We start from the raw sequence: 402,785 nt of genomic DNA, 5'->3' as shown, positions 1-402,785 counted from the left end.
GGGGGCACCCGGGGCCGGCCCTCTCTTCATTTTTATGCCGGAGACGGTAGAATGGTGCATGTTATTGGTTGCCCGGTCGTACAATATAACTTTTCATTTGGCTTATTAGCTCTCCCACCGGTTCTCTTACGGGGTTCCTCATGTGGTCGATAGGGCTCACACCTGCACGATAAACCCGCGATCGGCTCCCCCGTTTGCCCATGACTGGGCCACATCAAAGGACAACGAGTCGTGACAGACCACCAAACCCCATCAACATTTGCCGACTACGGTGTTCGTCAGGACATCTCCGATGCGCTCGCGGCCCAAGGCATCACCAGCCCCTTCCCCATTCAGGCCCTGACCCTGCCTATCGCATTGGCAGGCCAGGATATTATCGGCCAGGCTAAGACCGGTACCGGTAAGACCCTGGGCTTTGGGTTGCCCGCTCTACAGACCGTTATTGGCCCCAAGTCTGATGAGTGGGGGCAAGTCAAGGTGCCCGGCGCACCCCAGGCCCTGATTATTGTTCCCACCCGTGAACTCGCAATCCAGGTAGGTAGTGACCTGTCGGTAGCCGCCGATAAAACCGGTGTGCGAGTAGCGACCCTCTACGGCGGCCGCCCCTACGAATCCCAGATTAAGGAACTCACCGACGGCGTTGAGCTGGTCGTGGGCACACCCGGCCGTCTCATCGACTTGCACCGCCAGCACCACCTGAATCTGAGCCAGGTCAAGATAGTTGTGCTCGATGAGGCTGATGAGATGCTGGACTTAGGATTCCTGCCCGATGTGGAGCGCCTGCTCTCTGCTGTACCAGAGGTCCGCCAGACCATGCTCTTCTCGGCAACCATGCCCGGTCCCGTGCTGACTATGGCCCGGCGCTACATGCGCCAGCCCATGCACATTCGCGCCGAGTCCGGCGAAGAAGAGACCATGACCAAGGCATCTATCCGCCAGGTCATCTACCGTGCCCACCCGCTCGATAAGGACGAGCTGGTCAGCCGGGTCCTGCGCGCGGAAGGCCGTGGCCGTACCGTTATTTTCACCAAGACCAAGCGTTCTGCTGCCAAGCTCTCCGATGAGCTTCAGTCACGCGGTTTTGCCGCTGGAGCTATCCACGGTGACCTCAACCAGGGTGCCCGCGAGCAGGCTCTGCGTGCTTTTCGCAACGGTAAGGTCGATATCCTGGTCGCTACCGATGTTGCCGCCCGAGGTATCGACGTTGAAGATGTCACCCACGTCATTAACTACCAGTGCCCCGAGGACGAGAAGACCTACCTGCACCGTGTAGGCCGCACCGGTCGCGCAGAGAAGCTGGGTACCGCTATCACCCTGGTGGATTGGGAAGATATTCCCCGCTGGAAGCTTATTAACAAGGCTTTGGAGCTGGGTGTTGATGAGCCGGTGGAAACCTATTCTTCCTCTCCCCACCTCTTTGCAGATCTTGGTATCCCCAAGGGCACCAAGGGCCGTCTGCCCAAGGAAGAGCGCACCGCTGCCGGTCTTGAGGCTGAGGCGGCCGAGGATTTTGGTGGGCAGGAGCCAGGTCGTCGCCAGTCCGCTGGCTCACGCCCTGCTAAGGGCGGGCAGGACCGCCGTGGCCGCGGTGAGAACCGCAATGGATCACGCTCGGCAGAGCGCCGGGGTGGCCGTAACGGTGAGCGCCGTTCATCCTCTCAGGGCGATAGCAAGCCTGCCTCTAGCCGTCGCCCTAGTTCTGAGGGTGGGCAGCCCGCTGAGGGCGCTAATGCGGCGACTAGGCCCCGTCGCCGCCGCCGTACCCGCCGGGTAGAGGGCGGCGAAGGCTAAGGTCGCGCTGGTTTACCCCTAGCGCTCCTCACAGGCAGAAATGACCCCCTCCCTTGTGGAGGGGGTCATTCTTGTTGTTGGGCACCGGGCTTCAGCTCGGGGATGAGTTCATGACCTCCCGGTGGCTGTGCTTAGCGGGTAGCGCGGGCTTGACCCTCCGCGTAGCCTGCGGCTGACTGAATACCTACCACGGCCCGTTCGCTGAACTCTTCAATGCTGGAAGCCCCGGCGTAGGTGAAAGCTGAGCGCACGCCGGAGATAATTGAATCAATCTGGTCCTCCACCCCGCCCCTGCCCTCAGGCAGGTAGATGCGAGCGGTAGAGATGCCCTCTTCGAACATTTCGCGGCGGGCTTTTTCAAAGGCTTCGGTCTTTGAGTTACGGTTGATGACCGCTCGGCGAGAGGCCATACCGAAGCTTTCCTTGTAGAGGCGGCCCTCGGAGTCCTGGAGGACATCCCCGGGCGATTCGTGGGTACCGGCAAACCAGGAGCCAATCATTACATTGGATGCGCCGGCAGCTAGGGCAAGGGCAACGTCACGGGGGTCTTTGATACCACCGTCGGCCCAGACATGCACACCCAGCTTCCTAGCCTCTTGGGCACACTCAAGCACGGCAGAGAATTGGGGGCGGCCCACGCCGGTTTGCATGCGGGTGGTGCACATGGCACCGGGGCCAACACCGACCTTGATAATATCTGCACCGGCTTCAGCCAGGTCACGCACCCCCTGCGCCGTGACCACGTTACCGGCGGCGATTGGGATAGAGGGGTTGAGGGAACGAACCTTTTTGAGGGCCTCAATCATGGTGTCCTGGTGGCCGTGGGCGGTATCAATCACCAGCACATCAGCACCGGCTTGAAGCAGGCTTTCCGCACGACCGGCGATGTCACCGTTAATACCGATAGCCACCCCAATACGCAGGCAGCCAGCTTGGTCGGTGGCCGGTGTGTAGAGGCTAGCACGCAGAGCCGCTGACCGGGTCAGCACACCAACCAGTAGACCAGCTTCATCAACCACGGGCGCGATCTTGCGGGAGTGCTCGTAGAGAATGTCAAAGGCTTCGCGGGGTGTGACGCTGTGGTTCAGGGTCAGTAGCTCGGTGCTCATCAGGTCTTGGACCTGGTCAAAATTATCGGCTCCGCGCATATCTTTAGGAGTAATGATGCCGACGGGTCGGTCATCCTCGACCACAATTGCAGCACCGTGAGCACGCTTGGGAATCAGGTGACGAACGTAGCCTGCGGTGTGGTGGGGTTTGACTGTGATAGGAGTATCGAACACCAGGTGGGAGCTTTTGACCCGCCTGATGGTTTCGGCAACGATATCGGTCGGAACATCCTGCGGAATAATGGCGATACCCCCGCGCCGGGCAACAGTCTCAGCCATACGGCGACCCGATACGGCGGTCATATTGGCGATGACCAGAGGGATGGTGGTGCCCGTTCCATCTGCTGTTCGCAGGTCAACTCCCATGCGGGAGCCAACCGAGGAAGGCGAGGGAACCATGAATACATCGTTGTAGGTGAGGTCTGTGGTGGGCTTGGTGTCGTTGAGGAACTTCATGGTTCTAGTCTATGTGGTTGAGCACACAGACCGGCGGGAATTAGCTGGGGGCTTAGACCTGCTCCCCCAATTTCTGGTGAGAGCCAGCCTGGGCGCGCAGGGCGGCTACGGTTTGCGGGTCCGTGGTGTTTTCTCCCAAAAGGTTGGGTTTACCGGCACCGTGATAGTCCGATGAGCCGGTCACCAGCAGGTCATGGCGGGAGGCTAGATCCAGTAGCCACTGACGACCTTCGGGTGGGTTGTCCCGGTGGTAGACCTCAACACCAGCTAAGCCAGCATCAATCATGGCGTAGATAGTCTCATCACTGGCTAGGCGGCCCCGTGAAGGTGCCCTGGGGTGGGCCATAACGGGGACCCCCCCGGCCTGGCGTACCAGTTGGACGGCCTCTACCGGGTCTACCGCGTAGTGGGGAATGTAGTAGGGGGAACTTGGGGTGAGCACCCGCTGGAAGGCTTCGGTTCGTGTGGTGACCGCACCGATAGCTACCAGCGCATCGGCAATATGGGGGCGGCCTACGGTAGCCCCCTGATGCACGTGTTCCTGTACGGTATCCCAGGTCAGCGGGTAGTCTTCGCTCAGGCGCTCCACCATGCGCTGAGCCCTGCTCCGGCGGGCGACCCTGGATCGTTCCATCTCCGCGCACAGGCCTTCGTGGTGGGGGTCGTGCAGGTAGCACAGCAGGTGGACGCTCACGCCCTGCGCTGAACAGGAGATTTCCATACCGGGCACAAAATCTAGGCCCCATTTGTCCGCTTCCGCCTGCGCCAGGCTCCACCCAGCGGTGGTGTCGTGGTCGGTCAGGGCAAAGCCGGTCAGACCGAGCGCGGCTACTTCAGCAACCAGCTCGGCTACGGGCTGGGTGCCATCGGAAGTGCAGGAATGGGTGTGCAGGTCATACATACCCCTAGATTACAGGGCCAACAGCTTGGTCAGGGTATGAGCTTGGCTAAGTCTGCAGGGAGCAGCGGGTTGCTACCTCTGTGTGCGGCCCCGCCCTGCTAGACGGTACTTGACCGCCCTCACTACACTGGTGTGTATGACAACACAGGATAAGACCCCCACCCCCGGTGATGACCAGCCCATCGAAGAGCGCGTCACCAACCGGTCAGCAGCTCCCCGTTCAAGAGCTTTTACCGAATTTATGGCCGCTCACTGGGCGCCGACCAACGGCGACCTGCCTGCTCGCGCCCGCGCTGCTGATTTTGCCGCTACCCGCCGCGCCGCTCTGTCCAAGCTCTTCCCCGGCGAGCGCCTGGTAATCCCCGCTGGCCCTCTTAAGGTCCGTTCAAACGACACCGACTACCGCTTCCGTCCGCACTCCGCTTTTGCCCACCAGACCGGCCTGGGTGTGGACCATGAGCCCGATGCTGTGCTGGTCTACGAGCCAGTTGAGGAAGGCAGCGGCGATCAGGGGTCGAATCACGAGGTTACCCTGTATTTTCGCCCCTTAGCTGGTCGGGACACCGAGATGTTTTACCGCGACCCCCGCTACGGTGAGTTCTGGATTGGCCCCCGCCCTACCCTGGAGTCTCTGGGTGCCGAGTACGGTATCCGCACCGCTGATCTGTCCGAGCTTGAAGTCGCTATTACCAAGAACGCCGGGCCGCAGGCTCTGGGCGGTATCAGGATCCGCCTAGTACGCGATGTTGACCTGAATGTTGATGCCCTGGTCGATACCTCTCGTTACAACACCGCCGTTGATTTAGAAGAGTCCGACAAGCTCGATGCGGCGCTGACTGAGGCTCTCTCCCAGGCGCGCCTGGTCAAGGATGAGCTTGAGGTAGAGAACCTGCGCCGTTCGGTCGATTTGACCATCGATGGTTTTGCTGAGGTTATCCGTTCGCTGCCTGCCGCTCTTGCCCACCGGCGCGGTGAACGGGTGGTTGAGACCGCCTTTTTCTCCCAGGCCAGGATTGAGGGCAATGACCTAGGCTATGACACTATCGCGGCCTGCGGTAACAATGCCACCATTTTGCACTGGATTTCTAACAACGGGCCGGTGGAAGAGGGCAAGCTTATGCTGGTCGATGCCGGGGTGGAAGACGATACCCTCTATACCGCCGACATCACCCGTACTTTCCCGGTCAACGGCAAGTTCAGTGAGGTACAGGCTAGGGCCTACAGGATTGTTCTTGAAGCCGCCGATGCGGCCTTTAAGGCGGCTGTTCCGGGCCGTAAGTTCCATGAAGTTCACGATGCCGCCATGCAGGTTCTGGCAACCCGCCTGCACGAATGGGGCCTGCTCCCGGTTGCTGCTGAGGTTTCTCTGTCTGATGAGGGTGGGCACCACCGCCGCTGGATGCCCCACGGTACCAGCCACCACCTCGGCCTTGACGTGCATGACTGTGCTCAGGCCAAGAAGGAGCTCTACATGGATGGTGTGATTGAGCCGGGCATGGTCTTCACCATTGAGCCGGGCCTTTACTTCAAGGAAGAGGATCTGCTGATTCCCGAGGAACTACGCGGTATCGGTATCCGTATTGAGGATGATGTGCTCATTACCGAAGACGGTAACGAAAACCTCTCTGCCGCCCTGCCCCGCACCGTTGAGGGCATTGAGGCCTGGATGGCTGAGATTTCCCGCTAGGAACCCTCCGGGCTGCTTCTAAGAGTCCGCCAGGGCAAAAGCCCCTGCTAGCTCCATCTTGAGGATCTAGCAGGGGCTTTATTCTTTGCCTTCCGGTAGCAGACTCGGGGCTACTTAGTCTTGTGACGCTTTGCTGTCCTGCTCCGGTTCCCGGCGGATGGCGGCTTCGAACTCTTCGGGAGTTTCAACCCGCAGTCCGTAGCGCTGTTCACTCTGCTCGGTACGAATCTGCTCGATACGCTCGTTAACAGAGGTGTCTGCGGTGGGTGTCTTGCGGATAGCTGCCTCGAATTCTTCGGGGGTTTCAACCCGCAGGCCGTACTTGCTGGCGGCTTTGGTGCCGTCCGACTTGGTCTGGGCCGGGGGTGTGAAGACCGGCTGAGCGGGTTGCTCGGGGGTAGCGGAGCCCTGCTGTGCCTGATCTGCAGGGTTGAAACCGGGCAAGAAAGGCTGGGGTTCTGTCTGGTGGGGTGGAAGGGGCTGGTGAGGATCAAACCATTGGGGGCCGGGCTGGTGCTGAGGCGCAGATGGTGCAGGGCTGGCGCTCTGCTGGGGGCTGGGGCCTTGCACAGGCTGGGAGGGCGGTAAGTTCTGTCCGGGTTGGTTCTGGTTCTGTCCGGGGGCCTCGGTGCGCGGTGCCTGGGGCTGGCCAGCAGACTGGGGGGCGGGCTGAACGGACACGCGAAGCAGGTTCCGGGCAGCCTGGGCTGTAGCCGGGATAGCCATCAGGTCAAGGCGGGCCGGTAGCATCTGAGTGCGGGTACGGATCCCGCGCCCCTTGGCTCGAGCCGCCACGACAACGGAGTAAATCATGCAAAAGGCAATAGCCAGAGGCACGATGCTGAGCAGGTTTGCCAGGATCGAGGTGTTGGTAACAAAAGCGTTGAAGAAGCCCACCAGCGCGCCCAGGCCCACACCCTGAACGGCGCCGCCTAGAGCGGCACGGGGATAGGTAGCCTGCCCTGTAATGTAATCAACCTGTCGGACCTCATGCCCCACCACGTAGAGAGAGTGAACGGGGAACTTCTGGCTGGCCAGGAATTCGAGAGCGCGGTTGAGTTCCTTGCGGTTATTGAAAGTGGCGACCAGTTCACCGGGAGGTAGGGAAGCGCCATCGGACAAAGACAGTGCAGGAGGTACGTTGAGTTGATCCATAACCCCTATTTTTGACTAGTTTGTCGAGAGTTAGCTGGGAGCGCGCCCTGTTATCGCCACAGGTGAACTAGCTAGCCGGCCCAGGAGCCTTGGGCAGTGTAAGTTTGCGCCTATTTTCCGGGTATATCCGCAGATAAGCATGGCAGCGCCCCTGCAAGGCGAGTACCCTGGAAAGAGTGAGTAGCGTACCAAACAAAATTTTTATTGCCCGCCTACTAGGTCTCGATGTCTTTGACCCCCACGGTGACCGGCTTGGCCGTTTGCGCGATGTTGTCGTGCTCAAAAGCGGCTTCACCCAGTTTTCAGCGGTTGCTTCACTTGCCAAGCTCAAGGAACCCGTTGTGGTGGGTATCGTCATTGAGATTCTGGGTAAGAAACGCATTTTTGTGCCTATGACCCGCGTAACCAGCATTGACTCCACTCAGATTATTCTGACGGGCCTGGTTAACCTGCGCCGTTTTGAACAGCGCGGCTCAGAGGCCCTGGTTGTGGGCGAGATTTTTGACCGTAAGGTTCAGTTGCGTGACGGCTCCGGCATGGCTCAGATTGAAGACGTTGCCATGGAACAGCGCCGCAATGGAGACTGGTTCATTTCCGAGCTCTTTATCTCACGCGGCAACAGCGGTCTGATGCGCCGCCGTAAAGAAACCCTGATTATTGACTGGCACGAGGCTATCCTCTCCACCGATGTTGAGCCCCAGGCGGCCACAGCCTTTGTGGCCAGCCACGAAGATTCTAACCCCGCTGACCTGGCAGACGCTATCCACGAAATGCCCGACAAACGCATGGTGGAGGTCGCCCAGGAACTCCAGGATGAGCGCCTGGCGGATGTCCTCCAGGAGCTCCCCGAAGAGGATCAGGTTCAGATTCTCTCGAACCTGGAAGTTGAGCGCGCCGTCAATGTGCTCGAAGAGATGGAGCCCGATGACGCGGCTGACCTACTAGGAGAGCTCTCAGACACCCAGCGCGAAGAGCTCCTGACACTTATGGACCCCGATGATTCCGATGACGTGCGCCGCCTACTCGAATACGACGAAGGTACCGCCGGCTCACTCATGAACCCGGTCCCCATCATTCTCTCCCCCGAAGCGACCGTGGCCGAGGCTCTGGCTCATATCCGGCAGGAGGAGATCTCACCTGCTATGGCCGCTGCTGTAATGGTCGCTCGCCCACCCCTTGAAACCCCCACCGGTCGCTACCTGGGGATTGTGCACATGCAACGTCTACTGCGCCACTCTCCCAGCGAACAGGTGGGTAACATTATAGATACCTCTATTGAACCGGTTACCGATGCTGCCAGTATCGAAGAGGTAACCCGTATTCTTGCCACCTACGACCTCACCATCGTCCCAGTCATCAACGACCATGACCGGCTGGTGGGCGCTGTCACCGTCGATGACGTTCTCGATGAGATCTTGCCCGATGATTGGCGCACCTATGATGATGGCACCCCGATTAGAAAGGTAGGTCGCCGATTTGAGTGATGCCCGCGAACGCGATGAAAGAGCCCAGGCACTAGGAACCCCTCAGAACAAGAAACGCCGTCCGCTCTTTCAGTTCAACCCTGACCCCGATGCCTTTGGGCAGATGACAGAGAAAATTGCACGCTTTATGGGGACTCCGCAGTTTCTGCTGTGGATGACTGTATTCTGTGCCATCTGGTTAGGCTGGAACACCCTAGCTCCCGAAGAGATGCAGTTTGACCCACGTTCGCTTAACTTCACTCTCTTGACCCTTATGCTGTCCTTGCAGGCCTCCTACGCCGCTCCCCTGCTTCTGCTGGCACAGAACCGGCAGGATGACCGTGACCGCGTGGTAGCCCGCCAGGACCGCCAGCGTGATCAGCGCAACCTTGAAGAGACCGAGTACCTGACCCGCGAAATCGCTTCTTTGCGTATTACTCTGCGTGAGGTAGCCACCCGTGACTTTGTCCGCGGCGAAATACGCGACATCATGGAGGAGTTGCAGGAGGTTCAGCGCCGGCAGGAGGAACTCTTTACTCGGGCAGAGCATCTTGCCTCTCTCAGCCGCACCAGGGCAGATGACCCTCATAGCTCCAGCTTCACAACCTCCCCAGCCGCAGGCAGTGTGCTTGCGGTAGAAAGTGAAGATGATCCTAAGGTCCGAAAAAAGAAGATGGTAAAGGATATCGACCGTACCTTTGAGTAGGCGGTCTTCTCTCTCATGCAAAAAACTCCTGAAAATGAGCGGCTCGAAGCTGTCCTTGCCACCGTTATTGATCCCGAGTTACGGCTACCCATCACAGAGCTGGGTATGGTGGAGCGGGCTGAACTGGTAGGTTCGACCGCAAGCATCTCTATCCTGCTCACTATAGAGGGGTGCCCGCTTCGCGGCACCATTGAAAAGGACGTGCGAACAGCCGTCAGCGCCCTCGACGAGGTCCAAGATATTGACCTGACCGTTGGCTATATGACCCCAGAACAGCGGGCTGAACTGCGGCAGAAGCTGGGGCATACCCGGCAGAACCCTTTCACTCAGCCAGGTTCCCTCACCCGGGTCTACGCAATTGCCAGTGGTAAGGGCGGGGTGGGTAAGTCCTCGGTTACGGCCAACCTGGCCGCTGCCTGCGCGTCTGCCGGTATGACTGTAGGAATCATTGATGCCGATGTGCACGGCTTCTCTATACCCGGTTTGCTGGGGATTACCGAAGGCCCTACCCGTATGGACGATATGATTCTGCCACCCGTAGTGGAGGCGCCCAAGGGCAAGGGTGCCATAAAGGTCATCTCCATTGGTATGTTTGTGAAGCCTGACCAGCCGGTTGCCTGGCGTGGCCCCATGCTCCACCGCGCTCTTGAACAGTTTTTGACAGACGTGCATTTTGGGCAGATTGATGTGCTCTTGCTCGATTTGCCTCCCGGCACGGGCGACATTGCTATTTCCATGGCCCAGCTCCTGCCCCAGGCAGAGATTCTACTCGTTTCTACTCCCCAGCTAGCCGCCGTGGACGTTGCCCAGCGGGCAGGAACTTTGAGCATCCAAACCGAGCAGAAGCTGGTGGGTGTGCTTGAAAACATGGCGGCCATGCAGCTTCCGGACGGTACTACCCTGCCCCTCTTCGGTGAGGGTGGCGGTGCTCAGCTGACCCAGTCGCTCAGCCAGGCGCTGGGCTATGAAGTTCCCCTGCTGGGTTCTGTTCCTCTTGAGCTAGCCCTGCGCCAGGGTGGCGACGCTGGCACCCCCCTTGTCTGGGGCGCTCCCGAAACCTCAGCGGCACAGGTATTGACCCAGGTAGCTCACCATATTACCCACCGCCCACGCGGCCTAGCTGGGCAGTCTCTTCCCGTGAACCTCTAAAAGTTGCCCATCTGTCCTTACGCCCTTTAAAGGAATAGAGGGAACTGGCCCTATTGGCCGGTTCCCTCTACTTGTTTGCCCGCTCCCAGCTGCTCGCTAAGGCGCCTCTTTTTAGGTGGCTTCAGTATCAAAAGGTGCCCATGCCCCCCGTGGTAAGCGAGAGGTCACAGAAAGCGCGGGAGCAGCCTGAGCTTTTTCCTCTAGTTGCTGGCGGCGTTCTTCCTCATCTTCTGCGAAAGCCTCACGCACAATCACGCGAGGGTCATACTGGCGGGGGTCGTACTGACGCCAGTTGATGTCATCTAGGCCAGGGCCCAGGGTCTCTTTGAGGTCGTCCTTAGCCTCGAAGGCCATACGGCGCACGTACTTAATGAAATCTTTGAGCTGCTGGGCATATTCGGGCATGCGTTCTGGCCCGATGACAAAAAACACCAGGACTGCAAGAAAAATAAATTCAAGACCACTAATTCCAAACACACCTAGAGATTACCAGCTTAGGCTGGTCGAACGCCCATAAAACAGCTTCTATTGAATAAGATGTTCCCAGTATCATTATTGTTTTTGCAGGTCGAAGGCGGGTAGTTGTTTTTATGAAGTCACATGATCTGGCCCGGAATTGGGTCTATGCCGAAGAGTTCCCACGTGAGGTGCCGGTCCTTGAGCTTGCCCGAGAGCAGGCCGAGCGGCTTGATGCTGCCCCCGTCGCGCCCTCTGTGGCGGCCCTCTTGACCATCCTGGCCGCTACGTGTAAAGCCCAGCACACCGTAGAAATTGGGTGCGGGGCTGGAGTTTCTACCGCAGCGCTCCTGAGCGGGTTACCCGCTGGGACTTCGCTGACCACTATCGATATTGATGCAACCCGCTCTCAGGCCGTCCGCTCCCTACTTTCCGCGACTGGGCTGGAGCAGAGCCACCGTGTGCGGGTTATTACCGGTGATGCCCTCCAAGTACTCCCCAGGCTCTCCCCCGGCTCCTACGACCTGGCTCTGGTCGATGCCGGTCCTGAACTGGCAGATCAGCTGGTGCTCAACGCTCTAGCCCTCTTAGCGTCCGGTGGCCTGCTGATCTTGCACGACCCTTTGGCCGGGGGTGCTGTAGCTAGCCCCACTGACCGCGACGGGGTGACCGTTACCCTACGAGCTGTCCTTCACGATATAGCGGCCTGCACCGAGGACGTCTTTGTCTCTTTACTGTATGTGGGCTCAGGCCTCTACTTGATCTACAAGAAATAGGGTAAAAGAAACCTCGGCTGATGGGGCCGAGGTATTCAAATTTTCAGGAAGTCTAGAAATTCTCTACGCACACCCGGAGAGCCTCTACCTCTTCTTCAGTGATATCAAGGACCAGGCGCCCGCCGCCTTCAACGGGGATGCGCATTACGATGCTACGGCCCTCACGTACGATTTCGAGCGGACCGTCTCCGGTGCGTGGTTTTTGAGCTGCCATGGGAGTCTTCTCCTTGGGGAAGGTTAGTCTATGAGTGGATGGCACCGGTGCAACCGGGCTCACTTTCTTTTAATAGTAGTGCTTACCGGAGCATTTAAGGTGGTTTTGCGAGGCAAACTTACAGGTTTAGGGTGGGTAGTCCCCTCCACCGGGTAGTTGTTTCCAGTGCCAGAGCCAGCCCACCCACCCAAATTGCAGGGTCGCCCCCGCACACATGAGCAACCAGCGGTAGGCTCGAGAGGCTGAAAGTGCCACCACAGGGAGCAGGAGCGGGAAAAGCGGTAGAAGCAGGCGGAAGGTCGAGGACTGCGGATTAAAGAAGGCCAGCATGTAGACCGCGTAGCAGGCACACCAGAGCACAAGCGCTGGGTGGAGCACCTTTCGGGTACTAGGAGCAATCAGGCACAGGGTAAAGCCCGCTATCAGCACCAAGAGAATAAGCGGCCCCAGAATACTGCCAAGGTAGAGCTGGCTTTGGGTCAGCCAGGGCAAGAACGGTAGCACGTCCTCACCCCCGGCCCGCCAGGCGGCCTCGGTTGCGGTGTAGGCATCTATGCGCCCGGTGACAGCCCAGGCGTAGGCAGGGTGGATAAAGGCAAAGGCACAGACTGCAAGGGCACACACAAGTTGTGTGGCTGTCTCTCGGAGTGTAGGCCACACCCTCTGACCGCTTCTGAGGCGGTGCAGGAAGGCCATAAGCCACCATAGGCCCACAGCTGCCCCCAAGGGTACGCCGATGGGGCGGGCCAGGGCAGCGCAGAGCGCTGGAATCAGCATCAGGCGGTAGCGGCCTTCCACCAGGAGGTAGAGAGCCCAGGCTAAGAAGAGCAGACCCATAGCTTCGGCATAGCCTGTTTGCAGGATCGGTGCAACCGCGCTGAAATTTACCGCTGCGCTTGCCCACAGCGCGGTGCTGTGTTGGGTATCCAAGTTACTATGCTCAGCGGCACTCTGCCCGTTGCCCAGGGAGACCATGCACAGTCGGTAGATAAACCAGGATGCGCCCAGACCGCAGATTAATGACAGGGTCGGAGCCACTAGAGCGTAGTCCAAGCCCGTCAGCCAGGTAAGAGTACCTGCGGTGAGGGGGTATAGCGGGTAGAAGGCCCACTCATTTTGAGCTACATGCCCGGTAGCATCAAGGGGTAGCTGTGAGGGGTAGCCGGTCGCGGCAATAGAGGAATACCAGTCAGCATCCCATATATTGACATACTCTAGGTAGGTCATGGCTGAGTTCTTCCAGGGGCTCACTGTCTGGTGTAAACCAACACGACTGAAGACAAACCAGCACCACACCCGGCTAACAGCATAGAGCAAAGCCACCTGAGCCATAGCAGGTAACCGCACGAACCGGCTAACTGCCACAAACCATAGCTGGCTTATGCCAAGGCTGACCCTAGCCCCTATATCACGGTGAAGGGAACCATTAGTCATCGGCATCAACCGGGGCGCTCTCACCGTTCAGCTGAGCGAGCCGATCACGAAGCCGCCTGTTCTCCTCAATAGTTTTGGCCAGTACACCGTCCACCTCTTCACGGTTATAACCCAGGATAGAGGTCGCAAAACCTACACGCTCCAATTCAGCACTATCGGGTCGGTCCGAGAGAATGATCGGCGGCTCAGAGGCGGGAACAATATCAATTCCGTCTTGGCTGATGTGGTTAAGGGTTTTGCGGGCCGGAATCAGGCGGTCGCTACCCATCGCCGCACACCCGGCTAAGACAGCCATGATCACCACAAACGTTATTGCCACCAACAGATAATTCAAGATTTCCCCCGTCATTAGGCTGCCTCATACACCCCGCTCATGGGCAACTAGCGATACAGGGGCGACACAAAGTAGCCCAAAGTGTAACAAGCTGTTTACCTGCCAACGGGTAAGGTAAGGCACATACACCTATTTTGGTTGTGCTTTAGCACCTCAATGCTACCGGCACGCACACATATCCACCACAAGGGAGGAACCTCTGTGACTACTGATGCACTGGTTCAGCTCACCGGCGTTAATAAGTATTACGGTGAGAACCACGTCCTCAAGGACATTAATCTTTCTGTTGGAGCGGGTGAGGTGGTCATTCTTCTGGGCCCCTCAGGTTCGGGTAAATCAACCCTCTGCCGCACCATCAACCGCCTCGAAACCATTTCAAGCGGTACCATCACCATCGACGGCAAGAAACTACCTGAAGAAGGCAAAGAACTGGCTAACCTGCGGGCCGAGGTCGGCATGGTCTTCCAGTCCTTTAACCTCTTCGCCCACAAGACCATTCTTGAAAACGTCACCTTGGGCCCCCGCAAGGTTCGCGGCATGAGCAAGGCAGAAGCCGAAGAACTTGCCATGAGCCTGCTCAAAAAGGTAGGCGTCGATAACCAGGCATCCAAGATGCCGGCCCAGCTCTCCGGCGGCCAGCAGCAGCGCGTCGCCATTGCCCGTGCATTGGCCATGCAACCCAAGGTCATGCTCTTTGACGAGCCCACCAGCGCACTCGACCCCGAAATGGTCAACGAAGTTCTTGACACCATGGTCTCCCTGGCCCGAGAAGGTATGACCATGATCGTGGTAACCCACGAAATGGGCTTTGCCCGCAAGGCCGCCGACCGAATCGTTTTCCTGGCCGACGGTGAAATCCTCGAAGAGGCAAGGCCTGACCAGTTCTTCACCAACCCCCAGACCGATCGTGCCAAGGACTTCCTGGGTAAGATCCTGGGCCACTAAGGAGAGCACCCATGAAGCTATCCACCCTCAAAGCCAAAGCAGTAGCCTGCGCGGCAGTCCTAGCTAGCGCAACCCTGGCTTTCTCCGGTTGCGGCTCAAGTAATGCCAAGGACACCATCCGTATCGGCATTAAGTACGACCAGCCCGGCCTGGGCTACCAGGACGGCCGCGACTACACCGGCTTCGATACCGACGTAGCCCGCTACGTGGCCAAGGAGCTCGGCTACTCAGAGGACCAGATTGAGTGGGTTGAAGCCCCCTCGGCCAACCGCGAGAACATGCTCTCTAACAACCAGGTAGACATGATTTTTGCGACCTACTCCATCACCGAAAAGCGCATCAAGACCGTTGATTTCGCTGGACCCTACTTCGTAGCAGGCCAGGACCTGCTCGTGCAGGCCGATAGCACCGATATCACCGGGCCTGAGTCGCTCTCGGGCAAGAATCTTTGCTCTGTCACCGGGTCAACCTCGGCCAAGAAGATTCAGGACAAGTACTCCTCGGACGTTCAGCTGGTGCAGCAGAACTCCTACTCGGACTGCGTGGTAGCGCTCAACGCGGGTATGGTCGATGCGGTCACCACCGACGACATCATTCTGGCAGGTCTGGCCTCCACCAAGGCTAACCAGGGCGAGCTCAAGCTGGTCGGCAACACTTTCTCCACCGAAAAGTACGGCGTTGGTCTGCCCAAGGGCTCAGATAAGTGCTCCGCAATCAATGCAGCCATCAACAAGATGGTCGAAACCGGGGCCTGGGAAGAAGCCCTCGAGAAGAATGTCGGCGCATCGGGCTACGCTTACGATACCGAGCTGAACCCTCCGGTTCTGGGCGACTCCTGTGCCACCGTTGAACCTAAGTAACCCACCGCTTATTCCATCTTTTACACACTAAACTTTTTATTTGGAGGCTTTCATGTCGTTCTCTGAACAGCTCTCCACGCTCTTTGCCACCTACGATGTCATCGGAGCTTTCTGGACCAACCTACAGCTGACCTTCTGGGCAGCGATCGGTTCGTTTGTCCTTGGATCGCTCCTGGCACTTATGCGTATCTCCCCAGTGCCTTCTTTGCGCTGGGCAGGTACCGCCTATGTGCACCTGGTCCGCAATACCCCGCTGACCATTCTGATGACCCTGGCAATCTTGGGCGTGTGGACTCAGTTCCAGCTCTCACTGGCAACATCGTTTGAGCTGAACTTCTTTATCTACGCCGTTATTGTGCTGGCAATCTACCATGCGGCTTTCGTCTGCGAGGCTATCCGCTCCGGCGTCAACACCGTACCAGTGGGGCAGGCAGAAGCCGCCCGCGCTATTGGCCTGGGCTTCTTGCCCACAGCCCGCTACATCATCTTCCCCCAGGCTCTTCGCGGGTCGATTACCCCTCTAGGTAACACCCTGATTGCTCTGGCTAAGAACACCACTGTGGCCACCGTGGCTTCGGTGGCTGAAGCCTCCGGCATGATGAAATCCATGATCGAGTTCAACTCTGATCTCATCTTCATGATCTTCTTTGTCTTTGCTATGGGCTTTGTGATTATTGTTGTCCCCATCGGCCTTCTCACCACCTGGGCCTCTCGTAGATTGGCGGTGAAGCGATGAGCAGTAAGCGTATGACCTCAACCTCGGTGCTCTTTGACGTACCCGGCCCCAAGGCCCGAGCCCGCACCAAGATTTTCAACCTTGTAGCCCTGGTCCTGCTGGCCGCAGGCTTGGCCTACGTCCTGGTTGTCATGAACCGCCAGGGCCAGTTGGAAGCCGACAAGTGGACTTCGCTCTTCTCGGGCAACCTCTGGGCCAACTACATTCTGCCCGCGCTCGGCAAAACCCTAGCCGCAGCCCTGCTCTCAGTGATCACTTCGGTGCTGTTCGGTCTTTTCTTCGGTCTGGCCCGCCTATCACCCAATAAACTGATTCGTGGCTTTGGCACCGTAGTGGTCGAGTTCTTCCGCGCGGTCCCGGTCCTGATGATGATGATTTTCTTCTGGCTCTTCCTGGGCAAGCTCAACATCCTAGCGCCTTCCCAGCTCCCCTTCGTTGCTGTTGTTCTGGGGCTTACCCTCTACAACGGCTCGGTGATTGCGGAGCTCCTGCGCTCGGGTGTGCACCAGCTCCCCAAGGGCCAGGGCGAAGCGGGGCTAGCTATCGGTATGACTCCCTGGAAGGTACTAACCCTGATTCTAGTGCCCCAGGCACTGACCGCTATGATGCCCTCGTTGCTCTCGCAGTTCGTGGTCATTCTGAAAGATACCGCTCTGGGTTACATCATTTCCTACCCCGAGCTTCTAGCGGCTGCCCGCCGCTTCGGCTCTGGTGAGGGCAATATCCTGCAAATGCTCCTGCTGGCCGCCCTCATCTTCGTGGTCATCAACTTCGCCCTGACTCTGCTAGCTGAGTGGCTCTCAGGGTTCCTGAGTTCCCATTCGGATGTAGATATTAAGCATGCGGACGGTGTCCCGGGTGAGGTCGATGATCCTCGCCCCAAGACCGAGATGATGTTCAAGATCCCCAAGGCCTAGTCTTCTGCTAGCCCTAGGGCATTGAAGAGGCGGGGCCTACCGAGTTACTCCTCGGTAGGCCCCGCCTCTTTCTGTGAGATTTGCTCTGGTGCAGGTATCACACTGTCGGGTGCTTAGTAGGGTATCTGCCCACCCATGAGGTGCGGGCATAGCGGTAAGGCAAGCTGGCTGGAGGCTGGCCCGAATCGCCCTGTGGGCGCTAGCGAACCGGGCCAGAGGGAGGCTTGCCGACGCTATGCCCGCGCCCCAAAGCACGGGCTAGGCGCTCAGCCACTTCTGCAAGGCCAGGTAGCAGGCTCTTACCTCTGATGCTTTGACGTGCTCGTTATCGGTGTGGGCCAGTAGGGCGTCGCCGGGGCCAAAGTTGACTGCTGGGATTCCGATGTCGCTAAAGCGGGCTACATCGGTCCAGCCATACTTGGGCTTGGGCTCCTGCCCAACGGACTCAATGAGTGAGCGTGACATGGGAGCATCTAAGCCCGGGCGGGCCGCCGATGACAGATCAACAAAGTCTAGTTGGTAGCCCTCAAAGACCTGGTGCAGGTGGGCAACAGCTTCATCTAGGGTCTTGTTGGGGGCAAAGCGGTAGTTGATATGGACACCTGCTTGATCTGGGATAACGTTGCCTGCCACGCCACCTGAGATCTGAACGGCATTCAGGCCCTCTCGGTAGGCTAGGCCTTCAACTTCGTAGGTGGCAGGTTGGTAGGCGGCAAGACGGCCCAGCACATCGGCCATCTTATGGATAGCGTTCACGCCCTTCCAGGAGCGGCCTGAGTGGGCGGCTAACCCTGCGGTGCGGATCCAGAAGCGAATGGTGCCGTTACAGCCGCCTTCGATGGTTCCGTCGGTGGGTTCCAGCAGCACCGCAAAAGCGGCATCGGTGAGCAGTTGACGGTGGTTTCGCATGAGCCGGGCCAGGCCAGATAGTTCAGAGGCGACTTCTTCGTGGTCGTAGAAGACATAGGTGATGTCGTAGCGGGGGTTCTCTAGGCTGGCGGCTAGCGCTAGCTGGACAGCTACCCCGCCTTTCATATCCACCGCCCCGCGACCGTAGAGCAGGCGCTCGCCGTCTTCCTTGACCCAGGTGGCGGGGACGGTACCGGCTGAACCCTCGGTGGCTGGCAGGGGTACGGTGTCCAGGTGCCCGGCTAGGACGATTCGTTCGGCCCGCCCCAGGTTGGTGCGGGCTATGATGGCATCACCATCGCGGGTGATTTCTAGTCCCTCACAGGTGTTCAGGGCGGCTTCGACTGTATCTGCCAGTCGCGTTTCGCTGCCCGATACCGAGAAAATGTTGAGTAGGTCGGCGGTGAGATCTTCAACTGGCTGGGTGAGGTCAAGGGTTGCGGGGCCAAAGTGGGCAAAAGATTCGGCGGTGTCAGTGTGGGTGCTCATGCCCTCTACATTACAAGCAGTCCCAGCATCTAAGCACAAATTACGTGGGGCACCTGCCCTTTTCGTACACTAGAGGTATGACTGAAAATAACACCCGCGTAGCATCAGGCCTGGGCCTGGCTACAGTTGTAGCCTCCGGCGAAAATGAAGGCACTGTCCTCGATGTCTGGTACCCCGCTCCCAGCTTGACCGAAACCCCTGACCAGAGCTTTGCTGCTGAGCTAGAAGCCCTGGTTGAGGCCGATGAGGACCGTAACGTCGTCCGTGAACTGGTCAACGTCACAATCAACCTGGACGAGGCTCCTGCCAACGCAGCCGACGCCTACCTACGCCTGCACTTGCTCTCGCACACTCTAGTAGCGCCCAACACCATCAATCTTGAAGGGCTGTTTGGCAAGCTCGCTAACGTTGCTTGGACTAATTTTGGTCCCGTCCTGGCCAGCGAATTCACTGTGGCTTCTTTGAAGCTCCGCCGCCGTGGCGCCCTGGTTGTTACTCACCTTGATAAGTTCCCCCGCATGATTGACTATGTTGTTCCTGCCGGTGTTCGCATTGGTGACGCTGACCGAGTCCGTCTGGGCGCTCACCTGGCTCCCGGTACCACCGTCATGCACGAGGGCTTTGTGAACTTCAATGCCGGTACCCTGGGTGAGTCTATGGTTGAAGGCCGCATCTCGCAGGGCGTTGTCATTGGCAACGGCACCGACATCGGTGGTGGCGCGTCAACCATGGGCACTCTGTCCGGTGGCGGTACCCAGCGTGTTGCTATCGGCGAGCGCTCCTTACTCGGCGCTGAGGCCGGTATCGGTATCGCCCTGGGCGATGACTGTGTGGTTGAGGCTGGCCTGTATATAACTGCAGGTTCCCGCGTAACCGTACTCAATCCCGGTGATGAGCCACGGGTTGTTAAGGCCTTGGAGCTCTCCGGTGCCAATAGCCTGCTCTTCCGCCGTAACTCGGTGTCCGGTGCTATTGAGGTTCTGCCCCGCGCTGGCAAGACCGTTGAGCTGAACTCTGAGCTGCACGCCAACTAATTAAAGGCAAGTGACCTGATCTGTTGCCCTCCCTGGAGCTAGCTGCCCTGGGGAGGGCAGTTTTCTGTCTAACCAGGAGAAATAGGGGGCTGGAAGCTGGATAGCAGGTATGCTGGAAATTGAACTCAATCCATCTTTTTAGGGGAAAATGTGAAAATTCTAGTTACCGGCGGTGCAGGCTACATCGGTTCGCACACCGTCCTTGAGCTTCTGGAAGCCGGCCACGAGGTCACCGTCATGGACAACCTCTCCAACTCGTCCATGGAATCGCTGGCTCGCGTTGAAGAGCTGGCCGGCAAAACCGTTGAGTTCCGCAAGGTTGACCTGCTTGACCTGCCCGAGATGAAGCAGCTTTTCAACCTGGTTAAGCCCGATGCTGTCATCCACTTTGCAGGTCTCAAGGCTGTTGGCGAATCCGCCGAGAAGCCCCTCTGGTACTACCAGACCAACGTTGCAGGTACCCTCAACCTGCTCTACGCTATGGAGGAGGCCGGGTGTCACTCCATCGTCTTCTCTTCCTCCGCCACCGTGTACGGTGAGCCTGAGTCCATGCCGCTGACCGAGAAAATCAATATGGATGCCCAGTCCTGCTACGGCCGGACCAAGGAGCACATCGAGGACATGCTGGTTGACCTGGCGGCTTCTGACCCTAAATGGAACATCGCCTTGCTCCGCTACTTTAACCCCGTTGGTGCCCATGAGTCAGGCCGTATCGGTGAGGACCCCGCTGGTATTCCCAATAATCTTGTACCGTTTATTGCTCAGGTTGCTGTGGGTCGCCGCGAGTACCTGAACGTCTTTGGTAATGACTACCCCACCGTCGATGGCACTGGCGTACGCGACTACATTCACGTGGTCGATCTGGCCGATGGTCATCTGAAGGCGCTGGACTACATCACAAGTCACGGAGGCCTGCACACCTGGAACCTGGGTACTGGAAACGGCTACTCGGTACTTGAGGTTCTGCACGCTTTTGAGAAGGCCGCTGGTAAGGAACTGCCCTACAAGATTGTGGACCGTCGCCCTGGCGATGTCGCGGTATCTTATGCTGACCCGTCCGCCGCCCTGGCTGACCTGGGCTGGAGCGCTACCCGCGACATTGAGACCATGGTGCGCGATCACTGGAACTGGCAGAAGAACAACCCGAATGGATACGAAGCGTAGCGAGTATCTTTCGTGAAGAAATTGCCAACGATTTGGCAATTTTAGAAAGCGCGCACAGCGCGGGACAGAAGCGTAGCGAGTATCTTTCGTGAAGAAATTGCCAACGATTTGGCAATTTTAGAAAGCGCGCACAGCGCGGGACAGAAGCGTAGCCAGTATTCCGTGAGCTGGTGAGATCCTAGCTCGTGGTGCGTAGATCTTAGAAGGCCCCTTTCTACTGTGCAGAGAGGGGCTTCTTCCTTAGGTTCCTGAGAGAAAAAGAGTCGATGGCAGCCGAAGACTTTGAACTGATTGACCATACCCAGCGCCTTAAGTTCCGCTATCGGGTAGGTGCCCTTCTGGTCCGTGACGGTAAGTTGCTCATGACTTCATCACCCGGGGCGGGTTACTACTGGACGCTCGGTGGCGGTATTCGTGTGGGCGAGCCTAGTGCCCAGGCGGTAGTGCGTGAGGTAGCCGAAGAGGCAGGCTTACAGGCACAGGAGGTGAGGCTCTGCGCGCTGCTTGAAAACTTTGATCTACCAGGCCATCAGAAGAGACCGGGCTACTGCTCACATGAGCTGGCCCTCTACTACCGGGTCGATGTGGCGGAGAACCTCAATATTACTCAGCCTATCGACGTGGGAGAGAAAACCCTCTCGGGTAACCATGAATATCTTGAGTGGGTTCCCCTCGACTCTTTAGGCAAGTACAAAGGCAAGAAAATCTTCCCCGAGATCCTGGCACAGGATCTCCCCCGCCATCTTGCTAGTTGGCCTCAAGAGGTTATCCACCTGGTAGCGGGCCAGCGCCCCCTAACCGCCCTGGAGCAATAACCGTAACTGGCATAAAGAAGGCCGCCCCGCTCCCCTAGCTTAGGGGCGCGGGGCGGCTTGCTACCAGCTACACACCGGTAGCTTAACGCCGCGGGTAATGGCGCTCGTTTTCACCGGTGTAGACCTGGCGGGGGCGACCAATCTTACGGTCGGGGTCCTGCACACCTTCGGTCCACTGAGCAATCCAGCCAGGTAGGCGGCCCAGGGCAAAGAGGACGGTGAACATGTGCTCGGGGAAGCCCATAGCCTTGTAAATCAGGCCGGTGTAGAAGTCTACGTTGGGGTAGAGCTTACGCTCGATGAAGTAGTCATCGTTCAGAGCCTTCTCTTCCAGTCGCATAGCGATTTCAAAGAGCTCAGAGTTACCGCCGATGCTTTCAAGGATCTCGTCTGCGGTCTTCTTAACGATTCGGGCACGCGGGTCGTAGTTCTTGTAGACGCGGTGGCCAAAGCCCATCAGGCGGACCCCGTCTTCCTTGTTCTTGACTTTCTCCATGAAGTCTTCGGGGCTGATACCCTCCTTCTGGATCTGGGTCAGCATCTTGAGCACAGCCTCATTAGCACCGCCATGAAGCGGTCCATAGAGGGCGTTGATACCGGCAGAGACGGAGGCGAACATGTTGGCGTTGGCTGAGCCGACCAGGCGTACGGTAGAGGTAGAGCAGTTCTGCTCGTGGTCAGCGTGCAAGAGCAGCAGTAGGTCAAGTGCCTTGGCATGCAGGGGGTTAATCTCGTAGTCCTCGGTGGGGAAGCCGAAACACATACGCAAGAAGTTCTCGGTGTAGTTGAGGTCGTTCTTGGGGTAGATCAGAGGCTCGCCTTTGGACTTCTTGTAAGCGTAGGCTGCCAGAGTCGGTACCTTGGAGAGCAGACGGAAGGTTGAAATCTCTACCTGGCGGGGATCGAAGGGATCCAGTGAGTCCCCGTAGAAAGTGGACATAGCCGAGACGCTAGAAGCCAGCACAGCCATGGGGTGAGCGTCGCGGGGGAAGCCATTGAAGAAGAACTTAAAATCCTCATGCACCATGGTGTGACGGCGTACCATCAGGTCAAATTCTTCGAGCCTCTCAGGGGTGGGTAGCTCACCAAAAATCAGGAGGTAGGCCACCTCAAGGAAGCTGGAATTTTCTGCCAGTTCTTCTATGGGGTAACCGCGGTAGCGCAAAATGCCGGCATCACCATCGATGTAGGTGATAGCTGACTTGGCGCTGGCGGTGTTCATGAAGCCGGGATCGTAGGCTACCTGGCCTGTCTCTTTGAGCAAGCCTGCAACTTCAAAGGCACCATTGCCTTCGGTTGCTTCTACTGCGGGCAGGGGCAGGTCTTTGCCCTCATAGCTCAGCAGTGCTTTGTTCTCAGTCATTAGTTTTCCTCCTGATTATCCGAGGCCCTGGACCGTGGTGGGACAGCCAGCACCTCAAATCTGTGCCTTCCAGCTCGGAGCGCGGCCCCAGTAATCCGAGACCGCGCCCTGAGCATCAGCACCTAGTGTTATGGTCTACATTACATCAGAATGATGGGCGGGTCACATTGGCCCCTGCTAGGTGAGATAGATTACACTACTGGCGCTGACTACTCATGGGGAACTAGCTAGAGCTATTCAGCCAGACGGCCTGCGGCACGAGTAATGTCATCGTCTGAGCCGGTCAGTGCCACACGAACATAGCCTTGACCTGCCTCTCCATAGAAAATCCCAGGACCAACCAAGATGCCGCGTTCAGCAAAGCGCTGGACCGTGGCCCAGGTATCTTGACCGGCAGTAGCCCACAGGTAGAGCCCTGCCTGGGAGTTTTCAACACGCAGGCCGAACTTTTCGAGGGCGGGAAGTAGAATTTCGCGGCGGGCACGGTAGCGGTTCTTCTGAGCCTCAACATGGGAGTCATCGGCTAGGGCGGCGGTCATGGCGACTTGGACGGGGGCGGGCACAATCATGCCGGCGTGCTTGCGGGAGTTGACCAGGTTAGCCATAATGTCGGGGTCACCGGCGATGAAGGCCCCCCGGTAGCCGGCAAAGTTGGACTGTTTAGACAGGGAGTAAGCGGCCAGCACCAGTTCCTGGCTTTGGCCGCAGACGCGCGGGTCCAGGATTGAGGGTACGGGCTCACCACCCTGGGCGGTATCCCAGTGGCCCCAGCCTAGCTCGGCGTAACACTCGTCAGAGGCTACAAGGGCGCCCAGGGCACGGGCGTCGTCCACGATTTTTTTCAGTTGGGCGGTATCGCGGACGATCCCTGTGGGGTTAGCCGGTGAATTGACCCAAATCAGGCGAACCTTGGCGCGGGTGGCCTCGTCCAGCTCGTCAAGTGAATCTGCCGCTACGGGGGTGGCTCCTGCCAGTTGGGCTCCGATGTCGTAGGTGGGGTAGGCGACGGTAGGGCGCACAACGATGTCACCCTCCCCCAGCCCCAGCAAAAAGGGTAGCCAGGCCACGAGTTCTTTGGAGCCGATGGTGGGCATGACCTGGTCGGTGGTGAGGCCGGGGACGCCCCGGCGGCGGTCGAACCAGTCAACGATTGCCTGGCGCAGGCTGAGGGTTCCGTGGGTTGTGGGGTAACCGTGGGCATCAGTGGCCTGAGCAAGGGCTAGACGGATGACATCCGGGGTGGGATCGACAGGGGTTCCGATGGAGAGGTTGATAAGCCCATCGGGGTGCTGCTCTGCGGTGGCACGGTAGGGTGCCATGGTGTCCCAGGGGTAGTCGGGTAGGTCTAGTCCGAAGGTGCGCATGGTCTTCTTTCTTGCGTTGCGGTTGGTTCTGGTCTCTTCACCCCATTCTAGGGGCTTGTGGGCGGGCCCAGGGCTCGGGTGGCCTCGTCCTTGGGTTGGGGCAGGTGTGACAAAGCTCCGCAGACCCTGGCGGGTGGCCGGTCTGCGGAGCTTTATCAGCTTGAGGTATGTGTTTTCCAGGGTTTATGGCTTACACGGCAGGATCATGGCTTACCCGATGGCACGGGGCTGGCGTGAATTGCCCTTGTGAGCGGAGCGCACCGGGCAAGAGGGTCAGCCGAGCAGGCGTTAGCTTGCGGTGCTGAAAGCCTGCGGTGCTGAAAACCTTAGCTTAGCGCAGAAGTGCGCGAATCGAGCGCGAAGCCTTAGCCCTGGTTCTGAGGCGGCAGCGCCGCGATGAAGGGTACATCCTTGTCGATTTTGCCCAGGCGGGCAGCTCCACCGGGTGAGCCGAGATCGTCGAAGAAGTCGGCATTGGCAGCGGTGTAGTCTTCCCATTCTTCGGGAACGTCGTCTTCATAGTAGATGGCTTCTACGGGGCAGACGGGTTCGCAGGCGCCGCAGTCTACGCATTCGTCGGGGTGGATGTAGAGGGAGCGTTCGCCTTCGTAGATGCAGTCAACGGGGCATTCTTCGACGCAGGCGCGGTCTTTTACGTCGACGCAGGGCTGGGCAATAATGTAGGTCATTGTTACCTTTCAGGTGGGGGCGTTCCGTTGCGCGGTTGGGTGTTTTTAGCTGTGCTCTAGTGTATCGGTTTCACTGAGTGGGGGCAGATTTTTGTGACCGATGATATAGCTTAGGGTTTGTTTATTTATTCTTCTGGCGGTAGCGGCTTGCGCTGATGATGCTAAGAGCTGTGACCGCTAGGATCCCGAAGGCCCAGAGGGTACCAACGATTCCGGGTGGGTTGATGGGGTTAATGTAGACCAACAGAGAGTTGCCTTTGGCGAAGGCGAAGGTGCCGGTGAGGAGGAAGGCTACTGCCCCTACGAGTGTGGCGGCCCAGTTTTTTTCGGTGTGGATTGCGGCCCAGGTGGCGGCGAAGTAGACGGTGAGCAGTGCCAGAGCTAGGCCCCAGGGGAGCCAGAGACCTTTGGAGATGTACCAGATCTGGGTGTGGTACATGGTTCCGGCAAAGCCTGAGATAAGGCCGAGTGCGCTTGCGGTGATAATTGAGTTGATGGGGCCGGGGGCTTCTGCGATTTCCTCGGTGGCGCTGGCTGTGGGGGGTGGGGTGATGTTTTGGCCTTGTAGTTTGCGGTAGGTTTCTACTGCGTTGATAGGTTGGGGCACTTTGTTGGAGTATTCGAAGGTGGTCGGGCCGGTGATGGTGATTTGGGTGGCGTGGGCGCGCATGGCTTCGCGTTTGCCTTCAATTTTGCCACGGATGACGGCTTGTTGGCGGGTGTCGGTTTCTTGTGGTTGGCCTTCGATACCCCAGACGGCAATGGGTTCGGCGGTGGTGCCTGCGATCAGATCGAGGGCCGCCATAACAACTTCGTGGGTGCGCTTGTGGTCGGGGTGTCCGTAGCCGCCATCTGCGTCGTAGGTGACGATGACGTCGGGGCGTATTGCGCGTATGGTTGCGGCGACAGCTTCGGCCTGCGGTTTGAGGGGTAGGTGGGTGAGGCAGTCGTCTGCAGCGAGTGGGTTGGCTGCGGCGCGGCCGTCGCTACCCCATGACATGCCGGAGTCACGGTAGTGAGTTCTCTCCCCCGGTAGTGCGCTGGGGCCTTGCCCCAGGAAGAGGTGGTCACGAACGCCGAGTTCGGTGAGGGCGGCTTTGAGTTCTCTTGTGCGGAGCTGGCCTAGTTGGCGCCCACGGTCGGTATTTGCGGGGTGTTCTGCTTCGAGGTGTTTGAGTGCGGGATCAATGACTTCGCCCATTTCGCCCCGGGTCATGGTGAGCAGGTCTACGGTGGCTCCTGCTGCGGTGAGCGCGGCGATGGTGGCTCCTGTTGCTGAGGATTCATCGTCGGGGTGGGCGTGTACGAAGAGCAGGGTGGTGTTTTGGGGGGCGCGCCCGTCGGGAATGAGCGTGAAGACGGCGTTTTCTGTGATGAGTTCACCGGCTACAGGGTAATAGGGCTGAGCGTCATTGTTCATGGTGCGATTTTTCTCGTGGGGGTGCCATTGATGATGTACCCCCTTATTCTATCTGGCTTCACTGGGGTGTAGCTGGGGTTTACCTGCCGGGCAGCAGTACGGGGTTGCGGTGCTGCTGCTAGAGTTTGCCTGCTCAGAGCAATAGGGGCTTGTTTGGCCCGCTACGAGCCGTGGGCCGTACTCGCAAGGAGTACGGCCCACGGTCAATACCGGCTACTAAGGTTTAGGCGCGGTTACGGCGGCGTGCTTCGCGCACGCGCTCGTTGGCATCAAGAATAACCTTGCGGATGCGGATGGCTTCGGGGGTAACCTCAACGCATTCGTCCTCGCGGGCCCATTCAAGTGACTCTTCGAGGGTCAGCTTCTTGGGGGGAGTCATGTTTTCAAAGTTATCTGCCGACGCTGAGCGCATGTTGGTCAGTTTCTTTTCGCGGGTGATGTTGACCTCCATATCGTCGGCGCGTGAGTTCTCGCCAATGATCATGCCCTCGTAGACCTCAGAGGTGGGTTCAACGAAGATGGTGCCGCGTTCCTGGAGGGCAATGATGGCGTAGGGGGTAACGACACCGGCACGGTCGGAAATCATGGAACCGTTGGAGCGGTAGTCGATGTCCCCGGTCCAGGGCTCGTAGCCGGTGGAGTAGGAGCTGGAGATACCTGCACCGCGGGTTTCGGTCAGGAACTTGGTGCGGAATCCAATGAGGCCGCGGGCAGGCACGGAGAATTCCATGCGAACCCAGCCGGTGCCGTTGTTAGCCATCTGTTCCATGCGACCTTTACGCCCAGCCATAAGCTGAGTGATAGCGCCCAGGTACTCTTCGGGAACGTCAATGATCATGTGTTCCATAGGCTCGTGGATCTTGCCGTCGATGGTCTTGGTAACGACCTGGGGCTTACCCACGGTCAGTTCGAAGCCTTCGCGGCGCATCTGCTCAACCAGGATAGCCAGTGCCAGTTCGCCACGCCCCTGTACTTCCCAGGCGTCGGGGCGCTCGGTGGGCAGAACCTTGAGGGAAACGTTGCCGATCAGTTCCTTATCAAGGCGGTCCTTGACCTGGCGGGCGGTGACCTTAGCACCCTTGACCTTACCAGCCAGGGGTGAGGTGTTGATACCGATGGTTACCGAGATCGCGGGGTCATCGACCTTGATCAGGGGCAGGGGCTTGGGGTTCTCGGGGTCGGTGAGGGTTTCACCGATGGTGATGTCCTCAATACCCGCAACAGCCACGATTTCACCGGGGCCAGCCTGGTCGGTGGGTACGCGGTCGAGTGCCTTGGTTGCAAGGAGTTCGGAGATACGGACGTTCTTGGTCTGGCCGTCCTGGCGTACCCAGGCTACGGTCTGGCCCTTCTTGAGGGTGCCGTTGAAGATACGGAGCAGAGCAAGGCGACCCAGGAAGGGCGATGAGTCCAGGTTAGTGACGTGCGCCTGCAGAACCTCATCGGGGTTGTAGGTGGGGGCAGGGACGTGCTCAAGGATGGTTGCAAACAGCGGCTCAAGGTCGTCGTTATCGGGCAGAGCGCCATCTGCGGGCTGGTTGAGTGATGCTGCACCGGCCTTACCGGAGGCGTAAACGATGGGAACAGTCAGCAGGGCGTCGATGTCAAGGTCGGGGACCTCGTCGGCAAGGTCGCCTGCCAGACCCAGGAGCAGGTCCATAGATTCGCTGACCACTTCGTCAATGCGGGCATCGGGGCGGTCAACCTTGTTAACTACGAGGATTACCGGCAGCTTAGCGGCAAGTGCCTTGCGCAGAACGAAGCGGGTCTGGGGCAGGGGCCCTTCAGAAGCGTCAACCAGCAGGACAACGCCGTCTACCATGGACAGACCGCGCTCAACCTCACCACCGAAGTCGGCGTGGCCGGGGGTGTCGATGACGTTGATGGTGACTTCTTCACCGTTTGCGGAGGGGCCGGCATAGAAGACGGTGGTGTTCTTGGCCAGGATGGTGATGCCCTTTTCCTTTTCAAGGTCCCCGGAGTCCATGACTCGGTCTTCGACATCGGTGTGGGCGCTAAAGGCGTTGGTCTGTTTGAGCATCGCGTCAACGATGGTGGTCTTGCCGTGGTCAACGTGGGCCACGATTGCCACGTTGCGAAGGTCGCTCCGTGATGCGGTCTTCTGAGTTTCAGACATGCGGTAAGTATCTCGCTTAATGGTTGGGATTACATAAAACGCCGGAAGCGCCCCGGACCCCAAACAGGGACTAGGGGCACAGGGCTTTACCTTTTAGTATAGCGACCCCTTGCCAGGGTCCGGCTATCTTCTGGGACACACCGGTTCAGCGCGCCCCGGCGCTGGAGAGCTAGAGCAGATGGGGCAACCGCAATTTTAAATGAGAAACCCCACCACTGCTGAACAGCGGTGGGGTTTTATACTAGCCTCAAGCGGCTAGATATTTGACCTGACTAATCCTGTTTCCAGGGTGTCTTGGTGTTCTTGCCTACAGCAGGCATGGAACCGGTAATCGTTTGAATCTGCTCGATTGCAGCTGTATTAGCTTCAATCTGAAGGGAGACCTCATCAACTGCCTTTTCGACTGCTTCTTCTACCCTAGCCTCCACAGCCTTATCGAGAACATCATCCAGGTGCTGATCTACAGCGGCTGAGAGTTTGTCCTCTACACCTTCAGCTACAAGCTCATTGACACGATCGCCGATGCTTTCGTGGATTGAGTCTTCAATCTCCTCACGAGCGTTGCGCCTCTGAGCACGGACAAAGAGGCGGTGCTCAACGCTCAAAGCCTTGTAGAGCGAAAGGCACATCATAAGGATGACCAGGGAGAAGGGAAGGGCAGTCAGAATTGCAACGGTCTGAATGGCCGAGAGCGAATCGGTCCCACCAATAATTACCAGGGAAATTGCGGTGACAGCCGCAACCAGCACCCAGAAAACCCTAATCCAGGTCTTGGGTTCCGGTGAACCGTTGGTTGAGAGCATGCCCAGAACCAGCGCACCGGAGTCAGCTGAGGTAACGAAGAATACGGTGATGAGAAGTACCGCCCCAGCGGTGAGCACTGCTCCCCCGGGTAGGTTGTGGAACATCTGGAAGAGGGCGTTTTGCGCCGAGACGCTGCCGTCCTCCCCAACCAGGTTGCCAGCCCCAAAGAGCTGCTGATGAAGTGCGGTACCACCCAGAACTGAGAACCAGAAGAAGGAGGTCAGGGCAGGTACCAGCAGAACACCGACCACAAATTCACGAACCGAACGTCCCTTGGATACGCGGGCAATGAACATGCCAACGAAGGGCGACCAGGAGATCCACCAACCCCAGTAGAAGGTAGTCCAGGCTGCCTGGAACTGTTCGCCATCAACACCGTAGAGAGCTAGGGTCTCAAAGGTCATTGCCACAATGTTTTGCAGGTAGTCACCGATGGAGCCTACGAAGTTCCTAAAGAGGAAGAGGCTGGGGCCAACCACCAGAACAAAGAGACAGACGATAGCAGCCAGAATGAGGTTGCCGTTGGAGAGCCACTTCATGCCCTTTTCAAGGCCTGTGACCACGGAGAAGAGGGTGATAGCCATGAGGGCTACAATGATGCCAATGAGCCAGCCGTTACCCTCGGCAGGGATATCCATGTATCCCAGGCCTGCGGCGATCTGCATAACACCCAGGCCTAGGGAGGTTGCAACACCAAAGAGGGTGCCTACCAGGGCGATAACATCGATGACATCGCCGGTTAGGCCTTTGACCCTATCGCCCAGAAGCGGTTTGAGGGAGTAGCGGATTGAAAGCGGCAACTTGAGACGGTGGGTAGCGTAGGCGATGGCTAGGCCGACAATGACGTAGATGGCCCAGGGGTGAAGGCCCCAGTGCAGGAAGGACTGGCTCATAGCCGCTTGGGCTACCCGCTCCTGGGTGCCCCCGCCAACGCCGGGGCGAGGATCCACAAAGTGCATGAGGGGCTCAGTTGCCCCGTAGAAGACCAGGCCGATGCCCATACCGGCGGCGAAGAGGAAGGCAAACCAGGTCATGAATGAGTAGGTGGGCTCGTCGTCGTCATCGCCTAGCTTAACGTCGCCCATGCGGGAAAATCCCAGATAGAGGGCGAAAATAACGAAGAAAGCAACAATCGCTACATAGTACCAACCAAAGTAGTTAATAACGTCTGCCTGTAGCGCATCGAAAATTCCCTTAGCTTTGCTGGGAAAGAGAAGGGTTGCTCCAATAAAGAGCACCATAATAAGGGCTGCTGGAATAAAAACCTTGGGGGCTAGGGATCCTTCACGCATATTAGCCCGGGTTGCTTTGTCAATATCGCCCTTGCGCAGGTCGGGGCCTGACCCCGGTGGCGCCGTACTTTCGGTAACTGACATAGTAATTTCTTTCTGTATCTCGTTTCGACCTCTTGAGTAATGCATCGAGTTCCTTCATCCCGCGGCGTACCTTATTAGGCCTGTCACAAGTCATATTTTTAGAGCGCGCCGGAGGCAGGAACCTGACCAATAGTAACATCACTTATTATCAGCAGGCTAGCTTTCCTCCTGTACTAATACACCGCCTAGCCAGAAGGCTAAGGCCCCCTATTTTCCGCCCTTCAAGGGGCAACAGCGCAGCTTCTGAGGGAAACACCTGCCAGAAAAAATCGAAAAAATACCATAAAAAGCCACACCACAGGGCCACCCAAAAACTACAAATCCCACATAAAATGAAGACAAGGTATCATTCCCAACAGGAAGGCAAAACTTTTATGTCTCGCCCCATCATTGATCCCACGTCCACCTCCGCCTGGAGTAAACTTGCTGCTCACAAGGACTCAACCCAGGCTGATTTGCGAACCTGGTTCCAGGTAGACCCCGCCCGTGCAGAGAAGCTCAGCTACACCGCGGGCGATCTTTATGTTGATCTTTCGAAGAACCTCATCACCGAGGAAACCCTGACCCTCCTCACCGAGCTTGCTCAGCAGGTTGGTCTTGAAGAACGCCGCGATGCCATGTTCGCAGGTGAGCACATCAACGTTACCGAAGACCGCGCAGTTCTTCACACCGCCCTGCGCCGCCCCAGGGGTGCTAACCCCTCACTGGTTGTTGACGGGCAGGACATCGACACCGATGTCCACGAGGTTCTCGCCAAGGTCTACGACTTTGCTGACCGCGTGCGCTCCGGCGAATGGGTAGGTATTACCGGTAAGGCTATTGAGACCGTTGTTAACATCGGTATCGGCGGCTCAGACCTAGGCCCCGTCATGGTCTACGAGGCGCTGAAGCCCTACGCTCAGCCTGGTCTTGAAGCCCGCTTTATCTCCAATATCGACCCCACCGATGCCGCGGAGACTGTTAAAGACCTCGACCCGGAGACCACCCTCTTCATCGTTGCCTCTAAGACTTTTGGCACCCTTGAGACTCTCACCAACGCACGTGTCTGCCGCCAATGGTTGTTGAACTCGCTGCACCAGGCAGGTGCTTTAGAAGGTAAGGAAGAGAAGGAGGCTGTTGCCGCTCACTTCGTCGCTGTTTCAACCGCCCTGGATAAGGTCGCAGCCTTCGGCATTGACCCCGAAAATGCTTTCGGTTTCTGGAACTGGGTCGGTGGCCGCTACTCCGTGGACTCAGCTATCGGTACGGCCCTTGCTATTGTTCTGGGTCCGGATACTTTCGAGCAGTTCCTGGCAGGCTTCCACGCTATGGACGAGCACTTCCGTACCGCTCCCCTAGCCAAGAACGTTCCTGCCCTCATGGGTCTACTAAACATCTGGAACGTTAACTTCTTGGGTGCTGAGACCCACGCGGTTCTGCCCTACGACCAGTACTTGCACCGTTTCCCGGCCTACCTGCAGCAGCTCACCATGGAATCCAACGGCAAGTCTGTGCGTGCTGATGGGTCCCCCGTTACCACCGCTACCGGTGAGGTTTTCTGGGGCGAGCCTGGCACCAACGGCCAGCACGCCTTCTACCAGCTGATTCATCAGGGAACCCGCCTGATCCCGGCTGACTTCATCGCTTTTGCTAACCCGGTTCACCCCACCCGCGACGGTGAGCAGGACGTCCATGAGCTCTTCCTGGCAAACTTCTTTGCTCAGACCAAGGCTCTGGCTTTTGGCAAGACCGCCGATGAGGTCCGGGCTGAGGGCACCGCAGAAGAAATTGTCTCTGCACGTGTGTTCTCGGGGAACCGCCCCACCACCTCCATTATGGCCTCACAGCTGACCCCCTCCGTCTTGGGCCAGCTGATTGCACTCTATGAACACATCACCTTTGTTCAGGGTATTGTCTGGGGCATCGACTCCTTCGACCAATGGGGTGTGGAGCTGGGCAAGCAACTTGCCCTTGAACTAGCTCCGGCGGTAGGCGGTGACCGCGCGGTCCTGGCCCAGCAGGACTCCTCAACCCGCTCGCTCATTGACTTCTACCTGAACAAGCGAGCTCAGGCCTAAGCTAAGGGGGAGGCAAGGAAGCAAAGCAGGCGGTAAGGGGCACACTTTCCTCTTCTTAGCTGAAGAAGGAAGTAGCCCTTACCGGCTGGCTTCTAGCCGATCAGAAAAACTACCGGTGACAGCCCGGTATTCTGCACTGGGGCCGGTAGTTTCCTCTACTACCCAAGCGCTTAGGTTAAGACCGGTTTTCCGGTAGGAGAAGACCAGAGCCAAAAAAAATTTCTCAGCGATTTCACGGGAGTATCAATGAATACACAGCCTGCCCCGGTGGCCCAGCCTGGCACCGGCATGTCCGATGCCATCAGCCGCTGGAAAAAACACCTCTTCGTCTTTAGGGGAAGCGCCAGCCGCTCTGAGTTCTGGAAGGTTATCCTCTGGTGGCTACTTGCCTGGGTCCTGGTGAGTTTTTCTACCCTGATCTTCTGGGTTTATACCATCACCCAGGCCAGCTACCCAGCGAACTACCGCCCCGATAGTATCTGGCAGGTGCATGAATTTCGTGTTTGGCTTGGACTGGTGGCTATCTTTGCTAGTTTCTGGATCCTTTTCACGGTGCTCAACGCCGGGCTTGGCTCTCGCCGCCTGCGTGATGTAGGTATGCCCGGTTGGCTCTTCTGGGCTTGTTTCATTCCTCCCGGGCTAGCTGTCGTCCTTATTTTCTGTGCCCTACCTCCCCATCAATCTTCAGCTAGCTCTTCTCCTCCGGCATAAGCCAGACAGTCCCCACTCTTTAGGCCCCAGGCTGAGTAAGCGTCTCTAGGGTGAGCGCAATGCACCCTTCCAGGATCTGTGCCATCAGGTCCAGGGCCAGGGTCGGGGTCGGGGCAGTCTTACCCTCTAGCCCTCCGGCTTCGGCGCAGGGGGAGCTTAATTGGCCCTTGGCCTTGAGAAGGTCTGAATCGCTCAGCGGGATGTGGATAAAACCGGCGGGTATGAACCCGCCGGTTTTGTGCATTAACTCGTAGAAGACATGGTTGCAAACAAAGGTTCCAGCGGAATAGGACAGCTCAAGCGGCAGGCCATCGGCAGTCAGCCGCTCGAAAATAGCCCGTGTGGGCAGGGTAGAAAAATAGGCGGTGGGGCCATCCAGCTGAATTGGCGTGTCGGTGCGCTGGTCCCCGGCGTTATCGGGTATACGAGCAGAGTCCATGTTAATAGCTACCCTCTCTAGACTGACCTTATCCCGCCCCACGGCAACCCCCAGGGCAATAGCTATCTGGGGTTGGACCTCATCGAGAATTTCAGCCAGCGCCCGCGAGGAGGCCGCAAACTCAACGGGTAGCTCTCGCACCTGGACACTCAGCCCCGGCGCACTGCCTGCCAGGAGTTGGGCTACACGCTGGGCAACCTGCCCGGTAGGGTTCGAAGGGGTACCGCTAAAGGGGCCAAAGTAGGTGAGCAGAAGTGTGGGCATGGGTGCTTTCCACGTTCCTTAGGTATTCTTAGGGGTATGTCTGAGAACCAGCCTACCCGCCATAGACCTGTAGAAGCGCCCTCACTCGATACCCCAGAGGCTCTTGCTGTGGGTGGCTTTCATGATGATGAGGGCTACGAGGACGAATACCGCGCTCCCGCGAGCGCTGAGCAGGTAGGGCCTTTGCGTGCTGTTCGTCTTCTCTACAGACACTACTGGAATAGTCGGGGCGAGGCATCGGCCAGTGAGTTCTGGTGGGCTCTTAGCTACCTGCTGATGGGGACAGTCTTAATTGTGGGACTCGCATCTTGGCTCAACACTCTGATTGAGTCGGACCAGGCCTCGTCCATTGCTCGAACACTCTTTATGTTTTTGGTGGTACTTATCCCGCTCTGGGTAGCGGCCAATATCGGTCCTGCTATTACGCTGACGGCGCGCAGGCGCAAGGCTGTACAAAATGAGCGAGAGAAGCTCTAAGGCAGCAAGTCTAACCAGATGCCCGCCCGGTTCTTACCGTGGCGGGCATCTGTGTTCGGGGTGGTCGGGGCTGGTGTGATTTCCCCTAACCTAGAATCTCGGGCATCTGGAACTCTTGACCGCCCAAATGTTGGTTGAGCCAGGCCACAAAGACGCGGTACCAGAGGCGCGAGTTGCCGGGTTTAAGGATCCAGTGCCCTTCGTCGGGGAAGTAGAGGAACTTGTGCCCCAGCTCAGGCGAGTGGTGTTGCAGATCAGCCCAGAGGTGGTGGGCCTGGCCGATGGGCACCCGGTAGTCCTTATCGCCGTGGATGACCAGCATGGGGGCGGCGATATGGGCGGCCCGGTGGTAGGGGGAAATGGCATCTCCTTCGCCGCCTTGGCTCAGTTTCCACTCATTCCAGGCACCGTTATCGGTCAGAAAGTACATGGCCTTATAGTCCCAGATTGAGGCGTGGGTGATGTAGCACTTAAAGCGTTTTTCAGCACGACCTGCTACCCAGTTAGTCATAAATCCGCCGTAGGACCCGCCGGAGAAGGCTAGGTTGTCGCCCTGGATATCGGGGCGGGCGCTGACCTCTTCTACAACCTGCATAATATCCCTGTAGGGGGTCCCTCCCAGGTCGTCCCCACCCCGGTCTAGCATGTCTTGGCCGTAGCCGGTGGAGATAGCGGGGTCGGGCATGAGCACAGCGTAGCCTGCTTGGGTAAAGACCCAGGGGTTCCAGCGGTAGCTCCAGGAGTTCCAGGACCCCCAGGGCCCACCGTGGGCGAAGACCAGCAGGGGCAGGGGCTCAGTGCCGCAGTTCTCTGGTAAGGCCAGGAAGCTGGTGAGTTCGGTACCGTCTGCGGCGGTTGAGGTCAGCCGTTCTAGCTTACCGGGCGCCTTCAGCTCTTCAACCGGGCTGGCTATGCGGGTTACGCGACCATTGGTGGCTTCAATACGCACGGGGTAGGCCGAGTGCTGGTGGCTGTCTTTGAGGGCGACCAGGGCACCATCGTTGTAGGCAAGCGACGAGAAATGCGACCGCCCATCGTCTACCAGGGTTTCGGTCGTCCCCTTCAGGCTCCCCCTATAGATAGCGCTTGCACCCAGGTTATCGCTGCTAAAGACGTAGTTTTCCTCATCCAACCAGACCAGGTCATCTGCCCAGCGGTCTATGTCGTGGGAAAGCTCGGTCATTGCGCCGGTTGCCAGATTGTAGTGATTGGCATTGAGCTTGATGGACTGACCGGGTAACCAGCGGCGTACCTGGGTCACGGCTAGGCCGGTGCCTTCAGGAGTGAAGCTACCAGCTATATAGTCATGAGTAGCTGTTGCGGCGGCAATTTCCCGTGGCGCTGTCTGCCCGTCCAGGTCTATCAGCCAGACACTATAGCGCTGGTAGATACCGCCTTCTTTTGTTTCTACAGTAAGGGCTGCTTGGGAACCGCTGGGGCAGACAGTAAAACCTGAGAGCAGGGCCCCCTCCCCCAGCTCATGGATGAGGCGGGGCTCTTCCTGTCCGTCTTGCAGGTAGAGGCTGAGCTTGCCGGTGCCCAAATCGTGGTCCCAGAAGCGGGTGGGGAACTCGCTGTAGAGTACCCCGCTGGTTGCGCTCTTTTCTCGTTCATCAAGTGTCTTGGCTTGTTCTTCGAGTGAGCCACGGTGGGCCTTGGCCGTGAAGATGTAGCGAGGGCCCTTCTCCCGCTGGCGGACTTCCAGTTCATTAATGCCGCCGGGAAAACTGAGGACCAGTTCGGGTTCACCCCGGTCTGGCAGGCGGTAGACCCCTTTGAGGCTCTTGGACTCGGCTTGGTCTAGGTCCTTGTCCAAGGTCAGGTAAGGTCTGCCTTCTTCATCAAGTGCGAGCAGGGCCGCCCCGGAGTCCGGCGCGGTCAGCGGGTAGGGCTTTTCCTCCTGGTGAGCGGGTAGAGCCCAGAGCCGGGGCCGGTACTTAGCTCCCTCTTTATTCAGGGTCTGCACGGTGAGGACGGGTTCACCCGATCGCGAGGCGGCAAGGCCCACCATACGGGGGGCTTCAATCAGCTGGGATAGGTAGGTTTCGTGGGCGGGCAGAGGGGTGGTCTCTGCGGCCCGAGAGTCTTGTTGCTGCATACTCTCCAATCTACCTAAGGATGACTTTTCCAGGAGATACCTGGCACGTTTTATGACCCAGCCGTGTAAAATTCTATGAGCTGGGGCACAGGGTTGTATTCTTAGGAATGACACTGCCCACAAGCAACAAGGGAGACGCCCTACATGGCAAAGATTATTTACACCCACACCGATGAGGCTCCGCTACTAGCGACCTACTCCTTCCTGCCTATTCTGGAAGCCTACGCATCAACCGCCGGTGTTGAGGTGGAAACCCGAGACATCTCGCTGGCTGGCCGTATTCTGGCTCAGTTCAGCGATATTCTCCCAGCCGACCAGCAGGTGCCCGATGCCCTCACCGAGCTGGGCCAGCTGGCTAAGACCTCCGAAGCCAACATCATCAAGCTTCCTAACATTTCTGCCTCTCAGCCCCAGCTACTGGCCGCTATTGCCGAGCTACAGGGCAAGGGCTACGCAATTCCCGACTACCCCGAAGAGCTCGTCACCGAAGCCGACCAGGACGTTCGTGCCCGCTACGACCGGGTCAAGGGTTCAGCGGTTAACCCCGTTCTGCGTGAAGGTAACTCAGACCGCCGCGCTCCCCTGTCGGTCAAGAACTACGCCCGCAAGAACCCTCATTCCATGGGTGCCTGGAGCGCTGACTCCAAGACCAATGTGGCAACTATGGGCCAGAACGATTTCTTTAGCAACGAGAAGTCTGTGGTCATGGAGGCCGATGATAACCTCAAGATTCAGCATGTAGCGGCTGATGGCACCGTCACCGTGCTCAAGGAGTCCACCCCTGTACTGGCCGGTGAGATTATTGACGCCACCTACATGGACGTTGCCGCCCTGGACCGCTTCTTAGCTGAGCAGATTGCCCGCGCTAAGGCTGAGGGTGTGCTCTTCTCTGTCCATTTGAAGGCCACCATGATGAAGGTTTCTGACCCCATTCTCTTTGGCCGCGTGGTCCGCGCTTACTTCTCTGAGCTCTTTGACAAGTACGGTGAGCAGCTTGATGCCGCTGGCCTGAACGGTAACAACGGCCTGGCCGCTATCCTTAGCGGTATTGAGACCCTGCCCGCCGAGATTCAGGACGATGTTCGCGCCCTGGTTGAGAAGGGCCTGGCTGAGGGCCCCGAACTGGCCTACGTAAACTCCGATAAGGGCATCACTAACCTGCATGTGCCCTCCGACGTTATTGTGGACGCTTCTATGCCCGCCATGATTCGTACCTCCGGGCAGATGTGGGGTAAGGCTGGCCAGCAGGCTGATACCCTGGCCGTTCTGCCGGATTCTTCCTACGCTGGTGTCTACCAGACCGTGATCGATGACTGCCGCACCAAGGGAGCCTTTGACCCCACCACCATGGGCACCGTGCCGAACGTTGGTCTGATGGCTCAGAAGGCTGAGGAGTACGGCTCCCACGATAAAACATTCCAGCTTGCCGCTGACGGCACTGTTCAGGTTCTTAACTCCGCTGGTGAGGTGCTGATGGAGCACCAGGTTTCTGCCGGTGATATTTGGCGTGCCTGCCAGACCAAGGACGTGCCGGTACAGGATTGGGTCAAGCTGGCTGTCACCCGTGCCCGCGATTCTAAGACTCCTGCTGTTTTCTGGCTGGATAAGAACCGCGCCCACGACGCTAACCTGATTGCCAAGGTTCAGAAGTACCTGCCCGAGCACGATACCGAGGGCCTGGATATCCGTATTCTGGCGCCGGCAGAGGCCACCCAGTTCTCCATTGACCGGATCCGCCAGGGCCAGGACACTATCTCTGTGACCGGTAACGTTTTGCGTGACTACCTGACTGACCTCTTCCCCATTCTGGAGCTGGGCACCAGCGCCAAGATGCTCTCCATTGTTCCGCTCATTAATGGTGGTGGCCTCTTTGAGACCGGCGCGGGCGGTTCAGCACCTAAGCACGTTCAGCAGCTGGTGGAAGAGAACCACCTGCGTTGGGATTCGCTGGGTGAGTTCTTGGCTCTGGCGGCTTCGTTTGAGCACCTGGCCAAGACCAGCGGTAACGCTTCGGCTCAGGTGCTGGCTGACACCTTGGATAAGGCGACCGGTGCCTTCTTGAATGAGAACAAGTCGCCGTCGCGTAAGGTGGGCGAGATTGATAACCGTGGCTCGCACTTCTACCTGGCTAAGTTTTGGGCTCAGGAGCTTGCGGCTCAGACTGAGGATGAGGCTCTGGCGGCTCAGTTCGCGCCGGTAGCGGAGGCGCTGGCGGCGAACGAGGAGCAGATTGTGGCTGAGCTGCTGGCGGTGCAGGGCTCCCCCGCCGAGCTAGGTGGCTACTACAAGCCTGAGGACGCCAAAGCCTCAGCAGTCATGCGCCCCAGCGCAACGCTGAACGAGACATTGGACAGGCTAAAAAATTAATTGAACTATGAAGTGAGTCGGCATCAGCATAAACTGGTGCCGACTTAATTCATTTTTTTGGGGGTAACAATGGATATTGGGAATCTTTCAGAAGTAACCGGGGCTCTCACAGCGGTCGCAGCTCTAATCGCTGCAATATATGCCGCCCGCCAAGCAAACAAACAGCTAAAAGCAATGAATGCACAGTTGGAGTTAGAGAGAGTTAAAGACAACCGAGCTGTAGAGGTCCTTGAACAGTCTCAAGCCTCATTGATATCAGCATGGCTTACAAGCAGAGACTGGTTCTCCTATGTAACTGTCAAGAATTCTTCTCCTGCAAGTATATTTAAGGTATCAATTGAGGTTTCGTTCAGAACTAATGATTATAAAGAGGCTGTTGAAAGCTCATTGCTAAATATCGAAGTGGTCCCTCCAGGTGAATATATCTTTGTAAGAATCCCAAGCAATCCTAATTGCTCGGATGAATATCCCAATCCTACTAATGGCTTCAAACTTACCAAACCCTCTCCGCATCAAAAGGAAAGTGGATGGTCACATGCTTTCCCCGCAACAGGTATTAGAACATCGCCGGTTCTGAATAGTCCAAATTGGCGGGTAGTTAAATTATCTTTTACTGATTCTCATGGGGTTTGCTGGGTTCGTGATGACTCGGGACTAATGAAGAGTAAATAAACCTACTGGCGACTACTTAAAGAGGCCCCGCTGCTGAGCTGTCTGTTTACCGTTCCCTTAAGGTTCTTGTGCCATCGATGGATGGGAAGAAAAGCTTCTTCCCATCCATCGATGTTTTAGGTTACCCCACCCTACCTAAAGCTGTTGGTCTTCGTAGGAGCAATAATCAAGTGGTCGCTCCGCCAGGTGAACCAGGTAGAAAGAATTTCCCTCGCGCACACCCAGCAAATTATTCCCAGGGTTCCAGAGCAAGGGTAAGGCAGAATCCCCCTGAACTGACTCATCAGTTTTTCTGAGGAAGACGCTCAGGCGCTCAGCATCATGGCTCCAAAAAAACCTGTTTTGCCCACCGATAGATAAGCGCACCCTAGTCCCCCGCAGCTCCGTCATAGATACCCTCTGCCAGGTCATATTCGAAGCGTTAAGCCCCAGTGAGGGCGTAACCCGGTGGCCAGGTGCACAGATAGTACAGCGCGAAATAGGGATAGACGGCGATTCTTGCTCTTGTGCCTGAACCGGGTCAGAAAAGTCCTCTGGCTTGTTCCTACACAGTGCAGAACGGATAGCTGATGTCCACGAAAAAATACGACCCACTGTGGGCCTCCTTAAAACAAACGCTACTTTCGCTACGCCTTGTGGGTAGCGACCGATTTTCCTTTGAGAGCACCGTCTGCGTCAGGCGGTTGCCAGCCAACAAGTCAAAGGGCTTACCGTTGGGCTTCTGAATCGTGACACCAACTTAACAAAATAAATGGAAGTTCACAAGCTTTATACACTTCACTATCTGACAAAGACCGCTCAGGAAGCGCTAAGGCCCCGCACCCAAGAGGGTGCGGGGCCTTAGCGCGAGCTGTCAGCTAGTAAGCCTCTAAGAAACTAGGAGGCCTTGGACAGGGATCCAGCCATCTGCTCGGCTAGCTTGGCCGCGCTGTCAGCATTGCTACTGGAAACAGTAAGAACGCTGAAGCCGGTACCGGTGCCAGAAGGCACAACCACAAACACGCCGTGTACGGACACACCGGTAACGTCAAGAGTGTAGCTCAGCTGAGTGCCCTCACCCAGAGGGGTGGAGATCTTCTTGTACTCGCCCGGAGTAGCGTTGATACCCTTAGCCAGTGATTCCATCTCGGCCTGATCAGGCAGGGAAGTAACCAAGACGGGCTCAGCGTTGACGTTCACATTCTCAGCGAAACCATCTTCGTTAGGGGTCACAGAGGTAGCCATCAGATCAAGCTGAGCCATCTGAGACTTAAGCTCCTCAGGGGTGAAGTTAGTTCCCTGGGCGGCCTGATCCAGGTACTCCTGAAGAGCATCAGTGTTGGCAACGGCCTCACTGTCCATCTCCATCCAGCCCTCAGGAACAGCAAAGCTGATCTTATTGTTAGGTGCTGTTACCTTCTTGAAGCCGTCAGGAATAACTGCCTCTACCTTAGCCTCATCAGTGGCAGCTGAGCTGGTCTCCTCCGCTGCCTGGGACTGCTCAGCCGAGGCGCTTGCTGAGCTAGAAGTCTCCGCTGCTGCGCTCTCTTTTTTATCGGATGAGCCACAACCAGCCAGAAGGGCTAGGGACATCAGCGCGACGGTGGGTACAGCCAGCAGGCGGGTTTTGGGTGATACAGCCATAGATTTTTCTCTTTCTCAAAAAGGACTGGGCACTACGATTATAGGCTTGTTTGGGCACACCTCGGCGTTTCGGCATGACATAAACCACTAAAAAGGGGATAAAAAGCCCTAGCCAAGATTCTGGACGCTACGGATAGCCATGGGATCCTGCCAGCTATTGGTAGAGCTTGCCACCGGATTCCTGCAAATAGCAGGAAGGGCAGAGAGACTCATAGCCCACATGAACCCCGTCAATAGCTACCTGGTCACCGGCAAACACAAAACGACCGTCTACAGTGCGCCCATTAAAGAGAGCCTTGCGTCCGCAGCGGCAAATAGTTTTAAGTTCTTCAAGGCTGTGCGCGATTTCCAGCAGACGGGCTGAACCGGGAAAGGCCCGCGTCTGGAAGTCCGTGCGAATGCCGTAGCACATGACGGGAACATTCTCCTCCACCGCGATCCGCATCAGGTCATCAACCTGGGCAGTGGTCAGGAACTGGGCTTCGTCCACTAGCAGGCAGGAGACAGGCAGGTGCCCGTGAAGCTGTTCCTGCCGGGCGTGAGGTTCAGCGGCCGCATGGAAGAGTTCACGCACAGAGTCCTGATCACCCACGAGGAAATCCGCGGCGCGAGTAACCCCCAGGCGGGAAACAATGGCAGTGTCCCCCTTAGTGTCGAGCTGTGGCTTAGCAAGCAGAACCCTTTGACCGCGCTCCTCATAGTTATGGGCCGCCTGCAAGAGCGCAGTGGACTTGCCAGAGTTCATCGCCCCAAAACGGAAATACAGCTTAGCCACGGTGGCCCTCCCAGCTCCTATATGTACAAACCACCCTATTCTAGCCTTTCACAGCCGCATCTGATGGGTCAGCGCATCCACTAGATAAACACCCCGCTACCGCTCTCTCCAGCCTGACGGAGGGGGCAGTAGCGGGGTCTGCAAACAGCCAGCGGCGTGGGCGCTTAGTGGGCTTGGCCCACCTCAGCGCCAGAAACGTCCACCTGTTCCAGAGGGATCCTCTTAGAACCGGTAACCAGCTTATGAACCAGCCAGACACCAATGATGATAGGCAGGCCGATGTAGGCGGAGACCACGTCAAACCAACGACCATCAAAGATAGCGTTGTAGTTCTGACCAGCAATTACCATGAGGCACATGAGCAAGGCTACGATGGGGCCCAGCGGGAAGAGAGGGGCCTTATAGGGCAGGTCATTGACGTCGTTACCCTGAGCAACATAAGCCCGGCGGAAACGGTAGTGACAAATAGCCACACCCACCCAGGTGATAAAGCCTGACAAACCTGAAATATTAATAAGCCAGGTGTAGGCAGAGCCCTCACCAATAACCGCTGAGGCGAAGCCAAACAGGCCAATAGCGGCAGTCATCAGCAGCGCAGGCATAGGGATGCCTCGGGCATTGACCCGGGTGAAGATACGGGGTGCGCGGCCTTCAAGGGCAAGAGCGTAAAGCATACGGGATGAAACGTAGAGACCTGAGTTACCGGCTGACAGGATAGCAGTCAGAATAACCGCGTTCATGACCGAAGCGGCAAAAGCAATACCCAGGTTCTCAAAAACCATAGTGAAGGGTGAATAGGCGATATCGGTTTCACCGGTACGCAACAAGTTGGGGTTGGTGTAAGGAATGAGGGTACCGATAACGGCAATCGCTCCAATGTAGAAGAGCATAATGCGCCAGAATACGCTCTTAAGCGCCCGGGGCACATCGCGGCGAGGGTTCTGGGATTCGCCTGCGGCAACACCGATCATCTCGGTGCCCTGGAAGGAGAAACCCGCAACCATGAAGATCGCCATAATCGAGACGAAGCCGCCCTTGAAAGGGGCCTCGCCGTTCGTCCAGTTAGCAAAGCCCTTATCGTGGTTGCCCAGAATGCCAAAAATCATTGCAATGCCGGCAATAAGGAAGACGATAACGGTAATGACCTTAATGGTGGCCAGCCAGAACTCGGATTCACCGTAGGAGCGGGCCGAAAGCACATTGATACCCAGGATGAGAGCGAGGAAGACACCTGCCCATACCCAGCCGGGGACACCCGGCAGCCAGTAGGACATGATGACGCCCGCTGCCACCAGCTCCGCGGCTACGGTAATTGCCCAGTTAAACCAGTAGTTCCAGCCCATAGCAAAGCCAAAGGAGCTTGAAACATAGCGGGAGGCAAACGTTTGGAAGGAGCCCGCTACCGGCAGGTGCGCGGCCATTTCGCCCAGGGACTGCATCAGGAGTAGCACCATAAAGCCAATCAGGATATAAGCCAGCAGGGCACCACCCGGACCGGCTTCTGCAATGGTGGAACCTGATGCCACAAACAGACCGGTACCGATTGCACCGCCGATTGCGATCATAGAGAGGTGCCGGCTAGCTAGCCCTCTTTTAAGCTCTTCTTTAACCTGCCCGGTAGGTGCAGGGTGTGCTTCAGGAGACATAGTGTGCTGCTACTTTCGCTGGTAATGAGTCCCCAACAGTTTTGCTTAGGGGGTTTAAGACAAACTTTAGACTACCAACCGCGCAGGCCACATACCACCGGGTATCACGTGATATAGCTTTACCCGGCAAATGTCCTAGGCATTTTCGTTGATGAAGGTGATTTTTGAGCCGTGCTCGACCGTGCGAGATACAGTGCAGTCCTTCTCAGCAGATAGCCGGATGAGTCGGTCCACCATTGACTGAGCTTTTTCACCAGCTTCGGTTGCGGCGAAGCGGACCTTAAAGCTGACTTCAATATCGTCCATTCGGACGGCACCGTTTTCATCAACCTGGCGGATGCCGGAAGAGGTGACGCTAAACTCCTCTGCTTCTGCGCGGCGGCCGGTGACAACGTCCACGTCGATAGCTGAGCAACCGGCAATAGCGGCTAACAGAAGCTCAACAGGGGTCAGGAGCCCCTCCCCCTGACCGAATTCAAGGCTGTCGCCCTTGGCGTTGGTTGCGCGGTAGTGGCGGGAGGCAGTCCGCTCTACCGTGACAGCCCGGTAGTTGGGGTCTTGGGTGCGTTGGTTAGCGGTATTCTCACTCATGGTTTCTCCTGGGTAATTGTCCTAAGCGTGGTTGCAGTTTCAACTGGGCAGAGGCAGAGTTTATTCCCTGCGGCCCAAGGGTAGGTTAAGGGGCTTTGAGAAGCTTCATTGTGATACGGGAGTCCACCCGGATAACAGAGTCGTGCCGGGCGGCGACCTCTGAAAACCAGCGTTCGTAGGCAGCTGAGTCTTTGACTCTAACCTTAATGTAGTAATCAGGTAGCCCGTACATACGGCGGAACTCAACCACGTTCTCGCTTGCCATAATGGTGTTCTCAAAATCCTCAATGCTCGCAACATCGTTGCGAGATAGGTCAGCAAAAACCAGGACTTCAAACCCCTCGTCCATGGCCTCATAGTTAATGCGAGCGCTGTAGCCTTCAATAATTCCTTGTTCTTCAAGCCTGCGTACCCTGCGGAGGCAGGGGGCCGCAGTGAGGCCTACGCGCGCCGCAAGTTCCTGGTTAGCCAGCCGACCATTGCGGGTAAGCTCATTAATTATTGCCCTATCTAAAGAATCCATATACATATATTGCCAGCACATAGCACTCTCAGCAATTATTCGCAAACACCTTGCTTTCGCTTTTCTTTAAACTAGCCGTATGCACATCACGAAAAAAACCTCAACCACACCCGATATTGTCGGTGAGCATGTCGCTACCCTACCCGGTGAAAGCGGCTTTAAAGAAGGCATGCGAGTAGCGGGTATTTTGTGCATAGGGTTTATGGTCATGGGTATGGGCTTAGGCGTACTGGTCGCTTCGGTTGCCTTACCCTGGTGGGTTGCGCCTGCACTCTCAGCGATCGTCTTCGCCGGCTCGGTGGAATTTCTGTTGGTTGGGCTCATTGCCTCGGCAGCGCCCCTCTCACTGATCGCCTCAACCACCCTACTCATGAATGCCCGCCACCTGGTCTACGGTATCTCTTACCCGCTACAGAATGTTCAGGGGAACCTAGCTAAAGCGGTCGCCGTGTATCTGCTCTGCGATGAAGCCTACGCAGTCAATACCGCACCGGGCTCCCAGGGCTTTCGCGGGAGTCGCATTTTAACCGTATCTGTGGGCCTCTGGGTGAGCTGGTGGGGCGGGTCAACTCTAGGCGCTCTTGTAGGCGCCACTTTCCTATCGCATCTCAAAGGCGTGGACTTTGTGATGACCGGTATGTTTATTCTGCTCTCTATCAACGCCTATAAAGCAGTCAGGGATAAAACAACGGCGGCGCTGGCAGCCCTCTCCTCGATAACTGCCATAGTGTTCTTCCCCCATTCCATCTTGCTTATCTCTCTCCTGGGCCTTGTCGCCTTGCTGACGATCCGCCATTATGCCCAGCCTAAAACAGCCCTACAGGAGCTGCCCCGTGCCTAGCACCAGCTACATCCTCTCCGCTATTTTTCTCTCTGCAGGCATCACCTTTGCCCTGCGGCTGCTTCCTTTTGGCATCAAAAATGCGCTCAAAGACTCAGCCCTCGTCACTGATTTGGCCCGCTGGGTACCCTTAGGGGCTATTATCTGCCTGGGTTTTTATGTGATTGCAGACATTGACTATTCTTCCTGGCAAACAGCTACCCCCTACTTGGCCGGAACCCTTGTGACCGCCGCCCTACATCTTTGGCGTGGAAACCTCGCCCTTAGCCTCCTGGCGGGAACAGCAACCTGCGTTATTCTGGCTAACTGGGTTTTCTAAGCTAGGTAATAGCCATCATAGATAAGGCCCCCGTTCCTGCCAGCACTGGCAGGAACGGGGGCCACATAATACAAGCGGTCAAGGCTTAAAGAGCAGCAAGTGCGGCTTGATAATCGGGTTCGCTGCTAATTTCATCGACCAGCTGGGTATAGATGACCTGGCCTTCGGTGTCCAGAATAAGCACGGATCGGGCCAAGAGACCGGCCAGCGGGCCATCAGCGAGAGTTAGGCCAAAGTCTTTGCCAAATGATGAACGGAAGGCAGAAGCAGTCACGACGTTTTCGATGCCTTCTGCACCACAGAAGCGACCCAGGGCAAAAGGAAGATCCTGGGAAACACACAGAACCACGGTGTTCTCCAAAGCAGCTGCCTGCTGGTTGAAGGTGCGCACCGAGCTGGCGCAAACGCCGGTATCGATGGAGGGGAAGATATTGAGGATTACCTTTTTACCGGCAAAATCGGCGGACGAAATCTCACTCAAATCGGTCTTGACCAGGGTAAAGCTGGGAGCCTGTGAGTCAAGGGTGGGCAGTTCGCCGACGGTCTGAACGGCGCTGCCTTCTAAATGTGTAGTAGCCATAGAATCCATTGTGTCCTGCTTAACCAGGCTATGCAAGAGGTTGCGCTGTGGGCGTGCAGTTATGCTCTAGCCCACTGGAGCTTTAGGGCAGTCATCCTTGGGGCGTGTCGACACTTTCGTGACATCTTGTAGCCAAAAAGGTGTCGGGTTTAGAAGATGTTCTAAAGTTGATTCTGTGCCAAAACTAATAGACCATGAGGAACGAAAACAGGAGATCGCTCACGCAGTCTGGCAGGTGCTGACGCGTGAGGGAGTACGAGGTGTCTCGGTACGGACCGTTGCCGCCCAAGCCGGGATCTCTACCGGCTCTTTGCGCCATGTCTTCCCCTCTTTTGAGGAGATGATGCTTTTTTCCCTGGACTTTGCAGGAAAAAAGTTTATCCGTTCCCTCACCAACCGGCAGTTTGAGGGCCAGCTACTTGACAATTTGGAAGAACTTTACACCTACCTTTCACCGGTTTCAGAAGACGGACAACGATTCACGACAGTCATAGCAGGCATGCTGGCAGACATGCGAATTTTCCCTGATATTGCAAAAATACTCCAAGAACATGAGGCTGACTTTATATATGCCTATGGGTTCTTGTTGAGCCAGCTTCGAGCTCATGGCTTCCTCAAGCCGGGGCTAGATATTGACCTGGAGGTGGAGAAGCTCGTTGCCTTGCTCTGGGGCATTAACGCGCTTTACACTCTCACAGATGGTGAGATCAGCACGCAGGAACTTACCGAACCTATTATTGTGCAGTTCGAGACACTCCTGAACATCTTTATCTCCCCTGTCTGCCAGGATGCCTCTACTGACCCTCAGGAGTTTGTCCGTGCCTAAACTCATCGACCACGAAGCCCGGAACCGGGTAATTGCCCAGGCTCTATGGAAACTGCTCAATGAGCGCGGTGTTAGTGCCGTTACCGTCAGGAATGTTGCAGCCGAGGCCGGGATCTCCATGGGATCGCTACGTCACTCTTTTAATAACAGAGTGGAGCTTCTCACCTTCGCCTTTGACCTTATTGGGCAGGAAACAGAAGCCAGTATGAAAGCTGTTTCTGTCGAAGGCCAGGATGTTCTCAACACGGTTAAAATTCTGGAGCATTTTCTCCCCATCACCCCGCGTTCGCAGGCAATCTCCCGTATTACCCTCAGCATGGTTTCCGAACTACGCCCAGTCCCCGGTATCAAGGATATTTCGACCAAAGGTCTTGAGCGGATTCGCTCATATTTTTATAACATGCTGGTCTACCTTGATAGTACTGGTCAGATTAAAACTGGCACTCATCTGAAGGTTCAGGCTAATAAGCTGACTACCCTTAGCTATGGGCTCTCCACTAAGGCTGTAATCGGTGGGCGGGGGTCAGAGCCCGTCAACATCAGCAGGATTTTCCGTTCCTGTATGAACGAGATACTGGTTACCCCGGTTGCCTATGCCACCCAAGAGGACATCGATGAATTTATTCGGCTTTCTGAAGGCGTTGGCGCCTTCCGCTCATAGTCTTGGCTGGTACACCGGTTAGAGCATCAGAGAATAGCATGGCACAGTGTTAAGCTGACATTATGTTGTTCCATATAGCTTTACCCGAAGACTACGCTCGCGCTCTTAAAACAGGTTTTTACGATATCTCTACCCGTGGACTTCCCCTGGCTCAAGCAAGATTCATTCACTGTAGCGCTTCAGAGGACCAGGTCCAGCGCATTTGGCAGGCAGTCTATAGTGACCGCCAGGATGCCCTCGTTCTAACTATTGATGAGCTGGCTTTGACTGATGCGAATCTCACCGTACAGCACGAACCGTGTGATCCGCTCGACCCAGACTCTGAGCTGTTCCCACATATCTACGGTGGACCTATCCCTCTTAAGGCTCTTACGGTTTGCAGAGAACACCAGTGGAAGAGGCAGTAAAAAGCCCGCCTACCGTATAGAGCTCTAAACGGTCGACGGGCTGGAGTTGCTTAGGTGCCTAGGCAGTAGCTAGCGGGCCTTCGTCCTCGGGGGCGGTGACTGGATCTGAGATAACATCTGCAGGTGCTTGCTCGACTGCTTGATCGGCGGCTTTCTCTGCCTTGGTTTCGATGCGGGTCTCTTTGATTTCTTCTACTTTTTCTTTGGTTTTTTCTACAGCCGTTGAAGCTACTTCTTTGGTTTTCTCGGCAACCAGAGGAGCTTTATGGCGAATAGTTTCCCCTGCGGCCTTCACATTCTCTTGAACAGTAGGGTCATGCAGAGCTTTGTTAGCCTGACTCTTGATCTTTTCGTAGCTCTCGCGACCGGCGCGGGCGCCCAAAACATAACCCACACCGAGTCCAGTGAGCAGGGCTAAACGAATTCGCATCCTTGATTACCTTCTCTTTCATATTTGTAGTCCGGTACTAACACAGTAGAACTTTGAATGGGCATCTGACAAGAAGCAAAACGCTGCAGAGATCCAGAACTTAACTTAATAGGCTTGAGAAAGTTGAGTGACAAGAGAGAAGAACTGTCTGTAAAGCGGTTAGCAGAGCTAAAAAGTACTGTAGCCCTCTCTACTCATTACAACTCCCCTGCCGGTCTTAGTGTTCCAGCAGGTCATGGCCTCTTGTACCGACTCACAGGCCAGGTGCTGGGAGTAAACACTGGTCCCATAAGGCACCACCTGGGCAGAACCACCAGAAGGGTTAGACTGGTTCATCATGAAGAAGAGGGCATCACCCCGTGCCCCTAGCTCCACCTGCTGGACCGAATCATCCAGCGAGAAAATCCACCGGGCAAGCAGTGCTGAGGGTTCTGTGTACTTCCTTTCCTCCGCGTAGGAGACCACCCCGCAGACGGCTGTGGTAGTGCCTCTAACATCGCACCCGATATTGCCTGAGGGGCTCACGAGAATACCAACATTCCAGTTCTCGCTGACCGGGTAGAAGGAGGTGACAGGAACCGCACCCTGCGGGATGTAGCCTTTTCTTTCAGTCAGCGGTGGGGCGGTAGTTTGATGGGCGGCCCCCGGCTGCTGGTTGGTGGGGTTTGCTGTCGCAGGGGTGGATGAGCTTGCAGGAGCTGTTGGGCTAGCGGAGGTACTAGAGGTAGCTGATGAGACAGTGACGGTGGGTGAGCTAGACGGTCTAGGGCTTTCGGTTAAGCTTGGTGAGGGGCTCATGGGGGAACTGGCTGATGGGTTACTGTCAGTTCCCGGCTCAGGGCCACCGCAAGCACACAGAGCTAGCATTGCACTGCACAGTAGGAGAGAAAATTTTGTGGCGGACATTTATCCTCCTGCAGGTCCCTTGAGTGTTGTCTCTTTTTCTGTTCCTGTTTAACCCAGTATAGGGCTCGCACATCGTTTGGCCCGTCTACTGGCCTGGAACCCAGCAAGGGATTAGGGCTCTAGTTTTTTACCTCTGGGCAGGATCCCTCCGGCCCAGAGAGCGGCAAGGACGAGCAGGGGCTGGAAGAGCAGACGGACAAAGCGCTTGGCGTCAGTATCTAGCCCGAAGGCATCAATCCCTTGAAGGTACTGGTTGATGTTACCGGGGAAGATGAGGACGTAGAAGATAGCCAGCGCTAGGGCTACTGCCCTACGGGAGCTATGCGGGGCAAAAAGTAAGCCCAGACCGAAGCCCAGCTCCACCAGCCCGGAGGCCACCACAACCAAGTCTGGATCTAGTGGTAGCCAGACAGGCACCTGGGCCAGGAAGGACTGGCGGGCAAAACTCAGGTGGGCGGTACCAGCCAAAAGCATGAAAGAGCCCATAAGCAGGCGTGACAGATGCTGAGAAAAAGAAAGCATAGACACCATTATCGTTCACGGCTCACATTAGAGCCTCATCAGGAGAAAGGTAGGCTGTAAAGTCAGCTTGCGTAACCTTTCAAGCCTTTCCCACAAGCTTCCAGCTAAGTACCTTGAACGCGCTTGTCACCCGAGACGTACTCGATCGTGAGACTGCGGCCAAGTGCTTCAAGATAGCTTCTTATAGTGCTCACCTTGGCGGTTATTACGCGTCTAATGTGCCCCTCCCTCGCGTTTTCCGTCCCTCCTCATAATACGGTGGGCCTTGCCTGCATGATGATTTGCATAGCTTAATTTATGCCGTCCCCAGCTCCTTGGCTCTCCAGCTCCCAACAGTATCAGCGGCACGTTCAAGATCAGGTCCATAATCGTCCCATAATTGTGGTTGCTTACGCTGTATCGAAGAGAAACCGTACCGGACATCTTCAGCATCAATAATTCCCCATCGTCGATCTCCTACTGGAATCGAGTCTATAGCGTATAAAAGATTCTCTACCATCCGCTTCGCCAAGTGATCATCAGTATCAGCGAACCAACCGACCGCCCGTATGAGCCAAGCAACTGTAGCGGATACAGGTTCTGTAGAACCATCTGTTGACCACTGGTTAAACCACCGCAAATTGTCCCGATGAAGCAAGAAAGCTAACGAAGTAGGAACCTGCTCTCTGAATACAGATACCTGCAAGCTGTTAGGTTGTCCCCGCCCCATCCCACGCCCCAATTCTGCGTCCTTTAAACCAAGAAGCACTCCTGTAAGAACATTGAGCCGTAAGCCACCTGAGGTCCGGTAGTCTATTTCCTCAACTTTGTAGAGAAGGCTTGCAGCAGATTCTGGCAGTACCTCCACCAGATCCCGGTAGAACTGGTGGCCAGGCTTCTGCGACTGCGCAGTAGGGCCAGTCACTAAATCTACGATGATTGAGAGATCAGTTTTTAATCCAGTGTTCGTTACTACACGCCTCAGGAAATCGAGAAGGCCCGTATAGCTAGGATATATACCTGCAACAGAGTAACGACGTTCTAAGCCAGCCGTGTAATCATCCAAAGCCTTTTGATCCAGCGAATCAGCTGCCTCGATGCTATTTGCCCCGCCCGGAAGCGCGATAGACGGATTCGCGCGAAAAGCGGAGCGGAGCAAGTCGCGATCTTCTCCCTCGAACTCCTCTACTTCGCGCCAAAGAAGTTGGAGGTGTCTGTCGGATGAAGCGTCATCAAGGGTTGTCAAAAGAGTGTCGCGTCGTTGCCTTGCAAGCATCTGCTTCTGGCTTGCAAGCAGGGCTGAATCCTGCTCTGACTGTTTTACCCCACGACGCCAAATCAACCATGGAATCGCAGCTGTAACTACAAGAGTTAAGAGAGCAACTATGAAGCTAGGGTCAGACCAGTCCAAACGAGTGCTCAACTCGCCCCACCAAGAAAACACTTTTTGTCTCCAGTAGCTAGACGTTAAAGCGGAACTCCACCACGTCGCCGTCCTGCATGATGTAGTCCTTACCTTCGATACGGACCTTACCCTTGGCCTTGGCCTCAGCCATAGAACCGGCGGCATCCAGGTCCTCAAAGGAGACAATCTCAGCTTTAATGAAGCCACGCTCAAAGTCGGTGTGAATCACGCCAGCAGCCTGGGGTGCTGTGTCGCCCTGGGAGATAGTCCAGGCACGGGTCTCCTTGGGGCCAGCGGTCAGGTAGGTCTGCAAGCCCAGGGTGGAGAAACCAACGCGGGCTAGCTGGTCCAGGCCGGACTCGTCCTGGCCATTCAACTCGAGCATCTCGCGGGCTTCTTCCTCGGAGAGCTCCACCATGTCAGCCTCAAGCTTGGCATCCAGGAATACAGCCTCGGCAGGGGCCACCATCTCTATACAGAACTTGCCTTAAAAATATATTTTTACTCTTTTTCAAGTAAGTATATGTATCAAAAATTTAGTTTCATAGATACATGTCAAAAACAAACGCATTAGGCTTCGAAATACAGAAAGCCCGCTTTAACCACGGATTTTCAAGACTCGATCTAACAAGCAAAAGTGGAGTCGCATCCCCAACAATTCAAGCAATAGAAGAAGGAAAAAGATACCCCAAAATCTCTACTTTAATTCAAATATCAAAGGGAATTGAGGAAAACCCACAAAATCAAAAAGATTTTTTCTTTAAGTTATTGGAGATTATTTGGGAGGAAAGTTGCTAGACAAAGCTCAATACGCAAGGATTAAAGAAGCCGTTACCGCAGCCAACAAAATACCATTTATTGATGATATCGAAGATTATATTTGGGAGTCAATTTGGGCCTATTCCCAAGGACTCGAGAATCCCCCGAGAGATAGAAAAAAATTATTATTTGATGTTGTTGACACTTCCAATAAAATTGGCTGGAGCGCCAAAACATTAGTATGGCCCAAAAATTCAGGATCTTGCGAATTTGTAATCCAAAGAGCAGATGTTATCAAAAAAAAGGAGTTACTAGGATTTCCACATCTAAGTATCGAAGAATCTGAACCACAAGAAATTGGAAATGCCATACTTAAGCATTGGATTCAAAAAATTGAAATTGACATGACCATCCAGAATGTAGAGGAACCACGACTAGCACTTCTACTAAAATCAAAAGATCGGAAAATAATATATCCCTACGAAGAAGAAATTATAATTCCCAAGTATGAGGATATTACCTGGAGCTGGACTAGCCCTACAAAAACAAGCCTCCAAGGAAGGAATTACGCAGGAAAAATACGCTATAGATGGTACAAAAATCAAAAACAGCTCTTTGAATCTTTTGATTTATCTGATACAGCATATCCAATTGAAGTTACTCAGCAAATATTTGATGTTAGTAATCTAATTAATCTACTCACCCCGACAAAGCTGAAGTAAACGATGAATTTCATCCCCCAATACAAGCATAAGCTTGGGAGGTACCGCATTACCAATTTGACCTGCTACCTCATTCTTTCTTCCATAAAACTTAAAATCATCGGTGAACGACTGAATTCGCGCTGCTTCTCTCATTGTTAATGTTCGGTATTGCTGGGGGTGTCCATAGCGTCCACTCCCAGCATGAAATACCCATCGAGTAATAGTTGGAGAGATTGATTCAAAGTCAAGTCTCCCATATGCACCGCTGTATCCAGATTTGGGTCGCAGTTCCTCAGGCAAATCTTTAATTGCCTGGCCAGGCTCCAAAGCTTCATATCGCGCTTTTTGGATATCACTCGGCGGATTATAAAAATGATTATCAAATGATTTAGCATTATTCCTCACCCATTTTTGATAATCATTAACCGCATCTTGTTCATAGAAAATTTTAGTTTGACCTGGCTCCAAATATGGTAAATCTGATATTGCTTGCCATGCAGAAACATATTTTTCATTCAAAGAAAATAGGTTTTCCATCTGATTAGATTTATATTCATAATGTGTAGGCTCCGGAAAGACTGGGTCCCCATTCAAACTCGCAATAAATATACAGCGCTTTCTCCGTTGAGGAATACCATAGTCCGCAGCAGTTAAAACCTTAACACCAACACTATACCCAAAGCTTTCCAACAAATCTGAGATTTCTTTTCTCACTTCACCTCGATATGAATTATAAATCTCAGCTACATTTTCCATAACAACAACTTTAGGGCGCAACTCATCGACAAATCTAATAAATTCCCTAAATAGCTGGTTCCTGGGATCATCGATAAAACGCTTTTTTGCAACCACATTTTTAGAAAACCCTTGACATGGTGGCCCCCCTACAATAACATCTATATCACCTTGTCGCATTTCAAGTTCTTCAAGAACTTTACTAGTTTCAATATCTCTAATATCGCCACAAAAAGTCTTAGCACCAGGATGGTTCAATTTAAACGTCTTTAGAGCAGTTTCCCATTCATCGACAGCGCCGATAATTTCGAATCCTGCAAGGTCAAGCCCCCAAGACATGCCCCCACAACCTGAGAACAAATCTAAAACTTTTGGTTTATTTTTCATTTTATTTTCTATTAAAGAGGGAGCTAACATTTATTAGTTCTCCTACTAACCTATTTCCTAGATATTAGACGTTGAAGCGGAACTCCACCACGTCGCCGTCCTGCATGATGTAGTCCTTACCTTCCATACGGACCTTGCCCTTGGCCTTAGCCTCAGCCATGGAGCCTGCGGCGTCCAGGTCCTCAAAGGAGACAATCTCAGCTTTAATGAAGCCCCGCTCAAAATCAGTGTGAATCACGCCAGCAGCCTGGGGTGCGGTGTCGCCCTGGGAGATAGTCCAGGCGCGGGTCTCCTTAGGGCCAGCAGTCAGGTAGGTCTGCAAGCCCAGGGTAGAGAAGCCAACACGGGCTAGCTGGTCCAGGCCAGATTCGTCCTGACCATTCAGCTCTAGCATCTCGCGAGCTTCCTCCTCAGAGAGCTCCACCAGGTCAGCCTCAAGCTTGGCGTCCAGGAAGACAGCCTCGGCAGGTGCCACCAGCTCACGCAGTTCCTGCTGCTTTTCCTCAGAAGCCAGCACGCCCTCGTCCGAGTTAAAGACGTAGATGAAGGGCTTAGAGGTCAGCAGGTTCAGCTCCTTGAGCAAAGCCATGTCGATCTTGGCTTCCTTGTACTTGGAAATCAGGGTGTCGCCCTGTTCCAGTATGGCCTGAGCCTTCTTGTACTCCTCAAGCTGGGCGGGGTCGCCCTTCTTGATTTTGACGGCCTTTTCCAGGCGCGGGATAGCGTTCTCCAGGGTCTGCAGATCCGCCAGCACCAGTTCGGTGTTGATGGTTTCCATGTCAGAGGCAGGGTCCACCTTGCCATCGACGTGGATAACATCGGGGTCGTCAAAAGCCCGAACGACCTGGGCGATGGCGTGCGCCTCACGGATGTTAGCCAGGAACTGGTTACCCAAGCCTTCGCCCTCGGAGGCACCACGTACAATACCGGCAATATCTACGAAAGACACTGTTGCAGGCAGGATACGTTCAGAACCGTAGATCTCTGCCAGGCGGGCAAGACGCTCATCCGGCAGGTTCACTACGCCAATGTTCGGTTCAATGGTGGCGAAAGGGTAGTTTGCCGCCAGGATGTTGTTTTTAGTCAGTGCGTTAAAGAGGGTCGATTTGCCGACGTTAGGCAGACCGACAATACCAATAGTAAGAGCCACGGAGATATAAGCCTTTTGTTGTGAATAATCTTTTGCTCCCTAGTCTACTAGGTGAGCACAAGCGGTAGGGTGCCGGCGGTGCGTGAGAAGCCACAAACTTAGTTAGAGGGCGGTAATCAGCTAACTGCGCCAGGGGGCTAGTGCCCGAGCCTCCTATCCCCTGCCCTGTACACCTGCACCCCTGCACCCCTGCACCGTGACAAATATCAGGGGTAAGTCGTGACGTTTAGCATCGGGCGCTAGGGCGGGCCAGCGGCAAGCTAGAAGTATGAAAACCGCAGTTGCAGCCTCTCACCTCACCCAGACCTTTACCAGCCGCACCGGTACCGTTGAGGCAGTCAAAGACGTTAGCTTCACCGTGGCTCCCGGTGAAGTTGTTGCCCTCCTTGGTGAAAACGGGGCCGGTAAATCGACCCTGCTCGATATGCTCCTAGGGCTGGCCTCCCCCACGGCGGGGTCCGTTAAAATCTGTGGAACCGCACCGGCGCAGGCAGTCAGAGCACCCCGGGTAGCTGCCGTCCTCCAGAGCGGTGGCCTGCTCAAAGACCTCACCGTCAAAGACCAGGTAGCCATGGTCGCCGCAACCTACCCCACTGCACCCAAGGTCTGGGCAGCTCTCGAAGCCGCAGGTATAGCCGATATCGCCAACCGCAAGATCGCCAAGTGCTCAGGCGGCCAGCAACAAAAAGTCAGGTTCGCTATCGCCTTGCTCAGCGACCCGGAAATCCTGGTTCTCGATGAACCCACTACCGGCATGGACGTCAAAGCCCGCGCGGCCTTCTGGGAGTCCATGCACGCCCAGGCCACCCTGGGCAAAACCATTCTTTTTGCCACGCACTACCTGGAAGAAGCCCAGGACTTTGCCGACCGTATCATCATGCTGTCCCACGGTTCAGTGGTTGCCGATGCCACCACCGAACAGATAAGGGCACAGGCAGGTGTGCGCACCGTACGTTTCCGCCTGGACGGTGGTAGCGAGCTGGCGCTGACTGCCCAGCAACAAGAAGAATGGGGTGTCCAGCTCAGTCCAGCCCAGAAGGGCAGGTACACCCTGAGCTGTGTCGAGGTCGAGCGTTTCCTGGCTTTCGTGCTTGCTGAGTACCCCCTAACCCAGCTTGAGGTGACCCAGCCAACACTGGCTGAGGCTTTTAGTATCCTCGCCCGCACCAACTAACCACACACGCTAAGGATTCAGCTATGCAACTTCTCCGCTTTATGGGCTACGACCTCAAGCACTCCCTCATGAACTTTTCGTCTTTCTTCTACCTGCTTCTGATGCCGGTGGGCTTCTACTTACTCTTTGGGGCCATGCAGGACTACAGCCATATGGCCTTCAGGGACGGTGATGCTGCCGCCTACGTCATGCTGGGTATGGCGGTCTACGGTGCCGTCGTGGGCGCGGTATCATCTGCCGGCAATGCGGTGATTGAAATTGAGTCAGGCTGGGGCCGCCAGCTGGCCCTGACGCCAATAACCTCTCGCCAGCTCCTTGCCACTAAGACTGTCAACGCACTGGTGACAACAGCTCTGCCGGTGCTCTGCGTCAATCTAACCGCCCTGCTGACTCAAGCCAGCATACCTCAAGGCCAGCAGGTAGCCTGTGCCTTAGTCACCCTAGCCGTCTCCGCTATCTTCGTTGCCTACGGGAGCCTCATTGCCAGACTCTTCAAAAACGCCCGTGCCGTCTCTGTAGCTTCCGGTCTGCTGGTCTTCTTCTCCTTCTTTGGCACCACCTTCAGCCCGCTCTCCACGGACCTCTTGGCGGTTGCACGTTTCACCCCGCTCTACGGGGTTACCCAGCTCTCCCGTTACTTCTTCACCCGGGGTGATACCGTCACCACCGACCCCAACACCTGGTTTGTCACCGAGCCAGTCAGCTACGCCCTACTAAACCTGGCCTTCTGGGGAGCAGTCTTCATGGTGGGAAACTGGTTACTCCGCAAGCGCGTACATTCCCGCTAGAGTGAGACAATAGAACCGTGAACTTCTCCGCACTCAAGAACTTTGACAGAGTAGCAGCGGGTTTCTCAGGGATTTGGCTGGTCTTCCTGCTCTACCCGCTGAGCTACCTCCTGAACAACAGCTCTTTTACGTTCACTCAGAAGGTAGTCGGACTTATCTGCTTCCTACTGTTCTCCCTGATCTACCTGCTCTCTTTTGGGGCCTACGATTTGCTGACCGAGCCTCGCCCCGTTTTCAAGACCCTCTACTGGAACCTGTTGCTCCTTCTTCCCGCTATTGGGCTATCTTCGATGCTAGGAGGATGGGGCTTCTACCTTTCCTCTTTCTGCGTGGCTCTCTGGGCTTTTCATGCGCCGCAAAGGGTTGGGATCATCGTCGGGGCTGTGATAGCCCTGGTGATGTCGGCCTGCTTAGTTTTCTTTTACCGGGATATCTTGTTCCGGGGTGGCTACGGATTCATTACCGGTTCCATTTTTGTGCTGGTCATGGCAACGCTAAGTTACTGGGCGGATCTGCGCAGGGAGCGGGAGGAAGAACTGGCTCGGGCTCAACATGCTGAGCACATAGCCCGGGACGTCCACGATATTTTGGGGCATTCACTGACCGTTATCAACCTTAAAGCTGAACTTGCCGCGGCACTTGCCACGGCCCAGCCGGAGAAAGCCCGTGATCAGATGCAAGAGGTAGCGGTTCTATCGCGCACCGCTCTAGCGGAAGTACGGGCTACCGTGACCCGAATGAAGAGCCCCGATCTCGCTGGGCAGCTTGAAGCCGCTCGTAGGGCTCTGGAAACCGCCCAGATTAGGGCTCATCTGCCAGAACCGGCTAGGGTAGCGATAGCAGGGAATAATGCCACTCTTTTTAGCTGGGTGCTGCGCGAAGCCATCACCAATGTCCTACGCCATTCATCGGCCCGTAACTGCTGGGTAAACCTAGATGCCGAACGAATCGAAATCATTGACGACGGCACCAAGGGCCCCTTTAAACCCGGTAACGGGCTGCTGGGCTTACAGGCTAGAGTGCAGGAAGCAGGCGGAGATCTGCTCATAGCCCACGGTAGCTCCACCCGTCTACTGGCTACGATGAACGGGGATACCTCACCCCTGACCGGCCCAGGAGGGAGTGCATGATTAAGATTCTGATTGCTGATGATCAGCAACTAGTCCGTGAAGCCTTGGGGGCGCTGCTGTCCTTGCAGCCTGACCTGGAACTAGTTGGCACCTGCGGGCGGGGAGACGAGGTCTTCCCCCTTGTTGAACAGAGCTCACCCGATGTCGTCCTCCTAGACATTGAGATGCCAGCAATGAACGGTATTGAGGTAGCTGCCCAGCTCAAAGAGCGTAAAGTAGCTTGCCGCTCTTTAATCGTGACAACCTTTGGCAGGCCGGGTTACCTGAGCCGAGCACTGGAGGCGGGGGCCTGTGGCTTCGTGGTTAAAGACACTCCGGCAGCCCAGCTGGCGGAGACTATCCGCAAGGTCCATGCCGGCCTGCGAGTGGTTGATCCGGCTCTGGCTGCCGAAAGTTTCTCGGTAGGGAGTTCGCCTTTGACCGACCGCGAACATCAGGTCCTTGTAGGTGCGCAGAGCGGGGCCTCTGTATCAGCTATTGCCCAGAACTTGCATCTCTCCCAGGGGACGGTGCGTAATCATCTATCGAGCGCCATCACCAAGTTAGAAGCCTCCAACAGGTTTGATGCCGCCCGTCTAGCCCGCGAACGTGGCTGGCTTTAGAGGACTTACCTTAGTGAGAGGCCCCGGTCAGGTTAAGCACCAAAACTCCGGCAATGATGAGGGCGATTCCCACTACTTTGGTGACTGTGACGGGTTCCCCTAAGAAGATTGCGCCGATTCCTACGATGGCCGCTGTTCCCAGGCCCGACCACAGGGCGTAGGCCACCCCCACGGGGATATCACGCACGGCGATAGAGAGCATATAAAAAGCTAGGCCATAGCTGGTGAGGCACCCCAGAGTAAAACCCCAGCGGGTGAAGCCTTCGGTGTATTTAAGCAGGCTGGTTGCTAGCAGTTCAGCGATAATTGCTATGGTCAAAAAGAGGTAGGGCATAGTCACCTATTGTGCCCATCAAAGCTCTAAAAGGCCAGAGACCCAGCCCACCCCAGCGCGGCCATGTGCTGGGGGCCGGGTTAGAGTAGAGATTATGGCTACACCAACGGTTCTTCTTGCGATCATTCTTGCCCTGGTTTTGGGCACCCTGGCCGGTTTCTTCTGGGGGCGGGCGGGCAGCGGTTCTACCGATGCGCTCCGCGAAAAAAATGCTCAGCTCACTGCGGATCTTGCTGCCGCCCAGCGGGCTGAGACTCTGCTAAGTGAGCGGGTCAGGGAGCTTCAGGCCCGGGCGGAGGCCGATGAAGACGTCCTACTGGCGCTAGCCCCGGTCAAGACCCAGCTGGCGACCATGGAAAAGTCAGTGCGTACCATGGAGACCCAGCGCGCCCAGCAGTACGGGGGCCTGGCTCAGGCTCTGAATGAGACGAATAAGACCAGCCACCAGCTCCGCGAGGTCACGGGCCTGCTTTCTTCCGCTTTGCGCTCCACCAGTGCCCGGGGTAGCTGGGGTGAGGCCCAGCTACGCCGTGTGGTAGAGGCTGCCGGCATGCTCCGGCATGTGACCTTTAGCGAGCAGAGCACCACAGTAGCTACCGATAGCAGGGGTCAGGAGCGACAGATTCGACCGGATATGGTGGTTCATCTACCCGGCGGTAAAACGGTGGTACTCGATGCTAAGGCACCCTTGAGTTCCTACCTTGATGCCCAGGAGGCTGAGGGGCCGGTGCAGGCTGAGCTATTGGGCCGTCACGCTAAGGCTGTTCGCGCTCACCTTGATGCCCTGGCCTCTAAGCAATATTGGGCCGGTTTTGGGGCTTCACCGGAATTGGTGCTCTGCTTTATCCCGGTAGAGTCAGCCCTTTCGGCGGCACTGACCGCAGACGCTAAGCTCTTGGACTACGCCGCGGCCAAGAACGTAGCACTGGTATCGCCTGTATCGCTGTTGGCCGCGCTTAAGGCTATTTCCTTCTCCTGGCGGCAGGATGCTCTGACCGATAACGCCCGGGAGCTCTTTAATCTTTCACAGCAGCTCTATGAGCGACTCGGTACCGCGGGGTCCCATCTTGCGGGTATGGGTAAGTCCTTGGCGCGCACTGTTGATTCGTATAACGCGCTGGTGGGTTCCTTAGAGACCCGTGTGTTTGTGACCGCACGCAAGATGACGGCTCTCTCCGGGGTGCAGGACGCTACCGGTCATCTGAGCCCCACCCCTTCGGAAGCTAGCCTTAAACCGCTGACGGCACCGGAGTTCATGACCTCCCTCCCCCAGTACCATGCGGAGAGTACCCAGAGAAAAGAGAACATCGGCCCTGAGCCTTACGACTCGTGGACCGATGAACCTCTTTTTGATGAATAAGGCTTAGCGGGTGGGCTTTGAACCTCGTCCGCCCAGCCGCATAGCGGGAGCACCGGTGTCGTTCTTCAGCGCAGCACGCAGTTCTTTGGGGAGGGAAAAGAGAATGTCTTCCTTAGCGGTTTCGTGTTCCTCAACATCGGTGTAGCCGTAGTCAGCGAGCAGGTGCAGGACCTCTTGCACCAGCACCTCGGGAACCGATGCACCGGAGGTCAGCCCCACTGTGGTTACGCCCTCAAACCAGGCTTCATCGACCTGGTGAGCAAAATCAACGCGCTCGGCACGCTGAGCACCGTATTCCTCAGCGACCTCCTTGAGGCGCACCGAGTTTGATGAGTTAGAAGAACCCACAACAATCACGAGGTCGCTCTTGGGAGCAATTTCCTTGATAGCACCCTGGCGGTTTGAGGTTGCGTAGCAGATATCGTCTGAGGGCGGGTCCTGGAGGGTGGGGAAACGCTCGCGCAGGCGGGCAACGGTCTCAAGGGTTTCGTCCACCGACAGGGTTGTCTGAGAAATCCACACGACCTTTTCGGGGTCGCGCACAGTTACCCGGTCAACTTCGTCGGGCGAGTTAACAATCTGGATATGTTCGGGGGCTTCGCCTGCTGTGCCCTCGACCTCTTCGTGGCCGGTGTGGCCAATCAGCAGAATGTCATAGTCCTGCTTAGCAAAGCGGACCGCTTCCCGGTGCACCTTGGATACCAGTGGGCAGGTCGCATCAATAGTGTTAAGCTGGCGCTCAGCGGCAGAATCGACAACGGCAGGAGAAACACCGTGGGCTGAGAATACGGTGACGGCGCCCTCGGGAACTTCCTCTACCTCGTCCACAAAGATTGCGCCCTGAGCTTCTAGAGTCTCAACGACGTGTCGATTGTGCACAATCTGTTTGCGCACGTACACCGGAGCACCGTAGTGCTCTAGAGCACGTTCAACGGCGATAACCGCGCGGTCAACGCCAGCGCAGTAGCCGCGCGGGGCGGCCAGAAGTACTTTTTTGGGGCCGGTTGGTGCGGCGGCCTCAATTTCTTGGCGGGTCCGGCGCACACGTGGCACGGTGGGCAGGCCCAGTTCAATGGTCTTTTCGGCAGTGGACATAGTCTCTATCCTACGTTGTTCTAGCGAAAGCGTGCAGTGGCGGGTCTCGCAGTTACGCGGAGCACCGCTATGAGAATTGCCAGCAGGGTCAGGACGACCGCCGCAATCAGCACCTCAAAGGCCAGTCCGTTCAGGTAGCTGGCAAAGGATTCAGCAATTAACTGTGAGAGCTTCTGGAAAAAGAGCACACCGGAGCTACTTGCGCCCTGCCCAAGGCCCGAGAGCCATGAGGCTCCGCCACCGATCAGGGCGGTTGCCCAGAGAAGTCCTGCACCAATGAAAGCCACGCAAGCCAGGTGAGCACATTTAGAACCGGGCCACAGCAGAAAGCCCAGCAGGGCGGAGCCAGCGCAACCGGCTAGAAGAATCGGCCAGAGGCCCGCGAACCCTATCAGGGTGTTAATACTTGTGTTAACCGGCCAGATACTCTCGCCGGTATCGAGCATAAGGGTTCGCCCGGGAAGGGCGCTGGTATCAAGTGAGATACCAGTTGTGGCCCGCAGGGAATCACTAGCTTTATCGTAGATAGCTGAAAAGTCGAGCATGGCGGGCCTGGTCTCCCCCGAAAAGTTATAGCGGTGGGAGTCACTCATAGCTTTCGCCCACAACTCCGGGTAGTCTTCCGAGGCAACGACGGTGCCTGTGGCCTGGTTAACCAGGGTATAGGTCTGGTCGTATAACCAGTTCTGGGCGCCCCCGTACCAGGTCTCACTTTTCCCGTCCCCCAGGTAGGTGCTGATGGTAGGTGAAGCCATGATGTCATCGGTGACCGCTGAGGCCAGGCTGTTCTGGAAGTCCTGGTCTGTCGCCAGTCCCTGGGCCATAGCCGTGAAGTTATCGGTATCGACGATGGCGCTCTGGGCCCAGTAGGCCGTAGCACCGGCTAGCCCACACAAGAGGGTGAACAGGGCTAGCAGACTACAGAAGAAGCGGCGAAAGATCCGATAAGGAGGTTTGGCCGGGTAGGGGTAGGCAGGTAGGGGCGCAGGATTTACAGGAACCGGGTAGGAAGAAGCAGGAACCGTCTGTGCCTGGGGCACACGCCCCTGCCCCTGACCCTGGGGAAGCGTGTGCTGGTAAGCAGCTGCTGTGCCGTAGGCTACGGCTCTAACAGCGGAAGCAGATTGCCCCTGAGTTTCTTGGTAGATGACACGTTGGTTCTCGGCCTGGACCTGAGGGTTAGTCCAGTTGCCGTCACCGTGCTCATTAAAATCATGCCTACTTTGTGTGCCCATAGTCCTTGAATAGTAGCTTGTTTATCTAGCTTTTGGGGTGTTTTAACCTGTAGAAGCCCCTTTGATGCTATAAAAAGTACGACCGACCCTCGTTAAGAGGCTAAAAGTGTCAGCCCCCGGTGGTAGTAGTGGTATATGAATACTTTTGGCGAACCTACGCTCGCTGAACTCCAGCAGCAACAAGAGGAAGGGCGGGAGCCCCGGCAACATGCCCAACGGGCCGGCCAGACCACACCCGATAACCCTTGGCCGCTTCATCTGCTCTCCCATAAGATGCACGAGTATATAGCCCGGTGTGTGCCAACCTGGGTCGAAGGCCAGGTAATTGAGCTCAACCACCGGGGCCGAGTCTCTTACCTGACCCTGCGCGATATTGACCAGGAAGTCTCAGTGTCGATGACGGTCTGGGGTTCAGAGATGACAAAAATCCAGGGGCAGGTAGAACGAGGTTCACGCATCGTCCTGCAACTTAAGCCAGATTTCTGGGTTAAAACCGGTCGGCTCTCCATGCAAGGTTCCAACATTAAGCCGGTGGGTGTGGGCTCCATGCTCGAACGTATTGAGCAGCTCCGTGCCAAGCTCCAGGCCCAGGGCCTGTTCGATGCCGGCCGCAAAAAACCGCTCCCGCTACTGCCCCACACCATCGGCTTGATTACCGGGCGCGATTCAGATGCCCTCAAAGATGTGATTCGCAATGCCAGCCTCCGCTGGCCTGCTGTTAACTTTGCGGTGCGGGAGGTAGCTGTTCAAGGTGTTCATGCGGTAGCCCAGGTAACAGCGGCCCTGGCTGAGCTTGATGCAGATCCCTCCATTGACCTGATTGTAATTGCACGCGGTGGTGGCTCCTTCGAGGATCTACTGCCCTTCTCAGAAGAAGCCATGGTTTGCGCCGTTGCGGCGGCCCGCACCCCTGTGGTCTCTGCTATCGGGCATGAGGCCGATTCACCTCTCCTTGATCATGTGGCCGATGTGCGCGCTTCAACACCCACCGACGCCGGTAAGCGTATCGTGCCCGACGTCGCCGATGAGCGTGAGTTCTTCCGGGCAGCCCGCTACCAGCTGATGCGCTCTCTTGAGCTGCTGATTCAGCGTGAGCGCATGGGGCTAACCCAGGTCCGTTCCCGCCCGGCCCTTGCCGCCCCAGCTTCAACCATGCTGGCACGGGCTGAGGATATTGAGCGTCTCCGAGCCCGAGCATTAACAGCGGCCACCCACCGGCTGGTACGCGACCGTGAACAGGTGAGCCAGCTCAGGGCACGGGTCACGGCGCTCTCCCCCCAGCAGACGCTTGAACGGGGCTATTCCCTGGTACAAACAGCGTCGGGAGCCCTAGTCCGCGACAGTAGCACCCTTGAAGAGGGGCAGGCTCTTAAAGTGCGTGTGGCACAGGGTAGCCTGAAGGCCACCGTGACCTCAGTTTCAGATAGTGCTCTCTAGCCCCATCTCTCCCCCGCCCTGTAGAACGACTTAGACCCAAACACTAATAGAAGGAATTATCGTGAGCGACAATATCGAATTTGCAACCGAGCTTAATGCCCGCCCCGTGGATGAGCTTTCCTACGAACAAGCCCGCGAAGAGCTCATGCAGGTCGTAACCCGCATGGAGTCCGGGGCTTCCACCCTCGAAGAATCCATTGCCCTCTGGGAGCGCGGCGAGGCCTTGGCAGCTCGTTGTGAGGCCTGGCTTGACGGTGCCCAGGCGCGCTTAGATGCCGCCAAGCAGGCCACTAGCTAGGCCGGGCCCGCAAATCTGCAAGAACGCAGGCGCAGAGAAAATGGCATCACTTTCTCTGCGCCTGCGCGCCTCTATATGCCTATATGTCGGCCTTTACAACTAATTCTGTTTGTAGTCGCTCAGGAAGTTGCCCAGGCGTTCCAGCGCATCAGCCAGGGTGTGAACATCCGGGAGGAAGACCAGTCGGAAGTGGTCGGGTTGCCCCCAGTTAAAGGCCGTTCCGTGGCTGAGCAGAATCTTCTGCTCCCTGAGCAAATCAAGCATGAACTGCTCATCGCTGGTGATGTTGAACTTATCAATATCGAGCTTGGGGAAGAGGTAGAGCGCACCTTCAGCCTGCTTGACGCTCACGCCCTCCATCTGACTGAGCATCTGGTACGACAGGTCACGTTGCTCTTTAAGACGGCCACCGGGCAGAATCAAATCCTTGATGGACTGGTAGCCGCCCAGCGCTGTTTGTACGGCGTGCTGGGCAGGTACGTTAGCGCACAGACGCATGTTAGCCAGCAGGTTAATGCCCTCAATGAAGGGGGCGGCCGCGAGCTTGGGGCCGGAAATAGCGACCCAGCCGGCACGGTAACCGCAGACCCGGTAGGCCTTGGAAAGACCGGAGAAAGTCAGGGTCAGCACGTCATCATCGGCGATAGAAGCTACGTGCGTCATGGTGGCACCGTCGTAAAGAATCTTCTCGTAGATTTCATCAGCGAAAATGACCAACTCATGTTCCCGAGCAATCTCTACAATCTGCCTCAGAAGCTGAGGTGAGTAGACGGCGCCGGTCGGATTATTGGGGTTGATTACCACAATGCCGCGTGTCTTAGAAGTAATTTTGGACTTGATATCTTCTATATCCGGGAACCAGTTGTCTTCCTCCTTACAGAGGTAGTGCACCGGCTTGCCGCCAGCCAGCTGGGTAGCGGCAGTCCACAGAGGGTAGTCGGGACTGGGGACCAGAATCTCTTCCCCATCATCTAGCAAGGCCTGCAGTGTCATGGGGATAAGCTCAGAGACACCATTACCCAGGTAAACGTCGTCGGTGGTGATGTTCATGATGCCCTCGTTCTGGTAGTACTGCACAATGGCGGTACGGGCCGAGTAGAGGCCACGGGAATCCGAGTAGCCCTGGGTGTAGGGCAGGTGCTCGATGATATCCATCATGATGGTTTCAGGCGCTTCAAAACCGAAGGGCGCGGGGTTGCCGATATTTAGCTTAAGAATACGGTGACCGCGGGCCTCCATACGGTGGGCCTCTTCTAAGATAGGCCCACGAATGTCGTAGAGGACGTTTTGAAGTTTTTTTGTCTGCTTGAATGCCATGAGACTTAGATTACCCCCTGAGGGTGCTCAACCAGAAATGTGCGGCATCAGTTTCTGAGACGGCATTATCACCGCTGGTTAAGCTGTTGAGACGAATAAGTGAGTCGGTGTTGAGCTGAGCAGATACACCGTCGATGATGTCCCGGGCTTCTTGTGGTATTTCCCCCGCACGCACCAGCGGCACGATATTCTGGGCCAGCTGTGTCCTTTCCGGATCATCGAGCAGTGTCAGATTATTGGCCGATATATCGGCACTAGCCGAAAACATGTAGGCCAGGTCCGTCTGCCCCCTAATGAGCTGCTTGGCCTGTTCGGTCCGTTCATCGGTGGTACGGACTTGGTCGGGCATACAGCCATAATATTCTCGCAGTGAGTTTTCGCCGCTTGGGTTTGCGGTGTAGGTGTCGGGGGCTACTAGGCTAAGCTGGGCGCATTTTTCGCCAAGGTCACTCATGCTACCTAAACCGTATTTTTGGGCGGTAGCGGCGGTTACCACGTAGCCGTAACGGTTTGTGGCGGCTGAGGGGTTGAGCAGTTCAAGGGTGTCGGGGAGCGCAAGGTCAACGTAGCTGACGATATCGTTGCTGCTCAGACCCCGAACGTTAAGGTTTGTGGGGCTGGGGCTAGCTGTGGCTGAGGCTAGCCAAGCGGAGCTTGTTGCCGGTTGGCTAGACTGCTCAGTGGCCTGCACTCTTGACTGAGCCTGGGTGCGCTGATCATTGATGATGCTGGGGCTTGTCGAACCGTTGTCGGTCAGGTAGAGCAAGAGGTCACCTGAGAGGTCAGGGGTGATATGAACAGCGTCCCCGTCGGGGGATGTTGAGGTAGGTTGGGCAGTTGCTGAACTGTTCATATCGATGTGCATCTGCTCGAAAATAGCAGAACGATCCCTCCCGGTTTCCACAACCTCCGCGCTGTAACCAGCCTCTTGCAAAGCCACCTGATAGATGTAGGCTGCGTGCCTGGTTTCAGGTGTAAGTCCGGTTCCGATGCGGATGGTAGCGCTTGAAACTACTGCCGGGGAACTGTGGGTTGGTCCTGCCCCAGAGGCTCCACATGAGGTAAAAGCTAAGGCTGCCACCGCCCCCAGCCCCATCACTTGCCAGCGCAAAGCTTTAATCGGCATAGTCACTTAGCGCCTTTCTTCTGGTAGACCCGGCTCAGAGCAAGGGCATCAGGGTAGCCCATCATACGGGCGGCTTCATCAACCAGGGAGTAATAGACATGGTTTTCCAATTCGGCTAAAGGAACCCACAGGGCAAGGTCAGTTGAGCCTCCAGTTTCTGAGCGCAGTTCCCCGCCTGTCCTATGAGCCCGGTAGATAGTACGAAGTGCACAAAAAGGTAGGTCACTTCCCTGGTTAGGGCCAAAGTAGCCGGCATGCACGCCCAGCAGACCATCAAGTTCCACTGTGAAACCTGTTTCTTCCAGCACCTCACGCCGGGCAGTATCTGCTGGCTGTTCGCCCGGTTCCATGCCTCCCCCAGGTAGGGTCAGGCCGGGTTTGAAGCCCGGAATGTGAGGAACCCACCGTGCTAGCAGAATCTGCTCGTCTTCAATAACTACTGCATAGGCGGCCGGGCGGGTTTCCATTTTCGGCAGAGGCATGCAAGGGTTTCCTTTACTATCGATTCTCTTCCACCAGTTTAGCGACCTGCGCCGGTGTCATTTGCCAGCCCCACCACCATATTCAGCTACCGCTCATCTACCTGGTTTGTCTTCAGCTTTACAGAAGAAAAGGTATTAGGCTCTTGGGTATGAGTTTTTCAGGGAATGTACTAGCAGAGAATTCTTCACTTGAGCAGGGAACCGCTGCAGCAGAAAGTATCATGGCGCGGATGACCAGCATAGATTTCTGGATGGGTGCACCGCTTCGCATCCTTCTGATTCTTACCATCGGGGGTATTTTGCACATACTCTTACGGGTGGTTATCAGGCATGTCGCTGATTCCATTGCACGCGGGACTCGAAGCCGAATCGTAGCCAGCGAAGATAAGAAAGGCTTGCTCGCTAAACGCTGGTCCTCAGATACGTCCCTGGCCTCCGCCCGGCAGGCCCAGCGCGCTCACACCGTAGGCTCCGTTCTCCGGTCAGTTTCAGCCATCATGATCTGGACCGTCACCATCGTCATGGTTATCGCTGAGCTCGGTTTCAATATTGCACCGGTTATCGCATCTGCCGGTGTTGTGGGTGTGGCGCTGTCCTTCGGCGCGCAGTCCCTAGTCAAGGACTTCCTTTCGGGCATCTTTATTGTGGCTGAAGATCAGCTAGGTATCGGTGACTGGGTTAATCTAGGCGATACAGAAGGGGAAGTTGAAGCTGTAGGCCTACGTACGACCCAGGTACGAGACGTCCAGGGCACCCTGTGGCATGTGCGCAACGGTGAAATCCTAAGAGTGGGCAACTCGTCCCAGGGCTGGGCACGAATCGTTATTGACCTGCCTATCCCCTACGAGGCAGATATCGACGAAATGGCTGATTTCCTGGTCAAATCCACCCAGGAGGCTATTGAACTACCCGGGATTAAGGGCAATGTGTCAGGCCAACCCCAGTATCTAGGTGTCCAGTCGGTGACCGGCGAATCCGTGATTCTACGTTTGACGGTGACTACTGCCCCGTCCGAGCAGTTTGCTGTGGGCCGTAAACTCCGCGCCGAACTCAAAAAGGCTATGGATAAGCAAGGAATTCGTATCCCGCTTGCTCAGCAGTCGGTAATTCACAGCCAAGTGCACGGTATTGGTTCTGTCGCTAGCGCTAGCACCACACCCCAAAAATTTACCGACGCTTCCGCCTTCGACAAGAAGTAAAGTCAGCGTCTAGCATAGGTGTACCCTACGGAGGACACCGGAGGGGTTAGCGCTTTTTACCTCGGCTACCGCGCCCGCTCCCCTTGGGGGCGGGCTTAGCACCCTTTTGGGCCTGGAACTGCCGCAGGTTACCACTCTTTTGCGCATTGCGTCTCTTACGGTCCTCGGTTTCACGCCGTTTATTGGCGGCCTGACGTTTACGCTTGGCTTCCTCTTTTTCACGGCCTTGCTTCTCTAAGGCGGTTTCGCGGGTGTCACTGCCCCTCTGAGAGGCGGCTGTTCTGCCCCTGGTAATACCCACAAAATCCTGAATCACAGCTTCCCGCTCTTCTGGGCGTGCCTGGCGCTTCCAGACCAGCAAGACCTGGTACTCTTCTAGTCCTTCAACAGGGCGGTAGGTGACGTCCTTGCGGTGGTAGAAGCGGGCAAGAGACATAGGCACCACCAGCAAGCCCAGACCAGCGGCGACCAGCTCTACGGCATCGGCCCGGTGCCTCATGGAAGGTAGCGGGCGGGATTCCTGCACGATACGAGTCTGCTCGGTGTGTTCCCAGCCCGGTATCTCCCTAGGATCTTGAAGTAGGAACTCCTCAGCCAGATCAGCCACCGGGACCGCCTCTAGGAGGGTGAACAGATGGTCTTTGGGCAGAACGACAACGGGCACTTCGCGGTAGAGCTCAATAGCGTGGTAGAGGTTCTTATCGCGCGCTGCAGGTTCATCCTCGGCTCGCACAAGCACCATATCGGCAAAGGCATCGAGGGCGGCAAGCCCTTTGCTCTCCCCAAGTGCCACATCGGTCAGCGGGGCCAGTGCCGAATAGCGATCGCGCCAACGGTTGAACCACTTACCCGGCATCACACCGGGCACAAAGCCCACGCACAGGCCTGGCACTTTACCAACCTGCTTATAGCGATCCGTGTGTCCATCTACTAACAAATCTGTATGGGCGAGGATAGCTTGGCTGAGTATCACGCTATTTACCTTTCGGCAGTTGGGGCATTGAACGCCGTGCACCGTGCCACCGGATGAGCAGCACAAGGATCAGGAATATAAGCACCAGTGAGAGGGCAACAGCCGGGTTTTCTAGCCAGAGCCAAATCACCGACATACCGACCGTTGCGTAAATTGTTCCCCAGAAGAAAGTGCCGACGAGCATGGCTGGTACCCATCGGGTAAGTGGCATGCGGGTAAAGCCAGTCGTGAGGATAACTGCGGTCTGAAAGCCAACCGTCACAAAACAGGCGGGAACTGCCAAGACACCCCAGCGGTTCACAAAAAACTGGGCTCTGCGGTAGAGGGGGTGGTCCATCAGGTAGCGAATTTTGTGGAAGCGACTGCTACCGGTCGAGGCCAGCCAGCCCAGGGAAAAGACGATGCTTGTTCGCACTATGCCTACCAGCCACATGAATCCTATTGCGGCACTCCAGTGCAAGCCTTCTAGCCATTCCCTCATTCCCCCAGTCTAACGGCATGGCCTGGCAACAGCTTTCCAGAAGGTGAGAGCAAGCTCACAATTTATTGGCAAATAGAGCCCTGACATGGCCTAATAGTTTAAAATTTAGGCTATCCTATCTTCAAGAATAGGTAAATCTAAAAAAATTACAGGGACCCCCTAGCCACTGGCCACAGAATTAGGTTATATTTTTATTACCAAATAGCTCAGGGCCTTGTGGGAAGGCCTGCTAGGAGGTCAACAAGATAACTTTTCTTCCTGTGTGTGATGCAAGGCGGAGGTGCAACCAGCACCTCCGCCTTTCTCTTTGACCGCGCCAGGTTTTCCGCTTCAGAGGGCCTCTTCTAAAGGTCAATAGACCTAATCTTCTGCAGGACTGGGGGAACAGAGGAATGGATACTTTCCCGCAGCTTCTGGGCTACATGCTCACTACGCCCAGCAAGGCAACCCACAGTAAAGGGGCTTAGCCCCGCAGTGGAGGACTCATTCAAGCCCTTAAGCCAGTCAAGAAAAGTCAACTCATCGGTGAGCTTGCCCAGCTCAGCTTGAAGTAAGCGAGCGCTCTTGAGCAAGGTCTCCTGGCCTTCGCTCAAAGAGATGCCTGCATCGGCGCAGGCAGTCAGGCAGTAGCGGGTAGCTTTAGCCAGCTTACGCAGGTCATGAACGCCATCATCGTAAGCGGTGGTGACCGCGAAGTCCCCTGCAGAGTCAGGCCAGGCTTTCACCGCTTTAAGTCCCTGCTTAACCATCTTCTTTTGTAAGCGCCGAGCGACCTTAGCACTGTACTTTTCACGCTGTGCAGGTAAATCTACGAACCTATCCAAATCTTTTTGCAGATCACGCAGAGACTGCTGGAGGTTCAACCTCTGGGACGAATCAAGGTAGGTCATAGCAGACACCAGGCCTTCCTGTGTCTGTTCCTGCTCCAGATGAGCAAGTTCAGCCAGGTCCTTATCACCTAGCAGCTGCGTCCGTGCAAGGCCTAACTGAGCCATAGGCAGGATAAGCTCGCCGTTCCGATGCTGTTCAAGCTCAGATGCATAGGTTTTAAGACCACCTAAAATCGTCTGAAGCTGCGCCTTAGCCTGCTCATCTTTGGCATAGGGAACCGCCATGAAAGCAAGCACGCTCCGTAGCTGACGGGCAATGACCCTCCCCTGGTGACTGGAATCAGGTAGTCCTGCCCGGACCAGCAAATCAGCCTGCCCCAGTTCAATGCTGTACCGGTTCACAATCTCTGCCAGCATGTCGGCCGAGGTAGCCGGATCCCGCCAAACGGCATCCGCAGAGGCAAGCGGGGATAGCTCAACCCCTTGTTCGGGCAAGCCTTCCGACTGTTTGAGGTGAGTCTCTCGGCGGCGCTCAAATTCAGCGTCCTTTCCGAGCGCTCGCGCAATTTTGGCCGGAGAGGATGAAGGGCCTGCCCCTGCCGCTAGAAGTAACTCCTCGACCGTGGAGAATACCTTGTGAGCAAGGTTGGCATCCGATTGCGCCGGCTCTAAAAGTTCTATTTCCCACTCCTGCCAGGCACGCTCAACTCCGGTGGCGTAGTCAAGGGCCTTAACACGGTCATCACAGATTTCCGCCAGTGCCTGGCCATCTGAACTACGGATAACAGTCCTGCTCCTGTGGGTAGCTAAACCAACTCGCGGTTCAAGTACACTGCCAGCGGTCAGCACCCGCACAAAACGTCGAATGTCTTCGGGCATATCTTCGGGGTTCTCAGCCAGGCTGAAAGATACCTCATGGCGGTCACCGGAAACATCAAATTTGATGTGCCAGCCCTCGTCATATCCGCCTAGCCTCCGGCGGAGGGCAAGGCTGTGGGCAGCGAGCTGACCTTGCGGTGTATCAAAGTAAGTTGCATCGAGCTCTTCTACAACAGGGGTATCAGCTATCCAGCTCTCAAACTGCCAGGCGATAACCGGAGCCTGCCCGCCTAGGTCTGCAAGCTCGTATTTACGTTCAACTTCTAGGTGGTGAGCAACCATAAGGAATCCTTCACTGTGGTGATCAGCGGTAGCGGCTAAACCGCCCCATGCAAAAACGCCTGCCCTAGGTTCAGGGCAGGCGCTTGATTCAGTTCTTTCGATGAGCTCTGCGGCTCACAGATTTGTCTAGGCCCGCCGACGCCTGAGGACATCGTCAAGATTGAGCGAAGCGGCCTCCGCAAGAGTCTTAGTCTGGCTCAGTTGCTCAGGCTCTGACTCATTCACGGTAGGTAGTTCCCTATGCGCTGTGGGTGCATCAAGATAGGTCGGGCGGGGAATCTCTGTAATCTGCCAGCTAGTATCGGGCAGAGCCTCGTCCATTCTCAGGCGAGGGGTGAGCTCGGTGTCCCTTTGAGCCGCAGGAGCCAGAGAGGGCCTCAGGGCGGTCGCAGGGGTCTGGGTACGTGCTTTGCGTAGTGCTTTAGCTGCGTGACTAACCGGCATCTGCTGACGAGCGCGGGCAGGGCGCTCAGGTGCAGGGCGCAGTTCGATGGATGAGCTTTCGGGCTGGGAAAGCGGGTTCACGCTACTTTCAGCGCCCTGCCTTCCCGAAGGACGATGGGCCTTGCGAGCTTTCTCAACGGTCAGGGCGGTACGGGCACGACGGCGGTCCCTGTCTCGAACTGCAAGTACACGCAAGAAGGTAAGAGAACCGGTAGCAACAAGCAGACAGACCAGGGGGAAGGCGAAAGATGCGCTTGCCCACAGGCTCATAAGACCTGTGACCAGTGCAAGGAAAAGGGCCAGGCAGGCTAGCGAGAAGATTGCCAGACGGCCCCAACGCGGTACGAAACCGGTCCAAGGGGATCCTGCTGATCTAGCGGTAAGGGTCTGCACAGATTCGAGTGAACGCTCTGGGCTAGCGGGCTCAGGGGCCTCTTCCATGACGTCAGCAGCGTATTTCTCGGCGCCAATCGTCGCAGTTCCCTGCGGTTTTGTGCGGCGGCTGACCAGATAGAGCCCCGCAAGTACACAAACAAGCAAGACAATGCCTGAGGTGCTTAGCAGCTCCATAGACAGCCCCCATCTCAATAGCAGAAAAGTATAAACGTAACTCATCCTATTCTACCGCAGAGCGCACCCGCTGCCCCTGCTTTGCGGGGCGGGTTCAGGTAAGAAAACAGGGTATCTACTTGACATCCAAGTAGATACCCTGCATGGCGCAGATCGTGCATCAAAATTAGCGCTCTAAATTGTCTTTAGAGCTCTGCAGCGAATTCTTTAATCCAGCTCCGTAGCTCGGGGCCAAGATCATCACGTTCGGAGGCCAGAATGACATTGGCTTTGAGGTAGGAGAGCTTGTCACCGGTGTCAAAGCGGCGGCCCTTGAAGACAAGGCCATAGACACCTTCGCCCTGGCCTGAGCCCTGTGCAAGAGTCTGTAGAGCGTCAGTGAGCTGAATTTCGTCACCACGGCCAGGGGCGGTATTTTCCAGCACCTCAAATACCTTGGGGGAAAGGACGTAGCGACCAATCACAGCAAGGTTGGAGGGCGCCTCTTCAGCTGCGGGCTTCTCGACCAGGCCGGTTACCTTGACGAAGCCATCTTCACCTTCAACAGCTTCAACAGCGGCGCAACCGTAAGCAGAAATCTGTTCCTCGGGTACCTCCATCAGAGCGACGACGGAGCCACCGGTCTTCTGCTGAACGGCAACCATCTCTGAGAGCAGGTCTTCTTTCTCATCGATGAGATCGTCGCCCAGAAGGACAGCGAATGGTTCATTGCCCACATGCACCTTACCGCGCAGAACTGCGTGGCCAAGCCCCTTGGGGTCGCCCTGGCGGACATAGTGAATCTCACCCAGGTCGTTGGAATCTAGGACACTCTGAAGCAAGGCATCTTTACCCTGCTCTTCAAGCTGCTGTTCCAGAACAGGAACGCGGTCAAAATGATCTTCAAGGGCGCGCTTATTGCGGCCGGTAATCATCAAAACATCATTCAGGCCAGCACGAATCGACTCTTCGACCACGTACTGAATTGCGGGGCGGTCAACAACAGGCAACATTTCCTTGGGGGTTGCCTTTGTTGCAGGAAGGAAGCGAGTGCCGAGACCTGCAGCGGGGATAACCGCCTTGGTCACGGAAAGTGATTTATTTTCTGTCATAATCATCAGAATACCTAAAAACACTGCATAACCTGCTTATATGCTAGATAAATTGTGCACCATTAATTGCGTCATTAGGCTCGAAAGATTATCAACATGTCTCCAGCTACCAGCCAGTACAAGACATTTGCACGCGCTTATCTGAGGCACCGGCGACGGGAAACTGGCCAGCTAAACCTTGTGAGCCAAGCCTTTACCGGTCACCTACGCAGTCTCTGGGAATCTTTGCCCGAAGGCTCGACCATAGCAGCTTTTCTGCCCCTACCCACTGAGCCACCTATCCTCGATGGCCTAGCCTACGCTCACCGCGCCGGGCACCGTGTTTTCGTCCCCGTTGTTCTCCCTCAAGGTCAGCTGGCCTGGGTTCTTTGGAGCCCGGTGGCACCCTTAGTGACCAATGCCTTAGGGATATCCGAGCCGCTAGGTCAGAGGCTGGGGGCAGAGGCTTTTCTTGAGGCTGATATCCGGCTAGTGCCGGCCCTAGCCTACGATATGCACGGCAACCGGCTAGGCCAGGGAGGCGGCTACTATGACCGGCTTCTCAAGCTACTGCCGGCCCAGGCAATGGATGCTTCAACACTCGGTCTTGTCTTCTCCCGCGAGATACTCGATGGGCTCCCCCACGCTGAGTGGGACGCAACCCTCAACTACGCGCTGACGGAGCAGGGACTACGGCAACTGGGTACTGGCAGCAAGAACAGAGTACAATAGCACCCGGTTATAACACTTACCTCACCGAAATGGAGCGACTGTGCCGGTTTACGTCTACCAGTGCAAGAATTGCGACCACCTATTTGAACAGCACCAGTCTTTTAGCGATCAAGCTCTCACCACCTGCCCGTCCTGCGGGCAGGACACCCTCCGCAAGAAATTTGGCCAGGTCGGTGTGGTCTTTAAAGGCTCAGGCTTCTACGCCAACGATAAAAGCAAGTAAAAGGCCATAAACGGATGAAGGCTCCCCCACTATAGGGGTGAGGGAGCCTTCTTGTGTTTGTGCCTATTCTTTGTGCCTATTCGTAGTGCGGTGGGCGTTGCTCTTTGAGCCAGGTTGCTAGAGCGTCATTTTCAGGTGCTAGCTGACGTACAGGAGGCTCTAGACCTGCAAGGCGGGGTTCTTTCCCCCCGATGGGGGAGCCCCCCCTTGCGCGACGGTTGCCCCGTCTAGGCCGAGGAACCGGACTGAACCGAGTATTATCCTTGCTCTCTTCCGGAGCGCTCTCTGAGGCAGTCATGCGCTAGCTGTCTTTCCCCAGGCCCAGGTAGCTGTTGATTCGGCGGACAACAGCTTCGGGGTCCGAGAAGGCCTCAATGGTCCAGCAGGTCATATGATTCCAGCCAGTACGGGCTAAAAGCTCAGGAATCAGGCGGGACCGTTCACGCACGCTCAAAGCCGCATAGGCGTCAGAACCATCGGAGATAAGAGCCAAAGGCACCCGAGCTGGAATGACATGTTCCTGACCGCTCATCAGCTTACGTGTACGTGGGCTAGCCATCGCACCGGCAAGCAGTGAATCCTGATCACTGGTCATCACCAGCGACAGCAGCGGAACCGGCGACTGGTGCAAGGTCGTGGACTGAGGGTTCAACCGGCGCAAGAGATCATTGAGCAGCCAGTCCCCCATATCAATTGCTTCGAGGTGATCGTTAGTGAGGAACTCATTGACCGGCAACTGATCGGTAATCGGGCCAGCCATCTGCCGCTGAGCCTTGGCTTCCTGCTCTTTGCGGTAGGCAAGAAGTAGGCGGTAGACATCGAAGGCACCGTACTCGAGGCGTTGGGGGTCTAGGTCTTCCGGGCTTAGACAGGTGACAAAACGAGTGAGGTGACGAGCCCGGGTCATAGCCAGCACAAAGCTCTCACGACCGTACCGCTCAGATAGATGCCCAAAGTGGTGGGCCGCTCCCTGGGCAAGTTTTCCAGCCCCCAAAGCGAAGATAATGACGTCGCGTTCCATATCAACCGCGCGAGACACATCGACCACACGGAAGGACTCATCACCAGCAGCGAAGAAGGGTGTGAACTGCGGGTAGCGTACCAGCATCTGACGCACAGCCTCAGCGATACGCTGGGCATGGCGAGCTGTAGCGGTCACAACCGCCAGGGTCTGCCTGGGGGTACGGTAAGCGTGCTCAATCACCATCTCGGCGACTTTTTGCACCTCCGGGCTGGGCGAATCGAGGCTGGCATTCTCAGAAACCTTGCCGGTGACGTTGACATACTCCACGGTTAGGGCCGGAGTGTCATCGGTGATCTCTTCGCCCCAGGGGTAGCTTGATAGCTCGCCCCGATAGAAGTGCTCATTGAGATAAGCAAAGAGTGCCGAATCCACAGCACGGTTTACGGTAGAGAGGCTACGCCCCGGTAGTATCCGTGACAGCGCCTCAAAGGTGCTGACAATCTTCTGGTCACGGACAGGGGGTGCGTTCCGTGCAACAGCAGAGACCATAAAGGGTGCAGGGAAACCGCTGTGCGGGTCACCCAAGGCAATAACCTGTTCAGCGCGAATGAGAGCAGGCAGGTTTGCCGCGAGCGGAGTGGACTCAGCATCGAGGAGGATTACCGCATCAAAACGCATGCTGGTTGGTACCTTGCCCGATAGCGAGAAGGGGCTTGCAATCCACAAGGGTAGCAGCGTGGTTGCCATCTTAGGTGAGTGTGTCAGCACCTGTCCCAGGTTAAACTCGTGTGCCTTGAGCTGGCTCCGCAGGTAAGCCGTCTGTTGTTCTTCTTCCTGGATCCGACGTCGCCAGGTATCAGCTACAGCGGCGTGCAGGCGCGCGGGCCCCGATGAGATATGGGAGTAGTCAGCCCTGCGGAACCGGGTCTCGAGGGCACGTAGGGCATCACCGTTGAGAATCTCAAGCTCTTGCGAAGCCAGCATCATTTCCAAAGCGGTCTGCCACCAGGCCAACTCAAGTTCAGCTGGGACAGCCCCAGCATCAAGCTGGCGCTCATAAAAGTCGGCAAGCAGTTCCGAGAGCCCCATCTCGGACAGCTGGCGGTAGAGGCTTTCGCGTTCTGGCAAGGTCTGGAGCAACCACTGATCCTCCACCAGAGAATTTAGGCGATTCTCAAGTGCACTCAAACGGGTCTGAGCGAAACGGGTACCAGCCGGTGAATCCTCTAGCACGATAGCTAGACCGGTAAACTCATCGAGCAGGCGCATGTAATCAGCACGCAACTCAGCCAGGTTCCGGGGAATTAGAGGAAGGCGCTGGTCCTTAACCCAGGTAATCCATTCCTCCCGCTGGCCCTGAACAATGAACAGGCTCTCGTGAAGGTCTAGAACAGACTCACCGGGGACAATATGTTCCTTAGCGGTCTTACGCAGGCGGGTACGCTGAATGCTTGACATCTCGATGCCGTGCTCGCGCCGCCAGGTGCTGCTGGCGGTTGCCGCAATTAAATCGGTGACCGGGCGGTCAAAAATATCTGCCCTGAAGTAGGTCAGCGTCTCCGAAATTCTCTCCAGTAAATCAAGTTGCAGACCCCAGTCGTCCATGGTGGTGGCCTGTTCCATACCGGTCTCATCAGCCATCAGTCGCATCTTGGCCGAAACATTTGCCAGCGAGGCACTCAGACTCTTAACCAGGTTGTGAGCCGCAGCGGTATCTTCGGCGCTGGCCAGCTTAGCCTTGTACCAGGCCGAGACACGGGTCGAGGGGCGGAAACCTCCCAGTTCCGCGTACCTCTGCAGGCGCTGAACGGTAGCGCTACGGGACACCAGAGCGTCCATAGTCTTGCGGGGTAGGCGCACACGGGTGGCGGGGGGCTCTTCCTGCGCGGTGAGAGCCGCTAGGGTCTGTAGGGCATCGTAAACTGAGCAGCCCCAGCGCGACTCGGTAAAGCGCAATGACTCAGTGTGGCCGCGTAATTTATTGCGGGTTTCGACAAGCTCCCGGTGAATCTCGCTGACGTTTGGGGCGGGTGCTTTCTCATCGCGAATAATCGCCTGAATAAACTCCTGGCGGTACTCTTCTGGACTCCGCTCAACCAATAGTGTGAAGGCCAAATCAGTCATGTGAACCCGGTTGAGTACCCGGCCAAAATCTGCCAGGGTTGAGCGCTTCTCACCGACCACCAGAACAGACTTGCCCTGGTGGATAAGGGCCGCCGCTATATTGACTGCGGTACCCAGCTGATCGGTGCCCGGTGCCGCTGTTACGGTCATGGAGTGGCCCTGGTGCGCTAAGTCAACGATTTCCTGAGCTCTGGCATCGGCGTCAAGCACCAGCATGTCGGTGTCGGGGTCACGGGTATCCAGTGAGGGCCGGTTGTTATAAATCGGTGCCACAAAAGGCTTCTCAAGCGGGTTGAGCTTGAGCTGGGCTATATCACGCACCAGATCGGTGTGGGCATCAGCCGGCAGTTCACCCGTGCTTTCTTTCAGGTCAGCAAATGTTGAGATGAAATAGTTGGACTGAATGGTCATGCCGGGGATATTCCCGGTAGTTGCCCTCATTCTCTCAATCACGGGCTCTGGGTCCAGCTTGCTCATGGAGTTTGCTAGCTGAGCAACGTCCATGGTGCCCAGGTTAATCCCGTACTCTTTTTTGATTTGACGTACCATAGCGGGGTTCAGCTGGGCGGGGCCGGTTATCTGAACCTCAAAGTCATCGCTGGTGGGGTGCGGGGTCAGGCTGAGCGGTGCCATCAGAATAGGGGCAATAAAACGTTTCTCCCCTATCATGCGGCCCTCACGAATGTCGTGGGAGAGCCAGGAGGCTGTACCCGCTACGAAGTAGCCGGCGTCTAGCCCGTGGCCGGTGGCCAGCTCAAAGATTTTAGTGCGTAAGGCCCGGGCGGCAACCATGCCGCTTTCTAGTCTTGCTTTATCGCGCAGAATGGTCGATAGGCGGGTCTTGCGCCCCATGAACATCTGAGCAACACCCGACGAATTTGCCTCAGTCAAATCAATGTGCACATAGTCAACCTGATTGAAGTCAAGCATGGCATCGGGGCCGGTGTAGATTTCCATCTGCTCAGCCCAGGCCTCAAGGCCAGCCTGGATCTGGGCGGTGGTCTGGTCGTCAGTGACCGCAGGGGAGGAATCTGGGGCGTGCTCAGCTACGGTGCCAACGCCAGTATCCCCCCGGGTTGATTGGGGGGTAGGGGGCTGGGCATAGTCATGTCCCAAGGCTGGTTTGGGTGCAACCTGCTCGTTCACTGAAATACTCTGGCTTTCTGCACGTTTTTATGTCTCTACTATCATAGTTGCTCCTTCAAGCTACTACTGCAGTAAAGACTGGTTGCGGCTTATCTTTCCGCTGTACTCGAGAAAGTGTGACCATGACTTAATAAGACTTCACGCGGCAAGCTTTTCCTGATGAGAGCAGAATCCCCGGGATGGTTAGGAACCTATCTAGCCTGCAATATAGAGGTTAAAATTTGCGACCAAAACGAGCAAAGAGAGAAAGCCAATAAGTGCCATGCCGCCCAGGAGCACCCACTTCATGCGGGGGGCGAAGGGCTCGCCAGTGGCGTCCCAGAGGGAACGAGTATAAAAATAGCTCAACAAAAATCCGGGAATATTACCGACCAGTAATTGTTGCGCCAGGGCAAAAATGCCAAAAATACGCTCTGTGCTTTCGTTCTCGACCTCAGCACCCCTAAGCAGACCGGCCATAATAATTGAAATACAGCTGGTGATAAATGCTAGAGCAATAGCAGGTTGGTTGAGCATTTCTCTGATACTCACCTGCGCACTTTGGGACACTGCATACTGGTAGGAAAAGTAGATAAAGGGGCTAACGATCCAGTACCAGAACATAAAGGTTCGCAGTTTTTGGGTATTACGCAGGGCGTAGAAGATGGAATTCATGAATCTTTTTCTTTAAGGTCAAGGTACTGGATGTACTGGCGAACGATATAGTCCAAGAGCACGCTCAAGGTCACAAAAGAGTGGAAGGGCTCCGTATGGATGCTGGTCACGGTCGGGGTGCTCTCATAGTGAAGGGCGTGCTCAGCCACTGCCGAAATAGAGTTAACACCCAGAGCCGTGATAGCGATCATGGGCACCTTCCGCGAGGCCAATGCCCGAACTGTGGGTAGGGCACTCTCGGTTTCACCGGACAGGGAAGCAATAATCACCAGGTCTTCTGGTTTCATCACCCCGATGCTGCCCCTGAACTCACTCGAAGCAGGGATAACGTGTGTAAATTTTCCGCAGGTTAGCAACGATTTGGAGAACTCCTGAATCGCGGTCCGCTGGGCGAACCCGGTGCCGTAGCAGTAAATAGTTCGTGCGGTGTCAATCTTCTGCACAATAGGCGTGAAGTCGGTAGCCATCAACCCCTCATAGGTTGTGAGGATGTCGTTGCGCCCGCTTTCCAGAAAATCAATAGGAGGAGTCGTGGGCCCAGCTAGGGAGTTCTTGACAAAGAACTTTAGCTCGGCAAAACCCGAGAAACCCAGTTTCTTGGTCAACCTGATGATGCTGGAGGTTGAAGTGAAAGTCCTGTGCGCCAGGGCGCTAATAGTGGAATCGGCGACAAACTCTTCGTTGTTCAACATGAAAGCGAGTATCTCGCGTTCGGTGTCGCTCAAACGGCTTTGGTGCGCGTTGACAAGTTCTTGTAAATCCACCAAGGGCTCCTGAGTCTTTCACGGTCACTGCGGTGATTACAGTATAGGTGTTTTCTCAGAAGCCCTCGATGGGAAAAATAAATGGCTAGGCCTTATTTACCTTTATTGACCAGTTCCTCGAACTTGTCACGGACCTGGGGCACGTCCATACCCACAATGACTTGCAGGGCCTTACCCTTATTGACCAGGCCAAGCGCACCTGCTGACTTAAAGTCAGCTTCGGTTCCCACCAGCTCGGGGTTATCAACGGAGATTCGCAGGCGGGTCGCGCAGTTATTGACTTGGGCGATATTTTCAGGGCCGCCCAAGAGAGCCAGGAAGTCGCTTGCTCGCTGGGTGTAGGGGTCGGTTGCTTCTGCGGTAGCAAGACCCGCAGCGGCGTCCTCATCCCCCAGGGCACCCTTCTTTTTGGCTTCCTTGTATTCAGCCTTGGTGTAGAGCTTGGTTTGGCCGCCATCGGCTTCACGCCCGGGGGTCTTGAAATCAAATTTGAGGATGAGGAAGCGGAAGACCACAAAGTAGATAAGAGTGAAGCAGAGGCCGATAGCAATCTGGGTCAGCACCATACCTGAGTGGTTGGGCCACATGGGGATCCAGTTTTGGAAGAGGAAGTCAATCAGACCGCCGCCCATGTTGCCCACAACGCCGAAGCCATACATGGTAGCGGACATTGTTGCCGCGAGAACCGCGTGGACGGCGAAGAGCGGAGGTGCAAGGAAGAGGAAGGTAAATTCCAGGGGCTCGGTAATACCAATCAGCATTGCGGTCAAGCAAACCGGTATTAGCAGTGCCAGGGTTTCCTTGCGCTTCTCGGGGCGAGCGGTCGTGAAGAAAGCCGCTGCAATACCCAGAGGGCCGAAGACCTTGGAGTTACCGTGCAGGGCAAAACCGCCACCGGGGAAGAGTTCCTTGACGGGAGTGGTGCTGTTAGCAAAGGTATCCAGGTTAGCAACCCAGTACTTGGTGATGCCATCGGGAACAACAGCCGGGCCGAAGACGAAAGGTGTATAGATGAAGTGATGCAGGCCGGTGGGAATCAGGATGCGCTCTAGGAAGGTGTAGAGCCAAACACCGAACACGCCAGAGTTCATGAAGAAGCCCTGGAGAGACCCGATACCGGTCTGAATGGTAGGCCAGACCATGACAAAGGCAAGAGCTACAGGCATCATGAGGAAGAAGCCCAGACCGTAGACGTACTGGGTACCCTGGAAGATACCCAGGAAATCGGGAAGTTTAGTGCCGAAGTAGCGGTTATGCAGCCAGACCACGATGGCGGAGATGATAATAGCACCGAAGATACCGGTGTCCAGAGTCTTGATACCGGCAATCATCTTCAGACCGGTACCGGCAGCACCTTCTGAAAGATCTACGCTGTAGTCAACGCCAAAGTTCTCGCCCCAGATGCTCAGGATTGAAGCAACGAAGTAGTTGAAGGTCAGGTAAACCATACCCGCTTCAAGAACCGCGCGAGCCTGAGCGGTCTTCGCCAAGGCAATAGGAAGACCCAGGACAAAGAGGAGTTCCATCTGGTTAAAGACGGTCCAGGCTCCTGACTCCCAGACTGACCAGAAGTTATACCAGCCGGTACCCTCAGCGGCAATACCGCCTAGAAGCTGCTCGTTCTTGCAGATGATAGCGATACCAACGGCAAGACCGGCGAATGCAAAGATGAGGACGGGGGCTAACATGGCCGAGCCGAACCTCTGAATCTTCTCCATCATCGGATAAGAACCTTTCGTGTGTAGGTCGCACCTGTCCCTTTGCCTCTGGGGCAAGCGGGATCTGTCAAGTGCTGACCGTGTAAGTACTAGGCCTATCTAATCACCCTCTGTTCTATTAGTCCCCCGCTTGTACTCACTTTGGAATTAATGCCACGAACTGGCACGTTTTACGGGAGCCGGTAAAAATACCGGCCCCGGGGCCCCTACTACCGGGGGCGCTATGGCGGGGTTTTACCTAGGATAAATGGAGCAGAGAAAATGTCAGGGCACGAAAGAATGAGCCGAGGCCGCTATGAAGCTCCTAACCCTCAATACCCACAGTTGGCTTGAGATTCACCAGGTTTCCAAAATCTATGAGCTGGCGCAGTTTATCGTCCAACAAAAAATTGATGCCGTGGCCTTGCAGGAGGTTAACCAGTTTATCCACTCCCCCATCCTTGAGCATCCGCTGGGGTATGCGGGCGGGGCTGACCGCCCCGTGCGTCAGGACAATTTTGCGCTACTGCTCAACCAATTCCTGGCAGAGCTAGATCGCCCCTACCACTGGGCCTGGGCGGTCTCCCATCTCGGTTTTGAGCGCTATGACGAGGGGGTCGCGCTGCTCACTCGCGAGCCGATGCAAAGGCTTGAATGTATCGATGTGTCCCCTACTTACACGGATCAGGACGTTGCGCGCAGGGTCGTCATTGCTGCCAAGCTGGGCGCTGAGCACGGTGGCCTGTGGGTTACAAGCGCCCACATGAGCTGGTGGGAAGTAGAGGGGGCCTCGCTCTTTGCACAGGAATTTGAGATTCTCGACAGGTCTATCAGAGAGCTTGCTGGCTCTGAGACAGTATTACTTGCCGGTGACTTCAATAATGCGGCAGAGGTAACCGATGAGGGGTACACGCTCATGCGGTCTTTGGGCTGGCACGATACCTATCTGACCGCAAGCCAGATTCAAGGGGAGCATACTGTGCATAAGGCTATCCACGGCTGGACTAACTTCACCCAAGCCCTCCGGATTGACCTGGTCTTAGCCAACCAGCCTCTTGAGGTGGCCCAGCACAGCGTGGTGTTTCCCGATACATCAGATCAGGCTATCTCGGACCACTCCGGGCTTTTGCTCACTCTCAACCTCTAAATCGTTTCTCTCCTAAAGTCTGAGGAAGGTACCCCATGACCGCCCCATCTCACCGCGGAACAGCCTGGTGGCAGGAACCCGTTGTCTACCAGATTTACCCACGCAGTTTCAAAGACTCCAACGGAGACGGCATCGGTGACCTACCCGGTATCACCGAGAAGATTCCCTACCTGGCCAGGCTGGGGGTAGACCTTATCTGGCTCTCCCCCATCTACAAGTCACCCAACCATGATAACGGCTACGACATTTCCGATTACCGGGCCATTATGCCTGAGTTTGGCACCATGGACGACTTCGATACCCTACTGGCCGCCGCTCACCAAGCGGGTATCAAAATCATGATGGACTTGGTTGTCAACCACACCTCCGATGAACACGAGTGGTTCATCCAGGCCAAGAGCAGTAAGGATAACCCCTACCGCGACTACTACATCTGGAAAGACCCCGCCGGGTATACCGAACGGGGAGAGCCAATCCCGCCCACCAACTGGATTGCCGCTTTTTCACCGTCCACCTGGGAATGGGAACCGACTACAGAACAGTTCTACCTACACATGTTCTCAGTCAAACAACCAGACCTGAACTGGGAGAACCCCACCGTCCGCCAGGAGGTCTATGACCTTATGCGTTTCTGGCTGGATAAGGGCGTAGACGGCTTCCGCATGGACGTCATTAACCTCATTTCCAAGGACCCTGCCTACCCCGATGACCCGGCTGTGGCCGCTGGGTCTAAGACCGATTCGCTGGGTATGGTGGCCAACGGTCCCCGCGTCCACGAGTTCCTTCAAGAGATGAACCGTGAAGTTCTTAGCAAGTACCCCGTGATTACCGTGGGCGAAACTCCACACGTCAATACCGCAGATGGCTTGCTCTACACCGGCTTTGACCGGGGCGAACTCCAAACCCTCTTCCAGTTTGAGCACATGGGCCTGGACGGCAACCCTAACCCGGCCCTGGGTAAGTGGAACGACACCCGCTTCAAGCTCGTAGACCTCAAAGATACCCTCAGCCGCTGGCAAAACGACCTGTCCGGTAAAGCATGGAACGCCCTCTACTGGAACAACCACGACCAGCCCCGCGCGGTCTCCCGCTTTGGCAACGACTCGCCCGAATACCGGGTACTCTCAGCCAAGATGCTCGGCACCGTACTCCACTGTTTACAGGGCACCCCCTACATCTACCAGGGTGAAGAACTCGGCATGACCAACGTCTACTTTCAAAACATCGAGGACTACAAGGACATCGAGATTCACGATGCCTACCGCAAGCTGGTTGGCTCCGGGCTGGTCAGCCACGAAGATATGCTCCGCTACATTTCTCAGTCCGGGCGCGATAATGCCCGCACCCCCATCCAGTGGAAGGCAGAAGCCCACGCAGGGTTTACAGGCGGAAAACCCTGGCTCAAACTCAACCCCCGCTACACCGAAATCAACGCGGAAGAGGCACTCGCTGACCCCGGTTCGGTCTTCTACCACTACCAGCAGCTCATTGCCCTCCGCCGCCAGCACCCGATCATGGTCAACGGGACCTATGAGCTCCTAGACCCCAAGGATGAGCAGGTCTACGCCTACTACCGGCACGGTACCGGCGCATCGGAGCAAGAGACTCTATTGGTCATTGCCAACTTCACCGATAGCACCCTGGAGCGCACCTATCAAGAACCCGCAGGAGAACATACTCTGCTGACATCTAACTACCCCGATGACGCCCAAAACACCCTGCGACCCTACGAGGCCAAAGTCTATCTCTACCAAGCCTGACGGTAAGCTGGCCTTAACCCCTATCCCATAAGATCTAAGCACGCACAACAAGGAGCACCCATGGCAGATAATTCAGGTAAAAAATGGTGGAAAGAAGCGGTCGTCTACCAGATTTGGCCCCGTAGCTTCCAGGATTCCACCGGCAACGGTGTCGGCGATATCCCGGGTATCACAGCCCGCCTGCCCTATCTAGCAGAGCTAGGTATCAACGTCATCTGGCTTTCCCCGGTCTTTGCATCACCCAACGACGACATGGGCTATGACATCAGCGATTACCGAGCCATTATGCCCGAGTTCGGCACCATGGAAGATTTCGACACCATGCTGGAGGCCGCCCATTCACTGGGCATCAAAATTCTCATGGATCTGGTCGTCAATCATTCCTCCGACGAGCATGAGTGGTTCAAGCAGGCCCGCTCAAGCCGGGATAACCCCTACCGCAACTACTACATCTGGCGCGACTCCTCCGGTGTGGATGCTGAAGGTAAGCCCCTACCCCCCAACAACTGGGGTAGCGAATTTGGCGGGCCCGCCTGGAAGTACGACGAACATACAGACCAGTGGTACCTGCACATGTTCTCGGTTAAGCAGCCCGACCTGAACTGGGAGAACCCCGCCGTGCGCCAGGAAATCTTCGACCTGGTGAACTTCTGGCTCGATAAGGGTGTTGACGGTTTCCGCTTGGACGCTATCAACATTATCTCTAAGCCCGAGGGCTTACCCGATGACCCGTCGGTTGTGCCCGACAAGCACAGCTCATCTATCCCCTTTGTTATCAAAAACGGCACCCGCGTTCACGAATGGATGCACGAGCTGAACATGGCAACCTTTGACCATTACGACTGCATGACCGTGGGTGAGATGAGCTGCACCAGCCCCCAGGATGCAGTTCAGTTCTCGGGCTTCACCTCCGATGAGCTCCACATGATTTTCCACTTTGAGCACGTCGGCCTGGATAACGCCCCCGGTGAGGGCAAATGGTCATATCAGCCCCTTGAGCTGACCGCCCTCAAACAGGTTCTCAACACCTGGCAGCTTGAGCTGGCAGGCAAGGCCTGGGGTTCACTCTACTGGAACAACCACGACCAGCCCCGCATCGTCTCCCGTTTTGGGAACGACAGCCCCGAATACCGGGAGCGATCCGGCAAGATGCTGGCAACAGTACTTCACGGCATGCAGGGTACTCCCTATATCTACCAGGGCGAAGAAATGGGCATGACCAACGTGAAGTTCGAGTCGATTGAGGATTACAAGGACCTCGACTCCATCAACTTCTACGACGATCTTGTCACCCAGCGCCAGCAGATCAGCGCCGATGAGGCTATGGCTCTTATCCATCTCAAGGGTCGAGATAATGCCCGCACCCCCATGCAGTGGTCAGCTGGGCACAAGGCCGGCTTCAGTACCGCTGAACCCTGGATTGGGCTGAACCCCAACTATGTGGACATCAACGCTGAAGAAGCAATGAGCCGCCCCGACTCACTCTGGCACCATTACCGTCAGCTCCTAGCCCTGCGCCGAGGTGAGCTTAAAGACCTGCTGGTCTACGGCACTTTTGTTCCTCTTGCCCCTGAGGACACCGAGGTTTACGCCTACGAACGTCACGGTGAAGGGGAGAAACTGCTCGTGGTTGCTAACTTTACCGACCGTGAGCTGACTCGCGAATTTGAGCTGGCAGCACTACCGGGGGTAGAGCTAGTACTGAGCAACTATGCAGATGATGCCGGGAGCGCCCTGCGCCCCTACGAGGCAAAGATCTATCGAGTAGTTGCTTAGTTTCCAGGAGCGCACCATCATTTATATTTGCTAGATATTTTGGGTGCACAAGCCCCTGACTGCTGATTTGAGCCCCTGTTTCAGCTTCGGCTCAAGCACCTCAAGCTTTGTGATTCTACCAGCACCTCAAAGGTCTCCGCAGAGTCAGAGCCCCGCCCCTATCATGGGGGCGGGGCTCTTTGTAGCTGTGAGCCACTCGGAAATGGATAGATCACATACTAGGGACGGTAAGTGTAGCGGTACATGAAAGCCGCCATAGCCTCACGCGAGATACTCGCCTCAGGTCGGAAAGTACCATCAGACCAGCCCCGCGTAAGGCCTGCAGAAGCCAACCAATTAATTTCACCAGCGAAAACGTGGCTAGCCGAGACGTCCCGGAAGGCAGCAGGGCTCTGATAGGGCGAAACACCACCCACCGGCTTGTAATTAAAGAATGTTGCGAAAGCCCTCAAATCGCGCACTGACCCGTTGAAATAGTTAGAGTCCCCAGCAAAGGGGCCGGTCGATGAGTACTGCCAGATATCGTAGGTCCACCAGCCCGAGGGCATAGCCCCCGGGAGGCTACTGTAACTGGCCAGGTGCAAGGGCAGGTAGTTAAAACGGGGAGTATCCCCCGTACAGGTTCGCCACCAGTCAGTGGTTGAATAAACAGCAGGGTAACGGCCGGTCAAGGCTTTGTAGGTCTGAACAAAATCATCGATCCAAGCAACCATCTGTGCCTGAGTCATATTGAAACAGATGTTACCGAATTGGCTATAAGGGTTGTACTCAATATCCAACAGGCCGGGCAGAGTCCTACCATCGGGGCTCCATCCACCACCATTTGCCACAAAGAAACGGGCCTGTTCAGCACCGCTCGACTGAGTCGGCAGGGCAAAATGGTAGCCGCCTCGCGGCATACCAACTGATTGGGCACCCCCATATTGGGAGGAGAAAGTAGGAGACGTATAGTAGTTGCCCTCCGACACCTTGACATAAGCAAAACGGGCACCCTTGGCATACTCCATTTGCCAGTCAATATAAGGTTGCCAGCCCGATACGTCCAGGCCGTACACCCCTAGCGCATCAGCCTGAGGGGTCTGGGCCTGAACGTCATCACCTGTGTCCCTTCCCAGTTGCTCAGCACGCCAGCTCTGGGCTTTCTTCAAGCCCTGGCCCATCTGGGCGCCAGGGCTCTTACTCCCAGGCTCAGGTGGCGCTGAATCACTTTGGTAAGCGCTAGCAGGCAAAGACGCTGCATCGGGCTCCGGAGCCTCCAAGGCATGAGCCGCTGGCAAGCAGTTGCCAAGAGCCAGCACAATGCTGGCAAGAGCTATCTTAAGAAAACTACTGTTCACGGGCCGTGGGGGTGGCCCGCTCAAGGTTAAAGGGTACATGTGTGTGTCGTTTTCCAGTTAGGGGGAAATATGCAGGAAGAAGGGCTGCCTACCCGAGGGGGGTGGTAAACAGCTCCCTTAGTAAACTAACTGCTCTCCCCCAATTTGTAACCCCCTGCGCATAAAAGAATGGGTAGGAACCTTCCAGGCACCTACCCATTCACTAGATGAGACGAAAACTCTCACAATTCAAGAAGCCAGGCTGAAACTGCTTGCCAGAATCACACAGACACCGGCTCAACACTGTGCTAAGACCTCGGAATACATCAATCATTATTTCCCACCCTTGGGCGAAAAATTGAAGTAGAGGAACCCGCTACGCTCGTGCTATTTCCCGCCTCACCGCTTCGCTATGCTCGGCGAATAACAAAAATTTTATTTTCCCCAGGTGGGGAAAAATCCAAGTAAAGGAACTCGCTACGCTCGTGCGGCTCTCCCGAGGCCCGCTACGCAATGGCCTCGGAATAAATCAATTTTTATTTCCACCCTTGGGCGAAAAATTGATTTATTCCCACTCAATTGTTCCCGGAGGCTTTGAAGTCACATCCAGAACCACTCGATTGACCTCAGCCACCTCATTAGTAATCCGGTTAGAAATCTTGGCCAACAGGTCATAGGGCAAACGTGACCAATCTGCGGTCATAGCGTCCTCAGATGACACCGGGCGCAACACAATCGGATGGCCATAAGTACGGCCATCACCCTGCACACCCACAGAACGCACATCAGCCAACAGAACCACAGGGCACTGCCAAATCTGCTCGTCCATACCCGCAGCGGTCAGCTCTTGACGCACGATCGCATCGGCCGCACGCAGAATATCCAGGTTATGCTTGTTCACCTCACCAATCACACGGATACCCAAACCGGGGCCGGGGAAAGGCTGACGCGCAACAATCTTCTCGGGAACACCCAGCTCGCGGCCAATAGCACGAACCTCATCCTTGAACAGCGTACGCAGAGGCTCAACCAGCTCAAACTGCAAATCATCGGGGAGGCCACCCACATTGTGATGCGACTTGATATTCGCCGCGCCCTCGCCGCCACCGGACTCCACCACATCGGGGTAAAGGGTGCCCTGCACCAAGAACTTGATGTCCCCGCCCTCAGCGCCAGCCTCTTCAATCAGCTTGCGCTGAGCAGCCTCAAAGGACCGGATAAACTCGCGGCCAATAGCCTTACGCTTAGCCTCAGGCTCAGTGATACCTGCCAAGGCACCAAGGAACCGCTCAGACTCATCAATAGTTACAACCTTGATACCCATGGTGGAGGCGTAATCCTGCTCCACCTGCTCACGCTCACCCTCACGGAGCAGACCGTGGTCGATAAAGAAACAGGTCAACTGATCACCCACAGCCTTGTGAACCAGAGCGGCCGCAACAGAGGAATCAACGCCGCCAGACAGAGCACAGATAACCTGGTCATCGCCTACCTGCTCCCGGATCTTGACAACCTGCTCATCAATGATGTTGCCGGTTGACCAGGACTTCTCCAGACCCGCAACCTCAAACAGGAAGTTCTCAAGAGCAAGCTGTCCGTAGTCAGAGTGCTTAACCTCGGGGTGCCACTGCACGCCACCGAGCTTACGCTTCTCGTCCACAAACGCGGCAACAGTCGCGCCCGGGGTCTTAGCCAGAACCTCAAAACCTTCGGGGGCTTCAGCCACAGAGTCGCCGTGGCTCATCCACACGTTCTGGGTGGCAGGGGTACCGGTCAAGAAAGAAGAGTTCTGTGCGCACAGGACAGCGTCGGTTGCGCCATATTCACGCAAACCGGTCTGGGCGACCTTGCCACCCAGCGTCTGGGCCATGACCTGGAAACCATAGCAGATACCAAATACGGGTACGCCAGCTTCAAAGAGGGCAATGTCACCCTTGGGTGCACCTTCCTCATAAACAGATGAGGGGCCACCAGAAAGAATGATGGCTGCAGGGTTCTTAGCAAGCATCTTCTCGGTTGGCATGGTGTGAGGCACCAGCTCCGAATAGACACCAGCTTCTCGCACGCGGCGGGCGATCAGCTGCGCATACTGGGCGCCATAATCAACGACCAATACCGGGCGCTGATCCAGCTCCTCGTTGGGGGTGTGAGTAGTCACAGATGTTTACCTTTTCGGTTGTGGGTTTGGACCAGATAGACGGTACACGCTCAGCGGCAACCGAAAGACCCGGTCCCAGGGAATTCCATAGGTCTTATTCTAAAGCAGATTGGGGTCTGGCTGGCAGGCATCCCCCCAACCTGTCAACAGTTACAGTAGCTACCGGGCTAATACCGTTTAGTTGCCTGCGGGTTGGAATCGAGCAGAGCGAGGGTTTCCGCATGAATCTTGTGCTCAACAATGAAGGAAAGGAAGGGGACCACGCCACCTAAGGCCATCACAATCATCTGCGGCAATGCCCAGCGCATCAGCAGCCAAAGACGGAAACAAGAAATCAGATAAATGACGTAAAACCAGCCGTGAACGATCAGAACCCAGGTGGAAATATTTACACCGCCGTGCAGGTTACCGGTTTCCCTATTCAGCCAGCCCAGGGCAAGGCTCTGCCCGGTCTGCGCATCCCTTCCGCCCGCAATAAGGTCATAACCAACGATGTAACGCGTAATCATCTCAGCAACCAGCAGCAACAAGAAGATACCCGATATCCAGGCGCACCACTTATAGAAGGTGAGAGCACCACGAATCTGGGCCTCCGTTCCGCCAAACTTCTTGCGAACGGTAAAACCACCGCGTGCATTTGCCTCAGCTTTGCCCTCTGCTAGGGTTACTTTCTTGCCATCGGTCCGATTGACCGGGCGGTGGGTAGGTTCTTCAGTCACCTTGTTCCCTCTTTCGTGGGTTAATTCGTTCTTCTGCGCCAGTTACCGGATTAGGGTTAAGCTGGCAGAGGCCTTATTTGTCTGAGAAATCTTAGTGTGACTCGGTATTATTAGTTGATTGGACCTCATCGAAATAATAGTAGGTCTTATCCGCCGGGTCGTAGTAGTAGGGGCGGCCGGTTTCTTCGTCTACCCAGTACTCCCCCTCATACTCGAAGTAGAGAGCCGGATCATTTTTCTTTTCAACGGCGTCCTTAAGCATGCGATACCACAGATACAGCGCAAACCCAGCAAAAACCAGCCATTCTAGGGCGTAGAAGATGTTGAGCCAGTCAACATTCTCATCGGTGACCTGAGGCGCCCGCACCGGCAGGAAGTTATCGGTCTGCCCGATGATGGTGGCGTTTATAGCTATGGTTCCGTCATCAGCCAGCGGTGTCCCCTCTGTGCTCTCAGAATCAAGGGTCAGGATTCCGTCATAGAGCGGGGCGTTCCACACATTCGTGAGGTAGGCAGGGCTGGCTGACCCCAGTAAACGGTCCTTGTTCTCAAGCTGGGAGTGTCTCTGGTTACTATTGACCGGTGGGTCATTAGCCACGATACGACCGGCTACCGTCACCGGCCCTTGAGGTTCCGGAGGCACAAGGGGCTCCTTAGACCAGCCGCGCACCACAGCGATACCCCGGGGGCTAGATCCCATACTGGTTTCCACGTTCTGGCTATCTTCCGGGGTGAATAGAGCAATTACCCAGTAGCCTTGGACACCATCTTTAAGCCTGTTTTCTACCAGGTAGGAGGAGCCTGGAGTATAGGTACCTCGCGCTTCAACTACAGTATCTACAGTGCTAGCGAGCTGAGCACTGTGTGGTTGGAGAACTTCGGTGTAGGGGCCTACCCTATCCTTGGCCGGGTCAGCGGTAAGCTGCCCCATGGTCGATGAGTTAAGCTGCCACTTACTGAGCATGACAAAGCCGCTGGACAGAGCCAGCACCAGGAGCAAGCCCAGCAACCAGCGTGGGGTTAGGGCAGTTTTCAGCAACTCAGAGACCTCTTACAAACATGGGTGACAGCGCGCAGGCCCCGCTCCCCTGCATGTGAGCAGCAAGAGCGAGGCCGTCGACGCTACTTGACGTAGGGGGTGAAATTCACATCGATACGCTGGAAAGATTTCAGGTCGGTGTACCCGCAGGTAGCCAGCGCCCGTTTGAGGGCACCTACCAGGTTAGAACTACCGTCGGTGTGAGCCGAGGGGCCGTAGAGAACCTCCTTGAGGGTTCCCACGGTACCCTGGTAGGTGCGTACACCGCGCGGGAAATCTTTGGAATGGGCTTCGTTACCCCAGTACCAGCCGGCACCAGGGGCCTCAAGGGCACGAGCCAGAGGCGCACCAATCATGACAGCATCGGCCCCCATAGCCAGAGCCTTGACCATATCACCGGAGCGGCCTAGTGAACCGTCAGCGATCACATGGACGTAGCGGCCACCCGATTCGTCCAGGTAGTCCGAGCGGGCGGCTGCTACATCGGAGATAGCAGTTGCCATAGCGGCCTGGATACCCAGGCCCCGGCGGGTAGTGAGGGCCGCACCGCCCCCAAAGCCAACCAGGACACCAGCGGCACCGGTGCGCATCAGGTGCATGGCGGGGGTATAACCGGTTACACCGCCCACCATCACAGGGACATCGAGCTCGTAAATAAACTTTTTGAGGTCCAGAGGCTCACGGCTAGTCGAAACGTGCTGGGCAGAAACAGCTGCACCGCGAATCACAAAGATATCAACACCAGCTTTCACCACAGTCTCATAGAACTCCTGGGTGTTCTGCGGGGTCAGCGAACCTGCCACAATGACACCGGACTCACGAATCTCAGCAAGGCGAGCCGTTATCAGCTCAGCCTTAATGGGTTCCGAATATATCTGCTGCATGCGGCGGGTCGCGGCTGGGGCATCCTCTGCATCCAGTGCAGTGATTTCATCGAGTAGGGGCTGGGGATCCTCATAACGAGTCCATAACCCTTCCAGGTTAAGAACACCCAGGCCACCGAGCTTACCCAGAGCGATAGCGGTAGCCGGTGACATCACCGAGTCCATAGGAGCACCGATGATGGGGGTCTCGAACGCGAAGGCATCAATCTGCCAGGTGACGTTCACATCGTTGGTATCCCGGGTCCTGCGGGTAGGAACCAGGGCAATTTCATCGAGCGAGTAGGTGCGGCGAGCACGCTTGGACATACCAATTTGGATGTCGTTCATAGCTTTTCCTTTCACCGGTCTAGCCGGTTGGTGGCTTTCTGCTCAGGCCCGCCCAATTCTAGGGGCAGGCGGTGCTAACAATCTGCGCTTAGCGGCGGTAGTTGGGGGCTTCTACCGTCATCATGATGTCGTGCGGGTGTGATTCCTTCAGACCTGCCGAAGTGATCCGCACAAACTGGCCCTTGTGCTTGAGTTCGTCGATAGTGTGGGCACCCACATAGAACATGGTCTGGCGCAGGCCGCCTTCGAGCTGGTGCAGTACAGAGGACAGGGGGCCACGGTAGGGCACCTGACCTTCGATTCCCTCGGGAATCAGCTTCTCCTCTGAGGACACATCGGCCTGGAAGTAGCGGTCCTTAGAGAAAGACTTCTTACCCCCGCGGGACTGCATTGCCCCCAGTGAGCCCATGCCACGGTAGGCCTTGAACTGCTTGCCGTTGACAAAAATTAGGTCGCCGGGTGATTCTGCGGTACCGGCCAGCAGGGAGCCAAGCATCACGGAGTCAGCACCTGCGACCAGGGCCTTACCAATTTCACCGGAGTGCTGCATACCGCCGTCCGCGATCAGCGGAACACCGGCAGGGATAGCGGCTTTAGCCGATTCATTGATAGCGGTAATCTGGGGCACACCAACGCCGGCGATAATGCGGGTGGTGCAGATAGAACCGGGGCCAACGCCCACCTTCACGGCATCGGCCCCGGCATCGATAATGGCCTGGGCACCGGCCCGTGTAGCGGCCTGGCCACCCACAACATCAACGTGGGCGGCTGCGCTGTCTTTCTTGAGGCGGGCAATCATGTCGAGTACGCCCTGGGAGTGACCGTTGGCGGTATCCACGAACAGGGCGTCAACACCGGCTTCGATCAGGGTCATGGCGCGCTCGTAGCCATCACCAAAGAATCCGATAGCGGCACCGACGCGCAGGCGACCGTCCTCGTCCTTAGTGGCTCGGGGGTACTGCTCGCTCTTGGTGAAGTCCTTGACCGTAATCAGACCGGTGAGCTTACCTGCTTCGTCAATCAGGGGCAGTTTCTCGATTTTGTTACTTGCCAGCAGGCCAAAGGCTTCGTCCTTGCTCATGCCCTCATGACCCGTAATCAGGGGCATCTTGGTCATGATGTCACGGACCTTGGTGGTCTCAAAGGTGGACTCGGGTAGGTAACGGATGTCGCGGTTGGTGATAATACCGACCAGAACACCGGAATCATCCACCACGGGAAGACCCGAGACCTTGTAGTGCCCGCAGAGCGCATCAAGTTCAGCAATAGTGGCATCGGGGCCGACGGTCACGGGGTTGGTAATCATGCCCGATTCGCTCCGCTTGACGCGGTCCACGTGGTCGGCCTGATCCTGGATTGAAAGGTTACGGTGGATAACGCCCATGCCACCCATGCGAGCCATAGCAATTGCCAGGTTAGCTTCGGTGACGGTGTCCATGGCCGCAGAAATAATGGGTGAACCGATAGAGATACGGCGGGTTAGGCGCGTTGTGGTATCTGCTTCGGAGGGAATGACATCGGTGTTGCCAGGTAGCAGGAGAACGTCGTCGTAGGTAAGTCCGGTAAAGCCGAAGGGGTCTTCGCTCAGAGCAGTAGGAGTGGTCATGGAGGGGTTGCTACCTTTCGAAGGGGGTCATCTAGCGCGGGCGACACTATCTTTAATCTTAGTCTGCTTGGCTGGCTTGTGCGAGCGGACGCCCCGGCCCCTTGCAACAGCTCTGCACCGGCAGGTAGGAAGCCTCAAAGCCCATAGCTACCAGACTAGCCCACCCATTCCCGCTCTAGGTATATCCGGTCAGCTCATCTTAGAAAGCTGAATCATCTGCGGCAGTCTGTGCGCTTTGATCAGCACGATGCACAGCCTCCAAGAGGCGAGGGTCAAAGTAGGGGCCCAGAGTTTCTATATAGGTAGCGGTGAGGTGGTCATAGTCAAAGTAGGTATAGATGTTACCGATACTGGCAGGACATTCGTTGTTGGGGCAGACCAAGTCTGAAAGGTTGAGAGCCGCAAACCCTGGGTAACGCCCTTCCAACGCGGTTAAAGGGCTCTCGAATACGTCCTGGCCTGGATCCATGGTGCACTCATCGAATGTGCCAAAGGAGTCAAGGCAGTCCTTGTGCATGGTTTCCATGCGGGGCGTGTCACGAACCCCGATAACTCTGATATCCGAATGGGTTAGCTCATCTATACGCTGTTCAGCATTGGCAAGGACGGTATCGGGCAGTTCTGCCTCCGATTTGGTGCCCTGGAGTATGACGATATCCGGGTGTAGTTGCTGTATGTAGTTGGAGCTTTCTTCGGCCCATTCTTGGCATTCAAAGCCGTTGGAGTAGGCCTCGTTATCTTCTTGCCCCAGGAAGCAACCGGGGCGGGTCAGGGCAATCAAGTTCCAGCCCTCTTCCGCTGCCAGGGGGCGCAGGGCCGTAATCCACATCTGGGTGTGGGAGTTGCCCCAGGCAACCACCGTCCCGGTGGGATTGGGTGTCTGCACCACGAAGTTGCAGTCCCGCTCCAGGTATTCGGGTAGGTCCAGTTCGGGTGCGGCCTCGGTGCAGGAGGGGCCTAAATCAGCCCAGTCGGCATCCAGCACGGCCCGAATAGGGATTACGGTGGCGTCCTCGTCCCCTGTGTACTCGTAAGTGGAGTCCAGCATAGCGGCCCCGACGTTATTCGTTGCCCGGTGTTCTTCAGCGGCTACCGCCTGCCGGTAGATGGATGAGGTCCATGCGTAGGAGGGAGCCAGAGCCAGGCCCGCAAAGAGGGTAGCTGTGACAAACCCGGCGACGATGGAACGGTTGGGCCATGCCCAGTCCCGAAGCGGCTGCTCGACGGCTTTAGTCAAGGCCCAAGCTAGTAAACCAGAAATGAGGAGGAGAACCAGTCCCGCGACGAAGCCAGCCTTGGCCTCTTTGGTCTGGGAGAGGTAGAAAATGAGGATTGGCCAGTGCACCAGGTACAGGGCATAGGAGAAACCGCCCAAAGCCAAGAGGGGGCGCCAGGTAAGTAGCTTTTCGGGGCCCCAGAGCGTGCCGGTATCCCCCGCCATGATCACCAGAGCCGCACAGAGGGTAGGCCAGAGCGCAACATAGCCGGGGAATGTACCGTTCACATCGAGTACAAACCCACAACTCACCAAGCCCGCAAGACCTACCCACCCCATCAGAGCGCGCAAGTGCCGGGGCAGTTTGAGCGCAGGTAGCCAGAGCGCGACCAGGGATCCCAGCGCAAACTCCCACAGCCGGGCCTGGGTATTAAAGTAGGCGGTGGTCTGGTGGGCGGCAGTCTCGTCAATGGAATAGGACAGCGACAGGGCAAAAATCAAGCCGAAAGCAAGGGTCAACAGCCAGCGCGCCCAGCGTCGGCGCTTACCCAGGGGCAGGGCAAGGAGCAGGAAAATCAGCGGCCAGAGCACATACATTTGCCCTTGGACTGAGAGCGACCAGAAATGCCGGAAGGGTGAAGCCTGCGATGAATCCGCCGCATAGTAGTCCACGGCGTTCTCGATTGACCAGTAGTTGTGCTGGTAGAGGACCACAGATTTAGCTTCATCAATAATGGGTAGCCAACGCTCAGCCGGAATAAAAAAATAGGTGCCCAGAAGGGTCAGCAGAACCGTAATAGAAGCAAGTGGAAGCAGGCGTTTAAAGACATGAACCCAGTAGGCCAGCAGAGTTTTAGCGCCCCACCAGCTCCCCGGCTCAAGGATTTTACCCTCTTCCAGCTTTCGGGTGAACGAGCCAGTTAGCAAAAATGCAGAGATAAGCAGGAAGACATCCACGCCACCTGATACCCGCCCAAACCACAGGTGGTAGGCGGCCACCAGGAGCAGAGCCAGTGCCCGCAGCCCCTGAATTTCGGGGCGCCAGGCTCGTTCTGCCTGGAGGGTGACGGTTCGTATGGTTCCGGTAGAGGGCGCCCGGTGCTGGCGGAGTTGAGAATCATTCATAGCTTCTAGCGCCGCGTAGTGCTGTGGGCTTCCTCCTTTCAGCCTACTGGTGCTCTGGCCTGCGACCTGCTAGCCAGGTCCAATCTTTCTAGCTCTTGCATCCTACCGCCACTTTCAGGTGTTTTGTTAATACAAATAGTTCTGCCCGCTACGGTGTTGGTCACCATAGCGGGCAGAACTTGAGGCGGCTGGTATACCTAACGGACAGCTATTTTATTGAGCCTGTTCGTTCTCGTCCTCAGCGGGCTTCTCAACGACCAGGGTCTCGGTGGTCAGAACCAGCGCAGCAATGGAGGCTGCATTTTCTAGTGCTGAACGGGTTACCTTGACGGGGTCAATGACACCGCGAGCGATGAGATCCTCATACTCGCCGGTTGCGGCGTTAAAGCCGTGACCGATGGGCAACTCAGCGACGCGAGAGACAACGACGTAGCCATCCTGGCCTGCGTTCTCAGCAATCCAGCGTAGAGGCTGAACCAGGGCACGGCGCACAATGTCGATACCGACCTGAGCCTCCTGAGAGTCGAGCTTGACGCCATCCAGGGCAGCAAGCGCGTGAACAAGGGCGGTACCGCCACCGGCTACGATGCCCTCTTCAAGAGCTGCGCGAGTGGATGACACAGCGTCCTCGATGCGGTGCTTGCGCTCCTTGGCTTCGACCTCAGTTGCCGCACCTACCTTAATAACGCCAACACCGCCGGCCAGCTTGGCCAGGCGCTCCTTGAGCTTTTCGCGGTCCCATTCGGAGTCCACGCGCTCAATTTCACTGCGAATCTGGGCGACGCGGTCAGCAACAGCCTCGGAGGTGCCACCGCCGTCAACGATGGTAGTGTTGTTCTTGGTAACTGTTACGCGTCGCGCTGAACCGAGCTGTTCCAGGGTGACAGCGTCCAGGGAGATACCCAGTTCACCGGTGATGACAGTAGCACCGGTCAGAACGGCAAGGTCCTGGAAGATTGCCTTGCGGCGATCGCCAAAGCCAGGAGCTTTGAGGGCCACAACATCCAGGTTGCCGCGGAGCTTATTGACCACCAGGGTGGAGAGGGCTTCACCGTCCACGTCCTCGGCAATGATAGTCAGCGGCTTCTTGGCCTGAACAATCTTTTCCAGGACGGGCATAATCTCGGCAACGGTTGAGATCTTGCCCTGGTAGAGCAGAATAGCGGTGTTTTCCAAGACAGCTTCGGCACGCTCGGGGTCGGTCACGAAGGAGGGTGACAGGTAGCCCTTATCGAACTGCATGCCTTCGGTGACCTCAAGCTCAATCTCGGTGGTTGAGCCGTCTTCAATGGTGATAACGCCATCCTGGCCGACCTTAGAGAAAGCCTCGGACAGCAGTTGACCAATTTGAGGTGACTGGGCAGAGATAGCGGCAACGTGAGCCACTTCTTCGCCCTTAACTTCGCGGGCATTCGCCAGAAGGCGCTCAGCAACCAGCTTGGCTGCCTGCTCAATTCCCCGCTTAATCTCACCGGGGGCGGCACCAGCGGCAACGTTCCGCAAGCCTTCGGCAACCAGTGCCTGAGCCAGAACGGTTGCGGTGGTGGTGCCGTCACCAGCAACGTCGTTGGTGCGGGTTGCTACCTCTTTAGCCAGCTGAGCGCCGAGGTTCTCGTAGGGGTCCTCCAGCTCGATTTCGCGGGCAATGGAGACACCGTCGTTGGTGATGATGGGCGCGCCCCACTGCTTATCAAGAACCACGTTACGGCCGCGGGGGCCCAGGGTTACCTTGACAGCGTTGGCCAGTTTATCAACACCGGCCTGTAGGTGCTTACGCGCCTCATCGTTGAATTCAAGCTGTTTTGCCATGAATCCTTACTTCTTTCTTTGGGTACTAACGGGCGTGGTGGGTTCCGCTAGAACTTAGGAGACAACAGCCAGAACGTCGCGGGCTGAGAGGATCAGGTATTCAGCGCCACCGAACTTAACTTCGGTACCGCCGTACTTGGAGAAGATGACAAGGTCGCCTTCTGCTACATCTACGGGGATGCGGTTGCCCTTGTCGTCGATGCGGCCGGGGCCTACAGCGATAACCTTGGCTTCCTGGGGCTTTTCCTTGGCGGTGTCGGGAATAACCAGGCCGGATGCGGTGGTCTGCTCTGCTTCGACGATCTGGACGACAATGCGGTCTTCGAGGGGCTTGATGTTTGCCACGAGGTACTCCTTATGAGAAGGCTTAAAAATAGAAATTATGGGGTGACCGGTGCTGCAGCGCCCGGTGCTGGTATCGTCGCGGTCTTACCTACCGGGCATCTTTAGCACTGTAAGCGGTCAAGTGCTAACTAAAACTTTAGGCCGGTAATGGCTCAGGGGGCAAGATACGGCGCAGGTTTCGCACACAGCGCACCTTTTTGTGTGTTATAGACTACTTTCTGGTGATGTGGAGGTACCCGTGCTCAAACTGATTTTCTGGCCCGTTCTAGTTCCTACCGTCCTCTTTTCAATGGGGCTAGGTGCTATCGTTCCCATTCAGATTCTGGCAACGATCAGGCTCGGGGCTTCTCCCGCCTTAGCAAGCTCGTTAGTAGCGGTTGCAGGTGTCTTTGCTCTACTCTGTACCGTGCCAGTTGGCGGTACCATCGACAGGGTAGGCGACAAACGAGCCATGACCTACGCCACCACCAGCGCGGCTGTTTCTTTCCTCCTCAGCGCCCTCATCCTGATCTTTCCCTCTCCTTGGGCCCTGGGCCTCTACGTTCTGGCCTACCTCGCTCGGGTTCCCTCGCAGGTAGCCTGGGGCCTCGCCCGCCAATCAGTCCTTGCCGAAACCGTTGCCGAAAGTGACCGGGGCAAGGCCATGACTGCCCTGGGTGGTGCCCAACGCGCAGGCTCACTCGCTGGCCCTCTCGTCTCGTCCCTGCTTCTGCTCTGGTTACCGCTCTGGTCAGTTTTTCTCTTCGCCCTAACCGCTGTCGTCCTAGCCACACTATGCCTGCAACTTCGCAGACTCAACAGCGCCTTTGGCAGCGCAACACAAGCCGCTCAATCCGCCCGTTCCGAGGAAAGCACCGAGCTAGCAGTGCGTTGGAAAGCCGTCTGGTGCGCGGGCCTGGCGGTAGTTGCCCTTTCGCTCTGCCGCGTTACCCAGCCCATTGTGGTTGCCCTGTGGGGCCTGCACATCGGCTGGTCCGACGCCCAGATCGCTCTAGCCATTGCTTTAGGCTCTGCTCTTGAGATGGTCCTGATGGTCCCCGGTGGCTACCTCAAAGACAGGGTAGGCCGCTCCGCTGTTCTAGCCCTCTGCCTTTCCTTCTTTGGTGCAGGCTTCATCGTTCCACCCTTAGCAACCAGCCATAGCGGGTTTATTGTGGGATTGATTCTCATGGCCATCGGAAACGGCTTTGGTGCAGGCATCAACATGACCATCGGAGCCGACCTGAGCCCCAGCACCGGGCGTGCCCGCTTCCTCAGTAAGTGGGCCATGTTCTCGCAGGCGGCAGTAGTAGCTGGGCCTCTGGCTATCTCCGGGACGCTTCTGGTCTTCTCCTTACCTACCGCCTGCACCCTCATCGGCGGACTCGGCCTTACCGGTGCGGTGTGGGCTCTCGCTAGCCAACCCATCACCAAACTCCCCACCGGCACTAGAATGGTAGGCAATGACTAGCCTGACCCCCGCCCCAGCCCACCCATTCACGCACGAACAGCTTGCCGCTATCGACGAGTTCACCCCCTACTCCACCGACCGCGCTCTGGCAGCAGCCAGCACCCTGCGCTCACGCGGCTTCAGCCCAGAAGACAGTTCAGCCATACTCACCCAGGCAAAGCTCCGCACCCAGGGAGCAGATAAGTTCGGGGATAAGGCCCACAGTATGCTCCTGACCGAAGCAGGCTACGAGCAGGCCACCCGGGCCGCCGTCGCTAAAGGTCACGCCCAACGTTTCAAGGACGCAGGGATCACCTCTGTAGCCGACTTAGGGTGCGGCATCGGCGCTGATTCCCTAGCCTTTGCTGCCGCAGGCCTTGCCATCACCGCCGTAGAACTAGACCCCACAACCGCCGCTTTCACAGCCCACAATCTTGCCCACTACCCCAACTCGCAGGTGCTCGTCGGCAATGTCGAAAACATTGACGTTCAGACCCTCACCACCGCAAACGGTCAAGCGATTCAAGCGCTCTGGCTCGACCCGGCCCGCCGCGAAGTTGAGGATGGCGCAACCACCTCCCGACTCTTTGACCCCGAAGCCTTCTCCCCTCCCCTCTCCTTGATCGAAAAACTGGCGGCAACCGGCATCCCCATGGGCGTCAAAATGGGCCCGGGCCTACCCCACGAACACATTCCCGCCAACTGCGAAGCCGAATGGGTATCCCACGGTGGCTCCGTTGTAGAAGTAGTGCTCTGGTTCAACGCCCTGGCCCGCAAGAGGGTGCGTAGAGCAGCCAGCCTACTCTCCAAAAACCCACAAGAACCAGAACTTCTGGAAGACATCACCTCGGCTCTCGACTCCCCCGAAAGCACCGGCACCCACCAATACGAACCCACCATCGGTGAACTAGCCACCTACCTGGCTGAACCCGATGGAGCCGTAGTACGGTCCCACCTTGTCTCCGACCTAGCGCACAAACTGGGCGCCCACCTCATCGACGAGCGAATCGCCTACCTGACCATAGACACTCTAGAACCCACCGCGCTCGCCCAGTACTTTGAAGTCCGGCAGATACTTCCCCTGCATGAGAAAGCCCTCAAACGCTGGGTCAAGGAAAACGGCATCACCGCCCTTACCGTCAAAAAACGCGGGGTAGATATCGTTCCAGAACAGCTTCGAGCCAAGCTCCTCGCCGGTGCTAAAAAGAAAAAGGGGCAAGCTCGCAAGGAGGCAACCCTCATTCTCACCCGGCTGGGTCAGGGGCTGGATTCTCAGCGGCTTGCAATCTGGGCTGAACCTATACAGGTGCCGATGACCAAGGGCGGGAGATGACTCAAGGAGCCTTCTCCTCTGCCCGGTGCTATTGTCATCAACACCCTTAAAGACCAGCCCCCAAGCCAGTTGATAAGATCAGCACCGGGCAAATACAAAGTAAGAAACACCCCCGACCCGCCCCCCGTCACACGGTGACACCCAATTCATGGAGAGGGCCCACTGGCCCTAAGATAGAATCAGCGACAGCACCCATCCCCAGGAGCACCACCATGCAGTTTGCATCCTCAGCCCAGTCCACCCTTGGCGTGGAATGGGAACTTGCCCTGGTTGACCCCGTTAGCCGTGAACTAGCGGGTAGGGCTGATGAGGTTCTGGCTCTGATTCAAGAGCAAAACCCCGACCTACTAGTGCCGGGGCCGGGCGCGCACATTACCGGTGAATTCCTCAATAACACGGTTGAAGTTGTGACCGGCATCTGCCGCACCCCCGCAGAAGCTGCCGACCAGCTGGCCCAAGCAACAGCAAAACTCAAGGAAATTACCGACCGGCTCGGACTAGCCTTTTTCTCCGCAGGAACCCACCCTTTCTCTCAGGCTTTAGAACAGGTGGTAGTGGGCAAAGAACGCTACCTGCGGGTGCTTGACCGCTCCCAATACTGGGGCCGCCGCCAAATCATCTACGGGGTACACGTCCACACCGGTGTAGATTCCCGAGCCAAAGCTCTACCCGTCCTCAACGGGCTTACCAACTTTTACCCCCACCTCCTAGCGCTCTCAGCCAGCTCCCCCTTTTGGGAGGGTGAAGACACCGGCTTCGCCTCCCAGCGATCCCAAATTTTCCAGCAGCTCCCTACCTCAGGCCTACCTTTTACCTTTGAGAGCTGGGAAAACTATGAAGACTACCTAGAAGATCTCGTTGCCACCGGCGTGATTGATGACCCCAGCGAGAACAGGTGGGATGTCCGCCCGGTACCCAAGTACGGCACCGTTGAGATGCGGGCCTACGACGGGCTGGCCTCCATTGCCGATATCACCGCGCTCACCGCTTTTACCCAGTGCCTGGTCGAGTGGTTCTCCCGTCAGATTGAAGCAGGTAGGCGCATTGAGCCGCTCAAGCCCTGGCACCACCAGGAAAACAAGTGGCGGGCAGCCCGATACGGCACCGATGCCGTAGTTATTGTGGATAACGCCAATGCAGAACGCCCTATCACCGAGGACGTCCTGGGCCTGCTCAACAAGCTAGAGGGCATAGCCGCTGATCTGGGTTGTCAGGCTGAGCTGGCCGATATTGAGCGTATCTGCCGTGAGGGAGCTGGCTATCAGCGTCAGCGCCGAGTAGCGCACGAGAACCGGGGCGACCTGCGCGCGGTGGTCGATGACCTGGTAGCTCAGGCTACCGAAGGACTCTAGGCCCCTGCACCCTAGAGGGAAATAGTGGTAACAGGTAACGAAGAATCAGCGGTGAAATCAAGACCGGAGGGCGCACGCCCTTCCGATACCAGCCGGGCACCCAGAGCCGCGACCATGGCCCCGTTATCCGTGCACAGGCTCAGCTGAGGGATCACCAGCTTAACCCCGTTCTCTGCACAGCGCTGGGCAGTCAGCGAGCGCAGGCGTGAGTTCGCCGCTACACCGCCACCCAGAAGCAGGGTATCAATCCCACGTTCGGTACAAGCTAGCATGGCCTTGCCAGTGATCACATCAACCACCGCTTCCTGGAAGCTGGAGGCAATATCGGCCACGGGCACTTCTTGACCGCGAGCTTCAAAGCCTTCCACCACGCGGGCCACAGCGGTTTTGAGGCCGGAGAAGGAGAAGTCGTAGCGGTGGGGTCCGGGCTCTTGGGCTGTTCCCATAAATTTGCGGGTGGATAGGCCGCGGGGGAAGGCAAAGGCGGTGCCATCGCCACCGGCGGCGGCTCGGTCAATGGCAGGCCCGCCGGGGTAGGGCAGCCCCATCAGCCGGGCTACCTTGTCGTAGGCTTCACCGGCGGCATCATCGAGGGTCGCCCCCAGCAGTTCTACATCGCCGGTGATATCCCGGACCGCCAGAATCTCGGTATGACCACCGGAAACGAGCAGTGCACCTAACCCGCTGGGGGGTAGACCGTCCAGAAAGTCGGCGGTGTGACCTTCAATGCCGCAGTCATCGAGCAGGCCAACTCCCACGTGGGCTACCAGGTGGTTAATACCGTAGAGGGGCTTGCCTGTAGCGGTGGCCAGAGCTTTAGCCGCTGAGACACCCACCATCAGGGCACCGGCAAGGCCAGGGCCTGCCGTCACGGCGATAGCGTCAATCTCGTCCAGGGTCACCCCGGCTTCATCCAGGGCTGCGCGCAGGGCCGGAATCATGGCGTCTAGGTGGGCGCGGGAGGCAATCTCAGGGATCACACCACCAAAGCGGACGTGCTCGTTCATGGACGAAGACACGGTGTTGGTCAGCAGGGTCTGGCCCCGTACGATACCGATGCCGGTTTCGTCGCAGGATGATTCAATGCCAAGGACAAGGGGCTGGTCTGTCATGGTTAGTCTTCTTTGCTGAGGTTTCTAAGGGCCGGGATGAGGCCTGGCCGGGTGCGGGGCTAGGCGGAGGCCGGACTATCTGCGGGGTCTGCTTCGATCGCAGGCGGGAGCTCTTTGCTCATAATTAGAGCATGGACCCCGTCGCGGTAGTAGCGGCGGCGCGTGTGAATGTGCTGGTAGCCGTTGCGTCGGTAGAGGTCCTGGGCGCGGGGGTTATCGGCTCGTACTTCGAGCATGATTTTTTCGGCTCCTCGGGCGCTGGCTTCCCTGGCCAGGTAGTCCAGCATGGCCCGCCCGTATCCGAGCCCTTGGCAGGCTGGTAGCACGGCGATGGTCTGCACATCGGCGGTGTCGGCTACGCTCATGCACCCGGCGTAGCCAATGACCTGGGCAGGGCCGGTATCACTGGCCGGAGCTTCAAGCAGGATGTAGGCCCGGCTGGGGTGGGTGATTTCAGCCAGAAACATGTCCAGGGGCCAGGCATCGGCGGGGAAAAGCGCAAGCTCTAGGGTGTGAACGGCAGGGACATCGTGCAGGGTCATGGGCCGGGCGGTAACTCCGCCCGCTAGACCGGTGGGCAGGGCAGCTAGACTCATGAGCCCAGCGCCTTCTTGCGAGCAAGAGGAACCTTGGCATCGGATTCACGCAGGTAGAGCGCAGAGGTGTCCTGGCTCAGGTTCTCCATTCCTAAGCGGCAGGCGGCAGCAAGTAAGCTAGGGGCATCGGGCTGGAGGCTTTCAAAGCCCTCCTGTCTCTCAAGGTCCTGAGGGTAGAGGCCAGCACCAAAACCGTAGGAAGGTAAGTGGGGAGCCTGCGAAGCAGAGCCCACGGTGGGACCATCCAGCAGGGTATAGCCGGTGCCGGTCAGCTCGTAGACGGCGGTGTAGACCTCACGGCGGCGGGCATCGCTAGCAACCAAGAACTTCTGGTGCCCCCGGGCGCGGGCGGTATCCGCAGCAGCTTCTGCCAGAGCCTGCAAGCTCATCAGGCCATAGAGGGGCTTATCCCAGGCAAAAGCCAGCGTGCGGGCCGTAACGATACCGGCGCGCAAACCAGTGAAGGGGCCGGGGCCGGTACCTGTGATCAGGGCATCCAGGTCTCTTCCCCGGTAGCCGGCTTCAGCCAGAACCTGCTCCACGAAGGGCGACATGACCTCAGCGTGTGAGCGGGTATCGGTGGTAGCCCGGTGAGCCAGGACGGTCAGGGTACCGCCCTGATAGGAGCCCAGGGCTACAGAGGCGGTTGCAGATGAATCAAGAGCGAGTAAAAGCACTCCCCTAGTCTAGCCCCACTGAGGTGAGGGTGTCTGTGAGCTGCTTCCAGGTGGCCTCCCAGCGGAGCCCGGTCCCCAGCAGACGAAGGCGGCGCGGTTCGGGGTGCCCGTCCTCATCCTCGCGCTCCGTTTCTTGGCCGGGGGCGTATAGCTGGTAGGGGTCGGTCTCTGCCAGGTCTGCCCCGGTGACCCGTGAAAACTCTAGGTCCAGCAGGTTCTCGCTCAGGTGCTCTGCCTTATCTCTGCCCCACTCAATAACGGTCACGGAGGTATCTAGGGAGTATTCCAGGTCCAGGTCATCGAGTTCTTCGGCTGAGGCCAGTCGGTAGGCATCCACATGCACCAGGTCGGGCCCGCCGGGGCGGGGTCCATTGGGCAGGTTGGGGTGGACTCGTGAGAGCACAAAGGTGGGTGAGATGACGCCTTGGCGTACTCCTAGGCCCTCACCGAGCGAGCGGGTAAAGGTGGTTTTACCTGCGCCTAGCTCGCCGGTCAGAATGAGCACATCGCCGGCGTGGAGGTAGGGGGCTAGAGCTAGAGCCAGCGCACGGGTATGTTCGGGACCGGTGATTTCAAGGTCAAGCAGGAGGGGCTTACTCATGGTTACTTTCGTAGGCTTGCGGGGTCTTATTTCTGGGGTGCGGTCCGCCATGAACCGCCAATGCTCACCCGCTGGATACGAGGGGAGATGCGGGTGACAATTTCGTAGTTGATGGTTCCGGCAGCCTGGGCCCACTCAGTGACAGCAGGATTCTGCCCGGTACCAAAAAGGACGGCGGGAGCGCCCAGGTAGCCTGCGGCGGGGTCTGCGAGGCCGGGAGCGCCCAAATCTACTACCATCTGGTCCATGGCAATTCGTCCGACTTCCCGGTAGGTGCGGGCGGCCTGACCGGCAGGGTAGATACGTACCGGACCACCGGTGGCGACCCGAGGCACACCGTCTGCGTAACCCACCGGTATGAGGGCCAGGGTGGTGGGTTGATCGGTGATGTAGTTCAGCCCGTAGGAGACGCCCTGACCGGCAGGCACTTCTTTGACCACGTTAATGAAGGTTTGTAAGTGCATGACCGGTTTGAGGCCCAGATCTTCGGGGCTGTGACCGTCCAGAGGCGAGAGGCCGTAAAGGCCCAGCCCAACGCGTACAGCATCTCGAAGCAGGCTGCCGGGGTTTTCCTTCTCAGGGGCGGTAAGCGTTGCTGGGGTATTAGCCAGGTGACGGAGCCGGGGTTCAAGCCCCGCGGCCTGCACAATCGCAAGGGCCCGGTCAAAGGCTTCCGACTGGTCGGCGGTTTCAGGGCGCTGAGGCTCATCGGCAACCGCTAGGTGCGAAAAGAGTCCGTAGACGCTAATAAGCCCGGCTTTTTCAAGCTCCCTGGCATAGCCTGCCAGCGCAGGTAGCTCCTGCAGGGTGACGCCGTTACGCCCCAGCCCCGTATCCACTTTAAGGTGAACAGGCACGGGCTGTTCTTGGCCTCTGGCGCGGTGGGCCAGGGCAATTTTTTCCAGCTCCCAGCGGCTAGAGACTCCGAGCTGGATTCCGTCGGCCAGAGCCTGTTCAAAGTTCGTTCGGGGAGTGTGGAGCCAGGCAATGAGCGGCGCATCAATTCCCGCCTGCCTCAGGGCGTGGGCTTCTTTAAGGTGAACCACCCCCAGGTAGTCGGCACCGGCGGCCAAGGCTGAGCGGGAAACATCCACTGCACCGTGCCCGTAGGCATCAGCCTTAATCACGGCAATGAGGTCGCGGTCCCCGATGATTTCTTTGATACGGCGCACGTTGTGTTCCACCGCATCCAGGTCAATGATGGCTAGGCGTTCAGCATCACCGGGCGCGTCGGTGGGTACATAGCCGTACTGGCGGTAGGCGCTTTCAAGGGTCATGCTTTGCTCCTGCTCTGAGCCAAGGTGTGAGGGTTTATATTCCTACCATAAACCACGCGGGCCGCCAGCGTCCGGTGGGTGGCAGATCTGAGGGCTGGGCCATCGGTGCGGGTGAGTGCTCAGGTACAGTAGGTAGGGTGGCACAGCAACCCTCAGATTCTCTGCATCTGCATGTCTTTTCCATGCATACCTCCCCCCTAGCCCAGCCTGGCAGGGGGGATGCCGGTGGTATGAATGTTTATATTGACCGTTCTCTGCGAGCGCTCTTAGCTCTTGACCCCGCGCTCACGGTGGAGGTCTTTACCCTTCGTACCGATGGTGGCCCCTCTGGCACAGATACTCTAGGTGAGCGGGCGCAGGTTCACAGTCTGGTTCTTCCCCGTGCGGTTGGTCTTGCCAAGGCTGATCTTCCGGCTTTTATCCCCGATTTTGCTCGTGCAGTACGTGAAAAAGCTACCCGTGAGCCCAGTGTTCTTCACGGCCACTATTGGCTTTCTGGGCTGGCCGCGCGTGAGGCTTACCCTCATATACCCCTGGTTCAGACCATGCACACCACCGCCGCGGCTAAAAATGCCCGGCTGGGTGAGGGCGAGTCTCCCGAACCTGCCGAGCGGTGGGAGGGCGAGAAGCAACTAGTAGAAGAAGCCGCGACGCTGGTGGTCAATACCAAGTTTGAGGCTGACCAGATGCGCCGCTACTATGGTGCAACCGATGACAGGCTCTGCGTGATTAACCCCGGTGTCGATACTTCTATTTTCTACCCGTCTACTCGGGTATCAGCCTTGAACACCGGGAGCGACACCACCGCTCACCTGGTCTTTGCTGGCCGCCCCCAGCCCCTCAAAGGCCCTCATCTCTTGGTGGAAGCTCTTGCCCTTCTCCCTGAGGATTTGCAGGTCAGTCTCGATATTATGGGCAGGTCGGGAGGCACCTACGAGCAGGACTTATTGGAGCGAGCGCACCAGCTGGGTCTGGGCCAGGCTGTCACGCTTGGCTCTTCGGTGTCAGCGGTTGAGCTGGCTGATGTCTTCCGCAGGGCCGATATCGTTGCCTGCCCTTCGTCCTCTGAGACCTTTGGTCTGGTGGCCCTTGAAGCTCAGGCTTGCGGAACTGCGGTAATCGCCAGCAAAGTAGACGGACTAGTAGAGGCTGTCGCCGATGGTCTTACAGGTATCCTGGTTACCGAGCGAACCCCTCACGCCTGGGCGCAGGCGATAGAATCATTGGTGCGGAACCCCGATTTCCGCCTGGGCTTAGGGGCAGCGGGCGCAGCGCGGGCAGGCCGCATGACCTGGGAGCAGACAGCCCGCGCCCTTGACCGCATCTACCGTCAGCTTTCACTAGCACAACCCTAAGGATTCACCGTGGCATTTAACATGAGTCGCTCAGAGTTTTCCACCTACCTGAACCAGGCTCGCATTACCGGGCAGGTCGCAACTCCGCGCGAAAACAACCTGTCCCATTTCCAGGGTTTTGTGGATGGCAACGAGCACCTGGACTTCGGAGTCAGCTGGACGCGCGATTGGACCTACCAGGACGTCTTTGCGCTGATGGCCCGCCGGGTAGGCACCAGCCCAGACCCCGCCCATACTGAGGGCCAGGACACCATCAGCGCAGAGCTCTGCATTGACGCGCTCACCGTCTATGCCCGTATCTTTGGGCAGGCCGTTAGAGAGAAGCAGTCTATTCTTTTTGCGACAGGTCACCCCGCTGGCCTTTTCCCCATCTATGTTGCTATGGCTCAGGCGGCACGCGCTCACGGTGCAACAGTCCTGGATATTGATGAAGGCGATTCTTTCCTTGACGGGGATATCCGCCAAATCTTTGATGTGGTTATGTTCCAGCAGTACGGCAATCTACAGCACACCCATTTTCCCGGCCCCATGCAGTTGGCTTTGACCCAGTTGGAAAAGCTGGGGACTCTCCCCCAACTTGTTGTAGCCGATCACGGTATGGCTGGCTATGCGGCATCGGCAGGTCTACCCACTATTGGTATCGCCGACTGCAACGATCCTGGCCTGTTTGTCTCTGCCGAGCAAGGGCAGATCCTGGTAGCTGTACCTATGGATGACAATGTCCTTCCGCATCTTTATGAACCGGTCATTGACTTCATCTTAAGCACTGCCGGTCTGGACCGATAAATTGCCTGCCATGTGCTGAAACTCCCTAAAAATTTCTTCCGGGCTGTCTTAGACTATAAAAAGGGAAATCCGAGAACCTGTGGGGGATATCATCTGCTTCTCACCGAGAAGCTGTGAGGGTTCTGCCTCTTTGAGCGATCCCCTTATTAGTTCATCCTGATAGTATTAAGAATCCAGTCGCACAGGCTTGTACCACCGCTCGCACCGGGTACAGCCAACACTTTAGGGGATATCGCAATAGTGAATGATCAGCGCATCGAGGCACGGTGGGAAGAAACCAGAAACCGCCGTACCTGGCATCCAAAAATTCGAATCGCCCTTTATCTAGCAGATATTGTGGCTATTTCAATCACCTTTGCGATAGCACATGTCGCAAGTTTTGGTTTTGCTAATTCCGGGGTTATGGGGCGTAAGGAACTGCCCTGGGGCTATATTGCAACCGGCGTAGTGTTTGGGATTATCTGGTTTCTTGCCCTGTCTGTGGCCAATAGCCGCAACATCCGTTACCTGGGCCAGGGCAACGACGAATATCGCTTAGTGACAAAGGCTACCAGCTATTTCTTTGCACTCATTGCGATTTTTTCTTACCTGACCAAAATAGATTTTGCCCGCACCTACGTTATCTTGGCCTATCCTATTGGCCTCTTACTTCTTCTCTGTGCCCGGTGGAGCGTCCGTCGCTGGCTGGTTCATTGGCGCAACCGGGGTAGGGCCTTGTCCCGAGTCATGATTATTGGGGATGTCGCCTCTGGCAATCACCTCCTCAAGACCTTAGAAGGCGCAAGAACCTCAGGCTTAAGTCCTGTTGCGGCCTACCTTCCACGCCTGAGTCCTGGGACCCGTTTAGATGACGAGAACCTACCTGTTCTTGGCTATTCGCCCGACCCTGCAGAGGTCTTACAGGTGGTGCGTGACAATAATATCCATGCCGTAGCAGTATCAACCGGGCACGGCCTGAACCCTACCGAGCTTAGGCGACTGGGCTGGGCTCTAGCGGCCGCTCATGTAGCGCTCATTATGGCTCCGGCCCTGACCGATATAGCAGGCCCCCGTATCCATACCCAGCCGCTGAACGGGGTTCCGCTCATCCACGTCCACACTCCCAGGATCGACGGGGCAAAGGCAATTGTTAAAAGGAGTATTGACGTTTTTGCTTCGGCTTTCGGCTTGATTGTCTTAGCCCCTCTGCTTGTCTCCATTGCCCTGCTCGTGAAGTCCGACGGCGGACCGATTTTCTTCCTGCAGGAGCGCGTGGGCATCAAGGGAACCAGCTTTCACATGATTAAGTTCCGTTCTATGGTTCCCAATGCTGAAGAGCTCAAAGATCAACTCATCGATAAGAACGAGGGAAACGGTGTGCTCTTTAAGATGGCCGATGACCCCCGCATCACCAAGATCGGTAAGTTCATTCGCAAGTACTCTATCGATGAGCTCCCCCAGCTCTGGAACGTGCTCATCGGCGATATGTCGCTGGTCGGTCCTCGCCCACCGCTGCCCGCTGAGGTTGAGCAGTATGAGGAGGACGCCTACCGTCGGCTACTGGTTAAGCCAGGTATCACGGGTCTGTGGCAGGTTTCTGGCCGTTCTAACCTCTCCTGGGAAGAGTCCATTCGGCTTGATCTCTACTACGTTGAGAACTGGTCTGTTATTGGTGACTTCGTGATTCTATTCCGCACCGTCCGAGCTGTTTTTGCCAAGGAGGGCGCATACTAGAAGCCCTGTTCTCTGGTCTGAACCAATGCGCCCCGTGTATTTCTGCTACGGGGCGCATCTTTTTTTCTGTTTTATGCGGGATGTGAGGCTAGGGTTTGGGCCACTGCACCGGGTATGTGTTCAGCCACCAGGGTAGGCGGTAGCGGGCCTGGCATACCGGCTGGGTGTACATGTTCGGCGGCTTTTCCGTGGATCAGGACGGCGGCGGCGGCCAGCAGTGCGTAGTCTTTTGATTTCCGGGCCTCAGCGGGTGTCTCTGCCTGGTAGCGGGCTAGGAGCGCGCCCAGAATGCCGGCGAGGGTGTCTCCGCTACCGGCAGTTGCCAGCCAGGGGCTGTTGCCCGTGACGGTGTAGGTCTGCCCCGATGGTTCACTGATGGTTGTTGAACCGCCTTTGAGCAGTACTGTGACGCCGAGAGCGCCAGCAAGAATTCTGGCGTAGCGGGCTGGTTCGTTCTCAATCTCATGGCGGCTAGGTACTTCAGTAAGCTCCGGGAGCAGCTGGGGTTTAAGGGTAGCTAGCCAGGTCAAGGCATCGGTGGCTTCACCTGCATGCGGGGTGATGATGTGGTGGGCGGCCAGTTCTAGACCGTCAACTGCAACCAGTTGGCTTGCGAGTGCTACCGCACCGGCATCAATAACCCCGGGTTCTCTGGCCTGCAGGATCTGCCGTAGCTGGTTTTCGCGGTCTTGACCGCTGACACCGCTGCCCAGCGCCCAGGCATCGACCCGGGTCTTCTCCGGGGTGCTGGTTACTGTGCAAACGGCTTCTGGAACGGACAGGTGCATCAGGAGGTTGAGGGAGGAAGTTCCCAGGAATCTGACCATACCTGCACCGGTATTAACTGCGGCACGGGCCGACATGAGCGCCGCACCGGGGTAGCTATCGCTTCCGGTGAGTAGCCCCAGCACACCTCTGGTGTACTTGTGTGAGGTGCCTGTAGGGGCGGTAAGTACCTGTGCGCATTGCTCAAGAGTCAGTGGCTGAGGTCCATGAGTCATAGCTTACTTTCTTACTACTACTGTGATGTGCTGGGTGGTAGGATTCCGCGGGGCGAGGGGTCGTGTTCAGCTAGATAGGCCATTTCTTCTGGGCTGAGCCGTTCTGCCATGACAGTAGCGGTCGCTACGGGTTCATCGTGGCTGATGGTCAGGTGCAGACGGTTAATTCCCAGCTCATGTGCTCTTTGGGCCACGGTTCCTTGGATGGTGAGATAGGGCGCACCGTTGGTGTCGTTCTCAACCCAGCAGTGGTGCCAGACCAGTCCGGCAGGCGCTCCGAGAGCTTTGGCTGTAGCTTCTTTTGCCGCAAAGCGGGCAGCTAGGGAACGGACTGGTTTGCCGCGTTCTGAAGGCACAAAGAGGCGCTCTTTCAGGCCCGGTGTTCGTTTGAGGAGCTCAGCAAAACGGTCAATGTTCACTACATCGACGCCGGTTCCCATAATCATGCCTGCACCTTCCAGGTAGGTGTTTATAATCCTTGCCCCATTCTAGTCGTGGTTTGAGTGGGGAAATAGAAGCCCCCGTATCCTTGCGAGGATACGGGGGCGTATAAACAACCTAGCGAGAGCCTTTACTCAACGGTCACCGACTTGGCCAGGTTACGAGGCTGGTCAACGTCGTAGCCCTTTGCGTGGGCTACCGAGCATGCAAAGATCTGCAGCGGAACGGTAGAGAGCAGGGGCTGAAGCAGGCTGGGTGCGGAGGGGATGCGGATGATGTGATCAGCGTGCTCCTCAACAGCGGTGTCGCCCTCTTCTGCGATAACGATGGTCACCGCGCCGCGGGCGCGCACTTCCTGGATGTTAGAAACAACCTTGGAGTGCAGTGAATCGCGGCCGCTAGGTGAAGGAACAATCACGAAGATCGGCTGGCCTTCTTCAACCAGGGCGATGGGGCCGTGCTTGAGCTCACCAGCGGCGAAGCCTTCGGCGTGTAGGTAGGCGATTTCCTTGAGCTTGAGTGCGCCTTCGAGCGCTACGGGGAAGCCCACGTGGCGGCCCAGGAAGAGAACCGATTTGGCGTCCTTCATGGACTTGCCAAGGTCCTTGACCTGGTCTTCTGCATCGATGACAGCCTGAATCTTTTCGGGCATCTTCTGCAGTTCTTCAAGGATTGAGCGGATTTCGTCCTTGAACATGTTGCCACGTAGCTGAGCCAGGTAGAGGCCCAGCAGGTAGGCTGCAGCGATCTGTGACAGGAAGGCTTTGGTAGATGCAACAGCGATTTCGGGGCCTGCGTGGGTGTACAGAGCGGCGTCTGATTCGCGGGGCAGGGTCGAGCCATTGGTGTTGCAGATGGAGACAACCTTAGCGCCCTGTTCCTGGGCGTGGCGGACGGCCATGAGAGTGTCCATGGTTTCGCCGGACTGTGACAGAGCCACAACCAGGGTCTTCTCGTCAACAATCGGGTCACGGTAGCGGAACTCGTGAGCGAGTTCTACCTCGGTGGGGATACGACACCAGTGCTCGATGGCGTAACGGGCGACCTGGCCTGCGTAAGCGGCGGTTCCACATGCGACCACGATAATTTTGTTGATGCTTCGCAGGGTTACATCGTCAATCTTGAGTTCATCGAGGGTGAGGTTGCCCTTTTCGTCCAGACGGCCAAGCAGGGTGTCGCGGACAGCTGCAGGCTGCTCGTGGATTTCCTTCTCCATGAAGGAAGAGAAGCCGCCCTTTTCAACAGCGGCGGTGTCCCATTCAATGGCAAATTCTTTACCCTCAGCAGGGAAGCCCTCAAAGTCGATGATGGAGTATTCGCCACCGGTGATGGTAACGATCTGGTCCTGCCCCATTTCGACTGCACGCTTGGTGTAGTCGATGAAACCTGAAACGTCTGAGCCCAGGAAGTTTTCGTTATCACCCAGGCCAATAACCAGGGGTGAGTTGCGGCGGGTTGCCACAACGCGATCCGGAAAATCAACGTGGATAGCCAGAATGGTGAAGGCACCTTCCAAGCGGTTGGATGCCCGGCGCACGGCCTCTGTCAGGTCTTTGTTTTCCAGTTTGTTGTAAATGCTGGCGATGAGGTTAGCGGCGATTTCGGTGTCAGTCTGCGACTTGAATTCCACGCCTTCTACCAGCAGCTCAGCGCGAAGCTCAGCGAAGTTTTCGATAATACCGTTGTGAACGACTGCTAGCCGCCCATTGTCAACAACATGGGGATGCGCGTTGGTGTCGGTGGGGCCGCCGTGGGTTGCCCAACGGGTATGGCCGATACCGATCGTGCTTGCGGGAAGGGGGCTTGCCGCTACCTCAGCCTCCAGGTTAACCAGTTTGCCTGACTTTTTACGGAATTCAATTCCGTCTTCGCCGATGAGTGCTACACCGGCCGAGTCATAGCCACGGTATTCCTGGCGACGCAAGCCTTCAAGAACTACGTCGTACGCGCTATGGTCAAATTTCTTACCGTCTGCGGCAGTGCCCAGACTTACATATCCTACGATTCCACACATACTCTCATACTACATTGCCTATCACGCGCCTCTGATGATTTACTGACTGATCACTACGACACAGTTTGACCTTATAAACGCCGAGGTTACCGCGCTGTCATATTCAGTCAGGTAGAGGCTGTGGCCGTAGACTATAGAGAATGAGCAACCCATCTCTCTACCTCAGGCACTCTCCCTTTATTGAGCTAGACCGGGAAACCTGGTCTCGGTTAGCGAGCGAAATTGAGGTTCCCCTGAGTGAAGACGAGTTAGAACAGCTTCAGGGGCTTGGGGAAACAATTGACCTGGACGAGGTCAGCCAGGTTTATCTCCCTATCTCCAGGTTGCTCAATCTCTACGTCAATGCAGCAGCCAGTACTAACCATATGACCAATGATTTTCTGGGTATTCGGGGTCAAAAGGTTCCTTTTATTATTGGTGTGGCTGGCTCTGTAGCTGTTGGTAAGTCAACTACCGCCCGTGTACTGCAGGAGCTCCTCCGCAGGTGGCCCTCAACCCCCAACGTCCAGCTTGTGACCACCGATGGTTTCCTCTACCCCAACGCTGAGTTAGAGCGGCGCGGGCTGATGGGCAGAAAGGGATTTCCCGAATCCTATGACCGGCGGGCTCTCCTGCGCTTCGTCTCGGACGTCAAATCAGGCTCCCCCTCAGTGACAGCGCCTAAGTATTCGCACCTGTACTACGACATTATTCCCGGGGAGCATATTGAGGTTACCAGCCCCGATGTACTCATCGTTGAGGGCCTGAACGTGCTAGCTCCTGCCAAGCTGGGGGCCCATGAAAGCTCGGCTCTGAGCCTGGCTGATTTCTTTGACTTCTCCATCTATGTGGATGCCCGGACCAGCGATATCGAGTCCTGGTACGTACAAAGGTTCCTTAAACTCCAGCGTTCTGCCTTTACCAACCCGGAATCCTACTTCAAGCGGTACGCCAACCTTTCTGAGGAGGCCGCGCGTGAGCTTGCTTTAAGTATTTGGCGTTCTATCAATGAGCCCAATCTTCGAGAGAATGTCCGACCAACGCGGGGCCGGGCACAACTTATTCTCAAAAAATCACATGACCATAAAATTCGTCGCGTACTCCTGAGAAAGAACTGACGTGCAAGAGCTAAGACACACCCCGCTTGCTATCGCGGGAATCATCACCATGGCCTTAACAGCTTGCTCTTCTACAGGAGAGGACACTGTAAAGTTTTCGCCTACTCAAGGAGAGGAGGTCTCTGCCCAAGCCACTTCTGTAGCGTCAGCAACATCTGCTGAAGCATCAGCCGGTACTTCAGTCAGCCCGGCTTCAAAGCAGGCCAGCACCAGCCCGGCTAAAGCTACCCCCCAGGGGTCAGAGCCAGCTCAGCCTGGGCCCACCTACTTTGCGGACACTTCAAGAGCTTCTTCACTGAATGTGGTGGTCAACAAGCAGAACCCTCTCAACCCCTCAACTTACGCACCAGCCGATCTGCAACCCATCGGTGGTGTCTATCTGCGGGCCCAAGCCAGCCAGGCGGCCCAAAAAATGTTCGCTGATGCGGCAGCAGCCGGTGCACCGATGACTGCACTCAGTGGCTACCGCTCTTATGAGACCCAGCAGGCAACCTACGCAGGCTGGGTCGCCCAGTACGGCCGGGAAGGGGCCGATGTTGCCTCCGCCCGCCCAGGTTACTCGGAACACCAAACCGGTCTTGCCCTTGATATTGGTAGTGGCAGTGACTGCGATCTTCAGCCCTGCTTCAGGGACACCGCCACGGCTCTCTGGGCAGCTGAGCACGCCCACGAGTACGGCTTTATTGTTCGCTACCCCTGGATGGAACACGAAACCACCGGCTATTGGTACGAGTCTTGGCACCTGCGCTACATCGGAAAAGAGCAAGCCAAAGCCTACAAAGAATCAGGGGCGAAAACTCTCGAAGAGTTCTACGGACTACCGGCAGCACCCTCCTACTAGCTTTCAGCCACCACTCGGGTTTTCCACACCTACCTCTCACGGTAGGTTTTAGCCCTAGTGTGAGTAAGTGCACTAGGACTATATCCGAAATGGTGGCTTTTTGTGTGTTCACTTGCCCTTTAAGGCGCTAGTGTTGGACTCATGCTTAGTGGATTTAAAGATTTCATCACCCGCGGTAACGTCATCGACCTGGCAGTTGGTCTGATTATTGGCACCGCCTTCACCGCCGTTATCACTGCCCTGGTTGAGTCGGTTCTTATGCCGGCCATCGCCATGATTGTTAAGGCTCCGAGCTTTGACCAGTTCCTGGTGTACGGCGACATCAAGATTGGCGTTTTCCTGACCGCAGTTGTTAACTTCCTGCTCATCGCAGCAGCTGTTTACTTCTGCATCGTAACACCCATCAACAAGCTCAACGAACGTCGCGCTGCCAAGCTCGGCCTCGAAGAAGAAGCTGAAGAAGAGGATCCCCAGGTTGCTCTTCTCAAGGAGATCCGTGACGCCCTGAGCGCCAAGTAATCTCATATAAAACTCCTATAAATCACCAGGGCCCCGGTAGCACAAGCTACCGGGGCCCTACTTTTTCTCTCCCACCTTCATCAGCTATCGGTCCCAGTCGATAGAAAGGCCTTAAGTCCCTCCGCAAAGAGAGACAAAGCTAGCTCTGGCACAAGGCCAATGATTCCCTACCCCCCTTGCGCCTAACAGGAGCTATCTCCCCCCCCTGCAGAGAAGCCACAAAATTCCTGCAAAGAGAAGGCGAGCCTCCCCTAGTGGAGAGACCCGCTGTAAGTCTTTAGGCCCGAACGCGCTCTACAGAGCTAACTCACGAGAGACCACATCGGCAAGAGCCTGAGCAGTGGCATCGGCGACTTCCTGAGTCTGGGCCTCAACCATGACGCGCACCAGAGGCTCTGTGCCCGAGGCCCGAAGCAGTACACGGCCACTATCACCAAGTTCAGCTTCTGCCTGTGCAATAGCTTCCTGGAGGGGCTGGCAGGTAGCAACGCCGGAACGGTCAACACCCTTGACGTTGATGAGCTTCTGGGGGGTTGCTTGCATACGGTTAGCCAACTCGGAGAGAGGCAGACCTGTTCGGGCAACCTCAGCGGCAAGATGCAAGCCGGTGAGAACACCATCGCCGGTCGTGGCATGATCGCTCATAATCACGTGACCTGACTGTTCACCCCCCAGGTTGTAGCCGTGCTTGTTCATGGCTTCAAGAACATAGCGATCCCCCACCTTGGTACGCACAAGCTTGATGTCATGATCCCTGAGGAAATGCTCCAAGCCCAAAGAACTCATGACGGTTGCGACCAGGGTATCGTCTTTGAGCCTTCCTGCTTCTTTCATGGAAAGAGCAAGAATGGCCATAATCTGATCACCATCTACCAGGTTGCCCTGCTCGTCTACCGCCATACAGCGGTCAGCATCACCGTCATGGGCAATGCCCAGGTCAGCGCTGTGCTTAACAACGGCTTCTTGCAGTAGCTCGGGGTGAGTAGAACCCACACCGTCATTAATGTTGTTGCCATCGGGCTCGGCGCCAATAAGGAAGACTTTGGCGCCCAGGGCGTGGAAAGCGTCTGGGGAAACACCTGAGGAAGCGCCATTGGCGCAGTCCAAAACCACTTTGAGGCCGTTGAGACGGCGGTGTTCTGGCATGGTCGACATCAGGTGTGTCACGTAGCGGTCTTCGCCGTCTGTTAACAGACGAACTCGCCCAACATCACCGTGAGTGGGGTAACGGAAGTCTTTGGAACGGTAGAGAGCCTCAATGGCGTTCTCAATCTCATCATCCAGTTTCTTACCGCCCCGGGCCAAAAACTTAATGCCGTTGTCTTCTGCGGCGTTGTGCGACGCGGAAATCATGACACCAAAGTCTGCGCCGGTGCTTGCTACCAGGTAGGCAGCTGCAGGCGTGGGTACCATACCCGCGTCAAGGACATCAACGCCAGAAGCCGCGAAACCAGCGGTCATAGCTGCACCAATAAACTCACCGGAAATACGGGAGTCATGAGCGATGACAGCCTTGGGGCGAGTACCTTCTTCAACCGTATTGAACCCTAGGACGATGGACGCGGCCTGCGCTAGCTCCATAGCAAGCGCAGGAGTGATGAGATCGTTAGCGAGGCCGCGAACACCGTCGGTTCCGAATAATCTAGTCATTACAGACTATTCTACGCTCTCAGAGCTACTTTTCTTCACGCAGGACGGGGAAACCCTCTGGATTTTCGATGCTATCGTCGTCATCCTCCAGAACGTCCGAGCCCTTACCAACAATCAAGGAGTCTGTGGCCCCGACCAGGGCGTGGTCCTTATTGGGGTACTCAAACTGGCTGAGCACATGGCGCATAGCTTCTAGGCGAGCACGCTTCTTGTCGTTTGATTTGACCACGGTCCAGGGAGCATCACCGGTGTCAGTGTAGAAGAACATGGCTTCCTTGGCTGCGGTGTAGTCGTCCCACTTATCCAGCGATGCTAGGTCGGTAGGTGAAAGCTTCCACTGGCGCACAGGGTCGGTACGTCGTGAATTGAAACGGGCCAGTTGCTCTGCACGGGTGACAGAGAACCAGAACTTGATGAGCCTAACTCCGGAGTTCACCAGCATACGTTCTAGCTCAGGAACCTCACGCATGAACTCGTAGTACTGCTGGGAGGTGCAGTAGCCCATGACGCGCTCAACACCGGCACGGTTGTACCAAGAACGGTCCATGAGCACGATCTCGCCGCCTGAAGGAAGGTGCTGGATATAACGCTGAAAGTACCACTGGGTCTGCTCAATATCGGTGGGCTTCTCCAGGGCCACAACACGAGCGCCACGGGGATTAAGATGCTCCATAAAGCGTTTGATGGCGCCACCCTTGCCTGCGGCATCGCGGCCCTCGAAGATAATGAGTACCTTCTGGCCGGTTTCTTTAATCCATAGCTGCAGTTTGAGAAGCTCAATCTGCAAGGCACGCTTCTCTTTTTCGTACTCTTTACGTCCTAGTTTCTTATCGTAGGGGTAGCCTACCTTCCAGGCATCAGAGAGGCTCTCCTCTCCCCCCTTGAGTTTCTTGGTCAATGATGCAATCTCATCGAGCTCTGCACTATAGTCTTCAACGACAGAGACCCGACGAGTTGTTTTAGCTAAGGCGGCCTTGACAGCTTGTTTCTTAGTGTCCTCAGGTCTGCCGGCGTGGGCCTCTTTGCCCTCAGTAACCGGGGGTGTAGTCTGTGTGTCCTCTTCCGCTGCGGCTTTTTTGCCTGGTGTGGGGTTCTGACCGGTTGCACGCGCGTCATTAGCAGATGCCATGGGCATCCTTTCTCTCGGTGTAGTTTCCACCACTATCTTAGAACGCCTCTGGGAGTAAACCCACTGTTACAGAACTTTTGACCCTAACCGGGAGCAAAGCTCTCTTACTAGGCTGACCAGGAAATACAAAAGTGCCCCCTCCCAAAAAGGGAGAGGGCACTTCTCAAACAGCTGAGGCTGAAAGGATTCCAGTAAAGCTTAACGCTTGGAGAACTGTGAAGCCTTACGTGCCTTCTTAAGACCAGCCTTCTTACGCTCGATAACACGAGCGTCGCGGGTCAGGAAGCCTGCCTTCTTGAGGGCGGGGCGGTTGTTCTCGGCATCAATCTCGTTCAGTGCACGAGCAACGCCAAGACGCAGTGCGCCGGCCTGACCGGAGGGTCCGCCACCTGAGATACGGGCGAAGACGTCGTAAGCGCCTTCAAGCTCAAGAAGCTTGAAAGGATCGTTTACTTCCTGCTGGTGCAGTTTGTTGGGGAAGTAGTTGTCAAGCTCGCGACCGTTAACGGTCCACTTGCCGGTACCGGGTACCAGGCGAACGCGAGCAACAGCTTCCTTACGGCGACCAACAGCCTGACCACCAACGGTCAGTGCGGGGCGGGCAGCCTTCTCAGCTACAGGAGCTGAGGATTCGGAAGTGTAGCTAGTGAGCTCTTCTTCGGTGGTGTACTCTTCGTTCTGAGCCACGATGTCTCCTTTAATAGTTCTTTCGTAGGCCCGAATTACTGGGCAACCTGGTTGAATTCGTAGGTCTTGGGCTGCTGAGCTGCGTGGGGGTGCTCAGAACCAGCGTAAACCTTGAGGTTCTTGAGCTGCTGTGCAGCCAGCTTGTTCTTGGGGAGCATGCCCTTGACGGCCTTCTCTACGGCGCGAACAGGGTTGGTTTCCAGCAGTTCAGCGTAGTTGACGGACTTGAGACCACCGGGATAGCCCGAGTGGCGGTAGGCACGCTTCTGCTCAAGCTTTGCACCGGTCAGTGCAACCTTTTCTGCGTTGATGATGATGACAGAGTCACCCATGTCAACGTGAGGTGCGAAGGTGGGCTTGTGCTTGCCGCGCAGCAGGATTGCGGTCTGGCTTGCGAGACGGCCGAGAACAACGTCAGAGGCATCAATGATGTGCCACTGGCGGTTGTTATCGCCTGACTTCGGAGTGTAAGTGCGCAAAATTTCGCCTTTTCTCGTTTCGGGTAGCGCTAGTTGGGTATCGCGCTAGATTACTGTGAGTGCGTGGGGCAGGGTTCGGGTGAGGGCCAAACACAACTGCCTACCAAGCTCCTAAGACCACTTATTCCCCGTTATTGTCCTGCAACTAGACCGAAGAACAGGGTACGAAATTAGGGCGGTATACGCACAACGTATGAAACTATACCCAATCTTCTAGCTTTAAGCCAGAGCTAAGCTCCCTTAAATAGGCTTGTTTGACTGACCTCACCTTTAAATCACACGAATGTTATTTAAAGAGTTCTTAGATTCCTTGCCCTATTGGCCTGCCTGGCGTATCCGGAGGCTTCTGGGTAGCTAATCCGTGCCAGAGCTAAGCCTCGTGGGGCGGCCAGACGAACCTGAGAATCACGTACCGGCGTGCTGATGCGGCTCTGCAACCAGGCCATATCGCGGGCACCCTCCCCTACCATGACCAAAGAAGCTATCAGGGTTCTGACCATATTGTGACAAAAAGCATCTGCCCTGATAGTTGCCTCGATGAGGCCGTCTTCTCTGCGTTCAAAGCTCAGTTCCCGAAGCTCGCGAATTGTTGTGGAACCAGCCCTGGGCTTGCAGAAAGAAAGGAAGTCCTTAAGGCCCAGCAGTTCTTCCGCTGCCCTGTTCATTAGCTGCAGGTCAAGCCCAGCATTAACCTGCCAGGCAAGGTGCCTGTTGAGCGGATTACTACCCCGTTCCTCCTGGTGATCTTCAATCAGGTAACGGTAGGACCGCTCTAGGGCAGAAAAGCGGGCATCGAAGTCGGCAGGCACCTCACGGCACTCTGTCACAGTGATTGCTTTCTGGAGATAGCCCTGCAAGCGGGTGGGTAGCCCGAGCTCAGCCTCTGCATCGGCCAGCGCCCGGCTCAAGGCCCCCCGCAGTTTACGGCCTAGTGCCTTACCGGGGTCAAGATTTAGGTTCTTACCCGGCATTCTTTCCCAGGCAGAACGCGAGACGTCGAAGTGCACTACCTGGTGCAGGGCGTGGACACCGGCGTCAGTTCTACCAGCCACAGTAGTATATATGGGCACCCGAAAAATGAGGGCAAGCGCTTCTTCCAGGACACCCTGTACAGTAATCAACCCGGGCTGTTTAGCCCAACCTGCAAAGGGGCCACCGTCATAGGAAAAATCTATCCGCACGCGCACCGTGGAGTCAGCGGTCTCTTCCTCATCCGCAGATAGCACAGCGCCCAGGGGGTGTTCAGTCATGTCTTTCCTTCCCAGCGTCCTGCATGTATTTCTTCCACTGTAGCGGCAAACAGAACCTTAGCTTAAAACAGCGGTGGCCTCCCCCTGAGGGAAGGCCACCGCAGACACCGAAAATTATTCGGAGATGGTCTGTGCTGCAGCACCACCAGCAGGTGCGTAACCTGCTGCTTCAGCTGATTCCTTGGTGTCGAACCAAATCTCAGCCTGGGTGTTTGCATACCAGCGTGAGCCGGGTACGTGGTACTTCATGGAGTCAGCGTTGCCCTTGATCTCGAAGCCCTCGGGAGCTTCACCGGATTCCAGAGGAGCGTGTGCGCCTGCGGGCAGGTCAGAAGCCTGAGCTTCTTCTGCTACGGGAGCGGCAGCTGCTGCGGGAGCAGGGGTCTCTTCCTGAGCTGCTGCACTATCTGCAACCTTGGTTGCTTCGGAAACAGCTGCTGCGGTTGCTACGGGCTCCATGACCAGTTCGATAACGGCCATAGGAGCGTTATCGCCCTTGCGGTTACCGATCTTGGTGATGCGGGTGTAGCCACCGGGGCGTTCTGCCATTGCGGGTGCAATGACGGTGAACAGTTCGTGGACAACTGACTTGTTACCGATGGAGCGCAGGACGCGACGGCGAGCGGCGAGATCACCCTTCTTAGCGAAGGTAATCAGGCGCTCAGCGACCGGACGCATGCGCTTGGCCTTGGTAACGGTGGTGGTGATGCGCTTGTGCTCGAAGAGCTGCTGAGACAGGTTGTTCAGCATGATGCGCTCGTGGGTCGGTGATCCGCCGAGGCGGGGACCCTTAGTGGGAGTAGGCATATTAATTTCTCCTGGTAAGCCGTTCCTCAAGCCGTCAGGCTAGTGGAACCAAAGATGTTTGACTGGTGTAACGCGGGTGCGTTGACTGCCGGTGTCTTAGTAGTCGCTGCCGTAGCTGTCGTCGTCCTGCAGGCGGGCTGAGAGATCCATACCGGCGGGTGAGTCCTTGAGGGACAGGCCGAGCTCGGTGAGCTTTGCCTTGACTTCGTCGATGGACTTGGCACCGAAGTTACGGATGTCCATGAGGTCAGCTTCGCTGCGGGTCACGAGCTCACCCACGGTGTGGATGCCCTCGCGCTTGAGGCAGTTGTAGGAGCGGACGGTCATGTCCAGGTCTTCGATGGGCAGAGCCAGGTCTGCGGCCATTGACTCGTCAGCGGGTGACGGGCCAACTTCGATACCTTCAGCGGCAGTGTTGAGTTCACGGGCAAGGCCGAAGAGCTCAACGAGGGTGTTACCTGCTGATGCGACTGCGTCGCGGGGAGCAATTGCTTCCTTGGTTTCGACGTCCAGGGTAAGGGAGTCGAAGTCGGTGCGCTGCTCAACACGGGTTGCGCTAACGCGGAAGGTGACCTTCAGGACGGGTGAGTAGATGGAGTCAACCGGGATACGGCCGATCTCTGCATCACCTGACTTGTTCTGGGCTGCCGAGACGTAGCCACGGCCGCGTTCGATGGTCAGTTCTGCGTTGAAGTTTGCGCGGTTGTTGAGGGTTGCGATGTGCAGATCCGGGTTGTGGATCTCGACGCCTGCGGGCACCTCAATGTCGGCTGCGGTGAGCTCACCTTCGCCCTGCTTGCGCAGGTAAGCGATAACGGGTTCGTCGTTCTCAGATGAGATGGAGAGCTTCTTGATGTTCAAGATGATCTCGGTGACGTCCTCGGTCACACCTTCTACGGTGCTGAATTCGTGCAGCACACCGTCGATGCGGATGCTGGTTACAGCGGCACCGGGGATTGATGAGAGAAGGGTGCGACGGAGGGAGTTACCCAGGGTGTAGCCGAAGCCGGGTTCGAGGGGCTCGATGGTGAAGCGTGAACGGTTTTCCGATACATGTTCTTCACGTAGGATGGGGCGCTGTGCAATGAGCACTATGTTTCCTTTCGGTGAGCATCCGCTATATGAGCTCACAGGTTGGGAAAAACGAGTGAGGAAGCAGACGAAGCAGTCTGTTCATTGATCGGCTACCGTGAGGTGGCCAATCGCCCGATGTTCGGGACGCGTCTAGACAGCGAGGTTTAGACGTGGCGGCGCTTCGGGGGACGGCAACCGTTGTGGGCAACGGGGGTGACGTCCTGGATGGAGCCAACCTCGAGGCCGGTAGCCTGGAGTGAGCGGATAGCGGTTTCGCGACCGGGGCCGGGGCCCTTAACGAAAACGTCTACCTTGCGGACACCGTGCTCCTGAGCGCGCTTTGCAGCGGTCTCAGCGGCCATCTGAGCTGCGTAGGGGGTTGACTTACGTGAACCCTTGAAGCCCATTTCACCTGCGGATGACCAGGAGATAACCGCACCTGAAGGATCGGTAATCGATACGATGGTGTTGTTAAAGGTTGACTTGATGTGTGCCTGACCGGCAACAATGTTCTTGGAAACCTTGCGGCGGCCGGTTCGTTTGGCCGCTGCGCGAGTCTTGGGAGGCATTTTTGATTCTCCTACAAAGTTTTGGTGGAAGTGTTGGCCTTACGCGATGTGTAAGACTGAGACAACACTGTTTACTTCTTCTTACCGGCGACGGTACGCTTGGGGCCCTTGCGGGTACGAGCGTTGGTCTTGGTGCGCTGGCCGTGTACGGGAAGGCCACGGCGGTGACGCAGACCCTGGTAGCTACCGATTTCTACCTTGCGGCGGATATCAGCAGCAACCTCGCGGCGAAGGTCACCTTCAACCTTGTAGTTGCCTTCGATGAAGTCACGAAGTGCTACGAGCTGTGAGTCGTCAAGGTCCTTGACGCGGGTGTTGGGGTCAACACCGGTTGCAGCTAGCGCTTCTTTTGCACGGGTCTTGCCCACGCCGTAGATGTAAGTAAGAGCAATTTCCACGCGCTTTTCGCGGGGAATATCGACTCCAGCGAGACGTGCCATGGGGCGTTCTCCTTGTTTTCGCAGAGGTCTGTGACATCACTGCCCGGTTGTTCCGGTCCCCGGCCTCTGTGCCCGAGGGTATCCTGATTGCTCAGGAGCGGTGCCATTTTCTGTCTGCCACCGGTGAGGGTGGACTTTTCTCAGCTGTCCTGGGTGTTAGCCCTGGCGCTGCTTGTGGCGCGGGTTTTCGCAGATCACCATGACCACACCGTGACGGCGGATCACTTTGCACTTGTCGCAGATCGGCTTAACGCTCGGCTTGACCTTCATCGCATTCCTTTGCGTTGATGTTTCAGCTAATGCTTTGGACGGGCGGGGTAAGAGGTTCTGTGTCCGGTTGCCCGGTGGTAGAACTGTTTACCCCTTTTACACGGCGTAAACGCCGCATAGTGCGACGTTTGCCTTTGTGTTTACTTGTAGCGGTAGACGATACGACCGCGTGAGAGGTCGTAGGGGCTCAGCTCCACTACTACTCGGTCCTCAGGCAGGATTCGAATGTAGTGCTGACGCATCTTGCCTGAGATGTGTGCCAGTACTTTGTGTCCGTTGTCCAGCTCAACGCGGAATGATGCGTTGGGCAGTGCTTCGACCACGGTACCTTCGATCTCGATGACGCCGTCTTTCTTGGCCATATCCTCCGCTTTACGTTCGTGCCCATTTTTGTGTGGGCAGTTGGTAGTATTTTTTCTGCGTTCGGGGCTTGTTCTCAAGGGATGAGCTTGGCTCCGCATGCGCGCAAACGCTTGGCACAGACAACCAACAATCTAATATACGGCAAATGCCCCAGAAAGTTAACGGTTTCCTCAAAACATAATGAGGTTCACATTAACTCGCTGGGGCTTTGTTGCTGTTGCGGTTCTTGCGTGAACCGGACACAAGATGATGAAGGAGCAGTCCCCGTATGCCTTCAACTTATTAGCTTGGGCATACTCCTATGCTGGCTGAGATTTATTCTGCTGGTGGCCTGCCCCGTCTGCTGGCTTGGGCTGGCGTTTAGGGGGCAGACGGGGCGCACAAGCAAAAAGAGGAACTTATATACTCTTAGTCCTCTTTGGCGGCTAGCTGGCCGCATGCTCCGTCGATATCGCTACCGCGTGTGTCGCGCACGGTGGTGGGAATCCCATGGGCGCGGAGGCGCTCAACAAAGTTCTGTTCAACACCCTTGCGTGAGGCTGTCCATTTGGAGCCGGGGGTGGGGTTGAGGGGGATGGGGTTGACGTGGACCCAGCCCCGGCCGCGCTGGGCCAGTTTCTTACCGAGGAGGTCCGCGCGCCAGCCCTGGTCGTTGATGTCGCGAATAAGTGCGTACTCGATGGAGATACGGCGGCCGGTGGTCCGGTAGTAGTCGTAGGCCGCGTCGAGGGTTTCGTCGACTTTCCAGCGCTGGTTGATGGGGATCAGTTCGTCACGAAGTTCATCATCTGGGGCGTGCAGAGACAGCGCCAGAGTGATGGGGAGTTTTTCGAGTTCAAATTTGCGGATACCGGGGACTAGTCCAACGGTAGACATGGTGATGCCGCGTGCTGAGATTCCTAGGCCTTCGGGGGCCGGATCGATGAGGCGGTGGACGGCCCCCATGGTTGCCTTATAGTTGGCGAGGGCTTCGCCCATGCCCATGAAGACGATGTTGGAGACGCGCAGGGGGCGGGTGTTTTCGGAGCCGCCTTCGGCCTCTTCAAGGCCCTTCATTTCTTTCAGGTAACGGGCACCGGCTACAACCTGCTCCACGATTTCGGCGGTGGAAAGGTTGCGGGTGAGACCCTGCTGGCCGGTGGCGCAGAAGGGGCAGTTCATACCGCAGCCTGCCTGCGATGAGATACACATGGTAACGCGGTTTTCGTAGCGCATGATCACAGACTCCACCAGTGCTCCGTCAAAGAGGCGGTGAACTACTTTGAGGGTATCACCGCCATCTGCTTCAAGAGTACGCACGGTGGTCAGAAGCTGGGGCATGGCTTCTGCGACCATTGTATCGCGTTCGGCAGCGGGTAGGTCGGTCATCTGCTCGGGGTCAGTAACCAGGCGTTCAAAGTAGTGCTTGGAGAGTTGGGCGGCGCGGAAGGGCTTGTAGCCCAGTTCTTCCAGAAAGGCGCGGCGGCCTGCCATGTCGAAGTCAGCGATGTGGCGCGGGGGCTTGCCGCGGCGAGGGGCCTTGAGGATGATTTGCCCCGGCTCTGGTCTGGCGCTGGAGATTTCCAGGGGGACGCTAATCGTTTCAGTCATAAAGTCTATGCTTTCGGTGAGGGGTGTGGGCTAGCGGCCTTTCCCCGGTGAAATGGTTCGTTTCTGATGCTCGGAGCGGCGGGTAATCCAAAGGTTCTGAGGGTGCCGCGCCTTCGCGATGAATTCTTAGGCAGGAATGGGCTTTACCGTAACACCGAGCTTGGAGAGTTCGGAGGCTCCGCCGTCTTCGGCGGTAAGGACCCAAATACCGTCTGAGTGGATCGCCACGGAGTGCTCCCATTGGCAGGCATCTCCCCCATCAAGAGTTTTGATGGTCCAGTCATCTTCGAGGGTGACGGTTTCAATGCCGCCGGTGACCAGCATGGGCTCAATCGCTAGGGCCATTCCTTTTTTGAGGCGGGGGCCCAGGTCACGAGCGGCGTAATTGAGTACGTCTGGGGCCATGTGCATGGAAGTGCCAATTCCGTGGCCTACAAAGTCTTCGATGATCCCGTACTTGTCGCCGGTTTCTTGGCGGACAAAGTTTTCAATGGCGAAACCAATTTCACCGACTTTTTTGGCTCGTGCGGCAGCGGCAATGCCCTGCCAGAGAGCCGCGCGGGTGATCTCGGAGAGCTCGCGGCGAGCATCGGATACGGTTTTCCCGACCAGGACGGTTCGGGCGGAGTCGCCGTGCCAGGTGGTTCCACGGTCGTCCTGAACGGTTGCGCCGCCGTCAATGGAGATAATGTCACCTTCAGCTAAGACCCGGTCACCGGGGATCCCGTGGACCACTTGGTCGTTGACGGAGGTACAGATAGTTGCCGGGTAGTCGTAGTAGCCCAGGAAGTTAGACCCGGCCCCGTGTTCGGCGAGTACCTTCCGGAAGACCCGGTCAAGCTCTGCGGTGGTCACACCGGGTAGGGCTGCGGCAACGGCAGCATCTAAGGCGCGGGAGGTGATAACACCGGCTCGGGCCATCTCAGCTAGTTGACGGTCGGTTTTGTACTCTATGCGGCGCATGTGTCTCTTTCAGGGCTGTATGGGGCTTGTGGTAAATGCCAAGGCTACACCAGTGTGCGTTAAAGTGCTGTGCCCCCGCAATGACCGGGGGCACAGGTGGGTCGGTAGGCTCTACTTAAGAGCATCCATGATGCGGGCGGTAACCTCATCGATCTCGCCCAGACCGTTGACTTCTGAAACCAGCTGACGCTCGGTGTAGATTTCAAGCAGCGGAGCGGTTTCTTCTTGGTAGACCTTCAGGCGGTGGCGGATGACCTCTTCGTTATCATCTGAGCGACCTTCTTTAGCGGCCCGACCCAGCAGACGCTGAACCAGTTCGTCGTTATCTGCAACCAGGAGCAGAACACGGTCAATTTTCTGGCCCATGTCAGCAAGAATTGAGTCGAGTTCAGCAACCTGAGCGGTATTTCGGGGGTAGCCGTCCAGCAGGAAGCCCTGGGCGGTATCGTCTTCAGCCAGACGAGCGCGTACCATACGGTTGGTTACCGAGTCTGGAACCAGGTTGCCTGAGTCAATGTAGCTCTTTGCTTCTTGGCCCAGGTCGGTAGCTTCCTTAATATTCTTGCGGAAGATGTCGCCGGTAGAGATAGCGGGAATGTTCAGTTTTTCAGCGATTTTGACGGCCTGAGTGCCTTTGCCGGCACCGGGAGGGCCGATGATGAGCAAGCGGTTCATCGGAGCAGTCCTTCGTAGTTGCGTTGTTGGAGCTGGGCGTCGATCTGCTTGATAGTATCAAGACCAACGCCGATAACGATCAGCAGTGAGGCACCGCCGAGCGGGAAATTTTGGTTGGCACCAAAGAGCACAAATGCAATCAGTGGAATCAAGGCCAAGAATGCTACATAGATAGCGCCCGGTAGAGTGATGCGGTTCAGGACGTAGCTTAGGTACTCCTGGGTTGGTCGCCCTGCACGGATACCGGGAATGAAGCCGCCGTACTTCTTCATATTGTCTGCTACTTCCTCGGTGTCAAAGGTGATTGAGACATAGAAATAGGCGAAGCCAAGGATCATCAGGAAGTAGAGAACCATGTAAAGCGGTTTGTCCCCCATGGTTAGGTTGGCCTTGACCCAGTTGACCCATTCCGGTGGTGCAGAGCCATCGGAAGGAGTATTGAACTGAGCGAGCAAACCGGGAACCATCAGCATGGATGATGCAAAGATGATGGGGATAACACCGGCCATATTGACTTTAAGGGGAATATAGGTGGTTGTTCCCCCGATAGTGCGGCGACCAATCATACGCTTAGCATACTGAACCGGGATACGACGCTGGGACTGTTCTACAAAGACCACAGCAACAATCAGGACCAGGCCAACTGCAATGACAGCTGAGAAGATGCCCCAACCTTGCGCCTGTAAAATAGCGCCAAATGCACCGGGGAAGGAAGCAGCAATAGATGTAAAGATCAGCAGGGACATACCGTTGCCCACGCCCTTCTCGGTGATCTGTTCGCCCAGCCACATGACGACGCCGGTACCGGCTGTCAGGGTGGTGATAATCAGAAGAATGTTGAGAAAACCGTCCTCGGGAATTACCGGCAGGGTGCACCCTTGCAGCAGCATGCCCGAACGAGCCAGTGAAACGATGGTTGTGGCGTTCAGCAGAGCCAGCAAGATAGTCAGATAGCGAGTGTACTGGGTGAGTTTAGTCTGCCCCTGCGCGCCTTCCTCATGGAGTTGCTGGAACCGGGGAATCACCACGCGCAGCAGCTGCACAATAATACTGGCGGTAATGTATGGCATAACACCCAGGGCAAAAATCGAGAGCTGAAGCAGCGCGCCACCGCTAAAGAGGTTAATCATGTCGTAGATACCACCGCTTGCGGTGATGGTATTGAGGCACTGCTGGACGTTTCCGTAGGAAACACCGGGGGCGGGGATAAAGACGCCCAACCGGTAAATCACGATAATTCCCAGGGTGAACAGCAGCTTGTTACGCAGGTCAGGCGTCTTAAAGGCCCGTCCGAAAGCGGTCAGCACATGTCCTCCTGTGAGACAAAAGTTTTGGTAGCCCTTCTTTCCTGGCCGAAGCCAGAAGACGGAGCTTTTACACAATCTTCTACAGTTTAGCGCTTAATCTTAATTATTTCGCGGTCACACTGTGTGGCCAGCCCTATACCCAGGCTTTTCAGTGTTGATATTCTGGCTTCACTCCCCCACCCCAGCTTTCCAGCAGATGAGACCGGCCCCTGTAGATGGCATCAAAAGAAGGGCTCCCCTCACGGTGACGTGAGAGGAGCCCTACCGGTTAACCCGGTGAGTCCAAAGACTACTTGACGGTTACAGAACCGCCAGCAGCTTCGATCTTAGCCTTAGCTGATTCGGAAACCTTATCAACGGTTACCTTGTAGGCTACTGAAACTTCGCCGGTACCCAGAACCTTAACCAGCTCGTTCTTGCGAACGGCGCCAGCTGCTACCAGTGCGTCAACGGTGATGTCGCCGCCCTGAGGGAACAGTTCCGCAATACGGTCCAGGTTAACAACCTGGTACTCGGTACGGAAGGGGTTCTTGAAGCCGCGGAGCTTGGGAAGGCGCATGTGCAGCGGAAGCTGACCACCTTCAAAGCCCGCACGGACCTGGTAACGAGCCTTGGTACCCTTGGTACCGCGACCTGCGGTCTTACCCTTTGAGCCTTCACCGCGGCCTACGCGGGTCTTTGCCTTATGGGCACCCGGAGCCGGGCGCAGATCGTGAATCTTGATAGCGTCGTTATTTTCTACTGCCATCTTTACTTGACCTCCTCAACCTGAACCAGGTGAGCTACGGTGTTGACCATGCCGCAGGTGACGGGGTCAGCAGTGCGAACAACCTTGTTACCGGGGCGCTTGAGGCCCAAGGAACGAAGGGTGTCGCGCATGTTCTGCTTTTCGCCAACGTAGGACTTGATCTGGGTGATTTCCAGCTTTGCATCGCTGGGCTGAATACGCTTGCCGGACATTAGGCACCTGCCTTTTCAGACTGAGCGACACGCAAGAAGCCGGGGATAACCTCGTCCTGGGGAAGACCACGGCGTGCTGCAACTGCAACGGGCTCTTCGAGCTGACGCAGTGCATCGATGGTCGCGTGGACAATGTTGATCTGGTTCGAGGAACCGAGTGACTTGGACAGAACATCGTGGATGCCTGCTGCCTCAAGTACGGCACGAACGGGACCACCAGCGATAATACCGGTACCAGCGGTAGCGGGGCGGAGCATAACTACGCCTGCTGCTGCTTCACCCTGAACGCGGTGAGGAATAGTGCGGCCTTCAATACGGGGTACGCGGAAGAAGTTCTTCTTAGCTTCTTCAACACCCTTAGAGATGGCGGCGGGAACTTCCTTAGCCTTACCGTAGCCGACGCCAACCATACCGTTACCGTCACCAACAACGACAAGTGCGGTGAAGCTGAAGCGACGACCACCCTTGACGACCTTGGAGACGCGGTTGATGGTGACAACTCGCTCGATGAACTTGTCCTTCTCTTCTTCGCGGCCGCGGTTGCCACGGCGATCACCACGGTTACCGCGGCGGTCGCCACGCTCGTTACGGCGGGCTTCGCGCTTCTCGGAAGTTTCAGCGGTAGCTTCTGCGCTTGCTTCAGTCACCTGAGTTTCCTTTTCATTTACAGTCTGCTCGCTCATTAGAGTGCCAGACCTCCTTCGCGTGCGCCTTCTGCAACTGCTGCGACACGGCCGTGGTACTTGTTACCACCGCGGTCGAAGACAACTGCCTCGATGCCTGCCGCCTTGGCACGCTCGGCGACGAGTTCGCCCACGCGCTTTGCCTTAGCGGTCTTGTCTAGCTCTGCGGCGCGCAGCTCAGCCTCCATGGTGGATGCTGATGCAAGGGTTACGCCCTTGGTGTCGTCAATGACCTGAACGAACATGTGACGAGCTGAGCGGGTAACAGACAGACGAGGACGTGCTGCGGTACCTGAAACGTACTTGCGAACGCGTGCGTGACGGCGTGCGCGCTGTGCTGACTTAGTCTTTACAGCCATTGTTACTTACCAGCCTTTCCGACCTTGCGACGGATCTGCTCGCCTTCGTAGCGAACACCCTTACCCTTGTAGGGATCGGGCTTACGCAGACCGCGAATGTTAGCTGCAACCTGGCCAACCTGCTGCTTGCTGATACCGGAAACGGTCAGCTTGTTAGCGCCCTCAACAGCGAATGAGATACCTTCAGGTGCCTTAACGGTGATGGGGTGTGAGTAGCCAAGTGCGAACTCGAGGTCGGAACCCTTTGCGGTTACACGGTAACCGGTACCAACGATTTCGAGCTTCTTGGTGTAGCCTTCGGTGACACCGATGATCATGTTCTGAATCAGGGTGCGGGTCAGGCCGTGCAGAGAGCGTGAATCGCGCTCATCGTTCGGGCGGGTGACGGTGAGTACACCGTCTTCGAGAGTGACCTCGATGGGGGCTGCGACTTCGTGAGTCAGCTCGCCCTTTGAACCCTTAACGGCAACAAGGTTGCCGTCGATTTTTACCTCAACGCCGGCAGGAACCGAGATGGGGAGACGTCCAATACGTGACATTCTTCTTCCTTTCTCTTCTTACCGACTACCAGATGTAAGCGACGACTTCGCCGCCAACACCCTTCTTCGCAGCCTGCTTGTCAGTAAGCAGACCTGAAGAGGTTGACAGGATTGCGATACCGAGGCCACCGTGTACCTGAGGAAGGTTGGTGGACTTTGCGTATACACGCAGACCCGGCTTGGAAATACGGCGAACGCCAACAATGGAACGCTCGCGTGAGGGGCCGAATTTCAGTTCGAGGGTCAGAGTCTTACCGACTCGTGCTTCCTCTTCCTTGAAGTCAGCGATGTAGCCTTCAGCTTTGAGGATCTCGGCGATGCGAGCCTTCAGCTTAGAGTAAGGCATTGAAACGGAGTCGTGATGTGCTGAGTTTGCGTTGCGCAAACGGGTCAGCATATCTGCGACAGGATCTGTCATAGTCATGGTGGGCTAGGCCCTTCCTCGTTATGGTTTCCTCACCTGAGTACAGGTGCGGACCTATAACGTAGTCGTTACTGAGTCTTGAACGGGAAACCGAGTGCTTTGAGAAGCGCACGGCCTTCATCGTCGGTCTTTGCGGTGGTAACCACGGTGATGTCCATGCCGCGTACACGGTCAATGGAATCCTGGTCGATTTCGTGGAACATTGACTGTTCGGTCAAACCGAAGGTGTAGTTACCGTTACCGTCGAACTGGCGATCCGAGAGGCCGCGGAAGTCGCGGATACGGGGAAGAGCCAGGGTGACCAGGCGGTCGAGGAATTCCCACATGCGGTCGCCACGGAGAGTGACGTGCGCACCGATGGGCTGGCCTTCGCGCAGTTTGAACTGTGCGATGGACTTCTTCGCGCGGGTAACGAGAGGCTTCTGACCGGTGATTGCGGTGAGGTCGCGGATAGCACCATCCATGAGCTTCGCGTCCTTGGCAGCTTCACCAACACCCATGTTAACGACGACCTTAACGATCTTCGGTGCCTGCATGACGTTCTCGTACTTGAACTCTTCTTGCAGGGCGGGGGTGACTACTTCGTTGAACTTCGTCTTGAAACGAGGGGTAATCTTTGCTTCGGTCATTAGATGTCCTTACCCGAGCTCTTGGCAACGCGAACGCGAACAGTGCGCTCCTTGCCATTGCGCTCTACGGTCTCGAGGCGGTAACCAACGCGGGTCGGCTTCTTGGTCTCGGGATCAACGATTGCAACGTTAGAAACGTGAATCGGAGCCTCAACCTTTTCGATGCCACCAGCTTCGCCGGTCATGGGGTTAGCCTTGTTGTGCTTGGTGATGATTTTTACGCCTTCAACCAGCACGCGCTCGGTCTTAGGGAATACCTTAAGAACCTTGCCCTGCTTACCCTTATCTGCACCTGAAATAACCTGTACCAGGTCACCAGACTTGATTTTAGCCATGAGTTAGAGCACCTCCGGAGCAAGTGAAATGATCTTCATGAACTTCTTGTCGCGCAGTTCGCGGCCAACAGGTCCGAAGATACGGGTGCCACGGGGGTCACCATCGGTGTTCTTGAGAATTACTGCTGAATTCTCGTCGAACTTGATGTAGGAGCCGTCGGGACGACGAACTTCCTTCTTGGTGCGGACGACAACTGCCTTAACAACGTCGCCCTTCTTTACGGTACCGCCGGGGATTGCGTCCTTGACGGTTGCGACGATGATGTCGCCAATGCCTGCGTAACGACGCTTTGAGCCGCCGAGAACACGGATGGTCAGGATTTCCTTCGCACCGGTGTTGTCAGCAACCTTGAGTCGTGACTCCTGCTGAATCATATTTCTCCTGTCGTCTCGCCGGTTCCGACACGCGGTATAGGTTGCGAGCCAGCCTTGCGGAACATTTCTACGGGATGTTGACGCGCCGGTCTCTCATACCTGAAACAGGGTAGAGAGTTGGCGGACACGCCTAGGAATCAGTCATGCCCCGAGCATCTGGACCCGCGTGGTGAGCGGGCGAACCCCGCTGTGTGAGCGGCATTATGCTGTGGCACGAAAGAAACCGTGGTTATGTAGCTATAGGTAGCCACATAGGTTATCAACTTTACCACAGTTAATCAGCACTGAACAGCCCGCACCTAGGGCAGTGCGAGTGATTTAGGCTGTAGTCAGCCTGCACTCCTTTACTCAAGCCTGGTCGAAAATTTTTTGCAAGACTCCACCGAAGCTTTGGGGCTTGACCAAGTCAACATGTTCTTGGGCAACCTGAACCCACCCATAGTTAGCACAGTAGCTAGCCCAGCTTTCCGGCTCTAGCCCCTTCTCCTGGGAGCGCAGAGCTGATAAGAGAGTAGTAGAAGTAACGATAGGAGAAGGATCCCCCAAACGAACGAGTTCCATGGCCCTGTGGACCTGGTCGATACAGACGTTCAGTTCAGCATCCCCCAAGGATCCCAGCGCTGTATTGGTTCCCTCAAGTAGTTCAACTACCCTGCTTCTGGTGAGACCTGTTTCTGCAGTTTCTAGACCGCCCATTCGGACTAAAGCCTGCCATTTTTGATCTTCTGTTGGTGGCTTCTGCCTACGCCACAGTTCCTGCGGGTAGGCATCGAGGAGGATAAGCCGCCCAGGTGCCAGAGCTGCCTGCTCTAGCTGGTAGACCATCTCCTGGGCTACCATCCCTCCCAGTGACCAGCCCAGTAGGGTGAGCCCTTCTAGTTCTATACCGGCCTCATGAAGCACCCCAATATAGTCTCTAGCTAGTTGTTCAATACTGCCGGCACCAGGGGCCTGCGGGTCTCTGTAGGCTGCTGCTTGCAGGGCCCAGATTGGCTTCCGGGCAGGTAGATAGGGCAGGTAGGTGTGATAGCACCAGCCCAGCCCGCCAGCCGGGGGGACAAAAACAATATGGTTTTTCTGCTCTCTGTCCAGGCTCTGACGTAGGCTCAAAAGCGGTACGAAGTCATCAGCTTCGTTGCTCTCCAAAGCTTGGGCAAGTAGGCGGGGGGTGGGGTTTGTAAAGATTTGCGAGAATGAGCCTTTCTTCCCTGTCTGCCGCTCAAGGCTTGCCAAGAGGTTTAAGGCTGCTAGTGAATTACCGCCCTGCGCAAAAAAATCAGTATCGGGGCCAGCCTGGAAGCCCAGTAGGGTGCTATAAATAGCGCAGATTTCTTCCTCCAGAAGGCTCTTGACCTGATGACTAATCGTCGGTGACGGCTGATCGTGCTCGGCCTGCTCAAGGTAATAGTTTCGCAGGGATTTACGATCTATCTTGCCGTTAGGGGTCAAAGGCAATTCTTGGCCAAAGATCCACTGGTTGGGAATCATATAATCGGGGAGCTCTTGGCCGGTGTAGGTCGCGTAATCAGCAGGGTTGGTATCCGTGCACCCCTGCCTCAGTTCCACAAAAGCCACCAGGGCATCAAGGCGTTCGGGGAGGTAGAGAACAGCAACATTAGAGACATTCGGGTGTCCTGCCAGCACCGTCTCAATCTCGCCTAGATCCACCCGTTGGCCCCTGATCTTGACCTGGTTATCTGCCCTGCCCCGGTAGTAAACATTGCCCTGGCTATCCCAGTAGGCAAGGTCTCCGGTGCGGTAGGAAGGCTCTCCGGCGCAGTCCAGGTAGAAAGAGGCCTGACTTAGCTCCGGTCTTTGCAGATAGCCGCTTGCCACCTGCACACCGTGCAGGTGCAATTCCCCCACTACCCCGGGGGGGCACTCTTGCCCGGCCAGGTCGCGGATAGAGAGGCCGGTATTCCACACCGGTCTGCCAATAGGCACCTGGCTGTATGAACTCCCGGGCAAAGCAGAAAAAGCTGTCACATCAATAGCTGCTTCGGTCGGGCCGTAAAAGTTATGGACCGGAGCCTGATAACGCCTATGAACCTGCAGGACACTTGAAGCTGGGAGCTGCTCACCAGAGCAAATAAAAGCTCTAGGGCCTTGCTTGCCGGCTTGAGGGCTATCCAGGAGTGCCAGAGAATCCAGATAGGCTGCTAGCATGCTGGGAACAAAATGCACAAGGTCGGCGCCGCCTTGTTCCAAGATGCCGGCTAGGTACTGGGGGTCTCTATGCCCGCCAGGGGCAGCAACCACTACGGTGGCCCCCTGAGTCAGAGGCCAATAGAGTTCCCAGATATGCACGTCAAAAGAGATTGGGGTCTTATGCAGTACCCGCTCACCTTCCTCTAGCCTGAGCAGGTCTTGTTGCCAGGCAAGCCGGTTGGCTAGAGCTCCCGCGCTGGTGATGACTCCCTTGGGGCGGCCGGTAGAGCCAGAGGTAAAGAGGGCGTAAATATTTTCATGAGCTTGAAGGCTACTACCCGCCCCTGCCTCTATCAGTTCTTCCGGGCCTAAAGCTACTGCTCGTTCGGTGAGCTCTTGCCAGCTCACCAGCTCAGGTACCATTTGACCTTCCAAAGGGGCCACACCAGGTCCCTGGCAGATAAGACTGGCTTGGGCGTCCTGGCACATGGAGCTGATCCTACCAGCGGGTAGGGCCGGGTCCAGGGGCAGGTAAACTGCCCCCAGATGCAAGAGAGCATAAAGCAAGATGAACTGCTCCAGGCCACGCTCAACCCGCAAGCCAACGGTATCCTGCCTGCTGACACCGTAGCTTTGGAGAGCCCCTGCGTAGCGAAGGCTCAGGTCCGCTAGCTGCTGGTAGGTCAAAGTACGGTGACCAAATTCGGTCTCAGAGGAGCCGTAGGAATCATAGGGGGCCGCCTCAATGACCGCAAAATCTTCTGGCTGTCGCCGGCTAAATTCAAGAAAACGGGCAGCCAAGGGCTGGTAGTTCACATCATGGGCGGTCCTGTTAAACTCTTCCAGGGCAGTTCTTTCACTGGCCGTTGCCTGCTTTAATTGATCGAGCTCACCTCCACGCCCACACAGCTGAGCGTACTGTTCAAGCCAGCTAAGGATACGCTCACCATGCAAGTGACTTTCTTCTAGGCTGTAGAGAGCTGGGTTACAGTCTACTTCCAGGCTTAAGTCCGCCCCGGGTCTTGGCATTCCCCTTAGGCAGACAGTTATATTCTCAACCGGCCCTGCAAGCAGATTATGGATCCGGCCTGTGGTGCCACCACCAAAATCGAGCGCTGATTCAAAAGGAACAATATTGATCTGAGCCCCGGTCAGACGACCCCTACTAGCAGTTATTCTTTCCAGGTCCTCATAGCGTGCCAGGGGGTGTCCCTGGGCAAAGGCCATTTCCTGAGCAACTTTCTGGGCATGCTCCTTAACATCACCGCTCGATGGGACCGCAAGAGGCAGGAGGTTGACAGCACTACAAAGGGTAAGCGCGCTAGCCTTGGAACCGGCAAGAGTACGGTTCATCAGAGGCACCGCAAGGCGGCTCACCTCGCTCCGAGCTGCCCTGGCTAGATAAGAGCCTAAAGCAGCGGTCAGTAGCTGAGACCAACCCACCCCGAAATCCTTACTGGCTTTAAGGAGGCTAGCCTGGAGCTGCTGGCTGACAGTGTGGCGTGAGCGGTAAGGCCTGAAGCTTGCCGGTGCCGTGGCCTGGGCAACTGAGGTATCGGCGCTGAGATCCTCTTCTGCCAGTTTCTTGATCCAGGCCTGCCTATCTTGGAGTGCCCGATCAGCTTGTTCTTGGCTCTGAATAGTCAATTCCGCTAGCGATGAGCGCTTACCGACTGTGCTCTGCCCGTGCAGACCTTCCCGGTACAGTTGGGCCCAGCGGCCCAAAAGTGTGTGCACAGCATAGCCGTCAGCTATCAGGTGATGGGCTGCGTGGTAGAGCCAGGTTCTCTGACCCATCTCGATGAGTACAGCATCTACCCCCTTACCGTTAAACACGTCTAGGGGTTGCTGAGCTCGCTGATAACACCACTGGCTGACTGCCTCAAACTGATTCTGCTGTTCTGGTAAGCGGCAGCGCTCTATAAGCTCTCTCTGCTCTTGATCCTCAGGTGTAGTCCGCGCTCTCCACTGAGGAGTGCCCTGTTTACTTTTTAAACCCTGGGGGGCTTGTTTTATCTCTTCCTGGCAAAACTCTGCCCCTATAGCCTCATGTTCAGAATAAGCATCATGCAGGGCTGCTTCCAAAACCTGGTAGTCCAAGCTACCACTGATTTCAATGAGCTCAGCGGTGTTGTATCTGGGATTCTGCGGTTCTGCCGCCGTGGCGCAGTAGATGCCGACCATTGAGGCAGGTAGGTCATGCCACCGCTCAGCTCTCACCCTGCGTCGCCTCCATGAGGTAAGCCAAGGTTGGCTGAGCTATAAAGTCGGTAAATTCAAGCTGGTACCCCTTTTGGGCCAGGTCATCGAGCAGGAAAAAGACCCCCATAGAGTCCAAACCGGCCTCCAAGAGGTCTGCCTGCGGCTGTTCTTTGATACTTGCCTGATCTAGCTTGTCTCCCATCTGCTTGTGGAGCAGTTCCAGGAGTTCTTCTTGGGTCATGAGGGTAACCTTTCTATGATTAGCTGTTAATATTTCAAGGGCGCAGGAAGGCCGGGAACTCTACTGGCGCTCAGAGGAGGTGGGCACGAGGACCCTTACCTGGGCAGAGCACCTCTTGGCCAACTAGCAAATTTCCCTCTTGCTCTTTTGCTCCGGTAACTGTTTTTACTGGGGGCTACTGATGATTTTTCCGATGCGCTCTCTAAGTTCCTTGCGGGAAATCTTTCCCACCTTGGTCAAGGGGAATTGGCTCAGAAGCTCAACCCTCTCAGGCAACTTATAGGTAGCAAAACCCGCTTGACGGTAGGCACGACGAACATAATCTAGGGGGCTGGGCCCAAAAGCCTTGAGGTCGCCTGCCAAGAGCACTAAACAGATACGCTCACCAACATCTGGATCAGGTAGCCCAACTGCTACTGCATCCTGGACTGCAGGGAGCTGCAAGGCAAAATCTTCGATCTCATCAACCGAGATTTTTTCGCCGGCGCGATTTATCTGATCTTTAGCTCTGCCCACTACCTCTAGATGGCCGCTCGGGTGGGCTACTACCAGGTCACCAGTCCTGTAGAAGCCCTGATCGGTAAAACTCTCCCTATTGGCTTTTTCCTCCCGGTAGTAGGCACCAATCGTGTAGGGACCTCTGGTCAGAAGGTGCCCGGCTTGACCTGCTGGAAGGATCTTGTCCTGGTCATCAAGGATCAGAATCTCGTCATCGGGGCTGATTGGTCTTCCCTGGGTGGTCAATACTATCTCCAGGGGATCATCCAAACGCGTGTAATTGACTAGACCTTCAGCCATGCCAAAGACTTGTTGCAGTTTGACACCCAGAACCTCAACCAGATGGCGGGCAGCGCTGGGGCTAAATTTTGCCCCACCGACCTGAACCAACTCTAGGCTTGGAAAGGACAGCCCACCTCTTTCAGCCAGTAAAGCCCAAGCCCTGGCAAGTGCCGGGACCAGAGAGGCCATGGTTGCACCGTGCCGCTGAATCAGGCCAAATGCGGTTTGAGGGCTGGGATCACCGGCCATAATAAGGGTTCCGCCCGAGTATAAAACCCCCAGTATGCCTGGCGAACTCATAGTGAAATTGTGGGCAGCTGGTAGAACAACCAGCATTTTGGTCTGGGGACTTAGCTGGCAAATATGGGCTGACTCTCGCACGGAGTAGAGGTAGTCCATATGGGTTCGGGGAATCATCTTGGACCTGCCGGTAGTGCCCCCCGAAAGCTGAAAGAGCGCTACCGATTCCCAGGGTTTCGCGCACTTATCCGCTGTCTCCTCTGCATCTGGACACCCAGGCAACCCCGCCTGGGGCTCAAGTCCTTGCCCCGGCTCGGTAATGTCCAAGGCCAGAGGGGGCCTTAGATCTGCTGCTAGCATGCGCTGCGAATATGCCCGGTAAAGGGACCAATAGTCGCAGTTTTCGGCGCCCTGGGCGAAGATATGGATGGCAGGATCCACCTGTCGCGCAAAATGCTCTAGCTCGCGTTCCCTGTGCTTAGGAAGGCAGAAAACAGGGACAAGACCCAGCTGAAAAGAACCCACCATGTAGGAGAGAAACTCCAGACAGTTCGGAAGTTGCAGCAGAACCCTATCGCCCTTTCTAGCCCCCAGAGACTGCAGACGCTGAGCGGCTAGCTCCGCTTGTGCGGCCAACTGTTTGTAGGTCCATTTTTGTTCCTGGGAGCCGGAGCCCTCACCCTGACCCCGATGAGTTAGACCAATGGCAGCGGGCTGATCAGCGTACTTACTCAGGCTCTCTTGCAGGAACTGAGCTATGGTTTGAGGCTGATAGTAGCCTTTGAGGTAATAGTCCTTGAGCCGCTCCTCGGGGACAAAACCCTGGAATTCTAGGGGGCTCCTAGTAACCGGCTTGAGCTCATCAAAGGGGCTAGCAAGGTCTCTATGGCTCATACACTCTCATCCCAAACAGTTCATTGGTTTATCCTAGCTAGATCTGACTAGCTCAGGAACTGATAGCCGCAGCTTATGCTACAGCTCAGCTTTCCCTAACCTTAGCAAGAATACCAGGGCAACCTTGTTTGCAAGCAAGGCATATATCAGCTAATTTTAAGGTGGTCTTCATAAAAATATCATGTTTGCCTTATCAGAGAATTAGGATAGCCTAAATATGCTTCCCAGGATCGCCAGCTACACGCTCGATACTGATGCCTTTCCAACCAACAGCACAGAATGGCTCCCCGACCCCAGCCGAGCAGCCTTGCTGGTTCACGATATGCAGAACCACTTCGTGGATGCTTTCGATCCCCACCCTGAAAGCCAAATTAAGCGGGCAATTGACAACATTGACCTACTCAGCCAGTTTGCCCGGCAAGAAGATATGCCCCTGATATACACCGCTCAGCCCCCCGCTCAGCAACCCCAAGATAGGCAGTTACTCAATGATTTTTGGGGTTCAGGCATGCAATCTGCCCAGGGAGCACAGATCATCCAGCAGTTAGCCCCAAGACCAGAGGATACGGTGCTGACCAAGTGGCGCTACTGTGCCTTCTACCGAACCGACCTTGATCATCGGCTGCGCAACTACGGCAAAGATCAACTCTGGATTACCGGGATATACTCACATATCGGGTGCCTCACAACAGCGCTTACAGCCTTCATGAAGGGCTACAAGGTCTTCTTTATCGGCGATGCCCAAGCTGATTTCTCCCGGGAAGAGCACCTGATGGCCCTCTCCTACGTAGCTCAGCGGTGTGGGCAAACCATCCAGAGCGCAAGAATTCTCAAGAGCTGACCACACCCCCCGACCCTACCTAAGGACATCGTAAGAACCGCTATGACTGCCCAATCATCTCGTCCGCCCTGCATCATCGTGACTGGTTCTAGTGGAGGAATAGGATCTGCCACGCTAGATATACTCGCCCAAAGCCCCGAGTTTAAGGACTGCACACTCATAGGGCTTAGCCTGGAGGCAGGAGATAAAAAACTATCTGAGGGCGCTGGAGTTATCACAATTCAGGCAGATGTATCCCAGGCTGAAAGCATTGATAAAATATTTTCTCAGATCAACGAAAGCTACACCATCCTGGGATTGGTCAATGCCGCAGGGTTGCTTCACCATGGGCCGGCCTTAGAATGTAGTGCACAAGATCTTGAAAAAGTTCTAGCTGTCAATGCTCTAGGTGTCTTCAACACCTCTAATGCGGCAGCCCGCCACATGGTAGCTGACAATCAGGATCCCAGTCTCTATCGACAGCGCTCGATCGTAACGCTTGCCTCCAATGCAGCTACCGGCCCACGATCCCTCTTTAGCGCCTATGGGGCCAGCAAGGCTTTTGCCTCCCATTACACCCGTTCTCTGGGCCTAGAAATCGGCCAGTACGGCATCCGGGCGAATGTCATATGCCCAGGAACAACGCTCACACCCATGCTAGAGCCCATATGGCAGGGACAGGATTTGAGTCAAGAAACAATTGCTGGTTCACCAGAGCATTATAGAAATGGCATTCCTCTCAAAAAAATTGCTCGGCCCGAGGAAATCGCTTCAGTAGTACACTTTTTACTCTCATCAGCTTCCTCCCACATCACACTTGCCGAGTTGACCGCCGATGGAGGTGCTACACAACGATGAATGCTAAAAATAAGCTCCCGCTCTTCGACTTTGTAAGCCAAGGTAAACATCTCAGCGTCCCATCAGGTACCTGTCTTAGCCTACCCCTGGCTCAGTGTTCATTAGATGATCTTTTCTCTACCTACGGCGATCAGGACGCAATCATTTGCGGCATCATTCCCTTTGATCCGAAAAGCCCCTCCACGCTCATTCACAGCACAGATTATTCCTTTACTCCCCACCAGAAAACTGTATCTGTTCCTGAGCCAGACCTGGATTTCATACTTGCCACTGAGGATGACAACCAGATTAATAGGGCAAGTGCTCTGAGCTTCCGGCAGGCTGTAGAGGAAGCACTGACCGAGATTAGCTCAGGAGACTATCAAAAGATTGTTCTTTCCTGGAAAAAAACCCTCGACCTAGCTACTGCCCCAGAGAATATAGCGGCATTCGATCACCTTGTCTTTGACCGTTTGAACCGGAACAATCCTCACGCCGACGTCTTCCGTGTCCCCCTATCAGGCCATGAAACATGGATTGGTGCTTCCCCAGAAGTCCTGGTCGATTTACACTCGGGAAGTTTCACTACCCATCCCTTGGCTGGATCAATTGCAGCCCATCAGGCCAAAGATCTGCAAGAGGCTCAAAAGATTTTGCTCCACTCCCCCAAGGACCTCTTTGAACATTCCCTGGTAGTGGAGCACATCCTCAAGCAACTTGAGCTTTTTGATGGAATAGAGATTTCTAGGCCCAGTGGCCCTGAGGTCATGTCTACGGATTCAATGTGGCACCTTGGTACTCCTATTAGGGCTCAGGTCCCTCCAGGTATTAGCTCGCTAGATCTAGCAGCTTCACTTCACCCAACCCCAGCAGTTTGTGGTGCTCCCCAAGCTCTCGCTCAGCACCGCATTAGCCAGCTGGAGTCTTACCCACGAGGCTACTACAGTGGGATTGTGGGCTGGGCAGATAGTCAGGGTAACGGGCGCTGGTCGCTGGTGCTTCGTTGCCTGCAAAGAGTCTCGTCTAAGGTTAATGTTTTTGCTGGAGCCGGTATTGTCTCCGGCTCTGATCCTGCCAAAGAACTAGCCGAGACCCAGGCAAAAATGCAAACGGTTCTTGCGGCCCTCAAGGCCACTGTGCCCGCGGCCAAGAGCTAGGCGCTGGTTTGTCCGCCACAAGGTCTGTTTTTAGCCCACCAGACTAGGTGCCATCTCTTGCGACCTTTTCCTCTTAAGCCCTACCGGAGCTATCACTTCACCAGGGCCCACGTCAGTATCTACCGGCTTGATTTTTGGTGCGCCGCCAACCACCCCGGCCTGGAAAGCTTTTGGACTTCATTGGCACAGGCCGAACAGGAAAAAGCCAGCAGACTGGACCTTTTAGACCCCCAGGGCTGTCGTGGCAAGCACTGGGCGCTCACCCGGATACTCCTGCGGCTTAGCCTTTGTCAGCCTTTGGGCCTAAGCCCCGGTCAGGTAGAGATTAGCTATGGCCCCTGGGGCAAGCCCCTGTGCCCCGGAGCTAGCTTTTCACTCTCTCACAGCAACCAGTGGCTTGCCATTGCCCTAGCTCGGCAGGCCCACACCCCTGTCGGAGTAGATCTGGAATGTCTGGCCACTAGCAGAGCAGGTGACTGGCTCCTACCCTATTTACACCCCGCAGAAAAGGAAGAGCTGGGGGACCTTTCCGGGGCCGAACTCACCGAAAGATTAACCTGGCTGTGGACCAGGAAGGAAGCCTACCTCAAAGCCCGGGGGCAGGGCTTGGCCCGTTCTCTGAGCCTAGACTACCTAGGCTGGGAATATCCTGACCAGCAACCGCCCGGGCTGGACATGATAAGCATAGATTCGGGGCAGGGCCCTCTTTGCTCCCTGGCTACCCTTGATAGCTGCCTCTAAAACTTCTGGCCCCTCCACCGGGATGTGGAGGGGCCAGAAGTGTAAGGAGTCCTGCCTTAGAGCAGGTGTCTACTACTTAGCAGATGCTTCCACATCTAGCTTGTCCTGGTAGCGGTAGACGAAAGCTGCCATAGCATCGCGCTTGATGGGGGTCAGCGGGCGGAAGGTCTCATCGGGCCAGCCGGTGGTAATACCCTGGTCCTTGAGCCAGGAAATCTCCTTGTAGAATGCAGTGCTTGACTGGACATCCTTGAAGGCACCATCACCTGAGGGGGTGTAGTCGGGTGAACCAGCAGCCCGGTAGAAGAAAGCGGCCATAGCATCACGGTTGATGCTTTCGCCAGGGCGGAAGGTCCCATCGGGCCAACCGGTGGTGATTCCGGCCTGCTGCAACCAGGCGATCTCCTTGTAGAAGGGGTGGTCGGTGGAAACATCGCTAAAGGGTGATACCTCGGGTGCGTGGTAGCGGGGTGAGCCAGCCAGGCGGTACATGTAGGCGGCCATAGCTCCACGTTCGATGTTTTCAAAAGGCCTATAGGTATTATCAGGCCAGCCCTTGGCTACACCGTGCTCAGCGACCCACATAATCTCCTGCTGGAACATGAGGGATTCCGGCACGTCCTTAAAGCTCACAGTGACGAAGTCTTGATCTGTGGTCTTAGTCAGCTCAGGGTAGCCCTGGAAATCCACCTGGGCAGGGTCGACCTTCTTGGGGCTGACAGGGGTAGCAGCCTGCGGTGCTGCAACAGTAAACTTGAAACCTACCGCCCGGCGCTTGTCATTCTCAGCCATTGACCCGGTCAGGAAGCGCACGTTGTGCTCAGTGCCAGCTGCCCATTCCTGAGGGTCAACACTTGAATTGTCCTGAGTGGGGAAGGGCATGGTCAGAGTCCAATTACCCTGCTCATCTGCGGCAACTGCACCGTAGACGGTCTTGTTCTTGATGGGGTCACCGGTGACGGGGTTCTTGACCGGCTCATTGACGCTGACACCACCGTCATCCAGCTTTGCAACAATGACAGAACCCTTGCCGTCTTCGGTGGTCCAACCGGTTCCACTAAATTCTAGAGCCTGGCCTTCCTGTACGGCCTTAACACCGGTTACGGTGACACCGTCGGTGGTCTCAGTTGACTTTTCTGCCTCGGGCAGTGTGGCATCCTTGGCGTCAACGGTCAGGCGAGTAAAGGAATTGACCTCAATGTCGATTTGCTTACCCTTGGAAAGAGTGGTTGTACCGGGAGCGTTCTGGCCGGTAGCGAAGTCAAGAGCAAATGGAACGCTCAGGCCGGTCTTGTAGGTGTTCTTATCAACGGCAAAGACAGAACCGTCGGCAGCCATAGCTAGGTCGTTAGTCTTGGAGTCACCGGTGTTAACTTCGGCAACTAGCTGACCGGCGGCTGCATCAATAACACCCACTGATCCCTGGCCAAAGTCAGCTACGTAGACCAGGTCACGGTCCTCGTCGTTGACAATACCCAGTGAACGAGTGCCGAAGGGGATGCTCTTCTTGTATTCGTGAGTGTTTAGATCGTAAACAGTCACGCCAGAGTTAGCGCCGTCCTTGCCCTGGGAGGAGATGAAGATTTCATTCAGAGAGTGATCGATAGCAACCGCTGAAGGCAGGGTGTCCGCTGCAGGGTCATCTGCGTGAACAGTAAATTCAGATTCCAGGCTGAAAGTGTCCAGGTCTACAATCTGAACAGTACCGCTAGAGCGCTCAGGAACGTAGAGCTTACCGGTCGTCTCATCGATGGTGGGGTTCATGGTCAGAACGCGGACATCACTTTCTGGCTTGATGGCCAGGTTCTTGACCTCGTGTGAGGTCAAATCAATCGACCAAACATTGTAGCGACCGGTGACATAGGCCTTATTGCGCTTGTTATCAATAATGATTGACCGGGGGTGCTCAACGTCAGTGTCGGTCGCAAAATAGTCGTAGCTGGTCCAGACCAGCTCCATGCTGTCCTGGTCGTAGACAGAAATCGAGTCGTTACGAGTATTGGTTACCCAAACCTTGTTGTTGGCATCGTCTACCGCTACGCCGTAAACGCCCATGTAGCTGTAGCCTGAGCTCTTACCGCTACCAAAGCGGACGGTCGGAAGCTCTGCGACTGCTTCAATTTTCATGGTTTCAGGATTGACTCGCGCCAAAGATGAAACGGTCATATTAGGGCCGAATGAGCCAGTGACCCACATCTTGTTGTTCTTGGCGGAGTAGGATGCCTGGTACTGACCGGGGATACCGGCGGTTTGCTGGGCTTCTACGCTGATATCACGGGCGGGGGCATCGGCTGCCTGTGCGGGCACCATAAAGGAAGAGCCCAAAAGGCTCAGGGCGCACACTCCAACCAGAGCTGAGCTTAGGGTGCGCTTGGGGTGGGGGCTGTTCATAAGATTTTCTCCTTAGGAGACTAAGGCCGGAGGCCTCATGTACTGTGCATTGACAGGGCATCGAGTTTGGCATTCTTCACCCGTCGAGCCCCAATTAAGGATTACCTAATTTCTAACTTATTTCAACCTGATTTAAAAATCAGGGTAACCTTTTAATCCTGATTGAATTAGGAAAGAAAATACTGTACTATTTCAACCCTTCATGGAGCAGGCGGCGCAAAGCCGGGATCAGCGAACCTCGCCAGCAGGCATAATCATGCCCTCCGTTATAGGTCTGATAGTCCACCATGACACCCAGTTCACGGGCACGAGTGACAAAACGTTCGTGGGCTGGTAATAGCACCCACTCTTGCTCCCCCACCTCAAGGAATAAGCGGTGTCTAGGAGAAAGGGCTTGGTCTTGACTGGCATCCTCCAGCTGGCTAAAGGCTATCTCCTGCCAGAGCGAGGCCGACTGGGCGCATGCCGCAGTGAAAACATCAGGGCGTTTAAGTACCGCCAAAAGCGCAGAAAGGCCACCTAGGGACTGGCCCACCACGACAACCTCTTGCTCCCCCAGTTTCTGTGCTGTGCCTTCAAGTGCCTCAACAAGTAACTCATCAGCCAGGAAGTCAGCAAATGGGAAATCACCGGCCTGCTCTTGCCAACGTTGCTCCCGCCCCCCTGAGTGGACAAAAATGAACAGGCAGGAGGGCAGGTACTTATCCTGGTGGGCTGCCATCAGCATTCCCTTAAGCCCCATAGACAACCATTGTTCCCCATCCAGAAGGCAGACAATAGGCGATCCAGGCTCAAGTTGGCCCAACCTACATAGAAAATATTGACGGCCTCCACTGGTCCTCAACCAGGCAGACTCATGCGGCTGGGAGTCAGAGAGGTAGGGTTGTAAGGGCGCCTGCTCTAGTTGTACAACCGAGAGTTCCCGGCCACGACTATTTAGACAGCGTAGGGGGTTGTGGGGATCAGTAACCCCTTCATCCAGAGCCTGCCGGAGCTGCCACTGATTGAAAGCAGCTTCCCAAGGAGCTGCATGATCAAGCTCCTGAACGATAAAACAATAGGAGGCCCGCCAATCCTTCTTCATACGAAAGCTAATGGCAAAGTATGATGACTGGCCCACCGGTTCCATCAGAGAATCAGCTAGATTCCGTTCATCGGTCAAGCGATTGATAAAGATCAGCACTCGCTGAGCAGAAGGGTGCTTGTACAGGAAGGTAACTATCTGTTCATCAGCTGCTGTGGCTTCGGCAGGAGGTGTCTCTACCAGAGGTGTTCCTTGAGCCGTCAGCGCTTCAAGCTCATGATTCAGGCTTGCAGTATCTGCTGGCCCTAACCGGTCCAGGAGGGCACCTAGCAAGGGCGAGCTGACCCGCGGTGCTGGCAGAGGACGGGGTATCTTGGGCGGAGTGGGGTGACTCTTCATGGGCTAGGCCCCCTGAGAGAAGGTAGGAATAACCAGGGGCGTACCGGAGCAGGGGTCTTCAATGACCAGGGAATCTAGACCGTACACTTCTTTGATAAGGCTCTCAGTCACAATCTGGCGAGGGTCCCCTTGGGCAAGAATTTTACCGGAACGCATCAAGACTACGTGTGTAGCGTACCGAAAAGCTAGATTAAGGTCGTGAAGAACCACCACCACAGTACTCCCCTGCCGGTACAGTTCCCGAGTCAGATTAAGCACTTCTATTTGATGGGTGATATCAAGATAGGTAGTTGGCTCATCGAGGAGAACCAGGGGGGTCTGCTGAGCCAGGGTCATAGCAATCCAGACCCGCTGGCGTTGCCCCCCAGAAAGCTCTTCGATACTGCGCTCAGCCAAATCTAAAACCTGAGCTGAGGCCATAGCTTGAGTACATATTTCTTGGTCTTGAGCGGACCAGGTTTTCAGAAAACCCTGGTGGGGGTAACGGCCCCTAGCCACAATATCCGCAACAGTCGCACCTGCAGGAATATCCGGTGTTTGCGGCAACATAGCTAGAACCCGGGCAATATCTTTCGATTTGAGCGATTGCATCAGTTCCTGGTCTAAGAGAACCTGCCCTCCTTGAGGTATCAAGACTCTTGACAGTGCTTTGAGAAGGGTAGATTTTCCGCAGGCATTAGGGCCAAGAATGACCGTAAGCTCTCCTTCGAGAACATCCAAATCCACACCTTCAAGAACAGCCTGAGCCCCGTAGCCAAGGCAGAGGTCCCGAGCCTGAAGTCTCGATTCGGGCTGAGCTAGCACCATCAGCGCTTTCCTTCCATAGCAATCAGGTAGACCAAATATATACCGCCTAAGGCACCGGTAACGACCCCCACCTGTAGAGGGGCCCTGAAGGCGTATTGACCGATAAGATCCGATAGGAGTACCAGGCAAGCCCCAGTAGCTGCTGCACTTGCCAGCCCGGCGCCCTGGACTCTAGTAATTTTTCGGGCAAGGTGCGGTGCCGCCAAGGCCACAAATGCCAAAGGACCAGTCACTGCCGTAGCAAGGGAGACAAGCAAAACTCCTACGAAAAGTGCTGTAACCCTGACCTTTGTCAGAGGAACACCCAGCCCTACCGCAATCTGCCCGCCAAAGGTAAGAGAGCCCAGGGGCCTGCTCAGGCTCCAGCTCAGGGGAAGCAAAAGGACCAGTCCCAGAGCCAAGAAACTGATTTTTCCCCAATTCATGGTGTTGAGGCTCCCCGCCATCCATGAGGCAGCAGTTTGAGCCTGAGTGAGGGAGGCCCCTACCACCAAGAGAGCATTCAAGGCCGAAAGAGTGGCACCTAAACCCAGCCCAATCAAGACCAGACGGGTACCGCGAAGCCCTGTTTGACGTGTCAAAAACCAAACGATGAGAGAGCTGACCAAGCCACCGCTAATAGCGCCACAGGCTATCCCTAAGGGGCCAGCATCAAAAATAATGATGTTGATCAGTGCGCCTGTAGCCGCACCATAGGTAAAACCAATGATATCTGGGGAGCCCAGCGAGTTACCGGAAATAATCTGAAAGATAGCGCCGGAAACTCCCAGGGCTAGGCCTACTAAGAGAGCAGCAACAATTCGGGGAGCTCTTACTTCTCTCACAAAATAGCTAGCTAAGGCATCATCAGAACCACCTTTGAGGGCCTGAAGAACCTGAGCGGGAGACAGGTCATAATCTCCCTGAGTCAAAGCCCAAAGGCCAAGGGCAAGAATTAGTAGGTAGAGGCAGAGGTTGTAGAAAGCCAGCCGCAGGGGCAGCTGAAAGTTCATCAGGCCAGATACGGCTAGGACCGGCCTGCCCGCCAGATCCCGCGCTCTGCTGATATGTAGACCGCGCTGCTGGGTCAGACTCATAGGACCACCTCTTTACGGCGGCTCATCATGATCACAAAAAAGGGGGCCCCGACCAGGGTAGCTATGATGCCCACATGGGTCTCCTGGGGCGCGAAGATCAGGCGAGCCAGAACATCTGCACTCAGAAGCCAGCAGGGACCCAAAATCATGGAGCCTAAGTTAACCCACCGAAGATCATTACCTACGAAATATCTCACCATATAGGGAACGGCTAGACCGACAAAAGCTATAGGACCAATAGCAGCCGTCACCAAACCTGCCAGCAGTGTTACAACAACCAGAGTCAGGAAATAAGTTTTCTTCAGGTTGACCCCCAAAGATATAGCGCTCTCCTCACCCATAGCCAGTGCATTGATAGCCGGGGTAACCCAGAAAGCAAGGAGAAAACCCAGGCCCAGCAAAGGACTGAGCGCTAAGAATATATCGCTCCCCCGCCCCTGAAGAGAACCGGCAACCCAAAATCTAAACTCGTCATAGGCTTCTTGGTTAGATAGGATCAGGGCCTGATTAAGAGCACTCAGAGCAGCCGATAAAGCCACCCCTGCCAGCGCCAGTCTGATGATGGAGGACCGAGCCCCCCGCCCCAGCAGATAAACAGCTAAGGTAGCCAGGCAGGCCCCCACCAGAGCGGCTCCCATATACCTATATATACCGGCAGCTCCCCATAAAACCACAGAAAGGACAACGGCAACCGAGGCTCCCGCGTTGATGCCCAGTAGGCCCGGTTCTGCCAAGGGGTTACGAGTCAAAGACTGCATCAAGGACCCGGCTAGAGCCAAAGCAGCTCCGCAGACCAGGGCTAGGCCCGTGCGGGGGATGCGCTGTTCCCAAATAATCTTCTGAGCTTGATCTGGGCCCTGCCCCCCAAGCACCTGGAGGACAGTACTGCTATCTAGCTGGTGCGAGCCCCAAAAAAGTGATAAAGCGATACTGATCCCAAGCAGGGTCAAGAACAACAGGAACCACCACACAGAGCGCTTACCGATGACCGGCCGCTGGATTTCTCCCATGATAGCTTTTGCGTAATTGGCCATTGATGATGCTTAGGCCTGGCGACGACGCCATAGGACAAAGCCAGCAGCCAAGGCCGCTAGGCTCAAGCCAATGATGCCGATCCAGGGAAAAGAACCTTCTTGCTGCTTCTGACTAGCTGGCTGGTCCTGGGCTACCGAACTGGCCGAAGCAGAGGGATCAGGCGAAGCAGAAGCGGAGCTTGAAGCCGAAGCGGAGGCAGAACCCGAAGCCGATGCTGAAGGCTGGCCTTGCTCCTGCTCTTTCATGAGGGTATCATACTCCTCTTTGCTAATTTGGTTGCCCTCAGCATCCTGATAGATAACATCCTCTTGGCCGCTGCCATTGCCATCTGTCTGCCCGCTGTCGGTTCGCCCCTGGGAGGTTCCAGAGGTCCCGCTATTGGAGCCCGCATTCTGCTGGCCTTGATTCTGGCCCCCGGAGTTCTGGCCTTGACCTGCCTGCCCCTTATCACCGGGAGCTGCCTGCCCGCCCGAGGAGCCACCCTGGGAGTCCTGCTCCCCGCTCTCAATGGTGAAGGCCGGGGACTGGTTTGAATATCCCCTCGTTCCGTTTTGTTGTCCATCGGAGTTATAGATAATCTCTGTAGCCAGGAACCGTAGGGTATGTTGGCCGGGTGCTAATTCCCGCGACAGCACAAAGGAGCCCGAGGCCTTGCCCTGGGAATCCGTTTTTAGTTGGTGAACCACGCAGGCCCCCTGAGGGGAGTCAGAGGGGCAGGCGTCCCCGTTATCAATTTTGACGTTGACTTGCTCGTTGGCAGGGAAACCCGAGACAGTGAAGCTGATAGTGTCACCAGCACGCAGGCTACCAGGAGTAACCGTTGAAGAAGTACCTGGGGTATTGGCGCTAGCCCCACCCGGTGGGATGGCCAGGGCCTGGGGGGCACTGAAAACAAGAGTTGAGCCAAGAACCGTAGCTGCTAGCAGCTTTCTCATAGAGGTTTGTAGAGGCATGTTTTTTGTCTTTCTATCCGAAATTTTAGGCAAGGAGGTCTACTGTTTCTTGCGCGGTAGCAAGACCACAACAAGCACAAGGAGCGCGCCAGCGAGCAAGAGCAGATTATTGAAAAGAGACATATCGGCGCCCGGTTCGACCGTCTCTTGGCTAATGAGCGGGTCCTGAGCCGGCTCAACTCTCGCGGATTGGGGGGCCTTTAGGACCCGATCCGAAGCTGAGGGCGTGGGTTTTTTAGAGTCTTGAGGTGCCTGCATGACCTGGGCTGGGGCAGGAGCCACGCGAACAATCCTGCTCAGTTGAGAACTACTGTTGTTAGCGCCTGTCAGCCCACCAGCGGCTGGATTTTGGGCCCTGCCCAAGACACCAGCCTGACTTGTGACACCAAGTTGGGTTCCCACACTAGCCCTGCTCAGTCCAGTAGCCTGCGCAGCATTGCCACCGGCTAGCACCTTGCTCCAGGTAGCTGACTTACCAGTATCCTGGGACTCTTGCGCTACTTTAAGGCTGGCCCACCCCATCAATTTGCCAAAGCTCTCTTGATCACCGCTCTGGACGACAAACTTGTAATCCCCTGCTGCCAAACTCTCAGGCATGGAGTAGTGGATGCTTCTGTCCTGATCTAGCTGTTGCCATGTACTGCCCCAGCGTGCTCGAATCGAACCACCCAGGTAGGGATTGACCCTTACCCACTGGCCGGGCTCTGCTTGGGGAACTGTCACAGAGATCTTGAGGCCATCTCGCTTAACCATGACCTCATTGCGGGGGCTAGAGGTAATCTCCTCTGCACTAAGCACATCAGGCATTCTGGTGGGAGCATACTTACCGACGATAAAGTCCAGGGTGCCAGTTCCACCGTAGGAAACCCTCATGTCACCAGCTTGAAGCGAACCTGCCAAGAGCCGTAAGCTATGAGCTCCCTCAGAGAGCCCCGGTTCTGAGTCACTGCCATCAGCGGCAGGAAGCTGAATCCAGGTATCAATTTCTCCGGTTTTGGGGTCAGGTTCGATAATCGCCCAGATAGTCTTATTGCTATGAACCGCCGTATCTCGGTGCGAGATAGCGGCATCATCAATCTTAACCGCTATACGGGGTGCTCCCTTACCTTGGGGGTTACACCAGCCCTGCCCCAGCAGGTGCAAGCTACCGCCTGCCTGAACCGTCTTTTGGGCCAGCCGGGCCGAAGGTGAGGCCTGCTCGGTCTGACAAGTGACCTGGTCATCTTTCTTCCCCTCCTGAGAGGCAAGCCCATTAACCGGCACCGGCTCAGAACGAGCTGAACGCCGGGTATCTCCGGGGGCAAAGCGACCAGAAAGGGTCTGGACTGCCAGATACTGCCCAGCTTGGGCCTGGCGCAAGGGTTCTGGCACCTCTAGCTCTAGATCGAAGGAACCATCTGAACTGATGAGATAGATGCCCTCTTGAGGATTAGCCACCGACGCATCATCTGTTAGCAGTGCCCAAATAGTCCGGTCCTCCCCCAGCTCAGCTTGCCCCAGGGTTCTCAGATAGGCGTTTTGGGCACTGTTATCTGCCCTCTCATAGAAAGTATCCTGACCGGAGGCCAGTTTGAGGGCTACGACGGACCCGCCCTGACCTTGGCCTTTAACCCAGCCCTGGCCCCGCACCCGGATTTTTTCACCAGATTGGTAGGGCTTAATGAACAGCGAGGCCTGACCGGCGCTTAGCTTGGTCCATTGGCTGGTATCAGGGGCAGGGGCCGGCGAATCAGGCTCGCCTTCAATGGTTACCGGTAGTACCAGGGCTCGCATAGCATCCCCGGCCTTGCCTGAACCTGTCAGAAAATGGAAAATATGCTCAGAGCCTGGCTCCCACTCTTGATCAAAACCGTTAGCCAGGCTGGGGTAGTCGAGAGTGAGCTTGAAGCTACCATCGTCCTCCGCCGTAAAAGTTTTGAGGATATCACTGCCGCCCCGGGTCAAACCCCTCTTGTCTGCCTTGAGGGTAATGGTAGAACCACCCCCTTCTGGGTGTAGCCAGCCGCTACCGGTCACCTCTATAGTCTGCCCAAATTTTATGGAATCTGGCCCTTTGACTGTAACCCCCTCGGGGCTAGTGACCTCTACCTGCGGGCTGGCCTCCAGCGCATGAGCACCTAAGCCTAGTCCAGAGGGATCTATACTGGGTTGCACCAGGGCAGGACAGAGGACCAAACCCGATGAAAGAGTAAGCGCGGCTAGGTAGCGACGCCCTCGAATAGCTTTGGGAGAGTTTTGACTCATCACGAATTCTTACCTAACGCTCGTTATTTTCTAGGGACCTTGAGAATCTACCGGGCAGAATCTGTCAGTAATACCTCACGGATATTCTCAGCAATTCCCTTCATGAGCAAGGGACCACCTGTTGATGTCCATAGCGAGCCGTCAACCAAAATAATATGGTCCTGACGATAGGCTTTGAGATCGGTAAAGCCTGAGGTCTCTTGAGCAGCCTCTAAAGCTACTTGCGCGCCCTGACGATCAGCCCCGGTCTCGGAGTGGGGGTTATCTTGGCTGGCGCCACCCAAGGTGCCAAAAAACATATAGTCAGCATCAATGAGAGATAGGTTCTCCAGGGATACAGGTTCAGAATGCCCCCTACCCAAACGATCTTGACCAGCAGGTCTGGCCAATTTAAGGTCTGAAAGCACCTGACCGGCCGGTAGTTCCTTAAGAATCAGAGAGGGCCCGCCCCCCTGCCAGCGAACTACAGAAAAGGTTTTATCCGAGTATTGAGGGGTAAGTTCTTGGGCTAAAGAACGTGTCAGCTGGGCATATTCATCTTTAACCTGCTGGCCCCGATCTTGCAGATTCAGTGCCTGGGCCACAAAGTCCAGATTGGTCTGCCACGGACCACCGGCATACCCACAAAAAACCAAGGGAGCTATGGCCTTTAAAATATCCAGAACATCGGGGCGGTTATTGATACTGGTGCCATCAGCCAAGATCAAATCTGGCTTGAGAGCCCCAATGGCCTCATAGTTGAGCTCCGATACAGAACCAAGGATTTTAATATCTGCTGCTTTATCTTGAAGATAGTGGGGTACTGTTGCCTGCCCCCTGCCTGAAACTGTACCCGCCGGCATAACCCCTAAGGCCAAGGCCGCATCTAGGGTCGGTTCAGAGAGAGTCACTACTTTCTGAGGGCGCTCAGGCAACCTGACCTCATTACCTTCAACATCTACTACGATCCGGCTGGCCCCAGACTGAGCGGCCGATGAGGTCTCCGCCTGTGAGCAGGCGGTAAGCCCGCTTGCTGCCGCTAAACCTGTTGTCAGAAAAAAAGTACGTCTATTAAGGGGTAACAAAGTGAAGCCTCAGAAAGTGGTTGGGATAATAAGCTAAGCCTTACCTTACTTTATTGAGTCATGGGCTTCAAGCAGAAGCAGGGCGCAAAAAGGTGCCCTCCCCCAAATAATAATGGGAAAGGGCACCTTGAAAAGTCAGCACCAGGTCTGACTCATCTCTAGGGCTTACTTAGCCTTTTCGATGATCTCCACGACGCGCCAGCGCTTGGTAGCGGATAGCGGACGGGTCTCAGCCAAGAGAACCAGGTCACCAATACCAGCAGTGTTCTGCTCATCGTGTGCCTTGATCTTGGAACTACGGCGCATAACCTTGCCATACAGTGCGTGCTTCACGCGGTCCTCGACCTCAACGACTACAGTCTTGTCCATCTTGTCGGACACAACGTAGCCGCGGCGAGTCTTGCGGTAGCCGCGCTCTTCAGTCTTTACTTCACTCATGTGATTTAACCTTCGGTTGCGGGACGAATACCGAGCTCGCGTTCGCGAAGCACAGTGTAAATACGTGCAATGTCGCGCTTGACCGAGCGGATACGACCGGGATTTTCAAGCTGACCAGTGGCTGCCTGGAAACGGAGGTTGAATAGCTCCTCCTTCGACGCACGCAGCTTCTCTACCAGATTCTCGTTGGAGAGCTCTGCGAGGTTGTCGATGCTCAGATCCTTTGATCCAACTGCCATTTCTATTCACCACCTTCGCGACGCACAACGCGTGCCTTCATCGGGAGCTTGTGGATTGCGAGGCGCATAGCTTCGCGAGCCACTTCTTCGGATACACCGGAGAGTTCGAACATAACTCGACCGGGCTTTACGTTTGCGACCCACCATTCGGGTGAACCCTTACCGGAACCCATACGGGTTTCAGCAGGCTTCTTGGTTAGCGGACGGTCGGGATAAATATTGATCCAAACCTTACCGCCACGCTTGATGTGACGGGTCATTGCAATACGTGCAGCTTCAATCTGACGGTTGGTGACGTATGCGGGAGTCAGAGCCTGAATGCCCCACTCACCGAACGCTACCTCGGTACCACCCTTAGCCATACCTGAACGCTTGGGGTGATGCTGCTTGCGGTACTTAACTCGACGGGGAATTAGCATTTATGCCTCACCGTTTTCTGCAGTCTTTGCTTCAGCGGGTGCTGAAGCGTTGTCGGAACGACGTTCACGGCGGGGCCCACGGCCACCTGCACGACGACGGTCGCCACCACGGTTGTTGCCGCGACGGTTACCAGAAGCCTGCTGTGCAGCAAGCTCCTTGTCGGTGAGGTCACCCTTGTAGATCCATACCTTGACGCCAATACGGCCGAAGGTGGTCTTTGCTTCGAAGAAACCGTAGTCGATGTTCGCACGCAGGGTGTGCAGGGGCACACGGCCTTCGCGGTAGAACTCTGAACGTGACATTTCAGCGCCACCCAGACGGCCGGAGCACTGGATACGGATACCCTTAGCACCTGCACGCTGTGCGGACTGGATTGCCTTCTTCATTGCGCGGCGGAATGCTACGCGTGAAGCAAGCTGCTCTGCGATGCCCTGGGCAACCAGCTGAGCTGACAGATCGGGGTTAGCAACCTCGAGGATGTTCAGCTGAATCTGCTTGCCGGTGAGCTTCTCGAGCTCGCCACGGATACGGTCTGCTTCGGCGCCGCGGCGGCCGATAACGATACCGGGGCGTGCGGTGTGGATGTCCACACGAACACGGTCACGGGTACGCTCGATCTCAACCTTTGCGATGCCTGCGCGTTCCATACCCTTTGACAGGAGTTCACGAATCTTTACATCTTCGCGAACGTAGTCTGCGTAGCGTTCGCCTTCCTTGTTGGAGTCAGCGAACCACTTTGAAACGTGGTTGGTGGTGATACCAAGTCGGAAACCGTTGGGGTTAATTTTCTGACCCATTTAGCGGCCCTCCTCCTTCTCCGGGGTAGCAACTACCACGGTGATGTGGCTGGTGCGCTTGTTGATGCGGAACGCACGGCCCTGGGCACGAGGCTGGAATCGCTTCATGGTGGGACCTTCGTTCGCGTATGCTTCGCTGATGAACAGCTCCTCTTCCTTGAAGGGCAGACCCTGCTGGGTTGCCTTCTGGCGAGCGTTTGCAACAGCTGATGCAACGATCTTGTATACCGGTTCTGAAGCGCCCTGAGGAGCGAACTTCAGAATCGCCAGAGCCTCTTCCGCCTGCTTGCCACGGATAAGGTTGATGACGCGGCGTGCCTTCATAGGCGTAACGCGTACGTACGACGCAGTTGCCTTGGCTTCCATTGCCTATCTCTCTTTCGTCTATTGCCGAAAGGGAAACGTATCTAAAAACGGTTACCCGTTCTTAGCGACGCTTGCCCTTGCGGTCGTCCTTAACGTGGCCACGGAAAGTACGGGTCGGTGCAAACTCGCCGAGCTTGTGTCCGACCATGGACTCAGTGATGAACACGGGTACGTGCTTGCGTCCGTCGTGCACTGCGATGGTATGCCCGAGCATGTCGGGAATAATCATCGAGCGGCGGGACCAAGTCTTGATAACGTTCTTGGTGCCCTTCTCGTTCTGAGCTGCAACCTTTACAAAAAGGTGCTGATCAACGAAAGGGCCCTTCTTCAAACTACGAGGCATGTTTCAGGCTCCTTAGCGCTTCTTGCCAGTACGACGGCGACGAACAATGAGCTTGTCGCTTTCCTTGTTGGGGCGGCGGGTGCGGCCCTCGGGCTTACCGTTGGGGTTAACCGGGTGACGGCCACCTGAGGTCTTACCTTCACCACCACCGTGGGGGTGGTCAACGGGGTTCATGACGACACCGCGAACGGTCGGGCGGATGCCCTTCCAGCGGTTACGGCCTGCTTTACCCCAGTTGATGTTTGACTGCTCAGCGTTACCAACCGAACCAACGGTTGCGCGGCAACGGACATCAACGTTGCGGATTTCGCCGGAGGGCAGACGCAGCTGAGCGTACTTACCTTCCTTTGCAACCAGCTGGATAGATGCGCCAGCTGAGCGGCCCATCTTGGCACCGCCACCGGGGCGGAGCTCAACAGCGTGGATCACGGTACCCACAGGGATGTTACGCAGGGGCAGGTTGTTGCCGGGCTTAATATCGGCCGCGGGACCTGACTCAACGATGTCGCCCTGAGCAAGCTTGTTGGGGGCGATGATGTAACGCTTGGTGCCATCAACGTAGTGGAGCAGTGCGATGCGAGCGGTACGGTTGGGATCGTACTCGATGTGTGCAACGCGTGCGTCAACACCGTCCTTGTCGTGACGACGGAAGTCGATCAGACGGTACTGGCGCTTGTGTCCACCACCCTTGTGACGGGTGGTGATGCGACCGGTGTTGTTACGGCCGCCCTTCTTGGGGAGCGGACGGACCAGGGACTTTTCCGGGGTTGAGCGGGTGATTTCTGCGAAATCTGATACGCTCGAGCCACGGCGACCCGGGGTCGTCGGCTTGTGTTTACGAATACCCATTTAGATATTTCTTTCCTTCGCTAAAGTGGTCTCCGGAGCCTATGCTGCCGGACCGCCGAAGAGGTCGATTGCGCCTTCTTTGAGGGTTACAATCGCACGCTTGGTGTTCTTACGAGCACCCCAACCGTGGCGGGTGCGCTTGCGCTTGCCTGCACGGTTGGCGGTGTTGATGGAAGCAACCTTGACATCGAAGATGGTCTCGATGGCCTGCTTGATTTCCAGCTTGTTGGAGCGGGGGTCTACGAGGAAGGTGTACTTACCTTCGTCGAGCTGACCGTAGCTCTTTTCCGACACGACGGGAGCGATAATCACGTCGCGGGGATCCTTGAAAGTTGAGGTGGTAACAGACATTACTTAGCAGCCTCTTTCTTGGCCTTGGAAGCAACTGCGACAAATACGTCGTAGGCATCCTTGGTGAAGATAACGTCATCTGAGATCAGAACATCGTAGGTGTTCAGCTGATCTGCGTAGATAACGTGTACGTTCTCCAGGTTGCGTGCTGACAGTGCTACCAGGTCGTCCTTGCGGTCGATGACAACCAGTGCGTTCTTGCGGCTGGTGATCTCTGCGATTGCTGCCTTAGCTGCCTTAGTGGAAGGCTTGGGGCCTTCAACCAGGGTTTCGACAACGTGAACGCGATCGTGACGAGCGCGATCGGAGAGAGCGCCGCGCAGGGCAGCTGCAATCATCTTCTTGGGGGTCCGCTGAGCGTAGCTACGGGGGGTCGGGCCATGTACAACGCCACCACCGGTCATGTGGGGGGCGCGAATGGAGCCCTGACGTGCACGGCCGGTACCCTTCTGCTTGAAGGGCTTACGGCCTGCGCCGGAAACTTCGCCGCGGTTCTTGGTCTTGTGAGTACCCTGACGAGCTGCTGCGAGCTGGGCAACTACCACCTGGTGAAGCAGGGGTACAGATGCCTGAGCGTCGAAGATATCAGCGGGCAGGTCTACCTTTACGGTCTTGACAGCCATGGTGTATTAGGCTCCCTTCACAGCGGTGCGAACCAGAACAACGCCGCCCTTAGGACCGGGGATTGCGCCCTTGATCAAAAGAACATTGTTTTCTGCATCTACACCCTGAATAGTGAGGTTCATGGTGGTGTGGCGTGCAGCGCCCATACGGCCTGCCATGCGCATACCCTTGAACACGCGTGCGGGGTATGATGCGCCACCGATTGAGCCGGGCTTACGGTGGTTCTTGTGGGCACCGTGTGATGCACCTACACCTGCGAAGCCGTGACGCTTCATAACACCGGCGAAGCCCTTACCCTTGGTCTTGCCTACTACGTCAACCTTCTGGCCAGCTTCGAAGAGCTCAACGGTCAGTTCCTGACCGAGTGAGTATTCTGCAGCGTCTGAGGTGCGGAGTTCAACGAGGTGACGGCGAGGAGTTACGCCTGCCTTCTCGAAGTGACCGGCGAGGGGCTTGGTTACCTTGCGAGCTTCAATAGCACCGAAACCGATCTGGATAGCTTCGTAGCCATCGGTTTCAGCCTTGCGCAGCTGGGTAACAACGTTTGAATCGGCCTTGACGACAGTAACGGGCACGAATTTGCCGTTTTCGTCCCAGACCTGGGTCATGCCAAGCTTGGTGCCCAGCAGGCCCTTAACCTGGCGCTCGAACTTGTTAGTCATTTAGATGCGATCCTCTACAGCTTGATTTCGATGTTTACGTCTGCCGGAAGGTCAAGACGCATGAGGGCATCAACAGCCTTGGGGGTCGGATCAACGACGTCGATCAGACGCTTGTGCGTGCGCATTTCAAAGTGCTCGCGGCTGTCCTTGTACTTGTGAGGCGAACGGATAACGCAGTACACGTTCTTTTCGGTGGGTAGGGGCACGGGGCCAACTACCGTAGCGCCTGCACGCGTAACTGTCTCAACGATTTTCCGAGCTGAAGAATCAATGACCTCGTGGTCGTATGACTTCAGACGGATGCGGATTTTCTGTCCCGCCATCTGTCGGACTCTCTTTCTTGTCTACTTCCCTGTAACGGAGCGGTTGCTCCTTTTTATGGCGCTTAAGGTAAAGAGATGAATCTTCATTTCTTTCGCGCCGCCTCTAACAGGCTGAATCCGGCATCTGCCGGGTTCCTCACCCTGCCGAGGCACCGACCCCCGAACTCGGGCGTGTCGCCTATGCAATGCATAAAAAGCGCGCACTATTCCCTCGAACTGATCGATTGGGTCATATTTGGGTTTGCCTTCACCATCTATCAGAACTGCTATCTGGCTACTTTCAGCGGGCAAACGCTTGAACAACGTACTCAATCATGCCAGAGTTATCTATTCTTAGCAAGATTTTCTTTCTTGGAGTGTTCAGACCCACATATATTAACAGGTACCCTGCTAGAGCCACCCCTCAAAGAGCCTCCCTGAGATCAGAGGTTTCCAAGATGCAAGGACTCAAAAGGCTACACAATATAAAAGGGCTGGCCCCGCAGATTACTCTGCGGGGCCAGCCCTTGCGCTTCTACCCTAGGGGTAGTTGCAGATCTTAGGGTAAGTCAGACTTACTTGATGATCTTGGTTACGCGACCTGAACCGACGGTGCGGCCGCCTTCGCGGATTGCGAAGCCCAGGCCCTCTTCCATAGCGATTTCCTGGATGAGCTCAACGGTCATCTCAGTGTTGTCGCCGGGCATAACCATTTCGGTGCCCTCGGGAAGGGTGATAACACCGGTAACGTCGGTGGTGCGGAAGTAGAACTGAGGACGGTAGTTCGAGTAGAAGGGGTTGTGGCGGCCGCCTTCATCCTTGGAAAGGATGTAAACGTTAGCCTCGAACTGGGTGTGGGGGGTGATTGAGCCGGGAGCAACAACAACCTGACCACGCTCTACGTCATCGCGCTTGAGACCGCGAAGCAGCAGACCACAGTTCTCGCCTGCCCAAGCTTCGTCGAGCTGCTTGTGGAACATCTCGATACCGGTAACGGTGGTCTTCTGGATGGGGCGGATACCAACGATCTCAACTTCGGAGTTGATCTTGAGGGTACCGCGCTCTGCACGGCCGGTAACAACGGTACCGCGACCGGTGATGGTGAAGACGTCCTCGATGGGCATGAGGAAGGGCTTGTCCTTCTCACGTACGGGGTCGGGAATGTAGTTGTCAACCTCGTCCATGAGCTCTTCAACCTTAGCAACCCACTCGGGGTCACCTTCCAGAGCCTTCAGAGCGGAAACGCGAACAACAGGAGCGTTGTCGCCATCGAATTCCTGTGAGGACAGAAGTTCGCGAACTTCCATCTCAACCAGGTCGAGAAGTTCTTCATCTTCAACCATGTCTGACTTGTTGAGAGCAACAAGCAGGGTGGGAACGCCAACCTGGCGAGCCAGCAGAACGTGCTCGCGGGTCTGTGCCATGGGGCCGTCGGTGGCAGCAACAACCAGGATTGCGCCGTCCATCTGAGCAGCACCGGTGATCATGTTCTTGACGTAGTCAGCGTGGCCGGGAGCGTCAACGTGTGCGTAGTGGCGCTTCTCGGTCTGGTACTCGATGTGAGCAATGTTAATGGTAATACCGCGCTGGCGCTCTTCGGGAGCGGAGTCGATCATACCGAAGTCGCGCTTCTCGTTCAGGTCAGGGTACTTGTCTGCAAGAACCTTAGAGATAGCAGCGGTCAGAGTAGTCTTACCGTGGTCAACGTGACCAATAGTACCGACGTTTACGTGAGGCTTGGAGCGCTCGAACTTAGCTTTTGCCAAGAGTTTTTCCTCCTATAGAGAAGATTTGAGAACCTGCACTCGGGTTTGATACCGGCGCACTCCGCCATAGAAGGCGGTCTAGCTACCACAATAGCGGATAAGGCCGGTCAGGCGAAACCCAGAGAGGTTCATTTATTAGGTTTTTTGAAAAGCGGTAGGGCTCACATTAAGCGAGCCGTACCAGGGCGAGAATTATTCGCCGCGGCTCTTCTGAATGATTTCATCAGCGACGTTCTTGGGAACCTCTGAGTAGCTGTCGAACTCCATGGAGAAGACGGCACGACCCTGGGTCTTTGAACGGAGGTCACCGATGTAACCGAACATTTCTGACAGCGGAACAAGAGCGTGAACGATCTTGACGCCTGCTGCATCTTCCATGGACTGGATCTGACCGCGGCGTGAGTTCAGGTCGCCGATCACGTCGCCCATGTACTCTTCCGGGGTACGAACTTCAACAGCCATCAGGGGTTCAAGCAGAACCGGGTTAGCGCGACGTGCGCCTTCCTTGAAGACCATTGAGCCAGCAATCTTGAAGGCCATTTCTGATGAGTCAACGTCGTGGTAAGCGCCGTCAATCAGAGTAGCCTTGACACCGACTACGGGGTAGCCAGCCAAGATACCCAGCTGCATTGCGTCCTGGATACCGGCATCAACAGAGGGGATGTATTCGCGGGGAACGCGACCACCGGTAACGACGTTATCAAACTCGTAGAGCTCTTCTGCGTCCAGGGGAACGGGTTCGAAGGAAACCTGAACCTTAGCGAACTGACCAGAACCACCAGTCTGTTTCTTGTGGGTGTAGTCAACCTTCTCGACAGCCTTGGTGATGGTTTCGCGGTAGGCAACCTGGGGCTTACCCACATTTGCTTCAACCTTGAATTCACGCTTCATACGGTCAACGATGATGTCCAGGTGGAGCTCGCCCATACCGCCAATTTCGGTCTGGCCGGTTTCTTCGTTGAGTGAAACAGTGAAGGTGGGGTCTTCTGCAGAAAGCTTCTGAATCGCAGTTGACATCTTCTCCTGGTCACCCTTGGTCTTGGGCTCAATGGCCACGAAGATCACGGGTGCGGGGAAGGTCATGGATTCCAGAACCACGGGGTTAGCAATATCGCAGAGGGTGTCACCGGTGGTGGTGTCCTTCAGGCCGATAGCTGCGTAGATGTGGCCTGCCTGGATCTCTTCAACAGGGTTCTCCTTGTTGGAGTGCATCTGGAAGAGCTTACCAATACGTTCCTTCTTACCCTTGGTGGCGTTCAGAACCTGCTGGCCCTGTGCAGCCTTACCGGAGTAAACGCGGATGTAGGTCAGCTGACCGTAGAAGGGGTGTGCTGCGACCTTGAAGGCCAGAGCCGCGAAAGGCTCATCTGCTGAGGGCTTGCGGGTTACTTCTGCCTCTTCGTCGGTGGGCAGGTGACCAACCATAGCAGGAACATCCAGCGGTGAGGGCAGATAATCCAGAACAGCGTCAAGCATGGGCTGCACGCCGCGGTTCTTGAATGCTGAACCACACAGAACCGGGTAAGCCTCATTGTTGACGGTCAGCTGACGGATACCAGCCTTGATTTCCTCAAGGGTCAGTTCCTCGCCTTCCAGATACTTGTTCATGAGTTCTTCGGAGGACTCAGCTACAGCTTCAACCAGCTGTGAACGGTACTCTTCGGCCTTCTCAACCAAGTCCGCAGGAATCTCGCGGGTTTCGTAGGAAGCGCCCATGGTAACGTCGCCCTTGGCATCGCCGGGCCATACGTAGGCCTGCATCGTGAGCAGGTCAACGACGCCAATGAAGTCGTTTTCAGCGCCGATGGGGAGCTGTAGGACCAGGGGGGTTGCGCCCAGACGCTTGACGATGGTGTCTACGGTGAAGTAGAAGTCAGCGCCCAGCTTGTCCATCTTGTTGACGAAGCAGATGCGGGGAACTTCGTACTTGTCAGCCTGACGCCAAACGGTTTCAGACTGAGGCTCAACGCCTTCCTTACCGTCGAACACGGCTACAGCGCCGTCGAGGACGCGCAGTGAACGCTCAACCTCAACAGTGAAGTCAACGTGGCCGGGGGTATCGATGATGTTGATCTGGTTGTTCTTCCAGAAGCAGGTGGTAGCCGCGGAGGTAATGGTAATACCGCGTTCCTGTTCCTGAGCCATCCAGTCCATGGTTGACGCACCGTCGTGGGTTTCACCAATCTTGTGGTTAATACCGGTGTAGAAGAGGATGCGTTCGGTTGTGGTGGTCTTACCGGCGTCAATGTGCGCCATAATACCAATGTTGCGGACCTTTTTTAGGTCTGTAAGCACGTCTAGTGCCACTTTGTTCTCCCTTGTGAGAAACTCCGATAGCCTACCGCTATGTACTTTTGTACATAGCGGCAGGCTACGAAAAAATTACCAGCGGTAGTGTGCGAAGGCCTTGTTGGACTCTGCCATCTTGTGAGTGTCTTCGCGACGCTTCACAGCTGCACCGAGACCGTTGGAAGCATCCAGGATCTCGTTCATGAGACGCTCGGTCATGGTCTTCTCGCGACGAAGCTTTGAGAAGCCAACGAGCCAGCGAAGAGCCAATGCGGTTGCACGGCCTGCGCGAACCTCGACGGGGACCTGGTAGGTCGCACCGCCAACGCGGCGTGAGCGAACCTCAAGTGAAGGCTTGACGTTGTCCATAGCCTTCTTGAGGGTTGCTACGGGATCTGCGCCGGTCTTCTGAGCAACGCCTTCGAGTGCACCATAAACGATGCGCTCAGCGGTTGACTTCTTGCCGTCCAGCAGAACCTTGTTGATGAGCTGGGTGACCAGCGGTGAACCGTAAACAGGATCGTTTACGAGGGGACGCTTAGGAGCGGGACCCTTACGAGGCATTACTTCTTCTCCTTCTTTGCGCCGTAGCGTGAACGAGCCTGACCGCGGCCCTTAACGCCCTGGGTATCCAGTGCGCCACGTACAATCTTGTAACGAACACCGGGGAGGTCCTTCACACGACCACCGCGCACGAGCACGATGGAGTGTTCCTGAAGGTTGTGGCCCTCACCGGGGATGTATGCGGTAACCTCGATGCCGCCGTTGAGCTTAACACGTGCGACCTTACGCAGTGCTGAGTTCGGCTTCTTCGGGGTAGTGGTGTATACACGGGTGCATACGCCACGCTTCATGGGGTTGCCCTTAAGTGCGGGCGCCTTGGTCTTGACGACCTTGGGTGCACGGCCCTTACGGACCAACTGCTGAATTGTAGGCACTTGTTCTCCGTTTGGTTTCGGCTGGGCTGTTAGGCTCAACCGGCTTTACTTGCCTTCTGCAACTTGGAAATAAGTGCAAAAGAAATTCTTACGCTTAGCAGAATGTACCCAGACATAACAAAAAATGGCATTTAGGCCTCAAGATCACTTTTCGACCGAAGTCGAGAGTGAACAAGGCCAAAGGACGGTGTCCATTCTGCCATTGGTTCTCATGTACTGAGCTAGGAGCTTACGCCACTGCTAAGCACTCCAGGTATGACTATAGCCTGTTTTGCGCGCTTTAATCTACCCCAAAGCCTGCTCAACCTCAGCTTTAAACCCGCGATCGTGGTGATATGAGGCACTTAAGACAGGTTCCACCCTCCTTTACCTACAAAAATGGTGCCCGCCCCTCTCCTAAAAGAAGGACGGGCACCGCAAGAAGTCACAAGGTGCTAGCTGACCTTAAACTCCCGGCTGGTTCCAGTGAAGGGAGTAATCTTTCCGTTGGCTTGCTTTGAATCACCGTAGTAGACAAGGCGATAAGTACCGGGCAGAGCCTCCTCAGGTACCTGCCATTCAATGCTGACGCGCGATTGGGCAGCCCAGTGCCGCCGCCAATGGAACTTGGTGTTGGGGTCGTTATCGGATGCAACCCTCACCCAACTGTCCCCTTGCTTTCGCTGAACCTCAAGATAGGTGGCGTTGAGCTTGTGATTATTATTGGGGTGCGCGCCCACAAAGAGAGCGCTTACCTGGCCCCCAGCATGAGTATCACGCGGTTGAGCCAAAACCTTGCCATAGTAGTTACCCCAGCCGGGGCTGTCATACCAGACCTTGCCGACAGTCGACTCCATAGGCTTGCGCATAAGAGGCTTATCACCAATATTCAGTTCTCTACCCTCTTTCAGGGAGCTACCCACAGTCTGCAAGACCTGACGGAAGGCACCCATCTCGTTGATGCCAAAGACAGTTGCTCCGCCTTCATACTGCTGGGTCACATATTCCTGAGGCGTGGTCACATAATGGCTATAAGCATTAGTGTAGCCCTGAACAATGATATGAGATACATCTACCCCAAACAGTTCTGCCATATCCTGCCGGTATTGCGCCCCCACAGCGCTCGTCAGTTCACCGGGCATACCCAAAAGGTAGTAGTCACCAAAACGCATGACCTGAACCGGTAACTTTTGCTGGATCTGCTGATGAACCGCCAAAAGATTTGCCTTAGGGTACTGGCAGGCGGTCAAGTCCGAGGATGCGCTATAGGCAAGCCAGTTAAAGCCGCTCCACACCTTATTGGCATTTACCCCCTCATTGAAACCATCAGCTCCCGGCCCATCTTCCACACTGCCGGCTGCGAAAGGGGCACCCAGGGAAGCATTACAGGTTCGCCCGGCATAACCAGTGCCCGTGAACTGCCGGCTCACATTTACTGAAGAGAAATCCGTATACGTAATTCGGGAGTCCAAGCCCCGGCCAAGGGGCACTCCGGGGTTTGCCAACTGCTGCCGGACGGCATCAGCCTGGCGGCTACCCTGGATCTTCAGGTTTTCAAACTGATCATCGGTGGGGCCCATTCCAGGTTTCAACCAGGTATTGGGTGAGACATCACCAGCGCTACTATTAGCAAAAGCAGCCACAAAATCAGGCTGATCACTTTCCTGATTAAGGTCCACCCCGTGATCGACCGTCTCTAGCAGGTACTCGGCATAGCCCTTATTATCAGAAGAAACCAGAGTATTTTGGTTGGTCAAAGACGTAGCATGCACCGCATACCAGTTGAGAACCGCCCGGGTTACCCCATTGTGCTCGAACCGAAAAGTAGTGCTGGAAGGATCTACACCATCAGTCAACATCCGTAAAAGTTCCGGAGGATCTTGCCGCTGAGCAACAGCCGAACGGTTGACACCGACCCCGGTCAATTCAGACTGGGAGACCGTGACGTTTCCGGGCGCTAGATCAGCTAGAGCCTGGCGAATAGCGCGCATGGAGCCAGTGACTTGAGCATCAAAAGTAGCCTTGTGGAAGCCCAGGGTAGTGATGTTATAGAGGGCATCCTTACTCACTCCCCCAGGAGTGGCATGCGTATGGCTGGCTGTAATCATGATATTGGCCTCTGAAAACTCAGGGCCAAACTCAGCTCGAATCTGATCCACCAAAGCCTCACGCAGACTACCCCAACCACTGAGAGCGTCCAAAACCACTATCAGGTTACGTTGCCCATCTACCGGATCAATCACAACAAAGGCACGGGCATACTGACGAGTATGCAGACCGCTGCCCTTCTGTGTGGCCGTCCCATAGCCAATAAAGCCCACCTCAGCTACCTCACCGGTAATATCGGAAACCCCGGCTCCCACCAAAAAAGGATTAAGCTCTGTTGGCTGACTAGAACGGATTAGGTCCGAGAGGCTGGCAGCGCTGACTGTCGCGGGGGTTACCTGGTTGGCGGCCTCTGCAGGCATCAGAGAGCTACCGGCGACAAGAGCCAACGTAGCACCCAGGGTAGCTATCCCCGCCCCTATTCTCTTCTTTGACATCATGGTGACCTCAATATGTGCGATTGCTTTGTACTAAGCAATAGAGTGATATGTACGGTTATAGACTACGCCTCCACAGACACCCTTGAGCCTCAGAAAAACGGCAAGGAAAGCCAGACCCCGATTTTGATGCAGGTCAGCACCCAAACCCGATCGAATGTTACTTTCCGCACGCACCGATAGCCCATCGACCGCTCGCCGCCTCATCAGCCAAGCCTCCTCCCCCTCCTTTTCAGAGCTCCTCTTCCAAAGAGGGCCAACCAGCTAACCTCAAACCGCCATCAGCTCAGAAACTGCCGGACAGGGCAAAGGGCGCTCCCCCACCAATGTGGGGAAGCGCCCTTAACTTTGCGGCCTAGAAGCTGCCTGGCCTAGAGACTAGCGAATCTCGTAGTCATCCAGCGGAATAGCCTGGAACTCGGGGCTGATAGCACCCTCATTGGTCTCAGCGTAGCTGAAATCGTTGTAAGGAGTCGCGGTCTGAGCAAACAGGGCCTCACGCGCCTCGTCGGTAGGTTCAACCTCAATATCGTTATAACGAGCAAGACCGGTACCGGCGGGGATCAGCTTACCAATGATGACATTCTCCTTAAGGCCCACCAGCGGGTCTTCCTTGCCTTCCATCGCAGCCTGGGTCAGGACGCGAGTGGTTTCCTGGAAGGAAGCGGCCGACAGCCACGACTCGGTAGCAAGTGATGCCTTGGTGATACCCATCAGCTCGGGACGGCCCGAAGCGGGGCGCTTACCCTCAGCAACTGCCGCACGGTTAGCGTTCTGGAAAGCCACGTTCTCAACCAGCTCACCGGGCAGCAGGTTGGTCTCACCGGAATCAATCACGGTAATACGGCGGAGCATCTGACGAACGATAACCTCAACGTGCTTGTCGTGGATACCTACGCCCTGTGAACGGTAGACGCCCTGAACCTCATCCACCAGGTGCTTCTGAGCCTCACGGGGACCGCGAATACGCAGGATCTCCTTAGGATCAACAGCACCGGCAACCAGCTGGGTACCGACGGTGATATGGTCACCCTCGGCAACTTCCAGGCGGGCACGACGCAGAATGGGGTAAGCGATAGGATCATCGCCGTTATCAGGGGTGATGACAACCTTGAGGGACTTCTCAGTGTCCTCAATGCTGACGCGACCGGTGACCTCGGAGATCGGGGCAACACCCTTGGGGGTGCGAGCCTCGAAGAGCTCCTGAATACGGGGCAGACCCTGGGTAATATCGTCAGCCGATGCGACACCACCGGTGTGGAAGGTACGCATGGTCAGCTGGGTACCGGGCTCACCAATGGACTGAGCCGCGATAATACCGACGGCTTCACCAATGTCGACCAGGTTACCCGAAGCCATGGAGCGACCGTAGCAGAGGGCACAGACACCAACAGCGGACTCACAGGTCAGAACCGAGCGAACACGAACTTCCTGGATACCGGCCTTGAAGAGATCATCAATAACGATATCTGAAACGTCGGCGCCAGCTTCTGCCAGAACGGTGCCGTCCTCAGCCTTGATGTCCACAGCAAGTGAACGACCGTGGATTGAAGACTCAACATTCTCGTGCAGGGTTACTGCACCGCTAGCCTGGTCAACCTGAACCAGGGGCAGAGCCAGACCACGGTGGGTACCACAGTCGTGCTCACGCACAATGACGTCCTGCGAAACGTCCACCAGACGACGGGTCAGGTAACCCGAGTTAGCGGTACGCAGCGCGGTATCAGCCAGACCCTTACGAGCACCGTGGGTAGCGATGAAGTACTCCAGAACCGACAGGCCTTCGCGGTAGGAAGACTTAATCGGGCGAGGCATAATTTCACCCTTGGTGTTAGACACCAGACCACGGATACCGGCAATCTGACGGACCTGCATCCAGTTACCGCGAGCACCAGAAGTAACCATGCGGTTAATGGTGGTGTTCTTCTCAGCCAGATTTTCCTTCATAGCCTCAGCAACCTCATCGGTTGCCTTAGTCCAGATGTCAATCAGCTCGGTACGACGCTCATGGTCGTCAATCAGACCCATAGCGAACTGGGACTCGATGTTAGCAGCCTGAGCCTCGTAGCCTTCCATAATGGCGGGCTTGGTGGGAGGCGCAGCGATATCGGTAACCGCAACGGTCACACCTGAGCGTGAGGCGTAGTAGAAACCGGTGTTCTTGAGTTCATCCAGTGAGCGAGCAACCACGTGCATGGGGTACTTCTCAGCCAGATCGTTAATCAGGGCACCCAGGCTCTTCTTGTCTGCGACACCGGTATACCAGGGGTAGTCAGCGGGCAGGGTCTGGTTGAAGATAACCTGACCGACAGTGGTCTCCACCAGCACGGGCTGACCGGGCTCGTAGCCCTCGGGGGCTTCCCAGCCCTCGTAGGGTACAAAGTCGTCAAGAACAATCTTGACCTTGGTGTAGAGCTCAATCTCGTGGCGGTCCAAAGCCATAATGGCTTCGGCGTATGAGGAGAACAGACGACCCTCGTTCTTCTCACCCTCCCGAGCGGTGGTCAGGTGGAAGAGACCGATAATCATATCCTGGTCAGGTACCGCAACAGGGCGGCCATCTGAAGGCTTCAGGATGTTGTTAGATGAGAGCATGAGGATGCGAGCCTCAGCCTGCGCCTCGGGTGAGAGAGGCAGATGCACAGCCATCTGGTCACCGTCGAAGTCCGCGTTGAAAGCGGAGCAAACGAGCGGGTGCAACTGGATAGCCTTACCTTCAACCAGCTGGGGTTCGAAGGCCTGAATACCCAGGCGGTGCAGGGTAGGTGCACGGTTGAGCAGAACGGGGTGCTCGGTGATGATCTCTTCGAGAACGTCCCAAACCTGGGGGCGGAAACGCTCAACCATGCGCTTAGCAGACTTGATGTTCTGAGCGTGGTTCAGATCAACCAGGCGCTTCATGACGAAGGGCTTGAAGAGCTCCAGCGCCATCTGCTTAGGCAGACCGCACTGGTGCATCTGCAGAGTGGGGCCACCGACAATAACGGAACGGCCTGAGTAGTCAACACGCTTACCCAGAAGGTTCTGGCGGAAACGCCCCTGCTTACCCTTAAGCATGTCCGAGAGGGACTTGAGGGGGCGGTTACCGGGACCGGTCACAGGGCGACCGCGGCGACCGTTATCGAACAGGGAGTCAACAGCTTCCTGAAGCATACGCTTTTCGTTGTTGACGATAATCTCGGGGGCACCGAGTTCCAGCAGACGCTTGAGGCGGTTGTTGCGGTTAATAACGCGACGGTAGAGGTCATTCAGGTCGGAGGTGGCAAAGCGGCCACCGTCAAGCTGAACCATGGGGCGCAGTTCCGGAGGAATAACGGGAACGTAATCCAGAACCATACCCAGCGGGGAGTTATCGGTGGTCAAGAAAGCGTTGACAACCTTCAGACGCTTGAGCGCACGGGTCTTCTTCTGACCCTTGCCGGTCTGAATGATGTCCTTGAGAGCCTCAGCTTCCGCTTCCATGTCAAAGCTCTCAAGACGCTTCTTGATAGCCTCAGCACCCATGGAGCCTTCAAAGTACATGCCGTACTTATCGACCATGCCACGATAGAGCGACTCGTCACCTTCAAGGTCAGCGACCTTGAGGTTCTTGAAGCGATCCCAGACGCGCTCGAGCTGCTCGATTTCGCGTTCTGCGTTCTTACGAACCGCAGCCATCTGACGCTCAGCGGCATCACGGAGCTTACGCTTCTCAGCGGCTTTACCACCCTCAGCCTCAACGCGAGCGAGTTCCTCTTCGGTCTCGCGAGCAATCAGGTTAATGTCGGCGGCAAGCTGATCCTCCAGGACCTTCTTATCGCGGTCGTGAGCGGCCTGCAGGTTAGGCAGGTCCTCGTGGCGGGCTTCTTCGTCAACATGAGTAATCATGTAGGCGGCGAAGTAAATAATCTTTTCCAGGTCCTTAGGAGCCAGGTCAAGCAAGTAGCCCAGACGGGAGGGGACACCCTTGAAGTACCAGATGTGGGTGACAGGAGCTGCCAGCTCAATGTGACCCATGCGCTCACGGCGCACCTTGGCACGGGTGACCTCTACGCCACAGCGCTCACAGATGATGCCCTTAAAACGGACACGCTTGTACTTACCGCAGTAGCATTCCCAGTCGCGGGTGGGGCCGAAGATGCGCTCGTCGAAGAGGCCTTCCTTCTCGGGCTTTAGGGTTCGGTAGTTGATGGTTTCAGGTTTCTTAACCTCGCCGTAGGACCAATCCAGAATATTCTGGGAGGTCGCCAGGCCAATACGCATCAAACCAAGTGAAGATTCGTTGGACATTTGGTCCTTATCTCTTTCCTAGTGTTTTGAAGTCTTTGAGAACAGATGAGGAATCTAACCGCTTAGGGGTTAGACCTCTTCGACAGAGCTGGGCTCTGCGTGGGACAGGTCAATACCCAGGTCATCTGCTGCACGGAAGCCTTCTTCTTCTCCATCGCGCATTTCGATGGTCTTACCGTCAGTTGAGAGAACCTCAACGTTCAGGCAGAGGGACTGCATTTCCTTGATCAAGACCTTGAAGGACTCGGGAACACCGGGTTCGGGGATGTTCTCGCCCTTAACGATAGCCTCGTAGACCTTAACGCGGCCGTGGACGTCATCGGACTTGACGGTCAGGATTTCCTGCAGGGTGTAAGCGGCACCGTATGCTTCCAGTGCCCACACTTCCATCTCACCAAAGCGCTGACCACCAAACTGGGCCTTACCGCCCAGGGGCTGCTGGGTAATCATGGAGTAGGGACCGGTTGAACGAGCGTGGATCTTATCGTCCACCAGGTGGTGCAGCTTGAGGATGTACTGGTAGCCCACCGAAACGGGTTCGGGGAAGGGCTCACCGGAACGGCCATCAAGCAGACGTGCCTTACCGGAACGGTCAATCAGACGATCGCCGTCGCGGTTGGGGTTAGCGTGATCAAGGAGCTCAAAGAGTTCCTCTTCACCGGCACCGTCGAATACCGGGGTTGCCACGTTGGTGGGGCCGGTTTCCTTGGGGAAGTTGTGAAGCTTATCGAGCCAGGCGGGGTTGCCCTCAATCTTCCAGCCCTGCTTAGCCAACCAGCCGGTGTGAACTTCGAGTACCTGACCGATGTTCATACGACCGGGAACGCCCAGCGGGTTGAGGATGACGTCAACGGGGGTGCCGTCTTCCATGAAGGGCATATCCTCAACGGGGAGGATCTTGGTGATAACACCCTTGTTACCGTGGCGACCTGCCAGCTTATCGCCAACAGTGATCTTGCGCTTCTGAGCAACATAGACACGGACCAGCTGGTTAACACCGCTGGGCAGGTCTTCGTCTTCGTTTTCGCGGTCAAAGATACGAACGCCAATAACGGTTCCGGACTCACCGTGGGGAACCTTCAGGGAGGTGTCACGGACTTCGCGGGACTTCTCACCGAAGATAGCGCGCAAGAGGCGCTCTTCGGGGGTCAGCTCGGTCTCGCCCTTGGGGGTGACCTTACCGACCAGGATGTCGCCGGCTTCAACCTCTGCACCGATGTGGATGATGCCGCGCTCATCAAGAGCAGACAGGACCTCTTCGGAGACGTTGGGGATATCGCGGGTAATCTCTTCGGCACCCAGCTTGGTGTCGCGGGCATCAATTTCGTGTTCCTCAATGTGGATTGAGGTCAGCACGTCATCGGAGATCATGCGCTGGGACAGGATGATACCATCCTCAAAGTTGAACCCTTCCCAGGACATGTAAGCAACCAAGAGGTTTTTACCGAGGGCAAGCTCGCCCTTGTCGGTGGAGGGGCCATCGGCAATCAAGCCGCGAGCTTCAACCCGGTCGCCCACCTTAACAACAACACGGTGGTTGTAGCAGTTACCGGGGTTGGAGCGCTGGAACTTGAGAATCGGGTAGGAGGTGGTGGTGCCGTCATCGTTGCGAACAACAACCAGGTCAGCTGACACCTCAGAAACCACGCCAGCTTTCTTAGCCAGAACAGAGTCACCGGAGTCAATCGCTGCATAGCGTTCCATGCCGGTACCTACAACGGGAGCCTCAGACTCCAGAAGGGGAACAGCCTGACGCTGCATGTTAGCACCCATGAGTGCTCGGTTAGCGTCATCGTGTTCCAGGTAAGGAATCAGAGCGGTTGCAACAGACACCATCTGGCGGGGTGAAACGTCCATGAACTCAATCTCGGAGGCATCAACCAGAACAGCTTCACCGGATCCATCGCCTGCACGGCAAAGGACCTGCTCTTCAGAGAAGGTCATGTCGGCGGTCAAGGGGGCGTTAGCCTGCGCAATGGTGTTGCCCTTTTCATCGTCGGCGGTCAGGTACTTGACCTCGTCGGTGACCTTACCGTTACGAACGATACGGTAGGGGGTTTCGATGAAACCGAAGGGATTGATGCGGGCGTAGGTTGCCAAGGAGCCAATCAGACCGATGTTGGGGCCTTCAGGGGTTTCGATGGGGCACATACGGCCGTAGTGGGAAGGGTGGACGTCTCGAACTTCCATGCCCGCACGGTCACGGGACAGACCGCCGGGGCCCAGTGCGGACAGACGGCGCTTGTGGGTTAGACCTGCAAGCGGGTTGTTCTGGTCCATGAACTGGGAGAGCTGGGAAGTGCCGAAGAATTCCTTGATAGAGGCAACAACCGGGCGGATGTTAATCAGGGTCTGAGGGGTGATAGCCTCAACGTCCTGGGTAGTCATACGCTCGCGGACAACGCGCTCCATACGGGACAGGCCGGTACGAATCTGGTTCTCGATCAGTTCGCCCACCGCACGGATGCGACGGTTGCCGAAGTGGTCGATATCATCAACGTCAACGCGGACGTCAACTTCCTGGCCGTCACGGACACCCTTGATAGTGGTGCCACCTGCGTGCAGAGTGACCAGGTAGCGAATCATAGCCGCGATGTCGTCCTGAGACAGAACAGAAGCAGAAGGATCGTTAACGGGAGTATCAAGGCCCAGCTTGCGGTTAACCTTGTAGCGGCCAACCTTGGCCAGGTCGTAGCGGCGGGGGGTGAAGTACATGTTGTCCAGCAGAGCCTGAGCAGCATCAACCGTCGGGGGTTCACCCGGGCGCAGCTTACGGTAGATATCCAGCAGAGCCTCGTCGCGGGTCTGGACGGTGTCCTTCTCAAGGGTGGCGCGGATTGAGTCGAATTCACCGAATTCAGACAGAATCTTAGCCTCGCTCCAGCCAAGAGCCTTAAGCAGGGTGGTCACGGACTGCTTACGACGGCGGTCAAGACGAACGCCGACCTGGTCGCGCTTATCGATTTCAAGTTCAAACCATGCACCGCGGGAAGGGATAATCTTCGCGCTGTAGATGTCCTTATCGGAGGTGCGGTCTGCGGTCTTTTCGAAGTAGGCACCGGGTGAACGGACTAGCTGCGAAACGACGACGCGCTCGGAACCATTAATCACAAAGGTGCCGGATTCGGTCATCAGGGGAAAATCGCCCATGAACACGGTCTGCTGTTTGATTTCGCCCGTGTTGTTATTCATGAATTCGGCCTTGACGTACAGCGGAGCCGAGTAGGTCGCGTCGCGATCCTTGCACTCTTCCATGGTGTACTTGGGGTCAGCGAACTCGGGATCGGAGAAGGACAGGGACATGGTGCCCTGGAAGTCCTCGATCGGAGAGATTTCTTCGAAAATATCTGCCAGGCCAGAAGTTTGGCTGACGGAGGTGTCACCGGTTTCGGCGGCTACAGCGGCTTTTGCCGCCCAGCGTTCGTTACCGACGAGCTGATCAAAGCTGTCGAGCTGGAGCGCCAGCAGGTTGGGTACCTGCAGGGGCTCAGCGATTTTTGCGAATGAGATTCGACTGTGCGAATCTACGCCGTTAGCGGCTTTAGTATGAGAGGTGCTCGAGGCGACCAAGATGGGATCCTTCCACAGACATGTCTGTTCGTACCCGCTCCCCCGCCAGGGGTGGTACGCGAAGAACCCTGAAAAAGACAACTTGCTAAATGGGCACCTGTGCCGTGCTGGTTAGCTAGAGTATGTTCGAGGGTACTGGGGCGTACTTAAAACCTGTAACAACCTGCCCACCGCTATATGAAGGCACAGAAGATTAGGGAAGCGCAAATATTCATACTACAGCAAGCCAGCAAACTTGTCTATACCGAATATGGCCGCTTTGTGCAACCCTCCCCCTCAGAGGCCCCTTTGCCTACCAAAGGCCGCTACCCCCACTAGAACGGTAGCGGCCCCCATGTTTTGGCTTCTAGCACTCCACCACGTTGACCGCCAGGCCGCCCATGGAGGTCTCCTTGTAACGGTGGGACATGTCCTCACCGGTCTGGCGCATAGTCTCAATCACCTGGTCCAGGGAAACACGATGCTGGCCGTCCCCACGCAGGGCCATCTTGGCCGCAGTCACAGCATTTGAGGCCGCCATAGCATTGCGCTCAATACAGGGAATCTGCACCAGGCCACCCACCGGGTCGCAGGTCAGGCCCAGGTTGTGCTCCATAGCGATCTCGGCAGCGTTCTCTACCTGCTCATTGGTTCCGCCCATCACCTGGGCCAAACCGGCAGCGGCCATAGAGGAGGCGGTCCCCACCTCACCCTGGCAACCCACTTCAGCGCCCGAGATAGAGGCTCGTTTCTTGTAGAGCGCACCGATGGAGGCGGCGGCCAAGAAGAAGTCCACCACAGCATCATCCACCACTTTCTGCCCGCGGTGGCGCACCGCTGGAACGTAGTTCAGGGCGTAGTGCAGGACGGCGGGAATAATCCCCGAGGCACCGTTTGTGGGAGCAGTGACAATCCGGCCGCCAAAAGCGTTTTCCTCGTTGACCGCCAGCGCTATGAGGTTCACCCAGTCGATAGCGAACTCGGGTGATTTTTGGGGATCCTCAGCCAAGAGGTCACGGTGCCACTGGCTGGCACGGCAACGCACTTTCAAAGGCCCGGGCAGATACCCCATACGCTCTAAGGACGAACCGATACACTCCTTCATGACCTGGCGGATGTGGAGAATACCCGCGCGAACTTCTTCTTCGGACCGTACGGTTTTCTCGTTCTCCATTTTGAGCTGGGCAATAGAAAGACCCGCGGTGTTGGCCATATCCAGCAGCTCAGCACCCGATCCGAAGGGGTAGGGAGCCTGGGTTAGCCCGCTAGAGCCAGCACTTTCCTCATTCTCTTCCACGATGAAGCCACCGCCAATGGAGAAGTAGGTACGCTCTAAGAGCACCTGCTCCCCCGCTTTTGCGGTCACCTTAATGCCGTTGGTATGACGGGGCAAGACGGTCAGCGGTCGCAGGGTAATATCCAGCTCGCGGTAGTTCACAACCGGACCTATTATCTTGGGGGTAGCTGCACCGGGGGCGCCCTCGGCAAAGGCGGCTGATGGGTAGCCGGCAAGGGGCAGAGTGCCATCGACCTGGTTACGGTCCATGAGCGCTTCAGCTGCCAGGATATCAATAGTTTCAGGAACAAAACCGCACAGGCCTTTGAGGGCAGCGCTCATAGTTCCGTGACCTGCCCCGGTGGCAGCCAGCGACCCGTACAGGTCAATGTGCACACCGGTGACACGGTCGAGATTGCCCGCATCAATCAGCTCAGCAATAAAACGGTTGCTTGCCCGCATAGGGCCTACAGTGTGTGAACTAGAAGGCCCAATACCAATAGAGAAAAGCTCAAAAACACTGATGTCATATTCCAGGGCTTCAGCCTGCCTCTGGATACTCGGCTGGGGTGTCTTGTGCCCCGGGGAAAAATCAGGGACGTAATCAATCTCCAAGAACTTTCTGGCCTTTCCTTAAAGAGAGCGGGTGGCCTTTCAAGGGGCCACCCGCTCACCAGATTCTCTACTTACTTCTGGCGGGTGTAAAAAGGTAGTTCAACAATGTCGAAAGGTGCTACCTTACCACGGATATCGACGCTGACTGTAGCTCCCGTTTGAGCGTACTCACTGGCTATAAGAGCCATAGCAATGGGGTATCCCAGGGTCGGTGAGGGAATCCCCGAAGTGATTTCACCGATCACCTGTCCCCGCTCGTCCAAGAGCTGGGACCCGGCCCGCCCGGGGCGCTTGCCCTGGGCCTTCAAACCAACCAGGCTACGGGCGGGAGTCTGCTCTGCGGCCTCGGCCAGGGCAGCCCGACCCAGGAAGTCTGCGCTCTTCTTGGTCAGGGCAATCTCTACCAGCTTGCCCATGCCCGATTCCAAGGGGGTGATGTCCAGGCCCAGCTCGTGGCCGTAGAGGGGCATGCCTGCTTCAAGGCGCAGTGAATCACGGGCGGCCAGGCCAGCGGGCAGAATACCGTGCTTCTGTCCGCGCTCGGAGGCCAGCGCCCACAATTCAGCTGCTCTCTCGTTGGCAACATAGAGCTCAAAACCGTCCTCGCCGGTGTAGCCGGTGCGGGCCAGGAGTACACTCACGCCGTTCAGTTCCAGGGGCACCGCCGCGTAGTAGCCCAGGGAGGTGACCAGCTCGGGATCAGACGGGTCCATATCCAGCACAATGGCCTCGGAGGCAGGGCCCTGGATAGCAACCAGTGAAGTGCTAGTGGTTTCGTCGGTCAGGGTCACGTCAAAGCCCTCGGTGCGAGCGCTCATAGCTTGATAATCAACTGCTACGTTGGCAGCGTTGGGAATAACCAGGAACTCTTCTTGGCCCAGCCGGTAGGTGATCAGGTCGTCAATAACCCCGCCTGCCTCATTCAGGAGCAGGGAGTATTTGGCTTTGCCGACCTTGAGGATAGACATATTAGAGAGCAGGGCGTAGTCCAGGAAGGCGGCAGCATCGGGACCGGTGACGCGGAACTCCCCCATGTGGGAGAGGTCAAAGAGGCCAGCTGCGGAGCGGACAGCGCGGTGTTCTTCAACATCGTTGGTGTATTTGAGGGGCATGTCCCAGCCGCCAAAGTCGGTGAAGGAGGCACCCAGGTCGGCGTGGACCTGGTAGAGGGAGGTTTTCTGGGGTGACACGGTGAACCTTTCAGGCAAAAGAAGGGGTGATGGAGTGCCGCCCCGCCCCCGGTGAGGGCGGTGGCAGCCGGGGCAGACTCTCGGTCGCTAGAAGGACTCAGTGGGCAGGTGCCCCAGGGTCTGGGCGCACGTCTTAAGCGCTCGGAGCTTCTAGATCGAAGGCTTCCATGGGCGGGCACTCGCACACGAAGTTACGGTCGCCGCCAGCGCCGTCAATACGGGCTACCGGGCTGAAGTACTTGTTCTGGCGCAGGGCCGGGAGTGGGTAGGCTGCCTGGCTTCGGCTGTAGGGGCGGTTCCACTCATCGGCGGTGACGGCCTCAACGGTGTGCGGGGCCTTACGGAGTACGGAATCTTCGGCGCTCACCCTGCCGTCAATGACCTCCTGAATCTCGGCGTGAATCTGGGTCATGGCATCGATGAAGCGGTCCAGCTCAGCTAGGGATTCTGACTCGGTGGGCTCGACCATGAGGGTACCGGGCACGGGGAAGGCCAGGGTGGGGGCGTGGAAGCCGTAGTCCATGAGGCGCTTGCAGACATCCTCGGCGGTGATGCCGGAGGCGGCGGTCAAATCTCGCAGGTCCAGGATGCATTCGTGGGCCACCAGGCCGGTGTCGCCGCTGTAGAGCACGGGGTAGAGTTGGCCCAGCTTCTTGGCAATGTAGTTGGCCGAAAGGATAGCTACTTCGGAGCAGGCGCGCAAACCATCGGCTCCGGTCATGGCAATGTACATCCAGGAGATAGGTAGCACACCGGCTGAACCGAACATGGCCTGGGAAATGGGCAGGGGTGCCTGGGTTAGCTTGCCCTGCTCATCGGCTTGGTAACCGTTACCGGGCAGGTACTTCTGCAGGTGGGCACCCACCGCAACCGGTCCAACTCCGGGGCCGCCACCACCGTGAGGGATAGCGAAGGTCTTATGCAGGTTCAGATGCGAGACATCCCCGCCGAACTTACCGGGCTGGGCAAGTCCCATCTGGGCATTCAGGTTAGCGCCGTCCACATAGACCTGTCCCCCGGCCTGGTGGACCAGCTGGCAGACCTCAACAACCTGCTCCTCGAAGACACCGTGGGTGGAGGGGTAGGTAATCATGATGCCCGCAATGGTATCGCCGTACTTGGCGATCTTGGCTTTGAGGTCCTCTACGTCAATGGAGCCATCGGGTGCGGTGGCAACACCGGCTACGCTCAGACCGGCTAAGGCGGCGGAGGCAGCGTTGGTGCCGTGGGCGCTCATAGGGATCAGGACCACGGTGCGCTGGGTGTCGCCCCTGGCTTCGTGATAGGCGCGGATAGCGCGTAGACCGGCGTACTCACCCGATGCCCCGGAGTTAGGCTGCAGGGAGATAGCGTCGTAGCCGGTAATCTCAAGGAGCCAGGCGGAGAGTTCCTCAATCAGGGCCTTCCAGCCGGCGGCCTGGTCAGCGGGTACGTTGGGGTGGATTCCGGCAAATTCAGGCCAGGAGATGGGTTCCATCTCGGAGGCCGCGTTGAGCTTCATAGTGCAGGAACCCAGCGGAATCATGGTGCGGTCCAGGGCCAGGTCCTTATCAGCCAAAGAACGCAGGTAACGCATCATGGAGGTTTCTGACCGGTAGAGGTGGAAGACCGGGTGGGTCATGTACTCATCGGTGCGCAAGAGGGTTTCAGGAATCTTGTAGGCATCGCTCTCCCCCAGGGTGCCGCCCAGGGCAGTGACCAGGTCTTGGAGTACCTGCTCGCTGTGAGATTCGCCCACCGAAATGGAGATGCGGTCAGCGGAGAGGCGGCGGATGTTGATTCCGGCTTCCAGAGCTTTATCTACCAGCTGGTCGGCCTGCCCGGGGGCCTCAAAGGCTACGGTGTCAAAGAAAGTCTCGTGGACCGGGCGCAGGCCTACCTGGGCCAGAGCTTCAGCGACCCGTGCCGCCTTATCGTGCAGGCAGGTGGCAATGGCGCGCAGACCTTCGGGGCCGTGATAGACGGCGTAGGCACCTGCGGCAATAGCTAGCAGGGCCTGGGCAGTACAGATGTTGGAGGTGGCCTTTTCGCGGCGGATATGCTGTTCGCGGGTTTGCAGGGCCAGGCGGTAGGCGGGCTTACCGAAGGCATCCTTAGAGACACCGACCAGACGACCGGGCAGGTTGCGTTCCAGACCTTTGGTGACGGCCATGAAAGCGGCATGGGGGCCACCGTACCAGAAAGGCAGACCGAAACGCTGGGAGGAGCCAACAGCGATATCGGCCCCCTGGTGACCGGGTGCAACCAGCAGGGTCTGGGCTAACAGGTCAGCGATGACGGTGACTAGGGCACCGCGTTCTTTGGCGGCCTGGATGAGCGGGGCGATGTCTCGGACCTGGCCGTCCTGGCCCGGGTTAGAGATGATGATACCGTAGAGGTCGCCCTCGGGCAGGCCCTTTTCAAAGTCGGTAATAACGAAGTCAATGCCCAGGGCTTCGGCGCGGCCGCGTACCACGGCCAGGGTTTGGGGTAGGGCGCGGGAGTCGATGGCGAAGAAGCCGTTTTTGACCTTGCGGTTGGCTCGCTGCATCATGACGGCGGCTTCGGCGACTGCGGTTGCTTCATCGAGCAGGGAGGCGTTGGCGATAGGCAGGCCGGTCAATTCCATGACCGTGTTCTGGAAGTTGAGGAGGGCTTCTAGGCGGCCCTGAGAGATTTCAGGCTGGTAAGGGGTGTAGGAGGTGTACCAGCCGGGGTTTTCTAGGATGTTGCGGCGGATGACGGCGGGGGTGATGGCATCGTAGTAGCCTGCTCCAATCATCTGGTGCTTGACCTGGTTAAGGGCAGCGTAGGAGGCAATTTTTTGCTGGGCTTGGTGCTCGCTCAGGGGTGCAGGCAGGTTAAGGTCATCGGCCAGGCGGATGTTGGCGGGGATGACCTCATTGATGAGGTCGCTCAGGGACTCGTAGCCGAGGGCGGAAAGCATGCTTTCCTGGTCAGCGGAACGGGGCCCAAGGTGGCGGTCAAGGAAGGACATGGTAACTCTCCAAGGTAAAAGTTAAACCTGCCTACAGGGTGCCCTGTAGACGGTGTCCTCCCCGCTCTGTTACAACCTGAGAGTTTTGGTTCGCGGCTTTCCTTTCACGCCTGGAAAGCGGGTGCGAATTTTGCCCCTTCGGTGGGGGTTTGACGCCCCTCTCCAGAGTTGCCTTAGCTGAGCGGTACGTGTGCCTGAGAGTTTCCCGGGGAGGGTTTGCTCCTTCGGCGCCGGCCTGGCGGTCCCTCAACCGCCGGGTATCCGGTCTCTCCCGCGCCAGTTATTAGCGACGTTTTAGTTTATCAACCCTTATTGTGCCACACATTACACAGGGGTACCATACTGGGGTACCAGATAGGGGCACAGAACTGGTTTGAAGAGTCTCAACGATTAAGCCAAACACCGCCCCTGCCCGTAGCAGAAGCGGTGTTCACAGTGGATAAAAACTGGAGTTTAGGCTTTTTTATCTGACTTCATCCAGAGTGAGATAGCCAGAGAAACCAGGCAGGCAGCAGAGAGGGCAAGAAGGCCCCAGGAATAGTGGCCGGTTGATGTGTAGGCGGCCCCCATAATCAGCGGAGGGAAATAACCGCCCAAACCACCAGCGGCAGAAACAAGGCCCGATACAGTACCGGTTTCTTGAGGCTTAACAACCTTACCCAGCCAGCCATAGATGGTGCCGGTGCCAAAGCCCACAAAGATAGCCATCAGCACGTGCAGCAAGGTATTGGCTGCGGTACTGGCAGGTTCAAAGGAGATCAGTACGGCTAGAACAGCCATAGCTAAGAAGGCTATCAAGGTGGTGAGCTTGCCCCCGAACTTATCTGCCGCTACGCCACCGCAGGGCCGGGCAAGCACGGCACAGACGGCGAAGAGGGCTGCGAAGCTACCACCTGCAACGGCTTCGTAGCCGTAGACGTTTTGCATGTAGGTGGAGAGGAAGTTGGAGAAGGCAACGAAGGCCCCAAAGACTACAGCGTAGATGAAGCAGAGCTGCCAGGTGATGAGTTCCTTGGAGACAGCAAGGATCTTGGGCAGCATTGGTTGAGGGGTGCGGGCCTTCATAACCGGTGAATCACGGATAACCAGCCAGACCACTGCTGCATAGGCCAGGGCTACACAGGCCATAATGACATGGGTTGGGAAATAACCGAAGGCTTTGAGCATGCGAGGGTTGAAAAAGGCCGCGCAGGCTGTACCGACCATACCCATACCGAAGATACCCGTTGCTAGACCCTTGCGGTGGGGTTCAAACCAGGCGGCTGAGAAAGGGATTCCAACAGCAAAGATAGCGCCCCCGATGCCCAGGAAGAAGGCGGTGACCAGCAGCAGGGTGAAGTTACCGGTTTGTCCAACTAAACCGGTGATGAAGACCATGGAACCGGTGAGGGTAAGCATGATGGTAAACATGATCCGCCCACCAAATCGGTCGGTGAGGGCACCTACCGGGATGCGGGCAACAGAACCTACGATGACGGGAGTTGCGATCAGCAGGGAGCGCTGGCCTTCGGTCAGGCCATATTCTTGGGTGTAGTACTTGGCCAGGGGGCCAATCATGGTCCAACCCCAGAAGCCGATCATGGAGGCGAGCGCCGCCATAATGACGTACTTGAACTGGCCAGCTAGCTGTGGGTCTTTTGCAGCAAGAGCTCTTGTAGACATAGTGTTTTCCTTAGTATCAGTCTTTGAAGCAGGTGATCTGTCTCGATGGGGCGGGGATTCCCTGCAGCCGGCTGGCTGGGGCTGGCATGAATTGCGACGAGCCCCGGGCCAGAGGCAAGAAGGATAGCCGGCTAAGGGGAATCCTCGCGCCTTTCTTTAGTGGTGGTGATTCTGCCGTTCGACGGCGCGAGCGTCTTTGTTGACAGAGTCTGCGGTTCCTACCGGTGACCAGCCGCGCTGGTAGTTGCGTTTGCCGCGGGAGCGGTAGACGATGTAGGGCCGGAAGATGTAGTGCAGGGGTGCGGTGAAGGCATGGACCAGGCGGGTGAAGGGCCAGAGGCAAAAGAGGATCATGGCGACAACCACGTGGATGTGGAAGGAGGTGGTGGCGCTGGCCATGGCTTCGACGTTGGGTTGGAAGTAGAAGAGGGAGCGGAACCAGACGGAGACGGTTTCGCGGTAGTTGTGGTGACCTTCGATTTCCATGGCGTTGAAGAGGGTGGCAACTGATCCGAGGACGATAGCGCTGGTGAGGGCAACATACATCATTTTGTCGTTCCAGGTGGTGGCCCGGAAGACGGTTGCGCTGGTGCGGCGGCGGTAGATCATGGCGAAGAGGCCAATGAGAGTGGCGACCGCTGCCACTGAGCCAAGGATGAGAGCGTTGAGGTGGTAGAAGTGCTCTGAGATGCCTACGGTATCGGTCCAGGACTTGGGAATAATCAGGCCCACGATGTGACCTACTAGAACCACGAGGATTCCGTAGTGGAACATGGGTGAGGCGATGCGTAGAAGTTTGGACTCGTACATCTGTGATGAGCGGGTGGTCCAGCCGAACTGGTCGGTCTTGTAACGCCAGATGGTGCCGCCGATCACGGTGGCTAGGGTGATGTACGGGAAGATCCCCCAGAGGAAGAAATCAAGGGCGTTCACTGGTGTGCTCCGTTCTGTGTGTGGGGCATAGCGGGGGCGAGACTGGGTGGGGCGGTGTTTTTGTCCGCACCGATCTTCGCTCCGGGGGTTTGCTCGTGGGGCAGAAGAAGAGGTAGCAGGCGGGGGTCACCCGGTGCTAGGGAGAGGCCTACGCTCTCTGCCGGTGGCCCTGCGGTGACGAGTTTTTGTACTTCCTCCTGGGTTTGGGGTGAAACTCCAGGCAGGGTGTGGCAAACAGCTTCAATCAGCCGGTGGTACGGCAGCTTGTCATCGCGTAGGGCTAGGCGCAGCAGTTCCAGGGAGGGTCTGTAGGCCTGGAGGGCGGCCCGCCCCGCCCTGGCGTTGACCAGGGCGGTGAACTCAAGGACCATGGGCAGGTAGTCGGGTAGTTCCCCGTGCAAGGTGGTGACCATGCCGGAGTCCCGGTACATCTGTTTGAAGCGGGTGAGAGCCTCACCGCGCCGCCGGGTGTCACCTTCGGTCCAATAGGACAGGTGGAAGGCGTGGCGGCGAGAGAGGTCATATTCCTGCACATACTCGGCCTGAATTTCTTCCAGGCTGTGCTCTTGGTACCAGCGGCTGATGGCGGCAACACCTTCTAGAAGGTCGGTATTGCCGGTTTCAGCGGCGAGTTGGCTGAGTTCAGGTAGTAGGGCCTGAGTCTCTTGGCAGGGGTAACGCATGAGCACGGAGGTGACCTGGTAGATCACGGCGTCCTCAGGGGCACCGCTGCCCCAGTCCATGTCAAAGGGGTCACCCGATGCAGGTAGCTCGGGTTCCGCCTCAGCCGGGGTCCCTTGGATGAGCTTGGAGAAAAAACCAGCCATACCTAGACCTTCTTGCTACCGGAGGTATCGGGGAAGAGGGAGTCGGGGCGGGTTTTGCCGTCCCAGAGGAAGATATCGACTTTGCCGTCGGCACGTTGGGCGTTGGCGTAGCTGCCGGCCGATACGGGAACCGGGCGGTCACCGGGGTCGGTGAAGGCGCTGTCGTAGAGCATGCCGGGGCCGCCGTCGGTATCCAGGGAGCAACCGATTTCTTCCAGGTTGTGGGCATCTTCCAGGTGGGCTGGAGGAATGACGTAGCGTTCCTCGTACTTGGAGATAGCCATGAGGCGGTACATCTCGTACATTTGGGCACCGGTCATGCCCACTGCCTGGGCGATGTCCTCCTTGCCAACCCCACCTAAGGTGATGTCACGCATGTAGGCACGCATAGCGGCCAGCTTCTTGAGCACATTGACCACGATGGTGGTGTCCCCGGCGGTGAAGAGCTCGGCTAAGTATTCCACGGGAATACGCAGGGCATCGATAGCACCAAAGAGGTTGGCCTTGCTCTCGGCATCGTGACCCTGCTCCTGGAGCAGGTCGATGATGGGTGAGAGCGGCGGGACATACCAGACCATGGGCATGGTGCGGTATTCGGGGTGCAGAGGAAGGGCGATCTTCCATTCCTTAGCCAGCTTGTAGACCGGTGACTTCTGGGCAGCTGTCATCCAGGAGTCGGGGATACCCTGTTTGGCGGCCTCGCGGATTACCTCAGGGTCGAAGGGGTCAAGCATGATATCCAGCTGTGCCTGGTAGAGCTGCTTTTCGTCGGGAACGCTGGCGGCCTCGGTGACCCGGTCAGCGTCGTAGAGGAAGATGCCGATGTAGCGCATGCGGCCCACGCAGGTTTCGGCGCAGACGGTGGGGATACCGTGCTCGATACGGGGGTAGCAGAAGGTACATTTTTCGGCTTTACCGCTCTTATGGTTGAAGTAAATCTTCTTGTAGGGGCAGCCGGTGATGCACTGACGCCAGCCACGACACTGGTTCTGGTCCACCAGCACGATGCCATCCTCCTCGCGCTTGTAGATAGCGCCGGAGGGGCAGGATGCCATGCAGGAAGGGTTGAGGCAGTGCTCGCAAATGCGGGGCAGGTAGAACATGAAGGTGCGTTCGAACTCGAACTTGATCTTCTCTTCTGACTGCTGGCGCACCTTCTCAACCAGGGGGTCCAGGTGGCCGTTTTCGGTCGCGCCGCCCAGGTTATCGTCCCAGTTGGGGCCCCACTCGATGGAAGTGTCCTCACCGGTAATCAGTGACTTGGGGCGGGCGGTGGGGAAATCATCGCCCAGCGGTGCGCTGGTCAGGTTCTCGTAGTCGTAGGTCCAGGGCTCGTAGTAGTCCGAGAGCTCGGGCTGGACCGGTGAAGCAAAGAGGGTAAAAAGCTTCTTGAAGCGGTTACCGCTCTTGAGTTCTAGACGGCCGCGCTTGTTGAGAACCCAGCCGCCCTTCCACTTCTCCTGGTCTTCGTAGCGGCGGGGGTAGCCCTGGCCGGGGCGGGTTTCAACGTTGTTGAACCACACGTACTCGGTGCCAGCCCTGTTGGTCCATGCCTGCTTACAGGTCACGGAGCAGGTGTGGCAGCCCAGGCACTTATCGAGCGCCATAATCATTGATACTTGGGCCATAACGCGCATTAGTAGGTTACCTCCTGCTTGCGGCGGCGGATTCTGGAAACAATATCTCGCTGGTTACCGGTAGGTCCCAGGTAATTGAAGGCATAGGCCTGGTGGGCGTAGCCACCGATAATGTGGGTGGGTTTAACCATGATGCGGGTGACCGAGTTATGGATACCACCGCGCTTGCCGGTGCGCTCGGCCTTGGGCACGTTGACCAGGCGTTCCTGGGCGTGGTGCACGTAGACAACGCCTTCGGGCATACGGTGGGAAACCACCGCACGGCCCACAAAGACACCGTTGGTGTTCTCGCACTCAATCCAGTCGTGATCTTTCACGCCAATCTTTGCTGCATCCTGAGGGCTCATCCAGGCGTGGGTGCCACCGCGTGAGAGCGTCTGCATGTAGAGGTTGTCGTGGTAGGAGGAGTGGATAGCCCACTTGTTGTGGACGGTGACGTAGCGGACGGCAACGGAGAGGTCGCCGGTCTCGCCCAGCTCGGGCTCGCCAAAGAGGTTGTGCATATCTAGCGGGGGGCGGTAGACCGGGAGCTGCTCCCCCATCTCGCTCATCCAGTCGTGATCCAGGAAGAAGTGCATACGACCGGTCAGGGTGTGGAAGGGCTTGAGCTGCTCAATGTTCAGGGTGAAGGGCGCGTAGCGGCGGCCACCTGTTTCTGAACCTGACCATTCGGGTGAGGTGAAGACGGGAACCGGGCGGTCCTGGGTGTCGCGGAAGCGGATGCGCTTCTCTTCGTTGCCCTCGGCCAGGTGGTGCATCTTTTTGCCTACCCGTTTCTCCAGGGCTTTGAAGCCCTTGAGGGCAACCGGGCCGTTGGAGGTACCCGAGAGCGCCAAGATGGTGTCGGCCAGCTTGACGTCGGTATCTAGGGCGGGAAGACCCGCGCCCTTACCGCTGCCCATCACACCGTGTTCTTGGGCTAGGGTTGCCAGCTCGTCGTTTACATCGACGGTCACGAACTTGGTGGTGGTTCCCAGTTTGGAGAGCAGGGGCCCCACCGAGGTGTACATGTCATAGAGAGCTGGGTAGTCACGTTCCACCACAGTAAAGACCGGCATATTCTTGCCCGGAATGCCCTGGATCTTCTGGTTCTTCCAGTCCGGGGCGTGACCACCGGGCTGGGCAATCTGGCCGGGGGTATCGTGCTGCAGAGGCACAGAGACCAGGTCCTTACGCACCCCCAGATGCTTCTTCGCCAGCTTGGAAAAGACGTAGGCCAGTTCCTTGAAAATCTGGTGGTCGGTCTTGGTTTCCCAAGGCGGGTTAATGGCCGGTGAGAAAGCGTGAATGTAGGGGTGCATATCGGTCGAGGAAATATCGTGTTTCTCGTACCAGGTAGCGGCAGGGAATACGACATCCGAGGACAGGGTCGAGGAGGTCATGCGGAAGTCGGTGGTGACCAGCAGGTCCAGTTTGCCCACCGGTGCATCGTCCTGCCAACGTACTTCATCGGGGCGGTTCTCGGCGTCCTTGCTGATCTTGGCGTTCTCATTACCCAGCAGGTGGCGCAGGAAGTACTGCTCACCCTTAGCCGATGAACCCAGTAGGTTATTACGCCAGAGCATGAGGGTGCGGGGCCAGTTAGCCGGTGCGTCGGCGTCTTCAACGGAGAACTCCAGGTCCCCGGAGTTCAGGCGCTGGGCTACGTAGTCAGCGGGTGACTGGGCGGTACCGGCCTCCGTTGCTTCTGCACCCTTATCAGCCAAATCCAGGGAGTTCTCGGGGAACTGCGGGTAGAAAGGAGTCCAGCCCATGCGCACGGCGCGGGCCAATAGGTCAGCGGTATGCACGCCGGCCAGTTCGCCCTTGGCCAGCGGTGACTGAAGCGAATCAGCAGAGTATCCGTCCTGACGGAACTGGTCGGTGTGCATATACCAGAAGCTGGTGCCAGCCTGGGTACGCGGCGGGCGGTACCAGTCCAGGGCGTTAGCCATGTGTGCCCAGCCGGTAATCGGGCGGGCTTTCTCCTGGCCAACGTAGTGGGCCCAGCCACCACCGTTACGTCCCTCGGCACCGCACATCATCAGCAGGGCCAAGATGGAGCGGTAGGTGGTATCACCGTGGTACCACTGGCAGATACCGGCGCCCATGATAATCATGGTACGACCGCCTGAATCAATGGAGTTCTGGGCGAACTGACGGGCAGTACGAATCACAGCATCGGCGGGTACCGAGGTAATAGCCTCCTGCCAGGCAGGAGTGTACTGGGTCTCTGCGTCCTCGAAGTTCGCTGCCCAGTGACCGGGCAGGCAGGGGCGGCCCACCCCGTACTGGGCCAGCATCAGGTCGAAGACGGTGGTAACTTCGTGGCCCTCAACAATAATGGTGGGAACGCCACGGGTCACGACCTTGCCTCGGCCTGAGGGCTCATCAAAAGCGGGGAGCTTAAGCTCAGCGGTACTGGTCAGGGTAGCTTGGGGCAAATCTAGGATAGAGAGCGCCGGCCTTACCCCCTCTAGGTCAAGGTTCCACTTACCCTCGTCCTGAGCGTTGTAGCGGTAACCCATGGAACCGTTGGGCACCACGACCTCGCCGGTTTCACGGTTGAAGAGGGCGGTCTTGAAGGCGGCATCGGCAGCATGGCGGTGAGCGGCCAGGTCAGCGGCGGTCAGGAACTTGGAGGGAACCTTGCTACCATCTTCACGGGTTTCTAGGGTCACCAAGAAGGGAAAGTCGGTGTAGGTGCTGGTGTAGTCCTCAAAGAACTCCACCCGCTGGTCCACAAAGTTCTCTTTGAGAATGACGTGGCCCATGGCCATAGCCAGGGCGGCATCGGTGCCGGGCTGGGCGGGGAGCCATTCGTCGGCAAACTTGGTGTTGTCTGCGTAGTCCGGGGAGACAGAGACAACCTTGGTGCCACGGTAGCGAACCTCGGCCATCCAGTGGGCATCGGGGGTGCGGGTCACCGGAATGTTGGAGCCCCACATCATCAGGTAGGTAGCGTCCCACCAGTCGCCGGACTCCCGCACATCAGTCTGGTCACCAAAGACCTGGGGTGATGCTACGGGCAGGTCTGCGTACCAGTCGTAGAAGCTGGTCATCACACCGCCCATGAGCTCGATGTAGCGGGCACCGGAGGCGTGGGACACCATGGACTTAGCCGGAATGGGCGAGAAGCCGATGTTACGGTCAGGGCCGTAGGTCCTAATGGTGTGAATCTGGGCGGCGGCCACCATTTCTAGGGCTTCTGCCCAGCTACCGCGCACCAGGCCGCCCTTACCGCGCGCGCAGGTGTAGGCACGACGCTTTGCCGGATCCGAGACAATGGAGGCCCAGGCTTCAACGGGATCCCCCAGGCGGGTGCGAGCCTCGCGGTACATTTCCAGGAGTACACCGCGAATGTAGGGGTACTTCACGCGGGTGGGCGAGTAGGTGTACCAGGAGAAAGCCGCGCCACGGGGGCAGCCGCGCGGTTCGTATTCGGGGCGGTCGGGGCCGACTGTGGGATAGTCGGTTGCCTGGGCTTCCCAGGTAATCACACCGTCTTTGACGAAGACCTGCCAGGAGCAGGAGCCGGTGCAGTTGACACCGTGGGTGGAGCGGACTACCTTGTCGTGGCTCCAGCGGTTGCGGTAGAAAACGTCACCGGAGCGGCCACCGGTGAGGAAGGCGGCGCGGCCGTCGTCGGTTTCGTCCCACTTGGTAAAGAACTTGCCGAATTTGATGAGCTTATCGGTCATCGGCCCGTCAGGGCCTGCTGTGTGTGATGCCTGCTGAGTCATGAGTTTAGTTTACCCAATAACTCGCATAAAAAATACCGAATAAAAATGTGTGCTAATTACCCTCCGCTACCCAGCAGAAAACGGCCTATTGGCCTGGGTCTATCAACAGCTTTGAGAGGGGCGCCGCCACCCCTTTTTTTATTCCGAGCCCCCAGCACTCAGCCAGGCGTCCAGGCCACCCTCTATGCTGTAGAGGTCACTAAAACCTGCGGCCGTCAGCAGCTTAAGCGCCTTGAGGGAGCGCACTCCGGTGGCACAGTAGAGGGCATAGCGGCCCTGGCGGCTGGGCAAAATAGCATCAATCGTCGGTTGCAGGCTGGTGTCCTGCCCAGCTTGCTCAATAAGAGACAGGGGTAGGTTAAAGCTCCCGGGCACAGCCAGCGCCCTATGCTCGTGGGGTTCGCGCACATCAAGGAGCGGCACATCGGCAAAATAAGGGGAGCCGATGATATCTGACCAGGTAACCTCAAGGCCGTACTGGTCAGGCTCGGCACCGTCCGGTTCAGGGAGCTGGCGCGGGCCTGTATTAAGCGCGGAGTTCTGGGCGGCCTCCCCCACCGGCCCGGTGGCAGAAAGAGGCTGGGAGGTCTGAGCACTAGAACCTGAATACGCCCGAGAGGCAAGCAGCGGAATGTATTCCCACCTGCCGGTGAGCCCGCTGTAGTAGCCCACCTGGCCCAGCAGGGGTTGCCCGATACCGGCAAGGAGCTTGACCGTTTCAAGAGCCATAGCTGTGCCCACCACCCCAGCCAGGGCACCTATTACGCCGGCTCTTGCACAGTTAGGCACCGATCCCGGATCAGGTTCTGCCGGGTAGAGGTCCTCATAGCGGGGGCCGCGACCCGCCCAGAAAACACTCATCTGAGCATCAAAGCCCAAAATAGCGCCCCAGACGTGGGGGATGCCCAGGTGGGCCGCCGCACGAGAGGCTGTGTAGCGGGTTGGGAAATTATCGCTACCGTCCACCAGAACATCAACATCAGCCAGCAGATCAGCGGCGTTCTCATCACTTAGCCGCACTTTGAGGGAGTCAACCTGCACCAGAGGGTTGAGTTCACGCAGGGTCTGGGCCGCCGAATCAGCTTTCGAGCTACCCACCCGCGCGTAGGAATGAATAACCTGACGGTGCAGGTTCGACAGCTCAACCGCATCATCATCGAGCACCGTAATACGGCCAATCCCCGCGCCAGCCAAATACAGCAGGGCCGGGGAGCCCAAACCGCCCGCACCAATGACGGCAACATGAGCCCGGCTGAGCTTTTCCTGGCCTGCCTGCCCCAGCTCGGGTAGGATCATCTGCCTCCCGTAGAGGCGGTAGGCAAGGGGCGGGAGTTCGGGTGAGATCATGCGTTTTCCTTCCGGCTACCGGGCGGGGGTGTCTATACCCACCCACTGCACTGATCCGTCGGTTAGTTCCTGTTCTTTCCAGATGGGCACCTGAGCTTTGATGCGGTCAGCGGCCAGGGAACAGGCGGTAAATGCGGTCCCCCGGTGGGCAGCGGCCGCCAGCACAGTCAAGGCTGACTGCCCGATAGGGATAGGGCCTACCCGGTGGGCGGCCCAGAGCCGGATCCCCGGGATCTCCTGTGCTACCGCTGCAAGGACATCTGCCAAAAAGTCAGCGGCCTGCGGGTGGGCACTGTAGGACAGGGTACGGACAGCCTGCCCGTGGTCGTGGTCGCGCACTATACCGTCAAAGACCACCAGGGCACCCATGGCAGCTGTCATGGTGGCCGCCTTGGCCTCTACCAGGAGCGGTTCCAGGGGCTCCTCGGTCACGGCAGTGAACACCACCTGCGATTCGGTAGGTTCTAGCGGTTTGCCTGCATAGGGGTTAGCCGTCGAAGCATCAAGCTGGGCATTCTGAGCGTCTTTAGTGGTCATGATAGTCCTCAAGCTGGCGGCAGATATGGGAGATAAGCGGGGTGAGTACCGTACAGCCGTCGCGCACCCCGCCCTTGGACCCGGGCAGGGTCATGATGAAGCTACGCCCGATCACACCGGCCACTCCACGCGAGAGCACCGCCGCTGGTGTGTTCTGAAGCCCCTGCGCCCAGAATGCCTGCATGATGCCGGGTACTTCTTTTTCTAGGTGGGGGCGTACAGCCTCTACGGTCATATCGTCACTGTTCAGGCCGGTGCCACCGCTGGTCAGGATAAAGGTGGGCAGGTTCCCAGCCTTGACCAGCTCATCAAAGTAGGGGCCGAAATCAGCATCGGCCACCACCACGGGGGCAGGGGTTTCAAAGCCCATCTGGCGCAACCAGTCAACGGCCAGGGGGCCGGATTCATCGGTGTAGATACCGCGGGCGGCGCGGGTGGAGGCCACAATCACCAAACCGGTGGAGTCGCTCGGCAGGGTGTAGGCCTTACTCATCATTCTTTGCCCCCTTGTGGGCGGCGGGCGATTGGCCTGCAACCGTCCAGTCACCGGACTTACCACCGCTCTTCCCAAGCACACGGATACCGCTGATAAGGGCCTGCTTATCGACTGCTTTGACCATGTCATAGAGTGTCAGGGCAGCGCCGCTGACGGCAGTCAGGGCCTCCATCTCAACCCCGGTGACCCCGCGGGTTTTAACCAGTGCCTCAAGACGGATCCGGTCCTCCAACCGTTCAAAGTCCAGGGTGATTTTACCCAGGGGTAGGGGGTGGCAGAGGGGGATAATATCGGAAGTTTTTTTAGCCGCCATAATGCCTGCAACCCGGGCCAAGGGCAGGGCATCGCCCTTGGGTAGGTCGGCACCGTAGATTTTGTCGATAACATCGGGCCGGGTGATCAGGTAGCCCTCGGCAATAGCGGTGCGGGTGGTGCTATCTTTACCGGTGACATCGACCATGTGGGCGGTGCCGTCAGCTCTCAGGTGGGTTAGGTTATTGGTGTGGGTCATAGCGTCCTTGGGTTCTGCCGATGATGACGACAGCAATAAATAGGTATCTATTATACGGTATTGGTTTTTGTTGCTCAGAGCTGGTAGTAGCGCACGGTCTCTCCCCCCTTATAGGTCACGCCGGGTTCCAACTCAATCAGGGCATTAGCTTGAGCCGCGCGGTGGAGCAGGTGCGAACCGGTGGCCGTATCCGGTTCGACCAGAGCCTGCCGTGCTCCGCCCTCGGTCACCAGGTAGCGTAAGCGTGCGCGCAAGAACTGGGTCTTCTGGGCAGGAGCCTGTATGCGCTCTCCCAGCACCAACCGGCCTACTGTGCGTTCGGGTTCCTGGCCTTTGAGCCTGCCCAGGACGGGGCGAATAAGGAGGTGATAAGAAATCAGGGTGCTCACGGGGTTACCGGGTAGGCAGAGCACCGGGACGGTGAGGCCCGCTGTTTCCAGCAGGGCGAGCCCTTGGGGGCCTGCAGGCTGTTGGCTGACATGACCAAACCAGCAGTCGGTGACGCGAACTCCCTCGGGTGAGCGCTCGGCCAGGTGTGTTAAGGCCCGGCGAATGACCTCGTATTTGCCGTGGCTAATCCCGCCGCTGGTTACCACCAGGTCAGGCTTTTGACGGGCCAGCTCCCCCACCAGAAGGTTGATAAAGCTCTCCACTGCATCGGTGGACGATACCCGCCGCACCTGGCATCCGTCCTCCTGGGCAAGGGCCTGCAGCATAGGTCCGTTGGCATCAAAAATACGGCCAGCCTGCAGCCGGGTGCCCCCGTTAGTCAGCTCATCACCGCCGGTGACGACTAAGAGCCGGGGCGGGGAGTAAATCTCTACTTTCTCTATGCCCTGGGCTGCTAAAGCTCCTGCGAGCGCCGGAGTCACGGTGCTCCCGGCAGGTGCCAGTAGGTCACCGGCTTTAATGTCCTCGCCGGTACTGCGCACAAACTGCCCCGGTGGGGCGGGGGCAAGTTCCACAAACTCCCCCTGAGCGGCAAAGCCGGCATCATCGCCCGGTCCGCTGAGGGGGCGGCTTTGTTCCACAGGAACCACAGTCTCATAGCCTTGGGGCAGGGGTGCTCCGGTCATGATGGGGTAGGCAATACTGTCGTTGATTTCTAGGTTTTTCGGTGCAGAACCGGCGGCAATGTCCTGCCCCACTCTAAAGGTTCGGTTAGCTTGCCCACCGGCCTGTGCGGTCAGGGCGTAGCCGTCCATCTGGGAGTTGGCGAAGGAGGGCGCGGGGTAAAGGGCCTGCAGATCGCTGGCAAGCTGACGACCTAGGCATTGATCCAGCGGTAGGCTTTCGGTGCGCCGGTGCAGCCTGGTGACCAGCAGATCGCTGACCGCCTGGGCGTAGTCGCCCGGAGCGATAGGGGCACGGTCGGGCAGGGAGCTGGGCAGGTGGGTGGTCACGGGCGAAGCCTTCCTTTCAGTCTGCGAAGCCACAGGGCACAGCCTAAGGCGGCCAGAATCATCAGGTAGAGGGCAATGAGCATGAGCGCCCCGCCCAGGGCTTGGGTCATGTCGTTGGAGCTGAGCGCCAGCTCGATAGCTAGGGGGATGGTACGGGTGGAGCCCGCCACGTTACCGGCGAAGGTGACGGTGGCACCGTATTCTCCCAAGGCCCGGGCAAAGCTAAGGACGGCGGCTGTGAGCAGGCCCGGGGCGGCCAGCGGCAGGAGAACCCGGCTGGTGACTTCGGCAGGGCTGGCTCCTTCGAGCCTGGCGATTTCTTCATATTCCACGGGTAGTGCTCTGAGGGTGGTGACGGTGGTGGCGATAAAGAAGGGCAGGGCCACAAAGATTTGGGCCAGCAGGACGGCCAGCGGGGTGTAGCCCACAGATAGACCTGCGGTTTCGAGCCAGCTACCGACCAGCCCCCGTCTGCCCCAGAGGAAGAGTAGCGCCAGGCCCGAGACAACCGGTGAGAAGATAATGGGGGCGTAAATCAGCCCGTAAAGCACCCAGGTCAGGGGTAGGGCGCGGGTTCGTTCAAGAACGGTTGACAGCACCAGCGAAGTAGGAGTTCCCAGGAGGGCGCAGATAACGGTGGCCCCCAGGGCGGTGAGTGTTGAGAGACAGGTGGCTTCAAGTACTCCGGGGTCGTTGAGTAACTGGGGTAACTGCCGCCAGGGGATTCTGGTGAGTAGGGCAAGGAGCGGGCCCAGGATGAGCGCAAGTACTGCAAGGGCTGGTAGAGCCGCATGAGCTGGTACCGAGGTAAAGAGCTTTGCTCGACCTCTTGCGGAGGCGTCCCTGTTTTTGCTCATAGAATCTAGTTTAGGCGGGGTTGAAGCCGTAGTGGGCAAGAATGGCGCTAGCCTGTTCTGATTCGGCAAGCCAGCTGGCAAAATCTCTGGCTGTGGGGTTAGCCTGCCCCGCCTCAGTGAGGGCCATGGGGTAGCTATTGGATTCCAGACCGGGCAGTTCAATAATCGTAATGTTTTGGCTGGCGGAGAGCGCCTTAGCATCGGTGGAGTAGATAAAGCCGGCGTCGGCTTGGCCGCTTGAGATTTTGGTGGTAACGGCTGAGACGTTGGCTTCTTGGGTGGATTTTGCCGGTGTGATATCGGTTTGGGCCAGTTCTTGCTGGGCCAGTCGACCGCAGGGTACCTGGGGTGCGCAGAGGGCGGTAATGACACCGGGTGAGGCAAGATCATTGACTGAGCCGACGCTCGCTGGGTTGCCCGGGGCTGTGGCTAGGACGAGTTTATTGCTTGCAATGACCTGCGGGCGGGCTTGGGCTAGAGCGTCTATGTTGGCTTGGGCTGTCTTCATGGTGGCGGTGTCTGCCGTGATGAGCAGGTCAGCGGAGGCTCCTTCCCCCATCTGGGTCACCAGTTGGGACGAGCCTGCGTAGGTGGCGATAATCTCTACGTCAGGGTGTTCGGTGCGGTAGGCGGTTATGAGTTCTTCACCGGCTTGTCCCAGGGAAGCGGCGGCAAAGACCGTGACGGTGTGATCTGTCGTCTCTATTTGGGCAGAAGATGAGGCGCAGGCTGCCAGAGGCAGGGTCAGGCAGGCCAGGACACCGATAGTGGTTCTGATACGGGGCATTATGACTCCTGGTGGCCTGGGCAGACTGTTTTCTATAGATTAGTGTAGAGCAGAGTGGTGTTCGAGCTCAGGTTTCGATACCCTAAATATTACATTTTAAATACGAATTAACCTGTGGAAGTGTGGGTATGCCCCAGTCCTCTCAAACCAGTGACGCTATTAGCCTGGGGGCAAGTATCCCGGTGCGAGTCCCCCCAGCAGGTCGGGGCTCCGGCCTACCAGCCAGCGGCCCCCTTGCTGACCGCTGGGGCAGGGTTGCTACCGATTTGCGCATCTCACTCATGGATAAGTGCAATCTGCGCTGTGTCTACTGCATGCCGGCAGAGGGTCTTGACTGGCTCCCTACAGCCAGCCTTCTAACCGCCGATGAAATCTTCCGACTGGTTGATGTTGGGGTGCGAGATCTGGGTATTGAGGAAGTTCGGTTTACCGGAGGGGAGCCGCTGGTTCGTGCCGATCTGCCGCACATTATCCGCCAGATTCGCTCGGCTTACCCCCACCTGCCTATCGCTCTAACCACCAACGGTATTGGCCTAGATAAGAAAGTAGACGCGCTCCTTGAGGCAGGCCTGAACAGGGTCAATGTTTCCCTGGACACCATCTGCCCCGAAACCTTTGCTCAGCTGACCCGCAGGGATAAGCTAGCCAGCGTGCTAGCCGGTATTGATGCGGCGGCTCAAGCGGGTCTGAGCCCTATCAAAATCAACGCGGTTCTGATGCGCGGCATCAACGACGCGCAGGGCCACCAGCTTCTAGCCTGGGCGCTTGAGGGCGGCTACCAGCTCCGCTTCATTGAGCAGATGCCCCTGGATGCAGACCGCTCCTGGACCAGGGAGGGCACCATCACCGCCCATGAGATCCGTGACAGCTTGGCCGCCCACTACGACATGGTTCCGCATGGTCGGCCCAGGGGAGCTTCCCCCGCCCAGCTCTGGGACGTTTTCCCGCTGGGGAGCACCGGGCAGTTGCCGGAGCTGTGGCCGCAGGCCTTGGGTCAGGTCGGTATTATCGCGTCAGTGACCGAGCCCTTCTGCTCGGCCTGCACACGCACCCGGATTACCGCTGACGGTAAGGTGCGCTCCTGCCTATTCTCGCTGACCGAAACCGATCTTATGGGCGCCCTGCGTGGCGGTGCAAGTGACCGGGAACTAGCCAATATCTGGCGGGGTGCCATGTGGACCAAGCCCAGGGCGCACGGTAAAGACCAGGCAGGTTTCGAGGCCCCCGACTTTACCCAGCCCGATCGTTCCATGAGTGCCATTGGAGGCTGACCATGCAGATTAACTTTTTTGCCGCGGCCCGAGCGGCAGCTGGTGTTCCCTCGCTGACCCTAGAGAGCACTGAGCTAACAGAAACCACCTTAGAAGCCCTCACGGCTTACCTGCTAACCCGGTACCCGGGAGCTACCCCCTCGGGTCAGACCCTGGCCGATATTCTGCCCCAGTGCACTTTCCTGATTGATGGGGTGGCTACCTCCGCAAAGGGCAGCCTTCGGGGCGCAAGCAGGGTCGATGTTCTACCTCCTTTTGCTGGCGGGTAAAAGAAACATGGAACAGCCCCTTTCTTTTTCAGCCCTGATTCTGGCCGGTGGGCGTTCGAGCCGGTTGGGTGGAGCCCCTAAGGCCCTGCTCACGGACGGCCACCAGACCCTGCTAGAGAACGTCCTCTCAGCCTGCCAGGGAGCCAGCTACCGTGTGGTGGTTGGCCCCGATTCTCTGCCTCTACCCCGCCAAGTGCTGATTACCCGTGAAAGCCCTGCTTTTAGCGGGCCCGCTGCTGGAATCACAGCAGGTACCCGCGAACTGGTTAAGCATCTAGCACCCGAAGCTCAGCACCAGCACTGGGTTCTTCTACTTTCCTGCGACCTGCCTCGGGCGCACAAGGCCGTGCCTGTGCTCTTGGCCGCCGCGGCTCATGCCCCCCTGCAGGTACAGGGCTTCTGGGCGCTAGCAGAGGGCATCACTCAGCCGCTGCTGGGTATCTACCGTCTCGATTCGCTCACCGCCGCCTTTAACCGGGACACGGCTCATGCCTCAGTACGCCGTTTCCTGGTACAGCTCGCACCGCAAGAAATCCCCCTGGAGGCAGCCTGGGCAACCGATATTGATACTTGGGAGGCGGCCCGTGCCGCAGGCTACAGCTACCCAGCCCCATAAGAACCGCATAAGCCCACACATCCCTTAGTCCGCCACTGCCATCGAAAGGCCCACCCGTGCATTCTGTGAGCTGGAACCATGCCCGTGCCCTCCTCTACCGCGACGGTCAGGCTCTGCCCCTACCCACCGAGTGGGTACCCCTGGGGCAGGCCATCGGGCGGGTTCTTGCCGAGCCGGTGCGCACGGTCTTACCGGTGCCCCACTACGATTCATCGGCCATGGACGGTTTTGCGGTGAGTGGCCCGCCGCCCTGGCAAATTCTCTGGCCAGCCCCGGCTGAACCGGGTGAGAATATCCACCGGCAGGTTAGCCCCCTCCTCCCCGGTCAAGCTAGGCCCATTCTGACTGGCGGCCTACTCCCGCCGGGGGCCGATGCAGTCCTGCGGCAGGAAGAGGCACTGGTTACCAGCCATAGGCTTAGCCCACGGTCGGGGGCTTTCTCCCCAGAGCGCCCCTACCCGGTAGCCGGGGCAGATATCCGCAGGGCCGGGGAAGAACTGCCCGCTGGCTCACAGGTAGCACAGGCCGGGACTCTGCTCAGTGCCCGCCATGTCGGCGCCCTTGGCGTGCTGGGTCTTGATTGGCTGACTCTGTATCAGCAACCCCGCATAGCTATCGCCTATACCGGGAACGAGGTCATTACCAGTGGACTGCCCCAGCCCGGTCAGGTTCGGGACGCCTTTTCCCTGCAATTCCCGCAGATTCTTGCAGACTTTGGTGCTCGCTGTGTCAGCACCACCCGTCTGGTAGATACCCAGGAGGACTTCTTTACCTGGCTCACCACCGCCGAGGCCGACCTGCTCCTGCTGACCGGTGGCTCGTCCACTTCCAGCGCCGACTGGCTGCGCCGTACCCTGGCAGAAATGGGCGCTAACTATCTCTTCGAGTCAGTCTCTGTGCGCCCGGGCCACCCCGCTCTGGCCGCCAGGCTCCCCCACACCGCCAACCCAGCAGCGCCCCTGGTTCTGGGCTTACCGGGCAACCCGCTTGCGGCTCACACCGCCCTCTACTCTTATTTGCCTGCCTGGGTGGCAGGTTGCTACGGGCAAGATCTTCAGGAACTGCCCCTAGGCACCCTGGCAGACGCTATCCCCGGCTATCGGAAAGCAGAACTCCGGTTGCTCCCGGTTACCCTCGATACACGGGCCAATGGCCATGTGCTTACCCCGCTTGCCAAAACCCGCTCCCACATGCTCACCAGCTTTGCCTATGCGCAGGCTCTTGCCCTGATCCCTGCCCAGGGGGCTGAGGCAGGTTACCAGGTGCCTTATCTTCCACTTGTCTCTGCGCACTAAGCTGACTTATGAACCTTGGGGCTTAGCCTGGGCTTTTTCCAGCTGGCTGATGGGGGCCGGGTGGAGCATGCCCAGGGTAGGTTTACCGCTTTTGAATTTGAAGAGTTCTACAAAACCGTGGCGGGAGTATAGAGCGGCATTTCTGTAGGTTGAAGCTTCCAGGTAGGCCGGGTACTCACCCAGCTTTTCCCGGCGAAAATCAAGCAGTAGTCCCCCTACCCCCTGGTTGCGGGCTGTCTCGTGGACGCCGATAGTGTAGAGGTACCAGTGATCAAATTTGGGGCGGGCGGCCAGGAGCCTAAGTTCGGTCATGGTTGCTCGCAGTAAATTGCGCCCCAGCACCTTGTAATAGTCCGGCAGGTCCATAATATCGGCCAGCAGGTTACCTTTCTGTCCCTGGGGTGAGAGCCACAAGGCCGCCCCCACGATTTTTCCCTCCCGGTCGGTGGCAACGTCGATCAGCCCCTTAGGGCCGTAGGTGGTTCGGATCTGGAAGTCGAAGAGAGCTGCCACCAGATCTGCTCGGCCTTTGCCGCCTACTGCCTCACTCATCACCGGGTCATCTTTGAAGGCGTTGGTGAGAGTTTGGGTTACGGCTGGGTAGTCCGCTTCGGTAGCTTGACGGACGGAATATGCTGGGGTGTTCATGGCGCTAAACTCCTGAATGTATCTGTTTTTCTTCCCTTACTTTACAGCCCGGTCGGGATCTTCAATGAAAAGATGGGGTGTTAAGAAAAGGGAGTTTTCCTTGGCCGAGTTCCTTGTAAGTTAGGGTTTTGTACCCGGTGACGCTAGCCCTCAACAGGTTCCTGGGTTCTCTATTCTCAGGGGCACAGAGCTAGCTGAACTATAAGAGCTGCATGATCAGAACCTCCAATAACCCGACTTTGCACAGAGAGAGCGCGGGTGGGGTCAGGCTGGTTTATTAAAACATGGTCGATAGGAGCCCTTAGCCCAAACCGGTTCAAGATCCCATTAACAGGCCAGGTACCTTCAACCGCGTCGGCGGATAGAGCCGCGTCCTTACCCTTCAATGATCCAAGCCCCGCGTAGCTGGCCAAGGAACCGTGTAGCAAAGTGGCGTTAAAGTCGCCGGCTATAAGGTCCACCTGACCTGCGGTAGCTACTGCTTCGATAGTCTCCAAATCTTCTTGCCACCTGCTCATATAGGTTGGTATAGGTGGCGCAGTGTGAACCGCCAGAAGTGATGGCCCAGCACCTTCAAGAGGTTTCAGTAAAAGCGCTCCAAAGGTCATAGGGATGTCACTAGCGCTGTAGCGGCCCAAAGGATCTTTAACGAGCACCAGTGTGGGCGCAACAAATTCCGCAGTGCTTGAGGAGTTGAAAAGCTGGTAGCCTTCTACCCCACCGGCAAGAGCTGGGGTCTGTGGTGAGACCTCCGGAAGTACAAGAAAATCGGGGTTTTGCGCCAAGAGTTCCGCGAGATCTTGCTCTGTGAGTGTGTCCAGGGCGTTATAGGTAATGACAGTGTATTTGGTGGTATCTGTGCAGGCTATCGCGGATCTCCCCCTGACCTGGTAGCGCTTGGCCCCGTAAGGGTCCATAAAAGCGGTTATGCTGGCAAGTCCCATCACCAGGGCGGTCCCGCCAGCAAGCACCCTGGTCAGCCGCGAGACTTTCTTGCGGGAAAGTGTAAACAGCGCAAACAGTGCCAGCCCACTACTTACCCAGGCCAGAAAAGCGGGGAAAGCTATGGCTTGAGCTAGCGGCAGCTGTAGACTCAGCCAGGAGATAAGAGGAGTTCCTGGCAAAAACAGGATAGACACCCAAAGTAAGCCGGCTAGCAGTAGTAATCCCCAGAATAGCTGTGCGACGTATTTACCCATGCCCTCAGTATAGGGACTGGGCTTTAAAAGCCGCAGGGGCGGCTCCCACTTTCGTGGGTGCCGCCCCTGCGCCAAAGATTAAGAATCTGAGAAAGATTACTTGAGGGTGACGGTTGCGCCAGCGCCTTCGAGAGCTTCCTTAGCCTTCTCTGCGTCTTCCTTGGAAACACCTTCGAGAACGGGCTTGGGAGCGCCGTCAACCAGGTCCTTAGCTTCCTTCAGACCCAGTGAAGTCAGGGCACGAACTTCCTTAATAACGCCGATCTTCTTGTCGCCAGCAGCTTCAAGGATAACGTCGAATTCGGTCTGCTCTTCAGCAGCTGCAGCTTCGCCACCGGCAGCACCGGCAACAGCTACGGGAGCAGCAGCAGTAACGTCGAATTCTTCTTCGAATGCCTTAACGAATTCGGAAACCTCAACGAGGGAGAGTTCCTTGAATGCTTCAATGAGTTCTTCGATTGAAAGCTTAGCCATGAGTTTGGCTCCTTCTGTAATCTCTTGCAGGCTCTTGTTGGCCTGCGAGCTGAAAATTTTTTTGCGGGTGACCCGGTGGGTCAAAAGTCTCTTGTTTAGCTACAGCAGAAGCGATTACTCAGCTTCGGGTGCTGCGCCTTCCTGCTCTTCGAGCTTGATACGCAGAGCGTCAACGGTGCGAGCAACCTTTGCGATTGCGCCCTTTGCGCCACCTGCGACCTTGGCAAGAAGTACCTCGCGTGATTCGAGGTTTGCAAACTTGTTGATACCAGCTTCGTCGAGAGCTTCGCCCTCGAAGTAACCGCTCTTAACGATCAGCTGGGGGTTAGCCTTGGCAAAGTCACGCAGACCCTTCGCAGCATCAATGAAGTCGCCCTTGATGAATGCGATTGCGCTCGGGCCGTGGAGCTGACCATCGAATGCATCGATACCAGCTTCCTTAGCCGCGATAGCGGTCAGAGTGTTCTTTACCACGGCGTACTCGGTCTCAGCACCCAGTGCACGACGAAGGTTCTTCATCTGTGCAACGGTGAGACCACGGTACTCGGTGAGAATTACGCCGTTCGAGGTTTCAAGGAGTTCCTTGATCTCGGAAACAGCAGCAATCTTATCCTGTGTTGCCATGGTGTTCCTTCCAGTTCTTAATCCCGCCAGGCCAATAAAAAAAATGCCTCGATGCGCAGGCAACGAGGCATAATACTTTCCAGCAATTTCTGGTCAGTATTTCTGTTTCGGCACCTACGCAGGTGGCTTATCAGCCCTTACCGTACCCTGTTCAGGCACAGACCGGCGGTCTTTGGTTACTCCATCTAACCACGGCCGGCTACTTTAAAGCAAGCCGTGCTCTAGGTTAAGCGGGCTTAATCACTTAAAAGTAGTGCAGGTTCTCTGCATCAACTGCCCAGTACATTGTTTTTCCCAGCTCTACCCAGGGCAGACCGGGCAGAACAGCGGTGATAACCATACCTGCGGGCAGGCACAGAAGCCCTTGTGCTGTGCTCAGCTCAGTATCTCTGGCTATCAAGGCCTCCACCCGGGTTCCTGAGGTGTAGGCCCAGGCACTCCGAGGTATGACCGGCAGGGTACCCTGCCCTGTCTCATACCGAGGTGAAAATCCGTGGGCGGAAATGCCGACCGTCATAGTCTGCCCCTCCAGTTCAGCAGGTAGCTCGTTATAGAGCGGGTTGAGCAGGCGGGCTACTTGCAGGTTTGCGGGCTTCTGTAGCAGCTGGCGGGCAGGCCCCGTCTGCACCAGTTGTCCTTGCTCCATAACAGCAATTTCCTGGCCCATCTGGAGGGCTTCATCGGGTGTGTGGGTCACATAAAGGCCGGTAAAGCCTAGCTGGTGGTGCAGAGTGAGAATATCAGCCCGGATAGCTTGGGCTAGGTGGGGATCCACGTTAGAAAGAGGCTCATCAAAAAGCACCAGGGGGGTTTTGCGCACCAGGGCGCGGGCAATTCCGGCCCGCTGGGCTTGGCCGCCAGAAAGCTGACTCGGCTTCTTATGCAGGTACTCCCCCAGCCCCAGGGTGCCGATCAGGGAGGTAAAGTGCTCGCGGTCTAGGGCGGGGGCCTTAGCTAGCCGGTAGGCAAAAAGGATGTTCTCTTGGACATTAAGGTGGGGGTAGAGCACTGGTTCTTGGAAGATAAAGCCTACCTGTCCGTTACTGATAGGTTCACCGGCGTAGCTGACGGTACCGGTGTCGGCTTGTTCAAGCCCGGCAATGATGCGCAGCAGGGTTGACTTGCCGCTACCGGAGGCCCCCATGAGTGCGGTGACTTGCCCCATTGGTATGTTCAGGCTGAAGTTGTTAAGAACAGCCTCCGAGCCGAAGCTCTTGGTGAGGGCATCTATACGCAGGGAGACTGGGGTCATGCTCTTAAGTCTAAAAGAAAGGCAGGCCCCGCACAGTGCGGATCCTGCCTTTATCTCTAGGGTTTACAGACCTGGGACTACCAGCGATTGCGGTTCAGTCCAAGGAGGCTACAGTCCATCAGAAAACCCCTCCACACTAATTCTTTCGTCGGGGAAACGTAATTCGCCTGCTTCCACCAATGCCCTGTATGCTTCCGGTAATTTTCGCCCGGTAAGCCCGGGCACCAGCCCTACCTGCTCTGAATCATTCCACAGCGTTGGCTTAAGGTGCAATCCCCATTTCAGAACCTTGTCATCAGCATCGGCTGTATAACCTACCAGTCGTGGTGCTTCGGTGCCTTCACCCGACGCAAAGACAGCGCGGGGCTGTGTTACATGTACTAAACGGCTTGGAAGTTTATCTGCTGGATACCTTGCATCCGCCCCTGGAGCGTAGGCAAACCAGCCGAACTCCTGTGTAGCTTCCACCGCAAACCAGTGAAGCGTGTAGCCCTCATAGTTTTTCTCGGTGACAGCTAATTCACTTCGCAGTAGCTCTGGGATATTCCAGACCGCAACCTGCCCCGGTTCAAGGAGCTCCGGTTGTTTGGTGGGCGCACTGGCTAAGTGCTCGATCATAGCCGCCACCTGCCCGTGCGCCCAGTGACCGAGGTTCTGTTCTCCCCAGGATATTTCACAGGTTCGGGTAAGTAGCCTCGCCCAACCAGGGGCCGGGGCCACCGCCGGGCATGAGTCTCAGCTTCAAAGCTATAGATAGGCTCAGCATCGGCGCGGTACCCCTGGTTAAAGTCATGTTCGAGCGAGATACTCACAACTAGTTCTGAATTCTCGCGATTGCTCGTATAAGCACAGATGGTGTATTCAGGCGGGATATCACCTTCATACTCTGCTTCAAACCGGTAAAGGTGTATGTGATGGGTTGCTGGCTCTTGCACGGCGAGCAGGCCTGGGTAAAGCGCCGTGGGGTTCATATAGCGCGGTGCATCGGAGGGGCGAGGGTACGGAAAGTACGCGACACGGTACACGGGAGGTGCCTCCTTGCTACCTTCTAACTAACACTGGCCGTGCTTTCAGCCTACCGGCCTATTTGCTCACAAACCAGACTTACTTACTTCCGCTGAGGGTAAAAGACAGGTGCCCTGCCCCTCATAGGGAGGAACAGGGCACCTGTCTTGCTACCTAAAGTCTCTATAAATTTAGGCTACGGTTGCGGGGTCTACGGGTACACCGGGGCCGAAGGTGGTGGCGATGGTGACCTTAGAGATGTAACGGCCCTTTGAGGATGAGGGCTTGAGGCGGTTGACCTCTTCCAGAGCTGCTTCGAAGTTCTCGGTCAGCTGCTGCTCGGTGAAGGAAGCTTTACCGATGATGAAGTGCAGGTTGGAGTTGCGGTCAACACGGAAGTCAATCTTACCGCCCTTGATGTCTGCAACTGCCTTAGCAACGTCCATGGTGACGGTACCGGTCTTGGGGTTGGGCATGAGGTTACGGGGGCCCAGAACCTTACCCAGACGACCAACCTTGCCCATCATGTCGGGGGTTGCAACTGCTGCGTCGAAGTCGACCCAGCCACCGGCGATCTTTGCGATCAGTTCGTCTGAACCAACGTAGTCAGCGCCTGCTGCTTCTGCTGCTTCTGCCTTCTCGCCTGCGGCGATAACGACAACGCGGGCAGTCTTACCGGTGCCGTTGGGCAGGTTGACGGTACCGCGTACCATCTGGTCTGCCTTACGGGGATCAACGCCGAGACGCAGAGCGACCTCAACGGTTGAGTGGGGCTTGTCTGCCGCGATTTCCTTTGCTACTGCAATAGCCTCGGCGGGTGCGTAGAGCTTGTCCGCTTCGATCTTGGCTACAGCTGCCTGGTACGCTTTGCTGCGCTTTGCCATCTGCTTTTCTCCTTTGCAGGTGTGGTCTCTTATGAGCCGCGCTCGGCTCTGCCACATGCCAACCGGCTATCTGCCGGTGGGCTCTTACATATATGTCTTGGTGAGGTTTTGAGGCCTCGGTATCTAGCCTGAGCTAGGGGGAAGGGTTTTAGCCTTCGACGGTGATACCCATGGAGCGGGCAGTGCCGGCAATGATCTTTGCGGCAGCATCAATGTCGTTAGCGTTGAGGTCTTCCATCTTGGTCTGGGCGATTTCCTTGACCTGATCCATGGTCAGTGAGCCGACCTTCTGGGTGTGGGGAACACCTGAACCCTTAGCAACGCCTGCAGCTTTCTTGATCAGCTGGGCCGCCGGAGGGGTCTTGGTGATGAAGGTGAAGGAGCGGTCCTCGTAGACGGTAATTTCTACGGGGATGATGTTACCGCGCTGAGATTCGGTTGCGGCATTGTAAGCCTTGCAGAATTCCATGATGTTGACACCCTGCGCACCGAGCGCGGGGCCAACGGGGGGAGCCGGGTTAGCGGCGCCTGCCTGGATCTGCAGCTTAATGATGCCTGAGACCTTCTTCTTGGGAGCCATTGGTATTTGGTCCTTTTCTTAGCTGGTGGACCGGTACACAGGAGTATGTACCGGGCGGTGGCGGGCCATGGCGACGGCCCAACCGCGCAGTGTGCGCCAAGCGTGCGCGCACACATACAGTCCTCTATCTTAGTACCTTAAGACTTTTTAAGCCATTGCCCCGGGGAGCCTGCGGGCTGGGGTCTTGCTCACAGGCGGGGTCAGGGATTCAATGGGGTCAATCCGGGCGGCTTTGCGCGCCGGATAGATTCCGGCCAAGACACCTAACGCTAGGCCAACACCCGCTCCCATTCCTATCACTGCGGGGCTGATAATGGGTGTCCAGGAATTAAGGAGGCTGAGGATGGCAATGGCGTTGATGGAGAAAAGCACACCGGCAAAGGATCCCAGCAGGCTGGTAATGATGGTTTCTATGGCTAGTTGCAGGGTAATACCTGCCGGTTTAGTGCCAATGGCTAGACGCAAACCTATTTCTTGGCGGCGCTCCATAACCCCTACCAGGAAGGTGTTCATGGTACCCACTGCGCCGATGACCAGGGTAATCAGCGACATGGCAATCAGCAGAGTTTTCTGTTGCTCGTCCACAGCGTTTTTCAGGGTTTCGGGTGCGGGCGGGATACTAGCGCTGTAGGCGGGGCAGCCCAAAAAGGCAACAAAAAACCGCCCGGCCTGAGCCTTAGAGCTCAAACCGGGCGGTACATGTTTTATACCCTCTGGGGGTTACATCTTAGTGACCTGTGAGAAGTTCAGGGTCACAGGGGTCTCACGTTCGAAGACAGAAATCAGTACCACCATCTGAGAAGCCGCAGCGTTAATCTCGGAGATAGTAGCGGGCATACCCTCAAAGGGGCCGTCCTTAACGGTGACAGCCTCGCCCACCTCGTAGCCGGTCTCCACAGCGGGAGCGGGCTTGGGCAGTTCGCCTGCTTCGGCCTGCTCAGCTTCAAAGACGGGAGCCAGCATATCTACAACCTCATCCAGGCGCAGGGGCACAGGGTTATAGGCGTCCTGTCCAACGAAGCCTGTAACACCGGGGGTGTGGCGTACTACACCCCAGGTTTCATCGGTCAGGTTCATACGCACCAGGGCGTAGCCGGGAACACGAACACGGCGCACCAGTTTCTTGGCGGTGTTCTTGACCTCCATGACCTCTTCCATGGGGACCTGAACCTCAAAAATGTCATCTTCGGCGTTCAGAGTCTGCACTCGAGATTCCAGATTGGTCTTAACCTTGTTCTCGTAGCCAGCGTAGGTGTGAACAACGAACCATTCACCCTCCTGGCGGCGGAGCTTAGCCTTAAACTCTTCCAGCGGATCTACAGCAGGTTCAGTGACTTCCTCGGCGGAGGTAGCTTCTTCTACCTCTACAGTTTCAGTCTCTGCCAGATCCTGGTCGGTTGCCTGCTCTGCAGGTTCTACAACCTCTTCGGCTTCAGTGTGCATTTCCTGCTCGGACACGCTTTCCTGCTTTCGTCGTTGGAGTTCTATGAGGAGCGCCGTGCGCCCTACATACAAAAGATTTTATGGGGTGGGGCGGGCTTAGAGCCCGGCTCTACTACAGTTAGCTGATGCCATTGCCGAAAAGCCAGAAGGCGCCCTGCCCGAAGAGGTAGTCCAGCCCAGAGATGAGCAGGAGCATAAAAACAACGAAGGCAAGAACAACAATCACATACTGCACCAGTTCTTTACCGGTGGGTGTAGTAACTTTTTTGAGCTCTGCGAATACTTGGCGCAAAAACTGGAAAATACGACCGAAAAAGCCCAGCTTCTGGTGGGCGCCTGGTTCATTAGAATCGGCGGTCCTAGCGGCGATTGATTTAGCCATGTGAGGCCCGCCCCTTTCTAGACTCATCATGAACCGTTCGGTTCGATTGACAAAAAACCTGTGAGGCAAAAGCAGGGCGGACAGGACTCGAACCTGCAACCTGCGGTTTTGGAGACCGCTGCTCTACCAATTGAGCCACCGCCCTTTGAAGGTTACCCCTTCAAGGATGACCCAGGCGCACGGGCATAGGTCAATAGTTGTTCGGTTGCGAACAACGGTACCTACTTTAGAACATAATTTTCTCTTTGGCAATTTGAGGACAGCCCTCCCCAGCCCCACAGCCAACCACCTATGCTTAAGGGTGTAGGCCTCAGCATAGTTTTTGTTGCACCTACAGGCATCAACCACCCAACGGTCCTAAGTCACTAGGACAGAAGCGAGAACCCTCCCATGTCTCAGCGCGTATCCCGCCGCATTGGCGCTATCGCCCCCTCGGCCACCCTCGTTGTCGACGCGAAAGCCAAGGCACTCAAGGCCCAAGGACGCCCGGTGATTGGCTTTGGCGCCGGTGAGCCTGACTTCCCCACGCCCGACTACATTGTCGAAGCCGCCCGCAAGGCTCTGGATGACCCTAAGAACTTCCGTTACACCCAGGCAGCAGGCCTCCCGGAACTCAAGCAGGCTATTGCAGATAAAACTAAGCGGGATTCCGGCATTGAGGTTGACCCCTCACAGATTATTGTGACCAACGGCGGCAAGCAGGCCGTCTACCAGGCTTTCGCCACCGTCATCGACCAAGGCGATGACGTTCTCTTGCCCGCCCCCTACTGGACCACCTACCCCGAGGCAATTCGCCTGGCTGGCGGTAACCCCGTCGAGGTCTTCGCGGGTGCCGACCTTGACTACAAGGTCACCCCCGATATGCTCGAGGCCGCTTACACCCCAGCTACTAAGGCCCTCATTTTTGTCTCGCCCTCCAACCCCACCGGCGCGGTCTATTCCCCCGAAGAAACCAAAGCCATTGGTCAATGGGCACTGGCTAAGGGCATTATGGTGCTGACCGATGAAATCTATGAGCACCTCACCTACGACGGTGTCCCCTTTACCTCCATTCTTAAAGCTGTGCCCGAGCTGGCTGAGAACACTGTTATTCTCAATGGTGTTGCCAAGACCTACGCCATGACCGGCTGGCGTGTGGGCTGGATGATCGCTCCGGCTGATATCACCAAGGCCGCTACTAACCTACAGTCCCATATGACCTCCAACGTCAACAACGTAGCTCAGCTTGCAGCACTTGAAGCGGTCTCCGGCCCACTCGATGCTGTCCATACCATGCACCAGGCTTTTGATCGTCGCCGCAAGACCATTGTTGAGGGCCTGAACGCCATCGAGGGTGTTCGTTGCCCCACCCCCAAGGGTGCTTTCTACGCCTACGCCGATGTCACCGGCCTGCTCGGTAAGACCATTGCGGGCAAGACCCCGCAGACCTCGGCCCAATTAGCCGAAATTATCCTGGAAGAAGCCGAAGTAGCGGTAGTGCCGGGTGAAGCATTTGGCCCCTCAGGCTACCTGCGCCTGTCGTACGCGCTAGGCGACGATGATTTGGCAGAGGGCCTGGCCCGTATGCAGAAGCTACTCGCTACAGCCCAGTAGAAAACTCTCAGTCGGCGGGTGTACCCTGCGCAAGCACACCTCTGGTAGCTTCATGTCTTTCATATGCGGTTGGCATCAGCTAGCTCTTGAGTCAGTTTGCTTTGGGTACACCTGCCACTTCTTTTACCGGCCTCCCACCCACAATAAAATCGTTTTTGACCCTAACGTAGAGGCTGAAAACATATAACCCAAGCTATCCCACAGCTACCCACTCAACCCCAAATTCACTAGAATAGAAAACAACAAAGACCAACATGTCGGTTGCTCTCCGGGAGAAAACCGCCTAAGGTCCCACCACCACCGTTCCCCACCAGGAATATTTAGGAGACTCTCCATGAAGATCGGTCTGCTCACCTCCGGCGGCGACTGCCCCGGCCTGAACGCTGTCATTCGCGGCGCCGTCCTCAACGGCATCAAAACCTACGGCGACGAATTCGTCGGCTTCCGCGATGGCTGGCGCGGCGTTGTGGAGGGCGACTACATGGATCTGCCCCGCACTAAGGTCCGCGGTCTGGCCCGCCAGGGTGGCACCATTCTGGGCACCTCCCGCACCAACCCCTTCGACGGACCCAAGGGCGGCCCCGAAAACATCGAAATCATGATGGAGCGCAACGGCATTGATGCCATTGTTGCTATCGGCGGCGAAGGTACCCTAGCAGGCGCAAAGCGCCTAGCCGATGCCGGCCTGCCCGTAGTTGGCGTCCCCAAGACAATCGATAACGACCTCCAGGCAACCGACTACACTTTCGGTTTCGATACCGCCGTTTCCATTGCAACCGACGCGCTGGACCGCCTGCGCACCACCGGCGAGTCCCACCACCGTGCCATGGTCGCAGAGGTTATGGGCCGCCACGTTGGTTGGATCGCCCTGCACTCCGGTATGTCCGGTGGCGCCCACGCCATCCTGATTCCCGAAGTCAAGGTATCCATGGAAGAGGTAGCAGGCTGGGTCAAGGAAGTTCACGACCGCGGTCGCTCACCCCTGATCGTTGTAGCTGAAGGCTTCATCCCCGAGGGCTTTGACGATGTACTGGCCGGCAAGGGCCAGGAAAAGGACGGCCGCCCCCGTCTGGGTGGCATCGGTGAGTGGGTTACCCAGGAAATCGAGCGTCTGACCGGCATTGAGACCCGCAACACCATCCTGGGTCACATTCAGCGTGGCGGTGCGCCTACCGGCTTTGACCGCGTTCTCTCAACTCGCCTAGGCATTCAGGTTGTGGATATGATTCACGATAAGGAGTGGGGCAAGATGGTTGCCATGCAGGGTACCGAAATCAGGCGCGTAGACTTTGCCGAGGCTCTGGACGGCCTCAAGAAAGTTCCTGCTGACCGCTACCAGGAAGCCAAAGTACTTTTCGGTCGCTAAACAGGCGGGCGACAAGCTGTATAGAGAGGGCGCTACCCTTGGTTCTGAAATTTTTAAGAATCAAAGGTCGGTTGATGTAGCCGGTGACGGTAGCCAGGCCCCCCGGATTGCTACCGCAGTCCCCATCACTAGTCCCCATCACTTTTGCAGACTAGGGTATCGAGGCCCCAGCTAGCGCTTGGTCTGCCTTGAAGATGACGGCTCCAACCAGGTAGAGCCACTAGCCACCAAGGCTTACTCAAGGCTCACATACAGATTTAGGCCCCGGATAGCTTGCACAGCAAGCTGTCCGGGGCCTTTAGACTGCCTGGGTTTTTCCCTATCTCAGGAACTGGCCTTTGGTACGCCGCCCCACCACCTGGCCGGCGTCGGGAGCAACAATCAGAGTCTGCGAGCAGGCGTACTCAGTAGCCGGTGCAGGGTTGCCCTGCGCATCAAAGTCGCCGCCGTCAATAGCTCGTAGCTCAGCATCGGGAGCCACCGACCTTTTCAGAAGGGCTAAGGCAATAGGCCCAGCTTCATGGTGCAGGGCAACAGAGGTAATGACACCCACCTGCTTGGCCCCGTTCATCACGGGGGTCCCTACCGCGGGGAGAGTATGTTCAGAGCCATCAAGATCCAGGAAAGTCAGGCGACGGGGCGGGTGCCCTAGGTTGTGCACGCGCGCCACTGTTTCTTGGCCCTTGTAGCAGCCTTTCTCCAGGTGGACTGCTGTACGCATGAGGTCAAGTTCGTGAGGAATTGTTTTCTCATCAGAATCCACCCCCACCCGGGGACGCCAGGCCTCAATGCGCAGGGCATCGGCGGCCCAGGAGCCCGCTAGCTGGCAACCGTCAACGGCATCGAGTAGGCGGTGAGCAGGAATGATAGTCAGGTACCGGTGGTAGTCAGCTCCGGGGTGTTGGTTCTCTTCAACCGCGCTGTAACTGTAACCGCCAGCAGCAACACCTGCTGCCCAGGGGTCCTGCCAGATGACTCCAGCAGCCAGTGCCGGGGAGGCATCCTTACAGGTGCGAGGGTCCACTGTCGAGCCAAGAACAGCGTAGCTCTCGGTTAGGTCGGTGACTTCCACCTCTAACATGAACTTCATACGCTTGAGGTAGTCCGCCAGCGGGGCGGCCTGAGCGCCTTCGGTTATCAGCCAGACCCTACCCCCCTGCTCCACTGCATAAGCGGAAAACTCAATGCGCCCCTGCGGGGTCAGCAAGAGAAGCTCAGTGCTAGACCCCTCCCCCAGGCCAGTAAGCACCTGGGTCGAGAGTGTCGTCAGCCAGCTCAAACGGTCAGGACCAGCCACCGTCACAATACCCAGGTGGGAGTAGTCCACTAGGGTCAGCTTGCTTCGGCGGGCAAGCGCCCGCTGCTCGGCAATCGGGTTACCGTAGTGGGCGGCGACACCGGCATCGGCTCCCGATGCAGCAAAGGCACCGGGACGGCGCAGCAAGGGGCTACTGTAGCCGCTGGGGCTAGTCAAGGTTCTCTCCACCGAACATGGTGGTGCCCAGGTCGTCACCGGTCATAGAAGAAGTCTTGCGCAACTCTGCTGATGCGTGCTTTTCTAGCTTGCCGGTGACGGGGTGAGCGGTTTCCCAGTCCCACATGAGGTTGCCGTTTACCAGGCCCCAGAGCCGGACAGAACCTGCGTATTCTTTGGAAATGTCATCTTTGAGCATGTTGCCGGTCTGCATACGCACCACCGGGCCTTTAATCATGCCCACATAGTTTTCAGTCAGCCCGCCGGGGTGAGCAATGGTGGCAAGCAGGTTGAAGCCGCCGTCTTCATTACGCAGGGCTTCTACCGATTCGGCGTCCTGGTGTACTGGGACCACTGCTGCCGGGACCAGCCCGGGGCCAAGATCACCGTCTACCTGGGGTCGGTCAATCTGCCAGAAGCCGGTTTCAAGGGTGATGGTGCGGAGCTTCTTGCCTGCATCATCAAGCAGGAAGCTCTCAGCCCTGTACTCGATAAAGGGCAGGCCCTCCTGGGCGAAGGTAATAATTTGCCCGAAGGGGGTCTGTTCAGAGCCTTCGTACCAGAGGGAGCCGGTACCTTCCCAGGTACCAAGCAACCAGGAGAAGGGGACGAGCTCGGGGGTAAGGTTGGTGGGAATTTCAATAGCCATACCCCTTAGTCTAGTAGCTGCTTGACTCCGTGAGCTGGGCTTAGCGGTCAGCGTAGGTCGGGCAGAGAAAAAGCCCCCGCGCTTCGGTGCGCGAGGGCCTGGTGGTTTCTACTGAAAGCTGTTTACTTCTTACTTCTGCCCGCGGAAAAGACCGGTGAGCACAAAGCCGATGCAGGTGAAAATAGCCAGACCTGCCAGCCCCAGCAGGACGAGGAAGAAAATTTCTAATGCAAGAATACTCATGTGGCTAGCCTATCACGCGCGTGAGGAAAGTCGCACATACATACCCAATAACTCCGATGAAAGCTACCGGCGTGACACCCAATGTCACTGCCCCGCGGCGCGGTCCTTCTTTGGGGCCTGCCGAGATGACCCGGATCCCGATGATGCCCAGCAGGATACCTACGCCCACACCAATCATGACAACCGGCTGAGCGGTTTCGGCGTGCTTGGCTAGAATAGCCAAACCCACCCATCCGGCAACAGAAACAGAGGCCAGTACCCCTGAAACACAGCTAATCACCGACTCCAGCTTGCCCTGTGCACCCTCACCGCGGGCAAGCTCAGTCATAAAGCTGGAGACAATACCAACAGCAGCAATAGCTGGTAAGAAGGTAAGCGGGGACTCCCCGGGGTTAATCCAGGCATAAAGAACCGAAGCTAGCCCGGATAAGAGAATAATGACCGAATGTGACGTTACGCGGTGGCGCCCACGGAGTTCAGCAATACCGGTGGCAGCAGGCCAGCCGCCAGCGATGAGAAGTACAGCACCCAGACCGGCTGCTGCCGCAACTGTTGGCGAGATAATGGCAGAAACCACCAGCGCGAGAAGGGCAAGCACCCCTGAGAGAGCAACCAGGGTGTAGCGGGAGCGCCGGGTAGCACCGATTCGCCCTAAGGGCCCTTGGTAAACAGTTTTCTGCTGAGCTCGGCGGAACCTACTGAGCTCAGGAACAAAGGTTCGTATTGCTCGTGTGGAGTTCTCTTTGGTGGTCACAGTAGCCTTCGGGGTGCGGTAAGTGATGGGCCGGGTTCATAATCCCGGCTTTATCTTTATATCTTCCCGTATTACGAGCCTTTTTATCAACGTCCGGGTACCGCGTTTTATACTGGTCAAGAGTTGCTGTATAGCGAGGAGTGATGGTGTGCTGCATATTGTCGTGTTGAGTGATTCATCGACCGATGGCGCTGACGTCACCCAGTCTTTGGGTTTATTAGCACACCGGTTTTCTGTATTGCCTTTAGGTTCCTCCCTTGCCCCTATCCAGGGTTTGGGGCCGGATGTGGTCATGGTCGATGCCCGCGAGGAACTGGTCGCTGCTCGCAACTGTGCCCATCTCCTGAAGGGAGCCGGGCTTAATGTGCCCTTGCTGATGGTGCTAACCGAGGGCGGCATGGCGGCTGTAGCAGCTCATTGGATGGTTGATGATATCGTTCTTGCATCGGTTGGACCGGCTGAGCTAGAAGCCCGTCTACGCCTGCTATCAGCTTACCGTGATCACCTAGCTCAGGCTCAGGATTCTATTATTCGGGTGGGGGGCGTAACGGTTGACGAGGCTTCCTATTCGGCTCGTTTGCAGGGCTCACCGCTCAACCTGACCTATAAGGAATTCGAACTCCTTAAGTTCTTGGTCCAACACCCTGGCCGTGTTTTTACCCGCTCCCAGCTTCTATCTGAGGTGTGGGGCTATGACTACTACGGCGGCACCCGCACCGTCGATGTTCATATTCGCCGTTTGCGTTCCAAGTTAGGGCCTGACCACGAACAGTTGATTACGACGGTGCGCAATGTTGGCTATAGCTTCAACTCCCCCAGAGGTGAGTCTCGTTAGAGTAAGGAGGAAGGCTCATGGTGAGTGGAGGAGGTACCTATGAAGGCTCTTGAGGTGGTTGAATCTACCTTTGCTTCTGACTTACCCCAAGGCATGCAGGCCCTAGCTAGCTTGGCCCAGGGACAGGACGGAGTAGCTCCTTTTTCGGAGCAGGCCCATGTTGAAGTTATCCGAGCAGTGAACCAACACGAGGCGGTTCCGGCTTCTGCCGTGAAGGCCTTTGAAGCGCGGGTAGCAGACCAGCTTGTAGGCTTAGCGGTGCTTGTTCTTGAAGGTGATACCTGGGTTCTTGAGGCAGCAGTAAGCCCTCAAATGCGCGGGCAGGGTATCGGCCTTACTCTAATTACCTCCGCTCTTAAAGCTCTGGAGGGCCAGCCTCTAGCGGCCTGGATCCACGGAGGCCCGCAGGAGCAAACCCCCGCTCTGGAAGCTGCCCTTGCTATTGCTCAACATTTAGGGTGGAAGGCAAGCCGGGAACTCTACAAACTAGAACTACCCCTAACCGAAGTATCGAGGCAACGCATCCTTGACCTAGCTGATCAGGCTCAGCTCCCCCATGGTCTCGAACTTATCACCTACTCACCGGAGCAAGCCCATCACTGGGTTGAACTGAATGCACGCGCTTTTGCGCATCACCCCGAGCAGGGCAGGCTGACCCTAAAGGATCTGCAGGTTCGCACGGAATCTGCCTGGTTCCGGCCCGAAGGTTTCTTCTTGGTTCATGTCTCTGACAGTACCGCAGAGGCAGAATCTAAGTGCGGCTCTGCCCTGGCCGGCTACCACTGGACCAAAATCCCCACAGACCAGGGAGCAGAGCCAGAAGGTGAAGTCTATGCCATCGGCATCGACCCCCGGTGGCAGGGCCGGGGCCTGGGTAAAGCCCTCACTTTAGCAGGTATGGCTTACCTAGCTCAGACATCCGACGAGCAAGGAAAAGCCCTAGACCGTATAGTTCTCTATGTCGATGCGGATAATACGGCGGCAGTCAGCCTCTACCGCTCTCTAGGTTTCACCCCGCTCACCGTTGACCGACAGTACCGACCCGGTGCCCCGGCAGAAGCCACCCCCTCAAGATCCAGCTGACGGGCACCCCACCGGCCCGAAGCCACAAGACCCACACTTTGTATTGACCGCAACCGCGAAAGGCTCACCATGACCAAGGCACCAGAAGAGATACCCAACCGCACCCCCATCGGGAGTGACATCAGCAAGCTAGAACGCGCTGAAACACGCGTAGACCGTATCGATATAGGAAAGAAAATTAAGCTCCCCAACCTCGAGGGTGACTTTGGCTCCGATCGTTTCCTTGACCGCGAAATAAGCTGGCTAGACTTCAACACCCGGGTTCTCGAATTGGCAGAAGATCCCAACCTCTACTTGCTTGAACGCCTGAACTTCCTCTCTATCGTTACCAGCAACCTCGATGAGTTCTTCATGGTCCGGGTAGCCGGGCTCAAGCGCCGTATCGCCACCGGTATCGCCATGCCCTCAGCCGCAGGCCTCACCCCTGAAGAGCAGATGGAAGAAATCGCCGAAGCCGCTCACGCCCTGCAAGAGCGTCAGGCACGGGTCTTCCACGAGCAGGTCTACCCAGAACTCGAAAAAGAAAACATTCGCATTGTCGGCTGGAGCGATCTGAGCACCGCTGAGCAGGACCGCCTCTCCAACTTCTTCCGAACCGATGTCTTCCCGGTGCTCACCCCGCTAGCCGTTGACCCGGCCCACCCCTTCCCCTACATCTCCGGTCTATCGCTCAACCTGGCGGTCATTGTCCGCAATCCCCAGACCGGCAAGGAACTCTTTGCCCGTCTCAAGGTCCCCGAAACCATGGACCGGATGGTCGCCGTTGATGGCTCACGCTCGGTACGTTCATCCTCCGGTGAGGTACGCTTTATCCCTCTCGAAGTGATTATCGCTGAGCACCTCGATATTCTCTTCCCCGGCATGGAAGTACTGGAACACCACGCCTTCCGTGTAACCCGTAACGAAGACCTCGAAGTAGAAGAGGACGATGCTGAGAACCTTCTCAAAGCACTAGAGAAAGAACTGCTCCGCCGCCGTTTCGGCCCGCCGGTACGCCTAGAGGTTGAAGACACCATCAACCCAACCATTCTGGAACTCCTGGTCTCCGAGCTAGGCATCGATGAGCACGAGGTCTACAAGCTCCCCGCGCCCCTGGACATGCGCGGTCTCTCCGATATCGCTAAGACCAACCGCCCTGCCCTGCACTACCCCAAGCATGTAGCCCACACCTCCCGCTGGCTCAACGCCAACGAAACCTCCAAGGCTGCCGACGTTTTCGCCGCAACCCGCGATCACGATGTCTTACTCCACCACCCCTACGATTCCTTTGCGACCAGCGTTCAGGCCTTCCTCGAGCAGGCAGCCTCTGACCCCGCTGTACTGGCTATCAAGCAGACCCTCTACCGTACCTCCGGCGACTCCCCCATTGTCGATGCCCTCATCGAAGCAGCCGAAGCTGGCAAACAGGTCCTGGCCCTGGTCGAGATTAAGGCCCGCTTTGACGAGCAGGCCAACATCGAATGGGCCCGCAAACTGGAGCGCGCCGGTGTTCACGTGGTCTACGGCATCGTGGGCCTCAAAACCCACTGCAAGCTCTCCCAGGTGGTCCGCAAGGAACCCGATGGTCTACGCCGCTACTGCCATATCGGCACCGGCAACTACCACCCCTCCACCGCCCGCTTCTATGAGGATCTCGGTCTGATTACCTGCGACCCTCAAATCGGTGAGGACGTCTCCAGGCTTTTCAATCAGCTCTCCGGCTACGCTCCCAAGACAACCTACAAGCAGTTGCTGGTTGCCCCCCGCTCCCTGCGCTCGGGCCTGATTGACAACATCAATAAGGAAATAGAACACAAGCAGGCCGGTCATTACGCCAAGATTCAGATTAAGTGCAACTCGATGGTCGATGAGGCTATCATTGACTCCCTCTACCGTGCTTCACAGGCCGGAGTAGAAGTCAATGTACTGGTACGCGGCATCTGTGCCCTACGCCCCGGTGTTCCTGGGCTCTCAGATAACATCAAGGTACGTTCGGTGCTGGGGCGTTTCTTGGAGCACTCCCGGGTTTTCACCTTTGAAAACGCCGGTCAGCCCAAGACCTACATCGGCTCAGCCGATATGATGCACCGCAACCTGGACCGCCGTGTTGAGGCCCTAGTACATGTTAAGGAACCTGCCCATGTGGCTTACCTGCTCCAAATGTTTGAGAATTACCTCTCGGACAAGACAAGTAACTGGCACCTGAGCGCCAACGGTTGCTGGGAACGCCATCATTTGGATGCCGAAGGTCAGCCTCTGCGTGATGTCCAGGCTTTCTACTTGGCTAGCCGGAGCAAGAAACGCAATAAGCGCTCCTAACAGTTAGCTTTGACAGGATAACTTATCCGCCCGTTTCCCTCTCCAGGGCAGTCGAGGGAATACAATGTCCTTGGGTTAAGGCAAGGTTAACCCAGGGACATCTTAAATGCCCGCCCCACTATTGGAGCTCCACATGCCGCACACAGACACCTTTTACACCGCACACACAGCAGACGGGGAACTATCTATCCGCCGAGGTCCCCGCAACAAGGCCGCCGTCAATGCTGCTGGCGCGCTAATTTGGCGGCGTCACCACGACAAGCTCGAGGTACTCATCATTCACCGCCCCCGCTACGATGACTGGTCCTGGCCCAAGGGTAAGCAGGATCCGGGGGAAACACTGCCCGAGACCGCTGTGCGTGAGGTCCGTGAAGAAGTGGGTCTCCAAGTCACGCTAGGCGCACCGCTTGCGGTGACCGCCTATAAGGTCAAGGGAAAGCCCAAGGAGGTCTACTACTGGGCCGCTGAGCTCCCCGCTGGTGCACGGGCACAGGCTGATGAGGGTGAAGTTGATGAACTGCGCTGGGTAAGCCCCAAGCAGGCACGGGCGATGCTGACCAGCCCCACCGATAAGGAACCCCTGGATGCCCTGCTCCGTTTAGAGTCCGCTCAGGATCTCAAGACTCGCCCCGTAATTGTGATGCGGCATGCTAAGGCCAAGCCTCGTTCTAAGTGGGCAGGGGCAGAAGGCGAGCGCCCGCTGGCCGCTACAGGCAAGAGACAGGCTCTGGCTGTTGGGCGGTTATTACAGGCTTGGTCCCCTGAGCGGGTTGTTTCCTCGCCCTGGGTCAGGTGCATGCAAACGGTCTACCCCTATGCTAAGGCAAGTGGCCTGACCATTAAGGAAAAGCGCGGGCTGACAGAGGACAGTAATAGACGTTCACCCAAGCATGCGCGTAAAGTAGCAGAGTCGCTCTTTGAGAAGCGTGACCGTTCTGTTGTCTTGTGTACCCATCGTCCGGTACTCCCTACGGTCTTGGAGGTGCTGGGTGGGCATTTGGGCAAGTCTCTGCGCAAGCATCTGCCCGCTGCTGATCCCTACCTGAAGCCGGGTGAAATGTGGGTCATACAGGTGTCAGTTACTCACCCTATGACCGTGGTTTCTTTAGAACAGATTAAGCCTTTTGATGACTGATTCCTTGAGGTGAGTGCCCCCGGCGCTCCCTGCCCCCTTGACTGAAAAGAAGATAATGACTGTTCCCACCCCCTACGAAGACCTACTTCGTGAGATTATGGCTACCGGCGATCTTAAGTCTGATCGCACCGGTACCGGCACCAAGAGTGTCTTTGGTCGCCAGCTGCGTTTTGACCTGGCGGAGAGTTTCCCGCTGATTACCACTAAACGGGTTCACTTTAAGTCGGTTGCTCTTGAGTTGCTCTGGTTTCTGCGGGGTGAGTCCAATGTGCGGTGGCTTCAGGAACGCGGTGTGAGTATTTGGGACGAGTGGGCTGATGAGGACGGCGAACTGGGCCCGGTCTACGGCGTACAGTGGCGTTCCTGGCCTGCCGGGGATGGGCAGACCATTGACCAGATTGCTAAGGTCATTGAGTCGCTCAAGACTAACCCTGATTCTCGTCGGCATATCGTCACGGCCTGGAACCCCGCTGAGGTCGATGATATGGCTCTGCCGCCTTGTCATGCGCTTTTCCAGTTCTACGTCAAGACCCGCCCGGACGGCACCCGTGAGCTCTCGTGCCAGCTCTACCAGCGGAGCGCCGATATGTTCTTGGGTGTTCCTTTCAACATCGCTTCCTACGCTCTGCTGACCCAGCTTATTGCCGGGCAGACGGGTATGGTTCCCGGTGAGTTTGTGTGGACCGGCGGGGACTGCCATATCTACTCCAACCACTATTGGCAGGTTGAGGAGCAGCTCAGCCGGCAACCCTACCCTTACCCCAAGCTGATCATCAAGAATAAGAAACCCTCCCTATTTGACTATGAGTTTGAGGACTTTGAACTGGTGGATTACCGGCACCACCCCACCATCAAAGCCCCTATCGCGGTCTAGGGGCAGGCTATGAGCGTAGCTGAAAGAGATTTGCCGGTACTGGGCGCCATCTGGGCCCAGGCGGGCAAGGGCGTGATTGGTCGGGCCGGTGATATGCCCTGGTACGCGCCCGAAGACCTAGCCCACTTCAAGCAGGTTACCTTGGGGTGCCCCGTGATTATGGGGCGCGCTACCTGGGAGTCCTTCCCGCCTCGTTTTCGTCCTTTACCGGGGCGTCCTAATATCGTTATTTCCTCCTCCCTTTCTGACCCTACCCTCCGCGACGGGGCTACCTGGGTGCCCTCCTTAGCCATAGCCCTTGAGCAGGCGGCCCAGCTAGCACCCGATGCCACTGCCTATTGGGTGATTGGTGGCGGTCGTGTCTATGCGGAGGCTCTCACAGCTCGGAACCTTCCGCAGGTAGCTGGCGGTTGCGTGAGCCGAGTGGAAAGAACCGTCTTTGGCCTTGAATTAGAGGGCGACACCTACGCACCGGCTTTAGATGACCGCTGGGAATTACTTGCGTCCACCGATACGCTCACCAGCGTTAAAGGCTACGGCCTTGAAGCCACAGGTGATAAGGTCGCTCTACCCTACCGTTTTGAGAGCTGGCAGTTACAGGGGTAGCCTTTTCCGTGTCTACCTCGCTTTGGGCTGTAACACGAGACTGTTCCCCTCACGCGTGCAGCGGAATAAAGCTAGACTGAAACCATGACTTTTACACCCGGTGATTCAGTAGGTTTTGTAGGCTACCGTGGCATGGTGGGCTCCGTCCTCATGCAGCGCATGCTCGAAGAAGGAGATTTTGAGGGTATTAGCCCCGTCTTCTTCTCTACCTCGCAGGCTGGTGCCCCCGCCCCTACCTTCGGCGGGGCCCTTGAAGAGGCCACTCTCAAAGACGCACACGACCTGGACGAGCTGCTTAAGCTTCCCGTGATTGTGACTGCTCAGGGTGGCGACTACACCAAGGCCGTTCATTCTGCTCTGCGGGAGCGCGGCTGGCAGGGTATCTGGATTGATGCCGCCTCCACCCTGCGCATGAACGATGATGCTGTGATTGTACTTGACCCCATTAACCGCGATGTTATTGACCGTGGCCTGGACTCTGGCGTCAAAGACTTTATCGGCGGCAACTGCACCGTCTCCTGCCTGCTCATGGGCTTAGGCGGCCTGTGGAAGCAGGGCCTGGTGGAGTGGGGTACTTCCATGACCTACCAGGCGGCTTCCGGTGGCGGTGCCCGCCACATGCGCGAGGTGCTCAAGCAGTTCGGTGACCTGAACGGCACCGTCAAGGCTGAACTGGCTGATCCCGCTTCAGCGATTCTTGAGATTGACCGCAAGATTCTGGACAAGCAACGTTCTGGCGAGCTGGACACCACCCAGTTCGGTGTACCACTTGCAGGTTCCCTCATTCCCTGGATTGATTCAGACTTGGGCAAGGGGCAGTCTCGCGAAGAGTGGAAGGCAGAGGCTGAATCCAACAAGATTCTGGGCCTTGAAGGCGATAGCCGGGTCGCTCTTGACGGTCTGTGCGTCCGTATCGCAACCATGCGCTCCCACTCACAGGCACTCACCCTCAAGCTGACCGAAGACCTGACGGTTGAGGAAATTGAGAAGATCATTGATGAAGATAACCAGTGGTCCAAGGTAGTTCCCAACGAGCGCGAAGCAACTATGCGCGACCTTACCCCGGTAGCGGCCTCTGGCACCCTGGACATCCCGGTTGGCCGTATCCGCAAGCTGAGCATGGGACCTCAGTACATCAGTGCTTTCACTGTAGGTGACCAGCTCCTGTGGGGTGCCGCTGAGCCGGTGCGCCGCATGCTGAAGATTGCGACCGGCACCCTCTAAAATAGAGCTATGACCAAGCCTCAGATGCCCCCGATTCATGAGTCCCATCAGGAGCTCTGCGGGGGCATCCGTGCCTTAAACTTCAGGGTGGATAAGGCATCGGATGTTCCCCCCTATTCCCAGTTACGGCGCGCAATTATTGCGGCTAGATTTGATGGCCGCTTGGCGGCCGGTGACAGGTTACCCCCTATGCGGGCTTTGGCGGCAGAAACAGGTCTAGCAGTCAATACCGTGGCCAAGGCCTATAAGGAGCTTGAAGCTGCTGGGGCTATTGAAACCCACGGGCGAGCCGGCTCCTTTATTACGGCCCTTGATTCCACGGCCCACAAGGCTCAAACACTTACCGAAAAGTATGTAACTGCCATGCGCAAGCTAGGCTACGAAGACCCCAAAATCCTTGAGATTATTGGCCATATGCTGGGGTTAGAAGAAGCATCAGAGGGCTAGCCCCTTACCTAAAAAGGGCCCATGCACCAGGTGGTGGTGCATGGGCCCTTTGAGCTGTTTTAGCGGCCGGGTTTGCTTATGCGGTAGTGGCATCCGCTGGGGCAGTAGTGGCTATGGTTGCTCCGCTTAGCCCATCGTTGGGCAGTTTTACGCCGGTTCCTGCGGTGGCGAGCGGCTTCAAAGGACCGCCAGGTGGCAAGCACCTTGGCACGGGCCCAGAGGTTGAGCCGGTGAGCCCAGTGAAACTCGGTACCCCAGAGGCTCATGCCCATGAAGATAAAGAGCCAGCCCGGCCCAGGGGTAACCAGCATAATGATGCCGGCAAGAATACAGAGAAAGCCCAGAAGAATGACCAGGGCCCGATAAAGTAAGAGGAAAAGAGGGTGACGGCCCATAAAAGCACGTACCCGCTGCATCCGCCGGTGCAAGAGACTCCCGTCGCTACCGGCAATTTCCCGTTCAAGGCTCATAGCGTAACGTCAGGGGCTAGAGTTCAAAACCAACGACAACGGGCTCAGCAACCAGATACACGCCAAAGCGTTCTTCAACACCGGCTCGCACAGCTCGCGCAATAGCGGCAATATCGGCTGTAGCAGCACCACCTCGGTTAGTGATGGCCAGGGTGTGCTTGGTTGAAAGTGAGGCGCGACCGCCGGAAAGCTGCTGGCCCTGGCCCTCTAGACCAAAGCCTTTCTCAAAGCCAGCCTGCTGAATCAACCAGGCAGCACTGAGCTTGACCTTACCTTCAACCGTTTGGCCGGTGGCTGTGGTCACCGGGTAGCGGGGAGCGTCCTCGGGCAGAGTATCAAGGGCGGCGCTATCCACAATGGGGTTAGTGAAGAAAGAGCCGGTGGAGTAGGTATCGCGGTCTGCCGGGTCAAGAACCATGCCTTTCCCCGCGCGAAGACCCAGGACAGTCTTGCGCACCAGGGCAGAGCTGGCACGCTCCCCCACAGTAACGCCCAGCTGGCGGGCAAGCTCAGCGTAACGAATGGGGGCAGACATACTACCGTGCGGTAGCTGAAAATCAACGGTCAGCACCACATAGCGGGGTGTGCCGTTGACGCTTGACTGCTTGAGGATTGAGTCACGGTAAGCGAACTTGAGGTCGGCGTTAGCGAAGGTTTTGTAATTGCCGGTTTGACGATCCCAGGTACGCACCGAAGCAATGGTGTGGGCGACCTCTGAGCCGTAAGCACCGACGTTCTGCACGGGGGTTGCGCCAACGGTACCGGGTATACCGGAAAGAGCCTCAATACCGGAGTACTGGCGTTCTACGGTGTAGGCGACGAAGGCATCCCAGTTGTGCCCTGCTTGCACGCGCAGGTTGGCGCCGCCGCAGGCGTAGTCACCGATATTTTCGATTCCCTCCGATGCGATGTGAAGCACCGTACCGGCAAAGCCCTCATCTGCCACCAGCAGGTTAGAACCGCCGCCGACAAGGAGCAGGTCCTCCCCTGCCTCATCGGCGGTGCGGAGAGCGGCGACAATTTCTTGTTCTGTTGTTGCGCGGACGTAGGTGCGGGCGGGGCCGCCGACAGCGGCGGTGGTCAGTTCACTCAATAGCTTCTCAGTCACGGGTTCCATTCTACCGGCTGGTAGCAAGCCAGTATGTACTCATTCCTGAGTCCTTCCAGATAAGCTCCCTCTGAGCCTGCTGGGTGTTTGCTAGATCCTGATAGCAAGAAGCTCATCCCTATCTTTTCTGGGTGTCAGCTGGCTAGTCAGCACCAGCGAGAGCAGCACAAAAATAAGCACGGCAATCAGCCCGTTACGAATACCGAAGTGCTCGCCTAGTAAGCCCAGCAGGGGCGGGCCACCTAAGAAGGCTGTGTAACCGATGGTAGAGACAACCGATACCCGCACGGCGGCTTTCATCGGGTCGTCGGAGGCCGCCGACATACCGGTAGGGAACCCCAGAGAGGCTCCCAGACCCCAGATCAGCAAACCCACAAAACCGACCTGGACCTTGGGAGCAAAGATAAACAGGCTCAGGCCAGCGATTGCCAGGGAGCAGGTTATCCGCAAAATAAGTACCCGCCCGTACCTGTTGAGTAGTGCCGTCCCACCGAATCTGCCAACCATCATGGCCACTACAAAGGTGAAATAGCCCAGCGAGCCGATTGTCTTGCTGGTGCCGTAGTCATGGGTGAGGGCTAGGGCTACCCAGTCATTTGCTGAGCCCTCAGCCAAAGCTACACCCAGCACGAAAAGCCCAATCAGGATCGTGTGCTTATCTCGCCAGGCATCACGGACCTTATAGGCCCCAAGGGTTTCGAGCGCCTTGGTATCGTCCTGACCGTAATTTTCGGTCTGGCAGCGGGTTAGCGAGAATACAACCAGCGCTGCCACCACCACCGCATAGCTCATCATATGGGCGACGAAGGGGAGCCCTAGCTGGGTGCCTAGAGCGCCCAGAGCTGCACCCATGACGGTGCCAATGGAGAAGAAGCCGTGCATAATCGGGGTGACGTACCGCCCCAGGGCCCGCTCGTTGGCGACCCCCTGCACGTTGGAGGCTACGTTCGACGCTGCGCTCCCCAGCCCCTGTAGGCTCAGCCCCACCAGGGTCATGGGGACGCTCATATAGTAGACACCGCAACCGATCAGGGCCATACCGGTAACAGTTGTTGCGTAGGCGGCGGCTATACAGCGGATCGCGCCGAAGCGGGCTACCAGGGCACCGGAAAAGCTGACAGCGCAGAAGGAACCGGCGGTCATGCCCAGAAGGAGCAAACCCATAGGTCCGGAACTCAGATTCAGCCCGGTAGCTAGGTCGGGAAGACGGGTAAGTAGCGCCGAAACCACCAGGCCGCTGGCGAAGAAGAGACTAAGGACAGCCCGGTACCAGGTACGAATCTGGGTGTCAGTCAGCTGATAAGGGACTGTACTCGATGTGGTCATACCAGGGTGTTTTCTCTCGTTCTAATTCTTTGTGTCGGCTGTCTATTCTAGCGCTCTGCTCATGCACCCTAAGGGGGCATGATGGGGACACCTTGAGAAGTAAAACAGTAAGCACTCACGGTAGGCCGTCTCTTATTCACCGATATTAGTGGGGCCTTCCTCTTGCAAGAGGAGCACCCCTGGCATTTTTAGCCCCCTAAGGAGACTAGGCTAGCTGGACCAGCGCTTGGGCTTTCATGAGCACTTTCTGCTCTTTGCCCTGAGCGTCGGGGGCAGTGACGGTCAGGTCGACGCGGGCGGTGCGGTTTTCTTGGTCCAGGGCACCGATTTTACCGGCCACAGAAATGACGTTGCCGCCGCTGGCAGGTGAGCTCTCCCCCTCCGCGTCGGGTACCGGCACCGGCTTGGAGAAGCGGGTCTGGTAATCCACAATCGCACCGGCGTCCCCCACCCAGTTGGTCACCAGCTGGATAGCCACACCCATGGTAAACATACCGTGAGCAATCACCCCGGGTAGCCCCACCGCATTGGCAAAACGCTCGTTCCAGTGGATAGGGTTGAAATCCCCTGAAGCACCGGCGTAGGCCACCAGGTCTGCGCGGGTCACGGGAATCTGACAGGCACCAATCTCAGTACCCTTTTCTAGGGTCTCAAAAGTTATAGCAGTCATGAGTCCTCCGCCCGAACCAAAAGTGATGAGTAGCAGGTAGCTACTTTTTCACCGGAAACCGTGGTGATTTCTTCGCGGGTGCTAAGCATGGCCCCAGCCCCCATCACCCGCAGGCTATCAACGTGAACTTCAGTCAGGAGCTTATCGCCCGCTACGATGGGGCGGTGGTGGGTAAAGCGCTGGTCAGCGTGAACCACGCGGGAGAAATCGATACCAGCCTCGGGGTCAGTAATCAGAGCCGCGTCGGCCTTCTGCGCCAGAATAATGGCGAAAGTCGGTGGTGCTACCAGGTCGGTGTAGCCTGCCGCTTGGGCGGCCTGCAGATCGAAGTGCAGGGGGCTGGTCGCTTTAACAGCAGTCGCAAATTCACGGATTTTTTCACGGCCCACAGCGTAGGGCTCGGTGGGCGGGTAAAGGCGGCCCACAAGGTCTTGGTTAATAGCCATAGTCCTACTCTAGGCCCTAGGCTTCCACTCTTTAAAATATTTGCTAAATTTTCCCAAATTGTAGCCCTGTAGCGACTGCGGCCCTGGGCGCGAAAGAAGCCAGGGCGTAGAAAAAACCTCCCCAACCGTGAGATTGGAGAGGTTTTGAAGCTGAGCCCCGACCGGGAATCGATCCCGGGACCTCCATCTTACCAAGATGGCGCTCTACCACTGAGCTATCGGGGCGTAGCGGTGGACGGGCTCGATCCGTCGACCTCACGATTATGAGTCGTGCGCTCTAACCAGCTGAGCTACACCGCCATGTATGTGCCTTATTACGGGCTCATACCAGAGCCCCGACCGGGAATCGATCCCGGGACCTCCATCTTACCAAGATGGCGCTCTACCACTGAGCTATCGGGGCAACAGATAATACTCTACGGTACATCTGAGCCTGCGCGCAAACTGAAAGCCAGATTTTTCTGGGTGTTCTGAGGCACAGCCTTTTTCTTGGGTAAGCAAGGGCAGAAGAAGGCCCCTCCTGCCCATCCCGAGGCTGGCATAACCAACTAAGGAATAGAAAGCCAGGAGGGGCTCCCCCTTACACTTCTACGAGAACGAGCCTTTCAAAAGTCTCTAGGTTCTCACGGCACAAAGGTTTAGAACTTCTTACGGCCCTTTTTCTTACCGCCGAAGCCGCCACGGTCATCACGGTCATAGCGCTTACCAAAGCCACCGCGGTCATCACGATCAAACTTCTTACCTCCGAAGCCGCCGCCCTTGGGGCCACGGTCGCGCTTGATGTTGATGAACTCGCCAGCAACCTGGGTGTCACGCAGGCGGTCAAAGAAGTCACGGGGTAGCTCAGCCTCAGGCAGGCCCACAATGGTGAAGTGCTGGCGGATATCAATCGAACCGATCTGCTTACCGGTCAGGCCACCCTCATTGGTGAGGGCACCCACGATAGCTGCGGGCGAAACGCGTGATGCGCGGCCTACGTTGAGCTTGAAATCAACCATGCCTTCGTCCTTGTGGCGGCGGCCGCCACGGGGCTTATCATCACGGTCAAAGCCGCGGTCATCACGATCGCGGGTCTTGCGCTTGGGCTCAGGAGTTTCTTCGGCCAGGAAGGGGCGACCCTGCTGGGCGATAACAGCCAGTGCAGCTGCAATCTCTTCGCCTTCGACGTCGTGTTCCAGAGCGTAAGCATCAATGAGGGTACGGAAGAAGCTCAGGTCTTCACTCTCAATGGTGTCAGTAATCTGCTGAGCAAAGCGCTGCTTGCGGGTGTCGTTGACATCATCAACAGTGGGCATGTGCATCTGCTCAACCTGCTGGCGGGTAGCCTTTTCAATCTGGCGGAGCATGTACTTTTCACGAGGGGTCATGAAGAGGATAGCTTCGCCTGCACGGCCTGCACGGCCGGTACGGCCAATACGGTGCACGTAGGACTCAGTATCGTGCGGAATGTCGAAGTTAACAACCAGTGAGATACGCTCAACGTCTAGGCCACGGGCCGCAACGTCGGTCGCAACCAGGATATCGATACGGCCTTGGCGCAGAGCCTCAACGGTTCGTTCACGCTGAGCCTGGGGAATGTCACCGTTGATGGCGGCGGCCTGGAAGCCACGAGCCTTGAGCTTTTCAGCTACTTCTTCGGTTTCTTTCTTGGTGCGTACGAAGGCGATGATGCCGTCGTAGTCCTCAACCTCAAGCACGCGGGTCATTGCCTCGAGCTTGTGGGAGTGCATGACCTGCATGTAGCGCTGACGGATATTGGCGCTGGTGGTGGTCTTAGACTTGACGCTTACTTCAACGGGGTTGTTGAGGTACTTCTCCGCAATCTTGCGAATAGTCTTGGGCATGGTGGCGCTGAAGAGGGCTACCTGCTTGGTGTCAGGAGTTTCTGACAGGATTGATTCAACATCCTCGGCAAAACCCATGCGGAGCATCTCGTCGGCCTCATCAAGTACCAGGTACTGGAGGTTTGAGAGGTCCAGGGAGCCCTTCTTGAGGTGGTCAATGACACGGCCGGGAGTACCGACAACAACCTGTGCGCCGCGCTTGAGGCCGGCTAGCTGGGGGCCGTAGGGTGAGCCGCCGTAGACGGGAAGAACGGTAAAGTTCTCCATGTCGGTGGCGTAAGAAGAGAAAGCTTCTGCTACCTGTAGAGCCAGTTCACGGGTGGGTGCAAGAACCAGAACCTGGGTGTCCTTGGAAACACCATTGACGTCGGCGAGCTCAGCCAAGGTGGACAGGGCAGGCAGCGCGAAAGCAGCGGTTTTACCGGTACCGGTCTGTGCCAGGCCAACAACATCGCGACCTTCAAGAAGTAGGGGGATAGTCTGTGCCTGGATGGGTGAGGGCTTTTCGTAGCCTACCTTTTCCAGTGCTGCGAGGACGCGTGCATCCAGGCCTAGATCAGTGAAGCGGATACCCTCGTCATCAGACTTTTCGGTCTGAGTTTTGGGGGCAGTATGGGTGTCTACAACCGGTTCCTGGAAGACAGGTTCAGTTGCGGTTTCTGCGTTCACAGCAGTATTTTCAGTCAATGTATTCCTCATCGAGTGGGGTTGTGCACGCACCGGTTTGTGTGGTGCGTTTACGGGTTTCCCCGTGGAATGCTCGCGAGGGGCCTTACGCTTAGGTGAGGTCTTCGGTTCGTGGGCGCTGTAGCTAACTTGGGTTGCGCGCTTGGGCGAGCTGATTACACATCAGGTTCTCTATCGTTGGTTCAACGTTCTGCTTAGCCAAAGTATGGTCGTTGAACGCGCGTAGCCCTGTGATTAGTTGCCTAGCTGGGCGTGAGCGCTAAGAGAAAATTTCGGGGTTCCCGATTCTTACACTCTCAACTCTACCCTAGTTTGTAGGTTTTGGTTCCCCGTGGTGATAGAGGGTACAGCGCTTAGTCGGCTCGGACGGCTATCTCAATTGTCCCGATGGTTCGGTAGGGCAGGTAGGCTGCTGACCCGTACCTGCCGGTGGCATAGGCTACGGCGCTCGAGGGTGGGTTGCTGCCCCATGCGCTCCCCATACGGTCGATGACCACATAATCTGGGGCGGGTTCACCGGAGTGTCCGATCCAGTAGGCGGTGTGTTCTGGGACCAGGTAGGTAAGTACCGAGAGGTCGGCGGCCACGGTACTTCCCTGTGGAATAGCCGCTACAGCTTCTGCTTTCATCTCATCGGTCAAGCTGAGCGTGGAGCTAGAAAAACTAGGTTGGCCCAGCTGGGCAAGAGGCTGCCAGGGCAGGGTTCCTAAAGCAATAAGCAGGGTGAGAGCGGGCAAGATAATAGGTGCCTGATGCTTCATTCCATCCAGGAGCGACCTGCGGGTACCAGCCAGCGGGCCCTTGCCGAGGGGGCGGGCAGGAACCTGAGTACCTGCCTGCGCCCGGGCCAGAGTGTCCAGCAGGGCGGTGAAGATGATGGGCATGAGAACCAGGTTGTAGTGCCAGGTAGGTTCCCAGTAGCCTTCTTGCGGTGAGAGCAAGCGCCAGATAAGGGTCGGTACCGCCACCCAGGCAATGGGGCTAATAGCCCAGGCTAGAACCCCCGTGAGTAGGAGTAGGCCGAGAGTTGCGCTTTTCTGCCAGGGGTAAAAGAGCTGGGCGAATGCTCCCAGGGGGTCTCCTAGAGCGGCGGCGACGTCAAGCTTATCGGAGTAGTCGAAGACTCCCCCTGTGTTGAAGTAAGGCAGGATCAGCCCGATAGCAAGCAGGGGCCAGATCAGCCCCCAGAGGGTAAGCAGACTAGCTTCCGCCACAGCCGGGGTGCTCATCCAAGAACGCAGGAGCGTTTTGCTCCGTTGTGTCAGAGTTGCCGGAGCAGCGCTTGCAAGAGGAAAGAGGATTCCTGCAGCTGTGCGGAACCATCCTGTTCGCCAAAGAATAACCAGACCGATAGCAAGAACCGTAATTCCCATGTCCTCTTTGACAAACACCAAGGGGAATGCCCAGTAGACAGCCCGGCGTAAAAAAGGGCCGCGTTCGGTTTCAAGCCGCATGATCGCTAGGTTGCCCAGGCTCATGACCAGGAAGGGTAGGGCGAAAGCTACTTCGTGGAATTGAACAGAGACAGCTTGCTGGATACCGAAGCTCAGGGCGTAGGCTAGCCCGAGTGTAAGAGCCGCCCAGGGCTTCACTATTTTTTGGGCAAACCTGATCAGCAAATAGACAGAGAGAGCGACCAGTCCGTTTTGCACATAGAGCAGGGTCGCTGGGCTGGGCCATAACCAGTAAAAGGGGGTCAGGGCAATGGTAATGGGGTGAAAGTGGTCCCCCAGGAGGTTAAAGCCCTCCCCCTTGATAGGAACAATAGGGGCCTGACCTTGAGAGTAGGCTTTGGCAAGCTGGGCGAAGATTCCTAAATCCCAGGAGGGCACAAGATAGTGCCGCCACTGGAACCAGGAGTAAGTGCTGTAGAGACCAAAGACTGCCAGAGCTAGGGTTGTTGCGGCAATTCGCGCAGGAACCAGCTGGGGGTGTTCAAGCAGTTTCTTAATGGCCATTGTTCTTCTCTGTTGGGGTGCAGTCTTTGGTAAGTATAGACAGTCGAGCTGAGTAAGACTTATCAGGTCTTCCAATATGCCCGGCACATGAGACGATAGAAAACATGTTGCGCGCCTCTTTTGTTCTGGAACCAACCCATGCGGTGCACCTGGGACAGACTTTTGCACCCTTGCAAAGAGGCCAGGCTGATCCGCTGATGCGAGCGGTTTCCACCCCCGCCGAGACCATCCACTGGGCAAGTGCTCATGAGCAAGGCATCAATATCCTCCTTCGGTGTGCACGCCCAGCAGGGGCGGGTCTATCTGCCCCGTTCAATGTGACGCTGTGGGCACCCGGTCCCTCCTCGTCCACACATTCAGGAACCCTCTCCCCAGCCAGCGCTTTGGAAGCCTTCGCTGAAAAGGTTGGAGGCTGGGTAGGCGAGAATGACTGCTGGTCGCCCTTCTATGCTTCCCCTGCCTGGCAACAACTACCCGAACGCCTCAAGCAGGCAAGGGCAGAGGCTCCGGGTCTAAGACTGCCCTCCATTGGCCTGCTTTCCCAAAATCTTCTGCTCGCTATCTCAGAACAGCGGGTAACTGGTATAGAGGCGATGGGAGGTATGCGGGCGCTCCTTGGCCGATACGGCCAGCAGGCCCCTCAGACCGGCTACCCCGATCAGCCGGCGGATTTGCTCTTTTTTCCCCCGGCTGATGTCTTTGCGCAGATTCCTGACTGGGACTACCACCGGGCTGGTTTTGACCGTTCGCGCTCCTCTACTATGGTCCATTATGCGCGCCAAGCCGCCTCTTTCGAACGGTTTGCGGAAGAAAGCGCTACAGGGGAGCTGGCCCAGGTTCTTGCTGGGATACCGGGTGTCGGCCCGTGGACAGTTGCAGAAACACTCCAGCGGTACTGCGGCCACCCCGATGCCGTCAGTGTGGGTGACTACCATTTAGCCCACCACCTTACCTACGCCTTTGACGGGGTCCGCGGCGATGACCACCGCATGTTAGAACTCCTAGCCCCTTATGCCGGGCATCGGCAACGAGTGGTCAGCCTCATTAAAGCCACCGGTATCCACGAACCCCGCAGGGCGCCCCGCTACGCCCCGCAAGACTTCCGTTCCTTCTAGCTCCACGACATAGCAAAGCCATCGAACTCCCCTGCTGGGGGAGCCCGATGGCTAAGGTCTATAAGTATTTTTTGAAGCTTAGTTTTCTTCGGCCTGCTGGGCGGCTTCTGCCTCAGCAACCTGCTTGTGAACCTCAGCCATGTCCAAGCCCTTAACCGCCTCAATGATCTGGTCGAACTGTTGAGCGTTCAGCGCACCGGGCTGGGAGAACACAAGGACACCCTCGCGGAAACCCATCACAGTAGGAATTGAGGTGATGTTAGCGGCCGCGGCCAGCTGCTGCTGATCTTCGGTATCGACCTTGCCAAAGGTAATCTCGGGGTGCTTCTCAGAGGCTTCCTCAAAAATGGGGCCAAACTGCTTGCAGGGGCCACACCATTCAGCCCAGAAGTCGAGGAAGAGGATATCTGATGATTCGACCTGCTGGGTGAGGTTTTCCTGGGTAATTTCAATGGTTGCCATGATGAACACGCTACCCCTTTTACCCCTGCATGTCTAAAGCCCGGTGCCAGTTTCTCTGATAATGAAGAGGAGTTAACAAAAAACCCCATCTCGTGATGAGATGGGATTTTCGCTGTGGCAGATGAGGGATTTGAACCCCCGTAGGCAATGCCAGCTGATTTACAGTCAGCCCCCTTTGGCCGCTCGGGTAATCTGCCGTATTCAATTTCTTGAATCATTCGTATCAACGAACAGTAGACTACTTTACACACTTTTGCCACGGTTGCCAACTTGGCACCCCTTTTTGTTGCCAAGCCCACTTCTAGAAAGAAGGAGCTCCTGCAGTCATGACTGCAGGAGCTAGTGAGCATATTGTTTTCCGCTAGGACGTCAGTGCGGACTCCTGCTCTAAAAGAAGCGTGATTTCAAGGTTCTCCAAGTAGGCGTAGGCTTGGTCCGGGGTACACATGCCACCCTTGATTTCTCGCTCGAGATTCTCTTTAACACCCTCAAAACGAGCAATGATGGCAGGGTCCTTCAAGGTAGACCCTAGCTCGGGGGCAAAGAGTTCCGCTTGCTTATGCTCAGCCCCAGCGTTGGGAAGAGCTTCAAAGAGGAAATCGTCTGCAGACAGATCTGCCATGAGCGCTTCATAAGCCCTCTGCATGCTTTCGTCTGTTACTGCAGTTATCTGGTGCGCCGCCGGAGTGGTTCCTGAGCCGGACGGTATGCCGGCTTGAGCGTGGGCAGCTGTTTTCTTTTCAGCCATACTTTCATCCTTTCAAAGCAAAATGAAGTTTTGCTGAGAATGGAGTCACATTTTTATAACGATTCTAGAAATATGCTGACAGCCGCTCTAACAGGGTACGGTTATAGTGAGAAGCACTCAGGTTCAAAAAACCTTGTGCCCCAGCCCCTGACTATTACTTACGAAAGAGGTGCCCTGCATGGCAAGCGACTCATCATTTGACGTTGTATCTAAGGTCGACAAGCAGGAAGTTTCCAACGCACTCAACCAGGCCCAGAAAGAAGTAGCCCAGCGCTATGACTTCCGTGGCGTTGGCGCTGAGATTGATTTTTCTGGCGAAAAGATTCTGATTAAGGCTAATTCTGAAGAACGTGCCCTAGCTGTTCTTGATGTCTTCCAGTCCAAGCTGGTTAAACGCGGAATTTCTCTTAAGTCCCTGGATTCCGGTGACCCCTATGCATCGGGCAAGGAGTACCGCATTGAGTCTTCTATCAAAGAAGGTATTGCCCAGGACCAGGCCAAGAAAATCACCAAGCTGATTCGTGAAGAAGGGCCCAAGAGCGTCAAGGCAACCATCCAGGGTGACGAGCTCCGTGTCTCATCTAAGTCACGTGATGATCTGCAGGATGTTATCGCTCTGCTAAAGGGTGCTGACCTCGAAGTTGATCTCCAGTTTGTCAACTACCGCTAGGTTTTAGCACGCGCTTCACTCAAGCACATAGAAGGTGCCCTCTGTTCTTTGAAACAGAGGGCACCTTTCCCTAGGCAGGGCAAAATATTCACCCGCTTACTGACGCGAAAACGGCAGGGCTACATTTGCCCCTTGGCGCGCGCCATCGCTTCAAGTCTGGCGATGCGGTCAGCCATGGGAGGGTGCGACGCCATCAGGTTCTGAATCTGACCCGCGCGGAAAGGGTTGGCGATCATCATCGAGGCTGTGCCAGCAACTTTAGGGTTCTCAGGGTCCAGGGGGTAGCGCGAGACACCGTTTTCAAGCTTGTGCAGTGCAGAGGCCAGAGCTAACGGGTCATCGGTGAGCTGGGAACCGTCTTGGTCGGCATCGTATTCTCGTGTGCGGCTAATAGCCATCTGCATTACGCCCGCCACCAGGGGTGCCATCACAGCAAGAAAGAGGGTGAAGATGAGCCCTCCACCGGCCCGGTTGTCATTGTTTCGGTTACCGCCAAACATCAAGCCAAAGCTCATGACCTGAGAGATGGTTCCCACCACAGAAGCCAAAGCCGCAGCGATGGAGCCAATCAAAATATCCCTGTTATAGACGTGCATCAGCTCATGCCCGATGACACCGCGCATCTCACGATGATCAAGGAGCTGCAAGATCCCCTCGGTGCAACAAACGGCCGCATTCTGGGGGTTACGCCCCGTAGCAAAAGCATTAGGGGTCAAGGTGGGAGCAACGTAGAGACGCGGCATTGGTTGATTGGCCTTGGCTGAGAGCTCCTCAACAATTTCGTAAAGACCGGGGACCTGATCGCGAGTCACGGGATAGGCGTTCATGGAACGGATAGCGATTTTATCGGAGTTCCAGTAGGAATAGGCCACCATGCCCACGCCCACCAGGCCCATAATCATAATCCACACAGAACTACGGGTATAGGCAGCTAGCCCCGCCCCAATGAGCAAGAGAAAACCGACCATCGAACCCAGTAAAAGAGCAGTTTTAAGCCCGTTGTTATGGCCGTGCACCCTATTACACCTTTCTCAGGAAAGTTATTGTTGCTTTATAGACTAGGGTCTTTAGCTGGGTAGAGGCTGTGCTTTTGCGAAGAGCATATTATGACCGGCCTAACTCATTCAGGAGGCAGGCCGGTAGCTATCTTAATGTCTCCTAGACGCAGGTAATCTCTGTAATCGCCTCTAGCCCAAAGTAGCTCTCTAGAACATAGAGCGCATAGGGGGAGTCAAGAATAATCTGCGGAATGTAGGTTCCGAAGCTGACCAGACTACCCGAATAGATATAGGTAATCCTGCACATACGGTTGTCATTGACTGGGCTACCGATTGTATCCCAGGGCACCTGCGCCATCCACTTGTAGTATTCGGGGGTTCCTACCCAGTCCTTGGGGTCGGGAACTCCAGGGTCGCTTGGCTCAGCTGGCTCGCTTGGTTCAGCCGGGTCGGTCGGTATAGAACGGTCCACTGGAGTGTCAGGATCAGCAGGTTCTTTAGGCTCAACTGGGTCGCTTGGCTCAACAGGCTCTGTTGGCTCAGCCGGGTCAGTTGGGTCGGTCGGTATAGAACGGTCCACTGGAGTGTCAGGATCAGCAGGTTCTTTAGGCTCAACTGGGTCGCTTGGCTCAACTGGGTCGGTCGGCTCAGCCGGGTCGGTCGGCTCAGCTGGCTCAACAGGCTCAGTTGGTTCAGCTGGGTCGCTTGGCTCAACAGGCTCTGTTGGCTCAGCTGGGTCGCTTGGTTCAGCTGGCTCAGCCGGGTCGGTCGGCTCAACCGGGTCGGTTGGCTCAGTTGGTTCAGCCGGGTCGGTTGGTTCAGCCGGCTCAGTTGGCTCAAAAGGCTCAGTTGGCTCAGCTGGGTCGGTCGGCTCAACAGGCTCAGCTGGGTCGCTTGGTTCAGCCGGATTAGCCGGGTCAGCCGGGTCGCTTGGCTCAACAGGCTCTGTTGGTTCAGCCGGGTCGGTCGGCATAGAACGATCTACTGGAGTATCAGGATCGGCAGGAGCAACTGGCTGGGTACGGTCTACAGGATTAACAGGCGCTACAGATTCCCCCGGTGGCTGACTTTCCACGGGCAAAGTTGATCTTACCGGGGTATCGCTCTCGGGCTCAGCTACCGGAGGCTGCTGAGTATCACCGACTCCAGCGGCACCATCTGGCTGGTTTGAGAATACTAAAGAGCTCGCAAGATCGGCTGACTCCTTAGACGCCCCATGAACCCCCATCGTGTCATCCTGCCAGGGACCGGCCAGAGCAGAGCGAGTCTGACCTTGAGGGATTTCCACCGATGGTCTTCTTATTACGCTAGTACCGGCTGAAGAGTCAGCGGCATCCCCAGCGCTTGCGCGACTATGAGAGGCCTTCTGCCCCAGCTGCCCGCGCGGTGAATCACCAGAATCAAAAGTCTGGGTATCCACCAGCATGCTAGGCGCTGATGCAGCAGGAGCCCTAAAAGATTCTACGGGAACGCTCGAGCCCGAGCTTTGGGGCGAATCAACAAGAGCATCAACGATGCCACCTACCTCTTCCGAAGGGCTTGAAGCTGGTGCGGTTTCAAGCTGAGAATCGGCACTAATCACCGTTGAATTAGAGGACGAGCTATTGACCAGTGCTATGCCACCGGCCACCGCACCAAGAGCGGTTACAGCGGCAGCGGCCCCCACCAGAGAGGGTTTGGAAGAAGCCCAACGTCCGGGAATCAAAGAGGCAAGCCCCGCTCCCCCACTGTGACTTGCACCAGCCAGGGCTAGGCTACCACCGGCGATGTACGGGAGAATAACCTTAGAACTGTCAGTAAGAATCGGCGTAAGCCCTGCAAGCACGGGGAAAACCCACGTACGCATAGTCTTGTTGATACCGATCAGATTCAGGTATTCAGAAGAGCAAAATGAGCATGTTGAAAGGTGAGCTCGTAGAGTTTCGCTACGCTTCTTAGTCAGCGAGCCACGGACCATAGAGCTGAGGTGAGGTGAGTACTGCGCGCACTCAGCAGTTTTGGGAGCGTGTTGATGTGCTCGCAGAAACCCCTCGCGAAGGCTTTCCCGTGCGCGAGCAGCAAGAGCGGAAACAGCATTAGCCGACAGGTTCAGAGCTGTGGCTACTTCACGGGGCTTTTTATTCTCAACCTCGGTCATCCACAGAACAGACTGCCAACGTTCCGGCAAACTGGTGAATGCAGAAATCAGTTCATCGGACTCATGCAGTTTAAGAACAGTCTCATCCAATGACCCAGCCAGCTCTAGGTCATGCTCTTCGCTCAGCACCTCTTTTTGCGCTATAAGACCGTTCTCAGCAGCCAGATGCGCGAGAGTTGTGGCAAGATATCCGCCCATGAAAGCGCGAGGGCCCTTGCCATTCTTAAGAGCCTGCAAAATTCTGACGAAGGCCTCAGATACGAGATCCTCTGACAGAGTCTGGTTTGAGGTATGCCTATAAGCAATAGCGCGCGCCATGACCACATAGCGCTCATACAAAACACCAAACGACTCAAGCTGACCCTGGCGAACTTCAGAAAGCAAAACTTCGTCGGCAGGGCCAGACTGGCCAGTTTGAGCAGAATTGTATGATCGCATAAATCTCCCCGTGTAGATACTAGCCGCGCTAAGGAAAACGACTTCCTTTCAGCTTATCGGGATTTTCTGCGTTACGGTATATTTCCCCAATATGTAAAGCGCATGCAGGCCATCAGATACCGCACACCCTCTTTAGCCCACGAACTGGATACCGTAATTCCAGTCACCAGCAAACCAAGGCACCATGCGACCCTCACGATGTTTTCCGTGTACAGAACCCGCGAACGGCCCTGTACACGGTAAATGCTTGCGCAGCATGCAGGATCGCTTCATTATCTGGTTCCAGCAGCAGCGACCCGACACCCGGTGACATCACAGCACAGTGCTTTAGCGCTGGCTATCAAGGGTCCCTAACCTTGATAGCCAGCGATTGCACTCGCTCAATCCCCACGATTGATGAGCGCCCATTATTCCCTTATGCCTGGCAAGGCTTCCCATAGCGCCGCCAGGTTCTTGCTATCCTCAAGCCCCAAACAGCTTGTAGGTAACAGCCGATGATTTTCACCATCACTTATTAAGAGCGGTTTCCACTTGTTTCATGACGCGAAATTTAAAAAAGTTTGAAAAATTTTTTACCGTCAACCAAAAATCTATCGCGGCGCTCCTGACACCACAAAACTTTCTTCAACAACTTTTCTCGCCAGAACGATTCCAGAGCATATCCGCCAAGAGGCCTAGCAGCAAAGCCTTTCAAGCAACACCCCCGCCGGGAAGAGGCAGACCTGATCTACAACACAGCCAGAGCCTATTGTGAAAGATTCATAATAAGGGTAGGATGGTGACATGATGTCAACAAGGAGCATGCCTGCCACCGCAGGCTGCCAGCACATGCCAGAAGCCCCGAAAGCACCAGCTAGCTCCCACAGGGAAACCTGGTCAGCTCAGCTCAGAGCCAAGGGGCGTCGCGTCACAAAGCAACGACTCGCTGTTCTGAGCGCAGTTCACGAAAACCCGCACTCAACGGCCGATGCAATTGTTACAGCAGTGCGCCAAGAACTAGCCGGTATCACAGTCCAGTCGGTCTACGTGGTCCTAGCTGATCTAACTGACATCAAAATGCTCCGTAAATTTGAGCCTCCAGGGTCAGCAGGGCTCTACGAAACCCGTACCGGAGATAATCACCACCATGCCTACTGCATCCGCTGCGGAAAAGTGGAGGATGTAGACTGCGCGGTCGGTGAGGCACCCTGCCTGACCCCCAGCGATTTTCACGGCATGGCCCTGCTCAGCGCAGACGTTCTCTACCGAGGCATTTGCGCCGACTGCCAGAAGCCAGAAGAAAAAGATGTAGCGCTCGCTCAGCAACAGGCTGCACAAGAACTCACCGTTAGCTAGCGCTCACAGCTCCGGTCGTTTCCCTCACCTCTCACGGTGAAGAGCTCCAGAGCATAACCCCACACAGGAAAGTAGGAGAAATGAACAATCCGATTAAGCCCGGTTCATTTACCACCACCGCTCAAGGTGCACCCGTTGCATCAGACAACGATTCACTGACTGTAGGCAACGATGGCCCCATCGTCCTGCACGATGCCTACACCGTTGAAAAGCTCGCTCAGTTCAACCGCGAACGCGTACCCGAGCGTGTCGTTCACGCTAAGGGCACCGGTGCCTTCGGTGTATTCGAAACCACCGAGGATGTCTCACAGTACACCCGCGCAGCGCTCTTCCAGCCCGGTGTTTCTACCGAAATGGCTATCCGCTTCTCAACCGTTGCCGGTGAACAGGGGTCACCTGACACCTGGCGTGACCCCCGCGGCTTCGCCATCAAGTTCTACACCACCGAGGGTAACTACGACCTCGTAGGTAACAACACCCCGGTCTTCTTCATTCGTGATGCCATCAAGTTCCCCGACTTCATTCACTCACAGAAGCGTATGCCCGGCAGCGGCCTGCGTGACAACGACATGCAGTGGGACTTCTGGAGCCTGCGCACCGAATCAGCTCACCAGGTCACCTGGCTGATGGGTGACCGCGGCATCCCCGCCACCCTGCGCCACATGGATGGCTTCGGCTCACACACCTACCAGTGGATCAATGCCGAAGGCGAGCGTTTCTGGGTCAAGTACCACTTCAAGACTGACCAGGGCAACGACTTCCTCACCCAGGAAGAAGCAAACCGCATTGCAGGCGAGAACGCTGATTACCACCGTCAGGACCTACACGACGCTATCGCACGTGGCGAGTTCCCCTCATGGACCCTTTACGTCCAGGTCATGCCCTACGAAGATGCAAAGACCTACCGCTTTAACCCCTTCGACCTGACCAAGGTATGGCCGCATGCCGACTACCCCCTGATCAAGGTCGGCAAGATGACTCTGAACAAGAACCCCGAGAACTTCTTTGCCCAGGTTGAGCAGGCTGCCTTCTCACCCTCCAACTTTGTTCCCGGTATCGGCCCCTCCCCCGACAAGATGCTCCTGGGTCGTATCTTCTCCTACCCCGATGCACACCGCTACCGCGTAGGCACCAACTTCGCGGACCTTCCGGTTAACTACGCTCGGAATGCAGAAGTAAACAACTACAGCCAGGACGGCGCTATGCGCTACTCCTTCAAGACTGCAGATACCCCGGTCTACGCGCCCAACAGCCTGGGCGGCCCCCACGCTGATCCTGCACGCGCCGGTGAGGGCTCCTGGGAAGCCGATGGCGCGCTGGTTCACGCCGCTGCCACCCTGCACGCAGAAGACGACGACTTCGGCCAGGCTCGTACCCTGTACACCGATGTTATGGACGAGGCCGCTCAGGAACGTCTGGTCTCCAACATCGCGGGCCACGTTGGTGCTGTGAAATCAGATGAAATCCGTGAACGTGCATTCAAGTACTGGGACTCTGTCCATGAAGAACTCGGTGCTCGTGTACGCCAAGCAGTAGCAGGTAAGTAGCCTGCCAGGTAGCTACCTTGCTTAGCCAGGTAGCTACCCCATAAAAAACCGCCCTGCGGTGTCCTCTTGGATACCGCAGGGCGGTTTTCATGTTTGAAAGTACCCAGGCTTTAGCGCTGAAGCCGCACTTAGGCGATGTGCTTGGGCGCGTCCTCGGTCTTGCGGTTCTTCTCGAAAGGCCACCACCAGGCGACATCCCCCAGCAGGTACATGGTTGCAGGAATAAAGGTGGTCCGAATCAAGAAAGCATCCATAGCCACGCCCAGGGCCAAGGCAAAACCGATAGGCCGCACAGCTGTCAGGTGTGAGAAGACGAAACTGGCGAAGACCGCGACCATAATGACACCGCAGGCAGTCACAACCCCGCCACCCTGCTTGTAGCCGATGGCGACAGCATCCAGAGCAGTATGGCCCTTACGGTAAGCATCACGCATGCCGGAGACAATGAAGATTTGGTAGTCCACGGAAAGACCAAACAGAATACCGATGAGCAGGATGGGCAGGAAAGCCAAAATCGGCCCCGGCTGGGTTACCCCAAAGAGGTCACCCATCCAGCCCCACTGGTAGACGGCAACGACAGCGCCAAAGGAGGCCAGGGTTGAGAGCAAGAATCCGATGGTTGCCATGACAGGAACAATAATTGACCGGAAGACAAGGGCCATCAAGATCAGACAGAGCAGAATAACGACAGAGAGATAGAGTGGAATTGAAGTAGAAATCTGCTCAGAAATCTCGATGTTAGCTACAGTCTGCCCGGTTAAGCCGATACTAGTTGCCGTGGCTTTCTCCGCAGGCTCAACCTTATCGAGCATTGCGTGCACAGCATCCTGGGTGCTCTGGGCTGAGGGGCCTTCCTTGGGGAAGAATGCCAAAACTGCGGTGGCGTTGTCTTCGCTCATCCCTACGATAGCGACACTTTCGATGTCCTTGTTATTAAGCTTGCCGGCAACGTTCAAGGCAACTAGGCGCAGGTGTTCCTGGTCACCCGGAACGGAAAGGGTGACACCGGCAAGGATAGGCCCGTTAAAACCCTCACCGAACTTGTCACTAATGGTCTGGTAGGCGCGGTAGGAAGTTGAGTCGCTAGCCTGGTAGGAACCGTCGGGCAGACCAAGTCGAAGTGAACTGGTCGGGATAATGGCAAGAATCAAAATCGCAACTGATACCAGTGTCATGGTAATAGGATGGCGGGTTACAAAACCACCCCACCCCTTATAGGCAGCCTCAATTTCAGCGAATGCTTCACGGCGGTTACGTGGCTTGTGAGTTTTGTCTGAGATCCGGTGCAGGTCCTTGCGGCGCTCTTCCTGCTGCTTCTTGGTCAAAACCTTGGTGCCCAAGAGAGAAAGAACCGCAGGGACCAGAGTCAAGGACGAAGCAACAACCAGCGCAACAGAGAAAGCACCCGCAAAGCCCATGACGGCCAAGAATGGTAGACCGGTCAAAAAGAGAGCAGAGAGTGCAACGATATTGGTCATACCCGCAAAGAGGACAGAATGACCTGCCGTTGAATTAGCTATTGCAACAGCCTCCCGAACATCGACTCCGTCCATAAGTTCTTCACGGAAACGATGGAGAATCAGCAGAGCATAGTCAATGCCAATCCCTAGCCCCAGCATCAAAGCTAGAACCGGGTCGGTAGCGGTCATGCCGATAAAAGCGGTACTGGTGTAGACCAGGGCAACTGCGGTACCCGCCCCGATAAGTGCCAGAACAAGAGGCAGACCGGCTGCCACAACTGTACCGAGAGTAATCAGCAGAACGACGAATGCAACCGCTAGACCAATCGCTTCCGAGGCACCAAAAACTTTAGAAACGTCCTGGTCAAGCTCGTAGCTGTAGTTGACAGTAATGCCCTTGTCTTCAAGCGCCTTGAATGTTTCAAAAACCTTCTGACGGACTTCAGGAGTCAACGAGTTAGTGTCCTTGTTAAAGGCAACACTGACAATTGCTACGGTTCCGCCTTGGCTGACAAGGTTGGCCTCGGCCATGGCATCAAGTTCACGCTGACCGGTATCTACTTTAAGTTTGTTGGCCCTTAAGGTGATACGGGCCTGTTTCAGGCTTTCTTCCTGTGCAAGGAGGTCTGGGGCAAGCTCTTTGAGCTCTTCCTGGCTGATATCTGTAGGTAGAGCGGCCCGAGCTTGATCGACCTTAGCCTGGCCTTGGCTAATCTGAGCCTGAAGCTGATCTAGCTGAGCTTTTGAGTTTTCAAGGGTAGTAGTTGCCTGGGCGATAGCGTCTGCCGCCTCAAAGGGATTAACGGAACCTGCAACGTCCTCAACCTGGTGGGAAGTATCGACCGCCTGTGCGATGGCCTGCTTCTGCTCATCGGTGAAACCGCCAGCTGACTCAAGCACAACGTAACCACTAGAGACACCGTTATCAGGGAGCTTAGTCTGAAGGTCCGCACGGACGGCATCGAACGATGCTCCGGGCATGGTATAGCTGGCTGTTGCACCCCGAGCTAAAGTCAGGGCACCAGCTCCAGCGATCACGAAGAGCACCAGCCACAGTGCAATGGCTGCGCGAGCATGGTTGGCTACGGTGTGGCCAATTTGGCGCAGTGCACCGGTCATTGGAGATACTCCTGGTGTGTATGACTAGTTTGGTTTACTGCGATTCTACTACTGAAATAAGCTCGCAAATTTGAGTCATAGGCAAGGTAGCGTGCGGAGCAAGGGCGTTAATGCGCACAGCTGTACTAGCACCAGCAGCCAATAATTTGAGCATGTCAAGGGCCGGGGCACTTCGCACCTGCAAGGAGGGATCAAGCGCAGCAATCTCTGCAACAGTGGTAAAAACCAGTGCAACAGACTGGTCCTCAGAATCCTCATTTTTGAGGATGACTGGGCGACCTGCTGGATCATCGGCACGGACACCCATCAGGAGCGTGGAAGCCGGAGCAACCAGGGCAAGGAGCAGGTCGTGCATGTTCCCCTCCATAAGCGCCCGCTGTACTGGCATATTGTGGGGCGAACCGACGACCCACTGAATCTGAGATTTTTCTATGAAACACTCGTGTCTACTACCGGGGTCAAGTACCAGGACGTCAATTGACGCATCGTGGGCTACCTGTAAAAACACTTTCATAGCGTGCTCGGTAGTCAAACGCGGTATATCTAGACCGAGGACATCCACAGAATATTCGCAGGCCCGTTCCTCCGAGGAATAAGCTGTGAGCGCACGCATGCCATTCGACAGGCGGAGAACCTGATAGCTGGTCTGGAGCTGGCCTTCGGAGTTATCGACGCTCTGGGAGATGTCCATGACCAGGTTACCGCCCTGGGCAGAACGCACAACATTGGCAAGGGCCTGGTCACTCCGGTCCTGGGAAAAGGCCTCAAGGGCCTCCACCAGGTAGGTGTTGGCGGTCTTTGCAGGCTGCGCCTTGGCCGTATCATCCGTAAAACCAGGAGCGCGACGACCTGCCAGGCGTGTGGCGGCCCAGTCCGGGATATGCTCATCCGCACGTGGGAAGGTTTCAAAATGAGTGCGGATATCGCGACCGGTCAGGCCCCCCTCGCCCTTCCAGTCAACAGGCTCCTGAAGGCGGTCATAGGACGCACCAATCTGGTATTTTGGCTCGGGCCAGTCGCTTGCGGTGATGACCACAGAAGCAGTGAACCAGGTTCCCTCATCCTCTGCATAGCAAGCATGCTGTAGCTGTTCAATAGCCTCAAGGATTGGGCTATCAGATTTAAGCGGGCCCACACTTCCCAGGTAATCGTCTTCATCGCGAGATTCAGTGATTCTCACAAAGACAGTCTCTGAGAGCGGCTTAATATCTAGGACCAGCTCATTCCAACCGGGCTCTACGGACACTACCCCCAGCATCCAGCTCCCAATTGAGTTAAGAGCATCTTGAACCATGGTGGGGCGTTCAATCTCTGCGTATCTGGGACTATAGTGCGACATGAAATTCCTGAATTGTTTGGGACGAATACCTCCACACCCGTTGGTGCCATATGGGAAGAGGCTTACCAATACCTATCAATACCTATCAATACCTATTAAAGCAAGAATTCTTGCACTTGATATGCGTGTTCCTTGTGTTTGGTCAAGTTATTTGCGACTACCCTGTCTAAAAAACATGTGGCAACCGTAATATTTATTTTTAGCCACACGCCCCCTGAATTTGTGTCTTTCTTGCTCACGGAAGAGGGAAGGAACCAAGTGGGTAGAACCTGGTAAAAGATAGAAAATACAGGTCCCCACGGGTATAAAAGGTGCGTGAGCACCCCAAGAGTTGCTAGCCTTAACCCATGACTAAAACACTGCAGGATCTGATTGATGATTCGATCTTCATCTCCACCGAGTACCAGGCCCGTCTCGCTGAGATCAGCGGCGACGCAGAATGGACGGTGGATTTCTCTGCGCCGTCATTCACCCTCCAGTCTGATGCTTCCGTACGTCTCACCCCTTACCTGTTGGGCACTGAGTCTGAGAACCGCGGTTCCTGGATTTGGTCCTGGCAAGAACTCGGTCACTTCCCTGACCGCGTTGTTTCGGCAGCAATCCAGGCGCGTGAAGGCGGGGCACAGCACACCATTACGGAACTCACCACCGATGAGCTCCCCCTGGACTCCGGCCTAGCGCGCAAGCTCACCCTCGCAACCAAGGCACTGACCGGCATCTATGCCCACTACCCCATCACAGCTGGGGCAGGTGTCCGTGCATGGGTCCTTCTCGAAGGCTCTCAGCTTGACCTGGATGCCCCCACCGTTAACCGCATGGGTCAGGTCATGGCTCAGGCCCTGCAGACCGGCACCGCTGTTAACCACTTGCGCGCTGTTGACTCCTATGCCAAGCTCCGCGGCGCACATATCGCCTGGGACACCGAAGCAACCGCTGTCATCACTGCGGCAGACGGTGCGCTACGTCTTTGGTTCGATAAGGGCAAGATTTCGGGCATTGAGGCAGCCGAGCCCCAGGTCGGGGCCGATGAGCTAGCCCGTCTTGCCAGTCAAGCTCGTGATCTGCGTGAACAGCTCGAAGCAGAACGCCAGGGTATTGAAACCCTCGCCGCGCGTGAGGCCGCAGCTCAAATGGCCCAACGAGAAGAAGCCGCCCGTCTAGCCGCTGAAGAAGCAGCGCAAGCAGAAGCGCAAGCAGAAGCGCAAGCTGAAGCGCAAGCTGAAGCGCAGGCAGGTTCCGAGCAGGAAGAGGCTACCGCAGCCGAGCCTCAGACCTTTACGGAAGCTCCTACCCAGGAACCCGTGGCAGAACAGAGTGCCCTCGAAGATGAAGTCGAAGGTACTATCACCACAGACCGTGTCTACCCCAATGCGGACCAGCCCTATGACCAGGACCCTGCCGAAGATGTACGCCCGGGCCGTGTTACCACCAGCACTATTGCTGAAGAGAACATTGTGCAGGACCAGCCTGCTGCCCCTGTGCAGAGCGCCGAAGAGCCTGACGAAGCCCAGCAGGCCCCCACGGGTTACGAGTCAGCTGAAGACACCCGTGATGCACGGGAGATTCGTTTGGCAGGTCAGGCACCTGACCTTGAGGCCGAACGCGCTGAGGCCTCTAAGAAGCCCCAGCCCAAGGAAGATAAGAAGGGCTTCTTTAGCCGCTTCTTCGGTCTGTAAGACCAAGATACCCCTGCTCTAGGGGGTTGTCTCTGGCGGTGGCTCCCCCTATAGGTGGGGGCCACCGCCTTTTCTATGGTGAGCATTCGCCTAAGGAGCTAGAACTCCCCCGCCCATAGAAAGCACTGACCTATACTTGCAGGGACCTACTGAATCAGCACAGAAAGAAAAACAGGTGCCTACTAACCAGAGAAACTCGGGTATTCTTGCAGCTTTCCTCTGCTATCTTATCTGGGGCCTCTTCCCCCTCTATTTCCTGCTAACGGTACCGGCTAGCCCCCTCGAAATTGTGGCTGAGCGGGTGCTCTTCACCCTGCTTTTCTGTGCTTTCCTGATACCGGCAACCCGTCAGGTTCAATCACTCATGGCAGTACTTAAGCGCCCCAGAAAGCTCCTTGTGCTCGGGGCCGCAGGCCTACTCATTTTCTGTAATTGGCTGCTCTACGTTATCGCCACAACAAGCCACAATGTGATGGAAGCGTCACTGGGCTACTACATCAACCCCATTGTTTCGGTAGCGCTCGGCGTTCTCTTCCTGGGCGAAAAGCTCCGCCCACTCCAGTGGGCCGGTATCGCGGTAGCTGCCTTAGCAGTGCTTGTCATGTGTGTCTTCTACGGCTCAATCCCTTGGTTGGGCCTGGGCCTGGCTTTCAGCTTTGGCCTCTACGGTCTGCTCAAAAAGTACGCTGGAGCTGTCCCCGCCGTCGTGTCGCTGAGCGTAGAGACCCTGGTTCTTGCACCCATGGCAGCTGTCCTACTTGCTCACTTTGCCCGCCGAGGTGATCTTACTCTGTTTGCTGAGGGTCAGCCTCACTTTTGGATTCTGGCTGCCTCGGGTCTAGTCACAGCGGTGCCGCTCCTGCTCTTTGCGAGCGCGGCCTCGCGGGTGCCGCTGTCCCTGATCGGCATGATTCAGTACCTCACCCCGACCATGCAGTTCCTGCTGGCTCTCTTTGTTACCCATGAGACCCTCACCGCTGGCAGGTGGGTAGGCTTTGGCCTGATTTGGGTAGCCGCAGTTTTCTTTATAGCCGACTCGTGGAGAGCCCAGAAACCACGGTTAAGGACCTAGCGTCTACGATTGCTGGGTGGGGTTCAGCACACGTGAGAGGAAGAGCTGGGTGCGCTCCTGTTGGGGGTTGCCGATGACCTGTTCAGCGGGGCCTTCCTCTACCACAACACCGCCGTCCATGAAGACCACGCGGTCAGCCACATCACGGGCAAAAGCCATCTCATGGGTTACGACCACCATGGTCATGCCCTCGGTAGCCAGCTGGCGCATGATACCCAGAACATCACCTACCGTCTCGGGGTCCAAAGCACTGGTGGGCTCATCAAAGAGCATGAGCTGGGGGTTCATAGAGAGGGCACGAGCGATAGCTACGCGCTGTTGCTGACCGCCAGAAAGCTGATCAGGGTGCCGCTGAGCCTTATCGGCCAGCCCCACCTTCTGCAGGTTAGCCATGGCAATTTTCTGGGCCTCGGCCCGGGAACGTTTGAGCACCTTAATCTGCGCTACCGTACAGTTTTGGAGTACGGTCAGGTGCGGGAAGAGGTTGAACTGCTGGAAGACCATGCCCACAGAGCGACGCATAGCATCGACATCGACGTCGGGGTGGGTCACCGCATGCCCTGCTACCTCAATAGTTCCGCTGTTAGGTGTCTCCAGCAGGTTGACGCACCGCAGAAGAGTTGATTTGCCCGAGCCGGAGGGGCCAATCAGGCAGACAACTTGGCCGGGAGCTACGGACATATTGATGCCTTTGAGGACTTCCACCTCACCGTAGGATTTATGCAGGTCGGTAATGCTAACTGAGGCAGGTACAGGATTTTCGGTCATGGCTGTATTCCTTGAAACGGTAGTGGCGGTTACGTGCGGGAGCGGGCCTGGGCACGCTTCTCGAAGTGGTGGGCAAGGAAACCGAGCGGGACAGTGATAATCAGGTAGCAGACACCGGCAAGAACCAGCGGGGTCAGCCCGGCACCGGAGCCGGAAATTCCTTCGCGACCAAATTTGGTGAGCTCATACTGGGCAACAGACATACCGAGTAGGTAGACCAGCGATGAGTCCTTGGTCAGCAAGATAATCTCGTTGGTCAGCGGGGGCAGAACGATCCGGAAAGCCTGGGGAATAATAACGGTCACCATGGCGCGGGTATGGCTCATACCCAGTGATCGAGCGGCCTCATACTGGCCCTTGGGCACAGCCTCAAGACCGGCCCGCAAAACTTCACCGATGTAGGCCGCAGCTACCATACCCAGGGCAAGCATCACGGTCACATAGTTGTTCAGGCGTAGCCCAAAGGCCAGCGGAATACCGTAGCCAAAGGCGATAAAGACAAGAAGCGCGGGCAGGCCGCGGAAAAGCTCAATGTAAAGCGAAGAAATCCACCGGTAGGGTGCGATAGAAGAAATCTTCATGAGGGCAAGCAGAATACCGCCTGACAGACCCACCACAAAACCCAAAGCCGTGTAAATCAAGGTGTTCTTCAGGGCAACAGTGATGATGTTGGGGAACTGCTTGGCGATGATTTCAGGGTTAAAAACCTTCTCACGCAGGGTTGCCCAGTCGGCAACAAGAACAATGATCAGGGCGATCACTGCCAGAAGAGCATACTGGGCGTAGCGGGCATAGGTCTGTTTCTGCCGGGTAGACAGTGCCATGGTTCTCATCCTCGGTTACGTGCTGGGGGCAGGCTCCTCTGAGCCCACCCCCGGTTTCTTAGAAGGTAGCTACCGCAAAAGCGGCTACTTACTGGGAAAGACCCAGGTACTTTTCCCGCAAGTCAGCTAGGCGGCCGTCGTCTTGCATCTTCTTCAGAGTCGCATTGGCAGAGTCCAGCAGTGCAGTGTTTTCGGTGGAGACAGCGGCAGCAATCTTTTCGTTGGTCTCAATCTCCTGAGCTACTTTGAGGCTGCTATCTGCGGTCAGCATTTCAGACAGAACAGTAATGTTACCGACCACGGCATCGACCTGGCCGGTCTGCAGGGCCTGAAGGAGCAGACCGTTGTCCTCATACTGGACGGTGTCAGCGCCGGCGTCCTTGGCGTACTTCTCACCGCTGGTGGCCTGCTGGACGCCGACCTTACGGCCTGACAGGTCAGCTTCACCGGTGATAGAAGAATCGGCGGGCACCAGGATTGCTAGATTGTCATCGACGTACGAGGAGGTGAAGTTCATGACGGTTTTGCGCTCATCGGTCACAGTGATACCGGAAAGCGCGATATCGCACTGACCGGAGGAGAGCGCAACACCTGACTGGATCCCCTCGAAGCTGGTGGTGTACATTTCGGCTTCTACAGCCAGGTCTGAGGCGATAGCGGCGGCAATGTCAGCGTCAAGACCAACAATTTTGCCGTTTTCTTCGTACTCGAAGGGGGCGTAGGGAGGGTTAGTGCAGACGGTGAGTTTACCCTCAGAGATCAGGGATACCCCGGACTCAGTTGTGGCGGAAGTACCTGATGAGCCACAGGCGGTTAGGAGCAGGGCAGTAGCGGCAAGTGCCAAGGGCGCCTTCTTCATGGTTGGTTACCTCATTCATACGGTGTGTAAGTGGGTTAGCGTTGAAGTTCATTCTGCCCCCGAATGATTAAAAATGCAAACATCTGCATGATTATTCATAATGGTGTTTCATCGCTCACCAATATGAGCTTTTGCCCTAAACGTGACAAAATAGCTAGGGTGAACCGAGCAGACCTTAACAAAAAGACCACCGATATCGCCTCCATGTTCGACCAGGTGGCTGAACGCTACGACCTCATGAACGGCATTATGTCACTGGGGCAGCACCTCTACTGGCGTAAGCAGACCGTGGCCGCTGTCCATGCCCGCCCCGGCCAGAAAGTCCTCGACGTAGCCGCAGGTACCGGCACCTCATCTGAGCCTTTTGCCGATGCCGGCGTAACCGTCATTGCCGCCGACCTTTCCGAAGGAATGATCGCCGTAGGCAGGCGCCGCCGCCCCGACATCGAATTCGTGCAGGCTGATGTCACGGCCCTCCCCTTTACTGATAACGAGTTTGACGCCGTCACCATGTCTTACGGTCTACGCAACGTCGCCGACTACCCCAAGGCACTGCGGGAACTCTACCGAGTCACCAAACCCGGCGGTCGAATCGTCATCAACGAATTCTCCACCCCCACCTTCGGCCCCTTCCGCACCCTTTACCGGAACTACATCATGAAACTGATTCCGCCCATCGCGCGCAAGGTATCCTCCAACCCCGAAAGCTACGAATACCTAGCAGAGTCAATTCTGGCCTGGCCCAACCAGGACGAACTGGCCCGCCACTTTGCCGAAGCCGGTTGGCAGGATGTTCGCTACCGCAACCTCACCGGCGGTATCGTCGCTCTACACCGTGCATACAAGCCCCAAGCCTAGACCAGGTAGACTAATAGCAGCCCGAGCACGGCCCCCGGCCGATAGTGTACGACCCAAGAAGTGTGAAAAATCATCGTGACTGACTCCACCAGCTCCCCCGTGAGCGCAGAAGCATTCATGCCAGAGGCTGATTTCAGTCTGCCTAAAGGCTTTGAACTCATCGCGCAGGACGCTGAACTGGGCCCCAAGATCCTTGAGGCTCTCACCGAAATTGAGCAGCGGCTTGAACGCTCGGTTAATCAAACAAACCACCTGGCAGATGTTGCTTCCCGCCACCTACTCTCCGCCGGCGGCAAGCGGATTCGCCCCCTCCTGACCCTTCTGGCAGCAGAAGCTGGCGGCGGCATCAACGACCGGGTACTGGATGCGGCCGTGGTTGTTGAACTAACGCACCTGGCTACCCTCTACCACGACGATGTCATGGACGATGCCCCCAAACGCCGCGGGGTAGACACGGCCCAGAATATCTGGGGTAACTCGGTAGCTATTCTGACCGGTGACCTCATTTTCTCCCGCGCTTCGCTTATAGTTTCCGAACTGGGCGGGCGCGCCCTAGCTGTTCAGGCTCAGACCTTTGAGCGCCTCGTGCTCGGCCAGCTCTTTGAAACCACCGGCCCCGAGAAACATGAGGATATCCTCAACCACTACATCAAGGTCATTGAGGGCAAGACCGGCTCCCTGATTGCCGCCGCAGGTTCCTACGGCACCATCCTTTCAGACTCCCCCGAGTCCCTTATCCAGATGCTGGCCCGCTACGGTGAACTGGTAGGCGTAGCCTTCCAGCTTGCCGACGATGTCATCGACGTAACCAGCTCGGGTAAGTCATCGGGCAAAACCCCGGGCACCGATTTGCGTGAAGGTGTACCAACCCTACCCACCATTCTGCTTGAACGGGCAGCATTAGCAGGTGACCAAGAAGCCCAGCGTATCCAGCAATTAATTGAGGGGGACCTTACCAGCGACGAGGCTCTAGCCCAGGCCGTAGCCGCGCTCTCAGCCCACCCGGTCACCCAAGAAGCCTGGGATATCGCCTACCGGTGGGCCGATGATGCAATCGCCGCTATCGAGCCGCTACCCGATACGGTTATTAAGGAAGCACTCAAGTCCTTTGCTCACGCCGTTGTGCACCGAGACTCCTAGAAGCTATACCGCGTCACGGCAAAATTTTATAAGCCCGGCTAAGATACATGGCCGGGCTTAATTTATAGCCCGAAAACTTCCACTATCTGAGATTTTTTCGCGCACTTGTCCGCTCTTCGAAGATACTACAAGAAAGATTAACAGGATTCTGCCAGGAGCCCACCCCGCTCCGAAGCCACCGCGTCACCTCTTAGCGGATTCCTCATGAACCAGCCACCACCCCCGGCACCAGTGTTCACACCACCGGTTGCGCCTCTAGCAGGTGCAGTTTTAGTTTCTATCCATGAGCGAGGGACACTCACATGAGTACGACCAAGACCTCAGCGCCTCAAAAACGAGAAGGCTTCTCCAGCCGTAAGGTCTTTATCTTTGCCGCCATCGGTTCCGCCGTTGGCCTCGGTAACATCTGGCGCTTCCCCTACGTTGCCTACGATAACGGCGGCGGTGCCTTCATGATCCCCTACCTGGTTGCTCTGCTGACCGCAGGCCTACCCTTCCTCTTCTTCGACTACGTCATCGGCCACCGGGCACGTGCCTCCTCCCCCCTGGCTTTCCGCCGTCTGAACCGCAAGACTGAGTTCATCGGCTGGTGGCACATGGGCATCAACTTCATTATCGCTATCTACTACGCGGCGATTCTGGCATGGGCGGCCCGCTACCTGTTCTACTCCTTTGATCACGCCTGGGGTGATGACCCCCAGACCTTCCTCTTCTCTGAGGTCCTCCAGGTAGCTGACCCCGCCGGCCTCACCTTTGACTTCGTACCCGGGATCTTGATTCCCATTGTGGTGATTTGGGTCCTGCTCGCAGTCATTATGTCCTTGGGCGTGCAGAAAGGTGTCGGTCTGGCTAACCTCTTCTTTATCCCCGTCCTGATTATTATGTTTATCGTGCTAGTGGGCTACTCACTGACCCTCAATGGCGCTATGACCGGCCTGGACGCTCTCTTCACACCGGATTGGGGTGCCCTCACCAAGCCCGAAGTATGGGTTGCAGCTTACGGCCAGATCTTCTTCTCGCTCTCCATCGGCTTTGGCATCATGATTACCTACGCCTCCTACCTCAAGAACAAGACCGACCTGACCGGTACCGGTGCTGTCGTTGGTTTTGCTAACTCGTCTTTCGAACTCCTGGCAGGCATTGGCGTTTTCGCAGCCCTTGGTTTTATGGCAACCGCAGCTGGAACCTCAGTCTCTGAGGTGGCGACCTCCGGCATCGGCCTGGCTTTTATCGCCTTCCCTACCATCATCTCTCAGGCCCCCGGTGGTACCTTCATTGGTGTGCTCTTCTTCGGCTCCCTGCTCTTTGCAGGCTTTACCTCCATGATTTCAATTATCGAGGTTATTGTTGCGGGCGTTGAAGATAAGTTCAATCTGGGCCGTGTCCGCTCCACCCTGTTTGTGATTGCACCTATCGCTCTTATTTCAACGGTGCTGATGGCAACCACCTCGGGCCTCTACGTTCTGGATATTCTCGATAACTTTGTCAATCAGTTCGGTATTCTGGCAGCAGGCCTGGTCTCCATCATTGTAGTGGCCTACCTGCTCCGCGGCCTGCCCATTCTGCGCAATCACCTCAATGAGCGTTCCTCCTGGAGGATGGGTCGCCTGTGGATGCTACTGCTGGCAGTTATCACACCCATCATCTTGGGCTATTCACTGATCAACACCTTTATGGGTCTGATGAAGGAACCCTACGGTGGCTACCCTGACCAGATGCTCAACATCTTCGGCTGGGGCATGGTCATTGCTCTTCTTGTAGCAGCTGTCATCCTGTCGATGTTGCCTTGGTCAAAGACCTCGCGTGCGGCGCTCACTCCCCCTGCTCCCCCGATCTCCGGTGGCAAGGTTGTGCATGACCACGTTGATGCTACCGTCAAGAACGTAACCGCCCAGGGAGGTAAATAATTATGAGCTCATCAGCAATCATCATGCTCATTGTTGCTATCGCACTCATCTGGGGCGGGCTAGCTACCGCTCTGGTTCACCTGTCACGCCACCCCGATCAGTCGGGCACCGATGATGAACAGGCTGATACTTTAGCCCCCTGGGCCCACGAAGCCTAAGCTCCTGCTCACCCAGCGGTAGAAACAAATGCCGGGGTCCGCACCAGTCAGTGTGGACCCCGACTTTTCTCTGCTGTCTGAGCGGCTCTAGGGGGTAACGACCCGTAGACTAAACCCGTTATCTCCCCAGGCTCCGGCTAGCGCCTGCAGATTTGCGGTGTGTGGAGTCGTAAAAAACCGCTGAACGGTTGCAGTGTAGCGGGAATCTGCGGCAAGGGTCCCATGTTCCAGGGTAGAGAAAATACCGCCGCCCCGGTCATCGTAGACCAGCACCTCAACATCGGGCTTACGTTCCAAGGGGCCAATGTTAAGCGAGCCGACATCGTGCAGGAAGGTCAGGTCGCCCAAGAGCACACGCACCTTCCGCCCCAGCCCCAAAGAAATACCAGCAGCAACTGCCAGAGTGCCATCAATACCCGCTAACCCGCGTTGAGCAAAAACGAGTGGGCTCGAAGCCGCAGAGGGAGCAATCAGGTCTAGGTCTCGAATCAGATTAGAGGAACCTAAGACCAGAACGGCATCATCAGAAAGGCATTTCTCCCAGGTATCAAGGGCCGTAGAAAGAGCAGCTGTGCGGTCAGCCGAGTCGCTTAAATCCCCTCTATAGGTGCCTGCCCGGTAAGCTGCTACCCGCTGGTGGAGTTCTTCTTCCTGTATTTTGCCCTTTTCTAACCAGCCCTCTAACCAGCCAGCGGGAGCTTGCCCAGCAAATTCTGCCAAACCCTGGAGGGTAGGTACCAGGTGCAGATCAAGGGCTCCAGGCTCATGCCAGGGTGCAGGAACCGGAGCATAAAGTGCTCTTTCAAGACCTGAATTGGCCATCAGGGCGGCAACAGGACGTGAGAGTGTGGGATGCCCAAAGATGACAGCCCGCTCGATGGAACCTGCCAACTCTCCAGCTAGTAGCTGGCGGTAGGCGGGTACAGCAACCGACGAGAACCTAGCCTGGGAGGACGGTTCGGCTAGAAGCGGTAGTCCCAATTTTTGAGCAAAAATTTGAGCCAGAGGCCCCGCCCCGTCCCCGGCGATCACAACGGTAGGGTAACTATATTCAGGCAGTTGGGCTGAACGGGGCCAGCTCAGGGCAGAAAGGTCTGGGTTTTCGGGGAGCAGCCGCACTCCCTGCTGTGCAAGCGGCACGAGACTGTGCGCCCAACGCCGTAGCATCTCTTGCTCGGTAGGGCCTGGGGTGAGCGGAGTATCAAAGGCCAGGTTAATCTGCACCGGCCCACGGGGTTGGCCTGCTGGGAGATTCCAGTTACTTTCACTCCGCCCGGTCAAGGCCGCTAGCGCCCGATTAAGGTCGCCGCTTTGGGGATCAGCAGGGTCAGCCGAATAGTTTTCCAGGGTGAGACTGGCACGCGTGTGGGCCGGCGCCAGCCCAGCTTGTCGGGTAGTTTGGTTGGCCCCTGTGCCCTGGAGGTGGGCGGGTCGATCCGCCGACAGTAGAGCAAGGGGGAGGCCCGAATGGTAGGCCTCCATGAGGGCGGGTAGGCACTCCCCTACCGCAGTACCACTGGTGGTTATTAGTCCCACAGCTTGACCGGTGGCCTTTGCTAAGCCCAGGGCCGTAAAGGCCGCTGAGCGTTCATCGATTCGCACATGGGCTTCAAGAACTCCGGCATCGGCTAGCGCCCCCACAGCATAGGCTAAAGGCGCAGAACGAGAACCTGGGCAGATAAGAACATGCCGCATACCTGAACGGATCAGGGTATCGAGCACGCTGATTGCGGTGATAAATGAGGGCGCTGGGGCGGAAGTCACCCCACCATCTTACTCACTTGTGCCAATACTTAGCTTGGGCTCTCTCTTTCCAAAAGTCGGTAGCAGGCAAAAATACGTTCATGCCACCAGCGCTGGCGATCCGGTGGTGCTAGAAGCTGATCGAGCAGACCGTCATCGGGTTCTACAGTAGGTAAGGGAAGATTACCGTTCACTGCCACGAGGGGGAAAGCAGAAACGTCCTGCTTGAACAGCGACACCGTCCCCAAACCGCAGCCAAAAGGTAGCTCCGGCAGGGCCGCCGCCAGAGCCGCCCCAGTACGAATGCCCACCGAACTTTCCAGAGCCGAAGAGACAACAACGGGTAGGCCTGCCCGGCGCACGATCTCCAGCGAACGGCGAACCCCACCCAGAGGAGCGGCCTTAATGACCAGCAGGTCTGCAGCTCCTAGTCGCGCTACAGTGAGCGGATCATCGGCTTTGCGGACCGCCTCATCGGCGGCAATCCGCACGCCATTTCCACGCCGTCGCAGTTCTTCTCTCACCCTGGCCAGACTCTCGATGCCGGGCGTTGGCTGCTCCGCGTACAGCAGGTCATAATCCTCCAGTTCCATGAGAGCGTGAACTGCCTGCGCCTCGGTCCACCCACCGTTTGCATCCACTTTTAGGCGCGCCTGAGGCAGAACCCGGCCAACCGCTTTCACCCGGTTAAGGTCTTGGGCTAGAGATTCTTCAAAGGCTAGGCCGGCTTCGGCCACCTTAATTTTGACCTCACGAACCTCCCCGCAATAGCGAGCCAGCACACTTTCAACAGCCTGAGCGTCAACAGCAGGAACCGTAGCGTTGAGAGGGATACTATTTCGGCGGGCATCGGGGTAGGGCAACCAGGCAGCCTCAAGTGCAGAGGCAAGCCAGGAGGCAGCCTCAGCAGGTTCGTATTCCGTGAAGGGAGCGAACTCCCCCCAGCCCGCCGGCCCCTGAATCAGAGCGGTCTCACGGACCTCAAGCCCCCGGAACCTCACCTTCATAGGAAGGGCAAGGACCCTGGTGTTGGCTAAAATCTCATTGATCGGGGGCAGGGTCAAGGAGGTAAGCGGTAGCGATGCTGTCATAGGCTCTAATCTACTCCGAGCATTGGCTCCATGCTCCAACCCAGGACTGCTAAAATTTTGAGGGTTAAATTGCCACCCAAACCTTAGGCTTTCTCCCAGGAAAGTCCCATCTGAGTTTGGCAGAATGATATAGCGAGCTCAAGCTCGAGCACTCAATGAATTTATTTATTTGGACTCGTTTCAGTGTATTTTGCTTGATAGGCTCGTGAAGGTACCTAACAGGCGGCAGAAAGGTAGTTGGGGTTTACTGTGAGTTTTAAAGAGCGAGACACCCGGGCTATCTCAGGCGTCCCCGACGATGCTACCGAGGTGCTGGCTACTCCCACCGTAACCACCCGTGTGGTGCCGCAGCCAGAGGGCCAAGACCCCACCATGCTTCTTTCCGCCCCCACCTCCCATAAGGGCCCTACCGCCGTAGAGGATGCAGACGCGACAGTTGTGCTACCGGTATCCGCCCAGCAAACAGCGCCCCAGAGCTCCCAAGATAGTGCACCTACCGCCCCTCTCGGAACCTTTGATCCCGATGCGACCCTTGTTCTTCCCTCAAGCCGCCCAGTAGCCCCCGCCATGGCTGACCCTACCGTGCCACTCAAACGCGATGAGCTCAAAACCAAACTGCAAGAAAGCGGTTTACAGGGAATAAACGCCGCCAAAACTGGTTTAGCCACTGCAAAAGCAAAAGCAATGCAGACAGCTGAGCGGGTCAGGCAGGAACGCGCAGCACGCGCAGCAACAAGTAACGCCCAAGAACGCCCGGTAGCCCAGCAAACTCCAACGGCGCGGCAAGCCCCCTTGACTGCCCAGCGCCAGCCCCGGCCCCTCTATGCCCCGGCTCACACTGCGCCCGCCCGCTCCTACCAGCAGGCCCAGCCGCTACCGCCCCACATGCTGGGGGTACCCGGCCAGCCGGTCGAAGCACATGCAGGCGAGAACTCACCCTCCGGCCGACTCCAGATGCTCACCCCGTCACATATCAGGCAGACCAGGCCCTCCCTCTGGACCCTCATCCAGCACTTCTTTGCCGCCGGAACCCTCTTCTTCCTCATGGTTGCCGCTTTCTTCTTCTTCGTCGGGACATCCATTGGCCAAGAACTCGATGAAGTCTCCTTCCAGGAGTTTTCCTACCAGTTCATGACCTACACCGACCAGACATCCAGCCTACTCGACTCCATCCCGGCCGCAGCGGGAATTATTGCGGCCGTTGGCATCCTCTTTGTACTGGTCTGGAAGCACCGTTTCCTCCCGGCGCTCGTAGGCCTGGGCATGGCCTTGGGCGCTAACCTCTCAAGCCAAGTGCTCAAAAATTACATCATCGTCAAACCTGACCTGGGCATCCAGGAAGCCCTCATTAACTCTGCCCCGTCAGGTCACACAACCTTTGCGGCAGCCTCCGGTCTAGCGCTCTTCCTGGCCTCGCCTAAACGGTTCCGGCCCACTGTTGCCCTCCTGAGCATGTGCTTCACCGTAGCAGCAGGTTATTCAACCGTCATCAACGGCTGGCACCGCCCCGGTGATGTCATAACAGCTATCACCCTGACCGGGCTCTGGGGAGTCCTCGGCCTTGTGATACTGCGGTTCATGCGCTCCGAAGAACTCGACATGAGCAACACCCAGCGTTCAGGTCTCATCCTGGTCCCGCTGCTCTCCATTTCAGGGTTCTTTGTTGGTTTTTGCGCCGCCGCCCTCTATTGGGTCACCTACACCAACCCGATTCCCGGTTCAGCCTTTATGGCAGCGCTCTGCCTCATCGCTTCGGTGGCAGCCTTTACCACCTGCATCCAGGTTGCCCTGCTCCGCCCACAGAATAAGCAACGTAGCGCCTACAAGCGGGTATGGGCCTACTAAAAATTTCTATACCTGAATAAGACGGATGGCCGCCCTTTGGGCGGCCATCCGTCTATCAAGCTATTTCTGTGCAGGTTCTGCCGGCCTCTGAGGCTAAAAGCCTAACCCCGGCCCAGAGTAATAGGTCCGGTCAGACCACTAGCGACATTCTCCTGGAAGGTAGCCTCAGAAAGGCCCTGACCCTGAGCCTCAAAAGCCTCAAGTTTGAGCAGACGATCCAGCAAAATACGGGTGGAGCCCCCCGAGTACGGTAGCTGGTACATAGAAGCTGTAGTAGCACCCTTAACCTTTTTCAGGGCAGAGTCAGCGATGCTTTGGATAGCATCTTCCATAGTGCTAGCCATACGCTCAATAAAGGAACTCTCCACGGGATTACCGTGACCCGGAACAAAAATCCGGTAACGGTCCAAACCAGCAAGGGTTCTCAGCGTGCGCACCCAGTGTTGAGGGTAAGAATCGTCAAAGGCAGGATCAGAGCCCTGCTCTACCAGATCACCGGTGAAGAGGACATCGTCCACACCCACCAGCACGTCACCGTCGGTATGGGCAAGACCCAGATACATAAGAGTTACCGCGCGCTCACCGAGCTCAACACGGGTAAAAGCCGGGCGGTTACCGTCACCGGGGAGCAAACGGTTGGGAGTCACAAGTTCGGTGTTGGGGCCCTGATCGTGCGCCATCTCCGGCTCCAGGACCTCAACATAAAGACGCTGGCGATCACCATAGGCCTCAATAGCGCGGGCCGCTCGGGGGTGAGCCCAAAAATCGTCCACACCGTCGGCTTTAAACACAGCATTGCCCATAAAACGGTCGAAGTGGGCATGGGTGTTAACGACTACCAGAGGGAGGTCAGTCACCCGGCGCACCGCTCGCAGAATCTCCGCGCCCTGACGTGGGCCTGCACCGGTTTCAACCACGAGTGCTTTCTCGGTTCCCACAATGAGCCCCGAGTTCAGCCGGTAGTTGTCCGTTGAGATCTGATAGATACCATCGGCAATTTCAATAGTTCTAGCCATACTCTCTAAGGTACTTGAATTCTGAAGGTCGCTCCCCCTTTATTAGCTTCTGAGGGGCTTATTTCTTGACACACTCCCCTACGTGAAACTACCTAGCCATGTCAGCGCAATCTTTTGTCACATATTCACCACAGTGATTTATGCCCGATTCTGAGACATGAGACCCTAAGAGGCCCCTATTTCCCCCTAGAAGCGCAGGATGGCCCTGTCCCAGCTACACTGGTTGCATGCCTCAAACACACCCCGACACCCTCCCTCCCTGCGGTCGCTATGCGCCCTCACCATCGGGTGACCTGCACCTGGGGAACCTCCGCACGGCCCTCCTGGCCTGGTTATTCGCTCGCTCAGCCGGGGGCAGGTTTGTCATGCGCGTTGAAGACCTCGACCGGGTTAAGGCAGGGGCTGCTGAAGGCCAGCTTGCCGACCTCACTGCCCTAGGCATTGACTGGGACGGTAAGACCCTCTACCAGAGCACACGACTACCGGCCTACCGGGCCGCTGTGGAGAAGCTACTAGCGGAAGGTCTGGTCTATGAGTGTTTCTGCACCCGCCGCGAAATCCAAGAGGCTTCCTCAGCTCCTCACGGTGCACCGGGCGCTTACCCCGGCACCTGCCGCAAGCTGACTGAAAGCGAACGCGCCGCCCGCCGCGCCCAACGACCGGCCGCCCTTCGTCTGCGAGCGCACACTGATTCTTTCACCGTCACCGATTACTTCGCGGGGAGTTATACCGACGCTGTAGACGATTTCGTGCTGGTGCGTAATGACGGCACCTACGCTTATAACCTGGTCTGCGTTGTCGATGACGACTATCAGGGTGTGACCCAGGTGGTGCGAGGCGATGATCTGCTCTCCAGTGCGCCCCGACAGGCCTACCTGGCAACCCTGCTAGGCCTTGGGGTGCCCACCTACGCGCATGTGCCACTAGCCCTAAACACCCAAGGCAAGAGGCTAGCTAAGCGGGATGGCGCTGTCACCCTTGCCCAGTTACAGGCAGCTGGGGTAAGCCAGGCTGAGATTCTACGGATGATTTCGGGCTCTATCCCGCTCCCCCCGATCACTGCTTCAGGCGGTAATACCAGCACCCCGCATCTGCCTGAAAGCGCCGCTGAAATGCTCAGCGTCTTTTCACCGGACAAGATTGGCCGGGCCCCCTGGATCGTGGTTGATCCCCTCCTGGAAAGTACCTGCTGCCTATAAAGCCTATGAGTAACCCAATAGTTCAGAACCCCAAAAGCCTGCATGAGCGTATCCCCGCCGAACACCGGGGTACGGCTGCCTTCCTGCTGATTTTAACCGGCTCGCTGGGAATCCAAATATCGGCAGCTATCGTATCCCCTCTCTTTGAGAGCCTGGGGGCCAGCAGGGTGGCGGCCCTCCGTACCCTCATTGCGGCGGTTGTTCTCTGGGTCTTGGTGCGCCCTAATCCCCTGGCCCTGGGTAAAAAGGATGCCTGTCAGGTACTGGTGTACGCTCTAGTCCTAAGCCTCATGAGCGTCTGCTTTTATAATGCTGTGCACTACATCCCTTTAGGGGTTGCTGTCACCTTTGAGTACCTAGGTGCTTTCACGGTAGCTCTTCTAGGAGTAAGGAGGCTCCGCGACGGGGTCTTTGCCCTGGTCGCCCTAGTCGGTGTAGTCCTGATTGCCGGTCCCACGCTAGCAGGTGGCTATCACCCCCTGGGCTTCATCTGGGCGCTAGGAGCGGCAACTGCCATGGCAGGCTACACTCTCTATTCGGCGCGGTTGGGTTCCGCATCACCAGCCACCAGCGGACTCAAGGGCACGGCTCTGTCCCTAGCTTTATCTGCCATGCTCATGCTCCCCCTCTCGCTTCCCGCTGTGCCAGAACTCGACAGTGGCACCTGCTTCAAGCTGGCGCTCTCCGCCATTATAGGTGTGGCGCTGGCCTACTCAGCCGATAATATCGCCGGCCAGCTAACCAGTGCCGCCGTTATTGGCGTCCTCTTCTCTATCGACCCGGTAGTCGGAGCCGCAGTAGGAACTGTCTTGCTCGGTGAGATACTCACCCCCTGGTCCTACCTGGGGATTCTGCTGGTGGCGGCCTCCGGGGCCTACATTGTATGGCGCACCAACCGCTTGGCGATCGCCCTTAGCGCCGCCGTCAACGGACATAGCACATCCTAAATGAGGAATTGCTAAGCCCAGCTCAAGGCTGGTCATCACAGATTCGAAAGCATGGGAACCTCCAGTAGAAAGTGTCAAAATGACCTATAAGGTGTAAGCTAACCCACAGGCTAAAATCTTAGGTTTGACCTAGTTTCAAGTAACCTCACAAGGGTACTTGTCACCTGACCATACCCACACCAGTGCCCCACCGCCGCTGTAACTATGGCTGGCCTCTATGGGAGCGCGTAACATCCAAGAGGAGCTCATGAGCAACACCACCTACCAGTTGGTGGCCCTGGCCATCTACTTTGCCGCCATGATTGGCATCGGCATCTGGGCCAAAACCAAAAACAACAACCTCGATGACTATGTTCTCGGCGGTCGCTCCCTCTCCCCAACAGCCGCCGCCCTCTCAGCCGGAGCCTCAGACATGTCCGGCTGGCTACTCATGGGACTGCCCGGCGCGCTCTACATCACTGGCCTGGCAGAAGCCTGGATTGCAGTCGGCCTGACCATAGGTGCCTGGCTCAACTGGAAATTTGTTGCTCCCCGTCTGCGGAGCTACACCGAAGTATCGCGGAACTCCGTGACCGTCCCCAGCTTCTTCCATAACCGTCTGCGCGACCCCTACGGGGCCATCCGCATCTTCTCTGCAGTGGTTATCCTGATCTTCTTCACTTTCTACGTGTCCTCTGGCATGGTGGCCGGTGGTGTTTTCTTCCAGTCCACCTTTGGGGGCAACTACCACACCGGCATGGTGCTGGTGGCAGGCATTACCATGCTCTACACGCTCTTTGGTGGCTTCCTGGGTGCCACCTACACCGACATGGTTCAGGGTCTGCTCATGCTCGTAGCGCTCATTGTTCTACCTATCATGGCGCTCTTCTATGTGGGCGGCTTCTCGGGCCTAGAAACCACCATCGAGTCCGTCAATCCCACGGCTCTTTCGCTCTTTGCCGGCACCAGTCTGCTGGGTATTCTCTCCTCCATGGCCTGGGGCCTGGGCTACTTCGGGCAGCCCCACATTATCGTGCGCTTTATGGGTCTGCGCACCGTAGCTGATGCCCGCGCCGGCCGCCGTATCGGAATCTCCTGGATGCTAGCGACAATTATCGGTGCTATGAGCGCCGGTCTGATCGGTATCGCCTACTTTGCCCGTCACCCTGAGGCTCAGCTAACCGACACCAAAAACGCTGAATCAGTCTTTTTGGATATGTCCCAGTATCTCCTGCACCCCCTGCTCGCAGGTTTTGTTTTGGCCGCCGTTCTCGCTGCCATCATGTCTACCCTGTCTTCCCAGCTAGTTGTCTGCTCCTCAGCGCTGGCTGAGGACCTCTACAAACTCACCAGCAAGGGCAAGGAGCTCTCCGCTTCCAAGGGGCTGTGGCTGGGCCGCGGTGCTGTTTTAGCTGTTGCTCTCATTGCCGCCGCCCTGGCCTGGAACCCGGATTCGTCGGTCCTGTCCCTGGTGTCCTTCGCCTGGGCCGGCTTCGGTGCCGCCTTTGGCCCCATCGTCCTGCTTTGCCTCTACTGGCGTAAGCTGACTGTCGCCGGTGCGGTTGCCGGTATGCTGGCAGGTACAGCAACCGTCTTCATCTGGGGTTACAACGACACCCTCTCCGGTTACATGTATGAGATTGTCCCCGGCTTCCTGATTAACCTGCTCGTGGCCTACCTGATCTCGATAGCCACCTACAAGGGTGACTCCGTTCAGGCCCAGGAAATCAACCAAGAGTTCGACCGCGCCGTGGAACTTACTCGCTAACAAGCGCCTCAGCCAAGAGATAAGACCGCCCCGCTATCTGCCCCAAGGCAAGGAGAGCGGGGCGGTTTTATGTCCATTCCTAACAGCAGGTACAGCAGTGGCAAGCGCCCCTCTTGCCCGGCTCGCTCACACTCGCTGGGCAATGTATTCCAGCCCCCAACCAGCTTGCCTGCCACCGTGCGTCTGTTTCTGTACTTGCCTGGGTAAACTGGTGGCATGACTAACCAACTTCCCGTACAAGTTTCCGATATTTTTGACCCCCACTCCTGGCGACTGGTCGAGGGCTTTGAAGACCTTACAGACATCACCTACCACCGGCAGGTAGAACGCAAGACTACCGGCGAAATTGTGCGGGACCTTCCCACCGTACGGATCGCCTTTGACCGCCCCGAGGTCCGCAACGCCTTCCGCCCACACACCGTTGATGAGCTCTACCGGGTACTGGATCACGCCCGCATGACCTCCACCGTGGGCACCGTACTTTTGACCGGTAACGGCCCCTCACCCAAGGACGGCGGCTGGGCCTTCTGCTCCGGCGGGGACCAGCGTATTCGCGGCCGCGATGGCTACCGCTACGCCGAGGGCGAGACTCGCGACTCCATCGACCCTGCCCGCGCGGGCCGCCTGCATATTCTGGAGGTCCAGCGCCTGATTCGTACCATGCCCAAGGTGGTCATTGCCCTGGTCTCCGGCTGGGCGGCAGGAGGTGGCCACTCCCTGCACGTGGTCGCGGACCTGACCATTGCCTCCGAGGAGTACGGTAAGTTCAAGCAGACCGACGCAACCGTGGGCTCTTTTGATGCGGGTTACGGCTCGGCACTATTGGCGCGGCAGGTGGGCCAGAAGTTTGCGCGCGAGATTTTCTTCCTGGCCAAGGAGTACGATGCCCAGCGTATGTACGAAATGGGTGCGGTGAACGAGGTAGTGCCGCACGCTGAGTTAGAGAAGAAGGGCCTGGAGTACGCGGCGCATATTGCCCGCCAGTCGCCGCAGGCTATCCGTATGCTCAAGTTCGCCTTTAACCTGCCCGATGACGGCATGGTGGGCCAGCAGGTCTTTGCCGGTGAGGCAACCCGTATGGCTTACATGACCGATGAGGCGGTAGAGGGCCGCGACGCCTTCTTAGAGAAGCGCGATCCTGACTGGGAAAGCTACCCCTACTACTTCTAGGATTCTCTTCCCCACCGGTTTTACCCAGATGCGGGGTTTCCTTTCGAATGCGCGGCTTTCTCGCGCAATTGGAAGGAAACCCCGTATTTCTTTGCGCACTTTACCTTGTCGAATAGGCTCAGCATAGGTACAGTTTCCTGTACAGGAGGATTTTATGAAAACTATGACCTACACAGAATCACGTTCTAGATACGCCCAGGTACTTGATTCTGTGGTTGATGACCGTGAAGAAGTAATCATTACCCGCGCTGGGCGCGAACCTGCCGTAATTCTTTCCCTGGCCGAGTACGAGTCTCTCAAGGAAACAGCTTATCTTTTGCGTTCCCCCGCCAATGCACGCCGCTTACTTAACTCAATTGAGGAGCTTGAGTCTGGCCAGGGCAAAACTCATACCCTTGCAGAAGGTTAGCGAACCTATGAAACTGTTGTGGAGTGAGAGCGCCTGGGAAGATTACTTGTGGTGGCAGGCCCAGGACCGTAGGGTGCTTAAACGGATCAACGCCTTGCTCAAAGATATTCAGCGCAATGGCAATGAGGGCATTGGCAAGCCGGAAGCTCTGCGCAATAATCTTTCGGGGTACTGGTCCCGCAGAATCACAGAGGAGCACAGGCTGGTTTATAAAATCGTTGACGACACCATCAGAATCGCGGCAGTCAGGTACCACTACGAATAGCCTCAACGAAAAATCAGATGGACGCACCAAAACTCGGCTTTTACAAGGCAGTGGATAGATTCAAACCTCTAGGATTCGGGGAGAACTTAAAGTTATTTTCGACAGTTGCAGAGGGATGAGGGTCAAATTGCTTTTCCCAGGCACAGGAAATTATCGAGCAACGAAGTATAGTTAAAGTTAAAAAATATCAAACTTTAATTTCTGATGATTACTTGCGTTCCTGGTAAAACCCAGAGAATCAAGCTTGATACAGCTTAGGTCGCCCAAAAACCTCCGTAAGTTTAATATCCACATTGATTATCTCCAGCTAGCTTGTTTATCGACTCTAAAACATGGTCATTAACAACGAAGTTTAAAAAAAATTGAAAACTGAATCTGTATTTCATTCAGGCCTTCCTCAAGCCGTCCAACACAGGAAGTCCTTTCATCATATACAATTTCTAGTGCCGATTCGAAGTCACCCCAATTTGGTGTACCATCATCTTTCAAGCCCTCCATTTTTCAAGAAGTAAATTTTCTTCATTAAAATTACTCATTTTTAAAAAATAATAGAATGACTCAAAAGAGGTGGCACACTTACTCCCTACATGTTTAAGAGCAAATATATCAAAACCGTTTCCAACCAGAAACACAATTCGATTATCAATTTCATTTCCCACCAGGCCCTCCTAGAACTACCGGCGTTCAATAATTATGTGATATAAATTCAAACCATTAAACCCCTGGAGATAAAGCAGTATTTGCTGTTGGCCCAGGCTCCTTTTCTTAGGAGCACAGAGTTGGGGGGTACAAGCATCTATCGGGTGCAGGGATGCCCTTTGCTTATGTTTTGAGGCTCCCGAGCAAGGATTATTCCCTTATCATCAAGAATGCGTTCACGTATTTTCGCTGTATTCCTTCCACCTGCGCGGTTTCTCTCGCGCAACTGAAAGGGGGCCTCCGCATGTCGGTCAGCAAGAGGGAACAGCTACTCTGCCTCTTGCCCACCCTGAGCGCGGCGGCGGTCGATGGCCTGTTCTTCAAATTCCAGCTCAATGACGCGCAGCTTATTCTTGCGCACCCAAGTCAAGAGCACCACGATGGAGAAAACAAAAAGAGCCAGCTCAGCCGCCAGGTAGACCAGGCCAACAATAGTGATAACCAGTTCACCAGTAGTGGGTACCAGCGGGTTAGTCGCGTCTGCAAGAATCAGGCTCATGGCTACTTACCTCCCCTAGCATCAAGGTCCCGTCCCAAGCCTAGTCGCTTACGAATTACCCGAATCTCAGCTTTGTTCTTCTTGTGGAAAACCAGCATGGCCCAAAAGACCAACCCAAAGAACGCTAGCTGGATTAGCAAGGCAAAGACCTCACCAGCACCAATAGAAAACACTATTTTCCTTTCTTCTGCCAGGGGCCACCCCTAGCATTACTGTTACCCACAACACTATCAAGCGGATTGGGCTAAGAGCCACTCACTGCCCAGGCGTAAACTGGAGAACATCATGCACACACACCAGCTCACCCCCCTACCCGCACCGCCCCTACCCAGCCCGGGCTCCGCCGTCATGATGGATGGGGCACCAATCTGTGCAGTAGAGGAACAGGTGGAGCGTTCCCTAGCCCTCTTCGATAAGGCCTTTGCCTGTGGAGATCAAGACCAAACCGCTCCGGCGCTTGTCGTAGCCACCAGCGGCTCTACCGGTCGGCCTAAAAAGATTGTGCTCTGCGCAGGTGCCCTCCAGGCTTCTGCCGACGCAACCAGCAGGGTAACCGACTGCAGTTCAGCCCAGTGGCTCCTAGCTCTACCAATCCACTATGTTGCCGGTGCCCAGGTGCTAGCCCGCTCAGTGCTGGCAGGGACCCGGCCCGTACTCACCCGTTCCATTGCTGAGGGAACCAGCTTTAGTGCCCGCGACTTTGTAGATAGTGCAGAGCGGCTCACTGCCCGCGAGCGGCTGGTATCCCTCGTGCCGACCCAGCTCCACCGGCTGCTTGAAACACCGGATGTCGCCCTGCGCCAGGCCGCAGTGGACGCCCTGCGTTCCTTCTCGGCTGTTCTGCTCGGCGGTGCCCCCTCCAGCGCCCAGCTGATCGCGACGGCCCGGCAACTGCATCTGCCCGTTATCAGAACCTACGGTTCAGCCGAAACAGCCGGGGGCTGCGTCTACGAGGCTACCCCCCTGCCCGGTGTGTGCGTGCAGATAGAACCGGCGGAAGATACCAGCGCACCCGGCAGAATCTGGTTGGGCGGGCCGACCATTGCCAGCGGCTACGCGCAGGACCCCCAGCGCACAGCCGCACACTTTTTCATCGACCCCAGCGGCACCCGCTGGTACCGCACCGACGACCTCGGTAGTTTTGATGCCGCCACCGGCAGGCTCACCGTGCAGGGGCGAAGCGACGACGTGCTCATCTCCGGTGGTATCAAAACAAGTGCCCGGCAGGTGGCCGCCGCTCTCGAAAGCCACCCGCTCGTTCAGGAGGCCCTGGTCTTTGGGCTCCCCGATCCTCGGTGGGGTCAGGTTATTTCCGCCGCCGTGACCCTAGCCGGAGCAAACGATTCAGCCGCCAACCACCGGCCTGAAAACCTGGACAGCGAACTGATGGAGTGGGTTGCCCACCAGCTGGGCCCGGCCTCAGCACCCAAGCTCATTGACTTCTTCCCGCAAGGCTTCCCTATCCTCAGCACGGGCAAACCCGACCGGAAAACAGTCAAGGACAACCTGGCCACGCGGTGGGCCTCACTCACCGGCTAAACCCCTAGCCCAGTAAAAAGTGGGATAATAGGGTGTTTATGTGGGTTATCCCCGCCAATTACCCCGATAAAGTACAAGGAGCAAGCAGTGGCAACAGTTGCACAGTGGATTGAAGGAGCGCGCCTACGCACCCTCCCCCTGGCCGCCGCACCCATCATTGCTGGCTCCGCCGCCGCCTACGAAGTCAAGGAGTTCAGGCCAGAACGGGCTCTACTGGCCTTTCTGGTGGCCTTTTTCTTACAGGTGGGAGTCAACTACGCCAACGACTACTCCGACGGCGTTAAAGGAACAGACGAGGTGCGCGTTGGCCCCCTGCGCCTGGTCGGATCGGGAGTTGCCAAGCCCTACCAGGTCAAGCTGGCGGCCTTCCTCTGCTTCGGTCTTGCCGGGCTGAGCGGCCTGGGGTTGATCATGCTCTCCCAGCAGTGGTGGTTCCTGGCCATCGGTGCTTCTGCGGTACTGGCGGCCTGGGGTTATACCGGCGGCAAGCACCCCTACGGCTACCTGGGTCTAGGCGATATCTTTGTCTTTATCTACTTTGGTTTGGTCGCTACCCTGGGTACGATGTTCACCCAAACTGCCCAGCTTACTCTCACCGCCTGGGTTTGTGCCGTGGCTATGGGGCTCTTCTCCTGCGCCCTGCTCATGGCCAATAATGTCCGTGATATACCCACCGACATTGAGGCCGGCAAGAGGACCCTGGCTGTCCGCCTGGGGGACAGGGTTTCACGCTTGACCTACACAGCGGAGATGGCCCTGGGCTTAGGTTTAACTGTTCTGCTGGTCCCCAGTAATCCCTGGTTTGTTCTCACCTTTATTTTGATTGGCCCGGTCGTTCATTCCTGCCTGGTAGTGCTCTCCGGTGCCCTGGGGCTGCAGCTCATTCCCGTGCTCAAGCAGGCGGGCTTTATAGCCCTCTGCTACTCAATTTTTATTGCCCTAGCGGTGATACTCCACCCCTTAGAGATCTTCGCGGAGCGGGCTACGGTCTTTACCGGTTACTAAAGCCAGCTGGTGATTCAGAGCCCGCATAAGATAAGTACCCCATCAACGCATCAGGGACGCCCGGTGGAGCGTCCCTGATAGCGTTTTAGAGGCTCTGATGTGAGCGGTTGGCCTCGTCGATTTGGTCTTCGACGGCCTGATCTTCTTCAGCGATAGTAGTCTTCTCACGGGGCTTGCGCTTGAGCAGACGGTTAAAATCGCCAGCGGCGGCAACATGCAGGCGGGGGAAGGCAAGGTAGCAGATTGCGAACCCAATGATGACACCGCAGATAGCGGAGAGGTAAAGGCCCGCCCCAATATAGTAGGCGGCGAAGAAAGCTAAAGCCGCAAGACTGAGTCGGAGCAAGGAGTACTTGAAAAAATTCACTCCCCCAGTCTACCCTGCCCGGTCGGTTTACCTCGCTATCAGCGCACAAGCTCATCTAGCGGGCTGGAACGTGCCACACTAGAGGGTATGGGTAGAGCTATTTTGATTATTGGCGGTGCCGCACTGCTAGTGGGCGTGTGGATTTTTTCTGTTCTGGATGCCGCTCAGAGCGACCGGGGCCTGGTAAGAACCCTACCTAAGGGGGCCTGGCTGGTTGTTTTGATTCTGTTCCCCTTACTGGGATCTGTGCTCTGGTTCTGGTTGGGCAGGCCGCCTAAATCACGGTACGGCTCTTTCGGCGCGCCTGTTGAGAAACCGGTGATAGCCCCCGATGACGACCCTGAGTATCTTCGTTTTCTTGAGGCTAGGGCCAGACGAGAGAAGCAGGACCGCGAGCGCAAAGGGCTGAAGAAACCTGCTGACTCTGAGCGGGCTGCCCCTCAAGATCCCGAGGACCCCGACCATAAGCCAGAAGATGGCAGTTCCTCATAAACCTTGAGCCCCCGTAGCAGTCGCCACGGGGGCCTCATTTTTGCCGGTTTTCTAGGCTTGATTTTCTAGGCCAGGGGCTTCTGGGCCTTATGGTAGGCGCGCCAGCTTTTACGGGCCTCCGTGACCAGCAGTATCACGAGCAGGAATAGGATGGGTAGTTTCCAGCTAAGAGCCTGTGGGTCATTGACGGCAAAAGCGCTGTAGGCCCAAAAGCAGCAGGCCCCTAGGCTAAGCGAGGCTCTCAGGAGGTTGCGGTAGGGCTGGACCTTGCCTTGCCCGGCCAGTGAGCGGGCATAGGTAACGGGATCACCAAACTCTTCTAGGGCACTACTTTGGCTGAAGGCTAGGTGTTCTCTCACGCGGTAGGCTTCTTCGCGGGCACGGGCTTCGGTCATATCGCCCCGGGATCGCAGTTCCTGGATGAAAACGGATAGCCAGGCAGCTTCATCACCGGGCACCAACTCCTGTGCTGTGTGCGGTGAGGGCTCTGGGAGGTGTTTGAAGGCTAAGGCTCCCAGTAGACCGAGAACAGCTGCAATCAGTAGGAGCCACCAGGGGGAATAGCGGGTGCTGCTAGCACCGAGCAACCCAAAGACGCCCGCCGTTGCCCCAGAGCCAAGGAGCGTGAAGAGGGCACAGGCCGTAAGAGCCTTGACGAACCCCCAGCGCCTATTGGCCCGCTGGTAGAGGGCACCTACCCCTAGGGTAAGGAAAGCCAGAAGCAGGGGGGCCGCTAGCATCCCTATTTTGGGGTCGGCCTGGCGGTCGCTCGGTAGCGCTAAGACCAGCAGGAAGAGAAGAGAGTAGAAGGCTCCCAGGCACAGACCAAAGCCAATAAATTCTTTCAGGCTTAGGGGTGTGTCTTCAAGAAAGACCTGGGTTCCCTTGTCGCGCCAGAGCGCAATTTTGTGGGCGACCCATTCCTGCGGCGGGCCGTAAAGTTGGGCTGGGCTTTGCCCGGTTGTCTCTACCTGCCGGATAACGCCCCGCACTGCGCTTTCGCTGGTTGCGGCTTTGACGGAGTTGGTGGCTAGGGTGGCGAAGGCGGCCTGTACCCAGTCGGTATCTTCAGACAGATCACTAATCTGCCTGATCTCTTCGGTCAGTCTTTCGTAGGGGGTCCTTGCCATAGCTCCTCCTTAAAATCTTTCAGCCAGTGGTGGCAAGAGCGACAGGCAGAGCACCCAGTTGCTGGGCCAGTTCCGCCAGCCGGCTGCGTTGGGCTTCTAGATGGCGGTGACCGGCACCCGTGATGGCGTAGAGCCTGCGGGCGGGCCCGTTCTCGCCCTGAGTCCAGCTAGTAGTGACAAAGCCTGCGTCTTCTAATTTGGAGAGAGCTGGGTAGAGGGAACCGCCCTTAAGCTTGCCGTACCCCCACTGCTCGAGGTGTTGGGCCAGGCCGTATCCATGGGCTGGTGCGGCTTCAAGGCAGGCCAGGATGGCCAGGGGCAGGGTGGCTCTGATCAGAGCCTGGGGGTACATGCTGTTTGCCATAGTCCGCTCCTTTCATCACTAAGTAGAACATGTACCTAGATAGATTTCAAGAGTTACCCTGGGAACCCACAAAAAAGCCGGCCTCTTCCCTGCCCATCAGCAGAGAAGAGACCGGCGCTGAGCACCTAGCCCTAGGAACGCTTACAGACCCGAGTAAGAGTGCAAGCCAGAGAAGAAGACGTTCACCACGGTGAAGTTGAAGATAATGCAGAGATAGCCAGCAATAGAGAGCCAGGCTGACGGCGGGCCAGACCAACCCCGGGTTGCACGGGCGTGCAGGTAGGCCGCGTAAACAACCCAAATAATAAAGGTCCAGACTTCCTTGGTGTCCCAGCCCCAGTAACGGCCCCAGGCCTTTTCAGCCCAGATAGCACCAGCAGCTAGAGTAAAGGTCCACATCGCAAAACCCACGGTATTCAAGCGGAAAGCAAAGTTTTCCAGCGCGGTAGCCGAGGGAATCAACCGCATAAAGCCCATACGGGTCAATGAGGTGTCCTGGTCGGCCAAAATCTGACGCTCACGGGCCGTCTGCACAAGCTGAAGAACTGCCATGGCAAAAGTGATGGTAAAGACCGCAGAGGCCAGCACCGCAATAGAAACGTGAATAACCAGCCAGTAGCTTTGCAGGGCGGGCTTAAGCTGGCCCACCGGTGTATTAAAGCCCATAGTGGCCGCTGTCATCATCACGAGGGCCAGCCCCGAAACCAGGGTGCCCACAAAACGTAGGTCACGGAAAACCAGGAACACCAGGAACACAGCAGTCACCAAGAAAGCACCGGTAGTGCAAAACTCGTACATGTTGCCCCAGGGAACCCGGTGGGCAGCCAAACCACGGGTCACCACACCAGCAGCGTGAACAAGGCAGCCCAGCACCATGATAGCTACCGCAGCACGCGCAGCCGGACGACGCTCACCGCTACCATAGCGCATATCCGAATCTGCCACATGGGCGGAAATCTTAGCGGCGGCCACACGCTGGTAGCCCATGCCACGAGCACCGGTTCCTTGCTCGGTACTGCTGATAACTGCAGCAGGCACCGAAGCGGACTTGCCGCCCACGCCTGCTCCCACAAGTTCCTTCTTGGACTCTTGGGCGGCTTCAAGCCGTTTGGTAATGCGCGAGTTAGCGGCAACATCCCAGCTGAAGGCAATGAAAGCAAACATGTAGGTAAGCGCCGCAAGGTACATAAAGAGTTCACTCCAGCGGGCGAACGTTTCGTTAATTTCTGGCATAGGCTTCTCGATTCAAAAGGTGCTACAAGCAGGGTTAGGAGGCCGAGGCCTGTATGGGGCGGCGCACCTGCAGAGCCGGTGTGCACGGGTGGTTATGCTTCATCAAATTCTAGTCCCCATCGCTCAGCGAGCAAGTTCGTGAGCTTATCTGCTTCTAGGCTTAGACGGGGGTCTTCGCCACGAGCCAGCAGGGCATACTCGACCGTGAGTGCGCGCTCCGCACCCTCCCCTGTTTCACGGGCCCGCACCCAAACACGGCGGCGAGCCACAAAGAGCGAAATAATCAGGCCCGCAAAGAGCAGGATAAAGGATGCCAGTGCTAGCGGGCGGCCCGGATCCGAGCGGATTTCTAAGCCAGCGTACCGCTTGACGCCCAGGAACTCGACAGTGCCGTGTCCATCGGGCATGGTGGCTTTGGTATTGCTTGCATCAAGGACGATACCGTTGCCCTGGGCCATGGTATTCAGCCCGGTTAGGCTTTCAAGGTCAAGCACATAGACATTCTGGGGCACCCCCTTATCGAGCCCCAGGTCACCGGTGTAGCTTTGAAGAACCAGCATGGGGTTATAGAGGTCTGAGTCGATTGAGGTCGGTGCGGCCCCGGTAGTTCGTTCGCCGGTAGGCAGGAACATACCCACAAAGCCCAGCTGGTCGGGGCTCGCGTCGGGAACCTTAAGAACCACCGATGACAGGTAGCTCTTACCCGCCGGTAGGCCTACCACGGGGCCTTCAAAAGCTACGGTACCGTCGTCATTGCTTATTTTGATGACGGGAGCATAGCCGTTTCCCAGCAGGTAGATGCTGGTGCCCTCAAAGTAGATAGGTTCATTGACCTTGAGGGTCTGCTGGCGGCTTTCCCCGTTGGAATCAGTGAGAGTGAACTCGGCAGAGTAGTCAATATCGTCCCCGTAGGTGGGGGAACCTTTCTGCCGGTCGTACTCTACCGTCATGGTATCCATGGTCGCGGCGTAGGGGACCAGCCAGTCGGGGTTGTAGTTTGTACCGGGGCTGAATGAGTCATAGCTCATCAGGGAGTTCACAAAAGTTTCGTCTTCCGCAACAATCTTTTGGCCGCTGTAGCCAAAGAGGGACCCAACAGCAACGGCGACCAGCACCCCCATCATGGCCAGGTGGAAGAGGATATTGCCCAGTTCGCGTAGATAGCCACGTTCAGCCGCTACATTGACAGCGTCTGCTTCCTGGCGGATCTCTACCCGGTAGCGGCGCTTCCTGAGGATAGCCGCAGCGTCTTCAATGGCTTGCTGGGCTGTGAGCCCTTCGGTGCCCTCGCCCAGGGGAATCATGAGGGTACGGTGCTGGGGTAGGCGGTTAAAGTTCTTGGGCGTGCGCGCAGGAGCAGAGCGCATCGAGCGGAAGTGTTTGAGAGCGCGAGGGATAACGCACCCAATCAGCGAGATAAAGAGCAGAATGTAGATAGAGGCGAACCAGACTGAAGAAAAGACATCGAAGAGCTGGAGCTTATCGGCAATAGGGCCCCAGGTCTCGTGCGCTTTGATGTAGTCATTGACCTTTGCAGGGTCCTGAATACGCTGGGGAAAGACCGAGCCGGGCACAGCGGCAACAGCCAGCATGAGCAGCAAGAAGAGCGCGGTGTTCATCTTGGTGAGCTGCGTCCAGGCCCAGCGGAGCATTTCTAGCGGCCCGAGTGCCGCCGCGTCTTGAGTCTCAGCCATGATTTCCTTGAGTAATGAGTGCGGGTATTTGTGTGGTGGTGAGTACCGATACTTAGATAGGGAGCTGGTAGACCGGAACCGTAGCTTGGAACCAGGACATCATGGAGGTCCAGGCTCCCGTGGCTAGCAGAATACCGATAAGGATCAGCATGGCCCCGCCCAGTTTCTGCAGGAGTAGGCGGTGGCGGCGTGCCCACCCCAGGGTGTTAACACCCCTGCTGATCCCCAGGGCTACCAGCAGGAAGGGAATACCCAGCCCTAGGCAGTAGGCCAGCGTCAGAAGAATAGCTTTAGTATTACCTGACCCGCCGGTGTAGACAAGGGTTTGGACGGCGGCAAAGGTGGGGCCGATGCAGGGAGCCCACCCCAGGCCAAAAGTCATCCCCAGAATCGGTGCTCCCCACAGCCCTGCCGGTGGTTTTGCCTCGATTTTTCGGTCCTTCTGGAAAAAGTTGAAGCGCCCCATAAAAATCAGGCCCATCAGAATGACCAGGGCTCCCAGGAGCACATCAACCCAGCGCTGACCGCGTAGCCAGGGGGCGGCACCCAGTTGAGCGAGTACCACCGACATCAGCACGAAAATCAGAGAGAAGCCGAATACGAATAGGCTAATCCCAACCAACATGCGGATGGTTCGGTGGCGGGCACTCATCTGGCCACCCGATAGGCCCGTAACGTAGCCAACATAGCCGGGTACCAGCGGTAGCACACAGGGCGAGGCAAAGGACACCAGGCCGGCTAAAGCCGCCAGGGGCAGAGCCAGCCATAGTGAGCCATCAAGAACTATTTGGCCGTAGTTAGGCACTGATTTGGTCTTCGAGCAGGGTTTTGAGAACCGATTTATCAATCTGCCCTAAGATGCGGGCGGCTACACGCCCTTCGGCATCGAGCACAACAGTAGTGGGCACGGCCTGAGCAGGAACATACTTGCTCATGGCAAGGAGCACCTTGCCGTTCAGATCCCTAAAGGAGGGATAGGCAACCCCGAATTTTTTCTCGAAGGCTTCAGCGGTGCCTTTTTCATCGCGCACGTTAGCACCGTAGAAGATAACTTTCTGGCCATAGCTCTCATAAAGCTCGTTGAGCCAGGGAGCTTCAGCGCGGCAGGGCGCACACCCTGCGTACCAGAAATTGATCAGGACCGGCTTACCGCGCAGTTCTGATGCTCGAACAACCGAACCATCAAACAGCTCACCCTCAAATTCAACGGGTTGCCCCCGCTCCCCCTGCGCGTATTCGGTGACGCTACCATCACCGGCAATATATCCCTTAGCGTCCCCCGCATCAGCCTGGGATGCCAGAGAATCTTGGCCTTGCGAGCAGGCAGATAGAAGCCCCACAGTGCCCAGAGCAAAGAGCCCCAGAGCCTGCTTACGGCTCACTCGTAGGTCAGAAGGAGTCAACATAAAAAGGGGGTCTTTCGAGTCAGAGGGTGTGAGGATGCAACTGGGCTATTATGACCCGGGTAACTGAATAACACCTGAGTACAGCTCCGCAGCAGGCTCAACATAAGAGAGTTTTGGCTTGCCAGGAGCAAAAATATTCTTGAACTTAAGGCTGGTAATGGAAGCTAAATTACACTGGCGTGCGCGGGGGTCATGCGGTAGCAGACCACCCTCCACCGAGGTGCGGGCCATCCAGATGGGGAGCTGGTGGGACACAATGATTGCCTCGGCGCCATCACCCCCCAGCTCATAGGCTGTGCGTGCGGCGTCCTTAATGGCCTCTGCCATACGGGCAACCTGTTCCCTGTAGGGCTCACCCCAGGAAGGACGCAGGGGGTTCACCAGGTGCTTCCAGTGTGAGGGGTTCCCCAGCAGCTCCTGCTTATTGACGTGCAGGCCCTCAAAGTAGTTATCGGCTTCAATCACACGTTCATCGGGCTGAGCGGTCAGGCCCAGGAGCTCTTCAATCGGTGCGGCAGATTCCCGGGTGCGGGTGAGCGGCGAACAGACCAGGTGCACGATATTGGCCCCGGCATCGGAGCGGCGCTTAAACTCTTCAGCGCTCAGACCCACCATTTTCTGCCCGGTCTCGGACAGGTGGTAGTTGGGTAGGCGCCCGTACACAATACGATCCGGATTGTGCACTTCGCCGTGGCGCATCAGGTGGACAGTAACAGTAGCCTGTTGTGGTGTGCTCATATACCTAGTCTCTCAGACGCGGCCAACAAGCGCTAACCCGACCTGAAGAGCCAGGGTATCTCTTGGCCACCACTGCGGTCTGTCAGGGCTTTGCCTGGCCCAACGTTTTTAGCCAGCCAGTTTTTTCTCCAGCAGGCGAGCAAGACGCTTGGTGTTGATTTGCCAGAAGTCCTTAACCTCCCCGTCCACCCGCAAGACCGGAATCTCGGTACGGTACCGCTCCAAAAGGTCGGGGTCATCCTCAACGTTAATCTCGGTAAAACTCAGGTCAAAGCCTGAGACAACCTCCTGGGTTGCCTGCCGGGCGGATTCGCACAGGTGGCACCCTGGCTTGGTCAGAAGTTCAATAAGCGGTGTGGCCATAGTCTTTACTCTATCGCGCCAGCGCCTCTCGTCACACTTTAAAGAGCGTGAGCCCCGCACCCAAAGGTGCGAGGCTCACGGTGAAGAATTTACTTCTTATTGCGGCGCTGGTGGCGAGTCTTACGGAGAAGCTTGCGGTGCTTCTTCTTCGACATACGCTTGCGGCGCTTCTTGATAACTGAACCCATAGGATTCACCTCACTTATTAAATAGAGTGGTTGATACCCGGCCGACATCACCTGATAGTTCAGGTGTGTACGGTAGCTATCCGGGGGTTATACCGGTATAAACGCTCCCTTACACACGCTTTTGGGCACAAAAATACCCTCCGCGTGAAAAAACGCTCTCTGTCAAGAGTACAGGTAAACAGGACGTTCCGAGGCCCGTTCACCCTCAAGTGAGAACATTTTCTCGTTGCATTTCCCACACTGAGCCTTTAGCGGCGGTTTTTCTTAGATTTCTTTTTACCCTTTTTCTGGCTCAGGATACTCCCGGCAGACGCAACAGTACCCGGCTCAGTAGGTTGGCCAGTCTGTGCCGGTAGGGGCTGCTCGGCCTGGCCGTTCTTAACCTGCGAGGTCTCATCCTGCCAGGGAGCGCTCTTGTGCAGGTCCTCATCCTCCCAATCAGAGTAGTCGGCTGCACCGTCATCCTCGGCAAGGGGGTCGATGTACTCATACCCCTCAAACGAATTGGTTTCAGGCTCATCAGATATATGCAGGGTATCGTCCACATCGCGGGAAGGCTCTGCGGGCACAGCCGACCTGACCGGAGATTTCATCTGCTTAAAACCAAAGTAGTTAACGATATCGAAGAGCTTCTTAGAAGCTACCCTGCTGGGGCGCTTCGGCTCAGATGCGGCGATTTCTCTTGCAGGCGCAGGTGACTCCATGACCTGAGCTTCAGGTGCATGAGCGACCTGCCCAGTCTCACAAGCAGGTGCGGCCCCTGATTCCCTAGGGTTGGCCTCAGTACGACGAGCTAGCTTCTTGGCAGCAGCCAGACGAGCTTCTTCGTTTCTGAGCTTCGCTTCAAGGTCTTCTACCGGAACCCTCTGGACCGGAGCCGATACCTGCTCTGCAACTACAAGAGGTTTGTCTTCTTGGCCGACCGGTTGCCAGTCAATGAGGCGCCGGACCGGGACCGGCTTGGGCGAGGTCTGGCGCGGTGGAATCACCGTTGCACGAACAACGGGGCTGACGGTACCGCGACGCTTACGCGTAGCGCTACCGGTTGGTACAGCCCGCTCTTCTGCCAGCGCGATGGGCTCAGGACGCTCGGGCTGCTGGTCAGGCTGTTCAGATACAGCAGGTTCACGGGACTTCTCTTCCTCGCTATCCAGCACAAGATCAGGCTCAGGAGTTTCTGCGGCCTTAGCTTGCGGCTCCTCTTCCGAACGCTCTGCCGGTTCTTGGCCCTTGGGCTCTACAAGAGCCTGGGCGCTCTCAGCTTCGGCAGTATCTTCGCTAGCTTGAGGGGTCGCATCAGCCAGGACCTCCTGTGCAGTCACAGCTTCGGCTACTTCGGGAGCATCTTCTACAGGGGCCTCCTCCAGCGGAGCTTCCGGCACGGTTTGCACAGGCGAGGCGGTAACAGGTTCGGGCGCAGGCTGTTCTTTGCTCTTCTCTAGGACAGACCGTGCAGGCGAAACAGAAGACTTAATGGGCTGAATGGTTGCCAGAGCTTCAAAGAGATCTGGCTCAATTGCACCACCCCACTGCTCCGGCAGGAGCCCCTTGGCATCAATATCCACGGGTTCCAGAGTGAACTGAGGGTCCTCATCCTCCTGCCCCATGTCCTCTGGCAGATCAAGCCGGTGACCTGCCTCAGCAAAACGCTCATGCAGGTTAGCTCGCAACAGGGTCTGAGCAAGTGCAGGATCACCAGAACGAGCCGCATCGACAATGGCACGGTACTCCATACGCAAACGAGCCGATGTCGCACTCCACAGGGGAACCCGGTTAACAAGCTCAAACCGTGCTTCAATCATGGCATCGCGCAGCGTAGCCAACAGGGCAGAGACCAGGGCGTTACCCGACAAACGACCCAGCTGAATATGAAAATCAGCCTCAAGGTCGTGGAAATCGCTGAGACTGGTAGCGGCATCCTGCATGGCCCCGACAATCCGGTCAAGTTCGGGGAAGGCAGACTGGTCAAAAGACGGCCCGGCCAAGGCGTAGCTTTCCAGGAGCAGGCAGGTGTTTAACAGGTCCTGGCGCGGGGCTCGTGAACTGGCCAAGTAGAGGCCGATGGCAGGGCCAGCCGATGATGCCGGCTCACGCAAGAGAACGCTGATGATGCTCTTCTTGCGCCCCTCATAAAGCCTTAGCACCCCGATTTCTTCGCAGTGCTTAAGGCTTTCACGCATCAGATTTTGGCTGAGACCCACCTCGCGGGCCAGCACTCTGTCATCGGGTAGTTCATCTCCCAGATGCAGGTTTTGGTTAATCAGTTCATTCTCAATCCAGTCGAGAAACTGCTGATGGTGTGCCATATAGGGTTGTGTTTTCTCTCAGGTAGGGGTCTATGGAGTGATTAGCGCGCGCTGCGACGGCCCCAGCGAGCCAGCTTTGACAGCAGACCGCCTTCTTCAGCGGCTTCTGCTGCCTGCGCCTCTGTGATAGATGCGCGTTCCTGCGATTCCGCAACAGCAGCCTCAGCCTGGGCATCAATATCAGTCTCAAGCTTTGAAAGAGCAGGCTGAGCTTGGGAGAGGCCTTGGGGAACAAGCGGATTCTCGCCTGAAGAAACCTGTTCGTCTTCAGAATCTAAGGTGAGGTTCTGAGCCATCAGCTTAAGCTGAAGAGTTGCCTCAGTTTCAAGGTCTTCTGCAGCAAATGTGTTATCTAATGTTGCAGATAGAGCCTTGGTACTTTCTGCTTTCTGCCTGGGAAACACCTCTTCCTTATCGATAATCTCGTCAGCTCGCTCACCGGTGTACCGGTCAAGGACCGGGGTGAAAGCAGTCAAAGGAGTAATCAAAATACCGGCGTTCGCAGGGTGAGGAACAAGGGGGGTATCAACCTGTTCCTGGGTAACTTCAGCAGTCACGGGGGGCTCTTCTTCGGCTTCTTCTGGCTCGCTACTTGTAGCAAGCGGGCTAACCTTTGTTTCGAGGGATGGGGGGCTGGCCGTGCTGACCTGCTGGTCTGCTGGGTGAGCCCTTTCGTCCTGGGGGGTGGGAACAGTTTGGGACTCTCCTGTTTGGAGAGCGGGGGCGTCGATGAGGGTCTGAGCCCAATCAGTGATAGTAAGGAGGGGCGCTGGGGTAATGGAATAGAAACGCTTCTGACCTACGGCCTCGGTTTCGACAAGACCGGCAGTTCGTAGGACTTTAAGGTGTTTAGAAACAGTTGGTTGGCTAACGCCAAGCTCCTCGACCAGTTCACCCACAGCCAATCGCTCGACAGCAAGTGCCTGAAGAATGTGTCGCCGGGTCGAGTCAGCGATAACAGCAAAAACGTCGTCTTTCATACTGACATCATATACGTATATATACCCACAATTGCATGTTTTACCAACAGAAGGGGGGACATGCCTGCACCTTATTGAAGCGGAGGGACTTTTACCCAAAGGGTAATACTTAGCCATTCTAGCTTACCCTGCCACACCAGAAATATTGACTAGTCATACCAGGGATCCAGACCCCACAGTGGAAAAACCTCCTTGCGGGTGGCCATAATTGAGCGGTCGATACCGCTTGCAGGGTCAAACCCGACCTCCCACGAAGACCACCACAAATCCACTGGGTCCCCCAAGATAGTGGGCACTTTCGTCCCGTAGCGCTCCAACATATATTTTTGCCAGGCTTTCGGAGTGGGTATATTCACATCGAGAGGCTGACCGGCGGCAACAGCAATAAGGTGACTCCAGGAACGGGGTACAGCGTTATAAATCGAGTAGCCCCCTCCCCCGGTAGCTATCCATCGGCCCTCACACAGCTCATCGGCAAGCAAAGAAATATGGGCGGCAATCTCACGCTGACCGTTAATGCTGACCTTCAGGTGCGACATGTCATCGTCCATGTGTGAGTCGCAGCCGTGTTGGCTAACAATGACCTCTGGCTGAAACTCCCGTAAGACGCTGGGGACGATTGCGTCGAAGGCTCGGAGCCAGCCAGAATCAGCAGTTCCTTCGGGTAGGGCAATATTTACCGAGGTTCCCGCCGCAAGGCCCTCCGGCCCCACCTCGTTTGCAAACCCGGTGCCGGGAAAGAGCGTCATGCCACTCTCATGCAGAGAGATAGTCATAACGTTGGGATTATCCCAAAAGATGCTCTGAGTACCGTCCCCGTGGTGGGCATCCACATCGATGTAGGCGACTTTTGAAACACCCTGTTCCAGCAGGTGGCCGATACCTACAGCGCAGTCGTTATATATACAGAACCCGCTCGCCTGATCCCGCGAAGCGTGGTGCATACCGCCACCAAAATTAACCGCATGTTTTACAGCACCAGTCAAGATGGCCTCTGCCGCCTGAAAAGTTCCACCAGCCAGTCGGGCACTTGCTTCGTGCACCCCCTCAAAACCAGGGGTATCTTCCGTCCCCAAACCACAGTTTGCAATGGTAAGACTCGGGTCAGCACTAATCTTCTGAACCGCATCAATATAGGAGTAATCATGCGCTAACATGAGCTGGTGAACGTTAGCCATCTCTGGCTCTTCGAGCTGGATTTGCGGCAGGTCAAAGATTCCCAATGCGCGAGCTAGGGATGCCGTGGCATCGAGCCTGGAAGGGTGCATAGGGTGATAGTCGCCAAAATAGTAGTTAGCCATGTGGGGACTCCACAAGACTCGCAGGTCAGTTGGCGTCAGACTATCGGTTGCTGCCACGAGCACTACCCCCTAAAGGTTATTTAAGTCACATTCCTCATTAAACACTCTAAACCCCATCGACAGCGGAGCCTACCGATATGACACGCACACTAGGCTAGAAAGAGAGGTGAACCAATGAACAAAATCGTGCGCCAGCCCCCGAAACCCGAGGACCATAGCACCCTCTTCAAAATCAAGGAAAGAGTCCCTCAAACAGTCATGAAAGAGGCTGACCAAGATGCCCACCCTCTCCAAACTCTCTTATATAGATTTCGCGAGCTAGTAGATCAAAGTGTGGGAAATTCCTCCTCCCGCATAGCTATTGCAGCCTTTGTCCTGGTCATTTCCGCCTTATCCTTGCTCCTTTACACCCCCTGGGCCTCCCAGGACGGCCACTCAGTAGCCCTCCATGATGCGGTTTTCACGGCAACTAGTGCTGTGACCGTTACCGGTCTTACCACTGTCTCCACGGCTGACCAATGGAGCACTTTTGGGCACCTCGTTATTCTCGTCGGCGCACAGGTCGGGGGCCTGGGGACCCTCACATTCACCTCTATCCTGGCTCTGATCGTTGGCAAGAAACTTGGATTACGCTCAAAAATCATCGCTCAGGAAACCCTCAACATTGGCCGTTTGGGTGAAGTAGGCTCAGTCCTACGCACAGTAGCCTTCACCTCTATCACCATCGAAGCCTTTATTGCCGCAACCCTTATTCCCCGCTTCATATTTTTGGGCGAGCCCCTGAGCCAAGCCACCTGGCACGGAGTCTTCTACGCGATCTCGGCCTTTAACAATGCAGGCTTCACCCCTCACACAGATGGCCTTGTACCCTATAGCCATGATCTGTGGGTCATTACCCCCATAGCCTTAGGGGTCTTTATCGGCTCCCTGGGCTTCCCAGTCATCCTGGCCCTGCGCAAGAGCCTGCACTACCGGGGGTGGAACCTCAACGCCAAGCTCACCCTGCTGGGTACCTTCCTGCTCTTTATGATGGGTTCCCTAGCCTGGCTGGTTCTAGAATGGAACAACCCCAAAACTATCGGGAGCATGACCCTGGCCGATAAGCTACTGAACGGAATATTTGCTTCTGTCATGACCCGCTCTGGAGGCTTCAACCTCGTAGAGATGTCAGACATGAACCCGGTGACAATGCTGTTGACCGATGTACTGATGTTTGTCGGCGGAGGCTCAGCATCAACCGCTGGTGGTATCAAGGTCACCACCCTGGCCGTAGTTTTCCTAGCCATTTTGGCCGAGGCCCGTGGTGACCAGTTCGTTGTAGCTTTCAGAAGAACCATCCCTGACGCTGTACTACGCATCGCAATTACGGTCATCATGATGAGTTCTGTCTTTGTACTCCTGGGGACTGCCGCTATTATGCTGATCAGCGGAGCCAGCCTGGATAAGTCACTCTTTGAGGTTATCTCCGCTTACGCCACCTGTGGTCTTTCAAGCGGGCTCTCACCTGATTTGCCAGCGGCAGGGGCCTACGTCCTTTCCCTGCTGATGCTGATTGGCAGAGTCGGTACCGTCACCGTGGCAACGGGCCTGGCTCTACGTTCCCGTCGCCGTCTATACAAGTTCCCCGAAGAAAGGCCCATCATTGGCTAAGAAAGAGTCTCGCACAACCCACAGCGCCCCGGTTCTAGTAATCGGGCTTGGCCGCTTTGGGTCAGCTACCGCTGCACAGCTCGTCCACCAGAATAAGGAGGTTCTGGCTGTTGAAAAGGATTCCGCACTGGTTCAGAAGTGGGCAGGGGAGCTGACCCATGTGGTCGAAGCAGATGCAACAGATATCAACGCCTTACGCCAGCTAGGCGCTCAGGACTTTAGCTCTGCTGTGGTTGGCGTAGGAACCTCGGTTGAGGCCTCTGTGCTCATCACAGCTAACCTAGTGGATTTGGGGATTGAACGCATCTGGGCCAAGGCGATTACGCCCTCCCACGGCAAAATTCTATCCCGTATTGGAGCACACCGGGTTGTTTACCCAGAGTCAGACGCCGGCGTCCGTGCCGCCCATCTGGTCTCCGGTCGCTTGCTTGATTTTATTGAGTTTGACGATGATTTCGCCATCGTCAAAATGTACCCACCTAAAGAAACCCACGGCTTCACCCTGGCAGAATCAGACGTTAGGTCGAAATACGGTGTAACAATCGTGGGTGTAAAATCCCCCGGCGAAGAGATTACCCATGCAACCCCCACAACAAAAGTCTCTTCACGAGATTTACTTATTGTCTCTGGGCAAGTGGATCTTATTCAGCGTTTTGCCTCAAGGCCCTAAATTCTCCACCCAAAGGTTGCCCTGACTAGGATTCAATAAACCTCAACCTAATATGTATGTTGAGCTAATTTCTGAAAATTTTTCTGTTTTTTCTAGGACAACAAGGTGCATAATCCTACGAACTAGCCTATAGTTATAAATACCTCTAAAGGTGCGAGTGATTACTGAACGGTCCGCGAACCCGTTCAAGTAGCTAGAGACCTGATCTCTATGGTGGTTCCCCCTAATGCCACCGAGTTCAGGTTGAAGGCATTCTCCATCCGCCAGATCCCTACTGGTGGGTAGAGAGCTAAAGGCCAGTCCGGTTCCCTACGGACTGGCCTTTTAGTTTGCCCCCAAGTAGTTTCGCTACCCTCAAGGCTGAAATCTTGTTATAGAACTTGGTAGCACAGTATGCTCTTATGCTCAAACAGTCTTTAGGTGCTAGTGATCCTTGCTACCGCCGCAGAATTCAGCAGTCATCTCATCATTGCGCTGAACACAAGCCCGCATAGCCGCCTCAGTTAGTTCAAAGAGACCACCCTCAGTAAAGGTCCGGATAGCCCTGTCTGTGGTCCCCTTGGGACTGGTGACGGCCTGGCGCAGTGACTCGGGATCAGGGTCAGCCTCCAAGAGATAGCCCGCACCCGCCACGGTTGCCGCGGCTAGCGCTGTGGCTGTTTGCTCATCAAGGCCTAACTTCACACCGGCGGCGGCCATTGTCTCGGCTAGTAAGAAAGCATAGGCAGGCCCAGAACCAGACACAGCGGTGACAGCACCCATCTGTTCCTCTCCAACCTCAAAGACCTGCCCTGCTGCCGCTAAGATATTGGCCGCTACCTCCTGCTGGCTAGCACTTACTGACGCACCCACCGAGATAGCAAGAACCCCCTTGCCCACACGTGAAGGAGTGTTTGGCATGCAACGGATAACAGGTTGTCCCTCAGGCAGTGCTGCTGTCAGGGCATCGAGGGTGATACCTGCGGCCACCGATACCACAAGGGTGCTGGGGTCCAGTACCGGGGCGATCTGCCGGGCAAGGTCAAGAATAGCGTAGGGTTTGACGCCCAAGAGCACAAGGTCTGCCCCCTGGACAGCCCGCAGGTTTGCTTCGGGCTCTGTCTCGTTTGCCAGTACCAGGACTTCTGAGCCTCGCTCCCCCAGTTTCTTCTTAAGGGGCTCGACGCTAGCTACGGAGCCGACAGTAGCGCGAAGTGTTGCAGGATCAGCTCCACCGGCAAGCAAGCCTGAGGCAATTGCCCCGTTCATGGAACCCGTTCCCAAAAAAGCTACAGTAGTCATGGTAGATGTTGTCCTATCGGTAGGGATCAAAGAGAAAGCCTGCACGAGGCAGGTTAGCGGGCCAGGTGGGTGCGCGCAAACTGAAGCGTCTCGTAGAGCCACTCGTCACGCTCAGCCGCGCCCTTGGCCTTGCGGGTCGATACCTCGGCACACACCACGCCCGCAAAGTCGGTCGTCGCAAGGTACTGTAGCGTCTCAGCAACAGGCTGACTACCGTGCCCCGGCACCAAGTGCTCATCCATGAGCTTATCGCCAGAACCATCAGTCAGATGAAGGTGCCCCAGGCGAGAGCCAATCCGTTTAACGGCCTCTAAGGAGTCATCATTGGCAGCTGCCGCATGGGAGAAGTCCCAGGTAATCCAGTCATAGTCAAAGCGAGAGGGCTCCCAGTGCGGGGCGTACATCTCGATCGCTTTCCCTTTGAATGACCAGGGGTACATGTTTTCTACCGCGATTTTAACGCCCTCATGTTCAGAGATTTCGCGGACACCGGCCACAAAGTTCTTGGCGTAGGTCTTCTGCCACCGGAAAGGTGGGTGCGCAACGATCACATCAGCTCCTACAGCCTTGGTCATTTTGGCAGCCATCTGCATCTTGTTCCAGGCCCGGCCCCACACCTGCTGGGTCAGCAAGAGAGTCGGTGCATGAATAGCAGAAATTGGAATCTGGTACTCCTGCACCAGGTTCAGCAGGTCGTAGGGCTCCTGACTCAGAGCGGTGTGAGTAATCATGACCTCAACACTGTCGTAGCCAAGATCAACAGCCGTTGAAAAGGTCTCGTGCACCCCCAGAGGAAAAAGGCAGGAGGTCGAAAGCGCCACAGGAATCTGAGGTCGCGGCCCTTCTATTTCCGTAGTAACAATAGCAGGCTCAGCAGAAGCTGGGTTGAGCTGGGAGTCAGTCATAACAAGCACCGTTCATCTACAAACCGGCTTACCTAGAAAGGAAAGTTTCTACCGGTCAGCAGGATATCAGAGTCTAATTACGGACGAATTCTTCAAGTGAGCGGGGGTCAAGCATGGAGTAAGAACCCTGCTGGGCTAGGTAGTTCATGCGGCGCAGGATCAGGCCCTCACGCAAAGCCCAGGGGCTGACCCGCATAACTCCTACGCCAAAAACATCCATAGCCGTCTCAGCTGCAATAGCGCCAGCAAGCATCTGCTCAGCGCGCACCTCGGACACCCCCGGCAAGTCCACCCGCTCAGACGGTGCCATGGCCTCCATACGACGGGTCCACAAGCGCAGGTCTTCTAAACGCATTTCACGCTTAACATAGGGGCCAGCAGAATACGGGGCAGCACCGCAAATACGGGCCAGGGAGCGGAAAGTCTTAGAGGTACCCACCACCATGTTGGGCTCACCGTAGGCAAGGAGCTGGGTGGCAACAGGCTCTAGGGTTTCACGCACATACTTACGGAGTTTCTTAATTTCCTTGGGTGAAGGGATCTCCGAGCTAAACCAGTCCCCGGTCAGGCGGGTAGCGCCCAGGGGCACCGAGATAGCGTCATCGGGGTAGGCATCCATGCCGGTAGAGAACTCAAAGGAGCCACCGCCAATATCAAAGTTGAGGATACGGCCAGCACCCCACCCCTGCCAGTGGCGCACCGCGTGATAGGTAATCGCAGCTTCCTGGTCACCGGTAATCTCGGTCAGGTTCACCCCGGTGGCATTCTGCACGTGCTGAAGGACCGCAGGGCCGTTTTTGGACTCACGAATAGCGCTGGTAGCAAAAGCTAAAAGGTCCTCAGCTCCCTGCTCGATAGCATAAAGCACAGCGCTCTTGACAAAGGCTGTCAGCCGGTCGCGGCCCTCGTCGGTGATCTTCCCATCAGCATCAATGTAGCGCACCAGTTGGAGGGGCTCCTTATGGGCATCGGTATAGGCTTCGGGGCGCGAACCCAGCTGCCCCTCGATCAAGAGCAGGTGGCCGGTATTTGAGCCGATATCTAGCACGCCGAGTCGCATGGTTCCCCCAGGATAGGTGAAAAGAATAAGGTTCCTGCCTACCAGTCTAAAGGACGCACCCCGCGCGGCCGGCCAGCTCGATCCCGCAAACAGCTGGGGCAGGAGCCTAGCTCCTGCCCCCATCACCCGCTGGCAGGGCTTAGCCCCTACTCAGCGGTTTCTGTAGCTGTTGTCTTCTTGGCTGTTGTCTTCTTGGCTGTAGTTTTCTTTGCAGGTGCCTTCTTAGCGGTGGTCTTCTTAGCGGTAGTCTTACGCTTAACCGGGCCCTTGGCGCGCTTCTCAGCCAAAAGCTCAACCGCACGGGTATGAGTCAGTGACTCAATTGTCTCGCTCCTAGGCACCGTAATATTGGTGACACCGTCGGTGATGTAGGGGCCAAAGCGGCCGTCCTTAACCACAATCTTCTTCTCAGACACCGGGTCAACACCCAGCTCAGCCAAGGGGGGCTTAGCCGCCGCCCGCCCACGCTGCTTAGGCTGAGAATAAATCTCAATGGCCTGCTCCAAGGTAATCGAGAAAATCTGCTCCTCGTTTTCCAGCGAGCGCGAATCCGTACCCTTCTTCAGGTAGGGGCCAAAACGTCCGTTCTGGGCGGTAATCTCAAGGCCCTCAGCATCGCTTCCCACCACGCGGGGCAGACTCATGAGTTTGAGCGCGTCCTCAAGGGTGATAGTTGCCAGATCCATGCTCTTGAAGAGGGAGCCGGTACGGGGCTTTTCAGGCTTAGGCTTCTTCTTAGGCTTGGGCCTACCGTTCTTGTAGTACTCGGTGGGCTGGGCCTCCATCCAGGCGGCGATTTCTTCTTCGCTCATCTCAGGGATCAGCTCGGTGACGTAGGGGCCGTAGCGGCCGTCCCGGGCTACAATAGTGCGCCCGGTCACCGGGTCTACACCCAGTTCACGACCGTCCTGTTTGCCCTGGGAGATCAGCTCTGCGACCTTCTCCTCGGTCAGCTCATCCGGAGCCAGATCATCAGGCACATTAGCGCGGACCGGGTCCTTAATCTCGCCGGTCTCGGTGTCAATTTCGCCGCCCATCTCAAGGTAGGGGCCAAACTTACCCACGCGCAGATTGACTCCGGGGGCAACCTCAATGGAGTTAATAGCTCTAGCGTCGATATCACCCAGGTTATCGACCATAGGCTTGAGGCCGCGCTGGGCCTCACCACCAAAGTAGAAGTTGCCCAACCACTGGGTGCGGGCTTCTTCGCCGCGTGCAATGCGGTCCAGGTCCTCTTCCATCTCAGCGGTGAACTCGTAGTCCACATACTTGGCAAAGTGCTCTTCAAGCAGGCGTACCACCGAAAAAGCCGTCCAGGAAGGTACCAGGGAACCAGCCCGGTGATGAACATAACCCCGGTCCATGATGGTGGAGATAACGGCAGCATAGGTTGAAGGGCGACCAATACCCAGCTCGTCCATGGCCTTGACCAGGGAGGCTTCGGTGTAGCGGGGCGGGGGCGAGGTCTCGTGCCGGGCAGCCTCAATATCGCTGGCGTTCAGCCTATCGCCCTGGGCAAGCTGGGGCAGACGTTTCTCACTCTTCGCCTCGGCGGCCTTGTCTTCCTCATTGCGCAGGGCATCTTTGCCCTCCTCATAGGCAGCTAAAAAGCCTCGGAAGGTAATGACGGTACCGGAGGCGGCGAACTCGGCATCGCGCCCATCACTGGCGATAGCGCCCAAACGGACGGAGGCGGTTGAACCCTTAGCATCAGCCATCTGAGAGGCAACGGTACGCTTCCAAATCAGTTCGTAGAGACGGAACTCATCGGGGCTCAAGGCTGATTTGACGGCAGCAGGGGTGCGGAAGGTATCACCGGCAGGGCGGATTGCTTCGTGAGCTTCCTGGGCGTTCTTAGACTTAGAAGCGTAGACGCGCGGTGAGGCAGGTACAAACTCGGCACCGTAAAGTTCCTTGGCCTGGGCGCGAGCGGCCCGGATTGCCTGATCTGACAGGGCAACGGAGTCGGTTCGCATGTAGGTAATGTAACCGTTTTCGTAGAGTCGCTGGGCAACCTGCATGGTCGAGCGTGACGAGAAACGGAGCTTACGGGCTGCCTCCTGCTGCAGGGTGGAGGTCGTGAAGGGGGCAGCAGGACGGCGAGTGTAGGGCTTGGTCTCGACCGAGCGAACCGCAAAATCAGCAGAGGCCAGAGCGGTAGCCAGCGAACTAGCGGCGGCCTCATCGAGATGGGAAACCTTAGAAGCCGCAGAAGCCTTTAAAGCGCCGTTATCGGCAAAATCCTTGCCCGTAGCAACACGGGCACCATCCACAGCAGATAGCTTAGCGCTAAAGCTCTCAGCCGATGCGGTCGTAAAGGTGCCGGTCAAATCCCAGTAGCTGGCAGAGCGGAAAGCCATGCGCTCGCGTTCACGCTCAACAACCAGGCGGGTGGCAACAGACTGCACGCGGCCCGCAGAGAGACCACGCGACACCTTGCGCCAGAGCACGGGAGAGAGCTCATAGCCGTAGATACGGTCAAGGACACGGCGGGTTTCCTGAGCATCCACCAGGTTCTCATCGATCTCACGCAAATCCTTGAAGCCACGTTCAATGGCTTCCTTGGTGATTTCCGGGAAAGTCAGACGGTAGACGGGTACCTTGGGCTTGAGCACCTCAAGCAGGTGCCAGGCAATCGCTTCGCCCTCACGGTCCCCATCGGTTGCCAGATAAAGCGCATCAGACTCTTTGAGCAGGCGCTTGAGCTCGGTGACTTTCTTCTTCTTATCAGAATTGACCACATAGTAGGGTTCAAAGCCGTTCTCCACGTCAACAGCGAACTTACCCACAGGGCTCTTTTTCAGCTCATCGGGCAGTTCAGAGGGCTGAGGCAGGTCACGGATGTGGCCCATCGAGGACTCGACAATAAAGGCATCTCCCAGGTAACCGCTGATTGTTTTGACTTTAGAGGGGGACTCTACAATCAGCAGTGACTTGCCGTGCAGGGGGGTTGCCTTGGTGGGCACTGGTGGCTCCTTGAGGTTGACAATAGGCGTGTAAGCACAACAATAGCCGACAGACAGCACTTCCTGTCCACTTAGGGTCATGTGACCTTAGAGGGCTCTTGGCACCCATCATGCTGGCCGACCTATGGTGTACGGGGTTCTGGGGCTGGCTTAGAGCTCGTCGGTCGGTTCTTCACCGATCTCAAATTCGCGGCCGCTAATGCTCACCGGCTCAACCTCAACCCAGTTGGTCTTGTAGGTCGGTGCGTAGGCGCGTAGCCCCAACGATTCAATGGCGGCAAGGTCAGCTTCGCTGGTCAGCCACTGGGCATTCCCGTGTACTACCACGGAGCGGGCCATACCATCTTTGACTTCATCAATCTCAAAGGCGGCCTTACGGCTAATAACGACCTCGGACAGCTTCTGCCCAGCTGCGGTACGGAAGTAGATTTTCTTCTGGTGCACCACAAAATTGACGGGGTAAATATCGACTTCGCCGCTCACGGCTAGGGCAAGACGCCCAAACTCATGCGAGCTTAACAGCTCCCAGCAGCGGTCTTCGGTCAGGGCTTTAATCGGGTTCTCTACCATAGCACCAGTCTAGTCACCCTGCTCAAGGCGCAGAAAACTCTTCTCCAACAGTTCACGAATGTTACTTATCAATTCCTGCTGGGGTGAAGCGTCCTGCCAGTCCAGCAGAGTGGCTAGGGCATTGACAATCTGGCCCACGCTGAGTTCCCCATCGCAGGCCGAGACGAACCCGCTTGTTTCTGTGGTTTCTAAAATGGTGCGACGTAAACCGGCACCGGCGCGGAGCAAAATAAGGGACGGATGCTCAGAACCGGGTGACAAGTGGCGCTCCTCGGTCACATCCCCAGCTACCACCAGATGCTGGGCTAGGAGAGCTTCATCATCCAGGGCAGTCACCGCATCATAGTGGGCAACGGCCTCAGTGATAAAGGAGGCAATGGGTTGTTGGATCGGGTAGGTAATTTCCTCAAAACGGTGCAGGCGCTCCCCTGCCGCCTGCAAGTTGGGTCGGCGCAACCAAATCATGCCAAAGCCGATAGCGTCCACGCCTCGCGCGGCAAAGTCGCGCAGGTAGTCAGTATAGGCCTGCTCATAGTGGGCGGGGTCGCGGTTCTCGCTGGCATCACGCAACCAAGTCTCAGCATACTGCTCCGGGGCAAGGACTTCACGCTGAATAAACCAGGCCTCCGCTTCTTGACCTACCCAGTCGCGGGGGCGGGCCGACCAGTCGGCCTGCTCATCGGGGCCAGCCACGGGAATTTCCCAGTTACCCAGCATCTGGGCACGCCCACCGGGGTTCAAGATCTCAGGGAGCTGGCGCACCAAGGTTGACACGATGCCATCCCCTGCCATACCACCGTCGCGGTAGGTGAACTGGTCTGCCGGGGTCTCCCCAGAGCTACGCGGTGTAATGACAAAGGGCGGGTTAGAAACCACCAGGTCAAAGCTCTGCCCGGCTACCGGTTCCAGCAAAGAACCGTGGAGCAAGCTCACCCGGTCCTCCAGCTTCTGCGGGTCAATCTCTAGGGCAGGAGCATTAAGCAGAAGGTTAAAGCGGGTAAAAGCCAATGCCCGCTCCGAAATATCCGTTGCGGTGACGTGACGGGCGTGGGCCAGCAGATGGAAGGTCTGGATGCCGCACCCGGTGCCCAGATCGAGCGCCCGTTCAAGGGGAGTGCGCTCGGTGAACTGTGCCAGGGTCAGGGAAGCATGACCGATACCCAGTACATGGTCCTTCCGCAGAACGCCGGGGCGCTGGTGCGCACCCAGATCGCTAGCAACATAGAGTTCAGTGCCGTCGTCAGCGGCGTGGGGGCGCAGGTCAACCGAAGCCTGAAGGGAACCTGAGGTAGCGCTTTCAGCCAGGCCAAGCTCTACGAGAAGATCGCATAAACCGGCCCCCAGAGCGGCTTCAAGCTCAGCAGACTCAAGCACCTGCCCCATCAGGAAGAAACGCACTACCTGCGCCAGCGACTTTTCACCAAGGCTAAAAGTAGAGGCTTTTTTCTCGTACCCCAGCACCTGGTTCAGCCTGTAGATACCAGGTGTGAGCTGGTCCCGGGTCATGGCCTCAAAAGCGCGGTCACCCAGGAGGGAGGCAACCCCCTCATAGGTATAGTTGACCGCTCGCAAGGCAGTATGGAGCCTGACCAAAGAAGAGATATTGGCGCTTACCGGAGCACCAGGAACACGAGAAAAATCAGTAGTCATCACCCTACCCATGTTAACCGTAGAGAAACCCCAGCCGCACGCACAGATCCGGCCCCTAGCCACCGCACCGCCAAACTAGGCCTCCATTGATGGGGCAGAACCTACCACAAACAGCTAGCACAGGCTAACGTAGAGGTATGTTATTTGCTTTCTCTGTAGCCCCCACTGGAGGCGGCGACCCCAGCGGCTCCGTCCACGACGCCGTTGCCGAAGCCGTCCAGATTGTGCGCGACTCAGGCCTACCCCACCGCACCGATGCCATGTTCACCACCATCGAAGGTGACTGGGACCAATGTATGGCCGTCATCAAAGCCGCCACCGAAGCCATGACCCGCTACGGCAACAGGGTTTCCCTCGTGCTCAAGGCGGACATCCGCCCCGGCCACGACTCCGGTGAAATCACAGGAAAACTCGACCGGCTCGAAGCAGCCATTGACCAGCGGGCCAGGAGCTAACAGTGCGTATCTGGTCCATCACCCCTGCCCTGCTCGATGCCAAAGGCCTAGTCGCTTGCTGGCGTGAAACACTCTTGGCCCAAAAAGTCCTCCAAGGAAAAACACGCGGCTATACTCAGCACCCCCAGCTAGACCGCTTCAAAGCAAGCAATGATCCGCTGGCCTATATCTGCGCCTACCTGCACGGCCTTGCCGACGAAGCTGACACGCGCGGCTACTCCTTTAACCGGTCACTCCTGGTCCTGCCCAGAGATAATAAGCTGGAAGAGCTAGAGGTCACCGAGGGACAGCTAGAATATGAGCTTGCTTTCCTTGCCCACAAAGTCAAAGGGCGCTCCCCCGACTGGTTCGCCCAGCATTTCTCCACGCCACCGCCAGCATTACCCCACCCTCTTTTCAAGGCCGTACCGGGCGGTATAGAAACCTGGGAAAAAGTTAAAGAGGGAACTTCGCCTTCTTTTACCGACAAGTAAGCTAAAGTCTTTCTTATGGCTAATGTAGAAAAAATTGCCGAACTCGAAAAATCCATTACCGACTGGAAGCAAAAAGCAGCCAACGGCGGCCCCGCTTTCATCGAAGAGATTATTGCCCGGCTCGAAGAACAGCTGGCAGAGGAACGCAACTCGTAAGATAACCCACGGCATTACCGCCCCATCAGGGCACCGGTAAGACCTCATAGAAATACCTTCCGTGCTAGCGCACCGGAAGGTATTTCTCTTTCTAGGTTCTGTTCTCTCAGGGCAACTACCTTAGGCTAAGACTCAGAACTGCGACTATGCAGAGAGTCCGGTCACCGCCTGCCACAGGTACATGCGATAGTTCTGCCCCTGCATATCACCCGGCCCGTACACCTCTAGACGCACACCGGTAGGGGTCAGGTTTTTAGAGGGGATAAAGGTCTGAGCCAGATAGTCAAAACCGGCCTTAATATGGGCAGGCGGAAGACCGGGCACCAGGGGCCCCTCCACCAGTACTGTAGCGTACATGGCACCGGGGACCACCACACCCGTCAGCCCCAAAGCCGCAACATCTTTAATACCCCCGGGAACAATAAACCCGGCAGTATAGGTCACCCCAGAATCGTCGGCATCTGGCATGAGCACGCCCACCCGCTGAAGCTTCTCCACAGCCGCCAACCGCTGGGCAGCCAGCTGAGCCTCAGCCTCTGTCTCGCCGGCACCCAAATGATCATAGAGTTTCTTCCACCACAGCGAAAAATCGCTCGTCTGCCTAGCCGGCTCGGTCACGCCCGCCACCATAAAGGTCCCATACTCAATCAGGGCTGTCTCATACGTCTGCTCTGCTGTCATGGCTCACTACTCTAATACCCCGGCACCAGAGCACACAAAAGGGGCCGGGCAAAAGGTCGATGCCTCTTGACCCAGCCCCTAGCCCACGCTTGAATAGGTAAAAGTCTTAGCCGCTCACGCTCTCAAACTGGGCCAGTGCCTTGGTCTCGCACTCGGGGCACAGCAGAACCAGGTCGCGGTTACCGTCCACATCGAGGTTGACAAAACTATTAGCAGGAGCCTGGCAGTGCTCGCACTCACCAATAGTTACGGTATCGGGCGAGAACTCCACGCGCTGACGCTTGTCAAAGACGTACAGAGAGCCTTCCCATAGCCCCGAGTCACCAAACTTTTCGCCGTAGCGCACGATGCCGCCGTCAATCTGGTAAATCTCCTTGAAACCCCGGTTCTTCATGAGGGCGGAGAGAATCTCACAGCGAATACCGCCGGTGCAGTAAGTAACAACCGGCTTGTCCTTGAGATGATCGTACTTACCCGACTCAATCTCCTGGATAAAGTCGTGGGTGGTCCGCACATCGGGCACCACAGCGTTCTTAAACTTGCCAATCTTAGCTTCAAAGGCATTACGCCCATCGAAGAAGACAACCTCATCGCCACGTTCTTCAACCAGCTGGTTAACCTCTTCGGGTTTCAGGTGGACACCGCCACCCACTACACCGTTCTCGTCAACCACAAGTTCATCGGGGGCACCGAAAGCAACAATCTCCTTGCGGGCCTTGACCGACAGGCGGGGGAAATCAGCGGAACCACCATCGGACCACTTCAGTTCCAGCTTCTCAAAGCCGGGGTACTGGCGGGTCGTCTTACCGTACTGTTTGAGGGCGTTAACATCGCCGCCCAAAGTCCCATTAATGCCGTGCTTGGAGATGAGGATACGGCCGGTTAGGCCAAGCTTCTCGCACAGGGCGCGCTGCCACAGCATGACAGCCTTGGGGTCGGTTACGGGTGCAAAGCAGTAATAGAGGATAATTCGTTCTTGAGCCACGCACCCATTCTAGTTCTTCTTGGCCTAGTCTGCCCGATACCACCGGGCAGATAAGCCATAAAAGATGAGCTAGGACCCCAGGCGGAAGCGCCGCCCCGTCATGGACACCGGAGTTAGCTCCACCAGTTCCAGCTTCTGGCTATCAAGCCAGGGTTCCAGGTTGAGCTTGCCGACGTAGTCAATCTCGCGGCTATCAGTCAGGAGTCGGGCCCGGGCAAACACATTCACTGAGTGCGCGCTCTTGCCCTCAACCCGGTCAAACTGTAGGGTCACTTTTTCATCAAGTAAGAGCTGGGTAAGCTTGCTACCGGCTGCCGTGCGGAAGAAAATCTTAACCCCGTCCGTCACAATATTCAGCGGGGTAATGTGCACGAAGCCCTCCTCGCCTACTGTGCCCAAACGAGCAAAACGAGTGCCTTGGATCAAATCCCACACCTGCTCATCGGTGAGCACGGTAACCACAGGCTCCTCGGGAGCTGACTGCTGACCCTTAATGTTCATTGGAATACTCATAACTCCCATTATTCCAGTTCTATAGCATAGCTCACAGCCTTTACGCCCGGTTGGCGGGATAAAGGTCAGGCACAGGGGCTCTTGGTTTGCCCTGGGCAGCTCCCCACCAATGCTCAGCGCCAGTCACCTCTGCCCTCAACAAGAGGTAGGAACACAGTACAGGCAGACAGGACAGGTCTGGAAAACAGCAGCAACAGGCCAGGCACTAAACCACCGACCAAGCGGTGCCATAATAGGGGTGTGCCTACCCAAACCCCGCAGGAAAGCCCCGGCCCACGGGCACCCGCCCCCCAAGAGCTCTTACTCGTGCTGGAACAGCTTGGTCTGACCGAGCTCCCTGCACAGGTCAGGCATGTGCGCACCCTGCCAGCCCAAGAGGCGAAGACCAGCCCCTGGCCGAGCTGGGCCCACCCCGCTGTCGTTGAGGCCTTCCAATCTTTGGGCGTGGATGAGCCCTACCTGCACCAAGTCCAGGCAGCTACCCTTGCCCACGATTCCTCCGGTAGCAGGCACGTCATTCTTGCAACGGGCACAGCCTCCGGCAAGTCACTGTCCTATCAGCTCCCCGTGCTCGATGCCCTCTACCGGGGCGAACACGAATATCAGGGAACCGGCTTTGATACCGGCAGGGCAACAGCCCTCTATCTCTCGCCCACCAAGGCGCTAGCTGCCGACCAGCTCTCTTCCTTACGAGCTCTTAACCTGCCAGGGATTGCGGTAGAGGCCTACGACGGGGACACCCCACGCGAAGACCGCCGCTTTATCCGCGAGCGTGCCCATCTGGTCCTGGCTAATCCGGATATGCTTCATCACGCTATTTTGCCTAACCATGCCCGGTGGGCGACTTTTCTGCGCAAGCTCAAATATGTGGTGGTTGATGAGGCGCACGGCTACCGGGGTGTTTTTGGGGCGCACGTCTCTCTTGTGGTGCGGCGGCTGCGCCGAATCTGCCGTCATTACGGTGCTACTCCCGTTTTTATTGGGGCTTCTGCTACCAGTGCGGAACCTGCCGAGTCTTTTGCCCTCCTCATTGGGTCGCGCCCTCAGGCGGTCACTGCAATTACCCGGAGCACCGCACCCAGAGGATCCACACAGGTGCTTCTGTGGGAGCCTGAGTTCACCGAGCCTGACACGGTTCGTGACCGGCTAGCGGCTCTAACTAGACAACCGGCGGGTGCGGGCGAAAACGGTGCCCCGGTCCGCAAATCAGTTATCGGTCAGGTAGCAGAGATGATGGCTGACCTGGCGGTCAGTCGCACCCGAACCATCGCCTTTATTAAGTCCCGGCGCGGGGCAGAAGCCATAGCGCAAACGGCCGGGCGCTACCTCGATGAGGTAGAGCCGGGTCTCTCCGAACGCATAGCCGCCTACCGGGCAGGCTACCTGCCCGAGGAACGTCGTGCACTGGAAATCGGTCTGAGGCGGGGGCACATACTGGGTATTGCCAGCACTTCTGCCCTGGAGCTGGGCATAGATATTGCCGGGCTGGATGCCGTGCTCGTAGCCGGCTGGCCAGGGACCCGGGCTTCCTTCTACCAGCAGATCGGGCGGGCAGGACGAGCCGGGCAGGACAGCTTTGCAGTGCTCATCGCCAGCGAAGACCCCCTAGATACCTACCTGGTCCACCACCCCGAGGACATCTTTGACCAGGGTGTTGAAAAGACTGTCTTTGACCCGCACAACCCCTACGTCCTGAGTCCCCATCTGTGTGCGGCAGCCGCCGAGATTCCCCTGCGCAGGGAAGAACTACCCATCTTTGGGACTAGCACCGAGCGGCTTTTGGAAAGCCTTGTCTCCCGAGGCTACCTGCGCCAGCGGGCTACCGGCTGGTTCTGGACCCACCCAGAGCAGGCCAGCGACCTGGTAAATCTGCGCGGTGGTGGCGCTCCCTTGCATATCGTGGAGAGCGACACCGGAAGTGTTATTGGCACCATGGACCGAGCACAATCCCACTCCCAGGGCCACCCCGGTGCGATTTACACGCACCAGGGTAAAACTTTCCTGGTAGAAGATTTAGATGAGGAGAAGGGGGTTATCACCGTAACAGCGGCCAACCCCGACTACTACACCCAGGCCCGGGACGTCACCGAGGTCGCCGTACTGGCAACAGAAAAGTCTCTCCAGCAGGGGCAGGTGAGCCTGAACTTTGGCCAGGTGCGGGTACGTTCTCAGGTGGTGAGCTACCAGAAGAAAAGCCTGGTGGGGCAACAGGTTTTAGGGGACGAGCCTTTGGAACTAGAGCCCCAGCTCCTCCAGACCCGCGCCATCTGGTGGTCCATGCCCGCTTCGCTACTCCAGGCAGCGGGTATCCATGAGAAGGATATCCCCGGCGCGCTTCACGCAGCCGAGCATGCCGCTATTGGCCTGCTCCCCCTGGTGGCAACCTGTGACCGGTGGGATATCGGCGGGCTTTCAACAGCCTTCCACATAGACACTGAGTTGCCCACCATTTTCGTCTACGACGGCCACCCCGGAGGGGCGGGTTTTGCCGAGCGTGGTTTTGAGCGGGTAACCCACTGGCTCCGCGCAACCCTGGACACCATTCTGGCCTGCGAGTGTGAGCTGGGCTGCCCCTCCTGCGTGCAGTCCCCCAAATGCGGTAACCGCAATGAACCGCTCCACAAGAAGGGAGCCGCACAGTTATTAGCTTCCCTGCTAGTAGAAGCCGGGGAACTCACCGAACAGCAAGGTGCCGATCTACTGGGTGCAGTGGCTCACCCCGGTACTGACGAACCTGGCAGAAGCAGCAACCCGAACAGGACTACGGCCCCGAACCGAACTACAGCACCGAACCGAACTACAGCACCGGGTCGAGCAAGCGCGCTCTCTCAAGCAAGCACACCAGATCAGCTAACTCCGCTTGAGCAAAGTCACCGAGAGCTCACCGTCACGGAGTCTCTGACCGGCCACAAGGATAGTGGTGACCCCTTCTAAAGGATTTACCGGTACTGAGCTAATCGCGGTGACCGGTACCTAAGAACCACTTAGCCCGGGTGGGCCAGCCCTAGAAATACCCTGGGCTGGCCCCAGAAAGGCGAAGGGGCCAGCAATATCGACCGAGGTGCGGATATCCGCTGTACCGGCCAGGCCCGGTGGAAGGGCGCAGGCCACCAGGTTGACCCGGTTAGCCTGAGCTACCTCCTGGGCTCTATCGCAGGGATCCCCCGAGGTCAGCCCGCGAGCGGCATCGGCAGCGGCTAGAGCCGCCAGGTCAGCGGCCTGGGCCGCCCGGTGGTTAGCCGCTAGGACGCCTATGAGCCCGGCGCAGGTAATCCCCACTATGAGCAGGGCGCACACCATACCCACCACCGACAGGCTCCCGCTCCCCCGATCGGGGGAATCCCCGAGCGGGCGGGAACCATAACGGCCTGCGCAGGGGCGGGTCACGGAGTTTCACCGCCCTGAGCCCTAGGTTCGGTAAGAGCCCAGGCATCGGTATTCAGCTGCCACCCACTGATCTTTCCAATGAGTCCCGGCGCTGGCCTACTCACGCTCACACGGGTCATGCCATCCTGCTGGCCGATAGTAACCCTAGCCTCCGGCTCAACATCCTGGACGATACGGATTACCGTCTGTGAGTCTTCACCGCGTGCGGCGGCACGGGCACCCAGGCGGGCCCCCTCTTCCAGCCGCAGCTGGATCATGCCGGTGGCGGCAGCACCCAGAACCAGGGCAAGAATGAAAACCACAGCGGGCAAGGCCACAGCGAACTCTGCGGTAGTCGAGCCCCGTTGGCCCTCGGTGCGGTCAAGGGTGGCGGACATGAGGCTAGGCCCCCGTTGAGAGTGCTGTTTGAACGATATTCAGGAGCATCTGCCGGACTTCATCAGATTTGAGGATAACCACTAGCAGGCCGGCAAAGCCCACGGCTGCTAGCATGACGATGCCGTATTCAGCAGTGGTGGCGCCAGCCTCAGGGTTATCAAGGCCAGCATGAACTAGCTCGCCGGTAAGCGCTTTATCAGCGCCCGCAGGCTCCATCCGATGCTGTTCCGTCGTAGCGCGGTCCCGAGGTGCAGAAAAACGTGACATGTTCTATCTCCTTGTCAGAGTCAGTGGGCTAGATTCTCTAGACCATGCGTTTTTGTTGCCCGATCAGAACCCGGGGGCAAGGGGTGCGGATACCGTTGGAAAAGAAGCAGGTCCTGACCGGGTGCCTCTAGCCTGCTCCCGCTCACGCACCGGGTAAAGGCTCATTCACCCCTGTGGATAGACCACTACTCCCCCGGCGCGTCGCTCTGCCCACCTAGCTCTCAAGGGTTCTTCCTACTCGCCCGGCGAATTGGTGTTCCCAAGACACTGTGTAACGCGCATTTTTCTCTTAAGCAGGCACCTGTGAACACCGCCCCAACCCCACCGGTTTCTTAGAAGAGGGTCGGTAAAAGCGCTATCAGCACGGGGATTACCCCCAGACAGATAAAAGCGGGCAGGGAACAAGCCCCCAGGGGAACCACCAGTTTGACAGCTAGCCGGGCCGCAGATTTTTCGTGTTGCCGTTGCCGGTGCCTGCGCTGGCGGTCGGCCAGCACCCTCACGAGTTGGGCGCTGGGCGCACCTGTTTCTAGGGCCAGACCCAGACAGTCACGCACCGGTGCCAGCCCCTCCGGTCTACTCTTGCCCCAGGCTTGCTCCCAGTGGGCACCGGCGTAGAGCTTAGCAACCACCACTGCTAGTTCGGTGCGGTACCGCCCCTGCTCAAGCTGGCTGAGCTGTTCCAACACAGCGGGTACAGAGAGCCCCGCGGTGAGCATCGTGGCCGCCAGGTCCAGGTAGAGGGCGGGGCTAAGAGCAGGCAAACCCGACTCCGTATTGCCTGCAGGAACCGGCGGGCGCGGACCTCCCTGTTCTTGCGCCTCCGTCTTCTTTCTGCCGCCGAGCACCCAGAGCAGGCCAGCAGATAGGAGGCAGAGCAGGCTCAGACAGAAAACCAGCAGCACCACTAGAGCTCACCCCCTTCCGCACGCCCAATCAGCCGGGAAGTCCACCGGCTCCCCGCGTAGGCTAGGCCCAGACCGGTTAGTCCCACCAGGGCACCGCCAAAGGAACCGAGTAGAACACCCAGAGGGTCGGTACCCATGATGATGCCCAAGCCCAGCCCCAGAGCGGGTAGCCAGGACAGGATCCGTCCCGTTGCCTTGGGACCGCTCAAAGCGGTTTCTCGCTGTTGACGTAGGTCGATTTCCGTCTCGTAGTAGCGGGCCAGTCTCTCAAAAACTGAAGCAAGTGAAGCGCCGGTTGTTTGCCCCACCTGCCAGCAGGCGGCCAGAGCTACCACACCATCCCGCACAGATTCCCGGTAGTCAGCGGTACCAGGGTGCAGGCATGCCGGGCCCAGCGGAAGCCCTTTCTGGGCGGCCTCGGTACAGCACTCAAAGAGGTCCACCATATCGGCCAGGGCGCGGGCAAGATCCTCGTCCTGCCAACGCTCTGCGCCCCACCGCGCCACTGGCCTCATGCTCGCTATTCGGGTACGGGTTTCTTCTAATGAACTAGCCAGGTTCCGGCCTACCATAGCGCAGGCAAAAGCCGGCGAACAGCCTGCCTTAAGCAGGGCCGCCATTCGCCAGATAGCGTCAGGCCAAAGCTCTAACTCATCCAGAGAGGGTTTGCTTCCCCGGCGCGCCCTCAGAACCAGGTGAGTTAAGCGGGTTTCCAGCCCTCCTAGAGGGCCGGGCAGGGTGCTGGCCGGTCCTGTTTTCATCGGTATTCCCCCAGGCCGGCTGCAGCTTTAAGGCCGCTCGCCTCGGGGTGCCACAGCAGAAAACTGCCCCGGCGGCGAGCCTCCACTGTACACACCGGCTCTACCAGCAGGGCACCTGCACTCCCCCGCAACCGGTAGACACCGCGCACGAGCCGTTGCCCTTCATCCCGCTCCAGGTGAATAAGATAGTCCAGAGCAGTCTGGGCTTGCAGGGCCACAGCCTCCTGGCTCACCCCCGCTAAAGCCCCCATGGCATAGAGGCGGGCAGGTACAGCGTCGGCAGAGTTGGCGTGTAGGGTGCTCCCGCTCCCGGAGTGTCCGGTGTTCATGGCGGTCAGCATGTCCATGACCTCAGCCCCACGGCATTCCCCCACCACCAGGCGACTCGGGCGCATACGCAGGGCCTGGCGAATCAGCTCGTCCAGCCCCACGGCACCGCGACCTTCGGCATTAGCTACCCGCGCTTGCAGGCTCACCGTATGGGGGTGCTCCAGATGTAGTTCGGCAGTGTCCTCCACCAGCACCAGCCGCTCATGGTCAGGGGCCTCCTGCAAGAGGGCCCGCAGAAGCGTGGTCTTACCGCTGCCGGTTCCCCCGCTCACCACCAGGTTGGCACGACTTTTCACCAGGTAGCGCAAGAGCTGTTCTAAGTCCTTACCCATCATGCCTTTCTCACGGAGCTGGCGCAGTTCGTAGCGGCGCTCGCCTTGAAGACGGATAGAAAGTAGGGTCCCGCTTTGGCTGAGCGGTGGCAGAATCGCGTGGACGCGTGCACCCTGAGCGGTCTGGACGTCGGCGGCGGGGTAGGCATCATCTAGGCGGCCTCCTGCGGCCAGAATGAGGCGGGTGGCCAGTGCCCGCACGTCCTTGTCGTGCTCAAAGGTGATGTTGGAGCGGTGTAGGCTGCCTGCTGCTTCGTACCAGACCCGGTGCGGGCCATTGACAAAAATATCGGTGAGTTCGTCAATGTTCAGGAGCTCTTCGAGGGGCCCTAGCCCGGTGAGTTCGGCTTTGAGGCGGGCACCTGCTTGGGGTGCTATCTCGCGCTGGGGTTCACCTGCTGAGGTGGTTTTTTCGGCTTTTTCTTGTTCGTCCAAGACCGTATCAATGAGGCCCTGTAAGCGGGCGGGGTCGGTCATGGCCTCTAGGCTCAGGCTGTCGGCGGTGAGCTGTTCACCCGGTTTATCTGCGTTTTGTTCCACCGGGGACTGGTTCCGCGCTTTGGGTTCTTCCCCGGGGTTTTCCTGCTTTGGGCCGGGTAGTTGGGCCATGTCTTGGGGCTCTAGGTCAAAGAAGCGGCTGCGTGCTTTGCGGACAAGGATTTGGATCTGGTCGTCAGGGGCGGTGTCAGCACCCACCCGTTCATCTGTAGTTTTAGCTGGTGAAGGCATGATTTACCTCTGGGGTTCAGCCCTACCCGCTTCTTTTCCTGCCCTCTTTATGCCACAGATAAAGCGCCAGGTCTAGCCCCGCCTGGCAGGCTGTGGATAAACCGGGGGCGATGCCCAGAGTTCAGTGCTGTGTCTGCCAACTGGCTTGGGGCTGGCGTTTAAGCGATGTTGGCAGAGACAGCACTGGGGTCAGGTGGGTGGCTTGAATTGCGCTGTGTGCGCTAGCTAACCGGGCAAGAGGGAGGCTTGCCGGTCTACCTACCCAAACGTACGGTGTGTTCGGGTCTGGCGCTGAGCCAGGGTTGAGCCGTGTTTTGGGCAGACCCCATAATAGAAGAATGTATATAGTGCTCGGCCCCGTAGCTACCCCGAATCGGGGCGATAGCTGGGAGGCTATAACTCTCAGCGATACCGGTGCCGGTAGCCGCCGCACTTTCCCCCGCGCTAAGCTCCCTGATTTTATTAGGGCGGTGGAGGGCCAGAACCCGCACCGGACTATTCGTTGGACGTGGGCTGATTCGCGTCTGGTGATGCCTCAGCTCTTGACTGCGGGGGTGTCGCCGGCGTCCTGTCATGATCTGCGGCTGGCTCAGCGGATTCTTGTTACGGCGGCTTCTAATGCGCAGAACGCGATGAGCTATACCCCTACTCTTGATGTGGAGCGGCTGGTCCCTGAGCCTGCTGGGGTGATGCCTGCGCGTCAGCCCATGGAGGGGCAGGGTTCCCTGTTTGATGATGAGTTGGCCGGTTCTTCTCTGGCCAGGAAGGCTCCGCAGGAGCCGAGTGCCCAGGCTTTGGCCGCCGAGCTGACGGCCCAGCGTGCGGCTGTGGCGACTTCCCCTCACCCTTCGCGTTTGGCTCTGCTGTTGGCCGCTGAGTCTCAGGGGGCGCTGATTGCCGCTGAGATGAAGCACTGGGGTATGCCCTGGAACCGTGCTATCCACGAGAAGATTCTGGAGCACGAGTTGGGCCCCCGCCCGGCGGGGTATGACCGGCCCTCTAAGATGGAGGCTCTTGCCGCCCGTATCCGTGAGGAGCTGGGGGCGCCCCATCTGAACCCTGATTCGCCCCAGGATCTGCTCAAGGCTTTGCAGGCCGCTGGGCATTCGGTCACGACTACCCGTAAGTGGGAGCTGACTGAGTGGGCTAATGCGGTGCCGCACCTGCGTGAGGATCGCTGGCAGGTGGTGCGGCCTTTGCTGGCTTATAAGCGGTTGGCTCGGCTTTACACGGCTAATGGCTGGAATTGGCTTGATGCCTGGGTCAGTGACAACCGCTTTTACCCTAGCTATGAGGTGGGTTCGGCAGCTACGGGTCGTTGGGGTGGGCATGGCGGGGGTGCCATGCAGATCCCTAAGGACGTGCGTCCTGCTGTTCGTGCTGAGGAGGGCATGATCCTTACGGTGGCCGATGCCGCGCAGATTGAGCCGCGTATCTTGGCGGTGATGAGCGGGGATCGTGCGCTGGCTCTTGCGGGGCGGGGTAGGGACCTGTACCTGGGGATAGCTCAGATTGGTGAGCGCACCGGTAGTGTGCTGAATGACCGCCCCCACGCTAAGGTTGCCTTACTGGGCGCTATGTACGGGGCTACTAGCGGTGAGGCGGGCCAGCTCATGCCGCACCTGAAAAAGATGTTCCCGCAGGCTATAGCTTTGACAGAGCGGGCCGCCGCTCTTGGTATGCGCGGTGGGCAGGTGAGCACTTATTTGGGGCGTACTTCCCCTGCGCCTTCGGCCACCTGGTTTCAGGCTCAGCGCAGTCAGGGTACCGCTGCCGATGAGCGTGCCGCTCTCTCTGCGGCCCGCGCGCAGAGCCGGTTTACCCGCAACTTCCTTATTCAGGGTACTGCCGCTGAGTGGGCTCTTATCTGGATGGCACAGATTCGCCGGCGTCTACGTACCGAACGCCGTTTTGGGCGGCGTTTGCAGTCGCGCCTGGTCTATTTTTTGCACGATGAGATTATGCTTTACGGCCCGGTGGGTGAGGCGGCTCTCTGCACGAAAATTGTGCGGGAGTCGGCGCAGACCGCTGCCGAACTGATTTTTGGGAAGACGGATGTGGAGTTCCCGGTAACGGTTGTGACCACGGATGACTATTCCACCGCCAAGTAGCTCGGTCGTCGTAGCTGGTATGACTGTTAGCTGGCTCGGGGCTGGTGTTTAAGGGCGCTAACGCGGCGCATGATATCAAAGCCGGCAGACGGTGTTCCCGTTAGCTGGCTCGGGGCTGGCGTTTAAGGGCGCTAACGCGGCGCATGATATCAAAGCCGGCAGACGGTGTTCCCGTTAGCTGGCTCGGGGCTGGCGTTTAAGGGCGCTAACGGGAACACCGTCTGCGGGGTTATAAATTACCGATCTTCTAGGTGTGGGCTTCCCGCGTCTGTTCCCTGTCCCAGGGTTCTTCCCAGCCCAGTTCTTCAAAGACCCGGGAGAGCAAAATCCCGGTAAAGCCCCAGATGGTGAAGTTCTGGTCCGCGTTGGTTACGTCAAAGGCCGGTGACTTATGGGTGGTTCTGCCCCGGCGCACAGTGGCGGTGTGGCGGTTAGCTGGGTCGAGCAGGTCAGCGACCGGCACACGCACCACTAGGGCTGATTCTTCCCTGTCGACTGCTTGCACGGGGGTGGGTAAATCCCACCAGCCCAGTACAGGTGTGACCCGGTAGTTGCTGACTGGTAGGTCGATGGGTGGGAGTTGCCCGAGCAGGCGCACTCCGCTGGCATCTAGCCCGGTTTCTTCGACGGCTTCACGGAGGGCTGCTACCTGTTCTACTGTCTGGCCGGTTTTCTTCGCCTGGTCGTAGTCTTCGGGGTCGATGCGCCCACCGGGTAGGGCTGGTTGCCCGGCGTGATGGCGTAGCCCGTCGGAGCGTACTAGTAGCAGCAGGTCCAGGTCGCTGGTGACGGTGGGGCAGGTGCGGTGGTGGGCTGGCGCGGTGTCGAGCAAGCCAAAGAGTAGGAGTACGGCGGCGGGTTTGATGGTGTGGGGGTCAATTGCGCCGATGTTCCAGTTTTCCCTCTGTTTGACAAGGGCGGGGGCCCTGTAGGCCAGGTCTGTGAGCTGGGTGAGGGCGGGGTGTTCTCCCGCTTCTGACGCAGGAATCTGGTTGGGAGCTTGCGGGTTTTTAGGCACTGAGTGAGTACCCTTCTGCTCGCAGCTGGCGGCGGGTGGCTCCCTGGAGGAAACGTAGGTGTAGGCGCTCACGGCCCGGTGCCATCTCGTATTTGAGGAGTTTGGCGGCTTTGGTTTGGTCTGTTTCGCCGGTGCCGTAGGCGGGGCAGAGGTCGGCTACGGGGCAGGCTCCGCAGGCTGGTTTTTGGGAGTGGCAGATGCGCCGCCCGTGGTAGACCAGCCTGTGGGAGAGCTGGGTCCAGTCTTTGGGTTCAAAGAGTTCTGCTACCGCCTGCTCTACTTTGGTGGGGTCTTCTTGGTCGGTGAATCCGAGCCTGCGGGAGAGCCTGCCAAAGTGGGTGTCTACGGTGATGCCTGGCTTGCCAAAGGCGTTGCCGAGCACTACGAAAGCGGTTTTTCGGCCCACGCCGGGGAGTTTGACTAGGTCTTCGAGCTTGCCCGGCACTTCCCCTTTGTGTTCAGCTACAAGTTGGGCGGCCAGGCTGACGATTGATTTGGCTTTGGAGCGGTAGAAGCCTAGGGGTCGCACCATGTCTTCGATGTCTTCGAGTCGGGCGGTTGCTAGGGCCTGGGCGTCGGGGTAGCGGGCGAAGAGTTCGGGGGTGGTGGCGTTGACGCGCACGTCAGTGGTTTGGGCTGAGAGTACGGTGGCGATCAGGAGCTGGTAGGGGTTATCGAAGTCTAGTTCTGCGACGGCGTAGGGATAGGTTTGGCCCAGGATGCGGTTGATTTTGCGGGCGCGGCGGGTGCGGGCTAGGGGGCTTTCTGCCTGGTTTGTGGCGGTGGCGCGGGCGCGTTTGCGGGCGGCGGCCTCGGCGACTGGGGTGGGAACGGTGCGGATTTCTAGGAGCTGGCGCTCGGTATCGGTGAGGGGTGCGGGTTCCTGGTCTATAGCTGTTGCGGATGCTGGTGTCTTTTTGGACTGGGGCATACCTAGAGATTACCCGTAGAAGCGACAAGCTGATGTTCGGTGTCAGTTCGCTCAACACGAACCCTAAATTTGTGACATAAACTACAGATGCGCTATTGTTGGGGAGAAAACCACAATGTGGCCTAAGTCTATGACGCCACACACAGAGGAAGGCATATTGATGACCGACACCCAGGACGTCTTTGCACCCAGCCCCGAATTCTCAGCCCAGGCCAACGCCCAGCCCGGTATCTACCAAGAAGCCACGGAAAAAGGCCCTGAATTCTGGGCGGAACAGGCTCGTGACCTGCTGACCTGGTACAAGCCCTTCACCCAAACCCTCGACTGGTCCAACCCTCCCTTCGCCAAGTGGTTTGCCGACGGCGAGCTCAACGCCTGCTACAACGCCGTAGACCGCCACGTTGAAAACGGCCTGGGCGAGCGCACCGCCCTGCTCTTTGAGGGCGAGCCCGGCGACACCGCCTCCTACACCTACGCCCAGCTCAAAGACCAGGTATCCCGCGTAGCCAACGGCCTAGAATCTCTTGGCGTGACCAAGGGTGACCGTGTAGCCATCTACCTGCCCATGATTGCCGAAGCTGTGATTGCTATGCTGGCCTGCGCCCGCATCGGTGCCGTCCATTCGGTAGTCTTTGGCGGCTTCTCGGCGGATGCCTTGCGTTCCCGTATCGAAGACGGAGAGGCCAAGCTGGTTATCACCGCCGACGGCTCCTACCGCCGTGGTAAGCCTTCTATGCTCAAACCCGCCGTCGATGCCGCCCTAGAAAGGGGGGGCTCCAGCGTCGAGCACGTCCTTGTTGTTCAACGCAACGGTGAGGAGATCAGCTGGGTGCAAGGCCGCGATGTCTGGTGGCACGAGCTGACCGCTGAGCAGTCCACCGAGCACACTCCCTCACGCCAGAACGCCGAGGATCCCCTCTTTATCCTCTACACCTCCGGTACCACAGGTAAGCCCAAGGGTATTCTGCACACCACCGGTGGCTACCTGACCCAGGGCGCTTTTACCCACAGGAACATCTTTGACCTCAAGCCTGAGACAGATGTCTACTGGTGCACCGCAGATGTTGGTTGGGTAACCGGCCACTCCTATGTTGCCTACGCGCCTCTGGTCAACGGCGCCACCCAGGTCATTTACGAGGGCACTCCCGATGCCCCGCACCGTGGCCGCTTCTGGGAGATTGTGCAAAAGTACGGTGTGAGCATCATGTATACCTCCCCCACCGCTATCCGCACCATGATGAAGTGGGGTGAGGACATTCCTGCCAAGTACGACCTGAGCTCCCTGCGCGTACTGGGTACCGTGGGTGAGGCTATTAACCCCGAGGCCTGGCGCTGGTTCCACCGGGTCATTGGTGGGGGCAACTGCCCCATCGTTGATACCTGGTGGCAGACTGAGACCGGGGCCATCATGGTCTCCCAGCTCCCCGGTATTACCGTGGCTAAGCCCGGTAGCGCCCAGCAGCCTATCCCCGGTATTACCATTGACGTGGTCGATGATCTGGGCGAGTCCCTGCCCAACGAACAGTCCGGCTTTCTAACCATTCGGGAGCCCTGGCCTTCTATGCTCCGCACCATCTGGGGCGATGATGACCGTTTTGTCGATACCTACTGGTCTCGTTTCGAGAGCATGTACTTTGCCGGTGACGGCGCTAAGCGCGACGCTGACGGTGACCTGTGGGTACTGGGCCGTGTGGACGATGTCATGAACGTATCGGGCCACCGCCTCTCCACCCCCGAGATTGAGTCGGCCCTGGTTTCACACCCGGCTGTTGCCGAGGCCGCCGTTGTCGGCGCTAGCGACGAAACCACAGGCCAGGCCGTCATGGCCTTCGTCATTCTCAACGACGAGGCTAAGGCAGCAGGCTACGACGATGCTGAGCTGGCCGAGCAGATTCGCGCCCATGTGGGTGTGGAGATTTCACCCATCGCCAAGCCCAAGCGAGTGCTCATTGTGGAGGACCTGCCCAAGACCCGGTCGGGTAAGATTATGCGCCGCCTGCTCAAGGACGTAGCCGAGGACCGACCGGTCGGTGACACCACCACCCTGGCTGATCCCACGGTCATGGAGTCCATTGAGGCTAACTTTAAGAAGAGCTAGCCCGGCTAATCCCCCGAGCCTGTTTCCAAGGCTCAGGGCTGGGGCGACTACCGTAGCCCGGTGAAACCCAGAAAAAATATTTACTCTAGGTCCGCCTCTTGTTTACCTGCAACCGAGCAGATAAACAGGGGGCGGGCCCTTTTATGTGAAAAACTAGAACCTATGGCACATAGACAGACTGTATCCAAGCTCATTTCCGTTATCAACGGACCCAATCTCAACCTTTTGGGAGCGCGTAAGCCCGAGGTCTACGGGCACACCACCCTGGCGGATATTGAGGCCACCTTGCGCCAGCAGGCTGCGGAGCTGGGTTTTGAGCTGAGCTTTATGCAGTCCAACCATGAGGGCGACCTGGTGGACGCTATCCAGGCCGCACGCACCCAGGCGGCGGGAATCATCATTAACCCGGCGGCCTACACCCACACCTCTCTTGCCCTGCACGACGCTTTGGAGGCCGCCGAGCTTCCGGTCGTGGAGGTTCACCTCTCCAATGTGCACAAGCGGGAAACCTTCCGCCACCATTCTTTTGTCTCCCCCCAGGCAACCGCGGTGATTGCCGGTGCCGGTGCCCAGGGCTACGAGCTGGCCCTCGCTTTCTTAGCCCGGCATATAGCGAGCTAAGGCTTAGACCGTGGGTACCGCACAGAAGAGTCAGCCCGCGCCGAAGGCAGTCCTCAGCCTGGGAGATGCCGTCTTTATCGGTACAGGCTCCATGATTGGGGCCGGGCTTTTTGCCGCTTTCGCCCCGGCAACCGCCGCCGCTGGCCCCTGGCTTTTCCTCTCGCTAGCGCTAGCCGCTGGGATTGCCCTGTGTAACGCTACCTCCTCTGCCCAACTAGCGGCCCAACACCCGGAGTCCGGCGGGACCTATCTCTACGGCCGCCGCCAGCTGGGCCACCTGTGGGGTTACCTGGCCGGCTGGTGCTTTCTGGTGGGCAAGACCGCTAGTTGCGCGGCGATGGCTCTGACCTTTGGGGCCTACCTCTTTCCGGGGCACGAAAAACTCCTGGCGATTATTGCCCTCTGGGTGCTCACTGCTGTCAACTACCGGGGCATCACCCGAACAGCTGCCCTCACCAAAATCTTGGTAACGCTCGTTCTTCTGGCTCTAGCTGTCTTTGGTGTGGCGCTCGTCCTGGGTACAGGCCCCGCCCCGGTAGCCTTACCATCGCCGGAGCCGGCCGGAAGTCTCTACGGCATTTTGCAGGGTGCTGGCCTGCTGTTTTTTGCCTTCGCCGGGTACGCCCGTATTGCCACCATGGGGAGCGAAGTCCGCGACCCCGCCCGCACTATCCCCCGCGCTATCAATCTGACGCTGGCCCTCATTACGGTGCTCTACACAGCCGTTGCCTTCGCCCTGGTCAGTCAGCTGGGTTACGGTGCCCTGGCGGTAAGTTCTGCCCCGTTAGCTCAGGCTGTGGGGTCGGCCCCCGCTCTGAGTCAGCTCATGGGAATTGCCGCCGCCCTGGCAGCCCTCGGTGCGCTCTTGGCCCTTATTACGGGCATCGGGCGGACGGGCTACGCCATGGCCTCACACAAAGACCTACCGGGCCTCTTTGCCAGGCTCCACCCCACCTATGCGGTTCCGCACAGGTTGGAGCTTCTCCTAGCTTCGGTGGCGACCCTCCTTATTCTGGTAACCGACCTGCGCGGGGCAATCGGCTTTTCGTCCTTTGGCGTTTTGCTCTACTACTTGATCGCCAATATCAGCGCCTACACACAGAGCGGCAGCCACCGGATCTACCCGCGCTGGTTACAGCTAGCGGGTGCCTGCGGCTGCCTGCTCGTGGTACTGACCCTACCGGCTGTTTCGCTAGCCGGAGGCACCCTCATGGTTACCCTGGGCCTGCTGGTCTACTGGTTCTATGCCCGCCCCAGGGCGAGCGCGCTTTAGGCTGCGCACTGGCCGGTTGCGACAGCAACGGAGCCTGAGTTCACCTGGCTTAGCGCCTCAACCAAAATTGAGGAAGGAATAGCATAACCGGTCTGGCCCTGGGTAGATTTAGCAAAAATCATGGCCATGACCTGCCCGTCTTCGGTGAGCACCGGCCCACCAGAGTTCCCCTGCTGGACATGGGCCGCTATCTGGTAGACCAAGCGGGAGGGATTCGTTTGGCCTGTACTTGCATTAATGGTCTGCGTATAGCCTAGGCCCTGGACGGTTGCTGAACGGCTGGCAAAAGGCCCTCCGCCGGGGTAACCCATAAAGGCAACGGTGGTTCCTGCGGCCACCTCAGCACCTTGGATAGGCAGGGGGTCAACGGACAGATCAGGGGCGCTGATAATAGCAACGTCCTGCTCTGCATCGAAGTACACCACCTGGCCGGTAGCGGCCTGACCGTTACGGCCCAGCAGGGAGGGGGTACTGACACCGGCAACAACGTGGGCATTTGTTACAACCAGCCCACCGTCCACCGCAAAGCCTGAGCCTTCCGATACGTAGTTGCAGGCATTTGCGGAACCCACCACCTGCACAACCGACTGGCTAGCAGTTTCAAGTGCATCTGTTTCCAGCGGGTCGCTGGGGGCTTCCTGCTCGGGGTAGAGAAGATGCGATACCTCAGGAAGGCCGGCGGCCTGGACGAGCTGACCCTTAATCTCTGTCACCTTTTCCTGGGCGGCAGGCGGAGTTACCTGAAGTAGCCAGCTCACCACCTTAGATTCAGAGGTCAAAGCGGTAACCGAGGGAATACCGAGCGGGCGGATGACCAAAACGATGGTGACAATGACCAGGGCGCTCAAAAAGATGTTGAGCAGGCCACCTGCAAGGCGCTCCAAACCGCGCAAGGGTGTCTTATCGCTGGCGCGGCGAATCAGGTTGCCCACGGTCATCCCGAGGGTCTGCCCAACCACCAAACATCCCAGGGCAGTGCCCAGCCCCACTAACAGATACCAGTGAGAACTCACCTGGTTGATAGCCCACGGGGTTGCGTAGAGGGCAGCTAGGGCACCGGCGATAAAGCCGACGAAGGTCCCCAGAGTAACAAAAAGTCCTTGGCGTAAACCGGCAAGAAAGTAGATGCCGATAATGGCAAGAATTACCCAGTCAAGGATGGTCATATATCTCCTTAAGAAAGAGGGAGGCAGACTCAAGTATTTAACCAGGTAATCTGCACGGCTACCCGTAAGGGTTTCACAGCCTACCGGCTCAACCTGAAAATAGCGGGAAAGGACGGTTAAAAAAACTCTGGTACTGCTCGGAACAGCAATCTTAATGGGTGTCCAAAGCCACGAATATCATGTAGGCTCTAAAGTAGTTGAATAAGTCACAGTTAAAAGTGCTGTGTGATGAACTAGGCAAAGACTATGCTTAGGTAGTCCGTAGCCCTCAGGAACAGGGTTCGCGCTTAAACTAACCAATCATCCCCCTAGGAGTAACAAAAGAACCATGGATATTGAAGTACTACGCCGCGCGCCACTCTTCGCTTCTCTCGACGATGAGGCATTCGCCGCTCTCACCGAAGACATCACCGAGGTAGACCTTTCCCGCGGTGCCACCCTCTTCTACGAAGGCGATCAGGGGGACCAGCTCTACTTCGTTATCTCAGGCAAGATGAAGCTGGGCCGCACCGCCTCTGATGGTCGTGAAAACCTGGTAGCTATCATGGGTCCCGGAGAAATCTTCGGTGAGATGGCCCTGTTTGACCCTTCACCCCGTTCTACCAGCGCAACCGCTGTTTCCGAGACTCGCCTGGCAGGTGTCAAGCATGAGTCCCTGCGTAAGGCTATGGAGAAGTCACCGAATATCTCCGCTCAGGTTCTTCAGGCATTGGCCCGCCGCCTGCGCCGCACCAACGAAAACCTGGCTGACCTGGTCTTCTCCGATGTTCCCGGTCGCGTTGCTAAGGCTCTGCTGGATCTGGCTGACCGCTTTGGTCGCCCCGCAACCGACGGTGTTCTGGTTGCCCACGAACTGACTCAGGAAGAGCTGGCTCAGCTGGTTGGTGCTTCCCGCGAGACCGTTAACAAGGCTCTGGCTGAATTCGTTTCCCGTGGCTGGATCCGTCTGGAAGCTCGCGCAGTGGTCATTCTTGACCTGCAGCGCCTGCGCCAGCGTTCACGCTAAGGCAAGCTCCCCTCAAGGAGGGGTAGAAACATAAAAACCGGGTGAGACAGTTACTGTCTCACCCGGTTTTCCTTTCTAGGCCTTAGCTCTTGAGGAGAACAAGAGCTGGGACCTAGCACAGTCAAAGGACTATAAAGACTTCTTCAAATGCGCCCCCGACCTGAACACCCGCAGATAGCCCTATGTGTAGAAAATTTCCGGCCTTAAAGCACACAGTCAGAACAGTAAACACCCCACCGCTTTAAAGTTCTTTGATAAAAGCCAGGGACTTCTTAGTAGAGCACATTCTGCTCTTGTTTTGCCTGAATAAAGCTAGTCATAAAAAACTAAACTTTCTTTTCCTCTACTGACAGGTAGCAGGTGCCTGTGACGTCCCGTTTAACCTCGGGTAGATAGAGGCTAACCTGGCGGCGTTTTGAGAGAAAAGCCACCGCACCAGAAGCCCCCGCGAGCTGTTCAAGCAGGTACATAACACCCGGGGTAACAAGTTCCTGGAAGGGTACCCCCACGGTGTCCGGCTGACCGATTTCATCGCCCAGGGCAGTACTTGAGGGAGCCGCGGTCAGGTCGCGAGCGCTCACCCAGCGCCCCCAAATGCCCTTTCCAGCAAGGAGAGAGGGGCTCTGCCCTACGGGGACAGCGCAGGTGAAATAGTGCACGTCATAGCGTTTGTGAAAGAAACCCGGGGACTGCCAGCGGGCCAGAGGTTTGAGCAGGTCAGCCCTAATTTTTAGGCCCCTGCGTTCAAGGTAGTCCGCGAAAATTTTCTCCTGCTGGGCTACTGACTGACGTGAAGTCATGCATTCATGGCCGCTGGTCAGTTCGATAGTGGACAGCTCATTATCACCGGCCAGCAGAACACCGGTCTCTTCAAAAAGTTCACGGATAGCGGTCACTACAACAGCGCTTATAGCTCCCAGGTCTTCCTGGGCAAAACTCTTAGCCCAGTATTCGCCACCGGGCCCAACCCAGCCTAGGGGAGCGTAGTCTTGACGAACCCCCAGACCGCCGGGGAAAGCTACCCTACCCATGGGGGATTTAACCCGGTAGGTCATAAAGGTTTCCACGCCGTTGGCACCATCTCGCACAAAGACCACTGCGGCGGCAGGTTTAGCCGGGGCTTGGTCACAGGCACCCTGGTCAAGCCAGGCGCGGGCGCAGTCCTGCTGGTTGGGAGGAATCGGGTGGGTTTTAGCTACCGGCACGCGCGGGACGGCCCCAGTTCCCGCGGAGTAGGGGCGCGAGGCGGAGGCAGGGGCTACCTGCTTAAGGGCACCTGTGTACATGGACTGGTTAGGCATATTCCACGATAATTTCGACTTCAACCGGTGAATCGAGCGGGAGTACTGGCACGCCGACAGCTGAACGGGCGTGCACACCGGCATCACCGAATATGTCGCCTAGCAGCAGAGAAGCGCCGTTGATGACAGCAGGCTGAGCGATGAAAGAGGGGTCAGAAGAGACGAAACCAAGGACCTTCACCACCCGGGTCACGCGGTCAAGGTCACCGATCACAGACTTCACTGCGGCCAAAGCGTTGAGTGCAGAGAGGCTAGCAAGTTTCTGGGCGGTCTCAGGGTCAACGAACCCTTCCTGACCCTTATCGGCTACCTTGCCAGTAGCCGGAAGCTGGCCTTGCACGAAGGGAAGCTGGCCCGATGTGTAAACATAGTTGCCACTGGTTACAGCGGGAACGTAAGCGGCCACGGGAGCTGCCAGTTCGGGGAGCTCAAAACCAAGCTCTTTAATGCGGTCTTCAATCTTTGACACGGTAAGCCCTTTCTCACAGGGTGTCCGGGGGGCATAAAACCGGGCTACAGGCCTTATGGCCCGAACCCGGTTCTGGTGCGATGTTTAGTTAGTTGCCTTCTTGCGCTTAAAGTAGGCGATCGGATTGCCCTGAGTGGGGGCAACCATGTTCCCTGCCGGGGTTGCACCGCTGGGCGCGGCACCGGGCAGAACTGCCACAAGCTCCCAGCCGTCTTCACCCCAGTTATCGAGGATCTGCTTGGTTGCGTGAATCATCAGGGGCACTGTTGCGTATTCCCATTTTTCCATAGCACCAAGCCTAGACCACCCGGGCCTAAAAGACGAAGAGGCCGGGCCTCAAGAGTAGGTTTTGAAACAACCAAAGCCTTCGGTGCGCCTACTGTGCACTACAGAGTGGAGCCGGGACAGCGTCTTGTGGGGTGCTAAAAGGGAGCTCCACACGGAGGCGAGCCGGTAGATTTTGAGGGACTTTTCCGGGCTAGTCCCCCGGCCCTGTGGTGCGCTTTGGCCGGGGAGCCGATAAACTGGTTAAATGGCTTCCTCTAAGAACGTTCGTACACGGCGCCGCACTCCGGGCGATTTCATTCAGTTTATTGCACTGAGCATTATCTCCGGCTTCGTAGTTGCTCTGATTCTGATACCACCAACTACCGCGATGAGCGCAACTATCAACGCATCCATGAACTGGTTTAAGGCTCTGCCTGTCAGCATGAGCAACGGGCCGCTCTCGAAGCCCTCTGTTATTTACGCAAGCGATGGCAAGACCGAACTTGCTTCTTACTATGCTCAGAACCGCACAGAGGTTTCTCTGGATAAAATTTCACAGCATATGAAAGATGCCATTCTTTCCTCAGAGGACCGTAAGTTCTACGAGCACGGGGCTGTCTCACCCCTGGGTATTGCACGCGCTGTAGTTAACAACGTGATTAACCCCGGTAACCGCCAGGGTGCATCTACCCTGACCCAGCAGTACGTCAATAACCTACTGATTGATGCTGCCGAGCAGTCTGGGGAAGAAGCGGGCACTCTGGGTGCCAACAAGGACTACCTAGACAAAATCAAGGAAATGAAGCTGGCCATTTCCATGGAACAGAACCTGAGCAAGGACCAGATCCTTGAAGGGTACCTGAACATCATTAACCTGGGTGGCTCTAACTACGGCGTGGAAGCCGCCGCCTACTACTACTGGGGTATTTCGGCCTCTGAGCTGAATATCTCCCAGTCAGCCATTCTTGCCGGTATGGTGGTCTCTCCCAACATGTACCGCCCCGATAAGAATCCCGAACTTGCCAAAAAGCGTCGGGACATCGTACTGGGCACCATGCTCCGTGACGGCAAAATCACTGAGGATGAATACTCTGAGGCGCTCAACGAGGACGTCAACCTCGATATTCACACCACCCCCTCAGGCTGTTCTACGGCTGGAGATTTCGCCCATTTCTGTGTTTACGCTGTTACGGATTTCTTGAATGATGAAACCTACGGCGCAACCGAAGATGACCGTAAGAATGCCCTCTACCGGGGCGGTTACAAGATTATTACCACCGTTGACGTTAAGGCCCAGAAGGAAGCCAAGGCCCAGGTAGAAGCTACCCAGCCTTCGGCCAATAACCCCGATAAGGTATCAGCGGCTCTGGTTTCTGTAGAGCCCGGTAGCGGAAAGATTCTTGCCATGGCGCAGAACTCCGGCTACGGTGACTCCGTCGAAACCAATTTCGAGGACAACTACTACAACTTCAACGTTGATATTGCCCACGGCGGTACTGCAGGTTTCCAGCCCGGTTCAACCTTCAAACCCGTGTTTCTTGCCCAGTGGATCAAGGACGGTAAGGGCGTTAACGCCACCATTGACGGCACCTCCCTGAACTACCCCAAGTCCTTCCGCTGGCCGGCCTCCTGCCAGCCCAACGGGTACATTCTTTCCGAGGATGCCGAGGGGTTCTCCTTCAGCAACGCAGAAGGGGGGCTACGAACCTGGAACACGGTGGCCTACGGCATTAAGAACTCTATTAACTCCTTCACTGCCAAGATGGTATCGACCACCGATGCCTGCGCCATTAACGACCTGCGGGCCAAGCTCCGCATCACCGACGGGGCCGGCAACCCCCCCTACGAGATCTCCCGTCCTTCCTACATGCTAGGTGGCTGGGAAAAGGGTACTACGCCCCTCACCATGGCTTCGGCCTATGCTACCTTTGCCAGCGGTGGCACCTACTGTGAGCCCCGCTCCCTCACCAAGGTCTCCAAGAACGGCAAAGAGGTCAAAGGCTATAAATCTACCTGTGAGCGTGTGCTCGATGAAGACGTTGCCAATGGCGTTAACTACGTCCTTGAACAGGTGCTAGTCAGTGGCTCCGGCTACCAGCGCGGCATCGGGCTAGCCGGTGCCTCTGCAGCTAAGACCGGTACCACCAACGACTCCACCCAGACCTGGATGATTGGTTACACCCGTGGCATTGCCACCGCCTCCTGGGTAGGTAACGTCGATCAGGGTTCCCGCCCCCTCAACGGCCTATCCATCAATGGGCAGCGACTTAGCTACGTGGACGGCGCCACCTACGCCGGTGCTCAGTGGCAACGCTATATGGGCGCTGTAGCTAAGAACTACAAGACTGACGCTTTCACTACACCTTCGGCTAAGGTGCTTGGCACTAACCAGTAAGGAATGATGTGAATTCTCTGAATTCTGCTCATGTGGCGGCTTCGGCTGGCACTCTGGCACGATCTGCAGCAGCGGTTCTTGGCGCAGGTGCTCTAGCTGGGGCCGCCACGGCCGCTTATGCCCACTTTATTGAGCTCAATAACTTCACGATTCGCACCGAGACTCTACCGGTACTTCCCGCCGGTAGCCCCGACTTTAAGGTTCTGCATATTTCGGATATGCACATGATTCCCGGCCAGCGGCCTAAGCGGGATTTCATGCATTCGCTGGCCGAGCTGAAACCGGACCTGGTTATTAATACCGGGGATAACCTCTCCCATATCAGTGGGCTACCCGCCCTGCTCGATGCGCTGGACCCACTACTGGACTTCCCCGGAGTCTACGTTCCCGGCTCCAACTGCTATTTCGCGCCGGTCGCCAAAAACCCGGCCCGCTACCTGTGGAAAAAGAACACCGGGGACGAAGCCAACCAAGAAACCCGGGCACCCCTACCGACCCAGGACATGCACGATGCTTTCGATGCTCGCGGCTGGTTGGGGCTCATTAACCGCTATGACACGCTCACTCTCAAGGGTCTGCGCTTGGAGTTCTCCGGGGTCGATGACCCTCACCTGGACTATGACCGGCACCCCGGGTTCTCCCCCACCGCCTTTGAGCGGCAACCGGCACCAAGCCTGCGCCTTGGTATCTGTCATGCCCCCTACCTGCGTACCCTCAATCGTTTTGTAGCGGACGGCGCCCAAGCAATTTTTGCCGGACACACCCACGGCGGGCAGGTCTGCCTACCCGGTGGCCGGGCACTGGTTTCTAACTGCGATCTGCCCCCGGAACGCGCCAAGGGAGTCTCCCTACAAGGTAATATTCCGGTACAGGTTTCTGCCGGACTGGGTACCTCCCGGTTTGCCCAGGTGCGGCTCTTCTGCCCGCCAGAGGCCGTACTGGTCACTTTGACCGCTCCCTAAGCACGCACACTAACGGTTCTCTTCCTCACCCACAGACCGGAAGAAAAGGTAAACATGTCATTGCGCCTCTTGCGGGTTAAGCCTCTACCCACACCTGAGCCAGCGCCTTTTGTCCACACAAACAAACACGACCTTACACTCTGGCGTTACTCAGGCCCTATCCGGGGGCGCTGGTTTGCCGGTCTGCTGGTGGCTATCACCAGTGCTATTGTGGCAATCTCGATACCGCAGGTCTTGGGGTGGATTGTTGATTCGCTCCTCACCGATCAGCCCACCGTACAGGCTATCTGGGTCGGTGGCGGCATAGTCTTAGCCTTAGGTCTGCTCCAGTCGGGGCTTTTCCTCTTACGCCGCCAGCTGGTCGTTGAGCCGGCTTCGGAGGTGGAGAATACCATGCGGGTCAGAATCTTTGACCGGCTCTTGCGTTCACCCGTTACTTTCCACGACCGCTGGCCATCGGGCCAGCTACTGACCCGTACCATGTCCGATTTGGGCACGGTGCGTCGCTGGACGGCCTTCGGCCTGATTCAGCTCATCACCACCGCTATCCAGGTACTGGTGGGAACGCTCTATATGTTTGCCGGTTCCTGGCAGCTAGCCCTCATTTTCCTAGCCAGTCTTCCAGTTACTGTTTTCTTTATCTGGCGGTTTGTACGTACTTTCCGCCAGCTCACCCGTGCTTCCCAGGAGAAGGCAGGTGACCTAGCAACCTCTGTTGAAGAATCTGTGCAGGGTATTCGTGTGCTCAAAGCCTTAGGAAGGGGTGATCATGCCTTAGCTGGCTTTGCGACCAGCTCTGCAGAACTCAAAGACCTTGAAATCCGGCGCGGTCGGGCTACGGGAGCCATGCGTATGCAAACAGCTATGACCAGCGGCCTATCACTGGCGCTTGCTTTGATTGTTGGTCTTCAGCTTGTCGCGGCAGGCTCATTGAGTGTTGGTAGGCTAACAGGGTATTTTGCTACGGTAGCCATGCTGACGGGGCAGGTGGAGCGCAGCGGTATGCTGCTTTCCATGTACCTGGCTGCCAAGGTTTCCATGGACCGCCACCGCGCTGTCATGGTCGGTGCACCCGGTGAAGAGGTGGAACTTGTGGCTGGCTCACCCCTTAGCCCCTCAACAGCTCAGGCCGCAGCCCTTAGGTTTGACCGGGTGGACTTTAGCTACGGCCCGGCTGAGCGCCCGGTCCTAAGGGGCTTCAGCCTGGATATTGGCCCCGGCGAGATTATTGCCCTGGTCGGTTCCACCGGCTCCGGTAAATCGACCGTCTTACACTTGGTCCAGCGGTTGTACCAACCCAATTCCGGGGCCCTTTACCTGGACGGTCACGATATTGCTTCCCTCCCCCTGCCGGAGCTTCGTTCCTCCGTAGCTATCGCTTTTGAGGAGCCCGTTCTCTTTTCCACCAGCGTCCGTGAGAACGTCCTCCTGGGGGTTCAAGACCAGGGCCTCACCGAGGCAGAACTGACCCGACGGCTAGAGAATGCCCTTAAGGTTGCTGCCGCAGATTTTGTTGCCCGCCTGCCGGAGGGGGCAGAAACGGTGATCGGTGAAGAGGGGATGAGTCTTTCGGGCGGTCAACGTCAGCGGCTCTCCCTTGCCCGCGCTATTGCGACCAATCCAGCGGTGCTCCTGCTCGATGATCCGCTCTCGGCACTCGATGTCACCACCGAAGAACGCGTCATTGACCAGCTCAAACAAGAGCTCACCAAAACCACCACCCTGCTCACCGCGCACCGGCCCTCAACGGTGGCGCTGGCCGACCGGGTAGTGCTACTCCAGGACGGGCAGGTTGCCGCAGTAGGAAGTCACACCGAGCTACTGGCCCGAGCTGACTACCGGGAGCTCATGGCACCCGAAGCCCCAGCACAGGAGGGCCTGGCATGAACCCTGTACCGCCCCGCGAAGACCGGGTAGAACTCAGCGCAGAAGAAGCAGGCCTGGTACGCCGCCGTTCCCTGAACCTGCTGGTAGAAATCCTAAGACCCGTGCGCGGCCACCTGCTGTTAACCCTGATACTGGTGGTCATCGCCATGGGGCTCAACACGGCCATGCCCTGGATCATCTCACAGGCAATTAACACCACCATAGAACCGCTCAGGGGTGGGGATCCGGGGCCAGCTACCCGGGTCGTCCTGCTCTACGCGGGAGCCGGTCTTATCTCGGGTATCTGCCTTTACACCAACATTCTACTGACCTATAAAATCTCTCAGAACGCGCTCTTTGAACTGCGGCAACGCATGTTTGCGCACTCGCAGAAACTCTCGGTGAGCTTTCACGAAACCTACACCTCCGGGCGAGTTATCTCCCGCCTGACCAGTGACCTCGACACGCTCCGGCAGTTCTTGGATTCTGGGCTCTCGGAACTTGCCTCCATGCTCCTCAGTATTGTGTTCACGGTATTAGCGCTCTGCCTGATGGACTGGCGGGCCGGTGTGGCCCTGGCCTGTGTCGGCCTTCCGGTTGCCCTACTTACCCTCTGGTTCCGCCGCAATTCGACTCTGGCCTACCGGGCCCAGCGTGTGGCATCAGCGCGAATCATTGGCCGTTTTTCGGAGACCTTTACCGGCATCCGCGCAGTCAAAGCCTTCCGGGCAGAGGCGACCGCCCGCGAACAGTATGGGCAGGCCGCCGAAGAGTACCGGATGCGGGTTATGCAGTCCGTTAAGCTCCACGGCATCTACATGCCCACCCTGCAGGCTCTGGGCAATACCTTTGTTGCCACGGTCCTGGTGATTGGTGGCTACTCCATTTTGGGCGGCTCCATGCAGGCCGGCACACTCCTGGCTCTAGTGATCTATGCCAACCGGGTCTTTGAACCGATCTTTATGCTCTCTGATTTCTACAACCTCTTCCAGTCGGCAGTTTCTGCCCTTGAAAAGGTGTCCGGCTTTCTGGCGGAAGAACCTGATGTTGCCGAACCCGAGCACCCGGCTCAAAGAAGCAGGCCGGCCCAGGGGTATTTGGTCTTTGATGAGGCCGAATTTGAGTACCTACCCGGCAGACCTGCTCTCCACCGACTTAACCTAGAGGTAGCTGCGGGCCAGCACCTTGCGCTGGTAGGAGCGACAGGCGCCGGGAAATCTACCCTGGCAAAGCTGGTAGCTCGCTTTTACGACGTCACCCAGGGCTCTATCCGCTTGGACGGCCTTGACCTGCGAGAGCTCAGTGACTATCAGCTCCGCCGCGAGGTTGTGATGGTCACCCAGGAGGCCTACCTGTTTGAGGGCACCGTTGCCGATAACATTCGGCTGGGCAACCCGCAGGCCACCGACGAGCAGGTTCATGAGGCCGCCCGTAGGGTGGGGGCCTACGATTTCATCACCGCCCTACCCCAGGGTTTTAACACCCACCTGGCCAAGCGCGGTGGTCGTGTCTCCGCCGGGCAAGGCCAGCTCATTTCCTTTGCCCGCGCCTTCCTGGCTGATCCCGCCGTGCTCATTCTTGATGAGGCAACAGCCTCCCTTGATATCCCCACCGAGCGGCTGGTTCAGCACGGCCTTGGTACCCTGCTGGCGGGGCGCACCTCCCTGGTCATAGCCCACCGGCTCTCCACGGTGCTCACCGCCGACCGGATCCTGGTGATGGATGACGGGCGGGTGGTTGAGGACGGCTCCCCCAGCACCCTGGTAGCTCGCGGCGGGCGGTTTGCTCGGATGGTTGAAGCCTGGGAACAGAACCAAGGAATTGACCAAGAAACCTAAGTAGAGCGCAACCCAGTAGGCGATTTTGAGGCTGTGTTAAGCAAGAGAAACCTTCCCTTATCCGCCCCAAGGCACTGTTGGCGCAGTTCTTACCCCCGCTCTATTTCAAGCAGACAAGACCCATCGTTTGCGGGCTACACCACAGGCCGATAGATTGAAGATGTGCACGGCTGGTCATCGGCGCCCAGCACTGCTCTTCAAATGTCTGCGCCGCCCCAGCCAAGGAAAATCACCGATGAGTGTCGCTTCTGCAAGCCAAGCCCTCTCCCGATCTGCCACAGATTCAATCGCCGCTTTCGCAGCTGAGCTAAGGGATATCACCCACTCCGACTTCTTCTCCAATTCGTCGCTCGACCGGCTGGCTATGGCTCACGATGCCTCCCACTACCTGCTGGTGCCCGGTGCGGTAGTCCGCCCGCAGTCAGCCACCGATATGGGTAAGATTTTCGCGGCCGCTGACCGGCACAACCTACCACTGACCTTCCGTTCTGGCGGCACCTCTCTCTCGGGTCAGGCCGGTACCGAGGGCCTGCTCATAGATACCCGCCGCCATTTCCGCGGCATCGAGGTACTCGACGGCGGTCAGCGCGTTCGGGTTCAGCCGGGCGCCACCGTGCAGGCAGTCAATACCGCCCTCGCACCCTACGGCCGCAAGCTGGGCCCCGACCCGGCCTCCATCAGCGCCTGCACCATCGGTGGTGTGGTTGCCAACAACTCATCTGGTATGTCATCGGGCACGGAATTCAACACCTACAAGACCCTGGACTCTATGGTCTTTATCTTGCCCTCGGGCACTGTCATTGATACCGCAGAGCCCGATGCCGATGCCCAACTGGCCGCCCAGGAGCCCGCCCTGCACGAGGGTCTGACCCGCCTGCGCCGCCAGATTCTGGATAACCCAGCTTCGGTGGCAAAAATTCAGCAGCAGTTCTCCATGAAGAACACCATGGGCTACGGGCTCAACTCTTTTGTGGACTACGAACTACCCGTCAAGATTCTGGAACACCTGATGATCGGTTCTGAGGGTACCCTGGGTTTCGTCGCCTCAGCCACCTACCGCACCCTGCCGGTACTTTCCCACGTCACAACCGGCCTACTCACCTTCAGCAATCTTATTGATGCCACCAAGGCTATCCCCCAGCTCGTTGAAGCTGGCACAGCAACCGCCGAGCTGCTGGATGCGACCTCTATTCGGGTAGCCCAGCGCACCGGGCAGGTCCCCGAATCTCTAGCCGCTATTGAGGTCATTGATCATGCGACTCTCCTGGTTGAGTTCTCGGGCAATAGCGCCGAGGAAATCACCCACCAGCAAGATCAGGCGGCCCCCATGCTGGCCGGTTTACCGACTGTCCTGCCGGTGCGTATGACCTCCGATGCCGCCGAGCGCAACAAGCTCTGGGCCGCCCGCCGTGGCCTCTACACCACGGTGGCAGGCGCCCGACCCAGCGGCACAAACGCCCTGCTCGAAGACGTCGTGGTGCCCGTTGAAAAACTGGGAACTACCTGCCAGAGCCTCTCAGAACTCTTCGATGCCCACGGCTACCAAGACTCCGTCATATTCGGACACGCCAAGGACGGCAATATCCACTTCATGCTCAACGAGCAGTTCCGCGATGCCAAGCTGCTCAAACGCTATGAGGCCTTCACCGAGGACATGGTGCAGCTCATTCTCGATGCGGACGGCTCCCTGAAAGCTGAGCATGGCACCGGCCGTATTATGGCCCCCTATGTGCGCCGCCAGTTTGGTGATGAGCTTTACCGCATCATGTGCGAGCTCAAAGCCCTGATTGACCCCAAGCATGTCTTCAACCCCGGGGTGGTGCTCTCGGATGACCCGGCCAGCTACATCCAAAACCTTAAGGTCGCTGAACCGGTGGAAGAAGAAGTGGACCGCTGTGTCGAATGCGGCTACTGCGAGCCGGTCTGCCCCTCTAAGGACCTGACGCTGACCCCACGCCAGCGCATTGTTATTCGCCGGGAAATTCAGGCAGCCCAGGCTGAGGGCAATACCGCTTTGGCTGACCAGCTTGCCGCCGAGTACACCTACCACGGTGTGCAAACCTGCGCGGTAGATGGTATGTGCCTAACCCGCTGCCCGGTGCAGATCAATACCGGCGACCTGGTGCGCAGGCTCCGTTCCGAGCAGCAGAACAAGGCTGCCGCTAAGGGGTGGGACCTGGCGGCCAAGAACTGGGCGGCGGTTGATTCAACAGCCGGGCTCGCGCTGACTACCGCTAAGGCTCTGCCTTTCCCCCTGCCCAAAACTGCCACCGATATCGGGCGCAAAATCCTGGGCACAGATCTGGTCCCCTCCTACAAGAAAGACCTGCCCGCAGGCGGCAAGTCTCGCGCACCCCAGCCCAATCCCCGCGCCGAGATTGTCTTCTTCCCCGCCTGCGTGGGTGCCATGTTTGGCGGTGTAGATTCCACCGGCGCACCGGCTCCCAGCGCTACCGAAGCTTTCACAACTCTCTGCCAGCGGGCCGGTGTAGAGTTCACCGTGCCCGAGGGCATCAAGTCCCTGTGCTGTGGAACCCCGTGGAAGTCAAAGGGGTACACCGACGGCTACCAGCACATGGCTGACCGTGTTCTGGACATTCTTTGGGCGGCCAGCCAGGGTGGGCGCCTCCCTATTGTCTGTGATGCTTCCTCCTGTACCGAGGGCCTCCAGGTCATGAAAGAAAAAGCTGCCGCGTCAGGCCCCGGAGCATCTGGGCGCGATTACTCCCAGCTGACCTTCATTGACTCGGTGGAGTTTGCCGCTGACCGCCTGCTCACCGAGCTCACCGTCACTGGCCCCATTGCCTCGCTTGCTCTGCACCCCACCTGTTCCGTGACCCATCTGGGCATTGCCAGTAAGTTTGTGCAAGTGGCGCAGGCTATTTCACCCGATGCTGTAGTGCCCCAGGCCTGGGGTTGCTGCGCCTACGCTGGGGACCGGGGTATGCTACACCCCGAGCTGACCGCCAGCGCCACCGCCGCAGAAGCCGCTGAGGTCAATTCCCGCAGCTTTGAGGCCTACGCCTCCACCAACCGCACCTGCGAGCAGGGCATGACCGAGGCCACCGGCCATACCTACCAGAACATTCTTCAACTGCTCGAAAAGGCCACCCGCTAGGCCGCTATACCGCCTTAGCCCCGGAACACCGGTTTGCGGTGGGCCGGGGCAGGAGTTATGATTGAACAGTTGTTCTAACAACATCGGGATGTGGCGCAGCTTGGTAGCGCGCGTCGTTCGGGACGACGAGGCCGCAGGTTCAAATCCTGTCATCCCGACAGCTAGCCCCAGTTTCTTAACAAGGAAGCAGGGGCTTTTCTTGTGCCTAAAGTTTGTTCCCTGATAGGGCAGGTCAGCAGATGGTCATTGACCATACCTGTTGCCTGCATAAAGGCATAGACAGTTGTGGGCCCCACAAACTTAAAACCCCTAGCCTTGAGGTCCTTACTCATAGACTCGGATAGGTCGGTTCGAGCCGGTACCTGTTCTGAGCTCTTCCAGAAGTTAATGATGGGCTGATAGTTCACAAAACTCCAGAGGTAATTATCAAAAGATCCAAACTCATGGCAGACCTCAACATAAGCATGTGCATTAGCCAGAACCGACCTTATTTTGAGTTGATTCCTAATAATCCCCTCTGTCTGCATGAGCCTAGCGACCTGCTGGTCCCCATAGGTCACTAAAACTTCGGGGTCAAAGTCCGCATAGGCCCGGTAGAGTGACTCTATTTTGGAAAGCACGGTATACCAGCTGAGGCCTGCCTGTTGCCCTTCCAGATTAAGCATGGCCAAGAGGGCCCTGTCATTGTGTTGGGGTCTGCCCCATACCCTGTCGTGATAATCACGCTCAATTTCGCTCTGGAGAGCCCAGGGGCATCTCTGCCTGTCCAGCATAAAAACTCCCTTTCGAACTTTTCCCTGATGCGCTGCCGGGTAGACTTGACCGAAGAGTAGTCCCGCAGCAAGACGTATAGGGGCAGCAGCAACAAGGCCACCAAGATTTACTTGATAGATACAATACGTTAGCTAGGGGTAAATGCTTTGGGCTTCGTGTGAAAGGGTAGCACCATGTCAGCAAAAATTCTTATCATCTCCGGCTCAGACCGGACAGGTTCCTTCAACACCCAGCTCGCCGAGCAATTCGCTCAAACCGCCCAGGCTAGGGGCCTTGAGGCAGAAGTCTACAACTACTCCCACATACCCTTACTCAGTCAGAATGATGAGTTCCCCACCCGAGCTATTATTGCCCAGCTCCGCGCCGATATTAAGCAGGCAGACGGGCTACTTATTGTCTCTCCCGAATACAACGGCGCTTACCCTGCTCGCCTCAAAAACCTGATCGACTGGGCCTCACGGCCCGATCCTGCTGAAGCCCCAGGAACTCCCACTGTCCTAGCCGGTAAGAAGGTGGGTATTGCCTCGGTTGCCAACTCCAGCTACGGCAAATTTGCTCTCAAAAGCCTGGAGCATCTTATTAACTTTGTAGGTGCTGACCTGATGGACAGCCAGGGTCTCGGTATCCGCATACCACGAGAGGCCCGTGCAGAAGGCAAACTGATTCTTGATTGGGAGCAACAGCAGAAAGCAGATACCTTCATAGCTAACTACCTGGCCTTTATCCACCAAGGATAAATTTTTACCAGCTTCTAGGAGCTAAGGACCGCAAAGACAGCGGGCAAAAAATTACAAGAGCACTCCGGTCACCGGAGTGCTCTTGTAATTACGATTATCGCCTTGGGTTTACCTTCCTAGCCTGAGAGTTTAGAGGGCCACCAGATTTTCTTACCGAAGTCCTCTACCAGGGCCGGTATCAGCAGAGCCCGCACAACGGTAGCGTCCAAAAGCACACCAAAGGCAACGATAAAGGCCAGCTGAGCCAGGAAGATGAGCGGGATAACGCCCAGGGCAGCAAAGGTCGCAGCCAGTACGATACCCGCTGAGGTAATCACCCCGCCGGTTGCAACCAGGGCGGTGCGCAAGCCTTGCCTGGTATCTGTGAGCAGGGTTTCTTCGCGTACCCGTGTCATCAGGAAGATGGTGTAATCAATGCCCAGAGCCACCAGGAATACGAACCCGAAGAGAGGCACGGTGGGGTCTGCGCCGGGGAACTTGAAAATATGGTTAAAGACCAGGGCTGAGACGCCCAGCGCAGTCAGGTAGGACAGTACCGTGGCGGCCACCAGAATGAGCGGAGCTAGAATCGAGCGCAGGAGCAGCATTAGAATCAGCGAAATAACTGCCAGCACCACCGGGATAATCAGCGCCCGGTCATGCTGGGCACTGGTGATAGTATCCAGATCCGATGCGCTAGCACCGCCCACTAGGGCCTCAGGAGCCTGGCTCTCAAAGGCTTGACGAATCTCCAGAATGGTTGCTTCTGCCTGCGTGGAATCAGCCGGATCAGCAAGGGTTGCTTGGAGCATCACGCGGCCGTTTACCTCGGTGGGGCTGGCAGCAGCAAAGATGGGGGGCAGACTCTCAGCAGAAGCCCCTACCGGCACGGTTCCTGCCGGGGAATCAGCAGAAATAGCGGCAACCGAGCTGACGCCCTCAAGGTGATCAAGAGCAGCAATAGCCGCATCTTTCTGCGCTAGGGGCACGATAATGTTGGCCGGGGAGCCAGTGCCACCTGGGAAGTGTTCAGCCAGCACATTTTGGCCGTCCCGAGCCTGGGAGGCACCCAGTACCAGGTCGGACTGGCGTACGCCCTCTGCCTGGAAAGTGGTGGAGAAGCCCGCAAAGACCGCCAGCAGAAGTGCGGTAGCCAACCAAACCTTACGGGGTTTAGCCGCTACGAAGGAGGCGATGCGCGACCACAGACCGGTAGAGGCCTCGCGCACCTGGCCTGCGTACTTGGGGCGGGCAGGCCAGAAGGCAACACGGCCAAAGAGAGCCAGTACGGCGGGCAGGAAGGTCAGCGACGCCAGCATAGAGAGCGCAATACCGGTTGCGGCCACCGGGCCCAGTGCCTTGTTCGATGCAAGTTCTGAAAGTAAGAGACAGAGTAGACCGGCGATCACGGTTCCACCGGAAGCCAGGATTGGTTCTAGGGAGCCTTTCCAGGCTACGGTAGTGGCCTGGAAGCGGGAGCTGTACTGGGTTAGGGCTTCACGGTAGCGGGCCACATAGAGCAAGGAATAGTCAGTGGCCGCACCCACCACAAGAATGAGCAAGATGCCCTGAACCTGGCCGTTAATCATGACCCAACCAGCATTAGCCATATGCCAAATCACGAAGATAGCTCCCGAGAGCGCAACCATCGATGATGTCAGCACCAAAATGGGTAGTAGTGGTGAGCGGTAAACCACCAACAAAATAATAAAGACAACAGCCAAAGCCACTATCAGAAGCAGGCCGTCAATGCCGCCAAAGGCTTCCGTCAGATCCGCGGTAAAGCCAGCCGGTCCGGTCACATAGCCGGTCAGTCCATCGGGGACCTGGCTGATATCTTCCCGGATTGCTTCTACAGTGTCACCGGTTTTACCCTCGGTGCTGATAGGCAGAATGATTTCGGCAGCCTGTCCATCCTCTGAGTAGATAACGGGTGAAGCCTCACCGGTGAAAGTGTCGTTCTGGGCCAGCCGGTCGGTAAGACCTTCCAGGTAGGTGCGCTGAGCGTCGGTCAGCTGGCCTTGGGCCTCAAATACCAGGATTGCGGGAATGGCGTCGGTTCCCAAGAAGTCGCCCTGTTCTTGAACGACCCGGGTTGATTCAGCCGAGGCAGGCAGGAAGTCAGTTTGTGAGTTAGTGGAGACCTCAGAAATTTTACCGAAGTAGGGGCCACCCACTCCGGCAACCCCCAACCAGACCAGGGCGAGGGTCAGGGCGATCAGAACCCTAAGCCAGGTATGTCGGGGTTTCTGCTCTTTTGTGGGATCCTGTTTCCAGGGAGCCGTGCGAGTTAGCTGTGGCATAGGGGTGATGATTCCTTACTTCATAGTGCCTTGGACCCTACTCTACTACTCATCGACTCAGTAGCACTCAAGGCTAACCCCGTACGGCCCAAACCGTAGCTTCTGGTTCATGGGCCGCTAGCCGCGACCCGATACCCAGGCCAGAGCTGTTTCGAGGGGGCCACGTCTCAAGAAGGTGTGCCCCAAGAACCGTTGCCAAGTCCAGGCGAAGAGTAGAGCCAGAACAATCAGGCCGAACATCATGGGCCAGGAGTCATCACGGGCTGGTAGCCCGTAGCCCACGGCATAGACCGAATAGGCAGCCAGAACCGCGATCTGAAGAACATAGAGAGAAAGGGTCATACGACCGGCCGCCACCAGGGGAGCCAGAAACCCTTCACCTTGGCTGAATACTCGGGCCAGCAGACAAGACCAGCCCACCACCGCGAGGCAGGCACTGAGGCTAAACCCAATTTCTAGGCGGCTGGAGGTGTAGGGCAGGAATTCTGGAACGGCAGTTCGGGAGTACCAGAACAGCAGGCCTGTCAGACCGGTTCCGGCAACCGCAACTGCGGCATCTCCCACAGCTCCCCAGCTTTCCAGGCCAGCGGCCAAGATAGCGCCCAGGCAGGCATAGGTCAGCAGGGTGAGCACCTGGTAGCTGTGGCCGGTAAAGGCCCAGTCGTAGAGGTAGGCGGTGTAGCTACCGTTGAGGGTAGCCTGAGCGGCATCTGCGGCAAAGTAGGTGCGAGCCGGGGCCGCCCACCACCAGCAGGCCACCGCCAGGGCACCCAAAGCCCAAGCCGGCAAAAAGACCAGGGGTGCCATGATGAGGCTGAGCAAGCCCAGGTACTGGAGCACAATATCCACCTGAGCCCCCCAGCTACCGATATAGAGCCCCAGAGCAATCAGGGCAATTGCACGGACAACAGAGCTAGCAAAGAGACTTGGGAAACCCATGCGCTGGGATGAGTAAAAAGCTGAGGCCCCCAGAAGCAGAGCGAATAGGGGCGCAGTCAGGAACTCACTGAGGTTAAGTAGCCCAGCGGGGCCACCCGTCGGGGCAGTGTGGGCAACAAACATGCTAATCAGGGCGATACAGCGCGCCAGATCAATACCAATAATTCTGCCCGCTCCGGAATGGTCTGGCATAGTCCTCCCTCACATTTACTCAGAGATAGCCTAACACCGACTCATAAGGCGGTAGGGTAGTCGCTGGTCACTAGTCTTTTACAAACGACATATGAGAGGACGTTCTATGCCCTTTGGAGCGAGCGAAACGACAACTCTTCTTGCCGCTGGTTCCTCAACAACCAGCGAATATATCTCCATTTTTTGGATCTCGCTGGTAGCACTCCTGGCTCCTCTAGCCAGCAACCTGGTCCGCAAAAAGATTCCAGACGTTGTTTTCCTCATCATATTTGGCACCCTGATCGGCCCTCATGTCTTAGGGCTTGCCAGCGGTGACGAAGGGGTTTCCCTCCTCAAGGACATAGGGCTGGGTTTACTCTTCCTGCTAGCCGGTTATGAGGTCAACACAGCCTCACTACGCGGTCGACAGGGTGGATTTGCCGCGGGCGCATGGGCTGTGAGCTTCACTCTGGGCTCGCTTCTTGCCATGGTTTTGACCGGTTTCAAAGGGGATCTGTCGGTCTATGCGGTCATTGGTATCGCCATGAGCTCCACAGCCTTGGGCACCCTCCTTCCCTTACTGAAAAGCCACGGCAAAACGGGAACTACGGTAGGTGAAAGCGTCATGGTTCACGGGGCTATCGGTGAGGTTCTGCCCATCTTTGCTATGTCCTTGCTCCTTTCATCGCATTCTCCTTGGCTGGCTGCTCTGATTTTGGTGGCCTTCATGCTTGTTGCCCTGTTCTCAGCAATTCTGCCTCATCGCCTTTTTGAAAAAATTCCTGGCTTAAGCAGAACCATGGCCGCCGAGGCTAACACCACTAGCCAAACCATGCTCCGCCTAGCCATGTTGTTGCTGGCTACCTTGATGATGGTAGCTGCTGTCTTTAATCTCGATGTGGTGCTAGGAGCCTTCGCCGCAGGTGTTATCTTACGCTCGCTGACCCCAGATGGAGCCTTCGAACCATTCTCCAAACGTCTAGAGGCCCTGGGCTTTTCCTTCCTGATTCCCCTTTTCTTCGTGTGCTCCGGCATGGGAATCACGGTCTCAGTTATCTGGGAACAGCCCCTGACCCTAGCAGCCTTAATCCTGGGTATTCTCTTAGTACGCGGACTACCGGTAGTTCTAGCTGAACGGTTCTTAGACACCGGCTCAGGCTTGCAGACTCCTCAGGAGCGGCTCCAACTGGGTCTCTACGCCTCAGCTGGCCTGCCCATGATTGTGGCGGTCACAGAGGTAGCGCTAGCTCATAACCTCCTCACTGAGCACAATGCTTCTCTGCTCGTAACCGGCGGTGCCCTAACAGTTCTTCTCTTCCCCTTATGGGCATCCGCTATCGGAGCAGTTGCTAAGGGTAGCTCCACCCCCACTCCGGAAGTCTCCAAGGACTCAAGAGAACTCCGGAGCGCCAAGAAGCAAGAGCGTTCGGCTGCTGTGCAGGCAGCAACCGGCGTTATGCCCCTCGTTAAAGAGAAAGGGGAGTAGCTACCAGATCATCAGTGGTAGCTACTCCCCCAGGGCCTAACCAAAAGGCCTATTTGAGGATAATGACATCCAGGGTGCGGGGGCCGTGTACGCCCTCCACGCGAATCAGCTCAATATCGCTGGTTGCTGACGGCCCCGAAATCCAGGTCACAGGCCGGGAGAAATCCAGGCGGGAGACGGTCTCGGGAATCAGCTCCACAACAGTATCCAGGGGAACCACACAGATGTGGTGGTCGGGCACCAGCGAGATCGCGCGGCGGCCTTCCTGATCGGTACTGTTGAGCGCAATAGTGCCGGTCTCCGCGCAGGAGACGGTGGATGAAGTCACCACAGCGTCAACGGCGTCGAGTTCACGCACAGACAGAGCACCGGGCTTGTTAGCGTTGCCCGAATCCACCATGCGGGAACGGGCGGCGGTGTCTTCAGGCAGCCACTGACTCTTCAGGCCAGAGGGGACCACGTAGCGAGCTGACTTACCCAGCAGCTCAGCGATACGCTCGGCAATGGTTTCCTCGGTTTCCTGGTAGACATTGGCCTTGTAATCAACCAGGCGGTCAATCAGAATCTCGGTGATCTCCTCAATACCTTTGTCGCTCTCGCGGCGGTAGTTGCGGATAGGTTCAGCGGGCTGAGGGCTGTCCCATAGGGAGGCGCGGATGCGACCCAGGATTTCTGCTTTTGCATCAGACATTAGTTAGCCTCCTTGGGGGCAATGGGGTTAGCGGCCGCGGCGTTAGCGTGGGCCTCAGCGATCTTTGCCTGGTTAGCGGCTATAAGTGCCTGAACATCAACACGCTCGCCAGCTACACGCTGGGGAGCCTGCCCGCGTTCCTTCTTCCACTGGTTACGGAAGGAGGTCTTGGGGGGTTCAGGAATGTCACGGTAGTCGGTCCAGCCGCCCACAATACCGGGGAGCTTGGTGATCTTGTGATTCTTGCCGGTAATCAGCTTGGAGGCAGGCAGACCCTTGGTTGCCAGTGCCATCATCTTGCCCGAGGAGAAGAGCTTCTTAGCGCCAAACATCATGGCATCCATCTGCAGGTGGCGGTCTTTCTTGCCACCGGCAAATTCGCCCTGAGCCTTTTCGGCGTCCACAGCCTTACCGCGCAGGTGAACCAGCACTTCGGGGATGTTGATTTTGACGGGGCAAGCGTCATAGCAGGCACCGCACAGCGATGAGGCGAAAGGCAGGGTCGCGTTATGTTCGTTCTCAATGCCGCCCAGCTGGGGTGAAAGGATAGCACCAATGGGACCGGGGTAGGTGGACCCGTAGGCGTGGCCACCTGCCCGTTCGTAGACGGGGCAGACGTTCATACAGGCTGAACAGCGGATGCAGTGCAGAGCCTGGCGGCCTACCTGGTCAGCCAGCGCTGCGGTACGGCCGTTGTCCATAAGGATAACGTGCAGGTTCTGGGGGCCGTCACCCGGTGTGACACCGGTCCACATGGAGGTATAGGGGTTCATGCGCTCACCGGTAGAAGAGCGGGGCAGGAGCTGGAGGAAGACCTCGTAGTCCTGAACGGTGGGCAGAATCTTCTCGATACCCATGAAAGTAATCAGGGTTTCGGGCAGGGTCAGGCACATACGGCCGTTACCTTCGGACTCCACGATGGTCATGGTGCCGGTATCGGCGATACCAAAGTTTACACCGGAGATAGCGACCTTATTGGTCAGGAACTTTTCGCGCAGACGGAAGCGTGAGGCCTCGGCCAGTTCAGCAGGGTCGTTGCTCAGGTCGGGGTTGACGCCCTCAATCTTCTTGAGGAAGATGTCACGGATTTCGGTACGGTTGCGGTGAATGGCGGGTACCAGAATGTGTGAGGGGCGGTCGTTATCGCCCAGCTGGACGATTTCTTCTGCCAGGTCGGTCTCGATGGCTGAGATACCGTGCTCTTCGAGGAACTCGTTGAGGCCGGTTTCTGCGGTCGCCATGGACTTGATCTTGTTGACCTCGGTGACGCCTTCAGCCTGGATCAGTTTGAGGGCAATCTCGTTGGCCTCATGGGCATCGCGTGCCCAGTGGACATGACCGCCCTTGGCGGTAAAGTTACGCTCAAATTCTTCCAGGTAGGTGTCTAGGTTGGCCATGACCTTCTGCTTGATCATGGAACCGGCGGTGCGTAGGTCCTGCCAGTCTGATAGCTCCGAGATAACAGCGGCACGCTTGTTGCGAATCTTATGGGTGGCAAAACCCAGGTTGGAGCGCAGCTGCTCGTTCTGAAGCTCACGTTCTGCGTATTCGGGGAAGGGCTCAAATTCGAAGATATTGCCCACGCCGTGACGGACTTTGGGCATACCGAGTGCGGTGCTTGACATGGTTTATTTACCTCCTGCGGTGACAGCAACGGGGCCATCGACCTTGAGCGGGTTGTCCTTGGTGGATGCTAGGATCTCGGCGTAGTGTACGGTGCGCACAGCTGAGTCCTTGCGGGAGAGGGCGCCGCCAATGTTCATCAAGCAGGAGGCGTCGCCACCGGTGCAAACTGAAGCACCGGTCTTTTCAATGTTTTCGACCTTGTCGGCAACCATTGCGCCGGAGGTGTCAGCATTCTTAAAGGAGAAGGTGCCACCGAAGCCACAGCACTGATCCAGGCCTTCAATCTGGGTGTACTCCAAGCCTGCAACGGTGCGGATGAGGTCTTCTTGGCGGGTGCCCAGACCCAGCAGACGCATGCCGTGGCAGGATGAGTGGTAGGTGACTTTCTCGGGGAAGTAGGAGCCCAGCTGCTCGGCAGCATTGGTAATACCGCAGACATCAATCAGGAATTGGGAGAGCTCAAAGGAACGAGCGGCCAATGAAGTAGCGGCCTGAGCGGTGGCGGTATCGCCTGCACGCTCAGCAATCATGGGTTGCTGGTGCCCCAGAGAGGCAACGCAGGAGCCAGAGGGCGCTACAATCGCATCAAAATCCCATTCTTCAAAGGACTTTACGTGGTTCTTGACGATGGGATAAGCATCGTCAAAGTAGCCCGAGTTGACATGCATCTGGGAACAGCAGGTCTGACCCTGCGGAAAAACAACCTCGTGACCGAGACCTTCCAGAATGTCTACAGTAGCCTGAGCCACCCTGGGGTACATTGCGTCGACGATGCACGTTGAAAACAGTGCGACACGCATCTTAATTTCTCTCTTCTTCAGTGTGGCAGTGAGCCTGCCTGAGGCCTAACACGGGCAGGTGAAAAACACGGACTTCGTGATGGGAAAGGCTAGACAGGCAGATGCCCGTTCGATTGGCTTCTTTATCCTTCATTTAACACGATAAATAAGAGATTTTAATACTTTAAATAGGTCATATTTTCTTGTGCAAAATAAGATAACCTTGTCCTGCCCTCCCCTGGCAGAAGTCAGGGGCGGAGGCAAGGAGGCTACCCACCCCCCATAGAACACACAATCTCACCTGAAACAACAAAGCAAGAAGCCTGGAGGCGGCCAAGGGAGTAGAAAGCCACAGGAACGGAAGGTGACAAAAATTTATTCCCTCAAAAGTTGGTGAGCGTGAGAAGTCTCATGTATCGTAGAGCCCGAAAACAATGGTCTGACCACATGCGGTTAGACCACAAATTTTTTTGGCTTCTCCCCGCAGCTTAGGGCAGGAGCACTCACCACACATCACATAAGGAGGACGCAGTGGAAAATACCTATACCGCTGTAACCGACGCAGTCGGTGGTAGCCTCGCGCTGAGCGCCCTGGTCTCAGCCCTGCCGCTACTTGCATTCTTTATCATGCTCCTAGGCGTCAAGGCTCGTGCCCACGTCTCAGGCTTGGTCTCACTTCTCGTTGCTATCCTCGTTGCCGTCTTCGGCTTCGGTATGCCCTGGGATTTGGCCGGCATGTCCGCTTTCCGTGGCGGTATCTACGGCATCTTCCCCATTGTCTGGGTTATTCTCATGGCTATCTGGTTCTACCAGATCACCGTGCTCTCAGGCCGCTTTGAAGACCTGCGCCGTACCTTCGACCTGATCGGCGGCGGCGACCTACGTATCCAGGCCATCCTGATTGCTTTCTGCTTCGGCGGCCTACTCGAAGCTCTGGCTGGCTTCGGTGCCCCCGTTGCAATTACCGCAACCATGATTCTGGCCCTGGGTGTCAAGCCCCTCAAGGCAGCTACCACCGTTCTGATTGCTAACACCGCACCCGTTGCCTTCGGTGCTGTCGCTATCCCGATTACCACCGCAGGTGATGTTGGCGGTAAGTCAGCAGCCGATATCGCAGCAATCGTTGGCCACCAGGCTCCCTTCATCGCTTTCTTCGTCCCCTTCATCCTGCTCTGGATCCTGGACGGCGTTCAGGGTCTCAAGGATGCCTGGATGCACGCAGCGGTTATCGGCGCTTCCTTCGCTATCGCTCAGTGGTGGGCCGCAACCTACTTCGTCTACCAGCTAACCGATGTTATCGCCTGCATCGTCTCCATCGCTGCGGCTGTTGTCTTCCTACGCTTCGTCAAGCCCCGCGGTGTTGAGGGCGTCCGGGAGCGCTACGGTATCACCGGTCCCATCGAAGCTGAGCACCTGCCCGGTCGTCGTATCTGGATGGCGCTTATGCCCTACCTGGTTGTTGTGATCATCTTTGGTCTGGCCAACCTGATCGATGATGTTGCCAAGTGGCTCAAGAGCACCGCGATCACTTTCGATATGCCCCTGCTCAAAGACCGTCTGCTCACCGCCTCAGGCGAGCCCGTCAAGACCGTTTACGCCTGGCCCTGGTTGAGCAACCCCGGTACCTACCTGCTGATCTCGGGCATCATCGTTGCGGTTCTCTACTCCATTTTCAACGAAAACGGCAAGTACAAGATCTCCCTGGGTGATGCTTTCAAGGAAATCGGTGCTGTTGCCTACAAGATGCGCTGGTCAGCAGTGACCATCGCCTTGGTTCTGGCTCTGGCCTATGTCATGAACTACTCCGGCCAGACCGTCGCTATCGGTCAGTACGTTGCCTCACTGGGTGTTGCCTACGCCTTCCTGGCTCCCATGCTGGGCTGGGTCGGCACCGCTGTAACCGGTTCAGATACCTCAGCTAACGCCCTCTTCTCCAAGCTCCAGGTCACCGCGGCTGAACATCTGCAGGCTAACGGTATGACCGGTGCTCACCCCGAGCTCATGCTGGCTGCTAACACCACCGGCGGTGTTGTCGGTAAGATGATTTCGCCCCAGTCCCTTGCTATCGCCGCTACCTCGGTTGATATGGAAGGCCGGGAGTCCGAAATCTTCAAGGCAGTTCTTGGCTGGTCTCTCATCTTGCTCCTGGCGGTTTGCCTTCTGGTCTTCCTGCAGGCAACCGTTCTCAGCGGGGTTCTTGTTGAGCCTTACATCACCGGTGGCCACTAAGTTTTAGTAGCCCACCGCTGAGGTAGCACTCAGTAACCCCATAAGGGCGGAGCAGTACCGGCATCAAGAGCCTGTACTGCCCGCCCTTTCCCTTACCCCAGGCCCTTCCCAAACCGAAAGTCAGCGCGTGAAAGACAAAGAACCCACTTACACTGCTCTGCTTGAATCCATTGAAAACCGGCTACGCCACGGCCAGCTCCGCCTAGGTGACCGGCTCCCCGGTGAACGGAGCTTGGCCGAAGAGTACGGCATCTCCCGCGCCTCAGTCCGTGAAGCCCTGCGTATTCTCAGCGCTGTGGGTCTAATCCGTTCCGGTGTTGGCTCAGGCCCTAAATCCGGTGCTGTCGTCGTTTCTCAGCCTTCCGACGCGCTGGGCTGGGCTCTACGCATGCATATCGCCACCCGCACCCTACCGGTGGCAGATATTGTTAGCACCCGTGTTCTGCTCGAAGGTGAGGCGGCGGCTAAAGCCGCCACCCAGGCCCACCTGCCCGAGCACGCCGAGTCTTTAGCAACAGCCCGCCGCTACCTCGAAGAGATGGATAGAGACGACATCTCCGATGAGCGTTTCCACTTCTGCGATACGCGTTTCCACTACGAGATTTCCTCGCTGGGGAGCAACATCGTTATGGATACCGTTATCGACTCACTTCATCTGGCCACCGTCAGCTACGTGCAGGAGGCCGTGCCCTACCTGGAGGACTGGGCTAGCACCAAATCCAGGCTCCAAGAACAGCACCGGGCCATCTACAAGGCCGTAGCAGCAGGTAATGCCCAAGCTGCACAAATGCACGTGACAGAACATATCCGCTGGTTCTATGCGCTCTCCGAGATTGGCGCTACCCACGCCGACTATCATCGCAAGGTCCGTGACCTGGCCTAAGCCCGCAACACCTATGTCATAGCAAAGGGGAGGGAGCCTAGAGCACTCCCTCCCCCTGTAAGCCGAGCCGCTAGGCTACAAACTCCTGCCCGGTCAGCCGTTCGAAGGCTTCAATGTAGCGGGCACGGGTCTTTTCCACAACATCGGCGGGTAGCTCCGGCACGGGGCCAAGGCCATCCCAGCCGGATTCTTCGCTCTTGAGCCAGTCGCGCACATACTGTTTGTCGAAAGATGCCTGTGGGCGGCCGGGCTCGTAGTCTGTGGCATCCCAAAACCTCGATGAGTCGGGGGTCAGGACCTCATCACCCAGGGTAATTTCGCCCCGGTAGGAGTCTGTGCCAAATTCAATCTTGGTATCGGCCAGAATGATGCCCCGTTCACGGGCAATTTTCTCGGCGGTTTCGTAGACGTAGAGGGTCAGCTCCTGCAGGCGGTCAGCGATAGCCTCCCCCACCTCTTGATCGAGTTCCTGGCGGGTGATGGGTTCATCGTGCTCCCCTACTTCGGCTTTGCCGGTGGGGGTAAACAGGGCCGGTTCGAGACGGGAGCCATCGACCAGTCCGCTAGGTAGCTCGTACTCATTGACCTTGCCGGTCTTCTGGTAGGAGGCCAGCCCGGAGCCGGTCAGGTATCCACGCACGATGCACTCTACCGGGAACATGTTCAGTGACTTACAGATCATAGCGCGACCAGCAACAATCTCGGGGACATCGGTGGAAAGCACGTGGTTGGGTACCCCCTTAAGCTGGTCAAACCACCAGAGGGATATCTGGGTGAGAATCTTCCCCTTGTCAGGGATCTCGGTAGGCAGTACCTGGTCAAAAGCGCTGATGCGGTCGGAGGCAACCACCATCACGGCACCGGCACGTAATTCAGCATCGTCTTTAAGGTTGATACCTGTGACATCCTGGGTATCTTCGGCGGGGATATATAGGTCGCGTACCTTGCCAGAGTAAACGTGCTTCCAGCCTGGAATATCAAGAGGGGTATGGTTCATCGCGTTCTCCTGTGGGTGTGCATGTGGGGTAAATGAAGCTATAAAGGAGTGACTGCCCGCCGGTGGGTACGGTGGGCAGTCACTCGCAGCAGTTTAGGGGGTGGGAATGGTGATCCGGTTTTTGACAGCGGCCAGGGCAATATCGGTACGGTATTGAGCGCCTTCCCACGAAATCTCTTGGACCCCAGCGTAGGCGGCCTGGCGTGCTTGATCAAGGGTTTCGCCCAGGGCAACCACGGCTAAGACGCGGCCACCGGCAGTCACGGTCTCGCCGTTCACGCTGGCTGTGCCCGCGTGGTCTATGTGCACGTTCTCCAGGGCGGCGGCCCTTGCAAGGCCGCTAATGGGGTCACCCTTGCGCGGGGTATCGGGGTAGTTCTGGGAGGCAATAACAACGTCCACGGCGCTCCGGGGGTCCCAGTCAAGCGCGAGGTCAGCGGGTAGCTCACCCTTAGCGGCGGCAAGAAGTAGAGCACCGAGCGGGGTGCGCAGACGGGCTAGAACGACCTGGGTTTCGGGGTCGCCAAAGCGGGCGTTAAACTCAATGACCCTGATACCGCGGCTGGTAGCGGCTAGACCGCAGTAGAGTAGGCCCACAAAGGGGGTTCCGCGACGGGCCATCTCATCGACGGTGGGCTGGGCGACCCGTTCAATAACATCTTCAACAAAGCCTTCGGGGAGCCAGGGCAGTGGGGTGTAGGCACCCATGCCACCGGTGTTGGGGCCACGGTCGCCGTCAAAGATTCGCTTGAAATCTTGGGCTGGGGACAGGGGCAGGCAGGTAACACCATCTGAAATGACAAACAGGGAGACTTCGGGGCCGTCCAGGAACTCTTCAATGACTACGCCACCTCCGGCGGCAAAGCAGGATTCGGCATGAGCCAGCGCAGTATCGTAGTCATCGGTGACCACAACGCCCTTACCTGCGGCCAGGCCGTCATCTTTCACAACGTAGGGGGCACCAAAAGAGGTCAGCGCTGATTCGGCTTCTGCCCGGTTAGTTGCAATGTGAGCCATAGCGGTCGGCACACCGGCACTTGCCATGACTTCTTTAGCGAAAGCTTTAGAGCCTTCAAGCAGAGCAGCAGCTTTGGAGGGGCCAAAAACGGGGAAGCCCTGCTCGCGCAGAGCATCGGAGACACCGGCGACCAGGGGCGCTTCGGGACCAATAACCACTAAATCAACGGCCAGATCGGTCGCAAGTGCGACAGCTGCCCGGGGATCATTAGCATCAATTGCGTGAACGGGGACATCGGCTGCAATCCCGGCGTTACCGGGGGCTGAGTGAATCTCAGTGACAGCAGAATCTCGTAGGAGAGCTCGGATAATTGCGTGTTCGCGACCGCCAGGGCCCAAGACCAAAACCTTCATTCTTTTAGGCTACCGGCTAGGTCACGTTTTTATATACCTTTCAGGGCTTTCCTACCACATATTGAGCGGGTTTTTTCATATCCTGGCCTCACCGCTCGCTAGGACTGCCCGCTACACTTGAACCATGCACACTTTTCAGGCCGGTAGCGCAGCAGAACTCGCAGTCATTACCCGAGGCAACTTTATAGAGTCCAGGCATGTGGGCTCCCTGGTGGTGCTCTCCCCCAGCGGTGATACAGCCCTGGCCTTGGGGGCACCGGAGGAGCTCATCTACGCGCGGTCTGCCCTCAAACCCTTTCAGGCTATTGCCTCAATGAACGCCGGCGCTGAGCTTCAGGGCGCACAGATTGCCCTAGCTTCAGGCTCCCACACCGGCTCCTTTGAGCACATGACGGTCGCCCAGGGCATCTTGGCCGAGGCCGGCCTGAGCGCAGATGACCTGCTCTGCCCGCAGGCCTGGCCCACCGATGAGCCCAGCTACCAGGCCCTCCTGAAAGCGGGTCACGGCAAACAGCGCCTGGCCTTTAACTGTTCCGGTAAACACGCCGCCTTCCTGTGGGGCTGTGTCAAGTCGGGCTGGCCTACCGAAGACTATCTCTCCCCCGATCACCCCCTCCAAGAGCTGGTAATGCGCACCATTGAGCAGTTCACCGGCGAGGAACCCCAGCACATTACCGTGGACGGGTGCGGTGCCCCGCTCGGTGCAACTTCTCTCACTGGCCTAGCACGCGCCTACAGCGCTCTGGGTTCAGCGGTGGAGAACATTAAGGCCGATGCCCGCGCCGCCACCGTTGCCACCGCAATGGTGGACTACCCCGAGTACGTCCACGGCCATAACAGCTCCGATACCCTTTTGAGTCAGGCGCTCGATGCCGTGGTCAAGCGCGGTGCCGAAGGCGTACTGGCTATTGGACTGCGGTCCGGGGCCTCTGTTGCTCTGAAAATCTTGGACGGTTCCAACCGTGCCGCTCCCCTGGCCGCTGTCCGGGCCCTCCAAGCGGCAGGCTATATCGACCGGGAACTTGCGGACCGGGCTGTGGCCGCAACAACTTTCCCCATTACCGGTGGTGGCGCTGCCGTGGGAGCCATCGAACCGGGCAGGGCTTTTGAGGGACTGCTCTAGTGGCTATCCGCCGCAAAATATCGGAGCAAAACGGTGCCGCCGCCCTGGCCCAGGTACGGTTAGCGCTCACCACAGGCACAAGCGACGGTGAAAGAACTCAGGCCTTTGCCGCCCTACCCCGGTCGGTGCGGGCCACCGCTGTCCGCTATTCCCTAGAGGAACTGGCCACCCTGGCACCGGGAAATTCGGTTGAGGTACGCGTTCCCCCCTACGGGGTTACCCAGTGCATTGCCGGGCCACGGCACACCCGCGGCACTCCACCCAACGTGGTCGAAACAGATGCCCACACCTGGTGTTGCCTTGCTCTGGGGCTGGTCCGCTGGGAGCAGGTTCTTTCTAAAATTTCTGCTTCGGGTTTACGATCAGACCTCAGCGAGCGCCTGCCCATCTTCTAGCCGCGCTCCCGGAAAGATAAACCTTGGTATCGTTGGTGTCTATGAGTCTTCTATCTAAATTCCGTCAGCCCACCGAGCCGCAGGCTCCCCTTACTGAGCAGGATAAGCAGGCCGCCCCCGGCCAGCACTTCTCACCGGCCACAGCACCTGAGCGCGCCCAGCTTACTGTGCGTAGAGCTCCCTCCTTGCCTGCGTTCGCTATTACCGGTCTGCTCATTGGCCTGGTTGTTGCTTTTGTGGTTACCGCGCTGGGCCCGGAGAACCCTAGCTACACCTTTGCAGCGGTCTTTGGGGTCATGGCCGTTATCTTTGGCACCCTCTGTACCGCAGCAGCCATCGGCCTGGCTCTCTTGCTGGAGCGTCGTTCAATCCGGCATACCACCACCTACAAAGCTATCAGTACCAAAGACTAAGGGTTTCTTGGCGACACTCTCTTCATAGATGTAGATACCTGTTATCACCTAGGTCGCAGACAGGTACACTAGGAATGTTCGCTCGCTCACGTTTATCCCAGGCGTGAAGGCGAGATAACCACCACAGAAGAGATGGAAAATCCACCTTGGCTCGTCCTGACGGAAAGCTCTCCTTCGACCTGGACCCTGTAGACCACGGCCCCAAAGATGAATGTGGTGTCTTTGGTGTATGGGCTCCCGGCGAAGATGTCGCAAAACTTACCTACTACGGCCTATATGCCCTCCAACACCGAGGCCAGGAATCTGCCGGTATCGCAACCAGCGACGGCAAGCACCTCAGCGTGTATAAAGATATTGGTCTGGTATCCCAGGTATTCGATGAGACCACCCTCAATGCTATGCAGGGGCATCTATCCATCGGGCACTGCCGTTACTCCACTACCGGTGGCAATATCTGGCAGAACGCCCAGCCCACTCTAGGGGATACCCCGCACGGGACCCTGGCCCTGGCCCACAACGGTAACCTGGTAAATTCGGCTGATCTCTACGACCGACTCCTGGCAAAAAATGGGGGTAAGCGCCCCGAACGTGGTGAACTGGCCCAGGGTAACACCACCGATACTGCGCTTGTTACGGCGCTCCTGAAAGAACACAGCTTCGAGAGCTTAGAAGAAGCGGCACTGGACTTACTGCCCACCCTGTCGGGGGCCTTCTGCCTGGTTTTCATGGACGAACAGGCCCTATATGCCGCGCGTGACCCGCAGGGGGTCCGTCCTCTGGTCTTGGGTAGGTTGGATCGAGGCTGGGTCATTGCCTCTGAAACTGCCGCCCTCGACATTGTGGGCGCCTCCCTGGTGCGAGAAGTCGAACCCGGTGAGTTCATCACCATTGACGAGGACGGTTTACGTTCCCAGCGGTTTGCTTCAGCTCAAGCCGCCGGTTGCGTCTTTGAGTATGTCTATCTGGCCCGCCCCGATACTACGATTGCCGGTCGAAGCGTCTACGAATCCCGGGTGGAAATGGGCCGCCAACTTGCCCGTGAACACAAGGTTGAAGCTGACCTGGTCATGCCCACACCGGAGTCCGGTACCCCTGCGGCTATTGGCTATGCCCAGGAGTCTGGTATTCCTTTCGGTAACGGCCTGGTCAAAAATGCCTACGTTGGCCGTACCTTTATTCAGCCCTCTCAAACTATCCGGCAGCTGGGTATCCGCCTTAAGCTGAACCCTCTGCGTTCGGTGGTTGAGGGTAAGCGCCTGGTTGTTATTGATGACTCGATTGTTCGTGGCAATACCCAGCGCGCCCTGGTACGGATGCTACGTGAGGCAGGAGCCAAGGAGGTTCACATTCGAATTTCTTCGCCTCCGGTCAAGTGGCCCTGCTTCTACGGTATTGATTTCGCTTCTCGCTCTGAACTCATTGCTAACGGGCTGACCATTGATGAGATTCGTCAGTCGCTGAGTGCTGATTCCCTGGGTTATATCTCCGAAGATGGCATGGTTGCAGCCACCGAGCAGCCCCGCGAGCGCCTGTGCACTGCCTGCTTTACCGGTAAGTATCCTATTGAGCTTCCGCATGAGGACCGACGCGGTAAATCTATTCTGGACAAGGTCGCCGGTGGCCCCCTAGCAGGAACTGCTGCTGAGGTGACGGTAGAACGCCCAGTAGCCCATAAGCCTGACCACGCCCAGGCTATTTCTCTTGAGACTCGGGCCGGGTCCCGTTCACTGGAAAAAAAATTTGAGGATCCGGCCCAGCAGTCGCAACCTGCACGGCCAGGCTGCGAGCCCGGCCCCGACGCTGAGCTTGAAGATTTGGTACTCCCCCAAGACACACGCCCTGCCGCTGAGTGCGGCACCGACCGAGAGGCAGGCTGATGAGCCAAAATCAGAACGCAGTTACCTACGCTTCGGCGGGGGTTGATGTTGAAGCGGGTGACCGCGCCGTTGAACTCATGAAAGACGCTGTTAAAGCAACCCACGGTGCCGGTGTAGTAGGCGGCGTGGGTGGCTTTGCTGGCCTGTTCGATCTCTCGGTGCTCAAGGGCTATAAGAAGCCCTATCTGGCAACCTCCACCGACGGTGTGGGTACCAAGGTTGCTATTGCGCAGAAGCTCGATATCCACCACACCATTGGGCATGACCTGGTGGGCATGGTGGTTGATGACATCGTGGTAACCGGTGCCAGGCCGCTCTTTATGACCGACTACATCGCAACCGGCAAGGTTGTGCCCGAGCGTATTGCCGATATTGTGCGCGGTGTGGCTGAGGGCTGTTCTTTGGCGGGTACCGCCCTGGTAGGTGGTGAAACCGCTGAGCACCCCGGCTTGCTGGCTGAGGACGAATACGATCTTGCCGGTGCTGCGACCGGCATCCTTGAAGCCGATGAGCTCTTGGGCCCCGACCGGGTGCGCGAGGGCGACGTCCTGATTGCTATGGCGTCTTCCGGTATTCACTCCAACGGCTATTCACTGGTGCGTAAGGTGCTCTCTCTTGCGGGCTGGGAGTACCAGCGGCAGGTCCCCGAGCTGGGCCGTACCCTGGGTGAGGAACTTCTGGAGCCTACCCGCATTTACACTGCTGACTGCCTGGACCTGATTGAGGCTTTCCCCGTCAACGGTGAGGACGGCCAGACCGGTTCCGGTATCCGTGGTTTCTCGCATGTGACCGGTGGCGGCTTAGCCGCTAACCTGGCACGCGTTCTGCCGGTAGGTACCGTGGGTATGGTAGACCGCTCCACCTGGGAGATTCCGGCTATCTTCCGCCTGATCGGGGAACTAGGATCTGTGCCCCGGGCGGACCTTGAGCGCACCCTCAACCTGGGTGTGGGCATGATTGCCGTGGTTGACCCCTCGGTGGCTGATGCCGCTCTTGCCCGACTCAACCAGCGGGGTCTGCCTAGCTGGGTGCTGGGCACCGTTGAGGCCGACACCGGCCAGCACAGGGATAACCCCGACTATGTGCAGGGCGCTAAGGGCGTAGACGGCGGTGCCGCCGTGCTCCTTGGTTCCTACCGCTAAACACAGAATGAAATGGCCCGGAGCTTGTGTTCAACCTCCGGGCCATTGTGAGCATTTTTAGGAGTCAGTCAGCCGATTATAGATTCCTTGGACGGTACGGGCGTTCTGTGCCCAGGTGCGGGTTCGAGCAAAAATACGCCCCTGCTGGGACATACCCCGGCGCAGGTCCTCATCAGTTGCCAGAGCGCACAGTTGCCGGGCAAAAGAGCCGGGGTCCCCTGCACTGGCGATTAGGCCGGTGGGTCCGGTCACCCGGTTCTCAACAAGTTCGGTCAGCGGGGCTAGGTCGCTCACAAGCAGAGGCCGGTTCAGCGCCATAGCTTCAATGGGTTTGAGCGGGGTGACACTCTGGCAGACCCTATCGCGGGTTCGGGGCACAGTAAAAACGTCGAGAGCCTGGTGGGCTGTGTAGGCGGTGTGTGGGTCTACTTTACCCAAAAAGACGGTGTATTCTTCTAGGCCCAGGGAGCGGGTCAGAGCTTCAAGACGCACCCGGTCACTACCGTCACCGGCCAGCATCAGCCGCGCGTCAATACCCTGCTGGCGCACAACCGCTAGCGCCCGGATGAGGGTATCGAAGCCCTCATAAGGCACCAGTGAGCTAACCGAGCCGTACCAGAAGCCCTCAGCGCTCAGCCCCAGTTTCTGGCGGGCCTGAGCCGGGGTCAGGTCAAGGTCAAAGAGGCTCTCATCAACGCTGTTGGGAACCACCGTGATTTTTTGAGGCTCCAGGCCCCGTTCCACCAGGGTACGCTTCATGGTCTCGGAGAGAGTAATGAGGTGGTCAGCGGCCTGCATGATCTGGGTTTCCCGGGCACGGGTGAGAGCGAACCGTTCGCTGGCGGCGGCGCTCTCGCGGCGTGCCTCAGGCTGGTGGGAAAGCCAGGTTTCTTCCAAGATACCGCGTACCTCGTAGACCCAGGGGATATTCCAGTACCGGGCCAGGGATCGAGCCACCAGCCCGTTATGGAAATGGGTGGTGGTATGGATGAGGGCTGGCGGGTTATCCGCGTAGCTGTAAGCTAGGTGCCTGACCCACTGCTCGATTTTCTGGGGCTGATACGACGCCAGTTTCCAGGGTAGATGACGCCGGTAGGTAATACCTTCGACCCTTGCGGTGGGGAGGGCATCGAGCTTACCGACGGTCACGGGGTAGCCGGTGCGGGTCTCTGCCCGCAGGTTTACCCCGCGCTGCGCCAGGGCGGTCAGTAGGCGGTGGGTTCGTAGGGTGTAGCCAGACTGGGTTGCAGGTAGAGAGTTAGTAATCAGGTGCAGGGCAAAGGGTCTACGACCGGGCCGAGCGGCGCCGGTAGCCGGTGAGTTTTCGTTCAGCTGGGGAAACCATGTTTCTTGCAGGAGGGTGGCCTCAGCTGCGAGTTTTTTAGCCAGTCTTTTCTTTCCGCTGGTGTTTGCTATCGCGCATGCTTCGGTCAGACGACCAGCCGACCACAGCGCCCGCGCCAGGGTAACCGGGGGCAGGTTCTTGTCGTGTTCCAGGTCAACCAGGTTGGCAGCAGCCAGTACCTCCCAACCCAACCGGGTGCTGATACTATCTGCGCGTCTTTGCCCTGCCCGAAGGCGCTGTTCTGAAAGCGCCAGTGCTTCCTTATCCCCGGTCATCAGTGCGCCCATGGCTTGGGTTCCCACCCAGGGTGTACGGCTCAGACCGGTACCCAGAAGCTGACGGGGGCCAGCGGGGAGCCGCCGCGAGGCTTGAACCGCAAAAACGGCGGGGTCTGTGCCCAGGGCACCCACACTAATACGGACGGCAAGAGTCGCATTCTTTGCCAGGTAGGCTAGCTGTGATGCTCCTTGTGGCAGGCTCATGAGTGTGTCCTGCCTGTCTCTACCGCCTTTTCGAGCACCGTGAGGTAGCGCTGGGCTAGCTGGTCGTAGTTATAGTTCTTGAAGATAAAGTCACGACCTGCATGACCCACCTGGAGCAGTGAACGATCGGTTGCCAGGCGGCACCACAGGTCAGCCAGTTCCTGAGGGTTCTCAGGCTCTACCAGGGCACCTACCCCCACCGCTTGCATAATGTCAGCAGCTTCGCCGGTGACCAGGGCTATGGGAAAACGGGGCACGGTCAGCAGTTCATACAGTTTGGAGGGTACGGTGCGTTCAAAAGCCGGGGTATTTTTGAGCGAAACAATCGTGGCATCGCACCATTTATAGTTTTTACGGACCTGCGAGCGGGGCTGTAAAGGCTGGAACTTGACGGGTAGGTTCCTTGCCCTGGCGTAGTCCTGGAGCATCTGCCGTTCTGCTCCCTCCCCCACAATACGGAGTTTAAAGCGGGTCTCGGGTTGGGCTTTTTGGGCCAGTTCTAGAGCCTGCAAGAGGGTGATAAGCCCCTGGGAACGACCAACCGTCCCAGAATAGAGCAGACGGAGTTGCCCTGGGCGTTGGGGGGCCGGATCTATCCTGCTGTGAAACATAGTTGGAGTGACCCCGTTAGTGATAGTTACGACCTCCTGCATGTTGCGCCCACGCAGTTTTCGGGCGAAGCGGTGAGTAACGGTAACCAGTACGTCGGCCTGCCGCTGCGCTCGGGTAAAGGACCGTGAGAAGCGGCGCTTTACCCGCTCACGCAGGGCGATACCACTGATTTCTTGGCTGGGTCTGGCCACAATATCGGGCCAGGCATCGCGCAGTTCAAGAACCAGGGGCACATGCAGAAGCTTTTTAATAGCGATACCGGCGTAGGCCGAAGGCAGCCCCGGGACGGTTGCAACAACAACATCGAAGCGATCCCCGCCGAGAGCCAGGATCAAGGCTTTACCCACCGAGCTGGTAGCGGTAATAATCTGATCAGCCAACCGGGTTACTCCAGAAGGACCGTGGAGAAGATAGGGAAGACGTAAGACACGCTCCCCATACTTACCCCGGTGAATACGCGGAGTATCCCGGTGCTTTTCACGCAGGAATCGGCTGGCCTCCGCATCCGGGTAGTGGGGCGGCGGACAGAAAACGGTCACCTGGTGTCCTGATTTCTGCCAGCGTTTTACCAGAGCCGACCAACGGCGCTGAGGCGCACCAATTTCGGGCGGATAGTAGTGCGTAACGACAAGTATTTTCATTGAGATGATGTGTGCTGGGTGTGGTTGGCCAAGGGCGATTATTGGGTCTGTAACTACCTCAACTGTACCCCTTTTAAGCCCTCCTATGCCTGTCAAAAACCCTCGTCTTGCCTCTTCTCCTTGGGACAGTACTTCCTGGGGGCATAAAATAAAAGGGCCTGCTAGCATTTGCTGCCAGCAGGCCCTTTAGGGCTGGGTGAGGTAAGAACCCGCATCATAAGGAGGCGGTCTTACTTCTCCAGGTATTCATCGGCGTACTTATCCACATAATCCGAGTAGTCGTCCTCATCATCGTAGTGATGAGCAGACGCCTTAGGCTTGGATTTGCCACTTGTTCTCAGTTCACGTTCGAGTGCCGTGTAATCAGTATCGGGGCTGAAATATTTCATCTCCCGAGCCTGCCGAGTTGCTTTAGCCTTTTGACGGCCGCGCCCCATGGCGAGACCCCCTCTTTATCGCTCGTATCTGGCTACCCATCCGTGCTCAAGGGAGAACCAGAAAATCTTTCAGTCTTTTCCGTATACAAGGGTACCTTGTTTTAAGCATATTTGCTTGTCTGTTCGCCCAGTGAGATGTAAGAAGCATAAAAAATAGGGAAGAGCCCTCATATTACGAGCTACTTCCACCCAGGAAGCTCACCCTTTTACGCTCTAGATTCAGAGATTTAGTCTCCAGAGTTAAGTGAGTCTTGAGGAATTGCCCCTGAGCAGATAAAGCGCTTCTGCAAGGTCTTCGCGCCAAAGATAGGTTGCGCGGCGATCAGCGCGGCCCGGTCCGCGGTTAATGATGGCCAGGGGCTTTCCTGCGCGGACGGCATCGAGGGCTATCTTGTAGCTACTCATGACGGCCAGGGACGATCCGAGTACGAGCAGGGAGCGGGATTGCTCTAGGAGGTCTTGGACACGGGTTTTTCTGGTGGCGGGGACGGGTTCGCCAAAGTAGACCACGGCAGGTTTGAGGCGGGTGGAGCCGCAGGCAAGGCAGCCGACCATCTGAAAGTCGCGGATAAAGGTAGCGTCTAGGTCTACATCACCGTCGGGGTTGACCTGTAGGGAAGGGCCGGTGACCCGCTCAAGGTAGCCTGGGTTAGCGTCGTTAATGCGAGCATCAAGGCTGGTGCGGGCTTCTTGGGCGCCGCATTCGAGGCATTGGATGGTGGAGAGGTCTCCGTGGAGCGGGAGCACGGTGCGGCTCCCGGCAGCGGTGTGCAGGCCGTCTACGTTTTGGGTGATGATGCCGGTGAGGTGCCCGTTGTTTTCGAGCTCGGCCAGTAGGTAGTGGGCGGTGTTGGGGTGGGCGCGGCTCATCTGCCGCCAGCCGACGAAGGAGCGGGCCCAGTAGCGGTGGCGGGCTTGGGGGTCGTAGAGAAATTCTTGGTAGGTCATGGGCCGGTGGTTGCGCAGTGATCCGGCGGGGCCCCGGTAGTCGGGTATTCCTGAGCCGGTAGATATGCCTGCCCCGGTCAGGGCCAGCACTGCCCCGTCGGTAAGGAGTTCCTGGATGCCCCGGCAGGCAACTTCGGGGTCGGTGGGCGGGGTAGTTTCGTGGACGACCCGTTCGATAGAGCGCAGGGCGGCGGCGTGGGTGGCAGCGATGTGGGCCTGCTCGGTCAGGTGGGTGGGCTCGCCCGCGTAGCGGGTATCGAGTCTTTCTCCCCGGTGATGCGGTTGGTTCTCTCTCACTCTTCCAGTGTAGGTGAGTATCTCCGCAGCATCAGCCCTGGCAGGTGCAAGGGGGAGGCAAGCTGGCTGGGGCTGACATGAATTGTTCAGCGAGCGCCAGCGAGCCGGGCAGGAAGAAAGCTTGCCGACCGACCTTGCACCTGCGGTGAAGGAGGGTTAGCTGGCTGTAAGGACCAGGCCTTCCACGGCTACATCGGGGTTAATATCCACCCGGACGGTGTCGCCGTCCTTGATAGTCCCTGCAAGGATTCCTCGTGCCAGGCGGTCGCCGATTTCTCGCTGAACCAGGCGGCGCAGGGGACGGGCGCCGTAGGCGGGGTCGTAGCCTGCTAGTCCCAGCCACTCGGTGGCGGCAGGGGTGACATCCAGGGTCAGTCGGCGGTCCTCCAAGCGGCGGGCCATGGACTTGATTTGCAAGGCCACGATGGAGGACAGGTCCTCTGCGCTCAGTGGCTCAAAGATGATGAGCTCGTCCAGGCGGTTGAGGAACTCCGGTTTGAAGGCGGCGTTGACCGTGTTCATAACTGCGCTCTTGCGGCTCTCATCGTCCAGGTTCTGGTCGATCAGGAACTGAGAGCCCAGGTTGGAGGTCAGGATGAGGATGACGTTACGGAAGTCAACGGTGCGGCCCTGGCCGTCAGTGAGGCGGCCGTCGTCAAGAACCTGGAGCAGGATATCGAAGACTTCGGGGTGGGCTTTTTCGACCTCGTCGAGTAGAAGGACGGAGTAGGGGCGGCGGCGGACTGCTTCGGTGAGCTGACCGCCTTCTTCGTAGCCGACGTATCCGGGAGGGGCCCCGACTAGGCGGGCGACGGCGTGCTTTTCGGCGTATTCGCTCATGTCAATACGGACGAGGGCACGCTCATCGTCGAACTGGAACTCAGCCAGAGCTTTGGCCAGCTCGGTTTTACCGACACCGGTGGGGCCCAGGAAGAGGAAGGAACCGATGGGCCGGTCGGGGTCGGAGATACCGGCGCGGGAGCGGCGCACGGCATCGGCTACGGCGGCGACAGCTTTCTTCTGGCCGATCAGCCGTTTGCCGAGTTCTTCTTCCATGTGCAGGAGCTTTTCGGATTCGCCTTGGAGCATACGACCTGCGGGGATACCGGTCCAGGCGGAGATAACTTCGGCGATTTCGTCGGCTGTGACTTCTTCGGAGACCATGGATTCTTGCTGGGCGCTGCTCTCTGCCCGCTGAGCTTCGGCCAGTTGCGCTTCAAGGGCGGGGATTTCGCCGTAAAGGATCCGGGAGGCTTCTGCCAGGTTGCCTTCGCGTTGGGCTACTTCTGCTTTGGAACGCAGCTCGTCGATTTGGGTTTTGAGGTCGCCCACTCGGTTGAGTCCGGCTTTCTCAGCTTCCCAGCGGGCGTTGAGGGCGTCGAGTTCTTCCTTCTTGTCGGCCATATCTGCACGTAGGGCATCTAGGCGTTCGAGGGAAGCGGGGTCGGTTTCGTTGGCGAGCGCCAGTTCTTCCATGGTGAGGCGGTCTACGGCACGGCGGAGGACGTCGATTTCTTCGGGTGCCGAGTCGATTTCCATGCGCAGGCGCGAGGCGGCCTCGTCGATCAGGTCGATGGCCTTGTCGGGGAGCTGGCGGGAGGGAATGTAACGGTTAGAAAGGTTGGCGGCGGCGACCAGGGCGGAGTCTGCGATGGCTACCTTGTGGTGGGCTTCGTAGCGTTCTTTGAGGCCGCGTAGAATGCCGATGGTGTCTTCCACAGAAGGCTCACCGACAAAGACTTGCTGGAAGCGGCGTTCCAGGGCGGCGTCTTTTTCGATGTTTTCGCGGTATTCGTCCAGGGTGGTGGCACCGATCAGGCGTAGTTCGCCGCGGGCTAGCATGGGCTTGAGCATATTGCCCGCATCCATGGAGCCCTCGCTGGCACCGGCACCGACGACGGTGTGGATTTCGTCAATGAAGGTGACGATTTGGCCTTCGGATTTTTTGATGTCTTCGAGTACGGCTTTAAGGCGTTCTTCGAATTCACCACGGTATTTGGCACCGGCGACCATGGCACCCAGGTCCAGGGAGATAAGGGTTTTGCCGCGCAGGGTTTCGGGTACGTCGCCGGAGACCATGCGTTGGGCTAGGCCTTCGACGACGGCGGTCTTACCGACACCGGGTTGCCCGATCAGTACGGGGTTGTTCTTGGTGCGGCGGGAAAGTACCTGTATGACGCGGCGGATCTCGCTGTCTCGGCCGATGACGGGATCAAGTTTGCCTTCGCGGGCGATGGCAGTGAGGTCGGTGCCGTACTGTTCGAGGGCACCGAAAGTGCCTTCAGGGTCGGGGGTGCTCACGGTGCGGTCTCCTCGGACTGGGGGGATGGTTTCTTCTAGGGTTTTTTCGCTGGCACCTGCGGCGGTGAGGGCACGGGCGGTTGCGTCGTTACCTGCAGCTAGGGCGAGCAGGAGGATTTCGGTGGAGATGTAGGTGTCCCCGAATGTTCCGGCTTTAGCCTGGGCTGTTTGAATGGCGCTCAGCAGGGCCCGTGAGGGCTGTGCTTGGGCGGTGGATTCTCCTGAGGCTTTGGGGAGCTTGGAGATTTCAGTGGATGCCGCAACTGAGAGTGCATCAACATCGATCCCTGCGGCTTTGAGGACCGCAACCGCTACGCCCTGGCGCTGGTCAAGCAAGGCTTTGAGCAGGTGGGGTGTATCGAGGGTGGGGTTGCCTGCGGTTTGGGCGTTAAGGTTGGCGGCCGATAAGGCCTCTTGGCTTTTACTGGTGAATTGCGCTGACATTTTTCTCCTGAGCTAGTAGGTCTTTTCCCTAAGGTTGAGTGTACTTCACTCAACTCATAATTGAGTCTACTACACTCAACTTATATACACCAGGTAGCTGAGGCCTTCCCCACCCTTGACCCACCGAGCAAGAAGGCCAATCCACCGAGTCCGGCTAGCTCAATCCAAGAAATCATATATGGATTCTGCCCGCTCCAATTCTTCCTTGACAGAATCATCGACACCGCGGGAGACCGATTCAGCTCGCCGCCAGTTACTCAGGGAAAGGAGCAGGGAGGCAGTTGCAAAGGCGTAAGTGAGGATACCGGCTGGGTTGCCGAAACCGGCTGAGAGCCCAATAAAGTCACCCCCCAGTAGTGACGATGCCGCCGAGACAACAGTTCCATCCAGGCGGTCGGGGACCAAAAAACCGAAGATGAGGGCCATCAGCCAGGTGGCACCCCAGACAAGCGCGGTCCTCGGCGGTAGACCTGCCCGTTTACCAGCTTTTTGTAATTTCATTTCTTTGCCCGAGAAGTAGGCTGCAGCTAGCATCAAACCCGCCAGGATCGGCCCTAGTGAGATGGCGAAAATTGGCAGCAGGCTACCGTCGGCACCAAACAGGGAGCGCCCAGCAACCACCCACAGGGCCGAGAGAAGTGCCCAGGGAACAGCCAGGTAGAAAATAGCCCTGGTCAGGAGCCCGCCCTGTCTCATCAAGTAGGGGTGTGACCGGGCCTCACCAGGAGCACCCGACTGAGGGCCCTGCGGAGGTAGGTGATTGGCTGAGGTTTTTTGCATTTGGCTCACTCCCCCATTTTAGGCCCACCCTTCTTAGTCCTCACAAGAAGCAGGCACCACAAAGCCGGGGTGGCCCACCTCTTGACGGTGAGCCACCCCGGCTTTTGAGTTGCGAGGGTTACCTGCTAGCTGAGGTTACCCTGCCCATCTTCGAGGTGACTACGCAGGAACCACTGGAAGAGCTCCAGTTCGGCAGTCTGACCGATCAGCAAATCTTCGGTAATAGGGTCAATATCGCCCACCTTAGCAATAGCAGCACGGTGGTCTTCGATAACAGCGCTATAGACGTCATTAAGAGCACGAATATGGGTCATAGCGTCAGCACGGTCAACATCATATCCGGCCCAGGTGCGCTTTTCTACCAGGTCGCCTGAGAGACCGTTGGGGGAAACACCCATGGTAGCCATGCGCTCTGCGATGGCATCAACAAAGCCGCGCACCTGGTCTACCTGGGGGTCCAGCATTTCGTGGACTGCGATGAAGTTGGGGCCAACGACATTCCAGTGAGCATGCTTGAGGACCAGGTGCAGGTCATTGAGGGCGTGCAGGCGGAGCTGGAGGACGTCAGCTACGTGGTGGCCAGACTCTTCGGTGAGGCCCGGTACGGTAAATGATGCGTATTTGCTCATGATTCTTAAACTTCCTGTTAGGTAATCAGGTCGATCCCAAGCTGTGGGTTTCGGCCTGCTGTGTAGTTCCAACCTTACGCTGTCCCTGCCGCCATTTCAAGGCTTATTCTGAGTAAATCATAATAAGGAAACCCTGATTTGACAAGGTATTCTGCCTAAAACAGAAGGTAAGCAAGGCTAACCTCAGCGCAACTGACTGGGTACAACACTCTCCCCAAAGGGATCTTAGCCAGCCCCTGCTCTACCCACCAAAGACCATAAACCATTTATGTGATTTACAACATATCCCCCGGGGTTCTAGCTGACCGTTGCCACCGGTCCCAGTCTATGACTAGAGTAAGAGTCAGCCACAGGGGGCTCGCCCCAGCGCTACCAGCTCCAGACCTAAGAGTAAAAGATCGTGACAGCACCCACCCCATATACTGCCCCCTGCACAACACCCAGCAAGGCCCAAATTCGCCGCTGGCGGCGTTATTTAGCAGAAGAAATCTCCGAAGCTCGCATTTACGCTGCGCTGGCTGAACGCACCCACGGTAAAGAGGCAGAAATCTTAGGCCAAGTAGCCCAGGCCGAATACCGCCACCAGAATCACTGGCGCCAGCTTCTTGGAGAACACGCTTTTCCTGAGCCCAAACCTTCGGTCTCGGCCCGTATTCTTGAACTTCTAGCCAAAAATTTTGGCTCAGTCTTCGTTCTTGCCCTAGCCCAAAGAGCCGAGGGACGCTCCCCCTACGCGGAGGATCCCGATGCAACTGAGGCTATGGCAGCCGATGAGGCTATCCATGAGGAAATCATTCGAGCCCTTTCTACCGCTGGCCGAGAAAAGCTTTCTGGCAACTTCCGCGCCGCTGTCTTTGGCGCAAATGACGGCCTTGTCTCTAATGCTGCGCTCATCATGGGTGTTGGCGCTAGCGGGGTCAGCAACTCTATGATTCTTCTTTCTGGTGTCGCAGGCCTGTTGGCAGGCGCGCTTTCTATGGCTGCCGGTGAGTTTGTATCGGTCCGTTCCCAGCGCGAGCTACTCGATGCCTCCCGCCCCACCCAGGTCACCCTCGATGTAGCCCACCAGCTCGATATTAACCAGAATGAGTTAGAGCTGATTTACAAGGCCCGCGGTATGAGCGAGGAGGCAGCCCACCACCGTGCCATGGAACGCTTTGGGCACTTCACCTGCGACTGCGACCCCTCACTCTCTTTCCGCGACCTTGAGGAGGATCAGGAAGCGGGGGTAGAACACGGTGCGCTGGGTAGCGATGTGGGAGCTGCCGCCTCAAGCTTCTGCTTCTTTGCCTCCGGCGCTCTCATTCCGATCCTGCCCTACATCTTTGGGGTACAGGGTCCATTCGCTATGTTGCTAGCCATGTTGCTGGTAGGCCTTGCCCTCATGCTAACCGGTGGCGTGGTGGGCCTACTCTCCGGTGCTTCGCCTTTCAAACGTGGCTTACGTCAGCTAGCTATTGGCTACGGAGCTGCCCTGGCTACCTACTTGCTGGGGCTGGCCTTTAATGTGGCTCTGGCCTAGCCAGCAATCTCTCTGAGCAAGCGCTCAGGACCACTGTCTCAAGCTACCGCCCCCTGGCCTCAATACCCTTTAGGCTAGCTAGCGCCTTGCCCCTATCCGCTAGTTCTTGCCCGCCCATCAGCCCTGACCTACTTGCTCTTGTTGACCGACAAAAGGCAGGGGCTGGAGCCTATAGCTCCAACCCCTGCTCAGATACTTATCTGTCCTTCTCTATCTTCTAATAATTAGAGAAAGGCTACTTTCTAAGAGGCAAAAATCTCACGCATGAGCTGAGCAGCCTCAGAAGGAGTCTTACCCACCTTCACACCAGCAGCTTCCAAGGCCTCCTTCTTAGCCTGAGCGGTACCCGAAGAACCGGAGACAATCGCACCAGCATGGCCCATAGTCTTACCCTCAGGAGCTGTAAAACCAGCCACATAGCCAACAACAGGCTTGGTCACATGAGCCTTGATAAACTCAGCGGCACGCTCCTCAGCATCACCACCAATCTCACCAATCATCACAATCGCTTCGGTCTCAGGGTCAGCTTCAAAAGCCTCCAGAGCGTCAATGTGGGTGGTGCCAATAATGGGGTCACCGCCAATACCGATAGCGGTGGTAAAGCCAATATCGCGCAGTTCAAACATCATCTGGTAGGTCAGGGTGCCTGACTTAGATACCAGACCGATTTTGCCCTTGCCGGTGATGTTGGCGGGGGTAATACCCACCAGGGATTCACCGGGGGTAATGATACCGGGGCAGTTGGGGCCAATGATGCGGGTGACCTGCTTGCCCTCAGCATTGACCTTGCTCTTGGCGTAGGCCCAGAATTCGGCAGTATCACCTACGGGCACGCCCTCGGTGATGACAACCACCAGGGGAACCTCAGCGTCAATCGCTTCAATAACAGCGTCCTTGGTAAAGGCCGGGGGTACAAAGACGATTGAAACGTCTGCGCCGGTCTCCTGGATAGCTTCAGCCACAGAGCCAAAAACCTTCAGCTCGATATCCTGGCCCGAAGCGTCCTTGTGAGTAACGGTGGTGCCAGCCTTGCGGGCGTTAACGCCGCCCACAATCTGGGTACCAGCGGCCAGCATACGGGCGGTGTGCTTAGTACCTTCACCGCCGGTGATGCCCTGAACGATGACCTTAGAGTCCTTGTTCAAAAAGATAGACATAATAAAAACCTTCTAAATCTGTGTTTTCGCGGTGAATTAAGCGTTGTAAGCCAGCTCGGCGGCCTTATCGGCACCGGAGTCCATAGTCTCGGCCAGGTGTACAAGCGGGTGGTTGGCCTCAGAAAGAATGCGGCGGCCTTCTTCCACGTTGTTACCGTCAAGGCGAACGACCAGGGGCTTGGTTGCCTTATCGCCCAGGATCTCAAGAGCCTGAACGATACCGTTAGCAACAGCGTCACAGGAGGTAATACCACCAAAGACATTGACGAACACAGACTTGACCTGCTCATCGTTGAGGATGATATCCAGACCAGCGGCCATAACCTCAGCAGAAGCGCCGCCACCGATATCCAGGAAGTTAGCGGGCTTGACCTTGCCGTGGTTCTCGCCAGCGTAGGCTACAACGTCCAGGGTGGACATAACCAGGCCCGCACCGTTACCGATGATGCCGACCTGACCATCGAGCTTGACGTAGTTAAGTTCGTTTTCCTTGGCCTTGGCTTCGAGGGGGTTCTCTGCGCTCTTATCGACCAGGGCCTCGTGATCGGGCTGGCGGAACTCTGCGTTATCGTCCAGGGAGACCTTGCCATCCAGTGCCAGAATCTTGCCGTCACCGGTCTTGACCAGCGGGTTGACCTCCACCAGGGTGGCATCTTCCTTCTTGTAGACCTCGCCCAGCTTGACCAGTACAGCGGCTACAGCCTGGCGGGTGTCCTCGGCAAAGCCAGCTGTCTCAACGATTTCAGCGGCCTTAGCGGGGCTAATTCCCTCAATGGGGTTGATGTCTACCTTGGCCAGAGCCTCGGGGCGCTCAACGGCCAGAGTTTCAATATCCACGCCGCCTTCCACCGAACACATAGCCAGGTAGGAGCGGTTAGCCCGGTCAAGCAGCATAGAGAAATAGTACTCTTCGGCAATGTCAGCGCCCTGAGCAATCATCACGCGGTGAACGGTGTGGCCTTTAATGTCCATGCCCAGAATCTGCTGAGCATACTCGTAGGCTTCATCGGCGGTCTTAGCAACCTTAACGCCGCCCGCTTTACCGCGGCCGCCTACCTTGACCTGTGCTTTGACAACGGTGACGCCACCAATTTTTTCGGCAGCGGCTTTTGCTTCTTCTGGGGTGGTAGCTACGATGCCCTGGAGCACGGGTACACCGTGCTTCTCAAAGAGATCTCGTGCCTGGTATTCAAACAGGTCCACAGGAGTGTCCTTCTTCGTCGAAGTCGTGCCGGGCCGTGTGGGCCAGGCCTTTACAAATGCGAAGCCTCCACGTGCCCCCAGCGAGAGCCAGAGCACACAGAAGCCTCTCCATGAGCAACTTTAGCGCACTTCACAGCAAGGGAGCTAACTTATCAAGTTATATTGAGCGACCCAGTTAAGTACGATCAAGTTAGCAGAGCTAGGCTCAGCTACTTAAGGAGGGCACAGGCATCCAAGATATTGACCAAGAACGGTGCTGTGTCTGAAGCCCTCGGAACCATGAGGTACTCCATCTCATCAATACGCCATAGCATAATCCTGGCTTCAGAAACCCGGCAGCTCATGGCCTGCCCCGGTTTAAAGACATCGGGTGGGAAGTCAAAAGCTACAACTTGGTCAATCACCTGCGCAGCTGCTTGCCCGCTAAGGTTAAGGACGGTGCGGTTAACTGATACATCAAGAACCAGACCCTCATCATTCCCTAGGGCAGTAGCTAAAGCTCGCCCTAGTTTCACCGGATCAACGCGGGTCACGACCAGGTAGACCCCTGCTTCGACATAAAGGCAGGCTACGACCTGTCGGGTACCGTAGAGCATGTAGCGGGCTAATGCGTCACCGCTGACCTGGCCGGGTAATTCGGGGAGGGAAACTCCCAGTACCTTTTCTAAACGGTGAGCGGCGGAGCTAGCAGGGTCCACTTCAAGCCGGAAGAGCGACAGGTCAGATATTTCCTGAAGCTGGATACGGGTATCGGTGACCTCGTCCATGGCATGAGCGAACTCCTCAGCAACCGAGGGCAAACTACTGTCATTGTTCATCGAGCTACCTCATTGTGGCATGATAGAGAACCGGCAAAGGCATGATACCCCCTTAGGGCGCTAGCGGCCACGATTAGCTATCTTTCTTGGTCAATGGCGCATAGCGCAGAAGCAGTCGCTTTTCTTCGCGGGCAAAACGAACTTTAGCCACCGTTTTGTCTCCTGCCCCTTCAAGTGCCAGAACCTTACCCTCACCGAAAGTTGTGTGCTCTACAGTATCGCCGACGGAGAGTAGGGGAATTTCCTTATTCTGCTGTACCCGCGAGACCCTGCCTGCTGCGGCGGCATAGCCGTAGGAGGCAGAACCGTTCACTTCAGCTATCGAGGGGGAAGACCTGCGCTGAGGTTGATCGAAGCGAGCAGAGTAGCTAGAGCTTCCGTAAGCCGGTGTGCCAGTTTCTGACCGCCAAGCGCCCCTGCCGCCAGCGTAGGCACCGCCGTAGCTAAGGCCACCCATCGAATAAGTGGAGCCGGTACGTTTCCATTCGATAAGTTCCTCGGGAATCTCTTCAAGGAAAGGGGAGGGTGGGTTGAACTGGCTCTGGCCCCACATAGACCGGTTCTCGGCACGAGTCAGGTAAAGCCGTTCCATCGCGCGAGTCAGGCCAACGTAAGCCAGTCGGCGTTCCTCACTCATCTCCGAGTCATCGGTCAGGGCACGCTGGTGAGGGAAGAGTCCGTGCTCCATACCGGTGAGGAAGACCACCGGAAACTCTAGGCCCTTAGCCGTGTGTAGGGTCATGAGGGTAACTACGCCCTGAGAACGAGCCTCGGCAACCTCTGCCGCAATCTGAGCAGCGCTGGGGCCGCCTTCCTGGTCCTGCTTTGGCTTGTTGGGAATCTGGTCAGCGTCAGCGACCAGGGCAACGTGCTCCAAGAAGTCCTCGAGGCTTGCACCGGGGTTATCAATCTCAAACTCGCGGACAGCATCTACCAGTTCCGATAGGTTTTCTACCCGGGACTCGTCCTGAATATCCTTGGATTCACGCAGGGCAGCCAGGTAGCCGCTCTGTTCCAGGACGGCTTCTAGGCAGGTAGCGGCAGACTCGGTCTGTGCGATCTGGGCCAGGTCGTCGATGAGCTGGGAAAAAACGGCCAGCTTCTTAACCGCGGCAGAGCCCAGCCCCGGAACTTCGGTACCCTGGCGCAGGGCTGCCATGAAAGAGATGCGGTTGGCTCGTGCGTAGTCGGCAACCACACTCTCCGATTTAGTTCCGATACCGCGCTTAGGCTCGTTGAGAATCCGGCGCAGGTTGATATCATCATCGGGGTTGACGAGAACTCGCAGGTAGCTCAGGGCGTCTTTAATTTCTTTGCGTTCGTAGAAGCGGGTGCCGCCCACCACCCGGTAGGGCAGACCAACTCGCATGAGCATTTCTTCCAGGGTACGGGACTGGGCGTTGGTCCGGTAGAAGACCGCAATATCACCCGGCGCGGTTCCGTACTCGTCACGCAGGCGGTCAATCTCCTGGGCGATATACCGTGCTTCGGCCTGCTCAGATTCGGCCACATAGCCGGTAATTTTTGCGCCATCGCCGCTGGCTGTCCAGAGTTTCTTGGGCCTGCGGCCGGGGTTGCGTTCAATCACGGCATTAGCCGCGCTCAGGATGTTCTGGGTTGAGCGGTAGTTCTGTTCCAGCAAAATGGTGCGAGCAGTGGGGTAATCCTGCTCAAAATCGGTGATATTGCGAATATCAGCACCGCGGAAGGCATAGATGGACTGGTCAGAGTCACCCACAACGGTCAGCTCTGCCGGAGGGTAGGCATCGGGGTAGGGCCCTGGCGCACCGGGTTCCGGGCCTTGAGCGGGAGCCCCCACCAGCTGGCGAACGAGCTGGTACTGGGCGTGGTTGGTGTCCTGGTACTCATCCACCAGGATATGGCGGAAGCGGCGGCGGTAGTATTCGGCTACCTGCGGGTGATTCCGAAGCAGGTTGACGGTTTCCAAGATCAGGTCATCAAAGTCAAGTGAGTGGGCCGCTTTGAGACGTTCGGTATAGATGCTGTAAATCTTAGAGATGGCAGCTTCCCAGGGGTCGCTGGGGGAGGTTTCCTGGGCAAACTGCTGGGCGGTCACCAGCTCATTCTTCAGGTTGGAGATTCGGTTGCCCACGGCCTTAGCGGTGAACTTCTTAGTGTCCAGGTTGAGCTGTTTGATAATCAGGGTTAGCAGGCGCTGGGAGTCGGCAGAATCGTAGATTGAGAAAGTTGTTTTAAGGCCCAGGTTCTTAGCTTCACGGCGAAGTAGACGCACGCAGAAGCTGTGGAAGGTGGAAATCCACATATTTTGAGCTTTTGGCCCAACGAGGTCGGTAATACGTTCACGCATCTCTGCGGCCGCTTTGTTGGTAAAGGTAATAGCCAGGATCTGACCCTGGTGAGCACGCCCGGTCGCCAGCAGGTAGGCAATACGGTGGGTGAGGACGCGGGTTTTACCGGATCCTGCACCAGCAACAATGAGCAGAGGCGAGCCAGCGTGTTCAACGGCTGCAGCCTGGTGCTCGTTCAGGCCTTCAAGGAGCCTATGCGGTTGGACCTGCCAAGCGGGCTGACGGGAAGGACCGCCAAACTGAGCACCACCCATCTGGTAGGAGGGTGGCAGGAAGTCGAGCTCAGCCAGATCAGCTGGGGCGGTGGGAACCGGTGCAGGATCTTGACTAGGGAGCCAGTCGGGTTCATCGTAGTACCCTCCCCCAGCTTGGCCCATAGGCGGGGCCTCTTCTGCGCTTTCGCCCTGAGGCCTGGGTGCCCGAGAGGTGGGCATAAAATCATCGTCATCAAACATGGTGGGCTCTTTTCCTGATTCAACCGTCAAATAACCATTTTAGGCGAACATACTTTCGAGGCCCCAGCTTTTAGCTGACAGATAAGATAGACAGTATGGGTCTTTCAAAAGGTCAGAAGAAGCGCCTCTATGGCGAGAATACACAAGTACACTCCCCCGCTCCCTCTCCGCCTGCAGCACGGTCCAGACTAAAGGCACAGGCAGAACCGCGGGTTATCACCGACTACAGCGCAGCGGAGTTAGCTGCCCAACCGGAAAAAGGCGGCGGCTCCTATATCTTTGTGGGAGTGGCTTTCGCGGTCACAGCCCTCTTCCTTCTCTACTACTACCTCATCTTATTGCCCGGTATTTCGACAGTTGCAGGTGTGACTGCCCCTGAACTCATGGCTAGCTTTGATGCTGAGCACCTAGAGGCTCTGGCATCTGGCCTGGGCGAAGAAGGTATCCGTAGCTACCAGATTGTGCACCGCTCAACGGGCCTGATTTTACCCCTCATTTTTGCTTTTACCTGGTGGAATATGGTTAGGGCTTCCCGCTTTGAGCTACTTCTGGGCCGGCTGATGCTCGCCCTTCCTCTTGCCTACGCCGGTGTATTTATGGCCGGTGGTTTTGCGCTGGATCAGGCTATTGCCAACCCGCTCAGCTCCGCTACAGCTTTGGCTTCTTTGCTCATAGCACTTCGCTGGGGACTCTTTGTACTCTGCCTGCTTCAGCTAGGGTATCTGGCTGTACGTCTTGTCCGCTCTAAGGTTGATGCTTTCTCACGCGGTGAGCTACCCGGCCAGTCATAAGCCTGAGTTCGGGGTCAAGGAGTACCCCGGCAAGGGGCTTTGAATGACGAGCTCACACACGGCCTGTATTTAGAGTTAGCTCCTCAATGCTGTAAACTGATGGGGTTGCCTGCCCTCGTAGCTCAGGGGATAGAGCACCGCTCTCCTAAAGCGGGTGTCGATGGTTCGAATCCATTCGAGGGCACAGACAGAGAAACCCACCTACTCTGGTAGGTGGGTTTTTCGCGTTTAGACCTCAGCTTATGAGAGAATGAACATTCTTTTTATAGCCCTAGCAGCCCTTTTCCTACGGGAGCTTCTTCTGCTTTTTACGGTAGAGGGCACGCGAGATCAGCAAGCCGATGACGATACCCACACCACCGGTAATCGATACCCACATAGCAGCGTGGCCAACCAAAAGGGCGATAAGCAGACCAATAACAATTCCGGGGACCGCCCCGGCAATCATACCCACAGCCATATAGGTAAACTCTTGATCCGATGCGTTCCTGGGGCTTTCAAATTGAGGTGCCATAGGCTATATCCTAGCTGCGCGTAAGGGAATAGAAAAAGGGGATAAAAAATGCGCCCCAGCTGGTCGTCTGGTGCGCATTAGCAGGCTTAGGCCTACTGGGGGGATCCATACCGTGTGATGTGTGGTAGGAATTCTTTAATACTCACAGCTTTCTCTTACGACCAGGAAAACTGTGGTTGGACTACCTCAGGGAAGCCGAGGCTATTCGCCTTGGCAGGACCCTAGGGTGAAGTCTTATTAGATACCTGCGGTGTAGTAACCGTCAACAGGCATGAAGCCGCCACCGTCAACAGCGGTCAGCATGGTGCCCTGTGAGGGGTTCAGCGCTGAGATCATCTGGCCGTTGCCAACGTAGATACCAACGTGTGCATAACCGTTAGTGAAAACGATGTCACCGGGCTGGGGGTTAGCGGTAGGGGTGAGCTGGGTTGCCATAGCGTAGGTGTAGGCGGTCAGGTTGATGCCAGCCTGAGCGTAAACGTAGGATACGAAGCCTGAGCAGTCCCAAGCCTTGTAGGACTTGCCACCCCATACGTAGGCGCCACCGAGGCCGTCGTAAGCAGCTGCCAGAACGGTTTCACGAGCGGTGGAGAGATCGACGTTGCTGGGAAGCTCAGCGACGGTGTTGGACTGAGTGGTTACAACAGAGGTATTTTCTACAGGGGCAACGGTTTCGTAGTTGTAGCTGTAGGAGTTGTAAGCCTGGTTGTCGTATACAGCCAGCGCAGGAGCGGACTGAACGGGAGCGGTAGCGGTTTCTGCTACTGCAAAAGCGTTTGCGGGAGCAACTGAAGCGGCCAGCATGGCACCTGAAGCTGCAACGATACCTGCATTGCGAATGATAGTTGACTTAGTCATTGTGTTTTCCTCCATTGCCGGACGAGGTGAGCTGTCGGGTTCGAACATGAAGTACGCTCGGCTACCGGTGAAGGTAACTTAACCCCAAGGGCTCCTAGTACAGGATCCCAAAGTTGGGTCCCCCGCTTCTGCCTGATGATGTTTGTGAGTGAACCTGTGAACCGTGGCAGAACTAGGCGTTCAGTCCGCAGGGTGCTAATCCGACCAGTGATGAGCACAAATCAAAACACTACACACACTTTCAGATATTGTCACGTTTTGATTACAAAAGTCGCGGCTTCCAACCCTAGAAAGTAAGCAGGGTTACCTATTGCCTGCAGGTCACACCTCGGGAACAAAGCTCTGAAAGCTGTCAAAAAACCCGTTCTGACAAGCTGAAATTATGGTGACTGGGGTCATATAAAGAAGAGTTTTTTACCCCAGGAGCCACCGCGCCCTCCCATCAGGGGGCACCAATGAGAAACCCGCCACTTAATTAAAAAACTTCACTGGACGGCACTACTGAGGGCCCCAGGACCCATCACCGCGCCCCCTACCGCCTCCCGGAAGCAGCGAATATAACAGTTTGATAACAAAAAAGAGGCCTAGGCGCTCACCCAAGCCTCTTTTCTGTTACCAAGATGTTACCTTTTGACGACGATAGCTTCTGCTACCTCAGCGTTCAGGATCAAGGACTCATCTTCACCATCGGCGTGCACCAGAACGGAGCCGTCCTTACGCCCCACAATAGAAACAGTTGCGCCGTAGACAATTCCTGCATCACCTAAGCGCTTTAATAGCTCAACATCTGTCTGAATAAACTCTGGCAGACGAGAGACGGTAAACCTGTCATCCTCATCGGAATCTTTAGCCGCAATCGACATGGTGACTGTACGTCCATCGTTCTCTTGGCTCTGTGCACCCAGCTCCTCCAAACCAGGAATAGCATTACCGTAAGGCGAGAACTTAGGTTCGTTGAGGAGTTCCAGGAGACGACGTTCCACTCGCTCGCTCATCACATGCTCCCAGCGGCAGGCTTCTTCGTGGATGTACTCCATTTCTAAACCAATCACATCGGCCAGTAGGCGTTCAGCAAGACGGTGCTTACGCATTACCTCAACAGCCTTGTGGCGGCCTTCATCGGTGAGTTGAAGAGAACGGTCGCTCGCTACAGTCAACAGGCCGTGTCGTTCCATACGGGCAACAGTCTGGGAGACGGTAGGCCCAGAGTGTTCAAGGCGTTCGGCGATTCGAGCTCGCATAGGGGTAATACCCTCTTCTTCAAGTTCGAGCACAGTTCGCAGATACATCTCAGTAGTATCAATCAGGTCAGTCATGCCTTCTCCTCTCGTTCCGAGCCCACCCCGCTAGGGCTAGGCAAACAGTGCAGTCATTATCATTAATTGTATGCCGTGCCCAGGCTTTTGGGCGTGACCCTGCCCGATCAGGTTTGCACAGTTCTACCCTCTTACTTCTCACTCTGTAAATTTCAGCCCCTCTTTTGCGGTTCTTGCCCCGCCCTAGCCGACAAGCACCCCTATCACCGTCACAATAGAAAGAGTAGGACGGCAGATAGCACCCTCCCCCTTTCCACGCATCCGCTATCTGCGCTTAGCCCCTACTTTTTACGAGGAGACACCGTGACCGACTTCCCCACCATTCCATCCCATATGCTCCCAGCCGATGGCCGTTTTGGTGCCGGCCCTTCAAAGGTTCGCCCCGAACAGCTTGCCGCTGTTCAAGCGGCAGGCCAGCATCTTATGGGAACCTCCCACCGACAGGCCCCTGTCAAGAACCTGGTCAGTGAAATCCGTGAGGGTCTGCGTTCTTTCTACTCTGCGCCCGAGGGCTACGAGGTAATTCTTGGTAACGGCGGAGCTACTGCTTTCTGGGATGCCGCCACCTTTGGGCTAATCGAGAACAAAGCCCAGCACCTCACCTTTGGTGAGTTCGGCTCTAAGTTCGCAGCCGCCACCCAGGCCGCTCCTTTCCTGGCAGACTCTACCGTCTTGACCAGCCCTGCAGGGACTAGGCCGGTTGCCCACGCTGAGGAAGGTGTTGATGTATACGCTTGGCCTCACAACGAAACCTCAACCGGTGTTTTCGCACCCGTCAGCCGCCCCCAAGGCGCCGGTGAAAACGCCCTGGTTCTCATCGATGCAACCAGCGCCGCAGGAGGCCTTGACCTTGATATCTCGCAGGCTGATGTCTATTATTTCTCAGCCCAGAAGAACTTTGCCTCCGACGGCGGCCTCTGGTTGGGGCTCTGGTCACCCGCCGCCCTGGAACGGGCACAGCGGATTCAGGACTCAGGCCGCTGGATTCCTGACTCCCTCAACCTGGTAACCGCTATCGATAACTCACGCAAGAACCAAACCTACAACACCCCCGCACTGGCCACCCTGATCATGCTCAACGAACAGCTCAAGTGGCTCAATGAACAAGGCGGTCTAGCCTTTGCATCGGCCCGTACCGCTGACTCAGCAGGCAGAGTCTACCGCTGGGCAGAAGAGTCAGACTTTGCCAGCCCCTTTGTAGCCAATCCGGCAGAGCGCTCAAACGTGATTACCACCGTGGACTTTGATGACAGCATTGACGCGGCAGCTATCGCTAAGGCGCTACGTGCTAACGGTATCGTCGATACCGAGCCCTACCGCAAGCTGGGCCGCAACCAGCTCCGCATTGCGACCTTTACCGCGATTGACCCCGACGATATATCAGCTTTGCTGAACTGTATCGACTACCTGGTCGAGCAGACCGCGGGCTAAAAAGCTTCCGGCTCTTAAGACCGGGCCGCCCCGTTTCACCTCCTAGAGGCAGTGCGGGGCGGCTTTTTATGCCACGTGAAAGTCTAGCGTGGCTCCTGGATATCAATTGCAGCTGTCACAGGCGGCGGCTCAGTGCCCTCAGCAGCGGGGCTTTGCTGAGCGCGCAGAACCAGGCGGGTAGGTACTGAGCGGTCATAGCGCAGGTGCAGGTGCCGGTACTTCATAATCCATACCAGCCCCAGAAGAGCGGCCAGGAAACCCGACGCAGAGGCCACACCCAGCCCCCAACGCGCCCCAAAGATATCGTTAACCAGCCCTACCAAGGGAGAACCGATAGGGGTTCCACCAATAAAGACAGCCATATAGATACTCATAACCCGCCCGCGCATTTCAGGCTCGGTGGTCACCTGCACATAGGCGTTGGCAGAAGTAATAATAGTCAGCGCCATCAACCCCAGAGGAATCAGTGCCAGAGCAAAGAGCCAGAGACTGGGAGCCAGCGCCGCGAGCGCTGTAGCCACGCCAAACCCCAGGCAGGATGCGAACATGAACCGCATCCGTGGGGTATCTCGCCGAGCAGCTAAGAGTGTACCGGCTACCGAGCCGATAGCTACCACCGAGTTCAGCACACCGAATTCCCCGGCACCCTGCCCAAATTCGGTGGTTGCCATGGCAGCAATGTTGAGGGCTGTGTTAAGGCCAAAAGTGCCGATGAGGAAGGCCGCTACCATCACCACAACGATGTCGGGGCGGCCCCTAAGGTAGCCAAAGCCGTCACGGATACGGCTCTGGGCCGCCGATGAACGGGGCAGAGGCCTTAGCTCCGAGGTACGCAGAGCGAGAATAGCTGCCATCATGGCAGCAAAAGAGAAGGTATTAATCAAGAAGACCGGCCCCGTACCCACAAGAACCACCAGCAGACCGGCGCAAGCCGGGCCGATCATGCGCGCCACGTTAAAGGACATGGAGTTCAGGGCAACGGCGTTGGGTAGGTCTTTATCCGATACCAATTCAGAAACCAGGGTGGAACGTACCGGCGCGTCAAGGGTAGAAACCAGGCCCAGGGCGAGCGCAAAAAGGTAGACCTGCCAGATAGCAACATGCCCAGAGAGCACCAGTAGGCCCAGGCCGAGGGCAAGAAGCCCCATAAGGCCCTGGGTCCACATCAGAATTTTCCGGCGGTTACCCCGGTCAGCTAGTGCACCGGCGTAGGGGGACAGCAAAAGCGGTGGGGCGAACTGGAGAGCTATCACAATACCCATCTGGGTAGAGTCATGGCTGGACAGGTCGTTAAAAACCAGCCAGTCCTGGGCTGTACGTTGCATCCAGGTGCCGATATTAGAAATTAGGGCACCGATAAACCAGATTCGGTAGTTAAAAATCCACAGTGACCGGAAAGTTCTAGGCTTTCCGGTCACAGGTGGAGGCCCTGATTGCAACAGCCCACTCATTCTTGGGTAGCGGCCACCGGGGTTGAAGCTGACTTACTCTCGGCATATTCGCCCTCAAAGTCTGCCGCGTCGCCTTCGGGTATTTCCTGATCGTAATCAAGGTCCTCGCGGTCTTCGGGGCGCAGGCGGTCAGCCCAGGGAACCCAGGCAGGGGCAAGAAGAGCATCGTCACCCGGTATCAGCCCAATTTCGCAGACGGTTGCGACCTTAGAACGCGGGGCGCGGGAGAGCGTGGCAAACCAGAACCAGCCCCTGTAGCCAGGGAGGTCACATTCAAAGAGGTGGGTGGTGAGCCGCTCTTCTTCACCGCGCAGGTGGTGGACCGGGCCAATAGAGTTTTCGGGTGCAATGTCAGCCAGCCCCGCAAGAGCTACATCTTTAGCGGCGGCAAGGACGGCATCAACTTTGCTGGTTCGACACCGGCGGGTAGGTAGGCCCAGGGTCGGCTCGGGAGCCGGTGCCTGGTCCTTTTCAAGCCCTAAACCCTGCTCCGCAGAAGAATCAGGGGCAGGGGGTAGCAAGAACTTATCGCTACCGGTTTCTTGGAGCCCGTCTTTTACCACTTCAGTCATACCCTCTATTAAAGCAGGCTAGCGCGAGTTGTGGGGTTTCCCTCCCACTACCTTCTCAGAACGTGCCCTCCAAGGCGGCCTAATCTTGATACCTTATTGGGTATGGACTCTGACTTTTCTGAAACCCCCGAGCTCCCCTACGGCAAGACCATCCGTTCTTTGGGGGTGAGCTCTCTTGCCCTCATGATTCTGGGTGCTATCTCTGGGCTGGCTATGCTTCTGCTTAAATGGGCGACCGGCTCAGCTCCCCATATCCTGAGTATTATCCCGCTGATGGTGCTCCCGGTCGCTTTCATGGCCTTATTAGCGGCTCTTTTCTTTACTCTGCTTCGCCGCCGAACAAGCTAGACTAGAGCTGTCCCTCTCGGCTCGCGTTTCTGCGCGCATCAGACCCAACCTTTCCCTAATACCCAGCAAAGCGCCCAGCTGTGCACAGGTAGCGCACAGGTAATAAGCGCACAATAGAACTGTGAACATCAAAGAACCTGAAGCAAAATTATTGGTCGTCGATGACGAGCCCAACATTTTAGAGTTGCTGGCAACTTCCCTGCGCTTTGCAGGTTTTGAGGTTGTTACGGCGTCCAACGGGCGTGAAGCCCTTGATAAGGCCGAAACTGAGTCCCCCGACCTGGCCGTCCTTGACGTCATGTTGCCTGATATGGATGGCTTTACTGTCACCCGTAAGCTGCGCAGCTCCGGCCGCCTCTTTCCCGTGCTCTTCCTCACCGCTAAAGACGACACCGAGGACAAGGTCACCGGCCTTACCGTCGGCGGTGACGACTACGTCACTAAGCCCTTTAGCCTTGATGAAGTGGTAGCTCGGATCCGCGCCGTGCTGCGACGCACTCAGCCCCAGCACGAAGAAGATTCACGCCTGCGGGTTGATGACCTAATTCTTGATGACGATGCCCACGAGGTTTTCCGTGGCGACCGCGAAATCGACCTCTCCCCCACCGAATTCAAGCTGCTGCGCTACCTGATGCTCAACCCCAACCGGGTGCTCTCCAAAGCGCAGATTCTTGACCATGTGTGGGAGTACGACTTCAACGGCGACGCCTCTATCGTGGAGTCCTACATCTCTTACCTGCGCCGCAAAATTGACAACGATCCGGAGCTCCCCCCGCTCATTCACACCAAGCGTGGCGTGGGCTACCTGTTACGGACAGCTAACAAAAATTAAGGGGTAAGAGTTTGCGCTCTCGTCTCTCTGTGCACCGGCTGGGTTCGCTTTCATTGCGGACCCAGTTGGTGCTTTTAACGTCTATGCTCCTGGCCCTGGCCATTTCGGTCATGTCTCTGGTCGCTATTTCTGCCATTCGAGCCAAGATGATGGACCAGCTCGATGATGAGATTGAGGCCAGCTACAGCTACCTGGTCACCGCAGTGTACGCAGACCAGCAGCTCTCTCAAACAGAGGGAACTTTTATACCCTACGAGGCCTACCTACTTGATAGCGACGGAAAGATTGTGCGCCCGGTAGCCACTCTGGCCGACGAAACCTCCTCGCCCCTGATCTCTGGGCTGACCGCTGAAAACGTCAAAAAATACAACAAGGCAGCGCTGACGGTCCGCTCGTCAAGCGGGCACACCGAGTGGCGCCTGATTGCTTTCCCTGTGGAGGAGACCCATCAGACCCTGGTCATTGCAGCGCCGCTCACCCAGATCAACCAGACCGTAGCCATCGTAGGCGGCCTGACCTTACTCTTTGGCGTGGCTACTTTGCTTGCCTCCATAGCCCTGACCTGGGTCATTGTCACCCGAGCCTTTGAGCCGCTGGCAAGGGTAGAACAGACCGCCGCCCAGATTGCGGCAGGCGATCTTTCTCAGCGTATCGAGAACTACAGCCCCTACAACGAAATCGGCCATCTCACTACCTCACTCAACACCATGCTCTCCCATATTGAGGAGGCCTTTGACGCGCAAAAACGCTCTGAAGTTAAAATGAGGCGCTTTGTAGGCGATGCCTCGCATGAGCTCAGAACCCCGCTGGTGTCCATCCGTGGTTACTCTGAGCTTTACCGTATGGGCGGGCTACCTAACGACGAGGCTGTTGCTATGGCTATGGACCGGATTGAATCCGAGTCAAAGCGCATGGGCCAGCTGGTAGAAGATCTCCTGACCCTGGCACGGCTAGACGAACGGCGAGTGACAGAGAACGCTCAGGTAGACCTGCTCAGATTAGCCCAGGATGCCGCCAACGACGCCTTTGCTTCTGAACCCGACCGAACCATTGAGGTAGTCGGCCTCGAAGGCGCAGAGGCGCTTACGGCCCTGGTCTGGGGCGATGAGCAACGGCTACGCCAGGTGCTAGCCAACCTCATGACCAATGCCCTGCGTTACACGCCCGCCGGCTCCCCCATTGAAATAGCGGTGGGTTCTGTTCCCGGTATCGACGGTAGCTGGACCTCCATGCTCCAAGTGCGAGATCACGGCCCGGGCATCCACGGTGAGGATGCCGAACGCGTCTTTGAACGGTTCTACCGGGCAGATACCTCCCGGACCAGGGAGACAGGCGGGACTGGCCTGGGCCTGGCGATTGTAGCGGCTATTGTTAGCCAGCACGATGGCTCAATCAGTATTGAAGAAACCGAAGGCGGCGGTGCCACTTTCACTATCAGGCTCCCCCAGTACAGCACCCATACAGGCCCGGTTGCTCTCGCCCGGCAAAAGTAGGCGGTCTTGCCCCGGGAGAACACTTGTGTATAAATGCCGGGCGAGCTTCATATTGCAGACGCATTTACATCATTTTGGGCTTACGATTGACGTTAAACGCCCCGGTTTAGGTGGCCCACCCGAACCGGGGTTTTCCACACCACCACACGGGGGTAGTCCGCGCCAGGTGAGGGGGCTAGTGTCAAAAACACCGGTAGCCAGTTAGACACCGGCACCGGTAGCCAACGACACAATCTTTATGCAAAAGGAGAGCCTCACATGGCACAGTTCAACGTCGATGCAGACCTCATCGCCAGTAAGTCAGCCCAAGCCCGCGGCCAGGTAGATACCATCGTTTCAGAGGTCAATGCGCTCACCACCTCCCTCCAGGATCTGCAGGGATCATGGACCGGCTCAGCCTCTGCCAACTTTCAGGGGGTCCTAACTAACTGGCGCAATACCCAGCGACAGGTCGAAGAGTCCATTGCCCAAATCAACGAGGCCCTATCACGGGCCGGCATCAACTACTCCGATACCGAACTGGCTAACGCCTCAATGTTTGTCGGCTAGGCTCGGGTGTCCTGGCGGTAGCGGAGCTTCCAGCTACCGCCAGTAAGCACCCAGGTACTTGAACGGATCAGCAGGCCCTTATCCGTAGGCACTCTGGTTACTAGCAGGGTTGCCTCAGTACCTAACTCAGTTGCCAAGACTTCCTCGACAGGCCCACTACTAGCACAAGCACGCAGACGGTAGTGAAGGACCGTATCGCGGTCAGTTACCTGGCCTGTTGGAACAACCCAGGCTAGCTCCGGGTGAAGCAAGCTGCCCAGTAGCTTTTCAGACCCATAGATTGAGGGGTTCAGCGTTTGCAGTTCGCAGCTACGGGCCTCTTCCACCGCGTCATCAGCTACCTGCTCTGTGGGCGCTAGAGTCTCAGGGTCAGGGGTATCTGCCGCGGAGTCATCAGGAAACTCTTGCGAGCTCTCATCCTTACCCCAGCCAGGCCCGGTCAGAGGTTCCACGCCATCGCGGTAGGCTTGGGCAGCCTCATTAGCTCTCCGATCAGCCGCCTCATTGAGGGGGTGGCCGGTGTGGCCCTTGACCCACTCAAAAGAATAGGAGCGGCCCTCAATGGCGGCATCCAGTGCCTGCATGAGGTCAAGATTCTGTACCGGCTTACCGTCCGCTTTCTTCCAGCCTTTCTTCTTCCACCCCGGCAACCAGCGGCTAATAGAATCAATGGTGTATTTGCTATCGCAGATAATGTGCAGATGGGTTTCAGGAAGGTGCGCCGTAGCCTCGAAGAGGTCCAGAACAGCTTTGAGTTCACCCATGTTATTTGTCCCGTGAGCCCACCCTCCGGCGGCCCAGCGGGTTTCGTCAATGTACCAGGCCCAGCCTGCGGGGCCGGGATTACCCAGGGCAGATCCATCGGCAGCAGCAATTATTTTCTCGGTCATGGTTCCTCTACCCTCCTACGGACTAGCCATTCCATTCTACGCCCGGCTATAAGAGGGTAGGCACAGCTAGAATAGGAGCATGGTTCACGCTTCAATAGTTGACGGGGCAAGTCACACCCGACTGGCTCTCTTTCTGATGCCCCCGGAGACCTTGCGGAGCGGGCACGGTGTCAGCTGGCTGGCCTACGTTGGTATGACAGAGCAGAAGCGAGCCGCAGAGTATGCAAGCCCCGAAGAGGCCATGAGCTACGCGGCCCAGCACACCCTCATGCGCTGTATCGCTGCTACCGTACTCGGGGTAAGGGATGCAGAAGCCTCACAGATTCCCGTAGACCGCTCCTGCAGTCTCTGCCTGAAGTCAGCAAGCCACGGAAAACCCCGCCTTGAGGGAGTAAACCTGAACATGGCGCGCGCCCTTGGCCTGGCCGCCGGTGTGTACTCAGCATCCGATACTGCCCTTGGAATTGACCTGATTACGGTAAGAGACCACTACTTTGACGGCTTTGACCGTATTGCACTAGCTGACTACGAAAAACGTGTCGTGGATTCGCTCCTACCGGATCAGGCCCGGCTGGTACGCCAGATGCTCTGGTGCGCTAAAGAAGCAGTTCTCAAGGCCAGCGGACACGGACTATCTGTTAAACCTAACCAGGTGATGCTAGCGCTACCGCCCCTACCCACCGATATCGGTAGCGTCCACGGGCTCACAGCAGGTGCCAAAGCCTACCTACCGGAGCAGGCAGAAGCGGTACCTTTTTGGATTACCTGGCAGGTCTACGAGGATACCCATCTCGTAGCTGTTGCTAGTAAGGGACCTCACCATCTAGAAGCACAGAAGGTAACCGCTCCCTATATGGTCAAGCGAGCTCTCACACCCCCGCTTTAAAGACAGACCTTCATCGGGGCCTCTAGTCAATCAGTCAGAGAAACTGCCAAGAGTCAAGCACCTGGCCTTGCTCATTTCTGCCCCTACTAGTTTGAGGCTCTTGGTGACCTGACCAGTGCAGCCTGAGCTCTCTGAAGCCTATGTTAGCTGAGCTAATAGCGCTCCAAGAGCACAATTGTCTCGTAGTGGCTACTGTGGGGGAACATGTCCATAACTCGGCCCTTGACCGCTTGCATCGAAGGCATCTGGTGCAGGTCCTTAACCATGGTAGCTAGGTTACAGCTTGAGTAAATAACCCGCTCGATACCGCTGGCCTCAATCCAGGTTGAAAGTTCAGGGCCAAGGCCGCGACGGGGCGGGTTAAGCACCAGCAGGTCGGGTACCTGACCGCTTTCTAGAGCATAAGCCCTGGCATCCTGAGCGGAAAACTCAATACCGGTTAGGTCGTACTCGGCCACCGCCCGGCGGGCTGACTCGATAGCCTCAGGGCTGATTTCTATGCCGGTAACTTTGGCCTCTTCGGGCATGACCTGCGCAGCGTGGAGGGCAAAGCCGCCCACACCGCAGTAGAGGTCCCAGAGGGTATTGGGCTGGGACTCTTTTACCCATTCCTGCCCCTGGCGGTAGAGAGCTGCTGAGACCGCTGTATTGGTCTGGAAGAAGCTCTGCGGGCGTAGGTGGAGCGTTAGGTCGTTGACCTGCATCGGTAGGGTCTGGCGTTCGCTCAGGATGATTTCTTCGTCGCCCTCCACCAAGGCGATATGTTCCCTGAGCAGGTTAATACTAAGAACCGCGAGCTGAGGGAGCTGGGTGTGGAGCCAGTCAAGCTCGCGCCGGATAGGTACCAGTAGTTTCTTGGAACGAAGCACAAAGCGAATGAGAAGCTCACCGGCCTCAGAGGCCGTCACCAGAATATTTTTGAGCTCGCCCTTACGCCGGGCAACGCTATAGGGGGTAAGCCCCGCCCGGCTAATTAGCTCCTTGAGCACCGGGAATGTATCTGCTACAGGTGCGGTGTAAAGTTGACAGTCGCTCAGGTCTACACTCGCACCGTCCCGGCTCAAGATACCGAGCTTTGGTTCCTGGACGCTTCCACCCACCACCAGCTTAGCCTTGTTCCTGAACCCGGTTTCAGCACTCGCCACCGGTGCTAGCCACTCGATACCGGGCCACGGTGCCATCAGTTTGCGGGCATCGTTCTGCTTCCCCTCAAGCTGTTGTGCGTAGGGGGTAAGAATTAGTGAGCAGGAGCGGCACAGGCTGGCATCGTAATAGTGGCATTGCATAGCGTGACTATCTTACCGCCCCCTGTAAGCAGGCGGTAACGGAAGATAAAAGCCGGCACCCCGTTCCGGGGTGCCGGCTCAAAAGGAAAACACAATCACTATTAACTTTTAGCCACCGGCCCCAAAGGCAACATCCTGGCGAAGGGCCTCATTGCTCTTCTTCTCCAGCTTGGTCCACCCATCTGCTAGGTAGGCACCCAGCAAGAGAGCCAGCAAGCCTACGATAATTGCGTAGAGAACAAGATCCACGAGTGTGGCCATGAGCCTCACACCTTTCAGTTTCGCCTTTGAGACTGATGAGTAAAACTTAGAGGAAACCTCTTAAGTGATTTAAAGAATACCCCCAATAAGTGTGAACCACAATACCCTTATCTGCATTTTTTAGTCAGCGTCCTTAAAAGAGAACTCCGCCCACCCCAAACGGGGCAGGCGGAGTTCTCAGCTCAAAGAGCGGCTACTTACCAGAGCAAGCGGCAGACTACATCATGCCGCCCATGCCACCCATGTCGGGGGCAGCCGGTGCCGCACCAGCAGGCTCAGGCTTATCGGCAACGACAGCCTCGGTGGTCAGGAAGAGACCGGCAATTGACGCTGCATTCTGAAGAGCTGAGCGGGTGACCTTTACGGGGTCGTTAATACCGGCGGCCATCAGGTCCTCGTACTCACCGGTTGCGGCGTTCAGGCCGGTACCAGCAGAGAGGTGACGGACCTTATCGACGACGACGCCGGGCTCCATGCCAGCATTGAAAGCAATCTGCTTGAGGGGAGCGTCGATGGCAACACGGACGATGTTGGCACCGGTTGCCTCATCGCCGGTCAGTTCCAGCTTCTCAAAAGCCTTCACGCCAGCCTGAATCAGGGCAACACCACCGCCGGGAACAATACCCTCTTCAACAGCGGCCTTAGCGTTGCGGACGGCGTCCTCGATGCGATGCTTGCGTTCCTTGAGCTCAACCTCGGTAGCAGCGCCGGCCTTGAGCACAGCAACACCACCGGCAAGCTTAGCCAGACGCTCCTGCAGCTTCTCGCGGTCGTAGTCAGAGTCAGAGTTAGCGATTTCGCCACGGATCTGAGCAACGCGGCCCTCGATGGCCTCAGGGTCACCTGCGCCTTCGATGATGGTGGTCTCGTCCTTGGTGACAACAACCTTGCGGGCCTGGCCCAGCAGGTCGATGGTTGCGGTATCAAGTGACAGGCCAACCTCTTCGGTAATAACCTGTCCACCGGTCAGAATAGCGATGTCAGCCAGCTGAGCCTTCCGGCGGTCGCCAAAGCCAGGAGCCTTAACGGCAACAGACTTGATGGAGCCGCGCATCTTGTTCAGAACCAGCAGGGCCAGGGCTTCGCCCTCAACATCCTCGGCAACAATCAGCAGGGGCTTACCGGCCTGCATGACCTTCTCCAAGACGGGAACCAGGTCCTTGACGTTGGAGATCTTGGAGCTAACGATCAGGATGTAGGGGTCCTCAAGGACAGCTTCCTGACGGTCAGCATCGGTAACGAAGTAGCCGGAGAGGAAGCCCTTATCAAAGCGCATACCCTCGGTCAGTTCAAGGGTCAGGCCGAAAGTATTGGACTCTTCAACTGTGATAACGCCTTCCTTGCCGACCTTCTCCATAGCCTGGGCAATGAGCTTACCGATTTCGGGGTCACCAGCGGAGATAGATGCGGTTGCGGCGATTTCCTCTTCGGTCTCAACTTCCTTGGCAGAAGCGAGCAGTTCAGCGGTAACAGCTTCTACAGCCTTTTCGATACCGCGCTTGAGGGAGAGGGGATCAGCGCCAGCGGCAACATTGCGCAGGCCTTCGCGGACGAGAGCCTGAGCTAGAACGGTTGCGGTGGTGGTACCGTCACCGGCAATGTCGTCAGTCTTCTTTGCGACCTCCTTGACCAGCTCAGCGCCAATCTTCTCGTAGGGGTCTTCAAGTTCGATTTCCTTGGCGATGGAAACACCATCGTTGGTGATGGTGGGGGCGCCCCAGGCCTTCTCCAAGACAACGTTACGACCGCGGGGGCCGAGAGTTACCTTTACTGCGTCTGCGAGGGTGTTGAGGCCCTTTTCAAGACCGCGGCGTGCTTCTTCATCAAAAGCAATCAGCTTTGCCATATGGCTTTCGCTCCTTCTGGAACATTAGGTGTGAGCGCGATTAGTCGGTGCCCGCGACGGACGGCGCTACCGGGGCCGCCATAGGGGCGGCACGGGGAGAACCTCACCAAGAAATCGCTCAGGTGTTTTACTCAGAGCCACCCGGGTGCAGAATCTAGCACATGATTTAGCAGTCCAAGCCTCTGAGTGCTAACTACAATCTTGGCACCTGAGCCCAGAGCGCGCAAACCTATTATTCGCTTTGAGAAGCCTTAATCGCCAACAGCGCACAAAGCTACAGCTCCCGGGCTTAGATCTTGCTTAGCCCTGTGTGTATGTTCCAGTAGCAGAATCGTAGATATAGGCACCGGCAGGATCCAGTACATAGGTGCCGGTAGCAGGGTCCAGGCTGTAGCGCTGGGTGTTCTGGGTAGCGGTTCCCGTAGTCGCTGAGGCTGGTGAGCTGGCATCAGTTCCGGAGTATTCAACGTAGGCACCGGTAGCGGGGTCCACACGGTAGAGAACCTTACCCGAGGCCAGGGCCTCTGTCTTGCTGGTGGCGGTGTAAGTCCCGTTCACCGGGTCATAGACGTAGAAGAGCTGGCTATCCTCTGTTGCTGTCGAGGTGGCAGCATCCGCGCTGGCCACCTGGGTCTGCTCTGCAAGCGCGGTGGGGTCGAAGTCTGCTCCGAGCACCACATAGACCTCACCGGTCTCGGCCTGGAAGTCTTGGTTGATGTAGGCAATACCTAAGAGGTCAGCGACTTCGTTGGCTTCTGATGAGGCCCCGGTAGCAAAGTAAACCATAGACTCGGTGGCATAGGTGCCGGTCCAGTTGGTGGTTTCAGTAATCTTGTAGTTTGCTTTTTGCAAGACACTGGCGGCGGTGCTGGCTGAGCCTTCGGGGGCGCTTGAGTTATAGACCGCTACGGTAACGCTAGCTGGGTTGGTGCTGGGGCTGGCATCGGCGGTAGCTGTTGCGGTGGCTCTTGCCGATGCGGGCGCGGTTGTGGTACCCGGGCCAGCAGTCCGGGGCGAAACCACGTACATGATGCCGCCCACCAGGAGGGCGAGAATACCGCTGATGATGACAGCCAGCAGGCCAGCCCGTGAGGTTGAGGTGTCGGTGACGCGGCCGCGGTAGGCACCCCGCCGGGAGGAGTTTTCTTCGACATCATCGAACTCGTCACGGGGGTAGGTGTTCACTGGTCGCCTCTTTCGGTGCACGGTTGCTACGGGGGTCAGCTTCTAGGGTACACTCCCCCGCCCTGTTTTAGGTGAGTCGGTTGCGTGAGAGCCGGAGCTTGCGGGTGAGGGCCGGTTCAGCGGCAATAGCGCGCGGATTATCGATTAGTGCATTGAGTTGCTGATAGTAGGCAATCGGGCTCAGCCCCAGGTCTTTGCTGATGGCCTGTTCTTTACTTCCCTGGTACTTGAAGCGTTTTTTCTCCATATCTAAGATGGCGCGCTCCTGCTCGGTAAGCCGGTGGGTAGAGCTAGTCTGAGACTCTGGTGTGGGTGAACCGGCTGGCATGTTCATGGGTCTTCTTTCGGTGGTCTAGTCTTATAGGGAGAATACCGCATACAAGAGGAGAACAAGCGCCGTGCCTGCTCAGCCCCTACACGAGATTATGGACCCGGACTGGGCGCAGGCCCTGGCACCCGTGGAGCCTCAGATTAGGGCTATGGGTAATTTTTTGCGGGCCGAGCATCAGGCTGGCCGGGACACCCTGCCCCCTGGCCCGGATATTTTTAGGGCCTTCACCTACCCCATGAGCCAGGTCAAGGTTCTGGTGCTGGGTCAGGACCCCTACCCTACCCCCGGGCACGCTATGGGGCTAAGTTTCTCTGTACGTCCCGAGGTCAGGCCGGTGCCACGTTCCCTGCACAATATCTACAAAGAGCTCAACACCGATCTGGGCATCACGCCCCCGGATCACGGGGATTTACGGGCCTGGAGCCAGCAGGGGGTCATGCTCCTCAATAGGGTTCTTTCGGTGGGTGCTGGGGCCGCAGGTTCCCACCGCAACCTGGGCTGGGAACAGGTCACTACCGCCGCTGTTCAAGCCCTGGTCGCCCGGGGCAGGCCGCTGGTAGGGCTACTGTGGGGCGCAGATGCCCGCTCCTGCAAACCGCTTCTGGGTGGCTACCCCTGCGTGGAGTCACCGCACCCCTCGCCGCTCTCTGCCTCGCGGGGTTTCTTTGGCTCTCGACCCTTTAGCCGCGTCAATGAGCTCTTGCTCGCTCAGGGGGCCTCCCCGGTGAACTGGGCTCTCTAAAGCCCTAGAGCAGATCGGAAAATCTACCGGTCTCAGTTATCTATCCCACTCAAGGCGGCAGCTGAGAATGCCACCCCTGGCCGGCTCCTAAATGATAGGGGGAAGGTCTGGGCTCACTTTAGCGGTCCCGAGTATCTTTCGGATCTTGTTTTTCTGTTTGGAGCTGACCCGACGCTTGCTGAATAAAGTACTGCATCAGGTAGCTACCGAGGACCACCCCGGACGCCATAGAAAGGATAATTGAAATTGCCGCAACCATCCCCGGCACACCAGTCGAAGGATTAGCCTCTACGGTGAAGATATAAAGGCCCCGGAAAATGGAAAGACCGGGCAGGAGAAAAGTTAGGGCCGGTACATAAAAGATAGAGGCTGGGGCCTGCAAGCGGTAAGCCAAGAAGGTGCTCATGAGGCCAATGACCAGAGCCGCAAAAGCGGTATTGGCACGTCCTGCACCAGCCCCAAAAAGGAAAGTATAGCCCTGGTAGACCCAAAAACCACTGGTAGCAATCAGTAAGTTCCATAAGAGTGTCTGCCAGCGGGCGTGAGTTGTGACCGCAAAAGCCAGGGAAGCTAGCATAAAGAAAAGGTAGCTTACCCCCAAAGAGGCCCCCACAAAGCGGGTCTCGGTAATATCTAGTTCTCTAATGTCTAGAGCTGTCAGGACTGCCACCGCTGAGGCAAGCCCCACCACAATACCCAGAAATGACATGCCCGTCGAGACGAACTTACCTGCTGCGGTCAGCGGGAAACCGTTGAGGGCGTCCTGGACTGTTGATACTAACCGGGCGGTAGGCAGAAGCATGATCAGGCCCGCAGCCACAATGTGCGGTGCGCTCACGTGGAGCCCCAGCTGGGAGAAGATAGACGAGTCATCGGAAATAAGAATAGATGCGAACGTTACGACGCCCGCGCCCGCAGCCATGTTGAAGAAGCTGGGCATCTTGAGACGTGAAATCACACTGTTCACAAAGTGAATGGCCAAAAAGACGATACCGCCTACAGCGCCCGCCGCCAGCGAACCGCCCAGAGCCAGCACCAAGGAGAAAGCCGCTAGCATGTTAGCCAGCATGATAATCATGGGCGAGTAGGGCTTCTTAGCAGTATTAATGCGGTGCAGGCGGCGTTCAGCCCGATGCCGTGGCAGATTGCCGGCGGTAATCTCGGTGATTAGCTTATAAATGTCATCTAGGGCCGCATAGTTCTCGGACCAGGAACGAACCACGCGCAATACCGTGTGGCTAAAGCGTTCTTTGCTCGAGGACATGGCTCCGGAGCCGGAGAAGTCAATTGCCCGGGTCTGGTCATCAACCTCATCAATATCGGAGACGTAGTTGATAATAACCGACTGGTTAGTGATGTCGATTTCAACGTCTTCCAGACCATAGGCGGCGCACACCGCAACGATTGCGGAGTCCACATCGACCGTATCTGCCCCGTAGTGGAACATGGTCTCAGCCAGTCGCAGGGAGAAGTTGAGGACCTCACGCGCTTCTTCTTTCTCGCGCACATACTCGGCCCGGTGGGCGGAGGCGATGTTGAAAGGGCGCTGGGCCAGGCGGGCGATGCCGCGCATCGGTTTGGTCAGGGACTGGTCCGTGCTCACAAAGGACTTAAGCGACGAACGCATACGCGAAGGCCGCTTGGGCGCAGTCAGGGGCCGTGCCACGGTATGAGCACCCGCTACCGAGGGGTAGAAAGCCTTCTGGAGTCCGCCCGTCCTTGACGCTGTGGGCCTATCATCGACTGGTGGAGGTGTTGCTTCCGTGCTGGGCGGTTGGGCCTGGTTGAGACTCAGGTCAGTGGCCGGCCCAAATGCGGAGGGTACCTGATAGGTTGGCGGTGCTAACTGGTCAAAGGCAGATGCTGGAGCGGGGCTTGCGGTAGGGCTATCCTGCCCCTGCACCGGTGAGCTGGGGGCATCCCCCAGATGAGCTAGGGCATCGCGAAGCTTGGGATCGCGCACCTGAGCCAGGGACACTACCGGAAGCGCACCACCTAGCGACCGGGGGGCCTCCGAGTCCTGGGCAGCCATCTGCCCCGTAGCGGGTAGCACAGATACTGCAGTGTCGGCACGGGGCAGAAGCCCGGTTTGTCCAAAGGCACCGCTATCTTCTGTGTTATCAATACCTGTTTCAAATGCAGAGGCAGAAGGGTAAGCCTTCTGCTGCAAGCCGGTAGAGCTCTTGCTCACTGAAAGGGATACTCCTTCCGCCTGATCGGTGAAAGTTCAAGATAACCGCCAAAGCGGTTCGTGCTGGTTTAGTAGAAAGGCTGACCGGTCTTACGAACCCAGAGCTGACGCATGACCTTCTCAACACTGGTGTTCCAGGCCTTATATTTGAACGGTGAAAGCACCTGGTCCCAGACACCAACGTAGTCGATGACCTCCTTGGTGAAGGAGGTCTTAAAGAGACCCAGGCCGTAGTGGTGGTGTTCCTTGTTCTTCAGCTGGTCCTTTGGCGGGGTGCCGCAGAAGTCGTAGCTCTTGATACCGAACTCTTTCATGAGGTCAGTCAGCGCAGTCCACTGCACCTGGTGGGAGTCACCGTACTGCTTACGCCGGGGCTTGGAACCGCCGTCCTTGTAGGTTCCCTTTTCCCCGTAGCGAATGACATAAGCGCCCACGGAAGGTTCACCGTCTTCATAGGTGAAGTAGAGGCGCCCCTGCCCGGCCTTTTCAAAGGTGGTCCAGAAGTCACGGTAGTAGTCGTAGGAGCGCAGGTTCACCTGGGCGTTGCCCTGGCCCACAGTGTCCATGAGGGCGTACATCTTCTTCATGTTCTCTTCAGTTAGCGGCACGCGCTCCACCTGGCAACCTTCGCGCAGTGAACGACGCACGGCATTACGACCGCGTGAGGAGAGCGACTTGAGGACCTCCTCTTGGCTCTTATCGGTTGCCAGAATAGCGGTGGAGTCATTGGGCTGAATATTCCAGCTCTTGACCAGGCCGCTCTTAGCCATGAGAGCCTTGGTGGTTTCGTCAGCGATGATATCGGGTTCAATCTTGATAGCAAAAACGCCGAGCTTTTCGCGGGTGACGAATTCGCGGTTAGCGTCCAGGATCGCGGGGATCTCTTCAACAGAGTTCACGCCGGGGCCCTTGATCATGTACCAGATCTTGCCCAGGGCAGGAACAGACTTTTCAAGAATCAGGTTGTAGCTGGCGAAGGGAGCGCTCTCACCGTTCAGGACGGTGGTGCCTTCGTAGACCAGGTAGAGGGGCTTCCAGCCGTGCTTGGCTTTGACCGAGGCGAAGGAAGCTGACTGCAACAGGTTACCGCCGCCGGGGCTGGCGATGACGTGTTCATCCCATTGGGCGATTTCGGTGTCTGTGGCGAAGCGGGCGGTGAAGTCTCGCAAGGTCCCTCTTTTTCAGGTTGGGTACGCGGGTGAACGCGAAAAATTCTAGGTTCAGTGTTCCAGTTTATCGACTTGTCGCTAACCCGTGTAGCCCGCAAGGCGGGTAGGGTGCGTGTTTTATGCTAAAACACAGCCTGGCCCCTGCTCCATACGGGGCGGGGGCCAGACATGTAAATCAGTTAGCGACACAGTATGTCGTCGCCGTGAAGCTTTAATTACTTGGCATCGTAATCAGCCAGCAGGTCACCGTACACGGTGACTTGGGAGCTGGTGAAGGTGGTGCGGTGAGCGAAGCGAACCCCGTAACCGACCACGATGACACACAACTACTTCAGATAATTACTCGGCGTCGTGGTCGGTCTCGAGGATCTTAACCAGGCTGTCGAGTGCTTCTTCAGCGCCTTCGCCTTCTGCACGCAGAACGACCTTGTCGCCGTGCTTAGCACCGAGTGACATCAGGGAGAGAATGGAAGCTGCGTCCATTGCCTCGTCTGCGGGCTCACCTTCAGCGGCGATGGTAACTTCAACGGGGAGGTCACCTGCTGCTTCAGCAAAAATCGCTGCGGGGCGGGCGTGCAGGCCAACACGGCTTGCGATGGTGGCAATACGTTCTGCCATGGGATTCTCCTTATAAAGAGTGCGGATTTGTTGTCCACTACTGAGTCTAAATCAGGGGCAGCACCTTTGGGGCGTGTTACCCCTGATTTTGACGACTTTTATTCAGCAATGAACGAGTTGGTTTAACTTACAGACCGAGCTCATCGAGGATGGGCAGTTCAGAGCGAGCTGCCGCCTTGGCTTCAGCCGATGAGATCTGGCTCAGTGCCTTGTGAGCAATCTGTTGTGCCTTCTCGGGGGTAACCGACTTGAGCACAGCGGAAACAGCGGCCATAGCGCCAGCATTCATGGAGAGGGTATCAACACCCAGACCAACCAGGACAACAGCCAGTGCGGGGTCAGCGGCGGCTTCGCCACAGACCGAGACGTACTTCTTCTTACCGGCAGCTGCCGAGGCTCGCTTGGCGCCTTCAACAGTTAGCTTGATCATCTTCAGGACGGCAGGCTGCCAGGGGTTGTTCAGGTGAGCCAGGTCGCCCAGCAGGCGGTCAGCGGCCATGGTGTACTGAGTCAGGTCGTTGGTACCGATAGATACGAAATCAACCTCGCCCAGGATAGCCTCAGCGTTTACAGCGGCGGCAGGGGTTTCTACCATGACACCGCGGGTCTTCAGACCAACCTCATCGAGCATGTTCTTGAAGTTACGGGCTTCGCTGGTCGTTGAAATCATCGGAGCCATGACCCAAATGTCAGCTTCGGTGCCGTCAGCTGCTGCCTTAATAGCCTCAAGCTGACGCTTAAGAACACCGGGCACAGTCCAGTCGGTGCGGAAGCCGCGAACACCCAGCGCGGGGTTCTCTTCTTCCTTGACGTTGAGGAAGGGCAGGGGCTTATCGGCACCAGCATCGAGAGTACGGACTACGATGTGCTTGCCGGGGAAGGCATCAAAAACAGACTTGTACGTTTCGGTCTGGGTCTCCACCGAAGGCTCGGCATCGTAACCCAGGAACCCGAACTCGGTGCGAAGCAGGCCAACGCCTTCTGCCTTGAGGCCGGCTGCCTTCTCGGCGCTCTTGCCGTCACCGACATTAGCGTAGAGGGGTACGCGGGTACCGTCTGCCATCACCCCAAGACCGTCGAAGTCTGCCAGTTCCTTGCGGTTAGCGTACTTCTGCGCCAGGTCGCGGTGCTCAGCGGTGACCTCGGTTTCAACGACGCCTTCGTTAGAGTCGATGTAAACCTCGGTACCGTTTTCAATCTCGGTAACCCCCTTAGCGGCAACGATAGCGGGCAGACCCAGGCCTCGGGCCAGGATAGCGGTATGAGCCTGGGGGCCACCGTCAGAGGTAATCAGAGCGATCACCTGCTTAGGGTCCAGGGTTGCGGTATCAGCCGGTGCCAGGTCGATAGCAGCTAGGATGAAAGGCTCAGACGACACCGGAATACCGGGGGCCTGCTGGCCGGTCAGCTCAGCAACGATGCGGGCGCGAACATCGTGGATGTCGGTCACACGCTCAGCCATGTAGCCGCCCAGGGCAGCCATCTGGTCAGCAAAAGCCGATGCGGCTTCCCATACAGCGAGTTCAGGTGCCTTACCCTGCTTCTCCACAATCTGGATTGCGCTCTTGAGCAGGGCGCGGTCAGTTGCCATCTGTGACGTGGACTTAAGCACTGCCTTGCCGTCACGGCCCGCATTTTCAGCACGCTCTAGCAGACCGTTCTTGACAGTCTGGGCAGCGGCCTTAATACGTTCAGCAGCCTGCTCGGCAGTCTCATCAGCTGACAGCTTCAGTGATGAAGAGGGGGCCTTTATAGGTTCAGGCATCTGCAAAACTTTGCCAATGACGCGTCCGGCGTAGACGCCGACGCCAGTGTAGGTAGTCATAGTGTTTTCCTTAGTGTTGGAGGGGTTTAGGCAGTTGCCTCGGCCTGACGACCGGCAAGTGACTTGAGAACAATATACATGACAGAGCCGACGATAGTGCCTGCCAGAGCCGCAAGAAGGAACATGACCGGATTCTGCACAAGAGCGATAATCCAGACACCACCGTGAGGCGCAGGGGAAGCAACACCAGCACCCATGGAGATAGCACCGGCAACAGCGGCACCAACCATCGATGAGGGGATTACGCGCAGGGGGTCAGCGGTCGCAAAAGGAATGGCACCTTCGGAGATGAAGGAGGCACCCAGCAACCAGGCGGCCTTACCGTTCTCGCGCTCAGGGGCGCTAAAGAGCTTGGGACGAACAGTGGTTGCCAGAGCCATAGCCAACGGCGGCACCATACCGGAGATAATGACAGCGGCCATGACCTGCTGGGAGGCCAGGGTACCGGCGGATAGGCCTGCGGTCGCAAAGAGGTAGGCGGCCTTGTTAACGGGGCCACCCAGGTCAAAGCCCATCATGGCGCCCAGGATAAGGCCCAGCAGAAGGGCAGAAGCACCGGTCATGGAGTTCAGCCACTCAGTCAGTGAGCTGGTAATCCAGGCCAGGGGTGTACCGAGCAGGAAGAAAATCAGAGCGCCTGCAAAGAGAGTAGCGACCAGCGGGGTAATCACCACGGGCATCATGGATGCCATCCAGCGAGGTAGCTTCAGCAAGGAGAGCCAGTAGGCGCACAGACCGGCTAGCAGGCCTGCGACGATACCGCCTAAGAAACCACCACCAACAAGCACGGCAACAGACCCGGCAATGAAGCCCGGTGCGATACCGGGGCGCTGGGCCAGACCGTAGGCGATATAGGCCGCCAGAATCGGAACCATAGCGTTCAGGCCAAAGGCCCCAATCAGGTGTAATGACGCCCCTAGATAGAGAGATAGGGGCACTCCATCAAGGTTCAAGAGGCTGGGATGCGTAACTGAATCATCTTTAAGCCCCAGGATAAGCTGAGGATCAACATCACCTAGGTTGGGCATGGTTACTGCTTCGAGCATGAAGCCGATAGCCAGAATGATGCCGCCAGCGGCCACAAAAGGAATCATGTAGGAGACACCGGTCATCAGTGCCTTATAGATGCGACTACCCCAGGGGCCGCCCTCATCGGCTGATTCAGAGGAGTCGGCGGAGCTAGGGGCAGCAAGGCGCTTACCGCTGGGGCTAGCGGCCTCGGCCAGGGCCTCTTCAAGCATGACCTTGGGTTCGTCGATAGCGCGCTTAACAGCCCCCTCAACAAAGGGTTTGCCGGCAAAGCGCTCACGACCGCGAACGGGCAGAGCTACAGCAAAGACAACGGCATCTGCTTGATCAATTTCAGCCTGGGTCAGCTTTTCACCGCCGGAGGACCCCTGGGTCTCCACCTTGAAGTCATAGCCCAGCTCTTCGGCGGCGTATTTGAGGCCGTCAGCTGCCATATAGGTGTGGGCGATACCGGTGGGGCAGTTGGTCACAGCCACAATCTTCTTACGGCGGGCAGAAGACTCGGTAGCGGCTTCTGCCACGGGGGTAGCTGAGGGAGCTTGGGGTGCTTTCTCGCGCACGCCCAGAGCATCCTCAACCAAGGCAAGGACCTGGCTGGCGGTTTTTGCTTCGCGCAGTGCGGCGGTAAAGGACTTTTTCATCAGTGAGCGGGCCATCTGAGAAAGAATCTTCAGGTGGGCTTCATCCCCGTCTGCCGGCGCGGCAATGAAAAAAATGAGGTCAGCGGGTCCGTCCTGGGCACCAAAGTCAACGGCGGGTCTAGGCCGGGCCATTGCAAGGGTGGGTTGGGTAACGGCCTGGCTCCGGCAGTGAGGAATGGCGATACCGCCGGGAATACCGGTGTCGGTTTTCTCTTCGCGGGCGCGGGCCGCCGCGTAGAGGGTGTCATAGTCGGTGGACCGGCCAGCTGCGGTGACCAGCTTAGCCAGATGCGCTATAACCTCAAAGCGGGAGTTTCCGAGGTCCTCATCAAGGCTGATGAGGTCCGCAGTGATCAGAGCAGACATGTGCTCCTCCTCGGGGTATGGGTGGGTGAGTAATACTGATGTGTCTTTTGGAGTTATCTACAGAACCAGTTGGCGCAGGGTCACCAGTGCAGGTGCAGTTGACTCCACAGTAGGCACCTGGGTCCCGGGCAAAGAAGCGGCGGCTGAGCCGTGAGCTACTGCCTGGACCAGGCATTCAGGCAGAGTTTTGCCCTCTTCGTGGGCAATGAGAAAACCTGCCAAGGAGCAGTCCCCTGCCCCGACGGTGGAACGAACTTTCACCGGCTCGTGGACTGCGTGCCAGGCACCTTCAGCAGTTACCAGTACAGCGCCGGCCCCGCCCAGAGTGGCCAGGACCATTTCGACACCGCGGTCTACCAGTTCCTTGGCGGTAGCGGCGCTCAGCTCGGGGTTCTTTTCCAGTTCGTCGGCCATCTCTAGCTTGCCGACCAGTTCGGCCAGTTCCTCGGAATTGGGCTTAATGAGGTTGGGCATACCGTCCAGGCCAACCAGCGCATCACGCAGGGCCGCGCCAGAGGTATCGACAGCTATTCGGGGTGCTTTTTCGCCCAGGGATTCGCGGATAGAGCGACCCACGACCGCGTAGTAGTCGGTGGGCACACCGGCAGGCAATGAACCCGCCAGAACCAGCCAGGAAGCGTCAATGGTTTCTTTAATCATCAGACGGGTGAGCTGTTGCTGGGCAACGTCATTCAGTGGCTGACCGGGCGCATTAATCTTAGTGGTGGTGCCATCGGGCTCAACAACGGTGATGTTGGACCGGATGGGCGAGCCAATCGGCATATTCACAAAGGGAACACCCTCGTCTTTGAGACCGGCCAGGACGGGGTCCTCAGCGTCACCGGGGAGTACCGCAACGGTCTCAAAACCGGAGATATTGAGAGCACGCGCGATATTTACGCCTTTGCCGCCGGGGTCGGAGGCCGCCCCGCTGGCGCGCTGAACGGCTCCGCGCTTAATTTGGTGGTCTAGCTCTACGGTGCGGTCCATACTGGGGTTAGCGGTTAGGGTTACGATCATGCGATAAGCACCTCTACATTGGATTCTTCAAGCGCGGCAGCAAGTTCACCGTCGGGCGCTTTATCGGTAATAAGCGTGTCAATATCGCCTAGACCTGCGAACCGGACCAGGGATTCCTGGCCGAACTTTGCGGAGTCACACAGTAGGACGACGCGACGGGCAGATTTAACGATGGCGGTTTTGACGATAGCTTCGTTCAAGCCGGGGGTACTGAGCCCAAACTCGGCGTCCAGCCCGTTCACACCGATGAAGGCGATATCGGGGCGGATCGTTTCGAAGTGGGCGGCGGCACGGGTTCCTACAGCGGCCCAGGTCATTTTGCGGAGTTGCCCACCCACCATATCGAGCACGATGCCATCAGCCTCAGCAAGTTTCACGGCGATGTGAAGCGCATGAGTAATAATCAGGCGGTCGGCACCAGATTTAAGAGAAAAATCAGCGGCCGCGATACGGTCAGCTAAAATTTCGATAGTTGTACCTGCATCGAGAACAACGGCCCCGGCATCGGAATCGCGCAGTAGCTCGTAGGCACGCAGAGCAATTTTCTGCTTTTCGGGGGTGTTCATGTTTTGGCGCAAGGCTATGGAGGATTCAACGGATGTTGACTGCTCTACAGTTACAGCACCACCGTGTACTCGGCGCAGTTTTCCATCGGCTTCGAGCGTGGCGAGGTCACGACGGACTGTTTCCATCGTGACTTCGTAGCGTCTAGCCAGGTCTGCGCCGTTGACACGGCGTGCTGAAGCTACCAGCTTTGCTATTTCGGCACGTCGTTCTTCAGCGAACATGTCTTTATCACCTTAAAGATTGAGATGGGCTAAATAACCCTATTATTAGTTGATTTTATGTGGGTTTTTGTGGGTAAGTCAATGTAAACCCCTAGAAAAAAGGGCTTCAATCGCTCTTTTTGTTGCGTTTTGCTCTCGTTTTGAGCAAGCCTAAGGCGAAAACCCAACCGATAACACAGCCTAAAAAATTGGCTAAAACATCCAGCGGTGAGCTGGTTCGCCCCGGCATGAAGTGCTGGATACTCTCAATGCTAAGGGTAGAGACTAGCCCGCCTAGGGGAATGAGCCAGAGGCGTTCGGGGCGCAGGAGCCAGGTAAAAAGTAGGCCGCCGGGGATGAACATGACCACGTTGGAAAGCCATTCAACCTGCCCGTAGCCGAACCAGGCAGGTAGCCACCCCTGGGCGTGAGCATGAGCCAGCAGGCGGGCTAGAGTTTGGCCGGTATCGCCCGAGTCAACGTGTACAGGCCAGAAAACCATAAAGGCTACAGCGGCAAGGTAAAGACCTACCAGGGCCCACCCCAGGGCTTTAGGGTAGCGAGCCACTAGATTTTGCCGTTCAGCAGGGGCTCAGCATTCTCGTTCCAACGGGCCAGCCCCACCAGATCTACCTGAAAGGGTTCAGCGTTAGCGATGGTTCCAAATTCGTAGCCGTGGGTGGCAGAAAGTGCCCGGCTGATCAGGGAGCCGTGGGACACCGCAAGTACCCGCTGACCGGGGTAGTCCCGGGCGATCTGACGCAGGGTCTCGATACCCCTGGTGTAGACAGAGCGTTCGCTTTCAACCCCGGCGTAGTAGGCATCGGGTTCCCTGCGGGCCTCAGCGGAAATATCGAGCCCTTCTGCCTGACCGTAGCCACGCTCCACCAGCCCCTCGTAGGTGCCTGCAAGGGTCAGGCCAAAGGCAGCAGCCATAATATCGGCGGTTTCTTGGGCCCGAGAAAGCGGGGAGGAGACCACCACATCAAAGGTGAAGCCGCGCTCAATCAGGGAGCGGGCGGTGTCACGGGCCTGGGATCGGCCGGTATCGTTGAGGGGAATGTCGCTGGAACCCTGCATGAGGCTGAGCTTGTTCCAATCGGTCTGACCGTGGCGGATCAGCATAATGGAGCTGGCGCGGCGAGCCGGTGCTAACTCGGTAACCGTGCCGTTGTCGGGAACCGGGACTTTCTGGCCGGTGCGTGAGCTCATCAGGCGGGAGATGAGCATACCGTGAACGGCGATAATCAGGTTCTTACCCGGGTAGTCAGCTTCTACCTGTTCCAGGGCCTGCTCTACCCTGTTGAGGAAGTCCCCCAGGGGTTCAATATCGGCGGTTTCGTTCTCGACAGTTTCCCATAGCTCAGGGTAGTTTTTGATGCCTTCGAGGTCTTTAAAGGAGCGCTCTGCTAGACCCTCGTAGGAGCCCAGTACGGGCAGGCCCAGCTCATCGGCAATAATCTGCCCGGTCTCTGCGGCACGGGAAAGGGGTGAGGTGACTACGCCGTGCCAGGTGAAGCCGGGGTCTGTTTCTTGCTGGGTGTGGGCGTACTCATGCAGGTTGAGGGCAGCCTCCTGGGCCTGGGCACGACCGGTGTCGTTGAGGGGTATATCGCTAGAACCCTGCAAGCGGCGCTCTAGGTTCCAATCGGTCTGTCCGTGTCTGATAAGTACGCTAAGCATGGCTCCCATTATCTCAGGTGTGAGCGATCCCAGCAGGTTTTATCCGGTGTTAGCTTGCTCTAGACTCCGGCCCAGGTATTAAGCCTTGTTACATTTACTAGCATTTAATTCAGAAAATGTAACAAGGCTGGTCTTCACAGGACATTCACCTAATTTGCGCTGAGATCAAAGACCCTGTCACAGCGTTGGGCTACATCCGGATCGTGGGTCACAATAATCAGTGTTTTGCCAAATTCACGGTGTAGCTGAAGCATTTCAGAGATAGAGGCAAGCGCCAGCTCCTTATCAAGGGAGCCCGTGGGCTCGTCAGCAAGGATGAGGTCTCCCGGCTTATGTAGGCATCTGGCCAGCGCCACACGCTGTTGCTCCCCGCCCGAGAGGGTAGCTACCTTCTGATTAGCAAGATGGCCGATAGAAAGCCTGGCAAGAGTATCTGCAATGCGCTCACGTTTTTCTGTTAGGGGCTCTTTGACGTATTCCATACCGAGCAGAATGTTCTGTATAACAGTTTGGGAAGGAATAAGGGCGAAGCTTTGAAAAAGGTAATTAATGGTGTTGCGACGGAGCATCATTGCCTGGCGGGTACGGACACCGGGAGCGGGGCGACCGGCAATTGTCAGATTGCCGGAGGTAGCGGTTTCGAGTAACCCAATGATATTCAGCAGGGTCGATTTACCGGAGCCTGATCTTCCCACAATTGCTAGTGAGGTACCCTCAGCGACATGTAAGGAGATGCTGTTCAGCACTACTCGGTCGCCAAAGGTTTTAGAAAGATTGGAGACTTCCACAAAGTTTTCCATAGTTCACCTTCCTATGATTCTTTAATGAGGCTCACCATGTTTGAGTAAGCGAATTTTTGAGCAAGTAGGTAGAGGAGTACCGGCTGACCAAGCAGCATGATGAGCGCCAGAATGATACCCACTTGGGAGGAGGCCAACACCATTACCGCTAGACCCCCAAGGTTGGTCAAGATAACCAGTAGATAGGCAGGTTTGAAGGAAGCGAGGAGGGAGTGCCCCAGCAGTCGTAGCACCGCTATCTTATTCCTGTTAAGAAGTGAGTAAATGCCGGTAAAGGCACTCAAAGCCACAGCTACCAAAAGAACCAGCAGCAAGGTCACTGTGCCGAACAGCTGAAGGTACTGCCGAAGGCTTTTCTGCAGACCGGCAACAAAGCTCTCAGAAGAGATAAAGACCGGCTGATTATCTGCCAGACCATACCGTGATAGATAGGCCGCTGATGTGTACTGGTTAACGGCTTCTTCTGACAATTTCACATAGCTATCTGCCAGGCCGGAGGCTGCCAAACTTTCTGATTCGAAATAGGTCATATTTGCTGCGGTTGCCACGTAAATCACTACGTCCCGGCTGCGAAAGTCCTGCCGGGGGTCGGCGCTCCACGTAAAGAGTCCCTCACCGGGAGAATAGCTGTCGAGATAACTTACCGGGTTCTGGGTAAAAGGCGTGCTGATATCTTGCTCTGCTTGCCCCTTCCTCAGAGCTTCGGCTTTCAGCCAACCGCTAATTGAAGCTAGGTCCTCCTGATTAAAGTGATCCGGCAGGAGAAAAACCTGTTGCCCCGCTTCGGCACGCTCCAAAGTCTCTGCCGGTATCTGAAGGCCAATTTTCTGCAGGTAGCTCGGGGAAGCCGCCATGTACCAGAATTCTCTGGTGGGTACTTCTTCCCCAAGTTCTCTCCATTGCTGAAGCAACTGCTGATCGACGTAGTAGGTATTGACCAATGAAACACCGCTTTCGTTCTCTATCGATGCATACCAACGGTAAAAATCTGCAGCGTATTCGGTGGACTGACCGGTAAAGCTCGTACTGTCAGAGCCCGCGCTTTGGGAGTAAAGAATATACTCATCGGCAACCCGGCCCCATTCCCTCTGCACCGTAGCAGTCTTCTCTACTTCTTTGAGAGGACCATCAAGGTAGGAAGCTGTGATATAAAGCCCTGCACTGGTAGCGACAAAAGCCCCTGCCAGCATGAAGGCAAAAAGCTTTTGCGGTGTGTAGCCCCGAACCGCATGGATGGGCTTCATGCCAATAACTACCAGCGAGGAGAGCAGAAAGCTCAAGACCGTGATAAAGACCGTAGCTCCAAAGGGGTAAAAGAGGGCAGGGAGCATCTCCACGCTAAATCCAAAGCTGTGGAGGGTCAGCCAGCTACCGAAGAGAGTAATCAGTAAGGCTGGGAGGAGGCAGTATAGGATGGGTTTGAAGAGATTAATCAGGTAATCAGTTTTTGACCAGCCCAGAATGAGGTAGGTACCCAGTTCTTTTGCTCCCTGGGTGACATAGATGAAAAAGACCAGGGTCAGCAAAAGAGCTAAGGACAGCACCGCAAGGGTAACGAATACAGGTAGAAGACCTGCGTCCTTAGCATGACCAGATAGTGGGGTCAGCAGGTTTTCTTCGCTACTACCGGTGAGGGTAGAAAGACCGCTCACAAAATCAGCAAATTCCTCTTCACCGAGGCCATACACGGTATAAGAGCCGTTAATAGTACCGGTTTCTTCCACTAGGTCGCTCAGCTTCCCCAGGCTAAAACCGGGAGCAAAGGTGACCTCGGGTAAAGTCTCCAGAGTATCTTCTGAAACCTTATAGAGACCCAGAGTTTTTCCCTCTTCTGCGGCCAGAAGCTCCGTTAGATTTTCCCTGTTTAAAATACTGATGCCCAGGTAGTCCAGTTCCGGTACAGAAGTTAGATGAGCTCTATCAGCCAGGACACCCCAATGGGTGCCCGCCGCTGAGCCGTCCACCGCTGAGAGTTTGTCATCGGCCCGTACCAGAAAAGCCTGCCGGCGAGTAGTTTCTGTCTCTAGGTAGCTCTGTACGACAGCAGTGTTTCCAGGACTAACACCGGAAAGAGTAAAGTGTTTTCCCTCAGCTAGATAGCCTTCAAGAGTAGCGGTATAGGCATCTGCTCTCATCAAGGCGAAAAGGGCGGCGCTGGCTACAGCCAGTAAGAGCACAAGAGCACAAGCACAATATTTAAGAGTATGCCGCATGGTGTCATTATCTCCTTGTACTATTTAATTAGCCGCGACAATTCCAATAAGCAGTTGCTTGACCAAGACCAACATACTGGCTCGCCGAGGCAAGCAGACCAGGCCTCTTCCACCCTGAAAAAGTGGTATTAGCAGTCGCTGAGTGGTCATACACTCCACTCTGCACATTGGAATAGCTATTCACACCCCAGCTACGACCATGATCCCAGCTCACAGCGCTACCTTTGTAATAAACAGTAGCCGCTTCAGCTACAGTGCTGGCACCCATCATAGCCGTCACTGCAAGCACCACTCCTGCGGTAGCCTTCAACATTTTATTCCTCATAACGATCACTTCCTTGTGATCAACAATGAGACAACAACACCATGCGTGAGATAAAAATAACAAACAAAAGTGATTTACGCAATATTTCTACATGTTTTTCTTTCATATCTCCGGATGGCTGGGGTACGCCATCTGTCACCATGGCCTAGCAATGTGAGAGCATGGAACTATGTTTGAGTTCTCCTTAAGCCCCGACTGGGCACCGCGTTGTGCTGTCTTTGACTGTGACGGCGTCATTCTGGATTCCGAAACCACATGGGGACAGATCCAAGGCCAGGTCTTTAAAGGCTGGGGAGTTGATTACACCCCTGAGCTTCAAGCTTCCCTGGTCGGCTACACTGCCTACGACGTTGCCCGCCGCCTAGCAGAACTCTCCCAACCTGCAGGCCTCACAGACCTGGGTAAGCAGGAGCACTACCAGCAGGTACTCACCGATATCCTAGCCACCGAACGTGCCACCATCGAAGCCGGAGTCGATGAGATTCCCGGAGCCATTGCCCTGATCAAAAAACTGGCTCAGCACATTCCCGTAGCGGTAGCCTCCAACTCAACAGCACCAGTCCTCGAAACAAAAATCCGGGCCGCAGGCCTATCAGATGTCCTCACCACCTGGGTTTCCTCCGATGACGTGGCCAAGGGCAAACCAGCGCCCGACATCTACCTGGAAGCTGTCCGCCGTCTGGATGGAAGGCCAGAACTGACCCTCACCCTTGAAGACTCCGTTGCAGGCCTCACCGCAGCTATTGCCGCAGGTACTCAGCCCCTTGTCTACCTGGGCGAACCCACCGATAAACCGCTCTTGCTTACCGCCGGTGTGGGCCGCTGCGACTCCTTCACCGACCCCCAGCTCCTGGCACAGGTAGAGCGCTGGTTTTCTACCGGGGCACCTCAGTAAACTAGAGCCAACACTTTTGCCCGCCAGCGCAAGGAGCAGGTCATGAACCACAAGGATTCCCAGAGCAAGCCCTCCCGCTACGGTAGGCGGCTTGAGGACCTCTCCGAAGACGAGCGCGCCTACTATCGGGAGTTCCTCCCCCCGCAGGCCACCCCCACTCCCCCGGCTCAGCAGCTGCCCCCGCTTAAACCTGCCCGGCAGGCTAAGCCCCGCACCAAGAACCCTTGGTATTGGGCGCCCCATTTACTCACCGCTATCGCCGTCGTTCTGGGGCTCATCTCCTTCCTGGTCATCCCCGAAGTCTACAGCCATGTAAGTGCTGACCTTCGCCGCAACTACGTCATCCTGTGGGCTGAGCTGGCTATGTTCTTCTTGCTCCTTGCCGCCCTGCTCTACGGTATTTTTGCGCTGGCCGCCTGGAGTGATCACGATGATGTAGACGACGACAGGCTTATCCGCCCCACCGACTACGCCGAACAGCTCTGGGAAAAAGAGATAGAGCACAAGCGGGGCAAAGGCCCAGGAGATCTCTACGATTCGTCGTGGATTAGCGGTAAAAAGTAAGACGCACCTTTAAAAATATCTACCCCGCACCGAGGTGCGTGGTAGATATACGGTTAGGGTTTCTTGCGCCTGTCAGCAGGCTGGCACTCGGCTTAGAAGAGGCTCAGCTGGCCGTTTCTCAGGCGCTTACCTGTTCACGACCGGCAAGCTCATCGGCGCATGACTTTACGGGCCAGCATATTACCAACCAGCTGAATAAGCTGAACCAGAATAATAATGACCGCAACAACGCTCCAGGTCACAACCTCGTTGAAGCGCTGGTAACCATCGACCAGGGCAACCTTACCCAGGCCACCACCACCAATGTAACCGGCCATAGCCGACATATCGACCACGCCAATCACCAAGAAGGTATAACCCAGAATCAGGGGGCCAAGAGCCTCGGGAATCATCACGGTCAGCAAGATACGGGGCTTTGATGCCCCCATTGCACGGGCCGCTTCAATCACGCCAGGATCAATAGAGACCATGTTCTGCTCAACGATACGGGCAATAGCAAAAGTTGCGCCAAAGACCATAGCGAAGATAGCGGCGTTCACGCCCAAGCGGGTCCCCACGATAGCCTGAGTGAGCGGCCCCAAAGCCGCCAACAGAATAATGAAGGGAATAGGGCGGACAACGTTCACCACAATATTCAGCACAATGTTGACACAGCGGTTAGCCAAGATATTGCCCTGGCGGGTGGTGTACAGCAAGACCCCAAAGAAGAGGCCCAGCGCACCGGCCACCAGCATGGTGAAGCTGACCATGTAGAGGGTATCACCCAGGGCAGGGAGCAGTTTGCTGTTAATAAATGTTGCGTCCATGCTAGCGGACCTCCTGCACACGGGTGACGGTCTTAAGTTCAGCGATAACAGCGTCCAAGCTGGTTACATCGCCAAGAAGTTCAAGAGTTAGGTTGCCGTAGCTCTTACCCTGCAAGGTCTCCAATCCACCCTGCACAATGTTGAAGGAAACATTGCGGCTCCCCAGGTAAGAAAGGACCTTACCGATACCCTTATTACCCTCAGTAATTTCAATATTAATGAGGTACCCGCGGTGACGCTTTTTAAGTTCAGCGGCTTGGGCACCAACGGGAAGAGACTTGACCGCGGTACCCACAAAACGCTGGGCTGTGACGGTCTGAGGAGCCGAAAAAACGTCGTAGACATTGCCGCTTTCAACGACCCTGCCCTTCTCCATGACAGCCACACGGTCAGCGATAGATGAGACAACATCCATCTCGTGGGTAATCACAATAACGGTGATACCCAGCTCCCTGTTGACTTTCTTGAGCAGCTCAAGGACCTCAGCGGTGGTCTCAGGGTCGAGGGCGCTGGTTGACTCGTCAGCCAGCAAAAGTGAGGGAGAGGTCGCTAGAGCACGGGCAATACCCACACGTTGCTTCTGACCGCCTGAAAGCTGATCGGGGTAGTTCTTAGCCTTATCCGAAAGACCCACAAACTCTAGGAGCTCCGCTACACGGGCAGTACGCTTAGCCTTATCCCAGCCCGCAACGATCAGGGGAAACTCGACGTTACCCGCCACCGTGCGAGAGTGCATGAGGTTGAACTGCTGGAAAATCATACCAATGTTGGTTCGGGCCTGGCGGAGCTGGGACTCACGCTTACCGGCAATCTCTAGACCATCCACGGTCAAAGAACCACTGGTGATACTTTCCAAGCCATTAATCAGGCGAACAAGGGTCGATTTACCGGCACCGGAGTAACCAATAATGGCGAAGATTTCGCCCTTGTTGATGGTCAGATCAACATCGTCTACTGCGGTAACGGTCTTCTTACCGACCTTAAACTCTTTGGTCACCTTCTTCAGCACAACCATAGGCTCGGAGGCCTGGTTGTCTGATACTGCTCGTTGTTGGGTCATCTCTTCTTCTTTGTAAGGTTTGGGAGGGCAGCTACCCCATCACGGAGAAACCTCAGGGGAAACAGGAATAGGTAAAGCGGCAACCGCCCTAGCCTAGTCCAGCATTCTGCCCCGGAGGGGCAAAAGGTCTAGCCTACCCCAAGTTGGTTGCCGCCCTTATTGCCTGCATCACGCTGTGTGATTAAAACCGAGGACTACTGCTTACGCTTCTTAGCTTCCAGGTCGGCAAGGGTTGAACGCAGGTCTGCCAAATCGGTGTTAACCTCAACTGCGGTTCCCTCAGTCTCTTCCTGGACAGCTGCCAGAACCTCATCGCTGTGGAAGAGTTCTACGATCTTCTTGTAGGTTTCGTTATCAGCGTCATCTGCGCGGGAGACGAAGAGGTTGACGTAGGGGCGAGCGCTGTCGTTAGCAGGGTCGTCCTGAGCCAGAGCGTCCTTGGGGTTAAGCCCAGCATCTTTCAGGAAGTCATTGTTGATGACCGAACCATCCACTGATTTGAGAGCAAGAACGGTCTGGGCTGCATCAACGGGGGTGACTTTAACCTTAGAGTCAGCGGTGTCTACATCGTCCACGGTGGGTGAATCGGTGTCTTTAGTGAAGGACACAAGACCGTTAGCCTCAAGCAGAAGAAGAGCGCGAGCTTCATTAACGGTGTCGTTGGGGATAGCGATTTCAGCGCCCTGGGGCAGTGCAGAAATGGAATCGTGCTTCTCAGAGAAGAGAGCCATGGGGTAGATCACGGTGGGGCCAACAATCTGCAGGTTGTCGTTGGCCTCAACGTTGTAGTTGGAGAGGTAAGCGATGTGCTGGAACCAGTTGAGGTCAATTTCACCGGTACTGAGCGCGGGGTTGGGCTGAGTGTAATCGGAGAACTCAATAATCTCGATATTGATGCCCTCAGCCTTGGCCACCTCGACCAGCTTGGCGTTGGAGTCAGATGCACCGACAACACCGATCTTGATAACATCATCGGCTGATGAAGCGGAGGCAGGAGACGCTGAGTCTGATGATGAGCCGCAGGCTGCAAGACCAAATGCGAGGGGTACGAGAGCCAAAGTGGCAACAAATTTCTTCACGGCTATGAATCTTTCTGTTGGGAAAATTGATGGGTGCGGCCACGATTCAGCGTTTTACCGGGGGCTGTTGGCTGATGTGGTTTCGGACGCTGGTTTCAGCGACTCTTCTATTAGAACACTCCACAATGGTCAGGCTAGAAATCAGCCCAAAATTGGGTCATATTTCACCTATCTGTAAGCAACAAAAAGTTACACCGTAACAGTGCGTCATAAAAGGTATATAGGAGTTAGCCTTCTGCCAACCAGTTGGCCTGCCAAGAGGTCAGTCTCTCGCGGATACCCACAAAGTGCTCTCTCATCAGTTCGGTTGCCGCATCGGCGTCTCGGTCCCTAATAGCTTCATAGAGCCGCAGGTGGGCCTCCAGCAGGGTGCAGGTCTGTGCTTCATCCAGTGGGGCAACGGTATCGAGTAGGCCGGCAATATTGTTGTAAACCTGCCAGAAGATATCCAGTAGTTTGGACAGCAATTCGTTACCCAAGGGCGCAAAGATAGCAGCATGGAAAGACTGATCTGATTCTGCCAGCCAGACCCCGTTGTGGACGCTTTCTTCCATTGCGTCATAGGACTGTTTGACACGTTGGAGCTGTTCTTCGGTCATCACGGGAATAACGGCGCGTAACAATCCAACTTCAAGAGCCTCCCGGACCTCCACCAGTTCCAGAGCCTCTTGGCCACCGTGGTAGAGCGCTAAACAGCCTCGAAAGCTCAGGCCTCGCGCCATAGAAATAAGGACCTGACCACCGACAAAGGTTCCAAAGCCGTGCCGAACCTCCACAATCCCCAGCGCTTCTAGAACCTTAAGAGCTTCACGAATGGAGTTTCGCCCCACACCTAGTTCATCGATCAGTTCCTGTTCGCTGGGCAGGGGGTCCCCCTGGCCTAACTGCCGCTTAAAAATTAGCGAAATTATCTCATTCTGGAGCTGCTGTTGGCGTTTCTGCGCGGCGCTGCGGTGCACCCCCTCAGGGTGGAGAAAACCAAGGTCAGGGACGTATGGGGCGGGAGGAAGAGAGTCGTGGCTGTTCATAACGTGCTCTTTTCAGTGTGTTGATATTGAGGGCACCCAAAACACTATCCGGCAGGACTACTTCCACCGGATCCTTCTACTACTGTAGGAGCCCTTGCCACCCAGGGACAGTTTCCATCCGCAAGGTAAGAGGGTGGCGTCATATTTTGATGACTTTTCCTGCCCAGCTTGACCGATTTGGATACCCATCACTACCATACAAGATATAGGTAGGACATCCTACCTCTACCTTATTTTTATCACCCCCTCCCTACCAGGAGCGCAGCCCGAAGGAGTGCGACATAGATGTCACAGCTCACCCAGGTAAAAGAATTTGATACCTCCCGCCGTAGCTTTTTCAAAATCGCCGGTGGAATCAGCGCAGCAACAGCTTTCGCCGCATCCATTGCCGCATGCGGTGGCTCATCTAGCCAATCATCCGGCTCAGCCGCTGGCAAAGAAAACAAAGACGGCTCCATCACCGCAGCAATTGCCTACGATGTGTCCACCACCTTCGATCCCTCTCAGGCATCGGGTGCGGCTCCCTTCGCAGCCAACCTGCACATCTTCGAAGGCCTCTACGGTCTGGACCCGGCAACCCGTGAACGCTACAACGCACTAGCAACCGGTGACCCCGAAGTTGTTGACGAAACCACCTATCGCGTCAGCCTCCGAGAGGGTGCTACCTTCCACGACGGTGCAGCAGTTACTGCCAAGGATGTCGTTGAAACCTTTAAGCTCTACACCTCCGAGGAATCTCTCTTTAGCCAGTTCCTCTACTTCATCGACGGGGTAACCGCAGTCGATGACAGCACCGTAGAGTTCAAGCTCAACCAGGCTTTCCCCCTCTTTGCTGACCGTATCTCCCTGGTTAACATCATGCCGGCCAGCGCTAGTGCCGACCTTGAAGCATTCGGTGCTAAGCCCATTGGCTCAGGCCCCTACAAGTTTGTCTCAGCTACCAAGGGTGACCACATTGCCTTTGAACGCTACGACGACTACAACGGCCCCCGCCCTGCCCTGGCTAAGACCATGAAGTGGCTCATTCTTTCTGAATCTTCAGCCCGCGTCACCGCCATGAGCTCACAGCGAGTTCAGGCTATCGAGTCAGTGCCCTACGACAATATCCCGGTCCTGGAAAAGACCAACGGCGTTACCGTGGAGTCAGTTCAGTCCTTCGGTCTGCTCTTCATGATGTTCAACTGCCAGAAGGCTCCCTTCGACAAGAAGGAAGTCCGCCAGGCACTCTTCTACGCAATCGACATGGACAAGGTCATCTCCACCGGTCTGCTAGGCAACGCCACCGCAGCCACCTCCTTCCTGCAGAAGGAGCACCCCGACTATGTTGAGGCTTCCACCGTCTACACCTACGACAAGGCCAAGGCCCAGCAGCTCCTTAAGGATGCAGGTGTGGATAAGCTCTCCATCACCCTGCGCACCACCGACCACGACTGGGTCAAGCAGTGCGCCCAGTTGGTTCAGGAA

General features: G+C 56.9%; 366 protein-coding genes, 7 tRNA genes, 1 pseudogene and 3 riboswitches (1 of these 377 running past the window's edge). Of the genes and pseudogenes, 124 read left to right on the top strand and 250 right to left on the bottom strand.

Translation table 11 applies throughout. From position 1 onward, the window contains the following. Positions 1 to 231 precede the first annotated feature (231 nt). A complete protein-coding gene (locus tag ACN082_RS03420; protein ID WP_419099433.1) occupies positions 232 to 1,791 on the top strand; it encodes a DEAD/DEAH box helicase in 1,560 nt (519 codons plus the stop codon). A 131-nt stretch (positions 1,792 to 1,922) separates the two neighbouring features. Here the strand turns inward: ACN082_RS03420 and ACN082_RS03415 are convergent, their stop codons facing one another. Together ACN082_RS03415 and ACN082_RS03410 are read right to left on the bottom strand one after the other, a co-directional pair. Further along, a complete protein-coding gene (locus ACN082_RS03415; RefSeq protein ID WP_419099432.1) occupies positions 1,923 to 3,356 on the bottom strand; it encodes a GuaB1 family IMP dehydrogenase-related protein in 1,434 nt (477 codons plus the stop codon). A gap of 52 nt (positions 3,357 to 3,408) precedes the next feature. After that, positions 3,409 to 4,257, bottom strand: coding sequence for a PHP domain-containing protein (locus tag ACN082_RS03410; RefSeq protein WP_419099431.1), 849 nt, complete (start codon positions 4,255 to 4,257; stop codon positions 3,409 to 3,411). A gap of 136 nt (positions 4,258 to 4,393) precedes the next feature. On the opposite strand from ACN082_RS03410, the gene ACN082_RS03405 reads away from it, so the two are divergent. Continuing rightward, positions 4,394 to 5,944, top strand: coding sequence for an aminopeptidase P family protein (locus tag ACN082_RS03405; protein ID WP_419099430.1), 1,551 nt, complete (start codon positions 4,394 to 4,396; stop codon positions 5,942 to 5,944). 114 nt (positions 5,945 to 6,058) lie between these two features. Here the strand turns inward: ACN082_RS03405 and ACN082_RS03400 are convergent, their stop codons facing one another. After that, a complete protein-coding gene (locus tag ACN082_RS03400; RefSeq protein ID WP_419099429.1) occupies positions 6,059 to 7,099 on the bottom strand; it encodes a general stress protein in 1,041 nt (346 codons plus the stop codon). Between the two features lie 176 nt (positions 7,100 to 7,275). On the opposite strand from ACN082_RS03400, the gene ACN082_RS03395 reads away from it, so the two are divergent. Genes ACN082_RS03395 through ACN082_RS03385 form a run of 3 tightly spaced genes read left to right on the top strand, consistent with a single transcriptional unit; the run spans position 7,276 to position 10,417 of the window. Continuing rightward, positions 7,276 to 8,583, top strand: a complete 1,308-nt coding sequence (locus ACN082_RS03395; protein WP_419099428.1) for a magnesium transporter MgtE N-terminal domain-containing protein — start codon at positions 7,276 to 7,278, stop codon at positions 8,581 to 8,583. Continuing rightward, entirely contained in the window at positions 8,576 to 9,268 is a 693-nt protein-coding gene (locus ACN082_RS03390) for a DUF1003 domain-containing protein (protein ID WP_419099427.1), read from the top strand. Before ACN082_RS03395 ends, ACN082_RS03390 begins: the two co-directional genes overlap by 8 nt. Before the next feature lie 15 nt (positions 9,269 to 9,283). Continuing rightward, positions 9,284 to 10,417 (top strand): P-loop NTPase, encoded by a 1,134-nt coding sequence (locus ACN082_RS03385; protein ID WP_419099426.1) that lies wholly within the window; start codon positions 9,284 to 9,286, stop codon positions 10,415 to 10,417. Between the two features lie 111 nt (positions 10,418 to 10,528). Here ACN082_RS03385 and ACN082_RS03380 read toward each other — a convergent pair whose 3' ends face one another. Continuing rightward, complete coding sequence (locus tag ACN082_RS03380) at positions 10,529 to 10,894, bottom strand: Sec-independent protein translocase TatB (RefSeq protein WP_419099425.1); 366 nt, start codon at positions 10,892 to 10,894, stop codon at positions 10,529 to 10,531. Positions 10,895 to 11,007: 113 nt separating this feature from the next. On the opposite strand from ACN082_RS03380, the gene ACN082_RS03375 reads away from it, so the two are divergent. Then, positions 11,008 to 11,649: an O-methyltransferase gene (locus ACN082_RS03375; protein WP_419099424.1), complete on the top strand. Its 642-nt coding sequence runs from the start codon at positions 11,008 to 11,010 to the stop codon at positions 11,647 to 11,649. Positions 11,650 to 11,701: 52 nt separating this feature from the next. On the opposite strand, the gene ACN082_RS03370 is transcribed toward ACN082_RS03375, so the two are convergent. The 3 genes from ACN082_RS03370 to ACN082_RS03360 form a co-directional block, all read right to left on the bottom strand. Further along, positions 11,702 to 11,863 (bottom strand): DUF3117 domain-containing protein, encoded by a 162-nt coding sequence (locus ACN082_RS03370; RefSeq protein ID WP_419099423.1) that lies wholly within the window; start codon positions 11,861 to 11,863, stop codon positions 11,702 to 11,704. A 126-nt stretch (positions 11,864 to 11,989) separates the two neighbouring features. Continuing rightward, entirely contained in the window at positions 11,990 to 13,090 is a 1,101-nt protein-coding gene (locus ACN082_RS03365) for a hypothetical protein (protein WP_419099422.1), read from the bottom strand. Positions 13,091 to 13,289: 199 nt separating this feature from the next. Then, positions 13,290 to 13,646 (bottom strand): hypothetical protein, encoded by a 357-nt coding sequence (locus tag ACN082_RS03360; protein ID WP_419099421.1) that lies wholly within the window; start codon positions 13,644 to 13,646, stop codon positions 13,290 to 13,292. A gap of 201 nt (positions 13,647 to 13,847) precedes the next feature. Here ACN082_RS03360 and ACN082_RS03355 point away from each other — a divergent pair, with 201 nt between their 5' ends. The 4 genes from ACN082_RS03355 to ACN082_RS03340 are packed head-to-tail and all read left to right on the top strand — an operon-like array spanning position 13,848 to position 17,089. After that, positions 13,848 to 14,576, top strand: coding sequence for an amino acid ABC transporter ATP-binding protein (locus ACN082_RS03355; RefSeq protein ID WP_419099454.1), 729 nt, complete (start codon positions 13,848 to 13,850; stop codon positions 14,574 to 14,576). An 11-nt stretch (positions 14,577 to 14,587) separates the two neighbouring features. Next, positions 14,588 to 15,436 (top strand): glutamate ABC transporter substrate-binding protein, encoded by an 849-nt coding sequence (locus ACN082_RS03350; RefSeq protein WP_419099420.1) that lies wholly within the window; start codon positions 14,588 to 14,590, stop codon positions 15,434 to 15,436. 52 nt (positions 15,437 to 15,488) lie between these two features. After that, positions 15,489 to 16,172, top strand: a complete 684-nt coding sequence (locus tag ACN082_RS03345) for an amino acid ABC transporter permease (RefSeq protein WP_419099419.1) — start codon at positions 15,489 to 15,491, stop codon at positions 16,170 to 16,172. Continuing rightward, positions 16,169 to 17,089 carry an amino acid ABC transporter permease gene (locus tag ACN082_RS03340; protein ID WP_419099418.1) on the top strand — a complete coding sequence of 307 codons (921 nt, stop codon included), beginning with the start codon at positions 16,169 to 16,171 and terminating at the stop codon, positions 17,087 to 17,089. The genes ACN082_RS03345 and ACN082_RS03340 overlap by 4 nt, the downstream gene beginning before the upstream one ends. 258 nt (positions 17,090 to 17,347) lie before the next feature. Here ACN082_RS03340 and dapE read toward each other — a convergent pair whose 3' ends face one another. Beyond that, positions 17,348 to 18,487, bottom strand: a complete 1,140-nt coding sequence (gene dapE, locus ACN082_RS03335; protein ID WP_419099417.1) for a succinyl-diaminopimelate desuccinylase — start codon at positions 18,485 to 18,487, stop codon at positions 17,348 to 17,350. 77 nt (positions 18,488 to 18,564) lie between these two features. On the opposite strand from dapE, the gene dapD reads away from it, so the two are divergent. The 3 genes from dapD to ACN082_RS03320 all read left to right on the top strand — a co-directional run bounded on the left by dapD (position 18,565) and on the right by ACN082_RS03320 (position 21,500). After that, positions 18,565 to 19,521, top strand: coding sequence for a 2,3,4,5-tetrahydropyridine-2,6-dicarboxylate N-succinyltransferase (gene dapD, locus ACN082_RS03330; protein ID WP_419099416.1), 957 nt, complete (start codon positions 18,565 to 18,567; stop codon positions 19,519 to 19,521). Between the two features lie 150 nt (positions 19,522 to 19,671). Beyond that, positions 19,672 to 20,685 (top strand): UDP-glucose 4-epimerase GalE, encoded by a 1,014-nt coding sequence (gene galE, locus ACN082_RS03325; protein ID WP_419099415.1) that lies wholly within the window; start codon positions 19,672 to 19,674, stop codon positions 20,683 to 20,685. Positions 20,686 to 20,951: 266 nt separating this feature from the next. Beyond that, positions 20,952 to 21,500, top strand: coding sequence for an NUDIX hydrolase (locus tag ACN082_RS03320; protein WP_419099414.1), 549 nt, complete (start codon positions 20,952 to 20,954; stop codon positions 21,498 to 21,500). A gap of 82 nt (positions 21,501 to 21,582) precedes the next feature. Here the strand turns inward: ACN082_RS03320 and ACN082_RS03315 are convergent, their stop codons facing one another. The 6 genes from ACN082_RS03315 to ACN082_RS03290 all read right to left on the bottom strand — a co-directional run bounded on the left by ACN082_RS03315 (position 21,583) and on the right by ACN082_RS03290 (position 30,653). Continuing rightward, entirely contained in the window at positions 21,583 to 22,863 is a 1,281-nt protein-coding gene (locus ACN082_RS03315; RefSeq protein WP_419099413.1) for a citrate synthase, read from the bottom strand. Positions 22,864 to 23,096: 233 nt separating this feature from the next. Beyond that, on the bottom strand, positions 23,097 to 24,227 hold the full coding sequence (dapC, locus tag ACN082_RS03310) for a succinyldiaminopimelate transaminase (protein ID WP_419099412.1): 1,131 nt from the start codon (positions 24,225 to 24,227) through the stop codon (positions 23,097 to 23,099). A gap of 365 nt (positions 24,228 to 24,592) precedes the next feature. Further along, complete coding sequence (gene fdxA / locus ACN082_RS03305) at positions 24,593 to 24,916, bottom strand: ferredoxin (protein ID WP_419099411.1); 324 nt, start codon at positions 24,914 to 24,916, stop codon at positions 24,593 to 24,595. Positions 24,917 to 25,037: 121 nt separating this feature from the next. Further along, a complete protein-coding gene (locus ACN082_RS03300) occupies positions 25,038 to 26,336 on the bottom strand; it encodes a PIG-L family deacetylase (RefSeq protein WP_419099410.1) in 1,299 nt (432 codons plus the stop codon). A 223-nt stretch (positions 26,337 to 26,559) separates the two neighbouring features. Continuing rightward, a complete protein-coding gene (typA, locus tag ACN082_RS03295; RefSeq protein WP_419099409.1) occupies positions 26,560 to 28,473 on the bottom strand; it encodes a translational GTPase TypA in 1,914 nt (637 codons plus the stop codon). A gap of 272 nt (positions 28,474 to 28,745) precedes the next feature. Next, complete coding sequence (locus tag ACN082_RS03290; RefSeq protein WP_419099408.1) at positions 28,746 to 30,653, bottom strand: BCCT family transporter; 1,908 nt, start codon at positions 30,651 to 30,653, stop codon at positions 28,746 to 28,748. Positions 30,654 to 31,027: 374 nt separating this feature from the next. Here ACN082_RS03290 and pgi point away from each other — a divergent pair, with 374 nt between their 5' ends. Together pgi and ACN082_RS03280 are read left to right on the top strand one after the other, a co-directional pair. Beyond that, on the top strand, positions 31,028 to 32,710 hold the full coding sequence (gene pgi, locus ACN082_RS03285; RefSeq protein WP_419099407.1) for a glucose-6-phosphate isomerase: 1,683 nt from the start codon (positions 31,028 to 31,030) through the stop codon (positions 32,708 to 32,710). A gap of 246 nt (positions 32,711 to 32,956) precedes the next feature. Beyond that, positions 32,957 to 33,421: a DUF805 domain-containing protein gene (locus ACN082_RS03280; protein WP_419099406.1), complete on the top strand. Its 465-nt coding sequence runs from the start codon at positions 32,957 to 32,959 to the stop codon at positions 33,419 to 33,421. Positions 33,422 to 33,440: 19 nt separating this feature from the next. On the opposite strand, the gene ACN082_RS03275 is transcribed toward ACN082_RS03280, so the two are convergent. After that, positions 33,441 to 34,124: a pyroglutamyl-peptidase I gene (locus ACN082_RS03275; RefSeq protein WP_419099405.1), complete on the bottom strand. Its 684-nt coding sequence runs from the start codon at positions 34,122 to 34,124 to the stop codon at positions 33,441 to 33,443. Positions 34,125 to 34,160: 36 nt separating this feature from the next. Here ACN082_RS03275 and ACN082_RS03270 point away from each other — a divergent pair, with 36 nt between their 5' ends. Beyond that, positions 34,161 to 34,601, top strand: coding sequence for a hypothetical protein (locus tag ACN082_RS03270; RefSeq protein WP_419099404.1), 441 nt, complete (start codon positions 34,161 to 34,163; stop codon positions 34,599 to 34,601). 85 nt (positions 34,602 to 34,686) lie between these two features. On the opposite strand, the gene ACN082_RS03265 is transcribed toward ACN082_RS03270, so the two are convergent. Continuing rightward, the gene (locus ACN082_RS03265; protein ID WP_419099403.1) at positions 34,687 to 36,699 is read right to left on the bottom strand and encodes a prolyl oligopeptidase family serine peptidase; all 2,013 of its coding nucleotides are present in this window, start codon (positions 36,697 to 36,699) and stop codon (positions 34,687 to 34,689) included. Positions 36,700 to 36,843: 144 nt separating this feature from the next. Here ACN082_RS03265 and ACN082_RS03260 point away from each other — a divergent pair, with 144 nt between their 5' ends. Together ACN082_RS03260 and ACN082_RS03255 are read left to right on the top strand one after the other, a co-directional pair. Next, entirely contained in the window at positions 36,844 to 39,066 is a 2,223-nt protein-coding gene (locus ACN082_RS03260) for an NADP-dependent isocitrate dehydrogenase (RefSeq protein ID WP_419099402.1), read from the top strand. Between the two features lie 69 nt (positions 39,067 to 39,135). Next, positions 39,136 to 39,738 carry a hypothetical protein gene (locus ACN082_RS03255; protein ID WP_419099401.1) on the top strand — a complete coding sequence of 201 codons (603 nt, stop codon included), beginning with the start codon at positions 39,136 to 39,138 and terminating at the stop codon, positions 39,736 to 39,738. 135 nt (positions 39,739 to 39,873) lie between these two features. Here the strand turns inward: ACN082_RS03255 and ACN082_RS03250 are convergent, their stop codons facing one another. From ACN082_RS03250 to ACN082_RS03225, 6 genes are all read right to left on the bottom strand, one after another. Continuing rightward, positions 39,874 to 40,332, bottom strand: a complete 459-nt coding sequence (locus ACN082_RS03250) for a hypothetical protein (protein ID WP_419099400.1) — start codon at positions 40,330 to 40,332, stop codon at positions 39,874 to 39,876. Between the two features lie 18 nt (positions 40,333 to 40,350). Beyond that, positions 40,351 to 40,466, bottom strand: a riboswitch (SAM riboswitch). A 148-nt stretch (positions 40,467 to 40,614) separates the two neighbouring features. Then, a complete protein-coding gene (locus ACN082_RS03245) occupies positions 40,615 to 41,361 on the bottom strand; it encodes a hypothetical protein (RefSeq protein WP_419099399.1) in 747 nt (248 codons plus the stop codon). A 154-nt stretch (positions 41,362 to 41,515) separates the two neighbouring features. Then, the gene (locus tag ACN082_RS03240) at positions 41,516 to 42,136 is read right to left on the bottom strand and encodes a thymidine kinase (RefSeq protein ID WP_419099398.1); all 621 of its coding nucleotides are present in this window, start codon (positions 42,134 to 42,136) and stop codon (positions 41,516 to 41,518) included. Positions 42,137 to 42,300: 164 nt separating this feature from the next. Next, entirely contained in the window at positions 42,301 to 43,782 is a 1,482-nt protein-coding gene (locus ACN082_RS03235) for an amino acid permease (protein WP_419099397.1), read from the bottom strand. Between the two features lie 135 nt (positions 43,783 to 43,917). Then, on the bottom strand, positions 43,918 to 44,373 hold the full coding sequence (locus tag ACN082_RS03230) for an OsmC family protein (protein WP_419099396.1): 456 nt from the start codon (positions 44,371 to 44,373) through the stop codon (positions 43,918 to 43,920). A gap of 85 nt (positions 44,374 to 44,458) precedes the next feature. Beyond that, on the bottom strand, positions 44,459 to 44,896 hold the full coding sequence (locus ACN082_RS03225) for an Lrp/AsnC family transcriptional regulator (RefSeq protein ID WP_419099395.1): 438 nt from the start codon (positions 44,894 to 44,896) through the stop codon (positions 44,459 to 44,461). A 79-nt stretch (positions 44,897 to 44,975) separates the two neighbouring features. Here ACN082_RS03225 and ACN082_RS03220 point away from each other — a divergent pair, with 79 nt between their 5' ends. Both ACN082_RS03220 and ACN082_RS03215 read left to right on the top strand, forming a co-directional pair. Beyond that, positions 44,976 to 45,737, top strand: coding sequence for an AzlC family ABC transporter permease (locus ACN082_RS03220; RefSeq protein WP_419099394.1), 762 nt, complete (start codon positions 44,976 to 44,978; stop codon positions 45,735 to 45,737). Next, entirely contained in the window at positions 45,730 to 46,056 is a 327-nt protein-coding gene (locus ACN082_RS03215) for a branched-chain amino acid transporter permease (RefSeq protein WP_419099393.1), read from the top strand. Before ACN082_RS03220 ends, ACN082_RS03215 begins: the two co-directional genes overlap by 8 nt. Before the next feature lie 85 nt (positions 46,057 to 46,141). On the opposite strand, the gene tpx is transcribed toward ACN082_RS03215, so the two are convergent. Beyond that, entirely contained in the window at positions 46,142 to 46,636 is a 495-nt protein-coding gene (gene tpx, locus ACN082_RS03210; RefSeq protein WP_419099392.1) for a thiol peroxidase, read from the bottom strand. 175 nt (positions 46,637 to 46,811) lie between these two features. Here tpx and ACN082_RS03205 point away from each other — a divergent pair, with 175 nt between their 5' ends. The 3 genes from ACN082_RS03205 to ACN082_RS03195 all read left to right on the top strand — a co-directional run bounded on the left by ACN082_RS03205 (position 46,812) and on the right by ACN082_RS03195 (position 48,530). Continuing rightward, positions 46,812 to 47,462: a TetR/AcrR family transcriptional regulator gene (locus tag ACN082_RS03205; protein WP_419099391.1), complete on the top strand. Its 651-nt coding sequence runs from the start codon at positions 46,812 to 46,814 to the stop codon at positions 47,460 to 47,462. Then, positions 47,455 to 48,123, top strand: coding sequence for a TetR/AcrR family transcriptional regulator (locus tag ACN082_RS03200; protein ID WP_419099390.1), 669 nt, complete (start codon positions 47,455 to 47,457; stop codon positions 48,121 to 48,123). The genes ACN082_RS03205 and ACN082_RS03200 overlap by 8 nt, the downstream gene beginning before the upstream one ends. 62 nt (positions 48,124 to 48,185) lie before the next feature. Then, positions 48,186 to 48,530, top strand: coding sequence for a DUF952 domain-containing protein (locus tag ACN082_RS03195; RefSeq protein ID WP_419099389.1), 345 nt, complete (start codon positions 48,186 to 48,188; stop codon positions 48,528 to 48,530). A 58-nt stretch (positions 48,531 to 48,588) separates the two neighbouring features. Here the strand turns inward: ACN082_RS03195 and ACN082_RS03190 are convergent, their stop codons facing one another. The 5 genes and pseudogenes from ACN082_RS03190 to ACN082_RS03170 form a co-directional block, all read right to left on the bottom strand. Continuing rightward, positions 48,589 to 48,960: a hypothetical protein gene (locus tag ACN082_RS03190; RefSeq protein ID WP_419099388.1), complete on the bottom strand. Its 372-nt coding sequence runs from the start codon at positions 48,958 to 48,960 to the stop codon at positions 48,589 to 48,591. Positions 48,961 to 49,128: 168 nt separating this feature from the next. Next, positions 49,129 to 49,866, bottom strand: a complete 738-nt coding sequence (locus tag ACN082_RS03185; RefSeq protein ID WP_419099387.1) for a hypothetical protein — start codon at positions 49,864 to 49,866, stop codon at positions 49,129 to 49,131. A 111-nt stretch (positions 49,867 to 49,977) separates the two neighbouring features. After that, positions 49,978 to 50,388: a hypothetical protein gene (locus ACN082_RS03180; protein ID WP_419099386.1), complete on the bottom strand. Its 411-nt coding sequence runs from the start codon at positions 50,386 to 50,388 to the stop codon at positions 49,978 to 49,980. Between the two features lie 295 nt (positions 50,389 to 50,683). Then, complete coding sequence (locus tag ACN082_RS03175; RefSeq protein ID WP_419099385.1) at positions 50,684 to 51,790, bottom strand: hypothetical protein; 1,107 nt, start codon at positions 51,788 to 51,790, stop codon at positions 50,684 to 50,686. 37 nt (positions 51,791 to 51,827) lie between these two features. Then, positions 51,828 to 52,244: pseudogene (locus ACN082_RS03170) on the bottom strand (DUF933 domain-containing protein); the annotation flags it as partial. An 80-nt stretch (positions 52,245 to 52,324) separates the two neighbouring features. Here ACN082_RS03170 and ACN082_RS03165 point away from each other — a divergent pair. Next, entirely contained in the window at positions 52,325 to 52,570 is a 246-nt protein-coding gene (locus tag ACN082_RS03165; protein WP_419099384.1) for a helix-turn-helix domain-containing protein, read from the top strand. Then, a complete protein-coding gene (locus tag ACN082_RS03160) occupies positions 52,564 to 53,253 on the top strand; it encodes a hypothetical protein (RefSeq protein ID WP_419099383.1) in 690 nt (229 codons plus the stop codon). The genes ACN082_RS03165 and ACN082_RS03160 overlap by 7 nt, the downstream gene beginning before the upstream one ends. On the opposite strand, the gene ACN082_RS03155 is transcribed toward ACN082_RS03160, so the two are convergent. Both ACN082_RS03155 and ychF read right to left on the bottom strand, forming a co-directional pair. Continuing rightward, a complete protein-coding gene (locus ACN082_RS03155) occupies positions 53,227 to 54,387 on the bottom strand; it encodes a DNA cytosine methyltransferase (protein ID WP_419099382.1) in 1,161 nt (386 codons plus the stop codon). The two genes, ACN082_RS03160 and ACN082_RS03155, sit on opposite strands and share 27 nt — an antisense overlap. Positions 54,388 to 54,421: 34 nt before the next feature. Next, positions 54,422 to 55,507, bottom strand: coding sequence for a redox-regulated ATPase YchF (gene ychF / locus ACN082_RS03150; RefSeq protein ID WP_419099381.1), 1,086 nt, complete (start codon positions 55,505 to 55,507; stop codon positions 54,422 to 54,424). Positions 55,508 to 55,775: 268 nt separating this feature from the next. On the opposite strand from ychF, the gene ACN082_RS03145 reads away from it, so the two are divergent. From ACN082_RS03145 to ACN082_RS03130, 4 genes are read left to right on the top strand one after another with little or no spacing between them, the layout of a single operon-like run. Further along, on the top strand, positions 55,776 to 56,681 hold the full coding sequence (locus tag ACN082_RS03145; protein WP_419099380.1) for an ABC transporter ATP-binding protein: 906 nt from the start codon (positions 55,776 to 55,778) through the stop codon (positions 56,679 to 56,681). Between the two features lie 23 nt (positions 56,682 to 56,704). Then, complete coding sequence (locus tag ACN082_RS03140) at positions 56,705 to 57,469, top strand: ABC transporter permease (RefSeq protein WP_419099379.1); 765 nt, start codon at positions 56,705 to 56,707, stop codon at positions 57,467 to 57,469. A gap of 17 nt (positions 57,470 to 57,486) precedes the next feature. Next, complete coding sequence (locus ACN082_RS03135) at positions 57,487 to 58,599, top strand: sensor histidine kinase (RefSeq protein ID WP_419099378.1); 1,113 nt, start codon at positions 57,487 to 57,489, stop codon at positions 58,597 to 58,599. Further along, positions 58,596 to 59,201: a response regulator transcription factor gene (locus ACN082_RS03130; RefSeq protein ID WP_419099377.1), complete on the top strand. Its 606-nt coding sequence runs from the start codon at positions 58,596 to 58,598 to the stop codon at positions 59,199 to 59,201. The genes ACN082_RS03135 and ACN082_RS03130 overlap by 4 nt, the downstream gene beginning before the upstream one ends. Before the next feature lie 10 nt (positions 59,202 to 59,211). Here ACN082_RS03130 and ACN082_RS03125 read toward each other — a convergent pair whose 3' ends face one another. Continuing rightward, the gene (locus ACN082_RS03125; RefSeq protein WP_419099376.1) at positions 59,212 to 59,535 is read right to left on the bottom strand and encodes a DMT family transporter; all 324 of its coding nucleotides are present in this window, start codon (positions 59,533 to 59,535) and stop codon (positions 59,212 to 59,214) included. Between the two features lie 94 nt (positions 59,536 to 59,629). Between ACN082_RS03125 and ACN082_RS03120 the strand changes: the two genes are divergently transcribed. Continuing rightward, the gene (locus tag ACN082_RS03120; protein ID WP_419099375.1) at positions 59,630 to 60,895 is read left to right on the top strand and encodes a DNA recombination protein RmuC; all 1,266 of its coding nucleotides are present in this window, start codon (positions 59,630 to 59,632) and stop codon (positions 60,893 to 60,895) included. Positions 60,896 to 60,898: 3 nt separating this feature from the next. On the opposite strand, the gene ACN082_RS03115 is transcribed toward ACN082_RS03120, so the two are convergent. Next, positions 60,899 to 61,990 carry a 4-hydroxy-3-methylbut-2-enyl diphosphate reductase gene (locus ACN082_RS03115; RefSeq protein WP_419099374.1) on the bottom strand — a complete coding sequence of 364 codons (1,092 nt, stop codon included), beginning with the start codon at positions 61,988 to 61,990 and terminating at the stop codon, positions 60,899 to 60,901. Positions 61,991 to 62,010: 20 nt separating this feature from the next. Next, entirely contained in the window at positions 62,011 to 63,225 is a 1,215-nt protein-coding gene (locus ACN082_RS03110) for a hypothetical protein (RefSeq protein ID WP_419099373.1), read from the bottom strand. A gap of 135 nt (positions 63,226 to 63,360) precedes the next feature. On the opposite strand from ACN082_RS03110, the gene xseA reads away from it, so the two are divergent. Both xseA and ACN082_RS03100 read left to right on the top strand, forming a co-directional pair. After that, positions 63,361 to 64,662, top strand: a complete 1,302-nt coding sequence (gene xseA, locus ACN082_RS03105; RefSeq protein WP_419099372.1) for an exodeoxyribonuclease VII large subunit — start codon at positions 63,361 to 63,363, stop codon at positions 64,660 to 64,662. A 61-nt stretch (positions 64,663 to 64,723) separates the two neighbouring features. Next, complete coding sequence (locus ACN082_RS03100; protein WP_419099371.1) at positions 64,724 to 64,960, top strand: exodeoxyribonuclease VII small subunit; 237 nt, start codon at positions 64,724 to 64,726, stop codon at positions 64,958 to 64,960. 99 nt (positions 64,961 to 65,059) lie between these two features. Here ACN082_RS03100 and ACN082_RS03095 read toward each other — a convergent pair whose 3' ends face one another. Genes ACN082_RS03095 through ACN082_RS03085 form a run of 3 tightly spaced genes read right to left on the bottom strand, consistent with a single transcriptional unit; the run spans position 65,060 to position 67,885 of the window. Further along, entirely contained in the window at positions 65,060 to 66,277 is a 1,218-nt protein-coding gene (locus tag ACN082_RS03095; RefSeq protein ID WP_419099370.1) for a pyridoxal phosphate-dependent aminotransferase, read from the bottom strand. Between the two features lie 10 nt (positions 66,278 to 66,287). Continuing rightward, positions 66,288 to 67,403 carry a glycine betaine ABC transporter substrate-binding protein gene (locus ACN082_RS03090; RefSeq protein ID WP_419099369.1) on the bottom strand — a complete coding sequence of 372 codons (1,116 nt, stop codon included), beginning with the start codon at positions 67,401 to 67,403 and terminating at the stop codon, positions 66,288 to 66,290. A gap of 2 nt (positions 67,404 to 67,405) precedes the next feature. Beyond that, positions 67,406 to 67,885: an NUDIX hydrolase gene (locus tag ACN082_RS03085; protein WP_419099368.1), complete on the bottom strand. Its 480-nt coding sequence runs from the start codon at positions 67,883 to 67,885 to the stop codon at positions 67,406 to 67,408. Between the two features lie 149 nt (positions 67,886 to 68,034). On the opposite strand from ACN082_RS03085, the gene ACN082_RS03080 reads away from it, so the two are divergent. Beyond that, positions 68,035 to 69,084, top strand: coding sequence for a mechanosensitive ion channel family protein (locus ACN082_RS03080; RefSeq protein ID WP_419099367.1), 1,050 nt, complete (start codon positions 68,035 to 68,037; stop codon positions 69,082 to 69,084). A gap of 46 nt (positions 69,085 to 69,130) precedes the next feature. On the opposite strand, the gene ACN082_RS03075 is transcribed toward ACN082_RS03080, so the two are convergent. The 5 genes from ACN082_RS03075 to galU form a co-directional block, all read right to left on the bottom strand. Continuing rightward, positions 69,131 to 70,057 (bottom strand): LysR substrate-binding domain-containing protein, encoded by a 927-nt coding sequence (locus ACN082_RS03075; protein WP_419099366.1) that lies wholly within the window; start codon positions 70,055 to 70,057, stop codon positions 69,131 to 69,133. A 1-nt stretch (position 70,058) separates the two neighbouring features. Beyond that, positions 70,059 to 70,490 (bottom strand): hypothetical protein, encoded by a 432-nt coding sequence (locus ACN082_RS03070; protein WP_419099365.1) that lies wholly within the window; start codon positions 70,488 to 70,490, stop codon positions 70,059 to 70,061. Between the two features lie 392 nt (positions 70,491 to 70,882). Further along, positions 70,883 to 72,529, bottom strand: a complete 1,647-nt coding sequence (locus ACN082_RS03065; RefSeq protein WP_419099364.1) for a CHAD domain-containing protein — start codon at positions 72,527 to 72,529, stop codon at positions 70,883 to 70,885. 126 nt (positions 72,530 to 72,655) lie between these two features. Next, positions 72,656 to 73,543 (bottom strand): hypothetical protein, encoded by an 888-nt coding sequence (locus ACN082_RS03060; protein ID WP_419099363.1) that lies wholly within the window; start codon positions 73,541 to 73,543, stop codon positions 72,656 to 72,658. A 185-nt stretch (positions 73,544 to 73,728) separates the two neighbouring features. After that, entirely contained in the window at positions 73,729 to 74,637 is a 909-nt protein-coding gene (galU, locus tag ACN082_RS03055) for a UTP--glucose-1-phosphate uridylyltransferase GalU (RefSeq protein WP_419099453.1), read from the bottom strand. A gap of 93 nt (positions 74,638 to 74,730) precedes the next feature. Between galU and ACN082_RS03050 the strand changes: the two genes are divergently transcribed. Beyond that, positions 74,731 to 75,345, top strand: coding sequence for a 5-formyltetrahydrofolate cyclo-ligase (locus tag ACN082_RS03050; protein WP_419099362.1), 615 nt, complete (start codon positions 74,731 to 74,733; stop codon positions 75,343 to 75,345). 40 nt (positions 75,346 to 75,385) lie between these two features. After that, a complete protein-coding gene (locus ACN082_RS03045; protein ID WP_419099361.1) occupies positions 75,386 to 75,568 on the top strand; it encodes an FmdB family zinc ribbon protein in 183 nt (60 codons plus the stop codon). Positions 75,569 to 75,869: 301 nt separating this feature from the next. On the opposite strand, the gene ACN082_RS03040 is transcribed toward ACN082_RS03045, so the two are convergent. From ACN082_RS03040 to ACN082_RS03025, 4 genes are all read right to left on the bottom strand, one after another. Further along, positions 75,870 to 79,802 carry a DEAD/DEAH box helicase gene (locus ACN082_RS03040; protein WP_419099360.1) on the bottom strand — a complete coding sequence of 1,311 codons (3,933 nt, stop codon included), beginning with the start codon at positions 79,800 to 79,802 and terminating at the stop codon, positions 75,870 to 75,872. 195 nt (positions 79,803 to 79,997) lie between these two features. Beyond that, positions 79,998 to 80,456 (bottom strand): cell shape determination protein CcmA, encoded by a 459-nt coding sequence (locus tag ACN082_RS03035; RefSeq protein ID WP_419099359.1) that lies wholly within the window; start codon positions 80,454 to 80,456, stop codon positions 79,998 to 80,000. After that, complete coding sequence (locus ACN082_RS03030) at positions 80,453 to 81,220, bottom strand: MurR/RpiR family transcriptional regulator (RefSeq protein ID WP_419099358.1); 768 nt, start codon at positions 81,218 to 81,220, stop codon at positions 80,453 to 80,455. Before ACN082_RS03030 ends, ACN082_RS03035 begins: the two co-directional genes overlap by 4 nt. 92 nt (positions 81,221 to 81,312) lie before the next feature. After that, the gene (locus ACN082_RS03025; protein ID WP_419099452.1) at positions 81,313 to 82,890 is read right to left on the bottom strand and encodes an alpha-glucoside-specific PTS transporter subunit IIBC; all 1,578 of its coding nucleotides are present in this window, start codon (positions 82,888 to 82,890) and stop codon (positions 81,313 to 81,315) included. A 343-nt stretch (positions 82,891 to 83,233) separates the two neighbouring features. On the opposite strand from ACN082_RS03025, the gene ACN082_RS03020 reads away from it, so the two are divergent. The 3 genes from ACN082_RS03020 to ACN082_RS03010 are packed head-to-tail and all read left to right on the top strand — an operon-like array spanning position 83,234 to position 87,600. After that, a complete protein-coding gene (locus tag ACN082_RS03020) occupies positions 83,234 to 84,064 on the top strand; it encodes an endonuclease/exonuclease/phosphatase family protein (RefSeq protein WP_419099357.1) in 831 nt (276 codons plus the stop codon). Positions 84,065 to 84,099: 35 nt separating this feature from the next. Beyond that, positions 84,100 to 85,824 (top strand): glycoside hydrolase family 13 protein, encoded by a 1,725-nt coding sequence (locus ACN082_RS03015; RefSeq protein ID WP_419099356.1) that lies wholly within the window; start codon positions 84,100 to 84,102, stop codon positions 85,822 to 85,824. 60 nt (positions 85,825 to 85,884) lie between these two features. After that, positions 85,885 to 87,600 (top strand): glycoside hydrolase family 13 protein, encoded by a 1,716-nt coding sequence (locus ACN082_RS03010; protein ID WP_419099355.1) that lies wholly within the window; start codon positions 85,885 to 85,887, stop codon positions 87,598 to 87,600. A gap of 218 nt (positions 87,601 to 87,818) precedes the next feature. Here ACN082_RS03010 and ACN082_RS03005 read toward each other — a convergent pair whose 3' ends face one another. The 9 genes from ACN082_RS03005 to groES form a co-directional block, all read right to left on the bottom strand. Continuing rightward, complete coding sequence (locus ACN082_RS03005; RefSeq protein ID WP_419099354.1) at positions 87,819 to 88,748, bottom strand: GH25 family lysozyme; 930 nt, start codon at positions 88,746 to 88,748, stop codon at positions 87,819 to 87,821. 733 nt (positions 88,749 to 89,481) lie between these two features. Beyond that, positions 89,482 to 91,074, bottom strand: a complete 1,593-nt coding sequence (guaA, locus tag ACN082_RS03000; RefSeq protein ID WP_419099353.1) for a glutamine-hydrolyzing GMP synthase — start codon at positions 91,072 to 91,074, stop codon at positions 89,482 to 89,484. Between the two features lie 167 nt (positions 91,075 to 91,241). Beyond that, on the bottom strand, positions 91,242 to 91,793 hold the full coding sequence (locus ACN082_RS02995) for a DUF3817 domain-containing protein (protein ID WP_419099352.1): 552 nt from the start codon (positions 91,791 to 91,793) through the stop codon (positions 91,242 to 91,244). Positions 91,794 to 91,884: 91 nt separating this feature from the next. Beyond that, on the bottom strand, positions 91,885 to 92,832 hold the full coding sequence (locus ACN082_RS02990; protein ID WP_419099351.1) for an SURF1 family cytochrome oxidase biogenesis protein: 948 nt from the start codon (positions 92,830 to 92,832) through the stop codon (positions 91,885 to 91,887). 83 nt (positions 92,833 to 92,915) lie between these two features. Next, positions 92,916 to 94,043: a GuaB3 family IMP dehydrogenase-related protein gene (locus ACN082_RS02985; protein ID WP_419099350.1), complete on the bottom strand. Its 1,128-nt coding sequence runs from the start codon at positions 94,041 to 94,043 to the stop codon at positions 92,916 to 92,918. 88 nt (positions 94,044 to 94,131) lie between these two features. Next, on the bottom strand, positions 94,132 to 95,649 hold the full coding sequence (gene guaB, locus ACN082_RS02980) for an IMP dehydrogenase (RefSeq protein WP_419099349.1): 1,518 nt from the start codon (positions 95,647 to 95,649) through the stop codon (positions 94,132 to 94,134). Positions 95,650 to 95,848: 199 nt separating this feature from the next. After that, entirely contained in the window at positions 95,849 to 97,990 is a 2,142-nt protein-coding gene (locus ACN082_RS02975; protein WP_419099348.1) for an acyltransferase family protein, read from the bottom strand. 213 nt (positions 97,991 to 98,203) lie between these two features. After that, a complete protein-coding gene (gene groL / locus ACN082_RS02970; RefSeq protein ID WP_419099347.1) occupies positions 98,204 to 99,799 on the bottom strand; it encodes a chaperonin GroEL in 1,596 nt (531 codons plus the stop codon). A 54-nt stretch (positions 99,800 to 99,853) separates the two neighbouring features. Further along, on the bottom strand, positions 99,854 to 100,144 hold the full coding sequence (groES, locus tag ACN082_RS02965; protein ID WP_419099346.1) for a co-chaperone GroES: 291 nt from the start codon (positions 100,142 to 100,144) through the stop codon (positions 99,854 to 99,856). A 238-nt stretch (positions 100,145 to 100,382) separates the two neighbouring features. On the opposite strand from groES, the gene ACN082_RS02960 reads away from it, so the two are divergent. The 3 genes from ACN082_RS02960 (at position 100,383) to ACN082_RS02950 (ending at position 104,258) form a co-directional block, all read left to right on the top strand. Continuing rightward, on the top strand, positions 100,383 to 101,594 hold the full coding sequence (locus ACN082_RS02960) for an MFS transporter (protein ID WP_419099345.1): 1,212 nt from the start codon (positions 100,383 to 100,385) through the stop codon (positions 101,592 to 101,594). Beyond that, on the top strand, positions 101,587 to 102,906 hold the full coding sequence (locus ACN082_RS02955; protein ID WP_419099344.1) for a THUMP-like domain-containing protein: 1,320 nt from the start codon (positions 101,587 to 101,589) through the stop codon (positions 102,904 to 102,906). The genes ACN082_RS02960 and ACN082_RS02955 overlap by 8 nt, the downstream gene beginning before the upstream one ends. Positions 102,907 to 103,118: 212 nt before the next feature. Next, positions 103,119 to 104,258 (top strand): glutamate--cysteine ligase, encoded by a 1,140-nt coding sequence (locus ACN082_RS02950; protein WP_419099343.1) that lies wholly within the window; start codon positions 103,119 to 103,121, stop codon positions 104,256 to 104,258. An 11-nt stretch (positions 104,259 to 104,269) separates the two neighbouring features. On the opposite strand, the gene tsaD is transcribed toward ACN082_RS02950, so the two are convergent. From tsaD to alr, 5 genes are read right to left on the bottom strand one after another with little or no spacing between them, the layout of a single operon-like run. Next, the gene (gene tsaD, locus ACN082_RS02945; protein ID WP_419099342.1) at positions 104,270 to 105,370 is read right to left on the bottom strand and encodes a tRNA (adenosine(37)-N6)-threonylcarbamoyltransferase complex transferase subunit TsaD; all 1,101 of its coding nucleotides are present in this window, start codon (positions 105,368 to 105,370) and stop codon (positions 104,270 to 104,272) included. Positions 105,371 to 105,429: 59 nt separating this feature from the next. After that, positions 105,430 to 105,966 (bottom strand): ribosomal protein S18-alanine N-acetyltransferase, encoded by a 537-nt coding sequence (gene rimI / locus ACN082_RS02940; RefSeq protein ID WP_419099341.1) that lies wholly within the window; start codon positions 105,964 to 105,966, stop codon positions 105,430 to 105,432. Continuing rightward, positions 105,963 to 106,643 carry a tRNA (adenosine(37)-N6)-threonylcarbamoyltransferase complex dimerization subunit type 1 TsaB gene (tsaB, locus tag ACN082_RS02935; RefSeq protein WP_419099340.1) on the bottom strand — a complete coding sequence of 227 codons (681 nt, stop codon included), beginning with the start codon at positions 106,641 to 106,643 and terminating at the stop codon, positions 105,963 to 105,965. Before tsaB ends, rimI begins: the two co-directional genes overlap by 4 nt. 4 nt (positions 106,644 to 106,647) lie before the next feature. Next, a complete protein-coding gene (gene tsaE / locus ACN082_RS02930) occupies positions 106,648 to 107,244 on the bottom strand; it encodes a tRNA (adenosine(37)-N6)-threonylcarbamoyltransferase complex ATPase subunit type 1 TsaE (RefSeq protein ID WP_419099339.1) in 597 nt (198 codons plus the stop codon). Positions 107,245 to 107,270: 26 nt separating this feature from the next. Next, positions 107,271 to 108,521 (bottom strand): alanine racemase, encoded by a 1,251-nt coding sequence (gene alr, locus ACN082_RS02925; RefSeq protein WP_419099338.1) that lies wholly within the window; start codon positions 108,519 to 108,521, stop codon positions 107,271 to 107,273. 137 nt (positions 108,522 to 108,658) lie between these two features. Here alr and ACN082_RS02920 point away from each other — a divergent pair, with 137 nt between their 5' ends. From ACN082_RS02920 to ACN082_RS02910, 3 genes are all read left to right on the top strand, one after another. Continuing rightward, on the top strand, positions 108,659 to 109,876 hold the full coding sequence (locus ACN082_RS02920; protein WP_419099337.1) for a glycosyltransferase: 1,218 nt from the start codon (positions 108,659 to 108,661) through the stop codon (positions 109,874 to 109,876). A gap of 9 nt (positions 109,877 to 109,885) precedes the next feature. Continuing rightward, positions 109,886 to 110,662, top strand: a complete 777-nt coding sequence (locus ACN082_RS02915) for a phosphatase (RefSeq protein ID WP_419099336.1) — start codon at positions 109,886 to 109,888, stop codon at positions 110,660 to 110,662. Between the two features lie 240 nt (positions 110,663 to 110,902). After that, on the top strand, positions 110,903 to 112,375 hold the full coding sequence (locus ACN082_RS02910) for a sugar transferase (RefSeq protein WP_419099335.1): 1,473 nt from the start codon (positions 110,903 to 110,905) through the stop codon (positions 112,373 to 112,375). A 71-nt stretch (positions 112,376 to 112,446) separates the two neighbouring features. Here the strand turns inward: ACN082_RS02910 and ACN082_RS02905 are convergent, their stop codons facing one another. The 3 genes from ACN082_RS02905 to glmS all read right to left on the bottom strand — a co-directional run bounded on the left by ACN082_RS02905 (position 112,447) and on the right by glmS (position 115,831). Next, complete coding sequence (locus ACN082_RS02905) at positions 112,447 to 113,376, bottom strand: ADP-dependent NAD(P)H-hydrate dehydratase (RefSeq protein WP_419099334.1); 930 nt, start codon at positions 113,374 to 113,376, stop codon at positions 112,447 to 112,449. 17 nt (positions 113,377 to 113,393) lie between these two features. Next, on the bottom strand, positions 113,394 to 113,822 hold the full coding sequence (locus ACN082_RS02900) for a holo-ACP synthase (RefSeq protein WP_419099333.1): 429 nt from the start codon (positions 113,820 to 113,822) through the stop codon (positions 113,394 to 113,396). A gap of 125 nt (positions 113,823 to 113,947) precedes the next feature. After that, positions 113,948 to 115,831: a glutamine--fructose-6-phosphate transaminase (isomerizing) gene (gene glmS / locus ACN082_RS02895; protein WP_419099332.1), complete on the bottom strand. Its 1,884-nt coding sequence runs from the start codon at positions 115,829 to 115,831 to the stop codon at positions 113,948 to 113,950. A 140-nt stretch (positions 115,832 to 115,971) separates the two neighbouring features. Between glmS and coaA the strand changes: the two genes are divergently transcribed. The 3 genes from coaA (at position 115,972) to mscL (ending at position 118,288) form a co-directional block, all read left to right on the top strand. Continuing rightward, positions 115,972 to 116,928: a type I pantothenate kinase gene (gene coaA / locus ACN082_RS02890; protein ID WP_419099331.1), complete on the top strand. Its 957-nt coding sequence runs from the start codon at positions 115,972 to 115,974 to the stop codon at positions 116,926 to 116,928. Between the two features lies 1 nt (position 116,929). Next, positions 116,930 to 117,769 (top strand): M15 family metallopeptidase, encoded by an 840-nt coding sequence (locus tag ACN082_RS02885; protein WP_419099330.1) that lies wholly within the window; start codon positions 116,930 to 116,932, stop codon positions 117,767 to 117,769. Between the two features lie 141 nt (positions 117,770 to 117,910). Continuing rightward, positions 117,911 to 118,288 (top strand): large conductance mechanosensitive channel protein MscL, encoded by a 378-nt coding sequence (gene mscL, locus ACN082_RS02880; protein ID WP_419099329.1) that lies wholly within the window; start codon positions 117,911 to 117,913, stop codon positions 118,286 to 118,288. 294 nt (positions 118,289 to 118,582) lie between these two features. Here mscL and glmM read toward each other — a convergent pair whose 3' ends face one another. The 27 genes from glmM to ACN082_RS02745 all read right to left on the bottom strand — a co-directional run bounded on the left by glmM (position 118,583) and on the right by ACN082_RS02745 (position 142,350). Beyond that, the gene (glmM, locus tag ACN082_RS02875) at positions 118,583 to 119,938 is read right to left on the bottom strand and encodes a phosphoglucosamine mutase (RefSeq protein WP_419099328.1); all 1,356 of its coding nucleotides are present in this window, start codon (positions 119,936 to 119,938) and stop codon (positions 118,583 to 118,585) included. A 25-nt stretch (positions 119,939 to 119,963) separates the two neighbouring features. Beyond that, complete coding sequence (gene ppk2 / locus ACN082_RS02870) at positions 119,964 to 121,067, bottom strand: polyphosphate kinase 2 (protein ID WP_419099327.1); 1,104 nt, start codon at positions 121,065 to 121,067, stop codon at positions 119,964 to 119,966. 198 nt (positions 121,068 to 121,265) lie between these two features. Beyond that, positions 121,266 to 121,754 carry a 30S ribosomal protein S9 gene (gene rpsI / locus ACN082_RS02865; protein ID WP_135013062.1) on the bottom strand — a complete coding sequence of 163 codons (489 nt, stop codon included), beginning with the start codon at positions 121,752 to 121,754 and terminating at the stop codon, positions 121,266 to 121,268. A 35-nt stretch (positions 121,755 to 121,789) separates the two neighbouring features. After that, positions 121,790 to 122,233, bottom strand: a complete 444-nt coding sequence (gene rplM, locus ACN082_RS02860) for a 50S ribosomal protein L13 (protein WP_419099326.1) — start codon at positions 122,231 to 122,233, stop codon at positions 121,790 to 121,792. A 290-nt stretch (positions 122,234 to 122,523) separates the two neighbouring features. Further along, positions 122,524 to 123,483 carry a tRNA pseudouridine(38-40) synthase TruA gene (truA, locus tag ACN082_RS02855; protein ID WP_419099325.1) on the bottom strand — a complete coding sequence of 320 codons (960 nt, stop codon included), beginning with the start codon at positions 123,481 to 123,483 and terminating at the stop codon, positions 122,524 to 122,526. A 114-nt stretch (positions 123,484 to 123,597) separates the two neighbouring features. Beyond that, positions 123,598 to 124,290 carry a 50S ribosomal protein L17 gene (rplQ, locus tag ACN082_RS02850; protein WP_419099324.1) on the bottom strand — a complete coding sequence of 231 codons (693 nt, stop codon included), beginning with the start codon at positions 124,288 to 124,290 and terminating at the stop codon, positions 123,598 to 123,600. Between the two features lie 96 nt (positions 124,291 to 124,386). Next, on the bottom strand, positions 124,387 to 125,382 hold the full coding sequence (locus ACN082_RS02845; RefSeq protein ID WP_419099323.1) for a DNA-directed RNA polymerase subunit alpha: 996 nt from the start codon (positions 125,380 to 125,382) through the stop codon (positions 124,387 to 124,389). 146 nt (positions 125,383 to 125,528) lie between these two features. Next, entirely contained in the window at positions 125,529 to 125,933 is a 405-nt protein-coding gene (gene rpsK, locus ACN082_RS02840; RefSeq protein WP_083090739.1) for a 30S ribosomal protein S11, read from the bottom strand. A gap of 71 nt (positions 125,934 to 126,004) precedes the next feature. Beyond that, positions 126,005 to 126,373 (bottom strand): 30S ribosomal protein S13, encoded by a 369-nt coding sequence (rpsM, locus tag ACN082_RS02835; RefSeq protein WP_237202258.1) that lies wholly within the window; start codon positions 126,371 to 126,373, stop codon positions 126,005 to 126,007. 156 nt (positions 126,374 to 126,529) lie between these two features. Beyond that, entirely contained in the window at positions 126,530 to 126,643 is a 114-nt protein-coding gene (rpmJ, locus tag ACN082_RS02830) for a 50S ribosomal protein L36 (RefSeq protein ID WP_004005257.1), read from the bottom strand. A gap of 140 nt (positions 126,644 to 126,783) precedes the next feature. Continuing rightward, positions 126,784 to 127,005 (bottom strand): translation initiation factor IF-1, encoded by a 222-nt coding sequence (gene infA / locus ACN082_RS02825; protein WP_083090737.1) that lies wholly within the window; start codon positions 127,003 to 127,005, stop codon positions 126,784 to 126,786. Between the two features lie 409 nt (positions 127,006 to 127,414). Continuing rightward, positions 127,415 to 128,596: a 23S rRNA (adenine(2503)-C(2))-methyltransferase RlmN gene (gene rlmN / locus ACN082_RS02820; protein WP_419099322.1), complete on the bottom strand. Its 1,182-nt coding sequence runs from the start codon at positions 128,594 to 128,596 to the stop codon at positions 127,415 to 127,417. Positions 128,597 to 128,722: 126 nt separating this feature from the next. Further along, positions 128,723 to 129,559, bottom strand: a complete 837-nt coding sequence (gene map, locus ACN082_RS02815; RefSeq protein WP_419099321.1) for a type I methionyl aminopeptidase — start codon at positions 129,557 to 129,559, stop codon at positions 128,723 to 128,725. A gap of 111 nt (positions 129,560 to 129,670) precedes the next feature. Continuing rightward, complete coding sequence (locus ACN082_RS02810) at positions 129,671 to 130,234, bottom strand: adenylate kinase (protein ID WP_419099320.1); 564 nt, start codon at positions 130,232 to 130,234, stop codon at positions 129,671 to 129,673. Beyond that, positions 130,231 to 131,541, bottom strand: a complete 1,311-nt coding sequence (secY, locus tag ACN082_RS02805; protein ID WP_419099319.1) for a preprotein translocase subunit SecY — start codon at positions 131,539 to 131,541, stop codon at positions 130,231 to 130,233. The genes ACN082_RS02810 and secY overlap by 4 nt, the downstream gene beginning before the upstream one ends. Before the next feature lie 289 nt (positions 131,542 to 131,830). Further along, positions 131,831 to 132,289 (bottom strand): 50S ribosomal protein L15, encoded by a 459-nt coding sequence (gene rplO / locus ACN082_RS02800; protein ID WP_419099318.1) that lies wholly within the window; start codon positions 132,287 to 132,289, stop codon positions 131,831 to 131,833. A gap of 2 nt (positions 132,290 to 132,291) precedes the next feature. Beyond that, positions 132,292 to 132,501 (bottom strand): 50S ribosomal protein L30, encoded by a 210-nt coding sequence (gene rpmD / locus ACN082_RS02795; protein WP_419099317.1) that lies wholly within the window; start codon positions 132,499 to 132,501, stop codon positions 132,292 to 132,294. After that, complete coding sequence (gene rpsE, locus ACN082_RS02790) at positions 132,501 to 133,184, bottom strand: 30S ribosomal protein S5 (protein WP_419099316.1); 684 nt, start codon at positions 133,182 to 133,184, stop codon at positions 132,501 to 132,503. The genes rpmD and rpsE overlap by 1 nt, the downstream gene beginning before the upstream one ends. Then, positions 133,184 to 133,543 carry a 50S ribosomal protein L18 gene (gene rplR / locus ACN082_RS02785; RefSeq protein WP_419099315.1) on the bottom strand — a complete coding sequence of 120 codons (360 nt, stop codon included), beginning with the start codon at positions 133,541 to 133,543 and terminating at the stop codon, positions 133,184 to 133,186. The genes rpsE and rplR overlap by 1 nt, the downstream gene beginning before the upstream one ends. Positions 133,544 to 133,545: 2 nt before the next feature. Further along, positions 133,546 to 134,082, bottom strand: coding sequence for a 50S ribosomal protein L6 (gene rplF, locus ACN082_RS02780; RefSeq protein WP_419099314.1), 537 nt, complete (start codon positions 134,080 to 134,082; stop codon positions 133,546 to 133,548). Positions 134,083 to 134,107: 25 nt separating this feature from the next. Then, positions 134,108 to 134,506: a 30S ribosomal protein S8 gene (gene rpsH, locus ACN082_RS02775; RefSeq protein WP_419099313.1), complete on the bottom strand. Its 399-nt coding sequence runs from the start codon at positions 134,504 to 134,506 to the stop codon at positions 134,108 to 134,110. 68 nt (positions 134,507 to 134,574) lie between these two features. Beyond that, entirely contained in the window at positions 134,575 to 135,135 is a 561-nt protein-coding gene (gene rplE, locus ACN082_RS02770) for a 50S ribosomal protein L5 (protein ID WP_135013744.1), read from the bottom strand. Further along, entirely contained in the window at positions 135,135 to 135,470 is a 336-nt protein-coding gene (rplX, locus tag ACN082_RS02765; RefSeq protein ID WP_419099312.1) for a 50S ribosomal protein L24, read from the bottom strand. The genes rplE and rplX overlap by 1 nt, the downstream gene beginning before the upstream one ends. A gap of 3 nt (positions 135,471 to 135,473) precedes the next feature. Next, entirely contained in the window at positions 135,474 to 135,845 is a 372-nt protein-coding gene (gene rplN / locus ACN082_RS02760; protein WP_135013742.1) for a 50S ribosomal protein L14, read from the bottom strand. A gap of 348 nt (positions 135,846 to 136,193) precedes the next feature. After that, complete coding sequence (locus ACN082_RS02755) at positions 136,194 to 140,177, bottom strand: amino acid adenylation domain-containing protein (protein WP_419099451.1); 3,984 nt, start codon at positions 140,175 to 140,177, stop codon at positions 136,194 to 136,196. Positions 140,178 to 140,202: 25 nt separating this feature from the next. Continuing rightward, positions 140,203 to 140,436, bottom strand: a complete 234-nt coding sequence (locus ACN082_RS02750; protein WP_419099311.1) for a phosphopantetheine-binding protein — start codon at positions 140,434 to 140,436, stop codon at positions 140,203 to 140,205. A 165-nt stretch (positions 140,437 to 140,601) separates the two neighbouring features. Next, positions 140,602 to 142,350, bottom strand: a complete 1,749-nt coding sequence (locus ACN082_RS02745) for a (2,3-dihydroxybenzoyl)adenylate synthase (RefSeq protein ID WP_419099310.1) — start codon at positions 142,348 to 142,350, stop codon at positions 140,602 to 140,604. A 217-nt stretch (positions 142,351 to 142,567) separates the two neighbouring features. On the opposite strand from ACN082_RS02745, the gene ACN082_RS02740 reads away from it, so the two are divergent. The 4 genes from ACN082_RS02740 to ACN082_RS02725 are packed head-to-tail and all read left to right on the top strand — an operon-like array spanning position 142,568 to position 145,905. After that, positions 142,568 to 143,191, top strand: a complete 624-nt coding sequence (locus ACN082_RS02740; RefSeq protein ID WP_419099309.1) for an isochorismatase family protein — start codon at positions 142,568 to 142,570, stop codon at positions 143,189 to 143,191. Positions 143,192 to 143,233: 42 nt separating this feature from the next. Then, on the top strand, positions 143,234 to 144,028 hold the full coding sequence (locus tag ACN082_RS02735; RefSeq protein WP_419099308.1) for an SDR family oxidoreductase: 795 nt from the start codon (positions 143,234 to 143,236) through the stop codon (positions 144,026 to 144,028). After that, positions 144,025 to 145,164 carry an isochorismate synthase gene (locus ACN082_RS02730; RefSeq protein WP_419099307.1) on the top strand — a complete coding sequence of 380 codons (1,140 nt, stop codon included), beginning with the start codon at positions 144,025 to 144,027 and terminating at the stop codon, positions 145,162 to 145,164. Before ACN082_RS02735 ends, ACN082_RS02730 begins: the two co-directional genes overlap by 4 nt. 57 nt (positions 145,165 to 145,221) lie before the next feature. Further along, the gene (locus tag ACN082_RS02725; RefSeq protein ID WP_419099306.1) at positions 145,222 to 145,905 is read left to right on the top strand and encodes a 4'-phosphopantetheinyl transferase family protein; all 684 of its coding nucleotides are present in this window, start codon (positions 145,222 to 145,224) and stop codon (positions 145,903 to 145,905) included. Positions 145,906 to 145,977: 72 nt separating this feature from the next. Here the strand turns inward: ACN082_RS02725 and ACN082_RS02720 are convergent, their stop codons facing one another. The 41 genes from ACN082_RS02720 to modA all read right to left on the bottom strand — a co-directional run bounded on the left by ACN082_RS02720 (position 145,978) and on the right by modA (position 198,399). After that, on the bottom strand, positions 145,978 to 148,296 hold the full coding sequence (locus ACN082_RS02720; RefSeq protein ID WP_419099305.1) for an S-layer homology domain-containing protein: 2,319 nt from the start codon (positions 148,294 to 148,296) through the stop codon (positions 145,978 to 145,980). 187 nt (positions 148,297 to 148,483) lie between these two features. Further along, on the bottom strand, positions 148,484 to 149,719 hold the full coding sequence (locus tag ACN082_RS02715; protein ID WP_419099304.1) for an alpha/beta hydrolase-fold protein: 1,236 nt from the start codon (positions 149,717 to 149,719) through the stop codon (positions 148,484 to 148,486). 3 nt (positions 149,720 to 149,722) lie between these two features. Then, entirely contained in the window at positions 149,723 to 150,526 is an 804-nt protein-coding gene (locus ACN082_RS02710) for an ABC transporter ATP-binding protein (RefSeq protein WP_419099303.1), read from the bottom strand. Beyond that, on the bottom strand, positions 150,526 to 151,602 hold the full coding sequence (locus tag ACN082_RS02705; RefSeq protein ID WP_419099302.1) for a FecCD family ABC transporter permease: 1,077 nt from the start codon (positions 151,600 to 151,602) through the stop codon (positions 150,526 to 150,528). Before ACN082_RS02705 ends, ACN082_RS02710 begins: the two co-directional genes overlap by 1 nt. Then, entirely contained in the window at positions 151,599 to 152,636 is a 1,038-nt protein-coding gene (locus ACN082_RS02700; protein WP_419099301.1) for a FecCD family ABC transporter permease, read from the bottom strand. Before ACN082_RS02700 ends, ACN082_RS02705 begins: the two co-directional genes overlap by 4 nt. 9 nt (positions 152,637 to 152,645) lie before the next feature. Continuing rightward, the gene (locus ACN082_RS02695; protein WP_419099300.1) at positions 152,646 to 153,590 is read right to left on the bottom strand and encodes an LPXTG cell wall anchor domain-containing protein; all 945 of its coding nucleotides are present in this window, start codon (positions 153,588 to 153,590) and stop codon (positions 152,646 to 152,648) included. A gap of 39 nt (positions 153,591 to 153,629) precedes the next feature. Beyond that, positions 153,630 to 155,834 (bottom strand): hypothetical protein, encoded by a 2,205-nt coding sequence (locus ACN082_RS02690; RefSeq protein ID WP_419099299.1) that lies wholly within the window; start codon positions 155,832 to 155,834, stop codon positions 153,630 to 153,632. 47 nt (positions 155,835 to 155,881) lie between these two features. Beyond that, positions 155,882 to 156,724 carry an ABC transporter substrate-binding protein gene (locus ACN082_RS02685; RefSeq protein WP_419099298.1) on the bottom strand — a complete coding sequence of 281 codons (843 nt, stop codon included), beginning with the start codon at positions 156,722 to 156,724 and terminating at the stop codon, positions 155,882 to 155,884. Positions 156,725 to 157,063: 339 nt separating this feature from the next. Continuing rightward, a complete protein-coding gene (gene rpsQ, locus ACN082_RS02680; RefSeq protein ID WP_419099297.1) occupies positions 157,064 to 157,336 on the bottom strand; it encodes a 30S ribosomal protein S17 in 273 nt (90 codons plus the stop codon). Positions 157,337 to 157,341: 5 nt separating this feature from the next. Next, complete coding sequence (gene rpmC / locus ACN082_RS02675) at positions 157,342 to 157,575, bottom strand: 50S ribosomal protein L29 (protein WP_419099296.1); 234 nt, start codon at positions 157,573 to 157,575, stop codon at positions 157,342 to 157,344. 2 nt (positions 157,576 to 157,577) lie between these two features. Continuing rightward, positions 157,578 to 157,994 carry a 50S ribosomal protein L16 gene (rplP, locus tag ACN082_RS02670; RefSeq protein WP_135012890.1) on the bottom strand — a complete coding sequence of 139 codons (417 nt, stop codon included), beginning with the start codon at positions 157,992 to 157,994 and terminating at the stop codon, positions 157,578 to 157,580. Then, complete coding sequence (rpsC, locus tag ACN082_RS02665; RefSeq protein ID WP_419099295.1) at positions 157,995 to 158,792, bottom strand: 30S ribosomal protein S3; 798 nt, start codon at positions 158,790 to 158,792, stop codon at positions 157,995 to 157,997. Then, positions 158,793 to 159,158, bottom strand: a complete 366-nt coding sequence (rplV, locus tag ACN082_RS02660; protein ID WP_419099294.1) for a 50S ribosomal protein L22 — start codon at positions 159,156 to 159,158, stop codon at positions 158,793 to 158,795. 61 nt (positions 159,159 to 159,219) lie between these two features. After that, positions 159,220 to 159,501 (bottom strand): 30S ribosomal protein S19, encoded by a 282-nt coding sequence (gene rpsS, locus ACN082_RS02655; protein ID WP_083090719.1) that lies wholly within the window; start codon positions 159,499 to 159,501, stop codon positions 159,220 to 159,222. Positions 159,502 to 159,513: 12 nt separating this feature from the next. Next, complete coding sequence (rplB, locus tag ACN082_RS02650; RefSeq protein WP_419099293.1) at positions 159,514 to 160,350, bottom strand: 50S ribosomal protein L2; 837 nt, start codon at positions 160,348 to 160,350, stop codon at positions 159,514 to 159,516. Positions 160,351 to 160,389: 39 nt separating this feature from the next. Further along, positions 160,390 to 160,701: a 50S ribosomal protein L23 gene (gene rplW, locus ACN082_RS02645; protein WP_419099292.1), complete on the bottom strand. Its 312-nt coding sequence runs from the start codon at positions 160,699 to 160,701 to the stop codon at positions 160,390 to 160,392. Beyond that, a complete protein-coding gene (gene rplD, locus ACN082_RS02640; RefSeq protein WP_419099291.1) occupies positions 160,701 to 161,324 on the bottom strand; it encodes a 50S ribosomal protein L4 in 624 nt (207 codons plus the stop codon). Before rplD ends, rplW begins: the two co-directional genes overlap by 1 nt. A gap of 6 nt (positions 161,325 to 161,330) precedes the next feature. After that, on the bottom strand, positions 161,331 to 161,987 hold the full coding sequence (gene rplC / locus ACN082_RS02635; protein ID WP_419099290.1) for a 50S ribosomal protein L3: 657 nt from the start codon (positions 161,985 to 161,987) through the stop codon (positions 161,331 to 161,333). Between the two features lie 14 nt (positions 161,988 to 162,001). Beyond that, complete coding sequence (gene rpsJ, locus ACN082_RS02630) at positions 162,002 to 162,310, bottom strand: 30S ribosomal protein S10 (RefSeq protein ID WP_068169589.1); 309 nt, start codon at positions 162,308 to 162,310, stop codon at positions 162,002 to 162,004. Positions 162,311 to 162,864: 554 nt separating this feature from the next. Next, the gene (gene tuf / locus ACN082_RS02625; protein WP_419099289.1) at positions 162,865 to 164,055 is read right to left on the bottom strand and encodes an elongation factor Tu; all 1,191 of its coding nucleotides are present in this window, start codon (positions 164,053 to 164,055) and stop codon (positions 162,865 to 162,867) included. Between the two features lie 192 nt (positions 164,056 to 164,247). Next, positions 164,248 to 166,362, bottom strand: coding sequence for an elongation factor G (gene fusA, locus ACN082_RS02620; protein ID WP_419099288.1), 2,115 nt, complete (start codon positions 166,360 to 166,362; stop codon positions 164,248 to 164,250). A gap of 75 nt (positions 166,363 to 166,437) precedes the next feature. Further along, positions 166,438 to 166,908, bottom strand: coding sequence for a 30S ribosomal protein S7 (gene rpsG / locus ACN082_RS02615; RefSeq protein ID WP_185174277.1), 471 nt, complete (start codon positions 166,906 to 166,908; stop codon positions 166,438 to 166,440). Beyond that, positions 166,908 to 167,282 carry a 30S ribosomal protein S12 gene (gene rpsL / locus ACN082_RS02610; protein WP_419099287.1) on the bottom strand — a complete coding sequence of 125 codons (375 nt, stop codon included), beginning with the start codon at positions 167,280 to 167,282 and terminating at the stop codon, positions 166,908 to 166,910. The genes rpsG and rpsL overlap by 1 nt, the downstream gene beginning before the upstream one ends. Before the next feature lie 434 nt (positions 167,283 to 167,716). Then, complete coding sequence (locus ACN082_RS02605; protein ID WP_419099286.1) at positions 167,717 to 169,807, bottom strand: neutral/alkaline non-lysosomal ceramidase N-terminal domain-containing protein; 2,091 nt, start codon at positions 169,805 to 169,807, stop codon at positions 167,717 to 167,719. Between the two features lie 375 nt (positions 169,808 to 170,182). Further along, positions 170,183 to 174,073 (bottom strand): DNA-directed RNA polymerase subunit beta', encoded by a 3,891-nt coding sequence (locus ACN082_RS02600; RefSeq protein ID WP_419099285.1) that lies wholly within the window; start codon positions 174,071 to 174,073, stop codon positions 170,183 to 170,185. A gap of 69 nt (positions 174,074 to 174,142) precedes the next feature. Continuing rightward, entirely contained in the window at positions 174,143 to 177,643 is a 3,501-nt protein-coding gene (rpoB, locus tag ACN082_RS02595; protein WP_419099284.1) for a DNA-directed RNA polymerase subunit beta, read from the bottom strand. Between the two features lie 346 nt (positions 177,644 to 177,989). Then, on the bottom strand, positions 177,990 to 179,456 hold the full coding sequence (locus tag ACN082_RS02590) for an L-serine ammonia-lyase (protein ID WP_419099450.1): 1,467 nt from the start codon (positions 179,454 to 179,456) through the stop codon (positions 177,990 to 177,992). 128 nt (positions 179,457 to 179,584) lie between these two features. Next, on the bottom strand, positions 179,585 to 180,703 hold the full coding sequence (gene gcvT, locus ACN082_RS02585; RefSeq protein WP_419099283.1) for a glycine cleavage system aminomethyltransferase GcvT: 1,119 nt from the start codon (positions 180,701 to 180,703) through the stop codon (positions 179,585 to 179,587). Positions 180,704 to 180,836: 133 nt separating this feature from the next. Further along, positions 180,837 to 183,680 (bottom strand): aminomethyl-transferring glycine dehydrogenase, encoded by a 2,844-nt coding sequence (gcvP, locus tag ACN082_RS02580; protein WP_419099282.1) that lies wholly within the window; start codon positions 183,678 to 183,680, stop codon positions 180,837 to 180,839. A gap of 172 nt (positions 183,681 to 183,852) precedes the next feature. Continuing rightward, positions 183,853 to 183,964: riboswitch (glycine riboswitch) on the bottom strand. Between the two features lie 169 nt (positions 183,965 to 184,133). Then, positions 184,134 to 185,342 (bottom strand): MFS transporter, encoded by a 1,209-nt coding sequence (locus ACN082_RS02575; RefSeq protein ID WP_419099281.1) that lies wholly within the window; start codon positions 185,340 to 185,342, stop codon positions 184,134 to 184,136. 156 nt (positions 185,343 to 185,498) lie between these two features. Further along, positions 185,499 to 186,275: a respiratory nitrate reductase subunit gamma gene (gene narI / locus ACN082_RS02570; protein ID WP_419099280.1), complete on the bottom strand. Its 777-nt coding sequence runs from the start codon at positions 186,273 to 186,275 to the stop codon at positions 185,499 to 185,501. Then, positions 186,272 to 187,102: a nitrate reductase molybdenum cofactor assembly chaperone gene (narJ, locus tag ACN082_RS02565; RefSeq protein ID WP_419099279.1), complete on the bottom strand. Its 831-nt coding sequence runs from the start codon at positions 187,100 to 187,102 to the stop codon at positions 186,272 to 186,274. Before narJ ends, narI begins: the two co-directional genes overlap by 4 nt. A gap of 2 nt (positions 187,103 to 187,104) precedes the next feature. Then, on the bottom strand, positions 187,105 to 188,739 hold the full coding sequence (gene narH / locus ACN082_RS02560) for a nitrate reductase subunit beta (RefSeq protein WP_419099278.1): 1,635 nt from the start codon (positions 188,737 to 188,739) through the stop codon (positions 187,105 to 187,107). Beyond that, positions 188,739 to 192,461 (bottom strand): nitrate reductase subunit alpha, encoded by a 3,723-nt coding sequence (locus ACN082_RS02555; RefSeq protein ID WP_419099277.1) that lies wholly within the window; start codon positions 192,459 to 192,461, stop codon positions 188,739 to 188,741. The genes narH and ACN082_RS02555 overlap by 1 nt, the downstream gene beginning before the upstream one ends. Before the next feature lie 138 nt (positions 192,462 to 192,599). Further along, the gene (locus tag ACN082_RS02550) at positions 192,600 to 193,808 is read right to left on the bottom strand and encodes a ThiF family adenylyltransferase (RefSeq protein ID WP_419099276.1); all 1,209 of its coding nucleotides are present in this window, start codon (positions 193,806 to 193,808) and stop codon (positions 192,600 to 192,602) included. 15 nt (positions 193,809 to 193,823) lie between these two features. After that, positions 193,824 to 194,345 carry a molybdenum cofactor biosynthesis protein MoaE gene (locus ACN082_RS02545; RefSeq protein ID WP_419099275.1) on the bottom strand — a complete coding sequence of 174 codons (522 nt, stop codon included), beginning with the start codon at positions 194,343 to 194,345 and terminating at the stop codon, positions 193,824 to 193,826. Further along, on the bottom strand, positions 194,335 to 194,841 hold the full coding sequence (locus ACN082_RS02540) for a MogA/MoaB family molybdenum cofactor biosynthesis protein (protein ID WP_419099274.1): 507 nt from the start codon (positions 194,839 to 194,841) through the stop codon (positions 194,335 to 194,337). Before ACN082_RS02540 ends, ACN082_RS02545 begins: the two co-directional genes overlap by 11 nt. Further along, positions 194,831 to 195,352, bottom strand: coding sequence for a cyclic pyranopterin monophosphate synthase MoaC (gene moaC / locus ACN082_RS02535; protein WP_419099273.1), 522 nt, complete (start codon positions 195,350 to 195,352; stop codon positions 194,831 to 194,833). Before moaC ends, ACN082_RS02540 begins: the two co-directional genes overlap by 11 nt. Before the next feature lie 74 nt (positions 195,353 to 195,426). Beyond that, complete coding sequence (locus ACN082_RS02530) at positions 195,427 to 196,755, bottom strand: molybdopterin molybdotransferase MoeA (RefSeq protein WP_419099272.1); 1,329 nt, start codon at positions 196,753 to 196,755, stop codon at positions 195,427 to 195,429. Beyond that, a complete protein-coding gene (locus tag ACN082_RS02525) occupies positions 196,752 to 197,612 on the bottom strand; it encodes an ABC transporter permease (RefSeq protein ID WP_419099271.1) in 861 nt (286 codons plus the stop codon). The genes ACN082_RS02530 and ACN082_RS02525 overlap by 4 nt, the downstream gene beginning before the upstream one ends. 10 nt (positions 197,613 to 197,622) lie before the next feature. Continuing rightward, entirely contained in the window at positions 197,623 to 198,399 is a 777-nt protein-coding gene (gene modA / locus ACN082_RS02520; protein ID WP_419099270.1) for a molybdate ABC transporter substrate-binding protein, read from the bottom strand. Positions 198,400 to 198,527: 128 nt separating this feature from the next. Here modA and moaA point away from each other — a divergent pair, with 128 nt between their 5' ends. Genes moaA through ACN082_RS02500 form a run of 4 tightly spaced genes read left to right on the top strand, consistent with a single transcriptional unit; the run spans position 198,528 to position 201,850 of the window. Then, on the top strand, positions 198,528 to 199,670 hold the full coding sequence (moaA, locus tag ACN082_RS02515) for a GTP 3',8-cyclase MoaA (protein WP_419099269.1): 1,143 nt from the start codon (positions 198,528 to 198,530) through the stop codon (positions 199,668 to 199,670). 2 nt (positions 199,671 to 199,672) lie between these two features. Beyond that, entirely contained in the window at positions 199,673 to 199,939 is a 267-nt protein-coding gene (locus ACN082_RS02510; RefSeq protein WP_419099268.1) for a MoaD/ThiS family protein, read from the top strand. Positions 199,940 to 199,946: 7 nt separating this feature from the next. Beyond that, complete coding sequence (mobA, locus tag ACN082_RS02505) at positions 199,947 to 200,555, top strand: molybdenum cofactor guanylyltransferase (RefSeq protein ID WP_419099267.1); 609 nt, start codon at positions 199,947 to 199,949, stop codon at positions 200,553 to 200,555. Between the two features lie 56 nt (positions 200,556 to 200,611). Continuing rightward, a complete protein-coding gene (locus ACN082_RS02500) occupies positions 200,612 to 201,850 on the top strand; it encodes a molybdopterin molybdotransferase MoeA (RefSeq protein WP_419099266.1) in 1,239 nt (412 codons plus the stop codon). Positions 201,851 to 201,856: 6 nt separating this feature from the next. On the opposite strand, the gene ACN082_RS02495 is transcribed toward ACN082_RS02500, so the two are convergent. The 12 genes from ACN082_RS02495 to ACN082_RS02440 form a co-directional block, all read right to left on the bottom strand. Next, the gene (locus ACN082_RS02495; protein ID WP_419099265.1) at positions 201,857 to 202,498 is read right to left on the bottom strand and encodes a GNAT family N-acetyltransferase; all 642 of its coding nucleotides are present in this window, start codon (positions 202,496 to 202,498) and stop codon (positions 201,857 to 201,859) included. 176 nt (positions 202,499 to 202,674) lie between these two features. Beyond that, on the bottom strand, positions 202,675 to 203,622 hold the full coding sequence (locus ACN082_RS02490) for an endonuclease/exonuclease/phosphatase family protein (protein ID WP_419099264.1): 948 nt from the start codon (positions 203,620 to 203,622) through the stop codon (positions 202,675 to 202,677). A 171-nt stretch (positions 203,623 to 203,793) separates the two neighbouring features. After that, positions 203,794 to 204,171: a 50S ribosomal protein L7/L12 gene (gene rplL, locus ACN082_RS02485; protein WP_419099263.1), complete on the bottom strand. Its 378-nt coding sequence runs from the start codon at positions 204,169 to 204,171 to the stop codon at positions 203,794 to 203,796. A gap of 114 nt (positions 204,172 to 204,285) precedes the next feature. Next, the gene (gene rplJ / locus ACN082_RS02480; protein WP_419099262.1) at positions 204,286 to 204,795 is read right to left on the bottom strand and encodes a 50S ribosomal protein L10; all 510 of its coding nucleotides are present in this window, start codon (positions 204,793 to 204,795) and stop codon (positions 204,286 to 204,288) included. Between the two features lie 244 nt (positions 204,796 to 205,039). Then, positions 205,040 to 206,047: an ABC transporter ATP-binding protein gene (locus ACN082_RS02475; protein ID WP_419099261.1), complete on the bottom strand. Its 1,008-nt coding sequence runs from the start codon at positions 206,045 to 206,047 to the stop codon at positions 205,040 to 205,042. A gap of 108 nt (positions 206,048 to 206,155) precedes the next feature. Further along, positions 206,156 to 206,665 carry a hypothetical protein gene (locus tag ACN082_RS02470; protein WP_419099260.1) on the bottom strand — a complete coding sequence of 170 codons (510 nt, stop codon included), beginning with the start codon at positions 206,663 to 206,665 and terminating at the stop codon, positions 206,156 to 206,158. 578 nt (positions 206,666 to 207,243) lie between these two features. Then, positions 207,244 to 207,936 carry a 50S ribosomal protein L1 gene (gene rplA / locus ACN082_RS02465; protein WP_419099259.1) on the bottom strand — a complete coding sequence of 231 codons (693 nt, stop codon included), beginning with the start codon at positions 207,934 to 207,936 and terminating at the stop codon, positions 207,244 to 207,246. Between the two features lie 148 nt (positions 207,937 to 208,084). Beyond that, positions 208,085 to 208,516: a 50S ribosomal protein L11 gene (gene rplK / locus ACN082_RS02460; RefSeq protein WP_419099258.1), complete on the bottom strand. Its 432-nt coding sequence runs from the start codon at positions 208,514 to 208,516 to the stop codon at positions 208,085 to 208,087. A gap of 147 nt (positions 208,517 to 208,663) precedes the next feature. Next, positions 208,664 to 209,203 carry an ABC transporter permease gene (locus ACN082_RS02455; RefSeq protein ID WP_419099257.1) on the bottom strand — a complete coding sequence of 180 codons (540 nt, stop codon included), beginning with the start codon at positions 209,201 to 209,203 and terminating at the stop codon, positions 208,664 to 208,666. Positions 209,204 to 209,236: 33 nt separating this feature from the next. Further along, a complete protein-coding gene (nusG, locus tag ACN082_RS02450; protein ID WP_419099256.1) occupies positions 209,237 to 209,974 on the bottom strand; it encodes a transcription termination/antitermination protein NusG in 738 nt (245 codons plus the stop codon). Between the two features lie 103 nt (positions 209,975 to 210,077). After that, positions 210,078 to 210,341, bottom strand: coding sequence for a preprotein translocase subunit SecE (secE, locus tag ACN082_RS02445; protein ID WP_419099255.1), 264 nt, complete (start codon positions 210,339 to 210,341; stop codon positions 210,078 to 210,080). Between the two features lie 72 nt (positions 210,342 to 210,413). Beyond that, a tRNA-Trp gene (locus ACN082_RS02440) sits at positions 210,414 to 210,486 on the bottom strand. A 245-nt stretch (positions 210,487 to 210,731) separates the two neighbouring features. Here ACN082_RS02440 and ACN082_RS02435 point away from each other — a divergent pair. Beyond that, positions 210,732 to 211,934, top strand: a complete 1,203-nt coding sequence (locus ACN082_RS02435) for a pyridoxal phosphate-dependent aminotransferase (protein ID WP_419099254.1) — start codon at positions 210,732 to 210,734, stop codon at positions 211,932 to 211,934. A gap of 334 nt (positions 211,935 to 212,268) precedes the next feature. After that, positions 212,269 to 213,300: a 6-phosphofructokinase gene (locus tag ACN082_RS02430; protein ID WP_419099253.1), complete on the top strand. Its 1,032-nt coding sequence runs from the start codon at positions 212,269 to 212,271 to the stop codon at positions 213,298 to 213,300. Positions 213,301 to 213,619: 319 nt separating this feature from the next. On the opposite strand, the gene ACN082_RS02425 is transcribed toward ACN082_RS02430, so the two are convergent. From ACN082_RS02425 to ACN082_RS02415, 3 genes are all read right to left on the bottom strand, one after another. Next, entirely contained in the window at positions 213,620 to 214,774 is a 1,155-nt protein-coding gene (locus ACN082_RS02425) for a YgfZ/GcvT domain-containing protein (protein ID WP_419099252.1), read from the bottom strand. After that, the gene (locus tag ACN082_RS02420) at positions 214,767 to 215,423 is read right to left on the bottom strand and encodes an FABP family protein (RefSeq protein ID WP_419099251.1); all 657 of its coding nucleotides are present in this window, start codon (positions 215,421 to 215,423) and stop codon (positions 214,767 to 214,769) included. Before ACN082_RS02420 ends, ACN082_RS02425 begins: the two co-directional genes overlap by 8 nt. A gap of 247 nt (positions 215,424 to 215,670) precedes the next feature. Continuing rightward, the gene (locus tag ACN082_RS02415; RefSeq protein ID WP_419099250.1) at positions 215,671 to 216,420 is read right to left on the bottom strand and encodes a hypothetical protein; all 750 of its coding nucleotides are present in this window, start codon (positions 216,418 to 216,420) and stop codon (positions 215,671 to 215,673) included. Positions 216,421 to 216,568: 148 nt separating this feature from the next. On the opposite strand from ACN082_RS02415, the gene ACN082_RS02410 reads away from it, so the two are divergent. The 8 genes from ACN082_RS02410 to ACN082_RS02375 all read left to right on the top strand — a co-directional run bounded on the left by ACN082_RS02410 (position 216,569) and on the right by ACN082_RS02375 (position 224,922). Next, positions 216,569 to 217,255 carry a winged helix-turn-helix transcriptional regulator gene (locus ACN082_RS02410; protein ID WP_419099249.1) on the top strand — a complete coding sequence of 229 codons (687 nt, stop codon included), beginning with the start codon at positions 216,569 to 216,571 and terminating at the stop codon, positions 217,253 to 217,255. A gap of 39 nt (positions 217,256 to 217,294) precedes the next feature. Next, the gene (gene mshD / locus ACN082_RS02405) at positions 217,295 to 218,338 is read left to right on the top strand and encodes a mycothiol synthase (protein WP_419099248.1); all 1,044 of its coding nucleotides are present in this window, start codon (positions 217,295 to 217,297) and stop codon (positions 218,336 to 218,338) included. Positions 218,339 to 218,407: 69 nt separating this feature from the next. Next, a complete protein-coding gene (locus ACN082_RS02400) occupies positions 218,408 to 220,636 on the top strand; it encodes an RNA degradosome polyphosphate kinase (RefSeq protein ID WP_419099247.1) in 2,229 nt (742 codons plus the stop codon). A 133-nt stretch (positions 220,637 to 220,769) separates the two neighbouring features. Next, on the top strand, positions 220,770 to 221,771 hold the full coding sequence (locus tag ACN082_RS02395) for an NUDIX hydrolase (protein WP_419099246.1): 1,002 nt from the start codon (positions 220,770 to 220,772) through the stop codon (positions 221,769 to 221,771). A gap of 55 nt (positions 221,772 to 221,826) precedes the next feature. Beyond that, entirely contained in the window at positions 221,827 to 222,645 is an 819-nt protein-coding gene (locus ACN082_RS02390) for a thymidylate synthase (RefSeq protein WP_419099245.1), read from the top strand. A 9-nt stretch (positions 222,646 to 222,654) separates the two neighbouring features. Then, positions 222,655 to 223,251 carry a dihydrofolate reductase gene (locus ACN082_RS02385; protein WP_419099244.1) on the top strand — a complete coding sequence of 199 codons (597 nt, stop codon included), beginning with the start codon at positions 222,655 to 222,657 and terminating at the stop codon, positions 223,249 to 223,251. Between the two features lie 84 nt (positions 223,252 to 223,335). After that, positions 223,336 to 224,475, top strand: a complete 1,140-nt coding sequence (asd, locus tag ACN082_RS02380) for an aspartate-semialdehyde dehydrogenase (protein ID WP_419099243.1) — start codon at positions 223,336 to 223,338, stop codon at positions 224,473 to 224,475. Positions 224,476 to 224,484: 9 nt separating this feature from the next. Further along, positions 224,485 to 224,922, top strand: a complete 438-nt coding sequence (locus ACN082_RS02375) for a GntR family transcriptional regulator (protein WP_419099242.1) — start codon at positions 224,485 to 224,487, stop codon at positions 224,920 to 224,922. A gap of 59 nt (positions 224,923 to 224,981) precedes the next feature. On the opposite strand, the gene ACN082_RS02370 is transcribed toward ACN082_RS02375, so the two are convergent. The 10 genes from ACN082_RS02370 to ACN082_RS02325 all read right to left on the bottom strand — a co-directional run bounded on the left by ACN082_RS02370 (position 224,982) and on the right by ACN082_RS02325 (position 233,431). Continuing rightward, positions 224,982 to 225,392 (bottom strand): PGPGW domain-containing protein, encoded by a 411-nt coding sequence (locus ACN082_RS02370; RefSeq protein ID WP_419099241.1) that lies wholly within the window; start codon positions 225,390 to 225,392, stop codon positions 224,982 to 224,984. Positions 225,393 to 225,408: 16 nt separating this feature from the next. After that, positions 225,409 to 226,500 carry a UDP-N-acetylmuramate dehydrogenase gene (locus ACN082_RS02365; protein ID WP_419099240.1) on the bottom strand — a complete coding sequence of 364 codons (1,092 nt, stop codon included), beginning with the start codon at positions 226,498 to 226,500 and terminating at the stop codon, positions 225,409 to 225,411. 90 nt (positions 226,501 to 226,590) lie between these two features. Then, the gene (locus tag ACN082_RS02360; protein WP_419099239.1) at positions 226,591 to 227,826 is read right to left on the bottom strand and encodes an MFS transporter; all 1,236 of its coding nucleotides are present in this window, start codon (positions 227,824 to 227,826) and stop codon (positions 226,591 to 226,593) included. A gap of 205 nt (positions 227,827 to 228,031) precedes the next feature. Next, on the bottom strand, positions 228,032 to 228,496 hold the full coding sequence (locus ACN082_RS02355) for a MaoC family dehydratase (protein WP_419099238.1): 465 nt from the start codon (positions 228,494 to 228,496) through the stop codon (positions 228,032 to 228,034). After that, a complete protein-coding gene (locus tag ACN082_RS02350) occupies positions 228,493 to 228,942 on the bottom strand; it encodes an FAS1-like dehydratase domain-containing protein (protein WP_419099237.1) in 450 nt (149 codons plus the stop codon). The genes ACN082_RS02355 and ACN082_RS02350 overlap by 4 nt, the downstream gene beginning before the upstream one ends. A 153-nt stretch (positions 228,943 to 229,095) precedes the next feature. Further along, positions 229,096 to 229,167 (bottom strand) — tRNA-Thr (locus ACN082_RS02345). 1 nt (position 229,168) lies between these two features. Next, positions 229,169 to 229,242, bottom strand: a tRNA-Met gene (locus ACN082_RS02340). Positions 229,243 to 229,273: 31 nt separating this feature from the next. Then, positions 229,274 to 229,345, bottom strand: a tRNA-Thr gene (locus ACN082_RS02335). A gap of 235 nt (positions 229,346 to 229,580) precedes the next feature. Continuing rightward, complete coding sequence (locus ACN082_RS02330) at positions 229,581 to 231,485, bottom strand: DEAD/DEAH box helicase (protein WP_419099236.1); 1,905 nt, start codon at positions 231,483 to 231,485, stop codon at positions 229,581 to 229,583. Positions 231,486 to 231,826: 341 nt separating this feature from the next. Then, complete coding sequence (locus ACN082_RS02325) at positions 231,827 to 233,431, bottom strand: DUF2079 domain-containing protein (protein ID WP_419099235.1); 1,605 nt, start codon at positions 233,429 to 233,431, stop codon at positions 231,827 to 231,829. 104 nt (positions 233,432 to 233,535) lie between these two features. Here ACN082_RS02325 and ACN082_RS02320 point away from each other — a divergent pair, with 104 nt between their 5' ends. After that, positions 233,536 to 234,546: a DNA-3-methyladenine glycosylase family protein gene (locus ACN082_RS02320; RefSeq protein WP_419099234.1), complete on the top strand. Its 1,011-nt coding sequence runs from the start codon at positions 233,536 to 233,538 to the stop codon at positions 234,544 to 234,546. A 78-nt stretch (positions 234,547 to 234,624) separates the two neighbouring features. Here the strand turns inward: ACN082_RS02320 and trxA are convergent, their stop codons facing one another. The 3 genes from trxA to ACN082_RS02305 form a co-directional block, all read right to left on the bottom strand. Further along, the gene (gene trxA / locus ACN082_RS02315) at positions 234,625 to 235,008 is read right to left on the bottom strand and encodes a thioredoxin (protein WP_419099233.1); all 384 of its coding nucleotides are present in this window, start codon (positions 235,006 to 235,008) and stop codon (positions 234,625 to 234,627) included. A 115-nt stretch (positions 235,009 to 235,123) separates the two neighbouring features. After that, positions 235,124 to 235,205: transfer RNA gene (locus ACN082_RS02310), tRNA-Tyr, on the bottom strand. A 164-nt stretch (positions 235,206 to 235,369) separates the two neighbouring features. Then, complete coding sequence (locus tag ACN082_RS02305; protein WP_419099232.1) at positions 235,370 to 235,756, bottom strand: hypothetical protein; 387 nt, start codon at positions 235,754 to 235,756, stop codon at positions 235,370 to 235,372. Between the two features lie 178 nt (positions 235,757 to 235,934). Between ACN082_RS02305 and ACN082_RS02300 the strand changes: the two genes are divergently transcribed. Further along, positions 235,935 to 236,426 (top strand): YajQ family cyclic di-GMP-binding protein, encoded by a 492-nt coding sequence (locus ACN082_RS02300; protein ID WP_419099231.1) that lies wholly within the window; start codon positions 235,935 to 235,937, stop codon positions 236,424 to 236,426. A 119-nt stretch (positions 236,427 to 236,545) separates the two neighbouring features. On the opposite strand, the gene htpX is transcribed toward ACN082_RS02300, so the two are convergent. Next, positions 236,546 to 237,442, bottom strand: coding sequence for a zinc metalloprotease HtpX (htpX, locus tag ACN082_RS02295; protein ID WP_419099230.1), 897 nt, complete (start codon positions 237,440 to 237,442; stop codon positions 236,546 to 236,548). Positions 237,443 to 237,584: 142 nt separating this feature from the next. Continuing rightward, positions 237,585 to 239,999 carry a sigma-70 family RNA polymerase sigma factor gene (locus tag ACN082_RS02290; protein ID WP_419099229.1) on the bottom strand — a complete coding sequence of 805 codons (2,415 nt, stop codon included), beginning with the start codon at positions 239,997 to 239,999 and terminating at the stop codon, positions 237,585 to 237,587. A gap of 801 nt (positions 240,000 to 240,800) precedes the next feature. Between ACN082_RS02290 and ACN082_RS02285 the strand changes: the two genes are divergently transcribed. Together ACN082_RS02285 and ACN082_RS02280 are read left to right on the top strand one after the other, a co-directional pair. Continuing rightward, positions 240,801 to 241,334 (top strand): Fur family transcriptional regulator, encoded by a 534-nt coding sequence (locus ACN082_RS02285; RefSeq protein WP_419099228.1) that lies wholly within the window; start codon positions 240,801 to 240,803, stop codon positions 241,332 to 241,334. 80 nt (positions 241,335 to 241,414) lie between these two features. After that, positions 241,415 to 242,881 (top strand): catalase, encoded by a 1,467-nt coding sequence (locus tag ACN082_RS02280; protein ID WP_419099227.1) that lies wholly within the window; start codon positions 241,415 to 241,417, stop codon positions 242,879 to 242,881. 128 nt (positions 242,882 to 243,009) lie between these two features. Here the strand turns inward: ACN082_RS02280 and ACN082_RS02275 are convergent, their stop codons facing one another. Both ACN082_RS02275 and ACN082_RS02270 read right to left on the bottom strand, forming a co-directional pair. Continuing rightward, positions 243,010 to 245,460: an MMPL family transporter gene (locus ACN082_RS02275; RefSeq protein WP_419099226.1), complete on the bottom strand. Its 2,451-nt coding sequence runs from the start codon at positions 245,458 to 245,460 to the stop codon at positions 243,010 to 243,012. 34 nt (positions 245,461 to 245,494) lie between these two features. Continuing rightward, on the bottom strand, positions 245,495 to 246,799 hold the full coding sequence (locus tag ACN082_RS02270) for an SseB family protein (RefSeq protein ID WP_419099225.1): 1,305 nt from the start codon (positions 246,797 to 246,799) through the stop codon (positions 245,495 to 245,497). A 347-nt stretch (positions 246,800 to 247,146) separates the two neighbouring features. Between ACN082_RS02270 and ACN082_RS02265 the strand changes: the two genes are divergently transcribed. Further along, the gene (locus ACN082_RS02265) at positions 247,147 to 248,475 is read left to right on the top strand and encodes a DUF6882 domain-containing protein (RefSeq protein WP_419099224.1); all 1,329 of its coding nucleotides are present in this window, start codon (positions 247,147 to 247,149) and stop codon (positions 248,473 to 248,475) included. A 175-nt stretch (positions 248,476 to 248,650) separates the two neighbouring features. Next, the gene (gene rarD / locus ACN082_RS02260) at positions 248,651 to 249,547 is read left to right on the top strand and encodes an EamA family transporter RarD (RefSeq protein WP_419099223.1); all 897 of its coding nucleotides are present in this window, start codon (positions 248,651 to 248,653) and stop codon (positions 249,545 to 249,547) included. Positions 249,548 to 249,550: 3 nt separating this feature from the next. Here the strand turns inward: rarD and ACN082_RS02255 are convergent, their stop codons facing one another. The 3 genes from ACN082_RS02255 to ACN082_RS02245 all read right to left on the bottom strand — a co-directional run bounded on the left by ACN082_RS02255 (position 249,551) and on the right by ACN082_RS02245 (position 251,998). Continuing rightward, on the bottom strand, positions 249,551 to 250,315 hold the full coding sequence (locus ACN082_RS02255; protein ID WP_419099222.1) for an amino acid ABC transporter ATP-binding protein: 765 nt from the start codon (positions 250,313 to 250,315) through the stop codon (positions 249,551 to 249,553). A gap of 29 nt (positions 250,316 to 250,344) precedes the next feature. Next, complete coding sequence (locus ACN082_RS02250) at positions 250,345 to 251,139, bottom strand: amino acid ABC transporter permease (RefSeq protein ID WP_419099221.1); 795 nt, start codon at positions 251,137 to 251,139, stop codon at positions 250,345 to 250,347. Between the two features lie 88 nt (positions 251,140 to 251,227). Further along, on the bottom strand, positions 251,228 to 251,998 hold the full coding sequence (locus tag ACN082_RS02245) for an ABC transporter substrate-binding protein (protein WP_419099220.1): 771 nt from the start codon (positions 251,996 to 251,998) through the stop codon (positions 251,228 to 251,230). Positions 251,999 to 252,121: 123 nt separating this feature from the next. Between ACN082_RS02245 and ACN082_RS02240 the strand changes: the two genes are divergently transcribed. The 4 genes from ACN082_RS02240 (at position 252,122) to ACN082_RS02225 (ending at position 256,061) form a co-directional block, all read left to right on the top strand. Continuing rightward, on the top strand, positions 252,122 to 252,856 hold the full coding sequence (locus ACN082_RS02240; RefSeq protein WP_419099449.1) for a demethylmenaquinone methyltransferase: 735 nt from the start codon (positions 252,122 to 252,124) through the stop codon (positions 252,854 to 252,856). 117 nt (positions 252,857 to 252,973) lie between these two features. Next, complete coding sequence (locus ACN082_RS02235) at positions 252,974 to 253,996, top strand: polyprenyl synthetase family protein (RefSeq protein ID WP_419099448.1); 1,023 nt, start codon at positions 252,974 to 252,976, stop codon at positions 253,994 to 253,996. Between the two features lie 302 nt (positions 253,997 to 254,298). Next, positions 254,299 to 255,903 carry a sodium-dependent transporter gene (locus tag ACN082_RS02230; RefSeq protein ID WP_419099219.1) on the top strand — a complete coding sequence of 535 codons (1,605 nt, stop codon included), beginning with the start codon at positions 254,299 to 254,301 and terminating at the stop codon, positions 255,901 to 255,903. A 2-nt stretch (positions 255,904 to 255,905) separates the two neighbouring features. Beyond that, a complete protein-coding gene (locus ACN082_RS02225) occupies positions 255,906 to 256,061 on the top strand; it encodes a methionine/alanine import family NSS transporter small subunit (RefSeq protein ID WP_419099218.1) in 156 nt (51 codons plus the stop codon). Positions 256,062 to 256,148: 87 nt separating this feature from the next. Here ACN082_RS02225 and menD read toward each other — a convergent pair whose 3' ends face one another. After that, entirely contained in the window at positions 256,149 to 257,825 is a 1,677-nt protein-coding gene (menD, locus tag ACN082_RS02220) for a 2-succinyl-5-enolpyruvyl-6-hydroxy-3-cyclohexene-1-carboxylic-acid synthase (RefSeq protein ID WP_419099217.1), read from the bottom strand. Positions 257,826 to 257,854: 29 nt separating this feature from the next. Then, positions 257,855 to 258,895 (bottom strand): o-succinylbenzoate synthase, encoded by a 1,041-nt coding sequence (locus ACN082_RS02215; protein ID WP_419099216.1) that lies wholly within the window; start codon positions 258,893 to 258,895, stop codon positions 257,855 to 257,857. Positions 258,896 to 259,144: 249 nt separating this feature from the next. Here ACN082_RS02215 and ACN082_RS02210 point away from each other — a divergent pair, with 249 nt between their 5' ends. Then, positions 259,145 to 260,740, top strand: coding sequence for a phosphatase PAP2 family protein (locus tag ACN082_RS02210; protein WP_419099215.1), 1,596 nt, complete (start codon positions 259,145 to 259,147; stop codon positions 260,738 to 260,740). Positions 260,741 to 260,841: 101 nt separating this feature from the next. Here the strand turns inward: ACN082_RS02210 and ACN082_RS02205 are convergent, their stop codons facing one another. Then, on the bottom strand, positions 260,842 to 261,756 hold the full coding sequence (locus tag ACN082_RS02205) for an MBL fold metallo-hydrolase (RefSeq protein WP_419099214.1): 915 nt from the start codon (positions 261,754 to 261,756) through the stop codon (positions 260,842 to 260,844). A gap of 227 nt (positions 261,757 to 261,983) precedes the next feature. Between ACN082_RS02205 and gluQRS the strand changes: the two genes are divergently transcribed. The 6 genes from gluQRS (at position 261,984) to ACN082_RS02175 (ending at position 267,493) form a co-directional block, all read left to right on the top strand. Then, on the top strand, positions 261,984 to 262,955 hold the full coding sequence (gluQRS, locus tag ACN082_RS02200; protein ID WP_419099213.1) for a tRNA glutamyl-Q(34) synthetase GluQRS: 972 nt from the start codon (positions 261,984 to 261,986) through the stop codon (positions 262,953 to 262,955). Between the two features lie 5 nt (positions 262,956 to 262,960). Next, a complete protein-coding gene (locus ACN082_RS02195) occupies positions 262,961 to 263,902 on the top strand; it encodes an EamA family transporter (RefSeq protein ID WP_419099212.1) in 942 nt (313 codons plus the stop codon). Between the two features lie 247 nt (positions 263,903 to 264,149). Continuing rightward, positions 264,150 to 265,649: a sodium/proline symporter PutP gene (gene putP / locus ACN082_RS02190; RefSeq protein WP_419099211.1), complete on the top strand. Its 1,500-nt coding sequence runs from the start codon at positions 264,150 to 264,152 to the stop codon at positions 265,647 to 265,649. A 216-nt stretch (positions 265,650 to 265,865) separates the two neighbouring features. Further along, positions 265,866 to 266,819: a 1,4-dihydroxy-2-naphthoyl-CoA synthase gene (locus ACN082_RS02185; protein ID WP_419099210.1), complete on the top strand. Its 954-nt coding sequence runs from the start codon at positions 265,866 to 265,868 to the stop codon at positions 266,817 to 266,819. Positions 266,820 to 266,973: 154 nt separating this feature from the next. Further along, the gene (locus ACN082_RS02180) at positions 266,974 to 267,228 is read left to right on the top strand and encodes a type II toxin-antitoxin system Phd/YefM family antitoxin (RefSeq protein ID WP_419099209.1); all 255 of its coding nucleotides are present in this window, start codon (positions 266,974 to 266,976) and stop codon (positions 267,226 to 267,228) included. Positions 267,229 to 267,235: 7 nt separating this feature from the next. Then, a complete protein-coding gene (locus ACN082_RS02175; protein ID WP_419099208.1) occupies positions 267,236 to 267,493 on the top strand; it encodes a Txe/YoeB family addiction module toxin in 258 nt (85 codons plus the stop codon). A 485-nt stretch (positions 267,494 to 267,978) separates the two neighbouring features. On the opposite strand, the gene ACN082_RS02170 is transcribed toward ACN082_RS02175, so the two are convergent. The 3 genes from ACN082_RS02170 to ACN082_RS02160 form a co-directional block, all read right to left on the bottom strand. Further along, a complete protein-coding gene (locus tag ACN082_RS02170) occupies positions 267,979 to 268,152 on the bottom strand; it encodes a hypothetical protein (RefSeq protein WP_419099207.1) in 174 nt (57 codons plus the stop codon). Positions 268,153 to 268,460: 308 nt separating this feature from the next. Continuing rightward, positions 268,461 to 268,691 carry a hypothetical protein gene (locus tag ACN082_RS02165; protein ID WP_419099206.1) on the bottom strand — a complete coding sequence of 77 codons (231 nt, stop codon included), beginning with the start codon at positions 268,689 to 268,691 and terminating at the stop codon, positions 268,461 to 268,463. Between the two features lie 2 nt (positions 268,692 to 268,693). Beyond that, complete coding sequence (locus ACN082_RS02160) at positions 268,694 to 268,864, bottom strand: hypothetical protein (RefSeq protein WP_419099205.1); 171 nt, start codon at positions 268,862 to 268,864, stop codon at positions 268,694 to 268,696. Between the two features lie 112 nt (positions 268,865 to 268,976). Between ACN082_RS02160 and ACN082_RS02155 the strand changes: the two genes are divergently transcribed. Both ACN082_RS02155 and ACN082_RS02150 read left to right on the top strand, forming a co-directional pair. Beyond that, positions 268,977 to 270,230, top strand: a complete 1,254-nt coding sequence (locus ACN082_RS02155; RefSeq protein WP_419099204.1) for an AMP-binding protein — start codon at positions 268,977 to 268,979, stop codon at positions 270,228 to 270,230. 87 nt (positions 270,231 to 270,317) lie between these two features. Next, positions 270,318 to 271,235, top strand: a complete 918-nt coding sequence (locus ACN082_RS02150) for a 1,4-dihydroxy-2-naphthoate polyprenyltransferase (RefSeq protein ID WP_419099203.1) — start codon at positions 270,318 to 270,320, stop codon at positions 271,233 to 271,235. Between the two features lie 85 nt (positions 271,236 to 271,320). Here the strand turns inward: ACN082_RS02150 and ACN082_RS02145 are convergent, their stop codons facing one another. Further along, positions 271,321 to 271,602, bottom strand: coding sequence for a hypothetical protein (locus ACN082_RS02145; RefSeq protein WP_419099202.1), 282 nt, complete (start codon positions 271,600 to 271,602; stop codon positions 271,321 to 271,323). A gap of 87 nt (positions 271,603 to 271,689) precedes the next feature. On the opposite strand from ACN082_RS02145, the gene ACN082_RS02140 reads away from it, so the two are divergent. Beyond that, positions 271,690 to 272,094 (top strand): PLD nuclease N-terminal domain-containing protein, encoded by a 405-nt coding sequence (locus ACN082_RS02140; RefSeq protein ID WP_419099201.1) that lies wholly within the window; start codon positions 271,690 to 271,692, stop codon positions 272,092 to 272,094. 65 nt (positions 272,095 to 272,159) lie between these two features. Here the strand turns inward: ACN082_RS02140 and ACN082_RS02135 are convergent, their stop codons facing one another. The 12 genes from ACN082_RS02135 to ACN082_RS02080 form a co-directional block, all read right to left on the bottom strand. Continuing rightward, positions 272,160 to 273,224, bottom strand: a complete 1,065-nt coding sequence (locus tag ACN082_RS02135) for a hypothetical protein (protein WP_419099200.1) — start codon at positions 273,222 to 273,224, stop codon at positions 272,160 to 272,162. A gap of 19 nt (positions 273,225 to 273,243) precedes the next feature. Beyond that, entirely contained in the window at positions 273,244 to 273,588 is a 345-nt protein-coding gene (locus tag ACN082_RS02130; RefSeq protein WP_419099199.1) for a PadR family transcriptional regulator, read from the bottom strand. 141 nt (positions 273,589 to 273,729) lie between these two features. Beyond that, positions 273,730 to 274,821 (bottom strand): c-type cytochrome biogenesis protein CcsB, encoded by a 1,092-nt coding sequence (ccsB, locus tag ACN082_RS02125; RefSeq protein WP_419099198.1) that lies wholly within the window; start codon positions 274,819 to 274,821, stop codon positions 273,730 to 273,732. A gap of 92 nt (positions 274,822 to 274,913) precedes the next feature. Beyond that, a complete protein-coding gene (gene resB / locus ACN082_RS02120) occupies positions 274,914 to 276,515 on the bottom strand; it encodes a cytochrome c biogenesis protein ResB (protein ID WP_419099197.1) in 1,602 nt (533 codons plus the stop codon). Between the two features lie 52 nt (positions 276,516 to 276,567). Further along, positions 276,568 to 277,320, bottom strand: a complete 753-nt coding sequence (locus tag ACN082_RS02115) for a cytochrome c biogenesis CcdA family protein (protein WP_419099196.1) — start codon at positions 277,318 to 277,320, stop codon at positions 276,568 to 276,570. Beyond that, a complete protein-coding gene (locus ACN082_RS02110; protein ID WP_419099195.1) occupies positions 277,313 to 277,921 on the bottom strand; it encodes a TlpA family protein disulfide reductase in 609 nt (202 codons plus the stop codon). Before ACN082_RS02110 ends, ACN082_RS02115 begins: the two co-directional genes overlap by 8 nt. A 48-nt stretch (positions 277,922 to 277,969) precedes the next feature. Further along, on the bottom strand, positions 277,970 to 278,659 hold the full coding sequence (locus ACN082_RS02105; protein ID WP_419099194.1) for a histidine phosphatase family protein: 690 nt from the start codon (positions 278,657 to 278,659) through the stop codon (positions 277,970 to 277,972). Positions 278,660 to 278,767: 108 nt separating this feature from the next. Beyond that, positions 278,768 to 279,022, bottom strand: a complete 255-nt coding sequence (locus tag ACN082_RS02100) for a glutaredoxin family protein (protein ID WP_419099193.1) — start codon at positions 279,020 to 279,022, stop codon at positions 278,768 to 278,770. An 89-nt stretch (positions 279,023 to 279,111) separates the two neighbouring features. Beyond that, complete coding sequence (locus ACN082_RS02095) at positions 279,112 to 279,210, bottom strand: 30S ribosomal protein bS22 (RefSeq protein ID WP_005504750.1); 99 nt, start codon at positions 279,208 to 279,210, stop codon at positions 279,112 to 279,114. A 248-nt stretch (positions 279,211 to 279,458) separates the two neighbouring features. Beyond that, positions 279,459 to 281,516: an FCD domain-containing protein gene (locus ACN082_RS02090; RefSeq protein ID WP_419099192.1), complete on the bottom strand. Its 2,058-nt coding sequence runs from the start codon at positions 281,514 to 281,516 to the stop codon at positions 279,459 to 279,461. A 41-nt stretch (positions 281,517 to 281,557) separates the two neighbouring features. Further along, entirely contained in the window at positions 281,558 to 282,496 is a 939-nt protein-coding gene (locus ACN082_RS02085; protein WP_419099191.1) for an ArsR/SmtB family transcription factor, read from the bottom strand. A 149-nt stretch (positions 282,497 to 282,645) separates the two neighbouring features. Beyond that, positions 282,646 to 283,797, bottom strand: a complete 1,152-nt coding sequence (locus ACN082_RS02080; RefSeq protein ID WP_419099190.1) for an acetoin utilization protein AcuC — start codon at positions 283,795 to 283,797, stop codon at positions 282,646 to 282,648. Between the two features lie 333 nt (positions 283,798 to 284,130). Here ACN082_RS02080 and ACN082_RS02075 point away from each other — a divergent pair, with 333 nt between their 5' ends. Both ACN082_RS02075 and ACN082_RS02070 read left to right on the top strand, forming a co-directional pair. Beyond that, positions 284,131 to 285,447 carry a TrkH family potassium uptake protein gene (locus tag ACN082_RS02075; protein ID WP_419099189.1) on the top strand — a complete coding sequence of 439 codons (1,317 nt, stop codon included), beginning with the start codon at positions 284,131 to 284,133 and terminating at the stop codon, positions 285,445 to 285,447. Beyond that, entirely contained in the window at positions 285,440 to 286,117 is a 678-nt protein-coding gene (locus ACN082_RS02070) for a potassium channel family protein (RefSeq protein WP_419099188.1), read from the top strand. The genes ACN082_RS02075 and ACN082_RS02070 overlap by 8 nt, the downstream gene beginning before the upstream one ends. Positions 286,118 to 286,540: 423 nt before the next feature. Here ACN082_RS02070 and proC read toward each other — a convergent pair whose 3' ends face one another. The 6 genes from proC to ACN082_RS02040 all read right to left on the bottom strand — a co-directional run bounded on the left by proC (position 286,541) and on the right by ACN082_RS02040 (position 294,549). Next, positions 286,541 to 287,398: a pyrroline-5-carboxylate reductase gene (gene proC / locus ACN082_RS02065; RefSeq protein ID WP_419099187.1), complete on the bottom strand. Its 858-nt coding sequence runs from the start codon at positions 287,396 to 287,398 to the stop codon at positions 286,541 to 286,543. 53 nt (positions 287,399 to 287,451) lie between these two features. Beyond that, positions 287,452 to 288,303 (bottom strand): sugar phosphate isomerase/epimerase family protein, encoded by an 852-nt coding sequence (locus ACN082_RS02060; protein ID WP_419099186.1) that lies wholly within the window; start codon positions 288,301 to 288,303, stop codon positions 287,452 to 287,454. Positions 288,304 to 288,376: 73 nt separating this feature from the next. After that, entirely contained in the window at positions 288,377 to 289,363 is a 987-nt protein-coding gene (locus ACN082_RS02055; protein ID WP_419099185.1) for a Ppx/GppA family phosphatase, read from the bottom strand. Positions 289,364 to 289,509: 146 nt separating this feature from the next. Further along, positions 289,510 to 292,329, bottom strand: coding sequence for a type I DNA topoisomerase (gene topA, locus ACN082_RS02050; protein WP_419099184.1), 2,820 nt, complete (start codon positions 292,327 to 292,329; stop codon positions 289,510 to 289,512). Between the two features lie 150 nt (positions 292,330 to 292,479). Further along, positions 292,480 to 292,899 carry a pyridoxamine 5'-phosphate oxidase family protein gene (locus ACN082_RS02045; RefSeq protein WP_419099183.1) on the bottom strand — a complete coding sequence of 140 codons (420 nt, stop codon included), beginning with the start codon at positions 292,897 to 292,899 and terminating at the stop codon, positions 292,480 to 292,482. Between the two features lie 9 nt (positions 292,900 to 292,908). Next, entirely contained in the window at positions 292,909 to 294,549 is a 1,641-nt protein-coding gene (locus ACN082_RS02040; protein WP_419099182.1) for a DUF7059 domain-containing protein, read from the bottom strand. Between the two features lie 137 nt (positions 294,550 to 294,686). On the opposite strand from ACN082_RS02040, the gene ACN082_RS02035 reads away from it, so the two are divergent. The 3 genes from ACN082_RS02035 to ACN082_RS02025 are packed head-to-tail and all read left to right on the top strand — an operon-like array spanning position 294,687 to position 295,633. Continuing rightward, complete coding sequence (locus ACN082_RS02035; RefSeq protein ID WP_419099181.1) at positions 294,687 to 295,004, top strand: thiamine-binding protein; 318 nt, start codon at positions 294,687 to 294,689, stop codon at positions 295,002 to 295,004. A gap of 2 nt (positions 295,005 to 295,006) precedes the next feature. Continuing rightward, a complete protein-coding gene (locus tag ACN082_RS02030; RefSeq protein WP_419099180.1) occupies positions 295,007 to 295,477 on the top strand; it encodes a pyrimidine dimer DNA glycosylase/endonuclease V in 471 nt (156 codons plus the stop codon). Positions 295,478 to 295,492: 15 nt separating this feature from the next. After that, the gene (locus ACN082_RS02025; protein ID WP_419099179.1) at positions 295,493 to 295,633 is read left to right on the top strand and encodes a hypothetical protein; all 141 of its coding nucleotides are present in this window, start codon (positions 295,493 to 295,495) and stop codon (positions 295,631 to 295,633) included. Between the two features lie 144 nt (positions 295,634 to 295,777). Here the strand turns inward: ACN082_RS02025 and ACN082_RS02020 are convergent, their stop codons facing one another. The 3 genes from ACN082_RS02020 to ACN082_RS02010 all read right to left on the bottom strand — a co-directional run bounded on the left by ACN082_RS02020 (position 295,778) and on the right by ACN082_RS02010 (position 297,812). After that, positions 295,778 to 296,314: a GyrI-like domain-containing protein gene (locus ACN082_RS02020; RefSeq protein WP_419099178.1), complete on the bottom strand. Its 537-nt coding sequence runs from the start codon at positions 296,312 to 296,314 to the stop codon at positions 295,778 to 295,780. A gap of 106 nt (positions 296,315 to 296,420) precedes the next feature. Continuing rightward, positions 296,421 to 297,299: a rhodanese-related sulfurtransferase gene (locus ACN082_RS02015; RefSeq protein ID WP_419099177.1), complete on the bottom strand. Its 879-nt coding sequence runs from the start codon at positions 297,297 to 297,299 to the stop codon at positions 296,421 to 296,423. Between the two features lie 69 nt (positions 297,300 to 297,368). Then, positions 297,369 to 297,812 carry a pyridoxamine 5'-phosphate oxidase family protein gene (locus ACN082_RS02010; RefSeq protein ID WP_419099176.1) on the bottom strand — a complete coding sequence of 148 codons (444 nt, stop codon included), beginning with the start codon at positions 297,810 to 297,812 and terminating at the stop codon, positions 297,369 to 297,371. Positions 297,813 to 298,052: 240 nt separating this feature from the next. Here ACN082_RS02010 and ACN082_RS02005 point away from each other — a divergent pair, with 240 nt between their 5' ends. Next, positions 298,053 to 300,746 carry a DEAD/DEAH box helicase gene (locus ACN082_RS02005; RefSeq protein ID WP_419099175.1) on the top strand — a complete coding sequence of 898 codons (2,694 nt, stop codon included), beginning with the start codon at positions 298,053 to 298,055 and terminating at the stop codon, positions 300,744 to 300,746. Positions 300,747 to 300,785: 39 nt separating this feature from the next. On the opposite strand, the gene ACN082_RS02000 is transcribed toward ACN082_RS02005, so the two are convergent. From ACN082_RS02000 to ACN082_RS01975, 6 genes are all read right to left on the bottom strand, one after another. Continuing rightward, positions 300,786 to 301,199 carry an Rv3654c family TadE-like protein gene (locus ACN082_RS02000; protein WP_419099174.1) on the bottom strand — a complete coding sequence of 138 codons (414 nt, stop codon included), beginning with the start codon at positions 301,197 to 301,199 and terminating at the stop codon, positions 300,786 to 300,788. Continuing rightward, positions 301,196 to 301,576, bottom strand: coding sequence for a TadE family type IV pilus minor pilin (locus tag ACN082_RS01995; RefSeq protein ID WP_419099173.1), 381 nt, complete (start codon positions 301,574 to 301,576; stop codon positions 301,196 to 301,198). Before ACN082_RS01995 ends, ACN082_RS02000 begins: the two co-directional genes overlap by 4 nt. A 4-nt stretch (positions 301,577 to 301,580) precedes the next feature. After that, a complete protein-coding gene (locus tag ACN082_RS01990; protein ID WP_419099172.1) occupies positions 301,581 to 301,844 on the bottom strand; it encodes a DUF4244 domain-containing protein in 264 nt (87 codons plus the stop codon). A gap of 332 nt (positions 301,845 to 302,176) precedes the next feature. Then, positions 302,177 to 302,752, bottom strand: coding sequence for a type II secretion system F family protein (locus ACN082_RS01985; RefSeq protein ID WP_419099171.1), 576 nt, complete (start codon positions 302,750 to 302,752; stop codon positions 302,177 to 302,179). Continuing rightward, a complete protein-coding gene (locus ACN082_RS01980; protein WP_419099170.1) occupies positions 302,752 to 303,513 on the bottom strand; it encodes a type II secretion system F family protein in 762 nt (253 codons plus the stop codon). The genes ACN082_RS01985 and ACN082_RS01980 overlap by 1 nt, the downstream gene beginning before the upstream one ends. Further along, complete coding sequence (locus ACN082_RS01975; RefSeq protein ID WP_419099169.1) at positions 303,510 to 304,904, bottom strand: TadA family conjugal transfer-associated ATPase; 1,395 nt, start codon at positions 304,902 to 304,904, stop codon at positions 303,510 to 303,512. The genes ACN082_RS01980 and ACN082_RS01975 overlap by 4 nt, the downstream gene beginning before the upstream one ends. A gap of 338 nt (positions 304,905 to 305,242) precedes the next feature. On the opposite strand from ACN082_RS01975, the gene ACN082_RS01970 reads away from it, so the two are divergent. Next, positions 305,243 to 307,015 carry a bifunctional 3'-5' exonuclease/DNA polymerase gene (locus ACN082_RS01970; protein WP_419099168.1) on the top strand — a complete coding sequence of 591 codons (1,773 nt, stop codon included), beginning with the start codon at positions 305,243 to 305,245 and terminating at the stop codon, positions 307,013 to 307,015. 247 nt (positions 307,016 to 307,262) lie between these two features. On the opposite strand, the gene ACN082_RS01965 is transcribed toward ACN082_RS01970, so the two are convergent. Beyond that, on the bottom strand, positions 307,263 to 308,033 hold the full coding sequence (locus tag ACN082_RS01965; RefSeq protein ID WP_419099167.1) for an NUDIX hydrolase: 771 nt from the start codon (positions 308,031 to 308,033) through the stop codon (positions 307,263 to 307,265). Continuing rightward, positions 308,026 to 308,964 carry an endonuclease III gene (gene nth, locus ACN082_RS01960; protein ID WP_419099166.1) on the bottom strand — a complete coding sequence of 313 codons (939 nt, stop codon included), beginning with the start codon at positions 308,962 to 308,964 and terminating at the stop codon, positions 308,026 to 308,028. The genes ACN082_RS01965 and nth overlap by 8 nt, the downstream gene beginning before the upstream one ends. Before the next feature lie 160 nt (positions 308,965 to 309,124). On the opposite strand from nth, the gene acs reads away from it, so the two are divergent. The 3 genes from acs (at position 309,125) to ACN082_RS01945 (ending at position 312,956) form a co-directional block, all read left to right on the top strand. Then, a complete protein-coding gene (gene acs / locus ACN082_RS01955) occupies positions 309,125 to 311,062 on the top strand; it encodes an acetate--CoA ligase (protein ID WP_419099165.1) in 1,938 nt (645 codons plus the stop codon). Between the two features lie 162 nt (positions 311,063 to 311,224). After that, on the top strand, positions 311,225 to 311,683 hold the full coding sequence (aroQ, locus tag ACN082_RS01950; RefSeq protein WP_419099164.1) for a type II 3-dehydroquinate dehydratase: 459 nt from the start codon (positions 311,225 to 311,227) through the stop codon (positions 311,681 to 311,683). Between the two features lie 10 nt (positions 311,684 to 311,693). Next, a complete protein-coding gene (locus ACN082_RS01945) occupies positions 311,694 to 312,956 on the top strand; it encodes an APC family permease (RefSeq protein ID WP_419099163.1) in 1,263 nt (420 codons plus the stop codon). On the opposite strand, the gene ACN082_RS01940 is transcribed toward ACN082_RS01945, so the two are convergent. Then, positions 312,953 to 314,122: a MarP family serine protease gene (locus ACN082_RS01940; protein WP_419099162.1), complete on the bottom strand. Its 1,170-nt coding sequence runs from the start codon at positions 314,120 to 314,122 to the stop codon at positions 312,953 to 312,955. The genes ACN082_RS01945 and ACN082_RS01940 overlap by 4 nt on opposite strands. A 328-nt stretch (positions 314,123 to 314,450) precedes the next feature. Here ACN082_RS01940 and ACN082_RS01935 point away from each other — a divergent pair, with 328 nt between their 5' ends. Next, a complete protein-coding gene (locus ACN082_RS01935; protein WP_083091991.1) occupies positions 314,451 to 315,128 on the top strand; it encodes a Crp/Fnr family transcriptional regulator in 678 nt (225 codons plus the stop codon). A gap of 326 nt (positions 315,129 to 315,454) precedes the next feature. On the opposite strand, the gene ACN082_RS01930 is transcribed toward ACN082_RS01935, so the two are convergent. The 3 genes from ACN082_RS01930 to ACN082_RS01920 form a co-directional block, all read right to left on the bottom strand. Next, complete coding sequence (locus tag ACN082_RS01930; RefSeq protein WP_419099161.1) at positions 315,455 to 316,429, bottom strand: NUDIX hydrolase; 975 nt, start codon at positions 316,427 to 316,429, stop codon at positions 315,455 to 315,457. Further along, complete coding sequence (locus ACN082_RS01925; RefSeq protein WP_419099160.1) at positions 316,422 to 316,898, bottom strand: RidA family protein; 477 nt, start codon at positions 316,896 to 316,898, stop codon at positions 316,422 to 316,424. The genes ACN082_RS01930 and ACN082_RS01925 overlap by 8 nt, the downstream gene beginning before the upstream one ends. Positions 316,899 to 316,982: 84 nt before the next feature. Then, positions 316,983 to 317,186 (bottom strand): hypothetical protein, encoded by a 204-nt coding sequence (locus ACN082_RS01920; protein WP_419099159.1) that lies wholly within the window; start codon positions 317,184 to 317,186, stop codon positions 316,983 to 316,985. A 244-nt stretch (positions 317,187 to 317,430) separates the two neighbouring features. Between ACN082_RS01920 and ACN082_RS01915 the strand changes: the two genes are divergently transcribed. The 6 genes from ACN082_RS01915 to ACN082_RS01890 all read left to right on the top strand — a co-directional run bounded on the left by ACN082_RS01915 (position 317,431) and on the right by ACN082_RS01890 (position 327,502). Then, entirely contained in the window at positions 317,431 to 319,560 is a 2,130-nt protein-coding gene (locus ACN082_RS01915; RefSeq protein WP_419099158.1) for a transglycosylase domain-containing protein, read from the top strand. 32 nt (positions 319,561 to 319,592) lie between these two features. Continuing rightward, positions 319,593 to 320,522: a metallophosphoesterase gene (locus tag ACN082_RS01910; RefSeq protein WP_419099447.1), complete on the top strand. Its 930-nt coding sequence runs from the start codon at positions 319,593 to 319,595 to the stop codon at positions 320,520 to 320,522. Between the two features lie 54 nt (positions 320,523 to 320,576). Then, complete coding sequence (locus ACN082_RS01905; protein WP_419099157.1) at positions 320,577 to 322,409, top strand: ABC transporter ATP-binding protein; 1,833 nt, start codon at positions 320,577 to 320,579, stop codon at positions 322,407 to 322,409. Next, positions 322,406 to 324,226 carry an ABC transporter ATP-binding protein gene (locus ACN082_RS01900; protein ID WP_419099156.1) on the top strand — a complete coding sequence of 607 codons (1,821 nt, stop codon included), beginning with the start codon at positions 322,406 to 322,408 and terminating at the stop codon, positions 324,224 to 324,226. Before ACN082_RS01905 ends, ACN082_RS01900 begins: the two co-directional genes overlap by 4 nt. 235 nt (positions 324,227 to 324,461) lie before the next feature. Next, the gene (locus ACN082_RS01895) at positions 324,462 to 327,344 is read left to right on the top strand and encodes an FAD-binding and (Fe-S)-binding domain-containing protein (protein WP_419099155.1); all 2,883 of its coding nucleotides are present in this window, start codon (positions 324,462 to 324,464) and stop codon (positions 327,342 to 327,344) included. An 84-nt stretch (positions 327,345 to 327,428) separates the two neighbouring features. Then, positions 327,429 to 327,502: transfer RNA gene (locus ACN082_RS01890), tRNA-Pro, on the top strand. A gap of 3 nt (positions 327,503 to 327,505) precedes the next feature. Here ACN082_RS01890 and ACN082_RS01885 read toward each other — a convergent pair. Next, positions 327,506 to 328,117, bottom strand: a complete 612-nt coding sequence (locus tag ACN082_RS01885) for a DNA-3-methyladenine glycosylase I (protein ID WP_419099154.1) — start codon at positions 328,115 to 328,117, stop codon at positions 327,506 to 327,508. Positions 328,118 to 328,291: 174 nt separating this feature from the next. Here ACN082_RS01885 and ACN082_RS01880 point away from each other — a divergent pair, with 174 nt between their 5' ends. After that, positions 328,292 to 328,855 carry an NADPH-dependent FMN reductase gene (locus tag ACN082_RS01880; protein ID WP_419099153.1) on the top strand — a complete coding sequence of 188 codons (564 nt, stop codon included), beginning with the start codon at positions 328,292 to 328,294 and terminating at the stop codon, positions 328,853 to 328,855. Between the two features lie 116 nt (positions 328,856 to 328,971). Here ACN082_RS01880 and ACN082_RS01875 read toward each other — a convergent pair whose 3' ends face one another. Then, a complete protein-coding gene (locus tag ACN082_RS01875) occupies positions 328,972 to 331,137 on the bottom strand; it encodes an MMPL family transporter (RefSeq protein WP_419099152.1) in 2,166 nt (721 codons plus the stop codon). 117 nt (positions 331,138 to 331,254) lie between these two features. Next, positions 331,255 to 332,268 carry a hypothetical protein gene (locus ACN082_RS01870; protein ID WP_419099151.1) on the bottom strand — a complete coding sequence of 338 codons (1,014 nt, stop codon included), beginning with the start codon at positions 332,266 to 332,268 and terminating at the stop codon, positions 331,255 to 331,257. Between the two features lie 106 nt (positions 332,269 to 332,374). Between ACN082_RS01870 and ACN082_RS01865 the strand changes: the two genes are divergently transcribed. Next, positions 332,375 to 333,733 carry a cation:proton antiporter gene (locus ACN082_RS01865; RefSeq protein ID WP_419099150.1) on the top strand — a complete coding sequence of 453 codons (1,359 nt, stop codon included), beginning with the start codon at positions 332,375 to 332,377 and terminating at the stop codon, positions 333,731 to 333,733. A 49-nt stretch (positions 333,734 to 333,782) separates the two neighbouring features. Here the strand turns inward: ACN082_RS01865 and ACN082_RS01860 are convergent, their stop codons facing one another. From ACN082_RS01860 to ACN082_RS01850, 3 genes are read right to left on the bottom strand one after another with little or no spacing between them, the layout of a single operon-like run. After that, positions 333,783 to 334,424: a LutC/YkgG family protein gene (locus ACN082_RS01860; RefSeq protein ID WP_419099149.1), complete on the bottom strand. Its 642-nt coding sequence runs from the start codon at positions 334,422 to 334,424 to the stop codon at positions 333,783 to 333,785. Then, positions 334,424 to 336,049 (bottom strand): LutB/LldF family L-lactate oxidation iron-sulfur protein, encoded by a 1,626-nt coding sequence (locus tag ACN082_RS01855; RefSeq protein ID WP_419099148.1) that lies wholly within the window; start codon positions 336,047 to 336,049, stop codon positions 334,424 to 334,426. Before ACN082_RS01855 ends, ACN082_RS01860 begins: the two co-directional genes overlap by 1 nt. Positions 336,050 to 336,052: 3 nt before the next feature. After that, entirely contained in the window at positions 336,053 to 336,850 is a 798-nt protein-coding gene (locus ACN082_RS01850) for a (Fe-S)-binding protein (protein WP_419099147.1), read from the bottom strand. Between the two features lie 510 nt (positions 336,851 to 337,360). On the opposite strand from ACN082_RS01850, the gene ACN082_RS01845 reads away from it, so the two are divergent. Further along, positions 337,361 to 339,058, top strand: a complete 1,698-nt coding sequence (locus tag ACN082_RS01845; RefSeq protein WP_419099146.1) for an L-lactate permease — start codon at positions 337,361 to 337,363, stop codon at positions 339,056 to 339,058. Between the two features lie 127 nt (positions 339,059 to 339,185). Next, positions 339,186 to 339,941 carry a FadR/GntR family transcriptional regulator gene (locus tag ACN082_RS01840; protein WP_419099145.1) on the top strand — a complete coding sequence of 252 codons (756 nt, stop codon included), beginning with the start codon at positions 339,186 to 339,188 and terminating at the stop codon, positions 339,939 to 339,941. A 70-nt stretch (positions 339,942 to 340,011) separates the two neighbouring features. Here the strand turns inward: ACN082_RS01840 and ACN082_RS01835 are convergent, their stop codons facing one another. Next, positions 340,012 to 340,938, bottom strand: coding sequence for a phosphoribosylaminoimidazolesuccinocarboxamide synthase (locus ACN082_RS01835; protein ID WP_419099144.1), 927 nt, complete (start codon positions 340,936 to 340,938; stop codon positions 340,012 to 340,014). Between the two features lie 93 nt (positions 340,939 to 341,031). Further along, positions 341,032 to 342,309, bottom strand: a complete 1,278-nt coding sequence (purD, locus tag ACN082_RS01830; RefSeq protein ID WP_419099143.1) for a phosphoribosylamine--glycine ligase — start codon at positions 342,307 to 342,309, stop codon at positions 341,032 to 341,034. 124 nt (positions 342,310 to 342,433) lie between these two features. Here purD and ACN082_RS01825 point away from each other — a divergent pair, with 124 nt between their 5' ends. From ACN082_RS01825 to purM, 5 genes are all read left to right on the top strand, one after another. After that, entirely contained in the window at positions 342,434 to 343,432 is a 999-nt protein-coding gene (locus ACN082_RS01825) for an asparaginase (RefSeq protein ID WP_419099142.1), read from the top strand. Beyond that, on the top strand, positions 343,432 to 343,827 hold the full coding sequence (locus ACN082_RS01820; protein WP_419099141.1) for a sterol carrier family protein: 396 nt from the start codon (positions 343,432 to 343,434) through the stop codon (positions 343,825 to 343,827). The genes ACN082_RS01825 and ACN082_RS01820 overlap by 1 nt, the downstream gene beginning before the upstream one ends. A gap of 41 nt (positions 343,828 to 343,868) precedes the next feature. Beyond that, the gene (locus ACN082_RS01815; RefSeq protein WP_419099140.1) at positions 343,869 to 344,240 is read left to right on the top strand and encodes a hypothetical protein; all 372 of its coding nucleotides are present in this window, start codon (positions 343,869 to 343,871) and stop codon (positions 344,238 to 344,240) included. A gap of 146 nt (positions 344,241 to 344,386) precedes the next feature. Then, positions 344,387 to 346,117, top strand: coding sequence for an amidophosphoribosyltransferase (gene purF, locus ACN082_RS01810; RefSeq protein ID WP_419099139.1), 1,731 nt, complete (start codon positions 344,387 to 344,389; stop codon positions 346,115 to 346,117). Then, positions 346,117 to 347,259 (top strand): phosphoribosylformylglycinamidine cyclo-ligase, encoded by a 1,143-nt coding sequence (purM, locus tag ACN082_RS01805; protein ID WP_419099138.1) that lies wholly within the window; start codon positions 346,117 to 346,119, stop codon positions 347,257 to 347,259. Before purF ends, purM begins: the two co-directional genes overlap by 1 nt. 57 nt (positions 347,260 to 347,316) lie before the next feature. Here purM and ACN082_RS01800 read toward each other — a convergent pair whose 3' ends face one another. From ACN082_RS01800 to ACN082_RS01770, 7 genes are all read right to left on the bottom strand, one after another. After that, positions 347,317 to 349,086 (bottom strand): glycosyltransferase family 4 protein, encoded by a 1,770-nt coding sequence (locus tag ACN082_RS01800; RefSeq protein ID WP_419099137.1) that lies wholly within the window; start codon positions 349,084 to 349,086, stop codon positions 347,317 to 347,319. Continuing rightward, a complete protein-coding gene (locus ACN082_RS01795; RefSeq protein ID WP_419099136.1) occupies positions 349,083 to 350,339 on the bottom strand; it encodes a glycosyltransferase family 4 protein in 1,257 nt (418 codons plus the stop codon). Before ACN082_RS01795 ends, ACN082_RS01800 begins: the two co-directional genes overlap by 4 nt. A 230-nt stretch (positions 350,340 to 350,569) precedes the next feature. Next, a complete protein-coding gene (locus ACN082_RS01790; protein WP_419099135.1) occupies positions 350,570 to 350,776 on the bottom strand; it encodes a DUF3073 domain-containing protein in 207 nt (68 codons plus the stop codon). Between the two features lie 240 nt (positions 350,777 to 351,016). After that, on the bottom strand, positions 351,017 to 351,952 hold the full coding sequence (locus tag ACN082_RS01785) for a Sir2 family NAD-dependent protein deacetylase (protein WP_419099446.1): 936 nt from the start codon (positions 351,950 to 351,952) through the stop codon (positions 351,017 to 351,019). 225 nt (positions 351,953 to 352,177) lie between these two features. After that, a complete protein-coding gene (gene clpB, locus ACN082_RS01780) occupies positions 352,178 to 354,766 on the bottom strand; it encodes an ATP-dependent chaperone ClpB (protein WP_419099134.1) in 2,589 nt (862 codons plus the stop codon). A 159-nt stretch (positions 354,767 to 354,925) separates the two neighbouring features. Next, positions 354,926 to 355,546, bottom strand: a complete 621-nt coding sequence (locus ACN082_RS01775; RefSeq protein WP_419099133.1) for a hypothetical protein — start codon at positions 355,544 to 355,546, stop codon at positions 354,926 to 354,928. Positions 355,547 to 355,671: 125 nt separating this feature from the next. After that, positions 355,672 to 356,175 carry a Dps family protein gene (locus ACN082_RS01770; protein WP_419099132.1) on the bottom strand — a complete coding sequence of 168 codons (504 nt, stop codon included), beginning with the start codon at positions 356,173 to 356,175 and terminating at the stop codon, positions 355,672 to 355,674. A 400-nt stretch (positions 356,176 to 356,575) separates the two neighbouring features. On the opposite strand from ACN082_RS01770, the gene ACN082_RS01765 reads away from it, so the two are divergent. Then, positions 356,576 to 357,697: a VIT1/CCC1 transporter family protein gene (locus ACN082_RS01765; RefSeq protein ID WP_419099131.1), complete on the top strand. Its 1,122-nt coding sequence runs from the start codon at positions 356,576 to 356,578 to the stop codon at positions 357,695 to 357,697. A 242-nt stretch (positions 357,698 to 357,939) separates the two neighbouring features. On the opposite strand, the gene sucD is transcribed toward ACN082_RS01765, so the two are convergent. The 4 genes from sucD to pcrA all read right to left on the bottom strand — a co-directional run bounded on the left by sucD (position 357,940) and on the right by pcrA (position 363,660). After that, entirely contained in the window at positions 357,940 to 358,854 is a 915-nt protein-coding gene (gene sucD / locus ACN082_RS01760) for a succinate--CoA ligase subunit alpha (protein ID WP_419099130.1), read from the bottom strand. Between the two features lie 36 nt (positions 358,855 to 358,890). Then, positions 358,891 to 360,057 (bottom strand): ADP-forming succinate--CoA ligase subunit beta, encoded by a 1,167-nt coding sequence (sucC, locus tag ACN082_RS01755; protein ID WP_419099129.1) that lies wholly within the window; start codon positions 360,055 to 360,057, stop codon positions 358,891 to 358,893. Between the two features lie 209 nt (positions 360,058 to 360,266). Further along, the gene (locus tag ACN082_RS01750) at positions 360,267 to 360,875 is read right to left on the bottom strand and encodes a hypothetical protein (protein ID WP_419099128.1); all 609 of its coding nucleotides are present in this window, start codon (positions 360,873 to 360,875) and stop codon (positions 360,267 to 360,269) included. A 73-nt stretch (positions 360,876 to 360,948) separates the two neighbouring features. Further along, positions 360,949 to 363,660: a DNA helicase PcrA gene (pcrA, locus tag ACN082_RS01745; protein WP_419099127.1), complete on the bottom strand. Its 2,712-nt coding sequence runs from the start codon at positions 363,658 to 363,660 to the stop codon at positions 360,949 to 360,951. 95 nt (positions 363,661 to 363,755) lie between these two features. On the opposite strand from pcrA, the gene ACN082_RS01740 reads away from it, so the two are divergent. Both ACN082_RS01740 and ACN082_RS01735 read left to right on the top strand, forming a co-directional pair. Next, a complete protein-coding gene (locus tag ACN082_RS01740; RefSeq protein ID WP_419099126.1) occupies positions 363,756 to 364,451 on the top strand; it encodes a hypothetical protein in 696 nt (231 codons plus the stop codon). 111 nt (positions 364,452 to 364,562) lie between these two features. Next, positions 364,563 to 364,635, top strand: a tRNA-Arg gene (locus ACN082_RS01735). A gap of 102 nt (positions 364,636 to 364,737) precedes the next feature. Here ACN082_RS01735 and ACN082_RS01730 read toward each other — a convergent pair. The 3 genes from ACN082_RS01730 to ACN082_RS01720 form a co-directional block, all read right to left on the bottom strand. Beyond that, positions 364,738 to 364,965, bottom strand: coding sequence for a hypothetical protein (locus ACN082_RS01730; protein WP_419099125.1), 228 nt, complete (start codon positions 364,963 to 364,965; stop codon positions 364,738 to 364,740). Between the two features lie 237 nt (positions 364,966 to 365,202). Next, positions 365,203 to 365,823 carry a C40 family peptidase gene (locus ACN082_RS01725; protein ID WP_419099124.1) on the bottom strand — a complete coding sequence of 207 codons (621 nt, stop codon included), beginning with the start codon at positions 365,821 to 365,823 and terminating at the stop codon, positions 365,203 to 365,205. Positions 365,824 to 365,827: 4 nt separating this feature from the next. Next, positions 365,828 to 365,988: riboswitch (cyclic di-AMP (ydaO/yuaA leader) on the bottom strand. A 458-nt stretch (positions 365,989 to 366,446) separates the two neighbouring features. After that, positions 366,447 to 367,139: a metal-dependent transcriptional regulator gene (locus ACN082_RS01720; RefSeq protein WP_419099123.1), complete on the bottom strand. Its 693-nt coding sequence runs from the start codon at positions 367,137 to 367,139 to the stop codon at positions 366,447 to 366,449. Between the two features lie 333 nt (positions 367,140 to 367,472). Between ACN082_RS01720 and serC the strand changes: the two genes are divergently transcribed. Continuing rightward, entirely contained in the window at positions 367,473 to 368,570 is a 1,098-nt protein-coding gene (serC, locus tag ACN082_RS01715; RefSeq protein WP_419099445.1) for a phosphoserine transaminase, read from the top strand. Positions 368,571 to 368,653: 83 nt separating this feature from the next. On the opposite strand, the gene ACN082_RS01710 is transcribed toward serC, so the two are convergent. Together ACN082_RS01710 and ACN082_RS01705 are read right to left on the bottom strand one after the other, a co-directional pair. After that, complete coding sequence (locus tag ACN082_RS01710; protein WP_419099122.1) at positions 368,654 to 369,988, bottom strand: MFS transporter; 1,335 nt, start codon at positions 369,986 to 369,988, stop codon at positions 368,654 to 368,656. Between the two features lie 29 nt (positions 369,989 to 370,017). After that, positions 370,018 to 370,593: a DUF3027 domain-containing protein gene (locus ACN082_RS01705; protein ID WP_419099121.1), complete on the bottom strand. Its 576-nt coding sequence runs from the start codon at positions 370,591 to 370,593 to the stop codon at positions 370,018 to 370,020. A gap of 102 nt (positions 370,594 to 370,695) precedes the next feature. On the opposite strand from ACN082_RS01705, the gene ACN082_RS01700 reads away from it, so the two are divergent. The 4 genes from ACN082_RS01700 (at position 370,696) to ACN082_RS01685 (ending at position 373,815) form a co-directional block, all read left to right on the top strand. Continuing rightward, positions 370,696 to 370,941, top strand: a complete 246-nt coding sequence (locus ACN082_RS01700; protein WP_419099120.1) for a hypothetical protein — start codon at positions 370,696 to 370,698, stop codon at positions 370,939 to 370,941. A gap of 121 nt (positions 370,942 to 371,062) precedes the next feature. Beyond that, positions 371,063 to 371,773, top strand: a complete 711-nt coding sequence (locus ACN082_RS01695; RefSeq protein ID WP_419099119.1) for a response regulator transcription factor — start codon at positions 371,063 to 371,065, stop codon at positions 371,771 to 371,773. Positions 371,774 to 371,856: 83 nt separating this feature from the next. Beyond that, the gene (locus ACN082_RS01690; RefSeq protein ID WP_419099444.1) at positions 371,857 to 373,266 is read left to right on the top strand and encodes an ATP-binding protein; all 1,410 of its coding nucleotides are present in this window, start codon (positions 371,857 to 371,859) and stop codon (positions 373,264 to 373,266) included. Between the two features lie 258 nt (positions 373,267 to 373,524). Beyond that, positions 373,525 to 373,815, top strand: a complete 291-nt coding sequence (locus ACN082_RS01685) for a WXG100 family type VII secretion target (protein WP_419099118.1) — start codon at positions 373,525 to 373,527, stop codon at positions 373,813 to 373,815. On the opposite strand, the gene ACN082_RS01680 is transcribed toward ACN082_RS01685, so the two are convergent. Continuing rightward, the gene (locus ACN082_RS01680; protein ID WP_419099117.1) at positions 373,812 to 374,705 is read right to left on the bottom strand and encodes an RNase H family protein; all 894 of its coding nucleotides are present in this window, start codon (positions 374,703 to 374,705) and stop codon (positions 373,812 to 373,814) included. The two genes, ACN082_RS01685 and ACN082_RS01680, sit on opposite strands and share 4 nt — an antisense overlap. A 79-nt stretch (positions 374,706 to 374,784) precedes the next feature. Here ACN082_RS01680 and ACN082_RS01675 point away from each other — a divergent pair, with 79 nt between their 5' ends. Next, positions 374,785 to 375,591 (top strand): 4'-phosphopantetheinyl transferase family protein, encoded by an 807-nt coding sequence (locus ACN082_RS01675; RefSeq protein ID WP_419099116.1) that lies wholly within the window; start codon positions 374,785 to 374,787, stop codon positions 375,589 to 375,591. 152 nt (positions 375,592 to 375,743) lie between these two features. Here ACN082_RS01675 and rlmC read toward each other — a convergent pair whose 3' ends face one another. The 5 genes from rlmC to ACN082_RS01650 form a co-directional block, all read right to left on the bottom strand. After that, positions 375,744 to 376,877, bottom strand: coding sequence for a 23S rRNA (uracil(747)-C(5))-methyltransferase RlmC (rlmC, locus tag ACN082_RS01670; protein WP_419099115.1), 1,134 nt, complete (start codon positions 376,875 to 376,877; stop codon positions 375,744 to 375,746). 108 nt (positions 376,878 to 376,985) lie between these two features. Further along, positions 376,986 to 377,138, bottom strand: a complete 153-nt coding sequence (locus ACN082_RS01665; protein WP_419099114.1) for a hypothetical protein — start codon at positions 377,136 to 377,138, stop codon at positions 376,986 to 376,988. Positions 377,139 to 377,355: 217 nt separating this feature from the next. After that, positions 377,356 to 378,984 carry a chaperonin GroEL gene (gene groL, locus ACN082_RS01660; RefSeq protein ID WP_419099113.1) on the bottom strand — a complete coding sequence of 543 codons (1,629 nt, stop codon included), beginning with the start codon at positions 378,982 to 378,984 and terminating at the stop codon, positions 377,356 to 377,358. A 300-nt stretch (positions 378,985 to 379,284) separates the two neighbouring features. Next, a complete protein-coding gene (locus tag ACN082_RS01655; protein WP_419099112.1) occupies positions 379,285 to 380,169 on the bottom strand; it encodes a LytR C-terminal domain-containing protein in 885 nt (294 codons plus the stop codon). Positions 380,170 to 380,236: 67 nt separating this feature from the next. Beyond that, positions 380,237 to 380,503 carry a DUF3263 domain-containing protein gene (locus ACN082_RS01650; protein ID WP_419099111.1) on the bottom strand — a complete coding sequence of 89 codons (267 nt, stop codon included), beginning with the start codon at positions 380,501 to 380,503 and terminating at the stop codon, positions 380,237 to 380,239. Positions 380,504 to 380,567: 64 nt separating this feature from the next. Here ACN082_RS01650 and ACN082_RS01645 point away from each other — a divergent pair, with 64 nt between their 5' ends. Then, positions 380,568 to 381,242: a uracil-DNA glycosylase gene (locus ACN082_RS01645; RefSeq protein ID WP_419099110.1), complete on the top strand. Its 675-nt coding sequence runs from the start codon at positions 380,568 to 380,570 to the stop codon at positions 381,240 to 381,242. A 118-nt stretch (positions 381,243 to 381,360) separates the two neighbouring features. Here the strand turns inward: ACN082_RS01645 and ACN082_RS01640 are convergent, their stop codons facing one another. The 11 genes from ACN082_RS01640 to ACN082_RS01590 form a co-directional block, all read right to left on the bottom strand. Further along, positions 381,361 to 383,433, bottom strand: a complete 2,073-nt coding sequence (locus ACN082_RS01640; RefSeq protein WP_419099109.1) for a threonine/serine exporter family protein — start codon at positions 383,431 to 383,433, stop codon at positions 381,361 to 381,363. Positions 383,434 to 383,501: 68 nt separating this feature from the next. Further along, the gene (locus ACN082_RS01635) at positions 383,502 to 384,602 is read right to left on the bottom strand and encodes a lipid II:glycine glycyltransferase FemX (RefSeq protein ID WP_419099108.1); all 1,101 of its coding nucleotides are present in this window, start codon (positions 384,600 to 384,602) and stop codon (positions 383,502 to 383,504) included. Positions 384,603 to 384,941: 339 nt separating this feature from the next. Then, positions 384,942 to 385,220 carry an HPr family phosphocarrier protein gene (locus ACN082_RS01630; RefSeq protein ID WP_168614631.1) on the bottom strand — a complete coding sequence of 93 codons (279 nt, stop codon included), beginning with the start codon at positions 385,218 to 385,220 and terminating at the stop codon, positions 384,942 to 384,944. 127 nt (positions 385,221 to 385,347) lie between these two features. Beyond that, the gene (ptsP, locus tag ACN082_RS01625; RefSeq protein WP_419099107.1) at positions 385,348 to 387,045 is read right to left on the bottom strand and encodes a phosphoenolpyruvate--protein phosphotransferase; all 1,698 of its coding nucleotides are present in this window, start codon (positions 387,043 to 387,045) and stop codon (positions 385,348 to 385,350) included. A 26-nt stretch (positions 387,046 to 387,071) separates the two neighbouring features. After that, complete coding sequence (locus ACN082_RS01620) at positions 387,072 to 389,081, bottom strand: PTS fructose transporter subunit IIABC (RefSeq protein ID WP_419099106.1); 2,010 nt, start codon at positions 389,079 to 389,081, stop codon at positions 387,072 to 387,074. Positions 389,082 to 389,138: 57 nt separating this feature from the next. Continuing rightward, the gene (locus ACN082_RS01615; RefSeq protein ID WP_419099105.1) at positions 389,139 to 390,101 is read right to left on the bottom strand and encodes a 1-phosphofructokinase family hexose kinase; all 963 of its coding nucleotides are present in this window, start codon (positions 390,099 to 390,101) and stop codon (positions 389,139 to 389,141) included. Beyond that, positions 390,098 to 390,889 carry a DeoR/GlpR family DNA-binding transcription regulator gene (locus ACN082_RS01610; RefSeq protein ID WP_419099104.1) on the bottom strand — a complete coding sequence of 264 codons (792 nt, stop codon included), beginning with the start codon at positions 390,887 to 390,889 and terminating at the stop codon, positions 390,098 to 390,100. The genes ACN082_RS01615 and ACN082_RS01610 overlap by 4 nt, the downstream gene beginning before the upstream one ends. A 106-nt stretch (positions 390,890 to 390,995) precedes the next feature. Then, positions 390,996 to 391,436, bottom strand: coding sequence for a VanZ family protein (locus ACN082_RS01605; RefSeq protein WP_419099103.1), 441 nt, complete (start codon positions 391,434 to 391,436; stop codon positions 390,996 to 390,998). Further along, positions 391,436 to 392,551: a histidine phosphatase family protein gene (locus tag ACN082_RS01600; RefSeq protein WP_419099102.1), complete on the bottom strand. Its 1,116-nt coding sequence runs from the start codon at positions 392,549 to 392,551 to the stop codon at positions 391,436 to 391,438. Before ACN082_RS01600 ends, ACN082_RS01605 begins: the two co-directional genes overlap by 1 nt. 149 nt (positions 392,552 to 392,700) lie before the next feature. Continuing rightward, positions 392,701 to 393,351 carry an ABC transporter ATP-binding protein gene (locus ACN082_RS01595; RefSeq protein WP_419099101.1) on the bottom strand — a complete coding sequence of 217 codons (651 nt, stop codon included), beginning with the start codon at positions 393,349 to 393,351 and terminating at the stop codon, positions 392,701 to 392,703. A gap of 11 nt (positions 393,352 to 393,362) precedes the next feature. Next, positions 393,363 to 395,564: a hypothetical protein gene (locus ACN082_RS01590; RefSeq protein ID WP_419099100.1), complete on the bottom strand. Its 2,202-nt coding sequence runs from the start codon at positions 395,562 to 395,564 to the stop codon at positions 393,363 to 393,365. 494 nt (positions 395,565 to 396,058) lie between these two features. Here ACN082_RS01590 and ACN082_RS01585 point away from each other — a divergent pair, with 494 nt between their 5' ends. Both ACN082_RS01585 and ACN082_RS01580 read left to right on the top strand, forming a co-directional pair. Further along, entirely contained in the window at positions 396,059 to 396,784 is a 726-nt protein-coding gene (locus tag ACN082_RS01585) for an HAD family hydrolase (RefSeq protein ID WP_419099099.1), read from the top strand. A gap of 42 nt (positions 396,785 to 396,826) precedes the next feature. Next, positions 396,827 to 397,348: a hypothetical protein gene (locus ACN082_RS01580; protein WP_419099098.1), complete on the top strand. Its 522-nt coding sequence runs from the start codon at positions 396,827 to 396,829 to the stop codon at positions 397,346 to 397,348. Between the two features lie 149 nt (positions 397,349 to 397,497). Here the strand turns inward: ACN082_RS01580 and ACN082_RS01575 are convergent, their stop codons facing one another. From ACN082_RS01575 to ACN082_RS01560, 4 genes are all read right to left on the bottom strand, one after another. Beyond that, positions 397,498 to 398,154 carry a methionine ABC transporter permease gene (locus ACN082_RS01575; protein ID WP_419099097.1) on the bottom strand — a complete coding sequence of 219 codons (657 nt, stop codon included), beginning with the start codon at positions 398,152 to 398,154 and terminating at the stop codon, positions 397,498 to 397,500. A gap of 1 nt (position 398,155) precedes the next feature. Next, on the bottom strand, positions 398,156 to 399,214 hold the full coding sequence (locus tag ACN082_RS01570; RefSeq protein WP_419099096.1) for a methionine ABC transporter ATP-binding protein: 1,059 nt from the start codon (positions 399,212 to 399,214) through the stop codon (positions 398,156 to 398,158). Between the two features lie 194 nt (positions 399,215 to 399,408). Next, positions 399,409 to 400,293, bottom strand: a complete 885-nt coding sequence (locus tag ACN082_RS01565) for a MetQ/NlpA family ABC transporter substrate-binding protein (RefSeq protein ID WP_419099095.1) — start codon at positions 400,291 to 400,293, stop codon at positions 399,409 to 399,411. Positions 400,294 to 400,520: 227 nt separating this feature from the next. Further along, positions 400,521 to 401,321, bottom strand: coding sequence for a FadR/GntR family transcriptional regulator (locus tag ACN082_RS01560; RefSeq protein WP_419099094.1), 801 nt, complete (start codon positions 401,319 to 401,321; stop codon positions 400,521 to 400,523). Positions 401,322 to 401,606: 285 nt separating this feature from the next. Between ACN082_RS01560 and ACN082_RS01555 the strand changes: the two genes are divergently transcribed. After that, a protein-coding gene (locus tag ACN082_RS01555) for an ABC transporter substrate-binding protein (protein ID WP_419099093.1) crosses the window boundary here: on the top strand, positions 401,607 to 402,785 show its 5' portion. The gene runs 423 nt beyond the window's last position; the window shows 1,179 of its 1,602 coding nt (coding positions 1–1,179); it begins with the start codon at positions 401,607 to 401,609; its stop codon lies beyond the right edge, outside the window.

Origin of the sequence: Rothia sp. CCM 9417, from assembly GCF_048513575.1 — a bacterium.
Classification (GTDB): Bacteria; Actinomycetota; Actinomycetes; order Actinomycetales; family Micrococcaceae; genus Rothia.
Note: the sequence above shows the minus strand (reverse complement) of the source record. Positions and strands in the feature narration are given on the sequence as shown.

Excerpts from the sequence above, each read along its gene's own strand:
- ACN082_RS03415 (WP_419099432.1), bottom strand. The coding sequence starts at position 3,356 with ATGAAGTTCCTCAACGACACCAAGCCCACCACAGACCTCACCTACAAC.
- ACN082_RS03410 (WP_419099431.1), bottom strand. The coding sequence starts at position 4,257 with ATGTATGACCTGCACACCCATTCCTGCACTTCCGATGGCACCCAGCCC.
- ACN082_RS03405 (WP_419099430.1), top strand. The coding sequence starts at position 4,394 with ATGACAACACAGGATAAGACCCCCACCCCCGGTGATGACCAGCCCATC.
- ACN082_RS03400 (WP_419099429.1), bottom strand. The coding sequence starts at position 7,099 with ATGGATCAACTCAACGTACCTCCTGCACTGTCTTTGTCCGATGGCGCT.
- ACN082_RS03385 (WP_419099426.1), top strand. The coding sequence starts at position 9,284 with ATGCAAAAAACTCCTGAAAATGAGCGGCTCGAAGCTGTCCTTGCCACC.
- ACN082_RS03375 (WP_419099424.1), top strand. The coding sequence starts at position 11,008 with ATGAAGTCACATGATCTGGCCCGGAATTGGGTCTATGCCGAAGAGTTC.
- ACN082_RS03370 (WP_419099423.1), bottom strand. The coding sequence starts at position 11,863 with ATGGCAGCTCAAAAACCACGCACCGGAGACGGTCCGCTCGAAATCGTA.
- ACN082_RS03365 (WP_419099422.1), bottom strand. The coding sequence starts at position 13,090 with ATGACCTACCTAGAGTATGTCAATATATGGGATGCTGACTGGTATTCC.
- ACN082_RS03360 (WP_419099421.1), bottom strand. The coding sequence starts at position 13,646 with ATGACGGGGGAAATCTTGAATTATCTGTTGGTGGCAATAACGTTTGTG.
- ACN082_RS03350 (WP_419099420.1), top strand. The coding sequence starts at position 14,588 with ATGAAGCTATCCACCCTCAAAGCCAAAGCAGTAGCCTGCGCGGCAGTC.
- ACN082_RS03345 (WP_419099419.1), top strand. The coding sequence starts at position 15,489 with ATGTCGTTCTCTGAACAGCTCTCCACGCTCTTTGCCACCTACGATGTC.
- ACN082_RS03340 (WP_419099418.1), top strand. The coding sequence starts at position 16,169 with ATGAGCAGTAAGCGTATGACCTCAACCTCGGTGCTCTTTGACGTACCC.
- dapE (WP_419099417.1), bottom strand. The coding sequence starts at position 18,487 with ATGAGCACCCACACTGACACCGCCGAATCTTTTGCCCACTTTGGCCCC.
- dapD (WP_419099416.1), top strand. The coding sequence starts at position 18,565 with ATGACTGAAAATAACACCCGCGTAGCATCAGGCCTGGGCCTGGCTACA.
- ACN082_RS03320 (WP_419099414.1), top strand. The coding sequence starts at position 20,952 with ATGGCAGCCGAAGACTTTGAACTGATTGACCATACCCAGCGCCTTAAG.
- ACN082_RS03315 (WP_419099413.1), bottom strand. The coding sequence starts at position 22,863 with ATGACTGAGAACAAAGCACTGCTGAGCTATGAGGGCAAAGACCTGCCC.
- dapC (WP_419099412.1), bottom strand. The coding sequence starts at position 24,227 with ATGCGCACCTTCGGACTAGACCTACCCGACTACCCCTGGGACACCATG.
- fdxA (WP_419099411.1), bottom strand. The coding sequence starts at position 24,916 with ATGACCTACATTATTGCCCAGCCCTGCGTCGACGTAAAAGACCGCGCC.
- ACN082_RS03300 (WP_419099410.1), bottom strand. The coding sequence starts at position 26,336 with ATGAACAATGACGCTCAGCCCTATTACCCTGTAGCCGGTGAACTCATC.
- typA (WP_419099409.1), bottom strand. The coding sequence starts at position 28,473 with ATGTCTGAAACTCAGAAGACCGCATCACGGAGCGACCTTCGCAACGTG.
- ACN082_RS03290 (WP_419099408.1), bottom strand. The coding sequence starts at position 30,653 with ATGTCAGTTACCGAAAGTACGGCGCCACCGGGGTCAGGCCCCGACCTG.
- pgi (WP_419099407.1), top strand. The coding sequence starts at position 31,028 with ATGTCTCGCCCCATCATTGATCCCACGTCCACCTCCGCCTGGAGTAAA.
- ACN082_RS03280 (WP_419099406.1), top strand. The coding sequence starts at position 32,957 with ATGAATACACAGCCTGCCCCGGTGGCCCAGCCTGGCACCGGCATGTCC.
- ACN082_RS03275 (WP_419099405.1), bottom strand. The coding sequence starts at position 34,124 with ATGCCCACACTTCTGCTCACCTACTTTGGCCCCTTTAGCGGTACCCCT.
- ACN082_RS03270 (WP_419099404.1), top strand. The coding sequence starts at position 34,161 with ATGTCTGAGAACCAGCCTACCCGCCATAGACCTGTAGAAGCGCCCTCA.
- ACN082_RS03265 (WP_419099403.1), bottom strand. The coding sequence starts at position 36,699 with ATGCAGCAACAAGACTCTCGGGCCGCAGAGACCACCCCTCTGCCCGCC.
- ACN082_RS03260 (WP_419099402.1), top strand. The coding sequence starts at position 36,844 with ATGGCAAAGATTATTTACACCCACACCGATGAGGCTCCGCTACTAGCG.
- ACN082_RS03255 (WP_419099401.1), top strand. The coding sequence starts at position 39,136 with ATGGATATTGGGAATCTTTCAGAAGTAACCGGGGCTCTCACAGCGGTC.
- ACN082_RS03245 (WP_419099399.1), bottom strand. The coding sequence starts at position 41,361 with ATGGCTGTATCACCCAAAACCCGCCTGCTGGCTGTACCCACCGTCGCG.
- ACN082_RS03235 (WP_419099397.1), bottom strand. The coding sequence starts at position 43,782 with ATGTCTCCTGAAGCACACCCTGCACCTACCGGGCAGGTTAAAGAAGAG.
- ACN082_RS03230 (WP_419099396.1), bottom strand. The coding sequence starts at position 44,373 with ATGAGTGAGAATACCGCTAACCAACGCACCCAAGACCCCAACTACCGG.
- ACN082_RS03225 (WP_419099395.1), bottom strand. The coding sequence starts at position 44,896 with ATGGATTCTTTAGATAGGGCAATAATTAATGAGCTTACCCGCAATGGT.
- ACN082_RS03220 (WP_419099394.1), top strand. The coding sequence starts at position 44,976 with ATGCACATCACGAAAAAAACCTCAACCACACCCGATATTGTCGGTGAG.
- tpx (WP_419099392.1), bottom strand. The coding sequence starts at position 46,636 with ATGGCTACTACACATTTAGAAGGCAGCGCCGTTCAGACCGTCGGCGAA.
- ACN082_RS03195 (WP_419099389.1), top strand. The coding sequence starts at position 48,186 with ATGTTGTTCCATATAGCTTTACCCGAAGACTACGCTCGCGCTCTTAAA.
- ACN082_RS03190 (WP_419099388.1), bottom strand. The coding sequence starts at position 48,960 with ATGCGAATTCGTTTAGCCCTGCTCACTGGACTCGGTGTGGGTTATGTT.
- ACN082_RS03185 (WP_419099387.1), bottom strand. The coding sequence starts at position 49,866 with ATGTCCGCCACAAAATTTTCTCTCCTACTGTGCAGTGCAATGCTAGCT.
- ACN082_RS03180 (WP_419099386.1), bottom strand. The coding sequence starts at position 50,388 with ATGCTTTCTTTTTCTCAGCATCTGTCACGCCTGCTTATGGGCTCTTTC.
- ACN082_RS03165 (WP_419099384.1), top strand. The coding sequence starts at position 52,325 with ATGTCAAAAACAAACGCATTAGGCTTCGAAATACAGAAAGCCCGCTTT.
- ACN082_RS03155 (WP_419099382.1), bottom strand. The coding sequence starts at position 54,387 with ATGTTAGCTCCCTCTTTAATAGAAAATAAAATGAAAAATAAACCAAAA.
- ACN082_RS03145 (WP_419099380.1), top strand. The coding sequence starts at position 55,776 with ATGAAAACCGCAGTTGCAGCCTCTCACCTCACCCAGACCTTTACCAGC.
- ACN082_RS03140 (WP_419099379.1), top strand. The coding sequence starts at position 56,705 with ATGCAACTTCTCCGCTTTATGGGCTACGACCTCAAGCACTCCCTCATG.
- ACN082_RS03130 (WP_419099377.1), top strand. The coding sequence starts at position 58,596 with ATGATTAAGATTCTGATTGCTGATGATCAGCAACTAGTCCGTGAAGCC.
- ACN082_RS03125 (WP_419099376.1), bottom strand. The coding sequence starts at position 59,535 with ATGCCCTACCTCTTTTTGACCATAGCAATTATCGCTGAACTGCTAGCA.
- ACN082_RS03120 (WP_419099375.1), top strand. The coding sequence starts at position 59,630 with ATGGCTACACCAACGGTTCTTCTTGCGATCATTCTTGCCCTGGTTTTG.
- ACN082_RS03115 (WP_419099374.1), bottom strand. The coding sequence starts at position 61,990 with ATGTCCACTGCCGAAAAGACCATTGAACTGGGCCTGCCCACCGTGCCA.
- ACN082_RS03110 (WP_419099373.1), bottom strand. The coding sequence starts at position 63,225 with ATGGGCACACAAAGTAGGCATGATTTTAATGAGCACGGTGACGGCAAC.
- xseA (WP_419099372.1), top strand. The coding sequence starts at position 63,361 with ATGAATACTTTTGGCGAACCTACGCTCGCTGAACTCCAGCAGCAACAA.
- ACN082_RS03095 (WP_419099370.1), bottom strand. The coding sequence starts at position 66,277 with ATGGCATTCAAGCAGACAAAAAAACTTCAAAACGTCCTCTACGACATT.
- ACN082_RS03090 (WP_419099369.1), bottom strand. The coding sequence starts at position 67,403 with ATGCCGATTAAAGCTTTGCGCTGGCAAGTGATGGGGCTGGGGGCGGTG.
- ACN082_RS03085 (WP_419099368.1), bottom strand. The coding sequence starts at position 67,885 with ATGCCTCTGCCGAAAATGGAAACCCGCCCGGCCGCCTATGCAGTAGTT.
- ACN082_RS03080 (WP_419099367.1), top strand. The coding sequence starts at position 68,035 with ATGAGTTTTTCAGGGAATGTACTAGCAGAGAATTCTTCACTTGAGCAG.
- ACN082_RS03070 (WP_419099365.1), bottom strand. The coding sequence starts at position 70,490 with ATGTGGCTGGTAGGCATAGTGCGAACAAGCATCGTCTTTTCCCTGGGC.
- ACN082_RS03065 (WP_419099364.1), bottom strand. The coding sequence starts at position 72,529 with ATGGTTGCTCACCACCTAGAAGTTGAACGTAAATACGAGCTTGCAGAC.
- ACN082_RS03060 (WP_419099363.1), bottom strand. The coding sequence starts at position 73,543 with ATGGAGCTGCTAAGCACCTCAGGCATTGTCTTGCTTGTTTGTGTACTT.
- ACN082_RS03050 (WP_419099362.1), top strand. The coding sequence starts at position 74,731 with ATGTCTCCAGCTACCAGCCAGTACAAGACATTTGCACGCGCTTATCTG.
- ACN082_RS03035 (WP_419099359.1), bottom strand. The coding sequence starts at position 80,456 with ATGAATTCCATCTTCTACGCCCTGCGTAATACCCAAAAACTGCGAACC.
- ACN082_RS03020 (WP_419099357.1), top strand. The coding sequence starts at position 83,234 with ATGAAGCTCCTAACCCTCAATACCCACAGTTGGCTTGAGATTCACCAG.
- ACN082_RS03015 (WP_419099356.1), top strand. The coding sequence starts at position 84,100 with ATGACCGCCCCATCTCACCGCGGAACAGCCTGGTGGCAGGAACCCGTT.
- ACN082_RS03010 (WP_419099355.1), top strand. The coding sequence starts at position 85,885 with ATGGCAGATAATTCAGGTAAAAAATGGTGGAAAGAAGCGGTCGTCTAC.
- ACN082_RS02985 (WP_419099350.1), bottom strand. The coding sequence starts at position 94,043 with ATGAACGACATCCAAATTGGTATGTCCAAGCGTGCTCGCCGCACCTAC.
- guaB (WP_419099349.1), bottom strand. The coding sequence starts at position 95,649 with ATGACCACTCCTACTGCTCTGAGCGAAGACCCCTTCGGCTTTACCGGA.
- ACN082_RS02975 (WP_419099348.1), bottom strand. The coding sequence starts at position 97,990 with ATGAATGATTCTCAACTCCGCCAGCACCGGGCGCCCTCTACCGGAACC.
- groL (WP_419099347.1), bottom strand. The coding sequence starts at position 99,799 with ATGGCAAAACAGCTTGAATTCAACGATGAGGCGCGTAAGCACCTACAG.
- ACN082_RS02955 (WP_419099344.1), top strand. The coding sequence starts at position 101,587 with ATGACTAGCCTGACCCCCGCCCCAGCCCACCCATTCACGCACGAACAG.
- ACN082_RS02950 (WP_419099343.1), top strand. The coding sequence starts at position 103,119 with ATGCAGTTTGCATCCTCAGCCCAGTCCACCCTTGGCGTGGAATGGGAA.
- tsaD (WP_419099342.1), bottom strand. The coding sequence starts at position 105,370 with ATGACAGACCAGCCCCTTGTCCTTGGCATTGAATCATCCTGCGACGAA.
- rimI (WP_419099341.1), bottom strand. The coding sequence starts at position 105,966 with ATGAGTCTAGCTGCCCTGCCCACCGGTCTAGCGGGCGGAGTTACCGCC.
- tsaE (WP_419099339.1), bottom strand. The coding sequence starts at position 107,244 with ATGAGTAAGCCCCTCCTGCTTGACCTTGAAATCACCGGTCCCGAACAT.
- alr (WP_419099338.1), bottom strand. The coding sequence starts at position 108,521 with ATGACCCTTGAAAGCGCCTACCGCCAGTACGGCTATGTACCCACCGAC.
- ACN082_RS02905 (WP_419099334.1), bottom strand. The coding sequence starts at position 113,376 with ATGACTCATGGACCTCAGCCACTGACTCTTGAGCAATGCGCACAGGTA.
- ACN082_RS02900 (WP_419099333.1), bottom strand. The coding sequence starts at position 113,822 with ATGATTATGGGAACCGGCGTCGATGTAGTGAACATTGACCGTTTTGCT.
- glmS (WP_419099332.1), bottom strand. The coding sequence starts at position 115,831 with ATGTGTGGAATCGTAGGATATGTAAGTCTGGGCACTGCCGCAGACGGT.
- coaA (WP_419099331.1), top strand. The coding sequence starts at position 115,972 with ATGAGCAACCCATCTCTCTACCTCAGGCACTCTCCCTTTATTGAGCTA.
- mscL (WP_419099329.1), top strand. The coding sequence starts at position 117,911 with ATGCTTAGTGGATTTAAAGATTTCATCACCCGCGGTAACGTCATCGAC.
- glmM (WP_419099328.1), bottom strand. The coding sequence starts at position 119,938 with ATGACTAGATTATTCGGAACCGACGGTGTTCGCGGCCTCGCTAACGAT.
- ppk2 (WP_419099327.1), bottom strand. The coding sequence starts at position 121,067 with ATGGCATCTGCTAATGACGCGCGTGCAACCGGTCAGAACCCCACACCA.
- truA (WP_419099325.1), bottom strand. The coding sequence starts at position 123,483 with ATGACTGAACACCCCCTGGGCGCTGTGCTATCTGCGGATGAGGAAGAG.
- rplQ (WP_419099324.1), bottom strand. The coding sequence starts at position 124,290 with ATGCCTACTCCCACTAAGGGTCCCCGCCTCGGCGGATCACCGACCCAC.
- rpsK (WP_083090739.1), bottom strand. The coding sequence starts at position 125,933 with ATGCCTCCCAAGACTCGCGCAGCGGCCAAACGAACCGGCCGCCGCAAG.
- rpsM (WP_237202258.1), bottom strand. The coding sequence starts at position 126,373 with ATGGCACGTCTCGCTGGAGTCGATATTCCCCGCGAAAAGCGCGTGGAA.
- rpmJ (WP_004005257.1), bottom strand. The coding sequence starts at position 126,643 with ATGAAGGTCAAGCCGAGCGTTAAGCCGATCTGCGACAAGTGCAAAGTG.
- infA (WP_083090737.1), bottom strand. The coding sequence starts at position 127,005 with ATGGCCAAGAAAGACGGCGTCATCGAGATCGAAGGTACCGTGGTCGAA.
- rlmN (WP_419099322.1), bottom strand. The coding sequence starts at position 128,596 with ATGACTGAAACGATTAGCGTCCCCCTGGAAATCTCCAGCGCCAGACCA.
- map (WP_419099321.1), bottom strand. The coding sequence starts at position 129,559 with ATGCGCCGCATAGAGTACAAAACCGACCGTCAACTAGCTGAGATGGCC.
- ACN082_RS02810 (WP_419099320.1), bottom strand. The coding sequence starts at position 130,234 with ATGAACCGCTTGCTCATCATCGGCCCTCCCGGTGCCGGCAAAGGCACT.
- rplO (WP_419099318.1), bottom strand. The coding sequence starts at position 132,289 with ATGGCAGTAGAAAATAACGACGCTATCAAGATTCACGATCTGCGCCCG.
- rpmD (WP_419099317.1), bottom strand. The coding sequence starts at position 132,501 with ATGTCCGGCAAGCGTATTCAGCCCAGCGATGCAAAGCTGGAAATCACC.
- rpsE (WP_419099316.1), bottom strand. The coding sequence starts at position 133,184 with ATGAGCGAGCAGACTGTAAATGAAAAGGAAACTCAGGTGACTGAAGCA.
- rplR (WP_419099315.1), bottom strand. The coding sequence starts at position 133,543 with ATGGCTGTAAAGACTAAGTCAGCACAGCGCGCACGCCGTCACGCACGC.
- rplF (WP_419099314.1), bottom strand. The coding sequence starts at position 134,082 with ATGTCACGTATTGGACGTCTCCCCATCTCGGTTCCTGCCGGCGTTGAG.
- rpsH (WP_419099313.1), bottom strand. The coding sequence starts at position 134,506 with ATGACTATGACAGATCCTGTCGCAGATATGCTGACCCGTTTGCGCAAC.
- rplE (WP_135013744.1), bottom strand. The coding sequence starts at position 135,135 with ATGACCGAAGCAAAGATTACCCCTCGTTTCAAGACGAAGTTCAACGAA.
- rplX (WP_419099312.1), bottom strand. The coding sequence starts at position 135,470 with ATGGCTAAAATCAAGTCTGGTGACCTGGTACAGGTTATTTCAGGTGCA.
- rplN (WP_135013742.1), bottom strand. The coding sequence starts at position 135,845 with ATGATTCAGCAGGAGTCACGACTCAAGGTTGCTGACAACACCGGTGCG.
- ACN082_RS02755 (WP_419099451.1), bottom strand. The coding sequence starts at position 140,177 with ATGGTCGGCATCTACTGCGCCACGGCGGCAGAACCGCAGAATCCCAGA.
- ACN082_RS02750 (WP_419099311.1), bottom strand. The coding sequence starts at position 140,436 with ATGACCCAAGAAGAACTCCTGGAACTGCTCCACAAGCAGATGGGAGAC.
- ACN082_RS02745 (WP_419099310.1), bottom strand. The coding sequence starts at position 142,350 with ATGAGCCATAGAGACCTTGCTAGCCCCTTTGATGAGCTCAAGCCGGTT.
- ACN082_RS02740 (WP_419099309.1), top strand. The coding sequence starts at position 142,568 with ATGCTTCCCAGGATCGCCAGCTACACGCTCGATACTGATGCCTTTCCA.
- ACN082_RS02735 (WP_419099308.1), top strand. The coding sequence starts at position 143,234 with ATGACTGCCCAATCATCTCGTCCGCCCTGCATCATCGTGACTGGTTCT.
- ACN082_RS02730 (WP_419099307.1), top strand. The coding sequence starts at position 144,025 with ATGAATGCTAAAAATAAGCTCCCGCTCTTCGACTTTGTAAGCCAAGGT.
- ACN082_RS02720 (WP_419099305.1), bottom strand. The coding sequence starts at position 148,296 with ATGAACAGCCCCCACCCCAAGCGCACCCTAAGCTCAGCTCTGGTTGGA.
- ACN082_RS02715 (WP_419099304.1), bottom strand. The coding sequence starts at position 149,719 with ATGAAGAGTCACCCCACTCCGCCCAAGATACCCCGTCCTCTGCCAGCA.
- ACN082_RS02710 (WP_419099303.1), bottom strand. The coding sequence starts at position 150,526 with ATGGTGCTAGCTCAGCCCGAATCGAGACTTCAGGCTCGGGACCTCTGC.
- ACN082_RS02705 (WP_419099302.1), bottom strand. The coding sequence starts at position 151,602 with ATGAGTCTGACCCAGCAGCGCGGTCTACATATCAGCAGAGCGCGGGAT.
- ACN082_RS02700 (WP_419099301.1), bottom strand. The coding sequence starts at position 152,636 with ATGGCCAATTACGCAAAAGCTATCATGGGAGAAATCCAGCGGCCGGTC.
- ACN082_RS02695 (WP_419099300.1), bottom strand. The coding sequence starts at position 153,590 with ATGCCTCTACAAACCTCTATGAGAAAGCTGCTAGCAGCTACGGTTCTT.
- ACN082_RS02690 (WP_419099299.1), bottom strand. The coding sequence starts at position 155,834 with ATGAGTCAAAACTCTCCCAAAGCTATTCGAGGGCGTCGCTACCTAGCC.
- rpsQ (WP_419099297.1), bottom strand. The coding sequence starts at position 157,336 with ATGAGTGAAGTAAAGACTGAAGAGCGCGGCTACCGCAAGACTCGCCGC.
- rpmC (WP_419099296.1), bottom strand. The coding sequence starts at position 157,575 with ATGGCAGTTGGATCAAAGGATCTGAGCATCGACAACCTCGCAGAGCTC.
- rplP (WP_135012890.1), bottom strand. The coding sequence starts at position 157,994 with ATGCTAATTCCCCGTCGAGTTAAGTACCGCAAGCAGCATCACCCCAAG.
- rpsC (WP_419099295.1), bottom strand. The coding sequence starts at position 158,792 with ATGGGTCAGAAAATTAACCCCAACGGTTTCCGACTTGGTATCACCACC.
- rplV (WP_419099294.1), bottom strand. The coding sequence starts at position 159,158 with ATGGAAGCCAAGGCAACTGCGTCGTACGTACGCGTTACGCCTATGAAG.
- rpsS (WP_083090719.1), bottom strand. The coding sequence starts at position 159,501 with ATGCCTCGTAGTTTGAAGAAGGGCCCTTTCGTTGATCAGCACCTTTTT.
- rplB (WP_419099293.1), bottom strand. The coding sequence starts at position 160,350 with ATGGGTATTCGTAAACACAAGCCGACGACCCCGGGTCGCCGTGGCTCG.
- rplW (WP_419099292.1), bottom strand. The coding sequence starts at position 160,701 with ATGTCTGTTACCACCTCAACTTTCAAGGATCCCCGCGACGTGATTATC.
- rplD (WP_419099291.1), bottom strand. The coding sequence starts at position 161,324 with ATGGCTGTCAAGACCGTAAAGGTAGACCTGCCCGCTGATATCTTCGAC.
- rplC (WP_419099290.1), bottom strand. The coding sequence starts at position 161,987 with ATGACTAACAAGTTCGAGCGCCAGGTTAAGGGCCTGCTGGGCACCAAG.
- rpsJ (WP_068169589.1), bottom strand. The coding sequence starts at position 162,310 with ATGGCGGGACAGAAAATCCGCATCCGTCTGAAGTCATACGACCACGAG.
- rpsG (WP_185174277.1), bottom strand. The coding sequence starts at position 166,908 with ATGCCTCGTAAGGGTCCCGCTCCTAAGCGTCCCCTCGTAAACGATCCT.
- ACN082_RS02605 (WP_419099286.1), bottom strand. The coding sequence starts at position 169,807 with ATGATGTCAAAGAAGAGAATAGGGGCGGGGATAGCTACCCTGGGTGCT.
- ACN082_RS02600 (WP_419099285.1), bottom strand. The coding sequence starts at position 174,073 with ATGTCCAACGAATCTTCACTTGGTTTGATGCGTATTGGCCTGGCGACC.
- gcvP (WP_419099282.1), bottom strand. The coding sequence starts at position 183,680 with ATGTCCTTCCTTGACCGCCACCTTGGGCCCCGTTCCGCTGACCAGGAA.
- ACN082_RS02575 (WP_419099281.1), bottom strand. The coding sequence starts at position 185,342 with ATGTCTACAAGAGCTCTTGCTGCAAAAGACCCACAGCTAGCTGGCCAG.
- narJ (WP_419099279.1), bottom strand. The coding sequence starts at position 187,102 with ATGGCTGGTTTTTTCTCCAAGCTCATCCAAGGGACCCCGGCTGAGGCG.
- narH (WP_419099278.1), bottom strand. The coding sequence starts at position 188,739 with ATGCGCGTTATGGCCCAAGTATCAATGATTATGGCGCTCGATAAGTGC.
- ACN082_RS02555 (WP_419099277.1), bottom strand. The coding sequence starts at position 192,461 with ATGACTCAGCAGGCATCACACACAGCAGGCCCTGACGGGCCGATGACC.
- ACN082_RS02550 (WP_419099276.1), bottom strand. The coding sequence starts at position 193,808 with ATGATCTCACCCGAACTCCCGCCCCTTGCCTACCGCCTCTACGGGAGG.
- ACN082_RS02545 (WP_419099275.1), bottom strand. The coding sequence starts at position 194,345 with ATGACCACTAAAGACGCTCAGAATGCCCAGCTTGATGCTTCGACGGCT.
- ACN082_RS02540 (WP_419099274.1), bottom strand. The coding sequence starts at position 194,841 with ATGATGAGTAAGGCCTACACCCTGCCGAGCGACTCCACCGGTTTGGTG.
- moaC (WP_419099273.1), bottom strand. The coding sequence starts at position 195,352 with ATGACCCACACCAATAACCTAACCCACCTGAGAGCTGACGGCACCGCC.
- ACN082_RS02525 (WP_419099271.1), bottom strand. The coding sequence starts at position 197,612 with ATGAGCAAAAACAGGGACGCCTCCGCAAGAGGTCGAGCAAAGCTCTTT.
- modA (WP_419099270.1), bottom strand. The coding sequence starts at position 198,399 with ATGCCCCGTATCAGAACCACTATCGGTGTCCTGGCCTGCCTGACCCTG.
- moaA (WP_419099269.1), top strand. The coding sequence starts at position 198,528 with ATGCCCCAGTCCTCTCAAACCAGTGACGCTATTAGCCTGGGGGCAAGT.
- ACN082_RS02510 (WP_419099268.1), top strand. The coding sequence starts at position 199,673 with ATGCAGATTAACTTTTTTGCCGCGGCCCGAGCGGCAGCTGGTGTTCCC.
- mobA (WP_419099267.1), top strand. The coding sequence starts at position 199,947 with ATGGAACAGCCCCTTTCTTTTTCAGCCCTGATTCTGGCCGGTGGGCGT.
- ACN082_RS02495 (WP_419099265.1), bottom strand. The coding sequence starts at position 202,498 with ATGAACACCCCAGCATATTCCGTCCGTCAAGCTACCGAAGCGGACTAC.
- rplL (WP_419099263.1), bottom strand. The coding sequence starts at position 204,171 with ATGGCTAAGCTTTCAATCGAAGAACTCATTGAAGCATTCAAGGAACTC.
- rplJ (WP_419099262.1), bottom strand. The coding sequence starts at position 204,795 with ATGGCAACACAGGATAAGATTGCTGCTGTTTCCGAGATCAAGGAACTC.
- ACN082_RS02475 (WP_419099261.1), bottom strand. The coding sequence starts at position 206,047 with ATGACCCCAGTCTCCCTGCGTATAGATGCCCTCACCAAGAGCTTCGGC.
- ACN082_RS02470 (WP_419099260.1), bottom strand. The coding sequence starts at position 206,665 with ATGATCGAGCACTTAGCCAGTGCGCCCACCAAACAACCGGAGCTCCTT.
- rplA (WP_419099259.1), bottom strand. The coding sequence starts at position 207,936 with ATGGCAAAGCGCAGCAAAGCGTACCAGGCAGCTGTAGCCAAGATCGAA.
- rplK (WP_419099258.1), bottom strand. The coding sequence starts at position 208,516 with ATGGCTCCCAAGAAGAAGGTCTCAGGCATCATTAAGCTGCAGATCCAG.
- secE (WP_419099255.1), bottom strand. The coding sequence starts at position 210,341 with ATGGCTAAATCAATCGCCGCTAGGACCGCCGATTCTAATGAACCAGGC.
- ACN082_RS02435 (WP_419099254.1), top strand. The coding sequence starts at position 210,732 with ATGTCTCAGCGCGTATCCCGCCGCATTGGCGCTATCGCCCCCTCGGCC.
- ACN082_RS02430 (WP_419099253.1), top strand. The coding sequence starts at position 212,269 with ATGAAGATCGGTCTGCTCACCTCCGGCGGCGACTGCCCCGGCCTGAAC.
- ACN082_RS02420 (WP_419099251.1), bottom strand. The coding sequence starts at position 215,423 with ATGGCTATTGAAATTCCCACCAACCTTACCCCCGAGCTCGTCCCCTTC.
- mshD (WP_419099248.1), top strand. The coding sequence starts at position 217,295 with ATGAAGGCTCTTGAGGTGGTTGAATCTACCTTTGCTTCTGACTTACCC.
- ACN082_RS02400 (WP_419099247.1), top strand. The coding sequence starts at position 218,408 with ATGACCAAGGCACCAGAAGAGATACCCAACCGCACCCCCATCGGGAGT.
- ACN082_RS02395 (WP_419099246.1), top strand. The coding sequence starts at position 220,770 with ATGCCGCACACAGACACCTTTTACACCGCACACACAGCAGACGGGGAA.
- ACN082_RS02390 (WP_419099245.1), top strand. The coding sequence starts at position 221,827 with ATGACTGTTCCCACCCCCTACGAAGACCTACTTCGTGAGATTATGGCT.
- ACN082_RS02385 (WP_419099244.1), top strand. The coding sequence starts at position 222,655 with ATGAGCGTAGCTGAAAGAGATTTGCCGGTACTGGGCGCCATCTGGGCC.
- asd (WP_419099243.1), top strand. The coding sequence starts at position 223,336 with ATGACTTTTACACCCGGTGATTCAGTAGGTTTTGTAGGCTACCGTGGC.
- ACN082_RS02375 (WP_419099242.1), top strand. The coding sequence starts at position 224,485 with ATGACCAAGCCTCAGATGCCCCCGATTCATGAGTCCCATCAGGAGCTC.
- ACN082_RS02370 (WP_419099241.1), bottom strand. The coding sequence starts at position 225,392 with ATGAGCCTTGAACGGGAAATTGCCGGTAGCGACGGGAGTCTCTTGCAC.
- ACN082_RS02360 (WP_419099239.1), bottom strand. The coding sequence starts at position 227,826 with ATGACCACATCGAGTACAGTCCCTTATCAGCTGACTGACACCCAGATT.
- ACN082_RS02355 (WP_419099238.1), bottom strand. The coding sequence starts at position 228,496 with ATGACTGCTATAACTTTTGAGACCCTAGAAAAGGGTACTGAGATTGGT.
- ACN082_RS02350 (WP_419099237.1), bottom strand. The coding sequence starts at position 228,942 with ATGGCTATTAACCAAGACCTTGTGGGCCGCCTTTACCCGCCCACCGAG.
- ACN082_RS02330 (WP_419099236.1), bottom strand. The coding sequence starts at position 231,485 with ATGAGGAATACATTGACTGAAAATACTGCTGTGAACGCAGAAACCGCA.
- ACN082_RS02325 (WP_419099235.1), bottom strand. The coding sequence starts at position 233,431 with ATGGCCATTAAGAAACTGCTTGAACACCCCCAGCTGGTTCCTGCGCGA.
- ACN082_RS02320 (WP_419099234.1), top strand. The coding sequence starts at position 233,536 with ATGTTGCGCGCCTCTTTTGTTCTGGAACCAACCCATGCGGTGCACCTG.
- trxA (WP_419099233.1), bottom strand. The coding sequence starts at position 235,008 with ATGGCAACCATTGAAATTACCCAGGAAAACCTCACCCAGCAGGTCGAA.
- ACN082_RS02305 (WP_419099232.1), bottom strand. The coding sequence starts at position 235,756 with ATGGCTGAAAAGAAAACAGCTGCCCACGCTCAAGCCGGCATACCGTCC.
- ACN082_RS02300 (WP_419099231.1), top strand. The coding sequence starts at position 235,935 with ATGGCAAGCGACTCATCATTTGACGTTGTATCTAAGGTCGACAAGCAG.
- ACN082_RS02290 (WP_419099229.1), bottom strand. The coding sequence starts at position 239,999 with ATGCGATCATACAATTCTGCTCAAACTGGCCAGTCTGGCCCTGCCGAC.
- ACN082_RS02285 (WP_419099228.1), top strand. The coding sequence starts at position 240,801 with ATGCCTGCCACCGCAGGCTGCCAGCACATGCCAGAAGCCCCGAAAGCA.
- ACN082_RS02280 (WP_419099227.1), top strand. The coding sequence starts at position 241,415 with ATGAACAATCCGATTAAGCCCGGTTCATTTACCACCACCGCTCAAGGT.
- ACN082_RS02275 (WP_419099226.1), bottom strand. The coding sequence starts at position 245,460 with ATGACCGGTGCACTGCGCCAAATTGGCCACACCGTAGCCAACCATGCT.
- ACN082_RS02270 (WP_419099225.1), bottom strand. The coding sequence starts at position 246,799 with ATGTCGCACTATAGTCCCAGATACGCAGAGATTGAACGCCCCACCATG.
- ACN082_RS02265 (WP_419099224.1), top strand. The coding sequence starts at position 247,147 with ATGACTAAAACACTGCAGGATCTGATTGATGATTCGATCTTCATCTCC.
- ACN082_RS02255 (WP_419099222.1), bottom strand. The coding sequence starts at position 250,315 with ATGACCGAAAATCCTGTACCTGCCTCAGTTAGCATTACCGACCTGCAT.
- ACN082_RS02250 (WP_419099221.1), bottom strand. The coding sequence starts at position 251,139 with ATGGCACTGTCTACCCGGCAGAAACAGACCTATGCCCGCTACGCCCAG.
- ACN082_RS02245 (WP_419099220.1), bottom strand. The coding sequence starts at position 251,998 with ATGAAGAAGGCGCCCTTGGCACTTGCCGCTACTGCCCTGCTCCTAACC.
- ACN082_RS02240 (WP_419099449.1), top strand. The coding sequence starts at position 252,122 with ATGAGCTTTTGCCCTAAACGTGACAAAATAGCTAGGGTGAACCGAGCA.
- ACN082_RS02235 (WP_419099448.1), top strand. The coding sequence starts at position 252,974 with ATGCCAGAGGCTGATTTCAGTCTGCCTAAAGGCTTTGAACTCATCGCG.
- ACN082_RS02230 (WP_419099219.1), top strand. The coding sequence starts at position 254,299 with ATGAGTACGACCAAGACCTCAGCGCCTCAAAAACGAGAAGGCTTCTCC.
- ACN082_RS02225 (WP_419099218.1), top strand. The coding sequence starts at position 255,906 with ATGAGCTCATCAGCAATCATCATGCTCATTGTTGCTATCGCACTCATC.
- ACN082_RS02215 (WP_419099216.1), bottom strand. The coding sequence starts at position 258,895 with ATGACAGCATCGCTACCGCTTACCTCCTTGACCCTGCCCCCGATCAAT.
- ACN082_RS02205 (WP_419099214.1), bottom strand. The coding sequence starts at position 261,756 with ATGGCTAGAACTATTGAAATTGCCGATGGTATCTATCAGATCTCAACG.
- gluQRS (WP_419099213.1), top strand. The coding sequence starts at position 261,984 with ATGCCTCAAACACACCCCGACACCCTCCCTCCCTGCGGTCGCTATGCG.
- ACN082_RS02195 (WP_419099212.1), top strand. The coding sequence starts at position 262,961 with ATGAGTAACCCAATAGTTCAGAACCCCAAAAGCCTGCATGAGCGTATC.
- putP (WP_419099211.1), top strand. The coding sequence starts at position 264,150 with ATGAGCAACACCACCTACCAGTTGGTGGCCCTGGCCATCTACTTTGCC.
- ACN082_RS02185 (WP_419099210.1), top strand. The coding sequence starts at position 265,866 with ATGACTAACCAACTTCCCGTACAAGTTTCCGATATTTTTGACCCCCAC.
- ACN082_RS02180 (WP_419099209.1), top strand. The coding sequence starts at position 266,974 with ATGAAAACTATGACCTACACAGAATCACGTTCTAGATACGCCCAGGTA.
- ACN082_RS02175 (WP_419099208.1), top strand. The coding sequence starts at position 267,236 with ATGAAACTGTTGTGGAGTGAGAGCGCCTGGGAAGATTACTTGTGGTGG.
- ACN082_RS02165 (WP_419099206.1), bottom strand. The coding sequence starts at position 268,691 with ATGAGCCTGATTCTTGCAGACGCGACTAACCCGCTGGTACCCACTACT.
- ACN082_RS02155 (WP_419099204.1), top strand. The coding sequence starts at position 268,977 with ATGCACACACACCAGCTCACCCCCCTACCCGCACCGCCCCTACCCAGC.
- ACN082_RS02140 (WP_419099201.1), top strand. The coding sequence starts at position 271,690 with ATGGGTAGAGCTATTTTGATTATTGGCGGTGCCGCACTGCTAGTGGGC.
- ACN082_RS02135 (WP_419099200.1), bottom strand. The coding sequence starts at position 273,224 with ATGGCAAGGACCCCCTACGAAAGACTGACCGAAGAGATCAGGCAGATT.
- ACN082_RS02130 (WP_419099199.1), bottom strand. The coding sequence starts at position 273,588 with ATGGCAAACAGCATGTACCCCCAGGCTCTGATCAGAGCCACCCTGCCC.
- ccsB (WP_419099198.1), bottom strand. The coding sequence starts at position 274,821 with ATGCCAGAAATTAACGAAACGTTCGCCCGCTGGAGTGAACTCTTTATG.
- resB (WP_419099197.1), bottom strand. The coding sequence starts at position 276,515 with ATGGCTGAGACTCAAGACGCGGCGGCACTCGGGCCGCTAGAAATGCTC.
- ACN082_RS02110 (WP_419099195.1), bottom strand. The coding sequence starts at position 277,921 with ATGTTGACTCCTTCTGACCTACGAGTGAGCCGTAAGCAGGCTCTGGGG.
- ACN082_RS02105 (WP_419099194.1), bottom strand. The coding sequence starts at position 278,659 with ATGAGCACACCACAACAGGCTACTGTTACTGTCCACCTGATGCGCCAC.
- ACN082_RS02100 (WP_419099193.1), bottom strand. The coding sequence starts at position 279,022 with ATGGCCACACCGCTTATTGAACTTCTGACCAAGCCAGGGTGCCACCTG.
- ACN082_RS02095 (WP_005504750.1), bottom strand. The coding sequence starts at position 279,210 with ATGGGTTCAGTTATCAAGAAGCGCCGCAAGCGTATGTCGAAGAAGAAG.
- ACN082_RS02090 (WP_419099192.1), bottom strand. The coding sequence starts at position 281,516 with ATGGCACACCATCAGCAGTTTCTCGACTGGATTGAGAATGAACTGATT.
- ACN082_RS02085 (WP_419099191.1), bottom strand. The coding sequence starts at position 282,496 with ATGAAAGACGACGTTTTTGCTGTTATCGCTGACTCGACCCGGCGACAC.
- ACN082_RS02080 (WP_419099190.1), bottom strand. The coding sequence starts at position 283,797 with ATGGCTAACTACTATTTTGGCGACTATCACCCTATGCACCCTTCCAGG.
- proC (WP_419099187.1), bottom strand. The coding sequence starts at position 287,398 with ATGACTACTGTAGCTTTTTTGGGAACGGGTTCCATGAACGGGGCAATT.
- ACN082_RS02060 (WP_419099186.1), bottom strand. The coding sequence starts at position 288,303 with ATGACTGACTCCCAGCTCAACCCAGCTTCTGCTGAGCCTGCTATTGTT.
- ACN082_RS02055 (WP_419099185.1), bottom strand. The coding sequence starts at position 289,363 with ATGCGACTCGGCGTGCTAGATATCGGCTCAAATACCGGCCACCTGCTC.
- ACN082_RS02045 (WP_419099183.1), bottom strand. The coding sequence starts at position 292,899 with ATGGTAGAGAACCCGATTAAAGCCCTGACCGAAGACCGCTGCTGGGAG.
- ACN082_RS02040 (WP_419099182.1), bottom strand. The coding sequence starts at position 294,549 with ATGACTACTGATTTTTCTCGTGTTCCTGGTGCTCCGGTAAGCGCCAAT.
- ACN082_RS02035 (WP_419099181.1), top strand. The coding sequence starts at position 294,687 with ATGTTATTTGCTTTCTCTGTAGCCCCCACTGGAGGCGGCGACCCCAGC.
- ACN082_RS02025 (WP_419099179.1), top strand. The coding sequence starts at position 295,493 with ATGGCTAATGTAGAAAAAATTGCCGAACTCGAAAAATCCATTACCGAC.
- ACN082_RS02020 (WP_419099178.1), bottom strand. The coding sequence starts at position 296,314 with ATGACAGCAGAGCAGACGTATGAGACAGCCCTGATTGAGTATGGGACC.
- ACN082_RS02010 (WP_419099176.1), bottom strand. The coding sequence starts at position 297,812 with ATGAGTATTCCAATGAACATTAAGGGTCAGCAGTCAGCTCCCGAGGAG.
- ACN082_RS01995 (WP_419099173.1), bottom strand. The coding sequence starts at position 301,576 with ATGTCCGCCACCCTTGACCGCACCGAGGGCCAACGGGGCTCGACTACC.
- ACN082_RS01990 (WP_419099172.1), bottom strand. The coding sequence starts at position 301,844 with ATGTCACGTTTTTCTGCACCTCGGGACCGCGCTACGACGGAACAGCAT.
- ACN082_RS01980 (WP_419099170.1), bottom strand. The coding sequence starts at position 303,513 with ATGAAAACAGGACCGGCCAGCACCCTGCCCGGCCCTCTAGGAGGGCTG.
- ACN082_RS01975 (WP_419099169.1), bottom strand. The coding sequence starts at position 304,904 with ATGCCTTCACCAGCTAAAACTACAGATGAACGGGTGGGTGCTGACACC.
- ACN082_RS01970 (WP_419099168.1), top strand. The coding sequence starts at position 305,243 with ATGTATATAGTGCTCGGCCCCGTAGCTACCCCGAATCGGGGCGATAGC.
- nth (WP_419099166.1), bottom strand. The coding sequence starts at position 308,964 with ATGCCCCAGTCCAAAAAGACACCAGCATCCGCAACAGCTATAGACCAG.
- acs (WP_419099165.1), top strand. The coding sequence starts at position 309,125 with ATGACCGACACCCAGGACGTCTTTGCACCCAGCCCCGAATTCTCAGCC.
- aroQ (WP_419099164.1), top strand. The coding sequence starts at position 311,225 with ATGGCACATAGACAGACTGTATCCAAGCTCATTTCCGTTATCAACGGA.
- ACN082_RS01940 (WP_419099162.1), bottom strand. The coding sequence starts at position 314,122 with ATGACCATCCTTGACTGGGTAATTCTTGCCATTATCGGCATCTACTTT.
- ACN082_RS01935 (WP_083091991.1), top strand. The coding sequence starts at position 314,451 with ATGGATATTGAAGTACTACGCCGCGCGCCACTCTTCGCTTCTCTCGAC.
- ACN082_RS01930 (WP_419099161.1), bottom strand. The coding sequence starts at position 316,429 with ATGCCTAACCAGTCCATGTACACAGGTGCCCTTAAGCAGGTAGCCCCT.
- ACN082_RS01920 (WP_419099159.1), bottom strand. The coding sequence starts at position 317,186 with ATGGAAAAATGGGAATACGCAACAGTGCCCCTGATGATTCACGCAACC.
- ACN082_RS01915 (WP_419099158.1), top strand. The coding sequence starts at position 317,431 with ATGGCTTCCTCTAAGAACGTTCGTACACGGCGCCGCACTCCGGGCGAT.
- ACN082_RS01905 (WP_419099157.1), top strand. The coding sequence starts at position 320,577 with ATGTCATTGCGCCTCTTGCGGGTTAAGCCTCTACCCACACCTGAGCCA.
- ACN082_RS01900 (WP_419099156.1), top strand. The coding sequence starts at position 322,406 with ATGAACCCTGTACCGCCCCGCGAAGACCGGGTAGAACTCAGCGCAGAA.
- ACN082_RS01895 (WP_419099155.1), top strand. The coding sequence starts at position 324,462 with ATGAGTGTCGCTTCTGCAAGCCAAGCCCTCTCCCGATCTGCCACAGAT.
- ACN082_RS01885 (WP_419099154.1), bottom strand. The coding sequence starts at position 328,117 with ATGCTGGACAGGCAGAGATGCCCCTGGGCTCTCCAGAGCGAAATTGAG.
- ACN082_RS01880 (WP_419099153.1), top strand. The coding sequence starts at position 328,292 with ATGTCAGCAAAAATTCTTATCATCTCCGGCTCAGACCGGACAGGTTCC.
- ACN082_RS01875 (WP_419099152.1), bottom strand. The coding sequence starts at position 331,137 with ATGCCACAGCTAACTCGCACGGCTCCCTGGAAACAGGATCCCACAAAA.
- ACN082_RS01870 (WP_419099151.1), bottom strand. The coding sequence starts at position 332,268 with ATGCCAGACCATTCCGGAGCGGGCAGAATTATTGGTATTGATCTGGCG.
- ACN082_RS01865 (WP_419099150.1), top strand. The coding sequence starts at position 332,375 with ATGCCCTTTGGAGCGAGCGAAACGACAACTCTTCTTGCCGCTGGTTCC.
- ACN082_RS01860 (WP_419099149.1), bottom strand. The coding sequence starts at position 334,424 with ATGTCTGATGCAAAAGCAGAAATCCTGGGTCGCATCCGCGCCTCCCTA.
- ACN082_RS01855 (WP_419099148.1), bottom strand. The coding sequence starts at position 336,049 with ATGTCAAGCACCGCACTCGGTATGCCCAAAGTCCGTCACGGCGTGGGC.
- ACN082_RS01850 (WP_419099147.1), bottom strand. The coding sequence starts at position 336,850 with ATGCGTGTCGCACTGTTTTCAACGTGCATCGTCGACGCAATGTACCCC.
- ACN082_RS01835 (WP_419099144.1), bottom strand. The coding sequence starts at position 340,938 with ATGAACCATACCCCTCTTGATATTCCAGGCTGGAAGCACGTTTACTCT.
- purD (WP_419099143.1), bottom strand. The coding sequence starts at position 342,309 with ATGAAGGTTTTGGTCTTGGGCCCTGGCGGTCGCGAACACGCAATTATC.
- ACN082_RS01825 (WP_419099142.1), top strand. The coding sequence starts at position 342,434 with ATGCACACTTTTCAGGCCGGTAGCGCAGCAGAACTCGCAGTCATTACC.
- ACN082_RS01815 (WP_419099140.1), top strand. The coding sequence starts at position 343,869 with ATGAGTCTTCTATCTAAATTCCGTCAGCCCACCGAGCCGCAGGCTCCC.
- purM (WP_419099138.1), top strand. The coding sequence starts at position 346,117 with ATGAGCCAAAATCAGAACGCAGTTACCTACGCTTCGGCGGGGGTTGAT.
- ACN082_RS01800 (WP_419099137.1), bottom strand. The coding sequence starts at position 349,086 with ATGAGCCTGCCACAAGGAGCATCACAGCTAGCCTACCTGGCAAAGAAT.
- ACN082_RS01795 (WP_419099136.1), bottom strand. The coding sequence starts at position 350,339 with ATGAAAATACTTGTCGTTACGCACTACTATCCGCCCGAAATTGGTGCG.
- ACN082_RS01790 (WP_419099135.1), bottom strand. The coding sequence starts at position 350,776 with ATGGGGCGCGGCCGTCAAAAGGCTAAAGCAACTCGGCAGGCTCGGGAG.
- clpB (WP_419099134.1), bottom strand. The coding sequence starts at position 354,766 with ATGTCAGCGCAATTCACCAGTAAAAGCCAAGAGGCCTTATCGGCCGCC.
- ACN082_RS01775 (WP_419099133.1), bottom strand. The coding sequence starts at position 355,546 with ATGCAAAAAACCTCAGCCAATCACCTACCTCCGCAGGGCCCTCAGTCG.
- ACN082_RS01770 (WP_419099132.1), bottom strand. The coding sequence starts at position 356,175 with ATGAGCAAATACGCATCATTTACCGTACCGGGCCTCACCGAAGAGTCT.
- sucD (WP_419099130.1), bottom strand. The coding sequence starts at position 358,854 with ATGTCTATCTTTTTGAACAAGGACTCTAAGGTCATCGTTCAGGGCATC.
- ACN082_RS01750 (WP_419099128.1), bottom strand. The coding sequence starts at position 360,875 with ATGAACAATGACAGTAGTTTGCCCTCGGTTGCTGAGGAGTTCGCTCAT.
- pcrA (WP_419099127.1), bottom strand. The coding sequence starts at position 363,660 with ATGTTTGATGACGATGATTTTATGCCCACCTCTCGGGCACCCAGGCCT.
- ACN082_RS01740 (WP_419099126.1), top strand. The coding sequence starts at position 363,756 with ATGGGTCTTTCAAAAGGTCAGAAGAAGCGCCTCTATGGCGAGAATACA.
- ACN082_RS01730 (WP_419099125.1), bottom strand. The coding sequence starts at position 364,965 with ATGGCACCTCAATTTGAAAGCCCCAGGAACGCATCGGATCAAGAGTTT.
- ACN082_RS01725 (WP_419099124.1), bottom strand. The coding sequence starts at position 365,823 with ATGACTAAGTCAACTATCATTCGCAATGCAGGTATCGTTGCAGCTTCA.
- ACN082_RS01720 (WP_419099123.1), bottom strand. The coding sequence starts at position 367,139 with ATGACTGACCTGATTGATACTACTGAGATGTATCTGCGAACTGTGCTC.
- serC (WP_419099445.1), top strand. The coding sequence starts at position 367,473 with ATGCTCCCAGCCGATGGCCGTTTTGGTGCCGGCCCTTCAAAGGTTCGC.
- ACN082_RS01705 (WP_419099121.1), bottom strand. The coding sequence starts at position 370,593 with ATGACTGAAGTGGTAAAAGACGGGCTCCAAGAAACCGGTAGCGATAAG.
- ACN082_RS01700 (WP_419099120.1), top strand. The coding sequence starts at position 370,696 with ATGGACTCTGACTTTTCTGAAACCCCCGAGCTCCCCTACGGCAAGACC.
- ACN082_RS01690 (WP_419099444.1), top strand. The coding sequence starts at position 371,857 with ATGCTCCTGGCCCTGGCCATTTCGGTCATGTCTCTGGTCGCTATTTCT.
- ACN082_RS01685 (WP_419099118.1), top strand. The coding sequence starts at position 373,525 with ATGGCACAGTTCAACGTCGATGCAGACCTCATCGCCAGTAAGTCAGCC.
- ACN082_RS01680 (WP_419099117.1), bottom strand. The coding sequence starts at position 374,705 with ATGACCGAGAAAATAATTGCTGCTGCCGATGGATCTGCCCTGGGTAAT.
- ACN082_RS01675 (WP_419099116.1), top strand. The coding sequence starts at position 374,785 with ATGGTTCACGCTTCAATAGTTGACGGGGCAAGTCACACCCGACTGGCT.
- rlmC (WP_419099115.1), bottom strand. The coding sequence starts at position 376,877 with ATGCAATGCCACTATTACGATGCCAGCCTGTGCCGCTCCTGCTCACTA.
- ACN082_RS01665 (WP_419099114.1), bottom strand. The coding sequence starts at position 377,138 with ATGGCCACACTCGTGGATCTTGTTCTCTACGCAATTATCGTAGGCTTG.
- groL (WP_419099113.1), bottom strand. The coding sequence starts at position 378,984 with ATGGCAAAGCTGATTGCTTTTGATGAAGAAGCACGCCGCGGTCTTGAA.
- ACN082_RS01650 (WP_419099111.1), bottom strand. The coding sequence starts at position 380,503 with ATGAACATGCCAGCCGGTTCACCCACACCAGAGTCTCAGACTAGCTCT.
- ACN082_RS01630 (WP_168614631.1), bottom strand. The coding sequence starts at position 385,220 with ATGGCAGAACGTATTGCCACCATCGCAAGCCGTGTTGGCCTGCACGCC.
- ptsP (WP_419099107.1), bottom strand. The coding sequence starts at position 387,045 with ATGACTACCTACACTGGCGTCGGCGTCTACGCCGGACGCGTCATTGGC.
- ACN082_RS01620 (WP_419099106.1), bottom strand. The coding sequence starts at position 389,081 with ATGTCTGCTCTGATCACTGCGGACCTCATCAGCCTTGATGAGGACCTC.
- ACN082_RS01615 (WP_419099105.1), bottom strand. The coding sequence starts at position 390,101 with ATGATCGTAACCCTAACCGCTAACCCCAGTATGGACCGCACCGTAGAG.
- ACN082_RS01610 (WP_419099104.1), bottom strand. The coding sequence starts at position 390,889 with ATGTTCGCTGAAGAACGACGTGCCGAAATAGCAAAGCTGGTAGCTTCA.
- ACN082_RS01600 (WP_419099102.1), bottom strand. The coding sequence starts at position 392,551 with ATGCTTAGCGTACTTATCAGACACGGACAGACCGATTGGAACCTAGAG.
- ACN082_RS01595 (WP_419099101.1), bottom strand. The coding sequence starts at position 393,351 with ATGGAAAACTTTGTGGAAGTCTCCAATCTTTCTAAAACCTTTGGCGAC.
- ACN082_RS01590 (WP_419099100.1), bottom strand. The coding sequence starts at position 395,564 with ATGCGGCATACTCTTAAATATTGTGCTTGTGCTCTTGTGCTCTTACTG.
- ACN082_RS01585 (WP_419099099.1), top strand. The coding sequence starts at position 396,059 with ATGTTTGAGTTCTCCTTAAGCCCCGACTGGGCACCGCGTTGTGCTGTC.
- ACN082_RS01580 (WP_419099098.1), top strand. The coding sequence starts at position 396,827 with ATGAACCACAAGGATTCCCAGAGCAAGCCCTCCCGCTACGGTAGGCGG.
- ACN082_RS01575 (WP_419099097.1), bottom strand. The coding sequence starts at position 398,154 with ATGGACGCAACATTTATTAACAGCAAACTGCTCCCTGCCCTGGGTGAT.
- ACN082_RS01570 (WP_419099096.1), bottom strand. The coding sequence starts at position 399,214 with ATGACCCAACAACGAGCAGTATCAGACAACCAGGCCTCCGAGCCTATG.
- ACN082_RS01560 (WP_419099094.1), bottom strand. The coding sequence starts at position 401,321 with ATGAACAGCCACGACTCTCTTCCTCCCGCCCCATACGTCCCTGACCTT.